Annotated in this window: 427 protein-coding genes, 1 tRNA gene, 47 pseudogenes and 2 riboswitches (2 of these 477 cut by a window edge); of the genes and pseudogenes, 330 read left to right on the forward strand and 145 right to left on the reverse strand. The window is 34.9% G+C overall.

What is annotated here, in order from left to right:
• From Y7E_RS0111170 to Y7E_RS0111200, 7 genes and pseudogenes are all read left to right on the forward strand, one after another.
• Positions 1-222, forward strand: partial view of an iron-hydroxamate ABC transporter substrate-binding protein gene (locus Y7E_RS0111170; protein ID WP_017151340.1) — the final stretch only. Its footprint begins 747 nt before the window's first position; 222 of the gene's 969 nt are visible here — the last part of the coding sequence; its start codon lies beyond the left edge, outside the window; the stop codon is at positions 220-222.
• A gap of 19 nt (positions 223-241) precedes the next feature.
• Entirely contained in the window at positions 242-1,249 is a 1,008-nt protein-coding gene (locus Y7E_RS0111175; protein ID WP_017151341.1) for a FecCD family ABC transporter permease, read from the forward strand.
• The gene (locus tag Y7E_RS0111180; protein WP_017151342.1) at positions 1,242-2,264 is read left to right on the forward strand and encodes a FecCD family ABC transporter permease; all 1,023 of its coding nucleotides are present in this window, start codon (positions 1,242-1,244) and stop codon (positions 2,262-2,264) included. Before Y7E_RS0111175 ends, Y7E_RS0111180 begins: the two co-directional genes overlap by 8 nt.
• A 15-nt stretch (positions 2,265-2,279) precedes the next feature.
• Positions 2,280-3,098, forward strand: coding sequence for an ABC transporter ATP-binding protein (locus Y7E_RS0111185; RefSeq protein WP_017151343.1), 819 nt, complete (start codon positions 2,280-2,282; stop codon positions 3,096-3,098).
• 25 nt (positions 3,099-3,123) lie between these two features.
• Positions 3,124-3,945, forward strand: coding sequence for an alpha/beta hydrolase (locus tag Y7E_RS0111190; protein WP_017151344.1), 822 nt, complete (start codon positions 3,124-3,126; stop codon positions 3,943-3,945).
• A gap of 295 nt (positions 3,946-4,240) precedes the next feature.
• Positions 4,241-6,255 (forward strand): annotated as a pseudogene (locus Y7E_RS29540) (LTA synthase family protein).
• 226 nt (positions 6,256-6,481) lie between these two features.
• The gene (locus Y7E_RS0111200; RefSeq protein ID WP_017151346.1) at positions 6,482-6,787 is read left to right on the forward strand and encodes a metal-sensing transcriptional repressor; all 306 of its coding nucleotides are present in this window, start codon (positions 6,482-6,484) and stop codon (positions 6,785-6,787) included.
• Positions 6,788-6,874: 87 nt separating this feature from the next.
• Here Y7E_RS0111200 and Y7E_RS0111205 read toward each other — a convergent pair whose 3' ends face one another.
• Both Y7E_RS0111205 and Y7E_RS0111210 read right to left on the reverse strand, forming a co-directional pair.
• Complete coding sequence (locus tag Y7E_RS0111205; protein WP_003199316.1) at positions 6,875-7,147, reverse strand: HU family DNA-binding protein; 273 nt, start codon at positions 7,145-7,147, stop codon at positions 6,875-6,877.
• A 101-nt stretch (positions 7,148-7,248) separates the two neighbouring features.
• Positions 7,249-8,064, reverse strand: coding sequence for a formate/nitrite transporter family protein (locus tag Y7E_RS0111210; RefSeq protein ID WP_026049177.1), 816 nt, complete (start codon positions 8,062-8,064; stop codon positions 7,249-7,251).
• A 548-nt stretch (positions 8,065-8,612) separates the two neighbouring features.
• On the opposite strand from Y7E_RS0111210, the gene Y7E_RS0111215 reads away from it, so the two are divergent.
• The 15 genes and pseudogenes from Y7E_RS0111215 to Y7E_RS0111290 all read left to right on the forward strand — a co-directional run bounded on the left by Y7E_RS0111215 (position 8,613) and on the right by Y7E_RS0111290 (position 24,029).
• Entirely contained in the window at positions 8,613-9,308 is a 696-nt protein-coding gene (locus Y7E_RS0111215) for a CsxC family protein (protein WP_017151348.1), read from the forward strand.
• 327 nt (positions 9,309-9,635) lie between these two features.
• Positions 9,636-10,250, forward strand: a complete 615-nt coding sequence (locus Y7E_RS0111220) for a CsxC family protein (RefSeq protein WP_237741383.1) — start codon at positions 9,636-9,638, stop codon at positions 10,248-10,250.
• Between the two features lie 138 nt (positions 10,251-10,388).
• Complete coding sequence (locus Y7E_RS0111225) at positions 10,389-11,297, forward strand: BC_2427 family protein (RefSeq protein ID WP_017151350.1); 909 nt, start codon at positions 10,389-10,391, stop codon at positions 11,295-11,297.
• An 86-nt stretch (positions 11,298-11,383) separates the two neighbouring features.
• Positions 11,384-11,695, forward strand: coding sequence for a hypothetical protein (locus Y7E_RS0111230; RefSeq protein ID WP_017151351.1), 312 nt, complete (start codon positions 11,384-11,386; stop codon positions 11,693-11,695).
• Between the two features lie 320 nt (positions 11,696-12,015).
• Complete coding sequence (locus Y7E_RS0111240; protein ID WP_017151353.1) at positions 12,016-12,558, forward strand: DUF420 domain-containing protein; 543 nt, start codon at positions 12,016-12,018, stop codon at positions 12,556-12,558.
• 215 nt (positions 12,559-12,773) lie between these two features.
• Positions 12,774-13,937: an iron-containing alcohol dehydrogenase gene (locus Y7E_RS0111245; RefSeq protein WP_017151354.1), complete on the forward strand. Its 1,164-nt coding sequence runs from the start codon at positions 12,774-12,776 to the stop codon at positions 13,935-13,937.
• 159 nt (positions 13,938-14,096) lie between these two features.
• Complete coding sequence (locus tag Y7E_RS0111250) at positions 14,097-14,849, forward strand: DeoR/GlpR family DNA-binding transcription regulator (protein WP_017151355.1); 753 nt, start codon at positions 14,097-14,099, stop codon at positions 14,847-14,849.
• On the forward strand, positions 14,846-15,757 hold the full coding sequence (pfkB, locus tag Y7E_RS0111255; RefSeq protein ID WP_017151356.1) for a 1-phosphofructokinase: 912 nt from the start codon (positions 14,846-14,848) through the stop codon (positions 15,755-15,757). The genes Y7E_RS0111250 and pfkB overlap by 4 nt, the downstream gene beginning before the upstream one ends.
• Before the next feature lie 12 nt (positions 15,758-15,769).
• Positions 15,770-17,629: a PTS fructose transporter subunit IIABC gene (locus tag Y7E_RS0111260; protein WP_017151357.1), complete on the forward strand. Its 1,860-nt coding sequence runs from the start codon at positions 15,770-15,772 to the stop codon at positions 17,627-17,629.
• Positions 17,630-17,880: 251 nt separating this feature from the next.
• Entirely contained in the window at positions 17,881-19,002 is a 1,122-nt protein-coding gene (locus Y7E_RS0111265) for a tyrosine-type recombinase/integrase (protein ID WP_017151358.1), read from the forward strand.
• Between the two features lie 13 nt (positions 19,003-19,015).
• Positions 19,016-21,127: a tyrosine-type recombinase/integrase gene (locus tag Y7E_RS0111270; RefSeq protein WP_017151359.1), complete on the forward strand. Its 2,112-nt coding sequence runs from the start codon at positions 19,016-19,018 to the stop codon at positions 21,125-21,127.
• Positions 21,120-21,500 (forward strand): annotated as a pseudogene (locus Y7E_RS29545) (DUF6262 family protein). The gene Y7E_RS0111270 and the pseudogene Y7E_RS29545 overlap by 8 nt, the downstream one beginning before the upstream one ends.
• A 244-nt stretch (positions 21,501-21,744) precedes the next feature.
• Positions 21,745-22,062: a PadR family transcriptional regulator gene (locus Y7E_RS0111280; RefSeq protein ID WP_017151361.1), complete on the forward strand. Its 318-nt coding sequence runs from the start codon at positions 21,745-21,747 to the stop codon at positions 22,060-22,062.
• Positions 22,049-22,615, forward strand: a complete 567-nt coding sequence (locus tag Y7E_RS0111285) for a DUF2812 domain-containing protein (RefSeq protein ID WP_017151362.1) — start codon at positions 22,049-22,051, stop codon at positions 22,613-22,615. Before Y7E_RS0111280 ends, Y7E_RS0111285 begins: the two co-directional genes overlap by 14 nt.
• Before the next feature lie 526 nt (positions 22,616-23,141).
• Positions 23,142-24,029, forward strand: a complete 888-nt coding sequence (locus tag Y7E_RS0111290; RefSeq protein ID WP_017151363.1) for a cell wall-binding protein EntA — start codon at positions 23,142-23,144, stop codon at positions 24,027-24,029.
• 101 nt (positions 24,030-24,130) lie between these two features.
• Here Y7E_RS0111290 and Y7E_RS0111295 read toward each other — a convergent pair whose 3' ends face one another.
• Complete coding sequence (locus Y7E_RS0111295; RefSeq protein WP_026049179.1) at positions 24,131-24,367, reverse strand: hypothetical protein; 237 nt, start codon at positions 24,365-24,367, stop codon at positions 24,131-24,133.
• A gap of 495 nt (positions 24,368-24,862) precedes the next feature.
• Between Y7E_RS0111295 and miaA the strand changes: the two genes are divergently transcribed.
• Together miaA and hfq are read left to right on the forward strand one after the other, a co-directional pair.
• Positions 24,863-25,813: a tRNA (adenosine(37)-N6)-dimethylallyltransferase MiaA gene (gene miaA, locus Y7E_RS0111300; protein WP_017151365.1), complete on the forward strand. Its 951-nt coding sequence runs from the start codon at positions 24,863-24,865 to the stop codon at positions 25,811-25,813.
• A 25-nt stretch (positions 25,814-25,838) separates the two neighbouring features.
• Positions 25,839-26,063: an RNA chaperone Hfq gene (gene hfq, locus Y7E_RS0111305; protein ID WP_000813896.1), complete on the forward strand. Its 225-nt coding sequence runs from the start codon at positions 25,839-25,841 to the stop codon at positions 26,061-26,063.
• A gap of 118 nt (positions 26,064-26,181) precedes the next feature.
• Here the strand turns inward: hfq and Y7E_RS35015 are convergent, their stop codons facing one another.
• The 4 genes and pseudogenes from Y7E_RS35015 to Y7E_RS0111315 form a co-directional block, all read right to left on the reverse strand.
• Positions 26,182-26,529 carry a Gly-Xaa-Xaa repeat protein gene (locus Y7E_RS35015; protein ID WP_422666714.1) on the reverse strand — a complete coding sequence of 116 codons (348 nt, stop codon included), beginning with the start codon at positions 26,527-26,529 and terminating at the stop codon, positions 26,182-26,184.
• A 35-nt stretch (positions 26,530-26,564) separates the two neighbouring features.
• Positions 26,565-27,410, reverse strand: a complete 846-nt coding sequence (locus Y7E_RS34285; protein ID WP_237741366.1) for a hypothetical protein — start codon at positions 27,408-27,410, stop codon at positions 26,565-26,567.
• A 409-nt stretch (positions 27,411-27,819) separates the two neighbouring features.
• A pseudogene (locus tag Y7E_RS34290) lies at positions 27,820-28,296 on the reverse strand (collagen-like repeat preface domain-containing protein); the annotation flags it as partial.
• A 73-nt stretch (positions 28,297-28,369) separates the two neighbouring features.
• Positions 28,370-29,332 carry a tyrosine-type recombinase/integrase gene (locus tag Y7E_RS0111315; protein WP_017151367.1) on the reverse strand — a complete coding sequence of 321 codons (963 nt, stop codon included), beginning with the start codon at positions 29,330-29,332 and terminating at the stop codon, positions 28,370-28,372.
• Between the two features lie 117 nt (positions 29,333-29,449).
• Here Y7E_RS0111315 and spoVK point away from each other — a divergent pair, with 117 nt between their 5' ends.
• A complete protein-coding gene (gene spoVK, locus Y7E_RS0111320) occupies positions 29,450-30,406 on the forward strand; it encodes a stage V sporulation protein K (protein ID WP_017151368.1) in 957 nt (318 codons plus the stop codon).
• A 40-nt stretch (positions 30,407-30,446) separates the two neighbouring features.
• On the opposite strand, the gene Y7E_RS34740 is transcribed toward spoVK, so the two are convergent.
• From Y7E_RS34740 to Y7E_RS0111335, 3 genes are all read right to left on the reverse strand, one after another.
• Positions 30,447-30,581: a hypothetical protein gene (locus Y7E_RS34740; protein ID WP_017151369.1), complete on the reverse strand. Its 135-nt coding sequence runs from the start codon at positions 30,579-30,581 to the stop codon at positions 30,447-30,449.
• Positions 30,582-30,593: 12 nt separating this feature from the next.
• Positions 30,594-30,731: a hypothetical protein gene (locus tag Y7E_RS33615; protein ID WP_003208046.1), complete on the reverse strand. Its 138-nt coding sequence runs from the start codon at positions 30,729-30,731 to the stop codon at positions 30,594-30,596.
• A gap of 95 nt (positions 30,732-30,826) precedes the next feature.
• Positions 30,827-31,453: a trimeric intracellular cation channel family protein gene (locus tag Y7E_RS0111335; RefSeq protein WP_017151370.1), complete on the reverse strand. Its 627-nt coding sequence runs from the start codon at positions 31,451-31,453 to the stop codon at positions 30,827-30,829.
• A 92-nt stretch (positions 31,454-31,545) separates the two neighbouring features.
• On the opposite strand from Y7E_RS0111335, the gene hflX reads away from it, so the two are divergent.
• The 4 genes from hflX to glnA all read left to right on the forward strand — a co-directional run bounded on the left by hflX (position 31,546) and on the right by glnA (position 36,033).
• Positions 31,546-32,823 carry a GTPase HflX gene (gene hflX / locus Y7E_RS0111340; protein ID WP_017151371.1) on the forward strand — a complete coding sequence of 426 codons (1,278 nt, stop codon included), beginning with the start codon at positions 31,546-31,548 and terminating at the stop codon, positions 32,821-32,823.
• Positions 32,816-34,087 carry a methionine gamma-lyase family protein gene (locus Y7E_RS0111345; RefSeq protein ID WP_017151372.1) on the forward strand — a complete coding sequence of 424 codons (1,272 nt, stop codon included), beginning with the start codon at positions 32,816-32,818 and terminating at the stop codon, positions 34,085-34,087. Before hflX ends, Y7E_RS0111345 begins: the two co-directional genes overlap by 8 nt.
• Before the next feature lie 173 nt (positions 34,088-34,260).
• Positions 34,261-34,650, forward strand: a complete 390-nt coding sequence (gene glnR, locus Y7E_RS0111350) for a transcriptional repressor GlnR (RefSeq protein WP_017151373.1) — start codon at positions 34,261-34,263, stop codon at positions 34,648-34,650.
• A gap of 48 nt (positions 34,651-34,698) precedes the next feature.
• A complete protein-coding gene (gene glnA / locus Y7E_RS0111355) occupies positions 34,699-36,033 on the forward strand; it encodes a type I glutamate--ammonia ligase (RefSeq protein ID WP_017151374.1) in 1,335 nt (444 codons plus the stop codon).
• Between the two features lie 374 nt (positions 36,034-36,407).
• Here the strand turns inward: glnA and rfbG are convergent, their stop codons facing one another.
• From rfbG to Y7E_RS0111375, 4 genes are all read right to left on the reverse strand, one after another.
• Positions 36,408-37,496: a CDP-glucose 4,6-dehydratase gene (gene rfbG, locus Y7E_RS0111360; RefSeq protein WP_017151375.1), complete on the reverse strand. Its 1,089-nt coding sequence runs from the start codon at positions 37,494-37,496 to the stop codon at positions 36,408-36,410.
• Between the two features lie 26 nt (positions 37,497-37,522).
• Positions 37,523-38,482 (reverse strand): NAD-dependent epimerase/dehydratase family protein, encoded by a 960-nt coding sequence (locus Y7E_RS0111365; RefSeq protein WP_026049180.1) that lies wholly within the window; start codon positions 38,480-38,482, stop codon positions 37,523-37,525.
• A 124-nt stretch (positions 38,483-38,606) separates the two neighbouring features.
• The gene (locus tag Y7E_RS0111370; RefSeq protein ID WP_422666712.1) at positions 38,607-40,664 is read right to left on the reverse strand and encodes a glycosyl transferase; all 2,058 of its coding nucleotides are present in this window, start codon (positions 40,662-40,664) and stop codon (positions 38,607-38,609) included.
• A gap of 34 nt (positions 40,665-40,698) precedes the next feature.
• On the reverse strand, positions 40,699-41,448 hold the full coding sequence (locus tag Y7E_RS0111375; protein ID WP_017151378.1) for a sugar phosphate nucleotidyltransferase: 750 nt from the start codon (positions 41,446-41,448) through the stop codon (positions 40,699-40,701).
• Positions 41,449-41,731: 283 nt separating this feature from the next.
• Between Y7E_RS0111375 and Y7E_RS0111380 the strand changes: the two genes are divergently transcribed.
• From Y7E_RS0111380 to Y7E_RS33215, 7 genes are all read left to right on the forward strand, one after another.
• The gene (locus Y7E_RS0111380; RefSeq protein ID WP_017151379.1) at positions 41,732-42,070 is read left to right on the forward strand and encodes a YmaF family protein; all 339 of its coding nucleotides are present in this window, start codon (positions 41,732-41,734) and stop codon (positions 42,068-42,070) included.
• A gap of 175 nt (positions 42,071-42,245) precedes the next feature.
• On the forward strand, positions 42,246-43,115 hold the full coding sequence (locus Y7E_RS0111385; RefSeq protein WP_051128661.1) for a DUF2935 domain-containing protein: 870 nt from the start codon (positions 42,246-42,248) through the stop codon (positions 43,113-43,115).
• Positions 43,116-43,362: 247 nt separating this feature from the next.
• Positions 43,363-43,785 (forward strand): YfmQ family protein, encoded by a 423-nt coding sequence (locus Y7E_RS0111390; RefSeq protein ID WP_017151381.1) that lies wholly within the window; start codon positions 43,363-43,365, stop codon positions 43,783-43,785.
• Between the two features lie 358 nt (positions 43,786-44,143).
• The gene (locus tag Y7E_RS0111395) at positions 44,144-44,455 is read left to right on the forward strand and encodes a PadR family transcriptional regulator (protein WP_017151382.1); all 312 of its coding nucleotides are present in this window, start codon (positions 44,144-44,146) and stop codon (positions 44,453-44,455) included.
• Positions 44,456-44,459: 4 nt separating this feature from the next.
• A complete protein-coding gene (locus Y7E_RS0111400) occupies positions 44,460-45,002 on the forward strand; it encodes a DUF1700 domain-containing protein (RefSeq protein WP_017151383.1) in 543 nt (180 codons plus the stop codon).
• Positions 45,003-45,007: 5 nt separating this feature from the next.
• Positions 45,008-45,808 carry a DUF4097 family beta strand repeat-containing protein gene (locus Y7E_RS0111405; protein ID WP_017151384.1) on the forward strand — a complete coding sequence of 267 codons (801 nt, stop codon included), beginning with the start codon at positions 45,008-45,010 and terminating at the stop codon, positions 45,806-45,808.
• 98 nt (positions 45,809-45,906) lie between these two features.
• Positions 45,907-47,102, forward strand: a protein-coding gene (locus tag Y7E_RS33215; RefSeq protein ID WP_154652025.1) for an IS3 family transposase whose coding sequence is annotated in 2 segments (ribosomal slippage) — positions 45,907-46,213 and positions 46,213-47,102 — 1,197 coding nt in all. Because the reading frame shifts where the segments join, the coding sequence is not laid out codon by codon here.
• A gap of 55 nt (positions 47,103-47,157) precedes the next feature.
• On the opposite strand, the gene lexA is transcribed toward Y7E_RS33215, so the two are convergent.
• Complete coding sequence (lexA, locus tag Y7E_RS0111420) at positions 47,158-47,778, reverse strand: transcriptional repressor LexA (protein WP_017151386.1); 621 nt, start codon at positions 47,776-47,778, stop codon at positions 47,158-47,160.
• Between the two features lie 142 nt (positions 47,779-47,920).
• On the opposite strand from lexA, the gene Y7E_RS0111425 reads away from it, so the two are divergent.
• Complete coding sequence (locus Y7E_RS0111425) at positions 47,921-48,577, forward strand: YneB family resolvase-like protein (protein WP_017151387.1); 657 nt, start codon at positions 47,921-47,923, stop codon at positions 48,575-48,577.
• Positions 48,578-48,622: 45 nt separating this feature from the next.
• Positions 48,623-48,862 carry a DUF896 domain-containing protein gene (locus Y7E_RS0111430; protein ID WP_017151388.1) on the forward strand — a complete coding sequence of 80 codons (240 nt, stop codon included), beginning with the start codon at positions 48,623-48,625 and terminating at the stop codon, positions 48,860-48,862.
• A 45-nt stretch (positions 48,863-48,907) separates the two neighbouring features.
• Here Y7E_RS0111430 and Y7E_RS0111435 read toward each other — a convergent pair whose 3' ends face one another.
• Positions 48,908-50,491 carry a bifunctional metallophosphatase/5'-nucleotidase gene (locus Y7E_RS0111435; RefSeq protein ID WP_017151389.1) on the reverse strand — a complete coding sequence of 528 codons (1,584 nt, stop codon included), beginning with the start codon at positions 50,489-50,491 and terminating at the stop codon, positions 48,908-48,910.
• Positions 50,492-51,194: 703 nt separating this feature from the next.
• Here Y7E_RS0111435 and tkt point away from each other — a divergent pair.
• The 5 genes from tkt (at position 51,195) to Y7E_RS0111460 (ending at position 57,733) form a co-directional block, all read left to right on the forward strand.
• A complete protein-coding gene (tkt, locus tag Y7E_RS0111440; RefSeq protein WP_017151390.1) occupies positions 51,195-53,195 on the forward strand; it encodes a transketolase in 2,001 nt (666 codons plus the stop codon).
• A gap of 157 nt (positions 53,196-53,352) precedes the next feature.
• Positions 53,353-53,793 carry a sporulation inhibitor of replication protein SirA gene (sirA, locus tag Y7E_RS0111445; protein ID WP_017151391.1) on the forward strand — a complete coding sequence of 147 codons (441 nt, stop codon included), beginning with the start codon at positions 53,353-53,355 and terminating at the stop codon, positions 53,791-53,793.
• Between the two features lie 78 nt (positions 53,794-53,871).
• Positions 53,872-54,093, forward strand: a complete 222-nt coding sequence (locus Y7E_RS0111450; RefSeq protein ID WP_003199214.1) for a YneF family protein — start codon at positions 53,872-53,874, stop codon at positions 54,091-54,093.
• A 125-nt stretch (positions 54,094-54,218) separates the two neighbouring features.
• Entirely contained in the window at positions 54,219-55,970 is a 1,752-nt protein-coding gene (locus Y7E_RS0111455; RefSeq protein WP_017151392.1) for an ABC transporter transmembrane domain-containing protein, read from the forward strand.
• A complete protein-coding gene (locus Y7E_RS0111460; protein WP_017151393.1) occupies positions 55,970-57,733 on the forward strand; it encodes an ABC transporter ATP-binding protein in 1,764 nt (587 codons plus the stop codon). Before Y7E_RS0111455 ends, Y7E_RS0111460 begins: the two co-directional genes overlap by 1 nt.
• A gap of 25 nt (positions 57,734-57,758) precedes the next feature.
• On the opposite strand, the pseudogene Y7E_RS34295 reads toward Y7E_RS0111460, so the two are convergent.
• Positions 57,759-57,884: pseudogene (locus Y7E_RS34295) on the reverse strand (YxiF family protein); the annotation flags it as partial.
• 248 nt (positions 57,885-58,132) lie between these two features.
• Here Y7E_RS34295 and Y7E_RS0111465 point away from each other — a divergent pair.
• Positions 58,133-59,737 carry an esterase/lipase family protein gene (locus Y7E_RS0111465; RefSeq protein ID WP_017151394.1) on the forward strand — a complete coding sequence of 535 codons (1,605 nt, stop codon included), beginning with the start codon at positions 58,133-58,135 and terminating at the stop codon, positions 59,735-59,737.
• Positions 59,738-59,944: 207 nt separating this feature from the next.
• On the opposite strand, the gene Y7E_RS33620 is transcribed toward Y7E_RS0111465, so the two are convergent.
• Positions 59,945-60,082: a hypothetical protein gene (locus tag Y7E_RS33620; protein WP_017151395.1), complete on the reverse strand. Its 138-nt coding sequence runs from the start codon at positions 60,080-60,082 to the stop codon at positions 59,945-59,947.
• Between the two features lie 328 nt (positions 60,083-60,410).
• On the opposite strand from Y7E_RS33620, the gene Y7E_RS0111475 reads away from it, so the two are divergent.
• From Y7E_RS0111475 to Y7E_RS29555, 5 genes and pseudogenes are all read left to right on the forward strand, one after another.
• On the forward strand, positions 60,411-61,454 hold the full coding sequence (locus Y7E_RS0111475; RefSeq protein ID WP_017151396.1) for a nuclease-related domain-containing protein: 1,044 nt from the start codon (positions 60,411-60,413) through the stop codon (positions 61,452-61,454).
• A 37-nt stretch (positions 61,455-61,491) separates the two neighbouring features.
• Positions 61,492-62,067 carry a hypothetical protein gene (locus tag Y7E_RS0111480; protein ID WP_017151397.1) on the forward strand — a complete coding sequence of 192 codons (576 nt, stop codon included), beginning with the start codon at positions 61,492-61,494 and terminating at the stop codon, positions 62,065-62,067.
• Positions 62,068-62,593: 526 nt separating this feature from the next.
• On the forward strand, positions 62,594-62,740 hold the full coding sequence (locus tag Y7E_RS32680) for a BC1881 family protein (RefSeq protein WP_017151399.1): 147 nt from the start codon (positions 62,594-62,596) through the stop codon (positions 62,738-62,740).
• Between the two features lie 114 nt (positions 62,741-62,854).
• Positions 62,855-63,610 (forward strand): sulfite exporter TauE/SafE family protein, encoded by a 756-nt coding sequence (locus tag Y7E_RS0111500; protein ID WP_017151400.1) that lies wholly within the window; start codon positions 62,855-62,857, stop codon positions 63,608-63,610.
• A 30-nt stretch (positions 63,611-63,640) separates the two neighbouring features.
• A pseudogene (locus Y7E_RS29555) lies at positions 63,641-64,223 on the forward strand (DUF2238 domain-containing protein).
• A gap of 307 nt (positions 64,224-64,530) precedes the next feature.
• Here the strand turns inward: Y7E_RS29555 and Y7E_RS0111515 are convergent.
• Positions 64,531-64,731, reverse strand: coding sequence for a DUF3903 domain-containing protein (locus tag Y7E_RS0111515; protein WP_017151403.1), 201 nt, complete (start codon positions 64,729-64,731; stop codon positions 64,531-64,533).
• Positions 64,732-64,873: 142 nt separating this feature from the next.
• On the opposite strand from Y7E_RS0111515, the gene Y7E_RS0111520 reads away from it, so the two are divergent.
• Positions 64,874-65,308 (forward strand): NUDIX hydrolase, encoded by a 435-nt coding sequence (locus tag Y7E_RS0111520; protein WP_017151404.1) that lies wholly within the window; start codon positions 64,874-64,876, stop codon positions 65,306-65,308.
• 120 nt (positions 65,309-65,428) lie between these two features.
• Here the strand turns inward: Y7E_RS0111520 and Y7E_RS0111525 are convergent, their stop codons facing one another.
• A complete protein-coding gene (locus Y7E_RS0111525; protein ID WP_017151405.1) occupies positions 65,429-66,853 on the reverse strand; it encodes an amino acid permease in 1,425 nt (474 codons plus the stop codon).
• Between the two features lie 267 nt (positions 66,854-67,120).
• Between Y7E_RS0111525 and Y7E_RS0111530 the strand changes: the two genes are divergently transcribed.
• Both Y7E_RS0111530 and Y7E_RS0111535 read left to right on the forward strand, forming a co-directional pair.
• The gene (locus Y7E_RS0111530; protein ID WP_017151406.1) at positions 67,121-67,867 is read left to right on the forward strand and encodes an IclR family transcriptional regulator; all 747 of its coding nucleotides are present in this window, start codon (positions 67,121-67,123) and stop codon (positions 67,865-67,867) included.
• Positions 67,868-67,947: 80 nt separating this feature from the next.
• Positions 67,948-69,588 (forward strand): M20/M25/M40 family metallo-hydrolase, encoded by a 1,641-nt coding sequence (locus Y7E_RS0111535; RefSeq protein WP_017151407.1) that lies wholly within the window; start codon positions 67,948-67,950, stop codon positions 69,586-69,588.
• A 205-nt stretch (positions 69,589-69,793) separates the two neighbouring features.
• Here the strand turns inward: Y7E_RS0111535 and Y7E_RS0111540 are convergent, their stop codons facing one another.
• On the reverse strand, positions 69,794-70,471 hold the full coding sequence (locus Y7E_RS0111540) for an LrgB family protein (protein ID WP_017151408.1): 678 nt from the start codon (positions 70,469-70,471) through the stop codon (positions 69,794-69,796).
• On the reverse strand, positions 70,468-70,833 hold the full coding sequence (locus Y7E_RS0111545; protein WP_017151409.1) for a CidA/LrgA family holin-like protein: 366 nt from the start codon (positions 70,831-70,833) through the stop codon (positions 70,468-70,470). Before Y7E_RS0111545 ends, Y7E_RS0111540 begins: the two co-directional genes overlap by 4 nt.
• A 146-nt stretch (positions 70,834-70,979) precedes the next feature.
• Between Y7E_RS0111545 and alsR the strand changes: the two genes are divergently transcribed.
• A complete protein-coding gene (gene alsR / locus Y7E_RS0111550) occupies positions 70,980-71,882 on the forward strand; it encodes an acetoin biosynthesis transcriptional regulator AlsR (protein ID WP_017151410.1) in 903 nt (300 codons plus the stop codon).
• A 145-nt stretch (positions 71,883-72,027) separates the two neighbouring features.
• Here alsR and Y7E_RS0111555 read toward each other — a convergent pair whose 3' ends face one another.
• Complete coding sequence (locus Y7E_RS0111555; protein ID WP_017151411.1) at positions 72,028-72,636, reverse strand: hypothetical protein; 609 nt, start codon at positions 72,634-72,636, stop codon at positions 72,028-72,030.
• A 186-nt stretch (positions 72,637-72,822) separates the two neighbouring features.
• Between Y7E_RS0111555 and Y7E_RS0111560 the strand changes: the two genes are divergently transcribed.
• The 3 genes from Y7E_RS0111560 to Y7E_RS0111570 all read left to right on the forward strand — a co-directional run bounded on the left by Y7E_RS0111560 (position 72,823) and on the right by Y7E_RS0111570 (position 75,343).
• A complete protein-coding gene (locus tag Y7E_RS0111560; RefSeq protein ID WP_017151412.1) occupies positions 72,823-73,398 on the forward strand; it encodes an ABC transporter permease in 576 nt (191 codons plus the stop codon).
• A gap of 93 nt (positions 73,399-73,491) precedes the next feature.
• Positions 73,492-74,403 (forward strand): ABC transporter ATP-binding protein, encoded by a 912-nt coding sequence (locus tag Y7E_RS0111565; RefSeq protein ID WP_017151413.1) that lies wholly within the window; start codon positions 73,492-73,494, stop codon positions 74,401-74,403.
• Positions 74,396-75,343, forward strand: coding sequence for an ABC transporter permease (locus Y7E_RS0111570; RefSeq protein WP_017151414.1), 948 nt, complete (start codon positions 74,396-74,398; stop codon positions 75,341-75,343). Before Y7E_RS0111565 ends, Y7E_RS0111570 begins: the two co-directional genes overlap by 8 nt.
• A gap of 46 nt (positions 75,344-75,389) precedes the next feature.
• Here Y7E_RS0111570 and Y7E_RS0111575 read toward each other — a convergent pair whose 3' ends face one another.
• Positions 75,390-76,535: a M20 peptidase aminoacylase family protein gene (locus tag Y7E_RS0111575; RefSeq protein WP_017151415.1), complete on the reverse strand. Its 1,146-nt coding sequence runs from the start codon at positions 76,533-76,535 to the stop codon at positions 75,390-75,392.
• Between the two features lie 408 nt (positions 76,536-76,943).
• Between Y7E_RS0111575 and Y7E_RS0111580 the strand changes: the two genes are divergently transcribed.
• Complete coding sequence (locus Y7E_RS0111580; protein ID WP_237741384.1) at positions 76,944-78,260, forward strand: ABC transporter substrate-binding protein; 1,317 nt, start codon at positions 76,944-76,946, stop codon at positions 78,258-78,260.
• A 47-nt stretch (positions 78,261-78,307) separates the two neighbouring features.
• On the opposite strand, the gene Y7E_RS0111585 is transcribed toward Y7E_RS0111580, so the two are convergent.
• Positions 78,308-79,216 carry an EamA family transporter gene (locus Y7E_RS0111585; protein ID WP_017151417.1) on the reverse strand — a complete coding sequence of 303 codons (909 nt, stop codon included), beginning with the start codon at positions 79,214-79,216 and terminating at the stop codon, positions 78,308-78,310.
• 662 nt (positions 79,217-79,878) lie between these two features.
• Here Y7E_RS0111585 and Y7E_RS0111590 point away from each other — a divergent pair.
• Positions 79,879-80,586, forward strand: a complete 708-nt coding sequence (locus tag Y7E_RS0111590) for a cytochrome c biogenesis CcdA family protein (protein WP_017151418.1) — start codon at positions 79,879-79,881, stop codon at positions 80,584-80,586.
• Between the two features lie 89 nt (positions 80,587-80,675).
• Positions 80,676-81,182 (forward strand): CcdC family protein, encoded by a 507-nt coding sequence (locus Y7E_RS0111595; RefSeq protein ID WP_017151419.1) that lies wholly within the window; start codon positions 80,676-80,678, stop codon positions 81,180-81,182.
• Between the two features lie 26 nt (positions 81,183-81,208).
• On the opposite strand, the gene Y7E_RS0111600 is transcribed toward Y7E_RS0111595, so the two are convergent.
• The gene (locus Y7E_RS0111600) at positions 81,209-81,640 is read right to left on the reverse strand and encodes a DUF2621 domain-containing protein (protein ID WP_017151420.1); all 432 of its coding nucleotides are present in this window, start codon (positions 81,638-81,640) and stop codon (positions 81,209-81,211) included.
• Positions 81,641-81,744: 104 nt separating this feature from the next.
• Positions 81,745-82,041, reverse strand: a complete 297-nt coding sequence (locus tag Y7E_RS0111605; protein WP_017151421.1) for a hypothetical protein — start codon at positions 82,039-82,041, stop codon at positions 81,745-81,747.
• 260 nt (positions 82,042-82,301) lie between these two features.
• Here Y7E_RS0111605 and Y7E_RS0111610 point away from each other — a divergent pair, with 260 nt between their 5' ends.
• Entirely contained in the window at positions 82,302-82,898 is a 597-nt protein-coding gene (locus Y7E_RS0111610; protein ID WP_017151422.1) for an AAA family ATPase, read from the forward strand.
• A 307-nt stretch (positions 82,899-83,205) separates the two neighbouring features.
• Here the strand turns inward: Y7E_RS0111610 and Y7E_RS29560 are convergent.
• Together Y7E_RS29560 and Y7E_RS0111625 are read right to left on the reverse strand one after the other, a co-directional pair.
• A pseudogene (locus Y7E_RS29560) lies at positions 83,206-83,766 on the reverse strand (class I SAM-dependent methyltransferase).
• A 126-nt stretch (positions 83,767-83,892) separates the two neighbouring features.
• Positions 83,893-84,843, reverse strand: coding sequence for a class I SAM-dependent methyltransferase (locus tag Y7E_RS0111625; protein WP_017151426.1), 951 nt, complete (start codon positions 84,841-84,843; stop codon positions 83,893-83,895).
• A gap of 198 nt (positions 84,844-85,041) precedes the next feature.
• On the opposite strand from Y7E_RS0111625, the gene hutP reads away from it, so the two are divergent.
• From hutP to Y7E_RS29565, 8 genes and pseudogenes are all read left to right on the forward strand, one after another.
• Complete coding sequence (gene hutP, locus Y7E_RS0111630; protein WP_000926516.1) at positions 85,042-85,482, forward strand: hut operon transcriptional regulator HutP; 441 nt, start codon at positions 85,042-85,044, stop codon at positions 85,480-85,482.
• A gap of 103 nt (positions 85,483-85,585) precedes the next feature.
• Positions 85,586-87,103 (forward strand): histidine ammonia-lyase, encoded by a 1,518-nt coding sequence (gene hutH / locus Y7E_RS0111635; RefSeq protein ID WP_017151427.1) that lies wholly within the window; start codon positions 85,586-85,588, stop codon positions 87,101-87,103.
• A 114-nt stretch (positions 87,104-87,217) separates the two neighbouring features.
• Positions 87,218-88,876 (forward strand): urocanate hydratase, encoded by a 1,659-nt coding sequence (hutU, locus tag Y7E_RS0111640; protein ID WP_017151428.1) that lies wholly within the window; start codon positions 87,218-87,220, stop codon positions 88,874-88,876.
• Between the two features lie 13 nt (positions 88,877-88,889).
• Complete coding sequence (hutI, locus tag Y7E_RS0111645; RefSeq protein WP_017151429.1) at positions 88,890-90,161, forward strand: imidazolonepropionase; 1,272 nt, start codon at positions 88,890-88,892, stop codon at positions 90,159-90,161.
• Positions 90,140-91,111, forward strand: coding sequence for a formimidoylglutamase (gene hutG, locus Y7E_RS0111650; protein ID WP_017151430.1), 972 nt, complete (start codon positions 90,140-90,142; stop codon positions 91,109-91,111). The genes hutI and hutG overlap by 22 nt, the downstream gene beginning before the upstream one ends.
• A gap of 181 nt (positions 91,112-91,292) precedes the next feature.
• Positions 91,293-92,423 (forward strand): alkene reductase, encoded by a 1,131-nt coding sequence (locus Y7E_RS0111655; RefSeq protein ID WP_017151431.1) that lies wholly within the window; start codon positions 91,293-91,295, stop codon positions 92,421-92,423.
• A 94-nt stretch (positions 92,424-92,517) separates the two neighbouring features.
• The gene (locus Y7E_RS0111660; protein ID WP_026049182.1) at positions 92,518-94,092 is read left to right on the forward strand and encodes an FMN-binding glutamate synthase family protein; all 1,575 of its coding nucleotides are present in this window, start codon (positions 92,518-92,520) and stop codon (positions 94,090-94,092) included.
• Positions 94,093-94,147: 55 nt separating this feature from the next.
• Positions 94,148-94,693: pseudogene (locus Y7E_RS29565) on the forward strand (sodium:solute symporter family transporter); the annotation flags it as partial.
• A gap of 44 nt (positions 94,694-94,737) precedes the next feature.
• On the opposite strand, the gene Y7E_RS0111670 reads toward Y7E_RS29565, so the two are convergent.
• Positions 94,738-96,279: a BA3702 family sensor histidine kinase gene (locus Y7E_RS0111670; RefSeq protein ID WP_017151434.1), complete on the reverse strand. Its 1,542-nt coding sequence runs from the start codon at positions 96,277-96,279 to the stop codon at positions 94,738-94,740.
• A gap of 278 nt (positions 96,280-96,557) precedes the next feature.
• On the opposite strand from Y7E_RS0111670, the gene Y7E_RS0111675 reads away from it, so the two are divergent.
• A complete protein-coding gene (locus Y7E_RS0111675) occupies positions 96,558-96,926 on the forward strand; it encodes a VOC family protein (RefSeq protein WP_017151435.1) in 369 nt (122 codons plus the stop codon).
• Between the two features lie 26 nt (positions 96,927-96,952).
• Here Y7E_RS0111675 and Y7E_RS0111680 read toward each other — a convergent pair whose 3' ends face one another.
• On the reverse strand, positions 96,953-97,762 hold the full coding sequence (locus Y7E_RS0111680; RefSeq protein ID WP_017151436.1) for a YitT family protein: 810 nt from the start codon (positions 97,760-97,762) through the stop codon (positions 96,953-96,955).
• A 149-nt stretch (positions 97,763-97,911) separates the two neighbouring features.
• Between Y7E_RS0111680 and Y7E_RS0111685 the strand changes: the two genes are divergently transcribed.
• From Y7E_RS0111685 to Y7E_RS0111735, 10 genes and pseudogenes are all read left to right on the forward strand, one after another.
• On the forward strand, positions 97,912-98,715 hold the full coding sequence (locus Y7E_RS0111685; RefSeq protein WP_017151437.1) for a protein phosphatase 2C domain-containing protein: 804 nt from the start codon (positions 97,912-97,914) through the stop codon (positions 98,713-98,715).
• 14 nt (positions 98,716-98,729) lie between these two features.
• The gene (locus tag Y7E_RS0111690; RefSeq protein WP_017151438.1) at positions 98,730-99,188 is read left to right on the forward strand and encodes a peptidoglycan recognition protein family protein; all 459 of its coding nucleotides are present in this window, start codon (positions 98,730-98,732) and stop codon (positions 99,186-99,188) included.
• A 15-nt stretch (positions 99,189-99,203) separates the two neighbouring features.
• On the forward strand, positions 99,204-99,452 hold the full coding sequence (locus Y7E_RS0111695; RefSeq protein ID WP_017151439.1) for a DUF2164 domain-containing protein: 249 nt from the start codon (positions 99,204-99,206) through the stop codon (positions 99,450-99,452).
• Positions 99,453-99,823: 371 nt separating this feature from the next.
• Positions 99,824-100,027, forward strand: a complete 204-nt coding sequence (locus Y7E_RS0111705) for a hypothetical protein (protein ID WP_017151441.1) — start codon at positions 99,824-99,826, stop codon at positions 100,025-100,027.
• A gap of 238 nt (positions 100,028-100,265) precedes the next feature.
• On the forward strand, positions 100,266-100,595 hold the full coding sequence (locus Y7E_RS34300) for a GNAT family N-acetyltransferase (protein ID WP_017151442.1): 330 nt from the start codon (positions 100,266-100,268) through the stop codon (positions 100,593-100,595).
• A 136-nt stretch (positions 100,596-100,731) separates the two neighbouring features.
• Positions 100,732-100,875, forward strand: a pseudogene (locus Y7E_RS33625) (amino acid permease); the annotation flags it as partial.
• Between the two features lie 302 nt (positions 100,876-101,177).
• Positions 101,178-102,797 (forward strand): long-chain fatty acid--CoA ligase, encoded by a 1,620-nt coding sequence (locus Y7E_RS0111720; protein ID WP_017151444.1) that lies wholly within the window; start codon positions 101,178-101,180, stop codon positions 102,795-102,797.
• Positions 102,798-103,140: 343 nt separating this feature from the next.
• Positions 103,141-103,722, forward strand: coding sequence for a biotin transporter BioY (locus Y7E_RS0111725; protein WP_017151445.1), 582 nt, complete (start codon positions 103,141-103,143; stop codon positions 103,720-103,722).
• An 83-nt stretch (positions 103,723-103,805) separates the two neighbouring features.
• Positions 103,806-105,269 (forward strand): acyl-CoA synthetase, encoded by a 1,464-nt coding sequence (locus Y7E_RS0111730; RefSeq protein WP_017151446.1) that lies wholly within the window; start codon positions 103,806-103,808, stop codon positions 105,267-105,269.
• Positions 105,262-106,359, forward strand: a complete 1,098-nt coding sequence (locus Y7E_RS0111735; RefSeq protein WP_017151447.1) for an acetyl-CoA C-acyltransferase — start codon at positions 105,262-105,264, stop codon at positions 106,357-106,359. Before Y7E_RS0111730 ends, Y7E_RS0111735 begins: the two co-directional genes overlap by 8 nt.
• 44 nt (positions 106,360-106,403) lie before the next feature.
• Here Y7E_RS0111735 and Y7E_RS0111740 read toward each other — a convergent pair whose 3' ends face one another.
• A complete protein-coding gene (locus Y7E_RS0111740; RefSeq protein ID WP_017151448.1) occupies positions 106,404-107,606 on the reverse strand; it encodes an alanyl-tRNA editing protein in 1,203 nt (400 codons plus the stop codon).
• A gap of 137 nt (positions 107,607-107,743) precedes the next feature.
• On the opposite strand from Y7E_RS0111740, the gene Y7E_RS0111745 reads away from it, so the two are divergent.
• Both Y7E_RS0111745 and Y7E_RS0111750 read left to right on the forward strand, forming a co-directional pair.
• Entirely contained in the window at positions 107,744-108,136 is a 393-nt protein-coding gene (locus Y7E_RS0111745; protein WP_017151449.1) for a hypothetical protein, read from the forward strand.
• 86 nt (positions 108,137-108,222) lie between these two features.
• Positions 108,223-109,464: an MDR family MFS transporter gene (locus tag Y7E_RS0111750; RefSeq protein ID WP_017151450.1), complete on the forward strand. Its 1,242-nt coding sequence runs from the start codon at positions 108,223-108,225 to the stop codon at positions 109,462-109,464.
• A gap of 120 nt (positions 109,465-109,584) precedes the next feature.
• On the opposite strand, the gene Y7E_RS0111755 is transcribed toward Y7E_RS0111750, so the two are convergent.
• Both Y7E_RS0111755 and Y7E_RS0111760 read right to left on the reverse strand, forming a co-directional pair.
• A complete protein-coding gene (locus tag Y7E_RS0111755) occupies positions 109,585-109,965 on the reverse strand; it encodes an Hsp20 family protein (protein ID WP_017151451.1) in 381 nt (126 codons plus the stop codon).
• Positions 109,966-110,097: 132 nt separating this feature from the next.
• Entirely contained in the window at positions 110,098-110,241 is a 144-nt protein-coding gene (locus Y7E_RS0111760) for a small acid-soluble spore protein P (protein ID WP_000414451.1), read from the reverse strand.
• Between the two features lie 120 nt (positions 110,242-110,361).
• Here Y7E_RS0111760 and Y7E_RS0111765 point away from each other — a divergent pair, with 120 nt between their 5' ends.
• Both Y7E_RS0111765 and Y7E_RS0111770 read left to right on the forward strand, forming a co-directional pair.
• The gene (locus tag Y7E_RS0111765) at positions 110,362-110,625 is read left to right on the forward strand and encodes a hypothetical protein (protein WP_017151452.1); all 264 of its coding nucleotides are present in this window, start codon (positions 110,362-110,364) and stop codon (positions 110,623-110,625) included.
• A 47-nt stretch (positions 110,626-110,672) separates the two neighbouring features.
• The gene (locus Y7E_RS0111770) at positions 110,673-111,398 is read left to right on the forward strand and encodes a polysaccharide deacetylase family protein (protein ID WP_026049183.1); all 726 of its coding nucleotides are present in this window, start codon (positions 110,673-110,675) and stop codon (positions 111,396-111,398) included.
• Between the two features lie 34 nt (positions 111,399-111,432).
• Here Y7E_RS0111770 and sspO read toward each other — a convergent pair whose 3' ends face one another.
• Positions 111,433-111,582 carry a small acid-soluble spore protein O gene (gene sspO, locus Y7E_RS0111775; protein ID WP_017151454.1) on the reverse strand — a complete coding sequence of 50 codons (150 nt, stop codon included), beginning with the start codon at positions 111,580-111,582 and terminating at the stop codon, positions 111,433-111,435.
• Between the two features lie 294 nt (positions 111,583-111,876).
• On the opposite strand from sspO, the gene acnA reads away from it, so the two are divergent.
• Positions 111,877-114,600, forward strand: a complete 2,724-nt coding sequence (acnA, locus tag Y7E_RS0111780) for an aconitate hydratase AcnA (protein WP_017151455.1) — start codon at positions 111,877-111,879, stop codon at positions 114,598-114,600.
• Positions 114,601-114,719: 119 nt separating this feature from the next.
• Positions 114,720-114,857, forward strand: a pseudogene (locus Y7E_RS34305) (ABC transporter ATP-binding protein); the annotation flags it as partial.
• A gap of 46 nt (positions 114,858-114,903) precedes the next feature.
• Here Y7E_RS34305 and Y7E_RS29575 read toward each other — a convergent pair.
• The 3 genes and pseudogenes from Y7E_RS29575 to Y7E_RS0111790 form a co-directional block, all read right to left on the reverse strand.
• Positions 114,904-115,230 (reverse strand): annotated as a pseudogene (locus Y7E_RS29575) (YmzC family protein).
• A gap of 23 nt (positions 115,231-115,253) precedes the next feature.
• Positions 115,254-115,466, reverse strand: a complete 213-nt coding sequence (locus Y7E_RS34310; protein WP_081584625.1) for a hypothetical protein — start codon at positions 115,464-115,466, stop codon at positions 115,254-115,256.
• 18 nt (positions 115,467-115,484) lie between these two features.
• The gene (locus Y7E_RS0111790) at positions 115,485-116,075 is read right to left on the reverse strand and encodes a DUF4306 domain-containing protein (RefSeq protein ID WP_017151457.1); all 591 of its coding nucleotides are present in this window, start codon (positions 116,073-116,075) and stop codon (positions 115,485-115,487) included.
• 190 nt (positions 116,076-116,265) lie between these two features.
• On the opposite strand from Y7E_RS0111790, the gene Y7E_RS0111795 reads away from it, so the two are divergent.
• From Y7E_RS0111795 to tlp, 5 genes are all read left to right on the forward strand, one after another.
• A complete protein-coding gene (locus Y7E_RS0111795) occupies positions 116,266-116,844 on the forward strand; it encodes a redoxin domain-containing protein (protein ID WP_017151458.1) in 579 nt (192 codons plus the stop codon).
• A 118-nt stretch (positions 116,845-116,962) separates the two neighbouring features.
• On the forward strand, positions 116,963-117,910 hold the full coding sequence (locus Y7E_RS0111800; protein ID WP_017151459.1) for a 3'-5' exonuclease: 948 nt from the start codon (positions 116,963-116,965) through the stop codon (positions 117,908-117,910).
• A 165-nt stretch (positions 117,911-118,075) separates the two neighbouring features.
• Positions 118,076-118,219, forward strand: a complete 144-nt coding sequence (locus tag Y7E_RS30930) for an FbpB family small basic protein (protein WP_017151460.1) — start codon at positions 118,076-118,078, stop codon at positions 118,217-118,219.
• A 43-nt stretch (positions 118,220-118,262) separates the two neighbouring features.
• Positions 118,263-118,397 carry an acid-soluble spore protein SspN gene (gene sspN / locus Y7E_RS0111810; protein ID WP_000527986.1) on the forward strand — a complete coding sequence of 45 codons (135 nt, stop codon included), beginning with the start codon at positions 118,263-118,265 and terminating at the stop codon, positions 118,395-118,397.
• A 107-nt stretch (positions 118,398-118,504) separates the two neighbouring features.
• Positions 118,505-118,729: a small acid-soluble spore protein Tlp gene (tlp, locus tag Y7E_RS0111815; RefSeq protein ID WP_017151461.1), complete on the forward strand. Its 225-nt coding sequence runs from the start codon at positions 118,505-118,507 to the stop codon at positions 118,727-118,729.
• A 16-nt stretch (positions 118,730-118,745) separates the two neighbouring features.
• Here tlp and Y7E_RS0111820 read toward each other — a convergent pair whose 3' ends face one another.
• A complete protein-coding gene (locus Y7E_RS0111820; protein ID WP_017151462.1) occupies positions 118,746-120,038 on the reverse strand; it encodes a glycoside hydrolase family 18 protein in 1,293 nt (430 codons plus the stop codon).
• 109 nt (positions 120,039-120,147) lie between these two features.
• Between Y7E_RS0111820 and Y7E_RS0111825 the strand changes: the two genes are divergently transcribed.
• On the forward strand, positions 120,148-120,567 hold the full coding sequence (locus tag Y7E_RS0111825) for an acyl-CoA thioesterase (protein WP_017151463.1): 420 nt from the start codon (positions 120,148-120,150) through the stop codon (positions 120,565-120,567).
• A gap of 29 nt (positions 120,568-120,596) precedes the next feature.
• On the opposite strand, the gene Y7E_RS0111830 is transcribed toward Y7E_RS0111825, so the two are convergent.
• Both Y7E_RS0111830 and plsY read right to left on the reverse strand, forming a co-directional pair.
• Complete coding sequence (locus Y7E_RS0111830; protein WP_017151464.1) at positions 120,597-120,887, reverse strand: HesB/YadR/YfhF family protein; 291 nt, start codon at positions 120,885-120,887, stop codon at positions 120,597-120,599.
• Between the two features lie 108 nt (positions 120,888-120,995).
• Positions 120,996-121,592, reverse strand: a complete 597-nt coding sequence (gene plsY, locus Y7E_RS0111835) for a glycerol-3-phosphate 1-O-acyltransferase PlsY (protein ID WP_017151465.1) — start codon at positions 121,590-121,592, stop codon at positions 120,996-120,998.
• 226 nt (positions 121,593-121,818) lie between these two features.
• Between plsY and Y7E_RS0111840 the strand changes: the two genes are divergently transcribed.
• The 8 genes from Y7E_RS0111840 (at position 121,819) to Y7E_RS0111875 (ending at position 132,625) form a co-directional block, all read left to right on the forward strand.
• On the forward strand, positions 121,819-123,675 hold the full coding sequence (locus tag Y7E_RS0111840) for an anaerobic ribonucleoside triphosphate reductase (RefSeq protein ID WP_017151466.1): 1,857 nt from the start codon (positions 121,819-121,821) through the stop codon (positions 123,673-123,675).
• Positions 123,672-124,124 carry an anaerobic ribonucleoside-triphosphate reductase activating protein gene (gene nrdG / locus Y7E_RS0111845; RefSeq protein ID WP_017151467.1) on the forward strand — a complete coding sequence of 151 codons (453 nt, stop codon included), beginning with the start codon at positions 123,672-123,674 and terminating at the stop codon, positions 124,122-124,124. The genes Y7E_RS0111840 and nrdG overlap by 4 nt, the downstream gene beginning before the upstream one ends.
• A gap of 18 nt (positions 124,125-124,142) precedes the next feature.
• Positions 124,143-124,820, forward strand: a complete 678-nt coding sequence (locus Y7E_RS0111850; RefSeq protein WP_017151468.1) for a response regulator transcription factor — start codon at positions 124,143-124,145, stop codon at positions 124,818-124,820.
• Between the two features lie 203 nt (positions 124,821-125,023).
• Positions 125,024-126,265: a S1C family serine protease gene (locus Y7E_RS0111855; protein ID WP_017151469.1), complete on the forward strand. Its 1,242-nt coding sequence runs from the start codon at positions 125,024-125,026 to the stop codon at positions 126,263-126,265.
• Positions 126,266-126,337: 72 nt separating this feature from the next.
• Complete coding sequence (locus tag Y7E_RS0111860) at positions 126,338-126,751, forward strand: CoA-binding protein (RefSeq protein ID WP_017151470.1); 414 nt, start codon at positions 126,338-126,340, stop codon at positions 126,749-126,751.
• Between the two features lie 375 nt (positions 126,752-127,126).
• Entirely contained in the window at positions 127,127-129,091 is a 1,965-nt protein-coding gene (parE, locus tag Y7E_RS0111865; RefSeq protein ID WP_017151471.1) for a DNA topoisomerase IV subunit B, read from the forward strand.
• A gap of 1 nt (position 129,092) precedes the next feature.
• Positions 129,093-131,516 (forward strand): DNA topoisomerase IV subunit A, encoded by a 2,424-nt coding sequence (parC, locus tag Y7E_RS0111870; RefSeq protein ID WP_017151472.1) that lies wholly within the window; start codon positions 129,093-129,095, stop codon positions 131,514-131,516.
• 458 nt (positions 131,517-131,974) lie between these two features.
• Entirely contained in the window at positions 131,975-132,625 is a 651-nt protein-coding gene (locus Y7E_RS0111875) for a hypothetical protein (RefSeq protein WP_017151473.1), read from the forward strand.
• Positions 132,626-132,668: 43 nt separating this feature from the next.
• Here Y7E_RS0111875 and Y7E_RS0111880 read toward each other — a convergent pair whose 3' ends face one another.
• The 3 genes from Y7E_RS0111880 to Y7E_RS0111890 all read right to left on the reverse strand — a co-directional run bounded on the left by Y7E_RS0111880 (position 132,669) and on the right by Y7E_RS0111890 (position 134,116).
• Positions 132,669-133,019 (reverse strand): hypothetical protein, encoded by a 351-nt coding sequence (locus Y7E_RS0111880; protein WP_000475221.1) that lies wholly within the window; start codon positions 133,017-133,019, stop codon positions 132,669-132,671.
• 237 nt (positions 133,020-133,256) lie between these two features.
• On the reverse strand, positions 133,257-133,682 hold the full coding sequence (locus Y7E_RS0111885; RefSeq protein WP_017151474.1) for a thioredoxin family protein: 426 nt from the start codon (positions 133,680-133,682) through the stop codon (positions 133,257-133,259).
• Entirely contained in the window at positions 133,679-134,116 is a 438-nt protein-coding gene (locus tag Y7E_RS0111890; protein WP_017151475.1) for a disulfide oxidoreductase, read from the reverse strand. Before Y7E_RS0111890 ends, Y7E_RS0111885 begins: the two co-directional genes overlap by 4 nt.
• Positions 134,117-134,761: 645 nt before the next feature.
• Here Y7E_RS0111890 and Y7E_RS0111895 point away from each other — a divergent pair.
• Entirely contained in the window at positions 134,762-135,790 is a 1,029-nt protein-coding gene (locus Y7E_RS0111895; RefSeq protein WP_017151476.1) for an oxidoreductase, read from the forward strand.
• Between the two features lie 90 nt (positions 135,791-135,880).
• Here the strand turns inward: Y7E_RS0111895 and Y7E_RS33630 are convergent, their stop codons facing one another.
• Both Y7E_RS33630 and Y7E_RS0111905 read right to left on the reverse strand, forming a co-directional pair.
• The gene (locus tag Y7E_RS33630; protein ID WP_017151477.1) at positions 135,881-136,063 is read right to left on the reverse strand and encodes a hypothetical protein; all 183 of its coding nucleotides are present in this window, start codon (positions 136,061-136,063) and stop codon (positions 135,881-135,883) included.
• Positions 136,064-136,108: 45 nt separating this feature from the next.
• Complete coding sequence (locus Y7E_RS0111905) at positions 136,109-136,744, reverse strand: TetR/AcrR family transcriptional regulator (protein WP_081584626.1); 636 nt, start codon at positions 136,742-136,744, stop codon at positions 136,109-136,111.
• 137 nt (positions 136,745-136,881) lie between these two features.
• Here Y7E_RS0111905 and Y7E_RS0111910 point away from each other — a divergent pair, with 137 nt between their 5' ends.
• The 5 genes from Y7E_RS0111910 to Y7E_RS0111930 all read left to right on the forward strand — a co-directional run bounded on the left by Y7E_RS0111910 (position 136,882) and on the right by Y7E_RS0111930 (position 141,391).
• On the forward strand, positions 136,882-137,775 hold the full coding sequence (locus Y7E_RS0111910) for an ABC transporter ATP-binding protein (RefSeq protein ID WP_017151479.1): 894 nt from the start codon (positions 136,882-136,884) through the stop codon (positions 137,773-137,775).
• Complete coding sequence (locus tag Y7E_RS0111915; RefSeq protein ID WP_017151480.1) at positions 137,768-138,574, forward strand: ABC transporter permease subunit; 807 nt, start codon at positions 137,768-137,770, stop codon at positions 138,572-138,574. The genes Y7E_RS0111910 and Y7E_RS0111915 overlap by 8 nt, the downstream gene beginning before the upstream one ends.
• 152 nt (positions 138,575-138,726) lie before the next feature.
• Positions 138,727-139,260 (forward strand): sigma-70 family RNA polymerase sigma factor, encoded by a 534-nt coding sequence (locus Y7E_RS0111920; RefSeq protein ID WP_017151481.1) that lies wholly within the window; start codon positions 138,727-138,729, stop codon positions 139,258-139,260.
• Between the two features lie 12 nt (positions 139,261-139,272).
• Entirely contained in the window at positions 139,273-140,271 is a 999-nt protein-coding gene (locus Y7E_RS0111925; protein WP_017151482.1) for a hypothetical protein, read from the forward strand.
• Positions 140,272-140,332: 61 nt separating this feature from the next.
• Positions 140,333-141,391 carry an LCP family protein gene (locus tag Y7E_RS0111930; RefSeq protein ID WP_017151483.1) on the forward strand — a complete coding sequence of 353 codons (1,059 nt, stop codon included), beginning with the start codon at positions 140,333-140,335 and terminating at the stop codon, positions 141,389-141,391.
• A gap of 351 nt (positions 141,392-141,742) precedes the next feature.
• Here the strand turns inward: Y7E_RS0111930 and Y7E_RS0111935 are convergent, their stop codons facing one another.
• A complete protein-coding gene (locus tag Y7E_RS0111935; RefSeq protein WP_017151484.1) occupies positions 141,743-142,477 on the reverse strand; it encodes a CsxC family protein in 735 nt (244 codons plus the stop codon).
• Positions 142,478-142,968: 491 nt separating this feature from the next.
• Between Y7E_RS0111935 and Y7E_RS0111940 the strand changes: the two genes are divergently transcribed.
• The 4 genes from Y7E_RS0111940 to Y7E_RS0111960 all read left to right on the forward strand — a co-directional run bounded on the left by Y7E_RS0111940 (position 142,969) and on the right by Y7E_RS0111960 (position 149,719).
• Positions 142,969-144,678: a peptide ABC transporter substrate-binding protein gene (locus tag Y7E_RS0111940; RefSeq protein ID WP_017151485.1), complete on the forward strand. Its 1,710-nt coding sequence runs from the start codon at positions 142,969-142,971 to the stop codon at positions 144,676-144,678.
• 370 nt (positions 144,679-145,048) lie between these two features.
• Positions 145,049-146,761, forward strand: a complete 1,713-nt coding sequence (locus Y7E_RS0111945) for a peptide ABC transporter substrate-binding protein (RefSeq protein WP_026049185.1) — start codon at positions 145,049-145,051, stop codon at positions 146,759-146,761.
• A gap of 417 nt (positions 146,762-147,178) precedes the next feature.
• Positions 147,179-148,879: a peptide ABC transporter substrate-binding protein gene (locus Y7E_RS0111955; RefSeq protein ID WP_017151488.1), complete on the forward strand. Its 1,701-nt coding sequence runs from the start codon at positions 147,179-147,181 to the stop codon at positions 148,877-148,879.
• A gap of 105 nt (positions 148,880-148,984) precedes the next feature.
• Positions 148,985-149,719, forward strand: coding sequence for a class I SAM-dependent methyltransferase (locus tag Y7E_RS0111960; RefSeq protein WP_337460019.1), 735 nt, complete (start codon positions 148,985-148,987; stop codon positions 149,717-149,719).
• A 109-nt stretch (positions 149,720-149,828) separates the two neighbouring features.
• Here the strand turns inward: Y7E_RS0111960 and Y7E_RS0111965 are convergent, their stop codons facing one another.
• A complete protein-coding gene (locus Y7E_RS0111965) occupies positions 149,829-150,170 on the reverse strand; it encodes a DUF5320 domain-containing protein (RefSeq protein WP_017151490.1) in 342 nt (113 codons plus the stop codon).
• Positions 150,171-150,310: 140 nt separating this feature from the next.
• On the opposite strand from Y7E_RS0111965, the gene Y7E_RS0111970 reads away from it, so the two are divergent.
• From Y7E_RS0111970 to Y7E_RS0111990, 5 genes and pseudogenes are all read left to right on the forward strand, one after another.
• Positions 150,311-150,646, forward strand: coding sequence for a hypothetical protein (locus Y7E_RS0111970; protein WP_017151491.1), 336 nt, complete (start codon positions 150,311-150,313; stop codon positions 150,644-150,646).
• Between the two features lie 71 nt (positions 150,647-150,717).
• A pseudogene (locus tag Y7E_RS29580) lies at positions 150,718-150,864 on the forward strand (VOC family protein); the annotation flags it as partial.
• Positions 150,865-151,231: 367 nt separating this feature from the next.
• Positions 151,232-153,331 (forward strand): vWA domain-containing protein, encoded by a 2,100-nt coding sequence (locus tag Y7E_RS0111980; RefSeq protein ID WP_017151493.1) that lies wholly within the window; start codon positions 151,232-151,234, stop codon positions 153,329-153,331.
• Positions 153,332-153,507: 176 nt separating this feature from the next.
• Complete coding sequence (locus Y7E_RS0111985) at positions 153,508-156,870, forward strand: tubulin-like doman-containing protein (RefSeq protein ID WP_017151494.1); 3,363 nt, start codon at positions 153,508-153,510, stop codon at positions 156,868-156,870.
• 57 nt (positions 156,871-156,927) lie between these two features.
• The gene (locus tag Y7E_RS0111990) at positions 156,928-157,071 is read left to right on the forward strand and encodes a hypothetical protein (RefSeq protein WP_017151495.1); all 144 of its coding nucleotides are present in this window, start codon (positions 156,928-156,930) and stop codon (positions 157,069-157,071) included.
• Positions 157,072-157,103: 32 nt separating this feature from the next.
• Here Y7E_RS0111990 and brnQ read toward each other — a convergent pair whose 3' ends face one another.
• On the reverse strand, positions 157,104-158,450 hold the full coding sequence (gene brnQ, locus Y7E_RS0111995) for a branched-chain amino acid transport system II carrier protein (RefSeq protein WP_017151496.1): 1,347 nt from the start codon (positions 158,448-158,450) through the stop codon (positions 157,104-157,106).
• Between the two features lie 661 nt (positions 158,451-159,111).
• On the opposite strand from brnQ, the gene Y7E_RS0112000 reads away from it, so the two are divergent.
• From Y7E_RS0112000 to Y7E_RS0112020, 5 genes are all read left to right on the forward strand, one after another.
• Entirely contained in the window at positions 159,112-160,494 is a 1,383-nt protein-coding gene (locus Y7E_RS0112000; protein ID WP_017151497.1) for an amino acid permease, read from the forward strand.
• Between the two features lie 227 nt (positions 160,495-160,721).
• Positions 160,722-160,976, forward strand: a complete 255-nt coding sequence (locus Y7E_RS0112005; RefSeq protein ID WP_017151498.1) for a DUF1294 domain-containing protein — start codon at positions 160,722-160,724, stop codon at positions 160,974-160,976.
• A 222-nt stretch (positions 160,977-161,198) separates the two neighbouring features.
• A complete protein-coding gene (gene rarD, locus Y7E_RS0112010; RefSeq protein WP_017151499.1) occupies positions 161,199-162,140 on the forward strand; it encodes an EamA family transporter RarD in 942 nt (313 codons plus the stop codon).
• 77 nt (positions 162,141-162,217) lie between these two features.
• Positions 162,218-162,643, forward strand: coding sequence for a divergent PAP2 family protein (locus Y7E_RS0112015; RefSeq protein WP_017151500.1), 426 nt, complete (start codon positions 162,218-162,220; stop codon positions 162,641-162,643).
• Between the two features lie 101 nt (positions 162,644-162,744).
• Positions 162,745-164,604, forward strand: coding sequence for a terpene cyclase/mutase family protein (locus Y7E_RS0112020; protein ID WP_017151501.1), 1,860 nt, complete (start codon positions 162,745-162,747; stop codon positions 164,602-164,604).
• A gap of 83 nt (positions 164,605-164,687) precedes the next feature.
• Here Y7E_RS0112020 and Y7E_RS0112025 read toward each other — a convergent pair whose 3' ends face one another.
• Positions 164,688-164,837 carry a YfhD family protein gene (locus Y7E_RS0112025; RefSeq protein ID WP_017151502.1) on the reverse strand — a complete coding sequence of 50 codons (150 nt, stop codon included), beginning with the start codon at positions 164,835-164,837 and terminating at the stop codon, positions 164,688-164,690.
• A gap of 132 nt (positions 164,838-164,969) precedes the next feature.
• Between Y7E_RS0112025 and fabG the strand changes: the two genes are divergently transcribed.
• Positions 164,970-165,710, forward strand: a complete 741-nt coding sequence (gene fabG, locus Y7E_RS0112030) for a 3-oxoacyl-ACP reductase FabG (RefSeq protein WP_017151503.1) — start codon at positions 164,970-164,972, stop codon at positions 165,708-165,710.
• A 70-nt stretch (positions 165,711-165,780) separates the two neighbouring features.
• On the opposite strand, the gene Y7E_RS0112035 is transcribed toward fabG, so the two are convergent.
• Positions 165,781-167,265, reverse strand: a complete 1,485-nt coding sequence (locus Y7E_RS0112035; protein WP_017151504.1) for an aldehyde dehydrogenase family protein — start codon at positions 167,263-167,265, stop codon at positions 165,781-165,783.
• A 274-nt stretch (positions 167,266-167,539) separates the two neighbouring features.
• Between Y7E_RS0112035 and Y7E_RS0112040 the strand changes: the two genes are divergently transcribed.
• Together Y7E_RS0112040 and panF are read left to right on the forward strand one after the other, a co-directional pair.
• Entirely contained in the window at positions 167,540-167,818 is a 279-nt protein-coding gene (locus Y7E_RS0112040; RefSeq protein WP_017151505.1) for a YhdT family protein, read from the forward strand.
• A 3-nt stretch (positions 167,819-167,821) separates the two neighbouring features.
• Entirely contained in the window at positions 167,822-169,255 is a 1,434-nt protein-coding gene (gene panF, locus Y7E_RS0112045) for a sodium/pantothenate symporter (protein ID WP_017151506.1), read from the forward strand.
• A 182-nt stretch (positions 169,256-169,437) separates the two neighbouring features.
• Here panF and Y7E_RS0112050 read toward each other — a convergent pair whose 3' ends face one another.
• On the reverse strand, positions 169,438-169,953 hold the full coding sequence (locus tag Y7E_RS0112050) for a DoxX family membrane protein (protein ID WP_017151507.1): 516 nt from the start codon (positions 169,951-169,953) through the stop codon (positions 169,438-169,440).
• Positions 169,954-170,203: 250 nt separating this feature from the next.
• Here Y7E_RS0112050 and Y7E_RS0112055 point away from each other — a divergent pair, with 250 nt between their 5' ends.
• From Y7E_RS0112055 to Y7E_RS0112075, 4 genes are all read left to right on the forward strand, one after another.
• Positions 170,204-171,136 (forward strand): nucleoside hydrolase, encoded by a 933-nt coding sequence (locus Y7E_RS0112055; protein WP_017151508.1) that lies wholly within the window; start codon positions 170,204-170,206, stop codon positions 171,134-171,136.
• Positions 171,137-171,255: 119 nt separating this feature from the next.
• On the forward strand, positions 171,256-172,365 hold the full coding sequence (locus Y7E_RS0112060; protein WP_017151509.1) for a serine hydrolase: 1,110 nt from the start codon (positions 171,256-171,258) through the stop codon (positions 172,363-172,365).
• Positions 172,366-172,618: 253 nt separating this feature from the next.
• Entirely contained in the window at positions 172,619-174,127 is a 1,509-nt protein-coding gene (gene argH, locus Y7E_RS0112070; protein ID WP_017151511.1) for an argininosuccinate lyase, read from the forward strand.
• A 66-nt stretch (positions 174,128-174,193) separates the two neighbouring features.
• A complete protein-coding gene (locus Y7E_RS0112075) occupies positions 174,194-175,030 on the forward strand; it encodes a GNAT family N-acetyltransferase (RefSeq protein ID WP_017151512.1) in 837 nt (278 codons plus the stop codon).
• A 35-nt stretch (positions 175,031-175,065) separates the two neighbouring features.
• Here the strand turns inward: Y7E_RS0112075 and Y7E_RS0112080 are convergent, their stop codons facing one another.
• Positions 175,066-175,818, reverse strand: a complete 753-nt coding sequence (locus Y7E_RS0112080) for a (S)-benzoin forming benzil reductase (RefSeq protein ID WP_017151513.1) — start codon at positions 175,816-175,818, stop codon at positions 175,066-175,068.
• Between the two features lie 283 nt (positions 175,819-176,101).
• Between Y7E_RS0112080 and Y7E_RS0112085 the strand changes: the two genes are divergently transcribed.
• The 7 genes from Y7E_RS0112085 to Y7E_RS0112115 all read left to right on the forward strand — a co-directional run bounded on the left by Y7E_RS0112085 (position 176,102) and on the right by Y7E_RS0112115 (position 180,691).
• Positions 176,102-176,443 (forward strand): ASCH domain-containing protein, encoded by a 342-nt coding sequence (locus tag Y7E_RS0112085; protein WP_017151514.1) that lies wholly within the window; start codon positions 176,102-176,104, stop codon positions 176,441-176,443.
• Entirely contained in the window at positions 176,440-176,856 is a 417-nt protein-coding gene (locus tag Y7E_RS0112090) for an NUDIX hydrolase (protein ID WP_017151515.1), read from the forward strand. The genes Y7E_RS0112085 and Y7E_RS0112090 overlap by 4 nt, the downstream gene beginning before the upstream one ends.
• 68 nt (positions 176,857-176,924) lie before the next feature.
• Complete coding sequence (locus Y7E_RS0112095) at positions 176,925-177,542, forward strand: acetate uptake transporter (RefSeq protein ID WP_016115669.1); 618 nt, start codon at positions 176,925-176,927, stop codon at positions 177,540-177,542.
• 206 nt (positions 177,543-177,748) lie between these two features.
• A complete protein-coding gene (locus Y7E_RS0112100) occupies positions 177,749-178,192 on the forward strand; it encodes a flavodoxin (RefSeq protein WP_017151516.1) in 444 nt (147 codons plus the stop codon).
• Between the two features lie 16 nt (positions 178,193-178,208).
• Positions 178,209-179,108: a hypothetical protein gene (locus Y7E_RS0112105; protein ID WP_017151517.1), complete on the forward strand. Its 900-nt coding sequence runs from the start codon at positions 178,209-178,211 to the stop codon at positions 179,106-179,108.
• A gap of 234 nt (positions 179,109-179,342) precedes the next feature.
• Complete coding sequence (gene cspB / locus Y7E_RS0112110; RefSeq protein WP_003198964.1) at positions 179,343-179,543, forward strand: cold shock-like protein CspB; 201 nt, start codon at positions 179,343-179,345, stop codon at positions 179,541-179,543.
• Positions 179,544-179,845: 302 nt separating this feature from the next.
• Positions 179,846-180,691 (forward strand): exonuclease, encoded by an 846-nt coding sequence (locus Y7E_RS0112115; protein ID WP_017151518.1) that lies wholly within the window; start codon positions 179,846-179,848, stop codon positions 180,689-180,691.
• Positions 180,692-181,608: 917 nt separating this feature from the next.
• Here Y7E_RS0112115 and Y7E_RS0112130 read toward each other — a convergent pair.
• From Y7E_RS0112130 to Y7E_RS0112145, 4 genes are all read right to left on the reverse strand, one after another.
• Positions 181,609-182,028: an Imm70 family immunity protein gene (locus Y7E_RS0112130; protein ID WP_017151520.1), complete on the reverse strand. Its 420-nt coding sequence runs from the start codon at positions 182,026-182,028 to the stop codon at positions 181,609-181,611.
• Between the two features lie 7 nt (positions 182,029-182,035).
• Positions 182,036-182,350: a hypothetical protein gene (locus Y7E_RS0112135; protein ID WP_017151521.1), complete on the reverse strand. Its 315-nt coding sequence runs from the start codon at positions 182,348-182,350 to the stop codon at positions 182,036-182,038.
• 297 nt (positions 182,351-182,647) lie between these two features.
• A complete protein-coding gene (locus tag Y7E_RS0112140; RefSeq protein ID WP_017151522.1) occupies positions 182,648-183,727 on the reverse strand; it encodes a DUF3900 domain-containing protein in 1,080 nt (359 codons plus the stop codon).
• A gap of 163 nt (positions 183,728-183,890) precedes the next feature.
• On the reverse strand, positions 183,891-184,277 hold the full coding sequence (locus Y7E_RS0112145; protein ID WP_193352114.1) for a hypothetical protein: 387 nt from the start codon (positions 184,275-184,277) through the stop codon (positions 183,891-183,893).
• 378 nt (positions 184,278-184,655) lie between these two features.
• Here Y7E_RS0112145 and Y7E_RS0112150 point away from each other — a divergent pair, with 378 nt between their 5' ends.
• Positions 184,656-185,567 carry a VanW family protein gene (locus Y7E_RS0112150; RefSeq protein ID WP_017151524.1) on the forward strand — a complete coding sequence of 304 codons (912 nt, stop codon included), beginning with the start codon at positions 184,656-184,658 and terminating at the stop codon, positions 185,565-185,567.
• Positions 185,568-186,092: 525 nt separating this feature from the next.
• Here Y7E_RS0112150 and Y7E_RS0112160 read toward each other — a convergent pair.
• Together Y7E_RS0112160 and Y7E_RS0112165 are read right to left on the reverse strand one after the other, a co-directional pair.
• A complete protein-coding gene (locus tag Y7E_RS0112160) occupies positions 186,093-186,503 on the reverse strand; it encodes a VOC family protein (protein ID WP_017151526.1) in 411 nt (136 codons plus the stop codon).
• Positions 186,504-186,548: 45 nt separating this feature from the next.
• Positions 186,549-187,004, reverse strand: coding sequence for a hypothetical protein (locus Y7E_RS0112165; RefSeq protein WP_017151527.1), 456 nt, complete (start codon positions 187,002-187,004; stop codon positions 186,549-186,551).
• A 153-nt stretch (positions 187,005-187,157) separates the two neighbouring features.
• Here Y7E_RS0112165 and Y7E_RS33230 point away from each other — a divergent pair.
• Positions 187,158-187,304: pseudogene (locus Y7E_RS33230) on the forward strand (VOC family protein); the annotation flags it as partial.
• A gap of 236 nt (positions 187,305-187,540) precedes the next feature.
• On the opposite strand, the gene Y7E_RS0112175 reads toward Y7E_RS33230, so the two are convergent.
• Positions 187,541-187,993, reverse strand: coding sequence for a DinB family protein (locus Y7E_RS0112175; RefSeq protein ID WP_017151529.1), 453 nt, complete (start codon positions 187,991-187,993; stop codon positions 187,541-187,543).
• Positions 187,994-188,027: 34 nt separating this feature from the next.
• Complete coding sequence (locus Y7E_RS0112180) at positions 188,028-188,546, reverse strand: GNAT family N-acetyltransferase (protein ID WP_017151530.1); 519 nt, start codon at positions 188,544-188,546, stop codon at positions 188,028-188,030.
• 359 nt (positions 188,547-188,905) lie between these two features.
• Here Y7E_RS0112180 and Y7E_RS0112185 point away from each other — a divergent pair, with 359 nt between their 5' ends.
• From Y7E_RS0112185 to Y7E_RS0112215, 7 genes and pseudogenes are all read left to right on the forward strand, one after another.
• Positions 188,906-189,691, forward strand: a complete 786-nt coding sequence (locus Y7E_RS0112185) for a TrmB family transcriptional regulator (RefSeq protein ID WP_017151531.1) — start codon at positions 188,906-188,908, stop codon at positions 189,689-189,691.
• A 608-nt stretch (positions 189,692-190,299) separates the two neighbouring features.
• Positions 190,300-191,685, forward strand: coding sequence for an FAD-binding oxidoreductase (locus Y7E_RS0112190; RefSeq protein WP_017151532.1), 1,386 nt, complete (start codon positions 190,300-190,302; stop codon positions 191,683-191,685).
• 11 nt (positions 191,686-191,696) lie between these two features.
• Complete coding sequence (locus tag Y7E_RS0112195; RefSeq protein ID WP_017151533.1) at positions 191,697-192,665, forward strand: bile acid:sodium symporter family protein; 969 nt, start codon at positions 191,697-191,699, stop codon at positions 192,663-192,665.
• Between the two features lie 194 nt (positions 192,666-192,859).
• Positions 192,860-193,455, forward strand: a pseudogene (locus Y7E_RS29585) (FMN-binding negative transcriptional regulator).
• A gap of 194 nt (positions 193,456-193,649) precedes the next feature.
• Positions 193,650-194,024 (forward strand): amidohydrolase family protein, encoded by a 375-nt coding sequence (locus Y7E_RS0112205; RefSeq protein ID WP_017151534.1) that lies wholly within the window; start codon positions 193,650-193,652, stop codon positions 194,022-194,024.
• A 292-nt stretch (positions 194,025-194,316) separates the two neighbouring features.
• A complete protein-coding gene (locus Y7E_RS35020) occupies positions 194,317-194,538 on the forward strand; it encodes a hypothetical protein (RefSeq protein ID WP_017151535.1) in 222 nt (73 codons plus the stop codon).
• The gene (locus tag Y7E_RS0112215) at positions 194,490-195,221 is read left to right on the forward strand and encodes an IS3 family transposase (RefSeq protein ID WP_422666715.1); all 732 of its coding nucleotides are present in this window, start codon (positions 194,490-194,492) and stop codon (positions 195,219-195,221) included. Before Y7E_RS35020 ends, Y7E_RS0112215 begins: the two co-directional genes overlap by 49 nt.
• A gap of 164 nt (positions 195,222-195,385) precedes the next feature.
• On the opposite strand, the gene Y7E_RS34315 is transcribed toward Y7E_RS0112215, so the two are convergent.
• From Y7E_RS34315 to Y7E_RS0112225, 3 genes are all read right to left on the reverse strand, one after another.
• On the reverse strand, positions 195,386-195,652 hold the full coding sequence (locus Y7E_RS34315) for a CGEA protein (protein ID WP_081584628.1): 267 nt from the start codon (positions 195,650-195,652) through the stop codon (positions 195,386-195,388).
• Positions 195,653-195,792: 140 nt separating this feature from the next.
• Positions 195,793-195,906, reverse strand: a complete 114-nt coding sequence (locus tag Y7E_RS31640) for a YjcZ family sporulation protein (RefSeq protein WP_017151537.1) — start codon at positions 195,904-195,906, stop codon at positions 195,793-195,795.
• Positions 195,907-196,041: 135 nt separating this feature from the next.
• Positions 196,042-196,233, reverse strand: a complete 192-nt coding sequence (locus tag Y7E_RS0112225; RefSeq protein WP_017151538.1) for a hypothetical protein — start codon at positions 196,231-196,233, stop codon at positions 196,042-196,044.
• Positions 196,234-197,566: 1,333 nt separating this feature from the next.
• Between Y7E_RS0112225 and Y7E_RS29595 the strand changes: the two are divergent.
• The 3 genes and pseudogenes from Y7E_RS29595 (at position 197,567) to Y7E_RS0112245 (ending at position 200,628) form a co-directional block, all read left to right on the forward strand.
• Positions 197,567-197,799 (forward strand): annotated as a pseudogene (locus Y7E_RS29595) (YolC/YozM family protein).
• A 759-nt stretch (positions 197,800-198,558) separates the two neighbouring features.
• Positions 198,559-198,810: pseudogene (locus tag Y7E_RS0112240) on the forward strand (hypothetical protein); the annotation flags it as partial.
• Between the two features lie 789 nt (positions 198,811-199,599).
• On the forward strand, positions 199,600-200,628 hold the full coding sequence (locus Y7E_RS0112245; RefSeq protein WP_390881324.1) for a chitinase: 1,029 nt from the start codon (positions 199,600-199,602) through the stop codon (positions 200,626-200,628).
• 298 nt (positions 200,629-200,926) lie between these two features.
• Here the strand turns inward: Y7E_RS0112245 and Y7E_RS0112250 are convergent, their stop codons facing one another.
• The 5 genes from Y7E_RS0112250 to Y7E_RS0112270 all read right to left on the reverse strand — a co-directional run bounded on the left by Y7E_RS0112250 (position 200,927) and on the right by Y7E_RS0112270 (position 205,194).
• A complete protein-coding gene (locus tag Y7E_RS0112250; protein ID WP_017151543.1) occupies positions 200,927-201,277 on the reverse strand; it encodes a DUF3888 domain-containing protein in 351 nt (116 codons plus the stop codon).
• Positions 201,278-201,556: 279 nt separating this feature from the next.
• Positions 201,557-202,993, reverse strand: coding sequence for an IS4 family transposase (locus Y7E_RS0112255; protein ID WP_017150272.1), 1,437 nt, complete (start codon positions 202,991-202,993; stop codon positions 201,557-201,559).
• A 274-nt stretch (positions 202,994-203,267) separates the two neighbouring features.
• Entirely contained in the window at positions 203,268-204,056 is a 789-nt protein-coding gene (locus Y7E_RS0112260) for an ABC transporter permease (protein WP_017151544.1), read from the reverse strand.
• The gene (locus tag Y7E_RS0112265; RefSeq protein WP_017151545.1) at positions 204,053-204,958 is read right to left on the reverse strand and encodes an ABC transporter ATP-binding protein; all 906 of its coding nucleotides are present in this window, start codon (positions 204,956-204,958) and stop codon (positions 204,053-204,055) included. Before Y7E_RS0112265 ends, Y7E_RS0112260 begins: the two co-directional genes overlap by 4 nt.
• Positions 204,955-205,194 carry a PLD nuclease N-terminal domain-containing protein gene (locus Y7E_RS0112270; protein WP_017151546.1) on the reverse strand — a complete coding sequence of 80 codons (240 nt, stop codon included), beginning with the start codon at positions 205,192-205,194 and terminating at the stop codon, positions 204,955-204,957. The genes Y7E_RS0112265 and Y7E_RS0112270 overlap by 4 nt, the downstream gene beginning before the upstream one ends.
• A gap of 156 nt (positions 205,195-205,350) precedes the next feature.
• On the opposite strand from Y7E_RS0112270, the gene Y7E_RS0112275 reads away from it, so the two are divergent.
• Positions 205,351-205,890 (forward strand): helix-turn-helix domain-containing protein, encoded by a 540-nt coding sequence (locus Y7E_RS0112275; protein ID WP_017151547.1) that lies wholly within the window; start codon positions 205,351-205,353, stop codon positions 205,888-205,890.
• Positions 205,891-205,956: 66 nt separating this feature from the next.
• Here the strand turns inward: Y7E_RS0112275 and Y7E_RS0112280 are convergent, their stop codons facing one another.
• The 6 genes and pseudogenes from Y7E_RS0112280 to Y7E_RS0112310 all read right to left on the reverse strand — a co-directional run bounded on the left by Y7E_RS0112280 (position 205,957) and on the right by Y7E_RS0112310 (position 210,712).
• Positions 205,957-206,676: an IS6 family transposase gene (locus Y7E_RS0112280; RefSeq protein ID WP_017151548.1), complete on the reverse strand. Its 720-nt coding sequence runs from the start codon at positions 206,674-206,676 to the stop codon at positions 205,957-205,959.
• Between the two features lie 70 nt (positions 206,677-206,746).
• A pseudogene (locus tag Y7E_RS31645) lies at positions 206,747-207,141 on the reverse strand (transposase); the annotation flags it as partial.
• Between the two features lie 928 nt (positions 207,142-208,069).
• On the reverse strand, positions 208,070-208,804 hold the full coding sequence (locus Y7E_RS0112295; protein ID WP_017151551.1) for a Bax inhibitor-1/YccA family protein: 735 nt from the start codon (positions 208,802-208,804) through the stop codon (positions 208,070-208,072).
• A gap of 41 nt (positions 208,805-208,845) precedes the next feature.
• Entirely contained in the window at positions 208,846-209,640 is a 795-nt protein-coding gene (locus Y7E_RS0112300) for a hypothetical protein (RefSeq protein WP_017151552.1), read from the reverse strand.
• Positions 209,637-210,335 carry an ABC transporter ATP-binding protein gene (locus tag Y7E_RS0112305; protein ID WP_017151553.1) on the reverse strand — a complete coding sequence of 233 codons (699 nt, stop codon included), beginning with the start codon at positions 210,333-210,335 and terminating at the stop codon, positions 209,637-209,639. Before Y7E_RS0112305 ends, Y7E_RS0112300 begins: the two co-directional genes overlap by 4 nt.
• Positions 210,332-210,712, reverse strand: coding sequence for a GntR family transcriptional regulator (locus Y7E_RS0112310; protein ID WP_017151554.1), 381 nt, complete (start codon positions 210,710-210,712; stop codon positions 210,332-210,334). Before Y7E_RS0112310 ends, Y7E_RS0112305 begins: the two co-directional genes overlap by 4 nt.
• Positions 210,713-211,139: 427 nt before the next feature.
• On the opposite strand from Y7E_RS0112310, the gene Y7E_RS0112315 reads away from it, so the two are divergent.
• The 4 genes from Y7E_RS0112315 to Y7E_RS0112330 all read left to right on the forward strand — a co-directional run bounded on the left by Y7E_RS0112315 (position 211,140) and on the right by Y7E_RS0112330 (position 213,217).
• Positions 211,140-211,646, forward strand: a complete 507-nt coding sequence (locus tag Y7E_RS0112315; RefSeq protein ID WP_017151555.1) for a DUF2243 domain-containing protein — start codon at positions 211,140-211,142, stop codon at positions 211,644-211,646.
• Positions 211,636-212,430, forward strand: a complete 795-nt coding sequence (locus Y7E_RS0112320) for a cytochrome c oxidase assembly protein (protein WP_017151556.1) — start codon at positions 211,636-211,638, stop codon at positions 212,428-212,430. Before Y7E_RS0112315 ends, Y7E_RS0112320 begins: the two co-directional genes overlap by 11 nt.
• A 97-nt stretch (positions 212,431-212,527) precedes the next feature.
• Positions 212,528-212,797 (forward strand): hypothetical protein, encoded by a 270-nt coding sequence (locus tag Y7E_RS0112325; protein WP_017151557.1) that lies wholly within the window; start codon positions 212,528-212,530, stop codon positions 212,795-212,797.
• Between the two features lie 81 nt (positions 212,798-212,878).
• A complete protein-coding gene (locus Y7E_RS0112330) occupies positions 212,879-213,217 on the forward strand; it encodes a hypothetical protein (RefSeq protein WP_017151558.1) in 339 nt (112 codons plus the stop codon).
• A 361-nt stretch (positions 213,218-213,578) separates the two neighbouring features.
• Here the strand turns inward: Y7E_RS0112330 and Y7E_RS33635 are convergent, their stop codons facing one another.
• From Y7E_RS33635 to Y7E_RS0112350, 4 genes and pseudogenes are all read right to left on the reverse strand, one after another.
• Positions 213,579-213,749 carry a hypothetical protein gene (locus tag Y7E_RS33635; RefSeq protein WP_167321107.1) on the reverse strand — a complete coding sequence of 57 codons (171 nt, stop codon included), beginning with the start codon at positions 213,747-213,749 and terminating at the stop codon, positions 213,579-213,581.
• A 309-nt stretch (positions 213,750-214,058) separates the two neighbouring features.
• Entirely contained in the window at positions 214,059-214,766 is a 708-nt protein-coding gene (locus Y7E_RS0112340; protein WP_017151560.1) for a DNA alkylation repair protein, read from the reverse strand.
• Positions 214,767-215,430: 664 nt separating this feature from the next.
• Positions 215,431-216,128, reverse strand: a pseudogene (locus tag Y7E_RS34875) (nucleoside hydrolase); the annotation flags it as partial.
• Between the two features lie 427 nt (positions 216,129-216,555).
• The gene (locus Y7E_RS0112350) at positions 216,556-218,031 is read right to left on the reverse strand and encodes a protein adenylyltransferase SelO (protein ID WP_017151561.1); all 1,476 of its coding nucleotides are present in this window, start codon (positions 218,029-218,031) and stop codon (positions 216,556-216,558) included.
• A 781-nt stretch (positions 218,032-218,812) separates the two neighbouring features.
• Here Y7E_RS0112350 and Y7E_RS0112355 point away from each other — a divergent pair.
• On the forward strand, positions 218,813-220,444 hold the full coding sequence (locus Y7E_RS0112355) for an FAD-dependent oxidoreductase (RefSeq protein ID WP_017151562.1): 1,632 nt from the start codon (positions 218,813-218,815) through the stop codon (positions 220,442-220,444).
• Between the two features lie 557 nt (positions 220,445-221,001).
• On the forward strand, positions 221,002-221,946 hold the full coding sequence (locus Y7E_RS0112360; protein ID WP_017151563.1) for a glycerophosphodiester phosphodiesterase: 945 nt from the start codon (positions 221,002-221,004) through the stop codon (positions 221,944-221,946).
• A gap of 330 nt (positions 221,947-222,276) precedes the next feature.
• Here Y7E_RS0112360 and Y7E_RS0112365 read toward each other — a convergent pair whose 3' ends face one another.
• The gene (locus Y7E_RS0112365) at positions 222,277-223,338 is read right to left on the reverse strand and encodes an acyltransferase family protein (RefSeq protein ID WP_017151564.1); all 1,062 of its coding nucleotides are present in this window, start codon (positions 223,336-223,338) and stop codon (positions 222,277-222,279) included.
• Between the two features lie 736 nt (positions 223,339-224,074).
• Between Y7E_RS0112365 and Y7E_RS29605 the strand changes: the two genes are divergently transcribed.
• The gene (locus tag Y7E_RS29605) at positions 224,075-225,025 is read left to right on the forward strand and encodes a S8 family peptidase (RefSeq protein ID WP_017151565.1); all 951 of its coding nucleotides are present in this window, start codon (positions 224,075-224,077) and stop codon (positions 225,023-225,025) included.
• 478 nt (positions 225,026-225,503) lie between these two features.
• Here Y7E_RS29605 and Y7E_RS0112375 read toward each other — a convergent pair whose 3' ends face one another.
• Complete coding sequence (locus tag Y7E_RS0112375; RefSeq protein ID WP_017151566.1) at positions 225,504-226,370, reverse strand: LysR family transcriptional regulator; 867 nt, start codon at positions 226,368-226,370, stop codon at positions 225,504-225,506.
• A 109-nt stretch (positions 226,371-226,479) separates the two neighbouring features.
• Between Y7E_RS0112375 and Y7E_RS0112380 the strand changes: the two genes are divergently transcribed.
• Complete coding sequence (locus tag Y7E_RS0112380; RefSeq protein ID WP_017151567.1) at positions 226,480-227,709, forward strand: MFS transporter; 1,230 nt, start codon at positions 226,480-226,482, stop codon at positions 227,707-227,709.
• Between the two features lie 70 nt (positions 227,710-227,779).
• Here Y7E_RS0112380 and Y7E_RS0112385 read toward each other — a convergent pair whose 3' ends face one another.
• Complete coding sequence (locus Y7E_RS0112385) at positions 227,780-227,989, reverse strand: hypothetical protein (RefSeq protein ID WP_051128654.1); 210 nt, start codon at positions 227,987-227,989, stop codon at positions 227,780-227,782.
• 405 nt (positions 227,990-228,394) lie between these two features.
• Between Y7E_RS0112385 and Y7E_RS0112390 the strand changes: the two genes are divergently transcribed.
• Positions 228,395-229,522, forward strand: a complete 1,128-nt coding sequence (locus Y7E_RS0112390; RefSeq protein ID WP_017151569.1) for a serine hydrolase domain-containing protein — start codon at positions 228,395-228,397, stop codon at positions 229,520-229,522.
• A gap of 36 nt (positions 229,523-229,558) precedes the next feature.
• Here Y7E_RS0112390 and pepF read toward each other — a convergent pair whose 3' ends face one another.
• Positions 229,559-231,346: an oligoendopeptidase F gene (pepF, locus tag Y7E_RS0112395; RefSeq protein WP_017151570.1), complete on the reverse strand. Its 1,788-nt coding sequence runs from the start codon at positions 231,344-231,346 to the stop codon at positions 229,559-229,561.
• A gap of 211 nt (positions 231,347-231,557) precedes the next feature.
• On the opposite strand from pepF, the gene Y7E_RS0112400 reads away from it, so the two are divergent.
• Positions 231,558-232,007, forward strand: a complete 450-nt coding sequence (locus Y7E_RS0112400; RefSeq protein WP_017151571.1) for a hypothetical protein — start codon at positions 231,558-231,560, stop codon at positions 232,005-232,007.
• 54 nt (positions 232,008-232,061) lie between these two features.
• On the opposite strand, the gene Y7E_RS0112405 is transcribed toward Y7E_RS0112400, so the two are convergent.
• Complete coding sequence (locus Y7E_RS0112405; protein ID WP_017151572.1) at positions 232,062-232,853, reverse strand: arylamine N-acetyltransferase family protein; 792 nt, start codon at positions 232,851-232,853, stop codon at positions 232,062-232,064.
• Positions 232,854-233,425: 572 nt separating this feature from the next.
• Between Y7E_RS0112405 and Y7E_RS0112410 the strand changes: the two genes are divergently transcribed.
• Together Y7E_RS0112410 and Y7E_RS0112415 are read left to right on the forward strand one after the other, a co-directional pair.
• Positions 233,426-235,327 carry an endonuclease MutS2 gene (locus tag Y7E_RS0112410; RefSeq protein WP_017151573.1) on the forward strand — a complete coding sequence of 634 codons (1,902 nt, stop codon included), beginning with the start codon at positions 233,426-233,428 and terminating at the stop codon, positions 235,325-235,327.
• Between the two features lie 6 nt (positions 235,328-235,333).
• Positions 235,334-235,861 carry a GNAT family N-acetyltransferase gene (locus Y7E_RS0112415; RefSeq protein WP_017151574.1) on the forward strand — a complete coding sequence of 176 codons (528 nt, stop codon included), beginning with the start codon at positions 235,334-235,336 and terminating at the stop codon, positions 235,859-235,861.
• 61 nt (positions 235,862-235,922) lie between these two features.
• Here the strand turns inward: Y7E_RS0112415 and Y7E_RS0112420 are convergent, their stop codons facing one another.
• Positions 235,923-236,888 (reverse strand): quinone oxidoreductase family protein, encoded by a 966-nt coding sequence (locus Y7E_RS0112420; RefSeq protein WP_017151575.1) that lies wholly within the window; start codon positions 236,886-236,888, stop codon positions 235,923-235,925.
• A gap of 136 nt (positions 236,889-237,024) precedes the next feature.
• Between Y7E_RS0112420 and Y7E_RS0112425 the strand changes: the two genes are divergently transcribed.
• The 3 genes from Y7E_RS0112425 (at position 237,025) to Y7E_RS0112435 (ending at position 239,314) form a co-directional block, all read left to right on the forward strand.
• On the forward strand, positions 237,025-237,921 hold the full coding sequence (locus Y7E_RS0112425) for a LysR family transcriptional regulator (RefSeq protein WP_026049188.1): 897 nt from the start codon (positions 237,025-237,027) through the stop codon (positions 237,919-237,921).
• A 341-nt stretch (positions 237,922-238,262) separates the two neighbouring features.
• Positions 238,263-238,784 carry a DUF2690 domain-containing protein gene (locus Y7E_RS0112430; RefSeq protein ID WP_017151577.1) on the forward strand — a complete coding sequence of 174 codons (522 nt, stop codon included), beginning with the start codon at positions 238,263-238,265 and terminating at the stop codon, positions 238,782-238,784.
• Between the two features lie 47 nt (positions 238,785-238,831).
• Positions 238,832-239,314: a DUF2690 domain-containing protein gene (locus Y7E_RS0112435; protein WP_017151578.1), complete on the forward strand. Its 483-nt coding sequence runs from the start codon at positions 238,832-238,834 to the stop codon at positions 239,312-239,314.
• A 47-nt stretch (positions 239,315-239,361) separates the two neighbouring features.
• Here Y7E_RS0112435 and Y7E_RS31655 read toward each other — a convergent pair.
• Positions 239,362-239,784, reverse strand: a pseudogene (locus tag Y7E_RS31655) (DUF817 family protein); the annotation flags it as partial.
• On the opposite strand from Y7E_RS31655, the pseudogene Y7E_RS0112440 reads away from it, so the two are divergent.
• Both Y7E_RS0112440 and Y7E_RS34750 read left to right on the forward strand, forming a co-directional pair.
• A pseudogene (locus Y7E_RS0112440) lies at positions 239,780-240,103 on the forward strand (IS1595 family transposase); the annotation flags it as partial. The pseudogenes Y7E_RS31655 and Y7E_RS0112440 sit on opposite strands and share 5 nt — an antisense overlap.
• A gap of 19 nt (positions 240,104-240,122) precedes the next feature.
• The gene (locus Y7E_RS34750) at positions 240,123-240,257 is read left to right on the forward strand and encodes a hypothetical protein (protein WP_017151580.1); all 135 of its coding nucleotides are present in this window, start codon (positions 240,123-240,125) and stop codon (positions 240,255-240,257) included.
• A gap of 70 nt (positions 240,258-240,327) precedes the next feature.
• On the opposite strand, the gene Y7E_RS0112450 is transcribed toward Y7E_RS34750, so the two are convergent.
• On the reverse strand, positions 240,328-241,419 hold the full coding sequence (locus Y7E_RS0112450; protein ID WP_017151581.1) for a DUF3626 domain-containing protein: 1,092 nt from the start codon (positions 241,417-241,419) through the stop codon (positions 240,328-240,330).
• A 393-nt stretch (positions 241,420-241,812) separates the two neighbouring features.
• Between Y7E_RS0112450 and Y7E_RS0112455 the strand changes: the two genes are divergently transcribed.
• Positions 241,813-242,373 (forward strand): GNAT family N-acetyltransferase, encoded by a 561-nt coding sequence (locus Y7E_RS0112455; RefSeq protein ID WP_017151582.1) that lies wholly within the window; start codon positions 241,813-241,815, stop codon positions 242,371-242,373.
• Between the two features lie 324 nt (positions 242,374-242,697).
• Here Y7E_RS0112455 and Y7E_RS34880 read toward each other — a convergent pair whose 3' ends face one another.
• The 3 genes from Y7E_RS34880 to Y7E_RS34755 form a co-directional block, all read right to left on the reverse strand.
• The gene (locus Y7E_RS34880) at positions 242,698-242,820 is read right to left on the reverse strand and encodes a hypothetical protein (protein ID WP_017151583.1); all 123 of its coding nucleotides are present in this window, start codon (positions 242,818-242,820) and stop codon (positions 242,698-242,700) included.
• On the reverse strand, positions 242,792-243,979 hold the full coding sequence (locus tag Y7E_RS29610) for a sigma 54-interacting transcriptional regulator (RefSeq protein ID WP_017151584.1): 1,188 nt from the start codon (positions 243,977-243,979) through the stop codon (positions 242,792-242,794). The genes Y7E_RS34880 and Y7E_RS29610 overlap by 29 nt, the downstream gene beginning before the upstream one ends.
• A 66-nt stretch (positions 243,980-244,045) precedes the next feature.
• A complete protein-coding gene (locus tag Y7E_RS34755) occupies positions 244,046-244,180 on the reverse strand; it encodes a hypothetical protein (RefSeq protein WP_272942952.1) in 135 nt (44 codons plus the stop codon).
• Positions 244,181-244,406: 226 nt separating this feature from the next.
• Here Y7E_RS34755 and Y7E_RS0112465 point away from each other — a divergent pair, with 226 nt between their 5' ends.
• Entirely contained in the window at positions 244,407-244,601 is a 195-nt protein-coding gene (locus tag Y7E_RS0112465; RefSeq protein ID WP_017151586.1) for a hypothetical protein, read from the forward strand.
• A gap of 68 nt (positions 244,602-244,669) precedes the next feature.
• Here Y7E_RS0112465 and Y7E_RS0112470 read toward each other — a convergent pair whose 3' ends face one another.
• A complete protein-coding gene (locus tag Y7E_RS0112470) occupies positions 244,670-245,371 on the reverse strand; it encodes a 4'-phosphopantetheinyl transferase family protein (protein WP_017151587.1) in 702 nt (233 codons plus the stop codon).
• Positions 245,372-245,609: 238 nt separating this feature from the next.
• Positions 245,610-245,888, reverse strand: coding sequence for a hypothetical protein (locus tag Y7E_RS0112475; protein WP_017151588.1), 279 nt, complete (start codon positions 245,886-245,888; stop codon positions 245,610-245,612).
• A gap of 249 nt (positions 245,889-246,137) precedes the next feature.
• Here Y7E_RS0112475 and Y7E_RS0112480 point away from each other — a divergent pair, with 249 nt between their 5' ends.
• From Y7E_RS0112480 to Y7E_RS0112545, 14 genes are all read left to right on the forward strand, one after another.
• Positions 246,138-250,703, forward strand: a complete 4,566-nt coding sequence (locus tag Y7E_RS0112480; RefSeq protein WP_237741368.1) for a non-ribosomal peptide synthetase — start codon at positions 246,138-246,140, stop codon at positions 250,701-250,703.
• Positions 250,704-250,774: 71 nt separating this feature from the next.
• Complete coding sequence (locus Y7E_RS0112485) at positions 250,775-252,181, forward strand: serine hydrolase domain-containing protein (RefSeq protein ID WP_161603949.1); 1,407 nt, start codon at positions 250,775-250,777, stop codon at positions 252,179-252,181.
• Positions 252,182-252,200: 19 nt separating this feature from the next.
• Complete coding sequence (locus tag Y7E_RS0112490; protein ID WP_026049191.1) at positions 252,201-253,190, forward strand: hypothetical protein; 990 nt, start codon at positions 252,201-252,203, stop codon at positions 253,188-253,190.
• Positions 253,187-253,903, forward strand: a complete 717-nt coding sequence (locus Y7E_RS0112495) for a thioesterase II family protein (RefSeq protein ID WP_017151592.1) — start codon at positions 253,187-253,189, stop codon at positions 253,901-253,903. The genes Y7E_RS0112490 and Y7E_RS0112495 overlap by 4 nt, the downstream gene beginning before the upstream one ends.
• Complete coding sequence (locus Y7E_RS0112500) at positions 253,894-254,748, forward strand: 3-hydroxyacyl-CoA dehydrogenase family protein (protein ID WP_017151593.1); 855 nt, start codon at positions 253,894-253,896, stop codon at positions 254,746-254,748. The genes Y7E_RS0112495 and Y7E_RS0112500 overlap by 10 nt, the downstream gene beginning before the upstream one ends.
• A 14-nt stretch (positions 254,749-254,762) precedes the next feature.
• A complete protein-coding gene (locus Y7E_RS0112505) occupies positions 254,763-255,818 on the forward strand; it encodes an HAD-IIIC family phosphatase (RefSeq protein ID WP_017151594.1) in 1,056 nt (351 codons plus the stop codon).
• 27 nt (positions 255,819-255,845) lie between these two features.
• The gene (locus Y7E_RS0112510; protein WP_017151595.1) at positions 255,846-256,115 is read left to right on the forward strand and encodes an acyl carrier protein; all 270 of its coding nucleotides are present in this window, start codon (positions 255,846-255,848) and stop codon (positions 256,113-256,115) included.
• Positions 256,102-257,244 (forward strand): acyl-CoA dehydrogenase family protein, encoded by a 1,143-nt coding sequence (locus Y7E_RS0112515; RefSeq protein ID WP_017151596.1) that lies wholly within the window; start codon positions 256,102-256,104, stop codon positions 257,242-257,244. Before Y7E_RS0112510 ends, Y7E_RS0112515 begins: the two co-directional genes overlap by 14 nt.
• A gap of 19 nt (positions 257,245-257,263) precedes the next feature.
• Positions 257,264-266,365 (forward strand): hybrid non-ribosomal peptide synthetase/type I polyketide synthase, encoded by a 9,102-nt coding sequence (locus tag Y7E_RS0112520; protein WP_017151597.1) that lies wholly within the window; start codon positions 257,264-257,266, stop codon positions 266,363-266,365.
• Between the two features lie 20 nt (positions 266,366-266,385).
• On the forward strand, positions 266,386-269,046 hold the full coding sequence (locus tag Y7E_RS0112525; protein ID WP_017151598.1) for a non-ribosomal peptide synthetase: 2,661 nt from the start codon (positions 266,386-266,388) through the stop codon (positions 269,044-269,046).
• Positions 269,039-273,571, forward strand: a complete 4,533-nt coding sequence (locus Y7E_RS0112530) for a type I polyketide synthase (RefSeq protein WP_017151599.1) — start codon at positions 269,039-269,041, stop codon at positions 273,569-273,571. Before Y7E_RS0112525 ends, Y7E_RS0112530 begins: the two co-directional genes overlap by 8 nt.
• A 41-nt stretch (positions 273,572-273,612) precedes the next feature.
• Entirely contained in the window at positions 273,613-281,226 is a 7,614-nt protein-coding gene (locus tag Y7E_RS0112535) for a type I polyketide synthase (protein WP_017151600.1), read from the forward strand.
• Positions 281,204-287,644, forward strand: coding sequence for a type I polyketide synthase (locus tag Y7E_RS0112540; protein WP_017151601.1), 6,441 nt, complete (start codon positions 281,204-281,206; stop codon positions 287,642-287,644). Before Y7E_RS0112535 ends, Y7E_RS0112540 begins: the two co-directional genes overlap by 23 nt.
• On the forward strand, positions 287,637-288,647 hold the full coding sequence (locus tag Y7E_RS0112545) for a phosphotransferase enzyme family protein (RefSeq protein WP_017151602.1): 1,011 nt from the start codon (positions 287,637-287,639) through the stop codon (positions 288,645-288,647). The genes Y7E_RS0112540 and Y7E_RS0112545 overlap by 8 nt, the downstream gene beginning before the upstream one ends.
• Before the next feature lie 22 nt (positions 288,648-288,669).
• Here the strand turns inward: Y7E_RS0112545 and Y7E_RS34320 are convergent.
• Positions 288,670-288,966: pseudogene (locus Y7E_RS34320) on the reverse strand (IS3 family transposase); the annotation flags it as partial.
• A 498-nt stretch (positions 288,967-289,464) separates the two neighbouring features.
• Between Y7E_RS34320 and Y7E_RS0112550 the strand changes: the two are divergent.
• A complete protein-coding gene (locus Y7E_RS0112550) occupies positions 289,465-290,781 on the forward strand; it encodes an alkaline phosphatase (protein WP_017151603.1) in 1,317 nt (438 codons plus the stop codon).
• A 49-nt stretch (positions 290,782-290,830) separates the two neighbouring features.
• Positions 290,831-291,079 (forward strand): annotated as a pseudogene (locus Y7E_RS0112555) (IS4 family transposase); the annotation flags it as partial.
• A gap of 529 nt (positions 291,080-291,608) precedes the next feature.
• Here Y7E_RS0112555 and Y7E_RS0112560 read toward each other — a convergent pair.
• Both Y7E_RS0112560 and Y7E_RS0112565 read right to left on the reverse strand, forming a co-directional pair.
• Entirely contained in the window at positions 291,609-291,782 is a 174-nt protein-coding gene (locus Y7E_RS0112560) for a hypothetical protein (RefSeq protein WP_017151605.1), read from the reverse strand.
• Positions 291,783-292,359: 577 nt separating this feature from the next.
• Entirely contained in the window at positions 292,360-293,790 is a 1,431-nt protein-coding gene (locus Y7E_RS0112565; RefSeq protein ID WP_017151606.1) for an IS4 family transposase, read from the reverse strand.
• A gap of 375 nt (positions 293,791-294,165) precedes the next feature.
• On the opposite strand from Y7E_RS0112565, the gene Y7E_RS0112570 reads away from it, so the two are divergent.
• Positions 294,166-294,396, forward strand: coding sequence for a hypothetical protein (locus tag Y7E_RS0112570; protein WP_017151607.1), 231 nt, complete (start codon positions 294,166-294,168; stop codon positions 294,394-294,396).
• Between the two features lie 33 nt (positions 294,397-294,429).
• Here the strand turns inward: Y7E_RS0112570 and Y7E_RS0112575 are convergent, their stop codons facing one another.
• Positions 294,430-295,755, reverse strand: coding sequence for an ArsB/NhaD family transporter (locus Y7E_RS0112575; RefSeq protein ID WP_017151608.1), 1,326 nt, complete (start codon positions 295,753-295,755; stop codon positions 294,430-294,432).
• Between the two features lie 247 nt (positions 295,756-296,002).
• Between Y7E_RS0112575 and Y7E_RS0112580 the strand changes: the two genes are divergently transcribed.
• The 7 genes and pseudogenes from Y7E_RS0112580 to arsC all read left to right on the forward strand — a co-directional run bounded on the left by Y7E_RS0112580 (position 296,003) and on the right by arsC (position 301,161).
• Positions 296,003-296,353, forward strand: a complete 351-nt coding sequence (locus Y7E_RS0112580) for a YojF family protein (protein WP_000407035.1) — start codon at positions 296,003-296,005, stop codon at positions 296,351-296,353.
• A 15-nt stretch (positions 296,354-296,368) separates the two neighbouring features.
• Positions 296,369-297,031, forward strand: coding sequence for a bacillithiol biosynthesis deacetylase BshB2 (gene bshB2, locus Y7E_RS0112585; RefSeq protein ID WP_017151609.1), 663 nt, complete (start codon positions 296,369-296,371; stop codon positions 297,029-297,031).
• A 136-nt stretch (positions 297,032-297,167) separates the two neighbouring features.
• Positions 297,168-297,427 (forward strand): annotated as a pseudogene (locus tag Y7E_RS29620) (YuzF family protein).
• Between the two features lie 472 nt (positions 297,428-297,899).
• Positions 297,900-299,099, forward strand: a complete 1,200-nt coding sequence (locus tag Y7E_RS0112595) for a multidrug effflux MFS transporter (RefSeq protein ID WP_017151612.1) — start codon at positions 297,900-297,902, stop codon at positions 299,097-299,099.
• A 206-nt stretch (positions 299,100-299,305) separates the two neighbouring features.
• Complete coding sequence (arsR, locus tag Y7E_RS0112600) at positions 299,306-299,611, forward strand: arsenical resistance operon transcriptional regulator ArsR (RefSeq protein ID WP_017151613.1); 306 nt, start codon at positions 299,306-299,308, stop codon at positions 299,609-299,611.
• Between the two features lie 77 nt (positions 299,612-299,688).
• A complete protein-coding gene (arsB, locus tag Y7E_RS0112605) occupies positions 299,689-300,729 on the forward strand; it encodes an ACR3 family arsenite efflux transporter (protein ID WP_017151614.1) in 1,041 nt (346 codons plus the stop codon).
• A 27-nt stretch (positions 300,730-300,756) separates the two neighbouring features.
• Entirely contained in the window at positions 300,757-301,161 is a 405-nt protein-coding gene (arsC, locus tag Y7E_RS0112610) for an arsenate reductase (thioredoxin) (RefSeq protein ID WP_017151615.1), read from the forward strand.
• Positions 301,162-301,272: 111 nt separating this feature from the next.
• Here arsC and Y7E_RS0112615 read toward each other — a convergent pair whose 3' ends face one another.
• On the reverse strand, positions 301,273-301,671 hold the full coding sequence (locus Y7E_RS0112615; protein ID WP_017151616.1) for a DUF2871 family protein: 399 nt from the start codon (positions 301,669-301,671) through the stop codon (positions 301,273-301,275).
• A 342-nt stretch (positions 301,672-302,013) separates the two neighbouring features.
• Positions 302,014-303,246 carry a cytochrome P450 family protein gene (locus Y7E_RS0112625; RefSeq protein WP_017151618.1) on the reverse strand — a complete coding sequence of 411 codons (1,233 nt, stop codon included), beginning with the start codon at positions 303,244-303,246 and terminating at the stop codon, positions 302,014-302,016.
• Between the two features lie 239 nt (positions 303,247-303,485).
• Between Y7E_RS0112625 and Y7E_RS34760 the strand changes: the two genes are divergently transcribed.
• The gene (locus Y7E_RS34760) at positions 303,486-303,608 is read left to right on the forward strand and encodes a hypothetical protein (RefSeq protein WP_272942947.1); all 123 of its coding nucleotides are present in this window, start codon (positions 303,486-303,488) and stop codon (positions 303,606-303,608) included.
• 87 nt (positions 303,609-303,695) lie between these two features.
• Here Y7E_RS34760 and Y7E_RS0112630 read toward each other — a convergent pair whose 3' ends face one another.
• Positions 303,696-303,908, reverse strand: coding sequence for a hypothetical protein (locus Y7E_RS0112630; protein ID WP_017151619.1), 213 nt, complete (start codon positions 303,906-303,908; stop codon positions 303,696-303,698).
• A gap of 834 nt (positions 303,909-304,742) precedes the next feature.
• Between Y7E_RS0112630 and Y7E_RS0112635 the strand changes: the two genes are divergently transcribed.
• Positions 304,743-305,594, forward strand: coding sequence for an MBL fold metallo-hydrolase (locus Y7E_RS0112635; protein WP_017151620.1), 852 nt, complete (start codon positions 304,743-304,745; stop codon positions 305,592-305,594).
• Positions 305,595-305,943: 349 nt separating this feature from the next.
• Here Y7E_RS0112635 and Y7E_RS0112640 read toward each other — a convergent pair whose 3' ends face one another.
• Positions 305,944-306,129, reverse strand: a complete 186-nt coding sequence (locus tag Y7E_RS0112640; protein WP_017151621.1) for a hypothetical protein — start codon at positions 306,127-306,129, stop codon at positions 305,944-305,946.
• 315 nt (positions 306,130-306,444) lie between these two features.
• Between Y7E_RS0112640 and Y7E_RS35025 the strand changes: the two genes are divergently transcribed.
• The 10 genes and pseudogenes from Y7E_RS35025 (at position 306,445) to Y7E_RS0112690 (ending at position 314,248) form a co-directional block, all read left to right on the forward strand.
• Complete coding sequence (locus Y7E_RS35025) at positions 306,445-306,624, forward strand: hypothetical protein (protein ID WP_017151622.1); 180 nt, start codon at positions 306,445-306,447, stop codon at positions 306,622-306,624.
• 399 nt (positions 306,625-307,023) lie between these two features.
• Positions 307,024-307,953: an AAA family ATPase gene (locus Y7E_RS0112650; RefSeq protein WP_017151623.1), complete on the forward strand. Its 930-nt coding sequence runs from the start codon at positions 307,024-307,026 to the stop codon at positions 307,951-307,953.
• Positions 307,950-309,047 (forward strand): DUF58 domain-containing protein, encoded by a 1,098-nt coding sequence (locus Y7E_RS0112655; protein WP_026049194.1) that lies wholly within the window; start codon positions 307,950-307,952, stop codon positions 309,045-309,047. The genes Y7E_RS0112650 and Y7E_RS0112655 overlap by 4 nt, the downstream gene beginning before the upstream one ends.
• Positions 309,048-309,058: 11 nt before the next feature.
• Entirely contained in the window at positions 309,059-309,808 is a 750-nt protein-coding gene (locus Y7E_RS0112660) for a hypothetical protein (protein ID WP_026049195.1), read from the forward strand.
• A 90-nt stretch (positions 309,809-309,898) separates the two neighbouring features.
• Positions 309,899-310,651, forward strand: a complete 753-nt coding sequence (gene aiiA / locus Y7E_RS0112665; protein WP_017151627.1) for a quorum-quenching N-acyl homoserine lactonase AiiA — start codon at positions 309,899-309,901, stop codon at positions 310,649-310,651.
• 101 nt (positions 310,652-310,752) lie between these two features.
• Positions 310,753-311,106 carry a hypothetical protein gene (locus Y7E_RS33645; protein ID WP_017151628.1) on the forward strand — a complete coding sequence of 118 codons (354 nt, stop codon included), beginning with the start codon at positions 310,753-310,755 and terminating at the stop codon, positions 311,104-311,106.
• Positions 311,107-311,160: 54 nt separating this feature from the next.
• Entirely contained in the window at positions 311,161-311,883 is a 723-nt protein-coding gene (locus tag Y7E_RS0112675) for an SDR family NAD(P)-dependent oxidoreductase (protein ID WP_017151629.1), read from the forward strand.
• Positions 311,884-312,024: 141 nt separating this feature from the next.
• Positions 312,025-312,687: pseudogene (gene serS, locus Y7E_RS29635) on the forward strand (serine--tRNA ligase); the annotation flags it as partial.
• Between the two features lie 421 nt (positions 312,688-313,108).
• The gene (locus Y7E_RS0112685) at positions 313,109-313,510 is read left to right on the forward strand and encodes an Rrf2 family transcriptional regulator (protein WP_017151631.1); all 402 of its coding nucleotides are present in this window, start codon (positions 313,109-313,111) and stop codon (positions 313,508-313,510) included.
• Between the two features lie 141 nt (positions 313,511-313,651).
• The gene (locus Y7E_RS0112690; RefSeq protein WP_017151632.1) at positions 313,652-314,248 is read left to right on the forward strand and encodes a class I SAM-dependent methyltransferase; all 597 of its coding nucleotides are present in this window, start codon (positions 313,652-313,654) and stop codon (positions 314,246-314,248) included.
• A 332-nt stretch (positions 314,249-314,580) separates the two neighbouring features.
• On the opposite strand, the pseudogene Y7E_RS33240 reads toward Y7E_RS0112690, so the two are convergent.
• Positions 314,581-314,787, reverse strand: a pseudogene (locus Y7E_RS33240) (IS4 family transposase); the annotation flags it as partial.
• Positions 314,788-315,119: 332 nt separating this feature from the next.
• On the opposite strand from Y7E_RS33240, the pseudogene Y7E_RS35030 reads away from it, so the two are divergent.
• Positions 315,120-315,194, forward strand: a pseudogene (locus tag Y7E_RS35030) (IS6 family transposase); the annotation flags it as partial.
• 166 nt (positions 315,195-315,360) lie between these two features.
• On the opposite strand, the gene Y7E_RS0112700 reads toward Y7E_RS35030, so the two are convergent.
• From Y7E_RS0112700 to Y7E_RS0112720, 5 genes are all read right to left on the reverse strand, one after another.
• Entirely contained in the window at positions 315,361-317,196 is a 1,836-nt protein-coding gene (locus Y7E_RS0112700; protein ID WP_026049196.1) for an amidohydrolase, read from the reverse strand.
• A 13-nt stretch (positions 317,197-317,209) separates the two neighbouring features.
• Positions 317,210-317,803, reverse strand: a complete 594-nt coding sequence (locus tag Y7E_RS0112705; RefSeq protein WP_017151635.1) for an antibiotic biosynthesis monooxygenase — start codon at positions 317,801-317,803, stop codon at positions 317,210-317,212.
• Complete coding sequence (locus Y7E_RS0112710; RefSeq protein ID WP_017151636.1) at positions 317,800-318,444, reverse strand: hydrolase; 645 nt, start codon at positions 318,442-318,444, stop codon at positions 317,800-317,802. The genes Y7E_RS0112705 and Y7E_RS0112710 overlap by 4 nt, the downstream gene beginning before the upstream one ends.
• 201 nt (positions 318,445-318,645) lie before the next feature.
• The gene (gene ycaC, locus Y7E_RS0112715) at positions 318,646-319,290 is read right to left on the reverse strand and encodes an isochorismate family cysteine hydrolase YcaC (protein WP_017151637.1); all 645 of its coding nucleotides are present in this window, start codon (positions 319,288-319,290) and stop codon (positions 318,646-318,648) included.
• Between the two features lie 206 nt (positions 319,291-319,496).
• Positions 319,497-320,054: an NADPH-dependent FMN reductase gene (locus Y7E_RS0112720; protein ID WP_017151638.1), complete on the reverse strand. Its 558-nt coding sequence runs from the start codon at positions 320,052-320,054 to the stop codon at positions 319,497-319,499.
• A 264-nt stretch (positions 320,055-320,318) separates the two neighbouring features.
• Between Y7E_RS0112720 and Y7E_RS0112725 the strand changes: the two genes are divergently transcribed.
• The 3 genes from Y7E_RS0112725 (at position 320,319) to Y7E_RS0112735 (ending at position 323,438) form a co-directional block, all read left to right on the forward strand.
• Positions 320,319-321,410, forward strand: coding sequence for a low temperature requirement protein A (locus Y7E_RS0112725; RefSeq protein WP_017151639.1), 1,092 nt, complete (start codon positions 320,319-320,321; stop codon positions 321,408-321,410).
• 117 nt (positions 321,411-321,527) lie between these two features.
• Positions 321,528-321,974 (forward strand): MarR family winged helix-turn-helix transcriptional regulator, encoded by a 447-nt coding sequence (locus Y7E_RS0112730; protein ID WP_017151640.1) that lies wholly within the window; start codon positions 321,528-321,530, stop codon positions 321,972-321,974.
• A 627-nt stretch (positions 321,975-322,601) separates the two neighbouring features.
• The gene (locus Y7E_RS0112735; protein WP_017151641.1) at positions 322,602-323,438 is read left to right on the forward strand and encodes an alpha/beta fold hydrolase; all 837 of its coding nucleotides are present in this window, start codon (positions 322,602-322,604) and stop codon (positions 323,436-323,438) included.
• Between the two features lie 464 nt (positions 323,439-323,902).
• Here Y7E_RS0112735 and Y7E_RS34330 read toward each other — a convergent pair whose 3' ends face one another.
• Entirely contained in the window at positions 323,903-324,115 is a 213-nt protein-coding gene (locus Y7E_RS34330; RefSeq protein WP_017151642.1) for a hypothetical protein, read from the reverse strand.
• A 407-nt stretch (positions 324,116-324,522) separates the two neighbouring features.
• Here Y7E_RS34330 and Y7E_RS31670 point away from each other — a divergent pair.
• From Y7E_RS31670 to Y7E_RS0112770, 5 genes and pseudogenes are all read left to right on the forward strand, one after another.
• Positions 324,523-324,642 (forward strand): annotated as a pseudogene (locus Y7E_RS31670) (Holliday junction resolvase RecU); the annotation flags it as partial.
• Between the two features lie 659 nt (positions 324,643-325,301).
• Positions 325,302-325,610, forward strand: a pseudogene (locus tag Y7E_RS34335) (hypothetical protein); the annotation flags it as partial.
• A gap of 50 nt (positions 325,611-325,660) precedes the next feature.
• Entirely contained in the window at positions 325,661-326,101 is a 441-nt protein-coding gene (locus Y7E_RS0112755; RefSeq protein WP_017151645.1) for a C-type lectin-like domain-containing protein, read from the forward strand.
• Positions 326,102-326,265: 164 nt separating this feature from the next.
• Positions 326,266-327,407, forward strand: a protein-coding gene (locus tag Y7E_RS0112765) for an IS3 family transposase (protein ID WP_087957865.1) whose coding sequence is annotated in 2 segments (ribosomal slippage) — positions 326,266-326,497 and positions 326,497-327,407 — 1,143 coding nt in all. Because the reading frame shifts where the segments join, the coding sequence is not laid out codon by codon here.
• Between the two features lie 148 nt (positions 327,408-327,555).
• Positions 327,556-328,386, forward strand: a complete 831-nt coding sequence (locus tag Y7E_RS0112770) for a VanW family protein (protein ID WP_017151647.1) — start codon at positions 327,556-327,558, stop codon at positions 328,384-328,386.
• A gap of 103 nt (positions 328,387-328,489) precedes the next feature.
• Here Y7E_RS0112770 and Y7E_RS0112775 read toward each other — a convergent pair whose 3' ends face one another.
• Positions 328,490-329,353 carry an alpha/beta fold hydrolase gene (locus Y7E_RS0112775; protein WP_017151648.1) on the reverse strand — a complete coding sequence of 288 codons (864 nt, stop codon included), beginning with the start codon at positions 329,351-329,353 and terminating at the stop codon, positions 328,490-328,492.
• An 850-nt stretch (positions 329,354-330,203) separates the two neighbouring features.
• On the opposite strand from Y7E_RS0112775, the gene pdxR reads away from it, so the two are divergent.
• From pdxR to Y7E_RS0112795, 4 genes are all read left to right on the forward strand, one after another.
• On the forward strand, positions 330,204-331,661 hold the full coding sequence (gene pdxR, locus Y7E_RS0112780) for a MocR-like pyridoxine biosynthesis transcription factor PdxR (protein ID WP_017151649.1): 1,458 nt from the start codon (positions 330,204-330,206) through the stop codon (positions 331,659-331,661).
• On the forward strand, positions 331,658-332,572 hold the full coding sequence (locus tag Y7E_RS0112785; RefSeq protein WP_017151650.1) for a D-alanine--D-alanine ligase: 915 nt from the start codon (positions 331,658-331,660) through the stop codon (positions 332,570-332,572). Before pdxR ends, Y7E_RS0112785 begins: the two co-directional genes overlap by 4 nt.
• Positions 332,573-332,888: 316 nt before the next feature.
• The gene (locus tag Y7E_RS0112790; protein ID WP_017151651.1) at positions 332,889-334,103 is read left to right on the forward strand and encodes an aspartate aminotransferase family protein; all 1,215 of its coding nucleotides are present in this window, start codon (positions 332,889-332,891) and stop codon (positions 334,101-334,103) included.
• A 216-nt stretch (positions 334,104-334,319) separates the two neighbouring features.
• Positions 334,320-334,727, forward strand: a complete 408-nt coding sequence (locus Y7E_RS0112795; RefSeq protein ID WP_017151652.1) for an NUDIX hydrolase — start codon at positions 334,320-334,322, stop codon at positions 334,725-334,727.
• 207 nt (positions 334,728-334,934) lie between these two features.
• On the opposite strand, the gene Y7E_RS0112800 is transcribed toward Y7E_RS0112795, so the two are convergent.
• Both Y7E_RS0112800 and Y7E_RS0112805 read right to left on the reverse strand, forming a co-directional pair.
• Entirely contained in the window at positions 334,935-335,399 is a 465-nt protein-coding gene (locus Y7E_RS0112800) for a DMT family transporter (protein ID WP_017151653.1), read from the reverse strand.
• Between the two features lie 14 nt (positions 335,400-335,413).
• A complete protein-coding gene (locus tag Y7E_RS0112805) occupies positions 335,414-335,836 on the reverse strand; it encodes a DMT family transporter (protein WP_017151654.1) in 423 nt (140 codons plus the stop codon).
• Between the two features lie 128 nt (positions 335,837-335,964).
• On the opposite strand from Y7E_RS0112805, the gene Y7E_RS0112810 reads away from it, so the two are divergent.
• From Y7E_RS0112810 to Y7E_RS29655, 3 genes and pseudogenes are all read left to right on the forward strand, one after another.
• Complete coding sequence (locus Y7E_RS0112810) at positions 335,965-336,657, forward strand: cyclic nucleotide-binding domain-containing protein (protein WP_017151655.1); 693 nt, start codon at positions 335,965-335,967, stop codon at positions 336,655-336,657.
• 279 nt (positions 336,658-336,936) lie between these two features.
• Positions 336,937-338,009, forward strand: a pseudogene (locus Y7E_RS29650) (flavin-containing monooxygenase).
• A gap of 337 nt (positions 338,010-338,346) precedes the next feature.
• Positions 338,347-338,594, forward strand: a pseudogene (locus Y7E_RS29655) (hypothetical protein).
• A gap of 262 nt (positions 338,595-338,856) precedes the next feature.
• Here Y7E_RS29655 and Y7E_RS29660 read toward each other — a convergent pair.
• Positions 338,857-339,357 (reverse strand): annotated as a pseudogene (locus Y7E_RS29660) (serine hydrolase domain-containing protein); the annotation flags it as partial.
• Between the two features lie 508 nt (positions 339,358-339,865).
• On the reverse strand, positions 339,866-340,582 hold the full coding sequence (locus Y7E_RS0112830; protein ID WP_017151658.1) for a CsxC family protein: 717 nt from the start codon (positions 340,580-340,582) through the stop codon (positions 339,866-339,868).
• Between the two features lie 153 nt (positions 340,583-340,735).
• Between Y7E_RS0112830 and Y7E_RS34340 the strand changes: the two are divergent.
• A pseudogene (locus tag Y7E_RS34340) lies at positions 340,736-340,876 on the forward strand (DinB/UmuC family translesion DNA polymerase); the annotation flags it as partial.
• Positions 340,877-340,956: 80 nt separating this feature from the next.
• Here the strand turns inward: Y7E_RS34340 and Y7E_RS0112835 are convergent.
• The gene (locus Y7E_RS0112835) at positions 340,957-341,937 is read right to left on the reverse strand and encodes a ketoacyl-ACP synthase III (RefSeq protein ID WP_017151659.1); all 981 of its coding nucleotides are present in this window, start codon (positions 341,935-341,937) and stop codon (positions 340,957-340,959) included.
• Positions 341,938-342,052: 115 nt separating this feature from the next.
• On the opposite strand from Y7E_RS0112835, the pseudogene Y7E_RS29665 reads away from it, so the two are divergent.
• Positions 342,053-342,289: pseudogene (locus Y7E_RS29665) on the forward strand (VOC family protein); the annotation flags it as partial.
• A 40-nt stretch (positions 342,290-342,329) separates the two neighbouring features.
• On the opposite strand, the pseudogene Y7E_RS29670 reads toward Y7E_RS29665, so the two are convergent.
• Both Y7E_RS29670 and Y7E_RS0112850 read right to left on the reverse strand, forming a co-directional pair.
• Positions 342,330-342,621 (reverse strand): annotated as a pseudogene (locus Y7E_RS29670) (DUF3784 domain-containing protein).
• Between the two features lie 21 nt (positions 342,622-342,642).
• Complete coding sequence (locus Y7E_RS0112850; protein WP_017151662.1) at positions 342,643-343,515, reverse strand: LysR family transcriptional regulator; 873 nt, start codon at positions 343,513-343,515, stop codon at positions 342,643-342,645.
• Positions 343,516-343,709: 194 nt separating this feature from the next.
• Here Y7E_RS0112850 and Y7E_RS0112855 point away from each other — a divergent pair, with 194 nt between their 5' ends.
• The 13 genes from Y7E_RS0112855 (at position 343,710) to Y7E_RS0112915 (ending at position 354,030) form a co-directional block, all read left to right on the forward strand.
• Positions 343,710-344,438 (forward strand): (Fe-S)-binding protein, encoded by a 729-nt coding sequence (locus Y7E_RS0112855; protein ID WP_017151663.1) that lies wholly within the window; start codon positions 343,710-343,712, stop codon positions 344,436-344,438.
• Positions 344,435-345,847, forward strand: coding sequence for a LutB/LldF family L-lactate oxidation iron-sulfur protein (locus Y7E_RS0112860; protein WP_017151664.1), 1,413 nt, complete (start codon positions 344,435-344,437; stop codon positions 345,845-345,847). Before Y7E_RS0112855 ends, Y7E_RS0112860 begins: the two co-directional genes overlap by 4 nt.
• A 1-nt stretch (position 345,848) precedes the next feature.
• The gene (locus tag Y7E_RS0112865) at positions 345,849-346,541 is read left to right on the forward strand and encodes a LutC/YkgG family protein (protein WP_017151665.1); all 693 of its coding nucleotides are present in this window, start codon (positions 345,849-345,851) and stop codon (positions 346,539-346,541) included.
• A 39-nt stretch (positions 346,542-346,580) separates the two neighbouring features.
• A complete protein-coding gene (locus Y7E_RS0112870; RefSeq protein ID WP_051128655.1) occupies positions 346,581-347,930 on the forward strand; it encodes an MFS transporter in 1,350 nt (449 codons plus the stop codon).
• A 120-nt stretch (positions 347,931-348,050) separates the two neighbouring features.
• Positions 348,051-348,896, forward strand: a complete 846-nt coding sequence (locus Y7E_RS0112875; protein ID WP_017151667.1) for a MerR family transcriptional regulator — start codon at positions 348,051-348,053, stop codon at positions 348,894-348,896.
• Positions 348,897-348,957: 61 nt separating this feature from the next.
• On the forward strand, positions 348,958-349,974 hold the full coding sequence (locus tag Y7E_RS0112880; RefSeq protein WP_017151668.1) for a C45 family autoproteolytic acyltransferase/hydrolase: 1,017 nt from the start codon (positions 348,958-348,960) through the stop codon (positions 349,972-349,974).
• A gap of 1 nt (position 349,975) precedes the next feature.
• Positions 349,976-350,257 carry a MazG nucleotide pyrophosphohydrolase domain-containing protein gene (locus Y7E_RS0112885; protein ID WP_017151669.1) on the forward strand — a complete coding sequence of 94 codons (282 nt, stop codon included), beginning with the start codon at positions 349,976-349,978 and terminating at the stop codon, positions 350,255-350,257.
• A gap of 35 nt (positions 350,258-350,292) precedes the next feature.
• A complete protein-coding gene (locus Y7E_RS0112890; protein WP_017151670.1) occupies positions 350,293-350,769 on the forward strand; it encodes a GyrI-like domain-containing protein in 477 nt (158 codons plus the stop codon).
• 197 nt (positions 350,770-350,966) lie between these two features.
• Positions 350,967-351,524: a TetR/AcrR family transcriptional regulator gene (locus tag Y7E_RS0112895; protein WP_017151671.1), complete on the forward strand. Its 558-nt coding sequence runs from the start codon at positions 350,967-350,969 to the stop codon at positions 351,522-351,524.
• 14 nt (positions 351,525-351,538) lie between these two features.
• Positions 351,539-351,901, forward strand: a complete 363-nt coding sequence (locus Y7E_RS0112900; protein WP_017151672.1) for a DMT family transporter — start codon at positions 351,539-351,541, stop codon at positions 351,899-351,901.
• Positions 351,898-352,305 carry a DUF5360 family protein gene (locus tag Y7E_RS0112905; RefSeq protein WP_017151673.1) on the forward strand — a complete coding sequence of 136 codons (408 nt, stop codon included), beginning with the start codon at positions 351,898-351,900 and terminating at the stop codon, positions 352,303-352,305. The genes Y7E_RS0112900 and Y7E_RS0112905 overlap by 4 nt, the downstream gene beginning before the upstream one ends.
• A 44-nt stretch (positions 352,306-352,349) precedes the next feature.
• On the forward strand, positions 352,350-353,015 hold the full coding sequence (locus Y7E_RS0112910; protein WP_017151674.1) for an HAD family hydrolase: 666 nt from the start codon (positions 352,350-352,352) through the stop codon (positions 353,013-353,015).
• Positions 353,016-353,196: 181 nt separating this feature from the next.
• A complete protein-coding gene (locus Y7E_RS0112915) occupies positions 353,197-354,030 on the forward strand; it encodes a hypothetical protein (protein ID WP_017151675.1) in 834 nt (277 codons plus the stop codon).
• Positions 354,031-354,111: 81 nt separating this feature from the next.
• Here the strand turns inward: Y7E_RS0112915 and Y7E_RS0112920 are convergent, their stop codons facing one another.
• On the reverse strand, positions 354,112-354,435 hold the full coding sequence (locus tag Y7E_RS0112920) for a winged helix-turn-helix transcriptional regulator (RefSeq protein WP_026049199.1): 324 nt from the start codon (positions 354,433-354,435) through the stop codon (positions 354,112-354,114).
• A gap of 129 nt (positions 354,436-354,564) precedes the next feature.
• On the opposite strand from Y7E_RS0112920, the gene Y7E_RS0112925 reads away from it, so the two are divergent.
• The 5 genes and pseudogenes from Y7E_RS0112925 to Y7E_RS0112945 all read left to right on the forward strand — a co-directional run bounded on the left by Y7E_RS0112925 (position 354,565) and on the right by Y7E_RS0112945 (position 358,805).
• Positions 354,565-355,095, forward strand: a complete 531-nt coding sequence (locus Y7E_RS0112925; protein ID WP_017151677.1) for an NAD(P)H-dependent oxidoreductase — start codon at positions 354,565-354,567, stop codon at positions 355,093-355,095.
• Between the two features lie 137 nt (positions 355,096-355,232).
• Positions 355,233-356,741, forward strand: a complete 1,509-nt coding sequence (locus Y7E_RS0112930) for a class I adenylate-forming enzyme family protein (protein ID WP_017151678.1) — start codon at positions 355,233-355,235, stop codon at positions 356,739-356,741.
• Positions 356,742-356,994: 253 nt separating this feature from the next.
• A pseudogene (locus Y7E_RS35140) lies at positions 356,995-357,090 on the forward strand (SDR family NAD(P)-dependent oxidoreductase); the annotation flags it as partial.
• A gap of 30 nt (positions 357,091-357,120) precedes the next feature.
• Positions 357,121-357,888 (forward strand): GNAT family N-acetyltransferase, encoded by a 768-nt coding sequence (locus Y7E_RS0112940; RefSeq protein WP_017151680.1) that lies wholly within the window; start codon positions 357,121-357,123, stop codon positions 357,886-357,888.
• Positions 357,889-357,905: 17 nt separating this feature from the next.
• Positions 357,906-358,805, forward strand: coding sequence for a PhzF family phenazine biosynthesis protein (locus Y7E_RS0112945; RefSeq protein WP_017151681.1), 900 nt, complete (start codon positions 357,906-357,908; stop codon positions 358,803-358,805).
• A 27-nt stretch (positions 358,806-358,832) separates the two neighbouring features.
• Here Y7E_RS0112945 and Y7E_RS0112950 read toward each other — a convergent pair whose 3' ends face one another.
• Complete coding sequence (locus tag Y7E_RS0112950) at positions 358,833-359,042, reverse strand: hypothetical protein (RefSeq protein WP_017151682.1); 210 nt, start codon at positions 359,040-359,042, stop codon at positions 358,833-358,835.
• A 344-nt stretch (positions 359,043-359,386) separates the two neighbouring features.
• Here Y7E_RS0112950 and Y7E_RS0112955 point away from each other — a divergent pair, with 344 nt between their 5' ends.
• Genes Y7E_RS0112955 through Y7E_RS0112965 form a run of 3 tightly spaced genes read left to right on the forward strand, consistent with a single transcriptional unit; the run spans position 359,387 to position 361,689 of the window.
• On the forward strand, positions 359,387-360,235 hold the full coding sequence (locus Y7E_RS0112955) for an aminoglycoside phosphotransferase family protein (protein WP_017151683.1): 849 nt from the start codon (positions 359,387-359,389) through the stop codon (positions 360,233-360,235).
• A gap of 44 nt (positions 360,236-360,279) precedes the next feature.
• The gene (locus Y7E_RS0112960) at positions 360,280-361,104 is read left to right on the forward strand and encodes an MBL fold metallo-hydrolase (RefSeq protein ID WP_017151684.1); all 825 of its coding nucleotides are present in this window, start codon (positions 360,280-360,282) and stop codon (positions 361,102-361,104) included.
• A 15-nt stretch (positions 361,105-361,119) separates the two neighbouring features.
• A complete protein-coding gene (locus tag Y7E_RS0112965) occupies positions 361,120-361,689 on the forward strand; it encodes a DUF459 domain-containing protein (RefSeq protein ID WP_017151685.1) in 570 nt (189 codons plus the stop codon).
• Positions 361,690-361,729: 40 nt separating this feature from the next.
• Here the strand turns inward: Y7E_RS0112965 and Y7E_RS0112970 are convergent, their stop codons facing one another.
• Both Y7E_RS0112970 and Y7E_RS0112975 read right to left on the reverse strand, forming a co-directional pair.
• Positions 361,730-361,906 (reverse strand): DUF1272 domain-containing protein, encoded by a 177-nt coding sequence (locus tag Y7E_RS0112970; protein ID WP_017151686.1) that lies wholly within the window; start codon positions 361,904-361,906, stop codon positions 361,730-361,732.
• A gap of 164 nt (positions 361,907-362,070) precedes the next feature.
• The gene (locus Y7E_RS0112975; protein ID WP_017151687.1) at positions 362,071-362,631 is read right to left on the reverse strand and encodes a cysteine hydrolase family protein; all 561 of its coding nucleotides are present in this window, start codon (positions 362,629-362,631) and stop codon (positions 362,071-362,073) included.
• Between the two features lie 120 nt (positions 362,632-362,751).
• On the opposite strand from Y7E_RS0112975, the gene Y7E_RS29675 reads away from it, so the two are divergent.
• Positions 362,752-363,189, forward strand: coding sequence for a LysR family transcriptional regulator (locus tag Y7E_RS29675; RefSeq protein ID WP_017151688.1), 438 nt, complete (start codon positions 362,752-362,754; stop codon positions 363,187-363,189).
• A gap of 29 nt (positions 363,190-363,218) precedes the next feature.
• On the forward strand, positions 363,219-364,085 hold the full coding sequence (locus tag Y7E_RS0112985; protein WP_017151689.1) for a pentapeptide repeat-containing protein: 867 nt from the start codon (positions 363,219-363,221) through the stop codon (positions 364,083-364,085).
• A 162-nt stretch (positions 364,086-364,247) separates the two neighbouring features.
• Here the strand turns inward: Y7E_RS0112985 and Y7E_RS0112990 are convergent, their stop codons facing one another.
• A complete protein-coding gene (locus Y7E_RS0112990) occupies positions 364,248-365,135 on the reverse strand; it encodes a DMT family transporter (RefSeq protein ID WP_017151690.1) in 888 nt (295 codons plus the stop codon).
• Positions 365,136-365,436: 301 nt separating this feature from the next.
• Complete coding sequence (locus tag Y7E_RS0112995) at positions 365,437-366,018, reverse strand: TetR/AcrR family transcriptional regulator (RefSeq protein ID WP_017151691.1); 582 nt, start codon at positions 366,016-366,018, stop codon at positions 365,437-365,439.
• A gap of 566 nt (positions 366,019-366,584) precedes the next feature.
• Between Y7E_RS0112995 and Y7E_RS0113000 the strand changes: the two genes are divergently transcribed.
• From Y7E_RS0113000 to Y7E_RS0113030, 6 genes and pseudogenes are all read left to right on the forward strand, one after another.
• Complete coding sequence (locus Y7E_RS0113000) at positions 366,585-367,829, forward strand: MFS transporter (RefSeq protein WP_026049200.1); 1,245 nt, start codon at positions 366,585-366,587, stop codon at positions 367,827-367,829.
• Positions 367,830-367,912: 83 nt separating this feature from the next.
• Positions 367,913-368,340 (forward strand): annotated as a pseudogene (locus Y7E_RS29680) (SRPBCC family protein).
• 134 nt (positions 368,341-368,474) lie between these two features.
• Positions 368,475-368,882, forward strand: coding sequence for a MerR family transcriptional regulator (locus Y7E_RS0113015; RefSeq protein ID WP_017151693.1), 408 nt, complete (start codon positions 368,475-368,477; stop codon positions 368,880-368,882).
• Between the two features lie 124 nt (positions 368,883-369,006).
• Positions 369,007-370,329: a hemolysin family protein gene (locus Y7E_RS0113020; RefSeq protein ID WP_017151694.1), complete on the forward strand. Its 1,323-nt coding sequence runs from the start codon at positions 369,007-369,009 to the stop codon at positions 370,327-370,329.
• A gap of 53 nt (positions 370,330-370,382) precedes the next feature.
• Complete coding sequence (locus Y7E_RS0113025) at positions 370,383-370,790, forward strand: ATP synthase subunit I (RefSeq protein ID WP_017151695.1); 408 nt, start codon at positions 370,383-370,385, stop codon at positions 370,788-370,790.
• A gap of 157 nt (positions 370,791-370,947) precedes the next feature.
• A complete protein-coding gene (locus tag Y7E_RS0113030; protein WP_017151696.1) occupies positions 370,948-371,493 on the forward strand; it encodes a DUF2179 domain-containing protein in 546 nt (181 codons plus the stop codon).
• A 32-nt stretch (positions 371,494-371,525) separates the two neighbouring features.
• On the opposite strand, the gene Y7E_RS0113035 is transcribed toward Y7E_RS0113030, so the two are convergent.
• The gene (locus Y7E_RS0113035) at positions 371,526-372,149 is read right to left on the reverse strand and encodes a LysE family translocator (RefSeq protein WP_017151697.1); all 624 of its coding nucleotides are present in this window, start codon (positions 372,147-372,149) and stop codon (positions 371,526-371,528) included.
• A 626-nt stretch (positions 372,150-372,775) separates the two neighbouring features.
• Between Y7E_RS0113035 and Y7E_RS0113040 the strand changes: the two genes are divergently transcribed.
• Positions 372,776-374,284, forward strand: coding sequence for a malate:quinone oxidoreductase (locus Y7E_RS0113040; RefSeq protein WP_272942950.1), 1,509 nt, complete (start codon positions 372,776-372,778; stop codon positions 374,282-374,284).
• Positions 374,285-374,309: 25 nt separating this feature from the next.
• Here Y7E_RS0113040 and Y7E_RS34345 read toward each other — a convergent pair whose 3' ends face one another.
• The 5 genes from Y7E_RS34345 to Y7E_RS0113065 form a co-directional block, all read right to left on the reverse strand.
• The gene (locus Y7E_RS34345) at positions 374,310-374,483 is read right to left on the reverse strand and encodes a hypothetical protein (RefSeq protein ID WP_237741369.1); all 174 of its coding nucleotides are present in this window, start codon (positions 374,481-374,483) and stop codon (positions 374,310-374,312) included.
• 93 nt (positions 374,484-374,576) lie between these two features.
• A complete protein-coding gene (locus tag Y7E_RS0113050) occupies positions 374,577-375,053 on the reverse strand; it encodes a small multi-drug export protein (protein WP_017151700.1) in 477 nt (158 codons plus the stop codon).
• A gap of 27 nt (positions 375,054-375,080) precedes the next feature.
• A complete protein-coding gene (locus tag Y7E_RS0113055) occupies positions 375,081-375,515 on the reverse strand; it encodes a hypothetical protein (RefSeq protein WP_026049201.1) in 435 nt (144 codons plus the stop codon).
• Between the two features lie 6 nt (positions 375,516-375,521).
• On the reverse strand, positions 375,522-375,728 hold the full coding sequence (locus Y7E_RS0113060; protein ID WP_017151702.1) for a helix-turn-helix transcriptional regulator: 207 nt from the start codon (positions 375,726-375,728) through the stop codon (positions 375,522-375,524).
• A 194-nt stretch (positions 375,729-375,922) separates the two neighbouring features.
• Positions 375,923-377,107 carry an MDR family MFS transporter gene (locus Y7E_RS0113065; RefSeq protein WP_017151703.1) on the reverse strand — a complete coding sequence of 395 codons (1,185 nt, stop codon included), beginning with the start codon at positions 377,105-377,107 and terminating at the stop codon, positions 375,923-375,925.
• A gap of 105 nt (positions 377,108-377,212) precedes the next feature.
• Between Y7E_RS0113065 and Y7E_RS0113070 the strand changes: the two genes are divergently transcribed.
• Both Y7E_RS0113070 and Y7E_RS29685 read left to right on the forward strand, forming a co-directional pair.
• Positions 377,213-377,767: a CGNR zinc finger domain-containing protein gene (locus Y7E_RS0113070; protein WP_017151704.1), complete on the forward strand. Its 555-nt coding sequence runs from the start codon at positions 377,213-377,215 to the stop codon at positions 377,765-377,767.
• Positions 377,768-377,821: 54 nt separating this feature from the next.
• A pseudogene (locus Y7E_RS29685) lies at positions 377,822-378,034 on the forward strand (class I SAM-dependent methyltransferase); the annotation flags it as partial.
• A gap of 116 nt (positions 378,035-378,150) precedes the next feature.
• Here Y7E_RS29685 and Y7E_RS33650 read toward each other — a convergent pair.
• Together Y7E_RS33650 and Y7E_RS0113085 are read right to left on the reverse strand one after the other, a co-directional pair.
• Entirely contained in the window at positions 378,151-378,294 is a 144-nt protein-coding gene (locus Y7E_RS33650; protein ID WP_017151706.1) for a hypothetical protein, read from the reverse strand.
• Positions 378,295-378,394: 100 nt separating this feature from the next.
• A riboswitch (cyclic di-AMP (ydaO/yuaA leader) is annotated at positions 378,395-378,539 on the reverse strand.
• A gap of 38 nt (positions 378,540-378,577) precedes the next feature.
• Positions 378,578-379,039 (reverse strand): GNAT family N-acetyltransferase, encoded by a 462-nt coding sequence (locus Y7E_RS0113085; protein WP_017151707.1) that lies wholly within the window; start codon positions 379,037-379,039, stop codon positions 378,578-378,580.
• A 217-nt stretch (positions 379,040-379,256) separates the two neighbouring features.
• On the opposite strand from Y7E_RS0113085, the pseudogene Y7E_RS33245 reads away from it, so the two are divergent.
• Positions 379,257-379,409: pseudogene (locus Y7E_RS33245) on the forward strand (AI-2E family transporter); the annotation flags it as partial.
• An 83-nt stretch (positions 379,410-379,492) separates the two neighbouring features.
• Here Y7E_RS33245 and Y7E_RS0113095 read toward each other — a convergent pair.
• Both Y7E_RS0113095 and Y7E_RS0113100 read right to left on the reverse strand, forming a co-directional pair.
• Positions 379,493-379,960: an NUDIX hydrolase gene (locus Y7E_RS0113095; RefSeq protein WP_017151709.1), complete on the reverse strand. Its 468-nt coding sequence runs from the start codon at positions 379,958-379,960 to the stop codon at positions 379,493-379,495.
• A gap of 255 nt (positions 379,961-380,215) precedes the next feature.
• A complete protein-coding gene (locus tag Y7E_RS0113100; RefSeq protein WP_017151710.1) occupies positions 380,216-381,055 on the reverse strand; it encodes a DUF2785 domain-containing protein in 840 nt (279 codons plus the stop codon).
• 127 nt (positions 381,056-381,182) lie between these two features.
• Here Y7E_RS0113100 and Y7E_RS0113105 point away from each other — a divergent pair, with 127 nt between their 5' ends.
• The 10 genes and pseudogenes from Y7E_RS0113105 to Y7E_RS29695 all read left to right on the forward strand — a co-directional run bounded on the left by Y7E_RS0113105 (position 381,183) and on the right by Y7E_RS29695 (position 391,931).
• The gene (locus Y7E_RS0113105; protein WP_017151711.1) at positions 381,183-382,016 is read left to right on the forward strand and encodes a hypothetical protein; all 834 of its coding nucleotides are present in this window, start codon (positions 381,183-381,185) and stop codon (positions 382,014-382,016) included.
• 271 nt (positions 382,017-382,287) lie between these two features.
• Entirely contained in the window at positions 382,288-383,310 is a 1,023-nt protein-coding gene (locus Y7E_RS0113110; RefSeq protein WP_017151712.1) for a tyrosine-protein phosphatase, read from the forward strand.
• 222 nt (positions 383,311-383,532) lie between these two features.
• Entirely contained in the window at positions 383,533-384,228 is a 696-nt protein-coding gene (locus Y7E_RS0113115; protein WP_017151713.1) for a YjjG family noncanonical pyrimidine nucleotidase, read from the forward strand.
• A 505-nt stretch (positions 384,229-384,733) separates the two neighbouring features.
• Positions 384,734-384,916: a hypothetical protein gene (locus Y7E_RS0113120; protein WP_087957901.1), complete on the forward strand. Its 183-nt coding sequence runs from the start codon at positions 384,734-384,736 to the stop codon at positions 384,914-384,916.
• A gap of 344 nt (positions 384,917-385,260) precedes the next feature.
• The gene (locus tag Y7E_RS0113125; RefSeq protein ID WP_017151715.1) at positions 385,261-385,986 is read left to right on the forward strand and encodes an ABC transporter ATP-binding protein; all 726 of its coding nucleotides are present in this window, start codon (positions 385,261-385,263) and stop codon (positions 385,984-385,986) included.
• Positions 385,979-387,634, forward strand: a complete 1,656-nt coding sequence (locus tag Y7E_RS0113130; RefSeq protein WP_017151716.1) for a putative ABC transporter permease subunit — start codon at positions 385,979-385,981, stop codon at positions 387,632-387,634. The genes Y7E_RS0113125 and Y7E_RS0113130 overlap by 8 nt, the downstream gene beginning before the upstream one ends.
• Positions 387,635-387,747: 113 nt before the next feature.
• Entirely contained in the window at positions 387,748-388,506 is a 759-nt protein-coding gene (locus Y7E_RS0113135) for an SDR family oxidoreductase (protein WP_017151717.1), read from the forward strand.
• A gap of 374 nt (positions 388,507-388,880) precedes the next feature.
• On the forward strand, positions 388,881-389,573 hold the full coding sequence (locus Y7E_RS0113140; protein WP_017151718.1) for a hypothetical protein: 693 nt from the start codon (positions 388,881-388,883) through the stop codon (positions 389,571-389,573).
• A gap of 141 nt (positions 389,574-389,714) precedes the next feature.
• Positions 389,715-390,629, forward strand: coding sequence for an aromatic ring-hydroxylating oxygenase subunit alpha (locus Y7E_RS29690; RefSeq protein ID WP_017151719.1), 915 nt, complete (start codon positions 389,715-389,717; stop codon positions 390,627-390,629).
• 315 nt (positions 390,630-390,944) lie between these two features.
• A pseudogene (locus Y7E_RS29695) lies at positions 390,945-391,931 on the forward strand (NAD(P)-dependent alcohol dehydrogenase).
• 212 nt (positions 391,932-392,143) lie between these two features.
• On the opposite strand, the gene Y7E_RS0113155 reads toward Y7E_RS29695, so the two are convergent.
• Positions 392,144-393,436, reverse strand: a complete 1,293-nt coding sequence (locus Y7E_RS0113155; protein WP_017151721.1) for a histidine--tRNA ligase — start codon at positions 393,434-393,436, stop codon at positions 392,144-392,146.
• A gap of 437 nt (positions 393,437-393,873) precedes the next feature.
• Between Y7E_RS0113155 and ybaK the strand changes: the two genes are divergently transcribed.
• Positions 393,874-394,347 (forward strand): Cys-tRNA(Pro) deacylase, encoded by a 474-nt coding sequence (ybaK, locus tag Y7E_RS0113160; protein ID WP_017151722.1) that lies wholly within the window; start codon positions 393,874-393,876, stop codon positions 394,345-394,347.
• Between the two features lie 166 nt (positions 394,348-394,513).
• Here ybaK and Y7E_RS0113165 read toward each other — a convergent pair whose 3' ends face one another.
• Entirely contained in the window at positions 394,514-395,428 is a 915-nt protein-coding gene (locus tag Y7E_RS0113165) for a class I SAM-dependent methyltransferase (RefSeq protein WP_017151723.1), read from the reverse strand.
• 244 nt (positions 395,429-395,672) lie between these two features.
• On the reverse strand, positions 395,673-395,867 hold the full coding sequence (locus Y7E_RS31695; RefSeq protein WP_081584604.1) for a hypothetical protein: 195 nt from the start codon (positions 395,865-395,867) through the stop codon (positions 395,673-395,675).
• Positions 395,868-396,521: 654 nt separating this feature from the next.
• On the opposite strand from Y7E_RS31695, the gene Y7E_RS0113170 reads away from it, so the two are divergent.
• The 8 genes from Y7E_RS0113170 (at position 396,522) to Y7E_RS0113205 (ending at position 406,060) form a co-directional block, all read left to right on the forward strand.
• Entirely contained in the window at positions 396,522-397,700 is a 1,179-nt protein-coding gene (locus Y7E_RS0113170) for a macrolide family glycosyltransferase (protein ID WP_017151724.1), read from the forward strand.
• Between the two features lie 530 nt (positions 397,701-398,230).
• Entirely contained in the window at positions 398,231-398,716 is a 486-nt protein-coding gene (rraA, locus tag Y7E_RS0113175; protein ID WP_017151725.1) for a ribonuclease E activity regulator RraA, read from the forward strand.
• A gap of 380 nt (positions 398,717-399,096) precedes the next feature.
• Positions 399,097-400,992, forward strand: a complete 1,896-nt coding sequence (locus Y7E_RS0113180) for a DUF4430 domain-containing protein (RefSeq protein ID WP_017151726.1) — start codon at positions 399,097-399,099, stop codon at positions 400,990-400,992.
• Positions 400,993-401,047: 55 nt separating this feature from the next.
• Positions 401,048-401,893 carry a DUF4430 domain-containing protein gene (locus Y7E_RS0113185; protein ID WP_017151727.1) on the forward strand — a complete coding sequence of 282 codons (846 nt, stop codon included), beginning with the start codon at positions 401,048-401,050 and terminating at the stop codon, positions 401,891-401,893.
• A 22-nt stretch (positions 401,894-401,915) separates the two neighbouring features.
• Positions 401,916-402,794, forward strand: coding sequence for an energy-coupling factor transporter transmembrane component T (locus Y7E_RS0113190; protein ID WP_026049202.1), 879 nt, complete (start codon positions 401,916-401,918; stop codon positions 402,792-402,794).
• Complete coding sequence (locus tag Y7E_RS0113195; protein WP_193352110.1) at positions 402,767-404,428, forward strand: ABC transporter ATP-binding protein; 1,662 nt, start codon at positions 402,767-402,769, stop codon at positions 404,426-404,428. The genes Y7E_RS0113190 and Y7E_RS0113195 overlap by 28 nt, the downstream gene beginning before the upstream one ends.
• Positions 404,401-405,123: an ECF transporter S component gene (locus tag Y7E_RS0113200; RefSeq protein ID WP_017151730.1), complete on the forward strand. Its 723-nt coding sequence runs from the start codon at positions 404,401-404,403 to the stop codon at positions 405,121-405,123. The genes Y7E_RS0113195 and Y7E_RS0113200 overlap by 28 nt, the downstream gene beginning before the upstream one ends.
• Before the next feature lie 214 nt (positions 405,124-405,337).
• A complete protein-coding gene (locus tag Y7E_RS0113205) occupies positions 405,338-406,060 on the forward strand; it encodes a YwiC-like family protein (RefSeq protein WP_017151731.1) in 723 nt (240 codons plus the stop codon).
• Between the two features lie 34 nt (positions 406,061-406,094).
• Here Y7E_RS0113205 and Y7E_RS0113210 read toward each other — a convergent pair whose 3' ends face one another.
• On the reverse strand, positions 406,095-406,286 hold the full coding sequence (locus Y7E_RS0113210; RefSeq protein WP_017151732.1) for a hypothetical protein: 192 nt from the start codon (positions 406,284-406,286) through the stop codon (positions 406,095-406,097).
• A 131-nt stretch (positions 406,287-406,417) separates the two neighbouring features.
• Positions 406,418-406,516: riboswitch (SAM riboswitch) on the forward strand.
• Positions 406,517-406,616: 100 nt separating this feature from the next.
• Here Y7E_RS0113210 and Y7E_RS0113215 point away from each other — a divergent pair.
• The 3 genes from Y7E_RS0113215 to Y7E_RS0113225 all read left to right on the forward strand — a co-directional run bounded on the left by Y7E_RS0113215 (position 406,617) and on the right by Y7E_RS0113225 (position 408,102).
• Complete coding sequence (locus tag Y7E_RS0113215) at positions 406,617-406,877, forward strand: hypothetical protein (protein WP_017151733.1); 261 nt, start codon at positions 406,617-406,619, stop codon at positions 406,875-406,877.
• Between the two features lie 287 nt (positions 406,878-407,164).
• Positions 407,165-407,740, forward strand: coding sequence for an NAD(P)H-dependent oxidoreductase (locus Y7E_RS0113220; RefSeq protein ID WP_017151734.1), 576 nt, complete (start codon positions 407,165-407,167; stop codon positions 407,738-407,740).
• On the forward strand, positions 407,737-408,102 hold the full coding sequence (locus Y7E_RS0113225) for a hypothetical protein (RefSeq protein WP_017151735.1): 366 nt from the start codon (positions 407,737-407,739) through the stop codon (positions 408,100-408,102). Before Y7E_RS0113220 ends, Y7E_RS0113225 begins: the two co-directional genes overlap by 4 nt.
• A gap of 52 nt (positions 408,103-408,154) precedes the next feature.
• Here the strand turns inward: Y7E_RS0113225 and Y7E_RS0113230 are convergent, their stop codons facing one another.
• The 4 genes from Y7E_RS0113230 to Y7E_RS0113245 form a co-directional block, all read right to left on the reverse strand.
• Positions 408,155-409,501: a short-chain fatty acid transporter gene (locus Y7E_RS0113230; protein ID WP_017151736.1), complete on the reverse strand. Its 1,347-nt coding sequence runs from the start codon at positions 409,499-409,501 to the stop codon at positions 408,155-408,157.
• A gap of 107 nt (positions 409,502-409,608) precedes the next feature.
• On the reverse strand, positions 409,609-410,871 hold the full coding sequence (locus Y7E_RS0113235; RefSeq protein ID WP_017151737.1) for a serine hydrolase domain-containing protein: 1,263 nt from the start codon (positions 410,869-410,871) through the stop codon (positions 409,609-409,611).
• A gap of 100 nt (positions 410,872-410,971) precedes the next feature.
• Positions 410,972-412,171 (reverse strand): MFS transporter, encoded by a 1,200-nt coding sequence (locus Y7E_RS0113240; RefSeq protein ID WP_017151738.1) that lies wholly within the window; start codon positions 412,169-412,171, stop codon positions 410,972-410,974.
• A 14-nt stretch (positions 412,172-412,185) separates the two neighbouring features.
• Positions 412,186-412,605 carry a MarR family winged helix-turn-helix transcriptional regulator gene (locus Y7E_RS0113245; RefSeq protein WP_017151739.1) on the reverse strand — a complete coding sequence of 140 codons (420 nt, stop codon included), beginning with the start codon at positions 412,603-412,605 and terminating at the stop codon, positions 412,186-412,188.
• Positions 412,606-412,795: 190 nt separating this feature from the next.
• Between Y7E_RS0113245 and phaZ the strand changes: the two genes are divergently transcribed.
• The 3 genes from phaZ (at position 412,796) to Y7E_RS0113260 (ending at position 415,199) form a co-directional block, all read left to right on the forward strand.
• Positions 412,796-413,698: an intracellular short-chain-length polyhydroxyalkanoate depolymerase gene (phaZ, locus tag Y7E_RS0113250; RefSeq protein ID WP_017151740.1), complete on the forward strand. Its 903-nt coding sequence runs from the start codon at positions 412,796-412,798 to the stop codon at positions 413,696-413,698.
• A 120-nt stretch (positions 413,699-413,818) separates the two neighbouring features.
• On the forward strand, positions 413,819-415,015 hold the full coding sequence (locus tag Y7E_RS0113255; RefSeq protein ID WP_017151741.1) for an MFS transporter: 1,197 nt from the start codon (positions 413,819-413,821) through the stop codon (positions 415,013-415,015).
• Entirely contained in the window at positions 414,999-415,199 is a 201-nt protein-coding gene (locus Y7E_RS0113260) for an NETI motif-containing protein (RefSeq protein WP_017151742.1), read from the forward strand. The genes Y7E_RS0113255 and Y7E_RS0113260 overlap by 17 nt, the downstream gene beginning before the upstream one ends.
• Positions 415,200-415,329: 130 nt before the next feature.
• Here Y7E_RS0113260 and Y7E_RS0113265 read toward each other — a convergent pair whose 3' ends face one another.
• The gene (locus tag Y7E_RS0113265) at positions 415,330-415,842 is read right to left on the reverse strand and encodes a GNAT family N-acetyltransferase (protein ID WP_313771961.1); all 513 of its coding nucleotides are present in this window, start codon (positions 415,840-415,842) and stop codon (positions 415,330-415,332) included.
• A gap of 195 nt (positions 415,843-416,037) precedes the next feature.
• Between Y7E_RS0113265 and Y7E_RS35035 the strand changes: the two genes are divergently transcribed.
• The 3 genes and pseudogenes from Y7E_RS35035 to Y7E_RS29700 all read left to right on the forward strand — a co-directional run.
• The gene (locus tag Y7E_RS35035; RefSeq protein WP_390881323.1) at positions 416,038-416,220 is read left to right on the forward strand and encodes a DUF6985 domain-containing protein; all 183 of its coding nucleotides are present in this window, start codon (positions 416,038-416,040) and stop codon (positions 416,218-416,220) included.
• 6 nt (positions 416,221-416,226) lie between these two features.
• Positions 416,227-416,568: a hypothetical protein gene (locus tag Y7E_RS0113270; RefSeq protein ID WP_017151744.1), complete on the forward strand. Its 342-nt coding sequence runs from the start codon at positions 416,227-416,229 to the stop codon at positions 416,566-416,568.
• 38 nt (positions 416,569-416,606) lie between these two features.
• Positions 416,607-416,839 (forward strand): annotated as a pseudogene (locus Y7E_RS29700) (ankyrin repeat domain-containing protein); the annotation flags it as partial.
• A gap of 266 nt (positions 416,840-417,105) precedes the next feature.
• Here the strand turns inward: Y7E_RS29700 and Y7E_RS29705 are convergent.
• Positions 417,106-417,535 (reverse strand): annotated as a pseudogene (locus tag Y7E_RS29705) (hypothetical protein).
• A gap of 382 nt (positions 417,536-417,917) precedes the next feature.
• On the opposite strand from Y7E_RS29705, the gene Y7E_RS33250 reads away from it, so the two are divergent.
• The 23 genes and pseudogenes from Y7E_RS33250 to Y7E_RS0113385 all read left to right on the forward strand — a co-directional run bounded on the left by Y7E_RS33250 (position 417,918) and on the right by Y7E_RS0113385 (position 436,453).
• Positions 417,918-418,066, forward strand: a tRNA-OTHER gene (locus tag Y7E_RS33250).
• Positions 418,067-418,422: 356 nt separating this feature from the next.
• Positions 418,423-419,277, forward strand: a complete 855-nt coding sequence (locus Y7E_RS34355; protein ID WP_237741371.1) for a TROVE domain-containing protein — start codon at positions 418,423-418,425, stop codon at positions 419,275-419,277.
• A gap of 5 nt (positions 419,278-419,282) precedes the next feature.
• Positions 419,283-419,891, forward strand: a complete 609-nt coding sequence (locus Y7E_RS34360; RefSeq protein WP_237741372.1) for a hypothetical protein — start codon at positions 419,283-419,285, stop codon at positions 419,889-419,891.
• A gap of 212 nt (positions 419,892-420,103) precedes the next feature.
• The gene (locus Y7E_RS29715) at positions 420,104-420,433 is read left to right on the forward strand and encodes a toxin-antitoxin system YwqK family antitoxin (protein WP_017151745.1); all 330 of its coding nucleotides are present in this window, start codon (positions 420,104-420,106) and stop codon (positions 420,431-420,433) included.
• Between the two features lie 291 nt (positions 420,434-420,724).
• Positions 420,725-421,531 (forward strand): Cof-type HAD-IIB family hydrolase, encoded by an 807-nt coding sequence (locus Y7E_RS0113295; protein ID WP_017151746.1) that lies wholly within the window; start codon positions 420,725-420,727, stop codon positions 421,529-421,531.
• A 193-nt stretch (positions 421,532-421,724) separates the two neighbouring features.
• Positions 421,725-421,877 (forward strand): annotated as a pseudogene (locus Y7E_RS31700) (DUF1433 domain-containing protein); the annotation flags it as partial.
• A gap of 278 nt (positions 421,878-422,155) precedes the next feature.
• Positions 422,156-422,506, forward strand: a pseudogene (locus Y7E_RS33655) (immunity protein Imm33 domain-containing protein).
• Between the two features lie 644 nt (positions 422,507-423,150).
• The gene (locus Y7E_RS0113305; protein ID WP_017151748.1) at positions 423,151-424,047 is read left to right on the forward strand and encodes a DnaD domain-containing protein; all 897 of its coding nucleotides are present in this window, start codon (positions 423,151-423,153) and stop codon (positions 424,045-424,047) included.
• A gap of 30 nt (positions 424,048-424,077) precedes the next feature.
• On the forward strand, positions 424,078-424,233 hold the full coding sequence (locus tag Y7E_RS33255) for a hypothetical protein (protein WP_017151749.1): 156 nt from the start codon (positions 424,078-424,080) through the stop codon (positions 424,231-424,233).
• Between the two features lie 279 nt (positions 424,234-424,512).
• Positions 424,513-424,833 carry a PadR family transcriptional regulator gene (locus Y7E_RS0113315; RefSeq protein WP_017151750.1) on the forward strand — a complete coding sequence of 107 codons (321 nt, stop codon included), beginning with the start codon at positions 424,513-424,515 and terminating at the stop codon, positions 424,831-424,833.
• A 71-nt stretch (positions 424,834-424,904) separates the two neighbouring features.
• The gene (locus Y7E_RS0113320; RefSeq protein ID WP_017151751.1) at positions 424,905-425,246 is read left to right on the forward strand and encodes a DUF1048 domain-containing protein; all 342 of its coding nucleotides are present in this window, start codon (positions 424,905-424,907) and stop codon (positions 425,244-425,246) included.
• 170 nt (positions 425,247-425,416) lie between these two features.
• Positions 425,417-426,178: an ABC transporter ATP-binding protein gene (locus tag Y7E_RS0113325; protein WP_017151752.1), complete on the forward strand. Its 762-nt coding sequence runs from the start codon at positions 425,417-425,419 to the stop codon at positions 426,176-426,178.
• Positions 426,179-426,928 (forward strand): ABC transporter permease, encoded by a 750-nt coding sequence (locus tag Y7E_RS0113330; RefSeq protein ID WP_017151753.1) that lies wholly within the window; start codon positions 426,179-426,181, stop codon positions 426,926-426,928. It begins immediately after the preceding gene.
• Between the two features lie 211 nt (positions 426,929-427,139).
• Entirely contained in the window at positions 427,140-427,424 is a 285-nt protein-coding gene (locus Y7E_RS33660) for a hypothetical protein (protein WP_017151754.1), read from the forward strand.
• Positions 427,425-427,440: 16 nt separating this feature from the next.
• Positions 427,441-427,905 (forward strand): annotated as a pseudogene (locus tag Y7E_RS29725) (GNAT family N-acetyltransferase).
• 282 nt (positions 427,906-428,187) lie between these two features.
• The gene (locus Y7E_RS0113345) at positions 428,188-429,321 is read left to right on the forward strand and encodes a suppressor of fused domain protein (RefSeq protein ID WP_017151757.1); all 1,134 of its coding nucleotides are present in this window, start codon (positions 428,188-428,190) and stop codon (positions 429,319-429,321) included.
• Positions 429,322-429,351: 30 nt separating this feature from the next.
• On the forward strand, positions 429,352-430,149 hold the full coding sequence (imm47, locus tag Y7E_RS0113350) for an Imm47 family immunity protein (RefSeq protein WP_017151758.1): 798 nt from the start codon (positions 429,352-429,354) through the stop codon (positions 430,147-430,149).
• A gap of 156 nt (positions 430,150-430,305) precedes the next feature.
• Entirely contained in the window at positions 430,306-430,746 is a 441-nt protein-coding gene (locus Y7E_RS0113360; RefSeq protein WP_237741373.1) for a DUF7832 domain-containing protein, read from the forward strand.
• An 887-nt stretch (positions 430,747-431,633) separates the two neighbouring features.
• Positions 431,634-434,204 (forward strand): type I pullulanase, encoded by a 2,571-nt coding sequence (gene pulA, locus Y7E_RS0113365; protein ID WP_017151761.1) that lies wholly within the window; start codon positions 431,634-431,636, stop codon positions 434,202-434,204.
• A gap of 235 nt (positions 434,205-434,439) precedes the next feature.
• Positions 434,440-434,805: a hypothetical protein gene (locus tag Y7E_RS0113370; protein ID WP_017151762.1), complete on the forward strand. Its 366-nt coding sequence runs from the start codon at positions 434,440-434,442 to the stop codon at positions 434,803-434,805.
• Positions 434,806-434,957: 152 nt separating this feature from the next.
• Positions 434,958-435,314: an Imm3 family immunity protein gene (locus Y7E_RS0113375; RefSeq protein ID WP_017151763.1), complete on the forward strand. Its 357-nt coding sequence runs from the start codon at positions 434,958-434,960 to the stop codon at positions 435,312-435,314.
• A gap of 113 nt (positions 435,315-435,427) precedes the next feature.
• Positions 435,428-435,649: a hypothetical protein gene (locus Y7E_RS0113380; RefSeq protein ID WP_017151764.1), complete on the forward strand. Its 222-nt coding sequence runs from the start codon at positions 435,428-435,430 to the stop codon at positions 435,647-435,649.
• A 150-nt stretch (positions 435,650-435,799) separates the two neighbouring features.
• Positions 435,800-436,453 (forward strand): MBL fold metallo-hydrolase, encoded by a 654-nt coding sequence (locus Y7E_RS0113385; protein WP_017151765.1) that lies wholly within the window; start codon positions 435,800-435,802, stop codon positions 436,451-436,453.
• A 132-nt stretch (positions 436,454-436,585) separates the two neighbouring features.
• On the opposite strand, the pseudogene Y7E_RS29730 reads toward Y7E_RS0113385, so the two are convergent.
• A pseudogene (locus Y7E_RS29730) lies at positions 436,586-436,939 on the reverse strand (transposase); the annotation flags it as partial.
• 175 nt (positions 436,940-437,114) lie between these two features.
• Here Y7E_RS29730 and Y7E_RS0113395 point away from each other — a divergent pair.
• The 25 genes and pseudogenes from Y7E_RS0113395 to Y7E_RS0113510 all read left to right on the forward strand — a co-directional run bounded on the left by Y7E_RS0113395 (position 437,115) and on the right by Y7E_RS0113510 (position 457,780).
• Complete coding sequence (locus Y7E_RS0113395; RefSeq protein WP_017151767.1) at positions 437,115-437,447, forward strand: DUF4064 domain-containing protein; 333 nt, start codon at positions 437,115-437,117, stop codon at positions 437,445-437,447.
• 322 nt (positions 437,448-437,769) lie between these two features.
• Positions 437,770-437,994, forward strand: a complete 225-nt coding sequence (locus Y7E_RS0113400; RefSeq protein ID WP_017151768.1) for a hypothetical protein — start codon at positions 437,770-437,772, stop codon at positions 437,992-437,994.
• The gene (locus Y7E_RS0113405) at positions 437,991-438,926 is read left to right on the forward strand and encodes a DUF3994 domain-containing protein (RefSeq protein WP_017151769.1); all 936 of its coding nucleotides are present in this window, start codon (positions 437,991-437,993) and stop codon (positions 438,924-438,926) included. The genes Y7E_RS0113400 and Y7E_RS0113405 overlap by 4 nt, the downstream gene beginning before the upstream one ends.
• Before the next feature lie 446 nt (positions 438,927-439,372).
• Positions 439,373-439,762, forward strand: a complete 390-nt coding sequence (locus Y7E_RS0113410) for an immunity 22 family protein (protein ID WP_017151770.1) — start codon at positions 439,373-439,375, stop codon at positions 439,760-439,762.
• Positions 439,763-439,784: 22 nt separating this feature from the next.
• On the forward strand, positions 439,785-439,991 hold the full coding sequence (locus Y7E_RS0113415; RefSeq protein WP_017151771.1) for a bacteriocin immunity protein: 207 nt from the start codon (positions 439,785-439,787) through the stop codon (positions 439,989-439,991).
• 350 nt (positions 439,992-440,341) lie between these two features.
• The gene (locus tag Y7E_RS29735; RefSeq protein WP_017151772.1) at positions 440,342-440,818 is read left to right on the forward strand and encodes a DUF4261 domain-containing protein; all 477 of its coding nucleotides are present in this window, start codon (positions 440,342-440,344) and stop codon (positions 440,816-440,818) included.
• 221 nt (positions 440,819-441,039) lie between these two features.
• On the forward strand, positions 441,040-441,576 hold the full coding sequence (locus tag Y7E_RS0113425) for a SecY-interacting protein Syd (protein ID WP_017151773.1): 537 nt from the start codon (positions 441,040-441,042) through the stop codon (positions 441,574-441,576).
• A 6-nt stretch (positions 441,577-441,582) separates the two neighbouring features.
• Complete coding sequence (locus Y7E_RS31710; RefSeq protein WP_017151774.1) at positions 441,583-441,852, forward strand: SecY-interacting protein Syd; 270 nt, start codon at positions 441,583-441,585, stop codon at positions 441,850-441,852.
• Between the two features lie 333 nt (positions 441,853-442,185).
• Positions 442,186-442,359 (forward strand): hypothetical protein, encoded by a 174-nt coding sequence (locus Y7E_RS34365; protein ID WP_017151776.1) that lies wholly within the window; start codon positions 442,186-442,188, stop codon positions 442,357-442,359.
• A 485-nt stretch (positions 442,360-442,844) separates the two neighbouring features.
• Complete coding sequence (locus Y7E_RS0113440) at positions 442,845-443,459, forward strand: immunity protein Imm33 domain-containing protein (RefSeq protein WP_017151777.1); 615 nt, start codon at positions 442,845-442,847, stop codon at positions 443,457-443,459.
• Positions 443,460-443,659: 200 nt separating this feature from the next.
• Positions 443,660-443,845, forward strand: a complete 186-nt coding sequence (locus tag Y7E_RS34370; RefSeq protein WP_237741374.1) for a hypothetical protein — start codon at positions 443,660-443,662, stop codon at positions 443,843-443,845.
• A gap of 304 nt (positions 443,846-444,149) precedes the next feature.
• A pseudogene (locus Y7E_RS29755) lies at positions 444,150-446,537 on the forward strand (penicillin acylase family protein).
• A gap of 230 nt (positions 446,538-446,767) precedes the next feature.
• Entirely contained in the window at positions 446,768-447,211 is a 444-nt protein-coding gene (locus Y7E_RS0113455) for a hypothetical protein (RefSeq protein WP_017151781.1), read from the forward strand.
• Between the two features lie 54 nt (positions 447,212-447,265).
• On the forward strand, positions 447,266-447,613 hold the full coding sequence (locus tag Y7E_RS0113460; RefSeq protein ID WP_017151782.1) for an immunity protein Imm33 domain-containing protein: 348 nt from the start codon (positions 447,266-447,268) through the stop codon (positions 447,611-447,613).
• A gap of 216 nt (positions 447,614-447,829) precedes the next feature.
• Positions 447,830-448,045 (forward strand): immunity 22 family protein, encoded by a 216-nt coding sequence (locus Y7E_RS29760; protein WP_017151783.1) that lies wholly within the window; start codon positions 447,830-447,832, stop codon positions 448,043-448,045.
• Between the two features lie 96 nt (positions 448,046-448,141).
• Positions 448,142-449,077 (forward strand): hypothetical protein, encoded by a 936-nt coding sequence (locus Y7E_RS34375; protein WP_017151784.1) that lies wholly within the window; start codon positions 448,142-448,144, stop codon positions 449,075-449,077.
• A gap of 15 nt (positions 449,078-449,092) precedes the next feature.
• A complete protein-coding gene (locus Y7E_RS34380; RefSeq protein ID WP_017151785.1) occupies positions 449,093-449,812 on the forward strand; it encodes an IS200/IS605 family accessory protein TnpB-related protein in 720 nt (239 codons plus the stop codon).
• A gap of 283 nt (positions 449,813-450,095) precedes the next feature.
• A pseudogene (locus tag Y7E_RS0113475) lies at positions 450,096-450,347 on the forward strand (glycoside hydrolase family 113); the annotation flags it as partial.
• A gap of 91 nt (positions 450,348-450,438) precedes the next feature.
• The gene (locus tag Y7E_RS0113480) at positions 450,439-450,630 is read left to right on the forward strand and encodes a DUF378 domain-containing protein (protein ID WP_017151787.1); all 192 of its coding nucleotides are present in this window, start codon (positions 450,439-450,441) and stop codon (positions 450,628-450,630) included.
• Between the two features lie 357 nt (positions 450,631-450,987).
• The gene (serC, locus tag Y7E_RS0113485; RefSeq protein ID WP_026049204.1) at positions 450,988-452,070 is read left to right on the forward strand and encodes a 3-phosphoserine/phosphohydroxythreonine transaminase; all 1,083 of its coding nucleotides are present in this window, start codon (positions 450,988-450,990) and stop codon (positions 452,068-452,070) included.
• A 12-nt stretch (positions 452,071-452,082) separates the two neighbouring features.
• Positions 452,083-453,255, forward strand: coding sequence for a phosphoglycerate dehydrogenase (locus Y7E_RS0113490; protein WP_017151789.1), 1,173 nt, complete (start codon positions 452,083-452,085; stop codon positions 453,253-453,255).
• 15 nt (positions 453,256-453,270) lie between these two features.
• Positions 453,271-454,518 carry a DUF1015 domain-containing protein gene (locus Y7E_RS0113495; RefSeq protein ID WP_017151790.1) on the forward strand — a complete coding sequence of 416 codons (1,248 nt, stop codon included), beginning with the start codon at positions 453,271-453,273 and terminating at the stop codon, positions 454,516-454,518.
• A 320-nt stretch (positions 454,519-454,838) separates the two neighbouring features.
• Positions 454,839-455,504: pseudogene (locus Y7E_RS29770) on the forward strand (formylglycine-generating enzyme family protein).
• Between the two features lie 226 nt (positions 455,505-455,730).
• Positions 455,731-456,402: a response regulator transcription factor gene (locus Y7E_RS0113505; RefSeq protein ID WP_017151793.1), complete on the forward strand. Its 672-nt coding sequence runs from the start codon at positions 455,731-455,733 to the stop codon at positions 456,400-456,402.
• Position 456,403: 1 nt separating this feature from the next.
• On the forward strand, positions 456,404-457,780 hold the full coding sequence (locus Y7E_RS0113510) for a sensor histidine kinase (RefSeq protein ID WP_017151794.1): 1,377 nt from the start codon (positions 456,404-456,406) through the stop codon (positions 457,778-457,780).
• A gap of 306 nt (positions 457,781-458,086) precedes the next feature.
• Here the strand turns inward: Y7E_RS0113510 and Y7E_RS0113515 are convergent, their stop codons facing one another.
• From Y7E_RS0113515 to Y7E_RS0113525, 3 genes are read right to left on the reverse strand one after another with little or no spacing between them, the layout of a single operon-like run.
• Positions 458,087-458,878, reverse strand: coding sequence for a DUF817 domain-containing protein (locus tag Y7E_RS0113515; protein ID WP_017151795.1), 792 nt, complete (start codon positions 458,876-458,878; stop codon positions 458,087-458,089).
• A gap of 15 nt (positions 458,879-458,893) precedes the next feature.
• Positions 458,894-459,118 (reverse strand): helix-turn-helix domain-containing protein, encoded by a 225-nt coding sequence (locus tag Y7E_RS0113520; RefSeq protein WP_017151796.1) that lies wholly within the window; start codon positions 459,116-459,118, stop codon positions 458,894-458,896.
• 10 nt (positions 459,119-459,128) lie between these two features.
• Complete coding sequence (locus tag Y7E_RS0113525) at positions 459,129-459,605, reverse strand: DUF2975 domain-containing protein (RefSeq protein WP_017151797.1); 477 nt, start codon at positions 459,603-459,605, stop codon at positions 459,129-459,131.
• Positions 459,606-460,095: 490 nt separating this feature from the next.
• Here Y7E_RS0113525 and Y7E_RS0113530 point away from each other — a divergent pair, with 490 nt between their 5' ends.
• The gene (locus tag Y7E_RS0113530; RefSeq protein ID WP_017151798.1) at positions 460,096-460,761 is read left to right on the forward strand and encodes an HAD family hydrolase; all 666 of its coding nucleotides are present in this window, start codon (positions 460,096-460,098) and stop codon (positions 460,759-460,761) included.
• A gap of 200 nt (positions 460,762-460,961) precedes the next feature.
• Positions 460,962-461,373, forward strand: the 5' portion of a protein-coding gene (locus Y7E_RS34385; protein ID WP_026049205.1) for a hypothetical protein. Its footprint extends 62 nt past the window's final position; only the first 412 of its 474 coding nucleotides appear in the window; the start codon lies at positions 460,962-460,964; the stop codon falls past the right edge of the window.

Consider the following 461,373-nt stretch of genomic DNA (forward strand, 5'->3'; position numbering starts at 1 on the left):
GAAATCAATCCAGATTATGTCTTCTTGCAATTTGAAGCAAGTGAGAATAAAGATAAACCACAAGTATTGGAAGAGTTACAAAGCAATCCAATTTGGCAAAGTATGGCAGCTGCAAAAGACAAAAAAGTATTTGTAAATGCTGTTGATCCAATGGCACAAGGTGGTACTGCTTGGAGTAAAACAGCCTTCTTAAAAGAAGCGGTGAAAAATTTATCTAAATAAGTAAGGTGCGTTGAATGATATGCGGAAAATAAATTCAGTACCAATGATAATTTTATGTTTAGCACCCGTATTGATATTACTGACGATTATGCTATCTATTTTATATGGGGCAAAAAATATTGATTTTGAAACAGCTTGGAATGCACTGTTTCATTTTGACTCAGGGAATGTAAATCATAATATTATTATTACTTCTCGTTTACCGAGAGTAGTTGGAGCTCTATTAGTAGGAGCATTTCTAGCCATATCAGGAGCACTTATGCAGGGGATGACAAGAAACTATCTTGCATCCCCTTCTATTATGGGTGTGACAGATGGCTCTGCATTTGTAATTACAATTTGTATGGTATTTCTTCCGGGAATGTCTTCAGTAGGTATGATTTTATGTTCTATGCTTGGATCAGCATTAGGAGCCGGAATTGTTTTTGGTTTTGGTTCATTACTTCGAAATGGATTATCACCAGTCAGGTTGGCGATTATAGGAACTGTTATAGGTACATTTTTAAGTAGTATTTCAGCTGCAATTGCTTCCTATTTTCAAGTTTCGCAAAATATTAGTCTTTGGTATAACGCAAAATTACATCAAGTGGATCCGAATATACTAAAGTTAGCCATTCCTTTTGGTTTAGTGGGTGTTATTCTGGCGCTTCTTATCTCAAAATCTATTACGATTCTTTCGTTAGGAGAAGAGGTTTCTATTAATTTAGGACAACGTACAAAGCTTGTAAAAGCTACTGCAATTATAGCTGTTGTATTTTTAACTGGGACTGCGGTTGCATTAGTTGGGAAAATTGGTTTTGTAGGACTAATTATTCCTCATATTACTCGCTTTTTAATTGGGGTAGATTATAAATGGATTGTACCGTGTGCTGGTGTAATTGGCGGGGTTTTTTTAGCTTTATGTGATGTATTAAGTAGATTTGTAAATTATCCATTTGAAACACCAATAGGAGTCGTTACGTCATTAATTGGAATTCCTTTCTTCCTTTACTTAATTAGAACAAGAGGAGGAGAGAAGCATGCTTAGAGGCTCACTGCAACGTTATGTAATGACAATGAGTATTATCATTTTTTTAATTTTGAGTGCAATTTATATTAGTTTAACAAATGGCACGTTTGATATTACGATTACAGATGTATTTCGAACAATCTTTCGAATTGATCCAGTGCCTGAACATGATTTAGTTATATTTGATTTCAGGCTTCCGAGAATAATAATTGCAGGGTTAGTAGGATTAGGTCTTGGAATTGCAGGTGCTGTTATTCAAGGGGTTACAAGAAACGGTTTAGCTGATCCTGGTATTTTAGGAATTAATGCAGGAGCGGGAACTGCAATCGTTATCTTTATGTTTTTCTTCCAAGGACAAATAAAAAGCACAGATTGGATTTCAATCATGATGATGCCGTTGTTTGGCTTAGTCGGCGGGCTAGGAGCTGCTATATTAATTTATATGTTTTCTTGGCGAAATGGAAGATTAGATTCGCAACGTCTTTTGCTAACAGGGATTGCGATAGGTTCAGGATTTGGAGCATTTTCTATGTATGTATCATTGAAAATGAAAGCAACTGACTTTGAAATGGCCGCTGTTTGGGTTTCGGGAAGTATATATAATGCAAACTGGAAATATATTATTGCGATGTTGCCGTGGCTTATTATCTTAATTCCAATTATCAAAAGAAAAGCGTATCTGCTCGACTTATTTCAATTGGAAGAGACGAGTATCACAAGTTTAGGAGTTTCGGTAGAAAGAGAAAAATCTATTTTATTATTAAGTAGTATTGGATTAGTGAGCGCTTGTGTTTCTGTTTCAGGAAGTATTGGATTTATTGGGCTAATGGCGCCGCATATTGCGAAACGTCTAGTTGGTATTCAGCATAAGCATGTAATTCCTGTATGCGGAGCAATTGGAATGCTACTTGTGATTGCTTCGGATTTTATAGCGAAAACAATTTTTACACCTGTGGAGTTGCCAGTTGGAATTGTCATTTCAATTGTTGGTGTACCATATTTCTTATATTTGCTATACAAAGCGAAGGCGTAAAAGGAGTGATAGGAAGTGAGTGTTCTAAGTGCAAAGGATTTAGAAACAAGCTACGAAAAATTCACGGTATTTCGTGATTTGAATGTAGAGATACAAGAAGGTAAAGTAACGACGATTATTGGACCGAATGGGTGCGGGAAATCTACATTATTAAAAACAATGGGACGGATTTTAAAGCAAAAAAGTGGAAAAGTGTATTTGCAAGGACAAGATTTAAATACGATTTCTACAAAACAAATCGCAAAGCAGCTAGCTTTACTTCCGCAAAATCCAATTGCTCCAGGGGAACTGAAGGTAGAAGAGTTGATTTCTTACGGGCGATATCCACACCGTAATAATGTAAATAAAATATCATCTAAAGACAAAGAAATTATTGAATGGGCGATGGATATTACAAAAACGACAGCTTTTCGCAAACGCCAAATTGCAAATTTATCGGGTGGACAAAGACAAAAAGTATGGTTAGCCATGGCGTTAGCGCAAGAAACGGAAGTATTATTATTAGATGAGCCAACTACATATCTTGATATGTCCCATCAATTAGAAGTACTGCAAATCGTTGAACGATTAAACAGAGACCATAAATGTACGGTTGCTATGGTTTTACATGATATTAATCATGCAGCACGATTTTCAGATGAGATTATCGCAATGAAAGAAGGGAAAATCATTACAAGCGGGAGCCCGGTAGATATTATTACCAATGAAGTATTAAAAAGTGTGTTTCATATTGATGCACGCGTCATGATAGATCCGTATAATGGGTCTCCTGTATGTTTTGGTTATGACAGTGTATTCCAAGAAGAAAATACGGAAATATATGTAACTAGTTAAAATGATAAAAGGAGGGGAGAATGCCATGAATACGAATATTGAAAAAAAAGATGTTACCATTTCAGGTGCAGAGCAATGGAAGGTGCATTCGAAAACAGAGAATCGTGAATATCAAATTTATATTTCGATGCCAAAGCAACCTGCTCCAGACTCTGGATATCCCGTTATATATGTATTGGATGGAAATGCATTTTTCCAAACGTTTCAAGAGGCTATTAAAATTCAATCGGTAAGAGCAGAAAAAACAGGAGTTGCACCATCTATTATTGTTGGTATTGGTTATCCGATAGAAGGAACCTTTGCAGCTTCTGAAAGATGCTATGACTTTACTCCTTCCTCACCTTCAGGTGATGCACCACCAAAACCTGATGGAAAACCGTGGCCTAAGTCAGGAGGGGCAAGTGAGTTTTTAGAATTTATTCAAAATGAATTGAAGCCGCAAGTTGAAAAGAATTTTGAGATTGATAAAGAAAGACAAACAATATTTGGGCATTCACTTGGTGGATTATTTGCTTTACATGTATTGTTTACAAATATAAATGCTTTTCAAAATTATTTCATCAGTAGCCCGTCGATTTGGTGGAACAACCAGTCTGTCCTTGATAAGGAAGCAGTGTTTATAAATGAACTGAATAGAGCGAACTCTGAAGTTGGAGTCTTTCTTACGGTGGGAGGACTAGAAAGAGAACATATGGTTCGAGATGCCAATGCATTATCAGAGCGTTTGTTGAAGTTACAACATAATAAGCTTCGATTTGTATTTTATGAAGCTGAAGGAGAGAACCATGCATCGGTGGTACCAACAACTTTGAGTAGAGCGCTAAGGTTTATAAGTAACGGATGCTAGAATAACCAAGAAAGGGATTTGAAAATTAACTGTACCCTATAGACGAGACATTTGAAATAGTCTACTCTATAGGGTCTTTTTTGTTTGATAGGATAGGCAAATTATATATTTGGCTAAATAGTTGTGAATAAAAATTAGCGTCTAGTCTTTAACTAGTAGTTAGGGATATTTTATAGTAATGGTAAAATGTAGTACAATACATATATTGTTTATTCGCATCTGAGAGGAGAGGGTAATATTGGAAAGAATACCATTATTAAATAATCCTGAGAAAAATATATTAATAAGAGTTATTATGAGCAGTATGATCGCGCTGCTATTAATAGTTTGTCTTTTTTTATCTTTGAGGATGTTTGGCTTAGAGGGAGCTAAAATTTATATGAATCAAAAGCTGCCTCTAGCTATTAGTTACGTTCTTTTGTGGGGGGGGAGCAATATATTTAACACTCTCTTACAAAGGAATAGGTGAAAGAAGGAAGCTAAAGTCACTAGTTTATGTATTTGCGGTATTATTCATATTAGCAAATACAATGAGTGTATTTCTAATGTATATGCAGAATGAACTAAATGTATTCAAGACAGTGGATTGGCTGTATGGACATGTGGCACATTTTATGTTTAGTTTTGTGCTCATTTATATCATGTATATTTTGACGTATGCTTTGAGTGGCAGTGTATTTTTTAGTAGTGTTTTCACAAGTATTTTATTTCTTGTATTTTCTACTATTAACTATTTAAAAATTTTCTTTAGAGGAGATCCATTTTATCCATCTGATTTTACCCAAATTGCTCATTTGCAATCTGTAATACCAATGGTAATGGATTCTATTCATACAAAGTCTATATGGATAAGTATATTAGGAATAGTATGTAGTATTTTGCTTATCATGTATCTTCGCAAGTACATTAAACCCATAAAAATCCATTTGGTAATAAGAATGATTATCAGTATCAGTTATATGTGGATTTTCTATATATATGCGAATTATTCTGATAGCTTTGTAGGAAAATGGTTTCAAAAATGGGATGTAAATTTTGTCTTGTGGGACCAATGGGCCAATTACACTGAAAATGGTACGATTTTAGGATTTATTAGTAATTTAGATACAACAGTTGCTAAAGAGCCTGATGAATATACAAAAGACAATGTCATCAAAATTGCAAATAAAATAAAGAACAATTATAAGCACAATGTTGCGAGTGAGAAACAAGTGGACAAGCCAAATGTTATTCTTATAATGAGTGAGTCATTTTGGGACCCAACGAAATTAACAAATCTTACTTTTAGTGAAGATCCCCTGCCAAATCTTCATCATTATATAGGTGAGTTCCCAGCAGGACAAACGATTTCACCAACATTCGGTGGTAATACTGCAAATACCGAATTTGAAGCATTAACGAGTTATTTCTATGAGTTTTTTAAATCCAGGATCTATACCGTATCAGCAAGCGATTCCGAAAAAGAAGGAAATACCATCTATTGTTAGTGAACTCAAAAAAAATGGTTATCATGCGACAGCAATTCATGCATTTGGCCGAAATTTCTTTAAGCGTGATTACGTATACAGTATATTAGGATTTGATAAATTTAATGCATATGATACGATGAAGCATAAGGAACAAGATGGAGAAGGGTATGTTAGTGATGTATCTATGAGTAAGGAAATTATGGATGAGTTAAAAGCTGAGAAGGAACCTACTTTTATTCATGCTGTGACGATGCAAAATCATTTTCCATTTTCTCCAGGAAGATATGAAGAAACGAGAACAAAGATTGAAGGATTAAATGAAGAGTCGAAGGCGCAATTAGAAGAATACACAGAAGGCTTGAGACGATCAGATGAAGCACTTCAATATTTAATCGAAGAAATCAATGCTTTATCAGAACCGACTTTGCTGGTGTTCTTTGGAGACCATCTACCAGCATTAGGAGTAAATAAATCGATTTATAAAGAGGCTGGATATATAAATGCGGAGAAAACGGTACAGGAAAGATTGGCTATGTCAGAAACTCCATTGCTAGTTTATGCGAATTTTCCATTGCAAAATGATGATTTAGGAATGGTGAGTCCGATTTATTTTTCAAATATGGTATTTGATTATATAGGAATCAATAAGTCGCCATTCTATCAATTTTTATCCAAATTGCAAGAGGAAATCCCTGTGTTAAAAGATGATTTAAAAGTGAATCGGGATGGAGAAAAGATAAATTTAAATGCAGAGCAAAAAGAAATGTTAAAGCAGTATCAATTAATTCAATATGATTTATTAATTGGAAAACAATATAGTAAAGATATATTATTTTCATAATTGGAATGTCAAAAAGACTGTGGAGAAATTTCTCTCCACATCTTTTTTGTCTGAGGTCCTTGTGATTTGTTAACACTGATAAAAAGTAATGAACAGATATGAGATAAGTTATGAGCCAATACTTATACGGGGTATCATCTCATAGATATTTAATGCTATAATTGGTGTACTCGTGGAGGCAGTATGTTTATATATGGACGAAGATCAACATTAAGAAGGTGATAAAATGAAGCATAATGAAAATGAAGCAGCTACTACCCATAGGTCGGATAAAGAAAAAGAACAAATCATGAATCGGTTAAAGAGAATTGAAGGGCAAGTACGTGGTATCCAAAACATGATTGAAAATGACCGCTATTGTGTGGATATTTTAGTGCAAATTTCAGCTATTAATGCTGCGATGAAGAAGGTTGGTTTAGGAATACTTAAAAATCATACAAATCATTGTGTGTCTAATGCTATTAAAGATGGTAATGGAGACGAAGCAATTGAAGAGTTAATGACAGTGTTTGAACGATTCTCAAAAGCGTAATGAAACAAGCTAGTGATTTTAACTGGCTTGCCCACATTAACGGAATGAAAAAACAGCCTTCTCATAAGCGAGAAGGCTACTTTTTTATTATTTTACTGCTTCTTTTAGTTCTTTACCAGCTTTAAATGCAGGTACTTTTGAAGCTGCGATTTGCATTTCTTCACCTGTTTGTGGGTTACGGCCTGTACGAGCAGCTCTTTCACGAACTTCGAATGTACCGAATCCGATAAGTTGTACTTTTTCACCAGCAGCTAAAGTGTTTGTGATAGACTCTACTACAGATTGTACAACTACAGTAGCTTCTTTTTGAGAAATTTCAGCTGTTTGTGCTACATTTTTAATTAATTCTGTTTTATTCATTTCTTCACCTCATATGTAAATAATGCTATTTAAGTTGTTATTATAACGTATAAAAGAGAAGAGAACAAGTGTACTGTGAGTTTTCTATTAAATTCTTTTTGTTAAGCAGTTACAGATTTTTTCTTTAATTCAGTTGTTTTATTTTTTGAGTGTCCTTGTTTGTTATAAGCTAAGAAGTATGGTAAAGCTACAAATAGCATACCACCGACTAAGTTTCCAAAGAAGACGACAATAAAATTCGGTAAGTATTCCATCCAAGTTAGATGCCCTGCAAAGATGGCGGCTGGAATCACAAACATATTGGCAACAACATGTTGAAAGCCAATTGCAACAAAGGTCATAACAGGGAACCAAATGCCAATGACTTTTCCAGTGAATTCTTTACTACTCATACTTAACCAAACCGCTAAGCAAACGAGCCAGTTACACCCAATAGCAGAGATAAATGCTTGTAATGGTGTATCATGGAGTTTTGCTTGAGCGATAGATACGGTTTTTGCTAAAAATTGTCCCTCTGTTAATCCAACGATGTGGCCGAAAAAATAAGCTACAAATATAGCGCCAACAAAATTACTAATTGTCACAATTAGTAAATTTTTTAATACCTTAGAGAAAGAGATCTTTTTTGAAAACCAAGCAATTGATACGGTCATCATATTACCGGTCACTAGTTCACCACCGGCAAGGATAACTAGGATTAGACCGATAGGGAAAACAGCTGCTCCTAGAAAACTAGTAAAAGATCCCCAAGATTTTGGCATTGTTCCAATAACGTGAATATCAAGTAAGTAACCTAACGCGATGAAAGCGCCGCCAAAAAAACCCAGAATTAACATGGGTAATAGTGGTAAAAGTGCTTTTTTTTGACCTGAAATTGCGGCCAATTCAGTAACTTCTTGTGGTGTATAGACAGACATAAATACTCCCTCCATATTTTGATAAATTACTTCATTTCCATTCATGAGTTTTTCCGCCTCATTGATAGTTAATTTGATAAATCTGTTGGAATAAGCAAAGCCCGTCGATTAAGGGTTTTCTTTTCTCAGAACGTTAAGATGATATTTTTTCGGAATATACATAAAAAAACACCAAAAATGAGACTCATCTTGGTAAGTAAAAGTAGGGATTACTTAGAGTTGTTCTGTAGAATCTTTCATCAACAATGAAATATGAATAAAAAGTACACACATTGCATATTGTGTCGATAAATTCATGTTACATAATTTTAATAATTTTGTCAATTCGTGGTAAAGAATTCAAGTGAAATAGATGATAGTGTACTCAAAAAAATGAAAGGCATACGGTGTAATGTTTATATGTGAGTAAGTATAAGAGATTTGTTTTTTCTATAAAATAATAAAATTGACTATTATACAAACCTAGACCATTAATAGAAAACATACATAAGGTATAGCATATGAGTTTTTAAAACTCTAAAATTTTTATAAAGAGGAGAATGTAAAATATGAGTGAAAAATGTCCAATTAACGTACCATGTCAAGTTCCAGGCCAAACTCAAATTCCACTTAATGATTCAGATGCACCAGCTATTGTTAGACAAAGTGCACGGGTAAAAATCCCGGTTGTTTTGGCAGAGAGAACAATTCAAATTGTCGTAGAAGCAAATATTGACCTTTGCCCTGCAGCAGTTGAAATTAAACGCGTGTTAAAGGATGTATTTTTAACACAATGTAAACTTGTACCAGTTGCGTTCCAAGACTTTAATGAAACAGGATACCGTGAAGTAACGCGAGCAAAATTATTTGTAGAAGGCTATATTCGTAAAAATATTGAATATGCTACTGAGGATTGTAATGGAAGCCTTCAATATCGAACTGCGAATGTTCCATTTTCTGGTTTTGCTGATTTAACTGAAGATGACTTCATCACTCTTCCACTTATCGCTGCTGGTTCCGCAAATAGATCACAATTCATTAATCCTAAAGATGGCGATTTCCCTCGTTTGGATAAGTTTTTCTTTGAAAATACTGTTTTCTATAATGAGCAACCGTTTTGTGAATTAATACGTGCAGATTTCTTTGAATTAGATTTCGCTCCATGCCCTACACCTATAAATAAAGAATTTGATAAGATTCGTGAAAAAGTAGTATTAGATCTTACTTTGAAAGTTTTACAAACTCAGCAAGTAGAAGTTTCATAATAAAAAAGACATCATCTTTCATATGAAGATGATGTCTTTTTTATTGTTATAAAACATATATAATGTTGAAACGGTTATGTATATTTGAAAAATACATATTAAAAAAAATCATCAGTTAGGAAGTGATTGATGATGAATAAACCATGGATGGGTAATAAAATCAGTGATAAATTTTTTTCTGAGCATAAAATAATCTCGAGGCTGAAGGGGAAAGAAAATCCATTTTCAGAAAGTGCAGTGGAAGAAAGTTCACCTTCAGAGATTGGGATAGAAGAAAACCCATTTTTAGAGAGTGAAGGGGAAGAAAGCTCATATTCTGAGATTAAGATGGAGGGAAGTACACCTACAACACCAATTGTAAAAATCCCGGTTGTATTAGCAGAGAGAACAATTCAAATTGTTGTGGAAGCGACTATTTCATTGGATCCTTTGGCGCTTGAAATTAAACGTGAGTCAAAAAATATATTTTTAACACACTGTAAGTTAGTTCCTGTAGCGTTTACGTCAGTACCAGGTACGAATTATCGCCGGGTCATAAAAGCAAAACTATTTGTAGAGGGCTATATTCGAAAAAGCATTGAATATGTTGCCGATCAGTGTAATGGATTATTGTATAATCGAATTGTTAATATTCCGTTTTCTAGATGTTTAGATTTGACAACAGGTGATTTTAAAATCCAGCCTTTATTGGTAGCTTTTTTAGATACTACATCCCATTTTATTAATCCTAAGGGGCATTTAATGCGGTTAGATAAAACTTCCTTTGGAAATTCAGTTTTTTATAATACACAACCGTATTGTGAATTAGTCAGATCTAATTTTTATGAGTTTGATTTTTCACCATGTTTGACAAACTTGAACAAGTCATGTAGCAAACTTCGTAAAAAAATCGTACTAGATCTTACTTTGAAAATCTTACAAGTACAGCAAGTACAAGTTTAAAAAATAGACAGACATCGTCTTTTTATAATAAAAGTTGATGTCTTTTTTTTTATTATAAAACATATATAATGTTGAAACGATTATAGGTTTTAAATAATACATATGTCTTTCAATTCATCAGTTAGGAAGTGATTGACGATGAATAAGCCATGGATTGGTAATGAAATGATAGATAAAATTTTTTCTGAGCATAAAAGGACCCCAGAGCTGGAAATAGAAGAAAAGTCTCCCTCAGAGATGGAGTTAGAAGAAAGTTCTCCCCCAGAGCATGAGGTTGAGGAAAGCTCACCTTCAGAGATCGAGAGGGAAGATAATTCACCTTCTGAATTAAAAGCAGGAAGGCTAGGACGTTTGATGACAGTGAGAATCCCCTTTTCTACTATTGCTGAAGTGACTGGTTTTTTAATCTCGCCTATTATGAATAGCACGAATGAAGAAGCATTTGTATTTCAAAACGAAGAGAATGAAACATTTCGTGAGTTAGATACAAGGTTGTTAGCTACAGTACATCATTATAACGAACAGCCATATTGTCGTTTAATTTCTTCAAAACTTTTTGAAAAGAGGATTTTTCTAGAATTTTCGAGTGAGAGTTATATAAAACATAGCGGGAAAAATCAGTTAGAGCAATCTTTTTGGGTTCCAATACACAATTTGAATTCAAAGCAGAGAAACGAAAAAAAAAGCAGTAACTATGTAACGACGAAACTGCCAGTTGAAATAGGAAAGTATAAAACGGAAATTAGTTTAGAAGAAAGAGTGATGTTTCAAGAAGAAGTAGAAATTAAAGAAATTTCACAAGAAATTGTTTTAACAGATAGTAAATTTTTTGCTCAAAAAGTTCTAAACGCAAAAGAGCATTCAGTAACAATTGAAAAAGGAAAATTGTTGGTAGAAGGCTATGTTGTGCAGCGCATTGAGTATACAATAGGGTGTTCTAATGAGCAAAGTAATGAATCATTTAGGTATCAGTTACTACAAAAAATGGTGCTCGAATTAATCGTTCAATTATTGCAAGAACAAGAAGTGAAAGTGGAAATTATATAAACACTATTTCCATAGTGTGTATAAATGTTTTTCTTGACTTTTTATAAAAGGGCGAGGAAAATGATAAAAAAAGAAGGAGGGGAATGATGGAAGAGTACGTATTAGAGCTTTATAATGTATTGTATACGACCGATTGGCAAGATATTGTTTCGTTTCTTGGGATTTTATTTTGTTTGAAATTCGTAATCTTGTACATGGAAGAGCAAGGTATGTTCTATTCCTTCTCGTCTCCTTCCGATATAGAGCAGGAATCATTGCTTAGCTATGTCAATATAAAGCAGATGGAACTTCCTTTTATTACATTTTTTATGATTCGGTTTATAACAGTAATTGTGAAGAAAAAAGAAGACAAAGAAGGAGATTGCTATCCGACTTGTAATGCAGCGTATTGTTTATAAGCTATATACAAGGAGGAGAATAATATGTGGTTTCGATTTCTTATGATTGGTTTCTTTTCATTAACAGCGATTTCTTTAATGGGATATCAAATATCAGAGATTTTTCAAGCATATAGTGACATGTTTTTTAACAAAAACTAAACGAATTGCTATTTCAATAATAAAGCGATAAAATCCTTCTTGAGAAGTATGATTAAGAAGGATTTTTTCTTTGTTCGATGCCAGTGTGTCAAAGTATTGTCACATTTGCACTGTGAATAATATGTTAAAATAGTGAGGTTAATTGTACATATGTAGAAGAGGAAGAGGGAGTGAACAATTTGACGGATCGATTAACTAATCAGAAGAGCTATGCTCCTATTGTGATAACGCTTTCTGTGGTCGTCAATGCGATTATTTTATTTTTGTTTTTTGGACCTGTTGGTTACAAAGGAGAAGTACATTTTGATGTAACAATTTTGCCGATGTTAAATGCAATTTTTAATAGCTTTACATTTGTATTTTTATTGGCAGCACTGTTTTCTATCATTAAAAAGAATGTAAAGATGCATCGAGGTTTTATTCTTGCAGCATTTACAACAACATTGTTATTTTGTGTTTCCTATTTAACGTATCATTACTTGGCACCAGCGACGCATTTCGGTGGAGAAGGAGTAATTAAATATGTGTACTTCTTTATTTTACTTACGCATATTTTCCTTGCAGCAATTATCGTACCGCTTGCATTATTCTCGCTTGTATATGGTTTTACAAATCAATTGACTCGTCATCGTAAGATTGTACGTTGGACAATGCCAATTTGGCTATATGTAAGTCTTTCTGGTGTTATCGTTTACTTAATGATTTCACCGTATTATCAATAAAAAAATCTCAGCCTTTTGGCTGGGATTTTTTTATTCCGCAATTATCAGACAGTAATATCCACACCTCAAGATTTAGAGAAAGGTGAAGTGATTGCTGAGAGATAACTCTCACTGATGGAAGTTTCACTTTATGAAGCAAATATTTTTGTGAAATGAACAAAATATGTTATACAAAAGTATAGTAGCTTTTATATTGAAAGGGTGGGGAGAGAATTATGCAAAATTTTGTGTTTCGTAATCCGACAAAGCTTATTTTCGGTCAAGGGCAGTTAGAGCAATTAAAGGCAGAGATTCCTCAGTATGGTAAAAAAGTTCTTCTCGTATATGGCGGGGGGAGTATTAAACGAAATGGTATATATGATAATATAATCTCTATCTTAAAAGAAATTGATTCAGAAATTTTTGAGTTAACAGGTGTTGAACCGAATCCACGCTTATCAACTGTAAACAAGGGAATTCAAATCTGCAAAGAAAATGATATTGAATTTATTTTAGCTGTCGGTGGTGGAAGTGTGATCGATTGTACGAAAGCAATTGCCGCAGGTAGTAAATATGATGGTGATGTATGGGACATCGTGACAAAGAAAGTATTTGCAAATGAGGCTTTACCATTTGGGACAGTACTAACTCTTGCAGCGACAGGTTCTGAGATGAACGCAGGTTCTGTTATTACAAATTGGGAAACGAATGAAAAATATGGATGGGGCAGTCCTGTTACTTTCCCGCAGTTTTCTATTTTAGATCCAGTGCATACAGTTTCTGTCCCAAGAAACCAAACCATTTATGGTATGGTTGATATTATGTCACATGTATTAGAACAATATTTTCATCAAGGTACAAATACAGAATTACAAGACCGTTATTGTGAATCTATTTTAAAAACAGTTATTGAAACAGCTCCAAAACTTTTAAACGATTTAGAAAGCTATGAGCACCGAGAAACGATTTTATATTGCGGAACAATGGCGTTAAATGGCATTTTAGCAATGGGAGTCCGCGGTGATTGGGCAACGCATAATATTGAGCATGCTGTTTCAGCTGTATATGATATTCCACATGGTGGTGGCTTAGCGATTTTATTCCCAAATTGGATGAAGCATGTTTTAGATGAAAACGTAGAACGCTTTAAACAATTCGCGGTGCATGTGTTTAATGTAGAGACAGAAGGAAAAATGGATAAGGAAATTGCCTTAGAAGGAATCGAAGCCTTGCGAAGTTTTTGGATATCAATTGAAGCACCGTCTCGTTTAGCTGATTATGAAATTGGAGAAGAGAAAATTGATGTAATGGCTGAAAAAGCAATGGTTTATGGTGAGTTTGGTCATTTTAAAAAGTTAAATAAACAAGATGTGATAGCGATTTATAGAGCTTCATTGTAAAGGATAAAGATAATTTGAAAAACCTTCTTGCTACGTATCAAGAAGGTTTTTTTGATTGTTATTGAGCGGTTAGTGATTTATTTTGAATGAATTTGATTGTTTATGATTGATTTTTGAATTCGGTTTCATTATAATGTAATCAAAGAAGAGGTGAGTGATATGTTAACTCCTGAACGTCATCAGCTAATTTTACAGCTTGTGAAAGAGAAAAAAGTAGTGAAATTACAACAGTTGGTGGAAGAAACTAAAAGTTCAGAATCAACGATCCGTCGTGATTTAGCGCAATTAGAAAAAGAGCGTTTATTAAAAAGAGTACATGGCGGTGCTGCTGTATTAACTGGAAAAGGTGAAGAGCCTACGATGGTTGAAAAATCGGCCAAAAACATTCAAATGAAAAAGAAAATCGCTAAACATGCTGCGGTTTTTGTAGCAAAAGGTGATTGTATTTATTTAGATGCAGGAAGTACAACTTTTGAAATGATTCCATATTTAATAGATAAAGAAGTTACAGTTGTGACAAATGGACTGATGCACATTGAAGCGTTAGTTGAAAATAATATTCGTGCTTACTTGCTTGGTGGGATGATGAAGAGTCGGACAAAAGCATTAATTGGTGCAATGGCACAGGAAAGTATGCAGCAGTATCGATTTGATAAGTGTTTCTTAGGGGCGAATGGTGTGCATGAACAGCTTGGATATACAACACCGGATCCTGAAGAAGCATTGCTAAAAAAAATAGCATTAACATTAGCCAATGAAGGTTATTTTTTAATAGATGAAAGTAAATTTGCGGAAGTTGCATTTGCGAAAATTGCAAGTATTGAAGAAGCGACAATTATTACAAATGTGTTAGAAGAAGAGCAAGAAGAATATAAGCGAAAAACAAATGTAATTGAGGTTGATAAACGATGATTTATACAGTTACTTTAAATCCATCGATTGATTATGTTGTACAAGCAGAGTATTTCAATCTGGGAACTGTCAATCGAGCGGAACAAGATATGAAATTTCCTGGTGGGAAAGGGATTAATGTATCCCGTGTGCTTCATCGGCTTGGAATAGAGAATACAGCGCTTGGTTTTATAGGTGGATTCACAGGCCAATTTATTGAAGATGTTTTGAAAAGTGAAGGCGTTAAGACGAATTTTGTTCATGTAGATGGAGATTCACGCATTAATGTGAAAATAAAGGGACAGGAAGAAACAGAACTGAATGGGCAAGGGCCTGTTATTACGGATGAACAGCTCGGTCAGTTGATGAAAAAAATTGAAAAAATGCAGGCTGATGATTATCTTGTATTAGCTGGCAGTATTCCAGCGTCAATTCCAAAAACATTTTATGAAACAATTGCTACTTTTGGAGCAGAACGTCACATTAACGTTATTGTTGATGCGAGTGGAAGTGTGCTTCAGCATGTAATTCAAAATAAGCCATTTTTAATAAAGCCAAACCATCATGAGCTTGGAGAGTTATTTGGAAAAAAGCTTTCAACAATAGAAGAAATTATTCCATATGGTAAAAAGTTAATTGAGCAAGGTATACAGAATGTAATTGTTTCTATGGCAGGAGATGGAGCTTTATTGTTTACAAATGAAGGAGTATATGAGGCAACCGTACCAAAAGGAACAGTTATCAATTCTGTTGGAGCAGGTGATTCTCTTGTTGCTGGTTTTGTGGGGATATATGAAAAAATGAAAGATGTTGAAGAAGCATTTCGCTATGGCGTAGCAACGGGAAGTGCAACAGCTTTTTCAGCGGATTTATGTACGAAAGATAAAGTAGAGGAATTATTATCGCAAGTAATGATTACAAAGCGGTAGGGGGAACAGAATATGAAAATTACAGAGCTTTTAAAAAGGGATACAATTATCATGGATTTGACAGCTTCAGCAAAAGAGGCTGTCATCGATGAATTAGTAGGGAAACTAGAAAAGGCAGGGAGATTGAACAGTCAAGCGGAATTTAAAGAGGCCATTTTACAGCGTGAAATGCAAAGTACAACTGGAATTGGTGAAGGAATTGCTATTCCACATGCAAAAACAAAAGCGGTCAAACAACCAGCTATTTGTTTTGGACGCAGTGTAAGCGGTATCAACTATGATTCGCTTGATGGACAACCAGCTCATTTATTCTTTATGATTGCGGCTAGCGAAGGAGCAAATAATACACATTTGGAAACGCTATCTCGCTTATCTACGATGTTAATGGACGAAACTTTTCGTAAACAGTTATTAGAAGCAAAAAGTGAAGAGGAGCTTCTTGAATTGTTCGATGAAGAAGAAAATGAAAACGAACAAGAAGATGAACTTAGTGAAGTAACAAAGCCCGAAGGAAATGAACCGTATGTACTAGCGGTAACAGCTTGTCCGACTGGTATCGCTCACACATATATGGCCGCGGATAGTCTAAAGGCGAAAGCAGCGGAATTGGGAATTGCGATTAAGGTCGAAACAAACGGTTCTACTGGTGTGAAAAATGGGTTAACAAAAGAAGATATTGAGCGTGCAACAGCTATTATTGTTGCCGCAGATAAGCAAGTAGAAATGAATCGCTTTGCTGGAAAGCATGTGATTCAAGTACCAGTTGCAGATGGTATTCGGAAATCAGAGCAGTTGATCCATCAAGCTGTGAATCAAGAAGCTCCAATTTTTAAAGGAATAAAAGAAAGTGGAAAAGTAGAGGGAACAGAGAAGGAAAAAGGATTTGGTATTTATAAGCATTTGATGAGCGGTGTAAGTAATATGCTACCGTTTGTTGTCGGTGGTGGTATTTTAATTGCACTAGCCTTTTTCTTCGGTGGGATCGATACTAAAGGACCGATTGCAGAAACGTTAATGTCAATTGGTGGTAAAGGGGCGTTCCAATTCCTTGTTCCGATATTGGCTGGGTTTATTGCGAGTTCTATTGCGGATCGTCCAGGGTTTATGCCTGGTATTGTTGGCGGTTTTTTAGCAGCGCAAGACAATGCAGGATTTTTAGGTGGATTAATTGCTGGTTTCTTAGCTGGATATATTGTACTTGGTTTAAAGAAAATATTAGCAGGTTTACCAGCGCAATTAGAAGGAATTAAACCTGTTTTATTATATCCGGTACTGGGTTTGTTACTTACAGGGTTATTAATGTTGAAAGTTGTAAACCCTCCTGTTGTGGCATTAAATGAGGCATTAACGAGTTGGTTAAATGGGTTAGGTGGTGCAAATGCTATATTATTAGGACTTATTTTAGGTGGAATGATGGCTGTTGATATGGGAGGCCCTATTAATAAAGCAGCATTTACATTTGGGATTGCTGCAATTGAGGCTGGAAACTTTGGTGTGCATTCCGCTGTTATGGCTGGTGGAATGGTACCTCCGCTTGCGATTGCCTTTGCGACGACATTCTTTAAAGCGAAATTTACAGAAGCAGAGCGTAAATCAGGTTTTACAAACTATATTATGGGAGCATCATTTATTACAGAAGGGGCAATACCATTTGCAGCAGCTGATCCAATTCGTGTGATTGTCAGTTGTGTTGTTGGCTCAAGTCTCGCTGGTGCATTATCGATGTTATTTGGAATTACATTGCCAGCGCCACACGGTGGAATATTTGTCATATTATTAGTAAATAAACCAGTTTTATATATTCTTTCTATATTAATAGGTTCTGTAGTATCGGCTCTTATGCTAGGGGGATGGAAAAAGAAAATTTCATAAAACTCAAAAAGGACAGCTGCTTAACTATTAAATAGACTAAACTTGGAAGAGGATATTATGTTCAATATATGAGCATATATCCTCTTTTCTTATACATATCAGATAAGTTATACAGATATTAAAAATACAGTTCAATATGTATATAATATTTAGAAAAGTATGTACACTTAAGGTGGAGGACGTATCCCATAGTGGGATGCGTCGTGAGGTCTTTAGACCGAGCGTTAATATCTTTTTAGGGGTGAAGTACTATGAGGGTGCAAGAGGTTGTCTTAGAGAATAACAGCAAAAGATACATATTACTGGATCAAGAAGGATTCCCTGTAATGCCAGTTATGAAATATATAAAGTATTTAGATAAGACAGGGAAAAGACCCAATACTCAAAAAGCATATTGTTACTCCTTAAAACATTTTTATACCTACTTAGAAGAAACAAACAAAGATTACAAGTTTATTAGATTAGAAGATTTAGTTGACTTTGTAGGGTGGTTAAGAAGCCCCTATCAGAGTTCAAATGTCACTCCTCTCCAACAAAAGAAAGCAAAGCGAACGGAAAAAACAATTAACCATACAATTACCGTTATAGCAAACTTCTATGAATACCTCTATCGAAATGAAGAAGTACAAAATGACATGATGGAAAAGTTAATGAAGCAAGTATTTACAGGAGGATACTCACGTTACAAAAGTTTTTTACACCATGTTAATAGGGACAAGCCATCAAACAGAAACATATTGAAGTTAAAAGAACCACGCAAAAGAGTAGAAACCCTCACAAAAGAACAAGTACAACAAGTATTACAAGCAACTACTAATATACGAGATAAATTCTTAATTCAGCTGTTATTTGAAACGGGATTGCGTATTGGAGAAGCTCTCTCTCTTTTCATGGAGGATTTTGTTTATGACCATAAAAAAGGGCATCGGATTCGTTTGGTGGAACGAGGGGAATTAGAAAACGGTGCGATGTTAAAAACAGGAGAACGTGAAATTTATGTATCACCATCCTTAATGGATTTATATGATGATTACTTGTATGAAGTGCTTGATGAATTAGAATTGGATTCAAACTTTGTTTTTGTAAAACTGAGAGGAAAAGATGTGGGAAAACCAATGGAATATTGGAACGTTGAGTCTCTATTTAAGCGTTTAAAAAAGAAAACAGAGATAAGCCTACATCCTCACCTATTTCGTCATACACACGCTACAATTTTCTACCAGAAAACAAAGGATATTAAGCAAGTACAAGAACGATTAGGACATTCTCAAATTCAAACAACAATGAACCTATACCTACATCCTTCGGATGAAGATATTAGAGAAGATTGGAATAAAGCACAGTCCGAATTTAGCATAAATAAAAATAATTGAGAGGAATTATTGCATGAAACAAATCAAAAATGTTCAGGTAGAAAACATAGACTTTCACGAAGGTTTACAACGAGAACTTTCAGCTTATAACGAAAAAATAATACATGTAGATGGTTCTGTTTCCATTGAACAAGTAACTAATCCTTACTTCTTAGTTAATGACGAATGGAATATTAACTTTATCGGTGGAATCAAGCAATTCGAAGAATTGATAGCAAACCATAACTTTCCAGCCAAAAATGTTCGTTTTCGATTTTGCAATCCTTCAATCAATTTAGAAGTGAAATATGTCTATTATCAGCAATTGTTTAACGATTTATGGACAATTAAGACTATATTTAATGGTAATAATGCACCGTTAAAACGAATGTCGGAATTCTTAAACGAAAAATATGCCAAACAATCATCCCTATTGGAGTTGGATATCGATAAAACTGAAAAAGAGTATTTGTTTTGGTTGCATAATAAAGGAATTAAAACTCATTATAATCGAAAAAAATTCAATTATGATAGTTATATTAAAACCCCAGTAGCCGGTTTTCTAAGAACTATTTATACTACACTCTCCCAATACACTGATAAACAAGATGGATGGGAAAAAGATAGATGGGATGTTCGTATTTTACATGAGAAATACGATATTAATTATAACAAAAGCAGGCCCAACTATTACCTCGATTTCTCAAAGATTGACAGAAAGGTTCAAGAACAAGTAAAAAAGTATGTTAAACAGCGATTGCTTAGCAAAAATAATTTTTCATTCGGTAGAGCAACGATTTATCAGAATTACTTATCAAAGTTTTTTACTTTTATATTTTCATTAGAACCAGCATGGAAGAATTTAAAGCCTTTAAAAAGAACACATATTGAAAAGTATATTAAACACTTACATGAATACGCTAAAAATAATTTAAAACAACGGAACTCGCATCCTGAGCTATATATAAATACAGCATTGTCAATCTTACAAAAGTTTCTTGAAGATATTCAGCGATATGAATACGACATTGCGCCTGAAACGCCTGTACGATTATTGATTTTTCCAGAAGATAAACCGAAGTTAAGAAAAAAATCAATTGATCAAATTGACTATATACCTGACTATGTATTAGAGCAACTCTTTACTCAACTCAATGATCTACATAGTGATGTTATACCGGTGATATGGATTGCTTTTAAAACAGGACTTAGAATTTCTGATGTATTAGGTTTAACTTCTGATTGCTTAGTAAAACTCAATGGAAAATATTCTATTGAAACGGATATTGAAAAAACATATGTAAAAGGGCATAGAATTCCAATTGATGATGAATTAGCAAATATTCTAGCGGTCCTTATCGAGAAATCCAAAAAACTTAGCAATCAAGACAACAATCCCGAAGGGTATGTTTTTGTTCGTTATCGTGGTACACGAAAAGGTAAACCATTTACCCAAGGTTTTATTAGAGATTATTTAAATCAATTAGCACATCAAAAAAACATTAAGGATGAAAATGGCGACTTATTTCACTTCAAAACTCACCAGTTCCGACATACTTATGGAGTAAAAATGTTGAATGGTGGCGCGGATATTCTAACAGTACAAGAGTTATTGGCTCACTCATCACCTGAAATGACCCTACGGTATGCAAAGCTATTAGATGATACAAAAAGAAAAGCATTTGAGTCAGTCATAAAGCAAGGTGTTTTTAGTTTTGACTTAAATGGTGAAGTACAAGAAATTAAAGCAGGAGAAGATATTCCAACAGATATATTGGATGCCTTATGGCAGGATCATAAGTTAAATGCGATGGACAACCCTTATGGAACGTGTCACGCTCGATTAAATGGAAGTTGCCCTCATATGGAAGCACCACCTTGTCTTACTTGTGGTGTTAACCAAACACCATGTAAGGATTTAGCAGTTGGCTTTTCAAAATTAGATAAACAAAAGTATAAACTGCACATTAAAACAACCAGGAAGGCAATTGAAATAGCAAAACAACGAGGTCGAGAAGATATCGCGGAGAAGAACGAAAAGAATTTACTACGTTACCAAAACATTTTAAATACCCTCCAAGAAGGAAATGTTATCTTTGGTAGACAAGACCGCATGAAACGAAAGTTAGGTGTTAAACATGGCTGAATATGACCGTTCTGCACATTTGAAAGTAATTCATGCCAAACGTAAAGCAAATACCCATAAAAAAGTAGATGAAGCCATTAAAAGGCTTATAGAGGCAAATGAAAAAATAAACTTTAACAGTGTATCTAGCGAAGCTGATGTATCAAAAGCAACACTCTATAACAACAAGAGCTTTCGTTCGAGAATTGAAACATTACGAAATCAACAGTCACAAGTGCCTACACCGAAACAAGTAAAGCGAGAAATGAATGAAAGTAACAAGGATGCCCTGATCGCTTCCCTAAAAAGGAAAAATTAGCAATTGGAAGATGAAAATAAGCAATTAAGAGAGCAAATGAAAGTAGCTTACGCAGATGTATATAAGAAGTTATAGTCAATAGGAGAACGTCGTTCTCCTTCTCCAACAATCGGGCCATTTAATTGAATAAGACTACACAAAAAGTCGCTTTCCTTACGTAAGGGAAAGCGACTTTTTAGATTGATTTCCCCCTTGTTATCAAGCTTTTTACTTTAAGTTTCTTTGACTGATTTTGAAAATGTCGTTGACTATTCAGTTGAACTGTATTATGTTATTATTAAGTTGAACTATATAGTCAAACTGAATAGAGGATGAGGATATGAAACATAAATTATTACCGTTGTCTGAAACCATGCATTATATTTTATTAGCTATGCGTGAGCCACTCCATGGCTATGCCGTAATGCAGAAGATAGAAAAGATAAGTAACGGTACTGTTATTTTAGCAGCTGGTACATTATATGGTGCGATTGAAAACTTGAATAAGCATGGTTGGATTGAGCCTGTTGGAGAGTCAGGTCGGAGAAAAGTTTATATGATAACTGCGGAAGGAAGTGCCATTTTGAAAATGGAACAAAACAGGCTATTGCATATTTTATCCCTGTACGAAGGAAGTGAATCGAATGAAGAAATTTAAGATGTTTTTTGATATTGAAAAAGAGGAGCAATGGCTGAACGAGCAATTACAAAAAGGCTATCGTTGTACAAATATTAGTGGATTAGGAATATACACTTTCGAAAAAACTGACAAGAGATATGTTATGCGACTTGATTATCAAGATTATTTACCTAAGAAAAAGTTGGTTGAATACAAAGGGATATATAAGGATTTCGGTTGGAACTATATAAAGGGGGCCTGGCTTAGTGGAATACGGTATTGGCAAAAAGAAGATGATGATCAAAATGAAATCTTCTCGGATCGCCAATCAAAGGGTAATTATTATAAAAGATTAATGGGTTATTCATTTTGGTTGGGTACGCTGTGTTTAGCTTATTCTTATATGTTTTACAAGGATTCGGGATTATATCATGAAGGTCTTTGGAATATGAAAGATTCATTATTTTGGAAGGCATTTTTATTTGAAACTCCATTTGTCCTTGTGAAGTTGTCTCCCACACTTCTGTTTGTTTTTTTTGGTATCAGTTTCTATAAAGTTTATCGAAAGTATTCAATGTTAAAAGAAAAATAATGCGAGGAGATTAATTATGAACTGTTTTTAATTCAAAGAAGTAATTGAGGATAATGTATCTACCACAGTCGGGCGCGATTGTGGAATAAGAAAGGAGATTACATATTAGTCATATAAAATATGTAATCTCCTTTAATTTATTTATCTTTTTTTAATTTAGGTCTTGATAATGAAAGGATAGCTGTCCTTTTTGAGTTTTAATGTCAGCTATATACGAATATTAAAATACAAAAGATTTATTGCATAAAAAGACATAATGTAACTGGAATTTGTAATGTTTCAGTGTTTTTTTGTAACAAGATGGTAATACTATTACTTTTATTGCAAAAAAATATGACTTTTTAAAAGAAAAAAACGATTGAAACTCTTGAAAATACATATAGAATACTATTTTCTTTTATTCTATTTTATATTACAAAGCATTAATGATTGATTACGAATCGTTTGTAATTGTGTGATATCTTAAACCTCTTAAAAAACTGTTGCTATAATGAGGACACGAAAACAAAGCGAATGGAGGCTATTCATGAAAAAATTAATTGGTATAGCAGCGGCAGCGGTTTTTGGTCTTGGGATTTTCACTACTTCTGCACAAGCAGAAACTGTTGTAACAACAGAAGTATTAAATGTACGCGAGAACCCAACTACTGAATCACAAGTTGTAGGTAAAGTATTAAATGGTCATAAATTAGATGTTACAAATACAGAAAACGGATGGTCACAAATCAAATTAAATGGTAAAGACGTATTCGTAAGTGCAGAATTCACAAAAAGCATTTATTACGTAACAGCAAACGTATTAAACGTACGTGCTGAAGCGAACGCAAACTCAGAAATTCTTGGTACGCTTAAGAAAGACGATATGATTAAAACAACGAACCAAGTACAAAATGGGTGGTTACAATTCGAATATAACGGGAAAACGGCTTATGTTCATGTTCCTTTCTTAACAGGTACAGCACCTGTTATTGAAAAACAAGAAACGCCAGCTCCAGCTAAAGCTGAAGCACCTGTTAAAGCTCAAACTCAACCTCAAGCGCCAGTAGCACAAGAAAAACCGGCTCCTAAGCCAGCAGTAAAAGCAGCAACAACAAATGCTCCTGCAGGTGGTCGTGAGCTAACAGTTGAAGCTACAGCATATACAGCTCATCCGAGCGAAAATGGCACATATGGCGGTCGTGTATTAACTGCAATGGGTCATGACCTAACAGCAAATCCGAACATGAAAATGATCGCTGTTGACCCGAAAGTGATTCCACTAGGATCAAAAGTATGGGTAGAAGGATATGGAGAAGCAATCGCTGGTGACACTGGCGGTGCAATTAAAGGTAACTGTATCGACGTTCTAGTTGGCTCTGATTCAGCTGCTAACAAATGGGGACGTAAATCTGTTAAAGTGAAAATTTTAAAATAATGCTATTGTTGTTAAAAAATAAATCCAGCATTCAAATATTGAGTGCTGGTCTTTCAGGCTGTTGGGAATTTCCTAACAGCCATTTTGTTATTTAAAATTTGTTAAAATGGATATACAGTTCGCCCTGTAATAATCTTATATGCACTGTAAAATTGGGTTTGTGCATATTGTTTAGTTGGTTCGTCTAAAATTTGGTTATTGAATAATGTATGAAAGGAACGTAGTAAGCAGGTTAAAGCGAAATATAATTCTTCTTGTGAGCAGTTCTTTTCTTTTAATGCTGTTGCTAAAATGAGTTCTTCCGTTAATGTTGAAAAATTAATAGCAGCTTGTCCGATTTTCATTATATCCTCTCCAATCTTACTTTTTATCATGTATATGTATCGTTGGACAAACTATGTCAATTTTATCTCGCTATTTGCGGGCAGTAAGACCCCCACCTCAAGATTCAGAGAGAAACGAGGAAGATAGGTGGGGACAACTGACCGTAAATGCCCGATTCGTTCAACTAACTATCAGTGGTGGATGAAGAAACCCCCACTGATGGAAGTTTCACTTTATCTCGCTATTCGGGGGTAGTAAAATCTTCACCTCAAGATTCAGAAAGAGGGGAGGAAGATAGTTGGAGGAGAGAATCTCTAGAAAAGCCTGATTGGTTAGGCGTGAAAATCAGTGGGGGAAGAAGATGATCCTACTGGTTAAGGTTTTATTAATCATTCTTATTTTGGAATTTTATTTACCGTATTGAAAGAACTTGCATTGTGACTATTAAAATTGGTAAGATTGGATATAATGATCAGATGGATAAGATTACATAAAGAGAGTTGAAGTATATGGGAGAACTGCAACGTGAAAAAGTTGCTGTCATCATCGGACCGACTGCGGTGGGAAAGACAAAATTAAGCATTGATCTTGCAAAAGCGTTAAATGGTGAAATCATTAGCGGAGATTCGATGCAAATTTATCGTACGATGGATATCGGGACAGCTAAGGTAACAACGGAAGAAATGGAAGGAATTCCGCATTACATGATCGATATTAAAAATCCAGAAGATTCATTTTCTGTGGCGGAATTTCAAGAGCTTGTTCGAGGCCATATTCGAGAAATTACAGAACGCGGGAAACTACCAATTATTGTTGGGGGTACCGGTCTTTATATACAATCAGTTTTATATGACTATCAGTTTACAGATGAGGCTGGAGACCCTGTATATCGAGAGAAACTGGAAAAACTAGCGACAGAACATGGTGTAGAATATGTACATAAGAAGCTGCAAGAGGTAGATCCAGAAAGTGCGAGTCGTATTCATGCGAATAATGTAAGGCGTGTCATTCGAGCTCTAGAAATTTTCCATACGACAGGGCAAAAGATGAGTGATCAACTTGAAAAGCAGGAAAATGAGTTGCTATATGATGTTTCGTTAATCGGCTTGACTATGGATCGTGAAATGTTATATGATCGCATCAACTTGCGTGTCGATCTTATGGTCGGACAAGGATTGTTGCAAGAAGTGAATACTTTATATGAAAATGGAGTCCAAGATTGCCAATCCATTCAAGCAATTGGCTACAAAGAATTATATAATTATTTCGAAGGGCATATTTCGCTAGAAGAAGCGATAATGCGATTAAAAACGAATTCACGTCGCTATGCAAAACGTCAACTAACATGGTTCCGTAATAAAATGGATGTGACATGGTTTGATGTTACCGACGGTGAAAAAACAGCAGAAATTTTGCGATACATAGAAGGAAAGCTACAACTAAAGTCGAATAATAAGTAAGTAGAGAAAAAGAGGAGGATTCGACATGAAGCAATCAATCAATATTCAAGATCAGTTTTTAAATCAACTCCGTAAAGAAAATACGTTTGTGACGCTGTACTTATTAAATGGTTTCCAGCTTCGTGGATTAATTAAAGGGTTTGACAACTTTACAGTTTTATTGGAAACAGAAGGTAAGCAACAGCTTATTTATAAACATGCTATTTCCACATTTGTTCCGCAAAAAAACGTTTCAATTGAATTAGAGTAGAAAAAATTGTACATATCAAAAAAAGAGCGAGAAATTCGCTCTTTTTTATTTTTATTTTGCATTAATGGGCAGTAACCCCCACTAATGGAAGTGTCACTTTATATAATGTAGAAACCCTTTAATGAATGCGGAAGATAGTGAGTTTAACAGTGGTATTGCCTGTATCGGGAATAGTAATTGTATTAGCAGTAGATTGAATAGTAATCGTATTTCGGGCTTTCAATGTTTCAATTGTGGAAAATGTAATTGAACTTCCAATTGCATTTGCTGAAAAGTTATCAGAAGGTATGTTGCCATTAATGGAAATGCCAAAGCCGAAGGGAGCTGAACCTGAAAATATTGTTGAAGCTGAAAAGTCAATGACATATACACCATCTTCAAGTATTGTGATTGTGTCTGTTGCATCGAAGTGTATGTTATTTATGTTAGAAGTAAGATTGAACCGGACGTTTTGATTGGGTTTTATAGTTTGTGGAAGTGTATTTTTTAGTACAGCTGTAGTTACCGGAAAGTTAAATCCTTGAGGCCCTCGCTCGCCCTGAGGTCCTTGTTCGCCTTGGGGTCCTTGTTCGCCCTGAGGTCCTTGTTCGCCCTGAGGTCCTTGTTCGCCTTGAGGCCCTTGTTCGCCTTGGAGTCCTTGTTCGCCTTGAGGCCCTTGTTCACCCTGAGGCCCCTGTTCGCCTTGGGGTCCTTGTTCGCCCTGAGGCCCTTGTTCGCCTTGGAGTCCTTGTTCGCCTTGAGGCCCTTGTTCACCCTGAGGCCCCTGTTCGCCTTGGGGTCCTTGTTCGCCCTGAGGCCCTTGTTCGCCTTGGAGTCCTTGTTCGCCCTGAGGCCCTTGTTCACCCTGAGGCCCCTGTTCGCCCTGAGGTCCTCGCTCGCCTTGAGGTCCTTGTTCGCCCTGAGGTCCTTGTTCGCCCTGAGGCCCTTGTTCGCCCTGAGGTCCTTGTTCGCCTTGAGGTCCTTGTTCGCCCTGAGGTCCTTGTTCGCCCTGAGGTCCTTGTTCGCCCTGAGGTCCTTGTTCGCCTTGAGGTCCTTGTTCGCCCTGAGGTCCTTGTTCGCCCTGAGGTCCTTGTTCGCCCTGAGGTCCTTGTTCGCCTTGAGGTCCTTGTTCGCCTTGGAGTCCTTGTTCGCCTTGGGGCCCTTGTTCACCCTGAGGCCCCTGTTCGCCTTGGGGTCCTTGTTCGCCCTGAGGCCCTTGTTCACCCTGGGGTCCTTGTTCACCCTGAGGCCCTTGTTCGCCTTGGGTACCTTGTTCGCCTTGAGGTCCTCGCTTACCCTGAGGTCCTTGTTTGCCTTGAGGCCCTCGTTCGCCTTGGGGCCCTTGTTCACCCTGAGACCCTTGTTCACCCTGAGGCCCTTGTTCGCCCTGAGGCCCTTGTTCGCCTTGGGGTCCTTGTTCGCCTTGGGGTCCTTGTTCGCCCTGAGGCCCTTGTTCGCCTTGGGGTCCTTGTTCGCCTTGGGGTCCTTGTTCGCCCTGAGGCCCTTGTTCGCCTTTGGGTCCTTGTTCGCCCTGAGGCCCTTGTTCGCCCTGAGGTCCTTGTTCGCCCTGAGGCCCTTGTTCGCCTTGGGGTCCTTGTTCGCCCTGAGGCCCTTGTTCGCCTTGAGTTCCTTGTTCGCCTTGGGGTCCTTGTTCGCCTTGAGGTCCTATCTCACCTTGAGGCCCTTGTTCGCCTTGAGGTCCTATCTCACCTTGAGGCCCTTGTTCGCCTCGAGGTCCAGTCATTCCAATTGGCGCAATTTGTAGTGAAGTAATTTGTAAATTTTTTATTTGCACGATGATTTTTTTGAATACACGATGATTGATTTTAAATAATTTAGTGGTATACAGTAAAAAGTTGAGCAAGTTTTGTAATTCAATATATGTTGCATTTGCTACAAAAGGCTGATTTTCCAAAATAGTAATTAAATTTTCGACAATTGCGATGCCGGTTTCTCGCTGTGTAAGTGTTAAGTTTAAGCGTTCCAGGAACCCTTTTATTATTTCTAATAAGTTTATAAATTCTTTTATGTTAGATTGTATTGGATAGGAAAATACAGCTGGAATAATATTAGTTAAGTCACTTAAAGTATCGGAAAAAAGATTTAAGTATAATTCAGGAATAGGGGTATAATGAACTGCCGGAATACGGAGAGGTTGTGTTGGGAAATACGGTTTTGAAGTCTTTTTCAGATTATCGTTAAAATGAGACATTAAAATTCTCCTTTCTAATTTAGATGCTGAAAAACCTATCATAGTAGATGCAAGTTAAATATAAAAAGGAATAGGGGAACGGGCTGTTTGTATGAAAAATAGTAAAAACGCCTATTTATGAGGCGTTTTCTTTTTGTTTTGCGTATTGATAATACCTTTTTAAGGAAATTTTTGATTTAAAACCAACACGTTTCATGATTTCTTGTTCTGGAATGTGCTGCTCAATTAAACGTAAAATAAAAGTGTTCCGAAAGTGTTGACCAGAAATTCCTTTGCGTAAATTTGCTCGAGCTACTTCAAGACGAATCATTTTTTGAACAGCTATTTCTGTTAGTGCTTTTGGGGCATCGTTTTCGTACACCCAGCGATATGTGTTACGGTTGAAATCAAATGCTACAAACAGTGGGTCATCACTATGGTATTTGGGACGAACTGGTTCAGGGATTTTTTTATAATAGTTATATAGTTGTTTTTTGTCGTTGTGAGTTAAATTAATGGTTCTTTCAACACCTGCTACAGCTGGGATGGAAATTGTATTTGTTTCAAAATGAACGTGATGCATATTTAATGATACAAGTTCTTGTAGGGATAAGCCGTAGTCAATGAGTAAATTCACAATAGAAATATTACGATCCATTAGTAAGGGACGGACAGGACGTTGCTTCTCTGATAATCCTTCTAATGAAGTCAGGGTATGTTTTAAGCGTTTTTCGTCCTCTTTTGAAATGAAATCTTCATCGCGTAACGCACGATTAGGTTGGATGACGAGTTCCATATCCTTTAATGGATTTGGGAGGTTTAAAAACTGATATAGTCTATTTAAGACAATAAATACACGGTGCATTGTTTTTTCAGAGTAATGTCGTTTCTTTTTTAAGTCGGAAAAATAATCTTCGTAGTCTTTTGTACAAAGTGTAGCCCATATATTACTAGAGGAAAGCTTTTTATTTTTTTTTAACCAATTCCCAAAATCTTCAATATCATAGACGTAACGTTTGATGGTTGAGGGTTTTCGACCTTTATTTAATAAAAAGGCAGAAAAAGCTTGTACCGTATCATGAAGATCCTTTGTTTCCATATTCCCACCACCCTGTTTTTTCTTATATTATAGCAAATTTTTCTGAAAATAGTTATTTATAGGGGAAGTGGAAATATTAATAATACTATTTGGTGAGTTGATAAAAGAGGTGATTGTATGGAACAATCGATGCGAAAGAAAAATAATAATCAAATTAATATCGTGTTAAATCACCGGAAAAAATTTTCAGTACCTGCTTCAGAAAATAAGCCGATAATTTCAAATGAAACTTCTACGAAGCATGAGATGCTGCAGCGAATCGAAGAGGAAATGGGTAAACTTATTGGAATGGAAGATATAAAAAAAATAATAAAAGAAATTTATGCATGGATTTATGTGAATAAGAAAAGGCAAGAAATCGGTTTGAAGTCAGAAAAGCAAGTGCTTCATATGTTATTTAAGGGAAATCCGGGAACAGGAAAAACAACTGTTGCAAGAATGATTGGGAAATTATTATTTGAGATGAATATTTTATCAAAAGGGCATTTAGTCGAAGCAGAACGCGCGGACCTTGTGGGAGAATATATTGGGCATACAGCTCAAAAAACAAGAGATTTAATTAAAAAAGCCATGGGAGGAATATTGTTCATTGATGAAGCGTATTCGTTAGCGCGTGGTGGAGAGAAAGATTTTGGAAAAGAAGCGATTGATACACTTGTTAAACATATGGAGGATAAGCAGCATGGATTTGTTTTAATTTTAGCGGGATATTCAAGAGAAATGAATCATTTTCTATCTTTAAATCCAGGATTACAATCGCGCTTTCCGTTTATTATTGAGTTTGCGGATTATACAGTAAATCAGTTGCTCGAAATTGGAAAGAGAATGTATGATGAACGAGAATATCAGTTATCAAAAGAGGCGGAGTGGAAATTCCGTGATCATTTACATGCGGTGAAATATTCATCACAAATTACATCATTTAGTAATGGGCGCTATGTCCGGAATATTGTTGAGAAATCCATTCGTACGCAGGCGATGCGCTTACTACAAGAGGATGCATACGATAAATATGATTTAATTGGGATATCAAGTAGTGATTTAACGCTTGAAGAAGAGACGCACAGTTCATAAACTGTGCGTTTGCTTTATGTGAAGAGAAAGGCATCGCGTTTTATTTTGTATTTTTGGTTTTTGCTCGTTGTTCTAATTTGCTTTTTGGGCTTTGATCAGCTACATCTGATGCAAGTCCTTGTGGATTAACGCTACTACTTTGTCCACGATTGCGATTGTTATTTCCTTTTGCCATCTTAAATCACTCCTATTCTTCTTTAGCTTTTTGTTGATATGCCCTATGATACCGCTCCATCTTCTTGCTTTTTTCATGGGCGGATTTTGGATCGAAGCTAATTTGATTGACCGAGCTCTTTTGAGCTCCTTTGTTTACGTGGTTTGTCATTATATTCACCTCGCTTTAAAATTTAGTATGGACACTATGGACAGAAAAACACGTCAGAAAAGAAAAAAACCTTTACGGTATGTAAAGGGATGAAGTTACTGTTTATGAAGAGAACGCTCTTTATTATCTAAGCGTCTGTGTGGTAAATGCCATTTGTAATGAATAGAGATCATACGGAAGCAAACAATCAAAATGAATAAAATGTACAAAGACCAATCGCTAACAACGATTTTGGCGCCAATTAAAAATCCTGCTAAAATCGTCCAAAATGCATATACTTCTGCGCGAAGAACGAGAGGTTTGCGGCGTGCTAATAAATCACGAATGATACCGCCGCCAATCCCTGTTAAAACAGATGCGACGATTGTGGCGCTAATAGGTAAATTGAGCTTTTGTGCATAAAGTGCTCCTTGAACAGCGAATGCCGATAAGCCAATGGCATCTGTAATGTTTTCCCATCGTTTCCAATGTGTAATTAATTTATTTGGAAATAGAAAAATAATTGTCATTGACAAAAGTGCAATTTGAAATAACATGTCTTGTTGCCAAAAAGCACCGATTGGATAACCGATCAATAAGTTACGAAGGGCACCTCCCCCAAATGCGGTTGCCATTCCTAAGATATATACCCCAAAAATATCGTAATCTTCTTCCATTGCGACAATAGCTCCGCTAAGTGCGAAGGCAATTGTACCAATGATACTAAAAATCTCCCATGCCATGAATTTTCTCCCCCGCTAACTAGATGAAATGTGCTTCCTCTGCTATTATATTAGAAGGTTTAATTTTCGAAAAGGATGAGTGAACATATTTGATGGAAGAAAAAGAAAAAGTCATATTAGTTGGCTGTCAATTGCCGCAAGATGATGATGAACGGTTTATGCATTCCATGAAAGAGCTTGCGTCGCTCGCGAAGACAGCCCGTGCGGAGGTTTTGGTATCTACAACGCAAAAACGTCCTGAATTTCATCCTGCTACTTACATAGGTAAGGGGAAATTAGAAGAACTTGCGGCGCTGACAGAAGAATTAGAACCGGCTGTTATTATATTTAATAATGAGTTAACACCGAGTCAAATTCGCAATTTATCCTCTTTTTTAGATGCAAGAGTGATTGATCGTACGCAATTGATATTGGATATTTTTGCTCAGCGTGCGAAATCAAGAGAAGGTAAGCTTCAAGTGGAATTAGCTCAATTGCAATATACAATGCCACGCCTTATGGGGCAAGGATTAGCGCTATCACGTCTTGGAGGTGGAATTGGTACGAGAGGTCCTGGTGAAACGAAGTTAGAAACAGATCGTCGTCACATTCGTTCCCGGATTGATGAAATTAAGAAACAGCTAGAGGTTGTTGTGGAGCACCGGAAAAGATATCGTGAGCGTAGAAAGGATAATCAAGTATTTCAAGTTGCGTTAATTGGTTATACAAATGCTGGGAAATCGACATTGTTTAACAGATTAACAGAAGCGGATACGTTTGAAGAAAATTTGCTATTTGCGACGTTAGATCCAACGACAAGAAAGATGCAATTACCGTGTGGTTACACGGTGCTATTAACTGATACGGTGGGTTTTATTCAAGATTTGCCAACGTCATTGGTTGCTGCGTTTCGCTCTACATTGGAAGAAGCAGGTGAAGCCGATGTGATTTTACACGTCGTTGATTCTGCAGATCCGAATTATGTGGGGCATGAACAGACGGTAAAACAATTACTACAGGATCTTGAAATTGATCATATTCCAATTATTACGGTTTACAATAAGAAGGATAAATTACATCAGAATTTTATTCCGTTTCCAAAAAGTGATTTTCTTATGACAAGTGCTTTTGAGGAAGTGGATTTATTAAGACTGAAAGAATCGGTAGAAACGAAGATGATGGAAGAGATGGAATCGTATAAGGCTATGATTCCTCCGAGCGAAGGTAAATTACTAGCGCTTTTAAAAACAGAAACTGTATTAACTGGGATGGAATTTAAAGAAAATGAATTCTTCTATGAGTGTACAGGTTATATATTTGGTCATTCCCCGCTGAATGGGCAATTAAAGAGATTTTTAGTGGAAAAAGGAGAAGAGAATAACAATGTTTGATCGTTTGAAAAATGGAGGGAGAATCGCTCCTATTGTAAAAGAAGTAGAAGAACAAATTACAGGTGTACATAAACGCATTGATGCAGTAATTGAAAGTAATCAATTCCGTGTATTAGAAAGTTTTCGTGATCATAAAATTAGTGATTCTCACTTTATCCCAACGACAGGATATGGTTATGATGATATTGGCCGTGATACGTTAGAGAAAGTTTATGCTGATGTATTTGGAGCAGAAGCGGGTCTTGTTCGTCCGCAAATTATTTCAGGTACACATGCGATTTCAACAGCTTTGTTTGGTATTTTACGCCCTAGTGATGAGCTATTATATATAACTGGGAAACCATATGACACGTTAGAAGAGATTGTCGGTGTGCGAGGTAAAGGTGTTGGCTCTTTTAAAGAATATAACATTGGCTATAATGCTGTACCGTTAACGACAGAAGGTCGTGTTGATTTTAAAGCTGTGGAAGCTGCGATCCATGAAAATACGAAAATGATTGGCATTCAGCGTTCAAAAGGATATGCGACTCGTCCATCATTTACAATTGCAGAAATTAAAGAGATGATCTCTTTTGTAAAAGAAATTAAGCCAGATGTTGTTGTATTTGTAGATAACTGCTACGGAGAATTTATTGAGGAGTTAGAGCCGTGCCATGTTGGTGCGGATTTAATGGCAGGATCCCTTATTAAAAATCCAGGTGGTGGAATTGTGAAAACAGGTGGTTACATTGTTGGGAAAGAGCAATATGTAGAAGCTTGTGCGTATCGTTTAACGTCTCCAGGAATTGGAGCAGAAGCGGGTGCGTCTTTATATAGCTTACAAGAAATGTATCAAGGTTTCTTTTTAGCTCCTCATGTTGCTGGCCAAGCGTTAAAAGGAGCGGTCTTTACAGCTGCATTTTTAGAGAAGTTAGGAATGAATACATCACCAACATGGAATGCTGCAAGAACAGATTTGATTCAGTCTGTTCAATTTGATGACAAAGAGCGTATGATTGCATTTTGCCAAGCAATTCAATATGCATCTCCAATTAATTCTCACTTTACACCGTATCCAAACTATATGCCAGGTTATGAAGATGATGTTATTATGGCTGCAGGTACGTTTATTCAAGGTGCAAGCATTGAATTGTCAGCAGATGGTCCAATTCGTCCTCCGTATGTTGCTTATGTACAAGGTGGGTTAACTTATTCTCACGTGAAGATTGCGATTTGTTCCGCGATCGATGCGTTAATTGAAAAACAACTATTAACAATTTCGTAAGAGGGAGCTGTCGATTTCGACAGCTTTTTTGTATAGAAGAAGGGATTTGTACCATGTTAAAAAAGAATGAAAAAATTTATAAAAAATCATGTAAGAAAAGCTAACATCTGTTGACATCAAACATAACATGGTATAAAATGAGAAACAGTTAAGGCGAAGGAGGAACTGAAACAATGAAAGAAGATAGACGTTCTGCCCCGCTGTTTCCTATTGGTATTGTAATGGATTTAACACAATTATCTGCTCGGCAAATTCGCTACTATGAAGAGCACAATTTAATTTTCCCAACCCGTACAAAGGGAAATCGTAGATTGTTTTCATTTAACGATGTAGATAAGTTGTTAGAAATTAAAGATTTGTTAGATCAAGGCTTAAATATGGCTGGTATTAAACAAGTATTGCAAATGAAAGAAAATCAAACAGAAGCAGTGAAAGTAAAAGAAGAATCGAAAGAAATTTCAAAATCTGAGCTTCGTAAAATTCTTCGAGATGAACTGCAACATACAGGCAGATTCAATCGAACTTCATTACGACAAGGTGATATTTCAAGGTTTTTTCACTAGAGATAACTGATTCTGAAGGTGTTTAGAGGGACTAAGGAGGAATTTATAATGGCAAAGTACACTAGAGAAGATATTTTCCGTTTAGCGAAAGAAGAGAATGTAAAGTATATCCGTCTACAATTTACGGATCTTTTAGGGATTATTAAAAACGTAGAGATTCCAGTTAGTCAGTTAACGAAAGCTTTAGATAATAAAATGATGTTTGATGGATCTTCAATTGAAGGATTTGTTCGTATTGAAGAGTCTGATATGTACTTATATCCAGACTTAGATACTTGGGTAGTATTCCCTTGGACTGCTGAAAAAGGTAAAGTAGCTCGTCTAATCTGTGACATCTACAATGCTGATGGTACTCCGTTTGAAGGTGACCCACGTAACAATTTAAAGCGTATGTTAAAAGAAATGGAAGCATTAGGATTTACTGAATTCAACCTTGGACCAGAACCAGAGTTCTTCTTATTCAAAGTTGATGAAAAAGGAAATCCAACATTAGAACTAAATGATAATGGTGGATACTTCGACCTTGCGCCGATGGATTTAGGGGAAAACTGTCGTCGTGATATCGTTCTTGAACTTGAAGAAATGGGCTTCGAAATTGAAGCATCTCACCATGAAGTTGCACCAGGGCAACATGAAATTGACTTTAAATATGCGAATGCGATTCGTTCATGTGATGACATTCAAACATTTAAACTTGTTGTAAAGACGATTGCTCGTAAACACGGTTTACATGCAACATTTATGCCAAAACCATTATTCGGAGTGAACGGTTCTGGTATGCACTGTAACTTATCGCTATTCAAAAATGGAGAAAACGTATTCTACGATCAAAATGGTGACTTACAATTAAGTGACGATGCTCGTCACTTTATCGCAGGTATTTTAAAACACGCACCAGCATTTACAGCGGTAGCAAACCCAACTGTAAACTCTTACAAACGTCTAGTACCTGGATATGAGGCACCTTGTTACGTAGCATGGTCTGCACAAAACCGTAGTCCATTAGTGCGTATTCCAGCATCTCGCGGCGTAAGTACACGTGTAGAAGTACGCAGTGTTGACCCAGCAGCAAACCCATATTTAGTAATGGCGACATTATTAGCAGCAGGCCTTGACGGAATTAAAAATAAATTAACTCCGTCAGCTGCAGTAGATCGTAACATCTATGTTATGACAAAAGAAGAGCGTGAAGAAGCGGGTATCGTTGACTTACCAGCAACATTAGCGCAAGCATTAGTTACATTACAATCTGACGAAATCGTATGCGGCGCATTAGGTGAGCATTTACTTGAGCACTTTATCGAAGCGAAAGAGATTGAGTGGGATATGTTCCGCACGCAAGTTCACCAATGGGAACGCGATCAATATATGACTCTTTACTAAGAGTCTCAAACCCTTGACACATAATGTGTCAAGGGTTTTTTCTGTTTGGTCGTGTTACATATGTCCCATCAAGGAAACTATCTTTGTCTCGCTTTTTTCCATATTAACTTCTTGCCCCATATAAGCATTATATTTAGTTTCTTCATTCTCAATGATTTTAGGAGTAATATGAGAATAAATATCGGCTGTGATTTCAATGCTGTTATGACCTAATCGTTCAACGCCAGCTTTTAATAAAGGTACGGTATAGGAACGTCCAAGACCATGAATACTTAATGAATGTAATTTTGTTGTTTTAGAATGCGATCTAGTGTATTTTTAAATGTTGATTTAGTGAGAGGGTTTTCTGTTAATGTAAAAACAATTTTCTTTTCTTAAGACTGCAAATATTGTTGAATTTGGCTAATACATAAATTTCTCATCTGTGCACTGGAGTACGTATTGTAATTTTTATACCAGTCTAATGTATGATCTATAGTCTGTTGAAGGGACCATTTTGGTTCCCAATTGAGCTTGAAATTTGCTTTACTTATATCGAGGTTTAGGGATGTTGCCTCATGAAATTCTTCTAGATGTACATTTGATGATGTCCAATTCCCACATCCCCAAGTCTTTATTATATCAGTAACAAGTTCTTTTACTGAGACAATATTATTTAGTTTTGGACCAAAGTTCCATGCACCAGAAAAAAGAATACCGTCTGTTAAAATTTTTTCTGTTAGAAGCAAATATCCACTTAAGGGTTCGAGTACATGTTGCCAAGGTCTTATTGCATTAGTGTTTCTAATAACAATTTCACGATTTGATTCTAGTGCTCGTATACAATCAGGAATAATCCTGTCTATTGACCAATCTCCGCCGCCAATTACATTGCCAGCTCGGACACTTGCGATTATTTTTTTATGATGCTCATATTTTTTTTCTGGAAAGTAAGAGTTACGGTAGGAAGAAATTAAAAGTTCACAGCATCCTTTGCTAGAGCTATAGAGGTCATATCCGCCCATTGGATCATTTTCGCGATATCCCCAAACCCATTCACTGTTCTCATAACATTTGTCACTTGTAACTATAATTCCTACTTTAGTTGATTCATGTAAACGAATTGCTTCCAATATATTCATTGTTCCCATAACATTTATATCATACGTATTTTTAGGATAATCATAGGAATATTTAACAAGTGGTTGTGCAGCTAAATGAAATACAATCTCAGGCTTATATTCTTTGAAAATTTTATTTAATTTATTAAAGTCTCTAATATCCCCACGAATATCAATTATATCGTTTTGGAGATTTGTTATTATAAAATTATCTTTTTTATTTTTCGGATTTAAAGAATATCCAAGTACAGTCGCACCTAATTCTTTTAACCATATGGATAGCCAAGAGCCTTTAAAGCCGGTGTGACCTGTAATTAAAACCTTTTTTCCATGAAACACATTATTAAAGTTATTATTTAACAATTGATTCACACCTTAGAAATATATTTTCATGCATCCAGATATAAATGTGCATTATGTTTATACCAATTAACAGTTTTAATAATACCTTCTTCAATATTTATGCGCGGCTCCCAGGAGAGCATACTTTTGATTTTATTAATATTCGGTTTAGAAATCCATCTTTCATTAGTTCTATAGGATAATGCACCATAATTGGGTCTTTTATCTGTCTGCAAGTGTTTAAAGAGTAATTCCACATAATGTTTTAAAGGGTGAATTTCACCACTTCCAATATTAAAAATCTCATTTTGTATAGAATTATTTTCAATGGTTAACATACAAGCATCTATAATGTTATCTATATAGCAGTAATCTCTTAATTGATTACATAAGGTTAAATCTACATTTCTATTCTGTAATACCTGTAAAATAATATAACTAAAAATTTTATGTGGTTCTTCACCTTCTCCAAATATTCCAAAGGGTCTTAAGGTTATAAGGTTTGCATTATTGTCAGCAGCAATTTGATGAGCGAGTATAGTGGCTGCTGCTTTGCTACTTCCGTAAATATCTACTGGTGTTAGTGCCATATCTTCCTGAATAGATTCTGATTTATTTCCATATTCAGAACTGCTTCCAATATTAATAATCTTTTTGCAATCTATAGACTTTGTTGCTTGAATAATATTAATTGTACCTACAACATTCGTCTCAATGGCATTCATGTAATCTGTATTAGTTGAATTTACCCCATATGCAGCAAGGTGAAAAATATAGTCTGGACGGATTTTTTTTATAATATTTTGAACTTTTATTTTATCGCGTATATCTACTTCATACAGTTTGATACTTTTTAATACTTCTTTAAGACGCCAAGGATTCGATGATTTTCTTGCCAAAATAACGACCTTTGCTTGTAATTTTAATAATCTTCGTACTAAATGAGAACCAATAAATCCGTATCCACCAGTGACAAGAAATGTTTTATTTTCGAAATGATCAATCATATTCATATAATTTCATTCGTCTCCTTAAAAAATAATTTTTAGGTAAAGGGAATAAGGAATTCTAATTAGAAGTTTTATAGAAATCAGGAAATAATACTATTTATATAAAAAGAGAGAATGGATTTTATCTGAAATGCGGGGAAGAGTATTGAAAATAGTTTTTTACTGAGGACTTATCTAATTGTCCAGCAAATAAAGGAGTAAGAGAAAAAATATTATGAAGAACGCGACATGTATTTCTTATTTTTTTGATATAAGGGATATATATATATTCTAAAATTGATTGATCAATTTCTACATTTTCTTGTTTCCATAAATCAAATTCGTTTGTATTAAAAATTTGCATACTCCCAAAATGGAAAGTGATTAATTCATCTTGATCTATAAAAATCTTGTTTTCTGCTTTTGTTATAGGAGAATGATTATTTAAAATTAGATTCCAAGGTGCAGTGTTAATACCCTTGTGAGTCAGGATTTTGATATTAGAAAATATATCAGGGATGTGATTTAAATATTTTTGATCTCCCCATCTATTCATCTCGATATCATATACATCATTGCAATATTCTAGGCACTTATCTTTCCACCATGTTAAAATATCTTTACTGTTTTGATCATTTTTAAACCCTATTAGACCCGCCTGATACATACCGTGTACATTTTCCAGTTCAGCAGTGCCTCTCTGTGGACAAAGAAATACAGAATACTTCCACCATTCATCTAGAATTATATTAGGTTTTGCAAAGAAATACATATCTGCATCACAGTATATAATGTGATCAACTTCAGAATAATTATTAAGAATATGGAGGCACAGAGGAGCTTTTAATGTCCAACAGTATTCCTGTAAACTTCTTTCATTTTTTATACTTAAGAGTTCATGATTTTCTAGGTCTTTCACATGAACTAGTATAGCATGCTTCAATTTTAGATTTGTGAGAATTTGATAAGTTAAATTATCCATACAACAGATCCATACAGTAAAATTAGGACAATGATTTTCAAGTGAATAATAACAAGTTAGACCTTGAATTAAACGTTTTTGACTTATAATCATTGAATAATTCATAAAATGATTTGATTGATTTATTTTTCTTCTTAATTGTGAATCTTTATATAAAGTTTGCGCCTCATTTATATCTTTACCACTTAATAGTCGCTTTGTTTTTTTACCTAATTTTTCTGTTAATTTTTTGAGGGTAAACTGAATTTGTTCTAAATAGGGGGTATAGATATGGTGTAATATATTATTTGGTATTGAGATTTCATCTAAAGACCAAAGATCAAAATCCTTTTCGTTGAAAATGCTAATACACGCAAAATGATATACAATTAGTCTATCTGTTTCGATGTATACCTCATCTTGTTTTTTATCAATTTTATAATTGTTATTATAAATACAATTCCAAGGTGCAGCATTTATACCTAGATTTCTTGAGATTTTTACTTTTGGAAAATAAATGGGGATAAAATCTAAATATTTTTGATCACCAAATCTTCCATTATCAGGGATAGCGCTACACCAATCTAAGCATTTTTCTTTCCACCATCGTACGCTTTTTAATCCGTAGAAATCGTTTTTAAATCCAATTAATCCAGCTTGGTATTTTCCATATTTTTCTTCCACCCAGTCACGGTCTCTTTGTGGACAAAGAAAAATAGAATTGTCGCCCCATTCTTCAAATATCGCGTTAGGGTCAGAGAAGAAATATAAATCACCATCACAATAAAGAACAGATGGCAAATCATAATTTACCAATAAATACTCAATAAGTACGGACTTTAAAGTCCAACAATATTCATTGACTGCCCTTTTTCTTTTAATATCTTTCAAACTTGCGTCCTCTATATCATGTGCCTGTAAGAGATTTACATTATTCAAGTTCATTTCTTTCAATATTGAATACGCGAATGAATCTACACAACAAATCCATAATGTGAATTTTTGTGAATTTTGTATTAGAGATTGTCGTAAGGCAATTATTTTTAAGACGTATTCTGTTCCAACTATGGCACAAAAATGATTTCCAGATTGGAACTGTTTATTATAAAATAGAGGTTTTATTTTTTTAATTTTAGATTTTTTTAAGTAATTAACAGCTGGAGCATCTGAAGTATCTGGAGATAACGGAACATCTTTTTCTACTGTAGAGGGAGTATAAGGGCGCGGTAAACTTTGCATTCTATCGCTAAAATTCAATGTTTATTCATTCCTTTCAATTAATTTTGTTAGGGTTCCAGCTTTCATTTGCATCTTTAAGATCTTTAGGTGTATCAACACTAATCCAAAAATCATTGTACTCATAAACTGAAAGTTCATTGTTTTTTATTAAATTAAGTAGGGGTTCCTCTTCAAGCATACAATCATTATCATTTAAATAATTGAATATTTCTTTATTAAATACAAAAAAACCACCATTTATTACAGCATCAAGTAGAGGCTTTTCCTTAAAGTCTATAGCAATCCCATTTTCGACCTGTAATAAACCATATTGACTACTTTTTTTAATGCCAGTTAATGTTGCAGTTTTCCCTTTATCTTTATGAAATTTTATAAGTTCATTAATATTTATATTTGCTAATCCGTCACCATAAGTTAATAAAAATATCTCATCCTGTATATGCTTTTCAAGTTTTTTTAATCTGGTTCCGGTCATTGTTTCAATTCCTGTATCTATAAATTTTATATTCCACTTTTCTGGTTCTTCGAGCAACTGGTACTGATTATTTTTTAAATCTAAATTAAAATCATGTTCCTTCCATGTATAGTCCATGAAATATTCTTTAATTTTTTCACCTCTATATCCTAATGGTAAGATGAATTCATAATGTCCAAATCTTCTATACCAATTCATTATATGCCAAATGAGAGGTTTTCCTTGAACTTGAACTAATGGTTTAGGAATATTTTCTAAAATCCCCTGCATCCTTAATCCTTTTCCACCACATAAAATTATGACTTTCACAATATCTTTCCTGCCCTTCTGTTTATATAACTAATTTAAACTATGTCGCACATATTAACTTGTATCCACGTATGTACGGGTATTTATAAAAAAAATAAAATGAAGGGTTAACAATAAGAAGTTGATTCCTTTAGGGAAGGTACGGAAGGCATAATATTTACTTTAAACTACTTAATTATTCTTATTACTGAATAGTCAGTAAATAGGGAGCTAATAGGTATTAATTTTGATTTTAAACATATAAATTTATAAAGTTTATTTTGATGGACAAGGAGGGAGTAGAGTGAACAGGGTAGGAAAAGCTGATTTTGTTTCAGGGTTTGTACCTAATCATAATCATGGGTCTGTCGATTATACATCTGTCGATGCGGGACATGTACATCAATGTTTAGATGTAACTTCTCCACCAATTCAAACGCAGGATGGAGGGCATATACACTATACAGAAGGATATGTAGTATTTGAAGATGGACATACTCATTACTATAAGGCGCACTCGGGGCCAGCTATTCCAGTTGGAAATGGGATGCATGTTCATTATTATGATTTTTATACAACGGAAGATAATGGACATAAACATCGGATTAGGGGAGTGGACCAGCCTGCTCCAGGTAATAAATAGGTAAAGGAAGCTCACATGTTAGTTAAGTGTGGGCTTTTTCATTTTATAGATGAATCTTTGGTTATAGTGAATGTTACCAATTCATATACATAATGTAGCCTTGATACTTTTAAGGGCGTTAGGGGGGAGTTTAGTGAGTAATGGGAAACAACAATCTATTCCCGGTCATTTTGTTATGGATACACAGCGGGCTATGTTACTTCCGCCGGAATTGAAAGCCGCGCCTTCTGAATCGTTAACAGAACAATTATTTATCGAAAGGTCCTTAACTGAAAATCGGTTTTGGTTACGAATTATGAAGGAACATGCGCTGTTTCTTAGTGAAGGATTTAATCGGAAAGATAAAAATCTAATTCAACAAGTAGATCAGTTCTTTCAACTTTTTGATCGGCATTTACAAAAAGCATTCTCTATTCCTCAAACTGTTCAAGCAGTCAGGCAATTAAATGAAGAAAGTATTCAGTTAGTTTATGCATTTCGAAATTATAAAAGAAATCTTTTAATTTTAATTATTAATTGTAAGGTAAGTGGTTTCAACTTTCCATTATTAGTAGATCATATTGCGCGAGAAGCGGAATATTTTATAAGAACGCTTCAGAAGTTTAATGAAGGAAAAATGGATCCAATTCAAGATGCGATAATTAGTGAAAATGTGTTTTGGCTAAGAATTATGATGGAACACTCTCGTTTTATTGCTTCTTTGCTTGATCAATCAGAGCGAAATTTAGTTCATACTGCTTCAAAATTTGGTGATGATTTTGAAGTTCTTCTTGGTCAAGCGAGAGATGTTGAATCAATGCTGTATCAGAAACAACCAACGTATCCAATTATAGGTAAAATGAATAAAGATAGTGAAAATGCCACAGTTGAATTGAGGAATTTCAAAAAAGCTGGATTAGAGCTCATCCAAACATGTCAAATTAAAAGTGTAATTAATCCATTATTAGCCGATCATGTTGTAAGGGAAGCCGAGCATTTCTTATTTATGATTCATGTGTTGGAAGAAAGGTTGAAACAAAAGCAAATGCAACAATCGATGGAATGAGTGCTTTTTTATTATGCAACAATTCATGTCATTTTCATCATGAAAAGGTCGGTAATTTCTATGCTAAGGAATTATCGGCCTTTTCTGTATGCTTACCTTTCTTCATAAATATAGACTGTACGAAAGTGGATGGTCCATCTTTATCACGTATCAAGTGTCACACAATATACAAAAATTAACTAATTACACTGTGATAATATTAGTAATGTAATAATATGAATTTAGCACGTAACGGAGATGATAAAATATGACGACCTGGTTTATAGTTATGTTAATTCTTTTCGGGGGTTTTAAAATAGTGGTGGCAAGTATTCCAACCTCTGTTGTGGAGTCTTTTATCAGTAGATTTGAACTGCATCCGCAACTAAATAATGAGGCTGTTACCGTAACTATTGATGGAAAGTGCTTAGACGGTGAAGAAAAAATTCAAATTGTTGATTATTTTAACGAAGCGATATTTTTAGAGAAATATTATTTTCCTCCACAAGGCAGTGGAACTACATTAGTCATCGATACTAAGAGGGGAAAAATCGATGTTAGGTTTTCTGTGTACAGTTACGATGATCACGTTGATGTAGTCAAGCAGTACAAGAAGAAAGTAGTCGCATATAGTTTGCGTTCCAAAAGCCTGCAAAATCGTTCGCTGATGGTAACGGGAAATTTAGCTTAAAGAGATTGTCAAAGAGACAATCTTTTTTACGTATTATAAATACTAATAGGTTAATTTTAAAATGATATTACAAATGAAACGTTAAAAATTAATATTCCTGAAACAGCATATTTAGACGAAGAATTAGAAATATACCCTGCTGTAGTTGTATTATGGTATAACAATCTATAAAAGATATGGTTTATCACGTTTTTCCTGTATGTAGGGAAGGAGAAATCATGATTTTTTTAATTAATTGAGTGTAAAGTGCTTTATTAAATAGACAACAGTACCTTGCAATAAACAATAGTAAATGGTATATTATGGGTAACGTAAGTACCTTGCATTGATTAGTACTGATTGGAAAGGAGGATTGTCTTTGAACGTCCAGTTTAAAAAAGGTGTGCTAGAACTGTGTGTACTGGCACTTGTCAAACGAAAAGATTGCTACGGTTATGAACTCGTTCAGCAAATCTCCAATAAATTTTTAATATCGGAAGGGTCAGTATACCCGTTATTACGTCGTTTAACAAAAGAGGGTTATTTTCAAACGTATTTAAAAGAATCAACAGAAGGACCACCGCGTAAATATTATCAATTAACAAATCAAGGAGAAGAGCAACTCCATTTACTTGTAACGGAGTGGCGTGATTTTGCTAAAGGGGTACAAGAAATTATTGAAGAGGTGTAATGATATGAATAAAGAACAGTTTCTTCGAGAATTATCCGGACATCTTAGAAAGTTACCAGAAGAAGAAAGGCGAGATATTTTATACGATTATGAGGAGCATTTTCGGTTTGGGCAAGAGGAAGGAAAAACAGAATTAGAAATTATAAAAGGGTTAGGCTCGCCGAAATCAATTGCGAAAGAGATGTTGGCTTTATATCGTTTTGATGAAATGAAAAAAGATCCGTCTGCTTCGAATATAACAAGAGCGGTGATGGCAGCAATTGGCCTTAGTTTATTAAACTTTATTATTGTATTAGGCCCTTTAATTGCAATTGTAAGTTTTATATTTGCGCTTTGGGTTGGAGGGGTTACTTCAGTTGTGGCTCCGTTATTTGTAGTAATTAAAATACTAACTGGTACTTTTTTATGGCTTGATATATTTGTTTCTATTACGTTCGTTGGAGTAGGTTTATTGTTATGTATAGTTGCTTACTACTGTACAAAATGGTTTAAAAACTTTTGTGTAAGCTATATAAATTGGAATCTCAAAATGATTAAAGGGGAGTAACTGAGATGAAAAAAATATTGTTAGTAGCTGTCGCTTTTATCATTATTGGCGTTATTGGTATATCACAAACATATACAAAAGCAGTAGATGCGGCGGAAAGTGGAGATAAAGAAAAGGTTATTAAAAATGAAGCAATTAAAAATTTAGAAATTGATTTGGATGCTGGGGATGTTACGGTTCAAAGAGGAAATGATTCTTCTTTTTATATAAAACAATCAGGGAATATTGCAAAACAAAAAGTGAGTATTGATGAACAAGGAGATACATTAAAGATTCAAGGGAGGATAAAAAAAGGACTTTCATTCGATTTTTCATTTTTATCTTTCGGATTTAAAACAACAGGAGTAACAATTGTTGTTCCAGAACGTTCCTATCAAGAAATAAAAGTGAGTTCTTCTGCGGGTGAGATAACAGTAAGTGATGTGAAAGGTGAACGTGTAGATGCATCGACGCTTGGTGGGGATGTAGAAATAGAGCGAGTGACAGCGAAGAAGGTAGAAGGATCTTCAAAAGCGGGCGAAGTTAAAATGAAAAAAGTAAGTGGTAAAGTTGTAGCAAAAACCAAAAGTGGAGAGGTAGATGTTATTGATCACGACTCCAAATATGATTTGGAAGCAAGTTCCACTGCAGGAGACGTTGACATTCGCTTGCTCGAAAAGCCTCAAGATGCGACTATAAGTGGGAAAACATTTGCAGGTGAAGTGAGAATTTTTAAGGAAGAAGAGAGGGATGTAACACTAGGAAATGGTAGTGTGAAAATTAGCGGACAAACCTCCGCAGGAGACGTGACAATTGAAGCGAATTAAAAAATAGACCAGTCTTGGTATTACCCCCTTTAAGTAGACAGTGTAAAAAGACCATGTACATACATGGGTGTTACACTATTACTTGGAGGGGATTTTTCGTGGTTAAAAAAGGTACAACATTCAATACGTATTCAGATGGATTAAAACTATCAGCTGTTCAAAGTTATTTAAATGGAGAAGGCAGTTATCAAGCTATAGCTAAGCAATATAATATCAGGAGCTCTACACAACTTAAGGATTGGGTGAAAAAATATAAAGAATTGGGTGATATTACAGATACTCGTGGAAAAAATAGCGGAACTCAAGGTATTCCTAATCCTCTAAAAGGAAAACGTGTCCATTTTAACAGTGTGGAGGAAGAGAGAGACTACTACAAGGCACAGGTTGCATATTTAAAAAAGCGTTATCCAAATCTGTAAATGGAGGTGCACTGAGGCACAAGGAGCGATATCGTATCATTGAATCGTTAAAAATGAAATATCCGATCACTTGGCTTACTAAATTCGCAGGTGTACATCGAGCGGGTTATTATAAATGGATCCGTGCGAAAACAGCTAAAAATGTACGATCAGAAGCGGATCAACAATTAAAAAAAGTGATACAATCTATCCACCTGAAGTACAAACAATACGGCTATCCACGTATGAAAATAGCTTTACAGGAGGAAGGTTTCTTTGTAAATCATAAAAAGGTTTATCGATTAATGAGTGAGCTCAACATTCAATCTATTATTCGTAAGAAGCGACGCTTCTTTAAAGGGAATTATTCGAATACTTTTCCGAATGTTTTAAACCGTGAATTTAAAAATCGAAAACAAAATGAAGCGCTCGTTACAGATATTACGTATTTACGAATCCAAGATGGATTTCGCTATCTTTCTGTCGTGCAAGACATTTATAATAATGAAATTGTTTCTTGGAAAATCTCTAGACGCAATGACAATGAACTCGTATTAGATACGCTTGAAAATTTGGTACAAAAAAGAGATGTGCGTGGAACCATTCTTCATTCAGATCAAGGGTTCCAGTACACATCTCATGTCTACAACAAACGACTTTCAGATTTGGGTATCATCGGCAGCCACTCTCGCAAAGGAAACTGCCATGATAATGCCTGCATCGAGTCATTTTTCTCCCATTTTAAATCGGAGATGTTGTATTTACACCATTTTAAAACAGAAGAAGAAGTAGTACAAGCAATTGAGGAATATATCTACTTCTATAACTATAAACGATTCCAAAAACGACTCAACCACCGAGCTCCGATAGAATATCGAATCTTGATGGCTGCTTAGTCTTTTTTATAGCTGTCTACTTGACAGGGCTAACACCATCTTGCTGGTCTATTTTTTAATGTAAGTCACGATATACACCGATTACTTTTCCGATAACAGAAACTTTATCTAAAATTATTGGATCTAAAGAAGAGTTTTCGGGTTGCAGGCGGAAATGATCTTTTTCTTTGTAAAAACGTTTCACAGTTGCTTCATTATCTTCTGTTAAAGCAACGACAATCTCGCCATTGTATGCGGAATGTTGCTGACGAACAACAACTAAGTCTCCATCGAAGATACCAGCTTCAATCATACTGTCTCCCGAGATTCGTAACATAAATACCTGATCTGCTCCAGCAACAATGCTTGCAGGAAGTGGGAAGTGTTCCTCTACACTTTCAACTGCTGTAATTGGTAAACCAGCTGTAACTTTTCCTACAATTGGGACTTGAACAACTGATTGTGTTTCTGTTTCAATTCTCACTTCTCCTAAAATTTCAATGGCTCTTGGTTTTGTTGGATCACGTCGAATATAACCTTTTTCTTCTAGACGTGATAAATGTCCGTGCACAGTAGAACTAGAAGCAAGGCCAACCGCTTGACCGATTTCACGTACGGAAGGTGGATAACCTTTTTCCTGTACTTTTAGCTTAATGAAGTCGAGAATGTCTTGCTGGCGTTTTGTTAACTTTTCCATGTTTTTTAACACCTCGTTTTCTTTCAATTTTCTTACTTATAAGTATAACATGCGAAAAAACATTCTACAAACATAAGTTCGAACAAAAGGACGATTTGTGATACACTAAAGGAAAAATCGAAATGGGGAAGAAGGTTTTAAAATGAATGCAATCATTTATGCCCGCGTAAGCACAACGAAAGAAGCGCAAGAAACTTCATTATCACGCCAAAAAGATGAATTATTGCATTTAGCTAAGCGGTATCAAATGAATGTTATAAAGGTAATTGAGGAGAAGGCAAGCGGCTATACGATTGAACGGGACGGTATATTAGAAGTACTAGACATGATTCGAGATGAAGAGATTGATGTGCTACTCATTCAAGATGAAACACGGCTTGGAAGAGGAAATGCAAAGATTGCCTTAATGCATTGTTTACATAAAGAAGGGATAAAAGTATATACACATACACATAATGGTGAATTACAGCTTTCTGATTCAGATTCTATGGTACTAGATATCATCGGTATTGTTGAAGAGTATCAGAGAAAGATTCATAATTTGAAGATTAAACGTGGAATGCAGCGAGCGGTAGAAAGGGGATTTCGTCCAGAAAAAAATTTAAAAAATCGTCATTTAAGTACAGGACGTGAGAAGAAAGAAGTACCGATTGAAGAAATTGTACGTCTTCGTCGTAATGAATTAACATTTGAAGAAATTGCTGCAACGCTTCGTGGTTTTGGACATGATGTATCCAAAGCAACTGTACATCGCAGGTATGTTGAATATACGAAGCAATTGCTTGAAAAACAAGACTAACTATTGTATGATAATAATCAGTTTTAAGTAGAAAGGGGATTCGAGATGCTAAGTCACGAACTCATTGAACGCATTAATTTCTTAGCGAAAAAAGCAAAAGCTGAAGGATTAACTGAAGAAGAACAACGTGAGCGCCAATCGCTCCGTGAACAATATTTAAAAGGATTTCGTCAAAATATGTTAAACGAATTAAAGGGCATTAAAGTCGTTAACGAAGAAGGTAAAGATATCACACCGGCGAAATTAAAAGCATTAAAAAAACAAGATAATGCAAAGTTAAATTAAAAGATGGGCGAAGCCCATCTTTTTTGATTTTAATAGAAAGATTTATTATTTGATAACTTTCCAATTACGATTGGTTGTCGCTTCAATTGTCCCTCGCTCTAAAATATAATTTGCAATAAGCTCAGACATATCGATTGGTATATCTTTTATGATAGGCTTATTTTGATACATAAAGTAATTTCCTCCACCACTTGCGCGATAATTATTCATAACTACGTCATATTCTTGCTCAAGGTGAATGGGAGATCCGTCATATTGTAGGGAAACTACTCTTTCACCAACGGGTTTTGAAATATTTAATATGTATGAAATTCCTTCCCACATATCGTAATTATAATGCTGTGGTTTTGGCTCGATATAAGCAGGGTTTACAATAATATTCCCATCTGTATGTAACGTGAAATATTCAGCAGATAGCTCAAGTGCTTCTTTTATATCTTTTCCTGTAATTCGTATGACCTTTAATGTATTTGGATAAATATAATTTGAAACAATATCTCTCATTGTAATATGTTTTGGAAAGCCAGAAGACTCATTATGAAACAGGCTTGTACAAGAAATATGGACTCCAGCTACCTCCATCTGTACTTTATTTATAAATTCGATAAAGGGATGGTCTTGTAAACGTGTTTGCATTGCATCATAAATCAACATATCTCCTACAATGATACCGATAGGCTGGTCTAACCATTCTTGTGTTTGTTTTTCATAAGTCGACACGAGTGCAAGGACCGTTTCATCTGCTGGAATGCCTTGGACAGATAAAAGTTCCGAATGGCATTCCTTAATAATCCAGCGACTTTTATTTTGCTGTAGTTCCACATGAACTTTCCCTAATGAATGACCATTACATCCGGTTTGCAAAACTGTCACACCATTTACTTCTGTATTAGAAATATAGCGGTGTTGGTGTCCAGTTAATAATATATCGATTCCTTCTATTTCTTGACACATTGCATATCCTTGATTTTCTCCTGTTAAAATTTCAGTTGGTTCTCCGGTTTGTAGATCACGTTCAAAGCCGCCATGATATGCTACGATTAGTAAATGTGGTTGCTCCTGTTCACGAATGTAGGAAATCCATTTTTTTGTTGCCCCTAGTGCATTTTCAAATGTTAAATCTTTAATATGATGTGGTTGTTCCCAATTCGGAATGTAATGTGTTGTTACTCCTAAAATGGCAACTTTTATATCGGGATATATATGTTTGATTATATATGGTGTCCCAAAATATGGTTTCTTTGTATCTTTATCTAAAATATTAGCGGCTAGATAGGGTGTATTGGCATTTGTGACAGCTTGATTTAATACGTCCATCCCGTAGTTAAATTCGTGATTTCCAATAATCGCTGCATCATAATCAATATAATTGGCAATAATGGACATTGGATTTTTTTCGTGTTGCATATATTTAGTGTAGTAATAGGTGAATGGAGTTCCTTGTATGAAATCACCGTTATCAATTACAATTACATGTTCGTGCTGGGTACGCTCTTGTGTGATACGTGTTGCAAGTTTGGCTAATCCTAATTCTGCTGTTTCGTTATTTCGATAATGAATTGGATAAACCGTACCGTGTATATCGCTCGTTAGTAGAATTTTTATATGAACAATGTTCTTCTTATTCAAGCTTATCAACCTTCTTTTTTTGTTATTTTATGATAAATCATAACAGATAATCTAGGTTTATTTTTGTTGATATTTATATGAGGAAAGTTTGAGGGAATGTTAATATTCTATGAGGTGATGGGATGTTTCATTTTTATAAGAATTTGTTCTTATGTAGCGTTATAATTACACCTTGATCAAAGTACAGTATGCTAAACGTACCAATGGAGAGAATAAACATGACCACATCTGGGATGTATTTATAAGGCGATTTTGATTTTACTGAAAGATAAATAGAAATAATTGTAGTAAGAGGAAAACAACTATAAAGTTGTATGAAGCTACTTGTTCACTCATTATTCCTCCACTCTCAGCTTTTTTATTTGATATTTACGATGAAAATCAATATATATTTATTTCTATTATATACATTGTGAATTAATGGTAAATGGAGGAGGGTATGGTAGATGATTAAAAAGAATATTTGCTAAAAGTTTTTAGTGGTTATGCATGAAAACACAGATAATTCCTTTTATTATTAATAAATAAACAATAAAAAAGTATGACAGATTGAATACCCATACATTCGAGAAATCACAGTTTTTTTTATAAAAAATCGAAAAAACATCAACATATTTGTCGATACATGTTGTATAATCTTGCGTGGGAAGCTATCATATAAATGTGTAAAACGTTTACTAATATAAGCGAAGGGAAGAATAGCATGTCACATTCAATCGAACAACTTTCTATCAACACGATTCGCACATTATCCATCGATGCGATTGAAAAAGCAAACTCTGGTCACCCAGGAATGCCAATGGGTGCAGCACCAATGGCTTATACATTATGGACGCAATTTATGAAACATAATCCAAATAACCCAACGTGGTTTAACCGCGATCGTTTCGTATTATCTGCAGGTCATGGTTCAATGTTATTATACAGCCTACTTCATCTATCTGGTTACGACGTAACAATGGATGATTTAAAGAACTTCCGTCAATGGGGAAGTAAAACTCCAGGACATCCTGAGTATGGTCATACAGCAGGCGTAGATGCAACTACTGGTCCACTTGGACAAGGTATTTCAACAGCTGTTGGTATGGCAATGGCTGAAAGACATTTAGCGGCGAAGTATAACCGTGATGCGTACAATGTAGTTGACCATTATACATACGCAATTTGCGGTGATGGCGATTTAATGGAAGGCGTTTCTGCTGAAGCATCTTCATTAGCTGCACATTTAGGATTAGGTCGACTTGTTGTGTTATACGATTCTAACGATATTTCATTAGACGGCGATTTAAATCGTTCATTCTCTGAAAGTGTAGAAGATCGTTATAAAGCATACGGTTGGCAAGTAATCCGTGTTGAGGATGGAAACGATGTAGAAGCAATTGCGAAAGCAATTGAGGAAGCAAAAGCTGACGAAAAACGCCCAACGCTAATCGAAGTAAGAACAACAATTGGTTTTGGTTCTCCAAACAAATCAGGGAAATCTGCTTCACACGGTTCTCCACTTGGAGTAGACGAAACAAAATTAACAAAAGAAGCATATGCTTGGACAACTGAGCAAGACTTCCATGTACCAGAAGAAGTATATGATAACTTCCGTAAAACAGTACAAGATGCTGGTGAGACAGCACAAGCTGAATGGAACACAATGCTTGGTGAATATGCACAAGCATATCCAGAATTAGCAAATGAATTACAAGCAGCAATGAAAGGTCTTCTTCCAGAAGGTTGGGATAAAAACTTACCAACTTATGAATTAGGATCAAAAACAGCAACTCGTTCTTCTTCAGGTGCTGTAATTAACGCGATTGCTGAAGCTGTACCATCATTCTTTGGTGGATCTGCAGACCTTGCTGGTTCTAACAAAACATACATGAATAACGAAAAAGACTTCACAAGAGCTGACTACAGCGGTAAAAATATTTGGTACGGTGTACGTGAATTTGCAATGGGTGCAGCAATGAACGGTATCGCACTTCATGGCGGTTTAAAAACTTACGGTGGTACGTTCTTCGTATTCTCCGATTACTTACGCCCAGCAATCCGTCTTGCAGCATTAATGCAATTGCCTGTAACATATGTGTTTACACATGACAGTATCGCTGTTGGTGAAGATGGTCCAACACATGAACCAATCGAGCAATTAGCGGCGCTTCGTGCAATGCCAAACGTATCTGTTATCCGTCCTGCTGATGGAAACGAGTCTGTTGCAGCTTGGAAATTAGCTTTAGAATCTACAAATAAACCAACTGCATTAATCTTAACTCGTCAAGATCTTCCAACATTAGAAGGTGCAAAAGACGATACGTATGAAAAAGTAGCAAAAGGTGCATATGTAATTTCTGCAAGCAAGAAAGAAACTGCAGATGCAATCTTACTTGCGACTGGTTCTGAAGTAAGCTTAGCGATTGAAGCACAAAAAACATTAGCAGCAGATGGCATTGATGCAGCTGTTGTTAGCATGCCATCTATGGATCGCTTTGAAGCACAATCTGCTGAATACAAAGAATCTATATTACCAAAAGCAGTAACGAAACGTTTCGCAATCGAAATGGGTGCTACTTTCGGATGGCATCGTTATGTTGGTCTTGAAGGAGATGTACTAGGTATCGATACATTCGGTGCTTCTGCTCCTGGTGAAAAGATTATGGAAGAGTATGGATTCACTGTAGAAAATGTTGTTCGTAAAGTAAAAGAAATGCTTTAATGATTTGTGAAAAATCTCTCCGGCATGGAGAGATTTTTCTATGTAAATGAGCTTATTCGACAGAAAAAGTTTTTTCTTTCTCCGCAGTCAGACAATCATTGCATATTTTCTTTTATATAATGTAGAGAAAAAGGTTGTCCAGAGCGGGAGGGAAAGTATGAAAACGTATGAATTGTATTTAATTCAAGAAGATATTGCGAAGGCATACTTTGGTCGGGAGTATTTGTTTTTTGATTTATTTGCTCGATTTTCAGAATCTGGTTCCCTTTCGGAAAAGAAAGTGTTATATAAACAGATGATGTATATTACGATGCCATTACAAGTAATGAAAATTCACCATAAATTAGAACAGGTTTTACGTTGCTTTGGAAAATATGATAGAACACATCATACACACATGCTTTATACTGGGGCAGAATACGGCGAAATAACGGTGAAATCACAATATATTCAAATGAGTACATCTGGAAATGTATCGATGGAAACAACTTTCTTTGAAGTGCTCAGGAAATGTGAATTGACATTTTTAGCAATGGATTATGACAATAAAAAGTATGGTTGGCTAAATCCTCTGAAACAAGCACGAACATATGTGTAAAAAATGTCGAATACAATCTTGTCTTATTGAAAAGGTTTTAGTACACTGTAAGGTAGACAACATGAAGGAGGAAAATATATGTCAATTTGGGTAGTTGTTCTAGTGGGCGTATTAGCACTAGTAGCAGGCGTGGCGTTAGGATTTTTCATCGCCCGCAAATATATGATGAATTACTTGCAGAAAAATCCACCAATCAATGAACAAATGTTAAAAATGATGATGATGCAAATGGGACAAAAACCATCCCAAAAGAAAATCAATCAAATGATGAGCGCAATGAACAAACAACAAATGAAATAAGCGCTAAAGGGACACTCGACAAGAGTGTCCTTTCCTTTTGGAAAACTTTGGCGCTTGAAACTTTTAAAAATTCTGTATTTTTGATAAACTGAAAACATCGCTCATTTCAAGGGGAGGGGGATATAATGAAGGTATTTTTTAATTTAGCGTGGTTTTTTAAACAAGAAAAACGGGCGTACATAACGGGAATTATTTTGTTATTTGGTGTAGCGCTTCTTGAGCTTGTTGCACCAAAAGTAATTGGAATTGTCGTAGACGAAATTAACAACCAAACGCTAACCTCTGAAAAGTTGTTACAGTGGGTTGTTCTTTTAGTGGCTGTCGGGATTACAATGTATATATTACGTTACATATGGCGTATTATGATTTTTGGGTCTTCTTTAAAGCTTGCGCGCCAATTACGGAAAAATTTATATGAACATTTTACAAACATGAGTCCGTCTTTTTATCAATCACATCGTACTGGGGACTTAATGGCACATGCAACGAATGATATTCAAGCAATCCAACAGACAGCTGGAGCGGGCGTTTTGACGCTTGTTGATTCGTTAGCCGTAGGTGGATGTGTGCTAGTGGCTATGGGTTTTACAATTAGTTGGAAGTTAACATTGTTAAGCTTAATTCCGATGCCAATTGTAGCGATTTCGACTAATTATTATGGTACTTTATTACACAGACGTTTTCATAAAGCACAGCAAGCGTTTTCTGAAATCAATGACAAAGTACAAGAAAGTATGAGCGGGATGAAGGTGATACGCTCACTTGGTCAAGAAAAGGAAGATTTACAAGCATTTCGAACAAAGTCAGAAGATGTTGTGCAGAAAAATATGTTAGTTGCGCGTATCGATTCATTGTTTGATCCAACAATTTCTCTTATTGTTGGTTTTTCATTCTTAATCGCTGTGTGTTATGGCTCATTATTGGTTGTTCGCGGAGAACTGACAGTTGGTGAGTTAATTACATTTACAACATATTTAGGGACGCTTGTTTGGCCGATGCTCGCATTTGGTTGGCTGTTTAATATTATGGAACGTGGCCGTGCTTCATATGACCGTGTGGAAAAAATATTATCTCAAACTTCAGATGTTGTAAGTAGAGAAGGAGCAATAAATAAAGATGCAAGTGGTGATATAACGTTTGCAATTGATACATTTTCCTATAAGAAAAATGAAACTCTTAATTTAGAAGATATTCATTTCACATTAAAAAAGGGCGAAACATTGGGTATTGTTGGCCGCACTGGTGCAGGGAAAACTACATTGTTAAAATGTTTAATTAGGGAATATGATCATTTTAATGGATCGCTGCAAGTTGGAGGGAAAGATATTCGTGATATGACGCTTCATGGAATTCGATCTGCTATTTCGTATGTTCCTCAAGACCATTTCCTATTTTCAGCAAGTATAGGTGAAAATATTGCATTTGGAAAGGCTGATGCTACATATAAAGAAATTGCACGTGCTGCTGATATAGCTTGTATTCATGATGATATTGTTCAATTTTCAGAAGGGTATGATACGGTAGTAGGCGAACGAGGGGTATCGTTATCAGGTGGACAAAAGCAACGGATTTCTATCGCCCGGGCCTTACTAACAAATGCTGAAATTTTAATTTTAGACGATTGTCTATCCGCAGTTGATGCAAAGACAGAGGAAACAATTTTAACAGCGCTGAAACGAGAAAGAGAGCGAAAAACAACGATTATTACAGCGCATCGGTTAAGTGCCATTCAACATGCAAATCTTATCCTTGTTATTGATGAAGGGAAAATTGTAGAGCGTGGTACACATGAGCAACTAATGGGGCAAGAAGGTTGGTATAAAGAGATGTATGAAAGCCAGCAGTTAGAAGCATTAGTTGAGAAGGGAGGCATATAATGGCTGAGAAAAAAAGAAGCGATTTATGGCGATTACTTTCTTATATGAAACCATATAAAGGCTTATTGTCGCTGGCATTTCTACTTCTAGTTGGGGCAACTGTTACAGAAATGATGGGCCCGTTTTTAATTAAGCAGTTTCTTGATGAACATTTAGTTCCTCGTAACTTTGAACAGTCAGCACTTGTGACTCTATTTGTTGTATATATGATTGCTCATTTACTAAAGGTTTTATTTACGTATTTAAATTTATTATATTTCCAAAATATTGCATTCAAAATTGTGCAAGACATGCGGGTTGAAGTGTATGAACATGTACAAAGGTTGTCACTAAGCTTTTTTGATCGTACGCCAATTGGTACTCTCGTATCCCGTATTACCAATGATACCGAAGCAATTAAAGATTTCTATGTCAGTGTGTTATCAACATTTGTAAAAAATGTCGTGTTTTTAATCGGGATTTTAGTGGCGATGTTTTTATTAGATGTAAAACTTGCATTGTTCTCTCTTTTATTAATTCCAATTATGTTGACGATTATGGCGATGTATCGCAGGAAAAGCTCTGTTTTTTATTTAGAACTCCGCAATCAATTAAGTATTTTAAATGCAAAGCTTAATGAATCGATTCAAGGGATGAATATTGTGCAAGTATTTCGCCAAGAAAAACGGATGCGAAAAGAATTTGAAGAAGTGAATGATAAGCATTACGGTGCCGGGCGCCGTACGTTAAAACTAGATGCATTGTTTTTACGCCCGGCAACAGATCTTGTTCATATTGTGGCGATTGCATTAGTGCTCGCATTATTTGGAATAGATGCATTGAATAGTCCGGTTGAAGTTGGTGTATTATACGCTTTTGTTAACTATATTCATCGTTTCTTCCAACCTGTAAATGAAATGATGATGAAACTCTCTTTCTTCCAGCAAGCACTTGTTTCTTCATCACGTGTCTTTCATTTGATGGATGAAAAAGATTTAGCACCTGTTCAACAAGGGAATGAAGAGCCGAAAGTGCACGAAGGAGAAATTGAATTTAAAGATGTTACATTTTCATACGATGAAAAACGTGATGTTTTAAAAAATGTATCTTTCCATGTAAAACCTGGGCAAACAGTAGCTTTTGTTGGGCACACTGGAAGCGGGAAAAGTACAATTATGAACTTATTGATGCGTTTTTATGATATTAAGTCGGGTAATGTTTTAATAGACGGTGTAAACTTAGAAAAATTTGAAGAGCAGGAAATTCGAAAGAGAATTGGACTTGTACTTCAAGATGCATTCTTGTTTGCTGGAAATGTAAAACAAAACATTCGTATGTATAATGAAAGCATTACTGATGAAGAAGTAGAAGAAGCTGCTAGATTTGTGCAAGCAAATACGTTTATTGAAAAGTTACCAGAGCGGTATGATACAGAAGTAGTAGAAAGAGGGGCTGCGTTCTCAAGTGGACAAAGGCAACTCATTGCTTTTGCAAGAACAATTGCGACAAATCCGAAAGTGTTAGTATTAGACGAAGCGACGGCAAATATTGATACAGAAACGGAAGAAGCAATTCAAACAGCATTGCAGCGCATGCGAAAAGGTAGAACAACAATTGCAATCGCACACCGCTTATCTACTATTCAAGACTCTGACCAAATCTTTGTTATGCATGATGGGGAAATTGTAGAAAGAGGAACACATCAAGAGTTACTGAGTAAGCAAGGGTTGTATTACAATATGTATTTACTTCAGAATAGAGGAAGCCTTCAGAAAGCCTTGTAGTATTGAGGTTTTGAAGGCCTCTTTTTTATTCTTTTAAAAATACCCTCACTGCTGTAATTTCTGCTACGCCCCACATACTGAATTCGTAATGATACTCTGTTCTTTCAATACATACACCAATTTCTAAATCATCTCCAACTAATATAAAATCAGTGAGTTTTTTGTTGAGAAACATTTGTACTATTGATGAATGAAAGGAATTAAGAAGTACAGGAAGAATATCGTTTATAAAGAATAAAACGATGTGGTCAAGCTATCATATTCATTAATTGAATAAATATGACCCTTAGAAATTTTAGAAGAAAATGAGACCTAGAAATTATAGAAGTTATTGCATTGCAATAGCATAGCAAGCTATAAACTCTGCATCGTCTTTCGGAAAAAAAAGGAGGGGTTATTATGCAAGTGTCGTTTAAGAGATGTATGGTGTTGATTGCTACATTCATTTTACTTGTTACTTCTGTTGGTGGTGTTGCAACTGCTGAGACAAATACTACGCCAATTTATAGGGAGATGCTTCCACCAAAAGAAACATTTAATCCAGGAGATTGGTTTTTAGGTGAGAAGCCTTTAAATTATGATGAAAATAGGCCACCGATTGTTTTTGTACAAGGGAGAAATGGAAGTGCAGATAGTTGGTATGGAAAAACAGTTTATCACGATGTAAACGACATGTATGAGTATGCTTATCGTGCAGGATATCAAACTGTATTTATTCAATTATACGATGCAGCTGGAAAGGGATCTGCAAGTCAGTGGGACAATGGTAAATTGTTGGCTATCAAGCTAGAGGAGATTTATAATCATTTTGGGAAAAAAGTGAATATTGTGGCTCATAGTAAAGGTGGAATTGACACCCAAGCAGCACTCATTCAATATGGTGCGAATCGTTTTGTAGGAAAAGTTATTACACTAGCTTCGCCGCATTATGGATCAAATTTAGCAGACTTATCCTATAGTTGGTGGGCGGGGTGGTTGGCGTCATTACTTGGGCAAAGAGACGATGGCACTTATTCTTTACAAACAGGTGAAATGGCACAATTTCGTTCCGTAATAGATAACAATCCGAATGTTAAATTGAATCGCTATTATACAGTTGCAGGTACTAGTTGGGGACCGGCTTTCTCTGCTTTATCTTTAGGCGGATTATATCTTTCCGCGTATGGTTCTAATGATGGTTTAGTGAATGAATGGAGTACAAAATTACCTTATGGAACACATTTATTTACCGATTCTAGATTTGATCATGATGATATTCGAAAAGGTTCGGCCGTCTTTTCTCGAATCGAACCATATTTACGTACTTCTACCGCTACATTCGTTCCTTATACTTTAAATAATAATAGGGAATTTGTTGATAATTTAAATACTACTTCTAATCAAACCGTTTTAGGTGGAGAATTGGAGCCGAATAAATGGGTTGATCAAAAGATTGCCATAGATACAAAAACAGAAGGTGTTGTCTCTGTGTTAACAGCATCTTCAGAAGTGAACATACAACTTATTTCTCCATCGGGCAAAGTATATACGAATGAAGATAGTAAGTTTACGGTAGGAGATGAAACTTCCTACTTTAAGGGTGCGTCCATTCGAACATTTAAAATAAATCAAATGGAAATCGGGGAATGGCATGTTAAAATAATGACAGCACATGCAAAAGATGCTTATGTGATTGTTACTGACTACAAACAAAAAGCACCATTTACTTTGAAAATGCCAGGGAAAATCAAAGCGAAAAAGGCTGAATTTCAATTGAAACAATCTACTAAAGAACCAATAAAACAAGAGAATCTTTCTTTCACTGTACGAGTTGTTGATCGAGAAGGAAATTTAGTATCGCAATCGAATCAGCTACAAAAGTGGGATGAAGATACGTTCACAGGTTCTTTGAATCATATTAAAAAATCAGGTGTATATAATGTGACGATTGATATTAAAGGTACTAACCCAGAAGGTAAAGCTTATACTCGTACGATTGTACGTTCTGTGTATATTGAAGAATAAAAAGTATGAGGCAGTACACTTTAAATCTTATTTTATGATTGAATTATTAAATATACTCTTTTCAAAAAGATATAGAAATATGTAAAGAAAATGGAGGGAATATAGTAAAAAATCAGGTCTATATACAGTGAAGCAAAGGGTTATCAAAATACAAGAGGTCTTCAGGGGAAACTGAGAGAACAAGGTTTTCCTGAAGGCTTTTTTATACTAGCATATCTGATTATCGATATTTTTACTGCTCTTGTTTATGAAAATAACTTTTTCCGGAGATTCTGATGGATAATATTGATATACAACTATTTTCGCATCTTCAAATTCTTTGTTCATCGTTATATGAATGGCCATAAGTAATCTTCTCCTTTGTATTGAGGAATCCTCTCCGTCTACTTATATTTATATTGATATACAACTATCTCTTCATCTTCAAACGCTTTATTCATCGTTAAATGTATTGCTATATGTAAAAAGCCCCCTCATATATTTTCTATATATTCGGAACTTTATACGGTTGAGCATTTCTAGTTTTCAAGTTACCTGCAATTTTTTATAGCAAATAAAGTATGCAAAATATATCTAAGTTTTGCAGAGCATTATTATAATACGTAGTATAATAGATTAAAACTGAATTTAAAAATTTAGGTAATATTTTACTAAGGCATAAAGGAGAAAAAAGATGGAATACGTACTTATATGTGTAATTTTAGCATTATTAGCCGGAGTATTTGTACTGTTTTATAAGAATAAGCAGTTAGAATCAGAGAACCAACAAGTAGAATTTGAAAAGACAAAGTCAATAGAAAACTATCAAAGTGAGATGGCTGCAACTGTAGCGGATTATGAAGAAAAGCAAGAGACATTAAAAAACATAGAACGTAAAAAGTACAATAATTTAAAAGAGAGTGCAGCTAGAGAAGTAGAAAGCATGAGAGTGATGAAGAATCAATTAGCGATGCAATATAGTAAAGAGCGTAGTGAAATGCAACAGAAACATAGTAACGAGATCCATATGTTCCAAAATTTAATTACAGAATTAAGATCGTATTCTAGAAATGGTGAAGAAATGAATACGCATGAAATATTACATTATATGAAACGAGGGTTTGTTCAGCAAGGAATCATAGCTGAAGACGAACTACATATTATTCCAAATATATTTCTTCCTAAAGTACATAGTAGAAACGGAAATAAAATGGGACATACTCGAGTTGATCATATATTGTTATCGACAACAGGAATATATGTAATTGAGACAACAAAGTGGCAAGGAAGAATGATACATGGATTGACGAAAGAAAATGCAGGAGTATATTCATTTATGATTGATGAGATTGGTAAATATCAACATGAATATGAGAAGGAAGAGACATTTGTTTTTATGAAAAAGGGAGATTCAATGACTCTAAAGGTAGAAAATGTTGGGAACCCTGTTTATAAAGCGAAACGCCTCTCAACAATTTTATATGATTACTTGAAAGAGATAAATCCGCAAGTTCTAAAAGAAGAAGTAAAGTCAATTGTATATTTCGGGAATGAGACAAAGGGAAGTGAGAATGAAATGATTGATCTTTCTAATGAAGTACTGCCTAGGTTGAAAGATAGAGAGCAACTTGTTACTTATTTTAGAAATGAAAGAATAGAAGGGAAAATACTATATACAGTGCAAGAATTACAAGAGATAAAAGAAATGGTCAAGCGCCTGGAAGAAGGAAAGGTGTAAAAGAAAAATATGATGTGTGGTAAAAGGGGGGAGGTTATTGGGGAAATATAGAGATTTTCTATTGTGGGGAACATTGTATGTTTATATTGTTTTATATATGTTCGTATATCTTGCTTTCATATTTATCATTAGCATGATTCATTCGTCTTATAGTATGGTTAGTGTTTTAGCGGTATCGCTTCCGTTTATTCTTTTATTTGTTATTCAGTGGATCATTTTACATTTTTCTGTAGGTGATAATAAGGGGACATATAAGAGAAGATTTAAAGGGATTACAATTTTGGGAGCAATAGTATTTAGTATTTGTATCGTACAACTAGGTGTAAATGAGTATAATTCGAAGTTTCATGCAGATAGATGGTTAAAAAATGAACAGAAACGAGTATATATGGTAGATGATCTTCTGGCTAAACATAAACTAGTAGGAAAATCTAAGAAAGAAATTATACAAATATTAGGATATCCAACTGAAACAAGGCGTTTTGAGGAGATGACTCAAACTTTGTACTATCTTGGCGATGAGAGAGGCTTCATTTCTATAGATAGTGAGTGTCTTGTTCTTCAATTTGATAATAATGACAAGATTATAGAGTATACAATACAAAAAGACTAAAATAGTATGAAATAAGGAACAGAAGACATATAAGATTGGGGGTCTTCTGTTTTTTGTTGGGAAATATTTGAAATAAATTTTAAATTTCGCAGATTTAGTACGACGTTATAAAAATAGATGGAATAAAAATGGAAAATGATATATAATGAATTTATTGAATATAAAGATAATAGAAAATAGGATACATATATGGAAGATTTACAAACACTCGGTTCATTCTTTTTAGGCCTAGGTACTATGTTCGCGGGATTAGGGGTACTGCTTGCAGGTATTGGTGTCTATACAAAATTTTCACGTGAATCAAAATGATGAAAGCATCCGTACAGGATGCTTTTTTATTTTTTTTCAATATGTTACAAAAAGGAATCATATATTCTTTATGGAATTAAGGAATGAAAATGGGAAGGAGAGTGTATATATAGATGCATTGGAACAATGTTATAATTTTAGATCCCAGTTCCATGACGAAATATTGCCAATGAAAAGTAAAGGTTTTAGGAAACAAGAATGAAAAGGAGGTAAGACGGTGAAGAAAATACCGACTGAGGTCCTGAGTAAGGAATTGATGGAAAGAGAAGGGGTTATATCTATTACAGTTAAAGAATTTGAGAAAATTGAAGTGGTTGGAGTGGTGGTATCTGGACCAGCTGTAATATTAATTAATCAAGATTAGCAGAGTACATAAGATGAATATAGAAAAATAGTGAAAAGCATCCTGCGTGGATGCTTTTTTATTTGCTTAAAAAAAGAAATATATTGGATAATAGAGCTATTGGAGGGAAAGAAAGTGGCTATTATTATTACAATGTTTCTAATGGGTGTTTTATTAGGTTTTGTTGGAGCAGGTGGAGCTGGATTTATTATTGGTGTACTGACTCTCGTATTTCAAGTTCCAATTCATATAGCTCTTGCGACATCGCTAACCGCAATGGCATTTACAACATTTTCTGGAGTGGTGAGTCATTACAGAGAAGGGAATGTTACATTGAAAATTGGTAGCATTATTGGGGGATTTGGAGCTGTTGGATCATATATTGGTTCTAAATTTGGAGCGGTGATTCCAGCGCATCTTCTTCATTGGTTTACAGCTAGTATGTTGTTTTTATCAGCGATATTTATGTTTATTCGATTACTTTTTTTTCAAAATCAAAAGAAAATGTCTATGAACATAGGAGAGAAGGCATCTGTTGTTGTATTAGGGAAATGTCTTTTGTTAGGTTTAATAACTGGTGGATTAGCAGGTGCTTTTGGGATTGGATCAGCACCTTTTATTCAGCTAGGACTCATGGTGTTGTTAGGTTTATCGATTCAACAGTCAGTTGGGACCACAATGCTTATTATTCTACCAATCGCCATTGGTGGTGGGATTGGATATAGCTCTGAAGGGTATTTAGATTATTTATTATTAGTACAAGTTTTAATTGGAACGATGCTAGGAGCATATTTAGGAGCGAAGTTTACAAACTATGCACCTCGTACAATTTTGAAATTTTCGATGATTATGACACCTGTTTTAGCTGGATGTATGTTATTAATGGAATAAGGTCTATAAAATATTGGGGAGGAAAGTGGTGTGACGGTTCATCTTCACAAATTACTATGTGCAAGTTTTTGGGTTACGTTATTCATATCAGGAATCTATCTGAACGATTTTTTTACATGGTGTTTAGAGGTAGCTCCCGCAGTTATTTTAGTACTTATATTACTTACTACATATCAGAGATTTCAATTTTTAACATATATATAGATTTGGATTCATATGTTAATATTGCTCATTGGAGGACATTATACATATGCAAAAGTACCACTATTTAATTATCTTCGTGATACTTTTGATTTAGAAAGAAATTACTACGATCGTGTTGGGCATTTTATGCAAGGATTTGTTCCTGCATTATTAATAAGGAAAATACTTGTAAAGGTAGTTGGGATTCAGAAAAAAGGATGGTTAGAACTACTTGTAATATCAGTTTGTTTAGCATTTAGTGCATTTATACGAGTTGCTAGAGAGTGCAGTTGCAAAATTAACGGGGACAGGAGCAGAAGCATTTCTTGGAACGCAAGGAGATGTTTGGGATACACAATGGGAAATGATATTTGCGTTAATTGGAGCGATATTAGCAATGATAGTTTTCCGCGGTAAGAAAACTATATAGCAATTCATTAATATGTTTTACGTATGAATTATGTAAGTAATTCATATTTCCCATATAAAAGGATTTACTATAATATAATGGGTGTAACGTTCGAGTATTCGACGTATTACTAGTATTATATCCCTATCCCTTTTCTAAAAATGCGAACAAGTTTTGCCCTATTCTATTCAATATTAATTGTATAGAAATATATTGTTCGATGCCCATTATGGAACGTACATAATGGGAAAATCCCGATCCTTAAAGAGGATGCCCCTAATCTTCATGTGAAAATATGATTGGATGAAGAAAGCTGACCAATTCATGGTCAGCTTTCTTTTTTGTGTAAAAATAATTCTTCGGTAATTTCGGTTTGTAATAGCAGTGTTTTTCCAAAGCGGCGTTTGCATTCATCTCTTACTTTTTGAATGGCAAGTGCATGAGAAGTGGCAGACACGGTGACAGTTGCTTGCCGAGATTTTCGGTTTTCTTCACAAAAGACACACTCCACAACATATTTAGAAATCATACTCTCATCCTTCCGCTTGAATTTCTAGGAATGAGTTGTCTTTGAAGTTGATATAATCTTTCGTTACAAACTCAGCATTTTCCTCTATTTTCAAGGAGAAGAATAGGGTAAGAAAGAATATTAGGTATGGGAGGAGAGACACATGAAAAGATGGATTGGAGCGGCAGCTATATGCGTGAATGAAAGAAATGAAATTTTGATGGTATTACAAGGAAAGAAAGATGAGCCGAAAAGGTGGTCAGTGCCAAGCGGTGGACAAGAAGAAGGAGAAACGCTTGAAGAGTGTTGTATTCGTGAAGTTTGGGAAGAAACTGGCTATCATGTAGAAATTATAAATAAAATATATGAAAAAAAGGGCATAACATATGGTATACCCGTTTATGTACATTATTATCTTGTAAAACAAATAGGAGGTTCTATGAATATTCAAGATCCAGATGGACTCATTTATGAGATTGATTGGAAGGATGTTCATAAATTAAGAGAAATCTCTTTCGCCTTTCCAGAGGATTATGAGTTGCTATTAAGGTATGGAAATGGTATGGACGAAAATAGGGGAACTGTATCTAAAAAATGAAGGGAGGGTAATTTACTAGTTTACACAAAAGGTAATAGAATTAGCGCCAATGATATAAGACTGCACATTAATTAAGAGTAATGTGCGGTCTTATATGTATCGGGAGTATTAATTATAGTATTACGATGTTTCGCTAATTTTGTTTTCTGTATGAGTGTTATTAGTAGTTCTTTTCTTTATCTTGATGTAATAGTAGGTATAACAAAAGATGATGAATGGTACAGTGCAATAGATTCCTAATCTTTGATCTGGGATAAAGATAAGACTTATTAATATAATGCCATACAATCCAAAACCAAGAATTGGTACAAGAGGATAAAGTGGAGTTTTGAATTTTAAGTCTTCTAATTTTCCACCTTCGGCTAAATAATGTTTGCGAAAAAAGAATTGAGAAACGCAAATTGACATCCAAACAATGATTGTAATGACTCCGGAAATTGAAATCAGCCATAAGTAAACAGTTTCAGCAGCTACAACACTTGTCAAAAGAGAAAAAGCAGAAATAGCTATCGTCATGATTAAAGCGTATAGGGGTATCCCACGCGATGATAATTTCTTTAAAAAGGCTGGAGCCATATCGTTTTTTGATAACGACCAAAGCATTCGAGTCGCGGCGTACAACCCTGAGTTTGCGACAGAAAGAACAGCAGTAAGAATAACAAAGTTCATAATATCAGCTGCATATGGAATTCCTATGTTATCAAATACAGCAACAAATGGGCTCTTTGTTAATCCTGCTTGTTCCCAAGGAATTAAAGCCACGAGGACAAAGATTGCTAAGACGAAGAAAAACATCGTGCGCCATATAATATTTCTAATAGAACGCGGTAAAGTTTTTGCAGGATTTTCACTTTCACCGGCTGCGATTCCGACAAGTTCCGTACCTTGAAAGGAATAATTAACTGTAACCATTGTTAGTAAGATAGCGGCAATTCCATTTGGGAATAAACCACCATGATTTATGAAATTTGAAAAAAGCGGTGCTGGTTCATTGCCTTTTAAATCAATCAAACCAAACATAGCGGCGCCGCCAAGGATAATGAAAGCGATGATAGCAGATACTTTAATACTTGAAAACCAAAATTCTGTTTCTGCATAACTACGAGCGGATAACGCGTTAATGGTAAATATTGTAACGCCAAATATTAAACACCAAACCCATACGGGAATATCAGGAAACCAGCGTTGCATTGTAATACCGGCAGTTGTAAATTCAAGGCCAGTAGTATTCGCCCAGCTTAGCCAGTATAACCATCCGATGGTAAACCCAGTTGCGGGATTTATGTACTTGGTTGCATATTCTTGGAAGGAACCTGAAACTGGCATTGCTACAGCAAGCTCACCAAGACATAGCATAACGAAATACATTAATAATCCACCAGCAATAAAGGCGAGTACGGATCCCCCAGGACCAGCTTGTCTTATAATAAAACCAGATCCGTTAAATAACCCCGTTCCAATTACACCACCCAGTGCAATCATGAACAAATGTCTACTTTTCATCGTGCGCTTTAATTCATTATTTGTATTGCTTAATTGCGTCATTGTTTTCCTCACTTTCATAATTGATAGGGTGAAAATCAGATGATTTTTCCGTATTGTGGAATGTGTTCCGTGATGTAGAATCTTGTTTTAATTTTCAGATAATTAAAAAGAAAAGTCAATATTTTTTTGTTTGCGTTTTCAAATTTCAGATATTGTATTTTTATTGTTTTGAAAATTTTATATTTTCATTGATTTCAGTTTGGATTTTTGCTAAATTGATAGTTAATTAAGGTTACGAACATATTACAAGTAAAGTTGAGGCGAGTTATGGTACAGTCCATTGATCGAGCGATAGGTATTATTAAGTTATTGAATTCTACAAATAACAAAGAATATTGGGCTATTTCTGATATAGCTGATAGAACACATCTCCCGGTTAGTACAGTACATAGGTTACTTAACTCTCTGATGGAGCATGGATTAGTTACGCAAATTTCAGAAACAAAACAGTACACAACTGGACCAATGTGGATGGAAATAGGATTACGCCAATTAGAGAAGGTAGACTACAGATCGGTTGCAAGAGAAGTGATGAAGCGTTTGGCTTCTGAAGTTGAAGAAAGTGTTTACTTGAATATTCCAAATGGAACACATTCTATTATTATTGAAAGAGTGGATAGCCCGTTAAAAATTCGAGTTATCGATAACTTAGGGGAACAGATTCCTCTTTCGACTGGCGCCGCAAATAAAACGATGCTTGCCAATATGAAAACGAATGAAATGGAACACATTGTAGAACATTTACTTTCTTCTTTACCAGAACAAAAGCAAGTTCTTTTTGATCAACTAAAGCAGATAAGAAATGAAGGATATGCTGTGAGTTATGGGGAGAAAACAGAAGGAACAGCTTCAGTAGCTGCACCTATTATAGGATTTAATCATAAAGTAGTAGGAGCATTAAGTATTGGGTTAATTAGTCATCGTATTAACGATGATCGACTATCTTTTCTTATTAGTAAAATAAAGCAAGCAGCTAGTGAAATATCAATAAAAATCGGCAGAACATCAGAATAATAATTTTGATAGCCTGTCGTCATTTTTTATTCGTATAACGGAAACGAATTTCATTATGTGGAAAAATAGGGAGGATTTATATGTCAAAGTGGCAATCAAAAGAACAATTGGTTCAATTATTAAGCGATCTTGTTGAAATTCCTAGTATTACTGGGTCGGAAGCTGAAGTTATATTGCCAGATTTTGTTGTGGAACAATTATCTGCTTTAGATTACTTCAAACAAAATCCGCATCATTTGCAAAAAAAAACGACGGGAGATGGACGTTATTTCGTTACTGCTCTAGTAAAGAAAAATAATAATACAAAAAATACCGTAATTCTTGTTAGTCACTTTGACGTTGTAGATGTACAGGATTATGGAGTGTGGAAAGCAGATGCATTTCATCCTAAAAAACTAACATCTATGTTTTATTCCCATAAAGATGAGCTACCAGATCATGTACGTGAAGATATAGAACAAGGGGAGTGGCTATTTGGTAGAGGAACTATGGATATGAAATGCGGTCTAGCTTTGCAAATGGCGATGGTTGAGCAAGCTTGTGAAGGAAGATTTGATGGGAATGTCCTTTTATTAGCTGTTCCAGATGAAGAAGTAAACTCTGTAGGGATGAGAGCTGCTGTTCCAAGATTATTAGATTTAGCAAAAGAACATAACTTAGAATATAAAACGGTTCTAAATTCAGAGCCTATGTTTACGCGTCATCCTGGTGATCAAAATAAGTATATTTACACTGGTTCCATTGGTAAGGTGTTACCTGGTTTTCTTTGTTATGGAAAAGAGACACATGTAGGCGAACCCTTTGCAGGATTAAATGCGAATTATATGGCTTCATTATTAACAGCTGAATTAGAGTTGAATACGGAACTTTGTGATATTGTAGAAGGTGAAGCGAGTCCTCCACCAACTAATTTGTTTCAAAGGGACTTAAAGGAGGATTATTCTGTACAAATTCCTCATCGTGCAGTCACATTATTTAACTTGTTCTTACTAGAAAAAACGATGACAGATGTAATCTCGTTGTTACATCAAAAGGTAACGAAAGTAGCAGAGAAAATCGAAGAGTCGTATGAGAAGCAAGCATATCGTTTTTCTAAGTATAATCCGTTCATACCACCTAATCTCAAAGTAAATGTATTAACATATGAAGAGCTTATCGCTTATGCAATTGAACAACATGGGCAAGAAAAAATAGATGATATTCAATCTACTGTTATAAAAAATAGGGAAGATAAAGATGATCGTGCGGTAACAATTGATTTAGTTGATAAATTAGCTATTTTATGTAAAGAAAAGGCACCGATGATTGTACTTTTCTTTGCCCCGCCGTACTATCCAGCTGTGAGTTCCCGCCGCAATTCTTTAATTAAAGAGGTAGTTGTGGAAATGGAAAGATATGCTCACTACAATCATGGAATTACATTTAAAAATCAAAATTATTTTGGGGGAATTTCAGATTTGAGTTATGTCGGCTTACAATACCCAGCTGATTCGATGAGTTCACTTGTAGACAATATGCCATTATGGAATAAAGGTTATTCGATTCCACTCCAGGAATTAGAAGAGTTTGATGTTCCAGTATTAAATATGGGGCCAGTAGGAAAAGATGCACATCAATGGACGGAACGTCTGGACGTAAATTACGCATTTGAAACGCTATTAGATATGTTACCTATATGTATTGAAAAATTACTTGTTCCTAATAAGATTACACAGCCATAGTTAAATCGAAATTCTAATTAAAATTAAGAAAAGGATAGAAACTGTAGTATTATTCTACAGTTTCTATCCTTTTTTTGTAATAATTCTGTTCGATCCAAAATTCTCATCAATCGGGCTTTTACAGACTGTTCATCCCTCACCTCATTTCTTTACTTTCGCTGAATGTTGAGGTGGGAGCGTTATTGTCCGGAGAGTATAGTGCTGTTTAATGTAACCAGGATAAGAAGAGTGGTACGATGACTAAACTTGCTCCAGCTGTTAGAAGCATGGATAAACTTGCAATTGTACCTTCAACTGGTCCGATTTCAAATGCTTTTGAAGTACCGGTTCCGTTTGCACTAGTACCTAGCATAATACCTTTGGCGATGGCTGTTTTAATCCGGCATATGCGAATCAGAGAAGGGCCTAAGAGCGCTCCAGTTAGTGCTGTAAGTACAACAAATACTGCTGTTAATTGCGACATACCACCAATCATTTCTGAGATTGCCATTGCAATTGGTGTTGTTACGATGTGCGGCGCCAAACTATGTTCTAGTGATGAATCAATGTGAAAAGCATTTGCTAGTAGGGCTGAAGTAATCACTGATAAAAATGAACCAACAATTACGTTAATTAAAATGGCACTTGCGTGTTTTTTTAATAAATTAAAGTATTTATAGATGGGCCATGCAAAAGCTACTGTTGCTGGCTTTAATAGTTCAGTTAGCCAGTGACCACCAGAATCGTATGTTTCATAAGATGTATCTAGTCCAAGTAATAACGCGATTAAAACAATTGGACAAACGAGAAGTGGTGAAAGTATACTCCAATTCCAGCGCTGATATAGTTTCTTAGCAATCCAATATGTTAATAGTGTTAATAGCAAACAAAAAAAGCCGATCATTGTGCTGATCCTTTCCGCTTTAATAGCAGTTCTGTTAAGATTCCAGTTACAAGTGTTACACAAAGGGTACTAATCATGATAATCAAAATGAGATCGATACCATATTGTGATAATGTATCTCTGTAACGAATGACAGCCACAGCAGAAGGAATGAAGAATAAGATAAGTTCTTTTAATAAAAAGTCTGCGCCGTCTTGTATCCACTCTTTTTTCACTAGGTTAAATTTTAATGAAATTAACAATAAAAAAATCCCGATAATACTTCCTGGAATTGGGAGGTGTGCCTGTTTTGCGATCCATTCACCTGTCCAAGCGAAACAAAATAATAGTAAGATTTGACCGCTTAATTTCCACCATTTCATACAGTAACACCTCTTTCTCTTTTTTTTCATAAAAATTGTAAAAAAAATTAACAATTTCTACTATACGTCCTTTCAAAATATTTGTCTAATATATAAATTATATGTTATTAATTTATTATACATATTAATCGAAAAGGGGATCCGAAATGGAATTACGGCATTTGCAATATTTTGTTGTTGTAGCAGAAGAGTTACATTTTGGGCGAGCAGCTGCTCGTTTACAAATGACACAGCCACCGCTAAGTCAACAAATTCAGCAATTAGAGAAAGAAATGGGAGTTACATTATTTTCAAGAACGAAGCGGAAAGTTGAACTGACAGAAGCGGGAGAAATGTTTTTAAAAGAAGTAAAAAAAGCGTTTGATCAAATTGAAAAAGCAGTTGAGGTTGCACAAAGTGCACAAAGAGGAGAAGTTGGATCACTATCAATCGGATTTGTAGGAGCTGCAATATATGATATTTTACCTTCCATTGTTCGAGAATATCGAGAAAAGTTCCCGAGAGTATCTGTTGTGTTACATGAATTATCTACACCTGAACAAGTTAATGCTCTTCATGAAAACCGAATTGATGTTGGTTTTTTACGTCCACCAATTACGACTCAATTGTTAGAATTAGAGCCTATCCAAAAGCTTTCATGTACATTATGTTTACCAAAGGCTCATCCGCTAGCGGAAAAAGAAGAAATTCATATTGAGGATTTACAAGATGAGCCATTTGTATTTATAACTAGACCAGTGTGGCCTGCATTATACGACACAATTTTATCGTTATGTAGGGGCGCTGGATTCAGTCCACACATTGTGCAAGAGGCAACAGAGTATCAAACTGTTATGGGACTTGTAGCTGCAGGAATTGGTATAACTGTTATTCCGGTATCTGCAAATAAGTTATATAAAACAGAAGTAGTGTACAAGGCGATATATGATTCTAAATTTGTAGCTGAAATGTCAGTGGCGTATCGGAAAACAAATAGCAATCCTGAGCTGTTAGAGTTTTTAAAAATTGCAAGGAAGAAAAAGCGAATAGAAGTTGAGGATAATAATTAAAATGATAAGATTATAAAGATCACTTATGGTTGCAATTATTATTTTTAACAGTACTCCAGCAGAAATCCCCTTCCTTAAGCATGTGCAGGACATAGACTAGGTGGTAGGGAGGGGATGAATGTTGGGCGTACATAGCACGAAGTTTCTATTTCCTTTTTATCTCGATACTATATAAATAAACATGCTCATTTTTTTGGATTAATTGTTCTAATATTTTTTTGTTGTCTGGGAAAAGGACGGAAGTAGATTCTGGATTTAAATTATTAACCCAAACAGCAATAGTAATTTTTGTATTATATTTTATTTTTTTTGGTTCACTAATTTGTGCGAATGTAGAATCAGTAATGTTCAGCGTTAAATCTTCAAAACCTTTGTATGAATTGCCCCCAATATGCATAAACCATTGCCGCGTTTCGTGTGTTTCGTTGTCAAGATTGAAAGTTTGTTGTCCAAAAGAAAGTTTAACTGTTTTCTCTTGAAAGTGTGAAGAAGACAACCAAGCGATATCTTTTACTTTTTTTCCGTTTTGGTAATATTCAATTGTTGTATGTATTTCATCTTGTTTATTTAAAGGAGCAACCTCATAAAAATGAATATTTCCTTGCGGTACGGGGAATATCTCTAAAATATTGGATTCTTTTTCTGATAATTCATAAGGTTTAACGGTTATAAAAGAGGTATTATTTTTTTGAAGACTACAGCTGGTGAAGGGAATAACAAATAAGAGTAAAAGCAGAAAACATTTTCTTTTCATATAATCCCCCCTATACGAAGCTATTATATACATTTGAAAAATTTCCTGTACTTAAAAAACGGTTCCCTTTCTACGACTTAAGGCTTAGTAAAGATTCCGATTGTAGTTCGATGTTAAAAAGGTCATATTTTTATATACTAGTAGTATAGGATGCTGGACGTTAAAAAGTAAGGTAGGGGAATCTTTATGTCTTTATTTCGGTTAGCAAAGAAAAATATACAAAACTATGCTGCCCAAAGATTAAAGCAATTTATATGGATTGCAATGAGTACAATGCTATATTTCTTTATCATATCTGTTCAATCTAATGAAGCAGTAATAGAAAAAATGCAACATACACCGTCTCTGTTAGCTCCACTATATTATGGGGAAATACTGTTGTTTTTCGTATGCACTGCTGTTACATACCAGATGACAAATAGATTCTTAAAAAACAGGAAACAGGAATTACTGTTGTACGAAACTGCCGGTATGAAAAAAAGAAAAATTTTTTGTTTGTTCTGTCAGGAGCAGTTGTTGATTTATGGAGGAGCAGTCCTTTTTGGTTGCATTCATGGGGTGCTATTTTTGAAGTTATTTACAGTAATTTTTATAAAGTTAATGGGGGGGCATGGAATAAATAGCGTGCCTATTACGTTATATGCATTATCGGTAACAGCGATGTTGGTCGTTATAATCATCCTATTATCAATATGGCAATGTTATAAGTTTATTGAAGAATTTAAATGTGAACAATTAAATAAAGTCGAGGAAAAGGCATGAGGCATCATGTCTTTTTCTTCGTTTTACAGTGGGAAATAATCATGATACAGTGTAAGGAACTGAAAAAAGTGTTGGAGAGAAAGGTTGTATAGAATGGTAAATGAACAATCGATAGTGAGAGTAGAACAACTAACAAAGCGAATCGGTTCAAAGACATTAGTAGAAAATATAAGCTTTGAAGTGAAAAAAGGTGAAGTTGTTGGTTTGTTAGGACCAAATGGTGCTGGGAAAACAACATTAATGCGCATGATGGTTGGGATGATTAGCATGACTGAAGGCGAAGTATGGATAGACGGCCAATCTGTAAAACAAGAGTTTGAAAGTACAGCTGCAAAAATTGGTGCTGTAATTGAAAATCCAGAATTCTATCCTTTTTTAAGTGGTTATGAAAACTTGACATATTTTGGACGTATGAATGGCAATGTTACAGAAGAACGCATTGATGAAGTCGTTCAACTACTAGGTATGGGACAAGTTATTGATCGTAAAGTAAAAGCATATTCGCTTGGTATGAGACAACGATTAGGAATTGCGCAAGCGCTCGTACATAATCCAGATGTACTCATTTTAGATGAACCAACAAATGGATTAGATCCAAATGGTATCCATGAAATGCGAATGTACATAAAGAAAATTGCACATGAACAAGGAAAAGCAGTTCTTGTATCGAGTCATTTATTATCTGAAGTCGAATTAATGTGTGATCGGGTTATCATTATTCAGCATGGAGAATATGTGGCAACGCAAAATATTCAGCGAGATGAAAGCTTGGAGATGGAGACGATACATATACGTGTGGACGATGTGAAACGAGCAGCGGAACTTTTAAATCATGATATCACGATTCAAGATAATGAGTTGATTATGACTGTGAAAAATGAAGAGATTCCAAATGTGATTCGTACATTAACGGAAAAAGGTATTCGTATTTATCGCGTATATGAAGAAAGAAAAACATTAGAAGAGAAGTTTTTAGAATTAACAGGAGGCAAGGATATTGTTTAATTTAGTTTATAATGAAATATATAAAATTTTTAAGCAGAAGCGAACGATTATTCCGTTTGCCGTTATTACAATTCTAGTTATCGGTTTAGGATGGGTGTCAGTTAAATATTTTCCATCTTCGTCGGGTGATTGGAAAGTAGAATATACAGAAAGAACGACAGAAATTGAAAAAAAACTTGAGAGTACAAAACAGGATATTATCAATCAAAGATCGGGGGATGAGCTTGTCAAAGAGTATCAGTTGAAAATGAAGCATTTAGATACAAATACTCCACCAGCAGGCGATTCACCTCTAACTTTTATGAGAGATACAGGCTTAATTGTGTTTCCAATTTTATTACCATTTATTCTCGTATATGCAAGTACAACTTTTGCGAACGAGTACAATTGGGGAACTTATAAATTTTTAATGATTCGTCCGGCAAGTCGATTTAAAATTTTAACAGCGAAGTATATTGCAATTGTTATTTTCTCTGCCTTATTGTTTATATTTAATATGGTTTTCTCGCTTTTATTTGGGTTTATTATTTATAAATTTCAACAGCCTGCATGGGTGGAATTTATCGTACAAAATGGTAATATCGTTCAGCAAAATATATTTGTTGATGTGAGTGAGTATTATATATTAGAATGGTTCCCAACTCTTGTGTACGCAGCATTTGCTTTTATGATTTCTGTTTTAACGAGATCAAGCGGAGGAGCAATTGGTATTTCCTTATTCGTGGCGTTATCTGGAGGGATTATTTTAATACCAGCGTCTAGGTACGAATGGATGAAATTTTTATTACCAGCTAATACAGATTTATATGGAATCTTAAATAGTGGTGGTAGTTTCATTCAAGGTGTAACATTCCCATTTGCGTCTTGTATGCTTCTCGTATATTTACTTGTATTTTTAGGCATTTCCTATACTGTATTTTTAAAGCGCGATTTAACATAATAATAGATGAAAAAGCCGTTAAGAAGAATGATCTTAACGGCTTTTTTTATCGTAATTTGTTAATAGCTTCCTTAGCTAATAAAGCAAAATATTGTGCGCTAATAGGTAATGCTCTTTCATCTAATGTAAAGGCCGGATGATGCCACTCTTGTGTACCAGCTGTGCCCATAAAGACGAACGAACCAGGTATTTCTTGTTGGTAAAATGAAAAATCTTCTCCGGCCATCGAAGGTTTTGGTGAAATAATTTGAAGTCCTATTTTGTGAGCGATGGCAATTGATAATTCTGTAAGCTCGCTATCATTATGAACGGCAGGAGGACCTGGATACCAATGTAATTTTGTTTCAACACCTAGTGCATCAGAAACCCCTTTGATAATACGTTCCATCAGTTCTGGTATTCTTTGACGTGTTTCAGATTGGAATGTACGAACGGTTCCTTCTAAAGTTGCTTTTTCAGGGATAACGTTCCATGTATTTCCTGAATGAATGTTCGTTACACTAACGACAGCGTTATGAAAAGAACTTACATTTCGGCTTACAATTGTTTGCAATGCCATAACAATTTGAGAAGAGGCAACAATCGGATCAACACCAGCATCAGGCACAGCTGCATGTGTTCCAACTCCTTGTATTTCAATCTCAAAACGATCGACGCCGGCCATAAGTGGCCCATCTTTTATACCAATTGTACCAACTGGTAAATCGGGCTTATTGTGCATACCAAAAATGGCTTGTACGTTTTCTAAATGACCAGCTTCTATTACTTTGCATGCTCCATTTCCGCTTTCTTCAGCAGCTTGGAATATGAACCTAACAGTTCCGTTAAGCAAAGATTCATTTTCTTTTAATAAGTAGGCAGCACCGAGAATGGATGCTGTGTGAAAATCATGCCCACATGCATGCATTTTACCGGAGTTTTTAGAAGCGTAAGATAACTTAGTTTCTTCTTGTATAGGAAGAGCGTCAATATCAGCACGGAGCGCAATAAGTGGCCCATTTTTATTACCGGAAACTTCTGCGATTACGCCAGTTTTTAAATCAGAAGCAATAATTGTGATGTCAGCTTCGGTTAACCAGTTACGTATTGCTTTTGTTGTTTTGAATTCTTCGTAAGATAGTTCTGGATATTGGTGTAAGTGACGCCGGATGGAGATTAGTTTTTCTGTGAATTGATTTGTGATGAATGTCATCTATTTTTCCTTCTTTCTCAAGATAAACTTCAATTTATATTTTAATTATATGAAAATAAAGAAATATATTCATTAGTAATTATATAGGAATTTAGTACATTTAATGAATCTATAAGAAAAAAATATCTCTCAAGTAATCTTTACAATTTTTTACATATAAATATTGTATCTTTTACATTTTATGATCATTATTTACAAGAAATTCATAAATGCAAGATATACTAAAAAATGTAAACGAAAATACATACAAAATTAGTGTAGGGACGAGAGACTATGGTATAACGCAGCGGAGAATATTTTGAAATCGCTCTTGTTATTTATGGTCTTTTTGTATGAAAAGGGGGAGGAAAATTGAGAAGTATGGGTAAAAGATTTATTGCTATTATATCACTATGTATTTTGTTTTTGATGACAGCGTGCTCCAATTCGAATGTTTCTGGGAAAGAGCAGTCAAAAGTTAAGGAGAACAGTGAAAAAACGAACGGTGGAAAAACAGAGGTTATATTTTGGCATGCAATGGGTGGGAAAACAAAAGAAGTTTTAGAACAAATTGTTCAAAAGTATAATCAATCTCAAGATAAAGTAGAAGTAAAAGCGTTATTCCAAGGTACATATGATGAATCGTTTATTAAGTACAAAAATATTGCAGGTACAAAGGACGCGCCGGATATTATGCAAGTATTTGATGGCGGAACAAAATATATGATTGATAGTGGGAAAATTGAACCCGTTCAAAAGTTCATAGATCAAGATAAGTATGATGTGTCTCAATGGGAGCCAAATATTCGTAGTTATTATACAGTGGATAAAAAACAATATTCGATGCCGTTTAACTCTTCTACACCTGTTATGGTATATAACAAAGATGCATTTAAGGAAGTTGGATTAGATCCAGAACAAGCCCCAAAAACATTTAAAGAAGTAGAGGAAGCAGCCAAGAAATTAATAAAAAAAGAAGGAAATCAAGTAAATCGCTATGGATTTACTTATTTATTAGATACTTGGTTTTTTGAAGAAATGTTAGCAGTTCAAGGCGGAACATATGTAAATAACGATAATGGTCGTGCTAAAGCAGCAACGAAAGCAACTTTTAATGGGAAAGAAGGACAAAGAATTTTAGATTTTATTAACAAGTTGAATAAAGAAGGGGTTAATGGTAATTACGGTTCGGATTGGGATAATACACGGGCTGCTTTTTTAGCGGGAAAAACAGCGATGTACTTAGATTCTTCAGCTGGCGTTAAGGATATGATTAACAATGCACCGTTTCAAGTTGGTGTAGCTTATCTTCCTTATCCCGAAGATGTTCAAAGAGAAGGTGTTATTATTGGCGGAGCATCATTATGGATGGCAAAAGATATCGGGAAGGATAAACAAAAAGCGGTTTGGGAGTTTATGAAGTATATGACAACTCCATCTGTACAAGCAGAGTGGCATGTAAACACAGGATACTTTGCAGTAAATCCAAAGGCGTACGAGGAAGAGTTAGTTAAAAAAGAATATGAGAAATATCCACAACTACAAGTAACGGTGAATCAACTTCATGATTCGAAAGCATCACCTGCAACACAAGGAGCATTAATTACAGTATTTCCAGAATCACGTCAAAAAGTACAAAAGGCAATGGAAAGTATTATAGAAGGAACTGATGTAAAACAAGCATTAGACCAAGCGGCTAAAGAAACGGACCGTGCTTTAGAGATTGCGAATCGAGCTAAAAAATAATAGGGAATACTAAAAAGAGGCTTCTCAAATGAGAAGCCTCTTTTCGTTTATACAGCAACTTTCTTGTGTGTATGATGTTTTCGATAACGTCCGCGCATCGTATATGCAATTTGTGGAATTGCAATTCCAATTAAAATAAGCGCCACACCGAGCCATTGAGAAGAGAGTACCGCTTCTTTTAAAACAAATACAGACATAATCGTTGTAACAGGTAGTTCGGCTGCACCAAGAATAGTAGCTAAGCCGGAACCGATTTTTGGAATTCCGATTGTGAAGGCGATGGATGGGATAACAATACTAAACGTTCCTAGCCCTAAACCATATTTCCAAAGTCCTTGCGAAATCGCCCCATTAAAAATAAATGTTGGTGGGAATACGATCATTACTAAAGTTAAAGCGCCAGCCATTAAGAGAACGCCTCGTGGTAATGATGGTACTTCGACAGCAACTTTACCACTGACAAAAATGTAGGTTGCAAATGTGACAGCAGATAGTAGACCCAATATGATTCCTGTTGTATCAAAATCACCTGCTGATTTTTCTAATAATCCGCTCGATAAGAATGTACCCGCAAGTAAAAAGAGAACAGAAATAACTTTCTCTCTTGACGGTAATGTTTTTGTTGCTACAGCTTCAATAATTATGCCAACCCAAACGAACTGGAATAAAAGGATAATAGCAATAGATGCCGGTACAGTTTTTAGTGAAGCATAGTAAAAGATACCAGTAAAACTTGCTGATGTTCCAGCGACAAATAAAATAAGCATTTGTTTAAGTGGAACACGATGTCTAGAAAATAGGAGTGTAATGCCAAGCAAAATAAACCAACCGAACAAATATTGACTACCGATTACTTCTCCAAGTGAAAAGCCTTCTGCGTATGCAAGTTTAACAAAGATAGCTAAAATTCCATAGCTACATGCTCCTAATAAAACTAAAAGAGAATAACGAAGCATGAAAATTCCTCCCATCTTATATATTAAATTGTTCCAAAACGGACATATATAACTAGATGGAAGTATACAAAATTAAAAATGAAGGGTCAAATGAAAGAAAAGTGCGACATTTTATAGAATAATAATAAAAGTATGATATTTATGTATAATCTTGAAATTTATAATTATAGAAGTATTGTCAGATAAGGAACGAGCTGTATAAAGTTATCATTTAAAAAAAATATTTTTTTACAGGAAATGTATAGCATACAGAGATATCGTATACAAATAATTTGTTGTTTGGAAGAAGCTTTGATATGTTAATGAATAATAGAATATATTTATAATAGAAGAAAAATGAAAACGCTTCAGAAAAAATATATAAATCCATTTTGATTTTTTGATATATAAGCCGCGGCTATGGATAACAAAAGGTAACCGCTACTTGTTTTCTCTCTTTGTTTTTACTTGGCATGGGGCCGGAAAAGGATCTGACCGTCTCTATGCATGGCGGGACGTTCTCTTCCATCTAAAAAGTAGGGTTTTATGTCGTTTTTTTTATTTGTATAGCAGTGTGCAGCTATTTTTTTCTTATTAAAATGTTGTAAATGGTGAATTCATGAATTGTACATAGTATTTTCTTTCATTTTTGCTACAATATTGAAGAGGAGAGGAGTGAAAGGATGCAAGATATTAATATTTTTTTAGCATTTGGGGCCGGTTTTTTATCATTTATTTCCCCGTGTTGCTTACCGCTTTATCCAGCGTTTTTATCTTACATAACGGGAATGTCAGTTTCTGAATTAAAAGAAGAAAATGCGATGCTTCGTAAAAGAAGTATGATACATACGGCGTTTTTCTTACTTGGATTTTCAATTGTCTTCATCGCAATTGGTTTTGGTACAAGTTTTATTGGATCATTTTTCCAAGATTATAAAGATTTAATAAGACAGTTAGGGGCAATATTCATCATTGTATTCGGACTTGTAATTGTGGGGGTATTTAAGCCAAAGTTTTTAATGCAAGATCGAAAATTTACATTTAAAAATCGTCCTAGTGGCTACATTGGATCTGTTTTAATTGGTTTGGCATTTGCTGCTGGTTGGACACCTTGTACAGGGCCGATTTTAGTAGCCGTAATTGGATTGGCTACTACGAATCCAGAATCAGCAATGCTATATATGGTTGCTTATATACTTGGATTTGCAATACCGTTTTTTATACTTTCATTTTTTATTACGAAAATGTCTTGGATTAAACGACATAGTGGGACGTTTGTAAAAGTAGGCGGATATATTATGATTATTATGGGTATTTTCTTATACTTTAATTGGATGACAAAAATTATTGCATATTTCTCAAGTTTATTTGGTGGTTTCACCGGTTTTTAGTATTATCCTGTGAAAATGTTGGAAATACTAACAGAAAAGCATATAATGAAACTATATTTTCATATTGCCACAAAAAAGGATGAGAAAGTATGAACTTAGTTCTTTTATCAAGTATTGTTGCTGTTTGTATGGCTGTTGGTGCGATGTTTATTCGTTTAAAAGCAGCAAAGAAACCTGCAACATTGAAAAAAATTATTCTCCCGCCATTCTTTATGAGTACGGGGGCACTGATGTACATTTTTCCGGAATTTCGCCTAACACCAGCAGAAATGTTAGAAGCAATCGGTGTAGGTTTGTTTTTCTCAATTTTTCTTATTAAAACATCTAAATTTGAAGTGCGTGGACAAGACATTTATTTAAAACGCTCCAAAGCATTTGTGTTTATTTTAATTGGTTTACTCGTTGTACGTATTGTGTTTAAAACATATTTGAGTCAATCACTTGATTTAGGACAGCTAAGCGGTATGTTCTTCTTACTGGCTTTTGCAATGATTATATCTTGGAGAATCGCAATGTATCGCTCATTTACGAAATTGCAAAAGGAAATGGAAAAAGAAGATGGATTTTATAATGAGAAAGATATGAAATTAACGTAAAAAACCTCAAGACTCCTTGAGGTTTTTTATTTGGCTAGCAGTGATTGATAACGGGAATAATCAATTTGCTTTTCCTGTAATTTTTTAATAAGAAATTTATGATCTCGTTTAGGAGTTGCTACAATATACCCTTTAATAATTAAATCTTCAGTTATTTTTGAGGATTTTTCTTTTAACGCCAGCTCTCCGATTTTACCAGCAATTTTAGATCTTGCGACATCGCGGAAAAGTTCAGGGACTGGACTTACAAGTTCTTCTAATAATTGTTTTTGCTCATCATCCCATAAATGCCGTGTTTGCTCGATATAGTGTTGTTCCCAATCTAAAATAGACATGCCGTCTTCTTTCGGTAGACGTTTCAAGAATTTTCGGAACATAAAATACCCACCAATAGACATAAGACCTAGTAAAATAACAGTCCAAGTAACAATAAACCAACTAAACCATCCTTCGAGCAAGTGTATACCCCCTTTACGATAGCAGTTTTCCTTTTACTAGTATTATAAGCAGTGGGATTGATAGAAAGCAAGAACGCTTGGCCATTTTGACCAAGCGTCATGAATTAAACAAAGTATAGTTGTTCGACACGCAATATATCATTATCATCTTCTAAATATTCAATGATAAGTGTACCAACTTTACGATCTTTATCTTCAGTTGTGAAAATAGAGTAAGAAGTAAAACGTTTTGTTGATAGGCCGCTAATATGTGTAGGAAGAGAAATGTAGTCGTTATTGCGGAAGAACTCCATGAGCTCAACATCTTCAAATTGTTTTCGATCCACTGATTGATTTGTGTAGCGACGTTGTAGTTGTTTTAAAGATTCGTTCCAAGAAATTACTTTTGTATCGTATACCATTTGTTCTATCTCCTTACTATATGTAATCATTAAGAACATATGTTCTAAATTAGTATATCCTGTTTCTAATGAAAGGGAAAGCAAAAAATAATGTAAGCTTGGATTTCCAAGCTTACATAAAAGGCGTTCATAATCGTCTCTGTTTTTTTATTATAAGCTAGATAGAAATAGGAAACAAGGTATGAAGTATTTTGTTAATAGTTTATAAAATTCCGTTTATTGTAAAAAGATACTTGTTTTTTATAGAAAGAGGTGGAGAAATGTCATATATTATTTCGCTTCAAGGACCAATGGCAAGCGGAAAAACAACGTTAGCAAGAAGACTAGAAGAGTGTGGATTGCCCATATTATATGAAAAACCTTATGAAATTGTAGAAAAAAGAAAAAAATTAAATTTAGATATTTACACAAAAGAGGGGTTTATTACAAATCAAAAAATGTTTATTGAGGCAAAAATAAAAGAATTTCAGAATGCACGAGGGAGCACTTTAATATTTGATCGTGGTCCGGAAGATATTGAGTTTTATTCACTACATTTTCCAAAATTGATAGGGATGGATTGGGATATTGAAAACGAACTAAAAGATGAATTGTATCAATTAAGAAAATGTCGTTCGAATGCAATTTTTTATTTGGATGTTTCTAAAAAGAAATTGCAAGAGAGAAAGGAGAATGATACGTTGAGAAGACGCAGTACATTTGAAGGGCAGTTAGAGTTAATAAATACTGAAAAACAGTGGTATAAACAGTTTCCAGTTACATATGTGAATACTGATGAAGCGACAGTAGGGGAAACAGAGTTGTATTTCATGAAATGGTTAAATGAGAAGAAATATGAGGGGAATGTTCTTAAATAAGTTTTTTAATATAAAGCAAAAGATCATATTAGATCGACTATTCTATCAATGTGAAGAGATGGGGATCATTATGATGAAGGTAATAGAAACCGTACATGAAGCTTCGAAATTACTACTATTTTAGTATTTTGAGTGCTTATATGTAACTTTCACGCGATTTATAAATCCATGTTACGAAACCGCATATATCTTTATGATAATGACGAGGTATCAAGACTGTTAAGTTATGATACTAAAAAAGTCAATCTCCTATTGGAAATCGACTTTAAAGCTTTTGTTCAAGAAAAACACCTGTTTAGTTTAATAACTAAAACTTTATTGCGTCTATAATTAACGATGGAAAAACAAGTTTATCCCCTTGATTTCGTGGATCATATTTTTTGGAACGAAAAATAACCCCATCAGCTCCATCCCATTCATTGTAATGAAAATTTCCCTCTTCATCACAATATTCAAGTAATTCCACTTCGAATCCAACAGTTTCAAACATTTTCCTTAAAGTTTCATAATTATGAACTATTTTATGACTAGCTGCAGGATGGTCTTTAGGTCCAGGACCGCCAACTTGTACACCCTCTTGGTATTCTTCATCTGGGAAAAATGCATCAGGAACGGCACATCGAATATAACCATCATGCTTTAAAAACTCATAACATACTTTCGCCGCTTCTATGCCTTCTTCATATGATAAATGTTCCCATACATGCTCCGCTAAAATTACCGTTAAAGAGTTAGGATCAAACCTTTTTATCTAATCTTCCCTTTTTAATAAATTCAATTCTTCCTCATTCGTATGTATCCATCCTGGATTATTATTATATTCCCCTGCACCAATTACCAGCTTAATTTCCTTTTGTTTTATAGCCAACGGTTTCACCTCTTGTAGTTTTGTTTATTTTTATATTTATAATGTGTAATTTTCTTTTTAGGGTATCGCCATATCAACATCAACCTAAGATAAATTTAAAGAATTTGTTATAAAGTAGATTCAAACTTATTTTGTACACCTATAAATAGCAAGGGTTTTTGGATCGCGCCATACTCCGCCATGAAGCGATAATTCATTTTCTATTTCAATGGTCAGCCATTCTTTCATTTCTGAATGAAGATGAATGTCATCAGGTATGTTTAAAGATGGAAACATACTAGAGATATAGTTAACAATAGGTGTAGCATGATGAAATAGGAGTGCATTATGAATAACTGTTTCCTCCACAGTTTGAAAAACAGATTGTAATAATTGTTCTCCATTTTCTAAACAAAATGGAGAAGCTGATGGTGATTTTTCGGGTAAATCAAATGCAACTAACATTTTGTTACACATCTCATCCATACGAGGTAATGAAATTTTGGAGTTTGTTGTGGCTAGGAACCTGCCTCCAGGAAAAATTACTTTATGAAATCCTTGAATTGTTTTTCCAACATCCGTCAGGTGATACAGCATATGTCTTGCGATGATCCAATCATAAGAATCAGTTGGGAAAGGAAGTTTGGTAGCGTCTCCAAGTTTCCATTCAATATTTACATGTTGCTGCGCCTCATTCATAGCAGCTTCTCGCAGCATAGTTGTAGATTGATCCAGACCAGTAAGATGCCCTTTATGACCGTTTTTTTGTAGCAGTGCAAGGAATTTTCCGTTAGCGCATCCAACTTCTAATATCTTTTCCGTTCCTTGTAATTGTAGATGACCTATTACAATTTCATCTAAGTCTACTCGTTTTTCCTCGTATTTTTTATGAGTATTGATCCGTGTTTGCAGATGGTTACTTACAGCGTATTGTCTTTTTACATCATTCAATTTTTCTGATTCCACCTTTACACAAAATTGCTGAATAGCATGTGTTAAAACATCTGTTTTATTTAGGCCTTCATAATGAAGTGCTGCTTCAAATCTTTCTAGTAATTTTTCATCAATGCGAAAGTGAATATCTTTTCTCTTAACCAATTTTGGATCCCCCTTACAGCTGTTAGTGAGACTATAGCATGCTTAAAAATTTTCTGTAAATAGATTGTGTACACAATGGTACTGGATTATTTAAAAAATTCATTCAAATAACAATTTAAACTATTGACGATTTAATCGTTTTCATATATTCTTAAATTAAGTAATATTCAAATAATTCACAAGAAATGAGAGAGTCACATGCTTCTTCAAGGAACACATCGAATTGGTCGTATGGCCATGTTGTTGGCACTTGCGGACGAGAATGAAAGTCCTGTATTATCCATTCCAAAAGGTTGGAAATATTGTACTGGAAAAGTTGGTTCTATGAATTCGCAAAAAGTTGTCGCAGCAATGGAAACAGCGGCTAAGAGCAACCAAGTTATTGAAACAGACGTTTACAGAGAAACGCATGCACTTTATCATGCAATCATGGAAGCGTTGTACGGGGTAACGAGAGGTCAAATTCAGTTAGCAGACGTTCTTCGTACAGTAGGTCTTCGGTTTGCAATCGTGCGCGGTACACCCTACGATGGGAAAAAAGAAGGCGAATGGGTTGCTGTTGCACTTTATGGAACGATAGGTGCGCCTGTAAAAGGATCTGAGCATGAGGCGATTGGTTTAGGAATTAATCACATATGATTTGCCCATAGTCTATTAGTTAGAAGGGGGCCTTGCTTTTTAGGACAGAAGTCTGTCTTGAAAAGGTAAGGTCCCCTTTTGCTCTTTTTAAGGAGGAAAAAGGATGATTACATTAACAGGACATTCATTGACAGTAGAAGAAATGAAACGTTTGTTGTTTGAAGGGGAAGGCGTAACAGCTTGTCCAACCAGTATGCAAAAAGTAGCCGAGTGCCGTGAAGTTGTTGAGAAAATTGTAGAAGATGGAAAAGTGGTTTACGGTATTACAACCGGATTTGGAAAATTTAGTGATGTACTTATTCAGAAAGATGATGTAAAGGCACTTCAACATAACTTAATTCAATCACATGCATGCGGAATCGGTGATCCATTTCCAGAAGAAGTATCACGCGGAATGTTGATTTTACGTGCTAATACGATGTTAAAAGGAGTATCTGGTGTGCGCCCTCTTGTTGCAAATAGGCTGCTAGAGTTTGTAAACAGGAAAATCCATCCGGTTATTCCGCAGCAAGGATCACTCGGAGCGAGCGGTGATTTAGCTCCATTATCTCATCTTGCTCTTGTTTTATTAGGAGAAGGTGAAGTGTTTTATAAAGGAAAACGCGTTCATGCAATGGTAGCCCTGACAGAAGAAGGGTTAGAGCCAATTGAATTAGAAGCGAAAGAAGGGCTTGCATTAATCAATGGTACACAAGCGATGACAGCGCAAGGAATCCTTTCTTATATTGAAGCGGAAGCGATTGCTTATCAATCAGAATTAATTGCATCCATGACAATTGAAGGATTGCGCGGCATTATCGATGCATTTGATGAAAATGTGCATAAAGCACGTGGCTATAAAGAACAAGTGGAAGTTGCAAAGCGTATTCGCGATGTACTTCATGACAGTAAGCTTATAACAAAGCAAGGAGAACTGCGTGTACAAGATGCATACTCACTTCGTTGCATTCCGCAGGTGCATGGTGCTTCTTGGCAAGTTTTAAATTATGTAAAAGAAAAATTAGAAATTGAAATGAATGCAGCAACAGATAATCCACTTATTTTTGATGGAGGAGAAAAAGTAATTTCTGGCGGGAACTTCCACGGGCAACCAATTGCATTTGCTATGGACTTTTTGAAGGTTGGAATGGCGGAACTTGCGAATATTTCTGAGCGTCGTATTGAGCGTCTTGTGAACCCGCAGTTAAATGATTTACCACCATTTTTAAGTCCAGAGCCAGGACTACAATCTGGTGCAATGATTATGCAATACGCAGCAGCTTCACTTGTTTCAGAAAATAAAACGCTAGCTCATCCAGCAAGTGTTGACTCAATTCCATCATCCGCTAACCAAGAAGATCATGTAAGTATGGGAACAATTGCTTCGCGCCATGCACATCAAATTATTCAAAATGTAAGACGTGTTCTTGCAATTGAAATGATTTGTGCAATGCAAGCCGCAGAATATCGTGGTATTGAAGAAATGAGTACAGTAACGAAAGTATTTTATCATCAAGGTCGTCAGCACGTACCTTCAATTACAAATGATCGTATTTTCTCAACAGATATTGAAAATATTGCACATTGGTTAAAAACAAGCCGCTTTACATTAGAACGATTGGATGTCAATGCAGCACTATAAAGTGAAACTTTAATCAGTGGGGGACTTTACTCCCCGCACTGATTATTAGCCTTCACCAATCGTGCTTTTACTGGTAGTTCATGCGGGATAAAAAAGGAAAAGGGAGAGATTAAAATGGAAAACGTAAAACAAACAATTCGTGCGTCAAGAGGAACAGAATTACAAACAAAGGGCTGGATTCAAGAAGCAGCACTTCGCATGTTAATGAATAATTTAGATCCAGAAGTAGCTGAAAAACCAGAAGAATTAGTTGTTTATGGCGGTATTGGTCGTGCAGCTCGTAACTGGGATAGCTATCATGCAATTGTGGACTCGTTAAAAACATTAGAAAGTGATGAAACATTACTTGTTCAATCTGGTAAACCAGTTGCTATTTTTAAATCACATGAAGATGCACCACGTGTCCTTTTAGCAAACTCAAACCTAGTACCAAAGTGGGCAAATTGGGATCACTTCCGTGAACTTGAGAAAAAGGGTCTTATGATGTATGGACAAATGACAGCTGGTAGCTGGATTTATATTGGTACACAAGGGATTTTACAAGGAACATATGAAACGTTTGGAGAAGCGGCACGCCAACATTTTGGTGGTTCATTACAAGGAACATTAACACTTACAGCTGGTTTAGGCGGTATGGGTGGTGCGCAACCTCTTGCTGTTACGATGAACGGTGGGGTAGTCATTGCTATTGATGTAGATAAACGCAGCATCGATCGTCGTATTGAAAAAAGGTATTGTGATATGTACACAGAATCTTTAGAAGAGGCGCTAGCTGTTGCGAAAGAATATAAAGAAAAGAAAGAGCCGATTTCAATTGGACTTTTAGGAAATGCTGCAGAAATTTTACCAGAGCTTGTGAAACGTGACATTACACCAGACTTAGTGACAGATCAAACGTCTGCACATGATCCATTAAACGGCTATGTTCCAGTAGGCTATTCATTAGAAGAAGCGGCAAAACTTCGTGAAGAAAATCCAGAACGCTACGTGCAATTATCAAAAGAAAGCATGAAAAAACATGTAGAAGCAATGCTTGCAATGCAGGCAAAAGGTGCAATTACGTTTGATTATGGTAATAATATTCGCCAGGTTGCTTTCGATGAAGGATTGAAAAATGCATTTGATTTCCCAGGATTCGTTCCAGCGTTTATTCGTCCATTATTCTGTGAAGGAAAAGGACCATTCCGCTGGGTAGCACTTTCTGGTGATCCAGAAGATATTTATAAAACAGACGAAGTAATTTTACGTGAGTTTGCGGATAACGAGCATTTATGTAACTGGATTCGTATGGCACGTCAGCAAGTTGAATTCCAAGGCCTTCCATCACGTATTTGTTGGCTTGGTTATGGGGAACGTGCAAAATTCGGGCGTATCATCAATGAAATGGTTGCTAGCGGTGAATTGTCAGCACCAATTGTTATCGGCCGTGATCATTTAGATTGTGGATCTGTAGCTTCACCAAACCGTGAAACAGAAGCGATGAAAGATGGCAGTGATGCGGTAGCAGATTGGCCGATTTTAAATGCATTAATCAATAGTGTTAACGGTGCAAGCTGGGTGTCTGTTCACCACGGTGGTGGGGTTGGTATGGGGTATTCACTTCACGCTGGAATGGTTATTGTTGCAGACGGAACAGAAGCGGCAGGAAAACGTATTGAACGCGTATTAACTTCTGATCCTGGTATGGGAGTTGTTCGTCACGTTGACGCAGGATATGACTTAGCTGTTGAAACAGCGAAAGAAAAAGGCGTTAACATTCCAATGATGAAATAAGGAGGAAGAAAACATGCTGGACATTTTACTAACGAATATCGGTCAATTGGTAACAATGGATCAAGAAGATGGCTTGTTAAGACGGGAAGCGATGAACACGCTTCCTGTTATCGAAAATGGTGCAGTCGGTATTAAAGATGGTGTTATTACTTTCGTTGGAACAGTGGTAGAGGCGAAAGGGTTACAAGCAAAAGAAATCATCGATTGTGAAGGGAAAATGGTTTCGCCAGGTCTAGTTGACCCGCATACACACCTTGTATTTGGCGGATCTCGTGAAAATGAAATTGCTCTTAAATTGCAGGGAGTACCGTACTTGGAAATTTTAGAGCAAGGCGGCGGTATTCTTTCGACTGTGAATGCAACGAAGCAAGCATCGAAAGAAGAGCTTGTGCAGAAGGCGAAATTCCATTTAGATCGCATGTTATCATTCGGTGTCACAACAGTGGAAGCAAAAAGTGGCTATGGATTAGATGATGAAACGGAATGGAAGCAATTAGAGGTTACGGCAGAGTTGCAAAAAGAGCATCCAATCGATTTAGTTTCAACATTTTTAGGAGCACATGCTGTTCCAAAAGAGTACAAAGGGAAATCAAAAGAGTTTTTACAATGGATGTTAGATTTATTACCAGAGATGAAAGAAAAACAATTAGCGGAGTTCGTTGATATTTTCTGTGAAACAGGGGTATTCTCTGTAGAAGAATCAAAAGACTTTTTATTAAAAGCAAAAGAACTTGGATTTGATGTAAAAATTCATGCAGATGAAATTGATCCACTTGGTGGTGCAGAGGCAGCGGCAGAAATTGGTGCGGCATCAGCAGACCATTTAGTTGGAGCATCAGATAAAGGTATTGAAATGCTAGCGAATTCCAATACAGTTGCAACACTACTCCCAGGAACGACTTTCTACTTAAATAAAGAAAGCTTTGCACGTGGGCGTAAAATGATTGACGAAGGTGTAGCGGTTGCTTTAGCGACAGATTTTAACCCAGGTAGCTGCCCGACTGAAAATATTCAACTTATTATGAGCATTGCAATGCTGAAACTAAAAATGACGCCAGAAGAAGTTTGGAATGCTGTAACAGTTAACTCAGCGTATGCGATTAATCGCGGCGATGTTGCTGGGAAAATTCGCGTTGGGCGTAGGGCAGACCTGGTTTTATGGGATGCATATAATTATGCGTATGTACCGTATCATTACGGTGTGAGTCATGTAAATACAGTATGGAAGAATGGTAATCTTGCATATACAAGAGGTGACAAAGCGTGGAGCGAGGCCACTATTTAAAGAAAAATGCAAAGTTTATAGATCGTGAAGTAACGAAATGGAGCGATATGGTTAAACTATGGGATGAAGGGGAAGAAATCTTTGGTGCAGCATTAATTGGCGCACCGCTTTCTAAACCATCTATTAGTCATTCTGGTGCATGTTTTGCGCCAAAAACCATTCGAGCAATGCTAGATGCATATAGCACATACGCGATTACAGAAGAGCATGATATGAAAGAAAGTGTGTTGTACGATTGTGGTGATATTACCATGCATGTGACAGACATAAAAGAAAGTCATGCTCGTATTGCTAAGACACTCAGCAGTTTGACAAAATTGAATCCGCAAATGGTACCGATCGTTCTTGGCGGAGATCATTCCATTAGTTTTCCTAGTATAAGTGGTTTTGCAAGTAGTAAAGGGAAAGTCGGTATCATCCAATTTGATGCGCATCATGATTTACGTAACCTAGAAGATGGCGGACCGTCTAATGGGACACCATTTCGTAGTTTGCTAGAGAATGATGTCATTACAGGAAAACAACTTGTTCAAATTGGTATTCGTAACTTCTCAAATGCTCGTACATACCATGAATATGCTAAAGAACATGGTGTGACGGTATATACAATGAAACATATTCGCGAGATAGCGATTAAAGATATCATTACAGAAAGCATTGAGGTTTTACGTAGACAAGGAGTTACAGCTATCTATGTTTCTGTCGATATGGACGTATTAGATCAAGCATTTGCACCAGGATGTCCGGCAATCGGTCCAGGTGGTATGGATAGTACGACATTACTTGATGCAATTACAGCACTTGGACAAGAACCGCTTGTCCAAGGTATGGACATTGTAGAAATTGATCCAACGCTTGATTTTCGTGATATGACGAGCCGTGTGGCTGCGCAGGTTATTATGAGTTTTCTGTTAGCAAGGGAAACAATTAGCAAGCAAGTTAGTATATAAAAAGAAGTCTCTCCTTATGTGGAGAGGCTTCTTTGTATTGTTCAATATACGAATATTGTGTGATAAGAGCTTATAAATTGACGTACTAGTTTGTAAGAAATTATGATTCATATATGAAATATTTTTAAAGTTATTGTGAAAAATAGAGGGTTTTATTACAAAAGGTATAGGGGGAATCAAAATGACAAATTCAAAGAGTAAAACAGCAGCAAGTATTTATGAGGGTACGAATATAAACGATTGGGAATCATTTCAAAATGTGGAAGAAACAAAGCTGTTTGATCCAATTCAAATTGGTGCTTGGTCTCTTCGTAATCGCGTAGCAATGGCACCGATGACGCGTTGTTTTGCCAATGATGAAACCGGAGTGGTTGGGGCTGATGTAGCCGAGTATTACCGGAAACGTGCGGCAGATGGCGTGGGTCTCATTATTACAGAAGGAATTGTAATTAGCCCAAGAGCGAAGGGGAATCCAGGTGTCCCAGGTATTTATACAGGGGAGCAAATTGAGTCTTGGAAGCTGGTAACAGATGCGGTACATAAAGAAGGGGGAACAATTATCGCCCAAATATGGCATGTAGGGCGTATGAGTCATCATGAATTAACAGGAGGACTCTTACCGCAAGCACCATCAGCGATTGCTGCACAAGGAAATGTACCGCGTTTTCGAAAGTCTTTTGATACTCCTGAAGAAATGACAATTGAAGACATTCAAGAAGTTATTGAGCAATATGCACAAGCTGCTAGAAATGCGATAGAAGCTGGATTCGATGGCGTGGAAATTCACGGAGCACATGGCTACTTAATCGATCAATTTGCTTATGAATTTGCTAATCATCGAAAGGATCAGTACGGAGGAGAATTAAAACAAAGGTTAACGTTTATGAAAGAAGTGTTACAAGCTGTAATAAGCGCAGTTGGTGCAGATAAAACGCTCATTCGCTTTTCTGTATTCAAAGGGGATAACCCAAGTTATATGTGGGAAAACCCTGAAGAAGCAATTAAGACTTTCGTAGAGATGTTTCAAGAGGTAGGATTAACAATGATTCACCCTTCAACAATGGATTATAAACAAGTGATAGCTGATGGGAAAAACTTGCATCAATTAGTTCGTAAATATTGGAATGGTGTGATTGTAGGAGTAGGGAATTTAAACCCAGGAGAGGCAGAAGTGGCGCTACAAGAAGGTACAATTGATATAGCGGCATTTGGTAGACCATTAATTTCAAATCCGGACTTTGTTCATCGCGTGAAAAGTGGAGAAAGGTTAGAGGAATACGATGCGAAACAGCATCTTGCTACATTAATATGAATAAGGATAAAAGGAGAGCACTGAAGTGTTCTCCTTTTATTATTTCAGTAAGCAAAAAACACAGGAGAATGGCATGATAAGGGAGGAAGCGAAAATGAATGAAACGCTACTCGTTATTATTGGTATCTTGCTATTGTTAATGATGCTTTTCATTATTCTTTTTATGGTTACCTTTTTTATTAAGAAACGCACGCATCACTCTATATTAAAACTCTATCCTTATTTAGGGAGAATGCGCTTTTTACTTGAAAAAATAGGGCCAGAATTTCGGCAGTATTGGTTTGATAATGATACAGATGGGAAACCCTTTTCACGCTATGATTTTCAAAGTGTAATGTTTTTGGCAAAATATCGTTCTGAGGTACTCGGATTTGGTTCAAAACGAAATTTTGATGTATCTGGGTATTATATTGCGAACACTCTTTTTCCGGTTCTTACAGAAGAATTACATGTGAATCTTTCTGAAGAGCGTACGGCAAAAAAATATGTAATTCATAAAGAAGGTTTGTTTTCTAGAAGGGAAAAGTTAACCGATGATACAACAAATCTTTGGTTGTATGAGGAAGAAGATACGATTGTAGTCGGAGAGAATCGCAAGTATCCATGGAAAGTATATGGAATGTTTGGAGCATCTGCTACTTCTTATGGAGCTATTGGGGAACATTATATTTTATCCACAGGATACGGAGCAAAAATGGCCGAAGGTTCTTGGATTAATACAGGCGAGGGTGGTGTAATTCCGGAGCATTTACAAACAGGTGCAAATATTATCGCCCAAATCGGTCCTGGTTTGTTTGGGTATCGTGATGAAGAGGGGAACTTCTCAATGGAAGAATTCAAAGCTAAGGCAAAAGAAAAAAATATTAAAGCCTTTGAACTGAAATTTGGGCAAGGGGCTAAAATACGTGGTGGTCATCTAGAAGGACAAAAAGTGAACCAGAAAATAGCTGCTGTTCGAAAAGTAAAAGCAGGGGAAACGATTAACTCCCCAAATCGCTTTGCTTTTTTGCATCATGCTAAAGACGCATTACGCTTTATTCATGATTTACAAGAAACAGGTGGTAAACCAGTTGGAATGAAAATAGTGATTGGACAACAAGGTGCGCTAGAAGATTTATTACAAACGATGAAAGAATCAAATATATATCCGGATTTTATTACAATTGATGGGTCGGAAGGTGGGTCTGGCGCAACTTATAAATCTATGGCGGATAGTATGGGAATGCCACTCATACCAGCGTTAATTACGTTTGTTGACACAGCTTGTCGTTTTGGAATCCGAGATAAATTAAAGGTTTTTGCATCAGGTAAGTTAGTAACGCCCGATAAAGTAGCAATAGCTTTAGCAATCGGTGCCGATGCAGTTAACTCTGCGCGCGGATTTATGATGGCAAGTGGCTGTATTATGGCACTTCAGTGTAACTCAGGACAATGTCCTTCAGGCGTTGCGACAACGAATCCACATTATCAAAAAGCATTGGACCCATATGAAAAGAAATGGAGGGTGATGAATTATATTATTAGCATGAGATATAGCTTATTTGCTTTATCAGCGGCAGCGGGAGTAAGTAGTCCTCGTCATTTAACGAGGGATCACATTGTGTTTAAAGATGAAAAAAACAGAGTGATTCCGTTATCGGAATTATTTCCAAACATAGCTGAAAAATGAGAGAAAAATAGTGCGAAACATTCCTTACATGTAAGTGTGAGGAATGGGTCAAAAAAGTGGTATTTTATTTCATTCATATATTACTGGATTCCTATTATCAGCTATTTTAGCTTCCATTATGAGTAGTATTTCATCACAGTTACTTGTTATATCTAGTGCAGTGACAGAGGACTTCTATAAAACATTCTTCCGTCGTGATGCATCGGATAAAGAACTTGTATTGATTGGAAGACTTTCCGTTTTAGTAGTAGCTATGATTACAGTTGTTCTAGCGTATCATCCAAGTGATACGATTTTAACCTTGGTAGGATATGCTTGGGCAGGATTTGGTTCTGCGTTTGGTCCAGCACTCTTACTTAGTCTATATTGGAAGAGAACGACTAAATGGGGTGTGCTCACTGGTATGATTGTTGGTGCCGTAACAGTAATTACATGGGTGCAGATTCCAGTTTTAAAAGAAACTATGTATGAAATGGTACCAGGGTTTTCGTTAAGTTTATTAGCCATTATAATAGTAAGCGTGCTAACAAAAGAGCTTGGAAAAGCTATTCATCGTGAGTTTAAAGAAATGGAAACAGTACTTGAACAAGCAACAGAATGAGATGTGAATAGATTACGATAAAAAAGAGTAAATGGTTTTTCCATTTACTCTTTTTCTATTTCGTTATTATGTTGAGGTGGGGAAATAGGTAAGCAAATATCTACAGTTGTTCCCTTATTTAATTCACTTGAAATTTGTAGCTTACCATGATGTTCTTCGATAATTTTATAGCACATCATTAAACCTAGTCCAGTTCCTTTTTCTTTTAAACTATAGAAAGGTTCACCTAAACGAGAAATACGATCTTCGGGAATGCCACAGCCCTCATCTATAATACGGATTAAAATGAATTTTTCATCCAATTGCTTTGTTTGAATGAAAATATTCCCCCCGCGAGGCATAGCTTCAATCGCATTTTTTAGTACATTAATAAAGACCTGCTTTAGTTGATTACCATCACAATGAATTTCCGGCATAATAGAAAAGTGATCCATAATAATATGTGTACTATGCATGATGGCGGTAGGCAAAATAAAGGTTACAACTTCTTCAATTAATGATTGGATTTGGCAAGAGTGGATAGAGAGTACCTGTGGTTTTGACATCGCCATAAATTGGCTTGTGATTGATTCCATTTGTGAAATTTCACTTAACATCACATCTATATACCATTTGTTTTGTTCATTAATCTCGGGCTTTAATAATGTTAAGAATCCTTTTAACGCTGTTAATGGATTTCTTATTTCATGAGCGATTCCTGCCGTTAATTGTCCAACTACCGCTAATTTTTCAGATTTTCGTAGTAATTTTTCGGTTTCCTTCAATTCAGTAACATCCCTACCCATAACAATGAGTCCTTTTCGTGAACCGTCAGGGTGAAAAAGTGGGACTTTGGAGATATCTAAAATAATGTTGGATGTACTCTTGTGAATAACAAATTCTTCTCCATGAATAATTTGTTTTTTTTGCCAGGCGATTTCATCGATTTCTTCGCAATGTAAAAACGCTTCACGATATGCTTCGTTATATTGAATGAGTTCACTATCTTTTTTTCCGTTATACGAGACATCATGGAAATCAAAGCAAGAAAGTGCATAATCGTTTGCTTCAAGCCAGCGTCCTTCATGATCTTTAAAGATGACAAAGGCGGGCATTGAGTCCATTAATGTGCGCAATCGTTTTTCGCTTTCTTTTAACATTTTTTCGATTCTTTCAGATTTCTCGAGAGGTTTCATAATTGCATATACACCCGAGAGATGATTTTGAATAAAAATAGGGACTAATTTTGTAACTACATCTATCTGATATCCATCTTTATGGCGGGTAGAAATTATGTATTCTTCTTGATTATCAGCTGTAGTATTTTTTATATATTGCAGTACTTGATCAGAAATATGTGCTTCTATAATAGAAGTAATTGTTTTTCCTTCTAATTCTTCTGAAGTATATCCTAATATTTTTTCTGCAGAGGGATTAATATGTAATATAATTCCTTGTAAGTTCAATGAAATAATACTATCAGGATTATGTTCAAAAAGAGATGCGTACATTTCTGTTAAAGTACAATTTTGAATATGATTTCGCAAACGGCGAGGTATAGCCGAATGGCGATTTCTTTGAATAGATGAGAACTTTTTCCGACTCATAACTTTTCCTCCGTGCATCTAGCATCTAAAAACAGATTCAATAACCTATTATAAATATAATATATGAAAAATGTTATATATTTCTATAAAAAACAAAGTTACAGAATAGAATATGTTTTCGTTCTTTTCGATAAAATTTTATTAAAACACCTTCTTCATTATAAAACAAACCATATGTATATGGCTGTTAAGTAAATCTTATGGAGTTTTATAAAACTTATATAAGTTATTTTTAAAGCTGTATACTATAAAATAAAAATATAAAGGGGGAGAGGGATATGGCAAGTTACATTCAAGGGATTGACCATGTACAAGTAGCAGCACCTGCAGGGTGTGAAGAAGAGGCGAGAGACTTTTATGGACATAAAATAGGTTTAGAAGAAATTCCGAAACCTGAAGAATTAAGAAAACGTGGCGGTTGTTGGTTTCGTTGTGGAAATCAAGAAATTCATATAGGAGTTGAACAAACTTTTTCTCCGGCTAAAAAAGCGCATCCAGCTTTTTATGTTCATAGAATTGATGAATTTAAGCAAAAATTAATCGAGGAAGGGATTCAAGTCATAGATGATCATGCTCGTCCAGATGTCATTAGATTTTATGTTTCAGATCCATTTGGAAATCGATTAGAATTTATGGAGAATAAATAAAAAACTAGGTGGAGTTCCACCTAGTTTTAACCTTTTCTAAACAACCCTAACACTTCAACAGTCTCCGTAATATTAACGAATGCTTGAGGATCGATTTCAGAAATAGTTAGTTTCATACTTGCAAGTTCTTCACGTGAAACAACAGTCATAAGTACACGCTTTTTTTCACTTGAATAAGCACCTTCACCGTCAAGAAGTGTAATTCCACGTACAACAGTTGAAAGTAGTTTCTTTTTCATTTCTTCAGCTTGATTTGTTACAATCATAAGTGTAACTTTACGATGTTTCGTATGAACGGCATCAATTACTTTACCTGTTACATAGATTGAAAGTAAACTTGTTAATGCTACATCCCAGTCAAAGAAAAATCCAGCGATGACAACAACGACTGTATTTAAAATAATGAGGAAACCACCGAGTTTAATATCTCTTTTGCGAGATAGTAGCATACCGATAATATCAAATCCGCCCGTGGAACCATGACAATTAAAAACAAGGCCAATTCCTGCTCCGGCAATTACGCCTCCAAATACGGAAGAAAGAAGTGGATCTTTTGCGACGATTTGTACTGGAATCCAGTATAATGCCGCAGATAATACTACAACAGAGACAACTGTATTAAAAATTACTTTTTTTCCAAGGCCTATGTATCCTAAAATAAGAATAGGTAAATTTAATGCAAAGTTAATAATTCCCGTGTTTACAGGGGTTACAATTCCTAAGATAATAGCAATTCCGCCAATTCCACTACTTAAAATCTTGTGGGGGATAAGGAAAAGATTAAAGGCAACTGCAATAATGATAGAACCAATGATAACTCCAAGAAATCTGACCATCTTGTTCCCGTCCTTCACTAAAAAATCATATTATTTCAAGATTATATATGAAATTGAAAGTTTTGGGGAAAAACAGTTTATTTTGGAAAATTAGACTAATTTTAAAAATCAAATTACTTTTTCGGGTTTTATTAAGGAGATGTGAAGATATGGAAATTAAAACGTATCAAAAGAAAAGTCCTTTAAAACAGGAGTGTGAAGATTCATTTTTTTGTAATGAAGGATTGAGAGTTTATGGTGTATGTGATGGGGCAACGCCACTTGTCCCGTTTCAAGATGAAGAGGGGCATAATGGAGCATATCTAGCTTCAAACTTATTTGCAAGTCATTTTACATCTTTAAAAGAAAAATCCAATTTACAAAATGAAATCGCAATTGCAAACAAAGCGTTAGAAGAAAAAATGATAGAGTATAAGATTGATACGAGAAAAAAAGATCATGTATGGTGTACATGTATTGCTGTAGTTTGTATAAAGGATAGAAGCATTCAATATGCACAACTAGGCGACTGTATGATTGTTGCTACATTGCATGATGGAACAATGAAGGTGCTAACAAAGGATACAGTAAAAGGGATTAGTGTACGAGCGAAAAGAAAACGTGAAGAAGATAAAAAAAAGGGACTTCTTGTACCGGAAGAACATATATTTAATGACATGCAAGAACAATTAAAATATAATCGTTATCTTGCCAATATGCCAAATGGATATTCAGTAGCAAATGGGATGCCAGAAGCAATTACTTGGATCCAACAAGGAGAATTACCACTTGCTGAAGTGAAAGGAATATTTATTTGTTCGGATGGATTATTTCACCCAGACTGGTCCCTTGAACAAACGGTACAATATGTAAGTATACATGGTATAAAAGAATATGTTTCTATAATAGAAGAATTAGAAGAACAAAAGCGGATTCGACCAGATGATAAAACGGTAATCATGATTGAGTTGTAAAAGGGGGATTCAGAATGGAAATTAAACAAGCAAAGCTGAAGTTTCAAGATGAATTGCAGCCTTTACAAGGCGTAACAAAACTTATTATCCATCACACAGCTGAAGATGGATGGGATGTGCATAAAACACATGAATTCCATCAAAAGGTAAGAGGTTGGAGCGGCATTGGATATAATTATTTTATTGAAGAAGATGGGACTGTGTTTGAAGGTAGAGGATTATACATTGGAGCTCACGCAAAAGGATATAATAGTGAAACGATAGGAATTTGCATGACAGGTAATTTTGATAAATATGATCCAACTTTAGCACAAATGGAGTCTCTACATTCGTTATGTAGAGACTTTATGGAGCAATTCTCTATATGTGAAGCACACATACTTGGTCATCGTGAATTAGAAGGTGTTACAAAAACTTGTCCAGGAACACGTTTTTCTATGGTAGAGTTAAGGGAAATACTATCTCAAAAATAGAGGAGAAGATGGTTCATGATGAATGTAAAAATACCAAATGAAAAGAAAGATGAGCTTGTAGAACAAATCCAGCAGTTTTTTGAAGAGGAAGACTTAGATACAATCGGGCGTTTTCAAGCAGAACGTTTAATAGAAGAAATGATAAAATTACTTGGACCATATGCATATAACCAAGCAATTGGAGATGCAAGAAAATTAATTACAGATAAGTTGTCGAACATAGAAGAGGATTTATACGTATTAGAAAAACAGGAAGGTAAGTAAAAAGAGGCTTAACTATTAAAGGCACGTAACGATTAAGAGTAAAGATAGTAAGGATTGAATATCCATACTATCTTTTTTTATTTCTTATCACTTTCATGAGTCCAAATTCTTTTATTGTTTGTAAGGCTATTAATCTAGCGAACAATATGTTGATTTCTGCTTGTTTGATCACTTTTGCTGAAGGAAGTGTAATAGTAGAATTCAATGTTTTACCTCCAAAAAAGAATGTAATATATGTATTTACAATATATGAATACGGCTCTAATGCTATTTTTCCTTTTAAAATTTAGGAGAATTAGGATTTTTTTTATGGAAGGAAAATGGAAGATTACTGTCGAAGGGAGTAGAAACAGAACAAAGGTGGTGCTCTCATGCGAAAGAAAGAGGTACATACATGCTCTTATTGTGGCTCTAATAATATTGGGGAAGGTGAATTTGTTGGATATGCACAAATAAGAAAAAAAGAGACGATGTTTACGTCTTCTCCAGTGGATGCTTATATTTGTACGGATTGTGGAAGTATACTTCTGTTGAAAGTGCGAGACTATCAAAAGTTTAAGAAGAAACCACTATGATAGAAGAAAAGCATCCATATCCAACAATTTATACGAATTGATTGATATTACGTCTAATACATATACAAGGTGTTCCTAATATATTTGAGTATGCTTCAGATGTTGAAATGACAAAGTATACTGTATAGGAACCTCATAAAACGATAACTGACACTAACATATTTGTTCAATCAGTTTTACTGCAATATGAAAAGGGTGACATAGCAGCTTTTGGTATAGAGGTGAAAAAAGAAAAAAATTGATTGGAACATGTGGTTTTATTGAATATGATGCTCGAGAGAATAAAGCAGAACTGGCATATGCTCTATTATGTAAGTATTGGGGAAGGTGTATGGCGACAGAGACTGCTGCTACCTTTCTTAAGTATGGATTTGAACGACTAAAGTTAAACAAAATTGAAGCAGGATGCCATACGTCAAATGAACAATCTGAAAGAGTAATGAAGCGTTTAGGAATGGAGTATGATAGAACAATTAAAAATAATTCGTTTGTAAGGGATACGTATCGTGATACGAAAAGATATTTCATTACATGTGATATATATGATGAAATAAATAGAGGGGAGTAACCTAATGGGGTCATTTCCGTCTATTTATTTCAAATTGAAAATAGATTGAATTTTCTGCAAAATAAATTGGCAAGAAGTCAATTTATTTCTTATACTTTTATAAATTTATACAAAATAGATAGAAGTGAGGGAGTATATGAAGAAGAGAGAGGGAGAGTTTCAAAGCATTATAGAAAGAGAGAAAGGGTTGCAAAGAGGACTGTCTACCAGGCAGTTATCGATGATTGCAATTGGCGGGGCAATCGGAACAGGTTTATTTTTAGGAAGTGGTATTAATGTTAGCAATTATTATCACAACATGGTTTACTGATATGTTTAAAACTACACTATTGACTGGAGTCCCATTTTTACTAATGATAAGTGTAGGGTATATGATATGGAAAAACGTCAATGAAAGTAATATAGTCATAGAAAAAGATACGATATCAAGCGATATGGAATAAAAAGATTAATATAAGTCAATTGGAATATTATTTCTGTGGAAATAATTCAGAAAATACTGAAATATTTTCACTTTTATTTATGGGAGTTTGATATAATAAATTTAAAAATGAAAACGCTTTAATAGGAGGCTGGGCGAATATGATGATGAATGTACCATTGACTATTAGTTCCATGATAGAAAGGGCAGAAAAGTTATTTCCAAAAAAAGAAATTGTTTCGCGTACACATGACACAATTACAACTTTAACGTACAAACAATTAGGAGAAAGAACGAGGAGACTTTCAAGTGCATTAAAGAAATTAGGGATAAAAGAGGGAGAACGAGTTGGAACTTTAGCATGGAATCATCATCGTCATGTAGAAGCATATTTTGCTATTCCGAGTATTGGATCTATCTTGCATACGATTAATATTCGTTTATCTGCACAGCATATTTCCTATATTATTGGACATGCAGAAGATCGCATTTTACTCGTTGATGAAGATCTCGTACCCCTCGTTGAAAAAATTCAAAGTGAATTATCAACTGTACAAGCATACATCATTATGACTGACAAAAAAGAGCTTCCAAAAACTTCATTAGAGCCGGTTTATCACTACGAACAGCTTCTTACAGAAGGAGATCCTGATTTCCAATTCTTAAAAGATATTGATGAAAACACACCGGCGGGTATGTGTTATACATCAGCGACAACAGGTAATCCGAAAGGTGTTGTATATACGCATCGTAGTACGGTACTTCATTGTATGGCTTTAGGATTAGCAGATACAGCAGCATTATCTGAAAGTGATGCAGCAATGGCAATTGTTCCAATGTTTCATGTGAATGCTTGGGGATTACCTTTTGCAGCAACGTGGTTTGGCTCAAAACAAGTTTTACCTGGCCCGATGTTTACACCGGAAATTTTACTAGAAATGATACAGAATGAAAAAGTAACATTGGCTGCCGGTGTACCAACGATTTGGCTTGGTGTTTTGCAGGAATTAGAAAATAATAGTTATGATTTATCAAGTATGAAACGAATTTTGTGTGGAGGCGCTGCAGCACCTAAAAGTGTGATAGCTGCATTTGAACAAAAGTATAACGTTCCGTTTGTACATGCATATGGAATGACTGAAACAAGTCCGCTTGTAACGCTTGCACGGTTAAAAAGCTATGAGACAGATTTATCCTACGAAGACCAGCTTGAAATTCGATCAAAGCAAGGGTATCTTGTACCAGGCGTTGAGATGAAAGTAGTTGGAGCGGGTGGAGAAGTGAAATGGGATGGAACTGAGATGGGGGAACTCTGTTTACGAGCACCGTGGATAGCTGCAAGTTACTATAACGATGAACGAACTGTAGAAGGATTCCGTGATGGTTGGTTATATACAGGTGATGTTGTTACAGTTGATGAGGAGGGCTGCGTTAAAATTGTTGACCGCACAAAAGATGTTATTAAAAGTGGGGGTGAGTGGATTTCATCCGTTGATTTAGAAAATGCTTTAATGGCGCATGAGGCTGTATTTGAAGCTGCCGTTGTCGCGGTACCTCATCCAGAGTGGCAGGAGCGACCTATTGCGTGTGTTGTGCAAAAACAAAATAGTTCTGTAACGAAAGAAGAATTATATGAATTTTTACGACCACAGTTTGCAAAGTGGTGGTTACCTGATGATATTGTGTTTATGGAAGAAATTCCAAAAACATCCGTCGGGAAATTTTTGAAGCAAGCATTACGAAAAGAACTAGAGGATTTGCATAAAGGTAGCGAAAAATAATTTATCCCGCTATTCTAGGCAGTAATACTCCCGCCTCAAAATTCGGCGGAAGTAAAGAAGTTAGGTGGAAGATAAACTGCCCGTAAAAGCCTGATTGGTGCGGGCTGATAATCAGTGGGGGAAGAAGAAAACCCCACTGATTAAAGTTGCACTTTATAAGCAGAGGCGACTTCTGCCGATGGGAGTCGCTTTTTTATATTGAATCATGTTAATTTATAGTGGGTTTAATTGTTAACTAAAATCGAAAAAACGTTGACAATAATACGAGAGTAAAGGTAAGATAACATCAATGATATGTTATCTTGTAGATTATTATAGTTTACAAATAGGAGAAATAAAAAACATGAATACAAAAAATTTAGTTTTTGTTGCTTTATTTAGTGCAATTATGGGTGTGTTAGGACTGATACCACCAATTGCGCTTTCTGTTACACCTGTTCCGATTACATTGCAATCTCTTGGGGTTATGCTTGCAGGAGGATTGCTTGGATCGCGTCTTGGGGCATTAAGTCAAATGGTTTTCTTGTTTGTTGTTGGAGTAGGGGCACCATTATTAGCTGGTGGCCGTGGTGGTCCAGGTGTCTTTGTTAGTCCGAGTGCAGGTTATTTAATTGGATACGTTGTTGGAGCATTCGTGATAGGTTATATTGCAGAGCGTTTACGTCATGTATCTATTATAAAAGTATTTTTGATTAATATAATTGGCGGAATTCTAGTTGTTTATATATTTGGCGTGACTGTTCAAGCATTTATCATGGATACCTCTATATGGCAAGCGATTAAAGTAAGTGTTGTATTTTTACCAGGGGACCTTATTAAAGCAGTTATAGCAGCAGTTCTTGTACCTAGATTACATCGTTCATTGAGGCACGTCATTACGCCTACGGTAAAGAGTGATAAAATCTCAAATGCAAATGCTAGCTAAAGAGTGTAAGAGACTTTATAAAATGTAGGAAACACGTATTAGCGTGTTTCTTTTTGTTATCTGAAAGGAAAGGGTGAATAGCAGTGGGGATTACATCATCTTATAGGAAACATGCTTGTTTACATCCTAATAAAATAGCGCTACAAGAAAAAGATAGACTATTAACATATAAAGAATGGCACGAATCTGTTTGCCAAGTTGCAAATTGGCTTAATAAAGAAAAAACAACGAATAAAACGATTGCAATTTTGTTAGAGAATCGTATTGAATTTTTACAAATCTTTGCAGGTGCTGCAATGGCAGGGTGGGTTTGTGTGCCGCTTGATTTAAAGTGGAAGCAGGATGAAATTAAAGAGCGGTTAAAGCTTGCAAATCCATCGATTGTAATTTCCGAACACTATAAGTTGAGTGAAATACCACGAATAGACGAAAAGATACTTTCTATTCATGAATGGAATCAAATGATAGATGACCAGTTAAATGTGTATCATGCTTCAAAAAGTGTAAAGCATCTCCCATTTTATATGGGGTTTACATCAGGGTCAACCGGGAAAGCGAAGGCGTTTCTTAGAGCCCAGGAGTCTTGGGTCCATAGCTTTGATTGCAATTTACATGATTTCCATATGAAGAATAATGATACGGTTTTGCTTGCTGGTACATTGGTTCATTCTCTTTTTTTATATGGGGCAATAAGTGCGCTATATTTAGGACAAACAGTGTGTCTTGTTGAAAAATTCATTCCAAATCATATTTTATCTATATTGAAACAAGAGAAGATTTCAGTGATGTATACCGTCCCAACTATGCTAGAGGCATTATATAAAGAGGAAAGTGTTATAGAACAAGAAATGAAAATTATTTCTTCAGGAGCAAAATGGGAAGCCGAAGCAAAGCAGAAAGTAAAAAATGTATTTCCACATGCAAAAAGATATGAATTTTATGGTGCTTCTGAATTAAGTTTTGTCACAGCACTAACAGAGTTAGAAAGTGAAAGAAAAGCATCTTCAGTTGGAAAACCATGTCATAACGTGCAAATTCGGATATGTAACGAAAAAGGTAAGGAATTAAAGCAGGGTGAAATTGGAACTGTTTATGTGAAAAGTGATCAGTTTTTTATGGGTTATGTACTGAATGGAGATCTTTCTTGTCAAGTTACAGAAGATGGGTGGATGACTGTGTATGATATAGGATATCAAGATGAGGAAGGTTTTTTATATATAGTAGGTAGAGAAAAAAACATGATTTTATTTGGGGGAATCAATATTTTTCCAGAGGAGATAGAAAGTGTATTATCTACTCATCCGGATATCAAAGAAATTGTAATTGTCGGTATAAAAGATGAATATTGGGGCGAAAAACCTGTTGCGATTGTAAAGGGAAAAGCTACAAAGCAAGAGCTGAAAAGTTTTTGCTTACAACGATTATCATCATTTAAAATTCCAAAAGAGTGGTATTTTATTGACGAAATTCCACATACAAGTAGCGGGAAAATTGCCCGTGAAGTAGCAAAAAGGATAATTGAAAAGCAGGCGAAAGTTTATGAATAGAGCTGTTATTGTAGAGGCGAAGCGAACACCGATTGGTAAGGAGAAGGGGATGTTTAAAGAGTATGAGGTTCAGCGATTGGCAGCACCTTTACTGGCGCACTTAAGTCAAGGAATAGAGCATGAAATAGACGATGTAATATTAGGAAACGTTGTTGGACCGGGCGGAAATGTTGCACGGTTATCGGCACTTGAAGCAGGACTTCCGTTTGCGTTGCCAGGTGTAACAATTGATCGACAGTGTGGCGCTGGGTTAGAAGCGATTCGGATGGCTTGTCATCTTATTCAAGGTGGGGCAGGTAGTTGTTATATTGCTGGTGGTGTTGAAAGTACAAGTACATCACCTTTTGAGAAGAGGGCTCGCTTTTCACCTGATTGTATCGGAGATCCGGATATGGGAATAGCAGCTGAAAATATAGCAGAGCAATACAAAATTACAAGGGATATGCAGGATGAATATGCTTGTTTCAGTTATAAAAGAACATTGGCAGCACTTGAAAAAGGATATTTACAAGAGGAAACTATTCCGATTTCTTCAAATATAACGGAGGATGAAACGATAAAGTACAGAATGAATTATGAACGAATTATAAAAAGAACCAGGCCGGCTTTTTTACAAGGAGGAACAGTGACAGCAGGAAATTCTTGTGGTGTGAATGATGGAGCCTGTGCTGTACTTGTAATGGAGGAAAGGAAGGCTCATGAACTTGGATATAAGCCGATCCTTCGGTTTGTCCATAGTGCTGTTATTGGTGTAAATCCCCATTTACCAGGGAGCGGGCCTATATTTGCTGTGCAAAAGTTATTACGAGATCAGAACCTCTCAATAGACGATGTTGATTATATTGAAATGAATGAAGCCTTTGCTGCTAAGATTGTAGCTTGTGCACAAGAACTACAAATTCCTTATGAAAAGTTAAATGTGAACGGTGGAGCGATTGCTCTTGGTCATCCTTATGGTGCATCAGGAGCTATGCTTGTGACTCGGTTATTCCATCAAGTACAAAGGATGCAGGCGCAATACGTAATAGCAACATTAGGTATTGGCGGGGGAATTGGGCTTGCTCTATTATTTGAAAAAGTAGAGGGCTAGAAAAAATCTAAAGGATAGCATCAGGCTACCCTTTAGATTTTATTTTAAACTGTTTCTTGTGATACATGAATAAGTTGAGCTAAAAATTCTTCTCCTGTAATAACTGCGTTCCCGCCGCCGCGAGCGCTTTTTTGATTTCCGCCGCCTTTTCCTTCGATAGTAGGGAGGGCATTTTTTAAAATTGTATTCATGTTTGCTGTTATCGCTTTCCCACATGCAAGAACACACTGTAGTTTTTCTTCATTCTCGGTAACGAAGTATGTAATCGAATGTTCATTTTGTTCGGTAATGATAGCAGATAATTTTGCGATTTCCTGCATGGAACGATTTGTAAAGACTTTAGAAACGAGTGTCCCGGCATGTATATTTTCGGATTGTTGCAGTAATTCATTTGCTTCTACGAATAGTAGTTTTTCACTCATAGTTTGTAGTGCTTTTTCATTTTCTTTATGAGATGCGAGAAGATGAGTAACTTTATTTGGTATATCGTCCGCACTACTGTTTAATTGTTTAGAAACGTCTTTTATGATTTGTTGATGATGGCCCATTAATTTTAAGGCGCGCCATCCTGCAACAAAGCTTAAGCGAATTCCACCTTTATTTCGTTCCCACCCTATTATATGAATTGGTCCCACTTCACTTGTATATTTTGGATGTGTGCCACCACAACCGTTGTAATCGTAGTTTTCAATGATTACAACGCGAATATTTTCTGTAATCGTTGGTTCTTTTCGTAGGGGGAATTGCTTTGCTTCTTCTAAATTCATCCATTTAATATGGATAGGATGGTTTTCAAAGACGACTTGATTTGCGATTTGGAGTGCCTTATTAGCTGTTTCTAACGAAAGTTCTGGTGTCTCTAAATCAATTGTTATTGTCTCTTTTCCGAGATGAAAACTAATTGTAGGAATGTTAAAATGATCCCAAAAAGCAGCAGATAGAATGTGCTGAGCGGTATGCTGTTGCATATGATCAAAACGACGCTGCCAATTAATTTTACCTGTTACTTCTTTTGTATATAATTCACTTGATATAAAATGACGGATTTCATCCTCAACTTCCTCAACATTAATGACGGAAGCTTCATTTAGTGTTCCTGTATCATGTGGTTGACCGCCGCCGGTTGGGTAAAATGCTGTTTCTGTCAAAGTAACATATAGTTTACCTTTGTTATCATAGTCTTGTTTTATAATTTGTGCTGTAAATGATTGCTGATAGGCATCGATGTAATATAATTTTTGGTTCACTTTCAAACTCCTCTCTATCTCACTAGTTTCATTGTAAAGCAATCTAAATAAGTTTCCTAATATTTCAGAAGAAAAAATCTCTTTTTTATAATTTTCTTGCTATAATAAGAAAAAGGGAATATACGGGGGTGGATGAAATGCTGTATGAAAATGGCGTAGACAAATTGATTCGTCTCAATACAAATATTTCTGAACTATATCGAGAATTACACGAAATGACTCGGACTTTAACGGAGTGTAATCGAGAAAGTATAATATTCGATCGCTTATATGTGAAAGAGTTATTATGGAAAAAAGAAGATGTGTCCGCTATGTATGATCAGCTTCTCGTTCAGCTTTGTATCAATGAATGCTTTGATTTAAAAAGTGTCATCACTGGTGAATACAAATTTACGTATGAGGAAGTGGAAAATGCGGTTCTTGAATTTAATGAAAAGTATGATGTGAATATCCTAATTAAAAATGTTTGCAAAGAGTTACAGTTTACATATGGTATTGATATGGAATTATCTAGGACATCCAAGGTATAATCATATTTATTATAGAAGCAGGGAGAAGAAAGCTGTTAGTTTGCTTTCTTTTTCTATGTATGAAATAGAGAGAGTAGGGTTTTAGGATGAGAGGAAAGTTACAACATATTCACCCGCTTGGGATGAGTATTATTGTAGGGACTTTATTTGCTAGATTTGCAACTTCAATGAGCATTCCTTTTTTGGCAATTTATTTAACAACTGTAAAAGATATATCAGCCGGGATGACAGGGGCTATTATTGGAACAAGCGCATTGGTTGGAGTATTTGCTAGTTTTATTGGTGGGAATTTATCTGATCGCTTTGGTCGTAAAACAATTATGATATGGTCTATTATTCTTTGGACTTTTGTGTTTATAGGATTTTCAGTAGCAGATCATGTTCTAAGTTTCTTTTTGTTAAATGCATTAAACGGTTTATGTCGTTCCTTTTTTGAACCGGCATCACGAGCGCTATTGTCTGATTTAACAAAACCGGGGTATCGTTTACTTGCGTATAACTTACGATATAGTGCCATAAATGTTGGTGTTGCAATTGGGCCGCTTGTTGGATTGCAAATTGGGAGTGCAAAATCAACAACTCCGTTTTTAATAGCTGCTGGAGTATACGTTTTGTATACGATTGTATTAGCATTACAATTTAAAAAGTACCCGCTCGGTGAAAAGACAATTAATCTAGAAAAGCCTGTGAATATGGTGAGTGCAATTCGCATTTTACGAAAAGACACTGTTTTTTTAGTTGCCTTAGTTGGAATTATTTTGAGCAACAGTGGATTTTCACATTTTACAACAACAGTATCTCAATATTTCGCGAACTCTTATGTATTTCAAAATGGCGTGACACTATTCTCATATATGCTAACATTAAATGCAATTATAGTAGTGGTTATACAATACCCTGTTATTCAGATTTGTAAGAAGTATACACCGCTTGTATCGATTATGGTTGGTACGTTATTTGTTAGTGGAGGGCTCCTTGGTTTTGGAACAGGAGAATCAATTGGCAGCATGGTTCTTTGCACGATTATTTTTACAGTAGGTGAAGTATTGATGTTCTCGATGACGGATGTGTTTATTGATGACATTTCGGTCTCACACTTAAAAGGAACGTATTTTGGAGCAATGGGGTTTTCAGGGATTGGTGCTGTTATTGGACCTTGGTTTGGGGGATTGCTGTTAGATTATTACGGATATCAAAATGGTTTTGCTGTATTTTCAATATTAGCTATCTTTTCAGTGGTTGCTTTTCCAATTCTTTTATTGACAAGAAGCTTGTTATCTAAAAGAGATCGCACCGTAAATTGTAAGACAGAAGCTGGAGTGAAATAGCAGTTGACTGTAACGTTCATTGTTTTTTGATCAATTTTTCTATTAGAAGCTTAATTGTATATAAAAATAGGGTAGGAAAATTAGTAAGGAACTTTTTCTACCCTGTTTTTATATAACGTTTTAATTTGAAAAAAGAACTTCTTTCTCATGTTTATCTGCAACTTCAGTTTTGGAAATGTGTATGGCAAGAAAGCCGTTTTCTAAACAGGCTAGCATTTTTTTATATATGATATTAGTAGGTAAAGAAATTGTTCGTTGTAAGGATGAATTTTTATGAAATATATGAATTGTTAGGCCTGTCTCCATCTTGTTTATAAGTACATTTTGTTCTGATACATTAGGAATATCAGTTTCTAAAATGTACTCTTGTTCCGTTTCACAAAGGTCAATGTGGATGTGATTAGGGAAACTGAAGTTGTCATATGAATCAGAGCAAAACTGATCCATCCATTCTTCAAAACCATCAACACGAAAAAGACAATTTTTCTTTTTCTTGCCCATGTAAGACACCCTCCGTAAAATCTCAATTCATATCATAATATGCATTAAGAAATTAGAGGTGAAAAACAAACTAGAAAATATGTCGAGCTGTTTGTTGTAAAAGAAGGACAATGCGTGTGCATTGTCCTTCTTTTACATATCATGATGTGCGTGATTTTTTTGTCGTGAATGATTTCGGTTTTTTACTTTATGAGATCCGCTTAACGGCTCGGGTTGCCCAGAAGGCTGCCCTTTTTTTGTATTTTGACGAATGGACTTGCTATTGTTTTTTTCCATGCTGTGCTGCACCTCCTTCTTGTATTTAGAATGAGAGAACTTTGTAAATTTATACGAGAATGTTTTTATGAAAAAAGGTAAAGATAAGTGAGACTAACTATAACAGAAAGGGGAAAGTGTATGCCGTATCATAAAGATAAACAGCAAGCTTTTCAAGCCGCACAACAAGGAGTCGTACAAGCAGAAAATTTATATAACAATATTGTGAAAAATGACCCGAATTATGGTCAGGATTTAAAGCATTTACGGCAAGAAGTTCAAGAGGCATATGAGCAAATTCAAAATGCACTTGAAGTAGCATCTGAAACACAACGTCCACAACTTGAGCAGTTTGAAAGTAATTTACAAAATATTATGCGAGATGTGGATCAGTTAGGTGATTGAACAGGTTGTTGTATGATTTCAACAACCTGTTCAATTCTGAAGTCAATATGTTGAAAAGAAAGATTCCTGTAATAATCATTTGTTTGATTTGTGTAGTACATATATTTCGAGTGGACAAAGTAGAAGCGAAAATGTTAATGAGAAAAGAATTGGAACCTACTGGTTATGTAACGTGGGAAGTACCGAATAACGAAAAACTTATTGCAATTACATTTGATGATGGTCCGGATCCTACATATACTCCTCAAGTGCTTAATTTATTGCGACAGTATAAAGCTGAAGCAACTTTTTTTATGATTGGTTTTCGAATTCAACGGAACCCATATTTAGTTAACAGGGTACTTAAGGAAGGGCATGAAATTGGGAATCACACGATGAATCATTTATATGCAAGAGATGCATCTAATGAAAAATTAAAAAACGATATTTTAGAGGAGAAACGATATTTACAAAAATGGGTAAAGGAACCTCTGCTTTTTCGTCCACCAGGAGGATATATTAACAATGCAGTATTTGCAACAGCAAAAGAAGCAGGTTATCAAATTGTGTTGTGGTCTTGGAATCAAGATCCGAAAGATTGGGCAGACCCAGGTACTGAATCCATTGTGAAGAATGTTGTAACAAATGCAAAAAGTGGTGATATTGTGCTACTTCATGATGGTGGAAGCGATCGAAGTCAAACTGTAGCTGCATTGGCTAAAATTTTACCAGCTCTCCAAAAGCAAGGCTATCGATTTGTAAAAGTTTCTGAATTGCTACGATATAGACATTAAAAGTCCCAAAAGATTATACTTTTGGGACTTTTCATTACTGATTCTTCTTCCGTTTTTTATTATTTTGACGCTGCTCTGGTGTTAGCGGCTCGTTTGAAAATTCTTCGTTATAACCAGTTCCTTGACCTTGAGCTGAAGCGGCGTTCATTCCTTGGATGATATGATTTGCTTTACGTTTACCCATTTGTTTTCACCTCTATAACGTTTTCTTTATAAAACAAATAATGAATTGTTCATTACATGTATGAACAGAAAAGAAAAGCCTCAAAAGAAAGCTTTACTTTATGGTAATAGTATTCATAAGGAGAACGAAGGCTATTCAAATTTCCAGAGATAAAGAAAACTTATGATAAACTATAAGTTTCTTATTATTTACTTATTTAGAAAGTTGTAATAAGATATTATCGTAAGGTATTGAAAAGTTTGTCTACATTTTATATTCAGACAACTTAGTCACGTTTAACAGGGGGGAAACATAATGGTCAAACACAATCCATTTCAATCTCGTGAAACATTTGAAGTAGATGGAAAAACGTATCATTATTATCAATTGAAAGCGCTTGAAAACGCAGGGGTTGGCAACGTATCACAATTACCATATTCAATTAAAGTTTTGCTTGAATCTGTACTTCGTCAAGTTGATGGACGTGTAATTACAGAAGAGCATGTTACAAATTTAGCGAAGTGGGGAACGACAGAAGTTCAAGATATCGATGTTCCATTTAAACCATCTCGCGTAATTTTACAAGACTTCACAGGTGTTCCAGCTGTTGTTGATTTGGCTTCTCTTCGAAAAGCAATGGCAGACATGGGGGGAGATCCTGATAAAATTAATCCGGAAATTACTGTAGACCTTGTAATCGATCACTCTGTACAGGTTGATAGAGCGGGTACAGCAGACGCGCTTGAATTCAACATGGACTTAGAGTTTAAACGTAATGAAGAACGTTATAAATTTTTAAGCTGGGCACAAAAATCATTTGATAATTATCGTGCAGTTCCACCAGCAACAGGTATTGTACACCAAGTAAACCTTGAGTATTTAGCGCCAGTCGTTCATGCGGTGAAAAATGCTGACGGCGAATTAATTGCATACCCAGATTCATTAGTTGGAACAGACTCTCATACTACAATGATCAATGGTATTGGCGTTCTTGGATGGGGCGTTGGTGGTATTGAGGCAGAAGCAGGAATGCTTGGACAACCTTCATACTTCCCAGTACCAGAAGTTATCGGTGTTAAGTTAACTGGTACACTTCCAAGTGGTACAACAGCAACAGACGTTGCATTAAAAGTAACGCAAGTGTTACGTCAAAAAGGTGTAGTTGGTAAATTTGTTGAGTTCTTCGGTAACGGACTAAAGAGCATGCCTTTAGCTGACCGTGCAACAATTTCAAACATGGCACCAGAATACGGCGCAACTTGTGGATTCTTCCCAATTGACGAGATTTCATTAGATTACTTACGTTTAACAGGAAGAGACGAAGAACAAATTCGCGTTGTTGAAGAATACTGTAAAGCAAACGGTTTATTCTATACAGCAGACAGCAAAGATCCAATTTATACAGATCTTGTTGAAATTGATTTAAATACAATTGAATCTAACCTTTCAGGACCAAAACGTCCACAAGATTTAATCCCTCTTTCAAATATGAAAGATGAGTTCCATAAAGCAGTTGTGGCACCAGTTGGAACGCAAGGACTTGGGTTCGATGAACAAGAATTTGATAAAGAAGTGAAAGTTGCATTAAAAGATCAAGAAGTAACGATGAAAACAGGTGCAATTGCAATCGCTGCGATTACAAGCTGTACAAATACATCTAACCCATACGTATTAATTGGTGCAGGCTTAGTTGCGAAAAAAGCAATTGAAAAAGGCCTTAAAGTACCTGGTTATGTAAAAACATCATTAGCACCAGGATCTAAAGTAGTAACGGAATACCTAGATAAATCAGGTTTAACAACTTATTTAGATCAGCTAGGATTCCAAACAGTTGGTTACGGCTGTACAACTTGTATCGGTAACTCTGGTCCATTAGCGTCAGAATTAGAGGAAGCAATTGCAGCAAATGACTTATTAGTAACATCTGTTTTATCTGGTAACCGTAACTTTGAAGGTCGTATTCATCCACTTGTAAAAGCGAACTACTTAGCATCACCACCGCTTGTTGTGGCATATGCGCTTGCAGGTACAGTTGATATCGACTTGAAAAATGATGCAATTGGCAAAGACGCAAACGGTAATCCGATTTACTTTAACGACATTTGGCCATCAGCGAAAGAAATTGAAGAAGTAGTTCAAAGCGTTGTAACATCTGAATTGTTCAAAAAAGAATATGCACAAGTATTTAACAGCAATGAACGCTGGAATGAAATCCAGACTTCAAATGAAGCGTTATATACTTGGGATAATGACTCAACATACATTCAAAACCCACCGTTCTTTGAAGGTTTATCAAAAGAACCAGGTGAAGTAGAAACACTTTCAGGTTTACGTGTAGTTGGTAAATTTGGAGACTCTGTAACAACAGACCATATTTCACCAGCAGGTTCAATCGGTAAACATACACCAGCGGGCCGCTATTTATTAGAAAATGGCGTACAGCCAGTTGACTTTAACTCTTATGGTTCTCGCCGTGGTAACCATGAAGTTATGATGCGTGGTACATTCGCAAATATTCGTATTAAAAACCAAATCGCACCAGGAACAGAAGGTGGATATACAACTTACTGGCCAACTGGCGAAGTAACATCTATCTATGATGCTGCAATGAAATATAAAGAAGACGGTACTGGACTTCTTGTAGTTGCTGGTAAAGATTACGGTATGGGAAGCTCTCGTGACTGGGCTGCGAAAGGTACAAACCTTTTAGGCATTAAAGCAGTTATCGCAGAAAGCTTCGAGCGTATTCACCGTAGTAACCTTGTACTAATGGGTGTATTACCATTACAATTTAAAGACGGAGAAAGTGCAGAAACATTAGGTCTTGTTGGTAACGAATCATTTGAAATTCAAATCGACAAAACAGTTAAACCACGTGACCTTGTAAAAGTAGTTGCAATTGACCCAGAAGGAAACGAAAAACAATTTGAAGTAGTAGCACGCTTCGATAGTGAAGTAGAAATTGACTACTACCGTCATGGTGGTATTCTGCAAATGGTTCTTCGTGAGAAAATTGAAGAATCTAAGGTGTCAAACTAAGTAAAATATTGTAAGTGAACGAGAAAAGTAAATATTTTCAATCAAAATTAGGAAGCTGACTGACGTTAGCTTCTTTTTCTTATTTAAAAGTAGGAGGAAGAATAATGTAGGAATATAAAAGGATTGTAACGACACATGATATAAAAAATGCGCTGATAGCAGACTGGATTGTCGTAATGAAGAAAGGTGTTATTGTTGAATGTGGGACGCCTCAAGAATTATTAAGCCATAATTCATTATTTAAAGAAATGCTATAGTTTTCATCAAAACAGGGGCTAAGTCAATGCCCCTGTTCGTTCATAGTTACTCTGGTTTATTGAGCTGATATTCGTATGTAGAGGAGTTTTCGGTATTAAATACTTTTACTAATGTAATTTTATTTGTGTCTGAATCATATTTGAAAATTTAAATGGTATGTCTATCGCCACTTTCAGGATCATTTTCTTGTAAAGCAAATGTATTTTCTGCAATTTGTGTCATATTACTAGTTGGTAAATTACCACTTGAAGAGTCGTGATTTGTGGAAACTTCAATCACTCTCTCTTTGTTGAAAAATATAAGGACTACGAGTAAGATTACAAAACATATACGCATATAGCGCAGTTCTTTACTAATTGGGTGTTCTCCCATAGTATTCATCCTTTCTGTGATTATTATGAACTAGAAATTGTTGTAATGGAATAGAAGCTAATAATGTCAAGAGTGGTGAATACGATAAATGATACTAAAGCTGTATAAATGCAAACACGGCCGATTTTTCTTCTTTCAGGATTTTTACTAAATAGGGATATAATCCATGCGATAATACCAATAGGGTAGAATATGAAACTAAAAGTATAATAAAAGTAACGGGATAGGTGAGTAATTGCAGAATGAGTATCACCTCATATGTTTATATTTTTGCGTAAACGTATTTGACGAGAGATCGTAGTTACAACTAGCCCTGTCATATAAAGAAAAGTTAGAATGAAGACAGTACTAATGATAGGAGATTTTTGAAGTGCGTATAATAATTTATCAATATAATAAATTTGATTTAAATCTGTAATTGATTTTGGAGAGAAGATTAAATATTTCTTCCAATTTTCTTCTATAGCAATCGTCGTACCTGTAGAGTGTGTGACAAGTAATGTGTAAAGAAAAAGAGGAAGCATAATCATGAGTTGTAAACCAATCAATCCGGTTTTATATTTTCCCCAGTACAACCAACGAGCTATTATAATTCCTACTAAATAGACAATAGATAATATAAAAACTGTAGTGAAAACTGGATTGTATTTAAAGGCATACAATAGTTTATCAATTTCATACACCTGATTGGAGCTTTCTGTTGTTTTAGGAGTGAAGACGATATGTTGTTTCCAGTCTTCTGAAATACTTAAGTAGCTGGCAGTCCAGCTTGTAATAAACAATGAGAAGAATAAAATGGGGAGAATGATAAAGTATTGTAACCAATGCAAAATAGTTTTATTCATAAATAATTACACCTCTTCCAAATTATAACTATTTTCATTATATGATAAAGAGAAAAAGTTTTCATTTTTATTAAGAATATTCTATTTATTTATCGGGAGAATATTTCCAAGGTTGTCCGTATAAGCTAAAATAAGTATCAATCCGATTGTAGGGATGTATATAATGAGATAAACGATAAGGGTGATGTATATGTGGCGAAAGCTTACCATTGTTGTAGTGTTGCTGTGCTTAGCGGGTTATGCAGTTTATGAACATCAGTTCGGAAAGAATGAAAAACAAGTAAGTGAAGAGCAAGTAAAAAGCGAAGCGACGATGAAAGAAGTCATTGCAAAGAACGGAATTGAAGTAGGAAAGAATGCACCTGATTTTGAGTTATCAAAATTAGATGGTACAAAAGTAAAATTATCAGATTTGAAAGGAAAGAAAGTTATCTTAAATTTCTGGGCAACGTGGTGTGGACCTTGTCAGCAAGAAATGCCGGATATGGAAGCCTTCTATAAGAAGCATAAAGATGATGTGGAGATTCTTGCTGTAAATTATACGGTTTCTGAAGGTGCTAATGGAGAAGAAAAAGTGAAAAAGTTTGTAGAAGATAAGGGAATAACATTTCCTATTTTACTTGATAAAGATATAAATGTTACAACAACGTATAAAGTAATCACTATTCCAACTTCTTATTTTGTGGATACAAAAGGTGTAATTCAAGATAAATTTATCGGGCCGATGACACAAAAAGAAATGGAGAAGAGAATTGCGAAAATAAAATAATGTTTAGGAGACAGAGAAGGTAAGAGGCCATTTCTGTCTTTTCTTTTTCATCAAACAGCTTGTTCATGATATGATAAAAGAAATTTGAACGATAATAGTAATGTAAGGAGAGTATATTGTGGGACATTTATCTTTGGCAGGAGACTATGTTGTGATTGACTTTGAAACGACAGGATTTAATCCTTATAATGATCGGATTATTCAAGTAGCAGCGGTAAGGTATCGCAATCATGAACTAGCAGATCAATTTGTTTCTTTCGTAAATCCAGAGCGTCCTATCCCTGACCGAATTACGAGTTTAACAGGGATTACAAATTATCGCGTTTCGGATGCTCCAACGATTCAGGAAGTTTTGCCGTTATTTTTAGCGTTTTTAGGTGAAGACACCATTGTTGCTCATAATGCTTCGTTTGATATGCGTTTTTTAAAGAGTAATGCAAATATGCTTAGATTGCCAGAATCTAAAAATATAGTAGTGGATACCGTGTTTTTAGCGAAAAAATATATGAAGCATGCCCCAAACCATAAGCTAGAAACTTTAAAAAGGATGCTCGGGATTCGCTTAAGTTCTCATAATGCACTTGACGATTGTATTACATGTGCAGCTGTGTATCAAAAATGTGCAATCGTGCAAGGAGAAGGGCGAAAGAAAACGAAAAAAGAAACAATTGAAGAAGATGCAGTGTATACATTAATAAAAGAAATGCTTGTGAAGAATAATCGTGATGTCGAATGGATTCGTTATGTAAGTGTCGGGAATTATTTAGATATTAAAGCTTTTTATCCGATTGTAAGAGTGAAGGTCAAAGGGCGTAAAAAATATGTTTTAACTGAAAAGACAGAACAAGAAATATTAGAGATATATCCTACTTTAAAATGTGAGCCGGCTTTAAAAAATGAAATAGGTATAACGAGAATTATGGTTGAAAGTCTAGAAGATTTTGCGACGTTAGAAAATTATATTTTAGAGGTTTATGACACAGTGATGCAAGCACTGAGTGAGTATAAAGAAAGTAAAATTAATGCAGATGAAGAAATTGAAAAATATTTAAGTATAATGAAATAATAAAAATGCTCAAAAATCCATCAGTTGTTAAAGGTCTACTGATGGATTTTTAATTGAATAGACTTTTCTTTACTAAAACATAAAATTTTCTCACAAATCTGATTAAAGAGTTTTTCATTTGCTCATACTAATTAGTAAGAAAGCGAAGGAGAAAGGATGAGCAGCATGAGAAGAAATCGTCGACAAACGTTTGAAGAACTTGTGAGGGAAAACAAGCGGCAACTATTAAGCGATCGTGATGCAATTGAACGGATTGAAGAACGAATTGAAAAGCGTTATGAAATGCAACTTTTTAAGCAGGCTGAATAATTCTTATCGCTAGTACGATACTAGTGATAAGGAGGCGATAAGAGTGGGAAATCCAAAAAAGAATTCCAAAGATTTTGCACCAGATCACATTGGAACACAGTCAAAAAAAGCTGGTGGAAATAAAGGGAAGCAAATGCAAGACCAGACAGGGAAACAACCGATTGTTGATAACGGTTAAAGAAAAGGAGAATGCTTTCATTCTCCTTTTCTTTATGTGCATACATAATCTAGTTCATTTTTGGAATGCTAACATGGTATGTATATTTCAACTAGGAGGGAAATGACATGGCAGAGCAATATAAATCGAATCCAGATGACCGAAGTGATAATGTAGAAAAACTGCAAGAAATGGTACAAAATACGATTGATAATTTTAATGAAGCAAAAGAAACGGCAGAGGTTTCGAATGAAAAAGATCGCGCTGCAATTGAAGCGAAAAATCAACGTCGTTTAGAGAGTATTGAATCGTTGAAAAGCGAAATAAAAGATGAATCTGAGTATGATGCGTAAAAAAGGCTGACAGTTGTCAGCCTTTTTTTGTAATCGAGAAATTTTCCACAAGTAAACGCCAATTTTGCGGGAAAGGAAGACCGATTTTCCAATAGCTAATCCCCCGAATCCCTTGTTCTTTTATTAAATTAAATTTACTCTGAACAGACCTGGCATCTTCAAACCATACTTCATGTTGTACACCATTTTCATCAAAGTAATTAAAGTGGGGTGCTTGTGCTGTGAAATCATATCGAATTGGAACATTATATTTACGAGCAAGTGCAACGGCCGCAACAGAACTGATTGCTTTGGCTGGTGGATTGCCTTCTTTAAAGGGAAGCTTCCAGTCGAAACCATATAAATTTTGTCCCATCATAATTTTTTGAGGTGGCATTTGAGATTTTGCATATTGAATTACCTGTTTCACGGGACCAATAGGAGATATAGCCATCGGTGGCCCGCCTTGCCATCCCCAGTCATATGTCATGATAACGACAAAGTCAACGATTTCTCCCTGTGCTTTGTAATCATGTGCTTCAAAAAATGGTCCTTTTTGCTTCGAACTTGTTTTTGGAACAAGCGTTGTACTTAATGTATAACCTTCTGGTAATCTTGATTTTACATTTCTTAAAAATCGATTGTATGCTTCACGATCTTCTGGAGCAACATTTTCAAAGTCGAAATGAATATCACGCATTCCATACTTCTCGGCTGCTTGCAAAATGTTGGTAATAAATTTATTTTGAATAGTAGCGCTTCGTAAAAAAATGGAGGCTAATTCCGCACTAAAATTACCGTTTTCAATATTCGTAATAACGAGCATGGGAATTGTTTGGCCTTGTGTTGCAATTTGGGCAATTTTTGCAGTTTCTGTTGGTTCTTTTAATGTTCCATCACGCAATGCTTCAAAGCTAAAGTAGGCTAAATATGTGAGATAAGGATTGATGGCCCGCGTGGCACTCACTAAACTTTCTTTAATTGGAATAGTAGAAGGTTGTAAATAGGCGATAGATTCTATTGCTCGCTTTGAGCCTTTTGGTACATATAATTGTTGACCGACGTGAAGGATGGATTTTAATGATAAGTTATTTACTTTTGCTAAGCTAGCGAGAGGGACGTTATATGTTTGAGAAATCCGATAAAGACTGTCTCCAGGTTGTACGTAATAATTATTTCCTCTTGTATTTACAATTAGTGCCTGACCAACAACAAGTGTTTCAGCTGGATTAAGTCCGTTGTCTTTTACAATTTCTTCGGGTGTAGTGCCGTATTTTGACGCTAAGCTATATACGCTATCACCGCTACGAACGGTTACAATTTGAATCATATACTCGCTCCTTTCAGTAAAAAGATCCACTGTTTCTATTTTATTTTTGATTTCACTGTATTATGATTAAATGTATGTGAGGAAACAGAAGTGAGAAGGAGATTGTGATATGTTTGTAGCAGAACACGAAATTGAGATCCGCTATGCGGAAACAGATCAAATGGGTGTGGTTTATCATTCAAATTACCTAGTATGGCTGGAATTAGGGCGTACTAAATTTATTCAAGAATTAGGGTTTTCATATATTGAGATGGAGAAAGATGGGATTGTTTCTCCTGTTTTGGATTTGCAAATTTCTTATCGTAAAGCGATGCGCTATGGAGAAAAAGCAATTGTGAAAACATGGGTAGAATCTGTTAGTCCATTGCGCGTTATATATGGATACGAAATTTATAATGGTGATGGAGAGCTTTGTATTACAGCCTCAACAACAAATATTTGTGCGAAAAGAGAAGGGTTTCGCCCCGTATCACTAAAAAAATTATATCCAGAGTGGTATGCGAAATATGAGGAAATTAAGAAGAAATAAAAAAAGTGTGGTAAGGAACCACACTTTTTTTATTTCTCATAATTAAATTGCGGGAAGTCATCACCGTCGTTAAGTGTAACGGATAAGTCATGCCCATCAAAGAACCACTCATCATCACCTTCAACGAAGAAAGTAATACCTTCTTCTTGAATTTGAACAGCAGGATGCGCAGGATCGTCTTTACGGATTCCTAAAGAAAGTCCTTTTTGAACAGTACTGCAACCACCATATTGTACGAAAAAGCGAAGTGTATCGCCAGATTGTAAGTTTAATTCATCTTTATACCAATTTACTGCTTCTTTTGTTACGGAAAGATTCATGTATAGTTCCTCCAAGTTATATTGCTTTTTCTTTAGTATAAAAAATAACGCAAAAAGACGCTATTAATATGCTTTGCGTTTTCTTTTTGCGTTATGTGGGTCACAACCTTACTTTTGTTTCTTTGTAAAATTCGCTTTCGGTTCAGTTTTATTTATAATTCGTCCAATATTAGCACGGTGTCTATAAATAACCATACCAGCTAATAAACACATCGCAACAATGAAGATTTTATCCCCAGTAACAATTGATGCGATAACAGCAACAACAGCTGTTACCATAGAAGAAAGTGATACGTATCTCGTTGTAAATAGAAGGGTGAAAAAGACAACGGCTAATATTGCAAAAATAATTGGCGCGTAGCATAAGAGTACTCCAGCAGAAGTTGCAACTGCTTTTCCGCCGCGGAATTTTGCAAAAATCGGATATACATGTCCAAGAACTGCAGCTAATCCAAACCAAAGGGGATGGATATCTAAGGCAAAAATTAACGGTAGAGCTGTCGCTAACGTTCCCTTTAAAATGTCAGCAATTGTAACGATAAAACCTGCTTTTTTCCCTAGCGTCCGAAATGTATTCGTTCCTCCTAAATTACCGCTACCATGCTCGCGAATATCGATTCCGTAACCAATTTTTCCGACAACAAGTGCAAATGGAATCGAGCCAAGTAAATAGGCAACGATAAATAAAAGATATGTAATAAGCATAAGTTCAGTCTCCTTTATTCAAATGTGTTGATAAAGGGTAAAAAGAGTTTTTCCCGTATATTGTACCATACATTTGTAAAGAGCACATTTCTTTTTTGTAAATGAAAAATTCAAAGTTTCTTAAAAAAACTTTCACAAGAATGTTAAATTTCTCACAGACCTACCAGGACTATATGTTGTATCATTTTGTTTGTGAATCAACAATATATAGTTGGAGGTCTGGGGAATGATAAAACAAAGTGCACGTGGAGAAGAATTAATGAAGATTTTTGAAACAATTGTCTACGGGAATGAGCAAGATTTAATGCAAGAAAATGCAAATGTTGATGGACGGTCTCCGATGGGAATGATGGGAACATTTGCATCGGAGAGTGCAAAATATTATGCAATGGAACAATTGCTTTCTGAGCGAGTAAAAAAAGCAATTGACCAAAATATATTATACCCACATGATTTAGATTTTTATGCGACAGGTACGACAACATGTTCGCAAATTCCTTTAGCACAAATGTTTGAAAAAGGATTTCATACCGGGCATGGACATATGAGGCAACCACAAGATATTAAAAGTGCGTTGGCACTTTCTTCGATTATTTTTCAAGCAAATCAAAACATGCAACACGGCGGTCAATCATTTGCGTTATTTGACATTGATTTAGCACCGTATGTGAGAAAAACATTTGAGAGAAATAAGAACAGATTAGGAACGTATCCGCTAACAAAAGAGCAAGTAGAAGAGTTTGCATGGAAAGAAACAGAAAACGATACGTATCAAGCTTGTGAAGCTTTTATTCATAATTCCAATAGTATGCACAGCCGAGGAGGTGGGCAAGTTCCATTTATTTCTATTAATTACGGAACGGACACATCGAAAGAAGGAAGATTGTTAATTAAACAATTATTACGAGCGACGCAGGCGGGATTAGGAAAAGGTGAAACACCTATCTTCCCTATTCAAATCTTTAAACTGAAAAAAGGTGTCAATTTTGAAGAGAATGATCCGAACTATGATTTATTTGAATTGGCATTAGAAACGACAGCAGAAAGATTATTCCCGAATTTTTCATTTTTAGATGCGCCATTTAATGCAGTGCATTATGATGGTCGTCCAGAAAGCGAAGTATGTTATATGGGCTGTCGTACTCGTGTTATGTCTAATATTCATGGTGAAGAGACCGCAATTGGAAGAGGGAATTTATCGTTTACTTCCATTAACCTAGTGAAATTAGGATTGATTAGCGGATCGAAAGAAACATTTTTTGAAGCTTTAAATTATTATGTGGATCTTGGTATTCGTCAACTACTAGAAAGATTTGCTTACCAATGTACGAAAAAGGCAAGAGATTTTCACTTTTTATATTCACAAGGAGTATGGCGGGGCGGAGAAAGATTGCATCCTGAAGATTCTGTTGCTGAAATTTTAAAACAAGGAACGTTAAGTATTGGGTTTATCGGTCTTGCAGAATGTTTAGTTGCTTTAACAGGAAAACATCATGGGGAAGATAAAGAATCATGGGATCTTGGGAATGAAATCGTAACTTTTATGAGGCAGAAGATGGATCAAGCGACGGAAGAACATCAGCTGAATTTCTCTTTAATTGCCACTCCTGCAGAAGGGTTATCAGGAAAGTTTGTTAAAAAAGATCGAGATGAATTTGGAATCATTAGCGGTGTGACAAATCATAATTATTATACAAATTCATTCCATATTCCAGTTTATTACCGGGTTCAAGCAATTGATAAAATACGTTTAGAAGGACCGTTTCATGCACTTTGTAATGGTGGACATATAACGTATATTGAATTAGATGGAGCGGCAGTTCATAACCAAAAAGCATTGAAGCAAATTGTCCAGGCAATGGCGCAGTATGGGGTAGGATATGGATCGATTAATCACCCTGTGGATCGTTGTAAAAGCTGTGGCTATCACGGTGTAATTGATAATGAATGTCCAAGTTGCGGGAATGAAGAAGAGCATCAAATAGAAAGAATTCGTCGTATTACCGGATATCTTGTAGGTGATATGTCCAAATGGAATAGTGCAAAGCGCAGTGAAGAAGCGGATCGGGTGAAACATAAATGAGAGTAATGAATATTATTCATGATAGTGTAGTAGATGGGGAAGGATTGCGGACAGTCGTGTTTTTTGCGGGCTGTCCGCATCGTTGTTTAGGATGTCATAATCCGAAGTCATGGAATATTTGTAATGGAACTGAAATGACTGTAGAAGAAATTGTGAAAGAGATTGCCAAAAATCCGCTTACTGATGTAACATTTTCAGGTGGGGATCCATTTTTTCAAGCTGCAGAAGTAAAAGAAGTAGCAAAAGCAGTGAAGGCTTTGAAGAAAAACTTATGGATTTACACAGGTTATACGCTAGAAGAGATACAGAGTTCTCAAAATAATGATATGATAGAGTTGTTACATTATGGGGATGTTCTGGTCGATGGAAGGTTTGAACTTGAAAAAAGAGATTTAACACTTCCATTTCGCGGAAGCTCCAATCAACGTATTATTCGATTGAAAGAGTAAAAAGGCGGGATAGGTCAGATGAATAAAACAGTATTACTTGTTGAAGACGAAAGAAGATTACGCGAAATTGTTAGTGATTATTTTCGCAATGAAGGTTTTGAAGTGATAGAAGCTGAAGATGGAAAACAAGCGTTAGAATTATTTGCTGAACATACAATTGATTTAATTATGTTAGATATCATGTTGCCAGAGATAGATGGTTGGTCTGTTTGTCGTCGTATTCGCAAAGAGTCAGCGGTACCAATTATTATGCTTACAGCACGTTCTGACGAAGATGACACATTGTTAGGTTTTGAACTTGGAGCTGATGAATATGTAACAAAGCCTTTTAGTCCAAAAGTACTAGTAGCTAGGGCGAAAACTTTATTAAAGCGTGCTGATGGGGCAGTAGGAGTTGTAGAAGAGAATGTACTTTCTATGGCTGGAATCGATGTAAATCGTCTTTCGCGTACTGTATTGGTAGACGGAGAAGAAATTATATTAACGCATAAAGAATTTGAACTTCTTGTTTATTTAATGGAGAATAAAGGAATCGTATTATCGCGTCAGCATCTATTAGATCAACTTTGGGGATATGATTATTATGGTGATGATCGTACTGTCGATACACATATAAAAAAATTGCGAAATAAGTTAGGGGATAAAGCAAAACATATCGGAACGGTTATTCGAGTTGGATATAAGTTCGAGGAATAATTTTTAAATACTATGCAATTCAACTTGAGAATATAGTACATTTACACTCTCTTTTGTAGATGAAAATGTACAAATTATAGATTTTTTGTCTACAATAATGAATAAGAGTATTTTTTTAATTGGATTTCACGATGAGTTCACAAGAAGGACACAAAATGTGACTATACTGAAAATACGAATTCAGCAGAGAGGGGATATCAATTATGGGATATTATGACGGACCAAATATGAATGAAGAGCATAGTGAAACGAGAGAAGTTAGAAAATCAGGCAGTAAAAAAGGATATTTTTTCACTGGTTTAATTGGAGCGGTTGTCGGAGCTGTTTCCATTAGTTTTGCAGCACCGTATATGCCATGGGCAAATGGAAACGGGACGGCTGTTTCATCGCCACAATCTTCTAATTCAAAAGTAGAGGGAACTGTGGTTCCTGTTGTAAATAAAGCAAAAGGTGAAACGGATTTACCTGGTATGATTGAAGGAGCTAAAGAGGTTGTTGTAGGTGTCATCAACATGCAAAAGAGCATAGATCCATTTGCAATGGAGCAAGTAGGTGAAGAACAACAAGCTGGAACAGGATCGGGCGTAATTTATAAAAAAGCTGGAAATAAAGCTCTTATCGTTACGAATAATCATGTAGTAGATGGAGCGAATAAACTTGCAGTAAAACTAAGTGATGGTAAAACAGTAGACGCAAAATTAGTTGGGAAAGACCCTTGGTTAGATTTGGCTGTTGTAGAGATTGATGGATCTAATATAAATAAAGTAGCAACACTTGGTGATTCCAGTAAAATTCGCGCTGGCGAATCAGCTATTGCAATTGGGAATCCATTAGGCTTTGATGGCAGTGTAACAGAGGGAATCATTAGTAGTAAAGAACGCGAAATTCCAGTGGATATTAATGGTGACAAACAGGCGGATTGGCAAGCACAAGTTATTCAAACAGATGCAGCAATTAACCCTGGGAACAGTGGTGGTGCCTTATTTAACCAAAACGGTGAAGTTATCGGGATTAACTCTAGTAAAATTGCACAGCAAGAAGTAGAAGGAATTGGTTTTGCGATTCCAATTAATGTTGCAAAACCAGTGATTGAATCTCTTGAAAAAGATGGTACAGTAAAACGTCCAGCGATGGGAGTAGGTGTTGCATCGCTTGCGGATTACCCACCGTATGCATTAGGGCAATTAAAATTACCAAAAGATGTTACAGATGGTGTTCTCTTAAACAAAATTTATCCCGTTTCACCAGCTGAAAAGGCAGGACTTCAGCAGTATGATGTTGTTGTAGCATTAGATGGACAAAAAATTGAAAATGCGCTTCAATTCCGTAAATATTTATATGAAAAGAAAAAAGTAGGCGACAAAATTGAGCTTACATTCTATCGAAATGGTGAAAAAATGACGAAAACAGCTACATTAGCTGATAACTCTGCTGCGACGAATTAATAGAGAAAGTCTCTTTCGTATTGAAAGAGACTTTCTTTATCGGCTATACTAAAAGAATAGGAGGGATTTAATATGACAATTGAAAACCCAACTCGGACGGAAATTGGTGAAGTATTGAAAAATAGTAAAACAATTGCGGTTGTTGGATTATCTAACAAACCAGAACGTACATCATATATGGTTTCAAAAGCGATGCAAGATGCAGGATATCGTATTATCCCAGTAAACCCGGCCATAGATGAAGTGCTAGGGGAAAAAGCTGTCCCGTCATTAAAAGACATTAAGGAGCATGTCGATATAGTAAATGTATTTCGTCGTTCCGAATTTTTAATGGGCGTTGCAAAGGAATTTGTGGAGATTGATGCGGATGTTTTTTGGGCACAATTAGGAGTACAAGATGAAGATACATATAAATTTTTAAAGGAAAAGGGCTATACTGTTATTATGGATCGTTGTATAAAGGTAGAGCATGCGATGACGAGGTAGTATAGACATTGTAAACGAAAGGTCGATTCAGCTTTAGTTAACACTTAGGAACTAAGCAGATGAACGAGGTGTTCATCATGAGATTTTTTAAAGGCTGTTTGTGGGGATTGCTACTTGTTATCCCATTTTGGATAATTGTCATTTGGGTAATTGTAAAATGGTGGAGTGTATAATTGGAATACATATCCATTTCTTGTTGACAAACGATTATTTTTCTGAAATAGTAGCCTAGAGGAATCCTTGTACAAAAACAAGGATTTTTCTTTTGAAAATGGTATATAAAAGACATAACACAACTTGCCAAAAGTAAGGTTAAGGCGTTATTCTATAATAGAAACATATGTTCTGATTTTGATTAGGAAAGGGGCAAGGAGTTTGGCAAAGCATCAATTTCAATATAACGAAGATGCAATTCAAGTGCTTGAAGGTCTTGAAGCTGTGCGAAAACGTCCGGGTATGTATATCGGGAGCACGGACAGCCGTGGATTGCATCATTTAGTATACGAAATAGTAGATAACTCCGTTGATGAAGCATTAGCGGGATTTGGCGACGAAATTTCTGTCGTAATACATAAAGATAATAGTATTAGTGTTATTGATAAAGGGCGCGGGATGCCTACGGGAATGCATAAGCTTGGAAAACCTACACCTGAAGTGATTTTAACTGTACTTCATGCAGGAGGTAAGTTTGGACAAGGCGGATATAAAACAAGTGGCGGTTTACACGGCGTTGGTGCATCGGTTGTAAATGCTTTATCAGAATGGCTTGTTGTAACAATTAAACGCGATGGAAATATATACGAGCAACGTTTTGAAAATGGTGGTGTTCCTGTAACGACACTAGAGAAAATCGGGAAAACAAAACAATCTGGAACAACGATGCATTTTAAACCAGATCCATCCATTTTCAGTACAACAAATTATAACTATGAAACGTTATGTGAGAGATTACGTGAATCTGCATTTCTGTTAAAAGGTATGAAAATTACTATAAAAGATGAACGAAATGATCTAGAAGATGTTTTTCATTATGAAACAGGAATTGAAGCATTTGTTTCTTACTTAAACGAAGAAAAGGACTCTATACATCCAGTTGTTTACTTTGCTGGTGAACAAAATGAAATTGAAGCAGAACTAGCATTTCAATTTAACGATGGTTATTCAGAAAACATTCTTTCATTCGTAAATAATGTGCGTACAAAAGATGGGGGAACACACGAAGCTGGATTTAAAACAGCGATGACGCGTGTTTTCAACGAATACGCTCGTAAAGTTTCTCTATTAAAGGAGAAAGATAAAAACTTAGAAGGTACAGATATTCGCGAAGGGTTAGCGGCAATTGTTTCTGTACGTGTACCGGAGGATTTATTGCAATTTGAAGGTCAAACGAAAGGTAAGCTTGGTACAAGTGAAGGACGTTCATCTGTCGATGCGGTTGTTTCAGAGCATTTAGCATACTTTTTAGAAGAAAATCCAGATGTAGCAACACTTCTTGTGAAAAAAGCGATTAAAGCGGCACAAGCTCGTGAAGCAGCACGTAAAGCTAGAGAAGAAGCGAGAACTGGTAAAAAGAAAAAACGTTCAGAAGGAACATTGAGCGGAAAGTTAACACCTGCGCAATCACGTAATCCACAAAAGAACGAATTATATTTAGTAGAAGGTGACTCTGCTGGTGGCTCTGCAAAGCAAGGGCGTGATCGTCGTTTCCAAGCTGTCTTGCCACTGCGAGGAAAAGTCATTAACACGGAAAAAGCAAAGCTTGCTGATATTTTTAAGAACGAAGAAATTAATACGATTATTTATGCAATCGGCGGTGGTGTTGGAAATGAATTTGCTGTCGAGGATATCAATTATGATAAAGTCGTAATTATGACCGATGCTGATACGGATGGCGCACATATTCAAGTGTTACTACTTACGTTCTTCTACCGTTATATGAAGCAGTTAATTGAAGCTGGTAAAGTATTTATTGCTCTCCCACCTTTATATAAAGTAAGTAAAGGAAAAGGAAAAAGCGAAGTGATTGAATATGCATGGTCGGATGAAGAATTAGATGGTGTAACGAAAAAGGTCGGTAAAGGATATATGTTGCAGCGCTATAAAGGTCTTGGTGAAATGAATGCTGATCAATTATGGGAAACAACAATGAATCCAGAAACGCGTACATTAATTCGCGTAAAAATTGATGATGCAGCAAGAGCAGAACGCCGCGTGACGACATTGATGGGGGATAAAGTAGAACCTCGTCGTAAATGGATTGAGCGTAATGTCCAGTTTGGTATGCAAGAAGAAGGTAATATTTTAGAGAATGAAATGATTATGGAGACGGAGGTGGAATAACATGCAGGCAGAGAAGTTTCATGACCTCCCGCTTGAAGACGTATTAGGTGACCGCTTTGCACGTTATAGTAAATATATTATTCAAGATCGCGCGCTACCAGATGCGCGTGATGGCTTAAAGCCAGTACAACGTCGAATTTTATATTCAATGTATGTAGAAGGAAACGTACATGATAAGCCGTTTCGTAAATCAGCTAAAACAGTTGGTAACGTTATTGGTAACTATCATCCACACGGTGATTCTTCTGTATATGAAGCGATGGTACGATTAAGTCAAGAGTGGAAAGTGCGTAACGTATTAGTTGAAATGCACGGAAATAACGGTAGTGTTGACGGCGATCCAGCAGCAGCAATGCGTTATACAGAAGCTCGTTTATCGCCAATTGCATCTGAGTTACTCCGCGATATTGATAAAGAGACAGTAGAATTTGTATCAAACTTTGATGATACAAGTGAAGAACCAGTTGTTCTGCCAGCAATGTTCCCTAATTTATTAGTAAACGGTTCGACAGGGATTTCAGCTGGATATGCAACAGAGATTCCACCGCATCATCTTGGAGAAGTGATTGATGCAACAATGATGCGTATTGATAAACCTAATAGTACGGTAGATGACTTATTAACGGTTATTAAAGGGCCTGATTTTCCAACAGGTGGCATTATTCAAGGACTTGATGGAATTAAAAAAGCGTATGAAACAGGAAAAGGAAAAATCATCATTCGCGGAAAAGCGGAAGTTGAAACGATTCGCGGTGGCAAACAGCAAATTGTCATTACAGAAATTCCATATGAAGTAAACAAAGCAAATTTAGTAAAGAAAATGGACGAATTACGTCTAGATAAAAAACTAGATGGAATCGCTGAAGTCCGTGATGAGACAGATCGTACAGGTCTTCGCATTGTTGTGGAATTGAAAAAAGAAGCAAATGCAGAAGGTATTTTAAATTATTTATATAAAAATACCGATTTACAAGTTCCATATAACTTCAATATGGTAGCCATAAATAATCGTCGTCCGACACTTATGACGTTGCCAAAGATTTTAGATGCGTACATTGGACATCAAAAAGAAGTTGTTACACGTCGTTCAGAATATGAACTTAGAAAAGCAGAAAATCGCCAGCATATTGTGGCAGGCTTAATGAAAGCATTATCAATTTTAGATCAGGTAATTGAAACAATTCGAGCATCTAAAGATAAGCGTAATGCAAAAGATAATTTAAGTGCAAAATTCGGATTTACAGAAGCGCAGGCAGAAGCGATTGTATCCTTGCAACTGTATCGTTTAACCAATACAGATATTACAGCGCTAGAAAAAGAAGCGGAAGAACTAGAGAAGAAAATTACAGAATTACAAGCGATTTTACAAAGTGAGAAAAAGCTTCTTCAAGTCATTAAAGCAGACTTAAAGAGAGTAAAGAAAACGTATAGCGATAATCGCCGTGCTGTGATCGAAGAGGAAATTGAAGAAATTAAAATTGATGTGGAAGTTATGATTCCGCAAGAAGATGTCATCGTTACTGTAACGAAAGAAGGTTATGTAAAGCGCACCGGTTGGCGCTCGCATAATGCATCGAACGGAAAAGACTTCGGTATGAAAGAGGGCGACATCTTACTCGAACGTTTCGATACAAACACAACAGAAACAGTTCTTTTATTCACGAATAAAGGAAATTATATTTATCTTCCGGTATACGAAATGCCAGATATTCGTTGGAAAGATTTAGGTCAGCACGTTGCAAATATAGTTTCACTTGACCGAGATGAGACGTTAATTTGGGCAACTGTTGTACCGAATTTCGAGGAAGAAAAGCGATTTATCGTATTTGTGACGCGAAATGGTATGATTAAGAAAACGGAATTAAATCAGTATAAAGTACAGCGTTATTCAAGAGCGTTTGTTGCCGTAAACTTGAAAAAAGATGATGAAGTTGTAGATATATTTGCAACAGATGGAACAAGTGATATTGTTCTTGCAACACACGGTGCATATGCACTTATCTTCAATGAAGAAGAAGTAAGTCCAGTTGGTGTAAGAGCAGCTGGTGTAAAAGCGATTAATTTAAAAGAGGATGATTATGTCGCTTCGGGTAAACCGTTAAATGGTGAAAAGGATCAATTGATTCTCGTAACGCAGCGAGGCGCAGTTAAGCGATTAAAAGCTTCCGAAATTGAGAAGTCAACAAGGGCGAAGCGAGGTCTTGTTATCTTTAAAGAGTTAAAACGTAATCCATACCGTATTGTCGGTATTGAAATTGTTCGGGATGATGAACTTGTTTACATGAAAACAGAAAAACAGATTGTAGAAGAAATAGATCCGAAAGCGTTCCGTAATAAAGACCGCTATAGTAACGGTAGTCTAGTGTTAGATGTTAGTGATACCGGTGAAGTGATTGAGACGTGGACGAAGAAACGGACAGAGTGAATAAACGATAGTAGGAATTCTAATTAAATAAACACATCTTATTAGTGAAAACCATGTTCTATATTATATAGAGCATGGTTTTTTATATTGGAAGCTTTAAGCTTATTACTATTCTAATAAATTTTAGGATTTATCCCGCATTAACGGACAGTAAGACTCTCACGTCAAAATTCAGTGAAAAGCAAAGGAGTGAGGTGAGAGAGGAACTGTCCGTAAAGGGCTGATTGGTGAGGGCTTTTCATCCGTAGGGGATGAAGAAAACCCCACTGATAGAAGTTTCACTTTATAAAATTCGTGTTGTACAAAATAAGTATCTTTACATAAATTTTCTCAATATAGAATTACGTAAATTTTCGAATTAAATATTTAAAAATTTAGACTATTGATTTACAATAATTTAAGAACTATGGAACAGTAACAAATGTATGAACTATATTCTGTAATAAAGGAGTTCATAAATGAAAAAAATATCTTTCTTTTTAGCAGCTGTATCTTTAAGTATATTTATATCTGCTTGTTCTAATCAAACGAATTCTGAAAAAGAGGTGGAATCTGATACTAAAACAGCTCCCATAGCTGAAACAAATGTACAAACTAAGCCTTACACAGAGCCATTAACACAAGTAGGACAAGAAGCAAAGCATCCACTTGGAACAGTGATTCTTAAGCAATTAAGTGAGCCCAATACAATGATAGAAGCAGGGCCTCTTCATATTCAAGTAGAAAGAATTAAGGTAATTCAGAGTACAGAAGTAAGTGAAATTGGGAAATACAACTTAAAAGAACGAGGACTAAGTACAGAGCAAATGAATGCAATACAATTTACAACCACTTTAGAAAATACTTCAGATCAAGTACTTGATTTAGAACAAGGGCCTTTTAAAACACTTGTTTTAAGTAATGGAGAACAAGTAGACGTATATAAAATGAATGCGGATCCAAAAAGTCGAAGCTTAAAAGCAAAAGAGAAAATGAAGTTTACACTTATCTGTTTCTTATCTCAAGCTCCAAATGATGTTAAATCCGTAAAAATAATTACTGATGTGGTGCGAGAGGAACAAACAAAAAGTGAGGTGAGCCCGTTAACCACTACGGAGATTACTATGTAAAAAAGAAAACAGCCTGATGAGGCTGTTTTCTTATGTTTTTCAATTAAAAAGCACAGTATCCAACAACTGGTTTAGAAGAACCAGTTTTAATGAAATAGTCAGGAGCAAAGCCTTGATCTAACTCACCACCATAGCCATTATCATCTACAAAATCCCAAACCTTACTTCCCATATAAGATTCGCCATTCACATAGCAATATAACCAAAGTTTAGTGCCATCTGGAATGTTTGATTCAGTCCGTAGGCCATTTATTGTCGGAGTCGTGCGAAGATCTAGCCCAGAACCTGTTTTTTGTACCGGATAAAAAGCAGCTTCCGTTACCGATTGACTTGCGAATAAAACTGAACCTGCTACTGCTACTGAAGCGATTGATAGTGCAACTTTTTTAAACATACGTGTTACCTCCTAATAAATTATATTTTATTGCAAATGGGGAATCCCCCTCATACTTAACAAGTAAAAAATTAAACTGTATTCAAGATTGGTAAGCATGAGGGAGAGCCCCCTTTTACTCCTCTATAAATTAATAGAATGTATAGTTAAAAACAAAAAATAAAGCTAATATTTGTTTCTTTATCAATACTCTAGTTATAAGTTTGAAAAATAGTGTTTTTGGTAAAATATAAATTCTTATTTGTTGTTTTCAAACCATGTTTGAAACGTTTGTAAAGACTGTTCACCTAATATACGACTCATTTCTTTCCCATCTTTGTAAGAAATAATGGTAGGTGTCCCCTTTATTTGAAACATATCCCAACCTTGTTTATACTCTTCTAGATTCAAAACTTGCATATCAATATTCATATTTTTTGCCATAGGAACTACAATTGGTGAAACCTTTAGGCAATGTGGACAGGTCGTTTTGTAGAAATAAACTATTTTTGTTTTGTGGTTTGATAGATCTTGTTGCAATTGCTCAGGGGTAATTTGATTTTTATAATAATTTACCTTCTCAGCACTTATGGTTTTTTCACTTTTTGTTCCTTTATTGGTTAGAATAATAATAAGTGTAAATATTGATAAAATAGTAATGATAAAAAAAAGCATTTTTTTCATATACTGTTTCTCTCCTTGTTTATTTTAATAAGAATAAAGCCACAAATAATAATAAGAAGAAAGGCTATTAGAGCGAGAAATGGAATTGTAATAAATCCGAACCAATCTAAATAATCCCCTGTGCAAGGTATTCTTCCGCATAATGTTCCGTTTTCAGATAAAAATGGGATTTTTTGAAGGGAATAGTGATAGGCAGCTATACATGCGCCAATGATAGCGAGAACCAAACTATAAATCCCAATTTTATAATCTTTGCGTATAATAGCTGTTCCTAGTAAAAGAACTAGTGGATACATGAGAATACGTTGATACCAGCATAATGTACAAGGCTCATATTTCATTATTTCAGACAGATACAAACTCCCGAGGGTTGCGATAAGAGAAACACACCATGCGCTGAATAATATGTATTCTAGTTTTTTTGTATTGTCCATGACTTCAACCTTTCTTTTTTAAGAGATGGAAATAATGTAATAAATTCTCTAAGAAAATAGAATATAAAAAAAGAAAATTTAAAAATGATTAGCTCACAAGAGTTATTATAAATTATGTTTTTATTTTGTATATTGAGAAAATTTTGATTTTATAAAATCTGATAGAAGAATAAAGTAAATAAGATGAGATAAATTGAAAGTAGGCGTATCCTTTTTTTAGGGAGCTGCCTATGCCCATCAAGTAAATATTTTAAAGTGTCTTCAAAACGAAAAAATTTTTTTACAGTCATTTATAAGAATTCAGCTTGTTTTGTTATTTAGATAAGTCAATAGATTTCTTAGTTTGATGGTAATGAGGTTGCTCCCTAAAAAATCGAAAAAGATGTGAATATCCACATCCTTTACAATTCTATTTATCTTCTATACTTTTCCCGCTATTCGCGGGTAGTAAGACTCTCATCTCAAAATTTGGCAAGAGCAAAAGGGGGGAGGTGAGGGTTAATAATCAGTGGGGTATGAAGAAATCCTCACTGATTAAAGTTTCACTTTATTTTTACCAATCTAAGAATGAGCAAATAGTTATGTAAATAAAATAAAAATTGCTATAATAATTATGAAATCGTTCACATAGATGGAGGAATTAATATGAAAAAAATAGGCGTAGGGATTGTCGGATTTGGATTTTCAAGTACAACATTTCACATCCCTTTATTAAAAACGATAGATGAATTTGATATTCGTGCGATTGTATCTTCAAAAGAAGAGGTAGTGAAAGAAGCATTACCGACTGTACAAGTGGTTCAAACGATTGGAGAATTAGTAAAACGAGATGATATAGAGCTTGTTGTTATTACATCACCAAATACAACGCATTTTCCATTTGTAAAAGAGGCTATTTTACATGGGAAACATGTTGTTGTTGAAAAGCCATTTGTTGTTTCAGTTGAAGAGGGTGAAGAACTTATTACATTGGCGAAAGAAAATAATGTCTTTGTTAGTGTGTATCATAATCGCCGTTTTGATAATGATTTTTTAACAATAAAGAAAGCAATTGAAGAAAAACAAATTGGAAATGTGTACACATATGAATCGCATTTTGATCGATTCCGTCCTCATGTACGTGATCGTTGGCGTGAAAAAAATTTACCAGGGTCAGGGATTTTATATGATCTAGGATCACATTTAATTGACCAAGCATTACATTTATTCGGAAAACCAGATGCTATTAGTGCGGATGTAGTAAAGCAACGACCTGGAGCAGAAACGGATGATTATTTCCATATTGTACTTTACTATGGATTTAAGCGTGTCATTTTACATAGTAGCAGCTATGTGAAACATGCAGGACCTCATTTCAATGTTCATGGAGATAAAGGTTCGATTGTAAAATATGGTATGGATTCACAAGAAGATCAATTAAAAGCGGGTATGAAGCCAGGTAGTGCAGGATATGGAGAAGATAGTGAAGCTAATTTTGCTGTCTTAGAAACAGAAGAAGAATTAAATCATATTCCGACAGAAGTTGGATGTTATGATATGTATTACAAAGGAATTCGTGATAGTATTGTAAATGGAGCGCCAGTTCCTGTAACAGCCGAAGAAGGTTTACAAGTTATCCGTGTTATTCAAGCAGCTATTGAAAGTAATGAAACAGGTAGAGTCATTTCATTATAGATCATAAAAAAGACACGATTTCGTGTCTTTTTTATGATTTTTGGGATTGAAATATACGCTTAATTCGATTAGATATGCGATAAAATTCTTTTAGTATTTATTAAAAAAATTTTTAATTGCTTCTAGCTGTATATTATGACTACATTGCTCACAATTGTATTTTCCCTTTCTATTTTCTTTAAAGCGTTTGTATATTTGAGTTCCTTCGTATACCTTAAATATTTGTCTACAACTCATACAAATTACCTCATAAAAAAGCTTATTATGTGGCATGTAATATTCCCCTTTAATCTTAATAAGTCAATTCAAATTGTCATTTTAATTTTTGTGATTCATATTTTCAGGGTTAGAAAGTCCATAGAAAAACATCGTAACAATATCTTGTATATGCTTTTCACGATCTCCTTCCAAAAATTGAAGCCCGTAGTCATCACCAAGTTTACTAAACATTTGGATGTATAGTAACATCATTTCTTTTGAAAGATTAGGATTAATTTCATTTTTATGTTGTGCATTTTCTAATATCTTTAAAAACCAAGGTAGGACGGTTTCATTTTGATAACTATATATAAATGCACGAAGCTCTGAATCTTTTTGTATGATTTGCAATAGCATGTCAGGGTGAAATATACCGCCTCTTTCCATCTTCCTAACAATCATTTTATGCATCATTTCATGAAAAGGCATGTTTTCAGATGCTAGCTCTTTATAGTATTGGAATTCAGTTGTCGCAAATTCTTGAATAAGCTCCCTAAAAAGTGCATCTTTACTACCAAAATGATTATAAATGGTAACTTGAGATACTTTTGCTTTTTTTGCAATATCCTCTATTTTTACATTATTAAATCCACGTTCTGAAAATAATAACAATGCCGCGTCTTTAATAGCACGTTTTTTCTTTTCTTTTACTTTTTCAAAACCGTTCAATACAATCACCTCATTTAAAATATACAAGAAAACAGAGAGGGAAACAATAATTTTGAAATATAGACATAAAAATATTTCAAAAAGTTGTTGCCAATTTAAGGGGGGAGGAGTACAATGATTTTGAAATATAAACAATGGGATATTTCAAAAAATGAGGTGGAATAATGATTTCAGTCCAAAATGTCACAAAACAATTTTCAAGTGGGAAAGGGTTATTTGATATTACATTTCAAGTAAAAGAAGGTGAAGTTTTCGGATACCTTGGACCAAATGGTGCAGGGAAATCAACAACGATTCGTCATTTAATGGGCTTTATAAAGCCGACAGCTGGTCATACAGAAATTTTCGGATTAGACTGCTGGAATGAAGCTGCGAAAATTCAAAGAGAAGTTGGTTATTTGCCAGGAGAAATTTCTTTTATAGAAGGAATGAACGGATTAGAATTTTTAAAACTTATGCAAGGTATGCGGGGATTGAAAGATATAAAGAGACGTGATGAGCTCATTGAAAGATTACAATTTGATGTGAAAACGCCAATCCGAAAAATGTCAAAAGGGATGAAACAAAAAGTAGGAATTGTTGCTGCATTTATGCACGATCCAGAAGTGTTAATTTTAGATGAACCAACATCAGGATTAGATCCGCTCATGCAGCAAACTTTTATAGATTTAATATTAGAGGAAAAACAAAAAGGAAAGACAATTCTCATGTCATCACATATTTTTACAGAGATTGAGCGGACATGTGATCGAGTAGCTATTATTAAAGATGGTCGCCTTGTAACGGTAGAAAATATTCATGATTTACAGGGCATGAGAAGACAAGTAATGGATATAACGCTTTCGGCTCAAGAAGAAATACGTTCTTTACAAAAGGAAAATTTACAATTTGAAGAGGTGAAGGGGAATACAGCATCCATTATTGTACAGGGGAATTATCAGAAAGTATTACAAATACTTGCACAATATAATGTGAAAGCACTTCAAACGAGAGCGATGGATCTAGAACATTTATTTATGCATTATTATGATGCGAAAGAGGGTGTGAAACATGAATAAACAGCTGTTTTTAGCTAGTTTTAAGGAAAATCAAAAAAGTATATGGAGTTATTCGATTGGTGCGGCTCTTTATTTATGGTTATTAATTTGGATATTTCCATCACTCGTATCTGCAAAAGGGTTAAATGAAATGATAGGTGCCATGCCAGATAGTGTGAAAAAAATTGTTGGTATGGAAACTCCGATTCAAAATGTAAGTGATTTTTTAGCTGGTGAATACTATGGTATGTTATTCATTATCATATTGACAATTTTTAGTGTAACGGTTGCTACACATGTAATGGCTCGTTATGTAGATAAAGGAGCGATGGCTTATTTGTTGGCAACACCTGTATCTAGAGTGAAAATCGCAATAACACAAGGAGTAGTTCTTATTCTAGGATTACTGATTATTATACTTGCGACGTATGGAGCTGGTGTATTAGGAGCAGAGTGGTTCTTGAAAGATAACAATTTAAATCAAGAAGTATTTTTCAAAATGAATTTAGTTGGGGGGCTGTTATTTTTCGTAGTTAGTGCTTATTCATTTTTATTCTCTTGTATATGTAATGATGAAAGAAAAGCTCTTAGTCTATCTGCTAGTGTTACAATTTTGTTTTATTTACTAGATATGGTAGGGAAATTAAGCGATAAGCTAGAATGGATGAGAAATATATCATTATTTACGTTATTTCGACCAAAAGAAATTGTGGCAGGGACATATAACATATGGCCGGTAAGTATTGGATTAACTTGCGGTGCGATTTGTATTTTTACAGTAGCAATTGTGTTGTTCAAGAAGAGAGACTTACCACTATAGACAAATAGGGTTGAAAAGATAGTTAGTTCATAAAGGAATTAACTATCTTTTTTAATTTCTAGAAAATTTTTAAAAAAACGAACCTTTTTCCTCACAAATCCGTCTAATAAGTATAAAGTTTTATTGAGAGAAATAAAACAGGAGGATAAACAGTGAAAGTAATACCGTTATATAAAACTATAATGAAAGAAGAGACAGATGTTTCTTTAGCTAAAAAAGGTGATCATGAAGCATTTACTTCATTAATACATACGCATAAAGTAAAACTTTATCGCATTGCGAAAGCGATGTTACATGATGAAGCTGATATAGAAGATTCGATACAAACAACAATTTTGAAAGCATATGAAAATATAAAAAAGCTTAAACATGAACAATTCTTTCAAACATGGTTAATACGAATTTTAATTAATCAGTGCAATGAAATGATACGGTCTCATAAAAAGGTAGTGGCAATGGAAGAGAATAATTATCAGATGGTAGTATTCGATCACTATGAAGATTTAGATCTTCATAATGCAATTCATTCTTTAAGTGAAGAATTAAGAGCTGTAACAGTTCTCTATTATTACGAAGATATGAATCAGGAAAATATTGCAACACTATTAGAAATTCCAAAAGGTACAGTTAAATCCAGGCTGTCGAGAGCGAGAGAACAATTGCAAAAGTTACTAAAAATGGAATAGGAGGTGTATACGATGGATAAGAACCAATTCTTTGATGAAAAACTGAAAAAGCGAATAGAACGAGAGAAGGCAATATTACCAGAGCATTTGAATAAAAAAATTAATGATACATTACATAATCTCCCGGTTAAAAAGAAGTCTTATAGAGTTCAAGTTATGGCTGTTAGTGCGGCAATAATGGTATTTTCAATCATTTCTATGTTTGAATTTTCAGTGCAAAGCTTTGCACAAAAAGGTGGAGTATTTGAATATGTAACGAAAAAAGCATTTTCAGATTATGAAAATGAGGAAGAGACAAAATTTAACGTGAATTACCCTGAAAAAGAAAAAATTCACCAAAAAATGCTTGATTCAATTGATCATTTTAAAAATGTTACGGGGCAATTTGAAGAGTACTCTATTTCATCTCGCTTAATTACTACTTATAAGTATGCAATTGATACAAGAAATCAGAAAGGTATTTCTTCTAAAGAGGATCGTCTGTCAAAAAAAATGACAGTTTTATATAACAAAGGAAAAAAGCAAGAATTTAATGATAAAGATTATACCTATAAAGAAGTGAGGTGGGAGCTAGAACCTAAAAATAAAGGGTTACTAAAATTAACGCCTACCGAAAGAGCATTTAATAAAGTGGGAGAGAAAAAGCGGTATGATGATGAATATGTCGGACTAGCTAAATATAGTATTCAATCGGAGTTTGCAGATTTGTTAATTAGATATAAAGATTGGAATTTTAAAGAGACAAAGTATCTAGGATTAGATTGTTATAAAATAGAAGGCGTTATAAATATAGAGATGCCTTTAAGTACATCTGAAGACTTACGAGGAAAATTCGAAATGATTGTAGAGAAAAATACGGGGATTATGTTGAAATTTTTGAGCTTTCATAATGGAATGATCCAGTATTCGATTACTACGGAAAAGATACAAATAAACAAAGGGATTGATGAAAACGTATTTCAAAAAGATGTTTCTTCATATGAAAAATTGAAAAACGTATTGAATAAATAATGATTTTGTTATTTTGTTAGTTTTTAATTTGTATAGAATAATACATATCGGGGGAACTAATATGGAGAAGAATTTACTTTCACGCGAAAAAAAGAATAAGAAAAAATATAAAAAAAGAAAAGTGATAGGGATATTTTTAGGAGTGTTTTTGGCTGCTGGAATAGGATATGGTGCGTACCTGTATAATAAAGCTTCAAATGCGGTACAAAAAGCTTCTCTCAGTCTAGCACGTGGTGAGAAATCTGATTTACGTGAGGAAGCTGTAAAGCCAATAACAAATAATGTTTCTCTTTTAATTATGGGGATTGATGAAAATCAAGAGCGCCAAAAAGAATATAATGGTGCATTTCATACAGATGCATTATTACTAGCGACTTTTAATAAGGATGATAAGACAGTTAAATTAATAAGTATACCACGTGATACGTATACATATATTCCTATTGAAAAGAAAAAAGATAAAATAACACATGCATATGGTAGAGGTTTTGTAAAGAGCGGAAAGGATGGAGGACCACAAGCTTCTGTTGAAGCAGTAGAAAAATTATTACATGTACCGGTGGATTATTTTGTGAAATTTAATTTCAATTCCTTTATAAAAATCGTTGATGATTTAGGTGGTATTGAAGTAGATGTTCCGATTGAGTTTTCTGAACAAAATAGTAAAGATGAACCTGATGCTATTCATTTGAAAAAAGGGATGCAAAAATTAACGGGAGAAGAAGCACTGGCTCTTGCGCGAACACGTCATATTGATAGTGATGCTATGAGAGGACAGCGTCAACAGCTTGTTATTGAGGCAATCTTGCAAAAAGTAAAAAGTGTAGAATCTGTTACGAAAGTAGGAAAGATGATTGATGCAGTTGATGATGATTTTAAGACAAACTTAGCTCTGGCTGATATGCTGTCGTTTTATAAATATGGATTAAATACTTCAATAGAGAAAATTCAATTAGCTGGAGATGATTTATATTTACCGAATGGGCCGAAAGGTGAACGAGTCTATTATTATAATCCGGATACAAAGAGTTTAAGAGAACTTAGCAATATACTTCGAACGCATCTTGGATTAAGTGAAGAGCAAACTAAAAAAGAAAGTGGAGAGAGTTACGGGATATAGAAAACACAATATAAGTATTTTTTAGTAAAGCAGATCATTATAAATATCTGTTTTTTTGTTTGAATAATAAAGTGAAGGTAAATAAATTCAGCGGAATAAAGTGAAACTTTAATCAGTGGGGGGGTTCTTCATCCCCCACTGATTATCATCCCTTACCAATCGGGCTTTTACGGGCAGTTTATCTCCCATCTAACTTTTTTGTTCTTGGTGAATTTTGAGATAGGAGTTTTACTGCCCGCAAATAGCAGGATAAAAAATAAATAGGATGTGCGGTTCTTTTTCTGAGTTAGGGATTATTTAAAAATTAAATTCTAATTGAATTGGACTCTTTTTGCACCAGAATCTACGTTTCTAACAATTATTGTTTGTATCAGAACCAAATTCCACTTGTTGCATTTGTAAAACTTTCAAAGTAAGATCTAATACTACTTTTTCACGAATCTTATCAAATTCTTTATTTATAGGTGTAGGACATGGAGCGAAATCTAGTTCAAAGAAATCTGCACGTATTAATTCACAAAACGGTTGCTCATTATAGAAAACAGTATTTTCAAAGGAATATTTATCCAAACGAGGTAAATCGCCGTTTTTAGGATTAATGAATTGTGATCTATTTGCAGAACCAGCAGCGATAAGTGGAAGAGTGATGAAGTCATCTTCAGTTAAATCAGAAAAACCAGAAAATGGAACATTCGCAGTTCGATATTGAAGGCTTCCATTACAATCATCAGTAGCATATTCGATATTTTTACGAATATAACCTTTCACAAATAATTTTGCTCGCGTTACTTCACGGTATCCTGTTTCATTAAAGTCTTGGAACGCAACTGGTACAAGTTTACATTGTGTTAAAAATACATCCTTTAACACGCGTTTAATTTCAACTGCTGCAGGGCAAAGGTCAATATTTGCTTCTACGACAATTTGAATTGTTCTCTCTGCTAAAACAACGGGGATTTTCACCCGCGCACTTGGTCTAACAATAGCTGGTGCAGGTGAATCAGTAAGCGGAATTTGAGTTTGTCCTGGAACTGAACATGGTACAAAAATTGGACAGTGCGCGTTATTTGAGCATTGTTTACTCATATTAATATCTCTCCTCTTTCTAATACATTTAGAATTTGAACATTTTGGTTACGTTATTAATATATTCTCTTTTTCCATGTATGATTGTGCTTGTATAATAGTTGTTTTTATTACAAGACTGGTGTAAATAGCCGGATAAAGAGTCAGCTTAGCTGACTCTTTTTATTTTATTAAGAAAGGATTTTCTAAAATTATACACTATTTATTAACAATAATTTACAAATATTTTCTTTAACTTTGGAATAAATAGAAGAAAAACCCTATGTGTATAGTAATAAAGGAAAAAATCCATATCAATATAATGGAATGTTTATGAATATTACTGTAATAAAATAATTTTTCTAAAATTTTTAATAATAACACTTTACAAAAATCAAAAAATTAGTAGAATAATAATTAATAGTAATCTTCTGATAAATATATAAAGAAAAATAGAATTATCAGAAATTTCTTAATCTAGAAGCGTACAGGAAATAGGGAGGGTACAAAAAGTGAAAAAGAAAAAGATGAAAAAACTAACAGCAGTCGTAGCACCAGTTTTAGCAATGAGTATGGCATTAACAGCATGTTCTACATCAGGTGATGATAAGAAAGCAAGTACGAATTCAAGCGGAAGTGATAGCAAATCAGGTGAAAAATTAGCAGCAAAACAAGTGCTGAATCGTACAGAAACAAACGAAATTCCAACAATGGATACATCAAAAAATACAGACACTCTTGGATCGCAAATTTTAGGGAATACAATGGAAGGGTTATATCGCCTTGATAAAGATAATAAGCCAATCCCAGCTGCAGCTGAATCAAGCACGAAAAGTGAGGATGGGAAAAAATATACATTTAAGCTTCGTAAAGATGCAAAATGGTCAAACGGTGATCCAGTAACAGCGAAAGACTTCGTGTTTGCATGGCAACGGTTAGTGGATCCAAAGACAGCTGCAGAATATGCATTTATTGCGTACCCTATTAAAAATGCAGAAGCAATCAGTCAAGGAAAAGCAGAAGTTTCAACATTAGGTGTAAAGGCAGTTGACGATTATACACTTGAAGTTGAACTAGATAGTCCAGTACCATACTTCTTAAATTTAACAGCATTCCCATCGTATTATCCATTAAATGAAAAGTTTGTAAAGGAAAAAGGAGATAAATACGGTTTAGAATCTGATACAGTCGTTTACAATGGGCCGTTTGTTTTAACAGATTGGAAGCATGAAGAGGGCTGGAAGTTGAAGAAAAATGATAGTTATTGGGATAAAAAGAATGTGAAGTTAGACGAAATTAATTATAGTGTTGTAAAAGATATGGCAACTCGTGTAAATCTATATGATAGCGGCCAAATTGACTTCACTTTATTAAGTGGGGAGTTTGTTGATAAATATAGAGCGAAAGAAGGAGAATTTGGCGTATATTCGGAACCAAGTACGTTCTTCTTACGTTTAAATCAAAAACGTGCTGGTCAAGATACGCCGCTAAAGAGCAAGAAATTACGTGAAGCAATTGCGCTGTCCATTAATAAAAAGGATTTAGCAAATGTAATTTTAAATGATGGTTCTAAACCAGCTGACTTCTTAGTACCAAAAGGGTTAGCGACTGGACCGGACGGTAAAGATTTCCAAGAAACATTTAAAAACGGTCTAAAACACGACACGAAAAAAGCAGCGGCAGCTTGGGAAGAAGCAAAGAAAGAGCTTGGTAAAGATCAAGTGACACTTGAATTTTTAAACTATGATACAAGTAATGCGAAAAAAGTTGGTGAATATGTAAAAGATCAAATCGAGAAAAATTTAAAAGGTGTAACAGTAAATATTAAAATGCAGCCATTTAAACAAAAGCTAAAATTAGAAACTGAGCAAGATTATGATTTCTCATATGGTGGTTGGAACCCAGATTATGCGGATCCAATGACATTCTTAGATATGTTTGAGTCTAATCATTCTCATAACCAAATGAGCTTCTCAGATTCTAAGTATGATGAAATCATTAATAAGGCATCAACGGAATTAATGGCGGATGCGAAGAAACGTTGGGAAGAGTTAGGGAAAGCAGAAAAACTGTTGCTTGAAGAAGATGTAGCGCTTGTACCATTACATCAAAATGCTAGATCGTATGTAATGAAACCAAACGTAAAAGGTGTTGTGAAACATAACATCAGTCCAGAATACAGCTTTAAGTGGGCTTACGTAACAGAAGAAAATAGTAAGTAATAAAGAGAGAAAAGCATTTCTACAAGTAGTATATCTACTTTTGGAGATGCTTTTTTCTATGTAGTGAATCTTGCTAAAAGATACGCTAGTTAATAGAAGGCGATGGTGATAGGAATACCGTATATAAAGTATTTTAATATTAGCTTAAATAACGAGGAATTAATTGGCGTCATATAGTGAATGGCGGATTTTGTAAAGTAGTGTAACTAAAATATATGCTCATTATAGTAGAAAATACTTTTGAGATTAAAAAAATAACTTTACAAAACATAAAAAAACAGTAGAATATTAATTAATAAGAATTTTCTGATAATATATTATATATCAGAAAAATGACAAGGGTATCATCGTACATATAATTAGGGAGGGTATACAAATGAAAAAGATGAAGAAGTTAACTGCGGTTGTAGCACCAGTTTTAGCAATGAGCATGGCATTATCTGCATGTTCGGGGTCAGGCGGAGATAAGAAGACAAGTACAACGTCTAATAGTGGTGAAGACAAGAAATCTAGTATTAAATATGCAGCAAAGCAAGTACTAAATCGTACAGAAAATCAGGAAATTCCAACAATGGATACTTCGAAATCAACAGATACACTTGGAGCGCAAATTTTAGGAAATACGATGGAAGGACTATATCGGCTTGATAAAGATAATAAACCAATCCCAGCTGCGGCAGAATCTAGTACGAAAAGTGAAGATGGTAAAAAATATACATTTAAGCTTCGCAAAGATGCAAAATGGTCAAATGGTGATCCAGTAACGGCGCATGATTTCGTATTCGCATGGAAGCGCTTACTAGCTAAAGAGACAGCTGCCGAATATGCATTTATTGCTTACTACATTAAAAACGCAGAAGCAATTAATAAAGGACAAGCAGATGCATCGACATTAGGTGCAAAAGTAGTAGATGACTATACACTTGAGGTAGAATTAGAAAAACCTGTTCCATATTTCTTAAATTTAATGGCTTTCCCATCGTATTACCCATTAAATGAAAAATTTGTAAAAGAAAAAGGAGATAAATTCGGTTTAGAGGCGGATACAGTTTTATATAACGGACCGTTCGTTATGTCAGAGTGGAAGCATGAGCAAGGTTGGAAATTGAAGAAAAACGATAATTATTGGGATAAAAAGAGTGTGAAACTAGAAGAAATTAATTATAGTGTTGTAAAAGAAGTAGCTACAAAAGTGAACTTATATGATACTGACGCAATTGACTTTACATTATTATCAGGAGAGTTTGTTGATAAATACAAACCTAAGAAAGATGAATATGGTGAGTATGCAGAATCAAGTACTTTCTTCTTACGTTTAAATGAAAAACGTGGTGGTCAAGATACGCCGCTGAAAAATAAAAAGTTACGTGAAGCAATTGCGTTATCAATTGATAAAAAAGGTTTAGCAAATGTTATCTTAAACAATGGATCCAAACCAACGGATCAATTAGTACCAAAAGGACTAGCAAAAGGGCCAGATGGTAAAGATTTCACAGAGACATTTAAAAATGGTTTAAAGCAAGACACGAAAAAAGCAGCCGCAGCATGGGAAGAAGCGAAAAAAGAGCTTGGTAAAGACCAAGTGGCAATTGAATTGTTAAGTTATGATGATGGAACAGCGAAAAAAGTTGCTGATTATGTAAAAGACCAAATTGAGAAAAATTTAAAAGGTGTAACAATTAATACGAAAATCCAGCCATTTAAACAGAAGCTAAAACTAGAGACAGAGCAAGACTATGAAATCTCTTACGCAGGTTGGAGCCCAGACTATGCGGATCCAATGACATTTATCGATATGTTTGAAACGAAGAGCTCATACAATCAAATGAGTTATTCCAATCCAAAATACGATGAAATGGTTAAACAAGCAGGAAATGAATTATTGTCTGATGTGAAAAAACGTTGGGAAGTGCTAGGAAAAGCAGAGAAATTATTGCTTGAAGAAGATGTAGCGATGATTCCTTTATATCAAAGAGGAAATGCGTATGTAATGAAACCAAATGTAAAAGGAATTGTAAAACATAATATCAGCCCAGAGTACAGCTTCAAGTGGGCGTATGTAGAGGAAAAAGGCGGAAAATAATATGAGTTAGAAAAGCATCTCCAGAGGTAAGTACACTACTTTTGGAGGTGCTTTTTCATGGGAAGAAACTTGTTAATCAATTTCAATTGATTAAGAGTGGAAGAAAAAATAAAGGAAAGTCTTACATTCAAATGCTTTATAACGAGAAAGAAGCATATATAATAGCGCTTAAAAAAATAGAAAAGAATAAGAAGGTTTTGATGCTCATATAGTAGATGGGGAGAATCTTGTAATTGTGCTATTAAAAAGTGAATTATTATTATAGAAAAATTATTTTCGGAATTTTATAAAAATAAACTTTACAAACTCGAAAAAAACAGTAGAATATTAATTAATAAGAATCTTCTGATAACTTAATAGGTATCAGGATATCTCTCGAGAGTAGCATCGTACATATAAATTAGGGAGGGGACACAAATGAAAAAGGTGAAGAAACTAACAGCGGTTGTAGCACCAGTTTTAGCGGTAAGTATGGCATTATCGGCATGCTCAGGATCAGGTGGGGATAAGAAGACAGGTACGTCGTCTAATAGTGAGGAAGAGAAAAAATCTGATATTAAATATGCAGCAAAACAAGTGCTAAATCGTACAGAAACAAATGAAATTCCAACAATGGATGTTACGAAAAATACGGATACACTTGGATCACAAATTTTAGGGAATACAATGGAAGGCCTATATCGCCTTGATAAAGATAATAAGCCAATCCCAGCTGTCGCAGAATCTAGTACGAAAAGCGAGGATGGAAAAAAATATACATTTAAACTTCGAAAAGATGCAAAATGGTCAAACGGTGACCCAGTAACAGCGAAAGATTTCGTGTATGCATGGCAGCGGTTAGTAGATCCAAATACAGCTGCAGAGTACGCATTTATTGCATACTACATTAAAAATGCAGAAGCAATCAATCAAGGAAAGGCGGAAGTATCTACACTAGGGGCAAAAGCAGTAGATGATCACACACTTGAAGTAGAACTAGAAAGAGCAACACCTTACTTCTTAAATTTAACGGCGTTTGTATCATATTACCCATTAAATGAAAAGTTCGTAAAAGAAAAAGGGGAGAAATTCGGTTTAGAATCTGATACAACACTTTACAACGGACCATTCGTGTTAACAGACTGGAAACATGAAGAGGGCTGGAAACTGAAGAAAAATGATAGTTATTGGGATAAAAAGACTGTAAAATTAGAGGAAATTAACTACAGTGTTGTAAAAGATGCAGCGACTCGAGTGAATCTATATGATAGTGGTCAAATTGATTTTGCTTTATTAAGTGGAGAATTTGTTGATAAATATAGAAATAACAAAGAAGAGTTTGGAACATATTCGGAACCAAGTACGTTCTACTTACGTTTAAACCAAAAACGTGCTGGCCAAGATACACCACTAAAGAGCAAAAAATTACGTGAAGCAATTGCATTGTCCATTAATAAAAAGGATTTAGCAAATGTAATTTTAAATGATGGTTCTAAACCCGCGGATTATTTAGTACCAAAAGGATTAGCGGCTGGTCCTAATAGTAAAGATTTCCAAGAGACGTTTAAAAATGGGTTAAAACCGGATGCAAAAAAAGCAGCGGCAGCATGGGAAGAAGCGAAGAAAGAGCTTGGTAAAGATCAAGTAACGCTTGAATTTTTGAACTATGATACAAGTAATGCAAAAAAAGTTGGAGAATATGTAAAAGACCAAATTGAGAAAAACTTAAAAGGTGTAACAGTTAATATTAAAATGCAGCCATTTAAACAAAAGCTAAAATTAGAATCTGAGCAAGATTATGATTTCTCTTACGCTGGCTGGAATCCAGACTATGCGGATCCAATGACATATTTGGATATGTTTGAATCAACAAACTCTCAAAATCAGATGAGTTATTCGAATCCAAAATATGATGAAATGATTAACAAAGGTAAGACAGAGTTAATGGCAGATGCGAAGAAACGTTGGGAAGAGTTAGGAAAGGCTGAAAAACTGTTGCTTGAAGAGGATGTAGCGCTTGTACCGTTATATCAAAATGCTAGATCGTATGTAATGAAACCAAACGTAAAAGGAGTCGTAAAACATAACATCAGTCCAGAATACAGCTTCAAGTGGGCTTATGTAACAGAGGAAAAGTAAGTAACGAAGAAAAAAGCATTTCTAAGGAGAAATAACTCTACCTTAGAAATGCTTTTTTAGTTTGCACCGTTTTTTATTTGCATGAATATAGCTAATGTAGAAAAAATGAAGGAGAGTCCTATGAAAAGGAACGTATATATTGATTTTTTAGCTTATTACGGAATTGGAAGTGCACACCCTGGCGGTTTTACGTTAACGAAACAGTTATTGGAACAGTTGCCATTACATCGTGAAGCAAATGTGCTTGAAATAGGATGCGGAACAGGGCGGACGGCAGCTTACATGAAAAAACGATTTGGTTGCAATGTAACGGCAATTGAAAATAATGAAATCATGATCCAAAAGGCAAAAGATAGATGGTTACAAGAGCAATTACCCATTGAACTGATTAAAGGGAATGCGGAACAGTTGCCATTTTTAAATGAGCAATTTGACCTTGTATTAGGAGAATCTGTACTTGCTTTTACAAACAAAGAGCAGGTGATTCCTGAATGTTATCGTGTCTTGCAAAAGAACGGGAAACTTGTGGTCATTGAAATGATCATTGAGAAGCATTTAACAAAAGAAGAAGAGGATAAAATAATACAATTATATGGAATAAAGGAGTTACAAACAGAAACGGAATGGATTGATGTATTCCAAATGACCAAATTTAAACGAATAACGATTGTAGGTGGAGGAACGATTGCAGAGACAGTTGCAGGACATATGGAGCAGCCAGAATGGAACTTGTCACATTTTATTCCGGCCGAATTGTATGATGCATGGGTACAGCACGAGCAAGTATTGCAAATGTACCAACATATTTTAGGGCATCGTGTATTTATTTGTGAAAAATAAAAAGCAGACTAAAAAATCTGCTTCATTTATTCGTGTATGGTAGGGTAATCCTATTTCATTATTTTTGAAAAAGGAGTTGACTAAAAAACAAAGTCATCTCCTTTGTATATTAGATGAAAAATAATGCTGCTAAAGCAATACCGAAAATAAATCCAAAAGCTAATTCAATGGCGCCACTTCCGCAAAATCCTCTACCACAACCTCTATCAAAACCAAATCCACAACGGTTACATTGACGTAATCCACCACAAAAGTCACAGCCGCCATTTGCATATGCATCATAGTATCCAAAACCGGTATCAAAAGATGGACGATGAAACGGCTCAATCCAAACAGAATCATCTGTTACGTCAACTATTTTACCTAGATGAATATAACCATCGCGATCTTCAATTCGTACAACTTTACCAAAATAACGTCGGCAAGTATTATAACATTTTTGACGATGCACGTTCTTTCCTCCTTCCGTGTTACAGTAATACGATATGTTAACAGGACAAGTACGGCTTGTACGATTGACCTAAGTTTCATAATTGTTGCGAGAAAGGGAAAAGATAAGGGGAGAGTGTATGTGGAAAAGGAGTGGGACATATGGAACCTAAAGATCAATTTCAAACATATGAAGTTCCTTGGAATGAATTTACAAACGCCCTTCGTAGTGAAATGGAAAAGCAAATAGGGGCAGATATTATCGATAGGATTGTTTGTGATTTAGCAGATGGATTTGAAGTGTATACATATATACAAGGAGATTTGGATTTTGAATATGAAGAGGTACTTGAACGGAAATTTGGAAGTGATGGGGAAATCCCCAACTTGTTAACAGTTATGTTATTAGCAAGTATTTATCATACAAGCGAAGAGAATATCCGCCTGCACGCGGATCGTAAAGACAATCCTATTGTTGAAGTATATGTGAAGCAATAAAAACACGCTGTTATAGGCGTGTTTTTTATTTGGATGATAAGATGATAGAAGATTCTAACTTTTGGGAGGGAGGAAATGGTTTTGCAGTTATGTTTGATGATGATGGATTTATATTAACTTTGATGAAAGGGAAAGAGGTACAGTATCCTAAAACATTTCATGTGGGATTTCCACAAGAAAATGAAGAACAGGTGAATAAGATTAATCAACGTTTGAAGTACTTTGCTAATTAAACAGTATAAACCTTTATCATAATAACCAAAGGCGTAATTGCTGAATACTTAAATAGAAAAGAATCCAACTTTTTTGTAAGAATTTTCTGCATGGAATGTATTAAGAGCCTGTTTTGATCATTTTCTTTTCAAAACAGGTTTCTTAATATTATAAAAAACAAACGCTATAAGACGTACAATCAATCAAAATTTACAAGAGGGTGGTCACCAAAATGGCTTTTTTATTTTAGTAATATTGTCTACATAATAAAATTATAGAAACTCGTTTATCCGAAAATACAAGTCATATATCTTGTTTCTTTTCATAAATTTAAACATAGGAATTTGTCTACAAAGGTGGCGAAGCCTCATCATGAAGATTCGAATCTGTGCCACATTCATCTTTTTTCTATTATCGTGTTTGAATCCTTTTTCAACTTTTGCAAAAGGAGAGGAGGCAAAAGAAAGGGTCGTTTCACTTGTATATGATGATTCTGGCAGCATGAGAAATAACGATCGCTGGAAGTATGCCAATTACGCTTTGCAAAGTTTAGTTGCATTATTAGATGAAAAAGATAGCTTTTCATATGTTCCAATGAGTCGTCCTACTGAAGCAATTAGTGTCGGCTTAATGAATAAAAAAAGGCAAACAGAAATTGATCAAATTGGAGCATGGAAGAATTATTTAAATACGCCGTTTAGCGCAGTAGAGACCGCGATGCAATCTATTAAAAAGGAAGCAGACATAAATGGAAAACGTGAATTTTGGCTTATTGTATTAACTGACGGGGCATTTAATGAATTAGAAAAAGAAAAGACTGGCGGTAAAGAACAAATCACGCAGAAACTGGAACAATTTAAAAAAGAAATGGAAGCGAAAAAAATATCATTGCATCCAGTTTTAATAACAATGGAAGAAAACTTAGGACAGCAAGAACAACAACAGATGAATACGTTCAAAGAAATTTGGAAGCAAAAAATAAATGGTATCATCATGCCGACGAGTGGGGAAGATGGAGTCATTCAAAGTGTAAATCAAGCAGCTGCCTTGGTTGCGAATCGAGATCCGTTTTCTTCTGTTGAATCTGTCGTGAAAACAAATATATCTGGTAATAAATTAGAGATTACTACGCCATTCCCATTAAAGCGAATGACGTTCGTACAACAATCTACTAACGCATCGCAATATCGGATAGAACAACTTTCTAAACCATTAGAAGTACAATCGTCCTTTTCGATTCACGCACCAGGAGAAGCAAAATTATATGGTGGTATTACTCATATCGGTGCTACGAACCATAAAGTAATTAACCCAGGGACATACAAATTAGAAATTGATAGAGATATTGTGAAAGAAGGATTGAAAGTACTTGTTGAACCAGCACTTGACTATACCGTTTCTACTTATGATAAAGAGGATAAAGCGAAAAAAAACGTTGAGAAAATGTATGAGGGAACGAAAGCAGTTATTGAAGCGAAACCGACAGATTTACCAATTCAATCTTCTTATTTCCAAGCAGAAATAGAACTAGATGGAAAGCTGTATCCAATGAAATGGGATAATAAAAGAAGCCTATTCTACTATGAGACACAAGTTGGAAAACAGCCAGTACGTGGGAAAGTTCATATGAATATAAAAGGGTTTTACAGACAAACGAGAGAGTTCCGAATCGATCCGATGCCAAAGGCAAAGTTGTCTTTGCAGGTCATAACGAAAGATTATGAGGAGAAGGTGACGAATTTAGAAAAGAGTAAACCGTTTGTGTTGCAGCCATTACTAAATGGTGAACCAATGACAGAAGTGGAGGTAAAGAAACTACTGCAATCTACTGGTGTTACATCTCATCAATCGATCAACTACGAACTGCGGCAACATGACAATCAAATTTATGTGTATCCTCGTCCTTACTACTCCGATACATTCAATTTTACAGATACCGGCACCATAGAAGCTACCATCACTATAAACGATTCAAGGTTACAAGAAGTAAAGAAAACGATTTCGTTTCATATTCAAAATGCACCATTCTGGGAACGTTATGCGCTAATTTTTCAATTTGTAATCCCAGTTGCATTCCTACTTTTGCTGGTTGCGATTCTTATTTTAGGGTGGATTGTCCGGCCAAGGTTTCATCGGAAAGCAATGTTGTACTACGAATGGGATCAAGAAGTAGCGAAAGATTGGCTGTATCAATCTGAACCAGAATTACTAAGAAACAAATGGTGGAAACATTATTTTGGTATTCCATTTCGAGCAGAACGAAAGACGATACAATCCGTAACCTTTATAGCGAAAAAAGGTTCAAAGTCTATATTTGTAGCAAAGGAATCACAAGTGATCGGTATGATCATTGACGGTATGTTTATAACAGAGGAAGACGCTGGAAATGAGCATAAAACATTATATCCGAATGAAATTTTACTGATTGATCGTGGATATGGAAAAGAAATCTATCGATACGAATGTGAATAATAGAGGAAGTTCAAAAAGTCCGGTAAAGATAGCTGTCGTATTTCTTCGTGACGTTGCCAGTCCGGTACTCATGTAGTTTTCAGCTACACTCCGTATTCAGCTGGCGTCTGCGCCTTGAACTACTTGGCTCTCTTTATCTTCCTTTTTGAACACGCACTTATAGGAAGGTGGTTCACATGACATTACAAGTTCCCACAATTTTAATTGGTTTAGGTGGAATCGGTAGTACTGTTACACATCAAATATATGAAAAATTGCCAGAGGAACGACGTAAAAAGGTAGCAATGCATGTCTTTGACACAGATGTGAATACATTAAGTAAATTTGAGCATATTCGTAAGTTCAAGACACAAACTAGCTCTAGTAAAACACCGCGAGAATATATTGCGGGGGATCCGACGATTCCAGAATGGTTTCCGATGGACCCTACAATTCTAGATAAACCATTAACAGAAGGAGCTGGCCAACTCCGTGTGATTTCACGCTTAGCCCTTCGGGCAGCGATGAAAGAAGATAAATTGACTGCTTTTTGGCAAGAAATCGAAAAGATTTTTCCTGTCACAAGTGATCAAACAGAGTATGGTGTTCGCGTTATTATCGTTACATCATTAGCTGGTGGTACCGGTTCAGGTATGTTCTTACAAATTGCATTGTATTTACGCGAAATGCTTCGAAAAAAATTACAACATCATAACATTTTAATACGGGGTGCATTTTTAATGCCAGATGCACTTGTTAAGACGCGCACCGTTAGTGCGAAAGAATTTGAAACTGTGCAGGCAAACGGTTACGCGTCATTAAAAGAGTTGCATGCAATTACACTTGGTTCAACAGGTGAATTATCAAAGCGGGGCGGTGTAACAATTGAACTAGAGTATCGTCCGGATCAAGTGGATGAAGACGGGAGAACGAATCATACAATTAAAGAACATCATTTACCATATAATTATTGTTTCTTATATGATTATGAAAATTTACATGGTCATCATTTACACAATCTATCAGATTACATGGAACAAATGACAAACACGATTTATTTACAGCTATTTAGTCCGATGTCCACAAGTCATTTTGCACAAGAAGATAATCAAATTCAGCAGTTGGCAGAATCGAATGGAAAAGCACGTTATTGCGGTGCTGGAACGGCAAAGCTCATTTATCCATATGAGCATGTTTTAAAATATTGTGCCTTGAAATGGGCTGTGCAAGGATTAGATGAATCATGGCTCCATTTAGATCAATTGTTTCAAGAGAAAAAACAGCGGTATGAGCAAGATGTTCGCCGTGGTATGCAGCGTGAAAAGCCAGAGCGAGGGAAAAGTTATTTAGAAGATTTAGAGCATCTTGCCACTCGTCCGGAGCAAGCGCATATTTTCTATAGACAAATGTATAATGAAACACGCGAAGGTGCAGAGGGAGGTAAGGTTGGCGTTGCGAAATCCAAGTTGTTTTTAGAAGCAGTTGAAAGTTATGTACAGCGTACTGTACAAAAAGACGAAGAGTTAAATAGGTTACAGCATGAATGTAAAATATCTGCTGCAAAGCTTAAAATGATGGAGCAAATGAAGGGGGAAGTGGCGAGAGTTGATCATGCAGTTCGGTTATATGCATACGCGATTCCAAGTCGTGTACATGAACATGTGACGACGCTTTTGTATGACATGATAGAATCGGATCGATATGCACCTAGTGGTTCAGAAGGACAGTCATATCAACTAAATACGTGGTTTTTAAAGAAAACAGAAGCTGTTCATCCAGTGGCTGCTCGTTTTATGCTATATGAAATTCGGAAGCAATTAGTAGAGAAGATGAATCGCTTACATGAGAATAATGAACAGAAGCGTAATTTAATTCAAAACTACGATAAGAAATTTAATGTAAGTAATATTGATGGTACAGTAACAGCAGTGCGCCGCGTTGAACTGGCGCAGCAGCAAGGTTGGTTTGGAAAGGTGTTCTACAATCAGCAGCGTACATTCCGAAAAGAATTTGAAGATATAGTCACGCAATATGTGCATAAGTTGAATGAATATCGTAAAGAAATGTTACTTGAACTCGTTTATCAATCCTTATATCAAGCAGTAAATAAAATGATCCAACATTGGGAAAGGTTCTTTGATAATTTACAAGAGACACGTGAAAATTTGCTGTTTGAAATTCAAAAACGAAGCAAAGAATTTGAAGGGAAAACAAATCCAACAAATGTATATGTATTAGCAGATGAAAAGCTACAAGAAAGAATATGGGAAGATATGCAGCAACATTTAAATTTAGGTGTGCTTCCCAAGGATATATCAGCGGAGATTTATATGAGCTTGTATGCGGAATATTGTCGTGATACACAAGCGGAAGAAAGTCAATCTAAGAAGGTAGAGGATTTTTATCGGGAGCACATTTTAACGTATTGCTATGCCGAACTTCAAGTGCGATATCGTGACAAACTAGAGCTTAATATTATTGAAGCATTGCGAAAAGAAGCGGATTTTAAAAAACGTGATCGTAATGAGTATGTGAGAGAAAAAATTGAAGACCTTTTCCATTTAGCAAGTCCATTTATTCCGAAAGTAGCCCATCATCGTGAGTTACAATATTGGGGGGTACATCCTTCACTAAAACAGGAACTACAAGAAGAACTATTGCAAGAAATGTTTCAAGAAAAAGATACAGTGAATGAAGCATTTTCACCATTTGAAGTAATTTGTTACCGAGCACATTATGGATTGTCGTTACAAGATTTTCCTAAGCTTTCATCTGGACATCTTGCAAATGGTTTTATGAATGATAAAGGTGACTATTTTCAGTCTTATTATCGCCGCGTGAATAAATTAAATATCAAAAAATCGAATTTAACACCACATTTAGATAAATATTGGCACTTACCAGCCTTTATGCCGGACTTAAATGCAACGCAGACCAAGTTAGATTATGATAAATGTAATCGTGCTCTTCTTTATGCATATATGTATCGGTGGATTAGTCTTGTTGCTGTCGATGGTCAATTTGTATATCAATACAATGGTGTAGGTCGCAGCTTTTTAATTCAGTCAATGGGAAAAAATATTTCAAGCGAAAGCTATAAATTGCATCGCGCATTGCTTCATAATCCGTTTATTTATGAAAATATTTTGTCACGTTTTGAAGAAGAGCAGGAAAAAGCAATGCTCCAAGGTGGGCATTTGTATACACAAGTCTTTGTGTTAGGTGCTCAAGATGTAAGATGGCTTCGCAAAGAGCATGTTCATAATATTTTAGATATCATTTTAATGTATGACCGTGAGGCAAAGTATGATCCAACGCTAGAAGAAACATCAGATGAATTATTGCGTTTACTTCTAGATGAGATAAGGCTGTATTTTCAAAGTTATTATGGTACGGGTGCAGAAATGGTGGCAAAGAAAGAAGCAGAGACGTTTGTAAAACAGCTATGGGACCGTTCGTATGCAAAAGGTTATGTGGATCCCAATAGTGCGCCTTATAAAAAGTGGCAACATGCATTACATGTTCAAGATGAGGAACAAGACACAAAAACGAATGTATAGCATGAAGATAGGGAACCCTTAATTATGTCAATACTATTTTTGAAAAGAGGGGTTCAGATGCCGTTTTTAGGAAGCGTGTATCAAATATTTGGATTATATCCAGAGATTTATCATGCGATGATTTCGATGGAAATGCAGGAAGAAGAATTACGTAATGAGCATGTGGAAAAGAGCGATGTGGAAATAGAAATGGAAGATTAAAAAAGCCATGCAGATTTCATCTGCATGGCTTTTTAATGATTTGTTTTCGGGGAACTAGTAATGTATTTCATCCGGAATATATAAATGAAATAACCGATACATCCCCCAATAATTGCAGGACAAATCCAGCCTAAACCTGCATCGTATAAAGGAAGAATTTTAGAAAAAGTAACATTGATTACTTGAATAGGTATATTTGCTGCATTTAGTCCATCGAACAAACTAACGACAAAAGTTAGGAATAAGCTCCATTGATATACCTCTGTTCGTCCTTTAAAGATAGGGTGTAAAAATGTTAATACAATGAGCATAATTGCCAGTGGATATATTGCTGTAAGTACTGGTACAGAAATCGCAATTAATTCCGTTAATCCAAGGTTTGCAATAAATGTGCTAAAAACAGAAAGCATAACAGCAAATGTTTTATAAGATATTTTCGGGAATACTTTATGGAAGTATGAAGAGCATGATGTTACAAGCCCAACACTTGTTGTTAAGCAGGCGACAGTAATCATTAAGCCTAATAATAAGTTCCCCAAAGAACTAAAATAATAATTAGCTACTTTTGCTAATACTTCACCGCCATTTGTTAGATGTCCTAGTTTAGACACGCTAGCGGCTCCCATATAAGAGAGAGAAGTATAGACAATCGTTAATACAATTGCCGCAATACCAGCAGCTTTTGCGCAAACGCTCACTATTTCTTTTTTATCATAAGTACCCTTCTCTTTTATAGCATTGATAATAATAATGCCAAATACAAAAGATGCAAGTGTATCCATTGTTAAGTAACCTTCTTGGAAACCTTTAAAAAAAGAATTGTTCACAAATTCTTTTGCAGGTGCCTGAATAGGACCGATTGGTTGAACAAACGCTGCAACTACTAAAATCCCGATGAATGTAAGTTTGATAGGTGTTAAAAGTTTTCCAACAACATCTACAATTTTCGTTGGATTAAAGGAGAACCAACATGTAATACTAAAGAAAATGATTGTGAAAATAAGTAATGCAATCGTTTCTGTGCCGTTAGATAAAAATGGTTTTACACCTATTTCAAAAGAAACACTTCCAGCTCTAGGGAGTGCAAATAACGGGCCGATTGCTAAATAAAGAATAAAGGTGTACACAGTACTGAACCAAGGGTGAACACGATTCGCTAATGTTTGTAAATCATCGCTACCAGAAATGCCAAATGCTAGAACTCCTAATAAAGGAAGACCTACTCCTGTAATTAGAAATCCAGCAGTAGCCATCCACACATTATGCCCAGCTGCTTGTCCTAACATAGCTGGGAAAATTAAATTTCCAGCACCAAAAAACAGTGCAAATAACATAAGACCGATTACAAGAACACGAGAAAAGGGTGCTTTATTTGCCAACTTAAAACCTCCATTGAAATAATTCTTAAAAATACCATAATATCACATAGAAAATTCTGAATTTTAAAATTGTTATATTCACAACGTTTTTAATTATACTAATATGAATTTTATATAGCAACAAAAAATTTATTATTTTGAATTAATAATAAAGAATAAATTTATGATTTGAAACTTAAATCATGCAAATAATAGAGTTAAGATACAATCAAGTGACTATTGTTTTTATTTCACAAAAATAATTTTATTTATGAGATAGTTGAATGCATATGTATCTTGTAGGGGAGAGTGAATGAAGTTTTAATATTAGAAAAATAAATCAAGAGATATACCTGGTGATGATTGGAATTTAAAGATTTAGTTTGTGAAATAATACTCTTTGTTACATAATTATCCATTAGAAAATGAGTGGTCTTATTATTGACAATTGAATTAATTATATGATAAATTCAATCCTGTTTCGTAGTGATGCATCATTTGAAAGAATATCATATAGATAATTTTTAATGTATATTTTAAATTTTCTGTATTTTTAAAAACATCAAGTTTAGAAAAAAGTAAAATTTATAGTTATTGAAAAATAATAATTATAAAAACTCGAAAACGGAATAGAAGAGGTTGTACTTAGTAAGGGATTATATTGAAAACGAGGTTTTTACTAATGAGTCTACTAATTAAAAAGGAAATGAATGAAGAAAAGAAAAGAGTATTGAACCAAACGTTAGGAGCATTTGACTTAACTCTTTTAGGAATCGGGGCAATTATTGGAACTGGTATTTTTGTATTAACAGGTATTGTGGCAGCGAAACATGCTGGCCCAGCAATTGTTCTATCTTTCGTATTGGCTGCAATCGTTTGTGCCTGCGTGGCATTTTGTTATGCTGAATTTGCTTCTACTGTTCCAGTATCCGGTAGTGTATATTCTTACACATATATTACGTTAGGAGAAATTTTTGCTTTTATAGTTGGTTGGTGTGTCATGTTAGAGTATTTATTAGCAACCTCTGCGGTAGCAGCTGGATGGTCCGCTTATTTTCAATCATTACTTTTAGGATTTCATATTAAGATTCCTGCTCTTTTTGCTTCGGCACCGGGCATGGGAAAAGGTGGAATCATTGATTTACCTGCAGTTTTTATTATTTTAGTTGTTACATTTTTATTAAGTCGTGGTGCGAAAGAAAGTGCCCGTATTAACAATATAATGGTTATTATTAAAATTGCAGTTATTTTAGGGTTTATTATTGTAGGTGGACAATATGTAAAACCAGAGAACTGGCAACCATTTCTTCCGTTTGGATTTCACGGTGTTATTGGCGGGGCGGCTACTGTATTTTTTGCCTTTTTGGGTTTTGATGCAGTAGCTACAGCAGCTGAAGAAGTAAAACGCCCGCAACGCAATGTCCCAATCGGTCTTCTTGTATCGTTATGTATCTGTACAATTCTTTATATTGGTGTTTCGTTTATTTTAACAGGAATGATACCATTTACTGAATTGAATGTAGCTGATCCAGTTGCATATGCATTACGTGCTGTAGGAGAGGAGAAAATTGCAGGTTTGTTATCAGTAGGAGCCATTGCTGGTTTAACTACAGTTCTTTTAGTAGCGATGTTTGCTTTTATACGGGTATCTTATTCAATGAGTCGCGATGGATTACTTCCAAAGAAGCTTTCAAGTGTGCATAAACGTTTTCAAACACCATTCCTTAATACATGGATTACAGGAATTCTCGCAGCACTTTTAGCTGGACTTGTAGATTTGAATTTATTGGCGAATTTAGTGAATATGGGAACGATAACAGCTTTTATATTTGTATCTATTGCTGTAATTGTACTGCGTAAAACAAAACCAAATATTAAAAGACCATTTCGTGCACCATTGGTTCCTTTTTTACCAATAATGTCAATAATAAGTTGTATGTATTTAGCTTTAAACCTTTCTCAAGTAACTTTAATCAGTTTTATGGTTTGGATTATGATAGGTATTTTCGTTTATTTTGTGTATGCTAAAAAACATAGCAATATAAGAAAAGGAAATAGCGCATAAAGTGTAACAATCATCCTCTAAGACTGGTTGTTAGCTCTCATCAATTTTAGTTTTTACTGTACGCGAATAGTGGGATAAGTAATTGAAATAACAGCTGTAGGCTGAAAAGATAACTTGTTTACAAGTTATCTTTTCAGCCTACAGCGATTTTTTATTTGTATAAAAATAAAATTGCTATTATTGTAGAAAGGATTAAATGGAAAAAGAAAGCGATGTGAGAATTAATAATGTTCGTAAAATGTATGTATATAATATGTATTAGTGTTATTGCTTTTTCGATGGTGGGGCTTGATAAACGTAAAGCAGTGAAAAAACAATGGCGTACCCCTGAGAGTACATTGTTTTTAGTGTCTGCAGCAGGAGGAGCAATTGGAACGTGGATTGGAATGTATGTTTTTCACCATAAAACTCATAAAAATAAATTTAAAATGGGTATACCACTTCTTGTTGCTATAACTTCATATGCTATATGGGTGATTTAGGTTTAGTTGATTAATTAGAGTGGATGCTACAAATTAGGTTTCTATGAGGATTCTAAAAGGAATTTAGCTGTTTTTACTAGGTTCTAAAGTATGTAATATAAAAATAATTAAGTTTTTTGGAAAGGGAATTATATTGTCGAAAAAGTTAGGGAGAGAATATTTGTAAAGATTTAAAGATACACCTTATAATGAAGAGAAAAAGAGAAGAGGAGAACAAGGAAGATGGAGAGTCAAACAGCACTGCAAAGAAAAGGGATATTATATGCGGCTGGTGCTTATATGATGTGGGGAGTTCTTCCTGTTTACTGGAAATGGGTGGGGGAAGTTCCTGCAGAAGAAATATTAGCACATCGTATTGTTTGGGCGTTTGTTTTTATGTTACTGATTTTGGGGATATCAAAGCGATTGGGGAAATTTTTTAGTGAACTTGTGAGCCTTTTTAAACGACCTAAATTATTCATCTCGTTAACAATTGCTTCCATTTTAATTAGTGGGAATTGGTTTGTGTACATATGGGCTGTAAATCAGAATCATATCATTGAAGCGAGTCTTGGTTATTATATTAATCCACTTGTAAGTATTTTACTTGGTACAGTTTTTTTGAAAGAAAAACTTAACTTTTGGCAATATGTTGCAGTTGGTTTAGCAGGAATAGGTGTTATTATTTTAACGTTTCGATATGGTTCGATTCCGTGGATTGCTCTTTCACTGGCGTTTACATTTGGATTATATGGGTTAACAAAAAAATTACTGAATTATGATGCAATGTTAGGTCTTACGATGGAAACAATGATTGTGACGCCACTTGCAGTTATTTACTTGATTATGACTGGTGAGCATGGTTTTGGTTCATTTGGTTCTATTTCAAGTGCTTCAACGTTACTGTTAATGGGAGCAGGGATTGTGACGGCATTGCCGCTTTTTTATTTTGCAAAAGGAGCACAACTTATCCCGCTCTATATGATCGGTTTTTTACAATATATTGCACCGACCATCAATCTAATTTTAGGTGTATTTATTTTCCATGAGCATTTTACATCGGCTCATACGACAGCATTTTTCTTTATTTGGATTGCATTATTAGTATTTTCAATGGCAAAAACAAAGTTTTTACTACGGAAGCAACCTAAATTTCTTAAAAATAAATCAGCAAAAGTATCATAAAGCGTAGTATTTTCTACGCTTTTTTCTTTATACTTATAGTATAGAATTTCCATTACAGTCAGTAGGGAGCTGAAAATATGGAAACAATTTTACATAATGATCCACTTATGGCGGCTGTACTTGCCTGGTTTTTGGCACAGTTAACGAAAGTCATTTTTAAATTAGTAAAGATGAGAGAATTTGATTTTGCACAGTTTTTTGCTTCTGGTGGAATGCCAAGCTCTCATTCTTCAACGGTTACAGCGTTAGCAACAGGTGTTGGAATGGTGGAAGGGATAACGAGTGCAGTATTTGCTGTCGCGACTATTTTTGCCATTATTGTCATGTATGATGCTTCAGGGGTAAGGCTTGCAGTAAGTAAGCAGGCAAAGATTTTAAATGATTTTTTTCACGGTAGACAAACGGAATATAAAAAATTAAATGAACTTGTCGGACATACACCTTATCAAGTTGTTGTTGGAGCTATTTTAGGAATTGTGGTTGGAATTGGATATTGTTTATGAGCAGAACGTGTATCTTTACATGTTCTGCTTTTATTTGTTTTACACATAATTGTTTATCAAACGGAATATCGTATACGGATTTAGAAAGGGAGGTGAAGAGAGTGTTATTATATGAAAAAGTGTGTGAGGAAGTTAATCGGAAAATTACTGCACTGCAAATCATGCAACAGCAAGACGGAACATGGCGGTTTTGTTTTGAGGGATCACCATTAACAGATTGCCATATGATTTTTTTACTCAGATTATTAGGTCAAGATAAAGAAATAGAGCCATTTGTTGCAAGACTTGCATCTCTTCAAACAAATGAAGGAACTTGGAAGTTATACGAAGATGAGCCTGTTGGTAACTTGTCCACTACAATTCAGGCATATGCGGCTTTACTTGCCTCTAGAAAGTATACGAAAGAAGATATAAATATGAAACGAGCTGAAGCCTTTATTCGTGAACGGGGTGGGATCGCACGTGCTCACTTTATGACAAAGTTTTTATTAGCGCTTCACGGAGGATATGAATATCCCTCATTATTTCACTTTCCAACCCCAATCTTATTTTTACCCGAAGATTCCCCTCTCAGTATATTTGAGCTAAGTAGTTCTGCACGTATTCATCTAATTCCGATGATGATTTGTATGAATAAACGATTTGCCGTGTCAAAAATCATACTTCCTAATTTAGATCATATTTCAGGAGGGAGTAAGACGCAGTGGTTCCGTGAAGAACGTTCCCCATTTTTTCAAACGTTACTTAGAGATGTGAAAAAATTTTTATCGTATCCTTTATCTCTACATCATAAAGGATATAAGGAAGCAGAGCGTTTTATGATCGAACGGATTGATACAAATGGAACCTTATACAGTTATGCGAGTGCTACATTTTATATGATTTATGCATTGCTTGCGCTTGGATATTCGATTCAGTCTCCGCTTATTTCAAATGCAGTATTAGGACTGAAATCTTATATATGGAATATGAACAAGGGGGTACATCTTCAAAATTCCCCATCTACAGTGTGGGACACAGCTTTATTAAGCTATTCGTTGCAAGAAGGGGGTGTACCATATGATAATCAAATGATTCAAAAAACGACAGATTATTTACTACAAAAACAGCATAAAGAGAAAAAAGATTGGAGTGTGCATGCCCCATCACTTGACCCTGGAGGTTGGGGATTTTCAAATATTAATACGACAATTCCTGACATTGATGATACGACAGCTGCCCTGAGAGCGTTAGCACGAAGTCGAGAGGGAAATCAAAGAGTAGAAGAATCGTGGAAAAAGGGAATCGAATGGGTAAAGGGATTACAAAATAACGATGGAGGTTGGGGAGCTTTTGAAAGAGGTGTCACAAGTAGTTTTCTGACCCATTTCCCCCTTGATAACGCAGGTGATATGATTACAGATCCATCTACGCCAGATATTACAGGCAGAGTATTGGAGTTTTTTGGAACATATACTCCGCATGAATTAAAAGATGATCAAAAAAATCGAGCAATCAGATGGTTAATAAATGCACAGGAGAAGAATGGATCGTGGTATGGAAAATGGGGTGTAAGTTATATATATGGTACTTGGGCAGCCCTCACAGGTTTATGCGCTGTAGGAGTTCCATTTAATCATCCCACTTTACAAAAAGCAGCTACATGGTTAGAGAGTATTCAACATAGCGATGGAGGTTGGGGTGAATCTTGCAGGAGTAGTATAGAAAAGCACTATATTTCGTTACCTTTTAGTACACCATCACAAACAGCATGGGCACTCGATGCACTTATTGCTTTTTACGATAAGGAAACGCCTGTTATTCGAAAAGGGATTTCTTATTTACTTTCACATCCAACTCGGAATCAAGATTATCCTACAGGTATAGGATTACCAGATGGATTTTATATTCGCTACCATAGTTACCCTCATATATTTCCATTTCTTACTTTTGCACATTATGTCAAAAAATATATGAAATAAACCGAGAAATCATCTCGGTTTATTTCATTTTTTATGGGTAGTAGTAGGTCCCAATTGCAAAAGGATAAGGGCGAGATAGCACCTTATTTTTGTTCAGACTGGCGTTTTTGACGTGCATCGGCGGCGTCAGCACGTGCGTTTGCTTCTAAGTCATCGTGATCAGCGAGTTCACGAGAGAATTCTACATCGATGCCATCAGAAGTTTTATTTCGTCCTAGGTTCTTTTTGTTCATTCGACACAATCTCCTTGTGTTTATGCTATGTTGCAAGTTTAGTTTGACACAAATAGACTTTTTTATACAAAAAGGATTTAGAAAGCGCAGAGCCGAAATATACAGTATAAGTAATAGAAATGGGGGAGAGTAATGGACTTTTTAAATGGGAAAACAGCTGTCGTAACAGGAGCTGCACAAGGGATAGGGAAAGAAATTGCTTGTACTTTTGCAAAATTAGGTGCAAAGGTACTAATCAGTGATGTAAATGAAGAGAAATTAAAAGAAACAACCAATGAATTAGTATCACAAGGATATGAAGTAAGTTTATACACTTGTGATGTAAGTAATCAAAGTGAGGCAAAATCATTAATTGAATACGCATTTCAAACATTTGGAGAATTACATATTTTAGTGAATAATGCAGGGATTACAAGAGATGCGATGTTACATAAAATGGAGAAAGCAGCCTGGGAACAAGTGCTGCAAGTGAATTTAACAGGTGTGTTTTATTGCATGCAACCAGCACTTCTTTATATGAGACAGCAGCAATATGGACGCATCATAAATATTTCCTCCATTAGCTGGCAAGGGAATATTGGTCAAGCGAATTATGCGGCGACGAAAGCAGGAGTTATTGGTTTAACAAAAACGGCGGCGAAAGAAGCTGGGGGATTTGGAATTACTTGCAATGCAATTTGTCCAGGTTTCATGGATACAAATATGACAAAGACAATACCAGATAAAGTGAAAGAGAAGATGGTTGGTGCGATTCCAGTTGGACGAATTGGAACACCACAAGATATTGCAAATGCAGCAGCCTTTTTAGCTTCAGAGTATGCTTCATATATTACAGGAGAGGTTCTAAATGTTAGTGGCGGGCTGCAAGTGTAAGGCAGGGGAATTGCTACTTTAATCTTTAAAATGTGGAAAGAGCCTGACTTCAAAAGCCAGGCTCTTTTAGTTAGTTCAGGTTCACCCAAACACTCTTCACTTCTGTATAGTTGTTTAATGCATAGGATCCCATTTCACGACCAAGACCAGATTGCTTAAATCCACCAAATGGAGAAGCGGCATCAAATACGTTATAACAGTTTACCCACACTGTACCAGCTCGTACTTTACTTGCAATATAGTGAGCATTTTTTACATTTTCTGTCCATACCCCAGCAGCTAAACCAAAAGATGATTTGTTTGCACGTTCAATTACTTCATCAATATCATTAAACGGCAACGCGGAGATAACAGGACCGAAAATTTCTTCTTTGGCAATTGTCATTTCATCATTTACATCTGCGAATACTGTTGGGGCAACGAAATACCCTTCTTCAAACGGTTTATTTCCACCACAAAGTACTTCCGCACCTTCTTCAATTCCTTTTTCGATGTATCCCATTACACGTTTTTGTTGTTCTTCAGAAACAAGAGGTCCAATTGTAGTTTGAGGATCTAGGCCTGCACCTTGAGTTAATTTCTTTGAGTAAAGAACAAGGTCAGCCATAACGTTATCATACATTTTCTTTGGAATAAATAAACGTGACCCAGCACAGCATACTTGGCCTTGGTTAAACATAACGCCAGAAAGGGCTGCTGGAATTGCACGAGATAAATCAGCATCTGGTAGGATAATATTTGGTGATTTACCGCCAAGTTCTAGCGTAACGCGTTTCAATGTTTCAGATGCTTGTCTCATAATTTGTTTACCAACAGGGGTCGAACCTGTAAATGCAATTTTATCAACGAGAGGATGATTGACGAGAGCTTGTCCAGCTGTTTCACCGAATCCTGGTACGATGTTAACAACACCTTTTGGGAATCCAGCTTCTTCAAATAATTCAGCTAAGTATAGAGCGGAAAGAGGTGTTTGTTCTGCTGGCTTCAACACGATTGTACAACCAGTTGCAAGAGCAGCACCCATTTTCCACATTGCCATTAGAAGAGGGAAGTTCCATGGAATAATTTGACCAACAACACCAACAGCTTCATGGCGTGTATAGTTAAAATATTCACCGGAGACTGGGATTGTTTGACCGACAATTTTTGTAGCCCAGCCAGCGTAATAACGCATATGTTCAATTGCAAGCGGAATGTCTGCTGCTAACGTTTCACGGATTGGTTTTCCGTTGTCTAATGTTTCTAGTTGTGCTAGTTCTTCTTTATGCTCTTCCATTAAATCTGCAAGTTTGTACATAAGACGGCTTCGTTCAGCGCCGCTAATACGTGACCAAGGACCTTCATCGAAGGCTTGTCTTGCAGCCATTACTGCTTTATGAATATCTTCGCGACCAGCTTCGGAAACGATAGCAAGTGTTTCACCAGTTGCTGGGTTAGGAGTTTTAAACGTCTTACCGGAAGCGCTTTCGATGAACGCTCCATTTACATATAATTTTTTTGTTCCTTGCAGAAACTTCTCTACTTTTTCATGAAGATTTACAGCTAGTTGACTCATTGTATAACCCCCTTGAAAATATAATGTAAACGCAGTACGAGACGGCGTTTATTCCTGTAACAGGGTTGTAAAGAAACTAGGTGAAAGACCTCTAATTTTAATCATAAATAACAAAGACTGAAAATTCAAATTTCAATTGCGTTACAATTGTAAAAATTATGTAATAAATAACTGCATTCTACATGATTATAAAAATTCCTGTGCGTTTTTGTTTTCTAGTAGGAAAAACTAGAAAAACAATGGTACAATTATACCTCGTGAGAGGAGGGGAAAAATGAAGAATCATCATGATGATCCACGTTTTCGAATTGCCCATAGAGAAGCGTTAATTGGTCTTGGACTCGCTTTTATTAATTTTATAATATGGTATGGATTTGCCTATGGGCTTGGTAGTAAGGATCCAAGTGAGTATACATATGTATTAGGTTTTCCGGCATGGTTTTTTTATAGCTGTATAGTTGGATTTGTTGTAATGGTTATCCTTCTTATTTTAGTTGTACGTTTTGTATTTCAAGATATTTCGCTCGATGAGGAAGAAAAAAGTGAGGAATGATAAATGAATTGGTACGTAATAATTCCAATGATAATTTCTTTTATCATTGTATTTTTAATTGGTGTATATGCATCAAGGCGTGTACAAGCGACGGCTCATAATAAATTTTTACAAGAATACTTTCTTGGAGGCCGTGAGCTTGGCGGTCTATTATTAGCTATGACAATGATTGCTACGTACGGTAGTGCGAGTAGTTTTATCGGTGGACCTGGTATTGCATATAATATGGGGCTTGGATGGGTATTATTGTCAGCGATCCAGGTTGTAACGGGTTATATTGTCTTGACAGTAATTGGTAAAAAGTTTGCGATCATTGCAAGAAAGATGGAAGCAATTACGCTTATTGATTATTTAAAGGGAAGATACAATCATAAAGCAGTGGTCATTCTTTCAGCATTATGTATTATTATCTTTTTATTTTCAGCAACAGTTGCCCAGTGGGTTGGAGGCGGAAGGTTAATTGAATCATTAACAGGTCTTTCGTATACAACGTCTTTATTTCTTTTTACATTTTCTGTACTGGTATATGTTTTAATTGGTGGATTTCGAGCAGTTGCTTTATCTGACACATTACTCGGCATTATTATGTTGGCGGGTACGACAATTATTTTAATTGCAACGGTGATTGCTGGTGGTGGAATTGAAAAGATCATGCAAGAACTCGTTCAAATTAATCCCAATTTAATTACACCGTTTGGAGCGGATGGTAGTTTAACGAAAACGTATGTGACGTCATTTTGGATATTAATTGGTGTTGGTGTTGTTGGATTACCACAAATTAGCGTGCGCGCGATGTCTTATAAAAATTCAAAAGCAATGCATCAAGCGTTAATTATCGGAACAATTGTTGTCGGTACAATTATGATTGGTATGCACTTAACGGGTGTGTTTGCTCGTGTAGTACTTCCAGGCATAAATGTACCTGACAAAGTGATGCCACTTCTTGCGATGGAAGTATTACCACCTTGGCTTGCGGGGATCTTTCTCGCTGCACCAATGGCGGCCATTATGTCTACTGTAAACTCACTATTATTACTTGTGAGTTCATCAATCATTAAAGATATATATGTGAACTATATCAATGAAAAGGCTACGGACACGATTATCAAGAAAGGAAGCTTGTGGATTACTGGAATCGTCGGTTTACTCGTGTATGCAGCAGCTATCAAACCACCGGATTTCTTGATTTGGTTAAATTTATTTTCTTTTGGTGGATTAGAAGCAGCATTTATTTGGCCTATTGTTTTAGGACTATATTGGAAGAAGGGAAATGCAACTGGTGCACTCGCTTCAATTTTCGTTGGTGTTGGTTCTTATATGATATTTCACCTTTGTTTCCCAAAACCGTTTGATCTGCATACAGTCGTGTTTCCAATTTGTTTTGCTTTCATTGCGTATATAATAGGTAGTATACTAACGTCAAATAAAGTAGCGTAAAGATATAGATTTGAATAAAATATACAAATTAGATATGTTCAATAGTTTTTAATCAATGATTGAAAAAGATGTTTGGATTAGAGTAGAAGAGTTTATGCTCTAACCAAATAAATTTGTTATATAAAAAGTAGAGCTCTAATAGATTTCAATAAGAGCTCTACTTTTTATAATAAAAAATCTATTTATGATGCAAATTTACGTGTAGGATAGGTTGGACAGTTAGTTTTGTTTTTATGGAAAAGTTTTTGAAAAACAAATCCGTCTAAACCGACGCGTCCGGCATTATGGCCTGCTACTAAAATAAGTATAGATAATAGCATCATATTTGGATTCGTACTCACTGTTCCACTTAATAGAAAAGCAGTGTTCATGATAACCCCGAAAAATGCAGCAGTTTTAGTAAGCCCTCCAAAAAGAAGCCCAAGCCCGACTAAAATTTCTCCCCATTGTACGAGAAAGCTAAATAAATCAGCATGTGGAAGAGCAAAATGTTGTAGAAAATCAGCCCACCAACCTTGTACAGCTGGATGATCTCCACTCGCTTTCGCAATGGCACCTTTTAAAAATCCACTTGCGTTAAATGGCTGGCCGAAAAGCTTCCCTAATCCAGCAGATAACCAGGCATACCCTAAATATAAGCGAAGAGGTAATAGAATAAATAATGCTTTTTTGTCATTACGTAAAAAATCAATAAACATAATAAATTCCTCCGATACATAATAAAATGTATTTACAAGTTTATTATGTATTTTTGTGAATCGAATCACAATGAACGAAGTTTGAACAAATGGTTCCATCGAATGATTTTTTTGAATAATTCATTATTTGTTCAAAAAGCAGTGTGCGAATAATGCGTAATTATTATTTGGGGTGTTTATGCTCTGAAAAATAGCTAACATGTATTTTCGTTTATACCATAATAAGAGGTGAAGGAATGGGGGGAGTGCCATGAAAAAGGTGCTTTTTTTAGGGGATCCTGGTATTGATGATTCTTTAGCCATTATGTACGGGCTGTTGCATCCTGAGATTGAAATTGTTGGGATTGTAACTGGATATGGAAATGTAACACAAGAACAAGCAACGAGCAATGCTGCGTATTTACTGCAACTAGCAGGTAGAGAAGATATACCGATTATAAATGGAGCGAAAATGCCGTTGTCAGGTGAATTTACAACATATTATCCTGAAATTCATGGAGCGGAAGGTTTAGGGCCAATTCGCCCTCCAAAAACCATTCAACCAAATATTAAATCGTTTTGCACAATCTTTGACATTATTAAGCGTTACAAAAAAGAAATTATTATTGTTGATGCAGGGAGATCGACAAGTTTAGCAACGGCATTCATATTAGGAAGAGATATAATGAAAGATGTAAAAGAGTATTATAGTATGGGTGGTGCCTTTCTTGTCCCAGGGAATGTTACGTCTGTAGCAGAGGCGAATTTTCATGGTGATGCACTCGCTGCAAATGTTGTGACACACTACGCAAAGAATTTGACACTAATTCCACTCAATGTTACAAAGGATGCGATTATTACACCAGAAACTGTTCAATATATAACGAAACATTCAAAAACAAAATTTAGGGAATTAATTGACCCTATTTTTAAGTATTATTATAAAGCATATAAGAAAATAAATCCGAAAATTACTGGAAGTCCCATTCATGATGTTGTTACGATGATGGCAGTTGTGAATCCGTCTATTATTGAATATGTATACCGGAAAGTAGATGTGGACTTAGAAGGGAGTGCAAAGGGCGAAAGTATTGCTGATTTCCGGCCGCAACCTGATGCAACAGCTCTTAAAAATTGGGTGAGAATTGGATGGAAATTAAATAATAAGAAGTTTGTTGAAAACTTTGTTCGAATTATGACATAGACATAATAGGAGAGTGCAAGTTACAATGATAGAGACGATTATTTAGATAATCGTCTCTATTGTTTTGTTTATAACTGTATATGATAGATAAAAGATATAAATTAGGAGAGGGAATTCACTTGAGAAAAGTTATAATATGTGCGGGAATCATTAGTGTATTCATAGTGCTTATATCCGGTAACTTTTTAGTGAAAAAAGTTTGGAGTTCTAATAATGATGATGCTGAATATATTGCTTCATTTGTTGAAGAACATAAAGATGAAAAAAATAGTGCCTTACTTATAAAAAGAAATGATAAAGTTGTTTATTCTGTAAATCCAAATGTTGTGTTACCAGTTGCCAGCACGATGAAATTAATTGTCGCATTTGAATTTACGAAACAAGTTGTAGACGGAAGAATTGATCCAAATAGTTATGTGTCAATTGATGATGTAAATCGTTATTATGTTCCAAATACAGATGGTGGTGCGCAGAATCGTTGGCAAAAGTATTTAATAAGAACTGGAAAAATGGATGAAAATGCAGTTTCTTTAGAAGAAGTTGCGAAAGGAATGGTGAAGTTTAGTTCAAATGCAAATACAGAATATTTAATGGATCGACTTGGACTAGATCATATTAATCAAAATTTACAAAATTTATCACTTCCTTCACATCAACCGTTATTTCCTATCGTTTCTGCTCTATACATTCCGGGATATTTGCATAAGGAATTGCATGTTCCAAAAAACAAATTAGAGAAAAAGCTAAAAGAAATGTCTGCAGAAGAATATCGTCGCTATGCTATGTTAATACATGAAGGGTTAAAAGAAAAAGGACCATTATTACAAAAAGAAATTCCACTCTATTTAGAAGAAAAATATGAAAAAATGTGGTCAGATAAGTTGCCAGCTGCATCCGCGAATGATTATATGGTGCTTTTGGAAAAAGCGAACCATAAAACAGGATTTACAATAGCTGAAGAAAAAGAGTGGGCAAATCTCGTTGAAACGGACATGAAAGCAAAGAAGTATCGTAAGACATTCAGACATGCAGGGCAAAAAAATGGTTATACACCATGGACGTTAACAAAAGCTGTTTATGCTACTGATAAACTTGGGAATTGTACAGAAATCGTGTTTTTAGCAAACCAATTGGATGAAGATGATAGTGCAGAGCTTCGTAAGCACTTGCGGAATTTACATTTCCAGGTGCTACAAAGTGAAAAATATGATGCAACTGTTATTAAATAAACCTGATGCGTGAAGCATCGGGTTTTATTTTTATCCCGCTATTTGCGGGCAGTAATACTCCCACTTCAAAATTCGATGGAAGCAAAGAAGAGAGGTGGGAGATAAACTGCCCGTAAAAGCCCGATTGGTGAGGGCTGATAATCAGTAGGAATGAAGAAAACTCCACTGATTAAAGTTTCACTTTATACAAGCACCTTTTCAGAAGCTCAGGGTATGATGATTAGTAAACAACTGGGCGAAAGGGGAAAAGGTGATGAAACAAAATAAGGAAGAATTTATAAAGGGTGAAGGCGCTGATTTCCCTGGGGAAACCTATGTGAATTGTGTGTTACAGCATGTGTTCCAATTTCAGCGAGATTACTTATTGCAAGAGATGTTTATGATTCATCGTGCTCATATTATCATGCTTAGTGAACAAAAATTAATGAAACAAGAAGATGCAAAAGTTATTTTAACAGCGTTAGAGAAAGTAGCACAAATTCCAAAGAGTCAATTATTGTATGAGAAGGAACATGAAGATCTCTTTTTTTTAATTGAACATTTAATTGTCAAAGAAGCGAATGATGATCTGGTAAGCAATATGCATATTGGCAGAAGCCGAAATGATATGGGAGTGACAATGTATAGGATGAGTTTACGTCGTTACCTACTACGTTTTATGGAGCATTTTATCTTACTACAAGAAAGTATATTACAACTTGCTGATGAACATATGGAAACAATTATGCCTGCTTATACACATACGCAGCCTGCTCAACCAACAGCATTTGGTCATTATATGTTAGCTGTCTATGATGTGATGCAAAGAGATTTAGAACGCATTTGGAAGACCTATTATCTTGTGAATTACTCGCCAATGGGTGCGGCAGCTCTTTCTACAACAAGTTTTCCTATTAACAGACAGAGAGTTGCTCAGTTACTTGGTTTTTCAAATGTTATTGAGAATTCATATGATGCGGTCGCAGGTGCTGATTATTTACTGGACGTCAGTTCCTTGCTTATGATGACGATGACAAATATGAGTAGATGGCTCCATGATTTCTTACTACTAGCAACAAAAGAATACAATGGGATTGCTGTTGCAAATCCTTATGTACAAATCAGCAGTATAATGCCACAAAAACGGAATCCTGTTTCAATTGAACACGCTCGTGCTCTCGCTAGCAGTGCACTTGGAGAAGCTTTTACTGTATTTCAAATGATTCATAATACACCGTTTGGAGACATTGTTGATACAGAAGATGATTTACAGCCGTATTTATATGGGGGAATCGAAAAAGCAATTCGTGTTTTTTGTATGATGAATGCAGTGATTCGAACAATGAAGGTGGAAGATGAAATTTTAAGAAATCGCTCATTTAAACATGCGATTACAATAACAGATTTTGCAGACGTATTAACAAAAAATTATAATATTCCTTTCCGGCGTGCTCATCGTGCTGCAAGTGATATCGCAACGATGTCTATACAGCAGAAAAAAGAGTTGCATGAACTAAAGTTCACAGAAGTAAATATGTACTTACAAGAAAACTTTAATATAATACTTTCAGAAAAAGAATGGAAAGACATTATATCACCAGAAGCGTTTGTTGAAAAACGGACTGTATATGGTGGGCCAAGTAAAAAAGAAATGATGCGTATGATTGAAAAGAGGAAAGAGTTTTTTAAGAAAGAAGAAATTAAGTTTGAAAGGGAAAAACAACGGATCTCACAAGTTGAAAAAGAATTAATAATGCGTGTTTTAAATATTGTTGAATCGTAAAAGCAGGATTTTATGAATTAGTCGCCAATATTCTATTTAAATATAAATAGAAGGAAGAGATTGTCGATGATTCAATTACAGGTATATGAAGATGTTTCTCATTTTAAGAAAGAAGTCAGTCCTATTTTAGAAATGAATGAACAAGAAAATAATTTATTATTAGGGGTGTTACAGTCTACGGAGAATCCGTTGTTTATGGCAGTAGCAAAGCAAAATGAAAAAATTGCCCTTATATTTTTACAAACTGAGGAGAAGCAAATGATCGTTGCTAAGGCTGAGGTTTCACAAGAAATTATAGTGGAAATAGCAAAACAATTAACAAAGGTATATCCTAATATTCCTGGATTGATTGGTGAAAAGAGAGTTGTAACACAATTAGCTAAAGAGATTGCACAACTAGAACAAAAGAAGCTTTCTATCCATATGAAGCAAGGTGTATATGAACTAAAAAAAGTAAAGAAGAAATGGGATGAACATGGCTTTTTCCGTCAAGTAAATAGTGGTGAACTAGCATTAATTGAAAAGTGGGTGTACCAATTTTGTGAAGGTGTTCATTTGCCTACTACAGAAGAAAAAGCAAAGCGAATTGCAAACACATTAGTAAGTACAAATCGCTTGTTTGGATGGGAAGTAGATGGGAGATTAGTTTCGTTAGCTGCCATAACAAGACCGACTAAGAGTAATGTTACAGTCAATTTTGTATATACGCCGAAAGAAGAACGTAAAAAAGGGTACGCTTCTAATTGTGTAGCTGCTCTCAGTCAGCGCATGTTAGACTTAGGCTATAAAACAACTACTTTATATACGGATTTAGCAAACCCAACGTCGAATAAAATTTATCAAGAGATAGGATATGAACCAATAATGGAATCTGTATTAATATTTTTAGAACCGATAAAATAAAAGGCTCGCTTATATGCGAGCCTTTTGCTATGAAATTATTTTTCATCAATACGAATGATGCCACCTTGTTCAAAGTCCTCAGTTTCTAATAGATGAACAACAGCTTTAGCGACATATTCAGGAGAAAGTAATTTTCCTTCTTCCTTTAAAGTGATAAAGCGCTCTAAGTTTGTAAAGTCTTCTTTTTTTGTTTGACGGATTTGCTGTTGCATATTTGTATCAACAACACCTGGGGCAAAGGCAATTGTTTTTACTGGATATTCTTTCTCAGTTTCCTCTGTAGCTACACATTGTGTAAACATGTTCACGCCAGCTTTCGTTGTACAATATGCTCCCCATCCAAAGTATGGTTTTTGACCAGCTCCTGAAGAAATGTTAATAATACGTTTGTCTACTTTCCAATCTTTTGTATGTTTCATAAACGAAGAAGTAAGAATCATCGGTGCAATTAAATTAATTTGTACATTTGCAATTAAAAACTCACTTTCTGATTTTTCAATGGGTTTCATTGGTGCAAGGGTACCGGCATTATTAATCAAATGGATAGACGATACGTTTTCTTCTTCAATGGATGAAAAGATCGTTTCGAAATGATTTTCTAGATTATGTACATCTTGGAGATCGATTGAGTGAAATGTTAAAGGAATATCTTTTTGTTTTGCTTTTTCAATGAGATGTTCATTTTGTCTTCTAGAAATACAAATGAGTCGTGTATCTTCCTCTAGTAATTGTGTAGCGATTGCTTCTCCTAATCCTTGTGAAGTACCTGTTACAATGACGTAGCGCATTTCTTTAAAACTCCTCCCATATTAAATATAATAAGTGGTGTCGATACGGTGTTTTATCTACATGTTATCGTATAGAGCATTTCATATAAAGAAATAAATCTCCTTAATGGAGAATTCATGAATGTTTTGTACATACTTGGAGAAGTTTTTCGACTTGATTGGAAAGAAGTGATGGTAATCCTTCTTTTGAAAACGATATTGAATAAGTCTTGCTAGATTTTCTATAACAAATGAAAAAAGAGTCGTAGGTTCTCATGTTAAAATAAACCAAGGTGGTGAGGAAATGAAACATAAAATGAGCTTATATACTGAACCGTTTCAATCTATTCAATCTGGAAAAAAGGTATTTGAAGTACGCTTATATGATAAGAAGCGTCAGAGTATACAAAAAGAAGATGAAATTGAATTTACAAATCTAACAACAAAAGAAACAATTTGTGTAAAGGTAACGAAGTTGAAATGTTATAAAACATTTCAAGAAATGTATAAGGACATTGATAAAGAGTTGCTGGACTGTGCAAACTGGAGTTTAGAAGAAATGCTAGCAAGTACATATGAAATATATACGAAAGAACAAGAACAAAAGTGGGGAACAATTGCTATTGGGATTGAAGTAATAGCATGAGTCAAAATCGTGGTGCAGCTATTATTATACAGGAGGATAAAATTGCTCTTATAAAGCGTATTCGAGAAAATGAAGTGTATTTTGTATTTCCAGGTGGAGGAATTGAAGAGGGCGAAACTCCTGAAGAGGCAACGATACGTGAAGTTTATGAAGAACTAGGAGTACATGTTGAAATTCAAAAGCTTTTTATAAAGTATGAATATAATGGCTCGCAGTTCTTCTACAAAGCTCGTATTATAGATGGGGTTTTTGGTAGCGGTAAGGCAGAAGAATTTAAGAAGGCTGACAGAGGACAATATGTTCCAGTATGGGTTCCTATGAAAGAGTTATTAAATGTAAATATAAAACCTTATAAAGTGGCAGAATATATCGTTCATTGTTACGAAAATATGAAGCCTGACAACATACAATAAAAACCATTGACATAACCTTTTGATTTGAGTATTGTATTCAGGTATGTGTTCAAAATCAGGAGGTTTTTATGAGTAATCAAACTACACATCATGTAAAAATGACAACAGCGGATCCATCTGGAATTGGTCTATTTGGATTAGCAATGGTAACACTTGTAGCATCATCACAAAAATTAGGATTAACTGATGGCGTTTCATTTGTATTACCATGGGCGATCTTTTTAGGAGGATTTGCACAACTTTTTGCTTGCGTTCACGATGCAAAGCATAATAATACGTTCGGTACAACTGCATTTGGTGCATATGGTCTATTTTGGCTAGGCGTTGGAACATCATGGTTGATTCAACTAGGTGTATTCGGTGAAAAATTAGCACAAGCTGTAGATCCGAAACAACTTGGGGTAGCCTTCATTGGATATTTAATCTTTACGATTTTTATGACAATTGGAGCAATGGAAACACATAAAGTATTATTTATGATTTTTGTACTTATTGATTTCTTATTTATTGGTCTTTCATTTAGTACTTTAGGTGTTATGCCGCATGCTATGCATAACTTAGCAGCGTATTCTGAACTATGTATTTCATTACTATCTTTCTATGGTTCAGCAGCTGCTGTATTAAATACACATTTTGGAAAAGTTGTATTACCAGTAGGAAAGCCATTTGGCATTTTTAAAAAATAAGAATAGGAAAGCACGAATGACGAGAATAGTCATTCGTGCTTTTTTTATAAATAAATAGCTGAGTTTTTGATTGTACAAAGCCCGATTGGTGATGGAAGTTTCACTTTATTACATGTAGTAAGGAGAAAAACCAAAAATATAATTGAAATTGATTCTCATTATTAATATAATGAGAATGAGAATCAATTATAAAGGGGGATGTCGACATGGCGAAAATTTTAATAGCATTTGCAAGTATGTCAGGAAATACAGAAAGTATTGCTGATTTAATTAAAGTGAGTTTGGATGCATTTAATCATGAAGTGGAATTAAAGGAAATGGAAGGAATGGACGCAGAAGAACTATTAGAATATGATGGTATCATTTTGGGATCTTATACGTGGGGAGATGGAGAGCTGCCGTTTGAAGCAGAAGATTTCCATGATGATTTAGAAGGTATAGATTTAGCTGGAAAAAAAGTTGCTGTATTTGGATCTGGTGATACGGCTTATGAGCAATTTTGTGAAGCAGTAACAATTTTTGAAGAACGTCTTGTAGAATGTGGTGCAGAACTTGTACAAGAAGGCTTAAAAATTGAGTTAGCTCCAGAAGAGGAAGAAGATATCGAGAAATGCAGTAACTTTGCAATCGCATTTGCCGAAAAGTTTTAAGAATGGGAGTGTCATCGTGGAAACAATGTTAAGTGCAACTGCCGTAACGAAATTAGAAGATGGGAAGCTTATATTGGCAACTACATATGATGGTCTATTTATGGCACAAAGTGGCGAATGGAAACAAGTATTAACAGGGTTTCAAAAACGAATACGAGATTTATGTAGTAATGGAAAAATGATTTACGGCGTGGGTGACGAAGGGATTTTTGTTCGTAGTATGGATGGCGGGGAGAACTGGAGTGTCAAAAGATTTCCAACAAAAGCAACGAGTTGGAATGTATGCAGTAATGAACATGGAAAAGTTATTGCACATGGTGATAAAACGGTATATGTTTCAAATAACTTCGGTACTACATGGGAAACCATTCGTCCATTTCATTGTTACAGCATTGACGCACCATCGATTCGTTCGTTATTTTTATTCAAACATTTCTTATTTATTGGCACAAAGATTCATTCTAAATATGGTGGTGTTTGGCTTTTTGACTTGCGAAGACGTAAGCTGAAAAGAATTAAAGTGACAACAAATCAGATGATTTCCGCTTTGGCATTACATAACTCCTATTTAGTAGCGGCAAGCGGTTCGTGCAGAGGTACAAGTGGCAACATTTCTTTTTGTGTGATAGACGAGGTTATTAAACATAAAAAGCTAAATTGGAAAATTTGTCAAAGTGAACAAAAAGAAAGCAGCTATTTAGACTTAAGTGTTGATCAACAAGTATTGTACACAACTTCAACTAAAAATAAAGCTGGAATAGGAACGATTTTCCGAGTGTTTTTAGAGGAAGGTATAATAACGGCGTGTGGATCAATTAAAGGACATGGATGGCGCATTGTCAATGAAAGGGAAGATTATGTTGTAGCAGGGTCTGGGGAATCGAAAGTGATGCACTGGGAGAAAAGCGTTGTGTAAGATGTACAAAAAAAAATAGGAAATTCAGCTTTACTTTTATTATATTGATATGATATAGTGATTGTAAACCATTTTACTTTTAATAATATAGAGATTTAAATGAGCTGTAACTTCAGAGGAGGATAGCAATGTTAAATCTCCTCTGCGGTTGCAGTTTTTTAATGTCTTTATTATTGTTGTAAAGTGGTCGAAAATGAATATGTACATATAGGTACATTGTAGGAGGATTTTTTCATGCAAAACGGTAAAGTAAAATGGTTTAACTCAGAAAAAGGTTTCGGATTCATCGAAGTTGAAGGCGGAGAAGACGTATTCGTTCATTTCTCAGCTATCCAAGGCGAAGGATTCAAAACTTTAGAAGAAGGTCAAGAAGTTACTTTCGAAGTAGAACAAGGTAACCGTGGACCACAAGCTACTAACGTAGTTAAGAAGTAATTGAATTAAAAGGAGAAGGGCTTGCCCTTCTCCTTTTTTTTGTTTTTTTATCCCGCTATTAGCGGGCAATAAGACCCTCACCTCAAAATTCAGCGAAAGCAAAGAGGTTAGGTGGGGGATCAAGAAAAACCCCACTGATTAAAGTTTCGCTTTATGTACAAAAAAATTTTTTTGTTTTTTATCTTAATATTCAAAAAATAAAACGAGATACTCAAAATCTTTTTATAAATTTTGTTTTGTGTGTTTGCACAGTGGGGACTCTATAATTAAGAATATAATTAGATAAGGAAGAGGTATGTGACTTGAATGAACCTAAATATTATATTGTATTTGATGTTGAACGGAATTTTCGGCCATATAAATCGCAAGATCCATTGGAAGTGGTTGATATTGGAGCAATCAAGGTAGAAGCAAGTACAATGCAGATTATAGGACGATTTTCTTCACTTGTTAAACCTACCGCACCTCTAACCCGCCATACAACAAAATTAACAGGAATTACAAAGAAAGATCTAAAAGAGGTAGAAAAGTTTCCGATGGTAATGAAGCGATTCCTTCAATTTGCTGGAGATGATTATATATTTATAACATGGGGAAAGGAGGACTATAAATTTCTCGCGCAAGATTGCCAACTACATAATATAGAATGCCCTAATATAGAGAGTGAGAGAAAATTCGATTTACAAAAATTTGTATTTCAAGCATATGAGCAATTATTTATACATACACCAAGTTTGAAATTTGCGGTGGAACAATTTGCTTTAGAGTGGGAAGGGAAACAGCACCGTGCTTTTGCAGACGCTAAAAACACCGTAAATATCTTTCTTAAAGTATCCAAGGAAAAGGATATTTATAAGCGATATAAAAGAAATGAAGAGCTCGTACTTGCAAAGAATGGTGTATTAACTGAAAAAGCAAAAAAGAAAATGAAGAGATGGGTATTTAAAGAATTAAAGAAAAAAGAACACATTCAATTTACTTGGAATGATTTTCAAAATAGCAAGACATGGGAAAATATAACGGAACGATATTATATTGACAATAATACAATATTGCTTTTACAAAATTACTTTACTATTGCTGTAAAGAAAGGTGAGCGGCAATTGCGAGTGTTAGAGGAAATGAATAACAAAATGAATGATGAGTAGTCAGAGTGAAAAGTTAAAAATGGTCGTGTAAATGAATATATATACGTATTTTTTTGAGGTGAATAGATGAAAAAATTGTACTTAGTAATAAGTGTGCTTCTAAATTTTATTTTTGGTTTTCTTTTTGAGTATGTTCTTTTAGGGGTGTTAATAACTGTTTATTCAATTAACTGTCTATTTAATGGTTGCTCAGATATGGTAGGAGAAGAATGGGTGGGTATCGTTATGGGCTTAGTTATCACTTTGATAATAGGTGGTATTCTTTTTCCAATGATCATATTTACGAACAGAAAGTTTTTGCATGTTGTGAAGATGAGAAAAAAACATTCCTTTCTTGTTAATTCCTCTTTTTTTATTCTCGGTACTTTTTTTAGTTTTTACTTAAGATCGAACAATATCGGTCCATTTTAAATAATAAAGTAAAACTTTAATCAGTGTGACATTTTCCATTGGTTATTATCCCTCATTAATCGGGCCTTTATGAGTAATTAGCCCTGATCTCTCTTATTTAAAATTCTACTATTTAATATCAAATGCTTTTAGATAATGTAAATATCGATATAACACGAAGCTGGTCATTTACTTATGAGTTATATAACTGTTATATGTATTGATGTTATTTATTATAAAAATATCTTTAAATTTATTGATATAATTGAGGTAAAATAACAAAAGCCCTTCTCATGTGAGAAGGACTTTTTATTTTTACCATTAACATGTATTTTATTTATCCATTTTTCTATATTTTTATTATAACTTACTTTTAAAATACCGAGCAAATTGAACTCCTCGTTTTTAGACAAAAATAAAAATCACCTCTTTTGAAGTGATTTCTATTATGATAATATTCTATTCTGACAAATTTTGTTGAATCTAATTTATATTATAAAGACCTGTTTTGAATTTTGTTGCCAAATTTATCTCCCAACCTTTTCAATCGTTACATCCATTTTACATTCCTCTGATTCCTTTAATGCATTTTTTAGTAAATCTAAAAAAGACGTTCCTTGAATAGTATGATAGTTTGCTAAGCTAGTTATTTTAGCAGGAATTTTATCTCCATAAGGTGGTTTTTTTGTTATATCCTCAATATCCCATATTACCTCTGATGGAGGGATTTTGCTCAATTTTTCTCTAATTTCTTCCACATTTTTTAATGCCTCAGGCACATTCCCACATTTTAATTTTTCAAAATATAGGTCCTTCATTAATAAAGGGTATTTAGTTCCCCAACCATCAGGCTCACAGTGGTATGACACTGTTGAGAAAAAGCTGTGTAAAAAGTCAGGGTGTCCTGCCTCATAGAAAAACATGTCTACAGAAAATCCTACTGTCATTTTTTCATCAGTCCTTTTTAATAAATTTTATTTCAGGTAAGGTATTAGCTTTTTTACTTATTCCCGCCTTTATTTCCATCAAAATTTCATTAGTAACAATTTGCCCCCTTGTGTCAATAATAACAGTCTGTCTTGTTCCTTGAGGTAAGTGGAGATCTCTGTAATTTAGTTGTTTAACAATTACATTCACTAAATTAGTTCTTTTTGATTTGGTAGATATATCATAATTTTTTAGTTCTACACTATGACCTTCTATATGAAAATCAGGTCTAGTACTACCTTTTGTGTTCTTAGATACTTCATCTCCATCTTTGAAAGCCACTTGGTCATCATAATATAGAAGGAAGTAGTCAGACATTCGATTGGTCAGCGATATAATAGTAAATAAATTAGGGGATTTTGGTATCCATATATCTTAAGTGACTGTTGAAGTGTCACCTAAAGTAATTACAAATAAAAAGAGCACCTTATAAAAAGTGCTCATAAAAATCAGGGAAACCGTTCGTTGTCGATTAAATATTAATTTCTATACGGAATATTGAATATAAATAACTAGTAAAAGCGTCACTTAATCCGTCACCTCAAGAGTCACTTACGTGTTACACTAAAGGGTATAAACCTAATAATCATGCGGATTAGAGGACTTTTTCTCAATCCGCTCAATCACATCCTGCAGCTCATCCGGCTTCAAAAATTCAATCGGAGAGAATCCCTTTTCAAACGTAAGTGTATCTGCCTCTATCATGAGCACATATCTGTCATTAACCTTCGCAATATGAATTTGGTCTCCAAAATCCGCAAGTAAGGCCTTCACAGAAATATGATCTGCTTTTACTTTCAATTCAACTTCAGGAGCATGCTCGACGATTTGGGCCGTTGCTTCCATTACTTCCTCCGTTGAAAACTGTTCCATAATTTCACGTTTAGGACTCGCAGCCCATACTTCCATCGCTTGGTCGAATTGTTCACGTTCTTCTGTTCCTTCTTCAAAGACGTCTTCGATTTGGTCGTATACCATATCCATGACTTGTGTTTTCATGATTTCGGGCATGGAACGCTCGTATTCTACGAATTTTAAGAAGTCTTCGAAGTAGCGGGCATGTGATGCTTGGTGGATTTTTAATTCGCCTACTTCTACCATGCCTTCTTCTGGCATATATGGGTATTGAATGGATTTCATATTTTTTGTCGTAATTGCCATTTCAACATTACGAATAAGTGTTGCTTCGTCAGAAATGGAAGCAACTTTTGGCTCGAAGTCACACTTCATAACGAATACGAATGGATCGTCAAAGTATTTACGTAGTTTTGCTTGGGCAACTAAAAATACACCACCACGTACTGCACTCGTATCAATATATGTATAAACGAGAGGTTCACTCATATCTTTAAAATTCTCTTTCGTTTCCGCAAAGCGGATGCGATTAAATAAATTATAATGCGGGTTTGAATCGAATTCGTGCCCAGTTTCTACAATAAATCGGCCGATTTTTGTTGGGGCTTGTTCGGTTTTTGCATGACGTTCTACTTTTCGTTTAGATATTTTTAATAATTCACCATCTAAGAACTCTTTTAAGGAACTATCTTCATATTCTTCAGCATCTAACGTTTGGAAATGTTTATATCGTTTATCTGCTTGTTCACCTTTTCCTTCTATTTGTACGACATAGAAGGAGAGGAAATTTATTTCAAAATCCATATTTATCACCTTGTTTCATTTCATTGACTCTTATCAGTATAGAGATGGAGAAAACTTTCGTCAATTTAATAAAGTAAAACGAATAACAAAGACTTACTATTTGTTAATTCGGAATATAGGAAGGGGGAGAGCCCCTTCCTTATATAGTTCTTTGTTTTACTAATTAAAATCCATCCTCAAGTGCTGAAAATGGAATGTTGAGTCGATTCTCTACAGTACGTAAACGTTGATTTAATCGATTGAGTCTACGTGTATGACGTTCTACTGTCTGCTGAAGTTGATTTACTTGACGGTTTAATTGATTTACTCTTTGTTCTAGCTCATTTACTCGTCTTTCTAACTGACGGCCGCCACCACCTGGGAATGAAATTGGAATTTGAAATTGTCTGTTTGGATCATAGGGATCAATTTGTTCAGTTTGTTCTATATATGGTTGGTATTGCGGTTGTTCGTCATATTGCCCTTGATAATTATAAGGGGGGTAGGGGATATATGAATTGTAGGGATACATAAACATCCTCCGTTCTCTAAATTTAGTTGAATTCATCATAATGTATGTGTAAGAGCGGATGGGTGGCACGGCAAATACCTATTTTGAATAGGGGACTTCACCAAACGTATTTAAGAGGATTTGTGAAGTTTTTTATGAATGATGATTATTTTTTAAAAAATTCAAAATTATTAATGTGTTAAAATTGTTTTTGAATTATTGTTTGGTATATACTGGTTAAATAAGAGAAAGATTACAATCTTAACAAACTTAAGTTTTTTAAGTAAATATGTGTAGACATTTCTTAAAGAAAAGAGTAATTTTAATATAGTGGAAATCAAATTGTAATATTTTGTAGTTATATTGCAAAGTCATGTAATCATACATACATAAAATTGGAAACAAAGAGTAGAAGATGTAAGTAAAGGAGAGAGTATATTGTTACGTAAGGTACATAGTTTAGTAATAGGGGTATTATGTGTAGGTGTAGTGAGCGGTTGTAATACAAAAGTAAGTGAGGTTTCATTAGTAAGTGGCATAGGCGAGCATACGGTAGAAGCAAAGACTGGCGTCAGTGACAGTGTAAGTTTAGTTGATGCTAGAAGTGGGAAAGAAGTAAAAAATGTGAATCTAGCAAACTTAGGTTATTTTGAAGATGAGAATAAATTTAAAAAAGAAGTAACGAAGGTTGCTAAGGAAGTTGGAAAAAGCATCGATCAAAAGATGGTTCCTTCACGTATGGCAAGTGATGGAACATGGCAAGAAGGTAAGCCTTCTTATGAGTTAATGGAAAAAGAGCTAGTAGATAAGTTAATGAATGTAGGAATGTGGGATTCTTCATATCAATTGCCGATTGTTGAGAAAAAACCTGTAGCGACTCCAGCAGATGCAAGTGGAAGTGGTGCAGTTTTAGGGAGATATGAAACGAACTTAGGTGGTTCTACAGGCGGTAGAATTGAAAATATTCGTTTGTCTGCGAATAACATTAGTGGTGTAGTACTAGGAAAAGGAGATCGTTTCTCTTTTAATGCGTTAATCGGAGATACAACACCAGATAAAGGGTATCAGTTAGGGAAAGAAATTGTTGATGGGAAATTAGTAGATGGTTATGGTGGTGGAGTATGTCAAACATCTTCTACTCTTTATAATGCAGCCGATCAAGCTGGATTAAAAATGGTAGAAAGAACAACACACTCCAAAACAGTAGGATACGTTCCGAAAGGCCGAGATGCTACAATTGCATATCCGTATTTAGATTTAGTATTTGAAAATACAAATGATGTGCCTGTGAAGCTTTATATGAGCATAGAGGGTGGAAAGCTTGTTGCTGAGGTACGTGCAGCAAGATAAGAGTAGTGTTGCCGTTCGTAAAAGCTTGATTACTTCAACTAGCTGTTAGTGACGGGAGGAAAACTACCACTAATAGCAGTTTCGCGTTATCACTATTTGAGCCATTTTTTCTAGTATTTTTCTAGAAGGAATGGCTTTTTGTATACATATAAATCAGTAATGGGAATTTATCTGCTGATTAAAAAACTTCTTTTCATAGACTAAAGTAAATAGGTTGTTTGAAAGGAATATTTACAATCAGACATCTATAATTTGATATGAAAACGCCAAGTAAGCCAAATGAGAGTTTGTCCGAATAGATAAAAGTTGTAATAAAAGGTAATAGACATAACTTTGAGGAGGAAGAACTGTGCAATTTATTTTGGAAACGGTAGCGATTGCTGGAATAATATTCATCATTTTGATTTTGGCATTTAGTAAAACGTTAAAAGATGTTAATAGAAGGAAGAAGAATAAAGAAGACAAATGATATATAGAAAAAAGGTGCTTATGTATAGAAAGCACCTTTTTTCTATGAATAACACTTTAAGCTTTTGTATAATTTAAATCCCAGATAACGTCAAAGCAATCTTTCACTTTAGCAAATTTTGCTCCCCAGAATGTATCTTGTAATTCCATAAGTACAGTTCCTTTTTCGATTAATGCATCGTAAATTTTTTGGATTTCATCTTCACTATCTAATTCAAGAGCTAATGAAATATGATTTCCAACTTCAACGGATTGACCTAAAAATGCATCGGATACCATGAAAAATAAACCATCTTTCTTGAAACGAGCGTGCATAATGCGATTATCTACTTCTGGTGGTGTTGGGAAGTCAGCATCACCGAAAGTTTGGATTCCTTGGATTTCTCCTTCAAATACCGATTTATAGTATTCAAGTGCTTCTCTCGCATTTCCGTTGAATGTTAAGTATGGAGTAATTTGTTGTTTCATTTGTAACGCTCCTTTAATGTTTTATTATGTTACTTAAGTAACAGTTTACTTGCTATATTCAGACTCAGCGATCGATTTAACACGATTAACAAAGTCAACTACAACTTGATTTGTAGCAGATTTCATATATAACTCAGCTTGCTCGGTTAATGGTTGGTTTGTAGCGGTATATTTAAATAATGTTTGAATTTCATCTATTTGTCTCAATTCGTATGTAGCAGTAATATCAAACATATTAGCAAGAGTAAAGCCTGATTTCAATTTTTTGTGTGTGGCTGTATTTATATAATCAAGTGTTTCTACATCATATTCCTGAATTTCTTCGCCTTCTTTATATTTTTGGCGATAAACATTCCCAACAATTGTTTCTGTTTCTTTGAGAGGTGTATTCTCTATCACTTGAGGCATTAGCTTTTGCATTTGATCTAATGAACCATCAAAATAAGAAAACAAGTGCTCAATGGGTGTGTGAATGATAATTTTTTCTGTCCAACTTTTCATTTTAGTCCTCCTTTTTGTTTGAAAGTAATTTCATGATACAAACAAATGTTCTGTTCTTCAAGTTGTTTATAGAGTTTGATGCTTATTTACAAGTTGAGAAAATTAAATATTCATTGGTATAGTTAGAGTTAAATTTCTTTTCTCCTATAAAATACAATTGTATTACCGCATAAAGAGGTATTGGATGAAGTGAAAAAGAGATTGGTAGAGAAAAATCATGAATTAACAGAGAACGTGAATGGGTTCACAGTGGTGGACCCAAGTGGAATTACGGTGCAGTTTGAAGCAGAGGTAGAATAATGAAAATAAGGAGGAGAACGAATGGTGAACTTTCCTCCTTATTTTTTGTATGTAATCGAGGCCAAACAAAACTGAAAAGAGATTTATCCCGTATTAACAGGCAGTAATACTCCCACCTCAAAATTCGGCGGAAGCAAAGAAGTTAGGTGGGAGATAAACTACCTGTAAAAGCCCGATTGGTGAGGGCTAATAATCAGCGGGGGATGAAGAAACCCCCCACTGATTAAAGTTTCACTTTATTTTTTACGGATGGTAAATATTTGAGCAAGATGATGGTTCATATGATTAATATAATCTGTAACAAGCCATTCTAAAGTTACTTCCTGTTGGTCTTCTAATCTACATGGAAGTTGCCATTGTTCAGTCTTTACATTCGTTAATAATTTTATAATTTGTATATTAATAGCTTCCCATAATTTTAGAATTTCATTTGATGAAAAAGACTGTTGATAATTATGCGCATATACCCACGAATCTTGATCATAACCAGTGAGTGTAATAGTTTCTTTTGAAGTAAGAATATCAACAAAGCGTTTATGGTTTATTGTACCGGAATCACAAAGGTGACCTAATATTTCTTTTTTAGACCATTTTGTTGGGGTGGGTTTTATGTCCATGTCAGAAAGAAGTATCACTTTTTGAGAAGCAGTATGAATTGTATTTTCTAATTGGATTGCTAATGTAGACATGTGAATCCCTCCGATTTCTATAGTAAATGGATGTTTACAGCTCAATCCAATATCTTCTTACAATATTCCCGTTTTCTTCGGTGAAGTCACTGTCACGAAGGCCCCCGTTATGTAAAATTGTTTTTTCAGAGGCAACATTCCATTCGTCGCAAACGACAAGAGCTTTGGTAATATCCAATTCTCTTGTTTTTTCTAATGATAAAGCTAATAATTTTGTAGCATATCCTTTGCGCCTTGCGGAAGGGCGTATACCATAGCCAATATGCCCACCAGCATTAAATAAATGTTCAGTTAAACGGTGACGAATATTTACAGCTCCAACAATTTTTTTATGATCTGTGACAAGCCAAAAAGTAGAGTCAGGTACCCAGCCGTTACGGAGATTTTTTCTTTCTGCTGCATCGAGTAAATCTTGAACCATTTTTGGAAAATTAGTAGGATCTTTTGCAATAACCCAAGGAACCATCGTTTCACCACTATTTTTCCATTCTTGATAGAATTCTAGGTATTCTTCTTGTAAGTCAATTGTAGGTTGCACTAAGTAGACATTCATTCTAAATAGACTCCTTTTATGTGTTTTTTGAATATTAAAACAATCTTAACATAATTTGGATGTTAGAGAAATAAAGTACTTGCCAGACATTGATGTTTGTGAATATAGAGATTGTAGATCTAGATTTCCAAATGTTATTCATTGTCTCAATGAACATGTATATGAAAGTTTGTAATACTTATTATACATTTGAAACTTATTTGCAATATTTCACCATGTTTATAATGTTAATTAACAAGAATATACAGATGAAATTCTGTTTATTTTCGTTTAAACTAAAGGTAATATCCTATTAGGAGTATTGATAAATACCACTTAAGATGAGTGTCTAATTGGGTTGTTAAGTAAGGAGGGTTTCCATGATTGATTTACTGAAAAAGATAGGTTTGTCTGATTTAGAAGCAAGATGCTATTTGACGTTACATGAAGAGCCAGATTTGTCCGGGTATGAAGTTGCAAAACGGGTATCTGTTTCAAGAACAAATGTATATGCCGCTTTACGATCATTAACGGACAAAGGGGCTTGCAGGAGTATAGAAGGGGAGACCGTTCTTTATAATGCTGTTCCGATAGAGCAATTAATACGTCTTTTTCAAACTAAATTTGAACAAACTTCGAAAGCTCTTATCAATCAATTAAAATCTCCGCCTAGACCTGCACCTGCTTTTTATAATTGGCAAGGAAGTAATGCGTTAGATAATGCTGTACGTCGCGTTATTGCAAATGCAGAAACATCTATAGTTGTAGATATTTGGTCAGAAGACTTGCACTATATAGAGGAAGCGTTGCTTGTAGCTGAATGTAAAGGAATTAGTGTCATCTTAATTACAATTGGAGCATGTAAAACACCTCTTAAACATGTATTCCAGCATTACAGGGATGAAGAGTGGCCTACTGATGAAAGGAAGTTTTCTATTCTCTGTGATTCTAGTTCAGCTTTAATTGGTAGTTTTGAAGGAGATATTAAGCCATCTGCATTAGAGACGAATCATCCAGCAGTAATTGAAGTAATAAAAAACGCTTTTTACCATGATATGATGATGCAACACATCGAAGAAGATTTTGGGAAAGAATTTCAAAAGAAGTACGGAGAGAATTACCGGAAAATGTTAAGTTATTTCAAAGAGAAAGGCTTGCATGTTTAATAAGGGTAATTGATATTGAAGTTAATGGATGAGTTGTTGAACTGATTATTAGCCCTCACCAATCGGGCTTTTACGGGCAGTTTATCTCCCACCTAACTTCTTTGCTTTCGCTGAATTTTGAGTTGGGAGCATTACTGCCCGCAAATAGCGGGATAAATCAAAAAGAGTCCAATACAAGTGGGCTCTTTTTCGTTTTTTTTGATGATATGAAGAAGTTCTATTCATTCCGAATACGTTGCTGTCTACTATAATCGAAAAATTAAATGAAATGCTAATTGTATAAAGTATTACGACGTGTGTGACGTTTAAATGACATTGAAGGAATATAGAAGTAGTTGTCACAATGCGATTGAGTCCTAGCATGTTTTTTCTGAATTTTATTACAGCTGAAGCAAGTTAATATATTAGGTGCAATCTACATGTAAACGGTGTGTACCACAGTGTAAACATTGGAAAATGTAACCTTGCAATGGAGTTGTTTCTAAATTAACACTTGAATTATTTAATTTTTCAGATTATTATGTATGGAATAGTTCATCAGGTGAATCGTTATAAAACGATCTTAAATTGTATATGAAATCTGTAACAGAATGATAGGAGAGAATGAAATGAAAGCTGAAACTGAAAGTTTGATAATTGCCTTAAAAGAGATACTTCCTGAAACACAAGTAGTAGTAAATGAAACGGTGAGAGAGTTGCACAGTAAAGATGAATCTTATCATGCTAGTAGTCTGCCAGATGTTGTTGTATTTCCAACAACGACAGAAGAGGTTAGTGAGATAATGAAACTAGCAAACAAGTACCAAACACCAGTTGTGCCATTCGGAGTAGGCTCAAGCTTGGAAGGTCATGTGATTCCATATGAAAATGGGATTACAATGGATTTTTCACTTATGAATCAAATATTAGAGGTGAGAGAAAATGACTTTCTCGTTAAAGTCCAACCGGGGGTGACTCGTTCGCAACTCAATAAAGAATTAAAAAAGCATGGGTTATTTTTTAGTGTAGATCCAGGAGCTGACGCTACGCTAGGCGGAATGGCTGCTACGAACGCGAGTGGAACGACTTCAGTAAAGTATGGTGTTATGCGTGATCAAGTTCGAGATTTAGAAGTTGTACTCGCAGATGGAACCATTATACATACAGGAACTCTAGCGGCAAAGTCGTCATCTGGTTATCATTTAAATGGTATATTTGTTGGATCAGAAGGAACACTTGGTTGCTTTACTGAGTTAACTTTAAGGGTATATGGAATACCTGAACATACTATGGCGGCAAGAGCATCTTTTCCGACGGTAAATGATGCAGTGGAAGCTGTGATTGATATTTTACAAGCTGGTATTCCGATTGCGAGAATTGAGCTTGTTGATGAACTGTCAATGAAACAAGTAAATCTGTATAGTGAAACAAATTATAGAGAAGAGTCAACATTATTTTTAGAGTTTCATGGAAATGAAGCAGGATTAAAACAAGATATTGAATTTACAAAAGAGATTGCCGAGGATCACAAGTGTAAAAGTATTGAATTTGAAACAGAAACAGCTGCTAGAAATAAATTATGGGAAGCAAGACATAATCTAGCATATGCTTATGTTCATAGTTATCCGGGTAAAAAACTGATGAGTACAGATGTTTGTGTCCCAATTTCAGAGTTAGCTCATGCAATTCAGTATGCAAAAGAAACTTTAGATTCTGCCGGAATTGTTGGTGGAATCCTTGGACATGTAGGAGATGGAAATTTTCACGTTTTATTAATGGTGAATCCAAATGATAGAGAAGAAATAAATAAAACAGAAATAGCAAATGAAAAAATTGTGTTATATGCCCTTAAATGTGGTGGAACATGTACAGGTGAACACGGGGTAGGGATTGGTAAACAAAAATATCAAGAAAAAGAGCATGGGGCAGCACTTCTTGTGATGAAAAAGATGAAACAAGCTTTGGATCCGAAAAATATTCTGAATCCGAATAAGATTTTTAAAATCCAAGAATAAGGAATGATCTGATGAAAACGTTAGAAGCAATCAGTAACGTAGCAGGAAGATATTTCGCCATTTGGGTTATATGTATCGCGGCTATCGCATTTATGGTTCCTACACCATTCCTCTGGTTTAATGGATATATTACGATTTTACTAGGTATTGTTATGTTTGGAATGGGACTGACGCTAAAAGCAGTTGATTTTAAAATGATTGTAACGAAGCCGTTACCAGTAATTATTGGGGTATGTGCTCAGTTTGTTATTATGCCCCTCGTTGCGTATGCACTTGCATATATGATGAAATTGCCAGCAGAATTAGCCGCGGGGTTAGTTCTACTAGGTTCAGTGCCAGGTGGAACTTCGTCAAACGTAATGGTGTATCTTGCGAAAGGGAATTTACCTTTATCCATTGCGATGACATCATTATCAACATTGCTTGCACCGATTGCTACACCTTTTATTTTATTATTATTAGCAGGGCAGTGGATGCCAGTTGATCCTATGTCGATGTTTCTTTCTATCGTACAAGTGATCATTGTCCCAATTATTTTAGGGATAGCAGTGAGAAAGTTCTTTCCGACAGTAGTGAATAAAGGTATCACAGTTGTACCTCTTATATCAGTTTTAGCAATTATCATTATTGTTTCTGCAGTTATTTCGGCGAATGTAAGTAGTATTTCTTCTTCTGGGTTGTTAATTTTTGCAGCGGTGATGCTCCATAATGCATTTGGATTTTTACTTGGCTATTTGACGGCATTGGTACTCGGGCTTGATGAAGGAACGAGACGAGCGATTTCGATTGAAGTGGGGATGCAGAACTCTGGATTAGGCGTAGCGTTGGGGGCCGCACATTTCGGACCATTAGCTGCTTTACCAAGTGTTCTAGCCGCAGTATGGCATAACATTGCAGGTCCAATACTCGCTACGTTTTGGTCTAAAAAAACTGTGGATGTCCTGCAAAAACAAAGTATTCAAACGGGTGTAGAAAGGTGAGTGATTATCTATAGAAAACGCTTTTTAGTTTAAATACTGAAAAGCGTTTTATGATTCTGTTATAGAAGTAATACTGTCCTTATAAAATAATTATTATCTGTCCCTGTCGGATTAGTTTCTTTCTAAATATAATTGGAAAATAAAATGATAAGAAAGAAAAGAGGAAGAATATGTATATACCAAAATAATTCGATATAAAAGATGAAAAAACGAAATATGAAATCATTGAACAAAATAGCTTTGCAACATTGTTTTCTCGGCATAATGAGGAACCATATGCAACGCATCTTCCTTTGCTATTAAATAGAGATGAGCGCATCTTATATGGTCATTTTGCACGTCCGAATGAACAATGGAAAGACGTTGAGAATCAAGAGGTACTTGCTGTTTTTCAGGGACCCCATTGCTATATCTCTCCTTCCTGGTATGAAACAAAGAAAGCAGTACCGACATGGAATTATGTAGCCGTTCATGTATATGGTGAAATGGAGATTGTCGCAAGTGAACAAGAATTACTAGATTCTCTTCGTGATTTAGTAGATAAGTATGAGATCAGGCGAGTTCTTATTCATTAAATGATGTAGAACCGAGTTATATTCAAGGGTTAAGTAAAGGGATTGTCGGATTTAAAATCAAGATTAATCGGATAGAAGGAAAAAGGAAACTGAGCCAAAATCATTCAGTGAAGCGACAGGAGTTAGTTGTGGAGAAACTAGAGCAAATTGATAGTGAGGGGCATAAAGGGATTGCTGTGTTGATGAGAGAAAATCTTATGAAGAATGAAGAGTAATGTAAGAACTAGACTACATGTTATAAAGTGAAACTGTCCGATAATGCGAGATAAATAAAGAAGCGATGAATTTTTTTATCTGCTCTTTACCATTTTTTAGTTCATTCTTTTGACAAATTAACTTTTTTATAAATGTCGCAACTGTGCTTTAAATATTATAACTTTATTTCCGAATTCAATTGGTTATTCACGCAATGGGCGAGCAGGCTATTGATTTAATTGTGAACACATTCTATGGTAAAGTTAGCTGGCTGTCAGATGCACATTCTATCAGAATTGAGCATGCTGCTATGCCGACAGCAGAAGCCATCCAGCGAGCTGCTGAAACAGGAATTGCGTTTGTCCCGCAGCCTATCTTTTTGTTTGCAGAGATTGAGAGTTATCTAAATAACCTTGGTGCTGAACGGACAAAGAGAACCTATTCCATTCAATCTATGTTTCAAGCAGGGATTAAGGTGGCGTTTTCCTCTGATGCTCCTGCAACGGCATGGTCAGATCCTGTGAATCCGTTTGTAGGGCTGAAAGCTGTTGTAACTCGCATGGCTTATGATGGAACAGACACAGGTTAAGAACAAAAAGTGGATATCGAAACTGCCATCACGCTATATACCCGTGCGGCCCAGGAAATCACACGGATTCCGAATGTCGGTCAGCTTTCTCCGGGGACCATGCTGATTTTAAAGTAAAAGCTGTGAAAGAAAATCAGCATGGGAAAGGGCCGAATCAAATCTTTTTAGAGAATGGATTCGATCTGATATTATTGGCGAAAGAAAGCCAAATCAATGCTTAAAACGCTGGAGAAAGACGTATGAACAGTTTGGCGAAGAAGGATTTTATACAGAACGTCGCGGAAAAGGAAATGTGGGTCGTCCTTCCACAAAACAGTTATCTTCTGATGACAAGCTAAAGAAAGCGGAAGCGCGTATTGCTTTTTTAGAAGCGGAACTTGAATTCTTAAAAAAGTTAGACGAGCTCGAAAGGCAGGCGCTGAAAAAGAATTATGTGATGAGAAAGATTATGAATGGATTCATGAAATTTTCAACCAAAAGAAGAAAAAATGTGGCGCGATATTTATCAAAATGACTTTAGAAAATACAAAGGGAATTAAAATGAATCTAAAGCGTATCTTTCGGATTATGTGGAAATACAATCTAGTGACAAAGACTCATCGTGCGAATCCATACAAACAAATAGCTAAGGCGACGCAAGAACGCAGGGTTTGTCCTAACCTACTTCAACGTCAATTCAATCAAGAAGAGCCGGAAAAAAGTATGTTAACTGATATTACATATTTATTTTATGGAAAAGGGAAGAAAGCTTATTTATCTTGTGTAAAAGATAGTACCACACGAGAGATTTTAGCTTATCACGTCTCTCCCTCTCTACAAATGCATATCGTCTATCAAACATTAGACAAATTGAAAGATAGATTAGGAGATACAATTCATCCAGAAGCACTTTTACATTCAGATCAAGGTACACATTACACGCATCCTGAATTTCAGCGACGTGTAAAAGAAATGGGAATAAAACAATCTATGTCACGTAGGGGAAACTGTCTGGATAATGCCCCGATAGAATCCTTTTTTGGTTATATGAAGTATGAATTAGATTATAAAGATTGTCCAACGTTTCAATCTCTTCAACAGGTGATAGAGGAGTACATGAAGGATTATAATTACTATCGTTATCAGTGGACACTAAAAAAGATGGCTCCGGTACAGTACCGAAACCATCTTTTAAGTGTTTTAAGGTCCTTTTATTAAACTGTAGTTCATAGCTACACTTGGCCTTTTCTTTTATTAACTCGTCTGAAAGGTATAAAATAACTACTTAGTTATAAAAGTAAGGTGATTTGCTATAGTACATGATCTTTGAATAAAAATGATTGTGTGTTTGTTCTATTATCTTTTTAACAAATGTGTGGAAGTCACAAATCTTTAAGTGTATCGATTAAGTTGGGAGATGTGGTAATACTTTCTATATCTTCGCAACTTATAAATACAAGACTAGTAGATGGTGGTGTTGTCGAATCCTCTTCTTCAAATACGATTAAGCAATTTAAAGAAGGTAATGGAAGATAAACAACAAGAGAAACAGGACCGATAATCTGTCCAGATCTAGTTGTTATTGTTACTATAGTACCTGGTGGCCAAAGCTTAAATAATGAACAGGCGACACCTGAGCAACTCGCTATTTTTAGTTTTACCTACCTTTTTAACATTTGTATAAACTGTAATATAAATATATGAATTAACATTATAAAAGGTTTGGGTGGGTTAAATAGTGTTTTTTAAAGAAATAAGTAAAGACACCCTAATGAGTGCCTTTTGTTTACTAGTAACCGAATCCGTCGCCCCAACAACTGCATCCAATAATGATTAACAGAATGAACAGTACGATTAGTAAGGCGAATCCACCACCAAAACCACAAGAGTCACCATAACCCATAATTATTCCTCCTTGATTGAGGAGATTGAGGCAATAGGTATGTTATTAATTTAACGGCATACTTTACTGTATGATTAATTTCTACATATGAGCAGGTCCTTTAAGATGTAAATAAACAGTGATAAATATTTAATTTCAATATACATCTATACCGATTATGTTTTTATCAGAATCTAGTCGGATATACACTTCATCTTTTAAGCGATGAGCATTATAAATACGATTTTTATCAGTTGAGATTTCAAAAGTTTCTTTGCCCGATTTACACCCGAGAACAATCATATCTCCATATTCTCTCCAGTAATCGAGTTTAGTATAGATAATCATTTTAAGATCCTCCTCTCCATTATATTATACTAATTAATAGAGAAGAAGGTGTTAGACATTTAGACAAGGTCTTCAAAAAAAGACACTTATTAAGTTCCTTTTTGGTCTAGTTTATCAATTATTATTTTATAGGATTTTAAGTAGGGAGAAATGGTAATACTTTCTATATCTTCATAACTTATAAATATATGGTGAGTAGAGGGTGGTGTTGTTGAAGTCTCTTCCTCTAATATGACTAATTAATTTGTAGAAGGTGATGGAAAATATCTAACAAGAGAAACAGGCCTGATAATCTATCCTGATCTGGTTGTAATTGTCACTACAGTGCCTGGTGGCATGAACAAGCGACACCTGAACAAGCTGTCATTTTCGACTCACCTAGCTTTCGTTTTAATATTTGTACATATGTAATGCTAATGCAAGTATTACATATGTATGAATCAACATTATAAAATATTTCATTTTGTTTTGAGCACAGTTGTTTTATTCAAGGGGAAAATATTCAAAAAATAAGAAAAGACACCCTTAGGTGCCTCTTCTCTGTTTGTTCTCGCGTATTGAGATGACTATTCAAACCTTGTTTTAGGGGACATGGTTCAAACAAATATTTACTACACTTAAAGTTTAACATCAACATAATATACAGTAAATTGAGAATATTTATGTAGAATATTTTTAAAGTTTAGTATAAATATTTTTCACTATTGTTATGATGAAAACGGTTGTCATGCAAAATTGCATAAAAACATCTCATGAGGTTAGCGGTATAATTAATGGTGTACAATAAAGCTGAAGGACCAGAGGCCATCTACGGAAATAGGTGGTCTTTTGCTATTGGTTGTTTTTTACTTCTAAATGAGAATACATAGTAAATAAGCATAAAAAAAGACACCCTAATGAGTGCTTATCTTAGATCTGGATTTCTTTTAATCTAAAATTCTGACATATACAAACGAAAATATGTTATATTATTCCAGCAATAATAGTCAGGGTAGAATTATTTTCTACTTTCCAGTGGGTTAACTATAATCATGCACACAAATCAAATGATGATTTTAAGTGCTCATTGGAAAGGAGTGACACATATGGAAGAATGGATGATGAGTGTTTTAATTTGTCTATTCGCATACAAGTTTGTAATAGAACCGTTTGCTGACAATTATAGGGGTGGCACCACACCTATATCAACTTAAGAATTTAAAGCATAAATGGATTATGATGATAACATAAAGTTATGGAGGTGTGTATAGTGAAAAAATTCTCTCTTACCTTAGTAACAATGATTATCTGTATGTTAGTATTTAGTGTTTGTACTACCAATAAAGCAGATACGATGAAAACTGATAGAGAGATACGTGAGGAACATATTGCAACTGTTCTTGAGAATGCTTGGGATAAATATGATTTATCTAGTTTTCAAATAGGTATTACAGACCCTACAATTTGGATTGAAATCGAGAAAATAGAAGATAAAAAGAAATTGATAAAATACTTAGAAAAAACGTGAGTAAATCTGATTTAAATCATTATAAAATTGACGTTTTTGAAAAAGATAAAAATACGTGATTTTCAAGTAGACCTTTTTTAAACAAAGATCTACTTGTATTGGTTTAAAAGTAGCGGCGATAAAAAGATGTATAATGTCAAAAAGAACGCTTTGTAGTTTGAATATTTTAAAAATTTCTAAAACTAAAATAAGAAAAGGGACATTAGTTAGTTATTTAAGGAGATAGCTGAACAATTACAGTAGCGAATCCGCTTCTTTTTTATTTTGCACAAAAAAGAACCCACAAAGACGGGTCCCTTCTCAAGTGATGAAGTGTGATGATGATTTCTCTGTATCAGATAGAGAAAAAATACAAAAATACAATACATTTAAGTACAGAAAATTTCAATACTGAAATCAGGAATTACCATGAGGGGAGTGATAGATGGAAGTAATTATACCACTTTTAATTGTGTAGATTATTATCGCAGCAGCTGATATTGGTATAGATATGGAAGAATTGAAATGAATGAGCAATGACGAATAAATTCAAGGAATTACCGCGAGATGGTGATTATGGCTAGAAAAAGAAGCACAGATCATGACAAGATATTTGAAATAAGATTTTTTTGAGTGGATTGGATAAATATAGTTCGACACAATTGTGCTAAATTTTTACTAAAAAGAACTCTTTCTTTCTAAATGTAAGAAGATTTTACAAAAAAATACATAGAAGTATATATGTGTAATATCGAGATGGATCGAATTTTTATTACAGGTGAGAGCTGTAATACGTTCATTTCAATTAACACGAAATACACATAAAGGGGAGAAAGAATTTGAAAAGAAAAATTGGTACAGCAGTCGTTGGTTTATCTGTTTTAGGTTTTGGAATCATTGGTGTTGCTGATGGAGATGGTGGAGGTGTCGTTCAGGCAGCTTTGATAGGAGATTATGGAGGAGCGCCTGCATATAGTCATGCTGAAACTTGGTCCCCAAGTTACTCAGATGGATATACTGGAGGAGCTCCATCTTATAATCACGGGGACGTACCTACACCAAAATCAGAAGCAGATGGAGACCATGGTGGAGGAATTTAACAAACACTGATGTAAAGATTATTAATTATACGTTAGAAAAAAAACTTGTAATTTACAAGGTCTTTTTTCTTTGTAAAGAGTATACCTACTTTCATTTCTGCTGCTTTTTTATTTTATAAAGAAAAAAAGAACCCACTAGAGGATGGGCTCTTTTTCGAAAAATGAGTAATCTATCTAAAAACGCATATAAAAAGACCTTAATTATTGTACATTAAAATATATAGAATTAAAATGTTGAATTTAGAATTACCGTAAGGAGGAGTTAAGACAAATTACGGTTCTAGTGCAAAAACTTCAAGACAATGATACTCCTTTAGATATTTATCTTTATCTTATAATAAGAGTGAAAAAATTGGTATCCTTATGGAGGTAATTAACATTCTTCTGAGTTTTAAAAGGTTTTATTACAAACTGTAAAAGAATAGAGATGTCTAAATTTATTTTGAGATGATAGTAATTGATTATTTGAATTTTATTATAATTTTAAAGCATGGTTACGACGTTTATAAAAAAAGTTCTATTATTTTGTTTCAAAAAACTTATTTCAAGCTTCTTAAAGGTAAATCTAATTGTTTATAAAGGTATACCTTTATAAATGGTCGGGTACATCCCTTTAGATACAATTATTGATAAATTTTTAATCTTGTTATATAAAACTGAATTTTCTGATAAAATATATTGTACTAGCAGACAATACATCTAGACAACTTTTTTAGGATAGGAGTGTTGTAGATGATAAGAAAATTAAGATTAATCCTTTTTATTCTAGCCACTCTCTTTATGCTTCCCGTTACCTCACTACAAGCTAAAGCCGAAAATAGTTTAGGACCTAAATTACTTGTTGGATACTGGCATAACTTTGATAACGGTACAGGCATTATTAAACTGAAAGATGTTTCACCTAAATGGGATGTAATCAATGTATCTTTTGGTGAAACAGGTAGTGATCGATCTACTGTTGAGTTCACACCGATTTATGGTACAGATACCGAATTCAAAAACGATATTGCTTATCTAAAAAGTAAAGGGAAAAAAGTAGTTCTTTCAATAGGGGGACAAAATGGCGTTGTTTTATTACCTGATAATAATGCTAAACAACGATTCGTTGATTCTTTACAATACCTCATTGACAAATATGGATTTGATGGTATTGATATTGACCTTGAGTCAGGAATTACGTTAAATGCGGGAGATAATGATTTTAAAAATCCTAAAACACTTCAAATTACAAACCTAATTTCAGCTATTAGAACTATTTCAGAACATTATGGACCCGACTTTTTATTAAGCATGGCACCTGAAACGGCATATGTACAGGGAGGATATAGTGCGTATGGAAACATCTGGGGTGCGTATTTGCCTATTATTTATGGAGTAAAAGACAAGTTAACATATATTCACGTTCAACATTATAACGCTGGTAGCGGTATTGGCATGGATGGAAATAACTATAATCAAGGAACCGCAGATTATGAAGTAGCTATGGCGGATATGCTATTACACGGATTTCCAGTAGGAGGTAATATCAATAATATTTTCCCTCCACTACGAACTGAACAAGTTATGATTGGTCTTCCAGCAGCTCCAGCCGCAGCTCCAAGCGGCGGGTATATTTCTCCAACTGAAATGAAAAAGGCATTAGATTACCTTATTAAAGGTGTACCATTTGGCGGAAAATATAAACTGTCTAATCCAGAAGGATACCCTACATTCCGTGGATTAATGTCTTGGTCCATTAATTGGGATGCAAAAAACAACTATGAATTCTCTAATTATTATAGAACATATTTTGATGCTATACTTCCCTAAAAACTAATTTCCTTGTAACAGAACTCATCTTTCTATAAAAAGATGGGTTCTGTTACAAAGTTTTTAAAAGTAAGCTGAACTTTTTCGAAATTGAGCGACGAGAATCATAAATAGGGTATCGCCACATAGCTATCAAGCTAAGTGATCCAAAAAATAATATGGTAGTGTATTTTCTTTGATTTTTGATGACTACATAAAAAATGCAAATGTGTACATACTTTATGAACGCGAATATAGCTGAAAACGTTGATATTATTGAATTTTATACTTCACTGTTTTTTCTATTCCTGCTGTTGTTTCACTTTTTTACTTTTACCCCACTGGGATCAATATTAAAAGTAATTGTTACTTTGTAATTCGGAGGATTATGAGCATTTACATAAGTATGATATTCAGCTGTGACAAGAAAATTAAAAGTTCCTTTTGGATATCGCTCAACTTTTATAACTTTTGTCTCTGTTAAACTATATTGATGATATGTTCCAAGTTGCTTTCTAATAATTTGACTTGCATGTGGAGCCAATAAAGTATTATAAGAATCATAAAAATCCTTATTACACACATTGGTTGCTTTCCCTTTCAATGGAGATATAAAGAAAAATGTTATTATAATTCCACAAAATATTATGGATAATTTATGTTTTAGCATAAATTCCTCTCCAACCTATGTCATAGGATAAGGGTTAGGATATGCTGAAAAATAGTAATTATTCATTTTAATTTAGCGTACAGGGAACTGATTAAAATGTGTCCAAATTATGTCTAAACGTACAATTTTTCCGAAATGTTGTTGTGACCCATGCCCATCAACTTAAGAGCGGAAACAAAATGAACTTTTGTTCATATGAACTAAAAAACTCTTAAAATATTTGATGTCCTTAAAAGTAAGCACACCGAATAAACCCTAACGGGTTTCATTTTTAAAAAATTATGCAACTTTCTTTTGTTTTCTCAATCCACTATACTCATAGACAACACCCATAATATCAAAGACAGTTTTCTTCTCATATCTGTGGGATTTCCGTCCATTCCTCTGTAAAAGGTTGAACAGGCGGGTTAGGATCTTTGTTATCTCTTGGTTGTTTTGCTGTATTGCTTGATATAACAGAAATAGATGATCTTGGATCATCCCAATCGCTTTATATTCGCTTAATTCTCTTTTCTTCTTTTGTAAAAGCAATTGACGCATTTTAAACATAGTAGAGGAACATAGGAAAATAGCGATTAGATTTCCATATAATTGGCACTCTAATCGTTCCTGTTTTACATTACGATAATGGTCTATCTTGAAGAGTGATTTCCACGTTTTAAAGACAATCTCTATTTGCCAACGTAAAGTATATAATTCATGTACCTGTTCCATCGGAACCCATTCCCAAGGTGTATTCGTCACATACACGTTTAATCCAGCTACCAATTTACTTTTCTCTGAGTACGCTCTATTTTTAGACTTTTCTTTTTCCGCAATCTTCGCTTGCCGCTTTTGAAGTTGCTTTTCTGTTAATCGATTAAAAATAACACGTGCAAATAGTTGTTGTTTATCACCGATATAAGCATGTTTTAATTCAAATGTTTCTCCTGGCTGTAGTTGGTTTAGAAGCCGCTTCACATCGATCTGTATGTATTCCGATTGCTTCTTAATAGCACCGTTTTTAAAGTATTCTGGATTTGGATTTTTCATATATACATTCGTATTTAATTTTAAACGAGACACATAGTATGTACCTCGTTGATCCATTTGGTCTAAGTCTTCCAATGAAAAATAACCTAGATCACGAATACATAAATCTCCTGGTCGTAAGGTATCTAAGCACTCCGTGCCAAATGTTTTGTCATTATTTTTTCCTGGTCCAACTTGAAAGTTAAGAAATTCCCCACTGTGCAGATCATATTCTAATTGAATTTTGATTCCGGCTGTTTGAGCACAGCCTCCAGAGCCTGGATATACATTATCTAAATCATTTGGCACCTGAAATACGGTGGCATCTAGGATACGGATTCGTCCAAAATAAGTGAAGAGATGGTTAGAAATTTGCGTTTGTTCACATATTTTTTGTTGTAACAGTAAAGAAAAAATATGTTGTAAAAACAAAACTGCTTTAGCGTTTAAACGCTTATTTAAGCCCTCAGGGCTGAGTAAAGTACCAGTGGCTGCATGAAGCCTACTACATAATCGTACTAAGGGATCACTTGCTACTCGTTGACTGATCCAAATACAAATCGTAGCTAAGTCTGAGCCAGAAAACTTACGTTTTCGCTTTATAAATCCGATTTCTCTTGCAAGTTTTTCTAAAAATACAGGTGTAATATATCGCTGTAACTCTTCCGCAAACGGTTGTAGTTCATCTTGAATCGAGAGGTTCATAAGAAAACGTCATCCTTTCTAATCTAGCTTGTTTAGAAAGAATAACGTTTTTGGATACTTGGGGGTATTAAAATCTCTTAAGTTGATGGGCATGTGTTGTGACCCCATCACAATCAAGCTAAGAAAAGCAAATACCCCCAAAACGCAAAAATGAGCTGAATTCTCAAAATAACTAACTATAGAGAAAGAAAATTTCAATTTATGGGGGAGACTTCAAAACCGTAGCTTGATAGCGATGGGACAGCCCAATGTGGTAGACCTTTTTTCGTTTTGCTTATTCGTGATTAAATTTTTTATTGGCAATCCAATAATACGTTGCAGAGAATATTAGTACAATCCAAACAAGCGTTACTAGTACGTTATCTATTACTTTTGAATTTACTGATCCTGTGATTAAGACTTCCATTGCATGTTTGCTCATACTTGCTGAATTTACAAAATCTATAACTGGATTTAAACCTACAATTATTTTGCAACCTAAAAGGAAAACAATTGAAATTAATGCGATAATACCCTGACTGTTAAAAATAGTACTAATCATCGTTGTAAAAGATACGATAAAAAATACCCATACAAGATAAAATAATAGTGCAGTAATCACATGTGAAAATGGAACATTTGTAAAAAGATAATTTACATATAGATAAGAAGCAAAGTATCCAATTGCTACACTAAAAGCTGCTATCAAATAATTTGATACAATTTTTCCAAATATATACGAAATAACAGTAACAGGTCGTGTTAAAATAAAGGCCAGCATGCCATTTTCTTTATCTATTTGAATAATACCCATCATTGAGATTGCAAGAATCATAAGTCCGAGCTGATCAAATTGAGATCCTAACGTACTAGCTAGTACTTCTCCACCTTTTTGAGCTGTCATGCTCGGATCAATTATAATACCCTGACTACCGCCTAATGCTCCCAAAATTGAAGGCAAGTAATGAGTTACTATAGGTTGAGTTATCCCTAAAAAGATAAAGACGATCGGTAGCCAAATAACTTTAAAATCACGTACCATTTGAACAAATTCTTTTTTTATCAGTACAATAAATTTATTCATTTTTCCACCACCAATTTTAAGAATATTTCTTCTAAAGTATCATTATCAACTTCAAATTTTAAGATGTCCACTTCATGCTCAAGTGCATTTTTTAGTAACATATTTTTGTTTTTTTCGATGTTATTAACTTTTATTTTGATTTTATGCCCAATAATTTCTATCTCCTTTACGTAAGGTAATCCTTTTACAATGTCAATCCAATTTTGATCTTTCGCTGTGATTTCTAAGCTAATCCTATCTTTGCTATTGCAGTTTAACAATTCGGTGATTGTTGTATCTTCTATTTTTGATCCATTTTTTATAATTACAAATCGTTCGCATATTTCTTCCGCATCACCCAATATATGGGTTGATAATAAAATCGTTGTATCTTTTTTTATTTCTTTGATCAGATTTAACACTTCTCTTCGGCCGATTGGATCTAATGCGGATACTGGCTCATCCATGACAATAAGCGAAGGCTTATGCAATAGTGCTTGTGCAATACCGAGTCGCTGTTTCATTCCACCGGAAAATGTGCCAACTTTTAAATTTTCTTCACTACTTAGTCCAACTTTTGTCAAAATTTCAGGTATTGAATTTGTTAATTCTTCTTTTTGCAATCCAGAAAGTTGTCCCATGAACGTAAGTGTTTCTTTCGCTGTCATCCAATGAAAAAAGTTAGGGTACTGTGGTAGGTAGCCTATTTCCCTTTTCATTTTCGAAATTTTTTTCCCATTCAGCAAAACTTCGCCCGCGTGTGGGTCAATAATATCTGAAACCACTTTTATTAATGTTGATTTCCCAGCTCCATTCGGTCCAATTAAGCCGACACATTCTCCCGATTGCAGTTCCATCGAGAAGTTATTAACAGCGATTTTTTCTTTAAATGTTTTCGTCACATTTTTGATTTCTAATTTCATGCTCTCTCACTATCCTTTCGCCCTATAACAAAGTACAGAATTGGACCAAGTGTATTAACAAAAAGTATAATAAATGTCCAAATCAGAACGCTTTTTCTAGTTTTTCTATGTCTGTATAGATCAATTAATGCAATTAAAACTAATAGGGTACCTACCGCAATAAACGGCAATATTATGGGGATAAAAGCCATTAAGTCAATATTTTTTAATTCATCAAACCCATAGTGCAGTTGCATTTTTAACACTCCTTTTAAAGTTATCATTATCATTATTGATAATGATAATGATAACTTTAAAAGGAGTGCATTGCAATACCCATTCTCATTATTTATAATAAGAATGAGAATGGGTAAATAGAAAAATAATAGATAAATACAAACAAGGAGAACATTATGGGTAATAAAGTTGAAGTCTTAATGCATCCAGTAAGAATAAAAATTTCTCAGGTACTAATGAGGAATAAAGAAAATGGATTAACCCCTTTAGAAATGGTGAAAATTATTAAAGATGTACCTCAAGCAACTCTATATAGACATATACAAATCATGTTGGATTCTGGCATTATTCGCGTTATTAAAGAAAAAAAGGTGAAATCTGTTTCCGAAAAATATTACGCTTTAAATGAAATCGAGGCTAGACTTAATGTAGAAGATTGGAAAAAAGCTTCTAATGAGAAGAAACTTGATTATGTTTCATATTATCAATTATCAATTATGAATCAATATCAAAGTTATCTTAAGAAATTAGAAGAGCAAAACTGTAGGGAAGATGGTGCTACTTTTTCTTTAGTAGAATTAAAGATAGATGAGGAACACTTTATACAATTCCAAAGCGAATTAAACGAATTAATAACTAAATACTACCATACCGCGAGCAATGAAATAGATGCACCAGTTCGAACAATAGCTGTCACCATTATTCCAGATATTTAAACAAATTAAATAATATGGTTCTGGTGCAAAGATAATCTATAAAAAACGTAGGATATGAATTTTCTGCTAACTTACGGATTTTGATACGATACCGAACAGCTTATCAATGAATTCTTTTCGATTTTGGACAGATTTCACCCCTTGATGAACCTGCTTCTTTTTAATCATATGCATCGCTTCTATGCCACTCAGTATGTAAGTGGCTGTACGAAATGATTTCAATCCTAACATAGAACGAACTCGCTTCTTTATAAAACGATGATCCTGTTCCACGATATTGTTTAAATATTTCTTTTGTCTGAGTTGCATGCCTGATGGCATGTTTTTTTCTTTTCTCAATTCTTCAACTGCTATAGGATAAGCCGGATTTTTATCCACTGTTATGACACGTGGCTTAGAAACATGAAAAGACCGCAAAGCTTTCTTGAAGAAGCGCTTTGCAGCCTTATGATCTCTTGTTTTGCTTAGGTAAAAATCAATCGTACTTCCTTCAGAATCAACTGCGCGATATAAATACATCCATTGACCTTTTACCTTGATATACGTCTCATCTACTCGCCAAGAATCGTTTGTTTTCTTAAGGTGACAGCGAACTTTCTTGTCTAGTTCAGGGCCATATTGATGTACCCAACGCATGATGGTTGTGTGAGCGATGGATAAACCTCGTTCCTCCATCATTTCTACCAAATCACGAAAACTGAGATTGTACCGTAGGTACCATCTTACAGTTAACAAAATAATGTCAGGCTGATAATGTTTCCATTTGAATAAATTTTGGTTTTCCATACTGATCATGCTCCTTTTTTAGAGTAGTAGTATCAGTATGTCCAAGTTTACTAGATTTCTTGCACCAGAACCGTTTTGACTCTGTTTTGTACTGAGATTGGTAATATGAACTTCTCGCTATTCCAAGAGTTTGACACATCATATGAACTGAGTGTGTTTCTTTTTGACAATCGATAAATTGATGTAATTCTATATCTTTTATTTTTTCGCGAATATGGCCATAGCCTTTTTTAAAATCTCATTTTCCTCTTTCAAACGAAGCATTTCTTTCTGCATTCGTTTCAGATCTTCTAACGTCATTTCTTCCTCATCAATCGTTGGGATAGGAGAATATTTTTTAATCCATTTATAAATCGTTACTTCTGATACACCATACTCGCTGCTTAGTTCTTTCACAGATCGTTCTGAATGATATAATTCAACAACCATCTTTTTAAATTCTTCATTAAATTTCTTGTTTGCCATACGGACACTTCCTCTTTGAAATCCATTGTAAGGACTTAACTAAGTTGTGTCCATATGACTATACTAACTCCAAACGATTATAAAAAAAGTGAATCATATTAAAAAATCCAAGTTAGCTCTAGCTTAACCCCAATATCATCACCGGTTGTAAAGTATTGCCCATCTGGTAATGCATATCTACCCTGATGATTCTTTGTGAAAGTGCCAATCAAAATGATCAACTCACCTTAATAATTCTAATAACAGTTTTGATATATAAAACAAAAGTTAAACTATTGGCATTTTTGATCAAATTTTTTTATAAAGCGGAATGTTCATTCAAAAAGATAAGAATCCATTTTGATCAATCTTTTTTCAAAATGGATCCTTAATTAATCGAATTATGTAATGTAAACCTCACTTTAACTAATTTATCGTAATAATACATATTTCGGTAAATACATACATAAATCATCTTTTTTGAACTAAGAATATTCTATATATATAAATATCCCCACTTATGGAGAGAAAACAAAAAATACTCGCATTAATCCAGTATTTTTTGTTATTTAGAAAAAGCTGTTCTTTTTAAAATTAAATAACTAACGTTCTTAGACTAAAAACACGCGAAATTCTCGTTTTGAGGACATTTCAAAATATTAGCTTGATGGCGATAGGATAGCACCAACAAAACGCGAATTTCGTACGCTAGGCAAAATTTCACAAAGGAAAAGCCGATTTCCTGTACGCTAAGGGAGAATTGGCTTTTTTACTGTTAATTCGTTTGTAGTAATCGAAGGGAGATTAAAGAGGAGGGGGTGAAAGTTTATAAGTATGGATTGGACTTATTGTAAAGCACCATCATACATTCGCTACTGCCTAACTTGATCTAATTGATAATACGAGATACCAAAAACACCCTGCATGTTTGAAACATGCAGGATGTTTTTTATTCTTTGTTTTTCATAACGTAAGAAACCAGACGAAGAATCTCCAGATATAACCATACTAATGTCATCATAAGCCCTACTGCGCTGTACCACTCCATATATTTTGGTGCTCCACTATGAGTACCATTTTCAATTGAATCAAAATCTAGTAATAAATCTAATGCAGCAACAACAATCACAATTGCACTAATGATGGTACTAATTGCTCCACCTTGGTGAATATATGGAACAGTCACACCTAAGATGCTTAGTGAGAAAACGATAAAATACATAATGAAAATTCCAAGTGTTGCAACAGTTACAACTGAACGGAATTTTTTGGTTACTTTTACTATTCGAGTTGCATATAAAACTAACATTGCAAATAAAATCGAGATTGTCAGCAATACAGCAGTTAAAACGATGGAATCACCAAAACGCATTGTATAGTATGCTGAAATACTCCCTAATAAAATCCCTTGTAACACTGCGTAAATCGGTGCGCAAATTGGGGATATGCGCGGAATGAATATAACTACAAATGCAACAATTAGAGTAACTATTATAATTCCAACTAACACGGGCATTTTCATTGTACCTTGTGTCACCTGTACGTATGAATAGACAGATGCTGCAAGAAGTAAGATAAGCATAATAAATGTTTTTCCTATCGTTCCGCCTATAGTTATCGTAGAAGCATTTGCCTTCTCTTTATGAAATTTTTCTTTTTTTAACATTGGATTAGATGTTCTCATTTTTTTCTCCTAAATACATTTTACTTTTAAAGTAGGGGGCTTTATATCTCTAATTTTTTATCAATGATACGACCTGTAATAGCTACTAGGACAATTATGAACAAACAAGTGAAACATAAATCTAAAATAGTGAATCCTTCACTAGGATACAATGATGTATCAATAAAGCCATTTCTATCTATGAACCCAGTACTTTTTATAGTAATTACATATTTCTCTAATTTACTTAAAATATCCATTACTAATGTTTGGATTGTTGAAAATATAGCAAAGAAAATGATGAATACAATCATCTTACTCATTGATGACTTTATAGGAATCAGCTTTGTAATTACCATGATGAAATAGCAAGAAACTAATATACTTATGAAATCGATTCCCCATAAAAAAACAGCAAGTACGTGATGGACGATTCCATATTCATATAACTTATGAAATTCTTGTTGAAAGTCCCCCATTCCTTTTCCTTCATAAGCACTTTGTGAAAAATAATATAAAAAAATTAGACCTATTACTAACAAAAGAATAAACATTAATGTGAAGAATAATAAATTTGCATATATATATTTTGGGGCTGAGATAGCTGTATAACGAATCATAGAATTTTTTAGCATTTTATTGAAAGAAGGCAACGCCATTAAAAGAAGTAAAAATGCAGTGCTACCAATGATTAATATAAATATACCTAATGTTATATCTTTTGTAAGCGCATCTGTTACCCATGAGAGTCCTATCATATTAAATAAAAGGAGTAAAGAAATAGTAATAAAGCCAAAATAAAAGACGGCTATTTTTTTTCTATTACACTTAAATAAATAGCGAAAAAGTGGATTCATTTTTCAAAAACCTCCTTAAATAATTCATGTACTGCTTTTCCACGGTGAAAACGAATGTCTTCTACATTTTCATGTAAGACAATACTCCCGTCTTTCAAGAAGATTACTTCATCAAATATATTTTCAATTTCCTCTATTAAATGAGTTGAAATAAGAATGGTACTATCTTCACGATAAAAGTTAAGAATTAAATCTAATACATGCTTTCTAGAAATAAGATCAATTCCACCTAATGGTTCGTCTAATACATATAACTTTGCTTTCCTTGAGAAAGTTAATATAAGCTGTAATATTCCTGTTGTACCTTTTGATAAGGTACTTATGTTCTCTTCTAGCGGTATTTTAAACTCAGATATTAAATCCATTGCTTGTTGTAAATTAAAATCAGTATAAAAATCTCGATAGAAAAACACAGCATCCTTTACTGTCATCCACTTTTCAAAAACAGGACTATCCGGCATAAATGAAACGATTTCTTTCGTTCCTAATCCTACCTTCTTGCCTTCAATTGTAATATTTCCTTTAGAAAGGGGACGAAAACCAGAAATCATTTTTAATAATGTCGTTTTTCCACTGCCATTATTACCAACAAGACCGATAATTTTCCCTTCCGATATTGTTAAGCTTAAATCTTGAATCACAGTTTTAAAATCATATCTTTTCCATATATTTTCAATTTTTAATAACTCTGTCATTCGTTTTCCTCCCTTTTCTTTTCCAAAGAGGACCGTAGTATTGAAAGAATTTCCTCTTCCGTAAATCCTAAATTGTCCATTCCATTTATAAAATTATCAAGCAACTCTTTTGCCATTTCTTTGCGTAGCTCTGCAATTTTTCCTTCGTTAGTTGTTACAAATCTTCCTGTTCCTCTACGTGTTTCAGCAATACCTTCTCGTTCTAGTTCCTGAAATGTACGTTGGATTGTATTGGGGTTCACTTGCAATTCACTCGCTAATTCACGTACGGCAGGGATTTTATTACCCGGTGTTAAACGTCCTGTTACAATTTCCTTTTTGATGTATTCCATTACCTGAATATAAATCGGAATATTAGGAGAAAACTCAGTTTTCATTTCTTTCCTCCTCAGTATTAGTGTACTAGATGAATAGTACACTAATACTAGTTGTATGTAAATAGGTACTTTAAAAACTATAATAAATAGAAGATGATATATTTAGTGAATTAGTGTAATCAACCAACTCCCATAAACGACCGTTTATGGAGCTTGGTTAAATCTTTGATAAAATCATTAAAAATCTAATTCTGGATTTGAAATAAAGTCGTACCGTTTATTAAAAGGTCATACCGTTTTGAATAAACATTGATTGTTTGTAAAAAGTTGTATCGTTTTGTGCCTTCTTGATTAAAGAATTCTAAATGAGTTTTAATCAAACCTTTTATACAATCGAACTTTATTCCTAACCAACAACAGAGTATGTTTAGCGCGTATTTCTTTTGGGAAAACTAAAAATATACATTGGTGGAAAGGATACGATTTTATGGATACTGAAACCGATAATACAAATTATTCAACCTCTTCTGTTTACTTGACCCGTAATCTATGGTCAGGCATCTTGTTTGGACTAGGATTAGCGGCCTTTATAGATGAAACTATTTTTCATCAACTATTGCATTGGCATCATTTCTATGACAAATCCACAACAGATATTGGATTGATTTCAGATGGCCTTTTTCATGCTTTTAGTTGGTTTGCAACGATTGGTTCATTGTTCATGGTTGCTGATCTTCGCCGTAGAAATGCATTTTGGTTGAAAAGATGGTGGTGTGGAATAATGCTTGGAAGCGGTGGATTTCAATTATATGATGGTACAATTCAACACAAGCTAATGAAAATACATCAGATTCGATACGTAGAAAATGTTCTCATCTACGACGTGATATGGAACATAGTTGCGACTGTAATGATCTTAATTGGCATTTTACTAGTTTTTCAGACAAGAAAAGAATTAAAATTATTGAGAGGTAAAGCCTTAAATGAACAATAATCATCTTCATCATGAAAGCGGAAATTCCTTGGAGTTCCTGTTGTTATTATTGATTGTAATTATATTAATGGTTTATATCATAGCTACAGTCTTATCAAGTCGTTATCACAAACGATGGCCATTACATCGAACTGTTTTCTGGATTTTAGGAGTTATTTGTGTGGCTACAGCAGTTATTGGTCCCCTAGCCAATCGTGCTCATATTGATTTCACAGTGCACATGCTAGGTCATTTACTCCTTGGGATGCTCGCTCCAATTTTTATGGTACTAGCTGCCCCGATGACTCTTTTCCTGCGAACACTCAATGTGAAAACAGCTCGACGCCTTTCACGTGTACTAAAGAGTAGACCTTTACAAACTCTTAGTAATCCAATTGTCACAACCTTACTTAATTTAGGGGGGCTATGGATTCTCTATACGACGAACTTATACTCGACAATGCATCAAAATATACTTCTTTATTTGTTCATACACCTCCATGTTTTCATTGCAGGCTATCTGTTTACCATATCAATGATTTATATTGACCTAGCATCACATAGGTATAGTTATATATATCGATCAATTGTTTTGATAATTGCATTGGCCAGTCATGGGATATTATCAAAATATATTTATGCTCATCCACCTACTGGTGTAGTCACTGTACAGGCTGAAATAGGAGGCATGCTAATGTATTATGGTGGAGACTTAATTGATATTATTCTCATATTTATTCTTTGTTTGCAATGGTTCAGGGCCAGCAGACCGAGAACCAAAGTACATAAGTCAGTAAGTTCTTAAACATTACCGGCTTCTTTTTAATTAAAGACTTCTAAATGAGTTTTGATCAAACTTTTTTATAAAACGGAGAGTCCATTTAAAAAGAAAAGAAACCAATTTGATTAAACTTTATTCCAAACCAACACTAGAAGCTCTAAAACAATTTTTTGAAGAACAAAAAGAACTAATAAAATTATCCTCTAATGAAAAGAAGATTCAACACTTTATAGAGGGTATAACAGCATTAGGTTTTGCACACAAAAAAATTGAACCTAGTGATTATCAATTTAAAATTCAATTATCATTAGAGAATAAGCATTTGGGTATTTCTATGCCATTAAATGATGGGGTAGATGAATCGCTAGACAATCAATTATGTCTGGTGTGATGATTATATAGTAAGGATTTGTGACATATTTTTAATTGGACTGTACTTTAAAGCTACACCTACTTTAAAGGAGGAATAAGCTTGAAGCAAATGATTAAAGGATCACTGTATGCATTTATTTCTTTAATATTTCTATCTGCTTGTAGTACTGATTCAGCAATTGTAGGTGCTTGGAAACTAACAGAAGAATCATCCTGCGATAAGGAAGCAAAAATAATATTTACAAAAGAGGGAACAGTTCAATGGGTAGATGGGGCAGGAACAATTGCAGGAAAATATGAAGAAAATACCGATAATGTATATACATTTAACTTAAATGACCGTTCCTTTACAGCAACCTTAGATAAAAATCAAATCACACTTCAAGTAGGAGGAGCTAATATCAAAGGAAGTTGTACATTTAAAAAACAGAAGGAATAACTGATAAAACTGTTTATAAAAAAGTTGCAGTATTAATATAGCTAGTTGTTCAAACTATCTTTTGAGAAATTTGTATAAGTTTTAATTAAACTTGTTATAAAAACACAATCCCGTATGCACAAATGAAGAATTATTTTGATTAATCTTTATTCAAAATAAGTTCTTTTTGTGTACCTGAAAATGCAGGTTTATACAAAATATTCAATCGAACTTTATTTCAAAGCAACAGTAATACAAGAAATTAAAGATAATATTATACTTTTAATTAAATTACGGGAAGAAATGAAAAGAGCAATAAAAGTAGAAAAAGAGCCACATAATCTATGGCTCTTTTTTGCTTTTTCTGCTTTATTATTAAGAATTAAAATGTTTCTCCATGCTCTCTTAATACGTACTGTATTGAATTGTTTTCTAGCTTTAGAGCAAATGTTTCTCCGTGTTCTAAGGCCTTTGGTGTTATATTTGTAGAAGTAAAACTAAAAAGTACTACTAATCCTAGAGTGATTCCTAAAAATTGAATGGCTTTTTTCATTATTTTAGTGCCTACTTTTCGCGTAGTTTTTCTTCGGCTTCGTGAGACTCGTAGAAATATAGACTTGCTTTGTCTGGTTGATTAGAAGAGTAGAATTTTAAAGCCAGCTGTTTAGAATAGTCATGAACGAACCCTAATTTTTTAGCTAATTTCTCTCGAAATCATAACTGCTGGAGTGAACTCCAAGTCAATGGTATTTATAAAGTTATGATTTAAATTCTCCTTCACCTTTCTGCCCGTTAGTTCAGTAACTTCAACAAAAAGAGTGTCAATCCTTCTTGGATCAATACCCCGATACTAAGCTAATTTTTAACATCTTACATATTTACGTTTGAAACCAAGCCTCCCTCTATCAATTTCTTTATGAATACTTTCGTAAGCATTTAGAAAACTGCTTTTTTTCTTGTCCCGTTTTACTTCTACTGTACCTACTTCCTTTGCGGTCTCGACTGCCTTTTCATGTAGCGGCAAATATGAAATCCCCACGGTGTATAGAAAATTATTCATAGCGGATTTCGTTCGCTCTGGCGAATCATGAATCGTATTTTTCACAATTTCAAGCATATTGGAAATCTTGCTTTCGGAAAATTCATTGTCTAGGCGATTCCCTAAAAGCCAGCAGTAGCAACTCCAGCCTGCTGACATTCTCAGCTCGTCACCGCTTGCAATCCATTTATCAGCAACGTCTTGTGCAAAATCTGACTCTGATAAAGTTACTGCCACCACATAATCGGACAGCATATAAAAATACGCCCCATCCATCCAACGATCAAAATCCGACTCACTCATAGCTTTTGGGTTTGCAATAATGCCTGCAAAGTACATTGCATCGTAGTTACCTGTGGAATAAAGCTCTTCAGCTAAACGTTGATTTATTTTTATTTTCTTTGCGATTGGTTTCATAGCACCTGTAGCTACGCCAAAAAGCGGCTCGTGCGCACCATTGGATATGTACATTTTTTTAGTTCGTTCCTTACCGAGGGCTTCAAGCTCCTGCATAACTGTTTCGAAATCCATAGTTTTGCACTTCCTTCCTTAATATTAAGACTCTTTTAATTGTAACCAACTAGTTTATATTCTTTATCAAGTCTTCCATACTTCTCAATTTTACCATTAAACTTATTCAAGTAGGATGTCTACTGTCTATAATTCCTCAACAATTCGGCCCGATTGTTGAATAGAATGACTCGCATTTTTTTTAACAACTTTATTATTTTTTAAACGACTATATTGTAAATTAAACAACTTTTTTGTCACTTTACACTAATATTACTATTGTTAACGGTAGTCCTATAACAGCCATAAGCAGTGGATCCATAGAAGATCTCCTTTCTATATAGAAATACATATTTTCATTCGGTTTTTACTCTATTATAAAACTAAAAAAGGGGTACCGCCACACCACCATCTTTAGTCTATTCTTAAGTTGATGGATGTGTGTTGTGACCCCTGTAAGTGTTTTAAAAGGTAAAAAACAGCTGTTTTCGGCACAAAAATAGTGCTATTTCCAAGAGGGATTTTTTATTTTCCTCTTGGAAAGCACTACACTACATTTATAAAAAAGATACTAACGATAGAGAATTGAGCGATTTATAGTTGATTAATAAGCAAATCATAATAAAAAAGAACAAAACAAATAGGATAGAACAAATAATTCAAATGAAACTAAGACTTCTAAGAACTTTTTTTGATAAAATTGATAATAGTAATAGTCTAAAAGAGGCTTTAATAACTTAGCTTTTCCTTTCGAGGGAATATAATTGACCATTTCTGGTGTTACGATAGCTGGTTGTGTAACATTCAAAGGGTAAATTGATAAATTCTTTGCGTATCTCATTACAATATTAGCCGCTACGGGATCCCCATAAAAATTAGCTTCTGCAATTGGAGTAACATTTCCTGGATATAGAAAAGTACCCCGCATAATATAATAAGAATGGACATTTTTCATCATATCTCCATAAAGGAGAAATAAGGTTGCCAGAGAAGTTAATCTTCCAGTATTCACGATAATAAGTTCATTTTTGTACTGTTTAATAAGTTTGAGAATCTCAAAGAAATTCTCAAACATTTTAAGCTCTAGTCCTGGTTGAATGGGTCCTATCCCAAATGTGCCATGAACTTCTGGATAAAAAGTTTCAACTTCTGCAGTCATGGAATGTTCCGCCCCACCCCACCCCACCAAAAACTTCTATTATATTCTTTTCCTGCACTTTTAAGTAAAAAACGAATATTTCTAATAACTTCTGTTTTAGGTACATTCCCATAGTCCGCAACAATTCCCATAACATCAATTTTATCTGTTAAATGTGCATATGTAAGAGCTATCGTATCATCAATTCCGAAATCTCCAAAAAACAATACTTTTTTCCCATACAATGTTTCTCCTTAGCTTTAGCATTAGCTTCTTAAAATGAGTATAATCGGGTACTATAATATAAGATTGTCCCTATACCTTTTCGCAGTTATATGTACTAATGAATTAATTTAGTTAGCATACACTTTCGTTAAAAACGAACAATTTCCTTTTGTATTAAATCAAATAACATATACAATTGTTGATTTCTAATAATAAGCAATTCTGATTTCATAAAAAAACAATTAAGTATAATGTGCGTTCAAGTGATATTTTGATTAAACTTTATTCAAAATTCACAGCAAGGGTGCCTCTAGATTCATTATGCCTAAAAGAACGGTTTATTTTGTAACTGAATTATATTAGAAAAAATGCTACTCCATCAGGTAAAGGAGTAGCATTATATTGTAAAAATAGTGAATCATGGGAAGGTGTTAACTTAATTCTTTCTCACGTACCACAAAAAGTTCGATAAGGGCGGGATGATGGTGCCGGTGGTGTGCAGTACTCAGACTGTTCAGGAGAGTGAGCGTAAGGATTTGAAAGAACCGCAAGCAGTCGTTCCATCACGCTGTAATCCCCTTGTTTTACTGCGGCCTCTAATGCCTCTTCTACGCGGTGGTTTCGTGGAATTATCGCAGGATTGTTGTTCCTCATCAGTTGATGAGAAGAGGATTTCGATTCCTGCTGTCTGTCTAGTCTCTCCTGCCATTTTTCCTTCCACTGAGTAAATTCAGAGCTTCTAAACAAATCGGTATCCTCAGGCGTATCAAGAGTTAATGCACGGAATGTATTGGTATAGTCCGCGCGATACTTCTCCATGATACCCAGGAGTTCGTCAATAAGGGGTTTATCTTGTGCCTCTTCGTTAAATATACCTAGTTTTGCCTTCATTCCAGCGAGCCAATTACTTTCATACTGTGCACCGAAATCTGAAATCGCATCTTGGGCTAGCTTGACAGCTTGTTCCTCGTCTTCATGTAGCAATGGTAATAGAGTTTCAGCAAATCGTGCGAGATTCCATACACCAATATATGGTTGGTTACCATAGGCATATCGGCCTTGCGTATCAATGGAACTGAATACTGTTGCTGGATCATATGTATCCATAAAAGCACATGGGCCGTAATCGATGGTTTCCCCGCTAATGGTCATATTGTCGGTATTCATGACTCCATGGATAAAGCCGACGAGTTGCCATTTTGCAATTAGGCTTGCTTGTTGCTTTATCACTTCTTGAAGTAGCGCTAAATATGGGTTTTCATCTGATTGAATAGCTGGAAAATGACGTTTAATCGTATAATCAGCTAAAGCTTTAAGATCCTCAACTGAACCGCTTGCTGCTGCGTATTGAAATGTGCCAACGCGTATATGACTGCTGGCTACACGTGTCAAAATTGCACCTGGCAAGGCAGTTTCGCGTATGATTGACTCACCTGTTGATACTACAGCTAGACTGCGGGTAGTAGGAATACCGAGTGCGTGCATTGCTTCGCTGATAATATATTCGCGTAACATTGGTCCAAGTGCGGCACGGCCATCACCTCGGCGGGAGTATGGTGTTCTACCAGAGCCTTTTAATTGAATATCAAATCGTTCACCTGAAGGAGTAATCTGTTCGCCGATTAGCAGTGCACGGCCGTCACCTAGCCTGTTGAAATGTCCGAATTGATGCCCTGCATAGGCTTGAGCAAGAGGGGTAGAACCTTCGGGAATTCGGTTTCCAGCAAGAACCGCTACGCCATCTTCGCTTTGTAGTTCCTCACTGTTTAACCCTAGGGATGTTGCCACAGGCTGATTGAGAATGACTAATTTTGGTAAGGCTACAGGGTTTGGGCTAAGGGTAGAAAAAAATGACTCCGGCAGACGGGAATAACTATTGTCCAAGTTCCATCCGGTTTCTTTAGTTTCTTTTTTGTTTTCCATTGGATCTCCTTTTCTTTTTCATTCTAGTTTTTAAAGCATAATATAAAAAGTATTTCATAATATTCCCCATTTTATTTGTAGACAGAAGGGAGAATTTAAAATTGTTGTATCTTTGTCCTTCATTTTTGTGATGCACTTGTAGATATGTATGTTACATCTTTAGTCAATGGAATAATAAAAGCGCATCAGTAGTTGTGTTTTATTCAAATAGTTCTGGTATTTATAGTAACACTTTTATTCATAGAACCAAAACGTAAATATTTTTCATTATGTAAATTTCTTTAGTCGGTGTTGGAGCATTAAGACGGCAAGTTGAGATATAGAACCTTTAGATAAGGTGAAACATTAATCAGTGGGATTTTTACTGCTTGTGAATGTTGGATAAATTTTCAGGAATTGCAAACTTTACGGCTCATCATAAAAAGATTGATAATAAAATGAAGATTTATATTTGGTGAAACAATGCTTATGAACAATCAATTACATATAGGGATGGGGTATTAAGAACAGAAAAAGCCGCGCTCATTTATAATGAGTGTGGCTTTTTTCTGTTTTTATAGCTAGTTTAATTTTCAAGTTAATAGTATATAGTTTTGAACTACGCTTTATTTTATATAAAGAAATTCATCATATAGATTCCATATGTATTTTGGGGCGTACTCTATCTATATGATAAATGATTGTGAAAAATAAGTCTATATTTTTTTGAATTTCCTTATTATAGTTAAACCACTGAGCTCAGTAAAAATTATGTGCGTTTTATATGAAAGGAGCAATACACATGAGATCCATTCATGTTCCGGTTTTAATTATTGGAGGAGGTTTAACAGGGTTAACCTCGGCATTATTTCTTGCAAAGCATAAAGTTGATTATTTACTTATTGAAAGACATCCAACTACTGCCATTCACCCAAAAGCAGGAGGGATTACCTTTCGCACGATGGAATTATTTCGGGAATTAGGTTTAGAAAAGGATATTCGTGCTGCTGGAAAGGTGCTGGAGAACTGTCGTGGAAGGGTTAGTGTAAATACAATCGCTGAAGCAGACTATGAAGAATTAACAAGGGTAAAGATGGTTCAGTATGAAAATGATGAAAGTTTGTCCGAGCTGATTAGAAAGATTAGTCCATCAAAGACGACTGCTTGTTACCAAATTACTTTAGAACCGATGTTACTGCAAGAGGCACAGCAATTAGGTGGAAAGCTATGGTTTAATCATGAACTTGTTTCTTACAAGCAGGATGAAAAGGGAGTAACGGCTATTGTGCGAAATCGTGAGACGAAACAAGAACAGGTTGTTCATAGTAATTATTTAATTGCAGCAGATGGAGCGAAAAGTTCGATACGTAAACATTCAGGCATTCCAACGACTGGTCGTGGTACGATAGGAGGCCATTATATAAACATCTACTTTAAAGCAGATTTGAGTGATTTCATAAAAGGGGATGCCTTTGGTTTCACGATGATTTCACACCCTGAGGTTTTAGGTGCGCTTATTCCAGTCAATAATGGGGATCGTTGGATTTATCATGTAGCCTATAATCCTTTAAAAGGAGAGACACCTGAAGACTTTTCTATAGAGCGTTGCCAACAAATTATTCAAACAGCCATTGGGAAGTCACATCTTGATGTGAAAATATTAAGCATTTCACCTTGGGAAGCGACAGAAAGTACAGCTGAACGTTTTCAAGATAATCGTGTTTTCTTAGTTGGTGATGCAGCTCATCTTATGCCACCCACAGGAGGCTATGGTTCAAATACAGGTGTTCAGGATGCTCATAACTTAGCTTGGAAATTAGCTGCTGTTATACATGGTCAAGCGAATCCGAGATTATTGGATACTTATCATGAGGAGAGGCGTCCAGTTGTACAATTAACTACGGATTACGCAAGCAGCATATTATTCCGTGCTATGAATAAACAAGCAGGTTTGAATAATAAGGATAGTTTAGCTGTTACTGTAGGGTATAAGTACCGTTCTGCAGCAGTAATAGATCAAGATGGGACTCCACACAGAATGGACATTTTAGAGCTCAAGGGAAGACCGGGAACACGCGCTCCGCATATGTGGGGGGCTTATCAAGGAAAGCGAATTTCGATACTTGATTTATTGGGTAGAGGTTTTGTGTTATTTACTGGGTCAGAACATGATTCTTGGTCAAGTGCTGCACGTACGGTTGCATCTCATTTAGGGATCAGCATTGAAGTGTATCGGGTTTCTCAAAAAGGGGATTTTATTGATCAGGATAACACTTTTGTAACACTATATGGAATTAATCCAGAAGGGGCAGTATTAGTAAGGCCAGATGGATTCATTGGGTGGCAGACAAAAGAGGTTGTTTTAACACCGGATCTCGTACTTGAAGAGGTATTAAATTGCATACTATGTAACACATCTTTGAATACAAAATAATTTTAAATGCGTATTATACCAATTTTTAGCATATATGAAAGGGAAAGATAGATAATGGATCATCTATTTAATACGTTTCATAATTGTAGTAAGGAAGATAAAAATAAATAAGCGGATAGTAACTGATGAGTTGTTATAATTTTCTATCCGTTTTTATTTGTAGTTCATATTAATTACTATAATAGAATATCATTTTATTATAATTAATATAACAAAAAATATTCACAAAGTTTATAAGATTTGTTATGATTAAATCCAGCAAGTTAATAGAAGGCCGGAGATATTTGAGACAAGCCATAAAACTGTTTGTGAATACAAATGTATTCTGAAACGTTTTATGGCTTTTTTGTTGAAGTACGGGAACACAGTAGAGAATGCTTCATAATTGGTTAGTTATACAATGAGGAAGGGGATGACAGATAGAAACATAGATTACATTTTATTTGTAAGATTGCAATTTTATTAGAGGCTTATAATAATATTTAGGGTATTCTTCTATTTCGTGTAAATCTCATTAACTTGTTGAAATTTACAACTCGGGAGAAGGATTTAAAATCATGAAAAAAATAATAAGTTTCTTGTTTATTTTCTTTACAGTAGGTAGTTTTTTTTACGGGGGAACAGTTGATGCAAAAACAGAAAAGAAGCATGAATTCAATACGAATAAGTTTTTAAATATTGCGCATCGAGGAGCAAGTGGACATGCCCCTGAGCATACTTTTGCTTCATATGATCTTGTGAAAAAAATGAAAGCGGATTATTTAGAATTAGATATCCAATTAACAAAAGATGGTCAATTGATTGTAATGCATGATACGTCAGTGGACCGCACTACAAATGGAACTGGTGAAGTAAGAGAAAAAACATTAAGTGAAATAAAAAGTTTAGATGCTGGATCTTGGTTTAATCATACTTATCCAGAAAAAGCGAAGCAAGAATATGTAGGACAAAAAGTTCCAACACTTGAAGAAATATTTCAAAAGTATGGAAGAAGTATGAAATATTATATTGAAACAAAATCTCCCGATGTGTATCCGGGAATGGAAGAAAAATTATTAGGATTGCTTGAAAAATATAATTTAATTGGCCAAAATATGTCTTCAAGTCGTGTTATGATTCAATCATTTAGTCAAGAAAGTTTAAAAAAGATTCATAGTATGAATCAAAATATTCCACTAGTGCAACTGCTTTGGTATTATCCAAATGAAAACAATGAGATTATTGAATGGTCAGGGGTTACTCATGCTCCTAAAAGCGTAACAAATCAAGATTTCCAAACTATTAAAGAGTACGCGATTGGTATTGGACCAAATTTACGTAATGATAATGGAGAATTAATTATTGATGAACCGTATATGAAAAAGGCGAGGGAGAATGGTTTGTTAATCCATCCTTATACAATCAATGAGAAAGAAGATATGAGACTTTTAATTGGATGGGGCGCTACAGGCATGTTCACAAATTACCCAGATCGATTACATAGTGTTCTAAAAGAAAAATAAAGAGAAATATGATAAAAGGTATACCATTTATTTGGTATACCTTTTATCTTTATATTGGTTATTAAATTGATAAATGTATTAGGCTGAATTTTATTGATACAATTATATTCTTCCTTCTATCTACCTATCTCATAAAATAAAGATTTAGATTCACTATGTTCAATAAAAAATTTATCGAGCATCAATAATATTCTTAAACCTAAAGGCAGTTTTGCTATGAAATTATCTACAGGATCTATACCTACAATAGTTATATAACATGTCTAATCACTTCAATGCTGCAACTTGTTTATATACTGTTGTTTTTATCATTTTTTTCTGGTCCATTATTTATTCTGTTCTCATCCCTTTAGAACGTCTTAATTCACTACGCCTTTGTATAATGACTAAGAAGAGATTCCTAACTTTATCTTTCTTCTCTAGAACAAATATGGTAACGAAAAGGGGTGCTGTTACTCCTACAATTGTATAGATTACATTTCCATAATCTATAAATTGAAGAAGAATTTTATTAACTCCTATGTGCATATACATGATAGCCATGCTTTTATTATTAATAAGAGAAAAAAGCGATAGAATTTTTTCAGATTTCATCAGCTGGAATATCCCGCAATATGCAAAAGTCATTACTAGTGGAATCACTATATCCAAACCATAGTGTTCATATGATACATATTTCATACTTAAATGATAATCCATCAGATTCAGTTCCTGAATCGTAATAAATCCAATTATCAATAGGATACAGAGCCCTGTAAGTGCAGAAGGAATTTGTTTTATATACGGTTTAACATAATAACCTATACTATAATATACAAGGGCAAGCATAGACACATCCATATTCCAAGGAATCCATACATGTAGAGAAGGCTCTAAGCCGCCTAATGTGCAGATATAACTTCCTTCAATATGTGACACTATATATAAGAAGATAATGAATAACAAGCGGGTTTTTGTTCTTTTAAAAATAAGAAATATAATAAGGAATAATACTTGTGTAAAGAACAGACAAGTTATAAACCAAAATACTCCGTAATAGCTTGTAATAAATCTTCCACCAAACAGTACCTTTCCAATGTCTTCTATATACCAACTTAAAGAGAAATTCCCTTGGATTAGCTCTTCTGCATAGCGGATAATTGTGAAAAGACCTAAGTACGTTATATAAGGAATGAGAAGACTATGCGCTCTTCTTTTTAGATAAGGTCCGACTTGTGACCATTGTTCTACCGGCTTAGATACATAACCGCTAAACAAAAAAAAGGCAGGCATATGAAACCAATAGATATAGGTTATAAGGCTATTATGATTGTAAGCATGTCCAGCAACAACAAGGATTAGCGCAAACCCTTTTGCTGAATCAAGCCACAATTCACGTTTTTTATCTATCATGTTTTCACCCCCTGGTTGTAATAACAATACCTATTTTAGAAGGAACGAAAGTGAATTTTCCAATATGTTATTAGGCTTTAAAACATTAGTAAAGAAATAGAAATACTGTTAATAATACAATTATTTTGTAATGAAATAGAAAGAGAAAAATGTACATGTATCGTGTTATACATTCAATGAAATAAAATATGATTTTCTAATGGAATGATACACTTTATATGTGTCGTTCATATGTTCAAGAGGTGAATTAGATTTTATTGCCAGTCGAGGAAGAAGAGAATAGATATGTATCAATCTAAATGATATCAGTAAACTCTAACTTTATACTTTCACCTTCTAACAAACAAAAAGGGAACCAAATAATCCCCCCTCTTTTCTAGTTAACAGAATCGCGAATAGAAGAAATAGGTAAAAGGAGTACCTGTTTCAAGAAGTGTAAAATAAATTCAAATAAAAGGGAAAAAAGTATACGGTACAATTTTGGAGGCGTTTTTTCACTAGCTTGATGGGCATATGATAGGAATCCTAGTAGTAGGATAAGCTCCCACTATAGTATTCTAGTATGTTTGCAAAGACTAAGGATAAGAGTAGATTAGAATCAAGTGAAATTAAATTATTTAAAAGTTGAAAATTAACAAGGTAAATTATAGATAGATGTAGAATATAAAATAAACTTTAAAGATTTATGCATATGGAGATTCATGACCTAAAAAATCCCAAAAAGGAGAGGGTAGACATGTCAAAGTTCAAGTTAATCCCTTACAAATTGGAAGAGGTTAAGGATCGTACAAAAGAAGTTCCTCCCGGGGTCCGCTTAATCGAAGCTGAGTCTATTTGGGCAAAAGGGTATCAGGGGGAAGAGGTGGTTGTTGCAGTTATTGATACTGGCTGCCAAACTGACCACCCGGATTTACAAGAACGGATTATTGGAGGCTATAACTTTACAGAAGACTATGGGGGAGATCCTCATGTGTTCTTAGATAACAATGGTCATGGAACGCATGTCTGCGGTACGATTGCTGCCGCTGAAGATGATAAGGGTGTGGTAGGAGTCGCACCTAAAGCGAAATTACTTGTTCTGAAAGTACTGACTGGTACAGGGGAAGGAACCATAGAATCTATTACACAGGCCATTCAATATGCAACAACATGGAAAGGGGCTAAAGGAGAAAGTGTTCGAGTGATTTCTATGTCATTGGGAGGTCCAGAGGATAATCCCGAGTTGCATAAAGCCATTCAAAAGGCGGTTGAGAAGAATATTGTTGTAGTATGTGCAGCCGGAAATGAAGGAGATGGGGATGGTGGGACAAGTGAATATAGCTATCCCGGTGCTTATCAAGAGGTGGTAGAGGTTGGTTCGATAAATCTTGAAAAACGCTTATCCCGTTTTAGTAATACAAATGATGCCATTGATTTGTTAGCTCCAGGGGAAAAGATTCTTTCTACGTACCCGACAAATCAGTATGCTGTACTGTCCGGTACGTCTATGGCGGCACCACATGTATCCGGATCCATTGCTTTATTAATTCAACAATATGAAGCTGAGAATAATCAGACAATTACCGAGCCAGAATTATTTGAAGTTTTAATACAGCATACTGTGTCGCTGGGATACAGCAGACTAGAAGAAGGACATGGGCTATTGCAACTCGGAATGACAGTATCCCAAAAGGTTGAATCTAACTGACCTTGTAGCAAAGAACAGGAAGAAGTTCCTTAGAGGATACAACATATTGCTATCAAGCAAAAAAATAAATATCTCACAATGAGAAAAAACGCTATCCTTTCTGTAGAATTATAGGAAAGGATGGCGTTTTTATATATTTATTTCTGTAATTGATGAATTGCAACTATTTGCTTAAGAAATTCAAAGTTTCTTAGCCAAAAATATTAGGGGAGATTTTGCTATAGATGTTGTTTTTGTACAACAAAAGAGCAGCTAGCAAAAGCTAACTGCTCGACTTTAAACTCCAAGGGGGCTGGAGAAAGATTATTGTATCTATAGTATTGACGGAATATTGAGATTTATAAAAAGGTGTGGTTCTTTAGCGAATATTATGTCTCAGTATTTCGAATAAAATGTAAAAATTTGTTGTTATCATATATAAGTTAGGAGGAGGATTAACTGCCCGTAAAAGCCCGATTGATGAGGGCTGATTAAAATTTCACTTTATTTTGCATGATGTACTTGCTATCATGTCGATGAGCTTGCGTAAGGCTCCTGAATAAAAGATATCTTTTCGGACGATAAAAGCAGTAGATACTTTTGAGAAGCTTTTGGGTAAAGGAGTTAATACTAAAGAGTGCTCGTGATCTTGTACGATAGACTTTATCATAATTGCAGTACCCATGCCGGACTTTACACATGCAAGTATAGCCTCAATTGTTCCAAACTCTAACATCCGTTTTGGAAAAATACCTTCTTCATGAAGCCATTTTTCTAGCAATCTACGATAGTAACAACCTGGACTAAAAGCCAACAAATTCATTTCTCCTAAATCATTGAAAGAGGATAGGGGTTGTTTACTAATGAGCACTAATTCTTCCTCTTGAAATAAGAAGGAATTGAGGTCAGGGTGACGAATATTGCCAGCAATAAATGCACCTTCCAGTTTTCTTTCTAAAACAAGCTGAATTAATTTTTCTGTTGAATGTGTTTCTAACAGGAATTCAACTTCAGGGTATGTCTCACAATATGATGTTAGAATCGAAGGGAGGCGGACTGCAGTTGTAGATTCTGTGGATCCAATTTTTAATGTTCCTTTTGGGTGTAATCCGTTGTTTTGGATCGCTTGAATCGATTGTTCCATTAAATGTATGATCTTTTGGGCATAGGCTAATAAAATTTCCCCATTTGAAGTTAAAGTTACACCTTTTCCATTGCGATAAAATAATGGCACACCTAATTCATTTTCTAATTGTTTAATACGCATCGTCACGTTGGACTGTACATAATTTAAATTTTGGGCCGCATGTGATATATTTCCTTGTTTCGCTACTTCAGAAAAAACAGTCAAATCTTTTATGTCCAACTTAATCTCCTCCTAAAGATATCAATTATTTTGATGTTTTTTATCATTAATACTCATTTTACATGATATCTGAATCTTCATACAATAAAAATGAATGGAGGGGATGAAAGTGCTAAGTCAAGAAGAAGTCATGAAGTGTAGTAGTTCGTATAAATGGCTTGTGCTTCTGTTAGCGACAGCAGTGCAAGCAAGTGCAACGCTAATAACATATGGAGTAGGACCTTTAGCATTTTTTTGGAAGGAGATATATCATCTTACTGATATGCAAATGGGATTGTTGTTAACCGCTGTTAATATTGGGCCGCTTTTTTGTATGCTTTTTGTAGGGAGATTGCTAGATCGATATAATGAAAGGTTACTAATCGGAGTTAGTTCTATATTGCTCGGTGGATCTCTTTTATTTATTCATATAGTAGAAGGATTTACTGGATTGTTATTTGTGCTTGCAATAGTTGGAGTTTTTTATAGTACCGCACAACCAGGGGGGAGTAAGGTGATTTTAAAATGGTTTCCGAAAGAAAATAGAGGGTTAGCTATGGGAATTAGGCAAGCTGGCATTCCTATAGGCGGTGCAATGGCGGGAGCTATGATTCCAATTCTTTCTGTAAAGTTTAGTTTGTCATTCGCGATATATATTCTTTCAAGTATATGCATTGCGGGAGGAGTACTGTTTTTAGTTCTGTATAGGGAGCCTGTTGTTCATCATGAGCCTGCATTAAATAATAAAGGAATTTCTTTTTGGCAACAGTTAAAAGAGGTAATGAGTAACAAGGAATTATATCCTGTTTTGTTTACAGGAGTTTGTATGATTTCATTACAAATGGTGTTGATTGGGCATTTTATAAACTTTTTGATTACTGCTAAATCTATATCTTCCGTTTTGGCTGGAAAGATATTTGCGGTCACTTTATTTTTGGGGATGCTGGGGCGAATTGTCTTAGCTGCAGTCAGTGATTCTTTATATAAAGGTAACCGCCAGAAACCACTATTTATTTCTGTAGTTGCTTCGTTTATTTTAATTTTTATTTTGATACCGAACATATATAATTTTTCGGTATGGGGATTGTTTTTGTTCAGTGGTTTATTAGGGTTCTTCGGCATTGGATGGTTTAGTCTTTTCATGGTTGAAGTTGCCGAAAAATCGAGGAATGGGTCAGCGGGAATTACGGTTAGCTTTGCACTTACGCTAAATCAAATTGCAATCATTTTAGCCCCGCCTATTTTTGGATTCATTGTGGATGTAAAAGGGTATATGTGGGCGTGGGGGAGTATGATAGTATTACTATTTGTTTTAGTAATAAGTTTATTGAAAAATTTTTTAAAAAAGAAATGTAAATGACAATTTTTTTCAAATATGATGTATAATGAGATGTGTTTTAGAAGAATGGTATTATGACATATAAATGAATTCAATACTTATCATTATTTTTCTTTCGCTCATTTCCTCTTTTGAAATTTCCTGTTATCTTGGCCATAATGAGTTGTCTCTCTTTTTCATTGTCTGTTTGATGTACTTTACTTAAAAATTTTTCCGCTTCTTTCCCTTTTAAAATCATAATTTGTTTTCCGTAATATTTAATAAAAACTATGTTGTTTTTATTTGTTCGATAACTGAACATTTCGAGATCTGGTCGATTTCGTTTGTCAATATTTCCCGATAAATTTCCTCCTTTATATGCTAATCGTAATGAATGTTACATAAAAAAACGAAATTATAGTTAGACGAATCAGATTGTAGGTTGGAAATTTTATAAGAAAGTAAATACAATAAAAAGTGGTCAAAAATTCGAATATGGAAAGCTTTCCTTGAATAACTTTCCTATTGTGTAGACTTTGTAGGAAGATAGAAATTTCGTATGATGAACATGTAGATAGATATGCTTAAAATATATGCTAATTTCCAGTAATAAAATTAGTCCATCAATAGAATTAAGCAAAAATTAAGGTCTTCTTTTAGATGAATAGAGGTAGAATAGCGATGAGAATGATAATCAATATAAAATGAATAAAAAGAGGGCTCCTGTATGTTTAAGAGATGTTTAATCGTTTGCTTTATTATCGCAATTTTTTGCTTAAGTGTATATATGTTAATGCAGACAAATAAAAATAAGACACAGACATTAAAAGCATTTTCAAATTCTAATAGTAAAATAGAAAATGATAAGCCAAAAGTAAATATAGAGCAGCGCACCCGTTATGAGGTTGCGGCAGAAAAATTAGACCAATATTTAAAAGAAAAAGGATTTAATGGAACGGTACTTGTGACGGATCAAAATCATGTGATTTTGCGAAAAGGGTATGGCTATGCAAATATGAAGGATAAAGTCTTAGCGACGCCAAGGACAAAATATCGTATTGGTTCGATTACAAAGACAGTGGTAGCGGTCTCTATATTGCAGTTAAAAGAAAAAGGAAAATTAAATATAGAAGATAATGTGAATAAATATATTCCTTCATTCCCAGCGGATAAGAATATTACTTTGAGGCACTTATTAACGCATACATCCGGACTACCAGAGCAAGGGAAAGGAAAGGTGGATGCGGCATCACACCAAAAATTAGTTACATGGATTGGTTCACAAAATCTTGAATTTCCTGCAGGGACAGGTTGGAAATATACAGACTATAATTATATGGTACTTGCTTATATTGTAGAACAAATCTCGAAGCAACCATTAGCTGAATATGTAAAAGAACATATTTTCACTCCAGTTGGAATGCATGAATCTGGTATGGGTGCAAAATTCCCTGGAGATATATTTTTCGCAGAAGGTTATACAAAGAAAGATAGTGAATTCATATCTGCTCCTAAGTTAAGAATGAACTGGTTATACGGTTGTGGTGAAATGTATACAACTGTGGAAGATATGAAGAGATTAGATGAGGGGATTATGGATGGTAAGCTTCTTTCTAAACAAAGTTTATCAGATATGTTCACTGTATCACCTGTAAGGAAATATGGATTTAGTTTTTATATTTATCCAGATTATTACCACAATCACGGTGTATTAGCTGGATGGAATGTATTTAATAATTTCAATTGGGATAAGCGAATCTTTGTCATTCTTTTCTCGAATGTCCAAAACGGAATGACCGATGCCTTTAATCAGGAATTTCGGAAGATGGCAAAAGATTTATTGGAAGGAAAATGAATTTGAAAAAGCCTCTAGCGTGAGAGGCTTTTTTTATTACAGTGCCGAAAATTCTTCAACCAATTTACTGAAACGATCTAATGCACTTTCAATAGGTTGTGGTGTTGTTAAATCCACACCAGTTTTCTTTAAAAGATTGAGTGGATAATCTGAACTTCCGCCTTTTAAGAATTCGATATAATTTTGTTGAGCAATAGGATCGCCGCTTAACAGTTGTTCTGCAATTTGAATTGCGGAAGCAAACCCAGTAGCGTATTTGTAAACGTAAAATGGTCGGTAAAAATGAGGAATCCTAGCCCATCCATATTTTACTTCTTCATCGAATACGAGTGTATCCCCATTGTATTCTCTAAATAATTTTTCATAAACATCATTGAAGGCTTGGGCATTTAGCGGCTTACCCTGATGCGCCATTTCATGCGTAATCTTTTCAAATTCAGCAAACATAACTTGTGTAAAGAAAGTTCCTTTAAATTGATCAATAAAGTGATTGATTAAATGTTTGCGTACGTCTATATCTTTTGCTTCTTTTAATAGATGATGGATTAAGAGTATCTCATTCACTGTAGAAGCGACTTCTGCTACGAAGATTGAATAATGAGCAGAGATTCTCGGCTGAAACTTATGTGAATAATATGTATGCATACCATGCCCACACTCATGAGTAAGTGTAAAGAGACTATTTAAGTCGTCATTATGATTTAACAGGATAAAAGGGTGAACACCATATACGCCGAAATTATAAGCACCAGAACGTTTTCCAGGTAATTCTCTTACATCTATATAGCGTTTTTCTTTAAAATCTCGAAGCGTTTGAAGATATTCTTCACCGAGTGGAGAAAGGGAAGTAAGCATGATTTCAAATGCTTCATCATAGGGAATCTCTTGCTTTACACCTTTTACTAAATCAACATTTAGATCATATTGTCTTAATTCATCTAATTGTAATTTCTTTTTTCGTAAATGATTATATGTATGTAGAGATGCAATGTTCTTTTTAGTTGTATGAATTAAATTATCATATACTTCTTTTGGAACCATATCACCAAATAGAGATTTTTCTAAAGCTGATGGGTAATTTCTAATTTTTGAAATGGTAACATTGTTTTTTATAGCCGCTGCTAAAGTAGAAGCGATGGAGTTTTTTAGTTGCACATATGGTTGATAGTATGCTTTGTAAGCCTCTTTTCTCTTATCTCTGTTTTCATCTTTTATTAATTTTGAGTACATGCCGCGTGTTAAATTTACTTTATTTCCATTATCGGTTGTAACTTCTCCAAATGTAATATCTGCGTTATTGAGCATTCCATATGTATGTTGAGGAGAAGAGAGGGCCTCACCCATTTGAGATAAGATTTCTTCTTTATCCTTATTTAAAACATGTTTCTTATATCGATATAATTCAAATAAGTCTTCTTTATAATATTGTAAGCCTTCATTCTCTTCTATATAAGAATGTAATGTTTTCTCGTCTACGCTAAGTAAAAAGGGTGAGAAGAAGGAACGAGCAGCACTTATTTTAACATGTAACTGCGATGCTTTATCTACAAGGGACTGAGCTTCTGTATCACGTGTATCAAGGTCTGATTGAAGTCTTGCAAATGCATAAACAAGACTGAACAAACTAGATACTTCTTCACTTTTTGTAAGGTAAGCAAGTAAACTTTGACCATCATGGATATTTCCGTTGAATTCTTTTAAGTCCTCTGTTAAAGTTTCGACTTTTTCATAGTCGTTTTCCCAGTTTTCAATCGTTTTATAAATATCCGTTAAATCCCACTTTTCTTGATCGGATACATCCATTCTATTTTTAAATTCTGTCATAATCATTTCCTTCCTAGATATGTATTTTATATATTCTCTATATAACTATGAAATACAACAAATTGCAAAGAATCCCTGCTACACGAAAAATAAAAAAGAGAGCATAGATGTAGTTACATAATATGTATTTCTTAAATTCGAATATTTGTAAAGGGGATAGTGCATGTATGTATAAGAGAAAAATATATTTAATTAAGGAGGTGGAAGTATATTGATTCTAATTCCATTCATTATGTTAGGTTTACCGCTTGCGATTATAGTGTTTGTTTTCTTAGTAATTATGAAATGGAAAAAAGAGGGGGAGGAAGATGTGTTTAGACAATTATATGTACATTTAGTACTATTTGCGACCCTGATGTTATCTATTGGAGGAGGAATCGGCATATTTATGGGACTATCAGATTATATCAGTCCACCTCCTTACTATGAATCTTATGATTCATTTAAAAAGATGAAATTAGTGGAAGAGAAAAATTCACAACAAACGGTAAGTGAAGAGCAAATTCGTGCAGAATATGATCAGAATGTAGAAGATAGAAAAGAAACAGTCAAGCAGGAAGCGAAAAATACAATGATTAAAAGTTTAGGTTTTATCGTTATTCCGCTGCCTATCTTTCTGTATTTTAATAATGGTAGAGTTCGAGATAAAAAATCAGTGTGAACAGAATAAAATAAAGAGTCTTGCCACCAGTGGCAAGACTTTTTATCGTGTAGATTATAATTGTATACCAAATGTTTCCTGCAATAGGTCTACATATTGCTCTTTTGTAATCTCTTCTTTTCTCTTTTTCCCTTGCTTTGTTACTGTAAAACTATCTTTTGTTAAGGAAGCATGCCCGTCAGAAGTTAGTTTTACAATAAGGGGTACTTTATTAAAAGGAGAGTCTGTATGTTCTACAATTATCTTTTGAGCTGCATTTAATGTTCTTTCATCAACTTCTTCAAGATAAAATGCATAGCCTAATGTCCACTTTTCAGATGAAGCAACATCTAGAAATTCATTATTTTTTTTCATCTCTAACATATAGTTTCCTTTTGCAGTTGTTTCTTTTCGGATACGATAGTCTCCGGTAACAGAGTGAACAGTTTCACCAGAGAAAGGAACAGGTGAAAGGGGCAGGTATGAACCGAAGCCAACTTCAATTAAATAAAGTTCATTATTATGTTTTAAAACAGTTGCTACATGTCCTGAATCAACAGCCCAAGTATTAGAAGCGGCATTATAAACCGTTCCTGATACTAAGTGAACATCAAAGCCGCAATCTTTAAGGAAGTAATACATCGTTGGATTCAATTCATAGCAAAGACCACCGCGGTTATGAACTAAGATTTTTTCTTGGAGATGTTCTTTTGATATTTCTTTCACTGTCCCTTGAATAATATCCAAATTTTCAAATGGAACTGCTTGAGCCATTGCATGAAGGATTTCGTTTAAATCTTCAAATGAAATGGACGCTCTTTCTTGTATATTTAATCTGGAAAAGAATTGCTTTTGTAGTTCTGTCATGTGAATCGCTCCTTATCCATTTTACTTATATAATTGTATCGGATGTTGAATAAGAAAACATCCGTAATACGTTGAATTCGCAATCCATATATATACTTACGACTAAAGTATTAAAGGATGGCACCTTTACTTCTTTTAAAACATATAGTATGATGATTTCAATAAATTAGATTTCAATGAACATAATTATAAATTAATGAGAGGTGCTTTTTGTGAGTGCGGTAGGTTCTAAATAGGAAAAATTGAATGAAATAAATCTGATGAGAACAGGGGATTTTTATATAATTCATACCCCTAATTTTGTCATGGATTTATTTCAAATACCTATGAAGATACCTACAATACTTTATAAAGCGTGTAATGATTATGGGATAGCCATGTGTTTTTTGAGATGGCTTTATTTCCTTATATCATGCACAGGCCTTGTAAATGTAAAAAGCTGCGGTGTCTCCGCAGCTTTTTTGTATTTATTTTTATCACGTGAAAATTATATTTATTTAAAGCTCATTGAAATCTAATGGGTAGGTATCTTCATATATGATGTGAGTAAATCATAGTGAGGAGAATAGAAATTGAATAAAATGACTTTTGAAAAGTTGCAATATAACGAGTTGAAGGAAATAGTTAAATCGTATTGTGTGAGTGGATTAGGAAAACAATTGTTAGATAAATTGGAGCCAAGCGCAAGTATAAAAGTAGTGAAAAATCGTTTGAATGAAACAACGGAAGCGCGAGCTATATTAGATGCAGAAGGACATGTACCTTTTTTCGGAATTTCTAATATCGATAGTACAATTCAAAAACTGGAAAAGGGGATGATTCTAGATCCAACTGAGCTAGTTAGTGTATCAGACTTTTTACGAGGGTGCCGAAAAATTAAAAAGTTTATGCTGGATAAAGAGTTTTTTGCACCAGTATTAGCGTCTTATGCAAATTCAATGTCTGAGTTCAAAAGTGTGGAAGAAGAGATTAACTTTTCAATCAAAGGAAATAGTGTTGATTCAGCTGCAAGTAAAGAATTAAAAAGAATTCGAAATAGTATCGATTCAGTAGATGGAAAAATTAAAGAACGTTTAAATAAATTTTTAAATAGTAGTGTAAATAAGAAATATATTCAAGAGTTCTTTATTAGTAAAAAAGACGATCGATATACGATTCCAGTAAAATCTTCTTATAAAAATCAAGTTGCTGGAACAATTGTTGAAGTTTCTTCTAAAGGCTCTACCGTTTTTATAGAGCCAAATACAGTTACAAAATTAAACGTGGAACTAGCAAGTTTAAAAGCTGAAGAAGCGATGGAAGAATATCAAATATTAGCTACTTTATCAGGAATGATTTTAGAGGACATTTATAACATTAAGATTAATATGGAGCTGATTAGTCAATATGATATGGTATTTGCAAAAGCAAAATTTAGTAAACATATTGGCGGGATAGAGCCGAAATTAAATGATTTTGGGTATGTAAAGTTAGTTCATTGCAAGCATCCGCTTTTATCAGGAAAAGTTGTACCGCTTAACTTTGAAGTCGGGCAAAATTATCGGAGCTTAATTATTACAGGACCAAATGCTGGTGGGAAAACGATTGTTCTCAAAACAATAGGTTTAGTAACATTAGCGACAATGTCAGGGTTTCATATTGCAGCAGATAAGGAAACGGAGATTGCTGTTTTTGAAAATATCTTTGTAGATATTGGTGATAATCAAAGTATAGAAAATGCATTGAGTACATTTTCATCTCATATGAAAAACCTTTCAGAAATTATGAGAGTATCAAATAATAACACGCTTCTATTATTTGATGAAATAGGAAGTGGTACGGAACCGAGTGAAGGAGCAGCACTTGCGATTTCTATTTTAGAAGAGTTTTATCATATGGGTTGTATAACTGTTGCGACTACTCACTATGGTGAAATTAAACGCTTTTCAGAAATGCATAGTGACTTTATGAATGCAGCGATGCAGTTTAATAGTGAAACATTGGAACCGATGTATAAGTTAATGATAGGGAAATCGGGGGAGAGTAACGCCCTATGGATTTCTAGAAAAATGAACGTGCGAGAAAACGTACTACAAAGAGCGAAAGGCTATATGGAAAATAAAGAGTACCGTTTGGAGAGACTGAATGAAAGTAAAATAAGAAAACCTAAGGTTGTGAAAGAGGAAATAGAAGAGAAACATGAATATGAAAAGGGAGATCGTGTGAATTTATTAGACTATGATGATTTTGGAATTGTATATAAAGAAAAAGATAACTTCCAAAACGTTGTTGTGTTTTATTATGGAGAATTTATTGAAGTGAATGTTAAGCGAATTTCTTTAGAGCTAAAAGCAAAGGAACTATATCCAAAAGGGTATGATTTAGACACGTTGTTTGTGGATTATAAAGAGCGGAAAATGCAGCATGATATTGAGCGGGGATCGAAAAAGGCGCTTCGTAAAATTCAAAAAGAGATAAGAAAGAATAGAGGATAAGAGACTATGAATATAAAGATTAGACAAGAACTTGAGAAAGATTATAGCAGGGCAGAGGAGGTTGTAAAACAAGCATTTTTAAATGAAGCATTTAGCGATCAGAAAGAGCACAAACTTGTAAATCGTATCAGAAAATCTGATGCGTTTATTCCAGAGTTATCATTAGTGGCGGTGGATAAAGAAATTATTGGTCACGTCCTTTTATTTAAAGTTAAAATAGTAGATGGTGATAAATCTGTAGATTCGCTAGCACTTGCTCCAGTATCTGTTGCACCAGAATATCAGAAAAAAGGAATTGGAAGCTTGTTGATCTCGAATGTATTAAGAAAAGCAAAAGAGCTCGGTTATCATTCTGTAATTGTGCTAGGACATAAAGATTATTATCCGAAATTTGGTTTCAAACTAGCTAGTTTATGGAATATACGTGCGCCATTTGATGTACCAGATGAAGTATTTATGGCAATGGAGTTAACGGGAAATGCTCTTCAAAATGTGCAAGGAATTGTGCAATATTCGGAAGCCTTTTCTGGGTAGCACAAAAAAGGTAGCATGAAGAAATCTTCTAGCTACCTTTTTGATTTTTAAGTTGAAATGATTAAGGTATTAATAAAATTTTTCCTGTACTTTTTCGGCTTTCTAATAATCGATGTGCTTCAGCACCATTTTCTAAGGCAAAAATAGTTGGATTTTCGATATTTAATTTTCCAGTAGTAATCCAATCAAATAGTTGATGTGAACGTTTTTTACGTTCTTCATACGTTGTTAGTACATTCCAAAGATCCCCGCCAGTCAATGTTTTCGAAGTGTCCATCAGCATTCGTGGATCAACAGGGGCAGGATCGCCACCGGCCATGCCGTAAAAGACGATGGTACCACCGATTCTTGTAGCTTGAAAGCTTTCTTCTAATGTAGAACCTACTGATTCATATACAACATCTATGCCATGCCCTTTTGTGATTTGTAGTATTTTTTCACGCCATGATTCTGAATATAAAAATACATAGTCTGCTCCAGCTGTATAAGCTGCTTCTGCTTTTCCTTTAGATGAAGTAAGGCCAATTACGTGCGCGCCTTGCATTTTAATTATTTGAATAAGAAGCTGCCCAACTCCTCCAGCAGCCGCGTGAACTAAAACAAAATCACCAGCTTTTATTTTGTAGCTGTCTTGTGTTAAGTAATGCGCAGTCAACCCTTGTAATAAAACGGAAGCAGCCGTCTCAAAGGAAATAGAATCAGGGAGTGGAAGTGCTTTTTCTTTTGGAACAACTACTAGCTCTGCATTTGCGAATGGTACATCAGCAAATGCGATACGATCTCCAATTGAAACATCGGTAACTTCAGTACCAGTTTGCTCTACAATTCCTGAACCTTCATATCCTAATATGTAAGGCGGTTTACCAACGAGATGATAGTTACCTCTACGTCTATATATATCAGCAAAATTTAAGCCAATCGCTTTTGTGCGGACAAGAATTTCATTTGGTTGTATAGTTGGGTCTGGAACTTCTCGATATTTTAACACATCAGCATTTCCGAATTCTTCGAAACAAAGTGCTTTCATATGAAATACCTCCAATTTGTAACATGTGTCAATATTGTTTGTTAATGGTTCTTATCATACAATACAAATATTAATAGGCAAAGAAAATTATTTAGATGGAATCAATCGAAAAAAACGATTTGAAGGAGCAGGTATCGTGGAGATAAAACAATTAATCACATTCAAAACAGCGGCTGAAAATTTGAACTTTACGCAGACAGCAAAAATATTGAATTTTGTCCAATCAAGTGTAACGGCACAAATAAAAGCATTGGAAGCTGAGCTTGAAACAGCATTGTTCGAACGATTAGGAAAACGTATTTTTCTGACCGAAGCAGGACGAAAGTTTCTAGTATATGCGGATAAGATGATTGCGCTAAGTTATGAAGCGAAAATGGTTGTGAAAGATGAGGAAACGACATCTGGTACATTAGTAATTGGTGCACAAGAAAGTCAATGTACATATCGGCTTCCTTCAATATTAAAGGAATTTAAGTCGAAATTCCCACAAATAAAACTGATATTTAAACCTGCTCATTCAAATGAAGCTGTAAAAGAACAACTGATGGATGGGAAACTAGATTTAGCCTTTATTTTAGATGAATGTAAAACAGAAGATGCTTTACATGTAGAGTCGTTAGTTCAAGAAGAACTGAAAATCGTAGCATTTTCTAATCATCCTTTATTTGAGAAATCTATAATTTCTACAAAAGATTTAGAAAGTGAAACACTTCTATTAACAGAGCTTGGTTGTTCATATCGAACTATATTTGAAGAGTTATTTCGTGCAGAAGGTGTATATCCTATAAATAAAATTGAGTTTGTTAGTGTGGAAGCAATTAAACAATGTGTAATTGCAGGGTTAGGTATAGCAGTTTTACCAGCGATGGTAGTAGAAAAAGATATACAAGAAGGTAAAATGAAAGAATTAGATTTAAAGAATACAATCGCTCCTATTTTTACACAAATTGCTTGGCATAAAGATAAATGGATCACTTCGCCCCTGCAGCAATTTATAGATGTAACAAGAGTGTCAATTGGAAGCATGTATTAAGTGGAGAAATATTTGTTTTACATGTAAGAAGAAATATAAATAATAGATGTTTTGAAAGAAGAGAAGGCCGATATTTGTATAAAAAAACAAATATCGGTTTTTTTCTATGTATGTAAGGACAGTCGTTATGTTAATTTTCATATGAAGAAACACAAATGTAAATATTTTCTCAAGTTTTCATTTCAAAGTGATAAGTAGAATTCTTCATATATTCCAATAATCTTAAGATGATTTACATAGTCAAATCTGTTTTATAAGATTCCACTAGAAAGTGTGAAAGGAGGGAACTACATAAGTTTGAATTGTTTTTTTGCAAAAACAAAATGAGGGAGGAATCTAAAATGGTACGTAAATTTCAAAAGTTCATGAAGATCTGTATGCTAAGTGCAGCTAGTGTGGCTGTGTTGTTTGGTTTTCAAGAAAGTACATTTGCAGCTTCTGATTTAAGTAGTTACTATGACGGAAAAAACCCTACGACAACGAAAGTTTATGGAGGAAGTGCAACATGTGATTCGGATGCATTCAACGCAAAGTCCGCTGCAGTTTATGAGGGCGGTAAAAAGGTTGGGACGGTTTATCTTCGTTATAGCAATAAATGTCATGCGGCATGGTCAAAGCTTGTTCTTGATAATCCTGCTCCATCTGTTTCCGGAGGCGTGTATGCGTATGCGGTTATAAACAAATATAAAAACGGGGTATTCCAAAAATCCGTTGATTCTAATAGTGGAAATGGAACAATTAAAACAGGACAAACAAGTACGTATACAGGAATGGTGTTTGATTTAACTGCTGGATTTGGATATACAGCAGATGCAGAAGGGGTTACGTTTAATAATGGTTATGGGAAAACAGCACGTTACTAATAAAGTATTTCAAAATAATGACTTTACTTGTGAAGGAGCTGAATTCTATGAAGCTTTTAAAGAAAGCTAGAGCCTGTCTTTGTTTATCTTTTCTTATTTTTACCGGCTTGTTTAGTACCTCTAGTATTATGAATAATAAAGCATATGCAGAAAATCATTCCTATGATGGGAAGAGCCCTTACTACAATAGTTGTGATAAATCAGCAGTAATGAAAGAAAAGAAATGGATTGATTCAAACTCATACGTGGAATTAAAATTTAGTACAACATGTAAAACAGCATGGGCGAAAGTAACTGTAACTCGTGCAGCTGTTTATGATAATGAAGCAGATGCAAGAATTGTTCGTCAAACGGATGGGAAAGCATACACTTGCGGAAGTGCAGGGGGAAATGGTGTTGTGAACAAAGGGCAAACCTCTTGCTATACGCCTATGGTATATGACTTAGATCCAAGGAAAGCACAAGCTCAAGGAAAACATGCGATTCCAAATAGTGATGCTTATAATTATGCGGAGACGATTTGGTATTAGAAATTAGCATTCTTTAATAGAAAAGTAAAATGTAACAAGCCAACTTTCTAAATGGAAGTTGGCTTGTTTTTATGTTCTTTCAAATGTTTAAGCTGAGCGACAATCATGATGCTAATGACAACGAGTAAAAACTAGGAACTAATCTTTCCAATGTGCACAGGGCTCCACGTTTTTTGCTGATTCGGATATTGCCATGCGCCAAAGAGGGTAGCGATGTTTTCAGCAATCCAAATGAAAAATCCAATAAGGACAAACGACAATGAAAGCGGCATTTTGTATGTAACTTTTTGCAAAGAAAATTGAACAAACGTACGAAAGAACACAATAAATAAAAGAACCGTTAAAACCCAGCGAAAGTCATATAAGAAATGGTGTGTAAAAAAATTAAAATAAATTATGGCTCCTAGTGGTATAGTCTATATTGCCTTGGGCCAATTATGCATTTGTAAATGTAATCTTCTCCATGCTTGGAGGGCTTACAAAACCTATGCAAAAGAAAAAGGGATAGAACATTATCGAATTAAATCAAATGATGGGAAGCACGTGATCAAAGGTTTGTATCATATTCAAAATGTTAATGGTCTCCATTCTCGATTGAAGCAATGGATTGACCGTTTTAATGGTGTGGCTACAAAGTATCTAGACAATTATCTTGCTTGGTTCTTGTTTGTAGATAGCAGTAGTAACGAAAGCACTAAACACAATATTAAGGAATTCCTACTATCTTCATTTGTATTTGAAATGACGGATACTTATGATAGTTTAAGATTATCAAAATTCAATTTATGATTATGGAAAGGTGATAAGGATGTCTGATATTGAAAAAGTTGATGAGCAACTACTTGCGTTGATTAAAGAAATGCCAACCCTAAAAGACAACAAACATTTAATAGAAACCTTGCAAAAAGGTTCCCCTTCAATTTTATCTAAATATCAACATTAAAATTTAACAGAGCCAATTTGATAAAAAAGTTTTATCATTTCCCATATTTCTTCTTCAACTAATGCAACCTTTAGTTCAATTTTCGATTTGGCTTTCCATATCTCACTAAAACGTGCCACAATAGTTTTAGTTCCTGAAGCACCTCCTTATAAGTTCCGCGATCGCTCCAAGATACTGGATCGCGTTTCAAGTCCATTACAGCAGATCCAATTATGTTCGCATCGATAAAATTATTTCGTGCAATGTGTCTTGCCAAGGAAGGCATTGTTGAACCTCTAAAATCCGCAGGAACCTCGTCTACCATAAGTACAAAGCCCATGTGCCAATAAAGATCAATGGAATACTTAAGGCACATTTGTTCTAAGGTTCTCCCTACATGAGTGTCCTTGAATGAAGGATCTGCAACAAGCACTTCCACGTCTTCTTTAAGAGAAATATCCCCATGAACCTGGGCTTCAATATAGTGGTTAAGATTACGGTTTGGCTCTTTGTTTGCTAGGTCCGTAAACGGATTTTCCAGATTAACCAGCAAATGATTGATTAATTTTGCCGGCGTCAGATTTCTTTCACCGATTGCAAAATCTCTAAAGAACGCCTCTTCCAAGAGAGCAGCCAAAATGATGTCAAACTCTTCATAAGTACCCTTTTCTTTTGGGTCTTGATGCGAATCTAAATACGTGTATGTGGAACGATAAGAGACCTTAGGAGATAGAAGAAAATAGCATGATCCAAAACGTGGAGCAGGCCCATTTGGATGTAACATCAAATTTAGTGCTCCATATTTAGGCCGTTGGTTATTGGTTGCGCCCTCTAGTTGATATGCTCCTCCAAAAATTCTCTTCTCCCAAAGGTCGCGTTCACCACCAGGGTAAGCGGATACGCTGCCGTTAGATAAAAATGTTTCAAACTGGCTCTTATATATTCCCTGTTCAAGCAGTGCTTCAGCAACGCTTTTCATAGTCGAATCTAGTCTATCTGGATGAAAATGTAGACCAATCCTTGCGTGAGACTTTAAATTAGCGACAGCATTTTCAAATATTTTATCCGAGATATTAGACATTTTAAGTATATGATTAATTGTTGCTTTAGCCTCATGTTTATGGTTCCTTGCATACTTTGTAATATGCTCTAAAGCAAATAGTTGAGACCTTGATAATTCCATGAACAATCTCTCCTTTCATTAAAATGACCCTAATAATTTCAATTAAAAGTTTGTTTTTTCCTTCTTGCGCAATTAACCTTCGTTGAACAAGAAAAAGGCAAAAATCAACATTGTACTTTAATAGAGCCAATCTTTAAAATAAAAAGTCAATAGTTAATAATATAAGGATAAAGTAGTGAATATTAGTCATACATCCATCCAGGGAGACTAAATAGTTAGTTGAATGAATAATCTGAAATATATATAATGAATGTAATCATATTCAAAGGAGATGTGCCAATGTCATCGCTTATTGTAAATATCTTATTTTTAGTGAAGATTATGGAACGAGGGGATAGATAGGCCTGATAAATTACAGAACTATCCCCATAATTGAAAAGGGGGATTTTTGAAATGAACACGACAGTGAATAATCTTTTTCTAGGTGAAAATATTAAATTATCAGCAATTAGAGCTGAGGACGTTGAAAGAATGGCTATTTGGCAAGAAGATAGTGAGTATTTAAGAAATGTAGATACGGATATAGCAGTTCCACAATCTTTACATGAAATAAAGGAATATGAGCTATTAAAAGGAAGAAAATCAAATGGTGTTTCTTTTATGCTAAGAACAATTCAAGATGATATTTTAATTGGTTTTGTGGCGCTTCATAGCATAGAGTGGAATAATAGAACGGGCTTGCTAGCAATTGGTATAGGTGATAAAAATTATAGAGGTAAGGGGTATGGTACGGAAGGATTACGCCTTATTTTGAAATATGCTTTCCATGAATTAAACTTACATCGTGTAGGACTCGATGTTATTTCATATAATAAACCAGCAATTGAAGTGTATAAAAAGGTTGGATTTAAGGTAGAGGGATGTATGAGAAAAGCTGTCCAGCGAGATGGAAAGAGCTTTGATCGTATCATAATGGGGATATTGCGAAGTGAATGGATAACAATGCAAAAATAATTTGAATAGGGATAATAAAGTGAACTGACCATTCATGCGAAATATAAAGAAAAACAAAAGAGAAATCTAGTGGCTTTATAGCTTGTTAGATTTCTTTTTTATGGAATCGCTTCGGTTATGACAATAAGGTTGTTTATAAAATTAATATAGAGGTAATGTAGAAAAACGGATTCTCAGATTTCGATTTAATGAATTTTAGATTGATAATTAATTACAAGTATCAATCTAAAATTCAATTAAAGGGTGTTAAGGGGATGACATTTGTTTTGTTAGCTTGATAGCGAAGCGATTGGACGGGGCCCCCTGCTCAATTTTCGTTCCTGCTTAGTTCTCTTCTTTCATAATCGCATATTTCGCTAGCCTACGCATGAATAATGACTGGGAAACGCCTAGTACTTTTGCTGCCTCACGGGTTGTTTTATAATGATGGAATGCATGTGTGATCATTTTTTTCGACTCTTTCCAAAACCTCATGTAAAAAAATTCCTTTATTTGGAAAGATGGGAACCTCTTGTTCAAAGGCTGAATCGACCAAGCATTTTGGTAAATCATCAATGGAAATTTCATCTCCTTTTGCCATAATGACGAGCTGCTCAACTATGTTTTCCAATTCGCGTACATTCCCGGGCAAACGATAGTTTTGCAGCATTTCGACCACTTTTGTGGAAAATATTCGTTTATGGTCATGTAAGAAATTAAATCTCTTCAAATTATGTTGAAGGAGATAAAAGATGTCTTCCTTCCGCTCACGAAGCGGCGGAACATGAATCGGCAAAATATGGAGTCGATAATATAAATCAGCCCGGAATTTCCCTTCTTTGACCATATCCTCCAAATTGCAATTGGTATCGGTGATGATACGCACATCGGCTTTTACCGTGTCGGAAGCTCCAATGGGCATGTACGTTTTATTTTGCAGCAATTGAAGGAGTTTTGGTTGTAAATGAAGGGGGAGGTCACCGATCTCGTCCAAGAAAAGGGAGCCTTTCTCTGCAAGCTTGACAAGCCCAGCTTTTCCGTTTGCATTTGTTCCTGTGAACGCCCCTTTTTTGTAGCCAAATAGTTCGGATTCCAGAAGTGATTCCGGAATCGCCGCACAATTAAGATGGATAAACAGACGGTCTTTTCGTTCACTTAAATCATGAATACGTTCAGCTATAAGCGTTTTTCCAACGTCTGTCTTACCTGTAATGAGAACGGTCGTTTTCACGCCTGCCACTTTTTCAATCGTTTCCTTGAGTATGTCATGGACCCTGCTTTGTCCGATAAAAGGAGGGACTTCTTTGGTTCTTACAAGTTTTGCTTTGAGCTTTTGCAATTCGTGTAAATAAAACCGAAGAGCAGATTCCAATTCTTCAATTTTAATTTTGGAACAGTAATCGTCGAAATCCGGAATGTCATAACCAAAAGCGATTGCATATTTGGGTTCACCATGCTCATCCAAAATGAGATGTCCTGTTGCCACTCCTTTTCCATCGCCGAAATGTTGGATAACGTTGACATTTTGTTTCTTATCCAACACCATTTTTGTCACAGATGGCTTGAAAACCCCCTCTTTTTCTAATTCAAAGACGCTTCTTCCGATTAACTCCTCTTTTTTTTCCAAAACAGCTTGCAGCTCATATCGCTGACAAAAAGAGTCGTTCCGTTCTTATCGGTTATGTAAATAGGTTTATTTAGATAGTTCATGATTTTGCAGAAATATTCCGGTTCGATGTTCAATATATCTTGCTTCATTACTTATCTCTTCTTTAAATGTCGTATGAATCCAATCTTTTTGCATCGAAAATGATTCAAGGTCCATCAATACTTGAGCAGAGTTGATTCGAAAACGATTCAGTTGAATCGAATTTATAAAAATTACACCCTGAAAATTCAGAAAACTCACACTAAAAATAACCTATCACCATCCTACAAGTTAACAGGAGTATTAATATAAATCAAAGGCTTTATTCACGATTCGTCGTGGGGGATTTAGGTTAATATATGAATGCTTATAAAAATACAAGCTGTTGAGTTATAAAAAGAATTTTATGAGCAAGAGAAAATGGATTCGTAATGCGCTTGGATTGAAAACGTTTCAGACAATAAAAAAGATGGTTATTGGAATCAAGATGATGCGAATGATTCAAAAAGACGACAAGATTTATAAGGTGAGTCTGCTCAAAATGAGAGAAAATCCATTCAGTAATTGTTTGGATTTTTGGAATAAGATGCAAATCCGTTAGGTAGCATATTTTTTTCATTCTTTATTATGTATTTTCACTAGAACCAATACCCATTATTAGTATATATATTATTTTGTATAGATTTCGCAATATTTATTAATCAATTCATTTTGATTTAAAATTATTATGTTAGATGTAATATCTGTATGTAATGTACACATAGACATTTTATATTCGGGATCTATTTCTAAAATTTGAAGAGTATATTTTGCGGAACTACTATCTGTAACTAATTTGATGTCGTTGCATCCATATATTTCAACAGAAAAAGAGTTTAAGGGTAAGGATAAACCTTTACCACAACATTTAATAAAGCTCTCTTTTAACGTCCATATATCATAAAATTTATCTAGTTGTTGTCGGAAATCACCTTTCATTATATAGTTGTATTCTTTTTTTGTAAAAAATTTTTTAGCTAAACTAATGTACTCAATAATTTTTATCTTTTCAATATCAATTCCTACAGGATGATTATCAAATACACATACAACAAAATCTCCGGAATGAGATAGATTAAATGAAATAGTGGGATGATTCTTTAAATATGGTTTTCCGTAATTATTTTTGCAAAACATGATATCTTTATGATGAATATTGAACTTTTGATTAATTACTGATCTTAGTAATATTTCCCCAATTAAAGCTCTAAGTTTATCTCTTTTTTTTATAAATTTTTCAATTCTATTTCTTTTTTTAGTGTCAATTAATAAACTGAGGGTGTTTAATTGCTCATTAGTTATATCAAGAATTTTAACTGCATATATCTCCATAAACTTGCCTCTTTTCTTTTATCTCACCATTATTATTTAAATACGCCACAAATTTATATATAGATGACATACCATAATTGTTTCATGTACTATCCGTAACCTCGTTATTTCGTTCATTAATATACATATACAGGGTTTAGTAATGATTAAAAAAACTTTGTTTAGTAGTTGATGATTATATACAATTTCAAGAATGAATCAAATTAATATACATCCTAATATATTTTAATTCTTTTTTTTAACTGCTCACTTGTAATCTCTCGTATTCCGTTTCAATATAGGATCGGGTCTCAATTAGTTGGGTATGAAGATGTTTTAATTCTTTGATAGATTCTTCTTCTATAACCATATAAACCTCAATTAAGCTCATCATTATATTGATATCGTTTATAATATTTTGAATGACTTGGTTAGATGTATGTTTTTCATCATATTGTAAGGATCTTAATACTCTCCCCAGGCAAAATGTTATTTTTTGTTCTAAATTATTAATAAATTTTTTTGTATGTATTCCCATCCCGCTTTCCCCCAAATTCCGTTATAGATATTCAAGTTAAAAAGACTGATAATTTAAAATATTTTTTGAGTATAAAAATCAATTACATTTTATCATGAAAGGTAAAAAAATAAAGGTATATATTGGTTGAAATAAAAAATCCCAATGATAAAGATTGGAAGGGGAATTTTACTCTATATAAATGCCCTAAGTCTTAATAATGAACAAAAGTATCCACAGGAAACTTGAGAAATATAGAGAAAAGTGGAAATGAAATGTACAATATTAGAACAATATGGTTCAATAATGTCAGGTTACATTTTGAAGAAAGAGGTGGCATTTTTGGTTGTCGAATTACAATATATTCCGTTGACACACCCTCAAAAAAGAATACTTAACATTGAATATTTTTATCCAGAGATTCCTATAAACCATATTGGCGGCATTATTCAAATAACAGGAAAACTAAATCTTATGTATTTAGAGCAAGCAATTCAGTCGTGTATTCAAACAACAGAGGCATTAAGAGTCCATTTAACTAGTAAGGATGGGGAGGTCTTACAATATATTAAAAAAAATAATCATATAAAGATTCCATTCTACGATTTTTCTAGCGATGAGTGCCCGAAAGAAAGCATGTTACAATGGGCCGAAAGAGAATTTCAACAACCATTCTTGTTTTTGGAAAATCCGCTTGTTAAATTTGCTGTACTAAAGATTGATGAAAATACATGTGGTTATCTTATCAAGTGTCATCATATTATTGCTGATGGATGGTCAATGAAAATTATTATTGATAAAATTGAGAAACTTTATATGCAACTCGTAGAAGAAAAAAATCCCATTGAAAAATCCGACAATTATTATATCTGGGGTGAAAAAGAAAAAAAATATATGGAATCTTCACGATTTAAGAAAGATGAAGATTTTTGGAAGAACGAATTTTCAGATTTGAAAGGAATCTATTTGCAGAAAAGTTCTGAGCAAATTAATGGGAATCGAAAGACATTCAAAATTGGTGCTGTCCAATCAAAAAAGATTTATCAGTTCATAAAAGAACAGGGATGCTCTCTTAATGCACTATTTACAGCCGCGGTATTCTGTTATTTAAGTAAAGCATCTGCTCAAAATGATTTAATTATAGGAACACCTGTTCTTAATAGGTCAGGGAATAAGGAAAAGGCAACAGCAGGAATGACTGTTAGTACAATGCCATTTAGAAAAAAGATAAATTTAAATTTACCCTTTTCAACTTTTTTATTAGAAATCAATAAAACATACTTAAAATATTTTCAACATCAGCGTTATCCATATGACGTACTTGTAAAAGAATTACAGTTAGCTAAAGAAGGTTATGAACAGCTTTTTCAAATCTATATTAATTCATATAGTACTAATATGGTATCTGATATTGATGGGAACTCAGTAGAATACATTGAACTTTATAACGGATATCAACCGTATTCCTTACAAATTGTGATAAAGGAATGGGATAAGAGCGGGACTATAGAACTCCAGTTTGATTATAAGCAATTAGACTATAGGGAAGACGAGATAGATCTTCTAAATGAACGCTTAAATATATTAATTGAAAATGTTTTACAGAATCCTGAAATTTGTATGAAGGATATATCCCTTTTAAATAATCATGAGTTAGAAGAAGAAATCTATGAGTGGAATCAGACGAAAACTGATTATCCTAAAGAAAAAGTTATTTATGAGCTATTTAAAGAACAGGTAAGATTACATTCAAATAAGATAGCAATTGAAGATCAAAATAAAGTGTTATCTTACCAGGAATTAGAAGAATATTCAAATAAAATCGCCCGTTATTTTTTAGAAAAAGGCTTAAAGCGTAACGATTTTGTTGCAGTTTGTATGAATCATTCTCCAGAAATGATTGCTTTGCTGCTTGGGATTTTAAAAGCGGGTGGTGCTTATGTACCCATTGACCCTGATTATCCTGTAGAGCGTATGGATTTTATATTAGAAGATAGTGAATCAACTTTTCTTGTAACAGATTCAACCGTAGAGCAGATAAAAAACTGTACATTCAGTGGAAATATTATTCGCTTTGAGTTGAGTATTTTTACACCATATGACGCGGGATACTTGCATACAATAAATTCCCCAACAGATACTGCATATATGATTTATACCTCAGGGTCTACTGGCCAGCCTAAAGGGGTTATTATTGCACATCAAAATCTTGTGAATTATATTACATCCTCCTCTAAAAATTATATAACATCTCATGAAGATAGTTTTGCCTTATATTCATCCATTTCATTTGATTTAACAGTTACTTCTATATTTACGCCTTTAATAACAGGGAATAAAATTGTTATTTATAGACAAGAAGATACAACAGAGTTCGTTATTCAACGCATATTTAGAGAAAATAAAACGACAGTGATCAAATTAACACCTGCACATTTATCTTTACTAAAAGATTGTGATATATCAAAATCCAGTGTTAAGAGATTAATTGTTGGGGGAGAGCAGTTATCAACGGATTTAGCAAAAAAAATAGTAGAAGCAGGAAAGAACCAAATCACAATTTTTAATGAATACGGACCGACTGAAGCTACAGTGGGATGTATGATTCATAAATATGATGTAAATACGGATTTACATAAATCAGTTCCAATCGGTTTGCCTATTCAAAATACGGAGATTTACCTTTTAGATGAGTTGCGTCAGCCAGTAATGCCAGGGGAAATTGGTGAAGTGTTTATTTCAGGAGATGGAATAGGAAAAGGGTATTGGAAACGACTAAATTTACAGGAACAAAATTTTATGGAAAATCCATTTGTTACGGGCAAAAGGATGTATAAAACAGGAGATCTCGGGAAAAGATTGGAAAATGGAAAAATTGAATATTTAGGAAGGAAAGATAACCAAGTTAAAATACGAGGCTATCGAATAGAATTAGATGAAATTGAATTGACATTACTTTCTTTGAATGAAATTGAAGAAGCTGTAGTTGTGGCGTTTGATAATGAACATAAGCAAAAACAGTTGGTGGCATATATTGTACAGACGGAAGAATCAACAACCTTTCTTTTAAGAAAAAAACTTGCGAGGTTGCTTCCTGCTTTTATGATTCCATCCTATTTTGTTCCTGTAGACAGGCTCCCTTTGACACAAAATGGAAAAATAAATAGAGGTGCACTGCCAACTCCAGATTTAAAGCATTTGGGTAGTCATCTTGAATTGAACAACCAACAAAAAGCATTAGAGGGTCTTTTGTTAGAAATTGCACAAGAAGTGCTGGGGCGACAGAATATTAAGTTAGAGGATCATTTCTATCAAATAGGCGGAGATTCAATTAAAGCTATCCAATATGTATCTAAATTAAAAGAAAAAGGATTGTATTTAAAAACAAACGACATTTTTACTTATCCCGTATTCAAAGAGCTAGCAAGTGTTGTGGAAAATCAACCAGTAAGGGAAATTCCACAAGCACAAACAGAAGGGGAAGTAATGGAAACGCCTATTACAAAATGGTTTTGGTGTTTAGGTTTGAATCAACCTGCTTTTTGGCATCAATCTGTTATGTTATCTTCGGAAAATATAATAAGAGAGGCTGAAGTAAAAGAAGTTGTACAGATTCTTTCAAATCATCATGATGCATTAAGGATAAAGGTAAAAACCAAAAATAATAGACTTTATTATGACAACGCTATGCAGGATATAGAAATAAAAAGTTATGACTTATCCTTGTTAACTGAGGATCAAGTAGATGAGGAAATAAAGCGACTTGGACCACAATTAAGAGAAACTATGGACATATATAGTGATACTTTATTGAAAATTGGATTAATTAAAACGAAAAATAAAACTATGGTGCTGTTCACAGCACATCATCTTATTGTTGATGGTGTATCTTGGCAAGTTTTTATAGAAGATTTTCTGAATATTTATAATGCTATTCGTAAGGGTGAAACATGGAGAGTGCCTTTAAAAACTCATTCATACCAAGTATTTGCGGAGAAGGTAAATGAATTAGCTAAATCTGAAGAATTATTAAGTGAGCAGGCATATTGGCTAAAAGAAGTGAAACGCATCCAGCTTTTATATAATCAAAATAAAGGAGAGGAAAAAGTAAAAGATAGTATGAAAATGCAACGGAAATTAGATTTAAGTATGACTGAGAAGCTTCTAAGTACAGCGAATAGAGCTTATCAAACGCAAATTTATGAACTGCTGCTTGCGGCTCTAACACGTGCTTGTCATCAATGTACAAGTCAAAATATCGTCTCATTAGAATTAGAGGGGCACGGTAGAGATCAGATGGAAGGGAATATGGATTTTTCAAGAACGTTAGGGTGGTTTACTACAATGTTTCCTGCTAATTTCAGTGTGGAGCAGAGTTTATCGGCACATATACGTTCTGTAAAAGAAACATTCAGACAGATTCCGCGAAAAGGGATGGGCTATGGTATTTTGGCTTACTTAAACAATCAGTTTCTTCCTCATCAAAAACCAGAATTAAGATTTAATTATTTAGGAGAAATTGATCAAATGTTAACTGATAAATGTGGTTACAGTATATCATATTTAAATTCTGGAAATGAGTCTTCGCCAGAAAATCAACTGACTACACATTTGGATCTAACTGCAAGTATTCATAATCAACAACTTACTTTTAATTTGGCATTCAGCCACCACACGTATGAAATTCAGCAGATGGAGGAATTAATGGATGAACTGCTGTATCAGCTGGAGCTAATAACAAACCATTGCTGTGAGAAGAATTATACCGAGTTTACACCATCCGATTTTGAGACAGCCTCTATATCTTTAGAAGAAATGGATTCATTGTTTAGGTAATGAGAGCTGAAAAATTACCTTCTATATTAAAGGTTTGGATAATATGTACTCTCTGTTTATTGGTTATTGTGATGAATGCTGATGTGGGTAGTGCGAAAAATGATTACAATGCATTGGATCAAATTATTGAACAACAAATGAAAAAAAGTAAGATTCCAGGTATGTCAGTTGTTGTTGTTAAAGGAGATACCGTCATTTATAGCAAGGGGATTGGTCACATAAATGACCATAGTAATAAAATGGTTACTAGTTCAACATTGTTTGAGCTAGGGTCCACATCGAAAGCGTTCACTTCATTGGCAATCTTAACGCTCGCTCAGAATGAGCAAATCGATTTAAAAGCACCTGTTAGTCGATATATACCAGGATTTCATGCTATGTACCATGGGGAAAAACAAGAAATAACAATTGAACAATTGATTCATCATACAAGTGGTATTCCTTTATCATCCATTGCTCGTATAAAAGCGGATTCTAGTGAAAAAGCTTTACAGCACACAGTCGAGAATATCAATGGGATTGAACTCGATCGTAAGCCAGGAACTGCATTTCAATACGCTACTATTAATTATGACGTACTAGGTTATATCATCCAAAAAATTTCAAGGCAGACGTATGAAGAATATATAACTGAGCAGATTTTTAAACCACTCAATTTGTCACGTACGTATGCAGGAAGGCAGGATGTATATAAAGACGAATTTGCAGAAGGTTTTAAACTGAATTTTTTTAAAGCCAGTGCATACGAAGCACCTGAATATAAAGGAAATACACCAGCAGGCTATATCATTATGAATGCAAATGATCTGGCAAAATGGCTTCAGTATCAATTAAACGAAAACAATTCAATTATAAAAAAGAGTCATGAACCGGATTTGAAAGTTAGAACAGAGGAGTATGGAGTGTACTATAACTACGGGTGGTATATAAAAAAGGATAAACACCATACGCAAGAACTTTTTCATGGAGGTTCTAATCCCAATTATTCGTCTTTTTTCATCATCCGGCCGGAAGAGAACCTAGCTATTGGTGTTCTAGCAAATATGAACAGTGCTTATACAGAGCTGGCAGCCAGGAAAGTGTTGCATACAGTAGCGAATGAAAAAGCAAACAGTAATATGACTGATCCTTTTCAATTCATCGACGCGTTATCTGTGATTGTATTTACATTATGTATATTTGTTAATTTTATCATCACGTATCGTGCATTCGTTTTTATAAAAGAAATGCACCGAGGAATAAGAGGGTGGCAGGTACTAAACCGCCGAGTAGTTTTATCGATAGCAATGTGGCTTTTTGTTTTGATATTAGGTTTCTTGATACCGAGTTTGATCTCGCAAGTTTTCTTTAAAGGTTTGCCCTGGGATTTGATTTTGATATGGGGGCCTTATTCACTTCGTTATTTATCTATTGGTTTTTATGTAATGCTCATAGATGGTTGTGTATTTAGAATTATCAAAAGTTTCACTAAAATATAAACCAAAAGGGGTAAAGTATATGAGTGTTGACAAGCAGATCCGTCATATTCAGCCATATAATGACGTATTTTACCGAAGCTGTTTTTTTAATTGTTATTTTTCAGTAGTGCGCTCGTTTCATGAAGAGCTTTATCCATACCTCCTGAATGACAGTTATTCATATGTTACAGACAAAGATGGTTACTTAAAAATGGAAAGTATGTCTGTACATAATCCTGAAAAGCTAATGAATCTGCAAGGGATTTTTACAGATAAACAATTTAAAAATGATGATCTCATTTTGAGTTTAAAAAAAGATCTGCTTCAAGAAAGACCAATCATTATATGGATGGATATGTATGCGCAGCCCTACAGATCGGAATACTTATCTAAGCATGAGCGCAACTGTGTATTAATTTTTGGCATCCAAGAAAATGAACAAAAGTTTACTATTTTAGAAAACCGTTATTATGATAATTTGTCATATGAAATTCGTCAGATTTCTTTTCAAGATGTAAAAAAGGGATACTATGGATTTCATGACAATTTTAACCCTCATCATACATTTCACTCTTATGCAGCTTTTTATCATGATTCAAAACAAAAAAAAGATAATGCACTTATGTTTCAAGACCGAGAAGTTTATTTTCTTCAAAATATGACTAAAAACATAAAGATAATGTTTAATGGTTTAGAAAGTTTTAAGCTCTTTATCAATCGGTTACATACAATCACGAATTCCGAAAAGTTACTTCAATCATTTAATCAAATAATGAATACAAAAAAAATTGAGCAGTATCGTTTGTCATATCTTCCATCTATGGATAAGAACATTATTGAATTATTTAATGAAACGATACAAGAATGGGAAAAAGCTCGGTATCAGGCTGCAAAAATGTTTTTTTCAGAAAGTCATATATTAGATTATGCGACACGTATAGGGGAGCCTTTAGAAAGAATTATTCAAATGGAAAAAGAGTATTTAGAGTGGTTAGTGGATGCTTGTGAAAAGGAGCGTACTTTGTTATGAAATTATTCTGCCTACCATATGCAGGAAGTTCAAGCACAATCTTTAGTTCGTGGAAAAGATTTTTAGATAAGTCGCTTGAACTAGTAGCGCTAGAATTACCGGGACATGGAACAAGGATGGCGGAGCCGTTGCTCCATGACGTACTGACAGTAGTTGAAGATCTTTACTTACAGGTTCAGCCGCATCTAAGTTATGATGAGGAATTTGCGATTTTTGGACATAGTATGGGTTCACTTCTAGCATATGAATTACAAAGAAAAATAAAAGATGAAAAGAAAAAAGAGCCTGTGCATGTATTTTTTTCAGGGCGTTTTCCCCCACATATCGCCGAGAAAAAAGTTTTTCATCAATTGCCAGATAACGAGCTCAAGGAAGCCATTATTAATATGGGGGGAGTACCTGAAGAATATAGGAGGAATCATCAAATTCTCGACTTCTTTATACCTGTATTAAGAGCAGATTTTCAATTGCTAGAAACATATAAGTGTCAAGCTGTTCATTCTGTGCAGTGCGATATTTCTATTTTTTATGGAAAACATGATTTGCCGTCCGTGCTTTTTGATTTAGATGAATGGGGTCAATATACAAAAAGTCACTGTCGTTTTTATGAATTTAACGGGGATCATTTTTTTATCAATCAGTTGCCTGAAGAAGTAGTTTCATATATTAATAATATTTTAAATCGAACAGGAGTGGTAGGAAAATGGAGATGAAATATGTAGGTGTTGTTGGGGCCGGAGTTATGGGTGCCGATATGGCTCTAGATTTATCAATGAATGGTTATAAGGTTATATTAACTGACATAAATGAAGAAAAACTTCAAGATGCAGAAGAAAATATCAGGAAAACGTTCAAATTAGTGCAGCTAGTAAGAAAAAGAGTAGTTAAGCCCTCTCTTGAAGAGGTACTTGAAAATATTCATTTTAGTACAAATATTAACGATTTTGCAAGAGCAGAAATTATTATTGAAAATGTAACGGAAGATTGGTCGGTGAAACAAAAAATCTATGAAAAATTAAGAGATATTTGTCATGAAAATACAATATATTTTGTAAATACAAGTTGCATTTCTATTACAAAGGTCGGAGCACTTATGCATTATCCAAATAAGGTAATCGGCGCTCATTTTATGAATCCTGTTCCTTTAAAAGAACTCGTTGAGGTAATTAAAGGCCATGAAACATCTGATGATACGGTTGAAACTACCAAACACTTTCTAAAATCGTTTGGTAAAAATCCAGTTGTTGTAAATGATTTTCCTGGATTTGTTTCAAATCGTGTATTGATGTTGACTATTAATGAAAGTATCTGGACGGTTCAAGATCAAGTAGGAACACCGTATAATGTCGATAAAATCTTTCGAGATGGATTTGGGCATAAAATGGGACCCCTTGCAACAGCTGATTTAATTGGTCTTGATACTATATTGAACTCACTTCTTGTATTATACGAAAGCTATAAAGACCCTAAATTCCGTCCGTGTCCGCTATTAGTAAAAATGGTTGATGCAGGTCAGCTTGGGAAAAAGTCAGGAAAAGGATTCTTTAGTTATGAGTGAAAGGAGAAAATGCTATGAATAAAAAAGTGAAGTGCGTTGTATGGGATTTAGATAATACATTATGGGAAGGTATCTTACTTGAGTCTGATGAGGTGAAATTAAAAGAATCAATGAAAGAAATATTAACTCAGCTTGATGAAAGAGGAATTTTACATTCAATAGCAAGTAGAAATGATAAACAGACTGTTTTAAATAAACTGAAAGAATTTGGTATAGATCACTTCTTTTTATATCCTGAAATCAATTGGAATGCTAAATCTACTTCAATAGACAAAATTAGCAAGAATTTAAACATTAATAAGGATACTCTTCTCTTTATTGATGACCAAGTGTTTGAAAGAGAAGAAGTTCAAAGTGTGCATCCAACTATAACATGTTGGGATGCAAAAAATTATAAAGATCTAATAGAAGATATAAGATTAAAACCTGATTTTATTACGGAAGATGCTAAAAGAAGAAGGGAAATGTATCTTGAGGATGATTGTAGAAAGAAGGATGAAGATAGCTTTGAAGGACCTTCTGAGCAATTTCTGGCTGGACTCAATTTGAAATTTAGCATTATGCATGCTGAAGAAAATGATTTACGTCGAGCTGAAGAATTGACAGTTCGCACAAATCAATTAAATACAAGTGGTTATACGTATGATTATAAGGAATTAAATCATTTCAGAGTATCAGACTCACATATTTTACTCATTTGTGAGTTGGATGACAAGTATGGTTCATATGGAAAAATTGGTCTCTCTTTAATAGAAGAAAAAAATAATGCATGGCATATTAAACTGCTGCTAATGTCATGCCGTGTCATGTCAAGAGGGGTCGGAACAATCTTATTAACAGCCATTTTAAATGAAGCGAAAAAGCAAGGGAAAAAAGTATTTGCTGATTTTAAACAAACAGATCGTAATAGAGTAATGTATATCACATACAAGTTTGCTAACTTTAGAGAAGTATCATCAGATGCCGAAGGCTATATTTTATTTGAAAATGATCTAAACCAACTTCAAGCATATCCACCATATGTTGAAGTCGTATCAGATTTTGGAATGAAAATATCTGCAGGGAAATGAAATTAATAAAAGCGAGGAGAATGACTAATGAATCTTCATGAAAGAGTGAGAGAATATATTGAGAAAAATCTAGTTGTTTTTGATGAGGAAATAAATTTATCAAATGATAGTCATATTTTTGAGATGGGATTCGTCAATTCCCTGTTTGCAATGAAGCTTGTAAACTATTTAGAACAGGATTTCGGATTTGAGTTAGATAATCAGGATTTAAATATTGCGAATTTTAGTACAGTCAATCGAATTGTTGCGCTTATAGAAAAAAAACAGACAGGAGCGAACGTTCATGAAAATAGCTGAAAAGAAAACGGATATTATTGAAGAAATTCGTCAGTATTGTGCAGAGAAGATTAGACCTTTTGCAGGGGATTTTGATGAGAAGGAAACTGTACCTAGGGAACTATTAAATGATATGGGAAGAAGAGGTTATTTTGCAGCGAATATTCCGGAAACTTACAACGGACTTGGGCTTAATCCTATTGAATATGGTTTGTTTACTGAACAAATTGGTAAAGCGTGTTGTAACATTCGGACATTGACTACTGTGAATTCATTAGTTAGTGAATCTTTGTTAAGATACGGAACAGAACAGCAGAAAAAAGAATGGCTGGTTCCAGTAGCAAGGGGAATGAAAATAGGAGCGTTTGCATTATCTGAGCCGAATATTGGCTCAGATGCTACTAATGTCGAAACTACTTATTATAGTCAAGGAAATGAATACATCATAAATGGAGTTAAGAAATGGATTTCTTTTGGAGCAATTGCTGATTTTTTTATTGTAATTGCAAGGAATGGCAAAGAGGTTACTGCTTTTCTTGTTGATAGATATCAGAGTGGGGTAGATGTAAAACGGATTTCTGGTATGATGGCGAATCGTGCTTCATATCTTGCAGAAATTAATTTTAATCAAGTAAGAGTGTCGGAGCAACAAATACTCGGCCCATTGGGGGGAGGATTTAATCACATTGTTTCTTTAGCTTTGGATCATGGGAGATATAGTGTGGCATGGGCGGGTCTTGCTATAGCACAAGAGGCTGTTGATACTATGGTTACTTACTCAAGAAAAAGAACTCAGTTCGGAGAGAAATTATACAAGCATCAGTTAATTAAAGGGATGATTGGCGACGCTGTAACGCGGCTTCACGGTGCACGTGCATTATGTTTGAAAGCTGGACAAATGAGAATGTCTCAAGATCCAGATGCAATAATAGAAACATCTATAGCTAAATATTTCACGTCAAAAATAGCAGTAGATATTACAAATGAAAATATACAAATTCATGGAGGGATTGGTATTAGTAAGGAATGTTCCGCAGAGAGACTGTATAGAGAAGCAAAGGTTCTAGAAATCATTGAGGGAACTTCTCAAATTCAGCAACAGATCATTGCAAATTATGGACTAAGAAAATATTTCGTCAAGCATATATAGGCAGAACGGAGATGATCTTGTGAGTGATAAAGTGGAAAAATTAAATCGAACAAATATAGAGAATATGCTTGGCTTAACAACAATACAAGAAGGTTTACTTTTTCATCATTTGATGGAGCCAGACGGTGATGCATATTTTGAACAAATGTTTTTACAAATTAAAGGGCAGATAGATCAAAGTTATTTTAAAGAGGCCTGGAAACTGACTGTTGAGAATAACGAAATGTTGAGAACTCTATTTAGATGGAAAGAAGTAATGAAGCCTGTACAAATTATTTTGAAAGAAAACACGGTGGATATTCGATATGTTGACTTATCTAATCGAAACGAAATTGATGTAAAACAGCTGAAGGAAGAAGTATTATCCCAAGATAGAAAAGAACGATTTAATCTTCAAGACGTACCTTTTCGTATTACCATTTGTAAAATAAGTGAAGAGAATAGTTGGATTATAGTCAGCTTTCATCATATTTTAATGGATGGTTGGAGCATGGGAATTGTACTAAGTGAATGGATGGAAGCATATAAAAACCTCACTGAAGGACAGGAAGTAAAGTTTTTGACAAAACCTTCTTATCAAGCTTTTGTCAAGTGGCAACAAGATCAGGTACGAAAAAAAGGTAAACAAGAAGAGTATTGGAAGAAATTATTTAAAGGATGGGAACCTGTAAGGTTGATGTCTAAAACAGAAGGGTCTGTTCAAAAAAGCGGACGGTTTTCTAAACATGAAATGCAATTATCAGCATCACAGGTAAAGGCTCTTCGAGAATTTGCGTCTGAAAATCAAGTGACATTAGCTTCGGTTGTTTATAGTGTATGGGGATTTCTTCTTATGAGGTATTCAGATCAAGAAGATGTTGTTTTTGGTACAACCGTTTCGGGGAGAAATATTGAATTGCAGGGTATTGAAAAAATGACGGGGTTGTTTATTAATACATTACCATTACGTATGCACGCTCATGCGCGATCCACAGTATTGGATTTTATACAAACCGTAAATAAGCAAACAAAAACAAGAAACGAGTATGAACACACACCTCTATCTGATTTGAAAGTATACGCAGGAGTTACAGCTGAGCAGCAATTATTTGAATCAAATGTCGTCATTGAAAATTATCCGATTGATCAAGTACTGAAAAGTAGTGATCATCCACTTTCAATTTATCATTTTGAAATGTTTGAGCAGACAGAATTGGATTTAACTTTAAGTGTGCAGGCATTTAATGAAAATATCCATCTCTCGTATATCTATAATCCTGCTGTGTTTACAAGTAATCAAATGAAAATGATAAGTGAACACTTTACTCGCTTATTGTCTAATGTATTAAGGCATCCAGAGTATTCAGTTCCACAGCTCCAAATGCTGACAGAGACAGAAAAAGAATATCAACTCAATCAGATTTGTAAATATGATGGTCTCACAGGTTATGAAGAGCGAACTGTTATTGATATGTTTGAAGAGCAAGTGAAAAAAACCCCAAAAGCCAAGGCAATTGAATTTGGTTCAGAACAATTGACGTATGAGGAACTAAACAAAAAGGTTAATCAATTTGCTTATTTTTTAAAGAGAAAAGGTGTCTTGCCAGAACAAAGAATAGGTATTATGACGGAACATTCTATTGAAATGGTCATTGCTTGCCTAGCTATTTTAAAAACAGGTGCTGCCTATGTTCCGATTGATCCAGATTATCCAAGAGAAAGAATTGAATATTTATTAAATGATAGTGGAGTAAAGATTCTTTTAACCCAGGAAATGAATAATGTTACATATTCATACAATGGTATGAAATTTGATATTAAAAATCGAGAGTTATATCAAGGAAATGATGAAAATCCAGCTAAAAATTACGGTTCTCAAAATATTGCATACTGTATCTATACTTCAGGTACGACAGGTAGACCGAAAGGAGTATTAGTTAAGCATTTAGGTCTTGAAAATTATATTGATTGGGCAGCAAAGAAATATGTTCGAGGAGAAAAAAGAGATTTTGCATTATACACTTCTCTTGCATTTGATTTAACAATAACATCTATTTTCACGCCACTTGTCACGGGGAATACGATTATTATTTATCATCATAATAACCGCCAGTTGCTTGTCGAACATATTTTGAGAGACAATCGTGCTCATGTTATGAAATTAACACCATCTCATTTGTATTTTATTAAGGATTTACAGTTTCCAAACAGTGCGATGAAGTGTTTCATTTTAGGTGGTGAACAATTAGAAACATCATTGGCTAAGAAGATTGAAAAAAACTTTGACCATCAGGTTGAGATTTTCAATGAATACGGACCAACTGAAACAGTAGTTGGGTGTACGAGTTATCTCTATTCTTCGACTAAAGATCATAATGTGGATGTACCAATTGGACTTCCAGCTACCCAAACAGACATTTATATACTGGATCGTCATATGAATTTATTGCCTCAAGGTATGATAGGTGAATTATATATTGGGGGAAAAGGTGTAGCTAGGGGATATTTAGGAAGAGATGAATTAACAAAAGAGCGATTCGTTGAAAATCCGTTCAAGCCAGGTGAAAGGCTGTATAAAACTGGAGATGCTGCTTGTTTTATACCTGATGGAAATATTCGATTTTTGGGAAGAAAAGATGAGCAAATTAAGTTGAGAGGCTATCGTATTGAAATCGGTGAGATTGAACATTGGCTCAATACATATGAGAAGATCAAATCAGCAGCAGTTGCTGTGAAAATAGATCCATCAGAAACTCCTTGTCTTGTTGCTTATTTTACATCAAGTCAATCAGTGAAGCAAAAAGAATTACGTGATTATTTAAGTCGTTATTTACCGGAATATATGGTCCCGTCACATTTTATAGCAGTAGATACAATGCCTCTTACGGCAAATGGAAAACTGGATAAAAAGGCTTTACCAGCCATCAATAAGACTGTACGAAAAGAAGATGAGGCTGAACCTAATTCTGATACAACAAAAATTATTCAAGAGATTTGGCACAATGTGCTTGGTGTGGCTAATATTGGTGTTCATGATAAGTTTTTTGAAATTGGTGGAAATTCTTTGAATCTCATTCAAGTTAATCAGCAATTATCAAAAAAGATGGGGAAAGATATTCCGATGGTCGAAATGTTTCGCAGGCCGACGATTTTTACGCTTGCTGATTACTTATTGGGAGTAGAACAAGAACCAAGCGAGAAAAAAGATACTACAGATAAACCAATACATGTCAGAAAAGCGAATGAACACATCGCAATTATTGGTATGGCAGGCCGTTTCCCAGGAGCAAAAAACTTAGATGAGTTTTGGGAGAATCTTCGAGGGGGAGTAGAATCTATTTCCTTCTTTACAGATGAGGAATTATTGGAAGCGGGTATTGATAAACAAACATTAGATAGACCTGATTATGTAAAAGCAAAAGGAATTATAGAAGGTCCTGATTTATTTGATGCTCCTTTTTTCGGATATTCACCAGTACAAGTTGAGATGATGGATCCTCAAATTCGTTTGCTTCATGAGTATGCATGGAAAGCGTTAGAGGATGCAGGTTGTGTTTCTACTGAGTACCATGGGAAAATTGGATTGTTTACTGGCTCATCATCTAATTTTCAGTGGATTCAGCGTTTTGCTAAATCTTTGGATGGGAGTATGTCTGAGCTTTTTGAAATAGGTTCTTTAAATGATACTTATACTGTTAGTACGCGTATTGCTCATAAGTTGAATTTAAAAGGTCCAGCTATAACGCTACAGACAGCTTGCTCAACTTCTTTAGTGGCGCTGCATTTGGCATGTCAATCTATCTTAAATGGTGAATCGGATGTAGCACTTGCAGGTGGGGTCTCAATTCTTCATCCTGTCACATCAGGATATATTTATCAGGAAAATATGGTGAAATCTCCAGATGGACATTGCCGCGCATTTGACCAAGCCGCAAATGGAACGGTTGGGGGAGATGGGGTAGGCTTTGTGGTATTAAAATCGCTTAGCCAGGCATTAGCAGACGGGGATCAAATACATGCAGTGGTAAAAGGTTCGGCTATTAATAATGATGGAGATCAAAAAATCGGCTACAATGCACCAAGTGTCCAAGGACAGATGCAGGTCATACAAGAGGCGATTACTATGGCTAACATTAATCCAGAAACAATTAACTATGTAGAGACACATGGTACAGGTACTGCTCTAGGAGATCCGATTGAGATAGATGCATTGACCAAAGCTTTTCAAACAAATAAACGAAGATTTTGCAGAATTGGCTCTGTTAAAACCAATATTGGTCATCTTGATGCGGCAGCAGGAATAGCTGGTTTAATCAAAACAGTTCTTTCATTAAAAAATAAGCATTACGTTCCAAGTCTTCATTTTAAACAGGCAAATCCTAATATCGACTTTGAAAACAGTCCGTTCTTTGTCAATGATCAACTTACGCCATGGGAAAAAAACAGTACGCCACGTCGAGCTGGTATCAGCTCATTTGGAATGGGGGGGACAAATGCTCATGTGATTTTGGAGGAAGCACCATCGTGTAAAAGAAAAGAAAATCCAAGATCTTACCAGCTGTTTCCTTTATCAGCTAAAACGAGGACTGGTCTTGAAAAGATGAAAAAAGATTTATTACATCATATTGAAAGTAATGAGAATTTGAATATCACAGATGCTTCATATACTTTACAAACTGGAAGAAAGCATTTTGACTATAAACAAATATTTGTTGCAAAGGATAGGGAAGAGGCTGTCCGTTTGCTTACACAAAGTCAAGAGCGAGGTATTGGTTCGATTACTCATACTCAGCAAAATAAGGAAAAAAAGTTGGTGTTCATGTTTTCAGGCCAAGGTAGTCAGTACGTGAATATGGGGCTTAATCTTTACCGGGAGGAACCTCTATTTAAAAAAACGATGGATGCTTGTTTTCAGGAGTTTTACAATATCACAGGTGAAAGATTAGAAATGATTTTATATCCTGATAAACAGCATGAAGAAACAGCATTCAAAAAGATTTTAGAAACAAAATATGCCCAACCGGCGATCTTTTCAATTGAATATGCACTAGCAGTTCTGTTAATGAATTGGGGAATGCGTCCTTGGACCATGATTGGGTACAGTTTTGGAGAGTTAACGGCTGCAACATTATCAGGAGTTTTTACATTATGTGATGCTATGAAACTGATCTGCCTAAGAGGACAATCCATGCAAGAAGCACCAAAGGGAGCTATGCTAAGTGTCCCGCTTCCGGAAAAAGAAATTCAAGCCTTGCTTCCTGAACAAATATCATTAGCTGTAGTAAACGATTCCTCCTGTATTGTATCTGGTTTGGAGGAAGAAATTTTCGCCTTTGAAGAACAGTTAAAACAGAAGAAATTACTGTGCATGCGCCTAAAGGGTTCTATTGCAGCACATTCTCATGTAATGGCTCATGCGGCTAAAGTCTTCGGAGAACAAGCAAAACATATGTCATATCAGAAGCCTAAAATTCCGTTCTTCTCTAATTTAACAGGTGATTGGATGACTGATAAAGATGCCGTAAACTGTGAATACTGGATGAAGCATATGACTGAGCCTGTTCGGTTCGCAGAAGGTATTCAGAAATTGTCAAATTATGAAGATATTATATTTATCGAGATTGGCCCTGGACAAGATTTAAGTGTTTTGGTGAAGAGGTCTTTAAAGATAGAGAAAAATCAACAAGCATGTAATATGCTAAGGCATGCGAAGCAATCTATGTCGGATGTTCAATTTTTACTCGGGAAAATTGGAATGCTTTGGATGCACGGTACTAAAATAGATTGGATCAGTTTCCATTTAAATAGAAACCCAGGAAAAATTTCATTGCCGACTTATCCGTTTGAAAAAGAATCTTTTTGGTATGAAACAAATAAAAGTCCGGTACCACCTGTAATTTCATCAGAAGGTGTGAAGAAGCCATTGAGGGATTGGTTCTATATGCCTCAGTGGAAAAAAGAAATTTTACCATTTTCCTCACAAGGCCAAGGTAATAATGAATGCGTACTAATTTTTATGGAAGAAACGGCCTTTGCACAACAGCTGATAACTGAAGTCACAAAGGTTCAAGATCATTGCATTATTGTGCAAAAGGGGAGTCATTTTAATAAACATGAAAATAACTTGTATACCATTCGTCCGGATTCAGCTGATGATTATCAACAATTGTTTGATTCTTTAATAAAAGATGATAACCATATTTCTCGTGTAATACACTTGTGGGGGCTAGCTGAAAGGGATACTAAGGTTGAAACGCCTGAGTGGACTAAGCAAATGCAAAGTGAATGTTTTTATTCACTACTTTACTTAGGACAAGTTTTAAAAAAGAGAGTAATAGATCAAGAGGTTCATATCACTGTCTTATCCTCACTTGCTTACTATATCGGAGGAGAAACGGTTCTATATCCGGAAAAAGCGCTTCATCTAGGGCCGAGTATGGTAATTTCGCAGGAATCACCGCTTCTTCATTATAGAATTATAGATATTGATAAACAGCAGATAGGAACGTGGAAGGAAGAGAAGTTGCTGAAGCTATTACAAGAAGAATTTTTGAGAGACAAGGGAAGTATATTAACAGTTTATAGAGATAATAAACGGTACATTAGAGATTACGTTCAAACAGCTCTCCCTTCACAATCTATGAAAGGTAATATAGGGCATTTAAAACAGAACGGTGTGTATATATTGATAGGTGGATTGGGCTTTATTGGTTTGAATTTGGCACAAACATTGGCGGAAAAGACCCAAGGAAAACTTATTCTGACAAGTAGATCAGGACTTCCTCCAAGGAAAGAATGGCAGTTATTAATTGAGTCGCACTCTCAAGATGACCCTATTGTTAAAAAAATAATGAAAGTGAAGGCGATTGAAGAAGCTGGAGCACAAGTCATAATTGCTGCATTAGATGTCGGCAAAGAAGAGGATATAAATGAAGTGGTTCAGTTGGCGGAACGTACATTTGGAATGGTAAATGGTGTTATATATGCTGCAGGGGTAACTGGGGAACAATCATTTAGAATGATAGAACAAACAGACAAGGCATTTTCCGAAGCACATCTCCAAGCTAAAATGAACGGTGTTCTTTTGTTAGAAAAAGTTTTAAGAGATCGTCCGCTTGATTTTTGTATATTGCTTTCGTCTTTGTCACCCATTTTAGGTGGGCTTGGTTTCACTGCTTATACGGCTGTCAATCAATTCATAGATACTTTTGTGTATCAACACAACTTAAATCATCCTGTGCCATGGACTTCATTGAATTTTGACGGATGGGAATTTGAAGATGGAAAAAATCCTGATATACCAATCGCGAAAAATTTACAAGAGACGTTGATTCGTGCAAATGAAGGAAGAAATGTATTTGAAATAATTTTAAGATTAGGACATTTCGATCAAATTATTGTTTCAGCAACCAATTTACAGGAACGTATTGATAAATATGTGGATCGTTTACAGTTATCAGGGGAAAAGGATACAAAAGAAAAGCTTCCTTTATATGATCGTCCGGAGATATCTACTGAATATATGGAACCAGTTACTGTTTTAGAAAAAGAGTTGAGTATTTACTGGCAGAATTTCTTTAAAATCAGTCAAATTGGTATTGATGACGATTTCTTTGAGATGGGTGGTGACTCATTAAAAGCAATTAATTTTATATCCATTATCCATAAAGCATTCAGTGTTGTAATACCATTACCAGAATTCTTTAAAATACCAACAATTAGGGAAATGGCTCAATACTTGAGCGGAGCAGAGAAAAAGACATATCAAATTATTGAAAAAGCGCCGCAAAAGGATTTTTATCCACTTTCTTCAGCTCAGAAGCGACTCTATCTTGTACAGCAATTTGATAAAACGAGCACTGGTTATAATGAATTTACTGCTGGAAGAATAGTGGGAAAACTGAACATGGAAAAATTAGAGCGTACATTTATGAAATTAATCAAGCGGCATGAAAGTTTAAGAACTTCATTTGTCGTAATAGATGGTGTACCTGTTCAAAAAATTGAGGATAATGTTGAGTTTCATGTTGAATTCTTTGATTTATCAGATATAAACGATCAATTAAAGTCTGAACAAAGTCAAAAGGAAGTTATTAATCAATTTTTAAAGCCTTTTGAATTGGAACAAGCACCGTTGATGCGAACGGGCGTAATGAAGGTTACTGAAAATGAGTATGTGTTGATGCTTGACATGCACCACATTATCTCTGACGGGTTATCGCAGGATATTTTAATTAGTGAGTTTATGGATTTGTATGATGGAAAGGAATTAACTTCTTTAGAGCTTCAGTACAAAGACTTCTCTGAGTGGCAAAATCAGATGCTTGCATCAAATGAACTTAACAAGCTAGGTGAATACTGGATAAAAAGGCTTGAAGGTGCACCTGTTTTGCAGCTTCCTACTGATTATAAAAGACCGGAAGTAAAAAGCTTTACAGGAGCCCATTATCAATTTCGGATTAGTAAGGAAGAATTAACGGCATTTAAGCGAATAATCGCAAAGGAAGATGCAACGCTGTTTATGGGGATCTTGACGATTTATCAAATATTGCTTCATAAGCTTACTGGTCAATCAGATATTGTAGTTGGTGTTCCTGTTGCAGGAAGAAAACAAGAGGAGCTTCAGAAGATTATAGGCATTTTTGTCAATATGCTTCCTCTGCGGTTCTATCCTAAAAAAGAAATGACGTTTATAGATCTTTTACGTCATGTAAGGCAGCTGGTGATCGAAGATTTTGAACATCAAGACTATCAATATGAAAATATGGTTCGAGATTTAAAATTAAAACGAGATATGAGTAGAAACCTTATATTTGATGTCGTGTTTGCTCTTCAAAACCTAAACCAGCCTGAATTGGAGATAGAGGGAATTAAGCTTCATGACTATAAATATGAAACAGCAGTTTCTCGGTTTGACTTATTATGGATTGTAACTGAGGAAGATGGGCTATCAGCTGTCATTGAATATAATACGGACTTATTTACGAAGGAAACGATTGAAAGGTTAGTAAATAGTTTGAAAGAAATTCTAGCGGCCATAATAAATGATACACATATCAAATTAGAGGACATTGAGAGCCTTTCATCTTTACAGGAACTAGATGAAGTCTCATTACTCGAATTAGATGACTTGAAAATCTAGTATAAAGAGGTGAGTAAAAAGTGGATGAATTAAAAGTAGCAACTCTTGAAAAGGTGAGAGAACGGACGTATTGGACAGATATTTTATCTGAGGCTCAGCCAGCTGTGCAATTTCCTTATCTTTCACATCGCCTCAATCAAAGAGATGAAGCAGCCAGTCTGACATTTACGATTCCATCTAATCTAAGTAAGAAAATTTTAGAGTCAGCAGGGGAATCGGATTTGCGCATGTTTACCATTTTAATGACTGTAACTGTAGTTTTAATGCATCGTTATAGCGGTAAGTCGGAATTACTGACTGCCGCTCCTATAATTAAGCAAAAAAATACACAAACGGGTATCAATAACATACTTCCATTAAAAGTAGAAATTGAGTCTAAAATGAACTTCAGGGAATGTCTTCAACGTGTAAAGGAGGCAATGAAGGGTGCATTCATTCATCAAAATTACCCTGTGAAAAGTCTCTTAGATGAGCTGTGGATGATACAAAAGAAAAATCAAAATTATTTTGGTTTTTCTCTAATGTTAGAAAACCTTCACCAGGAAACAACACTGAAAGAAATGAATACCGATCTGTTAATTTCATTCAAGCGTGGAGAAGGTGATCACCTTAGTGGGGGGATTTTCTGGAATCTTCGCCATTATGATCAAGAAACAATACGCAGGCTGTCAAGCCATTTCTGTACGCTGGCAGAACAAGCTTTAAATTCACCAGAAAAAGAAGTGTCTGAATATAAAATACTTTCTGATGAAGAGTTGGAACAAATGAAGGTATTCAACCAAATTATACAAACTTATCCTGAGGACAAATCGATTGTTGAATTATTTCAAGAGCAGGTAAGACAAAATCCTGATCATCTTGCGGTTGTTTTTGAGGACGTGCGCTATACGTATCGAGAGGTTGATGATTTGTCAGAGCGCATCGCTATGTTTTTAAGAAAAAAGAATGTAAATCAGAATGAACCAATCGGTCTTATGGTTTATCGTTCGGCCGAAATGATTATTGCGATACTAGGTATATTAAAAGCGGGTTGTCCATATTTACCGATTGATGTTCACCTACCTGTTGAAAGAATATGTTATATGCTTGAAAACAGCTGTACAAAGGTGATTTTGACAAATTCTACAGAAATATTACCGATAGAAAATAGAGATATCATTCTAATTGATGACTTGTTTGATTTCATTGGAAATATGGCGGTTCATAGTGATAAACCTGTACCCACAGATTTGGCTTATGTTTTATATACATCCGGTACAACAGGGAATCCAAAAGGTGTGATGGTTGAACATCGTCAAGTCATAAATTTAGTACATGGACTAAAAAACCGTCATCTTAATAGATTATCATTAGAAAGTCTTCATATCGGAATGCTGGCATCACATATATTTGATGCTTCTGTACAAACGATGTTTCCAGCTCTGCTTTTAGGTCATACTCTTTACATTGCACCTGACAATATTAGAGTGGATGGAAAACAATTATGGTCTTTCTATGAAAAAAACCACATTCATGTGTCAGATGCAACACCTTCACATTTACGTTTAATGACTGAAGCAGTTTCGGATAATGATTCCCATTGCGTTCAAGAATTAAAACTGCTTTTAGTCGGAGGGGAAATTCTAACATCAGAATTAGTGAACCGATTTTTACAAACTTTTAAGAAAAGTAGACCGATTATGACAAATAACTATGGTCCAACAGAATGCTCTGTACAATCTACTGCATTTATAATTCCTGAAGATTGGAATGAAAATGTGATTCCAATTGGAAGTCCAATGCCGAATGAACAAATATATATAGTGGATTCGTTTGATCAACTTGTACCAATTGGTATATTTGGAGAATTATGCATTTCTGGTGATGGTGTCGCAAGGGGATATATAAATCAGCCTGAGTTAACCAATCGAAAGTTCACATGGCTTCCTAGTCTTCCTGATAAAAAAGTGTATCGTACTGGTGATTTAGCGAGATGGCGTTCAGACGGCTTAATAGAATTTTTGGGAAGAAATGATAATCAAGTGAAGATCAGAGGTTTTAGAGTTGAACTGGATGAAATAAAGCAAGCTTTGCTTAATTTTCGAGAACTTGGTCAATGTGTTCGTGAAGTGGTTGTGGTTCCACAGCAAAAAGAATCACAAGATCAATTTCTTTGTGCATATATCATATCAGACAAGCCACTGAATCAAAGAAAGCTGCGGGAATTTTTGAGCACGAAAGTGCCTAGTTATATGATCCCAAGACACTTTATTCGAATTGATAAGTTTCCAATGAATATATCAGGTAAATTGGATTATCGTGCACTTCCTGATCCTGCGGAGCAGATGGTACTCAATGAAACCGTGATAAAGGCTCATAATGAAACTGAAAAAAGACTAATTTCTATTTTTTCCGAAATCTTAAATATCTCAGCTTCACAAATTAGTATTGAAGACAATTTTTTTGATATTGGAGGCAACTCATTTAACATTGTTGAATTGTCACACAAGATACTAAAAGAATTTCATAGAGAAATATCTGTTTTACAATTGTTCCAGTTTACATCTGTATCTGAAATTGCCGCTCTATTAAACAATACACATGATAATCAAAAATTGCTGGACAGTAGTGAAGATGAGGAGGATGAATCTTTTGAATTAGAAAATATCGCGCAATTGTTAGGGGGGAGTAATGATGAGTAAGACAACAGGTTTAGAAATTGCTGTCATAGGTATGGCGTGCCGTTTTCCGGGTGCAAACAATATTAAAGAATTTTGGAGAAATCTAAAAAGTGGTACGGAATCTATCACCTTTTTTTCTAAAGAAGAGTTGTTAAAAGCTGGTGTTAAAGAAGAAGTACTAAATAATGATAACTATGTGCGGGCAAAAGGAACAGTCGATAATTATAATCATTTTGATGCAGAGTTTTTCGGATATTCTAAGCGAGAGGCAGAAGTAATGGATCCACAAATCCGTATGTTTCATGAAGTAGCTTGGGAATCGCTGGAGGATGCGGGGTATAATCCCGAATCTTACGATCAACCAATAGGACTGTTTGGAGCGGCATCAGCCAATTTATATTGGCAGGCATCTTCGATGCTATTACGGAATAATAGCGCATCTGAACAATTTTCAGCTATACAATTAACAGATAAGGATTTTATGAATACGAAAATCTCATACAAGTTAAATTTAACAGGACCAAGTGTAGCAGTTGACACGGCATGTTCATCCTCTTTAACAGCTGTTCATCTTGCCTCTCGTTCCTTACTTACAGGAGACTGTAAAATGGCACTAGCAGGAGGGGTTACGGTGTATTCTCCTCATAAGAAAGGGTATATGTATCAAGAAGGAATGATCATGTCTCCTGATGGCCACTGTCGTGCGTTTGATGCGGAAGCGAGGGGAACCGTCGGTGGAGAAGGGTGTGGTGTGGTTGTATTAAAGACACTTAAACAAGCAATAAAAGATCGTGATCATATTTATGCGGTTATTAAGGGTTCTGCCTATAACAATGATGGTAGTCGAAAAGTTGGTTATACAGCCCCTAGTATTGACGGTCAGGCGGAGGTTATAAAAAAAGCGCTGAAAATCAGCAAAGTAGAACCTGAAAGTATCTCTTATATTGAAGCGCATGGAACGGGTACATCCCTAGGAGATCCAGTAGAAATTGAAGCTTTAAAACAAGCTTTTAATACAAATAAGTACCAATACTGCGGAATAGGATCTGTAAAAACTAATATTGGTCATTTAGATTCAGCGGCTGGAATTGCTGGTTTTATTAAAGTAGCGTTGACTTTATATAAAAAAACATTAATACCAAGTCTTCATTATCGAAAACCGAATCCGAAAATTGATTTTGAGAACAGCCCTTTTTATGTGAATACAACTGTGAAAAAGTGGACGAAGGAAAATGTTTTCCGAGCTGGAGTAAGCTCTTTTGGAATCGGTGGAACAAATGTCCATGTTGTAATGGAAGAGCCACCACTTCAAAGTAGAGATTTTAAGGAATCAAAAATGGATCAATTAATGGTCCTTTCCGCAAGGTCTGAAGAAACAGTTGAAAAATCAGTGGAACGTTTAAAATATTTTATAGCAGAGAATCAGCATATACCGTTAAAGGATATGGCCTATACATTACAGGTAGGACGTAAGCACTTTCCTTATCGTCAGACATTTACTATTGGTCAACATGGTATGACTGGTCATGAATTAAAGCCTTATCGCTGCTTACAGCAGCCTGCAGTTATTTTTATGTTTTCAGGACAAGGTTCTCAGTACGTGAACATGGGAAAAGACTTATATGATAAAGAACCTGTTTTTAAAATGGAAATAGAACGTTGCTTTTCTATCGTAGAAGAAATAGAAGGAGTACATTTCAAAAAGATTTTGTACCCAGAGAATGCTCAGGACACGGCAACAGCTGAGAAATTGATCCATCAGACAGTTTACACGCAGATTATTCTATTTTCTTTTGAATATGCATTAGCTTCTTTATTAATAAGTCGTGGTATTAAGCCTCATTACATGATAGGTCATAGCCTTGGAGAACTGACAGCAGCTTGCTTGTCAGGTGTATTTACCTTAGAGGATGCGCTTAAGATTGTAATAACGAGGGGTAATTTGATGCAAACGATGCCTGAAGGTGACATGGTAAGTGTGGCAATGTCGGCAAAAAATGTAGAAAAAGAGCTAATAGAAGGGATTGAGCTGTCAGCTGTTAATAGCTCGGATCTCTCTGTTGTTTCAGGTTCAACAGAGAAAATGAAAACTTTTGCATTAGGGTTAGAAAAAAAAGGAATCACGGTTCAGTATTTAAAAACATCTCATGCATTTCATTCGAGCATGATGCAAACAGCGTCGATCCATTTTGCGAGAATGCTCAAAGGGATGCATTTTAGAGAACCTTCTATACCATTTCTTTCAAATGTAACTGGTACATGGATTGAAAATGAAGAAGTAATGGATTCAGAATACTGGGCATCGCAAATAAGAAGTAAAGTGGAGTTTGATGCCGGACTACAAACGCTTTTTAATATGGGAGAAGCCATCTTCGTTGAAGTTGGACCGGGAAACACGCTGTGTCAATTTGTCAGAAAACATAAAAATTATTCAAAAAATCACGCAGCAGTAAATTTGATTAGGCATCCAAAGGAAATAGGAGAAGACTATGCGTATTTACTAAATGGAATCGGGAAACTTTGGAAACTAGGTGTCAGTATCAATTGGGGAGAATTCCAAGGAAGTGAGCAATATAAGCGTGTGTCACTTCCGACGTATCCTTTTGAACATCAACGATTTCCTGAGCCTCACGAGTTCTCTGAAAATATGGAAGGAAGACTAAAGGGGCAAATAATATCCATAGATAAGCAACAACCGCCTTTTGATGAATGGTTTTATATTCCAGTCTGGGAGCGGATAGAACCGGCAATCAAATCAATACGTCATCAGGGGAAAAAGGTAATTGTTTTTGAAGAGACAGAGCGTCTAAGTGAGTATTTAAAGAACCAAGGTGCGGAAGTCGTAACAGTTAAAGTGGGTAAAAATTTTTTGGAAATAGGAAAAAATGTATTCGAAGCAGATCATCATCAAACTCCACATTTACAGTTACTCATGAGCAAGTTGAAAGAGAAAGATTTTGTACCTGATGATGTTGTGTGTATGTGGAAACCAGTAGAGGGAGATGAGATGGCGGACTTAGAAAAGACCTTGTCAGGCTATCTTCCGATTTTAGATATTGTGCGATTAATAGGAGCAGATAGCACTAAAAAAGTGAATCTCACTGTTATTACGAACAAAGGGCATGATGTAACAGGAACAGAGCATCTGCAACCTCATCAAGCTGCCATTGCAGGAGTTTGTTTAACAATTCCACAAGAATATAAAAATATTAAATGTAAAAATATTGATCTTTGCCTTGAAGAGAAAGAGTATGACACAGAGGAATGGCCTAGTTTTATTTCATATGAATTAGTAAAAGATGATTCACAAGCAGTTGTTGCATATCGAGGTAAAAGTCGCTGGATACGGGGGACAAAAAAGGTAAGTAAATCTAATAATATCTCAACTTCTAGCATGCTTAAGAAAAAAGGAGTTTATATTATTACCGGAGGACTTGGAGGCATTGGTTTAACATTAGCAGCTTATTTGGCAAAGCATGTTCAGGCAAGGCTTGTTTTAATCAGTCGTACTTCAGTTCCTAAAAGAGAACTATGGCATGAAGAATCAATTCGGGAAACTATTCAAGCCAGAAAAATAAAGAAACTGTTGGAGTTAGAAAAGCTTGGGGCAGAATTACTCGTTATAGAAGCTGACATATCAGAAGAGGATATGCTTCAAAAGGCTATAGCTAGAACAATAGAGCGATTTGGTGGTGAGATAAACGGTATCATTCATGCAGCTGGGATTGCTGACGGGAAAATGATTCATACAAGATCAATAGAAGATGAGAAAAAGATATTGAGAGCAAAATTAAAGGGTACATTGCTATTACGAAAGATATTAAAAGATAAAAAAATAGATTTCTTTCTTCTTTGTTCCTCCCTTGTTTCATTTTTAGGTGCTGGTGGACAGGTAGCTTATGCAGCAGCTAATGCCTTTTTGGATAGCTATGCACATGCTGCTATGAGAGAAGGAAAAAATGTAATAACGGTGAATTGGGATCGTTGGGATAAAGTTGGAATGTCATTTGAATGGGAAACTGCTGGCTTATTATCTCGATCACTTAAGGAACGGGAAAGTGAAAATAATGGAATGCAACCTGCTGAAGGGGCACAAGCATTCATAGAAGTATTGCAGCTTGGTTATCCGCAAGTTCTTGTCTCGTTAAGTGATTTAAATACAAGAATAGAAAATAGATTGTATCAAACAGTTGAGAAACAGCAGGATGCAACAGTTACTAAAAATGATTTAGGTAGTCTTGAAGAAAAGTTGACTAACATTTTTAAAGATTTTTTCCATTCTCAACAGACTGATATAAATGAGAATTTCTTCGAACTAGGGGCGTCTTCACTTGATTTACTCCAAGTGAGTGGAATCATAAAATCTGAATTGGGGTTGGAGGTTCCTGTTGTCATGATGTACAGCCATCCATCAATAGCATCTTTAGCAAATGCTATAAAATCCCAGCATGGGTACAATGAACAGGAAAATGTAAAAAAAATTGACAGACAGCAAGCGATAAACGAAGGGAAAAACCGTAGGAAACAGCGTTTAATACGAAAATAAATGTAACCCACACTTTAATTTTAGATAGGAGAGTGAAATCTATGTCAGATGAGAAGTCATGGACTGAATCAGGATTGGAAGTTGCCGTCATCGGATTGGCAGGGAAATTTCCTGGTGCGAAAAACATTAATGCCTATTGGGAAAATATATCAAAGGGAAAAGAATCGGTTACCTTTTTTTCAGATGAAGAATTAAAGGAGGCGGGGGTTACTGAAAAATTTCTACAACATGCCAATTATGTAAAAGCAAAACCAATCATTGATAACGTTTCTAAATTTGATGCCGATTTTTTCGGATATTCTCCTAGAGAAGCTACATTAATGGACCCGCAAATTAGGATGATGCATGAATGTACATGGGAGGCTTTAGAACATGCAGGTTGTGATCCGGAACGTTACGATGGATCAATTGGTTTATATGCAGGTGCATCAAGTAATCTTTCGTGGATGGGAGAGCATTTATCTTCTTTACAAAAGAATGAAGATACGTTTCAAATCATGAATTTAAATCATTCATCTTTCGCTTCACGAATTGCGTATAAGCTCAATTTGAAAGGGCCGAGTGTATCTGTACAGACCGCGTGTTCAACCTCCCTTGTAGCAATCCATATGGCATGTCAAGGGCTTATCGGCGGTGAGTGTGATTTAGCTTTAGCAGGTGGGGTGTCACTCAATCTGCCGCACAAAGCAGGTTATTTTTATCAAGAGGGGATGATTTATTCACCTGATGGTCATTGTCGGCCATTTGATAAAAAGGCACAGGGAACGATTTTCGGAGAAGGTGTGGGGGTTGTTGCTTTAAAGCGTTTAAAAGACGCAAAAGAAGACGGGGATTTTATTTATGCTGTTATCAAGGGTTCAGCTATTAATAATGATGGAAATAATAAAGCTGGTTTTACAGCACCAAGTGTAGAAGGACAGGCAAGTGTGATAGAAATGGCAATGGAAATGGCGGAAATTGAACCTGATTCCATTGGGTATATTGAAGCGCATGGAACTGGAACTCCTATAGGGGATCCAATAGAAATTGAGGCATTGACACGTGCGTTTAAAACTGATAGAAAAGCCTTTTGCGCGCTAGGATCTGTAAAAGCTAATATTGGTCATCTTGACGCAGCATCTGGTGTAGCTGGTTTGATCAAAACAGTGATGATGTTGCATCATAAGAAATTCGTTCCAGCTCTTCATTTTGAGAAACCGAACCCAAGTATTCGCTTTCAGGAAACACCGTTTTATGTGAATACAGAACTGAAAGCATGGGATTTACCACATGGTCCAAGAAGAGCGGGGGTCAGTGCTTTCGGAATAGGTGGCGCAAATGCTCATGTTATTCTTGAAGAATCACCGAATATGCAAGAAGAATCAAAACCGAAGGAGGAGGTATCTTCTGAACTGATTTTAATTTCTGCAAGAACAAAAAATGAGCTTATGAAGTTAGCGGAAAATCTCAGGAATTATGTACATGATCATCCTGAAATACCGCTTTCTCAAATTGCGCACACATTAAAAATAGGGAGAAAGCATTTTAAACACAGATATTCTTTGGTTTGCTCAAGTACACAAGAATTACAAGAAATGTTGAATATTAACCCTCTGAAGATCAATGAAACAGTCAAAAAAATTAAAAACAAATCTTTTATCTTATCAGGAGAAAGTCAAGAGAGACTAAGAAGCTATATGCAGCTTTACCGTTTGGACAGACAATTTCAGGAAGAAGTGAATACTTATTTAAGACTATCTCAAGCGGTTTTAGATGAAGATATTAATGGTTTTTTTGCAGAATGTTTTGCAAATCCCAAAAAAATTGGCATGAAACATACACTCGGTCTTTCTTATGTCGTAATGTTCATTATGGAATATGCATCCTCGTGTTTTTTACAAAAAAATGGTATCAAGCCAGATAAGCTTATTGGAAGAGGATTTGGAGAGTTCACTGCAGCATGTGTAGCTGGTGTTTTTAAGCTGGAAGATGCGATATCTATTGCTTATAAAAGGGGCGAACTGATTAGTTACTCACCTACGGGAAAAATGATTGGAATTCCTTTATCCGAACAAGAAATCTCTTCTTATTTGGAAAATACGTTATCATTGGCGCTGATAGAAGAAAAATACTGTGTCGTATCTGGTATTGAAGAGGACGTACGTAGATTAGAGGAATGCCTTAAAGAACAAGCGATCCATGTGGATTTATTGGATATGGATTGTGCACTACAGTCAGTTGTTATGAGGGAAGCGGCTGATGAATTATTTAAGTTGATTCAATCTGTTCCGTTGAATCCACCTAAGATTCCATTGGTTTCTTCAGTGACAGGGAAGATATTAACTAATATTGAGACGGTTGATGCTCAATATTGGACCTCTCAGATATGCAAACCAATTAGATTTTCTCAGACTATAAAGGAAAGTTTAAAAGAAGAAAATATCGTGTATATTGACTTGCGTTTACTGACAGACTCCTGTGTTTTTACAAGCTATCAAGTAGCAGATAGATTGGAGAATATAAGTGATGAGACAAAAAGCGGTAATTTTATATTATCAATCTTGGGGATGATGTGGAAACTAGGTGTGGATATTGATTTTACAACTTTAAAGCATTCTCAACATATAAAGAAAGTTCCTTTACCAACTTATCCATTTACGAGAAAGGATTTCGCATTTTCAAATGTACAAAAAGATATAAAGCTCAACATAGATCAGTCCGAAATTCAAGAATTTGTCTCATTCATGCCGCTCTCTTCTCTTGAAAAAGAAATAAATTTAATGATTAGGAACCATTTTGGATTTCGGGAATTAGATGACCAAGTGCCATTTTTTGAGTTGGGTGCATCTTCACTCGACATATCACAGTTAGCAGTAAAATTGACTGAGAAGCTGCAACTAAAAGTAGAAACGGTTCTTCTTTACCAGTTTTCCACTGTTAATAGCCTTGCTAAGCATCTGCATCAGAAGTATAAAAAGACGTTTAAACAAAGAAAGCCATCTTCAAGAGACAATGAAAATCAAGTAGATGATAAGGAGCTTTATAATCAAAGTGATATTGCTATTATTGGAATGGCTGGACGTTTTCCGGGTGCAAGTACGTTAGAGGAATTTTGGAATAATCTTGTTCAGGGTAAAGAATCAATCAGTTTTTTCAATGATGAAGAATTAAAAGCATCTGGTGTGGATGAAAACTTGATGAAACATCCTAACTTTGTAAATGCAAAAGGTATTGTTGAGAACATTGATATGTTTGATGCTGACTTTTTTCAGTATTCTTCTAGAGAAGCAGAGCTTATGGATCCGCAATTTAGACTTTTGCATGAATGTGCATGGGAAGCATTAGAGGATGGAGGATGTGACCCAGAGCGCGTAAATGGGAAAATCGGTGTATTTACTGGAACGAGTCCAAATTTTGAATGGATAAATCGATCAGCAGCAAATTTGAAAGGGACAGAGCAATTCAGTTCTATGTTGTTAAATGACAGAGAATTTTTTAGTACACAGTTGGCATATAAATTAAATTTACATGGTCCGAGTATTACGATGCAGACCGCCTGCTCGACTTCTTTGGTTAACATTGGGATGGCTTGTCAGGCATTATTAAATGGATCATGTGACGCTGCACTTGCTGGTGGGATTACAGTGGGAATACCGCATAAATCCGGCTATATATATCAAGATGGGATGATTCAATCCCCAGATGGTCATTGTCGTCCTTTTGATGGAGATGCAAAGGGAACAGTATTTGGAGATGGGGCAGGGATTGTTTTATTAAAAAGGTATGAGGATGCTGTTAAAGAAGGGCATACAATCCATGCTGTTATTAAGGGCATAGGCATAAATAATGATGGAAGTCGTAAAGTTGGATTTACAGCGCCAAGTGTAGAAGGACAGGCAGATGCGATTCGGGAAGCATATAAGAGTGCTAATATCGACCCCCAGACTATTGGATATATTGAAACTCATGGGACCGGAACGCAAATGGGGGATCCAATAGAAATTGAAGCATTAGGTCATGTGTTTGAAAATAAGAATCAACGATTAATACCAATTGGATCTGTAAAAAGTAACGTTGGTCATTTAAACAGTGCGGCAGGGATTGCAGGGCTTTTCAAAGCAGTGTTGGCTTTGAAATATAAAACAATTCCTCCAAGCCTTAATTATAAAACACCAAATAAGAATATAAATTTTGCCGAAACGCCGTTTTATGTTACTGAACAAGCAATGTATTGGAAGGAATCTGATTATCCAAGAAGAGCAGGTGTGAGTTCATTTGGTATTGGGGGAACCAATGCGCATATCGTTATAGAGGAACCGATAAATCAAGAGAGTATGAAGGCGTCAAGGAACAATCATTTATTGTTATTGTCGGCGAAAACAGAGACGGCTTTGGAGACAATGACGGATAATTTGAAAGATTTTATACGTAAACATCCGAAAGTTCCTATTGAAGATATAGCACACTCATTACAAGTTGGTAGAAAACAATTTCCATATAGAAAAACAGTTGTTTTTTCTAACAAAAATGAATGGATTGACCAAGGGTATACTGGTCATTTAGAAATGACAGGGGTACAAAGTAAAAATAGCCGTACGGTTGCGTTTATGTTTTCAGGACAGGGGTCACAATATACTGGTATGTTAAAAGATTTATATCAGGAGGAAATAATTTTCCGTCAGGAAGTAGATTACTGTTTTGATTATGTAAGAGATAACTATGAAGTAGATTTAAAACGGATTGTGTTCTCTGAATCTAACGAAACTGAGAGTTTAACCCAAACATCAGAAGTACAACCGCTCCTTTTTATTTTTGAATATGCACTTGCGAAGCTTTTGCAAAGCTTTGGTATTATTCCGGATTATATGATAGGTCATAGTATAGGAGAATATACAGCTGCCTGTCTATCGGGTGTGTTTTCTCTAGAAACGGCTTTGGATCTTGTTGTAATGCGAGGCAGACTGATGCAAAGTGTGAAACCAGGTGCAATGATGAGTGTAGCACTTTCGGAAGAAGAACTTTTGCCAATGTTATATGGGAATTTATCAATTGCTGCTGTAAATGCTCAAAATTTATGTGTTGTGTCAGGTGAAAAAGAAGATATTAATCGATTTGAAGCCCAGCTTACAGAGAAAGGGATTGTCACACGCCACTTGTATACATCACATGCGTTTCATTCATATATGATGGAACCTGTTCTTCAAGAATTTGAAAAGGTCATTAAGGAATTAGATTTACAAAAACCACGTATTCCTTATATTTCAAATTTAACAGGAACATGGATTGACAGTGAGCAGGTGCTGACTCCTGCTTATTGGACAGAGCATCTTCGCGAAACAGTACGCTTTTACGATGGATTAGAACAAATTTTAAAAGATGAGCATGTGACATTAATTGAAATTGGACCAGGAAATAGTCTGACAGCATTAGCCAAAAGGCATCAAAAACGAACAAATAACCAGGAAGTACTGAATATAGTTAGACATGTTCACGAAAAAGCTAATGATCATGTATATTTTCTAAAATGTTTAGGTCAGCTATGGATGACGGGCTGTGAGATTGATTGGAAAGGATATTATAAAAATGAAACGAGAAAGATTATACATCTGCCAGCTTATCCATTTGAAAAGAAAAAGTATTGGATTGAAGCCAATAAGCTAATTGAGATTCATGCTTTTGATTCTTCATCCGAGGATAAAAAGAAACCAATGGATGAATGGTTTTACTTACCTTCTTGGGAACGTAAGCCACAGTGTCCATGTATACAACATGACAAGGTAGAAATCGATAGTCAACAAAATCGGGTTTGGTTAATTTTTTATGAAGAAACTGATTTTAGTGATCAATTGATACGAAAAATTGAACAAGATGGAGGGCAAGTGGTTATTGTAAAGAAAGGGGTGGACTTTGAAGAAGAGGGAGAACTAGTTTATAAGATTAACCCAGCTAAATCCAGTCATTATAAACGTCTGCTAGAATCGATTGACTTAAATAGTATGATGCCTGATCGTGTCATTCATTTATGGGGGATTTCAGACAATGATGAAATTGAACAAGACGTTCAATTTCAAGTACACAATGAAAGTGGTTATTATAGTTTAATTTTCTTGGCACAAGCAGCCGGGATACAAAAGAATATAAAAGAATGTCAGATATTTATCTTAACAAGTAATATTCATGAGGTGACTGGGGATGAACATATATGTGCTGAGAAGGCTACAGTGCTTGGACCTTGTAAAGTCATTTCCCAGGAGTATAGCCATATTAAGTGCTGGAATATTGATATTGCTAAACCTCCTATACGTATAACCTGGAAAGAAGAAGATCTATTAAAGCAAATTTGGTCTGAACTTAAGTATCCGGGAAAAGATCAACTGATTGCATATAGGAATGGACGCAGATGGATTCAGAATTATAAAAAGATGAGCCTGGCAAAAGAAGATGGTCTACCTAAAATGATTCGTTCTGGAGGAACGTATTTAATTACCGGTGGATTAGGGGGTATTGGATTTGTTTTATCGAAAATGCTGGCAAAAACAGGCGGCGTTCAGTTGGTTTTAACAGGGAGAAGTGCTTTACCACCTCGTGATCAATGGGAAAGTTGGATGAATAAAAAAGGAGAAAAAGATCCTGTAACAGTAAAAATTAAGAAAATAAAAGAATTAGAAAGACTAGGTTCAAGAGTGACAGTTTTACAGGCTGATTCTGGTAATCTATATCAAATGCAGGCTGTTTTTAAAGAAATTCATGCAACATATGGACAATTAAATGGTGTTTTTCATGCAGCTGGTTTGCCAGGAAGTACATCTTTTAGAGCGATTAAAGATATCCCGAAAGAAATCGATCAAGGAGAGGATCAATTTCAGTCAAAGGTCAAAGGCTTAACTGTGCTTGGAACATTACTGCGGCGAGAGGAAGTAGATTTCTGTCTTTTATTTTCATCAATTAGTTCACTGCTTGGTGGACTCGGTTTTTCAGCTTATTCTGCAGCGAATATATACATGGATGCCTTTGCACAAAGGATGAATCAGGAAAGTAAAACTCCTTGGATTTGTATCAATTTTGATGCCTGGAATTTCTGGGGAGAGCATGATTCGACACTCGGAGAATCCATTACTAATCTTGCTATTATGCCAGAAGAAGGGGCGGATCTGTTTAGTTATTTATTATCAGATGTTCAGAATCGCCATATATTGATTTCAACAGGGGACCTAGAGGAACGGATTAATCAATGGACTAGCTTTGAAACAAGAACACTGCTCAAGGAAGAAAAGAAAACATCAATACACACAAGACCGGATTTAAAAAACTCATATGTAGCTCCTAGAAATCGGATTGAACAAGTAACTTGCCAAATTTTTCAGGATTTCCTTGGTCTTGAGCAAGTGGGCATTCATGATAATTTCTTTGATCTCGGCGCAAATTCTCTAGATATTGTTCAAATAACAAATCGTGTGAATAAAGAATTAGGGACAAATGAAGCCGTAGTTACGTTATTTACTTATCCGTCAGTAGCTGAACTAGCACAACATTTGAATCCTACTCAAGAAGATAGCAATGAGGATTATGAAAAGGAAGTAGTACTAGCAGGATTAGATAGCAGAAAAAATCGTGTTCGTAATCAAAGAAACAAAAGATTGAGAGGCGGCGATAATGATGAAAAATCAAACTTATAATTATCACGGTGGAGAGATTGCTGTAATTGGAATAGCTGGGCGTTTTCCAGGAGCTAAAAATATTGAGCAATTTTGGGACAATATTATAAATGGAAAAGAATCAATTTCCTTTTTCAGTGAAGAAGAACTGAAAAGTGAAGGGGTAGAGGAGTCTTTATTGAAGAATCCTCGTTTTGTTAAAGCAAAAGGAATAGTAGATGATATTGATTTATTTGACGCTGATTTTTTTGATTATACTCCAAAAGAAGCAGCAATAATGGATCCTCAATTTAGAATTTTTCATGAGTGTGTATGGACAGCTTTAGAAGATGCTGGCTATGATCCTTTCACATACAAAGGACAAATTGGATTATATGCGGGTGCTGGAATTAATGCTGATTGGATGATGAGAACTCTGCAAGGTGTACAAGCAGGAGGAGATTCCAAAGTTTTAGAAACCGCTGTTTTAAATATGCGCGATTATCTAACCACACTCATTTCCTATAAACTCAATTTAAAAGGACCGAGTATGATGGTACAGACTGCATGCTCGACTTCGATGGTATCCATTCATCTTGCAGCTCAGGCATTATTGAGCGGAGATTGTCATATGGCTGTAGCAGGCGGAGTGTCTATCCGTCTTCCTCAAAAATCGGGTTATCTTTATCAAGAAGGAATGATTCATTCACCAGATGGTCACTGCCGTGTTTTTGATGACCAAGCAGAAGGAACAGTGTTTGGAGACGGGGCGGGAGCTGTTGTACTAAAAACACTTGAAGATGCATTAGAAGACAGGGACCATATTTATGCGGTTATTAAAGGAACAGCTATTAATAATGATGGAAATCTAAAAGTTGGCTACACAGCACCGAGTACGAAAGGGCAAGTAAGAGCTATCAAGACAGCATTAAATATAGCAGAGGTGGATCCAGAGACAATCACATATTTAGAGGCTCATGGTACAGGAACAACACTTGGAGACCCTATTGAGATTGAAGCCTTAAAACAAGCTTTTCAGACTAAACAGTATGGATTTTGTCGAATTGGTTCGGTTAAATCTAACATTGGTCATTTGAATGATGCTTCTGGTGTTGCAGGGTTTATTAAAACAGTTTTAAGTTTACAGCACAAACTGATTCCTCCAACAATCAATTTTGAAAAACCGAATGCTAAAATTGATTTTGAGAAATCACCATTTATTGTAAATACATCTCTGGTTCCATGGGAAGAGAAAAATTTCCCTCGTCGTGCTGGTGTCAGTTCATTTGGAATAGGAGGAACGAATGCCCATGTGATTTTAGAAGAAGCACCATCAGTCCAAAGATCATTTGCAGATGAACCTTCTGATCAACTTATACTGTTATCTGCAAAAACACCAGCCGCATTAGAAAAAATGACTACAAAGTTTGCCGAGTATCTTATTAAAAATCAGCAAATCAACCTGGCTGATGTATCGTATACACTTCAAAGAGGAAAACACGTTTTTCCTTATAAGAAAGCGATTGTAAGTAAGGATGTTCCAGAACTGCTTGATATAATTAATGAAAATAGAAAAGACAAGATGAAATTAGCAAGCTCCCAAACTTCTAGCAGACCTGTTGTCTTTTTATTTCCGGGTCAGGGTACACAGTACGTTGATATGGGAAGAGAATTATATGATACTGTTCCTGCTTTTAAAGCTGAACTAGACAAATGTCTGAATCTATTACAGCAGTTTATGAGAGTTGATCCTCGTACTGTTTTATTTACTGACTCAAAGGACCATGATTCGGATCTAATTAATCAAACTGAATTTACACAACCTCTTCTTTTTAGTATCGAGTACGCCTTAGCAAAGACACTTATTCATTGGGGGATTAAGCCGGAAGCTATGGTGGGACACAGTATAGGGGAATATACTGCAGCAGCAATTTCAGGTGTTATGTCCTTAGAAAATGCTTTAGAAATTGTGGCGTACAGAGGTAGCACTTTGCAAAGCTTACCTTCAGGCTCTATGCTAAGTGTGGAACTTAGTGAAGCAGATTTAAAGAATTATTTAGAAGATAATGTATCGATTGCAGCTGTCAATTCAACTAGTTTGTGTGTTGTATCTGGAAAAGCAGATACACTGGATGCGTTAGAAAAAAGGTTGACTGTAGATGGACACATATCTAGGAAACTTTATACTTCGCATGCGTTTCATTCAGCTATGATGGATCCTATTGTACAGCCTTTTAAAGATAAATTGTTAGAATTCTGTTTTGAAAGCCCAAGTATTCCGTTTGTTTCAAATGTAACAGGGGATTGGATAACTAATGCAGAGGCTACTAATCCAAGATATTGGGCAAATCACCTGCGCGGAACTGTTCGTTTTATGGATTGTGCAAAGCGTTTACAAGAAGAGTTGAACCCGATTTTTATTGAGGTTGGACCAGGCAATTCACTCAGTTCCTTTATTCACAAAATGGATCAAGAAGAACAAGTATCTGCTATTCAATTGTTGCGGCACCCTAAGGAGCAATGTTCGGATTACCGTTATCTTTTAATTAGATTGGGAGATATGTGGCTTCAAGGGATACCGATTGATTGGAAAGCAATTCATCAAGTAGAAAAGCGTCATACGGTACCGCTACCTACTTATCCGTTTGAGAAAGAACGTTATTGGATCGATAAAGTAACGGAAGGGCCTGATATAGCCTTATCTTCTGAGTTTAAACTTGTAATTCCTAACAGCCCGAAAACTGATAATAAACAAAATGGTTCGAATTATAACGTGGATTTTAATGCAACTGAGGTTGTATTGGCTAATATGTGGAAGGATATTCTCGGAATTAACCAAGTTAATATTGATACCCATTTCTTTGAAATGGGAGGGCATTCTTTAAATGCTACGGGATTAATATCAAGAATTCACAGAGAATTTGGGGTAGAATTAACATTAAGCGATATATTTAAGCATCCAACAATACAAACACTTGCAGAACTTATTGAACGTTCAGAAAGAAATCAATATACAGCAATTACACCTGCTGAAGTGAAGGATGTATATAGGCTATCAGCAGCTCAAAAGAGAACGTTCCTTGTTCATCAAAGAATAGGGAAAATGACCACTTATAATATGCCAATGGCGCTAATATGCTATGGTCCAATGGATGTGAAACGTTTTGAAAAGACTTTTAAACAGCTAATTGAAAGGCATGAAACACTTCGTACGACATTTGAATTGAAGGATGGAGAACCTGTACAAAAAATTCATCGTGAGTTTGATTTTGCAATTGAAATAACTGAATCAGATATGGAAAATTTAGATAAGGAAATAGATGATTTTATTCGTCCTTTTGATTTAAAAGTGTCCCCTTTAATTCGTGTGAAGTTTGTAAAATTAGATAATAGAAAGCATGCTTTATTGGTTGATATGCATAATATTGTTGCTGATGGCGCGAGCATGAATATTTTTATTAAGGAATTTACGCAGTTGTACAAAGGTGAGGGTCTACCTGAAATAAAAGTACAATATAAGGATTACGCTGAATGGCAGCACGCATATTTCCAAAGTGATATGTTCTATAAACAAAAACAATATTGGATTCAGCAACTTGAAGCTGATGTACCGCAATTAGCAATGCCGCTTGATTTCGAACGAACAGAAAAGAGCTTTCTTGGAAAAGCCATCAAATTTACAATTGACCCTAAAATCGTGAAAAAACTTGAACAGATTGGTGATCAGTATCGCTTGACAAACAATGTACTGTTATTTCAATTATATGGAATTTTGCTTTCGCGTTATACAAATCAGCAGGAGCTAATGATTGGGTCTTTAGTTGCTGGCCGACGTCATGCTGACATAGAGTATACAATTGGGATGTTTACTAATTTTCTACCGATAAGGCTTCGAATTAATCAAGAACAATCTTTTATTGATAATGTATTGAAAACAAAGCAGACTCTACTTGAAGCATATGATCATCAAGATTATCCGTTTAATCAAATTGTTGAAGAATTGTGTCCTAAGACCGAACCAAACCGCAATCCTTTATTTGATACGATGTTGATTTACCATAATGAATATGATCCAAATATTAAAATGGAAGCAGATGGAATGAAATTTGAGACTTATGAGTTTGCAAAAGGTATATCGAAACTGGATATGAAAATGGACGTAGTTAAAGAGGTAACAGGAGAATTAAAATGTGTACTTCAGTATAATAGTTCATTATTTAAATCAGAATCCATGCAGGCATTTGTCTCGCATTTCAGTTCATTGATTGAAAAAGTAAGTGATCAGCCTCAAGAAATTATGAAAAATATACCAATACTTAGTCCGAAAGAACAGGAAGAAGCAAAAAAGAAGAGGGTGACAACAAACAAAATTTCAAACTCGACTTTATTAACTGTGAGTTCGACTTTTATAGCTAATCCACTTGCTCCATACATTAGATGGTGGGGAGAACAGTTTGATTTGAATGTTGAAATTGAATTTTCTCCCTATGGACAAGTCTTTCAAGAATTATTAAATAAAGATAGTTTGTTATCTCGTCGTAAAAAAGGAGCGAATCTTCTAATGATCCGTTTAGAGGATTTAATGGGAGATGCAAGTCTATCAGAAAAAGAGAAAATGCAGCATTTACAACAGAATTTGTTTGATCTTTTAAATATCATTAAGAATATAGAAAAGCATGTACCTTACCTGATTGGAATTCTTCCACTTAGAGAAATATTTAATAGTCAATTCCAGAAACAGCTTGAGAGAATACAGAAAGACTGGATTGAAGGTTTAACTAGAATTGAAAATATTCATCTTATAGATTTCCGTCCATTGAGGGAGACATATCAATTAGATGAAGTATTTGATTATCAAGCTGAAAAAGCTGCGCATATTCCATTCACTGAAAATTATTATGCAGCATTAGGAACGAGAATTGCACGCGAATTAATTGCTTGGCTGAAAGTGCCGTTCAAAGTTGCTGCAATTGATTGTGACCATACATTATGGAAAGGTGTGGTTTCTGAGGTTGGTGTTGAAGGGATTGAAATAACAAAGGCTCATCAAGAATTACAGAAGTTTTTAAAGAAAAAACAAGAGGAAGGATTACTACTTGTTCTTTGTAGCAAAAACAATGAAGAAGATGTATGGAGCGTGTTTGATCATCATCCAGATATGATATTAAAGAAAAGTGATTTTGTTGATCATCGTATTAACTGGGGACAAAAGAATGATAACATTGTAGAACTTGCCAAAGAATTAAACTTATCCACCGATCGTTTTATTTTCTTGGATGATGATCCCGCTCAATGTTTAACAATGAACCAGCGACTTCCAGATGTCCTTACGCTACTTTTACCGACTAGCACTGAAGCGATTCCTCTGTTTTTGGAGCATGTATGGGCATTTGATCATTTTCATGTGACTGATGAAGATAAAAAACGAACGGAAAGATACTTGGCAGAAAAAGAGCGGAAATTGGCTCTTCACACAGCATCTTCTGTTGAGGATTTTCTCAGTACTCTAAATTTAAAGGTCAGTTTAAATCGTATAGTAGAAGAACATCTACCTCGCATTTCTCAAATGACTGCTAGAGTTAATCAGTTTAATATGAATCCAGCTGTTTATGATGAGCAATGGCTCCGCCAACAGTTGAATTCAAAGGGGAGAGTTGGATGGGTTGTTGAATCTACTGACCGATTTAGCGATGAGGGGATAATCGGAGTGATCCTGGCAAAACAGGCACAAGACACTTTATTCATTGATACCTTTTTAATAAGTTGCCGAGCACTTGGAAAAGGAATTGAAAGTAAGGTGTTATCAGGTATCGCTAAATATTGTCGAAACGAACAGCTTAAGTATATAAAGTTTAAATATGTTGATTCAGGGAAAAACCAGCCTTTTAAAGTATTTATGCATACACACGATATACATCTGATAGATGTGGATGATCAATCGATGTATCACATTGCAGTGAAAAATATTCCTGATTATAGTCCGTATATCGAGTACTACACAGATAAAAAAATAACATTGATTAAACAAGATGAATCGGATAAAGCTGCTGAATATGAAGTAAAAAGGGATCGATTAGCAAAAAGTTCAGTTTATCAATGGGATGTGTTATATCCTGAAAAATCTATGCATACATCATACTTACGTGCCCTTGAAACGAATTGTCCTGAAAAACTTCAATCTTTATTAGTGAGAAAAAATCAAAAATTCAGTTTACAAGAAGTTGAATCAATGACTGAGCAAGAAACAATTCTTATGAATATATGGAAAGATATCCTCAAATTAGATAAAATAGGAATGCGCCAAGACTTTTTCAGTTTAGGAGGAAATTCGCTGTTAGCTATCAAAATGGAAGTGGAAATAGAAAAAAAAGGATGGGTTGTTGATAATATGAATTTTGCGACGGAACATACAATTAGAGGGCTCGCAAAATGTATGAGGAGAGAGAATCAGCATGCATAAAGATATAAAAGCTATTTTTAATGAAGAAGAGATAATAAAAAAAGCAGCAAAAATATATGGGTTTAATAGAGAAGATGCTCATTTTCTTGCTGATGCAGAAAATTATGTATATGAATTTTCGAAAGATCGAGTATCATATATTTTGAAAATTACTCATACAATTCGCAGAATACCTGAATATATTATGGGAGAAATGGAATGGCTTCACCATTTAATAAAGGGAGGACTCTCTGTTTCCAGACCAATTCCATCACTAAAAGGAAATTATATTGAAGAAGTATCTGATGGAAAGGGTGAGGGTGGCGCATTTTTATTGAGAGTTTATGAGAAAGCCACCGGTCATAAAGTAGAGGCGTCAGATTGGAACGAAGAATTATTTTATCAGCTTGGAAAGTATACAGGTAACATGCATCGTTTAACAAAAAGCTATCAGTTAAGTAATTCTGCATATAAAAGACAAGAGTGGGATGAAGAGGAACAATTAAAATTGAGAAAATACGTACCAAAAGATCAAACAATTGTTTTTCAACAGGCAGATAAGTTAATGGATGCACTACGTCAATTACCAAAGGATCGAGATAATTATGGGCTAGTCCATGCGGATTTGCATCACGGTAATTTTTGCTGGGATAATGGTAAAATTACCATGTTTGATTTTGATGATGTAGGCTACAACTGGTTTGTAAATGACATTAGCATTCTATTATACAATGTTTTATGGTACCCAGTGATTCCATATGAAGATAAGGCAGCGTTCACGGAAAAATTTATGCGTAATTTTCTGAAAGGGTATGAAGAACACAATAAGCTGGATTTAAATTCCTTAGAGAGAATTCCTGATTTTCTACGTTTACGTCACATGCTCATCTATGGATTATTACATCAGGCTTTTGATTTTGATACAATTGGCCAAGAAGAAAAAGATATGCTTGCTAGATTTAAAGATGAAATAGAGAATCAAACTCCTATCACGGACTTTAATTTTACGGCATTAACAAAATAGAATAGGGTGCTTGTCAAAAAGACTAAACTACCTGTTCTCTAAATTTTTTAGGGGACAGGTAATTTAAATTCTCTTGAATTAGCATACAATTGTAGTAATGAATGTATGCTAGTACACTTTTTCGCACGACTATGTTGGATACTCTTGTTATTTTTGGTGAATAGAAAGCTTTACTTTTCAAATGTTTTAAGAAATCTTCTATTACGGTGTTATTCTGCAAATTTCCTTTTTATGATGTGCTTGTAATCATTCTGTTGTTTTTTGAGACTTGAAATGCCTTCGCTATATAAATATTTCCTTGATTAGAATAAAGAGGAACACCTTATACCTTTTTTGTTTGTTTCAACGTTTCTATTGTTACCAATTCACTCAGGTTTTAATTCGTTATATGCACATGTTAGAATTACGTTTGTTTTTTATTTTAATTCCTTTCCAGTTTATTTTTCCTGGATAATAGGCTTTTCTCATCCCCCATTACTGGAGGTACTCCACTCACATAAATAAGTATTTTTTATTTGTTTATATAAATAAATGTTTCTCTCTTATAAGAATTGTAAAAGAAATAAGCTCTACTAAAGGAATTATTATAGGGGTACTTCGAGATAAGATTAAGTAAGAACAAAACTTTCTCAATATATAAAAAGCCAAAATTAGGTGAGAGTTATTCATATTTACAATAGCATATTCTATACTATGAATTGTAATACGAATCTACTAAATAAGAGGGCAAGTATGAAGAGAATGAAATATTTATACTTAATGAAGCTATTTATTAGATACATAATCAATTGATTTATATTTAATTGGAGGAGAGATGATGTTTAAAAAAGTAGCAACAATCGCATTGGGAGTTAGCCTATTATTTTCAGGAGTTTATTTTCATTTTGATAAAAAAGTATCTGCAAAAAATGGACATGTAAATAAGAAAGTTAAAAATGTAATCTTTTTAATCCCGGATGGTTTTTCAGCAGGTTATGCGAGCAGTTACTATTGGTATAAAGGCTCAGGTTCAGTGATGGATCAAATACTTGTAGGAATGATTCGTACACATCCTGCAAATCAGCAAGTGACTGATTCGGCAGCAGCAGGAACAGCAATGGCAACGGGAGTAAAAACTAATAATGATATGGTAAGTGTTTCGCCTCAAGGAGAGAAATTAAAAACAATTCTTGAAGCTTCTAAAGAAGCAGGGAAATCAACGGGATTAGTTGCAACAGCAAGTATTACTGATGCTACCCCGGCAACTTTTGCTTCTCATGTAGTTTCTCGTGCTAAAGAAGTGGATATTGCAACTCAAATAGTAGATAACAATGTTGATATACTCTTAGGGGGAGGAAAACAATTCTTTCTTCCTATAACAGAAGGGGGAAAGCAACCAACAAGAAATTTAATTGCTGAGGCACAAAAAAAAGGATATCAATTAATAGATACGCATGAACAGCTTGTTAAAGCTAAAACAAAAGGGAAAATATTAGGTTTATTCGCTAATGAAGCAATGTCACCTGAATTAGATCGGGAAAACACCAATCAGCCAAGCCTTGAAGATATGACAACATTAGCTCTGAATACGTTAAAAAAAGATGAAAATGGATTTTTTCTTATGGTGGAAGGTAGTCAAATAGATGATGCGGGTCATGAGCATGATGCTGCAAGAGCTATGAAAGAAGTTGAGGCATTCGAAAAAGCAGTAAAAGTTTCTCTTGATTATGCAAAAAAAGATGGAGAAACTTTGGTTGTTATAGCGGGAGATCATGATACTGGAGGGCTGTCAATTGGGAGAGGAAGCGTCTTTGCTACACATGTTGAAATCTTGCGTAATGTAAATGCTTCAGGGGATTTTATGACCAAGCAAATCAATAATGAAAAAAGTAACATACAAGAAGTGCTAAAACAGTATGCAAATATTGATTTAAATGATCAAGAAATAAAAAGAATTAAGGAATCGGCAGATATGAAACCGACTATTAATGATATCATTAGTGAACATGCAGTAATAGGGTGGACAACTATTGGGCATACAGGTGTTAATAATCCCGTATATGCATTTGGTCCGAATTTTGAATGGTTTAGAGGGTTACATGATAATACAGACCTTCCAAAATTAATTGCAAAAGCATCTGGAATTAAGCTTTAAAAAAGATATCTCTATTTTTAAAATTAAATTAAAATTCGGAATTATATTTAAATTATTCCTCATCAAGAAGAAACGAGAATTAAGCGAATATAAAGCGATTTATATCATAAAAGATTATTTTTCACTTATTTATCAATCTTTACAAAAAGACACCCAAGAATTAACAAAGATATTGTTTCGTCTGTTCAATCTCTTACAGAAAAACGGACGAAAATCCCATAAGTATGAGAAGAAAACTGTATTCGATATCTTAGGCATCGTATACAACTTTTCTATGTCTCACAATCATGTAGCGTAATTCGAAAAAGTGAAAACCGATAGGGTTTATTTGGTATGCAAATCTTTAAAGAACTTACACTGGACCTTTTAGAAAAAAGAAAAAATCTCATGTGAAATTAAACTTATATAAGCTTAGCTTGATGGGCATGGGGGTCACCATATCATATTTATCAATCTAAGTGTAATTCAGGCTAAAAAAACAGGTTACCCCCAAAAAAGCCCACTTCTTATCTTAAAATAGATATGAAGTGAGCTTTTTGGATTCTATCAATAATGAAACGTTAAGTTAATCTGACATGAATATCATATACATACTGTTATAAAAAGTTCCATTTGATAAAATGGAACTAATAGGAAAAAGAGGATGGTATTACTTTGGAATAAAGTTTGATTAAAAAGTAGTTTATAACATTGATTTCATCATAAAAAATCCCTCTACATTTTGAACAAAGATTGAACAAAATATAGAGGAATTATTTTTTAATACATGAACTTTTTATAAAAAAGATTGATAATTTCGATAGGGGAATCATTAAGAATATCCCCGATTATATACTAAGTTTGTCTTTACAGCTCTCACAAATAAATTTTCCCTCTAAATTTAAAAAGGCTTTAATTTCTGTAAATCCTTTTTTCTTAGGATACGGTACGATTACTAATGCTTGTTCGTCCTTTTTAATATCTTTCTTACAATAGATACATTTTGGAACTATCAATGCCACTTTAATCCCCTCTTTCAACTGCCCTTTTTTAAACTATACAAATATCAAAATATCCATACTTTTATTATACAATCTATCAAATAAAAGATGTTATGAAATTCCAACTCATATCATCTTGAATCTTTAGCTGTACCTGCACCTATACCTGAACCTCGACCTTGTTTAATCTATTCTTCAATTTCAGAAGTTCTTTTTCTTTTAAAAATAAAAACACCCCTTTAGACAAAAATATCTAAAAGGATTTTTTAAAACGTCGCGACTTTCTTCAAAACATCGCGTCTTTTTTATAAACACCGTGACTTTTTTTTAAGCGACACCTCACTCCTTTTTTATATTTTTTAACTCCCAAAACATATGATAACTAACAATAAAGTTATTAGTAGTACACTTATAAGTGTACTTATAAATTTCATTTGCTTTTCTTAGCTTGATTGTGATGTGGTGCTACCCCACATCCATCAACTTAAGGTATATTTTTATATAAAATACGGTCTTTCCATATAGTTTTTTATTATCTTTTATAGATTTTATAAAAGTGGGCATATCAAATAAACCCTGACGGGCTTCAATTTTTTTACTATGCTACCTGATGAGTAGAAGTGGTATACTCATAAACAACACCCAAAATATCAAAGACTGTCTTTTTCTCATATCGATGAGATTTTCGTCCGTTGTGCTGTAGGAGGTTAAACAGACGAAGGAGAACCTTTGATAATTCTTGGGTGTTTTTGTGTAATGCTTGGTAAAAAAGTAAAAAATAATCCTTAATTATGTACATCGCTTTATATTCATTTAGCTCTTTCTGTTTCTTACGTAACAAGAGTTCTCGCATTTTAAACATAGTAGAAGAACATAATAGAATACTAATGAGTTGCCCATAAAGATGACATTCTAATCGTTCTTGTTTAATAGATTTACAACGATGAATTTGAAACCAAGATTTCCATATTTTAAATAACAGCTCAATTTGCCAACGTAGTGAATATAGATCATAAATTTTCTCTTTTGGTACCCATTCCGTAGGAATGTTTGTCATATATACCGTAATACCTTGTAAAAGTTTTGTACGCTCTGTATATGTAATTCCTTTTTTCTTTTCACGAATAGCTCGATCACGTAGGCGTTTCTGTTTTTGCTCCTCGGTACATCTATAAACTACAATACGAGTAGGCAGTTTGTCTTTACTCCCTACATATATATCATGTAATTCATACACTTGGCCAGGCTGCAATTGTTTCATGATGTCTTCCAAATGAATTTGTATATATATCGGTTTTAATTGAGCGGGTTTTGTTTTAAATACCACTGTTTCAAATTCTTTTCTATATATTTTAGTTGGTAACTTAAGACGTGATAAATAATATCCCTGCTTATCTTGAATCGACTTAAAGTCTTGTACACGAAAATATCCTAAGTCACGAATATATAGTTCATTCTTTTGTGCCATGCCTGTTCGAGTCGCACTATATGCCTGATCACTTCGTTTTCCTGGTTCAATTTCCACATCAGAAAATTTTCCACTCAACAAGTCATACTCTAGTTGAATTTTCACACCAGCTGTATGACTACATCCTCCGGCACCAGGATAAGTAGTTGCGAATCGATCTGGAACTTGGAAGGTTGTAGAATCAAGGACGAGAATCCGCTCAAAATAAGAAGAAAGAGAATGAGAAATCTTAGATACTCCTCCAATCTTAGCTTGTAGAAGTGTAGTAAATACAGTGCGAAAGAAGGCTACAGAAGCCGAATTAAATCGTCGATTAAGTCCCTCCGGACTTAATAAAATTCCTGTTGAAGTTTCTAATTGACTACAAAGTTGAGTAAGAGAGGTAGTAACGATTTGTTGATTTAACCATACACACAAAGACAAGAAATGGTGCCCGTGGCACTTGCGTTTTCGTTTCATTCCGCCTGCTTCTATAGCTAATTGATTAAGTGTAGCGGGAGACATATATCGATATAACTCTTCGGCAAATAAAGATAACTCTTGTTTTTGGTTCATATTCATAAAAAGCACGTCACCCTTTCTCATTAACATAAGAAAATAGTAACGTGCTTTTAACTTCAAAAATAGTCTAAATCCTTAAGTTGATGGATGTGGGGTGGTACCCCATACCTATCAAGCTTAGAATTTGAAATATCCCTAAAATGAAAATTTTATGTCTCTACAGTTATTTATGAGAATTTAGCTCGTTTTTATCGTTTTGAGGAAGAATGTATTTCTTAACTTGATGGCGATGTGGTGCTACTCTATATATAGAGACTCGTTAAGAGTGAAAACTATGCTTTAAATACATTCAATAATATGCATATGATTGCAGGAAAAAGAATAATGACTGGCGAAATTTTACAACATATGAATTGAAATAAGGAGTCATGTCATATGAATTTAGAAAAACCAAAACCAGTAAATGAAGAGATAGTCGAGTTAAAAGAGCTTGTAAAAGAATTGCATGGCAGTGTGCATCAACTACAGAGTGAGGTTCAACAGCTAAGGCATGAAAGGCCAGTTGTTGAAGTTAAAAAAGGCGTTCAATTGTCACCAACAATCGTTGGACAAATTGGTGGCATTATTTTGGGGGCACTTGCGATTATTGGAATATTTTTTCAGTAAAAAAGGTTTGCAGCAATATGCTGCAAACCTTTTTTACATTAAATAACGTAAATATATATAAGCATGTGATAATAATAATGCAATGAGTGTTAACGGTAATCCGATTTTTAAGAAATCGAGATAGGAGAATCCATGTCCTTCTCGGTTTGCAATCCCTGCAACAACTACGTTTGCTGATGCTCCGATTAGTGTTCCGTTTCCTCCTAAGCAAGCACCGAGTGATAAGGCCCACCATAGCACTTCAATTTGAGGAGAATCAACAGAAAGTCCAAGTCCGGATGCTAAATCTTGAATAAGTGGAATCATCGTTGCGACAAATGGAATATTATCAATAGTAGCTGACGCTACTCCTGATACCCATAAGATAAGAATCGCTGCAAAACCGATATCGCCATTTGTTACATCAATTACTTCTTTCGCAAGAGATGAAATAAGTCCAATATCAATTAAACCGCCAACAAGAACAAATAATCCAGCGAAGAAGAATATCGTTACCCATTCTACATGAGCAAATACATCTTCTAATTCATGTTGTTTTACACCAATTAACATGAGAAGTGTTGCACCTGTCAGCGCGATAACTGCTGCATCTACATGAATAATCGAATGAAGAACAAAGCCAAGAATTGTCAGACCTAAAATGGAAAGGGATTTTAAGAGTAAGCTTCGGTCACGAATATAGTCTTTTTCATTTAGTGCCATAAGCTTGGCAACTTGTTCAGAAGTTGTTTTCAATTTTTTACGATACATAAGATAAATAATTCCTAATGTAACAATTGAAATAATAAGTACAATTGGTGTTAAATTGAGTAAAAAAGCATTAAAATCTAAGTGTTTATTAGCAGAGCCAATCATGATGTTTGGAGGATCTCCAATTAGTGTTGCGGTACCACCAATATTTGAAAATAATACTTCTGAAATCAAATAGGGAACAGGTTGTACCTTTAAAATACGAGTTATGGATAATGTAACAGGGACGATTAATAAAACGGTTGTTACGTTATCTAAAAATGCAGAGCCGACAGCGGTTAATAGGGATAAAAGTAATAAAATTCGAATGGGTTTTCCGCCGGCTGCTTTTGCTGCTTTTATGGCTACATATTCAAATACACCAGATTGACTCGTAATATGTACAAGAATCATCATTCCAATTAAAAGGGTAATGGTTTCCCATTGAATATGTGATGTAAAGGCAGTATGTAAGTCTACAATTCCAAAAATAATCATAATGGCAGCACCGAACAGTGCAATTACAGCACGGTTCAATTTCTCAGAAATAATAAATCCGTATGTCACTAAAAATACGGCGATTGCAAAATAATATTGCAGGTTTGCTACTTCATGTGCTGAATGTTCCAACATGTCACCTTCTTTAAAATATGTATTAAATTGTCGAAAAATATCCCTCCGCATAAATTCTATTGTAGCAAATTCAAAAAAGAAAGAAAACCATTTACGGCCGGTGAGGGAACAGTGAAATTTCATATATCATATAAAAAATAAAAAACAAAGTGCAAATTATTATGCAAAGTGAACTTTGTCCTCTAATATAGAGATAGCAATTTACATTATTTTTGCGTAAAATGGTTTAAAGAGGTGAATTCCGATGGAAATAGTAAAAGATAGTGCTGTTATTCAACATGAAATCGAACGTTTTGTAAATAAAGATGTATATATTCATTTAGAAACGACAAACGGAGCATACGCTTCACACTTTAATGAAAAAATGATGACAGTCGGAGCATTCATTCGAAATGCAATTATTCGTTTTGAACGCGGGAAAATAACAGGAACAAATCCATACCGAGTTGGTCTTAAAATGGACCATGGATGGGTATATGCAGAAGGTATTACGCATTGGGAAGTAGACGAACAAGATCGTCTATTACTAGCAGGGCATGATAATAAAGGTCGCTTAGCAGTAGCGCTTGAATTGAGCTTAACGCCATTTAAATAAGAAAGAGGGAAAAGTATGGAAAGACATGTGCTCGTTGTATTTCCGCACCCAGATGATGAATCATTTGCAGCGGGAGGAACAATTAGTTTATTAAGACAGCAAGGTGTACCTGTAACATATGCATGCGGAACACTTGGACAAATGGGCCGTAACATGGGGAAAAATGTTTTCGCTAACCGTGAAACGATTCCAAATATCCGTGAAAAGGAATTAAAAGACGCATGTGAAGCGATGGGAATTGAAGATTTAAGAATGCTTAGTTTCCATGATAAAACGTTAGAATTCGAAGATGTAGATTTTGTAGCTGATAAAATTGAAGCTGTTATTCGCGATGTACAGCCATCACGAATTATTACATTCTATCCAGAACATGGCGTTCATCCAGATCACGATGCATTTGGCCGTGCTACAGTTCGCGCTGTATCACGTATGCCAAAAGAAACACGCCCGGTCATCCATGCAGTTGCGATTACAAAAAATCGTGAAGAAGTATTAGGTGAGCCAGACGTTGTGAATAATATAAGTGAAGCATTTGAACAAAAATTGGCAGCTTTACGTGCGCATCGTTCGCAAACAGAAGCGATGTTAGAAGAAACGGAAGTAAAACTGCAAAACAAAGATGCTGCAACATTAAAATGGTTACAAATTGAACAATTTTGGACTTATAAATGGGAGTAGACTAGAAGGACGACTTCTGGTATTCCTTCTATATAAAAGCGATGTCACATTGTGGCGTCGCTTTTTCTGTTAGATAGGCACTTCTTATATGTACGACACATACACTACAGCAAATCTTGAAAAGAGGGGGTAACTTATGTATTATTCCTATGAAGACGTGTTCGGTTATTTTCGAGATGGTTATGAGATAAGTGGTGAAGTGATTGCGTTAGTTGATCCATATGTTGTACAAACATTGCAATCTATAGTGGGAAAAAGATTGTGGTTGAAACAATTCGGGGAAGGGTAAATGGGACATTGCGAAGTGTAAAGCCAGATCATATTGTATTAGAAGAAAAAGAAATACCTACGTTTGTTCGAGTGCAGCAAATTGTGTGGTTTACGCCTGAAAAGTAAAGGTATTTTGTATATAAATACGGATTGAAAAACCGACATAAAACCATTCTTTTTAGGTGGGAGAGAGGATCCACTCATGGGTAGAAGCGGTCAGTTCTTTTTTTCGCCCCATGCCATGTGAAAACAGAAGGAGGTAATGAGTAAAGACCTTCTTTTATTTTCATAACCGTGACTTATATGTCGATAAATTAAAATGATATATAGAGACAAATTACGAGAATGAAGCTAAGAACCTACTATTAAATTAGTAGGTTCATTATATACAAAAACTTATAATATATGTTAATCTTTGTAAAGAGAAGTAATAAAAAATAAATGTTAATTCATACCCTCCTATAGGTATTAACATGAAGCAATTGAGGTGTTTTTTGTGTTGTTTTATGATCGAATTTCGATAATGGCCCCTCCAGTTCCGTAGCGAAAGAAAGCTCTAAATATCTGAGATTTTCTAAGTTATAGGAGGGTATTAGAAATGAAAAAAGTCTCAGTACCATCGTTATGGTTAATGATTATTCTTGTGGCATTCCCGCAAATTAGTGAAACAATTTACACACCATCTTTACCGGATATTTCGAAAGCGTTACATGTCAGTAATAATGCTACGCAGCTAACGCTTAGCATTTACTTTGCTGGATTTGTGTTAGGTGTATTCTGCTGGGGATGGTTGTCTGATATAATTGGGCGTCGTCCTGCGATGATTTGGGGAATTGTGACGTATGGTGTTGGTAGCTTATTATGCTACTTAGCTAGTTCAATTGAATTATTGCTGATCAGTCGTTTTGTACAAGCGTTTGGAGCAAGTACAGGATCAGTGGTTACCCAAACCATTCTCCGTGAAAGTGTACATGGGCATAAACGGCATGTAATGTTTGCGCAAATTTCAGCAGTCATTGCATTCACACCAGCTATTGGCCCATTAATCGGTGGCTGGATGGATCAAATATTTGGATTTAGAAGTGTGTTTCTTACTTTAGTTGTTATGAGTGTTGGGATAGTATTATGTACATTTATAAAATTACCAGAAACTCGAACAAATATAACAACGAATAGAATTAATGTTTTTTCTGTTATAAAGCGAATGGTCCGCGATCCAAAAGTAATGACATTTGGAGTACTTATTGGGGGAACAAACGGTATATTATTTAGCTATTACGCTGAAGCACCGTTTATCTTCATTGAGTATTTTAAGCTATCACCTGGTGTATTTGGTTTTTTAGGTATAGTAGTAGCCTTTGCTTCCGTAATTGGGGCGCAAATTTCAAAGCGATTACTTTCCATGTATAAACCAGAGAAAATTATTTATATAGGTTGCATTGTCATGACGGGAGGAGCAATTATTTTATTAGTTGTTGCCCTCAGTGGAACGATTGCAAATATGATATATATGATTCTATTTCTTGTAGCTGTATTTGTATTGCTTTTAGGAATAGGAATTGCTTTGCCGAATTGTTTAAGCCTAGCATTAGTAGATTTTCAAGATGTTATTGGAACAGCAGGTGCTTTATTTAGCTTAGGATATTATATTATCGTTACCGTTACAATTTGGGGAATGAGTCAGTTGCATACAGGCTCTTTACTTATCATGCCTTTATATTTTCTCATTCTTGTAGTTGTCATGACGGTTCTAAGTCGGATGTTTATTTATAATGCTAAGGTTATAGAATCTGTTTAAGTATATAAAGTGAAAAAATATTTTTTATTCGCCTAATAGTTTTTTTAGAAAGATAAAGGAGGGTTTTGGAACCTCCTTTATCTTTAAGGATAATGACTATAAATGCAACCAATAAATCAATTTTATTTGATTTATTGGTTGCATTTATAATAAAGCGGTGTATATAATATAAATATCAAAAAAACTTGATGAAGAGAGTGGAGCGTATGAAAGAAAATTTTGAGCAGTTTGAAAAGAAATTTAAAGCGCTTGCGGATAAAAAAAGATTAGAGATCATGTATGAATTATGTCAACGTGGGCAGACGTGTGTATGTGATTTAACTGAAGTTTTTGGGATTTCGCAATCTAAACTTTCGTATCACTTAAAAATATTACTTGATGCGAATTTAATTGTAAAAGAAACAAAGGGAACATGGAGTTATTATGATTTAAATGATGAAGAAGTGAATAATTTGTTGTCGGAAGAACTTTGTTGTGTGTTCCGAAAAACTGGCAGAGGAAGTTGCTGCTAAGTTTTTTGCACTAAATAAATCAAAAAAAATTGATTAATAAATTCAACTTTATGTTGTTAAAACAAAAAGGAGAAAAAATGAAACGATTATCATTTTTAGATCGATATTTAACCCTTTGGATTTTTCTTGCGATGGCGGTGGGAATTGGAATAGGATATCTATTACCTGGGTTTGTGGATGGACTGAATCGTTTACAGGTGGGAACAACCTCTATTCCGCTTGCAATTGGTTTAATTCTGATGATGTATCCGCCACTTGCAAAAGTTCGTTATGAAGAGATGGGGCGCGTTTTTACAGATGTAAAAGTATTAATATTATCACTCGTACAAAACTGGATTATTGGACCTGTCCTCATGTTTGCTTTAGCTATTATATTTTTACAGGATAAGCCAGAATACATGGTAGGACTAATCATGATCGGCTTAGCACGTTGTATTGCAATGGTTATTGTCTGGAATGACCTTGCGAAAGGTGATACAGAGTATGCAGCGGGATTGGTTGCTTTTAACTCTGTATTTCAAATGTTATTTTTCTCAGTTTATGCCTATGTGTTTGTAACAGTTATTCCAGAATGGCTAGGAATTGAAGGGGCTGTTGTTAACATTACAATGATAGAAGTTACAAAATCAGTCTTTATTTACTTAGGAATTCCGTTCATCACGGGAATACTAACACGCTTGATATTTGTAAAAGTAAAAGGGAGAGAGTGGTATGAAAAAGTATTCATTCCAAAGATCAGTCCAATTACATTAATCGCATTATTATTTACAATCATTGTGATGTTCTCGTTAAAAGGAGAGGTCATTGTTAGCGTACCGATGGATGTTGTACACATTGCGATTCCATTACTCATTTATTTTATAGTGATGTTCTTTGTTTCTTTCTTCATGGGTAAGAAAGTTGGTGCAAGTTATGGGGTAACAACAACATTAGCGTTTACCGCAGGAAGTAACAACTTTGAGTTAGCAATCGCTGTAGCTGTCGGTGTATTTGGAATTCAATCTGGAGCAGCGTTCGCGGCGGTTATTGGGCCTTTAGTTGAGGTACCCGTTATGATAGCACTTGTAAATGTAGCGCTATGGTTTCAGCGTAAATATTTTCAAACAGAACCGAAATAAATATTTATAATAAAAGGGGAAATTCACATGGAAAACAAAAAAACGATTTACTTTTTATGCACAGGAAACTCTTGTCGCAGCCAAATTGCTGAAGGGTTTGGAAAAAAATATTTAGGTGACAAATGGAATGTATATTCTGCAGGGATTGAAGCCCATGGCGTGAATCCAAATGCGATTCAAGCAATGAAAGAAGTAGAAATAGATATTACGAATCAAACATCTGATATGATTGATCGCGATATTTTAGATCGTGCAGACCTTGTTGTTACACTTTGTGGTCATGCAAATGATGTATGTCCAGCGACACCTCAGCATGTAAAACGTGTTCACTGGGGATTTGATGATCCAGCAGGGCAAGAATGGTCAGAATTCCAACGTGTTCGTGATGAGATTGGTGAACGAATTAAGAAGTTTGCTGAAACGGGGGAATAATCCATATCGTATCAGTATAAAAAAGAGGCTGCTCGAAAAGGTTGTTTTTAAAGACCTTTTCGGGCAGCCTTTTCCTATTTTTTGCTTTTGTTGATGTTTTTTTGTTACACACTACATTTTGAATGATTTTTTTAGTAGAATCATAAACCAAACAAGGCTAATGGCAATGATAGAATGAGAGATTCCGACTATATAGGTTAATCCCTTGAAATTAGCTTCATTTAGTTGAAGAAGTCCTCGAGTTGCCAGTGAAGAAAGTGTTAAAATTAATCCAATATTATGGACGATGAACCACATATTAAAACCCTTCACTTTATGAAATGAAAATGATTTTGCTAATGATAAGGCAATTAAAAAAAATAAAAATCCAAGTACTAGCGTATGTGTATGTAAAAGGTTCAGCAGAGTAGATCCTAGAATTCCCTTTGATTTTGCATATTCTCTAGCGAATACACCTGAGAATAAACCGATAACTAAATATACGAACGATGCATAATATAATTTTTTCATCAATATACCTCCTGAAGCAGAATCTGTAATGTTGATTTTTGATTAGTAAATTCTTATTGTATTTTCAAATCATGGTAGTTACATAACAAAAACTCCTAGTTTTCCAGGAGTCATGGTATAACAGATTAAAAATTTAAAAACTCAATCATAATTATAGGATATTTGATTATATAAAACAATTGAATTTTATGTGAACAAAGAGAGTGTGTCAGAGCCTTCTCTCGAAATTCATCACCCACTTCTAAACGTGAAGGTGCGATAGCATCAATGAAAGTGGGTGATGAATTTTTGTTAGACGAAGCCTATTTTTTAAGTGATTTTGGTCATCATGGGCAGCAAGGGTTAGAAAACTACTGGTAGAGTTGCAAGAGAACGGAATTTGCTATAATTATAAACCAGTTGCTCGGGTTTAGTTGCTAGGCGCAGATTAGGTAGACGTTGCAGCAATGTGCCAAATGCAATTTGACCTTCCAAGCGTGCCAATGGAGCACCCAAACAGCGATGGATACCATTGCCGAAAGCTAGATGATCATTTTCCTCGCGTGTAATATCTAATGCTTCGGGATTAGAGAATTTCTGCGGATCAATGTTGGCAGCTGCCAGGGAGAACAGTATCATTTCGCCTTTGTGGATCATTTTGCCATGCATTGTGATATCTTCACCCGCAAAACGGTTACCAATCATAATCGGACCAGCATAGCGCAACAGCTCGTCGACAGCAGAGGAAAGCATGGAAGGATTGTCCCGTAGCAGTTCCATTTGTTCGGGATGTTGCAGTAACGCCAGTACGCCATTACCAATGAGATTAACTGTTGTCTCATGTCCAGCGATAATGAGAAGCCAAATCGTCGAAAGAAGCTCGTTCTTACTCAGCTTGTCTTCTTTCTCTTGTGCTTGGACCAGAGCGCTCATCAGATCATCGCTAGGATTTATGCGCTTTTCGGCTAGTAATGTTTCGATGTAATGAATAAACTTTTCGAGTGTTGCAGTAACTGCTGCTCCCTGACGAGGATCCATAGCAGCGTTCATGAGCGTATGTGTCCAGTCACGAAATTGGTTTCGATCAGCAGTGGGAACCCCAAGCATCTCTGAAATAACAATAATGGGCAGAGGATAGGCAAAATCCGCAATAATATCCATCTTTCCTTTTTCCTTCACAGCATCCAACAATTCGTCGGCAATTTGCTGAATACGGGGACGAAGGTTCTCAATCATACGCGGGGTAAAGGCTTTAGAGACCAACCGGCGTAAACGGGTATGATCGGGTGGATCGACCGTAAGCATATTCGGCATATTCATCATCCATTCAAATAGCTTGCTCACAGATGTATTTTCCTCAATAAATTCCTGTTTATCTTGGGGTGGTTCGAATTTCCGTAAATCTTTGAGAAAACGAGGATCTTTCAATATGGTAACAACATCGTCATAGCGCAATGCGATCCACGCTCCTCCCATACCGTAAAAGTCATCAATACGAAAGAGGGGCTCTTGTTGTTCGAAGAGAGGCTTATAGAACATAATGGGATCACGCATAGTTTCCGGTGAGTTTAAATCACCAAGAGTAATTTTTCTCATTCGTTTGCTCCTTTCATTATAACTGGTGAGTGAAATGGCTTATACATCCTCTTTACTGGATAATTCCATAATGGGTTAGGTTACAAAAAACATTCATCTGATTCTTAGAAGCAATCACATGACGATCTTTCTTTTCAAGAGGAAAGGCAGGAATCCCTTCTTTTTTTATTCAATCTTAAATGGATTGCTCCACATCACCATCAAGCTAGCAAACACAAATGGAACAGTTCCTTCAACTGATGAAACAGAAAAAATCTAAATATAGCGAAATAATTGATATGCCTAAAGGATTCAATGCAATTCCTGTACATGAATGTATTTTGCAAGAAACATATCCGAAATGTAGGTTGTATGTAAAATAGGATGGAAACTTCTTAGCTAAAGTTAGTTAAAGAAAGGCTGGTAAAAGACCAGCCTTCCTTATATACGTATTTAAACAATTTTGTTTTTTAACAACATTTCTCTTTCATTGCTTTCATCATAGACATAGTAGAATTCATCATTGCATCGCATTCTTGCATTTTATTCATCATAGCTTTATCCATTTCTACATCCATTTGCATCATATTGTTCATCATCATTTTCATACATTTCATTTCACACATCATTTTTTCCATAGACATCATCATGTTTGTTGTTCCTACCATCATTGTTTTTTCCATTTTAACATCCTCCTAAAATTTTTATATCTTGCAAATATAGGAATTCGTTTCCGTTTTACAAATACCTCTAGATGTAGTGTTGCTAAATATTTAGAAAGAATTTTCTTGAAAAGAAGAAAATGAGTTTTTAAGAGATGATGTTCAAATTAGAGATGAACGAATTGAGGAACTTGAGAAGAAATTACATGAACTAAAAAGAGCAGCTAGCAATAGCTAACTGCTCATCTCCAAGGGGGAGGAGAAAGATTATTGTATCTATATTATTGACGGAATATTGAGGTTTATTCTGAATTTGAGTCAATATTTTGGGCACAAAAAAAAATCTAAGCGACTTCTTTAGCTAGGTTTTCTATTGCTTGAGGAGTTTTTATAACCAATGCTACTATGAATTCGCTTGCGGTTATAAAATCCCTCGATGTATGCGTTTTTTTATAGTAAAACAAGAAATTTTAATATCTTTTTGAATTTCTAGTGAGGGGAATTTTTTCAGCAGATATAGATGCAGAATAAAAATGGAGGAAGGAGATTATATGTTGTTAAAAAACGTATAAAGGATATGCAAAATAAAGACTATATTTTGCTAACATAAAATCAAAGTACCACAAAACCTTTCAAAGTTCCTTCAGAAGTACAGAAGGAGCTTTCCATTCACATAATCAGCGTTCTAGGAATAAAACAAATTCTCAAAAAAGTCTTTCTTTCTATCTACCTCTTTATGTAAAATTATAGTTGTTCTTTAAGTAAAGAGCTTGTTCGTAATTAAGACATTATAGAGAATGCAACTATTTTATCTATAATAAGGCATAATAAAAAATCAGTAAGGGGAACAAAAAATTGCAGAAACTAAAGAGAATATCTAATCGAGTTTTATACTTACCACCGTATCAAGAAACAGATCGTCCTATTCTAGCTGCTGTTAAAGGGGAAGAAAAGACACTATTAATTGATGCTGGAAATTCTTCGAAACATGCTAGATTATTTTTGGAACAATTAGATACATATGATGTTAAAGGAGAATGGCTTATACTTACACATTCCGACTGGGATCATATATTTGGAATGCATGAGATGCAAATGCCAATTATTTCTCATTATAAAACTTATAACAAAATTAAACAGTTACAGAATTTATCGTGGGAAGATAAATATTTAGACCAACGTGTTCAAGAGGGTCTAGAAATTCCATTTTGTGCGGATGCAATAAAGAAAGAGCTAGGAAATCAGAGGGAGATTATCCTCCCATTACCTGATATTACATTCGATAAGAAAATGACTTTGAATCTAGGAGGGGTCACGTGTGTAATTGAACATGTAGGTGGAGATCACGCTGATGATTCTACTGTCATTTATATTCAGGAAGAAAAAGTTCTTTTTCTAGGAGATTGTATGTATGCAAATCTCTACTCAAAGAAGTGGAGTTATACGATAGAGAATACACTCCAGTTAATTGAACAAATTGAGAAATACGATGCAGAAATTTTTGTTTTATCCCATCATGAAGCTCCATTAACTAAAGAAGAGTTTCAATTAGAACTTAAATTCTTAAAAACTACAGCATTGCTTGCAAAAAAGTATGAAGGAAGCTCAGGGGCAATAGTTAAAGAAATGTCTAAGTCTTTACAGAGAAGTTTAACTGAAGATGAAATTGAGACCATTACTTTTTTTGTTAATGGATTTTCGGAATAACAAAGTTAATAATGTTTCAAGAGGGGAACTATAGATTAGTACCTATTTTTATATTGCTGTATTAAATTGGGGATTTAAGGTGAATCGAAATGTTATAAAGTAAAATATGTTTACCATCATACGTAAATTTAAAGTTATCAGACTTAAGTGCGAAAAGAAGTAAGTACTATGCTGCTAGGGGATGCATATCAGTGTTATGAACGCTGATATTGCAACCCTTTTTTGTTCTGCTAAATTACAGACAAGTGTTCTCTGTCCTAGCTATTGTTTTTACCGCTCATCCTGAGATGAAGTACAGAATACTGAGGTCAATACGTTTATAATTACGTTTAAATAAACAAGGCTTGTCCTAAGATTTATTCTTATTTTTTTGCTTCTGTTCGCCTTCTTCTATATTCCATTCGTCGCCCCAGTAAATTGAAATATCATCGCCATCCTGCATGTTTACATCTTCCGTGGTGTTCAGCTCATTCGTGTGTTGAATTTTTTTTGGTACTAATTCTTTTTTTGAACTATTTGGCTTATTAGTAGACATGTGTATCTCTCCTCCTTAAATTAATAGTTACTACATACTGGTATTATTTCTATTTTGCGAAGGTTTATACCGTTCTTGTTTCTGGATGTTTGACCGTACAAGTTGATAATTACACTTTAATGGAGAAATTGCAAAAGGTGGATACTACAGAGCAACAGTTGAAAATGCAAAATATGAAAAAGTAGATGGAATAGGGAGCATTGTAGATCGTGTTACGATCAATAATGCTCGAGCTGATGAAAAAGCAATTGATCTTTCAGAAATACAGTATTTTGTTAAAGATGGAAAGACGGGGGAAAATATGAAGGCTAAGTTATGCCTATGTACAAAGAGAAATTCAAAAGTGTTCCAGCTGGCTACTCTTTAACTTTTGACGTTTCATTTAAGATGGAAAATCTCCCAAAAGATTTCAATAATCTGTATTTATATATGGATAGTAAGCTTGATCCATTTGGAGATATCCATTGGAAACTTGATAATCTAGTATCTAATTAAAAGATGTCTAATTTAGACATCTTTTCTTGTTTAGAGGGTTGTATATACTATTCATTTCTAATTTGTATAATCTAACATTATAGCAAGTTATCGTGTCGTAAAAAGGTTTAGTATTTTTATACTATTGAGATGAAAGGTAGAAACATTACAAATTTTAGCTTTTGATTATATAGATGAAACCCACCAATTCATTCGGTGAATTTCATGGTTCATTCCTTTTGTGAAAATAGGTTTTTTAATATACAAATTGTGATGAATTAAAATTGATTATTTGTAAAAAAGAGGATAATTAGAATTAAAAGGTTTAAATTTTTCATTTTCCAGTTTATAGAAAAAAATAGGTGTGCTAAAATAACATAAAATGTCAGAAAAGTCTAAAATCGAAGGTGGATGAGGTGTATGACTATATTAGAAAAAATTAAAGAAAATGTTTCAAAAGTCATTGTAGGTAAGGAAGAGGTAATCGATTTAGCGATGATTGCGCTAGTTGCAAATGGACATGTTTTATTAGAAGACGTACCAGGAACAGGAAAAACAACGCTTGCGAAAACGCTTGCTAAAAGTATTGATGGAGCATTTCAACGTATACAGTTCACCTCTGATACACTGCCTGGTGATGTAGTAGGATTAGAATATTTTGATATGAAAGAGAGTGATTTTAAAACAAGAAAGGGACCTATTTTTACAAATCTTGTTTTAGTGGATGAAATTAACAGGGCTGTTCCGCGGACACAATCAGCGTTACTGGAGGTAATGGAAGAACGAACAGTAACAATTGCAGGGGTAACGCATGTATTACCAGATCCGTTTATTGTGTTAGCTACACAAAATCCGTTAGAATCGGCAGGAACATTTGCACTTCCAGATGCACAGTTAGATCGATTTCTATTAACAATTCGGCAAGGATACCCAGATCGTACATATGAAAAAGAAATGCTAAAACGATTTAAAGAAAACAATCCATTTAACCATTTACAAAGCGTTGTATCTCTTTCTGACATATTGGAGTTGCAGGAACAATCTAAAAGAATTCGAATACATGATGAGGTGGAAGAGTACTTGCTCGATATTGTGGAAGCGACGCGAAAGCATGATCTAGTAGAAATAGGGGTTAGTCCACGGGGGTCTTTAGCTTTTATGAGGGCAGTTCAAGCAAGGGCTTTATTAAAGGGGCGGGAATATGTAACTCCTGATGATTTGAAAGCTTTGGCATCACCGGTTTGTGCACACAGACTAACATTAACAATTGAAGGGGATATGAAAACAACAAAAGTAGATGTACTGCAAGGGATTTTAGAAAAAATTGCAGTTCCAGTGGAAAGCGTATGAACGAAGTAATAAAAAAGAAAAATCCGTTGTTAGAACCTCTCTTTATAGGGGGAATCGGAGTGATTTGTCTTATACTCGTCGTATATACAAATCAATTTTTGATTGTGGTCATCTTTTTGTTTTATCTATTGCTAGTTGGGTTTATATACATGTATATGAAAGCGATCATGAAAGTGAGATGGGAGATTTATCAAAATCAAAAGAGACTCTTCATTAATGAAAGAGGAGAGTGCACGGTGCAAATTGTAAATGAGGCACGTTTCCCAATCTTTAAAGCAGCTCTTCAGTTTCGTTCTGATGAACAGATAGAGTGGGAAACAGATCAGAAGATGCAGCGTTCGCATCACTCTTATCAAATTCCTCTCCAAATAGAAGGAAGAGATATCATAACAATTGCGTTAGAGGGAAATGCGAATGAAAGAGGGAGGCAAGGGTGGCAAGCTGCGGAAATTATGATATCAGATCCATTTGGTCTTCTAACGTATTACTTGCCTATTGAACAAAAGAAACTCCCTAAATTTCATATCCTTCCGCAAATGTCGAAAGTAACAATACCAGAAATGACAACATGGAAACGTGGATTTCGAAGAGCGGCTGTTTCTCCGTTATATGACGAAACGAAAATAGTAGGTGTGAAAGAGTATGAAGGAGAATCATTTCGATCAATTCATTGGGGAGCGACTGCGAAAACTGGGGTGATAAGTGCGAAAAAGTATGAATATACACAAGGCGATCGGTATGCACTGTATGTAAATATATTGGGTAAAACAGGATATACGCTTCGCACTGATATGGAATATTTAATTCAAGTAGCTGCCGGCGTATGCCGAGAGTTAATTTCACAAGATTGCTCGTTCGAACTATGGATAAATGGAGTGCGGGAACAAGGTGTTATTCACTTGAAAGGCGGAAAGCATCGAAAACAACTTTATAAAGCAATGGATCTCTTGTCCTCATTAACGGAAAAAGATACACCGCTTAATACGCATTTTTTCTATCAAACAGGATTTCGCAGACAAGAAGCAGGATGTATTCCGTTAATTATTGGATATCCACCTGAAAAACAAAAAGGATGGGTGCAAATTGTGAAGTAAAGGGAGGAACGGTGAATAAATTGAAATGGGGATCACGTATTATATTTTGTTTCCTGGCTATTAGTGCTTGCTTTTTATTGGCGGTTGGAATAACGAAAGGTGCTTTTTTTGCCAAGGAACAGATAATAGATTCTTCTCAGCAAAGGGTAGGAAAGGATGGACCACAAACACAGAAAAAAGGAAAATTTATAGGAGAAGAAACGGTAATTCCACCAGAGAAGGATTCAAAAGTATTATATGAAATTGAAGATTCACCAGATTTTAATAAAGATGGATATTATCAGAAAGGGGATTTTAAAAGAACCCCTCGAGATAGAAAGGTGCCAAATGGTGGCGAAGAGTTTCTAGGGGATAGCACTGAAAATATATTTATACAAATTGGCATCCTTTTTTTCGTGATGTTAATCGTATTTTTCATCTTTCGCCGTATACGGAATAAGAAGCAGGCAATTCATCATATTGATTTGAAACAAAAAGAAATACGAAAAGTTGAGGGAAATGTAGAACAAGAAGAGCAAGACAGTTTAATACTTCCAGCAGAAGAAGTAAGAGCAATGTTAATAAAATGGGAACTAACATTACCGAAATTTGAAAAGAGAAGATTACAAGAGACGGTTCAACAATGGTTTTCCCGTATTCATAAGAACAGTGATATTATTCCAATTTATGAGAAAGTAAGATATGGGGAAGGGATTGCTTCAAATGAAGAGTTACAGATGATGCGAAGGTGGATAAATGAAAATGTAAAGAAAAGTTTATAGTGAAAAAAGAGATAGAAGAAGAAAGTTTGTTATTAGCGGAAGTATTACTGTATTGTTTCATCCAAACTGATATGAGAAGGTGGATATAGAATGACCGTTAAAAAACTTTACTTTTTACCAGCTGGCCGCTGTATGTTGGACCATTCTTCTGTTAATAGTATGCTTACTCCTGGTAAACTTTTGAATTTACCGGTATGGTGCTATCTTTTAGAAACAACAGAAGGCCCCATTTTGATAGACACAGGGATGCCAAAAAGTGCAGTAGATAATGAAGATCTTTTTAAGGGAACGTTTGTTGAAGGGCAAATTCTTCCTAAAATGAAACCGGATGATAGAATTGTAAATATTTTAAAACGAATAGGTTATGCGCCAGAAGATCTTCTTTGTGTTATTAGCTCTCATTTGCATTTTGACCATGCTGGAGGAAACGGGAGCTTCCCCCATACACCTATTAATGTACAACGAACTGAATATGATGCCGCTTTACATAGAGAGGAATATTTAAAGGAATGCATATTACCAAATTTGAACTATCAAATTATTGATGGGGATTATGAAGTAATGCCAGGTGTTCAATTGCTCTATACGCCTGGGCATTCCCCAGGGCATCAATCGGTACTAGTTAAAACGGAAAAGTCAGGTTCTGTTTTGCTAACGATTGATGCATCTTACACGCAGGAAAACTTTGAGAAGGGAGTCCCATTTGCAGGATTTAATTCAGAAATGGCCACAAGGTCTATCAAACGATTAAAAGAAATTGTTTTGGATGAAAAACCTATTGTTTTCTTTGGACATGATATGGAACAAGAAAAAAGCTGTAGAACATTCCCTGAGTATTTATAATGTACTCATTTTGTAGAAATGAAAATAATATAACTACACCTTTTTTTATATTGATTTATGGAGATATAATATCCTAATAAAATCTAAAAAAGGTGGAAGGTATGAAGAAAATCATAATGCTGTTTAGTGTAATGATATGTTTTTGGGCGTTAAGTGGGTGTGATCGCACCTATTCATATGTTGGAGAAAGTAAGCATTGGAAAGGGAAATATATCATCTCACAAACAGATACGAGTGAAAATGGAGAAGGCTCGATTATTTATAAAGGAAAAGATAGAGAAAAAATCAATGAAGTAAAATGGAGAGTTGAAGATAATAGCAGCAAACAAGAAGGAACAGGATTCATTGATAGAGGAACGATTCAATTAAAATCCTCATGTTCAGGTTGTGCAGTGCATGATATGGAAGAAGTGTTTTTGGTCACAATTGAATGTGATGGAAAGAAAGAGACTTAAGTAGTTGAGTGCTCCTATACAGGATTACTTTAGTTGTTAAGAAGGGGTGATCGGATGAGTAAGAATTTTATTATATTTAGAGTAAGCCAAGGGTTAGGCGATGCATTTGTAAAAGGCTTACCCACCAAGGGAGATACAGTATGGGTGGTATCACGCACACGACCAAGTAGTTTAGATATAAATGACGGTGTAAATCGTAAATGGCTCGCAATTGATTTATCTAGTCAACAACAAATTCCTTCTTTAAAAGAAACGTTAAAAGATATTGCTATTGATGTATTAATTTACAATGTCGGAGTATGGGAAAAGCGTGGTTTCGAAGATGATTATACGTTTGATAAGGATGAAGTTGAAGATATTTCGAACTTAATCAATATAAATTTAACTTCCACAATTACTTATATACAGGCGCTTTTACCTAATTTAAGACAGGCGAAAAACGGAAAAATTATTTTAATTGGTTCAACAGCAGGTTTAGATCATACGAATAATGCACAAGTTTCGTTTGTCACATCTAAATTTGGCTTACGTGGTATTACAAATGCTTTGCGTGAGCATGTAAGAAAAGATAAAATCTCTGTAACGTGTATTAATCCAGGAGAGCTTGCTGCTGAAGTACCTTATGAAGAAGGTGCAGAAAAGGCAATTATGTTGTATGGAGGGACACGTATCCCTGTACAAGACATTGTAGCCATTGTCCAATGCGTTATGAATTTATCGCCTGTTTCATGTGTAAAGGAAATTAATATTCCTGCTATAACAGACTTAAATGCATGAATCTGAAAACTATTTATCTATAATTGGTGTACCGCCACTTAGCTTTCAAGCTCGTAAATATAAATTTTTAAAGCAGCTTTGAGACTTACTATGGACTATAATAAGAATGATGTAAATGGAAAAATCTCTTCAGACTTTTTGATATTAGGAACTGGACAATTCCCGAAATTTAAGGAGGATGTATTTACATTAGAAGATACAGATTACTCTTTAATTCCAACAGCGGAGGTGCCATTAGCGAACTATTATCGCGATGAAATTTTAAATGGTGAAGAATTACCTATTAACTTTACCGCTCATACTCCATGTTTCCGTTCTGAAGCTGGTAGTGCAGGACGTGATACGAGAGGACTTATTCGTCAGCATCAATTTAGCAAAGTTGAAATGGTCAAATATACGGTGCCAGAAGAATCATACAATGAGTTAGAAAAATTAACAGAAAATGCTGAAAGAGTACTACAATTGTTACAATTACCTTATCGGGTAATCACATTATGTACAGCTGATATGGCATTCCCAGCTGCAAAAACATATGACATTGAAGTTTGGTTACCAAGCTATGGGGTATATCGTGAAATTTCTTCTTGCTCAAACTGTGAAGATTTTCAAGCTCGTCGTGCAGGCATACGTTTCCGCCGTACACAAGGTGCAAAACTAGAATTTGTGCACACATTAAATGGTTCTGGGTTAGCTATAGGGCGTACAGTAGCAGCAATTTTAGAAAATTACCAACAAGAAGACGGTTCAGTTGTGATCCCGGAAGTTTTGCGTTCATACATGGGTGGAGTAGAAGTTATTAAATAAAAAAGATGTTGATGTTTGTAAGAAGGTTGCCTGTTTTATAGAGATAATCCATAGTTCCTTTTTTATCTAAAAATGTACCTGTATATACTCCCGAATAAAATGTTTTATTGATTGTGTGGAAGCGTTTGTTGAAGCAGCAGAGTGCGTTCAAGCTTCTGCGTCCACTGAAATTATCAAACTTTTTTATAAAGAAGTTAGTCGATTATCTTTAATAAGAGCATGTTTTGATCAAGCTTTTTTCAAAATACGCTCTTCTTTTCTATTCTTCTATTACGGTCGATAGAATTAATTGTTGCTTAAGTTGAACTAGAAATTTCTTTTAAAGGATTTATGAAGAGTTGTTGAAAAGCAAATGTTTGACATAGCAAAAAAATACAGTTATTGTAGATATATAAAGTCTTTAATAGGGGGGTCACACATTATGAAGTATTCTAAAGCTACAAATTATGCCCTTCACACAATGCTTTTTCTTGCAAAAGCTACACCAAATAAACTTGTTAGCGTTCACCAATTAGCAGAGATGCAAAAAGTTTCACCTACGTATTTATCCAAAATATTAACAAAGTTGACGAAGGAAGGAATGATTCATTCATCTTCAGGCCCAAATGGAGGATATTCACTGAGTAATAAATGGGAAGATATCTCATTTTTAGATATTATACATGCAATTGAAGGTAAAACATCACTGTTTGAATGCTGTTTACACCATGAACCGGGATGTTTGATAAATGAAGTAATGCTTTTAGCAGAGAAAAAAATGGAAGAAGAGCTAAGAAATCAAAAAATATCAGATCTTGCTAAGAGAATAACTGCGGATTTTTGATCCGCTGTTATTTTTTAAGATAATTAAAGATAATGAAACTCTTTAATATCTCTGATGGAAGGGAGAGATACCTATTTTGTTGTAATATGCTTAACACTATAAATCGGTATAATGATAACTTAATAATGGGAGGCTAATAACATGCAAAATATATGGAATGAGCGGTTTCATTCGGAGGAATATTGGTATGGCGAAGAACCTAACATATTTATTCAACAACAAGCATTCCGCTTAGAGAAATCTCAAAAAGTGATAGCATTTGCAGAAGGAGAAGGTAGAAATGCCGTTTTTTTAGCAAAGAGAGGACATGAAGTTACGGCAATTGACTATGCGGAGAGTGGTTTACAAAAAACAAAAAGGTTAGCTCAAAAGTATAACGTTGACGTGCATACAAAAAAGGTAGATTTACTGGTAGATAGTGTACCAGCCAAAAAATATGATGCTGCAATAATGATATTTGGACATTTTCATACCGATCATCAAAAAATGGTATTTGATAAAATAAAAAATACAATAAAGCCTGGCGGGATTATTGTGATTGAAGTCTACTCTAAAAATCAACTGAATTACGGTACGGGCGGGCCAAAAGAGATTGATATGCTTTATGAACCAATTGATATCCTTACTTGGTGTGAAGGGCATGAGGTCATTCACTTCTTCTATGGAGAACAAGAGCGAGTAGAAGGGAATGCGCACACTGGTTTAGCACATGTCATTCAACTTGTATTTAGAAAATAAGATAACGGAAATAGTTTTGGGGAAAAGATTACGTTACTATTGTCAGTTATAGGCATTAACGAGCGAAGTAAAAAGAGTAAAATTTGAAATTTTAGTTCAATAAAACAATATAAGAAAGTCGGTTCCTTAGCGTACAAGAATCCGACTTTTTTATGGTAAAAATATGCTTAGTGTACAAAATTCCCGAAATGTTGGTGCTACCCCATGCCCATCAACCTAAGATTATATAAGTTTAATTTCACGTGAGATTTCTTCTTTTTTCTAAAGATCTAGTATAAGTTTTTTAAAGATTTGCATACCAAATAAACCCTATCGGGTTTCAATTTTTTGGATTACGCTACATGATTGTAAGACATAGAAAAGTTATATACGACGCCTAAGATATCAAAGACTGTTTTTTTCTCATACCTATGGGATTTTCGTCCGTTTTTTTGTAAGAGATTGAATAGACGAAACAATATCTTTGTTAATTCTTGGGTTTCTTTTTGTAAAGATTGATAAATAAGTAGGAAATAATCTTTTATGATATAAATCTCAGGAATTTCATATGTTTCACCTGACTGTAATTGGTCAATAAATTGCGCCATATCTAATTGGATGTACTCAGAATGCTTTTTTATTGTTCCATTTTGAAAGTATTCAGGTTCTTTATTCTTCTGATATATACGTGTATTTTTCGTTTAACAAATCCTACATTTCTAGCTAATTGCTCTAAAGCATCAGGTGACATATATCGTTGCAACTCTTTAGAAAACAATTCTAGTTCATCAAAAATTGATAAGTTCATATCAAAAACACCATCCTTTCCTATGATTCTACAAAAAGAATAGCGTATTCTTTCATTTGATGGAAAGTTTGATTTGTTTTTTGACAGACTTTGCAAGGAGAGAAGTCTGTCAAAAAACAAATCAAGTTAATCAATCAACTTTTCGGTCTTACCGCATAGTAATAGATTCCGTTAGGAATACACTGATATTTCGAATCTACATATTATTTGCACCAGAACCCATATTACCATTATGATCTTAATACCATTACTATTTGGGTCCGTCCTCGGTCCCAAACCCTTATTGTAGAAAGAAAACCACCGGCATTAGACCGGTGGTTCTGACTTAGAAAGCAAAGCAAGTACAACCAATACCCCATTTAGTTCCATCTTTTCCTATTACGGTATGAGTGTGTTGATGGAGAGGGTTACTGCAACTATGTAACTTGTGATCATGGGCATCGTGAGAAAGTATATTGTGGGCTAGGTTAGCGCCACCATAACCATAAACTCCCGTCGGTGCCCAATCAGGTGATGCTGGCGGCAATTCAGGTGATAAATTTTTAAATTCGTCATTTCCATAAACAACCTGCCCACCCATAATGGTGAGTAATGATTCAAGGTCTTTGATTTCTTCTTCTGGCACAGTAAAGTAGTCAGAAGACAATACAGCAATATCAGCAAACTGACCTACTGCAAGGGTTCCCTTTTTACCTTCATCACCAGAGAACCACGCACTTCCTTTGGAATATAGTTCTAGAGCTACTTTTCTGTCAAGTTTATTCTTTTCATCGTATATCGAAAGACCACCAATGGTTTTTCCGGCAACCATCCAGTAAAGAGCAACCCAAGGGTTATAGCTGGAAACCCTGGTTGCATCACTACCGGCGCCAACAGGTATACCCAGGTCTAGCATACGATAAATCGGAGGAGTACGCTTTGCAGCTTCCTTTCCGTATAAATCAACAAAGTATTCACCTTGGAAAGCCAAGCGGTCTTGGATGGCAATACCGCCATTTAAAGCCTTAACACGTTCCATACTACGATCTGAGATTGTTTCTGCATGATCAAACCACCAGCGTAGACCATTAAAAGGAATTTCTCTGTTGACTTCCTCAAAAACATTTAAGAAACGTGTTATTGACTCGTCATAAGTTGCATGTAAACGGAATGGCCAACGGTTTTCCACCAATAGAGAAATTACTTTCTTTAAGTCAGCTTCCATCACCGTAGCTAGTTCGGGCCGCGGCATTTGAAATTTTTCAAAATCGGCTGCCGAGAATACTAACATTTCTCCGGCACCATTCATTTTATACTTATCATTTCCTTGACCCGGAGAAACAATTTTTGCCCATGAAGCAAAGTCTTCATATTCATGATTTGGATTTTGCGTAAATAGATTATACGCAATACGCAAAGTTAATTGATCCTTCTCGGCTAAATGTTCAACAACTTTGTAATCATCAGGATAATTTTGGAATCCACCACCTGCATCAATGGCACTTGTGATACCTAATCTATTTAATTCGCGCATAAAATGGCGAGTTGAGTTAATCTGGTCGTCAAAATTAAGTACTGGAGCTCTCCCCAAACTTGAATAAAGAATAGAAGCGTTAGGATTAGCAATTAAAAGACCCGTTGGATTACCTCGTTTATCCCGCTCAATTAAACAGCCTGGAGGGTCTGGGGTATCTTTTGTGTATCCCAGTGCACGCAGCCCTGCACGATTTACAAGTGCTCTATCGTAAAGATGTAGCACAAAGACAGGCGTGTCTTCAGAAACGGCATTAATCTCTTCCAAAGTTGGCATCCGTCTCTCTTTAAATTGAAATTCAGACCAACCTCCAACTACTCTTACCCACTGAGGAGCAGGTGTACGCCTTGCCTGCTCTTTAAGCATTTCCAAAGCAATAGCAAGTGATGGCACACCTTCCCAGCGTAATTCCATATTATAATGAAGACCTCCACGAATAACGTGTATATGAGAGTCATTCAGGCCTGGAATAGCTCTCTTTCTTTTAAGGTCTATTTTTTTTGTTTTTTCTGTGGCACTATCAAGAAGCTCATCTCCACCTACTGCAGTGACTAAACCATCAGTTATGGCGATAGCAGATACCTCAGGTTGAGATGGGTCAAGGGTAGTAATTTTTCCGTTATATAAGATCATATCCGGTAAATTCATGTTCACACCTCGTCTACTTCCTATTATTTTGTAACCATGGATGAAATATTTTACCGAAAATCGGCATGACTACCCATGATAGCAAGGACACTATACATACAGAAACAAAAAAAGCTGACATAATAGGATTCATATTTTTTATAATAGGTCCTATCACTCTAGGAACCAACATGCTAAGAGGCCATACACCAAGAACGGTAACAATAGACATTTTCCATTTTGGCGGTGGAACTGGCGTTTTCGGAGTAACAAACCAATAAGCCAAACTGCTTTCAGTTTTGTAAGTTGGATTAGTAGCTTGAAATTGTTCTGCCTTTTTTAACAAATCTCGACGAACAGCTGATTCTTGCCAAGCACGTAGATGCTCATACGTATCAAAGCGAAAAATAACAGTATACTCTCTGGATCCGTTATTGGGGACTATTAGATTTACGCCTAAATGCCCTGGGAATTTAGTAGCGGCAGCTTCGATTTCATGTCTCCATGTTTCAAACTGTTTTTCTCTACCTTCTTGAATATCCCATGTAACAATCGTTGTTACTGGACCGCCAGCATCAATCGTGTTCCCTGTATGAGTTTCTCCGACAGCTACTCTTTCTTGTTTCATATTTTCCTGCTTGGAAGCGCGCCATGTACCATAGTATATGCGTATTCTACGCCTTGACCATAAGCGCCAGTATGTTCTTTTACAATTTCCATTACAGCATCATAAGTGTCTTTGCGTGCCCAGTCACGTTGGTATTCAAGTAAAACTTGAATTGCTGTCACTGGAATTGCTCCAGCTTGTTCTACACGACGCATAGCAGCGTTATGTGCTGTCAAACTAGTACCACCTGAAGCATCATCAACTGCATAAACTTCATAGCCAGCTTTAATTGCTTCAAGCACAGGGAATGCAAGGCAAACTTCAGTCCAAAGTGCTGCAAATATCAATTTCTTTCTACCTGTTGCTTTAACTGCCTCAACAAATTTTGAATCTTCCCAAGAGTTCATTGAACTACGTTCTATAATTTCATGGTTTGGGAATATGTCAAGAATTTGTGGCCAAAAATAACCAGAAAAGCTGCGTGTTTCAACTGTAGTAAGAATAGTAGGTACGTTAAAAGCTTTTGCTGATTTAGCAAGCAGCATAACGTTATTAATCAATGTTTGTCTGTCAATGCTTGCAACCCCAAAAGTCATTTGAGGCTGAAAATCGATCAAAATTAATGCACTGTTCTCCGGGGTTAACAATTCTAAATTACTCATAATAAAACACTCCTTTTTTTAAATTGTTTCAAATAAAGTTTTTTGAAAAAAATATATTTTCTGTTAATTTAAGCTGTAATCGTAAAAATAAAAGCTTTGCTATACTTCTTAATTTAAAAGGGAGCGCTGATTTAATCAGCGCTAAATTTATACTATCCACTTTTTAAAAAAGTGATTTATAGCTATTTCTTAGGAATAAATTTATGCATTTTGTTTACTAAGATCTCGCTGAGCTCCCATATAGCTTCCAATAATATTTTGATAACCTGGAAGATTACTAGCAAGTAAATTGCCAAAACCTTCGACATCGTTGCGCCAATCGCGTTGTAATTCGCACGCTACGCTAAACCAGTTCATAAGTTGCACGCCACTATGTGCCATACGCGTATTGGCAGCATCTGCAACTTGTTTACTGAAAGTTCCTGAAGCATCAGTAACAGCAAATACTTCATACCCAGCTTTTATAGCGGAAAGTGCTGGGAAAGCAACGCAAACATCCGTAACTACGCCTGCGATGATAAGTTGTTTTTTTCCAGTTTCTTCGATTGCTTTTACAAAATCATCATTATCCCATGCGTTAATTTGTCCAGGTCGAGCTATTTTTGGTGCATGAGGAAAGAGATCAACCAATTCTTGCATTAAAGGTCCGTTAGGTCCGTGTTCAAAGCTTGTTGTTAAAATAACTGGTAAATCAAAAAACTTAGCAGTGTGAGCAAGAGCTAAAACATTGTTCTTGAATTCATCAACACCATAGTCGCGTACTAGTCCGGACATAAGGCCAGTTTGATGATCCACTAAAAGAACGACAGCATCATCTTTGTTAATACGAGAATAGAGATCAGACATTATGTATTCCTCCTAAAAATTAAGTAATCGAAGAAAGTTTAAACAGTGGAATATTATCATAAATTTCTTCGTTTGTTACAATCAATTTATGACTAAACTGATCGTTAATATTAATTTATCTATAAACTTATGACACGTCAATAATTTTCTTAAAAATCAGAAAAAGGATGCAAGGCTCATTTTTAAAAATTCTTGATCTTCTTTTATTAATCTAAAATAGGAGTTTTATCTATCCAATTTATAAATTGTTGTAAATAACGCTGAAGATAACGTTTTGTTTGTTCGTCAGTAAGAACTTTCTGATCGGAATCAATCTTTTCATGTACTTGGGAAATCAGAACTTTTTGAAATGGAAGAACATGGGCTTGCATGGCTTCTAGTATTTCTCTAATTTGCATTTGAGCATAAGCAGTACCTAATCCCCCAGGAGTTGCACCAATTAAACCAACCGGTTTTCTGCTAAGAACAGCAGATTCCCGAGGTCTTGATGCCCAGTCCAATGCATTCTTTAATACGCCTGGAATTCCATTATTGTACTCTGGACTTACAATAATGATACCGTCAACGTCCTGGATAGCAGATTTAAATGATGTCACTGTTTCTGGAACACTTATTTCTAAGTCTTCATTAAACAAAGGTAGATCATTTATCTCGATCCAATGAAATTGATGGGAATCATCCATCCCTGTTAATGATTGAGCAATGATTCGATTATAAGAGTTTTTTCGTAAACTACCACAAATAAGGCCTATGGTCTTAGTCATATATTTCCTCCTTTTTTATAAAATCAACCAATTATACCATGGTATACCAAACTAGTAGAAGTAGTTTTGTGTATAATTTTCAAACTATTCAATTTAATGAAGTATTTACTACAAAAGGCCTAGGATGTAAGGATTTCTCATTAGTTTTCTTATTATTGGCTCGAGTGTTACAAGCTATGACAAATGGTCTTTGTCTATATTATTTTCTCTTCCAATTACTATATATTTTTAGCATACTATTAACTATAAGGAGGGAGTGCAGAAATGGAAGAAAAGAAAGTGACGTGGTTAGAACTCTTTTATGATTTGTTATTTGTGGCCGCGGTGACAGCTGCGACTCATGTTTTACTTCATGTTGAAGATGGTCAAATCCATGCAGAGTATTTAGTAAAGTTTGTCTTAATTTTTATTCCGATCTGGTGGGCTTGGGTAGGGCAAACCATATTTGTTAACCGGTTTGGAAAAGATTTATTTCATCAACGAATATTTTTGATCCTGCAAATGTTTTTTGTCCTAATAATGACATCAAGCTTATCAGCTGATTTTGATCCTTATTATCTCTCATTTTTAATTGGCTATATTGGCTTAAGGGCCGTGACTGCAATCCAATATCTTGTTGTCCAGCGTATAGAAGAGGGAGCTCGAAAAAAGGTGGCACTTTTTTTAGGAAGATATTTTTGGATTGGAATCGTTATTTCATTATTATCCATCTTTTTTGATTCTTGGATTCGATATGCTGCGTTGTATTTGGGAATTCTTATCGATATTATTGTTCCACTGCTTGGAAGAAAGTGTTTAGAAAAGGTTCCTACAAATACAGCCCACTTGTTAGAGAGATTTGGTCTATTTTCTATTATTCTCTTTGGGGAAGCTCTTATAAGCACTCTTGTGGTCATCCAACCTAAACAAGGAAATTGGGATTCAATAAGCTTTGCAATCATTTCATTTATACTCATTATTTCGATGTGGTGGCAAGATTTCGATAACATGGAAAAGAAACTTGACAAGTCTATACAAACTTCTGGTCAAATTATTATTTACGGTCATCTGTTTATTTTAATGTCTTTGAGTATGGTTGCAGGATCCATTAGATTATTATTTTTACATGAGGTCTATTATTCTTTTATCTTATATTTTGTTTTTGGTTCTGTATTGCTCTATTTCCTATCAACTACAATTGTTTTTCATCAATACAGGTTTGAACAACACCGTTTAAAAATTTATCATTTATGCTTGTTTTTAGGGATTTTAGCAATCTTTTTTGTTTTTAATTTGATTGTAGTAGTACCAAATATTGTGATAATAGGACAATTAACCTTATTTTTTATCATCTATGCTAAATTAACAACTACATAAATAAAAGCATCAAACTATAATACTGGTTTACATGTATATATTGGTAACTTTTACATTTGGCATTAAATCTGTTTGTCCATAAATTGATTGTAACAAAATAAGAATGAGGTGATAATCATGAAGGAAAACATAACGGATCGCTCTTCAACTAAAAAAGAGGAACAACTAAGCTTATTGTTATGGTTCGGAATAACACGAGTATATAACCAAGGTAATCGAGAATCCAATCAACATTTAAAAAAATGGAATCTAACTGCAGCACAATTCGATATTTTAGTTCAAGTGGGTGCTCATGAACGATTGTCACAACAAGAACTAGCAAACAGGCTTTTTGTTACGAAAGGCAATATTACTCAACTGTTAAGTAAAATGGAAGAGTTGGGATTGATAAATCGGGAACAGGACTGGAAAACAAAATATCTTTCATTGACTGAGGAAGGAAAAGAGTTTTTTTATGAAGTTATTTGGAAACAAGAACAATTTCAAGCATCACAATTTTCCAACTTGACTTACAAGGAAAAAAAACAGCTTCTATGTTTACTTAGGAAAATTCAAAAACCATAGTAGGTAATCACATATTAGCACTAATGGTAAAAGCGCCTGTAAACTTAAAAGCATTTTTCAATTTCAGTTAATTGGCAAAAAGTAGTTTTGTTGCCAATTTATCTACTTCTCTGATTGAATAAAGGTGATTCTTTTTGCTACTTCCAATAGCAATACCTAATTCAAAATGGCTCCCTGGTAAAAAGCACAATAATCCGCCTCAACTATAGCTTTTTTCTCCTTCTGACCTATTTCAAATAAACAATCGGAAAGCATATACCATTAATACTCACTTTGATATCCAAAATGCTGGGCGATCCCCCTTTATTATCTTAATGTTTTTCGAAAGGCTAATAACCAACTTAATAATGGATATTGTCAATAATTTTCATGATTATGTTTTTAATAAAATTAGAGCTCCAATATTAATAGAAAATAATAAACTTCAGAAAAAGGAAATAACACCCTTTAAGTCGTATATACAATTAGCGACAATTTGGCGATGCTTTTTTTAGGTTAAATGTCTAACCAGAAATAAAAATAGGAGTGAAAATAAAATATTTTAAATGTTTTAGAGTAAAGAGTTTTTTTGATCAGAGAGGCAAGAATATAGGTTTAATAATTAAAATTCATGGGGAGGAAATTTATATGGCAAAAGTTACTGTAGGTAATGAAAATCAAGATCCAGTTGAACTCTATTATGAGGACCACGGTTCAGGGAAACCCGTTGTCTTAATACATGGTTGGCCTTTAAGTGGGCGCTCTTGGGAATATCAAGTACCAGCTCTTATTGAAGCAGGTTACAGAGTCATAACATATGATCGTCGAGGCTTTGGAAAATCATCTCAGCCGTGGGAAGGATATGAATATGATACCTTTACTTCTGATTTACATCAACTATTAGAACATTTAGATCTTCAGAATGTCACACTTGTTGGTTTTTCTATGGGTGGAGGTGAGGTAGCTCGATATATTAGTACGTATGGAACAGATCGTATTGAAAAGGCTGTTTTTGCTGGAGCAGTTCCTCCTTATTTATACAAATCAGAGGATCATCCTGAAGGGGCATTAGATGATGCAGCAATTGAAGAATTCAAAAGTGGCGTGATAAATGACCGCCTTGCATTTCTTGATGAATTTACTAAGGGATTTTTCGCGGCTGGTAATCGAACAGATTTAGTTAGTGAGCCATTTCGTTTATATAATCGGGATATTGCAGCTAGTGCATCACCTAAAGGAACGCTCGATTGTATTACTGCCTTTAGTAAGACAGATTTTAGAAATGACTTGGAAAAGTTCAATATACCTACTCTTATTATTCACGGTGACTCGGATGCAACTGTACCTTTTGAGTTAAGTGGAAAACGCACATATGATTCCATTCCTGGTAGTAAACTCGCTCTAATACAGGGTGGTCCTCATGGATTAAACGCAACTCATGCAAAAGAATTTAATGAAGCATTATTAACATTTTTAAAAGACTAATCTTTGAGGAACTACCGGAGGCGGTTCAACAGCAATATCAAGAATAATAACACGAATTTATCGATTAGGGTTTTCCAAAAAGAGTAGCGCTATGCTTAATCTTTGGGAAAACCTTCTTTACAGAGGGTTTTTTAGGTCTCTTAGGGGTATCGCTACAGCGCTATCAAGTTAAGAAATACATTCTTCCCCAAAACGAAAAAAATGAACTGAACTTCTATGGACAACTATGAAAGGATGAAATTTTCGTTTTGGGGATAATTCAAAATCTTAGGTTGATGGGCATGGGGTAGCACTACATCACCATCAAGCTAAGAAAAGCAAATACCCCCAAAGTGAAAATTTTATATCTCTATGGTTAATTAGATCTTAGTTATTTTAGAAACCCTAAGTTTCTTCAGTTCAAGATAGAAGCTCTTCTCAAAAAAACAGAGTTCTTAAGATAAGCATCTTAAGAACTCTGTTTTTTAATTCAGCATGGAGAGCATAATTTTTTCTAATTCAGTTTTGTTTAAAATACTGCTGAAGATTACAATTTGATACGCGCTTTTCCCATCTTTTATCGAAACAATCATCTTCATTCCTTTTACATTACTATCACTGGACTTACCAAAGATCACTTGGTTCCCCCCCAGCCTCTCCATACCTTTTACAAACTCTAGTTCATACTCTTCAAACATATGGAAACCTTTTCCATTCTAAGGATCTGCTTTCGTTCCTAGGACTTCTGATTGTTCGATGACGATTTGACCAGCGGCCCCATCTTCATATTCAGTTCTAACTACAGGTTTTGGTTTTCCTATTGTAATGTTTGAGTCAACCTGTTCTTTCACTGGATGGTATATTCTGGAATATAATTAATGAGTTTGTATTCACTGAAACACGGTATATTTGCATTTAATCCTAGTAGTAATCAAATTAGATTCTATAAGAAGGAAAGAGGCTGTTTGGTTATGAAATATACAATAAATAGCTTAGGTAAATGATTGAGATGATTAAAGTATTCACAAGTTAATTACAATTGTAAATTGAAGGTTAAGGAAGGTTTTAACAAAATAATCCTTTTAATAGAAAGCGAGGAATAGTAATGGGCTTAGGAAACCGAAGAATGACATTCGAGATGCTTATCAATCTATCGAATGAAATGTATCAACGTGAGGGAGTGGCGCTTATAAACAAGCGTCCAACTCTTGTGAAGGCGTTAAAATAAAAAATAATACCGTTTGGAATAGTGTGAAGAAAACATTGCAGAAAAGGGCAGAAGCATTCCGTTTTAGGTAATGAAAGCTCTTGCTATAACAGTATCAAAGGATATTTTTTTAGGATAATCACAGTAAAAGCATCCAAAACGGGTACTTTTTTCTTTGTTATATAGAAATTACACAATAAACTAGTGAACATTCGAATGAGACAAGCATATGATAAATCCGTGGGACAAGTTATCATATGAGGTGAAACTTGGAGCACCATACTTATTTTTGAGAGTACCTAATGGCGAGTACTCTTTTATGTTGCACTTATTGATAAGGAAGAGCATAAATTGAAGTATAGGACAAGCTAACCGCTTATTCTATTCAGTAATCACTCTATTTATCACGTCGAGAGCATCCACTGAATTGGGTGCTCTTTTTCACATATTAAAGTGGACAAGCATATACTGCTTGTACCTCATTAACTTTAGCTGCTCTATCTTTTGTTAATGAGGATTCTCGCAATCCCTCGAAGGGCGCTCGCGGAAACGGGTGCTCTTTTTTTATTGAATAAAATAGACATTTGAGTGAATATCAGAAGTTGTTTATAATGTAAAAATATAGAAGATATTTATTAGCATTAAATTTCATCTAAGGGGAATCAACAAATGCATAACGAGAAGGAATAGACCTTGCTAAACAACGCAGCGTATATAAGGGAAGACCTAAGAAGTACGGTAATAAAAATCCTAAAATGAAGCATGCTTTAGAGCTGCTTGTAAATTGTGAAGAGAAAGGTGATTACAAACAAGCCTACTCTGTATTAGAAAATGAAGTTGTAAAAGAAAATGAACTGAACGCTATTGTAGCTGAACGTGGTGGGGAAAATTATTATGTTATGGCACGCATACTTAAAATTTTTAAAAAGGACACAGAGAGTATGGATAGTCTGTTTACAAAACTATCAAATGTTAGCATACAATAAAATTTCTCTATCTATAAATAAGTCATACTTTAAATTAAGGAGATTTAAATATGGAAATGATAAATAGAATTCTAAGTGATTTTGCAAAGGTTAATGAATATGATGGCGTTGGTAATGTTTATAGACTATATCTTTTATCAGAAAACACACAAGAAGATATATGTGAACTTATAAAAAAAGATTTAAAGACTACTAGTAATGACACAATAAAACCTATACAGTTGAAAGAATGGGAGCAGGATTTTCTTTCTTGTGAATTCCCCGGAAGTGAAGAGTATTGGTTTGGAACAATACCAAGCGGATATGATTTAAAAGGATTAACACCGAAAGAATTTATAGTAGAACGGCTTTTGCATACATTTGAACAGGGAATCGAAGCCGTTTATTGGGTTGAATTAGATATAGGCGATTATTACGCTTGTAGTTATGAAGATTATGTCTTTAAAACCAATAAGGGGATATATTACCTTTCTATGCAAGTACATGATTAAAAGATAATATATCTTACGTACATAAAGACGAGACTCCTATATAAGTTTTAAGCATACAACTATTTAGAGTTAGTACCCCCCTTTTATATGTATGGAGTTAGTATAGTCATATGGACACAACTTAGTTAAGTCCTTACAATGGATTTCAAGGAGGAAGTGTCCGTATGGCAAACAAGAAATTTAATGAAGAATTTAAAAAGATGGTTGTTGAATTATATCATTCAGAACGATCTGTGAAAGAACTAAGCAGCGAGTATGGTGTATCAGAAGTAACAATTTATAAATGGATTAAAAAATATTCTCCTATCCCAACGATTGATGAGGAAGAAATGACGTTAGAAGATCTGAAACGAATGCAGAAAGAAATGCTTCGTTTGAAAGAGGAAAATGAGATTTTAAAAAAGGCTATGGCCATATTCGCGAAAAAATAAAAGATATAGAATTACATCAATTTATCGATTGTCAAAAAGAAACACACTCAGTTCATATGATGTGTCAAACTCTTGGAATAGCGAGAAGTTCATATTACCAATCTCAGTACAAAACAGAGTCAAAACGTAGTCGTGAAAATAAAGAATTCACCCAGAAAATTATACAAATTCATCAAGATAGTGGAGAACGTTACGGTGCGCCCAAGATTCACAAAACACTATTGGAACAAGGATTACAACTAAGTATCAAGCGTGTACAACGGATTATGAAGAGAGAAAATATCCGTTCCCATATCTTAAAAAAATATAAACCACATTCATCAAAATCAGCTGTAGAAGAACGTACAAATCTATTAGAACAGGACTTCTCCACAACGACAATAAATGAAAAGTGGGTAGCGGATATTACGTATATTCACACAAAAAAAGATGGATGGTGTTACTTGGCATCTGTGATGGATTTGTATTCTAAGAAAATTATTGGTTATTCATTTTCACGGAATATGACAACGAACCTTGTAGTAAAAGCATTAGAAAACGCTTACTATATACAAGAACCATCAGAAGGTCTCATTTTACATACTGACTTAGGAACACAATATACAAGTCAAGAATTTCAAAGTCTACTCGCGAATTACAACATAAAACCCTCTTTCAGTAAGAAAGGATGCCCGTATGACAACGCTTGTATCGAGTCGTTTCACGCCATTTTAAAGAAAGAAGAAGTATATCGCACACAATATGGTACATTTGAACAGGCGAATCTAGCATTATTTCAATATATTGAGGGATTTTATAATCGCAAGCGAATTCATAGTAGCATTGGTTATAAAACTCCCCAAGCAATAGAAGATCTAGCAAAAAAGGTAGCTTAGATTTAACTTTTTTGTGTCCAAAATATTGACTCAAATCCAGTACTATAAGGTAAGTAATAAATACATATCAATTTGCTTAGTGATGATGAATAAGGTTTAAATTTGAATCAATATATAGATGAATAATATATAAAGGAGCTCAATCTCAATGGCAAGAAAATTATTGACACAGAGGTTTCCTCTTTTAATTCCTATTAGACTCAGTCAACGTAGGCTGTTTAAAAAAATAAGTGACCGTCTTGAAGGTCATAAATTTCCAAAAACATTTGAGCAAAATCCATTACCTTACAGGATTTATAAACATAAATCTTTGCTTATTAGAAAGTTAGGTGATACGGATATACAGCTGCAATATAACAAAATCACCAATCTAAAGCTAGCCATCAGCAAAATAAACCAGGTTGTAATTAAACCGGGAGAAACATTTTCATTTTGGCATCTTGTTGGTAATTCCAGTGAAAAGGCTGGATATAAAGAAGGAATTATTCTAATGAATGGCGAAGCGATAAAGGGAATAGGCGGTGGTCTCTGTCAGTTAGGGAATCTTCTCTACTGGATGTTTCTTCATTCAGAGTTGGAAACAGTGGAAAGATATCGTCATAGTTTCGATCCATTCCCTGACTATGGACGTGTGATTCCATTTGGAACAGGCGCCACTTTGATGAATGGTATTATTGATCTCAAATTGAGAAATAATTCAAATATTTCCTATCAAGTCAATCTACATCTTGACGAAGAATACATCTACGGAGAAATTAGGGCATCCCAGTATCCTCCATATAAGTATTCTATCGTTGAAGAAGATCATCGTTTTGTAAAAAAAGCAGATGGTCAAGTATACAGACAAAATAAAGTTTATAAAAAAATAGTTGATCGTGTCACAGGTAACTTAGTTGACAAAGAAATAGTCATGGAAAATGATTGCTTAGTAAAATATGAAGTAGATGATGAGAAAATTGAGGGTTCGACTCAAAATTAAATTCTTTTTATTCAAGCTCTTGTATTACCGTACAACAAAGTATTAAACTATTAAAAAATAGTTGTAGACTCAAAGTGCTTTCTGTACATGAAAGCACTTTTTACTAACTTTCAATTGTTTTTTGAAGAGACATATTCAGTACAAAATCGCGAATTACATTCTTAAATTCTCCTTGATTTTCTAAGTAAGGATGGTGTTTAGCTTCTAAGATAGCAATGGACATATTAGGGAACTTAAATTTCTTATAATGATCTGGTCCGATAGCATCATCATATGTTCCACTTATTACAAGGGTAGGTACAGAAATTTCACTTGTGATTTGAGTATAATCTTTAAAGAATTCAGGGGATGAGTGTACATAGTTACGAAAATCAGGGCGATGTTTCAGTTCTTTATCTAAGTCTTCGAAGATTTTATGCCTTTTTCTATCTATGAACTGTAAATCGTAATATTTCCCCATTTCTAGCAACTTTTCAGCCATTACAAAGAAATCTTGATAGAAAGACTCAATAGACTCATAAGTATCCAAAACAGTTTCTTTCCCTAACCATTTTCGTCCTATGTTCATTTGATGCAGGTTTGACTCCCGTTTGTTTAGTGTACAGTTAATCAAGATTAAACTTAAGACACTGTTAGGGTATTGCTTAGTGTAGTTACTAGCTAAAATACCACCAAATGAGTGACCCATTACAATCCATTTATCTATATTTAATTCTTGTCTTATCTCCTCAAGATCTAAAAGTAACCTTCTTAGTGAGTAGTCTCCCTCTGGAGCAAGTGAAGAGCGACCACAACCTCGTTGATCAAGATAATGCATTTCCATAAAGTTTTCTAAAAGAGGACCACCTGTTTGTTCAAAAGGATAACTCCAATAACCTGGTCCCCCATGTAAGAAAATGCAAGGTATTCCTTGTCCACTTTTACTTATATGTAAAGTAACACCATCACTTGTCATTACATTTTTCATTTATGAATCCTCCTTAAGATAAACTTTTCATTATTAATAGTTCGCGATTACTCATTAAAAAGCCTATTTTAAACGACTTGTATATCGTATTCACGTCAGGTTAACATAACACATTATTTTATGTAGTAAACAAAGAAGATACTTTATTACTCCTCAAAGATTCCATTTTCCCTTTTGAAAGTTTTATGTAAGTATAAATACATATTTGTTTTATAAAGTATGTTTTCTAATAATTGTCCTTATTTCCTGTATGAAATCGTATATTTCTTTTACGCCCAAAGATGTTTCTCAGGCAACCCTGTTCGTTTAGTTACTCGAATAGCTTCAACTTAGGCTTGCTTAGGATGTTCAAAGACTCTTAAAATGAGATTCAAAGATACTACATCAAAAGGTTCAGCAGGAAATTGTGATTGCTCTGCATTCACTGGTAGAAGTGTAATAGGTTTTCCATGTGTTTTTGTTTAACATATCTTGTGAGAGGTCAATGCCTTTAATATGGACATCTGAAGGTAGAAAACGAAAGTCTTCTCCGGTTCTTACGCCAACAAATAAAAGATGTTGTTTTGATTTGAGAGGAAGAAGAGAAAAAGATCTCTCCCTTGCATTTATAAATAATTTGTTTTGCATTATGCAATAATGAATTACAGAACCAATTATATTTATAACTTTAAATTTTGAAAGATTGTAAGTTAATAAAAATAAGTGTAGATGTAGAATAAAGTCATGATGTTTGTAAAAAAGCTGTATGAATGGTGTTTGAAACCATACCACTAGTTAAAGAAAATACATATGTGGTGGACCTTTTGAGATAGATGGAATTATGTGAAAATGATAGTAAGGGGGCAAGGCAGTGTTTAATGATTTTAAGTTTGTAGATAATCGTCCAGTTTATATCCAATTAAAAGATCATTTGAAAAAAATGATTATGAAAGGCCAACTATTGGAGCATCAGAAGCTCCCATCTACCCGAGAATTAAGCAAATTATTATCGGTTAGTAGAACGACTATCCTTACCACTTACGCAGATTTAGAGCAAGAAGGCCTAATTTATGCGGTAAAGGGAAAAGGGAATTTTGTCGGGAAAGTCGATGCATCTAAAACGCCGTCTATTGAACTAAATTGGGAAGAAAAGCTTAATGAAGTGACTTTTCAAGCTGATGAATTGGATTTAATGAAGCACGGTGTTCGCTGGGAAAAAGGTATGATTTCATTCAATAGCATTGCCCCAGATGAAAAGCTTTTTGATGTCGAAAATTTTAAACGAGCTTTTTTGACGAGGTTATCCAATGAAGGAGATATCATTTTGAACTACGGATATGCCAAAGGTTATAGACCTTTAATTCATTATCTTCTTCATTACATGGAAATGAAAGGAGTAGACATTTCCAATAAAGATATTCTCATCACGAACGGCTTCACTGAGGGGCTTGATATTTTATTGTCTTCCCTAGCTAAAAAATCAGGGCGTATTATTTGTGAAAATCCTACCCATCATACAGCATTAAAGCTGTTTCGATTACATGGATATGAAATCCATGGGATAGAGATGAAGGATGATGGGATTGATATTGGGAAAGTTGAGAAAAGTTTATCTGAAACAGATTTTGATTTTGCCTATCTAATTCCCTCCTACCATAATCCTACTGGGATTGTCACCTCCTCCGAAAAAAGATCTGAAATGATGAAGCTTTTTTCAAAATATAAAATTCCAATTGTAGAAGATGGCTTTAATGAGGAGTTGCGTTATTCAGGTTCACATTTAGCGCCGTTATTGACCTTTTCTGGACCCGGGAACAATGTTATTTATATTAGCAGTTTTTCAAAAGTTCTTTTCCCGGGCTTACGTGTCGGTTGGATTTTAGCGGATAAGAAATTAATCCACTACTTGGAAAGTATGAAAAGGGCACGTAATATTCATACGTCCACATTGGATCAGGCTGTATTGTATCAATATTTACAAGATGGTTATTTTGAAAAATATTTGAAAAAGGCTAAGTCTATTTATAAGAAAAAATATGAACTAGCACTTCGTTCTTGTAATCAATATATTCCATTTAAAAGAATGACTGGAGATGGAGGACTTCATCTTTTTATAGAGTTAGAAGAAGGAATACATGCACGTACACTTTTGAAAAAATGTTATGAAAAAGGAGTTGTTTTTTCTCCTGGAGATGTCTTTTACACAGATGAAAAGGGAAGTAATACGTTTCGGTTAGGATTCTCTCGATTAAAAGAAGAAGATATTCTCAATGGAATTAAGATAATCGGTGATACGTTGAAAAATGAATATGAGGAGTTGGAAAAATGAAAGTTGGCGTTATTATGGGAGGCGTGTCCTCTGAAAAACAAGTGTCCCTCATGACGGGGGAAGAAATGATTGCGCATTTGGATAAGAGTAAGTATGAAATAGTGCCTATTACATTAAATAATAAAAAAGAGCTTGTTGAAAAGGGAAGTAATGTTGATATTGCATTGTTAGCACTTCATGGAGAATATGGGGAGGACGGTACGATTCAGGGTACACTGGAAACGCTAGGTGTTCCATATACCGGAAGTGGCATGCTATCAAGCGGTATTTGTATGGATAAAAATATTTCAAAAAAAATGATTCGTTATGAGGGTATTCAAACACCAGATTGGATTCATCTTTCAAATAGGGAAGAGCTTCAGTTTGAGGAAATAGATAAAATGGGGTATCCGTTAGTGGTAAAACCAAATTCAGGTGGTTCGAGTGTAGGGGTAAAGATTGTATATGATAAGGAGTCTTTACTTTCTTCTCTTGAAGATGTATTCAAATGGGATGCTGAAGTAGTGATTGAAAAATATATAAAGGGCGAAGAAATTACATGTTCTATTTTGGATGGAGAGCTTTTACCAATCATTTCGATTCAACATACGGCTGAAATTTTTGATTATCATGCGAAATACGATGATGTTGCTACGATTGAAGAGGTTGTAGAACTTCCGGTTACAACACATGAACGTGTAACTGAAGCTGCAATGACTTGCTATAGAGCATTAAAATGCAGTGTATATGCTAGAGTGGATATGATTATAAAAGATGGAATCCCGTATGTGATGGAAGTGAATACATTGCCGGGGATGACAAAAAATAGCTTGCTGCCTAAAAGCGCCCATGCGGCGGGAATCTCTTATAATAAACTGCTGGATATGATTATTGAAACCTCCTTACAGGTTAGAAGGAGCGAAGGTTTTTAATAGCGTTAATACTGTTTAAACGCGATTTATAAACTGAAAATTACGATAAAATTATTATTTTTAGTTACTCAGTTTATGTAGGTCCATGTGGATACAAAAAGTTTCTGATAGTTGTATGAACAAAAAAGTATCTCGTTTTTTCTATCATTCGCTAAATATATAAGATTATTGAAAAGGATAATAAATAAAAATTCTATGCTCATATATTTTTTCTAACACGTAAATCGGATGACGGTGTAGTTAATTTAGAAATTGTACCGAAATTTTGTGTTGGAAAATGTAAAAATACTATGATTACACCTAGGGGGAATTATGCATGACCGATTGGTTTCAATTAGATAAAGAATATGTAATGTCTGCGTATCAACGCATGCCGGTTGCTATAGAAAAGGGAGAAGGTTGTAAGCTTTATGATGTGAATGGTAAAGAATATCTGGATTTATTTTCTGGTGTAGGAGTGAATATATTAGGTTACAATCATCCTAATCTTATAAAAGCTACCTTTGAACAAAGTACGAGATGTTTACATCTTCCCTTTCATTTCTTAAACCCAGCAGCTATTGAATACGCACAAAAATTAGTGGAACATTCTTTAAAGGATGGGAAAGTCTATTATACAACCTCTGGTGCGGAGGCTACTGAGGCAACCTTAAAATTGATCCACAAGTACAGACAGATAACAAACCAAGAACGTGATGGTGTGATTGTACTTAAAGAAAGCTTTCACGGACGTACATTAGGTGCTCTTCACTTTACAAGACAAGAAAGTATATATCAAAATTTTCCACGCACGTCTATTCCTGTATATGAAGTGGAACGAGAAAATTTAGAGGAATTAGAAAGAACGATACGCAAGGAAAATCCAATTGCTATTATGCTAGAGCCAGTATTAGGAAGCGGTGGGATATTCCCTTTGTCGGGTGAGTATTTAAAAGGTGTTGAAGAGCTTTGTAGACAGTATAATATGTTATTTATTGTTGACGAAGTACAAAGTGGTATAGGGAGAACTGGAAAATTGTTTGCTTATCAGCATTTTGATATTACACCTGATATAATTCAATTTGGTAAAGGAGCGGGAGGTGGTACACCGTTAGGAGGGATAATAGTAGGTTCACGACTTTATGATATATTCTCACCAGGTGATCATGGAACAACATTTGCACATTCACCGATTGGTACAGCTTTAGGTTTAGCTGTATTAAAAACATTAATTGACGATGGTTTAATGGAAAAGTCTTATGAAATGTCACTATATTTAAATACTAAACTTCAAGAAATTCAGAAGGAAAACCCTTATCTCATAAAAGAAGTACGTCATTGTGGGATGATGTTTGGAATTAGTATTCATGATACGAATGAATACGTAAAAAAACTGCAATTAGAATTATTAGATAAAGGAATGTTAGTTGATGTTACGCAAGGGAATGTTATTCGTTTACTCCCGCCTTATATTATTTCAAAAGAAGAAATCGATGAATTTATGTATCAGTTTACTTCTTGTATCTCGAAGTCAGTTGCATTGATAAGCTAATTGTTCTTCTATTTACGATTGTGACGTTTGAATAAAGTCGTACTGTTATATCCCTTTAGCTATTATTTTAGTTAAAGGGTATTTATTTTTTGATGAAAGGTATTGAACAGAAGAATAGAGTGTTTTGATTCATCTTTTTTCATACACTCGAACCCTACAGTAAATTTACGATTTGATACTCTGGCAAGTACGAATGAATGAAGAGAAGGTGTTCATATGAGTAATCCAAAGCATTATGTTTCAGCGGGGGTAGTTGTTGTAAACGATGAAGGAAAGATCCTGTTAATTCGTGGCCCGCGTAGGGGTTGGGAGCAACCAGGAGGGCAGGTTGAAGCAGGGGAATCTATTCAAGATGCTGCTATAAGAGAAGTGAAAGAAGAAACAGGAATTGATATTCATGTGACGAGGTTTTGTGGTATATATCAAAATCTAAGTTCAGGTGTTTGTGCGACTTGTTGGCTAGCAAAACCGATAGGTGGTAAGTTGGAAACAAGTAATGAGAGTTTAGAAGTCGGATTCTTTAAGGTTGAAGAGGCATTACAGATGGTTACATGGTCAAATTTTAAAGAGAGAATCGTAAAAAGTTTAGATGAAAAAGAGCAACCGTTTTTTGTAGCGTTTTAATTATATCCAAAACCTAGAGTAGAAAGAACGTAAAATATAGGTGTAGAGAGTTTTGAGATATACAATTCCGTTTGATGAAATGATAAAAAACGAGAAATCGATCAATTCTCGTTTTTTTTATTGGAAAAAATAGATCTTTATCATGTGTAATTTTTATTCATGAAATTATATTTCATTTTTTCTTACAGGATATGTTTAATCGCCTTTTCATGATTGAACCTGATTGTTTTTTATAGGTTCATATGTTTTATCTATTATTAAATTATAAGTAAGACCAAGTAATACTAAAAACCCACCAATCATTTTATCAATAGACACATCGCCTGAATTGAAAAAATCAATCAAAACTCCCGTAAATAATTGTCCTATAAAAATTAGCAATGTTAAATAAAAAGATGATATTTTAGGAGTAATATAGTTTGATAATACAATTACAATAACACCTACTAATCCCCCTAAATAGACTACAAATGGTATAGATTGTAATGTTGTATTTGATATGTGAAGAGATTCATTGCTAAAGAGTAAAAATAAAAAAGAAAAAAACAGTCCCGTAATATAATTAAAAAATGTCCCTTGGAAAATTCCGATCTTTGCTGCTAAGTTAGCATTAATAATTCTTGCAACTACAATGGAAATTCCAGCTAAAATGGCAATACAAATATATAACATAGTTCCATCCTCCATTAAAAAATAGTCATTACAACAATTCCTGAAGAAATCAGCAGTAATCCAAAGATTTTTTTCTTTTCAAATTTCACGACCTTCATACCTAATAAGCCGAAATGATCAATAATAATAGATGAAACAGATTGCCCAAGTAAACTTAAAGCGATGGTGATAGAAACGCCAAGTGCTGAAAAGCTTATATTACTAAACAATACAGTAAATACACCGATGGCCCCTGCGCTATAAAGATAAAGTGGTATCCCTTTTTGTATACGAAGTTTGGATTTGCTAGCGAGTAAAACAATGACAATGGCAACTAACCCAACAATATGAATCATTACACTAGACATATAGTTACCTGTTATTTCAGATAAGATCCCATTTAAAGGAATCATAATGGCGATGAAAGCACCTATAATAATTGAGAGTAAATTATACAATGACGTTTCCCCCTTACAAATTTATATGTAATGTATCATGATTAAATGGTGAGCTACTATGACATATGTCATAGTGAAAGGAAGAAATTTTCTTTATAATTAAAAAGAGCTATAGAGGCGGGAGATGTATGAAAAAAATATGTAATTTTTATAAGTTAGATGATTATGTGCAAAAAAATAAAATCGAATCATTTTTTAGTAATGACATGAAATCATATATGGAACTATTACTATTTAAAAAGAATGAACATATTTGTAAGGAGAATGAAGATATTCACTATTTATATTTCTTTGTTGAGGGGAAGGCAAAGGCATATAACACATTAAGTAATGGGAAATCGGTATTATTATGTTTTTATGACGGATTGCAAATATTAGGAGATGTAGAATTAATCCACTCTCAAAAAACAGCTTCGAATGTACAAGTAATGGTAGATTCTTATTGCATTGGAATTCCTTTAGAAAAAGTTAGAGAACAATTGCTCCAGGATGCAACCTTTTTACGATATATTTGTGGCTCTTTATCTCAGAAGTTAAATAGACTTTCAAAAAACAGTACGATAAATTTACTGTATCCTCTAGAGAATAGACTAGCAAGTTACATTCTTGCCACTGGAGAAAGCCTTACTCATAACGAACAAAGAATTATATTTACTGGGAATTTAACTGAAACGTCGGAATTGTTAGGAACAAGTTATAGACACTTATTACGAACATTAAATATCCTTTGTGATAAAAGCGTAATAAGAAAGAATGACGGGAACTTTGAAGTGATAAATATAGATTATTTAAAAGAGCTTGGGGCGGATGTTTATAAATAGAAGAAATAGAAAAGTAGGTTTGTAGTAGAATTTCAATAAGATAATAAAAATGAAGTTACTTAAAGAATATTTTTAAATTATTATATCGAATTTTAAAGCACAATCTTGATGATGAAATAGGTTCTTATCACTAAGATTGTGTTTTTTTATATTTACATATTGAGTAGAAAAAGAATTGTTTTCCTTGATTTGTAAAAAGAAAGTTTATATGATTGAATCAAACATATGAACATATGAACAATTATTCATATGTTTGATGATAAAAAGGAGGATGAAAAGATGCTAGATGTAATTATAATAGGAGCTGGTCAAGCAGGCCTAGCTATGGGATATTATTTGCAGCAAGGAAACTATAACTTTGTCCTATTAGATGGAGAAAAGAGAATTGGTGATTCATGGAGGAATCGATATGATTCTTTACAATTGTTTACACCAAGAGCTTATAGTGCATTGCCAGGTATGAGGCTAGAGGGAAACCAAAATGAATTTCCTACTAAAGATGAAATTGCGAATTATTTAGAAGCGTATGGTATGCACAGCGTTTTTCTTTACCAGTGAGTCTACATACAAATGTTTTCAAAATAAGAAAATCGGGGAATGAGTTTGAGGTGTATACTCTTAAAGAAGTGTTACGATCTAAACGAGTTATTATCGCATCAGGTGCTTTTCAGAGGCCTTTCATTCCTTCCATTTCTCAAAACCTGTCCAATGAACTTTTTCAAATTCATTCTTCACAATATCAATTTCCAAAACAAATCCCAGACGGACCAGTTCTTATAGTAGGAGGGGGGAATTCTGGTACACAAATCGCAGTAGAACTTGCGCAGTCTCGTGAAGTTACGATTGGAGTGAGCCATCCACTTTCTTTTTTGCCACTCAAAATAATGGGGAAAAGTATTTTTGCTTGGCTTGAGAAAATAGGTCTATTATATGCTGGAACCGATACAAGGCGGGGAAGATGGTTTCAGAAGCGGAAAGATCCTATATTTGGTTTTGAATGTAGGGAGCTTATTCGTAATGGAGTAATAATTGTAAAGCCAAAGGTAGTAAGTGTAATGCAGAATAAAATAGTATTTTCAGATGGTAGTACATGTAATTTCAAAAATATAGTATGGTCTACAGGGTTCATACCAAATTATGAGTGGATTGAAGTAGAAGGTGTAGTTAATCAAGCAGGATTACCCATTCATACAAGAGGTGTTAGCGGGGTGCAAGGGTTATACTATATTGGGTTACCGTGGCAACATCAAAGAGGATCAGCGCTTCTTTGTGGTGTAGGCCGAGATGCAGAATTTTTATTTTCAATTATTCAAAAAGAAGATTCAATGTTTAATAAAAGAATAAAAAAATAGATCGGTAGCAAATCCTACCGATCGACTATATGTACATGAATTAGGAGAGGCCAAACTTTTATTAAATTCATTATAATTCATTCTAATGAATGCGAAAACTAAAAAGTGACCTTTATATGTTGAGAAAGTTTTTTTGTACTGGAATATATGGAACATCAAGAATATTGTATGTGTAGTAGTCTGTATCATAGAAATTTTATAGAAAAACTTTAGAGAATACTAATACTATATTTTATATTCTTTTGAAATAAATTATGATAGATTTATAATATATACATATTTATGAAACTGTGTAAAAAAATGTTTTTACTCCTATCAATAGAGAGAGGGATATAATATGAAATTTGATGATCGACGTTTACTTGGAATTCGCTTGGGTTCTTTACTTATAACGGAAGAGAATCAATATTTAGTAATAAAGAAAAAAGAACATTATTCGTTATTAAACATTGAATCTTTAGAGTGTACACCTCTTGAAGTATCATTGGAGCATCTCGAAGAAATGCTCCAATGATACTTCAAGAAAGTATAAAGGAAATCATTGCACCGGAGCATTTGAAAATTGTGGCTAAAAATATTATATAAAGCAAAAGAAAATTATAAAGAAATGTTACTGTTGGAATAAAAAATGGAAAGCAGACAGTTAGTTTTTATTATAAATCAAGATATTTTTTGATAAAAAAGAAAGACCTATAATGCTGTACATCACATAAGGAAAGAGAGATAGTCATTTGCATATTAGTTTACATGCCGATTCGTCTAAATAGTTAGAGCTATAGAAAAGCTAGCATTTTGCTAGCTTTTTTATAATCATCTATGAATAGGTGGGAATTGTCATTGAATTGTCCTATAGCTCTAACAGTGTAACAATCTCTCCAATAATTCCTTCATTTTGATGAACACCTAAATCTGAGTTTGTCATAATGACAGCGCCAGTACCTCTATGTGGATAGGAAATCATTAAGCATTGAAAGCCAACACCCCAGCCAAGTGAGGAAATTTCTATTTCTTGATTTGAGTTATCAAGAAATACACCTAATCCAGTCCACTGTGAACAACCTTGAGAAGAAATCATTTCTTTAATTATTTTGGGAGAAAGACCGAGCTTACTATTGCCTTGCAAAGAATGGATGATTTCCATTACTAAAGCGGCTAAATCTGTTGGAGTTGACCAAATTCCTGCAGCAGCCGAATATGGATAGAATGGATACTTCCCATCTACTACATTTCCGTCCTTATTGTGCCCACAAGCAAAGCGATCATTTGTAATATTTTGTTTAGGACCTTCTAGTGTACTGTTACTCATATGTAAAGGTTCAAATATTAACTCTTGTAACAATAGAGTGAACTACTCACCACTTAGCTTCGCTTGAAGTGGGAGCTTCTTGGGAAGAGAGTATACTTGTTAGCGTATTTCTTTACTAACAGCGGTTTCTCTTATTTACCAAGCTATCCCCGTAGTTCCTACGGTTCGTGATTGTTATACGAAAATACCAGTTTCTGTTCTTGGTGAGAACCCACCGCATTTTAGCGATTGTGACTGTCTTACCATACCAACGTCAAGGCTTGGTTTTCGCTCGTTTGGTATGGGGCAAGTTGATTGAAGATTTTACAATACGAATCTTTTCTCGTATCAACCTCTTATCTTCAGTTTTCAAAGAACAATCTGTATACGTATAGTTTACGATAGCGCAATGAGAGATTTCAATTACTTTGGCTGACGCCAACCGAAAATTCATCTCCCACTTATCGTTGAGCTACGCCCTTCACACGATTGAAGTGAGAGAATTCTTTTCGGAAACCTAGTTAAAAAGAGCCCCAATTGACTGGGGCTCTTTTTTGCAGAACATATTTTTCTAACAAGGCGGGTTTGAACCAGAACCAACTTCCACTTGTTGCGTTTGTAAAACTTTTAAAGTAAGATCTAATACTACTTTTTCACGAATCTTATCAAATTCTTTATTTATAGGTGTAGGACATGGAGCGAAATCTAATTCAAAGAAATCTGCACGTATTAATTCACAAAACGGTTGCTCATTATAGAAAACAGTATTTTCAAAGAAAAACTTATCCAAACGAGGGAAATCGCCATCTTTAGGATTAATGAATTGTGATCTGTTTGCGGAACCAGCAGCGATAAGTGGAAGAGTGATGAAGTCATCTTCAGTTAAATCAGCAAAACCAGAAAATGGAACATTCGCAGTTCGATATTGAAGGCTTCCATTACAATCCTCAGTAGCATATTCAATATTTTTACGAATATAGCCTTCTACAAATAATTTTGCTCGCGTTACTTCACGGTATCCTGTTTCATTAAAGTCTTGGAACGCAACTGGTACAAGTTTACATTGTGTTAAAAATACATCCTTTAACACGCGTTTAATTTCAACTGCTGCAGGGCAAAGGTCAATATTTGCTTCTACGACAATTTGAATTGTTCTCTCTGCCAAAACAACCGGGATTTTTACCCGTGCACTTTGTCTAACAATAGCTGGTGCATCTGAATCATTAAGTGGAATTTGAGTTTGACCTGGAACTTGACATGGTACGTTAATTGGACATTTTTCACTCATATTTTACATTCTCCTCTTTATAAAAATTTTAGAGTTTTAAAAACTCATATGCTATAACTTATGTATATTTTTTATCAATGCTCTAGGCTTGTATAACAGCTGGCTATATTATTTATTTAAATGGTCATATATTTACAATAAATCGATGATGAACTTTTACGTGCTTATACAATAGAGGAAATTCCGCTTATTTTGTTAGAACATGCCGAGGAAGTTTGTTATCGACTACGTATGCAAAAGAAACTTGCTCAAACGATTCATTTGTCTAGTGGTTGTAGCAAAGATTTTAGTGGGAGGGGATGGGGAAAATTGATAATTCCTCGCATAAAAAAGGCTGATGACCGTAATCATCAGTTCCTTTTACTTGAAATGTTTTACAGGCTCCATTTTAAAATTATCCCCGCATGAACAAGACCTCCACCGAATCCGTACATAAGTAAAGTATCTCCATTATTGATTTTTCCATCTTTTAATCCAATATCGAGCGCCAACGGAATAGAAGCAGCAGAAGTGTTTCCACAATATTGGAGACTCATGAGTGTGCGATCAAGAGAAATACCAGTTCGTTCACAAATAGATTCAATCATTCTTAAATTCACGCTATGTGGAATGAACCAATCAACATCTGATGTATCTAAATGATTTTTTTGAAGTAATTCTTGTACGCCTTGTGGAACTGTATTTACAGCCCATTTGTAAACGGCTCTTCCATTTTGAACGAGGTAGGGTGTATCTTGTAACGCCTCTCCATTCATTGTTTTTGATAAGGCAGTTTGGTATAAGTTGACTCCACCAGAACCTTTAGACCCCATATGAGTTCCTAAAAAACTAGGGTTGTTTTCATCATATTCTACAAGGGCTGCACCAGCACCATCTCCGAAAAGTATGCAAGTAGTACGGTCGCTATAATCTGTAATTTTTGAAAGAGTTTCAGCACCAATAACGAGGATCTTTTTGTTTGTCCCGGAAGTAATGAGGCCGTTGGCAACAATTAGCCCATACACAAATCCAGCGCAAGCTGCACTAAGATCGATTGCTCCCGTATGAGGTATTTCAAAATGAGCCTGAACTTGACTTGCAGTATTTGGAAACATGTAATCAGGTGTAGCAGTTGCGACAATAATTAAATCAACGTCATCAACGGTAACGTGGAATCGATCAATTAAATTTTGAACAGCTCGGATACATAATGTTGTAGAGAATTCATCAGGGGAAGTAATTCTTCGTTCATGCATACCGGTACGTTGCACAATCCATTCATCTGTTGTTTCCACAAGGTTCGATAAATCTTCATTTGACAGTACTTTTTCAGGTACATAAGTCCCGACAGCTGTAATTCGCGCTCTTGAATTCATACAAATACCTCCTATTTACAACTAAGTTATAATACCTGGTTCTAATTATAAATAAAATTTCTTATTAATTCAATCATTCGCAAAATTAATTTGTTAATTGTATGATCTGAATATAGAATTGGATTTTTTAAAACAGTCTAAGCACTGGTTAGAAGAACGTGGAATTGAAGTAGTTGGAAGTCAAGGAAAAGGAAATCAAGAGCCGATTATTCAGCGCTGGATGCCTGCTGCTAGTGTATATTTTCTTGATTGTGATGGGAATAAATTGGAGTTTATATCGATGCTACAAGATGAGCCTGATGAGCTTGAATATGCATCATACTTAAGTGAATGGGAAAAAGAAAAAAGATAAGCATATAAAAATTTGCTTATCTTTTTTCTTTTTAGAAGTATTAGTGAACCATTCTCGTATTCACGTAAGCAGCTAATATAACATGTCCAATGATAATCATAGGAACAATAATTTGTGTATTCGGTGTAGTGAAGACGCTACCAATCGTTGCAACGACACCAGCTGCTAAGTTATAAAGACCAACTATTTTTGCTAATTTTTGTTTATCTCTCACACGTCGTTCATTAAATCCAGATAAGAGCCAAGTATTATTGCTTTACGCCTATAAAGTAAGATAATACGAAAGAGATAATAGCGATGATACATAAAGATAGAGAAGCAAAGAGGACCATAGTTACACCTCCGAAATAATATCATGTGCAGTCTATAAATCGCCTAGCACTTTTAGAAAGCTGACGATCTTTCAGCCATATAATCGATGATTCGGATTGAAAAGGGAAATCAATTAAATCTACTATTTTTATAAATTCTTGCGGGATATAAGATACAGCACTTTTAGGTAGAATAGAGGCCCCGATGCCAGCCATGATAAGCATAAGAATAAATGCTGAGTCAGGACATTCACATGCTATATTTAATTTTATACCAAGGCGCTGACATTCATCAATGACAAGTTGATGATAGCTGTCTGCTTTGTCTTTATGTAAAAGTAGGAGAGGGATATGATTTAGTTCGGTTATGGAGATTGGAAGTTGTGAATGATGTAGTTCCCATTTAGCAGGCATGACTAATACGAATGGCTCCTTTGATAAACAAATACTTAAAAAAACATCTTTATTAAATGGTGTACGCAAGACAGCGAGTTCAATATTCCGATTCTCTAACTGCTCTGTTAAGTATGAAGGACCTCCTTCCCATATTTTTAAGTGAACATTAGGGTAGTTTTCTTGAAAATAGCGGATTTTTTCAGAGAGAAAAGGAATGCAAGAGTGGAATGTTCCAATAGATAGATTCCCCCTCAATCCCTCACCAGTATCTTTAATTTCCGTAATTGTTTCTTCTAATTGATGAATAATATTTTTTGCTTTCGTATATAACATTTTACCTTCTTCAGTCAAATGCATATTTCGACCGTTTCGTTCAAATAAGCTTACCGATAATTCTTGCTCTAATAATGCCAGTTGTCTACTTAAGGGAGGCTGCGCCATATGAAGTCGGTGAGCAGCACGGGTAAGCTGCCTTTCTTCAGCGATGACAATAAAGTAACGAAGTTGTCTTATATCCATTTCCAATCCTCTTTCTATACCTTTTTTGTATACAAAAACAACCTTATAAATAGTTTTTATATAATATTTCACATGATATCATAAATAAAAGATTTTAAATATAGAAAATTCTAAAAATTTAAAATATGAAAGACTACTTTCAATAGAGTAATAACTTGAAAGTATATAGTATCGTTCCGAGGAGGAAATCTTTTATGAAAGTTTCGTTATTTATTACTTGTTTATCAGATGTGTTTTTTCCTCAAGTAGGTAGGAGTGTTGCGGAAATTATGGAACAATGTGGAGTGGAACTAGATTTTCCTGAAGGACAGACTTGTTGCGGGCAACCAGCTTACAATAGTGGATATCAAAAAGAAGCAAAGCTAGCAGCAAAGCAAATGATAAAAGCATTTGAACATAGCGAATATATTGTGACTCCTTCAGGGTCTTGTGCTAGCATGATTCATCATTATTATAAAGAGATGTTTAAGGATGATAGTGAATGGCATGAAAAAGCGATTCATTTAGCTAAAAGAACGTATGAGTTAACGGATTTCTTAATGAATGTACTGGGAAAATTTGATTTAGAATCTAAGTTATTTGAAACAGCTGTTTTTCATCAATCTTGTCATATGAGTCGTGGACTTGGTATAAAAGATGAACCACTTAAGTTACTATCACAAGTAGAAGGTCTAGATGTGAAGGAATTACCATATTGCCAAGATTGCTGTGGGTTTGGTGGTACTTTTGCAGTAAAAATGAGCCCGATTTCTGAAACGATGGTTGATGAAAAAATAAAACATATTGAGGTGGCAGAAGCCAATCTCCTAATTGGTGCGGACATGGGATGTCTCATGAATATTGGCGGGCGGCTGCGTAGAAAAAACAAAGATATTCAAGTTTTGCATGTAGCAGAAGTACTGGCGAAGGGGCTGAACAAATGAGCGTAGTGCAAAAACTAGAATTTTTGGGAAGAGTAGATAAAGCGTTGCACGATCAACAAATGAGAAGTGCGGTTCCATTTACACAAGATAGGCTTCGGATGGGACGGGAACAAGCGACACATGAATTAGGAAATATAGAGGAATGGCGTGAGGCAGCATCTGAAATTCGGATGCATACAATTGAAAATTTAGATAGCTATTTGGAACAATTAGCTACAAATGTTCGGAAAAATGGGGGGCATGTCCATTTTGCTTTCAAAGCAGAAGATGCCGTATCGTATGTTTCTGAAATCGCAAGAAAAAAAGGAGCAAAATCAGTAATTAAATCAAAATCTATGGTTTCAGAAGAAATACATCTCAATAAAAACTTAGAAGAGATGGGGTTAAAAGTGGTAGAGTCCGATCTTGGAGAATATATCATTCAATTAGCTGGAGAAGCTCCATCACATTTAATTGCTCCAGCCATCCATAAGACGAAGAAACAAGTAGCAGAGCTGTTTTCTAAGGAGGCTGGACGGAAGATACCAGTTGATACAAATCAATTACTACAATTTGCTAGAGAGCAATTGCGTAAAGAATTTTTAGAAGCTGATATTGGGATTTCAGGTTGCAACTTTGCTGTGGCAGAATCTGGATCTGTCGTTCTAATAAGTAATGAAGGAAATGCGCGTCTTACCACTACATTGCCAAAAGTTCATATCGCTATTATGGGAATGGAGCGTCTTGTTCCGACATGGAAAGATCTTGATGTTGTCGTTTCAATGTTAACAAGAAGTGCTACAGGCCAAAAGATTACATCTTATGTAACTGGAATTAATGGACCACGTTTATCAGAAGACATCGATGGACCTGAAGAATTTCATTTAATCATTCTAGACAACGGGCGATCCGATATTTTAGGAACCGCTTACCAAGAAGTGTTGAAGTGTATAAGGTGCGGAGCATGTGTAAATGTTTGCCCTGTATATCGCAATATTGGAGGACATGCGTATGGAAGTGTTTATAGTGGGCCGATTGGTGCGGTACTAGCTCCTTTATTAGAGGGTTACGAGGAATTAAAAGAATTGCCTTTTGCATCAAGTCTGTGCGGAGCATGTACAGATGTTTGCCCGGTAAAAATACCATTACATGATCTTCTCATTGAGCATCGTAAAGATGAGGTGGAACAAGGATTTATAACGAAGGCCGAGCAACTAGCCTTTAAAGGTTTTGCGTTTATGGCGAGCCATCCGTTCGTTTATGATAAAGCTATTAAAATGGCACATACAAGTTTATCGATATTTGCAAAAGATGGTTATATTACGAATGGACCTGGTCCATTAAAAGGTTGGACAGAAGGCAGAGACTTTCCAAAACCTGCGAAGCAATCATTCCGTGATTGGTGGAAAAAAGAAAAGAGGGATTCATAAAATGAAAACGAATGTACAAGAATCTTTTCTTAACAATATTGCGCGTAAACTAGGCCGGAACCGTCGCTCCGGGGTAACTCCTCCCAAGTGGAATAACAATCCATTAAGACACTTTCCTAAAGAGATAGATCACGAATGTTTAGTAGAGCAGTTTATTTCTAATTTGAATGCATTAAATACAGAAGTAAGTCATATATACCGCTCAGAAATAGAGAATGCACTTCAGTACGTTGTGCAAAAATTTGATATTCAATCGGCGGTGTATTGGGATGATGAGAGATTACATCAGCTTCAAATAGGAAAATATTTAACAGGGAATTTAGTTTCTCATCGAGTTTGGCAGAGTAAAGAAGATGAAAGAGACCTGCGGGATTACGCCGCAAGAGTGGATATGGGAATTACATATGCCGAAATGGGACTAGCTGAGACCGGAACTGTTGTTTTATGGAATGGTGGCGGACGTGGACGTTTAGTTAGTGTGTTGCCACCTGTTTATGTAGCAATCCTCTCAGAAAATACAATTTATAGACGTTTAACAGAAGGGGTAGCCGCAGTTCACGAACAGGTTTCAAATGGACTACCTGCCTGTATTAATTTTATTACTGGTCCAAGCCGTACAGGTGATATTGAAATGGAGTTAGCTTTTGGAGTTCATGGTCCTGGAAAGGTTCATGTCATTCTATTAAAGGATTAGAGAGAAAACAATAGTATACGAGGGAGGGAGTGGATTTTGATGAAGAACAAATTTCGCTATTATATTTTTGCAATGCTCACATTGATCACGATGGTTAATTATATTGATCGCGGAGCCATCGCATATGCGCAGTCTTTCATCATAAAAGAATACGGATTTGATCCGAAAGAATGGGGAGCTATATTAGGATATTTTGGTTACGGTTACATGATTGGTTCTTTACTTGGAGGCATTTTCTCAGATAAAAAAGGGCCGAAATTTGTATGGATCGTCGCAGCTACCACCTGGTCTGTTTTTGAAATTGCTACAGCCTTTGCAGGTGAAATAGGAATTGCTATTTTTGGCGGTTCTGCTTTAGCTGGATTTGCTCTTTTCCGAGTTTTATTTGGATTAACAGAAGGGCCATCTTTCGCCGTTTCGAATAAGACAGCAGCAAACTGGGCAGCACCAAAAGAAAGAGCTTTTCTAACATCCCTTGGTTTTGTTGGTGTTCCGTTAGGCGCAGTATTAACTGCACCTGTAGCGGTTATGTTACTGTCTTTTACAAGCTGGAAGATGATGTTCTTTATCCTTGGTGCAATAGGTGTTATATGGGCGGTTATATGGTATTTTACTTTTACCAGTATGCCTGAAGATCACCCGCGAGTGACGAAAGAAGAACTAGCTGAAATACGAAGTTCTGAAGGTGTGCTTCAATCAGTAAAAGTAGAGAAAGGAATAAAAAAAGAGCCATGGTATTCATTTTTTAAAGTGCCAACGTTCGTTTTGGTTACACTGGCATATTTTTGTTTCCAGTATATAAATTTCTTAATATTAACTTGGACGCCAAAATATTTACAAGATGTATTTCATTTTGAATTATCTTCTCTTTGGTATCTTGGTATGATTCCTTGGCTTGGAGCTTGTATTACATTGCCTCTAGGAGCAAAGCTATCCGATCGTATTTTACATAAAACAGGAAACCTTCGTTTAGCTCGAACAGGGTTGCCGATTGTTGCTTTATTACTTACAACGATTTGTTTTAGTTTAATTCCAGCGATGGATAATTATGTAGCTGTACTAGCACTCATGTCACTTGGGAATGCATTTGCTTTCTTACCAAGTTCATTATTTTGGGCAATTATTGTTGATACGGCACCTGCTCAATCAGGGACCTATAGTGGGATTATGCATTTCATCGCTAATATTGCGACAATTTTAGCTCCTACCTTAACTGGATACTTAGTTGTAAGTTATGGATATCCTTCGATGTTTATCGTAGCTGCAATTTTGGCCGCTATTGCAATGGGAGCGATGTTATTTGTGAAACCAGGGCAGCAAACTAGGCCTGAAAGTTTGTTTAACTGGAGGAGTAAGGAGAGGCTGGAGGAGCCTCGTACGAACATTTAAAATCATTTTTGTGGAAAACGAGTTGTATGTAAACTCGTTTTTTCATTTGCCTAAAATGAATGATTTTTATAGTAAAATATAATGGGGTGGAAAAAATTGAAAAAAGGTTGGGGATAATGTATGTATACAGTTGGACAGTTTTCAACAATATGTGGTGTATCAATTAAAACGCTACATCATTATGATGCAATTCACCTTGTAAAACCTTTGCATACTGATTCTGTAACAGGGTATCGATATTATGATTATGAGCAAATAAAAACTTTGCAATATGTAAAAAAATTAAAGAGTTTCGGTTTTTCATTACAAGAAATAAAGGAAGTTATAGAAGGCCATGATGATGCCGAATTAGTGAATCATTTGCAAGAAAAGGCTCTACAATTAGAGAAGAAAATGATTAAAATACAGCAAACTTTGGAAGGGATTAATCAATCTATTGATGATTTGAACAAAAGTGAGCCGTTTGTAACTGTTTCGAATGTAACAGAATGTTTTGAAGAATTACGAGAAAGGCAATGGGTTTATGGTATTCGAGAAAAGATATGTACAAGAGAAATCGATTTTGTTGTAAAAAAATTGTTTGAAAGGTTATTTGCATATGGGCTAGAAGTAGATGGGAAAATGATGAGTGTTTTTCATCAATTTAATAAAGGGAATATACCAATAGATTTAGAAGTTTGTATACTTATAAAAGAGTACGATCGTGCACTTTCAAATGTTCGGTGTTTAGAAGGGGGAAAACATATTTGCGTGATTGTAAAAGGACCCTATTCGGAATTAGGAACTGCATATGAAAAAATAATGAATTTCATTGAGGAAAAAGGGTATGTAGTAAGGAATTCACCTTTTGAAGTGTATGAACAGGGAGTGTTTACTGAACAAATCGATTATAGAAACATTCGGCCTGATTTCAAACATAATCCGTTACAATTTATAACGAAAGTGTGTTTTCCAGTCTATTCTTAATTGACCCTCCTGTTACAGGAGGATATATCCTAGCCTTAGTAAGAGAAAAGGAGAGGATTATATGTATCATCCAAGGCTACGCGGAACACATTATGAGATGGGAAAACATTATGCAAGTATTTTATATAAAAATGGATTTCGGTTTCCAAAGGTTTCAAAAGAAAAATTAGCTTTTGGGAAACAAAGTCATGTGCTATTAAATGATTTCTATCCAAAATTAATAGAAGAAATGAAAGGGTTTGCTGAAGGGTGTCATGTAACGTATGAAGAGATAAGTTCTTTTATATTGAGTATAGGTGTATTCGAACCGGAGGCGCAATGTAGTATATTTGCATTTTATAACGGTTCAGAAGTGATTATGGGAAGAAACTATGATTTGATTTTAGACCTAAAAAAATATACCGAGAGTTCCCTCGTTTGTCCTAACCATAAATATTCGTACGTTGGGCATTCTGATGTATTTTTAGGGAAAGTAGATGGGATGAATGGAAAAGGGTTGGCAGTGGCAATTACGCTTGTACAAAGTGAATATAAAGAAGTGGGATTAAATTTTTATGTGGCAGTTCGTAAAATATTAGAAAATGCAAGTACGGTAGAAGAGGCGATACATATTTTAAGGAGATTTCCGTCTTCAATCTGTAATAACTACTTATTAGCTGACGGGGCAGGGAATATGGCAGTAGTAGAAAAAGCACCACATAACATGTTTGTACGGAGACCGAGAGAGAATGAAGATTTTATTATTTGTACAAATCATTTTGTAAGTAAAGACATGATTGCCTTACAACAAAATGTTGATAATGATTGGAGTAAATCTCAAAATAGATATACATATATAGAAGAGCGGTTAAGAAAGACTCCACAGTTAAATCGAGAAAGTGCACAGGGCATCTTATCGAATAGTAAAGAGTATGTCTGTTTAAATCTGAAAAAATATAATTTTGGGACATTATATTCAGTCGTGTATGAATTAAATAATTTGAGAATACATCGTGCAGAAGGACAGCCGAATCGTTGTAAATATAAAAAAGATAGTAGATTGGTAGAAGAAATTTATAAAAAGAGAAGGGGAATATAAAGTGAAGCTTTCTGAATTTCAGCAATATGTATCAAATTTTAGTAAAGAAAAAGGGTTTGATGATACGACGATTGAGAAGCGTACAATGTATTTAATGGCTGAACTAGGGGAACTAACAGAAGCGGTATTAAAACGAAATGAAGATAAGAATGCAAAAAGAGAAATAGGGTTAGAAATGTTCGATGTGATTTGGAATGTATGTGACCTAGCGAATAAATTAGAAATTGATTTAGAGAAATCGTTTCAGGAAAAGATGGAAATCAATCGAGATAGAGAGTGGTAAAGCTACCTATAAAAAGTATGGAGGGGTGTGAATAGATGACAGGACCAATATTGCAAAATGTGCTTATTAAGCGGTTTGATGAAATGAAATTGGTGGGATTTCGAGTTCTCTGTTCTGGAGAGGAATATATACATGAAATACCGAAAGCATCGATGCGTTTAAGTAAACGTATGAATGAAATTAAACATGTAATGAATCCGTCGTTACAATATGGAGCATTTGTTGTAGAGAATCATTCAGCCGAAGAAGATGGATATTGGGTTTGTATAGAAGTGAAAAAGTACGAAGATATTCCTGCTGGGATGGTATCTTTAACAATTCCGTCACAAAGATACGCAATTTTAAGATATCAAGGATCTAATGAAAAGATTATGTATGCTTATACTAACTTACATAAGTGGATTGAAGAATATAAGTATAGAAGGCTAAAAGATAAATGGCACTTAGAAATATTTTATAGTTGGAATGACTCAAAGAATGTGGCTGTAGAGTTATTAGATACGATTGAATGATATAGATTGAAAAATAATGTACACAAAAATGCTCAGAACACCAAGTTTTGAGCATTTTTGTAAGTTGAAAAATAATTGTAATCGCAGATGAGATACATAAAATTCTCCATACTAGTTGCGATGTATGTGTTGAATATTGTAAAATGATATTGGTACTAAAAATACTAAACAAGTACCATGGGTTTAGGAGGAGGGTTATGAAACAAAGAATCTTAACAGAAACAACTCATCAAATTCAAACGAAGGGGTTTACATTTACAATTAGTGACTTAGCAAAACAACTAGCTGTAAGTAAGAGGACAATCTATGAGCACTTCTCTTCGAAGGATGAAATCGTAGATGAAGTTATTCGTAATGTAATAGAAAGTATTCAAGAAAAGGAAAAAGATATCGCTGATGATGAAACGTTACAAACAGTTGAAAAAATAAGACGCATCTTAATTTGTATTCCACAACAATTTAAATTCATGGATGCACGTTTATTAGTAGAACTAAAAAAATATCATTATAATCAATGGCTGAAATTAGATCAGTTTTTACGTGAAGGCTGGTCTACTGTAATTCGGTTAATAGAAGAGGGAATGAGAGAAGGGAGTATTAGACAGATTCAGATTCCGTTTTTTATTGAATTATATTTAGGAGCACTGAATCGCATATATGATCCTATGTTTATTGAAAAGAGTAATTATACATTGGGGAGTATGCTTGAATCTATTATGGACATGTTGCTGTACGGAATTTCTAATTCAAAATAGAAGGTGGGAAAATAATGCAGTGGATTTATTTATGCTTAGCAATTTTATTTGAAGTAGCGGGTACAACTGCGATGAAACTATCTGATGGATTAACGAAACTTGTCCCAAGTATTCTTATTTTTGTATTTTATGTAGTAAGCTTTTCATTTCTGTCATTTGCATTAAAGGGACTGGAGGTATCCGTTGCATATGCGGTTTGGTCAGGTATGGGAATTGTAACGATTACAATCATTGGTTTCTTTTATTTTGGAGAAAGTATCAATGTGATTAAGATACTAGCGATGTTTTTTATTTTAATTGGAGTCGTGATCTTAAATTTTAGTAGTACGGCGCATGAAGAGAAGAAAAAAGAAGTAGTGGAGGAACGTATACATTGAATCGTTTAAAATATTTTTTCCTTATTACTGATATTGGATTTATTATATATTGGTTCATAACAATTTTTCATATGATTCCACAAGAATATTTGTTTAAAGATTATCAAAATCCTATTTTAGTAGCATGGAACTGGTCTTTTCTACCATTGGATTTATTCATCTCATTTACGGGATTTTTAAGTTTGTATTTGTATGCTAAACAAAAGCATACTTGGAGCCATTTTGCGTTCTTATCATTAATTTTAACTTTTTGTTCAGGATTACAAGCTCTAGCATTTTGGACAATCCGTTTAGATTTCGATATTTCTTGGTGGCTTCCTAATTTATATTTATTACTTTATCCATGTTTTTTCTTAAAAGGTATTTGGAGAGAATGTGGATGGTATGGGGCTAACATGAGATAATAGCGAAAGGAATTCAATAGGTAGGATTGTAATGGAGGAAGAAGATGAATTTGAAATATAAATGTTTGATATTAGATCATGATGATACAGCAGTGAAAAGTACACCGGATATACACTATCCATCTTTTATAGAAGCTTTACAGGATTTAAGACCAGATGAAAAGCCATTATCATTAGAAGAGTTTGTTTCAAATTGTTTTCATCCTGGTTTTTTGAGTTTGTGTAAAGATATTATTGGTTTCACGCCAGAAGAACAAGAGCACCAACAAAAGGTTTGGAAAAAATACACGGAATCGAAAATTCCAGACTTTTATGAAGGATTTCCTGAATTGGTACAGGAGTTTAAAAAACAAGGTGGTATTGTAACTGTTGTTTCTCATTCTGAAAGTAGTCGTATTAAAAGAGACTATGAAAAACACTGTGGGTTTGTTCCAGATGCAGTGTTTGGATGGGAGTTAGAAGAAAATCAGAGAAAGCCACATCCGTATCCAGTGAAAAAGATTTTGTCTATGTTTCATCTACATGAAGATGAAGTCATTGTGTTAGATGATTTAAAACCTGCACTGGAAATGGCGAAGAGCTGTAACGTTACATTTGCAGCAGCTGGTTGGTCGCATCATATTCCGAAAATTAGAAAGCAGATGGAAGAGGAATCTGAGTATTATTTTGAGAGTGTAGAGAATTTCAAACAATTTATTTTTGGAGAGTAAAAGGAGAAGAATTTGGTTATATGCCAAATTCTTTTTTTTATTTATGTTTACATTAGATATATTTGCAGCTATTGAAATGATTGAGTCAATAACTGTAAGCCGAGAAAGGTAGAGGTAGTAAGAAAATTTTGTCATTTAGAATTTGTTTTTTAGATGTATAATGAAAATGGGGAGGGATTACATGAAGTGTAAAAGGTTATTAAATATAATAACGATTGCTGTGTTATTGATATTGTCTGCTTGTACTGAAAAAGAGGCAGCAAAACCAGCAGAGGAGAAAACAGAATCTCAGAAAAAAAATAAAGCGCTTAATGAAAAAGATAAAGCTTCTACAGAGAAAAAACAAGATGGACAAAAGAAGGAAGAGGGACAAATTGGTATTCAAACAACAGTAGAAGAATTGAAACAATATATTGATAAACGTGGATACATACTTTACACAGATCATCCGATTCGCCGTGTTACGAGTGAAGATGGACGAACAACTGATATATCTAATTATGGTGATTTAATTGTAAATGCTCGTACGGGAGAACCACTGGAAAATGCGCCAAGTGATTTGATTAAGGATGGATTTGCATTTATGACTGTAGGACAGGATCCCTCGTTTCAATATAAATCATGGGATGAAATATCAAATTTAGAAAGAGCACTTGTAAAGGCAGTATACGTATCTATTCGGGCGCTTCGTGTATTAGAAGCACCCGCAAGACAAGGGGATTTTTCAAATGATGAGATTACAGGCGCGCTTGCATATCTTCGGAAAGGGGGAGAATTTGATTATATGGCTCCTGCAGCACAATCGGAAACAGATTCAGGATTATATGAAAAGTATGAAATCATGAAGAAAAGTTGGCGTGAGTTGGCAAACATTGAAAAACCAGAAGAAAATAAAGTGGCCTTTTCAGAAGCGTATGAAAAAGCGCGGCAAGAGACGAATAATATGATAGGTGTTTTAAATATTTTATTATCTAAAAACTATGAGGAGCGTCTATCAAAGCTTCCAAGTAAATAAGGATATATGTCTAAAAAAGAAAATGAGGAGAAGTAATACTTATGAGGAAAGAACCCTTTATTAAGGGTTCTTTCACTTTTTCTACTTTGTTAATTTTTTGACTTGATGATCTTTTCCCCATTCGCACAGTTCATTCATAATTTGAATTAAAGATTTTCCATATTCACTTATTGTGTATTCAACCCTTGGTGGAACTTCTTGATATACAGTACGATGGATAATCCCATCAGCTTCAAGTTGGCGCAATTGTTGCGTCAGAACTTTTTGTGTAATATCTGGGATGGCACGTTTCAGTTCGTGTGTCCGCTGCTTTCCGTTCATGAGAATGCATAAAATACTACTCTTCCATTTTCCCCCGATGACTTCAAGGGTAGTAGCGATAGGGACGTTATGATTCTGATTCATCTTCATATGACACCTCCATAGGTACTTTGAGGTTCCTATAGTACCTGAAAGTACGTACTTTTCAATTATATGTAACTAATACATACTAATACTAAAGGATTTCATTTTTTATAAGGGGGAAAATAATTGATGAAAACACTTGTAATTGTAGCACATCCTAATATTGAAGAGTCACGGATTAATAAAAGATGGAAAGAAGAATTAGAGAAATATTCGAATGAAATAACAGTACATGAATTGTATAAAGCAGCTCCTAATTGGGAATTCGATGTTGAGCATGAACAAAGGCTATTATTAGAACACGATCGCTACATATTTCAGTTTCCATTCTATTGGTATAGTTCACCACCATTATTAAAAAAGTGGTTTGATGATGTACTCACATACGGTTTCGCGTATGGTTCTACAGGAGATAAAGTACGTAATAAAGAATTTGGTTTGGCCATTTCTATAGGTGGATTAGAAACTCAGTACAAGGATGGGGTTACAATGAAAGAACTAACAAAACCATTCCAAGCGACTTGTCTATATACGGGGATGAAATTCATACCAACATTTACGTTGTATGGAGCTGAGTACGAACTAAAGGATGAAGAGATCGAAAGAAGTGCAGCCGAGTATGTAAAATATATTATGAATAAAAGTAATCTCTATATTTGATTTAAAAATATCCCGATCCTTTTATAGGTATCGGGGTATTTTTATTTGAAAAATAAATTTTATTAAGTTTAATCTTTAGCAAATTAATAGTTAATGTAGTAAAATAAAAATCTAAAAAATGAAAAGGGGCGTTTTTTTTGAGCACGATGCAACAACTTTTACAAAAAAGAGCAAAATATTCAGCCAATAGAGAGGCACTTGTTGGAGGTGGGAAAAGATATTCGTTTAAAGAGTATAATGAGCGAGTAAATCAATTGGCACATTTCTTATTAGGACTAGGTATTCAAAAGGGAGATCGTATAGGGATTATGTGTAAGAATAATCATCCATTCCCGACAATTATGATGGCAAGCTTAAAAATTGGTGCAATACTTATCCCATTTAACCATCAGCTTACTTCTTATGAATTAGAAACGATTATACAAGAAGCAAAATTAAAAATGTTATTCTATGATACTGAGTTTAAAGCAGTATTATCTAAAATTGATGCAGTAAAAGAGATTCTAATGACAATAGAGACTGGACGCGAGATGGATGTGGCATCGTCATTTGAACGATTGCTACAAGAGCAGTCTAAAAATGAACCAGTTGTAACTGTTCATGAAGATGATGATGCCATCTTCTTATTCACTTCTGGAACAACAGGAAATGCGAAAGCATGTGTAATTGGTCATAAAAATTTACATAACTATTTTACTGAAATTGCAGGGCAACAGAAAATTCCAGCGGGACAACGTTTTCTTTCTGTACATCCGCTTTTCCATATGAGCGGTGTTCTTTCTATATTGAATTGTATTTATCATGGGATTACGATGATTTTCCTTTATGATTCTGATCCTGCTCTTATTTGGGATACAATTGAGAAAGAGAACATTACAACGATGCTTGCATTTCCGGCTGTATATAGTTATATGTTGGATGAGTTAAATAAAAAAGAACGTAATATTTCTTCTTTCAAAGTAGCACAGAGTGGTGGAACAAAAGTATCTGAAAGTATTATACAGCGCTATGCAGAAAAAGGAATATTTATGGTTCAAGGTTACGGAAGTACAGAAGGATGGGTTGTTAGCTCGTGGCGACCAGACATGGGGAAAGAAAAAATGTCTTCTGTAGGAAAGCCGATTAAGAATGTGGAAATAAAAATTATTCACCCCGACACAGGTGACGAATTACCTAAAAAGGAAGTTGGAGAAATTCTTGTAAGAAGTCCATATATGTTTAAAGGCTATTGGAATAATGAAAAGGCGACAAAAAAAGTCTTAAAAGATAGCTGGTTTTATATGGGAGATGCCGGCATGATAGATGAAGATGGCTTCTTATATATAATGGGAAGATATAAAGATGTTATTGTACACGGCGGCGATAATGTATACCCAGATCAAGTAGAAGAAGTAATCCATGAAATGAATGGTGTATTGGAAGTTGCTGTGGTAGGAATCACTGATGAATTTTGGGGAGAGATTCCAAGAGCTTATATCGTCAAAGACATTCACACACTTTTAACAGAAGAAGAGGTCATTCAGTACTGTAAACAAAAATTAGCAAGCTATAAAATACCGCAAGTCATGTTTGTTGATAGTTTACCGAAAAATGCGTTAGGTAAAGTATTAAAGAGAGAGTTGAAAAGTGGTGTTTTAATAAAATAAAAATAATAAGTCCAGTTATGTTTTGTGCATAACTGGACTTTTGTTTATTCCGAGATTATATTGATTTACTAAATTTTGTAATTCGATTAAAATGATAAAGAAAATTCTAATAATAAATAATATTTCTTCGGAAATAGAATTTATAGCATTGAATATGGAGGAAGAGATAAACATTGAGAAAGTCATTGTTACAAATAGAGACGGAACAACTTATTATTCGTCTTTTTCAAGAAGATGACTATAACAGTTGGGGGAAGGAGCATGCAACATATACAATTGGATAATAGATACGCATCATGAAGTTTCAGGTAAATTCATTGATCCATCTTTAGGAGAGTTAGATTGGTAGTTTCAATTTTTGTATAGAAAGGTGAACGCAATGTATGATCTTACAACCGTTCAAAATATATTTGGTCCCTCGAAAAAAGTATTAAGTGGTTTACCAACTGCAATAACAATTGAAGAAACGGAAGAAGATGTATTGTATAATTCTCAACATTATAAAGAGAAGATAAAAAGATTCGTAGAGGTTTGTTCAAGTTGGAATGTAAAAAGAGCAAGCATTTTACTAGATAAAAGATTCAACAGTTATACTCCGAGTGCAAAAGTGTTACGTGAATTTGATTTTCAGCTTTATGCAGCAAAAATAGAGGTGTTTCGCAAAGCCTCGGATATCGTAACTCTAGAAAAACTGTATGATTTTCGCTCTATAGATGAAGGGACGTTGTCGGAAGCGGAATTTAAGTCGCTTTGGGAGCGATGTATGTCAGGTTCGGATAATCAATCGTCCATTCTTCATATCAATGAACATTTTTACACTATACAAACAGAATTAGGTGAGGGATGGGAAAAATCATGTATTGCTTTTTATGATAAGGAGCAACCAATCGGAATATCTATTCCTCATATTGAACCTGGCACGAAAGAGGAGGGGCGATTATTTTATTTCGGACTATTGCCGGAGGAACGTGGAAACGGAATTAGTACCCATATCTATCTTCAATCTTTACATTTGTTAAAGCAAAGGGGAGCTACCTATTATATAGGAAGTACCCATATGACAAATGAAAAGATGCAAAAGGTTTTTTGGAAAAACGGCTGTTCTAAAAGGGCAGAAACGGAATTGTATTGTAAAAATTTCAAATAGATTCAGGAGATGAGAAAATGAAGAAAGTGAAAGTTTTCCATTATGATGCATTCAGTAATAAACCAAATATGGGAAATCCAGCTGGTCTTGTAATAGATGCAGAAGGATTAACAGATGATGAAATGCAGCTTATAGCAAAAAAAGTAGGATTTAACGAAACGTCTTTTGTGCTTCCTTCCAATGTAGCTGATGTAAGGATCCGTTATTTTACACCAGGACATGAAATGAATCTTTGTGGACATGCGACAGTGGGAACGATTTATGCGCTTCATGAAAGGGGACTATTGAAAGGGAAGAGAGATCTCACAATAGAAACGAAAGCAGGAGTATTACCAGTACATATAAATGTAGATGAGAATGGAGAAGCCTTTGTTAGGATGAGACAAGTGGCACCAAAGTTTCAAAAGTTTGATGGTTCCATTGAAGATTTAGTTCACAGCATTGGACTTCATGAAAAGGATTTAGATAAAACGCTGCCAATTGTGTATGGAAGTACTGGGATTTGGACTTTACTAGTTCCAATTAAAACGTTGGATGCTTGTCAAAGAATGATACCAAATACTGAGAAGTTTCCATCTATTCTAAAAGAAATACCAACGGCGTCCATTCATCCTCTTTGTTTAGAAACGTATGATGAGAAAGCACATATGCATGGGCGTCATTTTTCATCACCTTATTCTGGGACGATAGAAGATCCAGTGACCGGAACTGCTTCTGGTGTAATGGGGGCTTACTATGCTGAATTTTTGAGGCAAGATTTTGATAGTGAAATGACATTTCTTATTGAACAAGGACAAGAAATGAATAAGGATGGTCGGATCGCTGTTTATGTGAAAAGAGACGAGAAAGATGATTCGCTACAAATTGAGATTTCTGGAACTGCTGTGTATGTAAAAGAATTTCAAATTTGGATTTAAAAAAGTTCAGTATATAACCGAACTTTTTTATCTGTTTAAAACTTCAATAAAAGAGGCATTTCCGTTTTGTCTCATTACAGAATGGAAATTTTTATTTTCTAACGTTTCAGCAACTTGTTCTAACTGATGTACATCATCATGATGAATTAATAAACTATCTGCTCCAGTTTCTTCAATGTGAATATGTTCGACATTACCAATGGCTTCGTGTACGACTTGTAAAAAATCGTGCTTCATATATAGAACCTCCTATATGTACATGTATTTTTTATAGCATGCCCGTATTTAGCAAAATTAAAAGTTGGCGGGAATACGAGTAAGGTTCATTGTTTCATGCTTCTAATTTCAAGCAGGTTTTCATGACATGAAAATAAAATATGTATAAGGAAAAGCAGTGTCAAAAGGAGAATGGAAATGAATGTAGTGGAGTTAAAAAAATCAATTGAAATCTGAGTGGCTACATTATTGGTTTCAGAAGAATACGAATTAATTTTCTATAATATAGAGATTCTTAAAGGGTTTTTCTTGTATTTGTCAAATACAAATAAAGTTGTTTCATTTATAGAATGAGGAGAAGAGACATGGATATTTCGAAAGTGATTGAGCAATTGGTTATAAATGAAGTGATTGCTGATTCTCCTATAAATTACAAGACGTTAACTGGCGGTACTATGAGTAGGTTATATCTTATAGAAGGAAATGAGCAGTGTGTTGTAAAGTTGAATGAACCAAAAGTTATTGAAGAAGAAGTGTATTTTCTCAACTTTTATGAAGATGAAAGTATATTTCCTAAGCTTTTGTATGTAGACCCGCTCAATAGATATATGGTCTATTCATTTATCCCTGGTTCCACAAGTTATCATGCTGAGAATAAAAAAGATATTCTTTGTACACTTGTACAGGAAGTGATAAATAAATATAAACCAGGTATGAAAATGGATCAATGGGGATGGAAAGAAGACCCGGTAGACTCGTGGCAGCATTTTCTTTTAAGAAGAGTGATAGAGGCCTATGAGAATTTAAAAATCTATATAACAGAAGAAGACTTTCATACTGTTCATGAATTGGTACATAGTCCAAATAGAATGGTACATAGTAATCAACCATATTTATTACATGGAGATTGTGGATTTCACAATTTTATATGTAAAGAACATAAATTATATGGTGTGATTGATCCTTTGCCAGTATTGGGAGACCCAATATATGATCTTATTTATGCATTTTGTTCTACACCAGAAGATTTAACTAGGGAAATGATAGACGAGGTAGTAGAAAAGAGTATATTTCGTAATAGAGCGAGAAACATTTTATATGAAGAAGTCGCAATTGTTTTATATTGCAGGTTAGATGCTTGTTTGAGACATCATCCAGAGGATTTAGAAGCTTATTTAAAAGCTTGGGGTTATTGGATGAATCAAATTCGTTAACGATGAAAGTTTAATAGAAAATAAATGGGGATAGGAGAAATGTTATGAAAAACTTTGTTTGTACAACATGCGGCGTACAATATGCAACGAGTATAGAAGAACCAACGAATTGTGTGATTTGTAATGAGGAAAGACAATATGTGAATCCAAGGGGGCAATCTTGGACAACACTTGATGATTTACAAGCGGGCCATACATATCAAAATGAAATCATTGAAGAAGAGACAGGGCTGTATAGTGTTACAACAAAACCAGAGTTTGCGATTGGTCAAACAACTTATTTGGTAAAAACAGAATCGTATAACTTGTTGTGGGATTGTATTACGTATCTCGATGAAACCACGATTGAGAAAGTAAAAGAACTAGGAGGATTGGATGCGATTGCATTATCTCATCCACACTATTATTCTACTCAAGTAGAATGGGCAGAAAGATTCGATGTACCAATATATATACATGAAGATGATAAAGAGTGGGTCATGCGTCCAAGTAAACATATTGTTTTTTGGTCAGGGGAATCATTGCAATTATCTGATGAATTCACTGTGCATCGCTTAGGTGGACATTTTAAAGGTGGTTCTGTTTTACACTGGTCACAAGGGAATGAAGGACAAGGGATTTTATTAACAGGGGACATTATTCAAGTTGTAGCGGATCAGCAGTGGGTAAGTTTCATGTACAGTTATCCAAATTTAATTCCGTTACCAGCAAATAAGGTTGAAGAAATGGCTAAAAGAGTAAAGTCACTGCCTTTTAATCGTTTATACAATGCCTTTCACCGAGTAGTAAAAAATGATGCGAATGAGGCTGTTCAGCGTTCGGCACAGCGCTATATTGCTGCATTAGAAGGGAAATTATTTCATACATAAAAAGGAGAAACAAAAATGAATACATTAGTATGTTTTGGAGATAGTATTACAGCTGATGAAACATTTTGGAATGGCGATCCGAGATTAACACCGCGTTTACAAAGGTTGTTGCCTGATTGGACAGTTGTAAATGCAGGGATTCCTGGTGATAATACGTTTGATGCTTTAAAACGAATTGAAGAAGAGGTGTTATCTCATGAGCCAACATTTGTAACAGTCTTTTTTGGCGCAAATGATGCAGCGTTTCATAAGCAAGTATCACAGCAAGAATATAAAGAAAGTTTAATTGAGATTGTAAAAAGAATTTCGCCAGAAAAGGTGCTGCTCATTAGTCCAGCACCAGTGGATGAGGAAAGGCAGAACGCAAGAACAAATGAAGTATTATCACAGTATGCAAAAGTGGTGGAAGAAGTGACGACGCAAACAGGGAGTCACTATCTTGATTTACATTCTTATATGATTGGGGAGTTAAATTATAAGAGATTTGTAGAAAATGAAGAGCGTGACGGATTACACTTTAGCGCTGTTGGCTATGAATATTTATCTGAGTTAATTGGGAGTAAATTAAAAGAGATTTTTAAATAGATATTGCAAGGAAAAAGCAAAGCTATGGGTAGCTTTGCTTTTATTGTTTCTTTTTCGGCCGACGTACTAATTCACCACCGCAGTTTGGACAAACATGATGTGTTTTTTCTGTGCACGGTGCACAAAATGTACATTCGTACGTACAAATATAAGCTTCCGAATCCGTTTGAAGTGAAGTGCTGCAAGTTTGACAGTTTGTTTTCATTTCTAATGCCATATAATTTCCTCCTACTTGTATGAATGTTTGTAATTTAATGATAATATAGGTTGGAGAATATGTCTTTTTCAAATGAAAGTATATTTGGGAGTTAGCGTAGCGTTTGAAACGAAATACAATATTTTCATTATAAAGTGATTCTTAGTCAATTCAAGATGTCGGAACTAAACTAAATCTATAAGTTTATCGGTTGTTAAAACAGTAGCAAACATTTCATGAAGACTTACTAATGCATACTTATGGATCTCTTCTGCAGGATAGTAATTTCCATCATATGCAATGCGGTCAAATGTAGCTGTTGCATCTGAAATGACATAAGTTGAAAAACCTAAATTACCAGCCATGCGTACTGAAGTAGATACGCAATAGTCTGTTGTTAAGCCGATAATGACGACAGTTTCATAATTATGTTCTCGTAAATAAGATTCTAAATTGGTTCCAATAAAAGCGCTATTTACATTTTTTTGAAATACCGGTTCGTTTGAAATTGGAGTGGCAAAGTCTTTAAAATTACTTTCGCTGCTTTCTTTTCTTAATGGGTGATTTTCTTTATTAGAGATATGCCGCACATGGATTACAGGACGATTTTTTTTTCTCCATGTTTGTAATATAAATTCCATGTTTGTTTCAGCATGGATATTGTTACGTTTTCCCCAGTAAGAATCATCAAATCCTTTTTGAATATCAACTAGAATAAGTGCAGTATTTTTAGGTAATTTTTTCATTTGTTATACTTCCTTTCAAAAATAAATTTCTATAAAAAGGATATCAAATGTTGTAAAAGTTGAGAATTTCCAGTATTTTTGAAGGGTATAACAAAAAGTTTGAACAAGGGGATAAAGAGGATGGAGATAGAGTGGTTACGGTGTTTTTTACTTTGCTCACAGAATAAAAGTTTTTCAAAGGTAGCAGAGCATCTTCACATGACGCAGCCAGCAATAAGTAAACAAATAAAGAAATTAGAAGCTGAATTAGAAGTGGAATTAGTAAGTAGATCTCCACAAGGTATAGAATTAACAGAAGCAGGAATTTACTTTCAAAAAAGAATCATTCCATTTGTTAAGGAATGGGATGGTATTAGACAAGAAATGAAAGAAATGGGAGAATCCGTACACATAACGTTAGGTATACTACCTAGTCTTGCAGCATTTTATCTTCCGGAAAAACTTGTTAGAAGCGAGAGTGAGAACGTTCATTTAAAAACGAAAGTATATGATATGTCTAAAGAGATTATGGAAGATATTTTATCAGGGAAGTTAGATGCAGGGTTAGTAATTGAATAAGTAATACAGTAACAGGGGGATATGTTTTAGTGGAGAATTATCAAGAATTGAATATAAAAAATGATGTGAGTTTTCACAGTTTACGGGCTGACTGTGAAAATTGCTTCGGTTTGTGCTGCGTTGCATTACCTTTCGCAGCTTCGGCAGATTTTGCAGTTAATAAAGATGCTGGTAAGCCTTGCTCTAATCTGCAATCAGATTTTCGTTGTAGTATTCATAAAAACCTTAGACAGAAAGGCTTTAAAGGATGTACTGTGTTTGAATGTTTCGGTGCAGGACAAAAGGTTTCACAGGTTACTTTCGAAGGAGTTGACTGGCGTAAAGATTCTAAGCATGCGAAGACAATGTACGCTGTTTTTCCAATTATGCATCAGCTTCATGAGATGCTTTGGTATTTAAATGAAGCTTTATCATTAAAAGCGACACGTACTATTCATAGGGAAATTTGGGACGCAATTGAAGAGACGGAACGACTTTCTGAGCTTAGCCCAGATTTGCTGATAGATTTAAACGTTCCATCACACCGAGCGTATGTAAATGAACTTCTTTTAAAGACAAGCGAACTAGTATGGACGGAGTCACGTCACAAGTATAAGAGTTCGAAAAAAAATAAAAGGATTAATCATCGAGGAGCAAACCTTATGGGGGCAAAGCTTAGAAGGGCAGATCTCACTGGTGCTAATTTAAGAGGAGCATACCTAATCGCAGCTGATCTTAGAGACGCCGATTTGCGAGCAACTGACCTTATCGGGGCTGATTTACGAGATGCTGATCTTAGAGGAGCAAATCTTACCGATAGTATTTTTCTGACTCAAGTTCAGGTTAATGCAGCGAGAGGAGATGCTAATACAAAATTACCAAGTTTACTTTCTCGTCCTGCACATTGGTCTGCTTGAATGGAATAAATTCACTGACGATGCTTGGTATGCTTAAATAAGGATTTTAAAGAAGTGGACATCAAAACGGGGCATATATACTTTCAATCATTATTTAACAGAGTATAATAGAAAATAAAAACACAGGCTGGAGTTTTTTACAGCCTGTGTTTTTTGCTATTGTTAGCCTTTCTTTTCAAGTGTAGTTATCACTACGCTAAATATAATAAGGATACCGCCAATAAAGAAATTGCTATTTAATGTTTCATTTAAAAGTAACCACCCTAATAATGAGCCAACAATTGGTTGAAAAAAGAAAAACAATGACCCGATGCTAGCATCCATTAACTCTAATCCTTTATTCCAAAGAAAAAAAGCGCCGGCAGTGGAGATGATTCCTAAATATAGAATACCTAAAATGATAGTGGCGTTTAAGTTTCCAACTGGATTAGATTGTAACTCCCAAATCATGCAAGGTGTAATGAAAAATAACGAAAAGAATATTGCGTACGTTGTAATGACTAAGGATGAAAAGCGAGTAGAGGCAATTTTTACGTAAATAGATAGTAAAGCCCATGTAATAGCAGCTCCAACTAAAATGATTGTGCCAATAAAATAAGAGCCTACTTCTATATCCCACCCAATGACGATAGTGACGCCAATTGTAGCTAAAATGGTAGAGAGTATTCTACGAGCAGTTAGCTTTTCTTTCAAAATTAAAGCAGCAAATACGACCATAAATGCTGGTGTGGCCGATGTAACTAAAGAGCCTGTGTGAGCATCTGATAATTTCGTCCCAATAAATTGGCATGTGATTGAGATGAAATAACCAATGAAACCGATCCAAGCAAAAAGTAACCAATCCCGTTTATGAATTCGTATTTTCTTTTTATGTTTTCGTTCTGTTGTTTTCAAAATCATATATAAAATGAAAAAAGCGATAATAAAGCGCAGCCAGACAAGTGTAAGTGGGGGAACAAAATCTAATACATATTTACTGACAACGTACATACCGCCCCAAATACTTGCTGCAAGTGATAAACATATAGCACCTAAAATTGTTTGTTTCATTATGAAATACCTCCGTCTATTTATAGGATTGTAAAATAAGGAATCCTAAGACGAGGCATATTTTTATAAAGTATACGTATGCCCGCCTTAGATTATAGACGGATTACAGGTTGATCGTTTTCGAATAGGTTGTTGTAGTACATTAGAATTTCTCCTCTCAATATTTTGTATTTGTTTATCAGGAATAAGTTTTATAATAAAATTATAACTTAATTTTCAGATTCTTGAAGGGATAAAATGAAATATGTTCTGATTCAGTCTCGTAGTAGTAATTCTCGAAAATCGATTAATTTCACTGAATTTATTTTAATAATTCTAATACCATAGCTACAGAATTATCTAGAAATGAGCGCTCTGGACGAGATTTCATCAATACAGTAAGTCCAATTAATGTGGTAACTAGCGTCTGTGCTAAAGTTTTAGCATTCAGACTACTTTCAAGTTCACCTGACCGAATCCCCCGGATAATTACTTCTTGAAATATGACTGAAAGATACATCTGATGTTCCCTCGTAAGGATTTCAAATTTTTCATCGTGAGGTGCCAATTCTACCATTGCATTAATACAAAAACATCCCTTGCTCTGACTTTCTTTATAACCCTCTTCCACTAAATCTTCAAAAAATGTGCGAATTGCTTCTTTTACAGATGGATTGTTTTGAAGTTTTGTTCGAATATCAGATGCATGTAACTTTGTATACTTTCGCAATGCAGCTTCAAATAACTGCTCTTTGTCTCCAAAAGCTGAGTATAAGCTTGGTCTTTGTATCCCCATTTTAGCGGTCAAATCGCTTAATGAAGTAGCGGTGTACCCTTTTTTCCAAAAAAGCTGCATAGCAGCGTCTAATGCTCTTTCTTCATCAAATTCGCGTTGTCTAACCATTATATTTTCCTCTTTTCAAAAAAATTTCGCCAAATGATTGATCTTGTCTTACTTCTTTTTTATTTACTTTATGATTCTGGATCTGTCCACTTGAATCCGGTATTCCACTGTTTTTTGATTCTTCGTTCGGTATACGACGCTACCTAATTCAAAAACTCTTTATATGCAATCATGTAACCGCTCTACTCTTAAAATACACTCCTATCTGTTTCCATCTAATATAAACTTTTTGATTTTGAGGCTTCAAGCGGTCACTAGCTTTTTGGGCTCATTTGATGCGCTCTTACCTCCTTCAACATAAATAGCTTTGCTTTTTCGGGATTACGACCTAATTTTACGATGTCTTTTAGTCATAAATAATCCACTTTTTCTATACTGTTCGGTATGTTATGATCTTATTTAATTAGAGTGAATTTGTCAAATTGCAATGTTTTTTAGACATATAATGAAATGGGTGGATAAATAGTTTGACATTAAAACTTTTTGTTGGTTATATTTAATAAGAATCTTTCTGTACTGTTCGGTATATTATGTTTTTAAGTATACAAAGGAGGATGTAAATAATGATGAATGTTAAAGAAAAAAGAACAATTATTGCTCAACATCACGATGGTCAGTTACAATCAGGCAGTAAAACCATGCCTCGCTATATGAAGTATATATTTGCAACAGCCTGCGGAATGGCTGTTGCAAATATATACTTCGCTCACCCGCTACTCGACGCTCTATCAAATGAATTTAGGATTGATCACTCAACCATTGGCATTGTTATTACCATTACTCAGGTCTGTTATGCACTGGGATTACTGTTACTGGTTCCACTTGGCGATTTATTGAATCAACGAAGACTGATTATTGGCCAAATATTAATATCCGTTGTTGCTTTAATTGTTATTGGTACTGCTTCCTCAAGTACAGTACTTTTTATAGGTATGGCTGCGATAGGAATGTTTGCCACTGTTACACAGACACTCGTCGCATACGCCTCGACGTTGTCTACTCCAGCAGAGCGTGGACGCGTAGTAGGCTTTGTTACAAGTGGAGTTGTAATAGGGATTCTCATGGCACGAACATTCGCTGGCATATTGACTGATCTGGGTGGCTGGCGTTCAGTCTACCTTACCTCTGCTGCACTCATGCTCTTCATAGTTGGTTTGTTATACCGAAAATTACCAGATTTGGAGTACAAACGAACGGCTATGTCCTATCCAAAGCTGTTACGTTCTGTTCTCTCGTTATTCGTACAAGAAAGGATCTTACGTATACGGGGAATACTGGCACTACTGATTTTTACTTCTTTTAGTATTCTATGGACTTCATTGGTGCTGCCTCTTAGTGCTACACCATATTCTCTTTCACATTCCGTTATTGGAGCGTTTGGCATTGCTGGAGTTGCCGGAGCATTAGCGGCTGCACGAGCTGGGCGTCTGGCAGATCGAGGATTAGGACAGCGTACAACCGGGATAGCTCTTTCCTTATTATTAGCATCATGGTTCCTAATTAGATTTATTGAATACTCCTTACTCACATTAGTTATTGGAGTTATCCTTCTTGACCTAGCTGTGCAAGCCGTGCATGTCACCAACCAAAGTATGATTTTTACAGTACGTCCTGAAGCGAGAAGTCGACTTACTGCTGCTTACATGATTTTTTATTCTATCGGTAGTGCAACAGGTTCAATTGTTTCAACTAATATTTACGCAAAATATGGATGGAATGGAGTATGTCTATTAGGTGCATCTGTCAGCGCTTTTGCTCTTTTGTTTTGGGCGATAACCTTCCGTCTAACAAAGCAGATTAAAGAAGAATAAATCAATTTTTTTCATGCTCATGTTGGAATTTTAAGTTTAAAATCATGAAATCCTAAATAAGGGTATGTAAAAGGAGAAAATAAATGAGTTTTGCTATTGAAGTATTGATTGAAGCACCAATTGAAGTTGTTTTCGATTATGTAGAGAATGATGAAAAAGTAAAAGAATGGAATGCATTTTTAATCGAAAATCATTATTCCTTAGAGTAGGTGAAAGAAAATCCAAGTGTAGGAGATACATTTATTTCCTTTCAAAAAATGGGTAAGAAAGTATTTAAGGCGGAAGTGGAGTTTTTAGAATACGAATCAAGGATATTCTACGAAAACATATGTATTAGAAGAGGAATAATGGACACTTCTTACATTAAATTTTGGAGTATACACCTAGTAATCTATTTTATCGCATTTTATATAAGTTAACAGGGTGGATGTCACGTGCTGTATATGCAGAACAACTTGAGCATTTAGCTAAATGTGTAGAATCTGCATATAATAAAGAAAAAGCAATATAGAATGAAGGAGATCTGCAACATATAGCAGGTCTTTTTTCATATTATACAATACATAAACCATCACGTTTGACTGTACAGTTTATGTATTGTATGATGTTCTTAACATAAATGAGGAGGGAAAAATCGTTGGGAAGGTGTATCGAATCGGACAGTTGGCTCACTTGGCTCACGTATCGAAACGAACGATTGATTATTATACGAATCTAGGTATCTTAAAAGCGGAGCGATCTCAATCTAATTATCGCTATTACGATGAAACAGTACTTGAGACATTACAATTTATTGAGAAATGCAAAGAAATGCATATGCCGCTTTGTGAGATTAAAGAGAGGATCGAGGAGAGGAAGAAGCTGCTCGGTATCAATGAACACGTTTCGAAACAAGTGAATGAAGTGACAAACCATATCCATCGATTAGAAACAGAGCTAACACAGTTGAAACCTCTGTTAGATGGGTTAACAGATTCACAACGTGAAAAAATATCGAAATCTTTATCTGGTCAAACGACAGCTTTAATACAAACACTGATACTATTTTTATAGTTAAAGTTGGATCCAACTCTTTTAATTTCTGTATAGCGCTATGTTTTCTAAAGAAACAGAGAATAAGAAAACATTATAAGTATACAGGAGGTGGACACCTTAGTTTTTTAACTAAGGGGATTCATTGGAAATATTTAATTTAGTCATGGTTGCGATTTTAATCGCATTTACTGGATTTTTCGTAGCAGCAGAGTTTGCGATTGTTAAAGTACGTTCAAGTCGCATAGATCAGCTTGTTGCGGAAGGAAAACGCGGTGCGTTAGCAGCAAAAAAGGTAACAACAAATTTAGATGAATATTTATCTGCTTGTCAGTTAGGAATTACAGTAACGGCAATGGGGCTTGGTTGGTTAGGTGAACCGACAATAGAAAAACTATTGCATCCATTATTTGAGAAATGGAACTTAAATCCTTCTATTTCACAAGTATTGACTTTTGGTCTTGCATTTATGACAATGACGTATTTGCACGTTGTAGTAGGGGAATTAGCTCCGAAAACAATGGCAATTCAAAAGGCTGAAAGAGTAACTTTATTATTTGCTGGACCTTTAATGATATTCTATAAAGTGATGTATCCGTTTATCTGGATACTAAATAGTTCAGCGCGTGTCGTTACTGGCATATTCGGTTTGAAACCAGCTTCTGAACATGAAGTGGCCCATTCTGAAGAGGAATTACGGTTAATTCTCTCAGAGAGCTATGAAAGTGGAGAAATTAATCAAGCAGAATATAAGTATGTAAATAATATCTTTGAATTTGATAACCGCATTGCGAAAGAGATTATGGTACCACGGACAGAAATCGTCGGTTTCTATCTCGAAGATTCAGTAGAAGAACACATGAAAATTATCCAAAGTGAACGATACACACGTTATCCAATCTTTGGAGAAGATAAAGATGATATTATCGGTATGGTCAACGTAAAAGACTTCTTCATTCGATATATGAAAGGTGATACAGAAGATTTATCATCTATTCGTACGTATATGCGTCCGATTATTGAAGTTATGGAAACAACTCCAATTCATGATTTACTTCTGCAAATGCAGAAAAAGCGAATTCCAATGGCTGTTTTATATGATGAGTACGGAGGTACAGCCGGAATTGTAACGCTTGAAGATATATTGGAAGAAATCGTCGGCGAAATTCGTGATGAATATGATGAAGATGAAAATCCACCAATTCAACACGTAAATGAACATCATAAAATTGTTGATGGAAAGGTGTTAATTACAGAAGTGAAAGACTTATTTGGTCTACACATCGAGGAAGAAGATGTGGATACAATTGGTGGATGGATTATGATGCAGAATCACGAAATTGAAGAGGGACAATGTGTCGAAGCAGAGGGATATGAGTTTAAAGTTCTTGAAAAAGATGCATATCAAATTAAGCGCGTTGAAATTCGAAAAATTGATCGCCAACAAGAGAAAGCAGCAACTGTGTAGGTTGCTGCTTTCTTTTTCACCTATAGGAAAACTTGAAACAAGGAGCGGATATTTTGATTGAAGTTGCGTTACGAGTATACAGACTACAATTATATATGATTTTTAGTGGTTTACTACTCCTATGGACGATAACGCCTTTTTCAAAGCAAGTTACTGGATTCGGGATCGGATTAGCTGTAAGTGCATACTGTCTTTGGTTATTAGCCAGACGAGTTGAAAAGATTGGAAAAAGTATTGTATTAAAACAGCGTGCGCCTGGATTAGGAATTTTAAATCGTTTTGCTGCTATATTGGGTGCAATCATCATGTATGAAATTGAACATGAAATGGAGATGTGGGCATTTGGTACGGGCATTTTAGGTGGTCACTTTTTAATGATTGCGAATTTAGCTTATGCGAATATGCGGTTAGTAAGAAAAGAAGAGGAAAAAAGAAAAAAGAGTGCACAGGATTCAAAATAAGAAAATAAAAGAGAACCGAAAACGGTTCTTTTTTATTTTCTTATTTTCTTATATTTTATTTTTTCATGAAAAAATAAAAAAATTTAGAAAACCCATCGCTTTCTCAAGGTTATATATGTTATTATGACAAAAGACTTTTTGAAAGAGGTGGATGCAAATGTTACAAGCGCTACTTATTTTTGTACTTCAAATTATTTATGTTCCTGTTTTAACGATCCGGACGATTTTGCTTGTAAAGAATCAAACAAGATCCGCTGCTGGTGTTGGATTATTAGAAGGTGCAATCTATATTGTAAGCTTAGGGATTGTGTTTCAAGATTTATCAAATTGGATGAATATCGTAGCCTATGTCATTGGCTTTAGTGCCGGACTTCTATTAGGTGGTTATATAGAAAATAAATTAGCAATTGGATATATTACGTATCAAGTTAGTTTACTAGATCGTTGTAATGAGTTAGTGGATGAATTAAGACATTCAGGATTTGGTGTAACAGTATTTGAAGGAGAAGGGATTAATTCGATTCGTTACCGTTTAGATATTGTTGCGAAACGTTCACGTGAGAAAGAGCTTTTGGAAATTATTAATCGAATTGCACCGAAGGCGTTTATGTCTTCTTATGAGATTCGTTCTTTCAAAGGTGGCTACTTAACAAAAGCGATGAAAAAACGAGCATTAATGAAGAAAAACGATCACGCGTCATGAAAAAAGGAGAAGCTGAAAATAGCTTCTCCTTTTTACTTTTCCGTTAAAGCAAGTCGGATTCCTAAAATTGCGAAGATTCCTATTTTAGATAAGTTCACTCCTTTTGCGATTTTAGGATTTTTCAAGAACTTATTTGCAATGATGCCAGAGAGGAATGAGATAATTGAAAATACAATAATGGCTTGCAGCATAAATAATATACCTAGAGTGATCATTTGCAGTGGTACTTGCCCAGCATTTGGAGTTACAAATTGAGGTAAGAATGCTAAAAAGAAAAGTGAAACTTTAGGATTTAATATGTTCATAAAAATCCCCTTACGATAGAGCGCGCCGTAATTTAGTGAGACGGCAGCTTGTTCTCCAATCCCTTCATTTCGCTCTTTAAAGGCTTGCCAAGCAAGATACAGTAAATAGATTGCACCAGCATACTTTAAAATTTGAAAGGCGATTGTAGAATGATACAAAATTGCAGAAATTCCAAGAGCGGCAGCTAATGTATGTACAGTTATGCCAGTACAAAGCCCTAGTGCTGTCATAATACCAGCTTTTTTACCTTGGCTCATGCTTTGTGCGAGAACAAATAAAATATCAGGTCCTGGCATTAATGTTAGGAGTATAGCCGCAAAGACAAAAGCAATTAAATTTGAAAAATCCATACATCCACCCCTTTGTAAAATTTTTCTTATTTTATCATGGATTATATGATTTGTAATGATATAAATAGATTTTATCCAAAGGTGAAAGGTTGCATAATAGATAGTATTGCAGTGGTGGCAGAAAACAAACTAAAAGATATTGATAAGATTTTAGTATTAAAATCTTATCAATACATGTACTTTACTACATATTTTAAGACAAACTTGAAAAAAGTTTATGATATTATCACTAAATCAGTGAATTAAGAATAGTATAAAGGACATAAGGTAAATAATGTTGTACTTGAAGGGAAACTGATTTTGATTGAACTAATAAGGTTTTTTCCTGAATAAGTAACGAAAAGCATTGACTCCTTTAAGTCTATTAGAAAATCCATAAATTCTACCTCTCTATGTAGAAAAGTAGAATTTGTTTTTGTGAAAAATCTTTCTTCTTTCTTAAATAGTTAATAATTATCAGATAATACTAGATATTTTAGTCTATTAATTATTATAATAGACTATGAGATGGGTTATAATTGAGACAGAAAAGATGTATTCCTAGGTGGGGCCCAGGTGGCGCTTTTCTTTTTGTGACATTTAAGCAGAAGTGCCTAGTCTTTTTTGCCAATATAGGGGATGGAGAGATTATCATGAGCAACATGCAGAAAAAAACAGACGTTATCTTAATTGGTGCCGGAGTCATGAGTGCGACTTTGGGATCATTATTGAAAGAGTTAGCACCTGAATGGGAAATCAAAGTGTTTGAGAAACTCACAAACGCAGGAGAAGAAAGCTCTAACGAATGGAATAATGCGGGTACGGGCCATTCTGCACTGTGTGAGCTTAACTATACATCCGAAAAATCTGACGGATCTATAGATATTAGCAAAGCTATAAAAATTAATGAACAGTTTCAGCTTTCAAGACAGTTTTGGTCTTATCTTGTCAACAGCAATCTGATTCGTAATCCGCAGGACTTTATCATGCCAATACCTCATATGAGTTTGGTACAAGGGGAAAAAAATGTTACGTTTTTGAAAAAACGATTTGAAGCGCTTTCGAATAATCCGCTGTTTCAAGGAATGGAATTTTCCGATGATCCTGAAAAATTGAGGGAGTGGATTCCGCTCATCATGGAAGGACGTACATCGAATGAACCGATAGCGGCAACAAAAATCGACTCTGGAACGGATGTCAACTTTGGTGCTTTAACACGTATGTTGTTTGACCACTTACAGAGTAAAAAAGTCGAGATAAACTACAAGCATAGTGTCCAGGATATCAAACGTACTAGCGACGGATCATGGGAAGTGAAAGTACATGATATCGATAGCGGTAAAATCGAATACCATACTGCAAAATTCGTCTTTATCGGCGGTGGGGGCGGAAGTCTGCCTTTACTACAAAAAACTGGTATTCCTGAGTCAAAACATATTGGAGGGTTCCCAGTAAGCGGACTATTTATGGTATGTAACAATCCGGAAGTTGCAGAGCAGCATCATGCAAAAGTATACGGTAAAGCTAAGGTTGGTGCTCCTCCAATGTCAGTTCCGCACCTTGATACAAGATATATCGACAACAAAAAAACATTGCTGTTTGGACCGTTTGCTGGCTTCTCACCAAAGTTTTTAAAAACTGGTTCGAATTTTGATTTGATAGGTTCCGTAAAACCAAATAATGTCTTCACTATGTTGGCGGCAGGCGTAAAAGAGATGTCATTGACAAAATACTTGATCCAGCAAGTTATGTTATCGAATGAAAAGCGCATGGAAGAATTACGCGAGTTTATTCCGAACGCTAAAAGCGAGGATTGGGATATAGTGGTAGCGGGCCAACGTGTGCAAGTTATCAAAGATACTGATGCCGGCGGTAAAGGAACACTTCAATTTGGTACGGAAGTTGTTAGTGCCGCTGATGGCTCGATAGCTGCATTGCTCGGCGCTTCTCCGGGGGCTTCTACTGCCGTTCACGTTATGCTTGAGGTATTAGAAAAATGCTTCCCACAACACATGAAAGAGTGGGAACTGAAAATAAAAGAAATGATTCCTTCTTATGGCGTGTCACTAGTGGAAAACCAAGAGCTATTCCAAGAAATTCATACTTCAACAGCGCGGACGCTTGAGCTAAGTGAAAAAGAACTGGCTTATAGTTAATTCTTTGGATGTAGAACCAAAGATATTAAACTAAGTTTATTAAGAATGAATATTTCCCTACTTTTATTTCAAAAGTAGGGATTATTTTTTGTAAAGGAATTGGTATTTTTTCTAAAAGCACTACAGTAGGAGCCAGTCCTTGTTTAATCTCTATATTCAATTGATATACGATTGTTTGATTTTTATATTTTTTAGTCACATTTTTTGTCTTAATAACATATGAACTTACTTCATCACCCCATAATGTAAAGGTAGTGAACGATTTTATATTACATAAAATCTTCATGTTATTCTAAATAATATTTAAAAAGCTAAATCCATACATCGAAGCAACTGCAAAAATGACTGTCCATACTGCTAGACTGACCGTCATCCAACTTATGACGTGTGTCCGGTTAGATCCAAATGTTAAAGCTAATACGGCTGCAATATCAGTTCCTACGAGAATTGGAGCTAGCAGAGCTAAACCTGGAATACCATATCGTTCCCATATTTGTCTTGATCGGGTTTCTTTTTTAGAAGGTGTTGTTATCCCTTTTTTTAACTTTCTTGCTGCTTGCCAATTTGCATACTGCTTAAAGAAGAAGCCCAGTAATAGAACCAAGATAAGATTCCCTGCAAATGCCGTCACTCCTACTGCAAATGGTTGTAATCCCCATGCGATACCGAGTGGTACAACGATTGATACATCCATCCATGGAGCAAAGGCTAATAGAAACAAAACTAAATATTGCCATAATACACCTGCATTTTGAGCCCATTCCAACATACTGTTTCACCTCTCTTTTTGTTTAGATTAAATGCGATGTAAAACACGAATAGTAGTTAACCAATAGACAATGTATTGACCTACACCTAGTACACCAATGCACATTAATGGAACAAGAATATTATGAGAAAAGAGGAAGCAAATTCCCGCCGTTACTGGAAGTGCAAAGCTATAGTAGATATACACGTTCCTGCAAGCCTTATAGGTTACCCATTGTTGACCTTCATCTATTTCATGAAATTCGGATGGTGTAAATCCCAATAATCTAATCTTATCATTAGGATTCTTTCGGTTATAAAGCTTTGTAAGAATGAACCACAAAAAAGTAAACACTACCAAAATCCCAAAACACAATTTAGCTAGAACAACCTGTGTGTTCATAAGAGAAAATAGTAAAAATATAATAATCAATACCAATAAGCTCGCACCTATAAGCGGAGACCTCAAAATATGTTTCATCATAATCATTCATTCCTTTCCTTTTAAATAAAAAACATCTTCTACGGTAACATGAAACGCAGCAGCTATTTTTAACGCCATAGTGACAGAGGGGGAATAATCACCTTTTTCAATTAACCCAATTGTCTGTCTTGTCACTCCAATGGCATCGGCTAAGTCTTGCTGAGTCCATCTAAATCGTGCCCGTAATTCTCTAACTCTGTTTTCAAGCATCATAATGTCCCTTTCCTCATTTTCAATTACCATAATTGTAAAAGATTACCGACAAAATGTAAATAATCATTTGCATTTTGTAATAAATAATTGCCAAGAAACGTAAATAACACCATCTATAACTAAAATGGCGTTGTTTCGTTTATGAAAAGCACCGTTCAATAGCTGGACGGTGCTTTTCATCGCATTGTATACGTTTATAATCCTGTATGAATCATTTCTTTTTCTTGTTTTTGCTCCATATTTTTTAAAATATGAAGCAAAATAAAACCTGTAACACCCAGTGTTCCCAAAATAAACCAAGGTGTATATGTCCCTTGCATCTGTGATGTAAACCATGTTCCTGTATAGTTTCCAATTATAAAGCCAATAGCGAGTGAGAGCTGATAAACTCCAAAATATGTGGCCGTGTAAGATTCATTACTGTAATTCGCAATTGTAATGTCAGCATTAGGTAATACAAGTGTTTCGCCGATTGTAAATAAAATGACACAGCCAAATAGCCAATACGGATGTGGAAACAAAGGGATAAGTAAAAAAGAAAGTCCCATAAATAGCACACCGTATTTTACAATCGAAAGTGTGTTATATTTGTGAAATGTTTTTCGAAATATAATCATAAACAAAACACCTGTAATTGCGTTTACTGTAACCACAAGCCCGCCTAGTGTTGCACTATGACTGATGTTGGTCATATGAAGCGGAAGGGCGACAGTAAGCTGAGTAAACATAATGTAAAAGAAAATCATAATAAATGAGAATGATAGAAACTGCTTATTTTCAAACACAGCTTTTAATCCAGATAAGAGCTGAACATTTTCAGTAGAAACTTGGAAGTGAGATCTAAGAAGATAAAAAATGATAGCAAAGAATAACATAAGAAATCCAGTAAGTATAAAAGGGTACAAAGGATTCCAGATGAGCAATAGGCTACCAGCAATCGGACCGATAATCGCACCGCTATTAAAAGCGAGGTTTAAGTATGTAAATAAATTTTTGCGGAGATTAGCTGGTTGTGAGCCGAATACAGCACGAGCTGCAGGTTCATAAAATGCAGTTCCAACCCCAACTAGAGAAGCGGAAATGGAAATCGTATGAAACTCTGAAAATAATCCTAAACAAATAAAGCCAATGCCTCTTAATGATAAGCCGGATATCATCATAATCGTATAACCAAATTTATCGGCGATTATACCAGAAAATAAAGGGATAATTCGTGAGGTAATTATCATAATCGTTAAAATGGTTCCTACTTGCATTGTAGAAAAATGTAAAAAGCTTGATAAATAGATAGCGAGAAAGGCGTATACAGCAAAATATCCAAATGCCATGAAAAATGATGAAAAGAGTATAACGCGTATGGGTATTGAAAAATTTTTCATAGAAGTCCTCCTAGAATGTAACCATTAAAAATTTTTACTGGTTAACTATTTTATATTATAATTATACATAAAGTCAGAAAAAAGTAAAATTTAGAAAGATGGTGAATGTATTTGAATCATAATCAAGAAGCACCGGAGAAATTAGAAGTGATAAGAAATTTTTTAAATACATGGAGAATTCCAAATGATACAAGAGATCCGAAAGACGAGCTTAATGCGATAGATGATGTACTTCAATTTATGAGAAAGCATTTTGATGAGGAACTCTCTTTTGGTACGTTGGATGAGCTGAAGCAATTTAGAGATGGAATTCGTTTCGCAGTTGAGGAGCAAGATTCACTACAAGAGTGGTTTGAAAAATATCCATTTCGAGTGTGCGTTACAAAAAATATGGATGCTATTACATATGTGCCAATTGGAGAACGAAATTTGTATACGATGATTTTACAAATTATTTTGCTAGCCATTAATCAAAAGAGGTGGAGTCGGTTAAAAGCATGTCCAGATTGTCGGTGGGTCTTTTACGATCATTCTCGTAATGGGAGTAAACGCTGGTGCGGTATGTATGCTGGAGGTAAAGAGGGGAGAGCGTGTGGTACGATTGCGAAAGTGAAAAACTATCGTGCAAAGAGGAAAGGAAGTTCGGGTTACGTGATATAACCTTTAGAGGGAAAGGTGAAATGTATAAGTGCGGTTTATAAAAATGAATGAGAAAAAGGGGAAGATGTACAAGCGATGCTGTATAAGAGAAAGTTGAGCACATACATAAATGAACTTCTCAAAGCTGGATTTACAATTGAAAGAATAGTAGAGAGTGAACCATCTAGTAAATTTGATGAACACACAGCTGAACCTTCTGTTAAATATTATTCTCTGTATAAAGCAAGAAGAGTGCCGACGACTTTAATTGTTAAAGTAAGAAAATAAGTTATTGTATAAAAGAGAATGTGTAATAGAAAAAAGCTTTGCAACAGTTGCAAAGCTTTTTTCATATTTAGTAATACTGTACGTATTAGTTTTCCTGGTTCCATAAGAAATTTACTTTATCTCTTTGGTTGAAAAATGTGCTGAAAAAAGTACTTGTGATGTAAACTATCTACAATCTTATTTGCTTGATACGTACGTTGTTGTTCCAATCGAATACGTTGCTCCATCATTTTCATTTCATGATCTGATAAACGTAACATTGTACCAGTCTCCTTTTCTATAAATATAGGTTTCCAATGACAACGATTCCATATACTTTATAGTTAAGGAGGGATGCTGTGTAACATAGGTAAAAAGCACCTTCCCTCTCCCATTACGCTTACGAGGTTAGCTGTCGGACTCGGGAAGTGAGAGTTTCCCTACTTAAAAAAGATTCGCCCCAAGTAGCATAAGCTACATAAATGGTTCCCCCGTTCCAAAAATTTGGATTCAGCAAAAGGTTTTATAAAGTAAAAAATAACATAATAAAACACATAAGTCAAACTATTTATTTTTTTCTGTCTTTTCTAATTGCGTAAGAACGACTCCATTGGGTACTACAATATCGTTTACTTCAACAAAGCCGTGTTTTTTATATAAAGAAAGGGCAGGGGAGTTTTTTTTGCCAGTTTGTACAATATATTTACTCGTATCAGAGGATATGTTAAATAAATGAAGGAGTAACTTTGTTGCAATTCCTCTATGAAAATAGTCTGGTGATACGACTAGGCGATGGATATCGATAATTGCTCCTTCATTTACAAAAGAAATAAAGCCCATTAGTTTATTTTCTAAGGTATATCCATAAAATGTCTCGTTACAATTTTGAATATCTTCTGCAGTATCATATAAACGCGGGATTGCCACACTGTTAATGTACTTTGCTTCAACTTGATAAGCGGGAATTTGGATTGCCAAAATAGCTGATGCCACTTCAAAAGAAGCAGGATTAATTTTAAAAATCATTTGTTGATCTCCTTTCTGGAAGGGGGAGCGTAGGTTGGTTTTTGTCTTGAAATAAGATACAATTCAAATCAAATGGTGCTAAAATTCTAATTTGAAATGAAGTAAAAGATATTTTAATATACTTATAATCTGTATGTTGTTTGATAGAATTTAGTTTTTTGGGATACAGTGTATGTATATAATTTCACGATACGGTAGCAAATTTCCTTTTGTGAATGTGAACCTCGTACCGTATGTAGGACCAATTATCGCTATTCTACCTGCTTTAATTATTGTGATGATGATTATACAATTGGCAGAAGGAAAGTTTATTTCACCACAAGTCATGGGCAAAAAGTTAGACATTCATCCAATTATAATTATTTTAATGTACCAAGCATTAGAAATAGCGAAGGTAAATTTAGCTGAAATTAAAAAGTTGATTGGATATGAGAGGGAACGATGAGCGTTCCCTTATTTTTCTGTTTTTATTGCGAATGATTGCTGAAATTGATCAATAATCATTTTAGGTACAGTGCCAATATTATCCGGTAGTGTATGCAATGGGAAGAAACGTAATTCTTTCGATTCGTTAGGATCACCTTGCAAGGTACCTCCATAATTACGGCAAACATAAACAACCATGACACCATATACTTGATCACCATTTGGATATATTTGAAACAAGTTTGGCCCTGAAAAATTGTGAAATAGTTCTAAATCTTTTATGATAAGTCCTGTTTCTTCAAATACTTCTCGTTTTGCAGCTTCTTCCAATGTTTCCTCATATTCAAGTGCACCACCAATAATGCCCCACATATTAAAATCAGTGCGAAGCTGAAGTAATATTTCATTTTGTTTATTTAAAATAATCACATGTGAACCAGTTAGTATAAGCGGACGATTCCCTACGAGCTTTCGCATGTCTTCGATATATCCCATTTTCTTTTCTCCTTATCAATTTATATTTTGAGCGAATTGTAAATATATTTCATATTCTTTAAAGTCAAGTTTCTTTAAAATAGGTGCAGAATGACCTGTTCGTGCTTGGCATGTAGTAAGTATAATCCCTTACTATTGAGCGAGTTGTAATCGCTTGTACACAAGCTGAGTATATATTCCTAGTTCTCGAAAAGTTGGAAGAACCCTCTGAACCATTTAAGTGCAATGTCTTTCTATCTGTATGCTCCTTAATAATTAACAATACTTTGGTAATTCCCTCAACATTTTTTCAGCTCGATTCGCCACAGAAGTAAGGTTTGGATCCATTTTGCTTCTAAAAAACAAAGTGCGTAAAAAAGTTTTTAAATTTGCACATAATATGAAGTATTCATGACAGGAAAGTCTGATTTTTAATTGTGATAAACGTTTTATTTTTTTATAAATAATCGAAAAAAGTTGATCCCTAGGGAAGTCGTAATAAAGCATAGATAAAAGAGGAATTACAATTCGTTCATCTTCATTATTATGATATACGGTAGAATAAATAAAGATTTTATTTAATAAGCAATGAGCGATTTCTTCATAACAGGAACAGGTAATATGTGTACTATGTACCAGTTCGTTAAAGGCATCGGATGCATGGGCGACGCTATGAGCCCAGCCTTTATCTTGTACATATCCACGGTAATCTGTTTCAAGATTCATATATGTAATAAGCTTTTCTTTTACTGCTTGCACTGTTTCTTGTAATAAGAATGAGTGAGAATTATCGAACTGTATAATTAAACCGATTAATAAAGTGGTATAAGAACGAGTGAAAACTCCATCCGTATTTGGAGAGGCGATTTCTTGATATAAGTAATCGTCACTAAGGCAGGTTGTTAACAAAGTCTCTAAGTTATCATGGGATAGAAATTCATTTTGAATAAAATGCGCAAAACATTTATATATTAATTGATCACGTACATAGCTATCGGTCGTTCCAATATGTCCAATCATATGGGAACTTAATTCATTAAGATCAATGTTCTGCATCTGTGTATAGTCATTTTGCTGGATGAGCTCCAATTGTTGTTGCAATGCGGTGATATCCAAAGCCCTTCCTCCTCTATGCTTTCGTAATGCATTGTTTCCTAGTATTCTATATATTCGAAGACAATCCTGCTCATGCAAGGATAAATAATAACCACTCCTGAAGTAGTTAACAAGGAGGGGGCTTATTATGTTAAAACAAAGGCTTAAACATATGATTGCGTTATACCCAGCTATACTATTTGATGGATGGCATGTTGAAAATGTATCGGAGCGCACGGAAGGAGAGAGATGGGAGACATTTTGGTTTCAAGTTTTTACACCAACAGGAGTGTTTCGAGTAAAAGAGTTTTTCTTAGATATTATGGAGCCAACCTTTCCAGATAGTTGTATGTATCAAGCACAAGGTGAATGTTTTCAGTATAATGATCTTGTATATTGGAGAGGGCTGAATTATAAAGGGAAAGTTAGTTATGTCAGCTCTAAATGGAAAACACAAGTTGAAATTTCAATCGATGAAGGATTCGTACATCAACAAGAAATGGAAGAATTTTTGGAAGGATTGCAACCACTAGATTTAGAAAAAGCGAAAAAACAAGTGAATAAACCGTTTCATCAATTAAGTTTTCAAGCAAGAGCGCAAAATGGCGGTGAAATAAGCAGATGCAAAAGGTGGTATTCACCAGATGAAGTGCAATTTGAGCCTTTACCGATTACAACGCCAGTTTATTGGCAACTCGAATCCGTTGGTTTTGGAGAAAAGGAAATACAATATGTGTACTGGGATGTAAAAGAACAACTATATGCACTTTGGGCGTGTCGTCATGTAAAACGTAATTATTATCCAGTATCTTCGTGGATTAATAATTATAGCTCCATGCAAATGTTAAATGGATTAGAATTTCATATACAACCTCAGCGCGGTACAGTGGTATATCAAGATTTAGGTGACGAGCAGATTGCCTATGTATTTCGTGGTATTCCAACTACAACATTCTTAAAAGTACAAGAAATCTTTTCTTAATTTCTAAGAAAGACAAGGGAATGTCCTAAAGTGAAACTTTAATCAGTGGGGATTTTTCTCCCCCACTGATTATTAGCCTTCACCAATCGGGCTTTTACGGGCAGTTGCTCCTCCACCTAATGCCTTTGTTTTCGCTGAATTTTGAGGTGGGATCTTACTGCCCGTTAATGCGGGATAAATATAGTCACGACAGAATCAGTATATTTGTAATACAATAAAATAGAGTATTGCTTCGTTTAATGGAATATATAAAGAAAGTATTGGTGAATTTATGAAACAACATAAAAGCTGGTTACAGGCAAGTGTAGAACGGAATTTAGATAATAAGTTACATATAGCATGGGAAGATGGAGTAGAGGAAGTTACTATTTATTGGAGTAATTCATCAGAAAACATTGAGAAAAATGGACAATTTTTATTAAACGCCTCAGGAACAAACTCATGTACAATAGAAGATCCAAGTCCTAACGTACGTCCTTATTTCCGCTTAGTAGCAAGTAATGGACAGGCGGTTACTGTAGCTGAACGCAGGTTACCATTACAGGGAGCGTTTAATTTCCGTGATTTAGGTGGTTATGAAACAAGTGACGGCCGCAAAGTACAGTGGGGCAAATTATATCGTTCAGAGGAATTAGCTGGATTAACAGAAGGGGATATTGCTTATTTACAACATTCTGGTTTAAAACTAGTATGTGATTATCGAACAGATTTTGAAGTGACGCATAAACCGAATCCGAGCATCCCTGGTGCTCGGCAAGTTTGTATACCAGTCATGCAAGATATAGCAAAAGATTTAAATATTAATGAGTTTTTCCAAGTCGGAGATTTATCAATGCTTGGAAAACCAGGTGAATATTTAGTGAAAATGAATAAAGGGTTTGTAGCGGGGAATGAGGCATTTGTACGTTTTTTACAGCTAGCTCAAGATCCGGAAAACTTACCGCTAGTTAATCATTGTACAGCTGGGAAAGATCGAACAGGATTTGGTTCGGCACTATTATTACTTCTTCTTGGTGTCCCAGAAGAAACGGTGATGCAAGACTATTTATTAAGTAATGGATTCCGTGAAAAGTTAAATCAAAAAATGATGGCCTTTTTAGGTTCGAAGTTACAAAATGAGGAAAGTAAAGAAATATTAGGGGCGATGTTTGAAGCTCGTGCGGAGTATTTACAGGCGGCAATTGATGAAATTACTCACAAATTTGGAAGTATTGAAGAGTATGCTGAAAAAGGACTAGGTTTTACAAAAGAACAATTAGAAAATATGAAAACATTGTTACTAGAAGAGAAGTAATAGATAAATAACACTGTTTTGCAAGTAAGTTTACTTATTTGTAAAGGGGTTGATGAATAATCCTGTATTATGTTACATAATACAGGATTGTTTTATGGCTATACTCAAATTCAATTACATATTGTGCGGTTGAAGATAAAGAAATGATAAAAAGGAAAATTCAAGAGATGGTATGGATGTTATTATTTTAAATTGGATTGGGAATGAGTAATGGAGGAAGATATGAAATACAAAGTTATATTCTTTGATGTGGATGATACATTATTTGACTTCAGTGTGTCAGAAAAAAATGCACTGCATAAAGCTTTTGTAGATTTTGAATTACCTACGGGGCTAGTAGATTATAAAAACAGCTATGAAGAGATTAGCAAGGTATTATGGAGAGACTTAGAGCAGGGAATTATCACTTTATCAGAATTGGGAGTGGAGAGGTTTAAGAGGTTGTTCTTAGAACATAAGCTTGAAATAAATGCTGACATGTTCAACAGTATATATCTTGGCTATTTAGGGGCGGAAATACATATGGTATCAGGAGCTGCAGACTTGTGTGATACGCTTGCAGATTATCGGCTAGCTATTATCACGAATGGGTTCACAGATGTACAGAAATCTAGAATCAAGGGGTCGCCTCTCTGTGATACTTTTGAGCATATTATCATTTCGGAAGAGGTTGGATTTCAAAAACCAGCACGAGGAATTTTTGATTATGCATTTTCAAAGCTGGAGATTACAGATAAAGCGAGCGTATTAATGATCGGTGACTCTTTAACTTCTGATATTCAAGGGGGAATAAATTACGGGATTGATACTTGTTGGTTTAACCCGCACTGTAAGGAAAATAATACAGGTATTAAACCAACATATGAAATTCGTGAGTTAACCGATATTATAGGAATTGTAGGAGAGCAGAGGAACTAATAGGTTTGAATGAATTTTTGCTATGTTTTTGGTTAAGCTGGGATTCCCTTCAACAATAGGTGCAAATTTTACAAAGATCCCTCTTTCTACGTCATAGTAGAGAGGGGGATTTACTATACTTCACCAAAAATAAATATCTCATCAATAGAAGTATTCAATACTTTTCTGAAATCGTGGGTCAATTGTCAAGATGGTATATTTCCTCATTTTCAAATGATTAATGGTTTCATAACAAATACCAACCGAATCGTCTTAGATCATATGAAAATGAGTACGATACTCTTTTATTTTTGTTGTGAATGCCATGGTGTATCTTCCATTTTATCAATTAGTTTGTTGTACAAATAAATAGAGAATCCAAGAAGAAGTTAAAACAAATAGATAAATGAAAAGTAATATATTATTAAAGTTCAGAAAAATGATAATATTTACAAGTTATAGACAGTAAGAATATCGTAAAATGGTTGCAAGAGGAAGAGAGGGGGGGGAACGTATGATTAAGTGGATGTTAATTATGTTAATGAGTGTGGCAGTAATAGTTGTTGGAACAATAGTAATTGGGAAAAATGGGGATGAAAATTATAGTAAATCTACGAAAGGTAATATTACAAGACTTACAATGATTTATCTTGTATTAGCAGTTGTTTTAATTGTTGGTCTAGGTTTATATATATATTTTAATGGCTAAGGAAGTATATGTAGATTGAAACACCGGTATAAAACCTTCCTTTTAGATGGGAGAGAGCGTCCGTTTTTGGATAGAAGTAGCCCCATGCCATGTGAAACCAAATGGAGAAAACGAGTGGGGATTCCTTTTTATTTTCATAGCCGTGATTTACATGTCGGAAAATCAAAATGCATATATAATTGCTATAGGAAGTATGGCGAACTACTTTTTTTGAATGCATAGATAAATTATGAAAAGATTTCATGAAAGTTCATTCAATCTGAAAAAAATACAAAAATCTAAAAATGTAAGTATGCTATAATGCGGATATAGTTCATTGGTAAATAAGGAAGGGATTGGATAAAATGATTGAGATTGTCAATGTATCAAAAAGTTATAATGGTTCTTCCTATGCTGTGAAAGATTTAAGTTTAACAGTACCTAGTGGGGAAATTTTTGGGTTTTTAGGGCCAAATGGTGCTGGAAAATCAACAACAATTAAGATGGTAACAGGTATTCATGCAATAGATAAAGGAACAATTTCGATCAACGGAAAAGATGTAATGAAAGAGCCGATGGAGGCAAAGAAGACATTTGGTTATGTTCCGGATAGTCCAGATATGTTTCTGCGATTAAAAGGGATAGAATATTTGAACTTTATGGCGGATATGTATGAGGTGCCAAATGCAATTAGACAGGAAAAAATTCAATTTTTAGCAGAGAGATTTGATCTTTATAATGCTTTGTCTGATCAAATTCAAAGTTATTCACATGGGATGAGACAGAAAATTATTATTATCGGTGTTCTTCTGCATGATCCAGATGTATGGATTTTAGATGAACCAATGACAGGGCTTGATCCAAAATCAGCGTTTATTTTAAAACAAATGATGAGGGAGCATGCGGATAAAGGGAAAACGGTATTTTTCTCGACACATGTACTAGAAGTAGCCGAGAAATTATGCGATCGCGTAGCCATTATTAATAAGGGGAATTTGCAGTTTCAAGGAAATTTAAATGAAATGAGAGATCATTTTAAATCCAATGAATCTCTTGAGAAAATGTTCTTGGAGATGACAGGAAATGAATAAAATTTGGACATTAACAAAGGTATTATTGAAATTAAATTATGCAGATATTATAACGGATAAAAAGAAGCGTTGGGCGTATGCATTTTCATTTTTAGCACTATTATTCGCAGGATTTCTATTTATTGGTCCACTTACATATGGAATGTATGTTGGAATGAAATCAATCGGTCAGGAAACTTCGATAATCGGAATGGGATTAGCTGTTGCAAGCATATGGGTATTTGTAATTAGTATTACGAACATTTTAACTGTATTTTATTATAATAATGATGTTGAGACCCTATTACCTTTACCACTGCAACCATCACAAATTATTACGGCGAAATTTATTACTGTATTAATTACACAATATGTAATGGGATCTTTTATCTTATTTCCAATCTTTATTGTTTACGGTGTACAAAGTGGTGCTTTTATTACATATTATTTATATGCATTAATTATTTACATGTTTTTCCCTATTATTCCATTAGTACTAGCATCACTATTAATGACGGTGATTATGCGTTATACAAACATCGCAAAAAACAAAGATCGTAGTAATATATTTATCGGAATATTAACTCTAGTATTTGTCGTAGGTATTAATGTATTTATTCAGTGGAGAAACAAAAGTGCAGTATCAGGGGATATGGTTGCAAATTACTTTGCTGATAACCAATCGTCTCTGTTCGTTCAAATGACAAATTATTTTCCAACAACATACTTTGGTGCAATGGGATTGATAGAAAATGCATCTTGGAAAGGGATTATATACGTTGTGATTTTTGCAGCGATTTCCTTAGCATTTTTCGGATTGTTTTTCTTTGTTGCACAGCGTACATATTTAAAAGGAGTTATTGGACTTTCGACGAGTACAGCAAAAAAAGAGGCTATCTCAGCAGAGAACTTAAAAAAATCGACTGTACAAAGTTCACATATAAAGGCTTATGTGAAAAAAGAGTTCAAAATTTTATTCCGAACGCCACAATTTTTTATAAATTGCATTGTGCAAACTTTCGTGATGCCAATTATGTTATTTTTTATTCTTTTCATACAAGAGGGAAACTTAAAGTGGTTAACAAAGTTTATAAACGAGCCAGAATGGTCTAGTTTAGCTCTTGGCATTGGTTTTTGTGCAAGCCTATTCTTAATGGGAAGTAATGTTATTGCCACAACTTCTTTTTCTAGGGATGGAAGCTCATGGTTTGTTAATCGTTATTTACCCGTAAAGGCATCAGATATATTTTTTGCAAAAGTATTTACAGCGTGGTTTATTAATATAGCAATATTAGCTGTGTTTGGTCTGATCATGACTATTGTTGCGGGTGTTTCGCCACTCTTTATGTTGTTATGGTTCTTACTAAGTGCAAATGGCTTATGGTTAACAAATTTAATCGGTACACGGTGGGACGCTCAAACGGCAGATATACATTGGGATTCAGAGCAGAAGTTATTTAAAAGTCGATACACAACTTTATGGAATTTCCTTGCAAATATTGCGATGGATCTAGTAATCGTAGCTGGGGTTTGTGGATTATACTTTTTCTTTGAAATCGGTATGTGGGGAATGTTTAGTATTCTATTAATCGTATTTACTATTATAAATGTAATAGTAACACGTATTTTACAGTTAAGAGCAGAGCGCATTCTAGCAAATATTAAATAAAAAAATGATAAATCCTCTGTATTCATGCAGGGGATTTATTTGTAAGAAATGAGACTTATGGTTCTAATTTACTAGAAGGTATATTTTACTTTGCAAAATAGGGGGAGAAACGAGTGACGAAAATAGCAATTGTTACAGGAGCAACACGTTTGAATGGAATTGGGGCAGCGATTTGCAAGGCGCTTGCTCAAATAGGTATCGATATTTTTTTCACGTACTGGCCTAGGTACGATAAGGCAATGCCATGGAGTATGAATGATGAAGAACCATTTTTATTGAAAAGAGAAATTGAAAATTATGGCGTACGCTGTGAAATGGCTGAGGTGAACTTATCGCAATCGTATGCACCAAATCGGTTATTATATATGGTATCAGAACGATTAGGAGAGCCGTCTATTCTTATTAACAATGCTGCATATTCCACTGATACAACTATTGAAGAACTTGATATAGAGCAACTAGATAAGCATTATACGGTAAATATGCGTGCTACGATGTTATTAAGTACACTCTTTATTAATCATTATTCGCTTGAAACAAGTGGAAGTATTGTAAATCTTACATCTGGGCAATCGCTAGGTCCAATGCCAAATGAACTTGCTTATATAGCAACGAAAGGAGCAATTGAAGCTTTTACTACTTCAGTAGCACCAGTTGCAATGAAAAAAGGAATTACTGTAAATGCTGTTGATCCGGGACCAACCAATACAGGGTGGATGACAGAGGAAATTAAGGGGTGTTTAGTGACCAGATTTCCAGTAGGAAGAATAGGAGAGCCTGTGGATGTAGCACGTCTAATAACATTTTTAGTAAGTGAAGAAGCAAAATGGGTGACGGGACAAGTCATTCATTCGAATGGTGGATTCTATTAATAGTTTATAATTTTATTATGTAAACAAACAGGTTGAGAAATAATATGAATTAGGAAATATTTCCTGTGTAAAATAAATGTATTGTCAGAAAATGGGGACTTCTGATAGTGAAAAGATTATTTTAAAGAAATATGTAATTTTTAAAATAACCCTTATAGGTCAATATATTCTTCTATTTTTATTGGAGAGAGTTTCGTATAAAGCATATTATAAAGAATAGAAAAAACTCGGATTTTAAAATTAGATTCATGATTAGTTGTCGTATAAATATGAAGATTTCTGTCGGAAAGATGATGGATAGAACAAAAAGGGATTTGTATAGATAAATAGAATCGTAAGAAGGAGGATAAAATTGTAAATATAGGAGGCTTTTTATGAAAATGAAAAAGATAACAATTGCATTGCTAGCAATTGGGACAATGCTCTCCATTACAGCTTGTAGTACCTCCACAGAAAAAGATCAAGTGAAAAAGGAACAAACGAACGCACAAGAAGAAGCAAAAACAACGAATGCTGATGAAACATCTGCAACGAAAAACGGTGAGAAAGAAACAAGCACATCTTCTAATGAAAAAACAGAGAAAGATCAAAAGAATTCCAAAGAAACGTCTGGAACTGAGAGTAATGAGAAAACAACGAATCAAACTTCAAATGCCAAAACTAACGAGCAAACGACAAGTGGAAAAAATTCCGAAAAAGAGACGAATACAAAAACGACAGAACAATCTACTAATGGAACAACTTCAACGAAAGATACAAATAAAAGCGTGGCTGTGAAAACGAATGTGAAAGCAGTTGCGCAACTTATTGACAGTTTGGATAAACAATTAGCTGCAAACCCTAAGTTAGATATAGTGAATAAATTAGGGAAGCAAATAAACGAAAAGTGGGATGTCATCGAAAAAGAGTTAGAAGCGACTCATCCAACTGATTATAAAACGATTGGACAAAGTATGTATCCTTTAATTGTTGCGGCTGAAAAAGAAAAAATAGATGTGAAACGAATAAAGTCATTAACGACGAAAACAAAGCAAGATTTGAATCAGCTTTTAAATAAACTTTCTTAAATGAAATTACGTATAGTGAAAAGGAGAAACAATAAAGGTTTCTTCTTTTATTTGTGCCTTCTATTAAAGTAGAAATTTTCATACTATAAAAAGTACACATAATGTAAAAATACTAGCTTTAGAGTGATGGGGGAGGTACATATGAATGAAAATATAAATCGTATATTCCCGTGTACCTGGTATGCTGTCTGTTTTTCAAAAGATGTTACGAGTCAGCCGATAAAGAGAAGGATAGTAGGAAAAGAATTCGTTTTATTTCGTAATGAGAATCATAAAATTCAAGCAATACATGCGTATTGTCCGCATCGCGGGGCGGATTTATCTCTTGGTTCAATTCGAAAAGGGAGAGTAACATGTGTATATCATGGATGGGAGTTTGATGGAGGAGGTACTTGTGTATGCATTCCATCGCAGCCTTCGAAACCGATACCGAAATTTGCACATACGAAGTCTTATCCTGTAATTGAAAAAGCTGGACTAATTTGGGTGTATCCAGACTACCAGGTAAGTGATGGGGAATTACCGGTATTGGAACTATTTGACGAAGTTGAAGATACTAGTTTTGTATTTTCGCCATATAAAGTAAATTGGAATGCTCACTTTACAAGAGTTGTAGAAAGTGTACTAGATGTTGTACATTTAAGCTTTGTTCATAAGAATACAATTGGGAAAGGCTCAAACCCTGAGTTAGAAGAACTGCAAATTGAAGGTGATTTAGATGCATTTTCCTTTAAAAATGGTGAGGCCTATTTATGTTATAAGTTTCCTCAGCAATGGTTGTTAAAGCCGTTAGAGGGGATAAGCAAAAAGTTTATTAATTTTGTTACTTTTACACCGGTAGATGAAGAAGAAACAATAATTTTCGGATTAGCAGGTAGAAATTTTGCGAAAAAAATTCCGTTTCTACATACAATTTTTAGCCGGTATAGTTTGAAAGTTCTTCAAGAAGATCAAGTGGTAGTAGAAAGTCAGCACCCAAGACCAATTCCAGAAGCTTTGAAATTGGAGGCGCATGTATACGCAGATGCAGCGCAAATTAAGTTTAGGCAGAGATGATTTCAATTTTTGATGGGTGAAGAACGAACATGTTATTTAGATTAATAAAATAGTATACTATAAATTTGTTATGTAAACTCAATTTGTAATTATAGCTAAAAGGTTATGTTTAAAAAAGTGGCACACCTTTTAGCAAGCCGTTCTCTTTTGAGATACTCGCATTGGAAAAAGCATATATGAAAACAAGTATAAAAGCAGTGGATTTCGCAAGTGAAGTCTATTGCTTTTAGCATTTTGTTGAAGAGTGAAGCATTGTTCTATTTAATCGTGTTATTCGTATGATATTAATAAATAGACCAAATTGGAGGAAGGTTAATGAAAGCAATTGTGTACACAAAGTACGGTTCCCCCGACGTTCTTCAACTGAAAGAGGTAGAAAAACCCGTTCCTAAGAAAAATGAAATACTGGTCAAAATAAAAGCGACAACCGTAACAGCAGGAGATATTCGATCAAGGAGTTTTACGGTTCCTCGTTCTGTTTGGCTACCTGCTCGAATAGCACTTGGTTTTAATCAACCTAAAAAACAAATATTGGGAATGGAGTTAGCAGGAGAAGTTGAGTCAGTAGGGAAAGATGTCCAGCGGTTTAAGGAAGGAGACCAGATTTTTGCGGCTACCCAAGTGGGTTTTGGTTCTTATGCCGAGTATATTTGTCTGCCTGAAGATGGAGCAGTCTCTATTAAACCTTCTAATATAACCTATGAGGAAGCCGCTGCCATTCCAATTGGGGCACGTACAGCCTTGTTTTTTCTTAGAAAAGCTAACGTGCGGAGCGGTCAAAATGTTCTTGTCTATGGAGCTTCTGGAAGTGTAGGAAGTTATGCAGTACAGATTTCTAAGTATTTCGGAACAAAAGTTACAGGAGTGTGCAGTGACAAAAATTCAGAATTGATAAAATCTTTTGGGGCCGACAAGGCAATTGACTACACTGCAAAAGATTTTTCTACTACAGACGAGACTTATGATGTTATCTTTGAAGCGGTAAACAAGAGCTCATTTTCAGATTGTATCAAATTGTTAAAGAAGGACGGTACCTATATCGATATCGTTGAACCGTTGCCAAGTGTTCAAATGCTATGAACTAAATTGACAAGCAGCAAGAAACTCATATTAAGTCAAAATTCACCTGAAACTTCCGAATCATTAGACTTCCTTAAAGAACTTGTTGAGACGGGGGAGATAAAAGCGGTTATTGACAGGTACTATACGATTGAAGAGATTGTGGAAGCTCATAGATATGTCGAGAAAGGACACAAGAAGGGAAATGTCGTTATAAATGTAGAACATAACAATAAATACTAATAAATGAGGAACACTCCGAGGTGAATAACAATTTTTTTTGCACCTGCTAAATCGCATGGGATTTATACATGCGATTTAAACCTCTAGTACCATAAAAAAGCAGAGCGAATTCATGTGTGAATTGCTCTGCTATTATCCCTACTTTTATATGTGTTTTTATAGTTGCGGGTACTTCAAAAGAGAACCGCTTAACTTTTTAGTGGACCACCTTTTTATAAATAGTCTTTTAAAGTTCCATTTTCAATACAAGATAGGGGAACGTTTATTTCGGTACTTTCCTTCATATTACGTAAAACAATTGTTTTCGTAGAGATTTCAGTTTCACCAATAATAAGCACGTAAGGAATGTTCTCTTTATTTGCGTAATTAAGTGCTCGCTTTAGTTTACGGCCGGTAAGTTCAAGTTCTACCCTCATTGTACTATTAGAACGTAATTGCCCTGCTATTTGTAAACATTTCGTTTCCGTTTCAATAGGAATAATGAAAATATCAGCAGAAGTAGATTTAGTTTCTTTTCGCTCAAGAGCTGTATAAATAACATCCAAGCCAAAGGAAATTCCTACTGTTGGATAGGAGGTATTATCCTTACGAAAGGCTCCAATTATATTATCATAACGTCCACCACTACCAATGCTTGAAGTGATACTTCCATCTGCTAAAAAGATTTCATAAACTGTGCCTGTATACATTGTAAGCCCTCTTGCTAAAAATGGATTGAAAATGGTATTGTCTTGGGCACCAAGGGCGAGTAGGTATTGCTGTAATTGTTGTAGTTCATTGATTCCTTCTATTATAAGTGGATTTGAGAAAGTTTGACTAAATGCATCGAGTTCTAATGTCATACAAGATTCAAGGGTATTACAAATAACCTCTACAGTTTCATTTGCGATCCCGCGGCTTTGTAAATCCTTTCGTACGCCATCGATCCCAATCTTTTCAAGTTTATCTAATGATAAAATGACATCATTTGTTTGTTCATCTGGAATTTCAATTGATTTAAGGATACCTGTTAATAACTTACGATTATTATATTGAATTGTAACAGCTAGATTTAAAGTTTTGAAAAGATCAAAGGCTATAGCCATTAATTCAGCTTCAGCAATAACAGATTCTACGCCAACTATATCAACGTCACATTGAATAAATTCACGGAACCTTCCTTGTTTTATTGGTCCATCACGAAAGACTTTTCCGATTTCATAGCGTTTAAAAGGAAGGCGAATTTCCGGATTCATTGCTACTACTTTTGCAAATGGGATTGTTAAATCATATCGAAGTGCGAGTTCACGATTTCCTTGATCGCGTAGTGTATACATTTCTTTTAAAATTTCAGCACCGCCCCCATATTTGTAGGCCATCATTTCATACCGATTTAAAGTAGGTGTTTCAAGCGGCTTACAGCCATATCGTTCAAAAGTGTCTTCACAAGCTCGTTTAATCTTATTCCGTAACAACTGTTCCTTAGGCAAATAATCTCTTGTTCCTTTTACATTTCTTACATCCATTTGAATCACTCCTATTTTAAATTAAAAAAGCTATGCAGGTATAAAAATACCCACATAGCTTTATGAACGCTTCGTGGGTAACAGGAAAAGCCCTGTACCCACGAAGAAAAAATTCTTCGGATACACGGCATTATGTATGATGATGAAGTTGGAAAGAAGTATTATAATTAAACATGAATGATCTCTCCTTAATTTTTTTAAATATTATAACGAATGATTTTTGAAATATCAATGTTTTTTGAAAATAAAATAAAATTAACGGATGAATCTGAACGTAAATAAATAGTGTGAGTGATAGAATAGGTTTGTCAACACTTGAGAAAAAATACCAAAGTAAGATAAAATATTTATGTATTTGAAATTATATTTTTAAAGTTATCGTCTCAATTCCTATATGAAACAGTACATATAAATTTATTGCAGGAGGATTTATCGCAATGGAATACAAAACGAATGTAATGCGGTTGTTAGATAAGAAAAAAATCAACTATAAACATTATAGCTATGTGGATACGGATGCAATTAGTGGAATCGATGTTGCTTTGGTATTAGGACAATCTCCCGATCAAGTATTTAAAACATTAGTAACCACAGCGAAATCGGGGCAGCATTATGTTTTTGTTGTACCTGTAAATAAAGAATTAGATTTGAAAAAAGCAGCTTCTAGCGTTCGTGAAAAATCGGTAAGTATGCTGAAATCAAAAGATTTACTCTCGCTTACGGGTTATATTCATGGTGGTTGTTCGCCGATTGGAATGAAAAAATCTTTTCAAACTGTCATTGATGAAAGTGCCACTGATTTTGAAGCAATCATATTTAGTGCAGGTAAGATAGGGTATCAAGTTGAGATGGGATTAGAAGATTTGAAAAAAATCATTCGCTTTGAAGTACAGGATATTGTAGTGAATTAGTATATTATTTTAAAGATGAGAATGAGAAAAAAGAGCCAAATGGCTCTTTTTTCTCATTCTGTTGTTCTTCTATTCAATATCAATGCAAAGCATTCATTGTATCCAATGGGGTATTTCTATGACGTTCAGCTACTATTCTATTCTTAAGAGAAAATCAGCTAAAGTTTTATTTTTTTACAGCATGAATGTAATGAATGGTTTCAAAGGCAGATAGGTAGTCTTTTCGATCGGCAAAATAACATTCATGAATAGCAGCTGGTGATAAATGTTCATAAATGAGTAAACCTGATTTTTCTAACATACTCTCAATTTCATAATAAGAAAAACACGACTTCATGGGCTCTCCGCTTGCTGAAGCCATTTTCACCATGTTTTCAACTCTATTAGAGATTCCCTTCTCTTCAAAGAGTTTTTCGTCTGCATAATCTAAAACGATGGAACTACCTGCTGGTACCTTAGTAAATAAATTATCTATTAAGCTTGAAATTTCCCTTTTCGTTAAATAATAAGAAACACCTAAAAGGCTAAAGAACGTTTTTTTGTTATCAAATCCTTTATCTATTAGATTTTGATAGGAAAACGTTTTGGTGAAATCCATAGAAACAAAATGAAGGTTACTTGGAATTTTAAAATGAGCCTCATCTAATCTTTTCTTTTTAAATTCCTGTGTAGCAGGGTAATCAATTTCAAATATTTCTAAGCTGTTTTCAAATTCTGGATGTCGAAAACTAAAAGTATCTAATCCGGCACCAAGTATGACGTATTGTTTTAACCCTAACATAATTTCATTAAGTAATACTTGTTCACAATACGCAGCACGTGCCAAGGGTGTTGGAGAAAGTTGGATTTGTGTAATCCATTTTAATATTTCTTCTGTATTTCCCTTGAATTTTTGTGCGATATCTTTGTTGAAGAAATGTATGCCTTGAACCATATTCTCTTTGATGTCATTGAATTCTTTTTCTGAAATTAAGTCTTTAGCTATATAATCATTAAAGATTCTAGGGGTATCAAATTGACTATGATAGGATCTGCCAAAAGCTGATATTAGCGAAGTTACACTTGACTCACCTTTCTTCATACAAACACACTCCTTCATTTTAGAACAAAAAATAGGATTCCCCTGGCCAGGAGAATCCTATTATACATCTCAATTAAATAAAAGTAAATTATAGCACAAATAAATTTATTTGTCAAGTTAAAAGGGTTGTTTATTACGTTCTTTTTTAGATGTCTAAAATCGATATAAACATTTAAAGGGAAATCTCATTATGAATGAAATAAAGTCCAAGTCGCCTAGAATAATTGTATAGTAACTTGTACCATTAACAATTTGATAAGGATTGTACTTCAGTTGAATATCTTTTATAGTCTGGATATTCAGTGAGAGTCCGGCGTTCTGGTTTAAGTAATTGATTAATGAAAGATATATTTGTAATTTCTTTGTTGTAACGTGAAAAAAATGAAACTTTAACTTTTGAATTAGGAGGAACAGTGAAGACTAAAGGTCTTTTTGGCATGCAAAACAACTCCTAAAATAAATTATTTGGCAATTATATATTTTATCCCGCTATTTGCGGGCAGTAAAACCTCTATCTCAAGATTCAGAGAGAAGGGAGGGAGATTCGTGGGGGATGAAGAAAACTTCCACTGATGGAAGTTTCACTTTATATTAAAAGTGTATTCATTCATACAATATTCAAATTTTATGGAGTTGGTTATGTATTAGCCCTTATGTAAACAAATGCAATACAAAAGAGCAGCTAGCAAAAGCTAACTGCTCAGCCCCAGGGAAAGGGAGAAAAGATTGTAGGTACTGCAAAATTGAATTAAAGCTGTTCACCAGCCTTTATATAGTATGTACATAATTTGAAATATTATACAGAAGAGGGATGGCTAATATAGAAAAATTAATCTACCTCTCCCTTAAAATATAAAGGGAACAGGTCGTTTAGTTGTTTTAGTATATGTCTTATTTTCAGGGTCACTTCAATAACAAGCAGGGTTTTATTTTTGTAAATCATTCTAAAGTTGTAAGGATTCTTAGTCTTTTGTATGAGGGAAAATTTTAAAAATACAGTTAAAATGAGGATAGTGGTTAACAGAATATTACATAATGAAAAAGCTGTTAAACGACAATAGCACCATTTGAAAATGTAAGGAGTGAATAGCTGATGTTGAACATATTAATGGTTAACTTTCCTGCGGAAGGACATGTGAATCCTACTCTTGGCATTGTAAAAGCATTTGTTGAACGAGGAGATCATGTACACTACATTACCACTGAAAAGTTTAAGGAAAGACTTGAAGGAGTTGGAGCAATAGTCCATCTCCATTCTGATTTACTTAGAAAAGTATCAATAAATACTTCTACTTCTTCTGGCTTAAATGCGTTTTTGAACATTCATATTCAAACTTCGCTCGACATTCTAGAAATCACTAAGCATTTATCAGAAACCATGGATTTTGATTTTATTATTTATGATAAATTCGGTGCAGGGGAATTGGTAAGGGATTACTTAAATATTCCGGGTATCTCTTCATCAGCATCATTTTTAATGCCTGAGGACTTTCTAAAGAAAATGCCTTTCAGCCCGGATTCGCCAGCGGCATTACAACCTGATGAAAAGGTTGAAAAGTTACTATATCAAATAAAGGAGAAGTTCGGTGTTTCGCCAAAAAATATGCTTCAATTTATGAATAATACGGGTGCTGTAAATATTGTATATACAAGCCGGTATTTCCAACCTAACAGTGACCTTTTTGTGGAGAACAATATTTTTATCGGTCCAAGTTTTCCACAAAGGAAGACAACAAATCACTTTCCCCTTGAAGTATTAAAAGGAAAAAAGGTTCTTTATATTTCTATGGGAACAGTTCTAGATCAAGTAGAACAATTTTTCAATACTTGTATTGATGCTTTTTCAGATTTTGAAGGAAAAGTTGTGCTAGCAGTTGGAGAGAAAACTGATTTCACTAAAATTAAGCAAGCTCCAGAAAATTTTATTATTTCTTCATATGTACCTCAATTAGAGGTATTAAGCCAAGCAGACGTTTTTATTACGCACGGTGGAATGAACAGTGTTAATGAAGCAATTCACTACAAAGTACCTCTAGTTGTTCTACCTCATGACAAAGATCAGCCGATGGTGGCACAGCGATTAACAGAGCTCAGCGCCGGCTATAGATTATCGAGGGACAATATTAATGTTTGCTCTTTAAAAGATGCCGTAAAAGAAGTTCTCTCTAACAAAAAATATAAAGAAGGGATACAAAAAATCAATGATAGCTTCCTAGCATGTGGTGGACCAGAAGAAGCTATTAGGGTCATTGATTCCGTTGTGAAAAAATAATATCTTTAGCCGAGTATGTAGAAAAAATCGTTGAAACATAGATCTATTTAAGGAAACTTGATGATGTAAGATACCTTACATACACTTAACCCTGCTAGTAATCAATAAGCAGGGTTTTCTTCTGTCCGAATATCCTCTACATGCATATCTGAAGTCTTCATTCACAATTCTAATTGCAACTGGCAGTGTTGAAATGCTTTTTTTATTTTTTCACAATTACAAAATATAGAGCCGTTAGCGGCTAAGTATGATGTGTTTTTAAAGATTCATATAATAGAAGAAATGCAGAAAAGTGCTAACAAGTTTACTATAGAAGATAACTAAAAATAACTACTTGAGCAGCCTCATTAGTATATGGAGTTTTATACTTATCAAGTAGGCGATAAGTGTTCGTTTTGCTGCTCATACATTAGACTCTCTTATATGTATTTCTTATTAATTAGCATACAAAATTTTGCAATATAAGACAGGTAAAAAATAAAACGACAGGAATATATAATATATATCGAAAAAAGAAGTGAGGGAGAAAGATGTGGAGAACGACAGATCTTTGTGATGCTTTTGAAGGAGAAGTACAAGTATGTAGGCCTATTTTTCAATCATACGGAAGGAAAGAACAATTTCATGGGAAGATTGCAACGGTTAAAGTGAAAGATGATAATGTATTAGTAAAGGAAGCGCTGCAAACTTTACCGGAGGGAACTGTTTTAGTAGTTGATGGAGAGGCTTCTATGAATTGTGCGTTACTTGGAGACAACTTGGCAAATATAGCAAATGAGCGAAATATAGCCGGAATTATTGTGCATGGATATGTTCGTGATTCTAGGGAACTGCGAAATGTAAATATTGGTATTTTAGCATTAGGTACCGTGCCAAAGAGAAGTATAAAGGAAGGAAAAGGAGAGACGGGAATTTCATTGCATTTTGGAGAAATCAGGTGGATACCGAATCAATTTGTGTATGCGGATGAAGATGGTGTTATTGTATGCGAGCAACCAATTCATAGTACCCTATAGTACCTATATAATAGACGTTTTAAAAATTAATGTAACTGACTATTATTCTTAGAAAATAAATCCAATAAAGCATAGACAAAATCACGTGTCAATAGTAAAATAATACAGAAATTTATAATTTGATGAATGTATAGGTATGTCGTTTATACGATAACTTTAAAAGGGGATTAGTGGAAGTTAAATAGGTTCGCCGCTAAAAGTGAATGTTATCACAATAATACATTCATAAGCTACATTATCTTTCCTATACAAATACAACCGCTATCTATGCGGATAGGAGGTGTTGTGCATTTTGTTTAGCACTCACGGTAGAGTGCTATTGCACGCCCTTAAAGGGCCTTTTTTTATGTATATGTAAGCAAAGGGAGGAATAACCAAGGATGGCGATGATGAAAAAATGGCTGCTTACGTCGATAATGGCAGTTGCATTAGTGTTTGTTTCATTCACAAATACTGTACATATTACGTTTGCTGAAGGAAAAACAGCAACACTTGCGATCATTGGGGAATCGCAAAAAGGAGTTATTCTATGTCCGAAAGAAGTGCCTATTGAAGATGGAGAAACAGCCTATAGTTTGTTACAAAAAGTAATGGGGACTAAAGTAACAGCTGAAAATACGAAATATGGTATCTATGTTAAAGGTATTGACGGTTTAATGGCTGGTGAGACAAGTGGCTGGACATATGATGTAAATGATAAAGCTGCCATGGTAGGGGCAGATAGTTATAAATTAGAATCTGAAGATGTTGTTGCATTTCGTTTTGTTGAAGATTGGAACAATATGAGTACAGAAAAGTTGCAACAAGTACTCGATAAGATTGGAACTTGTGAAAATGATCCAGGTGTAACAAAACCAGAAGAACAAAAGCCAGATGGTCAAAAGCCAGAGGAACAAAAACCAGAAGAACAAAAGCCAGATGGTCAAAAACCTGAGGAACAAAAACCAGAGGAGCAAAAGCCAGAGGAACAAAAACCAGAGGAGCAAAAACCAGAAGAACAAAAGCCTGAGGAACAAAAACCAGAGGAGCAAAAACTAGAAGAACAAAAGCCGGATGGTCAAAAGCCTGAGGAACAAAAACCAGAAGAACAAAAGCCTAATGAGTTGAAAGAGCCAATCGAAAATGAATTACTAATGAAGCAATTAGATCAAGCGATTGCTAAAATATCACAAAAGATGATGGAAGATGGAATTGATAGTGATTGGGTAGCAATTGCACTTGCTCGTTCAGGAAATAATATTCCAGTAGAAACAAAGATTAGTTATTTACAATCTTTAACGCAAAAAGTAGAAAAACGTGTGGAACGATTTAGCGCTACAGATGTAGCAAGAACTGTTTTAGCGGTATCAGCGGTAAATGGGAATCCAACGAATGTTGCAGGAACGAATTTAGTTCAAAAATTGTATCAATCAGAAAAGTTAAATTCTGTTACTGGTTATACATTCGCTTTACTTGCACTTGATACAAAAAAATATGAAGTACCAGCTGGAGCAAAGTGGGGCCGCGCTGCTTTAGTAAAAGAGATTTTAAATGCACAGCATACAGATGGTGGCTGGACATATAATGTTGAAAGTAGTAAGGAAGAAGCTAGTAATATTGATGTAACAGGTATGATTTTATCGGCATTAGCACCGTATCAAAAACAACCAGAGGTAAAACAAGCTGTAGACAAAGCAGTACAATATTTATCAAATAAACAATTGAACACTGGCGGATTTGAAGCTGACGGCCAAGAAAATTCTAACAGTGTTGCGCAAGCGATTATTGGACTTGCCATTACAGGAATTGATCCAACTAGTGACGCATTCACTAAAAATAATATAAACGCAGTTTACAATTTAATATCATACCAACTTGCAAATGGCGAATTTAAATGGTTGCCAAGTGACGAAGAGGGTAGTAGTATGGCTACTGAACAAGCATTTCTAGCACTTGTTCAATATAAAGCATTTGTAAATGGTGAAGGTTCTATATATGATTGGACAAATTCATCAACTGAAGGCGATAAAAACTCAGTTGAAGAGCCGAAGGAACCTGTAGTGGATGAGAAAAAAGTGATTGAAGAGCAAGAAGTGATTCAAAAACAAGAGAAACAAACAAATGATGAGAACTATCGTGTTGTTACAAAAGACAACACAGTAAATAATGAAAAAACTGCGATAAATCGCTGGTTACCGAAAACAGGAGCATCTGCTTGGGATACTGCTATGCCAGTAGGAATGGGCGTATTATGTATCGCTGCTGCATATGTTTTATGGAGACGAAAAGCAGCTTAACAAAAATTAGGAGCAATGATTTGCTCCTAATTTTATTAAGAAGGGTGAGAAAAGCATGAGTATGATGAAATGGTTACTCTCATTTGTCCTTTCATTTGGATTGCTTGTTGGATGTAGTCAAAATGAGTCAAAACCTGAACAAAAAGCAATTTCAAATCAAACAGAACAAAAAGAGGAACTGAAACAAGAAGAGAAGAAAGACGAAAGTAAACAGGAAGAGCCGGAAGAATCAGTCGAGAAAAAGCAACAAGAAGAGCAGCAAAAGGATAATCAGGAACAAAAACAGCAAGAACAACCTGAAATAAAGAAAGAAGAGAAAAAAGAGAAAAAAGAGCAAGAACCAGTTGCTGAGCAAAAACAGCAAGAACAACCAAAAGCGAAGCAAGAAAACGCTGAGCAAACGAAAGCGCCAGAAGCAAAACCAGAAGTAAAAGAAGAAGCGAAAGTAGTTAATCAGCCGAAAGAAACACCAAAGCAGGAACAGCCGAAAGAGTCGTCTCCTAAGGTGGAAGTGCAACCACAACCAGAAGCGAAGCAAGAGCTAAAACCAGAACCAAAGCCAACACCAGAACCAGAACCAGAACCAAAGCCAACACCACAGGCTCAGCAAGTTACCATTTCTGTACGTGGAGATCAAGGGTATTTATCTAGTGCGAAGAAAGTCGATGTAAAAGATGGAGATACAGTTTTTGATATATTAACAAGTACAGGTTTAGATGTTGATTCAACTGGATCGGGAAATAGTAAATATGTAAAAGGGATAAATGACTTATATGAATTTGACAAAGGACCAAAAAGCGGATGGAAATACCGTGTAAATGGTGCTTTTCCAAATCGTAGTGCCGGTGGATATAAAGTAAAACCAGGCGATAAAATCGAATGGGTATATGTGTTAAATTAGGAAAGGGCTTTAGGTAAAGGTTATGAAAATTATCTTTTCTTCTTTACATCCTTTTGTGAATTTTTTCTATTATATTGGGGTGATGATACTATGTATGGTGTGTCTTCACCCTCTTTTTTTAATTGGTGCGATTATTATGATCGTGTTGTTAAACATCATGCAAGGAAATGGTGAGAAAATAAGAACAATGTTACCAAGCACGTTTATTTTCTTTGTCATGGTTATTGTGTTAAATCCTTTGCTAACGCATAGGGGCGCGACTACATTATTTCGTCTAGGGGATAATCGAATTACATTAGAAGCGTGCATGTATGGACTAATAATGGGATTGTTGTTACTTGCTATTATGTTCACATTTACTTCCTACAATGATGTGATTTCAAGCCATAAATTTTTGTATTTATTTTCACGGATTTCACCGAAAGTTGCGCTATTGACAATGATCACAGTCCGTTTTGTTCCTTTATTTACCCGGCGTTTAAGACAAATTACACTTGTTCAAAAAACAAAAGGTGTTCAATTAGATTCAGGCTCATTCATAGGGAGAATCAAAAATGGAATGAAACTTTTGCAGGTGTTACTTGTTTGTTCTTTAGAAGACGCATTACAAACTGCAGATTCCATGCAAGCGCGTGGGTTTGGAGTGACAAAGCGTAGTACATATATTCGGTATCGCATGGGGAGACAAGATTGGTATATACTTGCTTGTTTAGTGTTTGTATTACTAAGCTGTTTTGTACTCAATTATTATGGTGCTGGCAAACTATCAATCTATCCAAGAGTGGAATCAGTTGCATTTCAGCAATATGATGGAATACTATTTATTTTATTTATACTGTTTATTAGTTTACCAATCATAATGGAAGGGAGGGAATGGTTATGGTGGCGCATGCAGAAATAAAGGACTTAACATTTACGTATGCTGATGAAAAAGTACAAGCATTAACGGGCGTTTCCTTAGCGGTTTCTCAAGGTGAATTTATTGTGCTCGCTGGCCGTTCAGGATGTGGTAAGACAACACTTTTGAAGCATTTTAAGAAAGAGTTACTTCCAATTGGAAGGCGTACAGGTAATGTGTATTATAACGGGACTTCTGTACTGGAGATGCCAGATTTATTGTCAGCACAAGAAGTGGGAATGGTGTTTCAAAATCCAGAAAATCAACTTGTTATGGATACGGTCATTCAAGAATTGGCATTTTCTCTTGAAAATGTTGGTCTAGAGACCAATATAATTCAAAAGAGAATTGCTGAATTCATTAGTTTTTTAGGTTTTCAAGATTTGTTACACCAATCTGTTCATACATTATCCGGAGGACAAAAACAACTTGTTAATTTAGCAGCGGTTCTTGTTTTGCAACCAAAATTGTTACTGCTTGATGAACCGACAGCACAGCTTGATCCAATTGCAGCAAAAGATTTTTTAGGGTTATTGAAACGAATTAACGAAGAACTCGGGATTACAATTATAATGAGCGAACATCGTTTAGACGAGGTAATTCCACTAGCAACTCGCGTTGTGTTTATGAATGCTGGGGAAATTATTTATGATGGAATCCCGCAACATGTCATATCGAAAATGTGGGCATTAGAAGAATTCCGACCATTTATCCCTCAAATTCCAAGGTTGTTTTTAGAATGGAATGTAGAGCAAATACCCTTTACAGTAAGGGAAGCACAAACACAAATTCATTCCAACGTATCTATCGAACATGAAGTGCCAGTTATATCACAAACAGAAAAAAAAGAAGTGATTTTACAAGCAAAACATATATCATTTCAATATGAAAAAAATAGCCCTTTTATTTTACGGGACTTAACCTTATCAATTGAACAAGGGAAGTGGACTGCGCTTGTTGGGAAAAATGGTACTGGAAAATCAACACTTTTAACGATCTTGGCAGGATTAAATAAACCTAGAAGAGGAAAAGTACGGTGGAACGGAACGGAGATTCATAAAAGTAATTCAAAGGAACGATTTAAAAAAATCGGATTTGTATCACAACATCCGTATTATCATTTTATATTTGAGACGGTGTGGGATGAAGTTTTTGAAAGAGCAAATGAATTATATGGTGTTAAAGGGAAAGAAATTGCAGAAGATATGTTAAAACGATTTTGGCTTCATGCTATTCGCGATCGTCACCCGCATGATTGTAGCGGTGGGGAACAACAGTTAATTGCACTGTGCACAGCCTTGTTATCGAAGCCAAGTTTATTATTACTAGACGAACCGACAAAAGGCTTGGATCCAGAGAAAAAAGAAAGATTAGGTGGGCTGTTTCAAGAGTTACAAAAGGAAGGAACAACAATTGTGATGGCAACACATGATATTGAATTTGCAGCTAAATATGTGGATCATTGTATGATGTTATTTGATGGAAAAGTAATTATGGATGATATGCCAAAGAAATTCTTTAGTGATAATTTCTTTTATACAACATCTATTAATCGTTTTATTCGCAAGCAATTACCTTATGCATTAACGTGGGAGGATGTGTACAAGGCGTGTCCAAACGATATTTTGCTCTCATAACGCTTATTTTCATTATTGTAATAAGTACACTTTTGTTTGCTTCTTTTGTAACAGATGAATATTATATTTGGTATAGTTTATTTCTATTATGTATTATTATGTTACCTTTTTACATACGATTTGAGAGGAAAGCATTTGTTTCACGTGAAATAGTCATTGTAGCTGTTTTAGCGGCAATAGCAGCAGTTAGTCGTGTACCATTTTCCATTATGCCGAGTGTACAACCAACTTCCTTTGTTATTATTGTATCTGCAATTGTTTTTGGAAGTGAGACAGGCTTTATAATTGGGGCAACGGCAGCACTTGTATCTAATATATTTTTAGGACAAGGGCCTTGGACACCTTGGCAAATGTTTTCGTGGGGAATGATAGGTTTTATAGCTGGTTTACTGAGAAATACATTTATAATGAGAAAGTTATGGGGTAGGGTTATTTATGGATTCATAGCGGGTTTTGTTTTTGGTTGGATTATGAATTTGTGGGGGATACTTGGCTTTTTAGAAGGATTAACATGGAAAGACTTTATTGCATACTACGCTGCCAGTTTTTACTTTGATTTAGCTCATGCACTTTCAAATGTAATCTTTCTTGTTTTATTTAGTTCAGCGTGGATTAGAATCATTACGAGGTTTAAAAAGAAATACGGAATTTTAGATGGGGATAAAGAGTTATTATCTCAAGCAAACAAAGCATAAGCAAATATTGCAAAGCATAAGAATATAAAGTAGGGTCGCGACTTACATATTCGTTTGCCTCTTTCATGCTTCTTACCATTGGTGAGGAGCATTTTTTATACAGATTATAATATGAAAAGTGTCAAGAAATTGATTTAATATGTTTCGATTTTTATATGAGATTTTTTATATAATAGTAAATGAGAAAAAATTTCAAAGAGGAGATGCCATATTCATGAAGCTAGTTGTTCCAAAGCAGCACGGTGCATGGGGAATGCTGCTGATTCCATTTATACTTAGTGTTCTACTTGGTAAACCTACTTTATATCATATTCCGCTCTTTATCGCTTGGTTATGTATCTATTTAGCAACGTATCCATTTTTAATGTACATAAAGCAAACACGAAAGAAAGAATTTTTACATTCAGCAATTACTTATTTTATGATTGCATGTGTTTTCGGGATACTATCTTTACTATACGAGTGGAGAATTCTTTTCTTCGCAGCTATTATGATTCCACTCTTTGTGGTAAATATATATTTTGCCCATCAAAAAAAGGAGAGAGCTTTAGTAAATGATATTTGTGCAATACTCATTTTTTGCATAGGTGGTTTGATTAGTTATTATTTTTCGATGAAAACTGTTGATGAAATAGCTTTTGGAATTGCAGGTATTTCTTTTCTATACTTTTTAGGCAGTACATTTTATGTGAAAACAATGATACGTGAAAAGAATAACCCTACTTACCGCTATGTTTCATGGGGCTATCATATTTTCTTAATCATTGCCTCTTTAGTGGTAAATCCATGGCTTTCTCTTGTGTTTATACCAAGCCTAGTTCGTGCAATCGTCTTGTATGGTAAAAAGATATCTATATTAAAAGTTGGAGTTTTAGAAATCGTTAATTCTGTATATTTTTTAATTGTAACGGCAATACTGTTACAGTATGCCATTTGAAATACTTCCCATCTAGTAAAGAGATGGGAAGTATTTATTTTTGTTCTAAAATATGAACCGTATAATCACATGTTTGTAATGCATGTTCTACAGCCTGGAGAGATTTTTCGATTCGTTCTCGATTACCGCTTTTTTCGACTGTTTGCAATGCATTTTCTAAAGATTGTTTTGCTTCATGCAAAGAATGATAAGAATCTTGAACATATCTACGAGCATTTTTATTCATCATATTTTCCTCCTTTTCTACATACAATTTTAGTATGGGCGTTAGAAAAGAAAATATTACTCATTGCGGTTATTTTATATTGTTTGACAATTACAATAGAAGTAGCTATAGTAAGATATAAAGTGAATATTTTCTTATCCAGAGAGGTGGAGGGACTGGCCCGATGAAACCCAGCAACCGCGATGCAGGTGCTAATTCCAGCAGAACATATTTGTTCTGGGAGATAAGACGAAGATATATGTAACTTCTTCTTATCGAAGAGGTTTTTTTATTGTAAAAAAACCGATTCTAAAAACAACAGAATAAGAAGAAAGGGGTTGCAATTGTACTGTGACACTTGAAAAATATGTAAAGCTGCGTAATGCAGTATATGAATATATGATGGAACAAGATAAACCCATATCATTATTAGATATTCAAGAACATATCGTTTCGCATCATGAAGGAAAATTCACGAAAAAAATGTTACACCAATTTTATTTATCAAGGTTATTAGACGAACTGAAACTGGATGGGAAAATTACTTTAGCTAATGATGAATACCACTATGCTGAAAAAGGGGTATATTATAAGGCGAGAAAAGGGAGCTAGTTTAGTCTCTCTTTTTTTATGTTATAATATATCTGAAAATTTAAAATGTATGTAGAGTAAAAGACTGCAGAAGCAGCCTGATACAAGGGAATGGTGTTGAGTGTGTAGTGTCAAAAGTTGAATATGCCCTGAAAGAGACATTTCATTCGGCTAGAAACGAAAAGAGACACCTTCGCCGAGTAGGTGTCAGTTGGTTTGTCAAATGGGCTTGCCACTTGACATGTATTAGAATATCACGCAGCCTTTCGGAAGTCAAAAGGGAATTTAAGGAAAGGTGTTGTTAAAAGGTGAACATACTCATCATATATGCACATCCTAATCCATCTAGTTTCAATGCATCCATTTTAGAACATGTGCAAAAAGGACTGCAAGAAACATATCATTCGGTTATATTACTTGATTTATATAAGGAACAATTTAACCCAGTACTTATTTTTAATGAAGATAAGAGAAGACGTGATTTAGTATATGAAGAAGAGACAGAGAAATACAGAACGTTAATCAAGGAAGCAGATTTTTTAATTTTTATTTATCCAATTTGGTGTTGGGGAATGCCTGCCATTTTAAAAGGCTTTATTGATCGTGTTTTTGCTGCGGGGTTTGCATATAAATATGAAGGCGTAATGCCGAAAGGATTGCTTACAGGGAAAATGACGTGGGGTATTAATACTTTAGATTCGCCGTTATGGTATGTAGCGCTCTTATATCGCTCCGCAGATTGGGTGATTATGAAAAAAGGTATTTTACGATTTTGTGGTATACGTCAAATAAAACGTTCTGCTTTTCAGTCTGTAAAAACAAGTAAAGCAGTAAAACGTGAAAAGTGGCTTTTAGAAATACAAGAAAAGGCTAAAAAATTATGAGTGAAGTAGAAAATATAATGAGATGCTGTAATCGAAATGATGATTTGTTTCGTACGTATATCGTTTGTTTACTTCAATTCAAACATCATAATGAAGCGTTTAAAAAAGTATACCAAGAATTAAGAGCAGATTATTTAGTAAGGGGAATTTGTGAACGAGAAGTTGATGGGATCATCAAGGAAAGCAAAGAGTACAAAATGTATGATGTACCGAGAGTGTTAAGGTGGGATTTTTTGCGAAATAATCCATCAATGATTGAAAATGTTTGTACGACGTTATTTACATATAGAAGATTAAATCTTTCCTATGAGGAATGGGTAGATGTAATAAGATGTATAGAAAACAATGAATTACTGCCATAGTTATTATGTAAAAAAGCTAGTATAAAACTAGCTTTTTTTGTGAATTTTATATTCAGATGAAAAGGAAACATAAACCGATAACTGCACCTGCATAAAGTAAGTTAATCACACAGAACCCCATAATATCGCGGGCACCTAAGCCTGCAATAGCTAAAGCTGGTAATGCCCAGAAAGGTTGTATTAAGTTTGTCCAAGCATCTCCCCATGCAATTGCCATCGCTGTTTTAGCAGCAGGTACACCAAGTTCTGCGCCAGCTGGAATCATAATAGGAGCTTGTACAGCCCATTGACCGCCTCCAGAAGGTACGAAAATATTTACAATTCCCGCACTTAAAAATGTAAATAGAGGGAAAGTCGTTTCGTTTGAAATGCCAATAAAGAAATTAGAAATCGCTCCTCCAAGTGAAAGACCTTCGCTATTAGCTCCAATCATCATTCCCATAATTCCTGCGTAAAATGGAAATTGAAGTAAGATACCAGAAGCACTTTTCGTTGAATCTGAAAAGGCACGAATATATTGAATAGGGGTACGATGAAAAATAAGACCAGCGATTAATAATATAAAAATAACGATATCAAGAGTGAGGTTAAAGCCTTTCGTATTAAAGTAATGAAAGATATAGATAAGTCCTAATAGGCCAACGCAAACAGTGATCCAAATACTATTTTCCATCTTTTCAGCAAATGTACGGACCTCTATTTCTTGAGCAGCCGCTTCTTCTTGAAATACACTTGGATCAACAGTAATTGTATGTTTCGCATCAGGATGCATTGCTCGATTGATAAGTGGCATTGTTACTAAGAAGATGATTACAGGGACAATTGCATACGGCGAAAATAATGTTTCTGTGATTGGGATTGCTTCCTTTATGCTTCCAGCAGTTGTTTTGATTAATGTTTCTCCTCCAGATGCTAGTGTAAGTGGGATTGAGGCAGAAAGACCAGCGTGCCAAATAAGAAATCCGGAATAAGAAGAAGCAATGGCAAGTCGATAATCTAAACCTTGTATTTGTTTTGCAACTTCCTTTGCATATAAAACAGACACAACAATGCCAAATCCCCAGTTTATGTATGCGCCAAGTAAACTAACAATAGAAATAGCGATAATACCTTGTCCACTTGTTTTCGGTAATTGAGCTGCTTTTGCTAAACCTTTACGAATAAGCGGAGCGTTAGCTAAAGCAGAACCTGTAACGAGTACAAGTGCCATTTGCATTGCGAAAGCTAAGAGTCCCCAAATACCATTTCCCCAATGAGCGATCATTTCTACGGGTGTTTGCTGCGTTGCAAACATTCCGAAGAAGATAACAAAAATCGTTAATAAGCAGGACAAAATAAAGGGTTCTGGTAAAAAGCGTTGCACAAGAGCAACACAACCATTCGTAAAAGAACGAAACAAATTGATCAACCTCCTTAAGTTTATTTCCTTAAAATATTCGCTGTGGTTGAAGAAAGAACCTTTGTTAAACTGAAGATTCAGATAATTAAAAGGGAGAAGAAAAGCTCTCACTCATGTGAAAGCTTTTCTAATTGTTTTGCAATTTGTACATACATATTTGAATAAGTTGAATGAACGTCGCTACTTGGTTCAGCATCTGAGGAAAATTGTACAATTACCATATTAGCTTTTGGATCTATATAAAGACATTGACCATAACTCCCTAACACTTCAAAGGCACCTTGTTCATTGTGGGGAATCCACCATTGATTATGATAAGAAATAGATGCACCTGGCCCGATTGGTAGCTCATTTTCTTGTATGTTTTTTATACTTTCTGAAATAGAAGAAGGAAGAACTTGTACGCCATTGTAACGACCGTTATTTAAAATCAATTGACCAAACTTAGCCATATCTCTTGCAGTGGCGTTTAAACCGGCGCTCGCTTGTTCAACTCCTGTTTCATCAGTAACATAATAAGCATTTTCTTCCATACCTATTTTGGACCAAATTCGTTCGCTTACATTTTCGGCTAACGATTTACCGGTTACTGTCCGTATAATCCAGCCGAGTGTTTCGGATGAGCCGTTATTATATGAAAACTCAGTTCCAGGCGGTGCAGTTTCTTTTGCCTCTCGTAACATATCATAAATTTTCATAGGGCCATCATAGTTTTTACTACGAGGAAGCATATTACTAGCTAAATATAACTGAGCATCTTGATTTTCTAACCCTCGCTGCATATACCCATGTGTCGGGTATTCAGCAGAAATTTGCATGTCCATTAATTGCTGAATCGTTGCTTTCCCGAATGGCGTATTTCGTAATTCTTTGATGTATGTTTCAGCAGTCTTATTTACATCGATGAGTCTTTCTTCAGCTAATGATTGCACAAGCGCACCAGTAAATACTTTCGCTAAAGAAGCCATCCCGTGTGGCTCATTTTGTTTATATCCATTGAAATAATGCTCGTAAACAAGTTTCCCGTTATGTACAATGACAAACGCATCTGTTTTATTTTCATCCAGCAGTTTCTTTAAAGGAACATTTCCTCCATTTTCCTTTTTAACAGAGAAATCATCTAAGTTTTGTAGTGCAGTAGGGAATGTTGCTACTTGTTCAGGATTATTTTTCACTTCACTTGTTAACGCTAGTTCCTTCATATGTGTGTATGACCAACGTAAATAGGGGTCTTGTAACCAATTTTCCTTTGTCACGTTCTCTTTAGAAGGAGAGACCTTATTTTGTTTGAAAAGTACAAATCCAAGTCCTGTTACGACAAATAATAGTGTAAGTATAAGCAATAAAAGGGGGGACTTTTTAAAATTCATATATATACCTCCTTATTATTTCTACAATAAGTATACGCTCGTTTTGTTAGAAAGACAAAATAAGGAAAGTAAACAGAGAAGTTTACTTTCCTTATTAACGTTAAGCTGATATTTTTCCATCTGTACGTTGCTTTTTGAATTTTTGCTTTCTACCATGTAAGCCGTAATAAATAAGTAATGTAAATGCAACGATAATAGCAGCGATAAAATACATATTATGATAGCTTGTTTGGGCAGCGACTATACCTAAAATGAAAGAACCAAAACCAATGCCACTATCAAAGAATGAAAAATAAGTAGCTGTTGCTGAGCCGCGTCGATGGTTTGGAGCCGCGGAAATAGCAATGGTTTGGAAACTTGGAATTAATGTTCCGTAGCCTAAACCAATTAATACACCTGCACCAAGGAACCAAAATGACGTTTGTGCTTGGCTTAAGATGAACATTCCAATTGTAAACACAATAATAGAAGGATAAACAAGTATATTTTCACCGAAACGGTCAAATATCTTTCCTGTAAATGGACGAGAAAGTACAACAACGAGTGCGTACACGATAAAGAAGTAACTTGCAATCTCTCCTAAACCAATTTCTTTTGCATAAATAGGAATGAAAGATAATATGCCACTATAAGAAAATGCTAAAACAAAGCCTGTCAGAGCAATTGGAATCGAAGAAGGTTCAATTAAATCTTTCCATTTCATTCGTTCACGTTTTTGTTTACTTACTGGCTTTTCATGTGGAATATTTACAAGTAAACCTAATAGAAATGCTAACAATGAAAAGACAGAACAAACGATAAACAGAACCGTAAATGAAAAGTGTGAAATAATTGTTAAACCTAAAAAAGGACCGATTACCATCGGCAGACTCATAAATACACCAAAATAGGCAAGTGCTTCACCGCGGCGATGAGGTGGTGCGACATCTGTGACAATTGTACCTGTTGCTGTAGTCGCCATTCCAAATCCAATCCCGTGAAGGAAGCGCAGGGCAAGTAATAAAAATAAACTTTGTGCACCGAAATACATTACGGTAGCAGCTAAAAATAATGAAAGAGAAATAAATAAGATTTTCTTTCTCCCTAAATCGTCAAGCCACTTTCCGGTAAACGGACGGCATAGGACAGAAGAAATAAGGAATACTGTTGCGACTAAACCAATTTCTTCGGGTTTTCCTTTCAAGCCCTCTATTACATAGACGGGCAGGGTGGTCATAAGCATGTAAAACGTTAAAAAGAGAAACAGACTACTAAAACAAGTTCCAAGGAAGTCCTTCGTCCAAAGTCTCTCACTTTGCATCGTCATCCCTCCAATTAATCATCTAAATTTTTAATAATCGTTTTTAGCACTTGAAATGCTCGTTGCAAATCTTCTTCATTAATATTCTGCAACGTTTTTTCTTCGAAAGTATCAACTTCTTCTTGCCATACTGGAATCATTTCCAATGCTGTTTCTGATAAGGAAATGAGCTTTTCACGGCGATCTTTTCCCTCAGTTCGAATAATCCATCCCATCGTTTCCATACGTGTTAATGTGCGAGTCATTGTTGGTGATTCAACGTTTAAATACTGACATAACTCAGTTTGTGTACAAGGTCCGGTTTGATTGATTCGGAAAATGACAGCCCATTGTGCGCTAAATAAACCTGTTGGTGATACACGTTCATTAAATTTCTTAGTAAACTTTCGAGAAGTTTGACTGACAATGTGAAAAAAATGCTGTTTTTCGTCCATTTGTTTGATCCTTTCAAATTAGTTACCTAGCTAACTATATACCTTTTCACCAGAATTGTCTAGTGATAGACATGTTGTTTTATGTAAATAATTTGCATAATTTTTGTATTGAGAACATACATTCCATATGGTATTCTAAAAATAAGTTTAGAATTTTCTTTCTATTATAGTTGAATGGGGGGAACATGTGATGATTAAGCCTGCAACAATGGAATTTGTTTCGTTATCAAATGGAGAAACAATCGCATACCAAGAAGTTGGAAGGCGAAATAAAGAAATACTTATACTCATTCACGGGAATATGACATCTTCACAGCATTGGGATTTAGTCATTGAGAAATTACAAGATGAATATCATATTTATGCCATTGATTTAAGAGGTTTTGGGAAATCGACATACAATAAGCCAATAGATTCATTGCAAGACTTTGCAGATGATGTAAAGCTATTTATAGATGAACTGCAACTGAAAAAGTTTTCGTTGATGGGTTGGTCAATGGGTGGTGGTGTTGCGATGGAGTTTGCAGCTTCTCATCCGGAATTTGTAGAGAATTTGATTTTGGTTGAATCAGTTGGAATGAAAGGATATCCTATTTTCAAAAAAGATATAAACGGTCAACCTATCGCATCCACTTTATTAAAAACAAAAGAAGAAATTGCACAAGATCCAGTTCAAATTGCTCCTGTACTAGATGCAATCAAAAATATGAACAAGCTATATTATCGAACGGTTTGGGACTTACTCATTTATACACATAACAAACCAGAACCAGAGCGTTATGAAAAATACTTAGATGATATGTTAACACAGCGTAATTTTGTCGATGTAAACTATGCTTTAATTACATTTAATATTTCAGATGAACATAATGGAGTTGTACCAGGGAATGGGCATATTCATCGTCTTAGGGTACCGACTCTTGTCGTACAAGGAGATCGTGATTATGTTGTCCCGCAAGTGGTCGGAGAAGAATTAGCAAAACATCTTCCGAATGCTGAACTAGTCATATTAGAGGATTGTGGGCATTCGCCGTTTATTGATTGTTTAGATGAATTTATAAAGCATGTTACAGATTGGTTAGAAAATAAATAAGTTGCAATTATAAAAAGAAGTTAGATGAGATTCTTCTAACTTCTTTTTATATTCTTATACATTACTGTTCAAAACGTTTATAATGAAGGCTGGTGAACATGTAAAGGGAGAGGGAAGCGGATGTCAATACGGTTTACATTTTGGATTATGGTTGGAATTGTTGCGATTTCTGGATTATCACAAGGGATGCTGTTGCCAGCTATCGCGATGATTTTTGAGCAAGAAGGGATTCGTTCTAGTTTTAACGGTCTTCATGCAACTGCGTTATATATTGGAATTTTATTTATTTCGCCGTGGCTTGAAAAACCGATGCAACGGTTTGGGATGAAACCGATTATCGTAATCGGTGGATTTCTCGTTATTATTTCATTATTCTTTTTTACACAAACATTTTCATTTTGGGCATGGTTTATTTTGCGCTTTCTAGTTGGGGTAGGAGATCATATGTTACATGTCGGAACGCAAACGTGGATTACAACGACATCTGACCCTAGTAAAATAGGAAGGCAAGTATCTATATATGGAGTGTTTTTTGGTATTGGTTTTGCTGTAGGACCATACTTAGCTAGCACTGTTCAGTATGGACTTGCAACGCCATTTATTGTATCGACGATTCTTTGTTTAATTGGATGGCTACTATTACTTCCAATTAAAAACGCTTTTCCAGAGCAAGATGACACAGGAAAGAATAATGAGTCATCACTTTCTCGTTACAAACAAGTAGTTGTTCTTGCATGGATTGCACTTATTGGACCTTTAGCATACGGTGTGCTAGAAGCAATGCTGAATAGTAATTTGCCAGTATATGCACTGCGCAAAGGATGGTCTGTCGCTGATGTATCCTTCTTATTACCTGCATTTGCAATCGGAGGAATCATTACACAAATCCCGCTTGGTATATTGAGTGATAAATATGGAAGAGACCGCATTTTAATGTGGACATTCAGCATCAGTACAATTATTTTCTTATTTGCTGCGATGTTTGACGGGTATTATTGGATTGTATTTGGGTGTATGCTCTTAGCGGGTATGGTAATCGGTTCATGTTTCTCATTAGGACTTGGCTTTATGACGGATTTATTGCCAAGACACTTACTACCAGCCGGGAATATATTATCGGGAATTGCCTTTAGTATAGGAAGTATATTGGGGCCTGTATTAGGAGGCATATTTATAGAAAAAATACAGTATACAAGCTTTTTTATAGCGGTTATGATAATAATGGCAATTATTGCGCTTCTATATATCACATATATGAAAAGTCAACTAGCATCTAGAAAAATAGAAAGTAGGTTAGGACATGACAAAACAACCTAATAAGAAAAAATTTGAAGTACAAGAGAACGAAACAATTACAGATTGCTTAGCACGTATGGAACAAGAAGGATATGCACCTTCTCGCCGCATGGAAGAGCCGATCTTTCATGAAGTGAAGAAAGATGGAAAAACAGTTGTAGAACCGTGCGGAAGAAGAATTGTTTTTGAAGGAAAGTTGAAGTAAGGGGGAGAGGTCTTTGTACTGAGTCCCAAAAGTTAGACTTTTTTCGGAGTGATTCCTCACTCCGATTTTTCTTTTCGTTATGATCCAGTTTCGATACGATTTCAAGTATGACTCTTGAAAATTTACGAAATCATAGTTCTATCCAGTAACGCTGAACAATTTCGCCAGTATTCGGGGAAATTACTTCATCTTCTAAGATACCCCCAACTTTTTGAATGGTTTTGGCAGAGGCGATATTTGCTTTGTCACAAGTTATCAACACTTTCTCTAATCCTAATTTTTTCGCTTCAAATAAAGAAAGCCGAAGTTGCTCAGTGGCGTAACCCTTTCGACGTTCGTCTGGGTGCACGCTATAACTGATATGCCCGCTCTCTATGAGTAATTCTGGCGTTAATCGATGGCGGATATTGATGAAACCGACTAGTTTCCCCTTTTCAAAGCTCAAAAACTGAGTAGATGGAACTCGATTTGGTGGTAAATTTTCTCCGTTTTCTTGAATTTTGACTTTTTCAAGCCATTTGTTGATGGAATCAAAATGTTGTAAGGAACAACTACCATGCGGTTGTTCTCTTGAATTTAGGAATGTCTGCCGATAAGCCATGATTTGTTTGCTATGCTGGTAAGTTGGTTTTACTAATTGCATTGTCATCATCTTTCTCCTATATTATTTTTTGCTTTATAGTGTGTCTTACTCATTCCTCTCATTTCTTCCTAGTTTATAACATTCGGAATAAATAGAACAGTGTAAAAGGAGGAGCATTTATTCCCCTAGTACCATATGGATTTAGCATGAAAGCTACAGGGAGTGGAAGGTTTCATTTATTTATGCCAGTATTAAATTGAAACAACTAATAAATTATTAGAACATATAGCATTAGCTGGTATTTACGTTACGTACGCTACCATTCGTGAAGATCAGGAGATAGGGTTGTCATTTGCTTGTTCATGGGAAGATGTAATATACGGTAGCACAAAATCAAGCTCAGCAACGGATGTGTTAATGGAATTGTATAAGTGGTAGGGGATTATGATTGAAGAAAAACAAAATCAAAATATACGTTGGTATGTGGATGATAATTTAAGAATTCGCATACAAGAAATAGAGGATAGAAAAGCAAAACTGTGGGTTGCAATTGATAAGTTAAACATTTGTTTTACAACGATTATGTATGATTTTATGGACTGGTGTGAGCGAGAGATAAATATAAACTTGGAGATAGATAAAAGTTGGAATAATCATAGAGGTTTTATTATAGACAGTAAAGACCGAGTAATAATAATGTCCGAAATAAAAAGATTCATGAATGAATGTAACATAAAACCTAATGAAAATGCTGACCAATTTTCAGATGCTGAGTGGTATGCATAAATTTGACTCTTTTCAGGTGGTATAAAATACTAGGTAATGATATAGAAAGTTTAAACACTATGACTCCGTTTGGTACGTGGTTGTATGTAGCAGCAAAGAAAGAGCACCTATAGTTAAGTATCTAATTGGGAAAGGGATAAATATTGATGCTAGAGGTGGTACACTTGATGCTTCTACGTTAAATTTGGCAGCAGGAGCGGGACATTTGGAGATAGTAAAGTATCTAATAGAAGTTGGCGCAGAAATAGATGTGAGCTCAGCAAAAAGAAACAGTAGCTCTTTTTTTGATGCAAAGAAATTGAAAGTAAGCATCAAACGCTAAGTACTTCGGTTAATGATAATAATTTTAGAGGTGTATGATGTACATGGGATTCGAGGAATTTAATTTATTCACCATCATATTAGTGGTGGAGGCCAAGTAGTCGGAATACCCAAGCCTCGACATCCTAACTTTGAAGAAACTTTCTAAACACCTAATCAGTATTTATCGGAAGTCCTTTAGGATAAGAATCTGTTGATTTGTCATATAAGCTATTTTTAAGCCGTTGTAAACCAATATACGGCAAAATACCTTTCTTCCGTTTCCATAACAAAAAATTCATCATTCCATTCTGGTTCATAAGCATAAGCAATTCTGATTCCTTCAATAGGGAACTCGATAGGTTTAATAAGTGGGGCATATCTGTTTCTCAATTCTGTGAATTCTTCTTGGGATATTGTTTTCAGTTCTTCTTGTTCAGCCCTAAATTTTTTTTTCAAATTCCCATATAGGCATATCTTCAACGTATTTTCCTTTATACCAAAACCAATGCGTATTTCTTCGTTCAATGAATTGGCATGTTGCTGCAAAATCCTCCAAGGTTTTAATCGTGTCGTAACTTCTTTTTCCTTTACTATGTTCAAAAACATATATTGTTTCTTCACCACAGCTTGATAATTCATCATCTTCTATTACAAAATATTTCATATCTAACATCTCCTAGCTTCTTGTCTTATAAACAATCAATCTTTTTCAAAAGAATAATAATATATACCATATTGATCAAGAATGAATACATTTTTGTTGGGGTTTTCTGTATAAAATTGTATATATGCTAGTTAGTCTAACACATTATTTTCATACAATCTAATTGAATGAAATTGTGAAATAAAGAAGCTTTAAGATTAATAGATAAAAAAGATAAAATCTTCAAAAAGTACTAATAATTGCCAAAAATTTAATTAGTTAGTATAATGAAGTCAATAAGTAACAAAAAGAAAAGGGCAGTGTAGGAAAGAATTTCTTCGCCTTACACGCGGTAGGTCGCAGGTTCGAATCCTTGCCTCTCCTTATGTTTTATAAACATAAGGGGAGTAGCTCAGTTTGGTAGAGCAACATATTGAGTCTTTCCGCCTCTCTCCCTTTTTTATACTTCATATTTAATAGATTTGGGCAGTGTAGAGAAGGATTTCTTCGCTTTGGACGCCGTGTGTCATGGGTTCGAATCCCATCCTTCCAATTTAGGAAGGTAGCTCAGTGGTAGAGCAACGTAATGAGCCTTTTCGCGTATCTCCCAAATTCTTAAACATTACATATAACAGAAACAGTGTAGATAGCCCATACTTTGTTAAACGCTATAGATTCGATCTTCATCGATGCGAGAAGGTCCGCACCGAGTTCGTACTTTTCTTTCATTCATAACGCTAAGGTAGGAGTTACTTCGTCATATAGGGATTGTGTTTGTGGGATTCGATTCCTGTTTTGATTATTTCTTAAGTGTTAGGGATGAGTGAAAAGAGCAACGTGTATACGTTGCCTTTTTTATTTGCATTTCAACCAGTAGTGTCAAAAAACATCTGGGGGGGTAAATAATAATGTCAAAGTTTAATCATTCTTCTCATGGAAGCCGTCAAACGTATACAAAAGAGGGCGGAAAAGCTTATAAAATGTATGATAAAGATAAATTAGTTACGATGGTATTAACATCTTTTTTTAATGAGCCTAAATTTTATGGAGATAACAGTGAAGAATTAGTTACTATTGCAAAACAAATTATGGACAAAGATCCTAAATTTATTGCAAGTTTAGCAGTGTATGCACGTGAAGTGTTCTATATGCGTTCTGTTACACATGTATTAGCAGTGGAACTTGCAAACCATCCTGAAGGTCGTAAATATGCTCGTCAAACAGTTTCTCGTATTGCGCAGCGTCCTGATGATGTAACAGAAATGATGGCATATCAATTAGGGGGATATGGTCGGAAACATCCAATTCCAAACTCTTTGAAAAAAGGGTTAGCAGATGCATTTTCTACATTTGATGAATATCAATTAGCAAAATACAATCGCACAGGAAAAGACGTTACATTGAAAGATGTATTCCGTTTAGTAAGCCCATCTGCCAAAAAAGGAACAGAACGTTACGAACTTTATAAACGTTTGTTAGAAAATACACTACAAGTACCATACACATGGGAAACACAGCTTTCTCAAAAAGGAAACAAAAAAGAAGTATGGGAAGAATTAATTGAAAGCGGTAAAGTGGGGTATATGGCCTTACTTCGTAACCTTCGCAATATCGTAAATTCAGGTGCATCAAATATTGATACAGTCTACAACATTCTTCGCGATCCTGAGCGAGTAACAAAATCAAAACAATTACCATTTCGCTTTTTTTCAGCATATCGTGTTGTGCAAAAAAATTACCGCAAGCAGGAAGCGAATTATTAGATATATTGAATGACGCAATTGAAGCATCTGTTACAAACATGCCGAGATTATCAGGAACAACATTTATGACAGCGGATATCTCAGGATCTATGACATGTTATCCTGTTTCGAAAGATGGCACTGTTAAATGCGCAGATATTGCTACACTCATGATGGCAATGGCACATTCCTTCTGTGATAATTCGATTACATCTGTATTCGCAACTGACTTCAAAGCGATAAATGTTTCTACTCGTTCTGGCATTTTAGAGAATATGCGTACATTTTTATCAGAAGTTAATAAACATGGATATGGAACAAACTTACATCTTTCTATCAAATACTTATTAGATAACAAAATCAAAGTTGACCGCATTCTCGTTTTCTCTGATGAGCAAATGTACGGAGATAGATATGAGGGTAATTCTTCACAAAGTCTTCTTGAAACATATCGCCGTGAAATAAATCCAGATGTTTGGGTTCACTCTTTCAATCTAAATAGTTACGGTAGCCAACAATTCGTAGGAGAGAAAGCAAATTTAATCGGCGGTTGGAGCGAAAAATGTTTGGACTTCATTCATTATGCAGAAGAAGGAACAGGTCCTCTGATTTCAGCTATTGAAAATTATCAATAATTTTTTTCATTTAGAAGACGGAATAATGAGGATAACGGCAGGTCTAGTTAACCATGATGCTATAAAAAGAAACTCATAATCTTTATCTCAAGAAACCAATGAGTTTCTAATGAAAGCAGGTTTATCTGGATCTGCTTCTTCATTTCTATGATTTGAACCGTCAGCTAATCTTGATGAGGATAGATTTGAGTGTAATTCAGAGGTGAAAAAAATTGAAAGATCAAGTTGATATATTCAGTAAAGAATTTGTGATAGAACATGGGACTGACTTTGACGAAGAATTATGGTTTGCATCTTACAGTGATGAAGTTTTAGATAATCCGGAAGACGAGAATGGGAAACCTCTTACTGGCTTAGCTTATGAATTATATGATAATGGTAATTTGATATATTACACAAAGTATGTAAAAGGCTTTATAGAGAGCGAGTTAATAGAGTTTTACAAAAATGGGAATTTAAAATCAGTGAAAAATTTAATTCACGGACAAAGTAATGGCATCGAAAGAGTCTGTCCCTTTACCCATAAGTTGACCTTGAGTTAATGATTAACCCATAATCTGGCCGTTAGTTTATGCGGAATTTTATACATCTGGAGTAAAGTAAATAAAGACAATGATTGCTTATAACCACTGATATAACGGGATGAATAAGAAACTGCATGCGTAGGTGAAGAGGGTGCTTCACAGAATGCTGATAAGCCGGGGAGTATTGGTGAGGAGAACTTCTGATAATTGTGCGTTATGTTAACCAGTCATGTATGAGATATACAGGATTTTATAACTCAACATAGAACATAAAAGAAGTAACAATATATTTAAACAAGGAGATATCATATGGAACTAATAAATAATGTTAAAGCAATTGTCTTGGATCTCGATGGAACCTTATTAAATTCAAAAAAAGAAGTGTCTAAAAGAAATAAAAAAGCCATTTTAACAGCTCATAAACAGGGAATCGTAGTTATTTTTGCTACAGCAAGGCCGCCACGATCAGTTAAAGATTTTCTTCCTCATGAACTTCAAGACATTGCAACTATGGTTTATTACAATGGAGCTTTGATAGTGAATAAAGCATTAGATTATAGACAACATTATCCAATTGATTCAGCTATCACAAGTGAAATTATAGAATTTGTTATTACTTACCAGGCTGATGCATGTCTTTCCGTTGAATCAGAAGATACATGGTACAGTAATAAAACATTAGATTATAAAAAAGCCATGAATACAGATGTAAATCCAACTGTAATTTCCTTAAATGAATTAAAAAAAGTTAATGCTTCAAAATTATTAATCTCACAATATTCTCATCATGAAAAATTACAAAAACAGTTTGAACACAAAGTAAATACGATATGTACCGATGCAGGAACTTTAACGCAAATTATGGCAAAAGGTGTTTCTAAGGAACAAGCTGTTAGAGAAATCTGCATTCAAAATACTATCCCTATGGGTGACGTAATGGTCTTTGGAGACGATTGGAATGATTTAGAGCTGTTCTATGCATGTGGTTTTCCAATTGCTATGGGAAATGCGATACCTGAACTGAAGGATACTGCATATTTTATTACCGACACCAATGATGAAGATGGTGTAGCTCAAGTATTAGAAAAGTTAACTTGTACTGTTAACAACAGTTAAAAAAATATAGCGTAGTTACTTCCGCTTTCGAATTTTACGTCAACTAGCACCTCTTGCGGGGGGCTAGTTGTTTTTTTCTGTAGCAAAGATGAGATCTCACTTTTAGAAACTGTCTTAGTGTATAAAATCCGCGTTTTGCCGTCAGTACCCCATCACCATCAAGTTAAGAAAAGTAAATACCCCAAAACGAAAAAATGAGAAATTATGGTTTGTAGCGAGTGTTAGTACAACGAAAAATTTTGAGGATAAATTCGGATGTTCAGGTGAGTTATATGATAATTACATGAAAAAACCAGAAAAATCCGTATCTGAAATAGAAAAAGAAGAAAAAACAAAAAAACAATAGCACCCATAGATAGAAGTTCCTAGAAAAAAGAGCGATTTTTGCTATAACAACAAGAATTGCTCTTTCTTCGTTTTCCCTATCTAGGCCTAGAAGCCATTTAACGGATTATTCACGAAAGAATAGTTAATCGCCTTAAAACCAGAATCTCGGCGACATCACTTACTCTTTCTTGGGGTAGCGTCACATCGCCATCAAGCTAAAAAAGTGTATCCATAAAACGAAAAAACGGCAGGAAATCTCACCGGTATGAGAAGAAGACAGTCTTTGATATTCTGGGCATTGTATATGAGTATGGTGGTTTTGTCGTTTCAAAAAATATTCTTACTGGAAAACCAGTTAGATATTCGTTTAGAGAAGAGAACTCTATTCCATAATTAAATGGCTGAAATTTGTATTCTATGGATGATACTGATGACTATGTGAACCATGCGGAAAATTTTATCATCTTAAACGCGGAATCTATTTTTAAAATTGCTCCTGTAATGTTTGAGATTTTTGAAGCGCCTTACGGAACGGATATATGCTGGCTATATGAAGAAGGATTGCATATTGGTTTTTATAATATAGCCGCCGATAAAGAAGTGACAATTGATGAAGTTGTGAACTACTCGCCACTTAGCAAAGCTTGAAGTGGGAGCTTCTCAGTTCCACGACGAAAGTAACCTTTCGTCTCCCTGAGCGTTACTTCGGGGTGTTCCACCCCTAGATGTCCAACGCTTGGATGCTCTCTTGGTACGGTTGATATTTTACGCAGGAACCGAATGGCTTGGTTTTCGCACTCTATTTTCTTCCTGCAACCTCCTATATCAAGTTATCAAAGAACTTCATATAGCTAGTTTATCAAAAGTTTTTGGCTATGCCAAACCGAAATTCATCTCCCACTTATCGTTGGGCTATCGCCCTTCACACGCTTGAGGAAGGAGAATTCTTTCGGTAAATTCGATAAAACAAGATGTATTTTAATGTGTATTAATATTTTATAAGTTATTCAGCAAATGGCAGTAACAGAAGTCCCTTATAAGCCCCTTGCAAGCCCTATATAAACCCCTATCAAGTAATAAATCATTAAATAAACAAAAGAAAAAACAACTACAAGAACAAAAAGAATTTCAAAAAGAATTATAAAAACAACTACAAGAAAATAAAAAAAGTAACACACTAGTACTAGTAAAAAATTATAAAATAAATTCGCCAAATTCCTTCTTGTAAACCTATATATAGTAAGGAATGACCAATTTCGATATTTATCACTAAAAGGACGGGAGGAAGAAATATGGGAGTATACCGGAGTGTACAGGTGAATTTTTGGCAAGATGAGTTTGTGCTTGATTTAACGCCAGAGGAGCGCTATTTTTATATGTATTTGCTGACATGTTCCAAGACGAGACAATGCGGAATTTATCCACTGCCACTACGTTTGGTAGAGATGGAAACGGGGTATAATCGCGAAACGATTGAGAAGTTGTTGCAGCGGTTTGTTGCGTATGGAAAGATATTATATGACGTGAATACAAAAGAGTTATATGTTCTAAATTGGCTGCGTTATAATCCTGTTACGAATACGAACATAGAAAAGTGTGTGTTACGTGAATTAAAGACTGTGAAAAATAAAGAGTTTGTACATATGTTTCTTCAAAGATGCCTCGAGGAAGAGTTGAATATTCCGCTATTGCTAGAATATTTCGGAATGCCGGTCGAAGTATCAGATATGATTCCGCAAGAAGTTGTTCAAGGTCATGAAGGGGATGAAGTAGTACAAGAAGTAGCGCTAGAAGTGGTAGAGGAAGAAGTAGAAGAAGTGAATCCAGGTAGTAGTGTATTCACATTTTATGAACAAAATTTCGGTAGTTTGTCATCTTATGCAGTGGAAATATTAAGTGAATGGATGAACAAGTTATCAGAAGAGCTCGTATTAAAAGCACTCCAGATTGTGTATGAAAATAATAAGCGGACGCTTGCTTATGTGAAGGGAATTTTACGAGATTGGCATGGGAAAGGATATACGAAGCTCAGTGAAGTAGAGGAAGCGGCAGTGAAGTTTCGAAAGAAAGAACCGTCTGGTGTTTATGAGACAGAGGAATTTTTGAAACAATGTGAAGAGTGGGAGAAGAATGTACCGTCTGAGGAAGAATTGCAGAAATTCTTGCAGGAACACGGATGGAAACCGTGAGTGTTTAACATGTTTAGGAGTGGAATAGTGATGGATCCATTCAATAAGAAAAAATTTATAACAAGTAAGGGTGGTTTTACTATAGATAAGCGGAAGGATTTTTTACTATCTGAAATTGATGAAGTGGCTTTAAAAGATATGAATAAATTTTTAGAAAGTAAAAACGGTGAAGAAAAAAATTATTAAAAAAATACTTATATAGCGGTGTAATTGTTGTGACAGTAGCATAGGAGGATGTAAAAGCTTCATAAAGGAAATCGGTTTTATCCAATGGGTGGTAGTTGGTTTTGAAAATATTTAGAAAATCCAGTTGACACCCTCGCTACTCAGTGTTACATTGTAGTTGTAATAAGTAATAATGAATAGTGTATTTTCTCAACAGCTATTCAGTAAAAATTTCCCTTAGTACTCTGTTATACTGAATATAAGTCAGACAAAATAGAGGAGGTAAAGGAGGATTAGAACATGGAAAATTTAACTGAAATGCTGAAGGGCTCGCTGGAAGGTTGTGTGCTGGAAATCATCAGCCGCCATGAAACCTATGGCTACGAGATTACTCGCCACCTGAACGAGCTTGGTTTTACTGAAGTTGTGGAAGGGACGGTCTATACCATCCTCGTGCGATTAGAAAAGAAAAAACTTGTGAATATAGAAAAGAAACCGTCAGATATGGGGCCGCCCCGCAAGTTTTACTCACTTAATGAGGCTGGCCGTCAGGAACTTGAATTGTTTTGGAAAAAATGGGATTTTGTATCATCAAAAATCAACGTCTTGAAGTCAATCTAGCTTCATAAGATATTCCGTCCGATATTTTTGGAGTGTCGTGTTCAGCTTTATAAAAAAGGAGGAAAAATAACATGATGGAAATGTTCAAAAAAATGATTGGTGATAAAAAAGAGTACAAAATGATGATGGCACGGGTTGGAGCCCTGCCAGAGGACTACCAGTTTGTATTTAAGAAAATTCAAAACTACATGTGGAATTTCTCAGCGGGCAACGGGATGGATATGCTACACATACAGTATGAATTAATCGAGTTGTTCGAAGCCGGTGCGGCGGAAGGAAGACAAGTGTTGGAAATCACTGGGGACGATGTGGCGTCCTTTGCTGACGAACTAGTGGCAAACGCTAAAACCTATGTCTCCAAGTATCGTGAAGATTTGAATCAGAGTATCATGAAGCGATTGAGAAAAAAATAAATGCAATGGATAATATTGACTGATTAGCTGGTTATAAATATGAATTACCGCCATCGCTATTCAGTTATATTTTTTACCCGGTAATAAGTAATACAGGTTATCAGTAAGACTAAATAGAAGAGTATAGGCAATCTAGCTCCGCAAAGCGCTTTTTATAAGGAGGAAAAAGTATGAGCAATGCAGCGATTTCTGTAAAAGGGTTAAAAAAATCCTTTAAAGACAAGGAAGTCTTAAAGGGGGTGGATTTTGAGGTGCAGCGTGGCGAAATTTTCGCACTGCTGGGCTCAAATGGAGCGGGCAAGACGACGACGGTCAACATCCTCTCGACGTTGATGAAGCCCGATGGCGGCGAAGTAGGTATTTGCGGTTTTGACGTTCAGCGTCAACCGTATTATGTTCGCCAGAGCATCAGCCTGACAGGGCAGTTCGCAGCTTTAGACGGCATGCTCACCGGGCGAGAAAACTTGATAATGATTGCCAAGTTGCGTGGAGATTCCAATCCCACTCAAGTCGCCGACAATCTGCTTGCAAGATTCAGCCTGACCGATGCGGCTAACCGCCGAGCAGACCAGTATTCAGGCGGGATGAAGCGCCGACTTGACATCGCCATGAGCCTGATCGGGACGCCAGCAGTCATTTTTCTCGACGAACCGACGACAGGGCTTGACCCTGAAGCACGGATTGAAGTCTGGGATACCGTCAAGGAGCTTGTCGGCGGCGGCACAACCATCTTGCTGACAACCCAGTATCTGGAGGAAGCTGAACAACTGGCGGACCGTATCGCTATCCTGCATGGCGGAAAAATCATCACGACCGGTACCCTTACCGAACTTAAGGAGATGTTTCCGCCAGCGAAAGTGGAGTACATCGAGAAGCAGCCGACATTAGAGGAAATTTTCCTCGCGATCATCGGTAAAAAGGAGGAGAGGTAAATGAAAAGCAAAACAGGCGTATTACTAGGGCGTTTAATGCGCAACATCATGCGCAGCCCGGATACAATTATCACGGTGGCGATTACGCCGATTATGATGCTGCTGCTGTTTGTCTACGTATTTGGCGGCGCCATAGAGACAGGCACGGACAACTACGTCAATTATTTATTGCCGGGAATCTTGCTGATGGCTATCGCATCCGGCGTCGCTTACACTTCCGTGCGGCTGTTTACGGATGTAAAGAGCGGGCTGATGGCGCGTTTCATTACCATGCCCATCAAGCGCTCGTCGGTATTGTGGGCTCACGTGTTGACCTCGCTTGTTTCCAATGCGCTTACTATCTTGGTGGTTATCCTCGTTGCACTTTTGATGGGCTTCCGTTCCAGTGCTGATATCCTGGATTGGCTCGCGGTAGCTGGGATACTCGGGATGTTTACGCTGGCACTGACATGGCTGGCTGTCATTCCCGGATTGACAGCGGGATCTATGGAAGGGGCGACAGCCTACTCGTATCCGCTGATTTTCCTGCCGTTTATCAGTTCGGCCTTTGTTCCCACTGAAACCATGCCTAAAATTGTCCGTGCGTTCGCTGAGAACCAGCCCGTGACTTCAATCGTGAATGCAATTCGTGCCCTCTTGTATGAAGGGTCTGTTGGCAACGATATCTGGATCGCGCTTGCTTGGTGCGTCGGCATCATGATCATCGCTTACTTCTTCGCCAGTAAAGCATTTAAACGCCAGTTAGGGTAAGTACACCATCGGTTTGGTGTCTCGTGGCAACTGAATCTTCCAAAATAAAATATATGTTTGGAAAAGCACGGGAAAATTTTCCGTGCTTTCATTATTTGTCATGTTCTCAGGGGAACTATTGTCGATGTAATACCTTCATATTATTGAACAATCGGGCGCAATTCTGGAATAAGAATTGTGCTTTTGTTTTTATATAGAACCACTTAATAAAATGGGACTTTTAAACAAAAATGGACATGAAAAATTGTATGGACATGATGTTGGTATTGAACAAGAAGGGATTCGCTTATTAGAAGAACTTGAAAATGAGTTAGAAGACGGCGTAGATTGGAGCATTATACAGGGAATTGAAGAGGATCTCGTAGCTTCACTCATTCGATATATTTTTGAATTGTTATATAATAATGTCAACTTTGAATCGTTAGGCTTATTTCAACTGCTAGCAGTAGCGAGCATTGGAACTTGTTGTTTATATAAACTAGCTCAATCACGGTGAAGTAGGAGGGGATTAAGTGATTAGATTAAGACCGATGAATAAAGAAGAATTTCAACTATACATTTCTGGTGCAATTGAGAACTATGCAAAAAACAAAGTTACTTCAGGAAACTGGGGTGAAGATGAGGCAATCAATCTATCTAAGAAAGAATTTTCTAGACTGTTACCTAAAGATGAGAAATCTGAGCTGAATTACTTGTACTCTATTTTTCAAGACCAACAACTAGTCGGAATGATTTGAATTGCAAAAACATCAACTACAAATCCAGATCAAGGCTATATTTTTGATTTTATAATCTATGAGCCACACCAAGGACAAGGGTATGGTAAGCAAGCAATGAAAGAAATTGAAATTATTGCTAAAAAATTAGGAATGAATAAAATTGGTCTTCATGTTTTTGGGCATAACAAAGTTGCACGTAGGTTATATGAACAGTTGGGTTATGAAATTACAAATATAAATATGGTGAAGGTCATTTGAAAAAGAGACTGTATAAGTGTATAAAAGTAACGTTATAAAAACTTATATGTAATTGAAATATAAAGCGCTCATTTTGATTAACCTTTTTTCAAGTTGAGCGTTTCTTTTTGTTGTACGATTAATGTTTGTAGTTATTTAATAATTAACCTTTATGACAAACCAATATTCTAGAGTGTTTGTAATATAATTAATTTTAAGAACTATTAAAAATATGCACATCATAATATGTGATTGTTTTATGTTAAATAAATAGGTAATGGAGTGCAATGGGAGGGAGAAGTTATGAATCATATACACATTGCAAAAGAAATTCGTTCAGCAATTAAGCTGGGTAATACGGAAAGAGTTGTTGAACTAGTTGGTAATGATATTGAGAGATTAAACATGATGACACCATTTGGAACATGGCTCCATGTAGCATCTTCAAAAGGAAGACTTGAGATTGTTAAGCAGCTTATAGCCTTAGGAGCAGACGTGAATCAAAATGGTGGTGTATATGGCGGCGGGGCAATCAACGAGGCAGCTTTAGGAGGACATATAGATATTGTTGCATATTTATTGTCTTGTGGCGCAAAAATGGATGTAACTGAACCGGAAAGGAATCCGTTATTTGGCGCAATTAGTAATGGTCATGTAGATATCGCAGAGCTTCTAATTAAAAGCGGTATTGATTCAAGTGTGAAGTATAGTGATGATAGGGATGCATTGGCTTTTGCTCGAGAACTGGGGCAAACTGAGGTTGTTGCATTGATAGAAAACATGAATGGGAGTAATTCAAATGGAACGAATTACGATAATCAAAATCAACATGATAAAATTTTGGAACATGTAACGAAATACTTCGGGTCTCCAATTACGACTATAGGTGAAATTATACCTGGTAGTAGAGTAGGGATTCATATTCATATCATACCACCATCAAAGGAGAATCATTTCATCACTCTTGTGACGACAGGGATGAGTGATTATCCGATGGACAATTCAGAAGAAGCAAGTGAGTTTAAGTATGCTGAATTGATACAAAAGTTACCTGTAGACTGGCCGATAAAAAAAGAGGATTTGAAGGATCAAAATATGTATTGGCCTCTAGGCTGGTTAAGAAAAACAGCACATATTCCGCATGCTTATGACGGATGGTTAACTGAAGGGGTAATTCTTCCAAATGGAGAACCGCCGCAACCTTTTGCGTCTCGTACAAAACTGTCCTGTATTATGGTATGTAAAGTGCAAGAAAAGGGATTGGAGAAATTAGTGACTCCACAAGATGATCTCATTAATTTTTATACACTCGTACCAATTTATGAGGAAGAACGAACTCTGGCCTTAGAGAAAGGTTATAAATACTTATTAAATAAAATGAATGAAAAAGGTATCACAGACATTCTTGATACGAAAAGAGTAAATGTAGGAGTATAGAAAACGGTCATTACAGGGGAGTGGGATATTTTGATTGAAGGTATAAATTTAATGAATTGTCTTTGGTATGGAAATAGACCAATTGAATCGATTTCAAATATAAAAAAGAATATTTTGCATGCAAAAACAGAAAAGGAAGTTTTATTAAATGTAATTGAGCTTTTTAAGGCTGGTGATTTTTCACAAAAACAATTGTTAATCCAACTAATGAATCATACGAATGATGAAAGTGTATTAAACTTATGTATTCGCATTTTTTGTTCTATTGCTACTCATGAAGATATTAGGAATTCTAACAATCTTACATTTTTAGCTTCAGCAAGTGAATACATAGTAGATACGTTTTCATCAGCAGCTGTAACATCGCTCTCTATGGAGATTATTCCGTATTTATTAGTGTTACTTGAAGAGTGGGATGAAATAACAGATACTTCGATGGTCATAAGGAATTCTATTGATTTTTTTATAAACTATCAAGATGTGATTGGAGAAGAAGTAAGTGTAGAAGAGATTGGGGGATTTTATCTTAATTACACGAAATACTGTGATGTGGAAAAATACTATTTCTATCAGAGTCCAGTGTTTCCTGGAGATTTAACAAAAATATTGTTTGAAAGAGTAATAAGGGCGGCACATCATGAAGAACCATTAAAAATGGAATTTATACCATCCTTACTATCAATTTGGACAGGAGAGAAAGTGCCCGCTGATTATTATACGATAATTTGCAATGATAATTATAAAGACTTTGTAACGTATATAGATACTATTTCGAAAAGAAGTTGGGAAAGTGGGCAAAAATATTTTTATGGGTTTAAGTTATCATAATGCAGTCGTTGTTTTTTATGTTATCTATGAGTATTTAATTTATGCTTCACTTTTGGAACAACAAATTTTTTATATGAGATTGTTATGTTTTGAAGATTTTTTCTGTTTATACCTTATTTTTGATAGAATGGAAGATAAATGGGAAGTGAAAGGGAGATGGACATCTTGATTTATGATAAAGCAAAGTACTATTTTGATGACCTTCCAGAAGATTTGCCAATTGAACAAGCATATGTACATACTGGTATGTTTCTTGGGTGGATTATTGACAATCATTTATTTAGTAAAGCGTTTGAAGAAAAGTCTCGAGAGGATATTAATAAGTTTAATCTTAGACAAATGACTGGCACGCAAATCTATATAAAATGGGGTGGTGTGCTTGCAGATGACATGTTAAATGATGAGGGTAATCAATTTGCAATGTATTACTTTAATAGTGATAATGATTGGAAATATCTATATGATTATAGGGATGTTTTTGTAGATGCAGGCGATACACTTTATCATGCACAAGATACTTGGGAAAACTATTTTGAATTAAAAGAAGAGGTTAATTATAGCTATCTCAATTGGAACAACAACATACGGAAATCGTAACAACTTATTATCGAAAAAATGTAAAGTCCAAAGTTAAAAATAGAGGGAAATAACGAGCTGTAAACTCTGTCGTTGTTTCTCTTTTTGTATAACCGGTTATTTTTTTGAAAATACGTTTCGTTTATGAATGGTCGCAATAGGATGTAATTAAATATCAAGAAAGGTAGTTTAATAAGAAACGAGCGGTGAGGAATACAATGAATGGATACAAGAGGAAGTTGATTTCTTAAAAGATTTCGAGTTTATTCCTTTAACTAAAAAAGCTTTTGAATAAAATATGCAACAAACGGAATTTCTTACTTATGAGGAAGTGTGCGGTGAGTGCCTTGGTAATGATGAAAGAATTATTGCTTATTTTGGAAAGATATAGTGAATATAAGCGAGTTATAAAGAAAGAGGATTCGATACATAATTTTTGTGAAATAAAGTAAGACAAAGCTTTCCTAAACACGTGAATGTATGTAGGGGAGTTTTTATTATGTGTTGAAGCCGAGATGAAGTTTTAAAGTCGAAATATATTCGCGCTTATTATTTTCAAGGGGTTACAACTGTATATGTTAACAATATGTACATAGGATAAAAACAGAAAATTAATAATATATTGACCTCTTAATAGTTCGTGCTATAAAATTGAAAGCGATAACAAACGTTTTCTTTATAATATTTTTCATGATCTTTTGATATTTAGGGGCATAAAGAGGGGTAAGTAACTCTTTTTTTAACATTTAATGCAAACGTTTTCGTTAGTTTTTATTCCTTTTTACCTTGGCTTTTTCTATTAGAAGATTATTGAAATAAAAACGTTCAATAAGGGGGGATTATAAAAGAGATTTCTAGACTCATTTAAGCAGTTATACTTAGTAATGTTTTAAGAAGGGGTGTATTGGATGCATATGACAAAAAAATTAATAAACAAGACGTTTTTACTACTTACTGTAATTGCTTTGCTATTATCTGGTTTTTCGTTTCAGAGTGTACAAGCAGAATCAAATACGAAAACAACTGAAATTATCGTTCATTATAAGGAGAAGGTTGGAAATACAAAAGACTGGAATCTTTGGATGTGGACTGAAAATGCGAGTGGCAAATCCTATGAATTTACTGGGGAAGATGAGTTTGGTAAGTATGCTAAGGTGAAAATAGATGGTGATTATAATCGCGCCGGATTTATCGTTCGTACGAATGAATGGGAAAAAGATGGTGGGGATCGTTGGATTGAAAATATTAAGGATGGCCGTGCTGAAGTATGGGTTCTTTCTGGCGATGATAAAGTATACGATTCTAAGCCTTCTTCTGATCTTTCTATTCAGAAGGCTACTATTGATAGCTTCAATCAAATCACTGTAACTACTAATGTTCCATTCAATATTAAGGAGCAAAAAATTGAAATTGAGGGCGTTAACATTGAGAAAGTTAGTCCTTATGATACAAATGGTGGAGAGATTACCAATAGGGTTAAAATAATTACAGAAAAGAATCTTGATTTAAAACAAACATACAAAATCAAAATAGGAAATGCCATTGAAGCTAATACTGAAATTGGTAACGTAATTCGTAGCGAGGAATTTGATCATTTATTTTATTATGATGGTAATGATTTAGGTAATATATATACGCCGCGGGAAACAAAGTTTCGCTTGTGGGCTCCCACTGCGAGCGAGGCAAAGTTGGTTGGTTACAAAAAATGGAATGATGAAAAGGGTACTGAAATCAACATGGATCAAGCTGAAAAAGGAACTTGGACTGCAAAACTTACAGGTGATCAAAAAGGCCTATTTTATACATATAAGGTGAAGATTGGGGACAAATGGACTGAGGCCGTTGATCCATATGTGCGTGCTGCTTCTGTTAACGGTGATAAAGGTGCAGTCATTGATTTGAAAGAAACAAATCCAAAAAATTGGAAGGGGAATAAAAAGCCGAAATTTAAAAAGCCGGAAGATGCTATTATTTATGAGTTGCAAGTACGTGATCTTTCCATTCAACCTGAAAGTGGTATTAAACAAAAAGGAAAATATCTTGGTGTAACAGAAAAAGGAACGAGAGGACCAGGGGGCGTAAAAACAGGTCTTGATCATATTAAAGATCTTGGTGTTACGCATGTCCAGTTTTTACCGATATTTGATTATGCTTCAGTAAATGAAGAAAAATTAAATGAACCACAATATAACTGGGGATATGATCCGAAAAATTACAATGTACCAGAAGGCTCGTATTCTACGAATCCTTATGAGCCGACTGTTCGAATTACTGAATTAAAGCAGATGATTCAAACACTTCATGATAATAAACTTCGTGTTGTAATGGACGTTGTATATAATCATATGTACAATGCGGCTGAATCTAATTTCCACAAGTTAGTTCCAGGGTATTATTATCGTTACAATGAGGATGGCTCACTCGCAAATGGAACAGGTGTAGGGAATGATACGGCTTCTGAACGAAAGATGATGAGGAAATTTATGATAGATTCCGTCGTGTATTGGGCGAAAGAGTATAATTTAGATGGATTCCGTTTTGATTTGATGGGTATTCATGATGTCGAAACAATGAATGCGATACGTAAAGCGGTTAATCAAATTGATCCTTCTATTATCCTTCATGGAGAAGGTTGGGATTTAAATACCCCTCTAGCACCTGAGTTAAAAGCAAATCAAAAAAATGCGGAGAAGATGAACGGAATCGCTCATTTTAATGACGATATTCGTGATGGATTGAAAGGCAGTGTATTTGGGGATAAGGATAATGGTTTTGTGAACGGAATGCAAAACATGGAAGAGCGCATGAAAAAAGGAATTACGGCTGGTATTGATTATGATAAAAAGGTGTCTACTTATCAGGATCCTGAGCAGGTTCTAACGTATGTTGAAGCACATGATAACCATACATTATGGGATAAGCTTGAGTTGACGAATCCTGGCGACAGTGAAGAAGTACGTAAACAAATGCACAAGTTGTCTTCTTCTATCATATTGACATCGCAAGGGGTTTCATTCTTGCATGCAGGGCAAGAGTTCATGCGTACAAAATATGGTGACCATAATAGCTACAAATCTCCTGATTCGATTAACCAGATGGATTGGGTGCGCCGTGCAGCATTCGATAAAGAAGTAGATTATATGAAAGGCTTAATAGAGCTACGTAACAACTATTCAGCTTTTCGCATGACATCTGCAGATCAAATTAAAAAAGACATAACGTTTATTGATGCGCCAAAAAATGTTGTAGCTTATACAATCGATAGCAAAGCAAATGGAAATAAAAACGAATATTTTGTTGTAGCTCACAATGCGAATAGAGAAGCGGTAGAAATAACTCTTCCATCAAAAGGTCCTTGGAAAGTGCTAGTAGATGGTGAACGTGCAGGAAGTAAAGTGCTACATGTTTTCCATGATAATAAGATTAAGATTCCTGCATTAAGTTCATTTGTTTTAAAAACAGAGAAACCAATCAAATAAGAATAGATGATGTAAAAGGAAATCGTGTTTGAAACAAAGATTACCTACATCGGGATTGCAAAAGGTTCTTTGTTATAGACTATAAAGTAAAAGGTAGAAACACTCATACTCCTATTAATAAATTAACTATGATAATATAAAATATGGAAAAAAGATGAAAAATTGTAGAAGATATACTAAACTGAAAAGTGAGAAGGTTTTTATTAAACGGACAAAATTTTAAGGGGAGTTTAAGATGAGTATAAAAGTAATAAGGGCAACAGGAATGATGGGCGGAGCTACAAGAGTGGCTTTAAAGGTAGATAATGAAGTTGTAATGAAATTAGAAAATAATGAAGAGTACACGCTCCCTTCTGATGTAAAAGAGGCGAAGATAAAAGCAAATCAATTGTTTTTCGGAAGTAAAGAAAAGCAAGTGAAAAGTGGCGATATAGTCGAAATTAAGATTAATGGTCTAGCGATGCTGTTGTTTATGGTATCGTTAATAGCGGTGTTATTTGGTTCGACGATTGGTCTTAATGTTATTTTGTTTGGTGTAATCGGCTGTTTCGTAACGATTGTTTATTCAATCAATAATTGGTTTACGTTAGAAGTTAAATAATAGGAAACAGCAGAGGTTTTAAAAACTCTGCTGTTTTTTTACATCATAATTGTTTGAATAGTGTTGCGTATTCTAGTAACTAGTGAGTATCTATGTCTAAACAATTACTTCAAAATTACCACGATAATTAACACCTAATGGAGGGATCTGAAATGGAAGATTGGGAATACAATGAATTGTTTGAAGCTATTAATGAAGCCTATAATGATTTTTTAGCTTTAAATAGAGGATATAAATATGCAATAGCAAGGGCTGCTGATGAATATATAAATCTAGGGAAAATAGAAGACGTTATTGCCGATGCAGCTATAGGTGAAATATTGTTAACTCATGACAAAGTTTTTATTGGATGTATTGAAGGGATAACAAAGAGATTAAGCAAGTTTAATCCACTAGACGCAGTGGGGGTATTAACACAAGAAGAAATAAGAGATTTAATGAATAGAATACGTAAAGTGTTGGAAGGCCTTGAAAAAGTAGAGATTGATTATAATCCTTCAGCAGAATAATGCAATGTATTCTCTTTTGTGCTGAAGAGGAAGTTATTGTTTGAATAAGTATGTATCCTTGGAGAACTAACAAGTGACTTTTCAGTTATTAGATTCATTTGAAAAGAAGGAACGTGCAGAAGAAGATTGTGATCACTAAAGTTAAAATTGAAACTCTTGTTAAAAATGGAGCAAAAGAACAGGAACTACAAAGATTATTGAAACAAGACTTATCTATATTTGCTGAAGTATATGCCTATCCTTCAGATGAATATATTTGCTTTTCAGAGTTTCCAATTGGAAATACTGGAAAGGAATTATTAAAAGTAAATCGAAGCTTTAAGTTATTCAAATAACGGAGCCGTTTAGTGTGATAATGAATAATTAATGAACTAAGTAATAATAGTATTTTAAGTACAAGATTAGCTTTATTTTTCCAATCTTCTTGTGTAATCAAACAAATTTTTTTACATTAATAAAATCTAATTATAAAGGAGAGCAAAATTATGAAAATTTCTAAGGGAGTAGAGATGCTGCACCTTGAATTTCATGGGAATATTATTCATCCAACCCTTTTATGGGATCAGGAAATGGCTGTTTTAATAGATACTGGATTCCCTGGACAAATTGAAGATTTACACATAGCAATGGATAAAGTAGGAGTGTCGTTTGATAAACTAAAAGTTGTGATTTTGACGCATCAGGATATAGATCATATAGGCAGTCTTCCTGAAATATTGCAGAATTGTGGAAGGAATATTAAAGTTTATGCTCACGAACTAGATAAGCCTTATATCCAGGGGGATTTACCTCTTTTGAAAGACGGGCACATAGAGAATCCACCGAAGGGAAAAGTGGATGATACCTTGATTGACGGTCAAGAACTGCCGTATTGTGGCGGGATTCGTATCATTCATACTCCAGGGCATACTCCTGGACATATCAGCTTATATTTGAGGCAAAGTAAAACGCTTGTTGCTGGGGATTCGATGTACAGTGTAAACGGAACACTAGGGGGGATTCATGTTCCAACCACTTTGGATATAAAGGCTGCTCGACGGTCTTTGAAGAAATATTTAGACCTAGATATTGAATCTGTGGTTTGTTACCACGGAGGATTAAGTAACGGAAATATTAATGAGCAGATCCAAAAATTTTAGAGGATGCTAATAACAGATTATCATTTATTGAGGCGTTGTTGCTAAACGGGTGTGAAGGTTGAAGAATAGCTGTTCTTTTTTGGTAGCTCTATTTATCTTTTTCGTTCTTCAACATGGTATGTCAACACGAAACTAGACAATTTTTTTAAGGTGTTCCTGCCTGTACTGAACAGGACTCAAATAGCCTAGTGTTCCATGGATTCTAATATTGTTAAACCAGTTTACGTAGTCGTTCAATTCTAAGGTCAATTCTTCTAAACTTGCGAAATGACGACCGCGAACGAACCCTGTTTTAAAAATTTTGTAGGTTGCTTCCGCTACTGCATTATCGTATGGACAGCCTTTTGTACTTAATGAACGCTTGATTTGGAAGGTCTCTAACGTGTCATGAACCAGCTTATTTTTGAACTCATTTCCTCGGTCTGTATGAAATAAGGTAATCCGATTTAAATTTGTTTTCACCGTTACGAAAGCTTGAGAAACAAGCATATAGGTTTGCAAAGTATTTTGGATAATCTTTATTTCAAAGCAATACTATTAACATACACAATTGTTTATTGAATTAAATACATTTATGCATAGTTTTTCCAATTTATATTTGATAATATAGATAAATAGGCATGAAATACATAATATGTTAATAGTTAGGGGGATATTAGAATTGAAAAGAACACCTGAATTTGTACTAGGTTTAATCGGTGGTATTTTGGGGATTATAATTTCTATTATTATATTGTTGGTAGCTATTACTGCTATGGAAGGTATTGATTATAAACTTTTAACTTATTATTCTATTGTATTAATTATTCAAATAGGGTTGTTAGTTTTAGCGTGTTCAGTAAATAAGGTTAACAATATAGCATATGGACTTTGTATGATATTACTCCCATTAGTAACATTGGTTATGTCAATATTCCTTTTATTTATTCCAGTAATTCTACAAATTATTTCTGGTGGATTTGCATTTCGACCTTTAAATCAGAAATCTAATTAAAACAACTTCTTGTAAATAACTGAATAATCTCCTAGTTTACAGTAGCTATTGAAATGTACATAAAACGTATATTAGTTAAGTGTAATCCTTATAGTTGTGATAAATCTTTTTTCAATTGTTGGTTTGAAACAATACCGCACAGATATGATTTGAATGGATTGACACCGAAGGAATATATTATAGAACAATTATTGAATGAATTTGAACAAAAAAAGAAGAGTTTGATGTAAGGGGAAAAGAGTTAAAAACAACAACAAAACGGATTAAAGAAATTGAATCGCCAACAGAGTTTAAAAATAACCATCAAGGTATCATTGAAGCAATGGACTTATTCGATGAAGGATATACACTTCAACAAGAAGCGTTAAATGAGTTAAACGAAGATAAAGTAAAACAGGATTTAGAAAAGATAACAGAAGGCGGTAAAAAGTGGAGAGCGTCTACAGAGAACATCGGTCAAATGGAGAAAGAACTTCTAGATAACCTAAATAATGGGAAAAATTTAATAATTAAAACAGTCAATGAAGGGGTATCAATTAAGTCATGAAGGCAAAGAAAATCGCAAGTGTAGCAGTACCAGTCATGTTATTATTCGGTTGTGGGGGAGAGAAGACAGACGCACCTAAGAAGGATAAAGCATCTGAATCTCAAACTGTAGCTAAGAAAGTTAAGGTTTCAAAAGAAGACTATCCAAACAAGATTAATGACTTATGTGTAGAATTTGATAAGTTATTTGCAGAGTATAAGCAAACAACTGATGAAGTCATGAGTGGTAAGAAAAAGAAAGAAGAAATACCAAAGAAACTGAAAGAGTTAAATGGGGTAGTTGATAAATTTGTAGAGATAGACCCACCTAGTGAATATAAAGAAACACAAAAAGACGTAGAGAAATCAATGGGGTATTTTAGAGAGTCCTTTAAACTTGTGAATGAAGTATTTACTAGAACAACTAGAGGTTCAACAACGGATAAAGAGTTAATGGACGAAGCAAGTGCAAAACTAGTAGACGCAGACAAGTATTGGGCTAAATTCTATAAGTCAATAGAAGACAATATTAAACTAGGTGATGGTACGATAACAGCTAAGGATTTAAAAGATTTAGATAAGAAAGCTGGCATTGAATACGATAAAGTAAAAGAAAACTTATCTAAAGACGGTAAAGAACTAGTGGGTACATGGGGATTTGATGACCCTAACGGTTACATTGTTTCAATGGTAATACACGAGAATGGTACATTTGAAACATATGGTAAAGGTGAGTATCCTGATAAAAAGAACTACTTAACTGGTACATGGAAATATAACCCGAATGGTTATGCATTCACGATTCATATTGAGAAAAGTTTTAGAGACGGTGTAGAAGAAGAGGAAGCTAGGAATGTAGACATACCTTATAAAGTTCAAAACTTTGATGGTAAGAACGTCCAATTCTTTAGTCCAAAAACGTTTAACACAATTAGGTATGTGAAACAAAAGTAAAAGTAAAAGTAAAAGTAAAAGGGAAAGGGTTAGGTTTAAACAGCCTAGCCCTTTATTAAGTAGGAGGTATAAGTCTGAAATATTAAGCGCCAAATCGAATTAATTCTCTAAATTTAAATAGTATATTCACTATCTAGTTTAATACTATATTTTAATAAAAATTATTTTCCTGAAATGAAACGTATTCACCAGTCTAAATCTTTATTTTATTAAATTAAAGATATAAGAATTGAGAGATCTAATTGGATTAATGATGTTCAGTCTAAAACATTTTTTAAACTGAACAATTTATAATAGAGATCCAATTATTTTTAGGGAATAATATTTACGGAGTCTAAAGTAAAGAACGAGAAAACTTACATATTAATAAAGTTTTGCAAGAACAGGGCGCTCACAGCGAAGAAATAGGTTTCTATACGATGGAGAGTATGATAAGGAGAGACAAAATGGAGCATTGTGGAATGGTTTCGTTGTGGCTTGGTACTACTCAATCATTTAATCATCTTCAAGAATATGTTGATATGGAATATACGGAAGATGGAGATATAATACAGTCAAAATTTGGAGTTAACTTTGATTTTGGTTACTACGATGAAGATAACATGGAAGTTAATTTCTATGAGAAACCTAAAACAAACATAGAGGATATTCTAAGGAACTTTTCATATAGTGAGATTATTATTCCTAATTTTAAAGATTTGATAAAAAAAGAAAATGTAGAGGAGAGTATTAATTCCGTTATATTGCTTTATGATTTTCAATATGATGCAGAGAAAGTAAAAGATACATATGAGGATCTAGAATTTATATTTATTGGTGCTGTAACGTATCATTAATATTTTTGAGGTGTTGAATGATATGAAATGTAAAATGAACAAAGAGGAACTTATTGAACTTGTAAAAAAGATTTATAATCTTGATTTACAAGAAGCAGAACATAGCGAATATGTGAATCAATTTAATAATAGTGGCGTTCCCCATCCAGCACCTAGTGACCTAATATTTTGGAATGATATAGAACTAGCTCCTGAAGAAGTAGTAGAAATTGCATTAAGCTATAAGTAAGAGAAGGAATAATTTAAATAAGTAGATGAAAGAGTTTAGAAGGAGATTGTATTTGTATTTACATAGAGAAATGTTTTAGATAAGGAGAGAGTTAGATGGAAAGCTCAAAAGTTGTATTATGTATACCTGGTTTATGAAAGAATAGAAGTGAACTTATTGAAGCAATTGTAAGAAAAAGTGAGGGATATATATTCGCTGGGAATTATATTAGTAAACTAGGGGATCCGAGTATTTTTTTTGAAATTGATATATATGAACATGATGAGCGAGTAGCAGAAGCTTTTGAAATTTCTGGATATAATTCATTTACTGAGGAAGACCTTAATCTTATTAGAAAACATTCTTTAACGTTGTATTTAATTGGGGAAGGAGGATCCATTGAAAAGATAAGGAAGCTAGTTGATGCTGCAAGTGCACTTGTAAAAGCTGGAGGACTGGGTGTGAAAGTTGAATCCTCAGGTACTGCAAATACAATTGAAAGCTGGAATGATATGTATCATACAGATGATGCAGTAGAATTATTTCAAGCTTTTGTAACAGTGATCGAAGAAGAGGATTTTTACTATACATGTGGTATGCATTGCTTTGGACTACCGGATGTAATTACTTTTAAAGATCAAGTAACTCCGCAATATGCTCAAGAATTAATGAACGTTTTTTGTCTGTATAATTTCATTGAAAAGCCTAGCTTAACGGACTATTCTACATTTAGTCTAGATGAAAATAATCCTCATTTCATATTACAACATACGGAGTGTAGACATTTTTCAGAAGATGAATTGTTTTATAATCAGTATGGAATTTGGGCGTTAGTAAAAAAAGAGTAGTATAAAATTTGTTGTGATAGGAATAGAGGGGGCAGGAAATCCGATTTGTTGTAAATAACTAACTGTAGAAATGATGAGAGTTGATATGGATACAGGTGAATAAGAATGGAGTGCTTCTAATTTAGAGGCATATTTACATAGGTATTTACTGAAGAGATACAAATCCATTTTTGATGATAGATTTGTAGGGGGAAAATTAAGTGAAGTAAAGGGGAATATGTGTGTCTATTCAAAATGCAATGCAACAATACTTTAGGTTAAGAATAAAATTAGCGCACGAAGGTTTAGATTTTCTATTAAAAACACCAGTTCTTGAAGAAGTGAATCCTATTCTTTATGATGGGGAAATAGATGAGGAGGGTTATATTCTATGGAAACCAGTAGAAAAAAATATCGTACACGACTTTATCCATTTAGAGCAAGAAATGGGAGTTCAGTTTCATCAAACAGTTACTACGTATTTTAATTCCTATTGGTTTGCTGAATTAAATGGTTTTTATAAAAATTATTATATTGAATTAGAAGCGGTATTGCCGAGTATTGAATTGAATTCATTTAAAGAACGGTTAAAGGGCTATAAGGGGAACCACCAAGATAGATTAAAACATATCCCAATAGGTATTGAAGGTAACGGAATGTTAGTTGTGATTGACAATGAAGATGGGAAAGTTAGATTAGAAGATTTTGAGAGAGGTTCATTTGAAACGATTTCAGAAAGTATACAAGGGTTGATTTCGAATTTATGTTTGAAGAGGTGATCAGCGTTGAAAGCGATCATGCAACGTTACTTTGAAAGTTACTTATTGAAATGGAGCGATTGGAACGGAACACACCCGCAGGTTCCATTTAATGTAGAGATTGACAAGCGCTTATATATTGGTGAAAAGGATGAGGATGGCTATATATTTTGGAAGCCAAAGGAGAAGGATGAATATGATAATTTTCAAGAACTTGAAAAAGAACTAAATGCTAATCTTTATTCTGATATAAAAGAATATTATAATTCCTATTGGTTTCTCGAGATGATTGGTTAGATTGATAATTACAATATTAGTTTATTCCCTGTAACACCAGGTGTTGAACCATTTTTATTTATAGAGCGTGTTCAAGATTATTTATTTATTAGACAAGGGGATGAAATATATATTCCTATAGGATTTGAAAGTAGTGGGATGTTAATTCTTATGAACAATCGTACTGGAGAAATTGTTATAGAAGATTTTGAAACGGAAGAGTATCGGCATCTTAGTGCAAGTTTAAAGGTACTCATTTCTCGATTAAGTTTCCGATCAATTTGGTAGTGTTTTGTTGGCTTTATATCTGTTAATTGGTGTGTATTGTTATAGAAATTATAGGGGTGTAGTTATATGACAATCCAATTTTGTAAGGAAGCAGTTGCATACTTAAAACCAATAGTAAAAGAGGATCTTGATGAAGAGTGTTTTACTTTATCTGAAGAAAATAGTTTTGTTCATACATATTTTAATGAAGACCTAATTATTACTTTTTTAGTTGAGAACGATCAAAACGATTATTTTTAATATGTTCAAAATAGGCATATATCAGAAGGAGGCTTAGATGAGGAGCAGTTATTAGAAATCGGGATAGATAATCTTTATAAATTAGCAGATGAAAAAGAACTACGGGTTCACACGCTATCGGAAGGGTGTTTTGCTTTAATTCTTGACGGGAGTTTCGAAGCTAGTTTAATTGTTTTAGACGACTTATGGGATTACTCACTAAAAGAATTCGTATCAAATGGATATGCGGTTGCGATACCAGCGAGAGATATTCTTGTTTTTTGTGATTGTAATGCTAGTAATGGAATTGAAAAAATGAAAAGTATAATAGAAAAGGTTGGGGAAGACGGAGATCATTTATTGATTGATAAAATTTTAGTGAGAAGTGAGGGGAAATGGAGATATTTATAGCCATCCTAAATATTCAAAAAGAAAATAGTACTTATTATAATAGAGTGAGTATTTAGAAGGATATTGAGGTACTTGTGAAAAGAGGGAGAAAATAAGTGGAAAAGTTCATTAAGAATATCGGAGATAAAACTTTTATTGCTCAGGCAGAAAAGAGCTTCGCGGTGCAGGTAGAAGGTTTATTTCATTTTTTAACTGAAGTAGAAAATGATCGATTAATAGATGGTTTTTCTATACAAGTTGGTTGGTCGATTTATTTTCTTGATGAAAGGGAAGATGGATTTCATATTATCGTACATGATTATACAAAGAATCCATTTGAAGATATGACAGATGATTTGACGATTTCTTTATGGATACTATTAACACAAGTGAGTTTTGTAAAGTCATTAGCAATTGAAGGGGAGTTACTGCGCTTTTGTGACAAAATTGTAGCTGCCAAAAATGTATTGGAATTAGATGATATTTACTTAGAAAGAACAAAAGATTGTGAAAATGATGACTCCGGTTGGTATATAGGTCCTGTTAATGATGAGCATGACACAGAAGAGTACGAAGCATTTTATGCATATGAATTATTAAAATTGAAGCCTTCTCTTACTCAAGTATTAACATTGCCTTCTGGATATCTTGTAATCTTTGAAAAAGATGAAATGAAAGCAGTTGTAGATGAAAATAATGTTAACATTTTGGATAGGATCGACGATATATGATCTAGTATAGAAAAAAGAGGTAGCAACTTGTTAATGTTAGTACCTCAATAAAATTGTAGAATCGAATTGAGGTAGGAAAAGACTAATTTAACATATACAGGTGGGTTTTATGGCTTATAAAAATAATTTAATCAATCTATTTAAAGATAAAGTTATATTAATGATACTTATTTTAATTTCTGCTTTCCATATGATGAATTTTGCATGCTTTTTTTGCAGTTACGATAGCCTTGTTTTGGGACGATCCGACTGCTGATATGGGTACTGAATATTTTCCAATGGTTATGCCGCATTTATATCCAGTTCTCATTGGTGTTTATTTATGGCTTTTGTCAGCTGTTATTTTTATCAGAAGTACTTATCGAATTCTAAATGGAAAAAGATAGCTGTGGAAGCGCTTTTTCTTATTATCGCATTTGTCATTCCGAAGTTTTTAGGTGCGTTTAAAATTCCTTTGTTAGAAATGCTTTTAAGATAAAGAGTTTGCTATTGAGTATTTAATAAAAAAGAGAGCCTCAGTAAATTGAAATTTATTGGGGCTTTTTATCGTTACCTTTTGAGTATGACAGCTCACGATAAGAATGTTAAAAAGTAAATAGTGCTCTACATATCAAAGATTAATGGTTCTCTATAATCTGAAAGGGTTCTCTCCTAATATAAGCGAATACATTGAAAAAGGAGGGAGCCTGTATGGAAGTTGTTGTGAAGCAGAAAAAGAAAAGAGGTAAGGGAAAAAGAATTGTCATTTGGTCTGGTAGTATTATTCTTGTTTTACTTGTTGCCACGGCAATTTTTGCAAATGCATTCGTAATGAAGTCAATGCCAAAGGTAGAAGGGACGGTTCATGTCAGTGGATTGCAAAAATCGGTTCAAGTAACACGAGATGAAAAAGGTGTGCCTCATATTAAAGCTGAGAATGCGCATGATTTATATTTTTCACAAGGGTATGTTCAGGCGCAAGATCGTTTATTTTAAATGGATTTAAGTAGAAGACAAGCATCTGGCACGTTAAGCGAAGTAGTTGGGAAGGCCGCGCTAGATAAAGATAAATTATTTCGGACACTTGGGCTTAGACGGGCAGCGGAAGCGTCAGTGAACGAATATACAGGTGAAGCAAAAGATGCGTTGCAGTCGTTTGCTGATGGAGTAAATGCCTTTATAAAGGAAGCGAAAAAGGACGGGAAACTACCAGTAGAGTTTCATTTACTAGGATACGAGCCTGCTGAATGGACTCCGGTTGATTCTTTAACGATTGGAAAATATATGGCTTTTGATTTAGGTGGTCATTGGCATGGGCAAGCATTTCGATTTTGGGCACTTCAACATCTTTCAAAAGACCAGGCCTATGAGCTATTTCCGACTTATCCAAAGAATGCTCCTAGATTATTAGCACAGTTGAATGATCTGAATGTGAATGTGGAAAAAAGCTTTGCAAAAGCAATTATTCCTCCAGAATCTAATGGGAGTAATAATTGGGTAGTAAGTGGAGAAAAAAGTGCATCTGGAATGCCTATATTAGCAGATGACCCTCATCTTTCTTTAGCGACACCATCTATTTGGTATCAAACATATTTAGAAATGAAAGATATAAATGTAAGCGGCGTTATTTTTGCGGGTGTTCCTGGTGTTATGTTAGGGCATAACAAACAAATTGCTTGGGGTGTTACGAATACAGGTCCGGATGTGCAAGATTTATATATTGAAAAAAGAAATCCTGACAATCCAAATGAATTTTTGTATAACGAAAAATGGGAAAAAGCTACGATTGTGAAGGAACCTATAAAAGTGAAAGATGGAAAAACAATTCCTTATGAAGTAACGATTACGAGACATGGTCCGGTCATTTCAGAATTTGCTTATAAAAATAAAGATGAGGCTGTTTTTGCTCTAAAATGGACGGCACTCGAACCTTCAGCTGAATTAAAGGCTGTATTAAATATGAACAAAGCAACAAATTGGACTGAATTTGAATCAGCGCTAGAAGATTTTCATACTCCTACCCAAAACTTTTTATTTGCATCAACAGATGGCACAATTGCTTATAAAGCAAACGGAAACATACCGGTACGGAAAAAAGGGAATGGGATTTTACCCGTTCCTGGATGGACAGATGAATATGAATGGGAAGGCTATATTCTATTTGATAAACTTCCAAAAGTTATAAATCCAAAGCAGGGATTTATTTCGACAGCCAATAATAAAATTATAAATGATGATTATCCGTATCATATTAGTCACATTTGGGCGCAGCCGTATCGTCAAATGCGTATTCAAGAGTTTTTGCAGGAAAAGGATCAATTGACTGCGAGGGATTTACAAGAGCTGCAAATGGATCAAAAAAATCTTCACGCAAGAGAGTTTGCTCCAGTGTTTTTAAAAGAACTGAATAAAGTAAACGTATCGGACGTGGAGAAGCAGGGAATAAAAGAGCTTACAAATTGGGATTTTTACGATAATAAAGAAAAAGCGGCCCCGTTAATTTTTCATTTATGGATGAAAGAAATATCCAATACTTTATTTTCAAAGGAAATACCAAAGGATGTAATGGAATTATTTGAAGGTAAACAACAAGTTATTGATGAATTGATACGGAAACAAATGAGCGGAGAAAACAGTGTATGGTTCTCTAAATATGGAGGCTTCACAGAAGTTTTACATACATCGTATTCAAAGGTAATGAAAAAGCTTGAAAAACAATATGGATCAGACGTAACGAAATGGAAGTGGGGAGAATATCATCAACTTTCTTTTACGCATCCTATGTCCAAATCATCTGATGTGCTCGCGTTCTTTTTCAATCGTGAAAAACCTGTCCCGATTGGGGGGAGTAATATTACGGTTCAAGCAGCAAGTTATGGAGATGATGGCATTGTGAATCACGGAGCATCTTGGCGATTTGTGATAGATACAAAGGATATGTCTAATGGCTATCATATCGTAGGACCGGGGCAATCAGGACATTTTAAAAGTAGCTGGTATCATGATCAAATAGAAGACTGGGTAAATGGAAGTTATCATGTTACTAGGCTTAGTACAGAAGGAATAGATGGAAAAAGGTTAACTTTAACACCTAAATAATGTGTATAAGACTCTTACTCTTGTAGGAGTTGCCCGATTGGTGAGGGCTAATAATCAGTGGGGATGGAGAAAACCCCCACTGATTAAGGTTTCACTTTATTATTACTTAATAAAAATTTTCAAGTGGAAATAACTTTCTTATAAAGCGATAGTATACCATAATCAAATTATGGAATGTTATAATTTAGGGAAATATAGTTTCATGGTCATACAAATATAGGGGTGAGTACATGACGAATTGTTATTTTGAGTTTGTAATACACAAAGAAGCTCATTTTCAGAAACTAAGAGAATTTTTTTACAAACTGAAAGAAGAGAAAGAAAAAGAGATGATAGATTCTAGTGATTCTATTTGGCTGGAATATTTTGAAGAAGATGTATTAAAACAGTTTTGGTGGCCGACGGAAGAAGAATTACATCATTACCAGATTTTATGGAAACAAATCCCTGTAGAAAAACGTTTAACAGACCCTAAACTGAGAACCCCATGGGACTTTGAATCTATGATTGATGCATTTGCTTCTGGGGAATATGAACTAGTCTCTTGTGAAAAGGCAACAAACAATATTGGGAGAATTGAATTTTATCCTTATGGATGGCCGTATGGCGGGAGCGATGTGTTTAGAGCTTTAATTGAGTATAGTGGGTTCAAAATTATTGATGACAGTGTATAGAAGCTTACAATCGTTAACAATCATAAAAAGAAACAATGGAAAGGGTGAGAGAATATGTCCAATTACGTAAAGTCAGAATTTATCAAAAATGCAGGCGGCTGTATCGTATCAAAAAACATTTTGGAGGGGAATGGAAAATTAAAATGGTTGGTTAGAGATGAATCTGTAACGAGTGTTGATAATGGCTGGAGATTTTTTTCGGATATTGATGATGATGATTACGTAAATGATCCAGATAACTTAGTTGTATGTGACTTTAACACAGTAGCTCAAATCGAACCTGCAATTCTAGCAGTTTATTCTTTTCCGGTGGGTAGTGAGCTGCAATTAGTTGTAGAGAATGGAAAGTGTTATTTCATTGATAATATAACAGAGGAGGTTATCAAGTTTTTATACCATTAAAATAACATAGAATTAAAAAAATAATTTGTTCCTCTTATAAAGAGAATACTGATCATCCAGTTGTAGTGTTTGAGAACATGAAGGTGGAAGATCTAAATAATAGTTTGGGAGAAGATAGACGACTATGAAAGAGGAAGTTTTGAAGTGTAGTATGTAGAGGGTTTAAGAATTACTTTTGTGTGCTGAAAAAACGGTATATGGATGGAGATTGTATGTATGGAAAAAGAAGGAATTGTCTTATTATGGCTAGGAAATATGGAATCTGAAGATTTTTTAGAGGATTATTTTCGTATAAAATATACAGATGATGGTGATTCCATACCATCACTATTTATAAAGGATTTTCATATTTGTATGTATGATATTGATGAGGACTTTATCATTTTAACCGAGAAGACTCCCTCCTCTAAACGAAGTGAAGGTGGGGGATGAATCGGTTTTTTCTTTTTTAAGGGAAATCATTTTTTGTAGAACGTATGTTCTTTTTATTGTATAATTGTCTTATCAAACAAAATGAGGTGAGAACAGGTGAAGAAAGCGTATTTTTCGAAACGAATCTATAAAAGAGATATGCCGTATGAAATGGTAGATATATTGACAAAGACAATCGAAACATTTAATCAGGCGAAACGCTTTGCGTTTCAAACAATCGTCCGAGAAAAATGTTGGAACCGTAAGATGTATACAGATAGTCTTCATCTTGTTCTCAAACGGAACTATCAATTGAATGATTACTATGCAAACAGTGCGATGCAAGAAGCAAAGGCGCTGTTTACAGGTTTAATGGAGTTACAAAAAATATATGAGAAGCAAACACAAGAGAAGATTAAGAAACTCAAGAAAAAGTTGAAACAAGAACGGACAAAACTGACAAATCTTCGTAAAATGAAACAAAGTTGTGTGAAAGGAAAGCTGACATTTCTGAAAAACACCCGCTTCGCGAAGCACAACAACCTCATCTCCTTATCCCGTAAAAAAGACACCTTGATTTGGCTAAATGAATATCTGTTTGAACACCAATACTTAGATGTTCAAATCAAAAGAATTCAGGTGAAAATCGGCCTTCTAACCCACCGGAAATACCGTTTAACGCAAAAACTTTCATCTTATCAAACGAATATTCCAAGCGCAGTATTTGGAAGTGAAAAACTGTTTCGGTCTCAATTTACAATCGATGAATTTATACATAATCATGACAAATGGAAAGCGTTATTTTCCCATGCTCGAAATAAACAACTCATTCTATCTGGCCGTAAAGATGCCAAACACGGAAATTTTGTGTTTCAGTATGTTACCCAGAATCAGGAATTATGGATGACGACAAGTACAGGAAAACAGGTTATGTTTCCAGCTGTCACATTCCCGTATGGGCAAGAAATCATGGAGGAAGTGATCACAAAACAATTACAGTGTAAGAATAAGAAAAAACATGGCAAACCGATTGCGTGGTCTGTTGAAGACTAGGGGGAGTATTACATTGTGAAATGTTTAGTCGATGTACCGGAAAACCTTCACACAAATTACAGTAAAGCGGATGGTGTAATTGGGGTAGATTGTAATCTAGATCATTTTGCTTGGGCAAATGTAACGGAGGATGGAAATTACAAAGGGAGTGGTTCCTTTCGCTTTTCCATTATAGGGAAATCCACTGGACAAATCACAAAGATAATCGAAGCGGAAGCCATTCGCCTAGTTGACTTAGCGGAGCGGTATAACAAGCCGATTGTAATAGAGAAGTTAGATACCACGCAATCAAGGGTAGGGGATCGGTACGGAAATAAGCGAGCGAATCGGATGAAGAGTCTGTTCGCTTATCAGAAGATGACAAGCGCGATTCTGGGTCGTGCGGATAAAAGGGGTGTGGCTGTCTTTCAAGTCAATCCAGCTTACACTTCGATTTCAGGGAAGATGAAATATATGCGGAAATTGGGGATTTCAATCCATCAATCTGCCGCCTTTACAATTGGGCGTCGTGGATTAGGGTATAAAGAAAAAGTTCCTCAAGTGCTTCAGCCTTATATTCCAAAGAAAGAAGCGCACCACTGGAGCCATTGGCATCAATTAAACAATCGATTGGATATTCGTACGCATCATTTCTATCAGTTATATCATGTAAATCAGCCGGAAGAGGCATTACAAATCGAGCGATTAGACTTATTTGAAAATGAAAAGAAAAAACTAGCAAAACTGTTGGCGTAATGAAAAAAGAATCCCTGGTCCCAGTCTCTTACGCTTGTCACCAGAGCAGATAACAGGTCTAGGAACTGGATGCATGGCATGGTGTTCTTCGCCTCGATAGAGGAAGAAAGTAGCTGTACCTTTTCTGTTTTCCTCGGAAGAGAGAAAGAGGTCGTCTTGCCTAAGGACACTACTGAATTTCTATATCGTTGTATCCTCTTCGTTGAACGAGAGGAAGTGTTTTTGTTTGAGCAGAAACATATGAATCCCCCATCTCAAGCTCATGTAGAGGTAGGTGGGGGTAGTTCAATTTGGAGGTTTTAATATTCCAGCGCGAGAATTCGGGTTGCAAAATCCATGGAATCCAAATGCTTCAAAAGTATTTTCTCCAGAGATTCAATCTAATGGATGGCGTGCTTTTCGAGATGTTCTAGAGTCTAAGCCATACTTTAAAGGATTTTCAATATGGTTTATTGGTTCTAATAATCGAACTCATGCGTATCAGATTCATAGCAAGGAAGCTGAAACGGTTATAAAGGACTGGTACAAAAAATAATTTTAATAAAGAAATGCGCAAGTTTCGAATTTTGTTACATATATTTTAGTGAAAGGCCTTTCACCATTTTATCACCTAGGGGGCAATCATAATGAAATTTTTGTCTTACCTTACAGTAATTTTGGTGATTCTTGGCGGTTTGAATTGGTTGTTTGTGGCGTTGGATTATAATGTAGTTGAGAAATGGTTTGGTTCTACACCAGCTCTTGTAGATACCATTTATTGGCTCTTTGGTCTTTCTGCTATTTATCAAATTTTCGACCGGTTCTTTACGGACAATTAACTCTTATAAATTTATGAATGGAGTGTTAAGCATGATAAAATGCTTAACACTTTTTTGTATGTTTATAGATAAAAATGTATCTGCAAACGGTTCCATTGCGTCTTGAGCCTTAATGAAGCAAAACAAATTGACCGTATATTTTATATGGGTTATAATTCAGAAAGTTTAAAAATTAATACGATGAAACCTCGATCAGTGGGGTAGGGGTTCCCCCACTGATGGTTAGCCTTAACCAATCGGGCTTTTACGGGCAGTTTTCCTAAAACATCCCATCCTTTCATCTCTCTAAATCTTGAGATGGAGGCTTACTGCTCGTTAAAGCGGGATAAATATAGAAACAGGGAGGTCGTAAGAGTGATGGAGAGAGTTTACAATTTTTCAGCAGGACCATCTATACTCCCTTTGCCGGTTTTAGAAAAAGTGCAAAAGGAGCTTTTAAATTATAATGGGACAGGCATGTCTGTTATTGAAATGAGTCACCGATCTTCACAGTTTCAAAGTATTATAGATGAAGCAAGTAGCTTGCTTCGTGAATTGATGCACATTCCTGAGAATTATGATGTTTTATTTTTACAAGGAGGGGCATCTCTGCAGTTTTTAATGGTTCCATTAAATTTAATGAATGAACATAAAAGAGCTGGATACGTGCTTACGGGTTCATGGTCTAAGAAAGCTTTACAGGAAGCTCAAAAAACTGGGGGAGTAGAAGTTATTGCTTCATCAGAAGAAGATCATTTTTCAACGATTCCACATGTAGATGTTTCAATGATTCCGAAAGAACTAGATTATGTACATATAACAACGAATAACACGATTGAAGGAACGAAATATGTTGAGTTGCCACAGTTAGAGAATATTCCACTTATTGCTGATATGTCTTCGAATATTTTATCCGAAGAATACGATATAGAGAAATTTGGTTTAATTTATGCAGGAGCACAAAAGAATTTAGGACCAGCAGGGCTAACGATTACAATTATTAGAAAAGACTTAATTGGCAAAGCGAACACTTCTTGTCCGACAATGTTAAACTATGAAACTTATAGTAAAAATAATTCCTTATACAATACACCGCCATCCTTTAGTATTTATGTGACGAAGCTAGTACTAGAGTGGTTAAAGGAGCAGGGCGGCGTATCTGCAATGGAAGAACAAAATAGAAAAAAAGCAGCAATTCTATACAATTTTTTAGATGAATCAAAATTATTTACTTCACCAGTTGACCCTGCGTATCGTTCGCTTATGAATATTCCATTTACAACACCAGCGAATGATTTAAATGAGCAATTTTTACAAAAAGCTAAAACGTTAGGGTTTGTTACATTGAAAGGCCATCGTTCTGTTGGTGGTATGCGAGCTAGTATTTATAATGCAATGCCAGTAGAAGGTGTTCAACAATTAGTAGATTATATGAAGGATTTTGAGCTAGAGAATAGATAGGGAGATGGGGAAATGTTTCGCGTTCAAACATTAAATCAAATTGCTGAAAAAGGCTTGCAAATTTTTGAGGGAGAGCGATATGAGGTTGGAGAAGGATTAGATCATCCAGATGGTATATTACTTCGAAGCTTTTCCTTACATCAAGAAGAATTTTCAAAAGATTTAAAGGCAATTGCAAGAGCAGGAGCTGGTGTAAATAACATTCCTGTAGAACGTTGTACAGAAAGCGGGATTGTTGTTTTTAATACACCAGGGGCAAATGCGAATGCAGTGAAAGAACTTATTCTTGCAAGTCTTATTATGTCGTCACGTAATATAATAAGCGGGGTTGGTTGGACAGCGGGATTAGAAGGTGAAGAAGTTCCGCAGCTTGTAGAAGCAGGAAAAAAACAATTTGTTGGCTCAGAGATAGCAGGAAAACGACTTGGTGTTATTGGACTTGGCGCAATTGGTGCTCTTGTAGCAAACGATGCATTATCTCTTGGTATGGATGTTGTTGGATATGATCCATATATATCTGTTGAAACAGCATGGCGATTATCAACACACGTACAACGTGCATTTAGTTTAGATGAAATCTTTTCAACATGTGACTATATTACATTGCATATTCCATTGACAGATCAAACGAGAGGTATTATTGGAGAACATGCTGTACAAACGATGAAAAAAGGTGTCCGTCTCTTTAACTTCTCAAGAGGAGAACTTGTGGATGAAGTTACGTTAGCAAAAGCTTTAGAAGAAGGAATTATTAATCATTATGTAACTGATTTTCCAAATAAAAATGTAATAAAACTGAAAAATGTGACAGCAACACCTCATCTTGGAGCTTCTACGTATGAGTCTGAAGAGAATTGTGCAGTTATGGCCGCTCGCCAGTTACGTGACTATTTAGAAACAGGAAACATTCGTAATTCAGTAAACTACCCAAATGTGGAACTTCCTTATGTCGGAAAGAAACGAATTACGATTATGCATCAAAACGTTCCGAATATGGTGGGGCAAATTACAGGCTGTTTAGCGGAACACCATATTAATATTGCTGATATGATTAACCGTAGCAAAGGTTCCTTTGCATATACAATGATTGATATTGATAATGGAATTGCTGATATAATTAAAGAAAATGTAGTTGAAAACATAAAGAAAATCACAGGTGTAGTAGCTGTTCGAATGATTGTATAAAGGAGAGAGAGAAATTTGGCGACAATTCGACCATTTAGGGCTATTCGTCCAGTATCTGATAAGGCTGCACAAGTTGCAGCACTGCCGTATGATGTGTTAAATAGTGAAGAAGCAAGAGAAGTTGTAAAGGGAAATCCATATTCCTTTTTACATATTGATAAAGCTGAAATAGACTTAGACCCGGCTGTTTCACCATATGATAACAGTGTATATGAAAAGGCAAGTGAAAATTTACAACGTTTAATGCAAGAAGAAATATTGATTCAAGATGAAGAGCCATGTCTTTATATTTATCAATTAACGATGCAAGGGCGAACGCAGTCTGGACTTGTCGTTTGTACATCAATCGATGAGTATACCGATAATACGATTAAAAAGCATGAACGGACCCGTCATGAAAAAGAACAAGATCGTATTCGTCATGTTGATATATGTAATGCGAATACTGGTCCAATTTTTTCAACATATCGTGCAAAAGAAGAAGTAACAAAGTTAATTGCAAATTGGCAAGAAAATAACACGCCAATTTATCAATTTACTGCTGATGATGGTGTAGAGCATGTAATATGGAAAATCGCAGAAACTGATGCGATTTCTGCATTAGTAGAATTATTTGAAGAGATTTCTTCCTTATATATTGCAGACGGACATCATCGATCAGCATCTGCTGTGAAAGTAGGACTAATGCGTAGGGAACAACATCCGAACTATACAGGAGAAGAAGAGTTTAATTTCTTTTTATCTGTGTTATTCCCTCATGATGAACTATCGATTTGGGATTATAATCGTGTTGTGAAAGACTTAAATGGTTTATCTGAGGAGCAATTTTTACAGCAAATTTCACAATATTTTTATGTGGAAAAAGCAGGTGTTTCTCCATATAAACCAACTGAACCAAAATCATTTGGTATGTATTTGGATCAGGGATGGTATAAACTCACTGTGAAAGAAGAAACATTTGATGTCCATGATGTTGTAAAACGTTTAGATGTGTCTATTTTACAAGAGCATTTATTGAGTCAAGTACTACAAATTCACGATCCACGTGCTGATACACGCATTGATTTTGTTGGTGGTATTCGAGGTTTAGAGGAGCTAGAGCGCCTTGTAAATCGTGGTGATTATAAAGTAGCGTTTGCTTTATATCCTACATCAATGGAAGATTTATTAGCAATTGCCGATGCGGGAGAAGTTATGCCGCCAAAGTCAACTTGGTTTGAACCGAAGCTTCGTAGCGGACTTTTTATACATTCTTTAGAATAGAGAAAAGACAGCATATCAAATTCAAGACATATAAATATTAAGAGTAAAGATAGTAAGGATTGAATATCCCTACTATCTTTTTTTACTATAAGCGCAAACGGAATGGATCGATCGAACTTCCTCTCCAAGCCATAAAACAGCATGAACAGGTTCTATCCATTTTCATTCTCTTTGGTGTAGTGCTTGCGCTGCGTGAATGGCTAATGGATAGTTATCTGTAAAAAAACAACGTAATTTTTGTATTGATTAAATGGTTTTGAATGTGATGGGATTTGTAAAATTAAGATCGTTAGGAGGAAGTGAGAGTGTCAAATGAAATAATGAGTTACATTGACTATCCAATGGTAAAAATTCCAGAGGGAGAAATAGAATTAAGAGACGATCGAATAAACAGCAAATGGAAAGTTGAAATAAAATCGTTTCTTCTTTCCTAGTATCCTGTAACTATGGATCTATACTATGCTATTACAAATAAATCACCTAATTCTTTTGATGGAGATCTAAATCCCGTTGTAAATATTTCTTGGAATGATGCAATTTATTTTTGTAACCTACTTTCACAGAAAGCTGGACTGAAAGAGTGTTATTCTATAAGTAATGATGGTGAAAACATTATTTGTAATTGGGAATCTGACGGCTATCGACTTCCTACAGAAGCAGAGTGGCAATATGCATGTAAAGCAGGGACTACTGGTTATAGATATGGAGAGCTTGATAAGATTGCCTGGTATAATGAAAATTCAGGAGGCAAAATCCATGAAGTAGGCAGAAAGGAACCGAATGCATGGGGGCTGTATGATATGTTAGGGAATGTTTGGGAGTGGTGCTTTGATTTATATGATGAACAAGTGTACGGATCCTACCGAATTTTTCGAGGTGGTAGCTGGGCTGAAGAGGCCAGGGGGTGCGGAGCTTCGTGTCGTCGTCGTAGTCATCCGTCATTTTGCATTGACGACCTTGGATTTCGACTTGCCCGGTCTTTTTAGCTCCTACAAACAAGCGGGTTTTACAGCTTAACGAACGAAGAGGTAAGGCTAAATAAAAAAGCCTGTATCGAAAATTACTTAGTAATCGAAGATACAGGCTTTCATTTGTAATGTCTATTAATATTTGTATATATTTAATTTTAAATGCAAGCTTTTTCTTGCAAAAAACACAATTGTTTCTTAATGTAATGGTGTAGAAGGATAAACAAGGAAGGATTTAACGAATATGATACATATTTTATTAGCAGATGATGACGGGCATATTAGAGAATTACTACATTATCACTTACAAAAGGAAGGCTATAAAGTTTTTGAAGCTGAGGATGGAAAGGTAGCGCAATCTATATTAGAAAAAGAAAATATTCACCTTGCCATTGTTGATATCATGATGCCATTTGTTGATGGATATACTTTATGCGAAGAAATTAGAAAATATCATGATATACCCGTTATTTTATTAACTGCCAAAGATCAATTGGTGGATAAAGAAAAAGGGTTTATTTCAGGAACAGATGATTATATTGTGAAGCCATTTGAGCCAGCAGAGGTGATTTTTCGTATGAAAGCTTTACTTCGTCGTTATCAAATGTTGAGTGCAGACGTAATAACGCTGCATGGGACAACGATTGACAGAAAACGCTTTGAAGTAAAATGTAATGATCAAACAATTTTACTGCCGTTAAAGGAATTTGAATTGTTATCACAACTTGCGAGTTATCCAGGTAGAACCTTTTCGAGAGAAGAGTTAATTGAACTTGTGTGGGGAATGGACTTCGAGGGGGATGAGCGTACAGTAGACGTTCATATTAAGAGGCTTCGAGATCGTTTTTCAAAGCGCACGGATGATTTTCAAATTAAAACGGTACGTGGACTTGGCTATAAGTTGGAGCTGAAATAAGATGAAATCACTTTATTCTAGATTTGTATTGATTACCATTGGGATTATGCTTCTTAGTAGTGTCATTGGTTTTTTATTAACCAATGTTTATTATCAAGTGAAATTAAAACCATATAATAGTGAAAAAATTTTACGTTACGCTGAGGAAGTAAAACATTTGTATGAAAAACAGAATGAGGAAACGAAGGATGAGTATTTGCATTCTATTGCGAAATTAGGTTATGAGATTTATGTAGTAGATGATCAAAAGCAGGGGAAACGGATTGGAAATGCTTTTCGGACTTTAAAAATTAACGATGCTACAATTGATGAAGTTTTACAAGGTAAGGTATACAATGGTGTTTCTACTTATCCAACCCGTCTGTTTATAACAGGTTTCTTTGATAATGAATTAATTAATAGTGTAGGGGTTCCACTGAAAAATGGTGATAAGCAATATGCCTTATTTATTCGCCCTGATATTCAGCAGCAGTTTGGTGAAATGAGGATTTTCTTAGCGGTTTTGCTTGGCTTTATTGTTGTATTAAGTATCATTTTTATTGCTGTTGCAGCGCGTTATATCATTCGTCCGATTCAAACATTTACAAAAGCGACGCAAAAAATTGCGAATGGTGAATATGATATTGAATTAGAAGAAAGACGAAAAGATGAAATTGGGACATTATCTACAAGTTTTAAAAAGATGACGAAAAGTATAAAAGAGTTAGATCAAATGAGACAAGAGTTTGTTTCCAACGTATCTCATGAATTTCAATCTCCATTATCTTCCATTCAAGGTTTTTCAAAGACATTACAGTCAGAGAAGATGACAGAAGATGAAAGGAAACATTATTTGCAAATTATTGAGGGCGAAAGTAAGCGAATGTCTAGTTTATGTAAACAGTTGCTCACGCTTGCTTCTTTAGATAAAGAGGAAAAAGTTCTTCAAATAAAAGAGTTTGATTTACATAAGCAAATGAAAGATGTCATTTTTATGTTGGAATGGAAGTGGCGTGAAAAAGACATTGCGGTTGAATTTGATGTTCCCAACGTGAATATAAAAGGCGATGAGAATTTACTTCATCAAGTTTGGACAAATATATTTACAAATAGTATTAAGTTTACAGATAGTGGTGGAACCATTGCATTTGCAGCGCGAGAATTAGAAACGAGTGTAGTGATTTCAATCTCAGATAGCGGGATTGGTATGGGACAAGAAGAAGTGGATCGGATTTTTGATAGATTTTATAAGGTAGATACAGCGAGGGCTCGTAATGTGGAAGGAAGTGGCTTAGGTTTATCTATTGTAAAGAAAATTGTTGAATTGCACCACGGGAAAATTTCAGTGGAGAGTGTAAAAGGAGAAGGTACAAAGTTTCGAATTGAATTACCTAAATAATGAGAAGGACTACTTGAAATAAGTAGTTCCGTTTTCGGAGAAAAACACTTTAAATATTATATGAATTAGCATATCAATTCACATACGAATTGGTATGCTTTTTTTGTTGAACAGTAGCCCCCTATAATTTAAGTGAATATTTTCACAAGAAACCCTAATAAATGCATTCCCGTAATATTATCAAAAGCTATTTATAAAGAAAAAAGCAACAATTCGAATTGTTGCTTTTTCCAATGCGTCTGATTCGGAATTTTGTACGCTAAAAAGTACTAAGGATCCAACCTTTTTTAAGAGGGTTCTTAACAGTTATAAAAATTGACTAGTATCTACCTCGGTGGGATTTTTCTCCTTAACCTGTTTTAACGTCGCTACTATAAGGAAGCTAACAATCACTAATAAAAGCCATGAACTCACCTTTCCTAGATGAACGAGATTCCATGCATCGATTTGGTTTGGATATTTCCAAGCTCCAAAGAACGTTGCGATATTTTCAGCGATCCATATAAAAAATCCGATGAGCACAAAAGAAAGTGCGAGTGGCATACGATAACGAGTTCCATCAACTTCGTATGTGACCCATGATTGCCAAAAGACGATAATTACAAGTCCAGATAACCACCAACGAACGTCAATCCAATAATGGTGGGTGAAAAAGTTCAAATAAATCGCAGTTGCAAGAGGGATAACTACTAAAAACGGTGGCCACCTAACTAGTTCAACTTTCAACCTCCTCCACGCTTGGCAAAGATAACTCGCTACACTGGCGTACATGAATCCGCTATATAAAGGCACTCCAAAAATTTTGAAATATCCTTCCTCTGGATAAGACCAGGAGCCCATATGTACCTTAAAAAGTTCAAGAGCAAGTCCAATAAGATGGAACAATGTAATAACCTTTAGTTCATCACGTGTTTCAAGTCCAGAACGAACCATCCACCACTGCATCAGAAGACAGATGATGAGCAACCAGTCATACCGTGATAGAAAGGGAAACGGCATGATTTGTGTAAAAGCCAAAGAGGCAAAAATAACGACAGGAAACAAACACGATAGGGCCTGCTCAAAGCCGAAACGAACGAGTTGTTTTAGTGCTCTCATGATTTGCGCCTCACTTTATGAATCTTGGTTGTCTTCGTCATTTCTGTATTCTAAAATGTCTCCAGGTTGGCAGTCCAATGCTTTGCAAATTGCCTCTAAAGTGGAAAATCTAATTGCTTTTGCCTTTCCATTTTTCAATATAGAAAGGTTAGCCATTGTTATTCCAACCCTCTCTGAAAGTTCTGTTACGCTCATTTTCCTTTTAGCCAACATCACATCAATATTGATTATTATTGCCATGTTAATCACCTCAGACCGTTAAGTCATTTTCTGATTTTATATCAATCGCTTCTTTTAACAGTTTTTGAAGAACAGCAGCAAAGACTACAATCACCATTGAAGCAAAAATAACAATCAATCCGATTAATATGATACCTGGGGCGTCGTCTATCTCCGCCATGAGATAAAAGAGTGGCATGCCTACCACATACAAGATACTGATTGTGATTGCACAGTATTTTATATTTTTTAAAGCTCTTACAGATAATTCCGAGAAAGCTTTGTTCTTGTCAATGTAGCTTAGAAGTAGGAACACTTGATACAACGCAACGAAAAACGGTATCACTGATACATACATAATGATTAAAATGGGATATAGTATATGGGCATAATCTGGATTTACTGGATTATTAGCTAACCAAGGTAAGCCAAATACACATAAAGCAAGAATCGGAATTCCAATAAGAATAACAGCGATCTTTAAAAAGATCGTTGACACTCGTTTCATAAAAAGCACCTCACTTATTTATTGTCAATTTGAATTTAACACATTATTTATCGTTTAACAATAAATTTTTATTTATTATAATGATATTTTTATTACTAAACAAGCGTTAGTTTTAGACGGAGATAAAAAGCATTTCTCATTACAAAGAAATGCTTTATAGAACTTAAAACTATTCAATTTATAAATTGTTCAACTAACCTGATCCCGGTAGTGAAAAAAATCGAGATTCTTCTTTAGTAAAATAGGATATTTTAGTTCATCTTTTTTACAAAACGATACGACTTTTTTATTTTTTAAAGAACTTTATTATTCGTAATAGCATATTCAATAATAGATTGATAATAACCATTGTCATTGTTTGAATTATGGTGTTAATTTGATTGTTAAATGCTGTGTTATTTCTGAACTATTTTGAAAAGAGGAAAAGTCCATTGTGATTTTATGTTAAACTTTAGAAGTTATTCAGCAATGATAAAAAGGGGAGAGAGAAATGTTACAATCACTGATTTTTGATATGGATGGAACTTTATTTCAAACAGAAAAAATTTTAGAAGTATCACTTGATGATACTTTTAACCATTTACGTTCACTAAATTTATGGGATACAGTAACCCCTATTGATAAATACCGTGAAATTATGGGTGTACCTTTACCAAAAGTTTGGGAAGTTTTGTTACCTAATCATTCCAATGAGGTAAGAGAGCAAACGGATGCTTATTTTCTGGAAAGATTAGTTGAAAATATAAGGAGTGGAAAAGGTGCTTTATACCCTAATGTAAAGAAAATTTTCAATTATTTAAAAGAAAATAATTGTTCCATTTACATAGCGAGTAATGGTTTAACGGAATATTTGCAAGCAATTGTGAGTTATTATAACTTGGATCATTGGGTTACTGAAACATGTAGTATTGAGCAAATACAAACGCTCGATAAAGGAGATTTAGTTAAAACAATTATACAAAAATATGATATAAAAAAGGCAGCAGTAGTTGGAGATCGCCTGTCCGATATAAATGCAGCTAAAGATAATGGTTTGATTGCAATTGGATGTAATTTTGACTTTGCACAAGAAGATGAACTCGCTCAGGCTGATTTGGTAATAAATGAATTAATGGAGTTGAAAACGATATTGTCTGAAATGAAAATAGTTTACTAAACTAACGGGTGTTTTAACTGAATAAGCGAAATCATAAATCAACGCTCAGAATGATATTTTCTGAGCGTTTTTGTTTACTATTAGGTATGCGATTTATAATGTGAATGATCTTGGTATTAGAAATGTTTTTTAGTTTTTCTCCACAGGAAGTCATATAAAAGTGTGGAATAAACACATATGTAAAGAATGGAGTGATCAAAATGTTAAAAGAAAGTGCGCAAATTGTACAAAATAAATTAATAGAATTAGGTTTAAAAAATAAAGTAGTAGAATTGCCAGAGAGTACACGTACTGCACAAGAGGCAGCAGACGCAATTGGCTGTGAAGTAGCTCAAATTGCAAAATCAATTATTTTTAAATTGAAAAGTTCTGATGAATTTTTTACAGTCATTCTCACATATCTATTTTTGAAAGAGGAACCGTTACGGATTAATTTTTTCATTGGATTTGTTGTTGCAATTACTGGTATTTACTTCATCAGCTTTAATGGAACTTCAAATTTCCACCTAAACCCATTGGGGGATTTGTTAGCAGTAACAGCTACTCTAGTTTGGGCTACTTATTCTGTATTAACTAGAAAAATCAGTAGTTATGGATATAATACGATCCAAA

The sequence above is a fragment of the Bacillus bingmayongensis genome (assembly GCF_000299035.1).
Taxonomy (GTDB): Bacteria; Bacillota; Bacilli; order Bacillales; family Bacillaceae_G; genus Bacillus_A; species Bacillus_A bingmayongensis.

Excerpts from the sequence above, each read along its gene's own strand:
- Y7E_RS0111175 (WP_017151341.1), top strand. The coding sequence starts at position 242 with ATGCGGAAAATAAATTCAGTACCAATGATAATTTTATGTTTAGCACCC.
- Y7E_RS0111180 (WP_017151342.1), top strand. The coding sequence starts at position 1,242 with ATGCTTAGAGGCTCACTGCAACGTTATGTAATGACAATGAGTATTATC.
- Y7E_RS0111190 (WP_017151344.1), top strand. The coding sequence starts at position 3,124 with ATGAATACGAATATTGAAAAAAAAGATGTTACCATTTCAGGTGCAGAG.
- Y7E_RS0111200 (WP_017151346.1), top strand. The coding sequence starts at position 6,482 with ATGAAGCATAATGAAAATGAAGCAGCTACTACCCATAGGTCGGATAAA.
- Y7E_RS0111205 (WP_003199316.1), bottom strand. The coding sequence starts at position 7,147 with ATGAATAAAACAGAATTAATTAAAAATGTAGCACAAACAGCTGAAATT.
- Y7E_RS0111210 (WP_026049177.1), bottom strand. The coding sequence starts at position 8,064 with ATGTCTGTCTATACACCACAAGAAGTTACTGAATTGGCCGCAATTTCA.
- Y7E_RS0111215 (WP_017151348.1), top strand. The coding sequence starts at position 8,613 with ATGAGTGAAAAATGTCCAATTAACGTACCATGTCAAGTTCCAGGCCAA.
- Y7E_RS0111220 (WP_237741383.1), top strand. The coding sequence starts at position 9,636 with ATGGAGGGAAGTACACCTACAACACCAATTGTAAAAATCCCGGTTGTA.
- Y7E_RS0111225 (WP_017151350.1), top strand. The coding sequence starts at position 10,389 with ATGAATAAGCCATGGATTGGTAATGAAATGATAGATAAAATTTTTTCT.
- Y7E_RS0111230 (WP_017151351.1), top strand. The coding sequence starts at position 11,384 with ATGGAAGAGTACGTATTAGAGCTTTATAATGTATTGTATACGACCGAT.
- Y7E_RS0111245 (WP_017151354.1), top strand. The coding sequence starts at position 12,774 with ATGCAAAATTTTGTGTTTCGTAATCCGACAAAGCTTATTTTCGGTCAA.
- Y7E_RS0111250 (WP_017151355.1), top strand. The coding sequence starts at position 14,097 with ATGTTAACTCCTGAACGTCATCAGCTAATTTTACAGCTTGTGAAAGAG.
- pfkB (WP_017151356.1), top strand. The coding sequence starts at position 14,846 with ATGATTTATACAGTTACTTTAAATCCATCGATTGATTATGTTGTACAA.
- Y7E_RS0111260 (WP_017151357.1), top strand. The coding sequence starts at position 15,770 with ATGAAAATTACAGAGCTTTTAAAAAGGGATACAATTATCATGGATTTG.
- Y7E_RS0111265 (WP_017151358.1), top strand. The coding sequence starts at position 17,881 with ATGAGGGTGCAAGAGGTTGTCTTAGAGAATAACAGCAAAAGATACATA.
- Y7E_RS0111270 (WP_017151359.1), top strand. The coding sequence starts at position 19,016 with ATGAAACAAATCAAAAATGTTCAGGTAGAAAACATAGACTTTCACGAA.
- Y7E_RS0111280 (WP_017151361.1), top strand. The coding sequence starts at position 21,745 with ATGAAACATAAATTATTACCGTTGTCTGAAACCATGCATTATATTTTA.
- Y7E_RS0111285 (WP_017151362.1), top strand. The coding sequence starts at position 22,049 with ATGAAGAAATTTAAGATGTTTTTTGATATTGAAAAAGAGGAGCAATGG.
- Y7E_RS0111290 (WP_017151363.1), top strand. The coding sequence starts at position 23,142 with ATGAAAAAATTAATTGGTATAGCAGCGGCAGCGGTTTTTGGTCTTGGG.
- miaA (WP_017151365.1), top strand. The coding sequence starts at position 24,863 with ATGGGAGAACTGCAACGTGAAAAAGTTGCTGTCATCATCGGACCGACT.
- hfq (WP_000813896.1), top strand. The coding sequence starts at position 25,839 with ATGAAGCAATCAATCAATATTCAAGATCAGTTTTTAAATCAACTCCGT.
- Y7E_RS0111315 (WP_017151367.1), bottom strand. The coding sequence starts at position 29,332 with ATGGAAACAAAGGATCTTCATGATACGGTACAAGCTTTTTCTGCCTTT.
- spoVK (WP_017151368.1), top strand. The coding sequence starts at position 29,450 with ATGGAACAATCGATGCGAAAGAAAAATAATAATCAAATTAATATCGTG.
- Y7E_RS34740 (WP_017151369.1), bottom strand. The coding sequence starts at position 30,581 with ATGGCAAAAGGAAATAACAATCGCAATCGTGGACAAAGTAGTAGCGTT.
- Y7E_RS33615 (WP_003208046.1), bottom strand. The coding sequence starts at position 30,731 with ATGACAAACCACGTAAACAAAGGAGCTCAAAAGAGCTCGGTCAATCAA.
- Y7E_RS0111335 (WP_017151370.1), bottom strand. The coding sequence starts at position 31,453 with ATGGCATGGGAGATTTTTAGTATCATTGGTACAATTGCCTTCGCACTT.
- hflX (WP_017151371.1), top strand. The coding sequence starts at position 31,546 with ATGGAAGAAAAAGAAAAAGTCATATTAGTTGGCTGTCAATTGCCGCAA.
- Y7E_RS0111345 (WP_017151372.1), top strand. The coding sequence starts at position 32,816 with ATGTTTGATCGTTTGAAAAATGGAGGGAGAATCGCTCCTATTGTAAAA.
- glnR (WP_017151373.1), top strand. The coding sequence starts at position 34,261 with ATGAAAGAAGATAGACGTTCTGCCCCGCTGTTTCCTATTGGTATTGTA.
- glnA (WP_017151374.1), top strand. The coding sequence starts at position 34,699 with ATGGCAAAGTACACTAGAGAAGATATTTTCCGTTTAGCGAAAGAAGAG.
- Y7E_RS0111365 (WP_026049180.1), bottom strand. The coding sequence starts at position 38,482 with ATGATTGATCATTTCGAAAATAAAACATTTCTTGTCACTGGTGGATAC.
- Y7E_RS0111370 (WP_422666712.1), bottom strand. The coding sequence starts at position 40,664 with ATGCAAAGTTTACCGCGCCCTTATACTCCCTCTACAGTAGAAAAAGAT.
- Y7E_RS0111385 (WP_051128661.1), top strand. The coding sequence starts at position 42,246 with ATGGATACACAGCGGGCTATGTTACTTCCGCCGGAATTGAAAGCCGCG.
- Y7E_RS0111390 (WP_017151381.1), top strand. The coding sequence starts at position 43,363 with ATGACGACCTGGTTTATAGTTATGTTAATTCTTTTCGGGGGTTTTAAA.
- Y7E_RS0111400 (WP_017151383.1), top strand. The coding sequence starts at position 44,460 with ATGAATAAAGAACAGTTTCTTCGAGAATTATCCGGACATCTTAGAAAG.
- Y7E_RS0111405 (WP_017151384.1), top strand. The coding sequence starts at position 45,008 with ATGAAAAAAATATTGTTAGTAGCTGTCGCTTTTATCATTATTGGCGTT.
- lexA (WP_017151386.1), bottom strand. The coding sequence starts at position 47,778 with ATGGAAAAGTTAACAAAACGCCAGCAAGACATTCTCGACTTCATTAAG.
- Y7E_RS0111425 (WP_017151387.1), top strand. The coding sequence starts at position 47,921 with ATGAATGCAATCATTTATGCCCGCGTAAGCACAACGAAAGAAGCGCAA.
- Y7E_RS0111430 (WP_017151388.1), top strand. The coding sequence starts at position 48,623 with ATGCTAAGTCACGAACTCATTGAACGCATTAATTTCTTAGCGAAAAAA.
- tkt (WP_017151390.1), top strand. The coding sequence starts at position 51,195 with ATGTCACATTCAATCGAACAACTTTCTATCAACACGATTCGCACATTA.
- sirA (WP_017151391.1), top strand. The coding sequence starts at position 53,353 with ATGAAAACGTATGAATTGTATTTAATTCAAGAAGATATTGCGAAGGCA.
- Y7E_RS0111450 (WP_003199214.1), top strand. The coding sequence starts at position 53,872 with ATGTCAATTTGGGTAGTTGTTCTAGTGGGCGTATTAGCACTAGTAGCA.
- Y7E_RS0111455 (WP_017151392.1), top strand. The coding sequence starts at position 54,219 with ATGAAGGTATTTTTTAATTTAGCGTGGTTTTTTAAACAAGAAAAACGG.
- Y7E_RS0111460 (WP_017151393.1), top strand. The coding sequence starts at position 55,970 with ATGGCTGAGAAAAAAAGAAGCGATTTATGGCGATTACTTTCTTATATG.
- Y7E_RS0111465 (WP_017151394.1), top strand. The coding sequence starts at position 58,133 with ATGCAAGTGTCGTTTAAGAGATGTATGGTGTTGATTGCTACATTCATT.
- Y7E_RS33620 (WP_017151395.1), bottom strand. The coding sequence starts at position 60,082 with ATGGCCATTCATATAACGATGAACAAAGAATTTGAAGATGCGAAAATA.
- Y7E_RS0111475 (WP_017151396.1), top strand. The coding sequence starts at position 60,411 with ATGGAATACGTACTTATATGTGTAATTTTAGCATTATTAGCCGGAGTA.
- Y7E_RS0111515 (WP_017151403.1), bottom strand. The coding sequence starts at position 64,731 with ATGATTTCTAAATATGTTGTGGAGTGTGTCTTTTGTGAAGAAAACCGA.
- Y7E_RS0111520 (WP_017151404.1), top strand. The coding sequence starts at position 64,874 with ATGAAAAGATGGATTGGAGCGGCAGCTATATGCGTGAATGAAAGAAAT.
- Y7E_RS0111525 (WP_017151405.1), bottom strand. The coding sequence starts at position 66,853 with ATGACGCAATTAAGCAATACAAATAATGAATTAAAGCGCACGATGAAA.
- Y7E_RS0111530 (WP_017151406.1), top strand. The coding sequence starts at position 67,121 with ATGGTACAGTCCATTGATCGAGCGATAGGTATTATTAAGTTATTGAAT.
- Y7E_RS0111535 (WP_017151407.1), top strand. The coding sequence starts at position 67,948 with ATGTCAAAGTGGCAATCAAAAGAACAATTGGTTCAATTATTAAGCGAT.
- Y7E_RS0111540 (WP_017151408.1), bottom strand. The coding sequence starts at position 70,471 with ATGATCGGCTTTTTTTGTTTGCTATTAACACTATTAACATATTGGATT.
- Y7E_RS0111545 (WP_017151409.1), bottom strand. The coding sequence starts at position 70,833 with ATGAAATGGTGGAAATTAAGCGGTCAAATCTTACTATTATTTTGTTTC.
- alsR (WP_017151410.1), top strand. The coding sequence starts at position 70,980 with ATGGAATTACGGCATTTGCAATATTTTGTTGTTGTAGCAGAAGAGTTA.
- Y7E_RS0111555 (WP_017151411.1), bottom strand. The coding sequence starts at position 72,636 with ATGAAAAGAAAATGTTTTCTGCTTTTACTCTTATTTGTTATTCCCTTC.
- Y7E_RS0111560 (WP_017151412.1), top strand. The coding sequence starts at position 72,823 with ATGTCTTTATTTCGGTTAGCAAAGAAAAATATACAAAACTATGCTGCC.
- Y7E_RS0111565 (WP_017151413.1), top strand. The coding sequence starts at position 73,492 with ATGGTAAATGAACAATCGATAGTGAGAGTAGAACAACTAACAAAGCGA.
- Y7E_RS0111575 (WP_017151415.1), bottom strand. The coding sequence starts at position 76,535 with ATGACATTCATCACAAATCAATTCACAGAAAAACTAATCTCCATCCGG.
- Y7E_RS0111580 (WP_237741384.1), top strand. The coding sequence starts at position 76,944 with ATGACAGCGTGCTCCAATTCGAATGTTTCTGGGAAAGAGCAGTCAAAA.
- Y7E_RS0111585 (WP_017151417.1), bottom strand. The coding sequence starts at position 79,216 with ATGCTTCGTTATTCTCTTTTAGTTTTATTAGGAGCATGTAGCTATGGA.
- Y7E_RS0111590 (WP_017151418.1), top strand. The coding sequence starts at position 79,879 with ATGCAAGATATTAATATTTTTTTAGCATTTGGGGCCGGTTTTTTATCA.
- Y7E_RS0111595 (WP_017151419.1), top strand. The coding sequence starts at position 80,676 with ATGAACTTAGTTCTTTTATCAAGTATTGTTGCTGTTTGTATGGCTGTT.
- Y7E_RS0111605 (WP_017151421.1), bottom strand. The coding sequence starts at position 82,041 with ATGGTATACGATACAAAAGTAATTTCTTGGAACGAATCTTTAAAACAA.
- Y7E_RS0111610 (WP_017151422.1), top strand. The coding sequence starts at position 82,302 with ATGTCATATATTATTTCGCTTCAAGGACCAATGGCAAGCGGAAAAACA.
- hutP (WP_000926516.1), top strand. The coding sequence starts at position 85,042 with ATGCTTCTTCAAGGAACACATCGAATTGGTCGTATGGCCATGTTGTTG.
- hutH (WP_017151427.1), top strand. The coding sequence starts at position 85,586 with ATGATTACATTAACAGGACATTCATTGACAGTAGAAGAAATGAAACGT.
- hutU (WP_017151428.1), top strand. The coding sequence starts at position 87,218 with ATGGAAAACGTAAAACAAACAATTCGTGCGTCAAGAGGAACAGAATTA.
- hutI (WP_017151429.1), top strand. The coding sequence starts at position 88,890 with ATGCTGGACATTTTACTAACGAATATCGGTCAATTGGTAACAATGGAT.
- Y7E_RS0111655 (WP_017151431.1), top strand. The coding sequence starts at position 91,293 with ATGACAAATTCAAAGAGTAAAACAGCAGCAAGTATTTATGAGGGTACG.
- Y7E_RS0111660 (WP_026049182.1), top strand. The coding sequence starts at position 92,518 with ATGAATGAAACGCTACTCGTTATTATTGGTATCTTGCTATTGTTAATG.
- Y7E_RS0111670 (WP_017151434.1), bottom strand. The coding sequence starts at position 96,279 with ATGAGTCGGAAAAAGTTCTCATCTATTCAAAGAAATCGCCATTCGGCT.
- Y7E_RS0111675 (WP_017151435.1), top strand. The coding sequence starts at position 96,558 with ATGGCAAGTTACATTCAAGGGATTGACCATGTACAAGTAGCAGCACCT.
- Y7E_RS0111680 (WP_017151436.1), bottom strand. The coding sequence starts at position 97,762 with ATGGTCAGATTTCTTGGAGTTATCATTGGTTCTATCATTATTGCAGTT.
- Y7E_RS0111685 (WP_017151437.1), top strand. The coding sequence starts at position 97,912 with ATGGAAATTAAAACGTATCAAAAGAAAAGTCCTTTAAAACAGGAGTGT.
- Y7E_RS0111690 (WP_017151438.1), top strand. The coding sequence starts at position 98,730 with ATGGAAATTAAACAAGCAAAGCTGAAGTTTCAAGATGAATTGCAGCCT.
- Y7E_RS0111695 (WP_017151439.1), top strand. The coding sequence starts at position 99,204 with ATGATGAATGTAAAAATACCAAATGAAAAGAAAGATGAGCTTGTAGAA.
- Y7E_RS0111705 (WP_017151441.1), top strand. The coding sequence starts at position 99,824 with ATGCGAAAGAAAGAGGTACATACATGCTCTTATTGTGGCTCTAATAAT.
- Y7E_RS0111720 (WP_017151444.1), top strand. The coding sequence starts at position 101,178 with ATGATGATGAATGTACCATTGACTATTAGTTCCATGATAGAAAGGGCA.
- Y7E_RS0111725 (WP_017151445.1), top strand. The coding sequence starts at position 103,141 with ATGAATACAAAAAATTTAGTTTTTGTTGCTTTATTTAGTGCAATTATG.
- Y7E_RS0111735 (WP_017151447.1), top strand. The coding sequence starts at position 105,262 with ATGAATAGAGCTGTTATTGTAGAGGCGAAGCGAACACCGATTGGTAAG.
- Y7E_RS0111745 (WP_017151449.1), top strand. The coding sequence starts at position 107,744 with ATGCTGTATGAAAATGGCGTAGACAAATTGATTCGTCTCAATACAAAT.
- Y7E_RS0111750 (WP_017151450.1), top strand. The coding sequence starts at position 108,223 with ATGAGAGGAAAGTTACAACATATTCACCCGCTTGGGATGAGTATTATT.
- Y7E_RS0111755 (WP_017151451.1), bottom strand. The coding sequence starts at position 109,965 with ATGGGCAAGAAAAAGAAAAATTGTCTTTTTCGTGTTGATGGTTTTGAA.
- Y7E_RS0111760 (WP_000414451.1), bottom strand. The coding sequence starts at position 110,241 with ATGGAAAAAAACAATAGCAAGTCCATTCGTCAAAATACAAAAAAAGGG.
- Y7E_RS0111765 (WP_017151452.1), top strand. The coding sequence starts at position 110,362 with ATGCCGTATCATAAAGATAAACAGCAAGCTTTTCAAGCCGCACAACAA.
- Y7E_RS0111770 (WP_026049183.1), top strand. The coding sequence starts at position 110,673 with ATGTTGAAAAGAAAGATTCCTGTAATAATCATTTGTTTGATTTGTGTA.
- sspO (WP_017151454.1), bottom strand. The coding sequence starts at position 111,582 with ATGGGTAAACGTAAAGCAAATCATATCATCCAAGGAATGAACGCCGCT.
- acnA (WP_017151455.1), top strand. The coding sequence starts at position 111,877 with ATGGTCAAACACAATCCATTTCAATCTCGTGAAACATTTGAAGTAGAT.
- Y7E_RS0111790 (WP_017151457.1), bottom strand. The coding sequence starts at position 116,075 with ATGAATAAAACTATTTTGCATTGGTTACAATACTTTATCATTCTCCCC.
- Y7E_RS0111795 (WP_017151458.1), top strand. The coding sequence starts at position 116,266 with ATGTGGCGAAAGCTTACCATTGTTGTAGTGTTGCTGTGCTTAGCGGGT.
- Y7E_RS30930 (WP_017151460.1), top strand. The coding sequence starts at position 118,076 with ATGAGAAGAAATCGTCGACAAACGTTTGAAGAACTTGTGAGGGAAAAC.
- tlp (WP_017151461.1), top strand. The coding sequence starts at position 118,505 with ATGGCAGAGCAATATAAATCGAATCCAGATGACCGAAGTGATAATGTA.
- Y7E_RS0111820 (WP_017151462.1), bottom strand. The coding sequence starts at position 120,038 with ATGATTCAAATTGTAACCGTTCGTAGCGGTGATAGCGTATATAGCTTA.
- Y7E_RS0111825 (WP_017151463.1), top strand. The coding sequence starts at position 120,148 with ATGTTTGTAGCAGAACACGAAATTGAGATCCGCTATGCGGAAACAGAT.
- Y7E_RS0111830 (WP_017151464.1), bottom strand. The coding sequence starts at position 120,887 with ATGAATCTTTCCGTAACAAAAGAAGCAGTAAATTGGTATAAAGATGAA.
- plsY (WP_017151465.1), bottom strand. The coding sequence starts at position 121,592 with ATGCTTATTACATATCTTTTATTTATCGTTGCCTATTTACTTGGCTCG.
- Y7E_RS0111840 (WP_017151466.1), top strand. The coding sequence starts at position 121,819 with ATGATAAAACAAAGTGCACGTGGAGAAGAATTAATGAAGATTTTTGAA.
- nrdG (WP_017151467.1), top strand. The coding sequence starts at position 123,672 with ATGAGAGTAATGAATATTATTCATGATAGTGTAGTAGATGGGGAAGGA.
- Y7E_RS0111850 (WP_017151468.1), top strand. The coding sequence starts at position 124,143 with ATGAATAAAACAGTATTACTTGTTGAAGACGAAAGAAGATTACGCGAA.
- Y7E_RS0111855 (WP_017151469.1), top strand. The coding sequence starts at position 125,024 with ATGGGATATTATGACGGACCAAATATGAATGAAGAGCATAGTGAAACG.
- Y7E_RS0111860 (WP_017151470.1), top strand. The coding sequence starts at position 126,338 with ATGACAATTGAAAACCCAACTCGGACGGAAATTGGTGAAGTATTGAAA.
- parC (WP_017151472.1), top strand. The coding sequence starts at position 129,093 with ATGCAGGCAGAGAAGTTTCATGACCTCCCGCTTGAAGACGTATTAGGT.
- Y7E_RS0111875 (WP_017151473.1), top strand. The coding sequence starts at position 131,975 with ATGAAAAAAATATCTTTCTTTTTAGCAGCTGTATCTTTAAGTATATTT.
- Y7E_RS0111880 (WP_000475221.1), bottom strand. The coding sequence starts at position 133,019 with ATGTTTAAAAAAGTTGCACTATCAATCGCTTCAGTAGCAGTAGCAGGT.
- Y7E_RS0111885 (WP_017151474.1), bottom strand. The coding sequence starts at position 133,682 with ATGAAAAAAATGCTTTTTTTTATCATTACTATTTTATCAATATTTACA.
- Y7E_RS0111890 (WP_017151475.1), bottom strand. The coding sequence starts at position 134,116 with ATGGACAATACAAAAAAACTAGAATACATATTATTCAGCGCATGGTGT.
- Y7E_RS0111895 (WP_017151476.1), top strand. The coding sequence starts at position 134,762 with ATGAAAAAAATAGGCGTAGGGATTGTCGGATTTGGATTTTCAAGTACA.
- Y7E_RS33630 (WP_017151477.1), bottom strand. The coding sequence starts at position 136,063 with ATGCCACATAATAAGCTTTTTTATGAGGTAATTTGTATGAGTTGTAGA.
- Y7E_RS0111910 (WP_017151479.1), top strand. The coding sequence starts at position 136,882 with ATGATTTCAGTCCAAAATGTCACAAAACAATTTTCAAGTGGGAAAGGG.
- Y7E_RS0111915 (WP_017151480.1), top strand. The coding sequence starts at position 137,768 with ATGAATAAACAGCTGTTTTTAGCTAGTTTTAAGGAAAATCAAAAAAGT.
- Y7E_RS0111925 (WP_017151482.1), top strand. The coding sequence starts at position 139,273 with ATGGATAAGAACCAATTCTTTGATGAAAAACTGAAAAAGCGAATAGAA.
- Y7E_RS0111930 (WP_017151483.1), top strand. The coding sequence starts at position 140,333 with ATGGAGAAGAATTTACTTTCACGCGAAAAAAAGAATAAGAAAAAATAT.
- Y7E_RS0111935 (WP_017151484.1), bottom strand. The coding sequence starts at position 142,477 with ATGAGTAAACAATGCTCAAATAACGCGCACTGTCCAATTTTTGTACCA.
- Y7E_RS0111955 (WP_017151488.1), top strand. The coding sequence starts at position 147,179 with ATGAAAAAGGTGAAGAAACTAACAGCGGTTGTAGCACCAGTTTTAGCG.
- Y7E_RS0111960 (WP_337460019.1), top strand. The coding sequence starts at position 148,985 with ATGAAGGAGAGTCCTATGAAAAGGAACGTATATATTGATTTTTTAGCT.
- Y7E_RS0111970 (WP_017151491.1), top strand. The coding sequence starts at position 150,311 with ATGGAACCTAAAGATCAATTTCAAACATATGAAGTTCCTTGGAATGAA.
- Y7E_RS0111980 (WP_017151493.1), top strand. The coding sequence starts at position 151,232 with ATGAAGATTCGAATCTGTGCCACATTCATCTTTTTTCTATTATCGTGT.
- Y7E_RS0111985 (WP_017151494.1), top strand. The coding sequence starts at position 153,508 with ATGACATTACAAGTTCCCACAATTTTAATTGGTTTAGGTGGAATCGGT.
- Y7E_RS0111990 (WP_017151495.1), top strand. The coding sequence starts at position 156,928 with ATGCCGTTTTTAGGAAGCGTGTATCAAATATTTGGATTATATCCAGAG.
- Y7E_RS0112000 (WP_017151497.1), top strand. The coding sequence starts at position 159,112 with ATGAGTCTACTAATTAAAAAGGAAATGAATGAAGAAAAGAAAAGAGTA.
- Y7E_RS0112005 (WP_017151498.1), top strand. The coding sequence starts at position 160,722 with ATGTTCGTAAAATGTATGTATATAATATGTATTAGTGTTATTGCTTTT.
- rarD (WP_017151499.1), top strand. The coding sequence starts at position 161,199 with ATGGAGAGTCAAACAGCACTGCAAAGAAAAGGGATATTATATGCGGCT.
- Y7E_RS0112015 (WP_017151500.1), top strand. The coding sequence starts at position 162,218 with ATGGAAACAATTTTACATAATGATCCACTTATGGCGGCTGTACTTGCC.
- Y7E_RS0112025 (WP_017151502.1), bottom strand. The coding sequence starts at position 164,837 with ATGAACAAAAAGAACCTAGGACGAAATAAAACTTCTGATGGCATCGAT.
- fabG (WP_017151503.1), top strand. The coding sequence starts at position 164,970 with ATGGACTTTTTAAATGGGAAAACAGCTGTCGTAACAGGAGCTGCACAA.
- Y7E_RS0112035 (WP_017151504.1), bottom strand. The coding sequence starts at position 167,265 with ATGAGTCAACTAGCTGTAAATCTTCATGAAAAAGTAGAGAAGTTTCTG.
- Y7E_RS0112040 (WP_017151505.1), top strand. The coding sequence starts at position 167,540 with ATGAAGAATCATCATGATGATCCACGTTTTCGAATTGCCCATAGAGAA.
- panF (WP_017151506.1), top strand. The coding sequence starts at position 167,822 with ATGAATTGGTACGTAATAATTCCAATGATAATTTCTTTTATCATTGTA.
- Y7E_RS0112050 (WP_017151507.1), bottom strand. The coding sequence starts at position 169,953 with ATGTTTATTGATTTTTTACGTAATGACAAAAAAGCATTATTTATTCTA.
- Y7E_RS0112055 (WP_017151508.1), top strand. The coding sequence starts at position 170,204 with ATGAAAAAGGTGCTTTTTTTAGGGGATCCTGGTATTGATGATTCTTTA.
- argH (WP_017151511.1), top strand. The coding sequence starts at position 172,619 with ATGAAACAAAATAAGGAAGAATTTATAAAGGGTGAAGGCGCTGATTTC.
- Y7E_RS0112075 (WP_017151512.1), top strand. The coding sequence starts at position 174,194 with ATGATTCAATTACAGGTATATGAAGATGTTTCTCATTTTAAGAAAGAA.
- Y7E_RS0112080 (WP_017151513.1), bottom strand. The coding sequence starts at position 175,818 with ATGCGCTACGTCATTGTAACAGGTACTTCACAAGGATTAGGAGAAGCA.
- Y7E_RS0112085 (WP_017151514.1), top strand. The coding sequence starts at position 176,102 with ATGAAACATAAAATGAGCTTATATACTGAACCGTTTCAATCTATTCAA.
- Y7E_RS0112090 (WP_017151515.1), top strand. The coding sequence starts at position 176,440 with ATGAGTCAAAATCGTGGTGCAGCTATTATTATACAGGAGGATAAAATT.
- Y7E_RS0112095 (WP_016115669.1), top strand. The coding sequence starts at position 176,925 with ATGAGTAATCAAACTACACATCATGTAAAAATGACAACAGCGGATCCA.
- Y7E_RS0112100 (WP_017151516.1), top strand. The coding sequence starts at position 177,749 with ATGGCGAAAATTTTAATAGCATTTGCAAGTATGTCAGGAAATACAGAA.
- cspB (WP_003198964.1), top strand. The coding sequence starts at position 179,343 with ATGCAAAACGGTAAAGTAAAATGGTTTAACTCAGAAAAAGGTTTCGGA.
- Y7E_RS0112130 (WP_017151520.1), bottom strand. The coding sequence starts at position 182,028 with ATGACAGTAGGATTTTCTGTAGACATGTTTTTCTATGAGGCAGGACAC.
- Y7E_RS0112140 (WP_017151522.1), bottom strand. The coding sequence starts at position 183,727 with ATGGATTTTGAAATAAATTTCCTCTCCTTCTATGTCGTACAAATAGAA.
- Y7E_RS0112145 (WP_193352114.1), bottom strand. The coding sequence starts at position 184,277 with ATGATGAATTCAACTAAATTTAGAGAACGGAGGATGTTTATGTATCCC.
- Y7E_RS0112160 (WP_017151526.1), bottom strand. The coding sequence starts at position 186,503 with ATGAAACAACAAATTACTCCATACTTAACATTCAACGGAAATGCGAGA.
- Y7E_RS0112165 (WP_017151527.1), bottom strand. The coding sequence starts at position 187,004 with ATGAAAAGTTGGACAGAAAAAATTATCATTCACACACCCATTGAGCAC.
- Y7E_RS0112175 (WP_017151529.1), bottom strand. The coding sequence starts at position 187,993 with ATGTCTACATTAGCAATCCAATTAGAAAATACAATTCATACTGCTTCT.
- Y7E_RS0112180 (WP_017151530.1), bottom strand. The coding sequence starts at position 188,546 with ATGAATGTCTACTTAGTGCAACCTACAATTGACTTACAAGAAGAATAC.
- Y7E_RS0112185 (WP_017151531.1), top strand. The coding sequence starts at position 188,906 with ATGATTGATTTACTGAAAAAGATAGGTTTGTCTGATTTAGAAGCAAGA.
- Y7E_RS0112190 (WP_017151532.1), top strand. The coding sequence starts at position 190,300 with ATGAAAGCTGAAACTGAAAGTTTGATAATTGCCTTAAAAGAGATACTT.
- Y7E_RS0112195 (WP_017151533.1), top strand. The coding sequence starts at position 191,697 with ATGAAAACGTTAGAAGCAATCAGTAACGTAGCAGGAAGATATTTCGCC.
- Y7E_RS0112205 (WP_017151534.1), top strand. The coding sequence starts at position 193,650 with ATGGGCGAGCAGGCTATTGATTTAATTGTGAACACATTCTATGGTAAA.
- Y7E_RS31640 (WP_017151537.1), bottom strand. The coding sequence starts at position 195,906 with ATGGGTTATGGTGACTCTTGTGGTTTTGGTGGTGGATTCGCCTTACTA.
- Y7E_RS0112225 (WP_017151538.1), bottom strand. The coding sequence starts at position 196,233 with ATGATTATCTATACTAAACTCGATTACTGGAGAGAATATGGAGATATG.
- Y7E_RS0112245 (WP_390881324.1), top strand. The coding sequence starts at position 199,600 with ATGCTTCCCGTTACCTCACTACAAGCTAAAGCCGAAAATAGTTTAGGA.
- Y7E_RS0112250 (WP_017151543.1), bottom strand. The coding sequence starts at position 201,277 with ATGCTAAAACATAAATTATCCATAATATTTTGTGGAATTATAATAACA.
- Y7E_RS0112255 (WP_017150272.1), bottom strand. The coding sequence starts at position 202,993 with ATGAACCTCTCGATTCAAGATGAACTACAACCGTTTGCGGAAGAGTTA.
- Y7E_RS0112260 (WP_017151544.1), bottom strand. The coding sequence starts at position 204,056 with ATGAATAAATTTATTGTACTGATAAAAAAAGAATTTGTTCAAATGGTA.
- Y7E_RS0112265 (WP_017151545.1), bottom strand. The coding sequence starts at position 204,958 with ATGAAATTAGAAATCAAAAATGTGACGAAAACATTTAAAGAAAAAATC.
- Y7E_RS0112270 (WP_017151546.1), bottom strand. The coding sequence starts at position 205,194 with ATGCAACTGCACTATGGGTTTGATGAATTAAAAAATATTGACTTAATG.
- Y7E_RS0112275 (WP_017151547.1), top strand. The coding sequence starts at position 205,351 with ATGGGTAATAAAGTTGAAGTCTTAATGCATCCAGTAAGAATAAAAATT.
- Y7E_RS0112280 (WP_017151548.1), bottom strand. The coding sequence starts at position 206,676 with ATGGAAAACCAAAATTTATTCAAATGGAAACATTATCAGCCTGACATT.
- Y7E_RS0112295 (WP_017151551.1), bottom strand. The coding sequence starts at position 208,804 with ATGAGAACATCTAATCCAATGTTAAAAAAAGAAAAATTTCATAAAGAG.
- Y7E_RS0112300 (WP_017151552.1), bottom strand. The coding sequence starts at position 209,640 with ATGAATCCACTTTTTCGCTATTTATTTAAGTGTAATAGAAAAAAAATA.
- Y7E_RS0112305 (WP_017151553.1), bottom strand. The coding sequence starts at position 210,335 with ATGACAGAGTTATTAAAAATTGAAAATATATGGAAAAGATATGATTTT.
- Y7E_RS0112310 (WP_017151554.1), bottom strand. The coding sequence starts at position 210,712 with ATGAAAACTGAGTTTTCTCCTAATATTCCGATTTATATTCAGGTAATG.
- Y7E_RS0112315 (WP_017151555.1), top strand. The coding sequence starts at position 211,140 with ATGGATACTGAAACCGATAATACAAATTATTCAACCTCTTCTGTTTAC.
- Y7E_RS0112320 (WP_017151556.1), top strand. The coding sequence starts at position 211,636 with ATGAACAATAATCATCTTCATCATGAAAGCGGAAATTCCTTGGAGTTC.
- Y7E_RS33635 (WP_167321107.1), bottom strand. The coding sequence starts at position 213,749 with ATGAAAAAAGCCATTCAATTTTTAGGAATCACTCTAGGATTAGTAGTA.
- Y7E_RS0112340 (WP_017151560.1), bottom strand. The coding sequence starts at position 214,766 with ATGGATTTCGAAACAGTTATGCAGGAGCTTGAAGCCCTCGGTAAGGAA.
- Y7E_RS0112350 (WP_017151561.1), bottom strand. The coding sequence starts at position 218,031 with ATGGAAAACAAAAAAGAAACTAAAGAAACCGGATGGAACTTGGACAAT.
- Y7E_RS0112355 (WP_017151562.1), top strand. The coding sequence starts at position 218,813 with ATGAGATCCATTCATGTTCCGGTTTTAATTATTGGAGGAGGTTTAACA.
- Y7E_RS0112360 (WP_017151563.1), top strand. The coding sequence starts at position 221,002 with ATGAAAAAAATAATAAGTTTCTTGTTTATTTTCTTTACAGTAGGTAGT.
- Y7E_RS0112365 (WP_017151564.1), bottom strand. The coding sequence starts at position 223,338 with ATGATAGATAAAAAACGTGAATTGTGGCTTGATTCAGCAAAAGGGTTT.
- Y7E_RS29605 (WP_017151565.1), top strand. The coding sequence starts at position 224,075 with ATGTCAAAGTTCAAGTTAATCCCTTACAAATTGGAAGAGGTTAAGGAT.
- Y7E_RS0112385 (WP_051128654.1), bottom strand. The coding sequence starts at position 227,989 with ATGTTCAGTTATCGAACAAATAAAAACAACATAGTTTTTATTAAATAT.
- Y7E_RS0112390 (WP_017151569.1), top strand. The coding sequence starts at position 228,395 with ATGTTTAAGAGATGTTTAATCGTTTGCTTTATTATCGCAATTTTTTGC.
- pepF (WP_017151570.1), bottom strand. The coding sequence starts at position 231,346 with ATGACAGAATTTAAAAATAGAATGGATGTATCCGATCAAGAAAAGTGG.
- Y7E_RS0112405 (WP_017151572.1), bottom strand. The coding sequence starts at position 232,853 with ATGACAGAACTACAAAAGCAATTCTTTTCCAGATTAAATATACAAGAA.
- Y7E_RS0112415 (WP_017151574.1), top strand. The coding sequence starts at position 235,334 with ATGAATATAAAGATTAGACAAGAACTTGAGAAAGATTATAGCAGGGCA.
- Y7E_RS0112420 (WP_017151575.1), bottom strand. The coding sequence starts at position 236,888 with ATGAAAGCACTTTGTTTCGAAGAATTCGGAAATGCTGATGTGTTAAAA.
- Y7E_RS0112430 (WP_017151577.1), top strand. The coding sequence starts at position 238,263 with ATGGTACGTAAATTTCAAAAGTTCATGAAGATCTGTATGCTAAGTGCA.
- Y7E_RS0112435 (WP_017151578.1), top strand. The coding sequence starts at position 238,832 with ATGAAGCTTTTAAAGAAAGCTAGAGCCTGTCTTTGTTTATCTTTTCTT.
- Y7E_RS34750 (WP_017151580.1), top strand. The coding sequence starts at position 240,123 with ATGTCTGATATTGAAAAAGTTGATGAGCAACTACTTGCGTTGATTAAA.
- Y7E_RS0112450 (WP_017151581.1), bottom strand. The coding sequence starts at position 241,419 with ATGGAATTATCAAGGTCTCAACTATTTGCTTTAGAGCATATTACAAAG.
- Y7E_RS0112455 (WP_017151582.1), top strand. The coding sequence starts at position 241,813 with ATGAACACGACAGTGAATAATCTTTTTCTAGGTGAAAATATTAAATTA.
- Y7E_RS34880 (WP_017151583.1), bottom strand. The coding sequence starts at position 242,820 with ATGATCACACATGCATTCCATCATTATAAAACAACCCGTGAGGCAGCA.
- Y7E_RS0112465 (WP_017151586.1), top strand. The coding sequence starts at position 244,407 with ATGAGCAAGAGAAAATGGATTCGTAATGCGCTTGGATTGAAAACGTTT.
- Y7E_RS0112470 (WP_017151587.1), bottom strand. The coding sequence starts at position 245,371 with ATGGAGATATATGCAGTTAAAATTCTTGATATAACTAATGAGCAATTA.
- Y7E_RS0112475 (WP_017151588.1), bottom strand. The coding sequence starts at position 245,888 with ATGGGAATACATACAAAAAAATTTATTAATAATTTAGAACAAAAAATA.
- Y7E_RS0112480 (WP_237741368.1), top strand. The coding sequence starts at position 246,138 with ATGAAATGTACAATATTAGAACAATATGGTTCAATAATGTCAGGTTAC.
- Y7E_RS0112485 (WP_161603949.1), top strand. The coding sequence starts at position 250,775 with ATGAATGCTGATGTGGGTAGTGCGAAAAATGATTACAATGCATTGGAT.
- Y7E_RS0112490 (WP_026049191.1), top strand. The coding sequence starts at position 252,201 with ATGAGTGTTGACAAGCAGATCCGTCATATTCAGCCATATAATGACGTA.
- Y7E_RS0112495 (WP_017151592.1), top strand. The coding sequence starts at position 253,187 with ATGAAATTATTCTGCCTACCATATGCAGGAAGTTCAAGCACAATCTTT.
- Y7E_RS0112500 (WP_017151593.1), top strand. The coding sequence starts at position 253,894 with ATGGAGATGAAATATGTAGGTGTTGTTGGGGCCGGAGTTATGGGTGCC.
- Y7E_RS0112505 (WP_017151594.1), top strand. The coding sequence starts at position 254,763 with ATGAATAAAAAAGTGAAGTGCGTTGTATGGGATTTAGATAATACATTA.
- Y7E_RS0112510 (WP_017151595.1), top strand. The coding sequence starts at position 255,846 with ATGAATCTTCATGAAAGAGTGAGAGAATATATTGAGAAAAATCTAGTT.
- Y7E_RS0112515 (WP_017151596.1), top strand. The coding sequence starts at position 256,102 with ATGAAAATAGCTGAAAAGAAAACGGATATTATTGAAGAAATTCGTCAG.
- Y7E_RS0112530 (WP_017151599.1), top strand. The coding sequence starts at position 269,039 with ATGAGTAAGACAACAGGTTTAGAAATTGCTGTCATAGGTATGGCGTGC.
- Y7E_RS0112535 (WP_017151600.1), top strand. The coding sequence starts at position 273,613 with ATGTCAGATGAGAAGTCATGGACTGAATCAGGATTGGAAGTTGCCGTC.
- Y7E_RS0112540 (WP_017151601.1), top strand. The coding sequence starts at position 281,204 with ATGATGAAAAATCAAACTTATAATTATCACGGTGGAGAGATTGCTGTA.
- Y7E_RS0112545 (WP_017151602.1), top strand. The coding sequence starts at position 287,637 with ATGCATAAAGATATAAAAGCTATTTTTAATGAAGAAGAGATAATAAAA.
- Y7E_RS0112550 (WP_017151603.1), top strand. The coding sequence starts at position 289,465 with ATGTTTAAAAAAGTAGCAACAATCGCATTGGGAGTTAGCCTATTATTT.
- Y7E_RS0112565 (WP_017151606.1), bottom strand. The coding sequence starts at position 293,790 with ATGAATATGAACCAAAAACAAGAGTTATCTTTATTTGCCGAAGAGTTA.
- Y7E_RS0112570 (WP_017151607.1), top strand. The coding sequence starts at position 294,166 with ATGAATTTAGAAAAACCAAAACCAGTAAATGAAGAGATAGTCGAGTTA.
- Y7E_RS0112580 (WP_000407035.1), top strand. The coding sequence starts at position 296,003 with ATGGAAATAGTAAAAGATAGTGCTGTTATTCAACATGAAATCGAACGT.
- bshB2 (WP_017151609.1), top strand. The coding sequence starts at position 296,369 with ATGGAAAGACATGTGCTCGTTGTATTTCCGCACCCAGATGATGAATCA.
- Y7E_RS0112595 (WP_017151612.1), top strand. The coding sequence starts at position 297,900 with ATGAAAAAAGTCTCAGTACCATCGTTATGGTTAATGATTATTCTTGTG.
- arsR (WP_017151613.1), top strand. The coding sequence starts at position 299,306 with ATGAAAGAAAATTTTGAGCAGTTTGAAAAGAAATTTAAAGCGCTTGCG.
- arsB (WP_017151614.1), top strand. The coding sequence starts at position 299,689 with ATGAAACGATTATCATTTTTAGATCGATATTTAACCCTTTGGATTTTT.
- arsC (WP_017151615.1), top strand. The coding sequence starts at position 300,757 with ATGGAAAACAAAAAAACGATTTACTTTTTATGCACAGGAAACTCTTGT.
- Y7E_RS0112615 (WP_017151616.1), bottom strand. The coding sequence starts at position 301,671 with ATGAAAAAATTATATTATGCATCGTTCGTATATTTAGTTATCGGTTTA.
- Y7E_RS0112625 (WP_017151618.1), bottom strand. The coding sequence starts at position 303,246 with ATGAGAAAAATTACTCTTGGTGATTTAAACTCACCGGAAACTATGCGT.
- Y7E_RS34760 (WP_272942947.1), top strand. The coding sequence starts at position 303,486 with ATGAAACAGAAAAAATCTAAATATAGCGAAATAATTGATATGCCTAAA.
- Y7E_RS0112630 (WP_017151619.1), bottom strand. The coding sequence starts at position 303,908 with ATGGAAAAAACAATGATGGTAGGAACAACAAACATGATGATGTCTATG.
- Y7E_RS0112640 (WP_017151621.1), bottom strand. The coding sequence starts at position 306,129 with ATGTCTACTAATAAGCCAAATAGTTCAAAAAAAGAATTAGTACCAAAA.
- Y7E_RS35025 (WP_017151622.1), top strand. The coding sequence starts at position 306,445 with ATGCCTATGTACAAAGAGAAATTCAAAAGTGTTCCAGCTGGCTACTCT.
- Y7E_RS0112650 (WP_017151623.1), top strand. The coding sequence starts at position 307,024 with ATGACTATATTAGAAAAAATTAAAGAAAATGTTTCAAAAGTCATTGTA.
- Y7E_RS0112655 (WP_026049194.1), top strand. The coding sequence starts at position 307,950 with ATGAACGAAGTAATAAAAAAGAAAAATCCGTTGTTAGAACCTCTCTTT.
- aiiA (WP_017151627.1), top strand. The coding sequence starts at position 309,899 with ATGACCGTTAAAAAACTTTACTTTTTACCAGCTGGCCGCTGTATGTTG.
- Y7E_RS33645 (WP_017151628.1), top strand. The coding sequence starts at position 310,753 with ATGAAGAAAATCATAATGCTGTTTAGTGTAATGATATGTTTTTGGGCG.
- Y7E_RS0112675 (WP_017151629.1), top strand. The coding sequence starts at position 311,161 with ATGAGTAAGAATTTTATTATATTTAGAGTAAGCCAAGGGTTAGGCGAT.
- Y7E_RS0112685 (WP_017151631.1), top strand. The coding sequence starts at position 313,109 with ATGAAGTATTCTAAAGCTACAAATTATGCCCTTCACACAATGCTTTTT.
- Y7E_RS0112690 (WP_017151632.1), top strand. The coding sequence starts at position 313,652 with ATGCAAAATATATGGAATGAGCGGTTTCATTCGGAGGAATATTGGTAT.
- Y7E_RS0112700 (WP_026049196.1), bottom strand. The coding sequence starts at position 317,196 with ATGAATTTACCGGATATGATCTTATATAACGGAAAAATTACTACCCTT.
- Y7E_RS0112705 (WP_017151635.1), bottom strand. The coding sequence starts at position 317,803 with ATGAAACAAGAAAGAGTAGCTGTCGGAGAAACTCATACAGGGAACACG.
- Y7E_RS0112710 (WP_017151636.1), bottom strand. The coding sequence starts at position 318,444 with ATGAGTAATTTAGAATTGTTAACCCCGGAGAACAGTGCATTAATTTTG.
- ycaC (WP_017151637.1), bottom strand. The coding sequence starts at position 319,290 with ATGTCTGATCTCTATTCTCGTATTAACAAAGATGATGCTGTCGTTCTT.
- Y7E_RS0112720 (WP_017151638.1), bottom strand. The coding sequence starts at position 320,054 with ATGACTAAGACCATAGGCCTTATTTGTGGTAGTTTACGAAAAAACTCT.
- Y7E_RS0112725 (WP_017151639.1), top strand. The coding sequence starts at position 320,319 with ATGGAAGAAAAGAAAGTGACGTGGTTAGAACTCTTTTATGATTTGTTA.
- Y7E_RS0112730 (WP_017151640.1), top strand. The coding sequence starts at position 321,528 with ATGAAGGAAAACATAACGGATCGCTCTTCAACTAAAAAAGAGGAACAA.
- Y7E_RS0112735 (WP_017151641.1), top strand. The coding sequence starts at position 322,602 with ATGGCAAAAGTTACTGTAGGTAATGAAAATCAAGATCCAGTTGAACTC.
- Y7E_RS34330 (WP_017151642.1), bottom strand. The coding sequence starts at position 324,115 with ATGTTTGAAGAGTATGAACTAGAGTTTGTAAAAGGTATGGAGAGGCTG.
- Y7E_RS0112755 (WP_017151645.1), top strand. The coding sequence starts at position 325,661 with ATGGAAATGATAAATAGAATTCTAAGTGATTTTGCAAAGGTTAATGAA.
- Y7E_RS0112770 (WP_017151647.1), top strand. The coding sequence starts at position 327,556 with ATGGCAAGAAAATTATTGACACAGAGGTTTCCTCTTTTAATTCCTATT.
- Y7E_RS0112775 (WP_017151648.1), bottom strand. The coding sequence starts at position 329,353 with ATGAAAAATGTAATGACAAGTGATGGTGTTACTTTACATATAAGTAAA.
- Y7E_RS0112785 (WP_017151650.1), top strand. The coding sequence starts at position 331,658 with ATGAAAGTTGGCGTTATTATGGGAGGCGTGTCCTCTGAAAAACAAGTG.
- Y7E_RS0112790 (WP_017151651.1), top strand. The coding sequence starts at position 332,889 with ATGACCGATTGGTTTCAATTAGATAAAGAATATGTAATGTCTGCGTAT.
- Y7E_RS0112795 (WP_017151652.1), top strand. The coding sequence starts at position 334,320 with ATGAGTAATCCAAAGCATTATGTTTCAGCGGGGGTAGTTGTTGTAAAC.
- Y7E_RS0112800 (WP_017151653.1), bottom strand. The coding sequence starts at position 335,399 with ATGTTATATATTTGTATTGCCATTTTAGCTGGAATTTCCATTGTAGTT.
- Y7E_RS0112810 (WP_017151655.1), top strand. The coding sequence starts at position 335,965 with ATGAAAAAAATATGTAATTTTTATAAGTTAGATGATTATGTGCAAAAA.
- Y7E_RS0112830 (WP_017151658.1), bottom strand. The coding sequence starts at position 340,582 with ATGAGTGAAAAATGTCCAATTAACGTACCATGTCAAGTTCCAGGTCAA.
- Y7E_RS0112835 (WP_017151659.1), bottom strand. The coding sequence starts at position 341,937 with ATGAATTCAAGAGCGCGAATTACAGCTGTCGGGACTTATGTACCTGAA.
- Y7E_RS0112850 (WP_017151662.1), bottom strand. The coding sequence starts at position 343,515 with ATGGATATAAGACAACTTCGTTACTTTATTGTCATCGCTGAAGAAAGG.
- Y7E_RS0112855 (WP_017151663.1), top strand. The coding sequence starts at position 343,710 with ATGAAAGTTTCGTTATTTATTACTTGTTTATCAGATGTGTTTTTTCCT.
- Y7E_RS0112860 (WP_017151664.1), top strand. The coding sequence starts at position 344,435 with ATGAGCGTAGTGCAAAAACTAGAATTTTTGGGAAGAGTAGATAAAGCG.
- Y7E_RS0112865 (WP_017151665.1), top strand. The coding sequence starts at position 345,849 with ATGAAAACGAATGTACAAGAATCTTTTCTTAACAATATTGCGCGTAAA.
- Y7E_RS0112870 (WP_051128655.1), top strand. The coding sequence starts at position 346,581 with ATGAAGAACAAATTTCGCTATTATATTTTTGCAATGCTCACATTGATC.
- Y7E_RS0112875 (WP_017151667.1), top strand. The coding sequence starts at position 348,051 with ATGTATACAGTTGGACAGTTTTCAACAATATGTGGTGTATCAATTAAA.
- Y7E_RS0112880 (WP_017151668.1), top strand. The coding sequence starts at position 348,958 with ATGTATCATCCAAGGCTACGCGGAACACATTATGAGATGGGAAAACAT.
- Y7E_RS0112890 (WP_017151670.1), top strand. The coding sequence starts at position 350,293 with ATGACAGGACCAATATTGCAAAATGTGCTTATTAAGCGGTTTGATGAA.
- Y7E_RS0112895 (WP_017151671.1), top strand. The coding sequence starts at position 350,967 with ATGAAACAAAGAATCTTAACAGAAACAACTCATCAAATTCAAACGAAG.
- Y7E_RS0112900 (WP_017151672.1), top strand. The coding sequence starts at position 351,539 with ATGCAGTGGATTTATTTATGCTTAGCAATTTTATTTGAAGTAGCGGGT.
- Y7E_RS0112910 (WP_017151674.1), top strand. The coding sequence starts at position 352,350 with ATGAATTTGAAATATAAATGTTTGATATTAGATCATGATGATACAGCA.
- Y7E_RS0112915 (WP_017151675.1), top strand. The coding sequence starts at position 353,197 with ATGAAGTGTAAAAGGTTATTAAATATAATAACGATTGCTGTGTTATTG.
- Y7E_RS0112920 (WP_026049199.1), bottom strand. The coding sequence starts at position 354,435 with ATGAATCAGAATCATAACGTCCCTATCGCTACTACCCTTGAAGTCATC.
- Y7E_RS0112925 (WP_017151677.1), top strand. The coding sequence starts at position 354,565 with ATGAAAACACTTGTAATTGTAGCACATCCTAATATTGAAGAGTCACGG.
- Y7E_RS0112940 (WP_017151680.1), top strand. The coding sequence starts at position 357,121 with ATGTATGATCTTACAACCGTTCAAAATATATTTGGTCCCTCGAAAAAA.
- Y7E_RS0112945 (WP_017151681.1), top strand. The coding sequence starts at position 357,906 with ATGAAGAAAGTGAAAGTTTTCCATTATGATGCATTCAGTAATAAACCA.
- Y7E_RS0112950 (WP_017151682.1), bottom strand. The coding sequence starts at position 359,042 with ATGAAGCACGATTTTTTACAAGTCGTACACGAAGCCATTGGTAATGTC.
- Y7E_RS0112955 (WP_017151683.1), top strand. The coding sequence starts at position 359,387 with ATGGATATTTCGAAAGTGATTGAGCAATTGGTTATAAATGAAGTGATT.
- Y7E_RS0112960 (WP_017151684.1), top strand. The coding sequence starts at position 360,280 with ATGAAAAACTTTGTTTGTACAACATGCGGCGTACAATATGCAACGAGT.
- Y7E_RS0112965 (WP_017151685.1), top strand. The coding sequence starts at position 361,120 with ATGAATACATTAGTATGTTTTGGAGATAGTATTACAGCTGATGAAACA.
- Y7E_RS0112970 (WP_017151686.1), bottom strand. The coding sequence starts at position 361,906 with ATGGCATTAGAAATGAAAACAAACTGTCAAACTTGCAGCACTTCACTT.
- Y7E_RS0112975 (WP_017151687.1), bottom strand. The coding sequence starts at position 362,631 with ATGAAAAAATTACCTAAAAATACTGCACTTATTCTAGTTGATATTCAA.
- Y7E_RS29675 (WP_017151688.1), top strand. The coding sequence starts at position 362,752 with ATGGAGATAGAGTGGTTACGGTGTTTTTTACTTTGCTCACAGAATAAA.
- Y7E_RS0112990 (WP_017151690.1), bottom strand. The coding sequence starts at position 365,135 with ATGAAACAAACAATTTTAGGTGCTATATGTTTATCACTTGCAGCAAGT.
- Y7E_RS0112995 (WP_017151691.1), bottom strand. The coding sequence starts at position 366,018 with ATGGTTAGACAACGCGAATTTGATGAAGAAAGAGCATTAGACGCTGCT.
- Y7E_RS0113000 (WP_026049200.1), top strand. The coding sequence starts at position 366,585 with ATGAATGTTAAAGAAAAAAGAACAATTATTGCTCAACATCACGATGGT.
- Y7E_RS0113030 (WP_017151696.1), top strand. The coding sequence starts at position 370,948 with ATGTTACAAGCGCTACTTATTTTTGTACTTCAAATTATTTATGTTCCT.
- Y7E_RS0113035 (WP_017151697.1), bottom strand. The coding sequence starts at position 372,149 with ATGGATTTTTCAAATTTAATTGCTTTTGTCTTTGCGGCTATACTCCTA.
- Y7E_RS0113050 (WP_017151700.1), bottom strand. The coding sequence starts at position 375,053 with ATGTTGGAATGGGCTCAAAATGCAGGTGTATTATGGCAATATTTAGTT.
- Y7E_RS0113055 (WP_026049201.1), bottom strand. The coding sequence starts at position 375,515 with ATGATGAAACATATTTTGAGGTCTCCGCTTATAGGTGCGAGCTTATTG.
- Y7E_RS0113060 (WP_017151702.1), bottom strand. The coding sequence starts at position 375,728 with ATGATGCTTGAAAACAGAGTTAGAGAATTACGGGCACGATTTAGATGG.
- Y7E_RS0113065 (WP_017151703.1), bottom strand. The coding sequence starts at position 377,107 with ATGAAAAATTTTTCAATACCCATACGCGTTATACTCTTTTCATCATTT.
- Y7E_RS0113070 (WP_017151704.1), top strand. The coding sequence starts at position 377,213 with ATGTATTTGAATCATAATCAAGAAGCACCGGAGAAATTAGAAGTGATA.
- Y7E_RS33650 (WP_017151706.1), bottom strand. The coding sequence starts at position 378,294 with ATGTTACGTTTATCAGATCATGAAATGAAAATGATGGAGCAACGTATT.
- Y7E_RS0113085 (WP_017151707.1), bottom strand. The coding sequence starts at position 379,039 with ATGATTTTTAAAATTAATCCTGCTTCTTTTGAAGTGGCATCAGCTATT.
- Y7E_RS0113095 (WP_017151709.1), bottom strand. The coding sequence starts at position 379,960 with ATGGGATATATCGAAGACATGCGAAAGCTCGTAGGGAATCGTCCGCTT.
- Y7E_RS0113105 (WP_017151711.1), top strand. The coding sequence starts at position 381,183 with ATGTTAAAACAAAGGCTTAAACATATGATTGCGTTATACCCAGCTATA.
- Y7E_RS0113110 (WP_017151712.1), top strand. The coding sequence starts at position 382,288 with ATGAAACAACATAAAAGCTGGTTACAGGCAAGTGTAGAACGGAATTTA.
- Y7E_RS0113115 (WP_017151713.1), top strand. The coding sequence starts at position 383,533 with ATGAAATACAAAGTTATATTCTTTGATGTGGATGATACATTATTTGAC.
- Y7E_RS0113120 (WP_087957901.1), top strand. The coding sequence starts at position 384,734 with ATGTTAATTATGTTAATGAGTGTGGCAGTAATAGTTGTTGGAACAATA.
- Y7E_RS0113125 (WP_017151715.1), top strand. The coding sequence starts at position 385,261 with ATGATTGAGATTGTCAATGTATCAAAAAGTTATAATGGTTCTTCCTAT.
- Y7E_RS0113130 (WP_017151716.1), top strand. The coding sequence starts at position 385,979 with ATGAATAAAATTTGGACATTAACAAAGGTATTATTGAAATTAAATTAT.
- Y7E_RS0113140 (WP_017151718.1), top strand. The coding sequence starts at position 388,881 with ATGAAAATGAAAAAGATAACAATTGCATTGCTAGCAATTGGGACAATG.
- Y7E_RS29690 (WP_017151719.1), top strand. The coding sequence starts at position 389,715 with ATGAATGAAAATATAAATCGTATATTCCCGTGTACCTGGTATGCTGTC.
- Y7E_RS0113155 (WP_017151721.1), bottom strand. The coding sequence starts at position 393,436 with ATGGATGTAAGAAATGTAAAAGGAACAAGAGATTATTTGCCTAAGGAA.
- ybaK (WP_017151722.1), top strand. The coding sequence starts at position 393,874 with ATGGAATACAAAACGAATGTAATGCGGTTGTTAGATAAGAAAAAAATC.
- Y7E_RS0113165 (WP_017151723.1), bottom strand. The coding sequence starts at position 395,428 with ATGAAGAAAGGTGAGTCAAGTGTAACTTCGCTAATATCAGCTTTTGGC.
- Y7E_RS31695 (WP_081584604.1), bottom strand. The coding sequence starts at position 395,867 with ATGCCAAAAAGACCTTTAGTCTTCACTGTTCCTCCTAATTCAAAAGTT.
- Y7E_RS0113170 (WP_017151724.1), top strand. The coding sequence starts at position 396,522 with ATGTTGAACATATTAATGGTTAACTTTCCTGCGGAAGGACATGTGAAT.
- rraA (WP_017151725.1), top strand. The coding sequence starts at position 398,231 with ATGTGGAGAACGACAGATCTTTGTGATGCTTTTGAAGGAGAAGTACAA.
- Y7E_RS0113180 (WP_017151726.1), top strand. The coding sequence starts at position 399,097 with ATGGCGATGATGAAAAAATGGCTGCTTACGTCGATAATGGCAGTTGCA.
- Y7E_RS0113185 (WP_017151727.1), top strand. The coding sequence starts at position 401,048 with ATGAGTATGATGAAATGGTTACTCTCATTTGTCCTTTCATTTGGATTG.
- Y7E_RS0113190 (WP_026049202.1), top strand. The coding sequence starts at position 401,916 with ATGAAAATTATCTTTTCTTCTTTACATCCTTTTGTGAATTTTTTCTAT.
- Y7E_RS0113195 (WP_193352110.1), top strand. The coding sequence starts at position 402,767 with ATGGTTATGGTGGCGCATGCAGAAATAAAGGACTTAACATTTACGTAT.
- Y7E_RS0113205 (WP_017151731.1), top strand. The coding sequence starts at position 405,338 with ATGAAGCTAGTTGTTCCAAAGCAGCACGGTGCATGGGGAATGCTGCTG.
- Y7E_RS0113210 (WP_017151732.1), bottom strand. The coding sequence starts at position 406,286 with ATGAATAAAAATGCTCGTAGATATGTTCAAGATTCTTATCATTCTTTG.
- Y7E_RS0113225 (WP_017151735.1), top strand. The coding sequence starts at position 407,737 with ATGAGTGAAGTAGAAAATATAATGAGATGCTGTAATCGAAATGATGAT.
- Y7E_RS0113235 (WP_017151737.1), bottom strand. The coding sequence starts at position 410,871 with ATGAATTTTAAAAAGTCCCCCCTTTTATTGCTTATACTTACACTATTA.
- Y7E_RS0113240 (WP_017151738.1), bottom strand. The coding sequence starts at position 412,171 with ATGCAAAGTGAGAGACTTTGGACGAAGGACTTCCTTGGAACTTGTTTT.
- Y7E_RS0113245 (WP_017151739.1), bottom strand. The coding sequence starts at position 412,605 with ATGGACGAAAAACAGCATTTTTTTCACATTGTCAGTCAAACTTCTCGA.
- phaZ (WP_017151740.1), top strand. The coding sequence starts at position 412,796 with ATGATTAAGCCTGCAACAATGGAATTTGTTTCGTTATCAAATGGAGAA.
- Y7E_RS0113255 (WP_017151741.1), top strand. The coding sequence starts at position 413,819 with ATGTCAATACGGTTTACATTTTGGATTATGGTTGGAATTGTTGCGATT.
- Y7E_RS0113260 (WP_017151742.1), top strand. The coding sequence starts at position 414,999 with ATGACAAAACAACCTAATAAGAAAAAATTTGAAGTACAAGAGAACGAA.
- Y7E_RS0113265 (WP_313771961.1), bottom strand. The coding sequence starts at position 415,842 with ATGCAATTAGTAAAACCAACTTACCAGCATAGCAAACAAATCATGGCT.
- Y7E_RS0113270 (WP_017151744.1), top strand. The coding sequence starts at position 416,227 with ATGATTGAAGAAAAACAAAATCAAAATATACGTTGGTATGTGGATGAT.
- Y7E_RS34355 (WP_237741371.1), top strand. The coding sequence starts at position 418,423 with ATGTCAAAGTTTAATCATTCTTCTCATGGAAGCCGTCAAACGTATACA.
- Y7E_RS0113295 (WP_017151746.1), top strand. The coding sequence starts at position 420,725 with ATGGAACTAATAAATAATGTTAAAGCAATTGTCTTGGATCTCGATGGA.
- Y7E_RS0113305 (WP_017151748.1), top strand. The coding sequence starts at position 423,151 with ATGGGAGTATACCGGAGTGTACAGGTGAATTTTTGGCAAGATGAGTTT.
- Y7E_RS33255 (WP_017151749.1), top strand. The coding sequence starts at position 424,078 with ATGGATCCATTCAATAAGAAAAAATTTATAACAAGTAAGGGTGGTTTT.
- Y7E_RS0113315 (WP_017151750.1), top strand. The coding sequence starts at position 424,513 with ATGGAAAATTTAACTGAAATGCTGAAGGGCTCGCTGGAAGGTTGTGTG.
- Y7E_RS0113320 (WP_017151751.1), top strand. The coding sequence starts at position 424,905 with ATGATGGAAATGTTCAAAAAAATGATTGGTGATAAAAAAGAGTACAAA.
- Y7E_RS0113325 (WP_017151752.1), top strand. The coding sequence starts at position 425,417 with ATGAGCAATGCAGCGATTTCTGTAAAAGGGTTAAAAAAATCCTTTAAA.
- Y7E_RS0113330 (WP_017151753.1), top strand. The coding sequence starts at position 426,179 with ATGAAAAGCAAAACAGGCGTATTACTAGGGCGTTTAATGCGCAACATC.
- Y7E_RS33660 (WP_017151754.1), top strand. The coding sequence starts at position 427,140 with ATGGGACTTTTAAACAAAAATGGACATGAAAAATTGTATGGACATGAT.
- Y7E_RS0113345 (WP_017151757.1), top strand. The coding sequence starts at position 428,188 with ATGAATCATATACACATTGCAAAAGAAATTCGTTCAGCAATTAAGCTG.
- Y7E_RS0113360 (WP_237741373.1), top strand. The coding sequence starts at position 430,306 with ATGGACATCTTGATTTATGATAAAGCAAAGTACTATTTTGATGACCTT.
- pulA (WP_017151761.1), top strand. The coding sequence starts at position 431,634 with ATGCATATGACAAAAAAATTAATAAACAAGACGTTTTTACTACTTACT.
- Y7E_RS0113370 (WP_017151762.1), top strand. The coding sequence starts at position 434,440 with ATGAGTATAAAAGTAATAAGGGCAACAGGAATGATGGGCGGAGCTACA.
- Y7E_RS0113375 (WP_017151763.1), top strand. The coding sequence starts at position 434,958 with ATGGAAGATTGGGAATACAATGAATTGTTTGAAGCTATTAATGAAGCC.
- Y7E_RS0113385 (WP_017151765.1), top strand. The coding sequence starts at position 435,800 with ATGAAAATTTCTAAGGGAGTAGAGATGCTGCACCTTGAATTTCATGGG.
- Y7E_RS0113400 (WP_017151768.1), top strand. The coding sequence starts at position 437,770 with ATGGACTTATTCGATGAAGGATATACACTTCAACAAGAAGCGTTAAAT.
- Y7E_RS0113405 (WP_017151769.1), top strand. The coding sequence starts at position 437,991 with ATGAAGGCAAAGAAAATCGCAAGTGTAGCAGTACCAGTCATGTTATTA.
- Y7E_RS0113410 (WP_017151770.1), top strand. The coding sequence starts at position 439,373 with ATGGAGCATTGTGGAATGGTTTCGTTGTGGCTTGGTACTACTCAATCA.
- Y7E_RS0113415 (WP_017151771.1), top strand. The coding sequence starts at position 439,785 with ATGAAATGTAAAATGAACAAAGAGGAACTTATTGAACTTGTAAAAAAG.
- Y7E_RS34365 (WP_017151776.1), top strand. The coding sequence starts at position 442,186 with ATGACAATCCAATTTTGTAAGGAAGCAGTTGCATACTTAAAACCAATA.
- Y7E_RS0113455 (WP_017151781.1), top strand. The coding sequence starts at position 446,768 with ATGACGAATTGTTATTTTGAGTTTGTAATACACAAAGAAGCTCATTTT.
- Y7E_RS0113460 (WP_017151782.1), top strand. The coding sequence starts at position 447,266 with ATGTCCAATTACGTAAAGTCAGAATTTATCAAAAATGCAGGCGGCTGT.
- Y7E_RS29760 (WP_017151783.1), top strand. The coding sequence starts at position 447,830 with ATGGAAAAAGAAGGAATTGTCTTATTATGGCTAGGAAATATGGAATCT.
- Y7E_RS0113480 (WP_017151787.1), top strand. The coding sequence starts at position 450,439 with ATGAAATTTTTGTCTTACCTTACAGTAATTTTGGTGATTCTTGGCGGT.
- serC (WP_026049204.1), top strand. The coding sequence starts at position 450,988 with ATGGAGAGAGTTTACAATTTTTCAGCAGGACCATCTATACTCCCTTTG.
- Y7E_RS0113490 (WP_017151789.1), top strand. The coding sequence starts at position 452,083 with ATGTTTCGCGTTCAAACATTAAATCAAATTGCTGAAAAAGGCTTGCAA.
- Y7E_RS0113505 (WP_017151793.1), top strand. The coding sequence starts at position 455,731 with ATGATACATATTTTATTAGCAGATGATGACGGGCATATTAGAGAATTA.
- Y7E_RS0113510 (WP_017151794.1), top strand. The coding sequence starts at position 456,404 with ATGAAATCACTTTATTCTAGATTTGTATTGATTACCATTGGGATTATG.
- Y7E_RS0113515 (WP_017151795.1), bottom strand. The coding sequence starts at position 458,878 with ATGAGAGCACTAAAACAACTCGTTCGTTTCGGCTTTGAGCAGGCCCTA.
- Y7E_RS0113520 (WP_017151796.1), bottom strand. The coding sequence starts at position 459,118 with ATGGCAATAATAATCAATATTGATGTGATGTTGGCTAAAAGGAAAATG.
- Y7E_RS0113525 (WP_017151797.1), bottom strand. The coding sequence starts at position 459,605 with ATGAAACGAGTGTCAACGATCTTTTTAAAGATCGCTGTTATTCTTATT.
- Y7E_RS0113530 (WP_017151798.1), top strand. The coding sequence starts at position 460,096 with ATGTTACAATCACTGATTTTTGATATGGATGGAACTTTATTTCAAACA.